The sequence below is a fragment of the Pseudomonas mangiferae genome (assembly GCF_007109405.1).
Lineage (GTDB): Bacteria > Pseudomonadota > Gammaproteobacteria > Pseudomonadales > Pseudomonadaceae > Pseudomonas_T > Pseudomonas_T mangiferae.
Map to the genome: position 1 here is coordinate 1 of NZ_VJOY01000001.1, position 461,373 is coordinate 461,373.

Sequence of the window (461,373 nt, forward strand, 5' to 3'; positions counted from 1 at the left end):
AGGCCCTGTCGGTGGGCCAGGAGCTGGGCTGGGACGCGGCCAAGGTCAACGTCAACGGCGGCGCCATCGCCCTGGGCCACCCCATCGGGGCGTCCGGCTGCCGGGTGCTGGTGAGCCTGCTCCACGAAATGATCCGCCGCGACGCGAAGAAGGGCCTGGCGACCCTGTGCATCGGCGGCGGCCAGGGCGTGGCCCTGGCCCTGCGTCGCGACTGACGCAGGCTCCGGGCGTCCAGACGCCCAAGCGGGCGGCCGGAGGCCGTTCGGGCACCGCCTGCGGGCCGTGCCTCCGCCCAGGAGGGCAAACACCGCAACACCCGGACGGCAGACCTGCGAAGGCCTGCCGTTTCGGCGTGTGGAGGGTGGCGCCCGCCGGCGAGCGGGCGTAGCGACAACAATAACAATCACGAGGTAGCCCCATGGCCACACCGATCGAAGAAAGCCGCTTCGCGCGGTTCGCAATGCGTTGTTCGAACTGGGCGGAGCGCTGGTTCCCCGATTCCTGGGTATTCGCCGCGGTAGCGGTGCTGGTGGTGGCGCTGGGGGCGATGAGCGTCGGCGCCTCGCCCCGGGAAACCGCCAAGGCCTTCGGCGACGGCTTCTGGAGCCTGATTCCCTTCACCCTGCAGATGGCCTTCGTGGTGATCGGCGGTTATGTGGTGGCCAGCTCCGGGCCGGCGTCGCGGCTCATCGACCTGCTGGCGCGGGTACCAAAGAACGGCCGCTCGGCGGTGTGCTGGGTGGCCCTGGTGTCCATGCTCGCCTCGCTGCTGAACTGGGGCCTGAGCCTGGTGTTCGGCGGCTTGCTGGTGCGGGCCCTGGCCCGGCGCGAGTCGCTGAAGATGGACTACCGCGCCGCCGGCGCCGCGGCCTACCTGGGCCTGGGGGCGGTGTGGGCGCTGGGGCTGTCGTCCTCGGCGGCCCAGCTGCAGGCCAACCCGGCCAGCCTGCCGCCGTCGATCCTCTCCATCACCGGGGTCATTCCGTTCACCGAGACCATCTTCCTCTGGCAGTCCGGGATGATGCTGCTGGCGCTGGTGGTAGTGTCCCTGGTGATCGCCTACGTCACCGCGCCCGGTGCCGCCGCCGCCCGGGATGCCCAGGCCTGCGGGGTGGACGTGAGCGTCCAGGCCGTACCGGTGAGCCGGCCGACCCGACCCGGCGAATGGCTGGAGCACAGCCCGCTGCTGATCGTCCTGCTGGCGCTGCTGGCCGCCGGTTGGCTGCTGGAGGAGTTCGCCAGCAAGCCCGCCATCGAGGCGATCTCCGGCCTGAACACCTACAACCTGCTGTTCCTCATGGCCGGGGCGCTGCTGCACTGGCGTCCGCGCAGCTTCCTCGATGCAGTGGCGCGGGCGGTGCCGGCCACCACCGGGGTGATGATCCAGTTCCCGCTGTACGGCTCCATCGCGGCGATCCTGACCAAGGTGGCCGGTGGCGACGGGCAGACCCTGGCGCACCACATTTCCACCTTCTTCGCCCAGATCGCCTCCCACGACACCTACGCGCTGCTGATGGGGGTGTATTCCGCCGTGCTGGGCTTCTTCATCCCGTCTGGGGGCGGCAAGTGGATAATCGAGGCGCCCTATGTGATGCAGGTGGCCAACGATCTGCAGTACCACCTGGGCTGGGCGGTGCAGATCTACAACGCCGCCGAGGCGCTGCCGAACCTGATCAACCCGTTCTATATGCTGCCCTTGCTGGGGGTGCTGGGGCTCAAGGCGCGGGATTTGATCGGCTTCTCCTTCGTGCAACTGCTGGTGCACGTCCCGCTGGTACTGGTGCTGCTCTGGGCCCTGGGCAACACCCTGGCGTACTTCCCGCCGATCCAGCCGTGACGCCTGCGTGGCCGGGCGACCGCCAAGGGTCGCCCGGTCCCGCGGTCGTTCAGCCGGCGCGGGCCTGGAGCGCCCGGGCCACCCGCGAGCCGTTGGCCCGGCCGAGCACGTCGCAGATGCGCTGGCCGGCGGCGACCAGCGCCTCCAGGTCGATGCCGGTGTCGATGCCCAGGCCCTGCAGCAGGTACACCACGTCCTCCGTGGCGACGTTGCCGGTGGCGCCCTTGGCGTAGGGGCACCCCCCCAGGCCCGCCACGGAAGCGTCGAATACCGCGATGCCTTCCAGCAGGCTGGCGTAGACGTTGGCCAGGGCCTGGCCGTAGGTGTCGTGGAAGTGGCCGGCGAGGCGCTCGCGGGGCACCTCGCGTCCCACCACCTCGAACAGCCGGCGGGTCGCCCCGGCGGTGCCGGTGCCGATGGTGTCGCCCAGGGATACCTCGTAGCAGCCCATGGCGGCCAGCTCCCGGGCCACCCGGGCGACCTGCTCCGGCGCCACCTCGCCCTCGTAGGGGCAACCCAGCACGCAGGACACGTAGCCCCGCACCCGGACTTGGTGGCTGCGGGCGTATTCCACCACCGGGGCGAAGCGTGCCAGGCTCTCGGCGATGGAACAGTTGATGTTGCGCTGGGAGAAGGCCTCGGAGGCGGCGGCGAACACCGCCACTTCCTCGACCCCGGATTCCAAGGCCGCCTCCAGCCCCTTGAGGTTGGGCGCGAGGGCCGCATAGGTCACGCCGGGCTGGCGCCGGATGCCGGCGAACACCTCGGCGCTGCCGGCCATCTGCGGCACCCATTTCGGCGAGACGAAGCTGCCCACCTCCACGTAGCTCAGCCCGGCGGCGGACAAGTCGTCCACCAGGCGCACCTTGTCGGCTACGCCGATGGGCTGCTTCTCGTTCTGCAGACCGTCGCGCGGTCCGACTTCCACCAGGCGCACCTTGCTGGGCAGGGTCATGGAGCTTCCTCTCGGGCTGTGATCGGTTCGGTAGGGCAGGCAGGCGAAGGAGGAGGGCAAGGGCCCTCAAATGGGACCCTGGCCGAGGCCGGCGCGTCGCCGCGCCGGCGCAGGCATCAGGCGCTGGCTTCTTCCAGCTCCACCAGCACGGTGCCTTCGCTCACCAGTTCGCCTTCGCGACAATACAGCGATTTCACCACGCCGGCGTGGGGCGCGCGGATGCTGTGTTCCATCTTCATGGCCTCCAGCACCACCAGGGCGGCGCCGGCCTCCACCGTCTGGCCGGCTTCCACCAGTACGCGGACGATGCTGCCGTTCATAGGGGCATGCAGGCCGCCCTGCTGGGTATGACTGGCGTCCGCCGCGGCGATGGGGTCGAAGCGGGTCACGGCGAGGGTCTCCCCCTGCCAGTCCAGGTACAGCGTGTCGCCCTGGCGGATCGCCTGTTCGGCGCGGCGCAGGCCGCTGTTATCGGAGGCTTCGATGGCGACTCGCCGGCGCTGCTCGCGGCAGACCAGGGTCAGGGCCCGGTTCGCCGCGCCCCCGGCGCGCCAGCCGTCCCCGGCGCTCCAGGGGGAATGGGGATCGTCCTCGCGGCGGCGGGGCGGCTCGCTGGCCAGGAAGGCGCGGGCCGCGGCCTGCCAGAAGGCGTCCGGCAGGTCCGCCGGCGGCGGCAGCAGGTCCGACTGGTGACGGGCGATGAAGCCGGTGTCCAGTTCCGCGTCGGCGAAGGCGGGATGGGCCAGCACCCGGCGCAGAAATGCCAGGTTGGTGCGCACGCCGCCGACCCGGGTTTCCCCCAGCATCGCCAGCAGGCGCTGGCGGGCTTCCTCGCGGTTCTCGCCCCAGGCGATCAGCTTGCCCAGCATCGGGTCGTAGAACGGCGAAACGCTGTCGCCCTCGGCGACCCCGCTGTCCACCCGGCGGCCCGGCCCGGGGGCGGGCTCGCGGTAGACCTGCAGGGTGCCGGTGGCGGGGAGAAAGTCGTTGTCCGGGTCCTCGGCGTACAGCCGGACCTCGATGGCATGGCCGTCCAGGGGAACCTGTTCCTGACGCAGGGGCAGCGGCTCGCCGCGGGCCACGCGGATCTGCCAGGCCACCAGGTCGAGGCCGGTGATGGCCTCGGTCACCGGGTGCTCCACCTGCAGGCGGGTGTTCATCTCCATGAAGAAGAACTCGCCACGTGCGTCCAGGAGGAATTCCACGGTGCCGGCGCCCACGTAGCCGATGGCCTGGGCTGCCTTCACCGCCGCCTCGCCCATGGCCTGGCGCAGGGCAGGGGTGAGCCCCGGCGCCGGGGCTTCCTCCACCACCTTCTGGTGGCGGCGCTGGATGGAGCAGTCCCGTTCGTTCAGGTACAGGCAGTTGCCGTGGCGATCGGCGAACACCTGGATTTCCACGTGACGCGGCTTGAGGACGTATTTCTCCACCAGCATGCGCGCGTCGCCGAAGGCCGACTGCGCCTCCCGGCGCGCCGACTCCAGGGCTTCGCCCAACTGGGCCTCGCTTTCCACCACCTTCATGCCCTTGCCGCCACCGCCAGCGGCGGCCTTGAGCAGCACCGGGTAGCCGATGCCGTCAGAGGCGGCGCGGAAGGTTTCCAGGTCCTGGGCCTCGCCGTGGTAGCCGGGCACCAGGGGCACCCCGGCGGTCTCCATCAGGGCCTTGGCGGCGGACTTGCTGCCCATGGCGTCGATGGCGGAGGCGGGTGGGCCGAGGAAGACCAGCCCGGCGTCCTCCACCGCCCGGGCGAAGCCGGCGTTCTCGGAGAGGAAGCCGTAGCCCGGGTGGATCGCCTGGGCACCGGAGGCGCGGGCCGCGGCGATCAGCTTGTCCACCTGCAGGTAGCTGTCGGCCGGCTTGGCGCCCCCTAGGTCCACCGCCAAGTCGGCCTCGCGCACATGACGGGCGTCACGGTCGATGGCGCTGTGCACGGCCACGGTGGTGAGCCCCAGGGCCTTGGCGGTGCGCATCACCCGGCAGGCGATCTCGCCGCGGTTGGCCACCAGCAGGGTATCCAGGCGTATGGGGTGGTTCGGGGTCGAAGCGCTCATCGGGTGCCCTCCTGCCAGGCCGGCTTGCGTTTGTCGAGGAAGGCGCGCAGGCCCTCCTGGCCCTCCGGGCTGACCCGGATGCGGGCGATGGCGGTCTCGGTGTAGCGGCGCAGGGCCGGCGTCAGGTCGCCGCTGCCGACTTCCCGCAGCAGGTCCTTGCAAGCCTGCATGGCCTGGGGGCTGTTCAGCCAGAGGGTTTCCACCCACTGGTCCACCGCAGCGTCCAGGGCGTCCGCCGGGTAGCACTCGGCGAGCAGCCCGAGGCGTCGGGCGCACTGGCCGTCGAAGCGCTCGGCGGTCAGGGCGTAGCGGCGCGCGGCCCGTTCGCCGATGGCCTGCACCACGAACGGGCTGATCACCGCCGGCACCAGGCCGATGCGCACCTCGGAGAGGCTGAACTGGGCATTCTCGGCACCGATGGCCATGTCGCAGCAGGCGATCAGGCCGAGGGCCCCGCCGAAGGCCGCGCCCTGGACCACCGCCAGGGTGGGGATCTTCAACTGATACAGGTTGTGCATCAGCTCGCCCAGCTCCCGGGCGTCGTCCAGGTTGGTGGTGTAGTCCAGCTCGGCGCACTGCTGCATCCAGGCCAGGTCGGCACCGGCGGAGAAGTGCCGGCCGCGCCCGCGCAGGATGAGGAAGCGCAGGTTGCGGTCGGACTGCACGGCATCCAGGGCGAGGATCAGCTCGCGGATCATGCCGGCGTCGAAGGCGTTGTTCTTGTCCGGGCGGTTCAGCCAGAGGGTGGCGATGCCGCGCGGGTCGATGTCCAGCTCGATGGAATTGAAGGCAGTCATGGTCGTCTTCGGGGCGCGCGGTGCACGCCGGTGGCAGAGTGGAAAGGCCGCGGGCTCACATGCGGAACACGCCGAACGTGGTCGGCTCGATGGGCGCGTTGAGGGATGCGGACAACGCCAGGGCGAGCACCTCGCGGGTCTGCGCCGGGTCGATCACACCGTCGTCCCAGAGCCGGGCGCTGGAGTAGTAAGGGTGTCCCTGGCGCTCGTACTGGTCGAGGATCGGCCGCTTGATCTGCGCCTCTTCGTCGGCGCCCAACTGTTGCCCGGCGCGTTCGGCCTGTTCGCGCTTGACCTGGGCCAGCACCCCGGCCGCCTGTTCGCCACCCATCACCGCGATCCGTGCGTTGGGCCACATCCACAGGAAGCGCGGATCGTAGGCGCGTCCGCACATGCCGTAATTGCCGGCGCCGAAGCTGCCGCCGATGATCACGGTGAACTTCGGCACCCGCGCGCAGGCCACCGCGGTGACCAGCTTGGCGCCATGCTTGGCGATGCCGCCGGCCTCGTACTTCTGGCCCACCATGAAGCCGGTGATGTTCTGCAGGAACAGCAGCGGGATGCCGCGCTGGCAGGCCAGCTCGATGAAATGGGCGCCTTTCTGCGCCGCTTCGGCGAAGAGAATCCCGTTGTTGGCCAGGATCGCCACCGGGTAGCCGTGCAGGTGGGCGAAGCCGCACACCAGGGTGGTCCCGAACAGTGCCTTGAATTCGTCGAAGGCGCTGTCGTCTACCAGGCGCGCGATCACCTCGCGCACGTCGAACGGCTGCTTGGCGTCCGCCGGGATCACCCCGTACAGCTCCTCGGCGGCATAGCGCGGCGGCAGCGGCGAGCGGGTCTCCAGGCGACCCTGCTTGCGCCAGTTGAGGTTGGCGATGCAGCGGCGGGCGATGGCCAGGGCGTGGGTGTCGTCCTCGGCGTAGTGGTCGGCGACCCCGGAGGTTTTGCAGTGCACGTCGGCGCCGCCCAGGTCCTCGGCGCTCACCACCTCGCCGGTGGCGGCCTTCACCAGGGGCGGGCCGGCGAGGAAGATGGTGGCCTGGTTGCGGACCATCACCGTTTCGTCGGACATGGCCGGCACGTAGGCGCCGCCGGCGGTGCAGGAACCCATCACCACTGCGATCTGCGGGATGCCCTGGGCGCTGAGGGTCGCCTGGTTGAAGAAGATCCGGCCGAAGTGTTCGCGGTCGGGGAACACCTCGTCCTGGCGCGGCAGGTTGGCGCCGCCGGAGTCCACCAGGTAGATGCACGGCAGGCGGTTCTCCCGGGCGATGGCCTGGGCGCGCAGGTGCTTCTTCACCGTCAGCGGGTAATAGCTGCCGCCCTTCACCGTGGCGTCGTTGGCCACGATCATGCACTCGATGCCTTCCACCCGGCCGATGCCGGCGATCACCCCGGCGGCCGGTACGTCCTCGCCGTACACCTCATGGGCGGCCAACTGGCCAATCTCCAGGAAGGGCGAGCCCGGGTCCAGCAACTGGTCAATGCGTTCCCGGGGCAGCAGCTTGCCGCGGGCGGTGTGGCGTTCCTGGGCCTTGGGCCCGCCGCCTTCGCGCACCCGGGCGAGCAGGTCGCGCAGCGCGGCGACCTGTTCCTGCATGTGCGCGGCGTTGGTGGCGTAGTCGGCGGCCCGCGGGTTGAGGGAGGTGGACAGGATGGTCATGGGGTTTCTCGGCTCAGCGGGGCGAGGTAGAGCAGGGTGTCGTAGTCGAAGCGCACGCGACCCTCCTGCTGGTGGCGATCGAACAGCTGGCGCAGGTGCGCCAGCATCGGGGCGTGGTCGGGGTGGCTGGCCTCCGGCACGTAGGAGGACGAGTCCAGGCGCGCTTGCAACGCGTCCCAGTCCAGCCACTGGGCGTTGTCGAATACCCGCAGCCGGCAACCCTGCTCGCCGAAGAAGCGCGATAGCTGGGCCGGCCGCAGGTTGCGGTGTTCCACCTGGGCGTAGTCAGTGCCGAAGCGCCGCAGCAGGGCCTCGTAGTCGACCATGAACGGGCTGCTTTCGGAGAGCCGGTCGTTCCACACCAGCGCCACCGGGGCGCTCGGCTTGAGGATGCGGGCGAATTCCCGACGGGCAGCGGCGCGGTTGAACCAGTGGAACGCCTGGCCGACGATGATCAGGTCGACGCTGGCCGACTCCAGGCCGCTGGCCTCGGCGGTACCCCCGAGGCTGACGAAGCCCGGGTGCCGCCCCAGGCTGGCTTCCGCCGCCCGGCGCATGGGCTCGTTGGGCTCCACGGCACGCACCTGCAGGCCGCGTTCGACGAAGGGCTGGCTGAGCAGCCCGGTGCCGGAGCCGATGTCGGCGATCACGGCGCCGGCCGGCAGGTCGGCGGCCAGGGCGTCCACCAGGGCCGCCGGGTAGCGGGGGCGGCCCTTGTCGTAGGCGTCCACCCGGTTGCTGAAACGTTCGGTGCTCTTCATCGCGCGGTTCTCCCGTGTCGGTGGCGGCGGAGCGTTCAGCGGGTCTCGTTGAACAGCTCGCGGCCGATCAGCATGCGGCGGATTTCGCTGGTGCCGGCGCCGATCTCGTAGAGCTTGGCGTCGCGCAGCAGGCGGCCGGTGGGAAATTCATTGATGTAGCCGTTGCCGCCGAGGATCTGGATGGCATCCAGGGCCATCTGGGTGGCGCGTTCGGCGGTATAGAGGATGACCCCGGCGGCGTCCTTGCGGGTGGTCTCGGTGCGGTCGCAGGCCTGGGCCACGGCGTACAGGTAGGCGCGGCTGGCGGCGAGCTGGGTGTACATGTCGGCCACCTTGCCCTGCACCAGCTGGAACTCGCCGATGCTCTGGCCGAACTGCTTGCGGTCGTGGATGTAGGGAACCACCACGTCCATGCAGGCCTGCATCAGGCCCACCGGGCCGCCGGAGAGCACCACGCGCTCGTAGTCCAGGCCGCTCATCAAGACCCGCACGCCACCGTTGAGGGTGCCCAGCACGTTTTCTTCGGGCACTTCCACGTTGTCGAAGAACAGCTCGCAAGTGTTGGAGCCGCGCATGCCCAGCTTGTCGAACTTGCTGCCGCGGCTGAACCCCGTCCAGTCCCGCTCGACGATGAACGCGGTGATGCCGTGGGCACCCTTTTCCGGTTCGGTCTTGGCGTAGATGACGTAGGTGTTGGCATCCGGACCGTTGGTGATCCAGGTCTTGCTGCCGTTGAGAACGTAGCGGTCGCCGCGCTTCTCGGCGCGCAGCTTCATGGAGACCACGTCGGAGCCGGCGTTCGGCTCGCTCATGGCCAGCGCGCCGATGTGCTCGCCGCTGATCAGTTTGGGCAGGTAGCGGGCCTTCTGCTCGGCGTTGCCGTTGCGCTTGATCTGGTTGACGCACAGGTTGGAGTGGGCGCCGTAGGACAGGGCCACCGAGCCGGAGCCGCGGCTGATCTCTTCCATGGCGATCACGTGGGCCAGGTAGCCCAGGCCGGAGCCGCCGTATTCCTCGTCCACGGTAATGCCTAGCAGGCCCATCTCGCCGAACTTGCGCCACATGTCCATGGGGAACTGGTTGTCGCGGTCGATCTCGGCAGCGCGGGGCGCCAGCTCGCGGGCGACGAAGCCGCGCACCTGCTCGCGCAGCATGTCGAGGGTCTCGCCCAGGGCGAAGTTGAGGGACGGGTAGCTCATGGGATCACCTGTTGGTCGTGGGGCGCGGCGCGCAGGCGCCGGCGGCGGTGTCAGTGGGGCGCCTCGGCCAGGGCGGCCAGGCAGCGTTCTTCGGCGGTATCGAGTTCCAGCTGCATCTGTTCGATGTCCAGCAACTGCTGGGCGAGTTGCAGGCGGCGCTCGGCGATCTTGCTCATGAACGCCTCCAGCTGCTTGCGGTTGCCGCCGCTGGGGTCGTACAACTCGATCAGTTCCTTGCATTCGGCGAGGGAGAAGCCGATGCGCTTGCCGCGCAGGATCAGCTTGAGGGTGACCAGGTCCTTGGGGCTGTAGATACGCTCCTGGCCCCGGCGCTCGGGGGCCAGCAGGCCCTGTTCCTCGTAGAAGCGGATGGCCCGGGTGGTCACGTCCAGTTCCCGGGCCAGTTCGGAGATGCTGTAGTTCACAGACATTGCGGACTCGTGTGTTTTACCTTTACGTTAACGTAAAGCTGCTGACGCGATGCTGTCAACTCGTCCCGGCAGGTGGCCGTGGTCGCCGGTTGCTGGCCCGGGGCCGTCAGACCAACGGCTGCTTGGCCTCGCCGCGACATTCCCGTAGAACCGTCAGGGCATGCCGCCCCGGCGATCGCGGCATCCGAAAATAACGACAAGAACGGAGATCACCATGAGTTCGCTCAGCCACACCCAAGGCCGGCAGGACCCGCCCCTGCTGGAAACCACCATTGGCGAGGCGTTCGACGACGCCGTGCGCCGCCACGCCGACCGCAACGCGCTGCGGGTTCGCCACCAGGACCTGCGCTACAGCTGGCGGCAACTGGGCGAGGCGGTGGACCGCTGCGCCCGGGGGCTACTGGCCGTGGGGGTGGAGCAGGGCCAGCGGGTCGGCATCTGGTCGCCCAACTGCGCCGAGTGGTGCATCGCCCAGTTCGCCACGGCGAAGATCGGCGCGGTGCTGGTGAACGTGAACCCCGCGTACCGCCTGAGCGAACTGGAATACGTCCTGGCCCAGTCCGGCTGCAGCTGGCTGATCTGCGCCGAATCCTTCAAGACGTCCGACTATCAGGCGATGCTGCTGGAGCTGTTGCCGGAACTGGCCGGGTGCGTCCCGGGCGAACTGGCCAGCCCGCGCCTGCCGGCATTGCGCGGCGTGGTCAGTCTGGCGGAGGCGCCGCCCGCGGGCTTCCTCGCCTGGTCGGCCCTGCAGGCCCGCGCCGACGAGGTCGCGCCGGACGTGCTGGCCGCGCGCTCGGCGCAGCTGGTGCCGGAGCAGCCCATCAACATCCAGTACACCTCCGGCACCACCGGTTTCCCCAAGGGTGCCACCCTCAGCCACCGCAATATCCTCAACAACGGCTACATGGTGGGGGAGAGCCTGGGCCTGGGCGCGGACGACCGCCTGGTGATCCCGGTGCCGCTGTACCACTGCTTCGGCATGGTGATGGGCAACCTGGGCTGCGTGACCCACGGCAGCACCATGATCTATCCGGCGTCCGCCTTCGAGCCGGAGGCGACCCTGGCGGCGGTGGCGGAGGAGCGCGCCACCGCGCTGTACGGCGTGCCCACCATGTTCATCGCGCTGCTGGACCACCCGCGTCGCGGCGACCACGACCTGTCCTGCCTGCGCACCGGGATCATGGCCGGCGCCACCTGCCCCATCGAGGTGATGCGCCGGGTGATCGCCGAGCTGCACATGGCCGAGGTGCAGATCGCCTACGGCATGACCGAGACCAGCCCGGTGTCCCTGCAGACCGGCGCCGACGATACCCTGGACCTGCGGGTGACCAGCGTCGGCCGCACCCAGCCGCACCTGGAGAGCCGCATCGTCGGCCGTGACGGCGCCGTCCTGCCTCGGGGCGAGGTGGGCGAGCTGTGCACCCGCGGCTACAGCGTGATGCTCGGCTACTGGAACGACCCCGAGGGCACCGCGGCGGCCCTCGACGGCGAAGGCTGGATGCACACCGGCGACCTGGCGCAGATGGACGCCGACGGCTACGTGCGGATCGTCGGGCGCAGCAAGGACATGATCATTCGCGGCGGCGAGAACATCTACCCGCGGGAGCTGGAGGAGTTTTTCTTCACCCACCCGGCCATCGCCGACGTGCAGGTGATCGGCATCCCCGACGAGAAATACGGTGAGGAAATCGTTGCCTGGATCAAGTTCCACCCGGGCCACGACGCCAGCGAGCCGGCACTGCGCGACTGGGCCCGGACGCGCATCGCCCACTTCAAGATGCCGCGCCACTTCAAGGTGGTAGACGAGTTCCCCATGACCGTGACCGGCAAGGTGCAGAAATTCCGCATGCGCGAGATCAGCGTGGCCGAGCTGCAGGCCCAGCGCGAGGCCGAGCCCGCCGTGTCCTAGGCCGGCCGGGGCGGCGAAGTGCGGCCTCGAAAGGCACCGGGCCGGATACGCGAGGGCGCGCATTCCGCAGCGGTGCCTGCCGGGGTTCCGCGCCAGCGGCGAGCGCTAGCTTCCCTGGCGCGGCGTCCGGCGCTCGAAGGCGCCCAGGTCGCAACCGGGCACGCCATTGCCGTCGCCGTCCTGGCGCCGGGCCGCGCTGCGCTGGTCGTGGCGGGTGCAGCTGCCGGTCCCGCGATCCAGGGCCGGGCTGCCGGCGAGCAGGGCGTGGGTGCGGGTCGGGCCGCCATTGTCCGCCAGCGGGCCGAGGAGCTGGGTGAAGGTGAGGGCGTCGTCGATCCGCCAGTCGGCACGGCAGGCGCCGCCGTCCTCGCCCAGCAGCAGCCCGCGGGCGCGGAAGCGGGCACCCTGGTTCAAGCAATTGCGCGGGTGCGCTTCGCCCTGGCCGGCCGGGTGGCGGTTGCCGGCGATCAGGCTGTTGCGCAGGGTCATGGAAGCGAAGTTGACCAGGCCATAGTTGCCGTTGTCGACGATGCTGACATTGGCCAGGAAGGCGAGGGTGGAGGCGTTGCCCGACGCACCCGGCTGGCCGTTGGCGAAGGCGCCCTGGCCGTCCCCGGGGCGGTTCTGGCTGAGGGTGCTGTTGCTCATCAGCAGCACCCCGCCCTCGGTGTTGAGGATCGCCGCGCCGCTGCCGCGTCCGCTCAGGGCATTGCCGATGAAGGCGCTGCGGGCGACGTCCACCGAGCCCAGGTTGTACAGCGCGCCGCCCTGGCCGCTGCTGAGGTTGCTTTCCAGGGTCGAGGTGCGGATGAACAGGTGGCCGCGGTTGTAGATCGCGCCGCCGCGGCCAGCGTCAGCCACGTTCGAAAGTGCCCGATTGTTGCGCAGGGTGGAGTTGGTGAGCAGGAGCGAGCCCAGGTTGGCGATGGCGCCGCCCGTGGCGACGGTGTCGGCCATGACCTGGTTGTCTTCCAGCATCACCTGGTCCAGGCGTGTCTCGCTGCGGTTGCGCAGGGCGCCGCCTTCCGTGCGGGCCTTGCCGTTGCGCAGGGTCAGCCGTTCCAGGTTCAGGCGCGCCCCGAGGTGCACGTCGAAGATCCGGTCGAGGTGGTCGCCGTCGATGACGGTCTGGCCGATGCCGGCGCCGACGATGGTCAGCTCGCTGGTGACGTCCAGGTCGCCGGCGGCGCTGGCGTCCTCCCCGGCGGGATCGCTGGCGTCGCGTTGCAGGGCGTGGCCCAGGTGGTAGGTGCCGGGCGCCAGTTCGATCCGGTGGGCGCCGGGCTGGGCCGAGGCGTAGGCGACGGCCTCCCGCAACGAGCAGCGAGTCGGGCAGGTGCCGGCAACGCCGTCGGCGGTGGCGATCAGGGTTTCGGCGCGGGCCTGGGGGGCGACGAGGGCAAGGGTGAGGGCGAACAGCAGGCGATGAGGGGCGTCCATGATGCGGTCTCCGGGGAGGGTGAAGAATCCTTGGCGGAGACGGCGCGGCTTCCGTTACGGTGCCTGGCGAGGGGCGTGCAGGGGCATGGCGCGAGGCGGCGCGAAGCATCCCTGCAGCGGTGCGCAACAGGAGGATAGGTGGAAAAAGGCACGATTTCCGTGAAGCTCGTCAACGAGGCCCTGCGCGCCGCGCACCATCGGGTGGATGTGGCGCCGCTGCTGGCCCGGGCGGGCATCGCGGCCGCCAGCCTCGGCGACGGCGAGGCGCGGGTTTCCGCGGAGGCCTACGGGGCGTTCTGGCTGCTGCTGGCGGAGGCCCTGGACGATGAATTCTTCGCCCTGGACCGGCGGCGCATGAAGGTGGGCAGCTTCGCCTGCCTGTGTCGCACCGCGCTGCACGAACCGACGCTGATGCGCGCTCTGCGGGCGGTGACCCGGCTGTTCGGGGTGATGCTGGACGACTACCGGCCTTCGCTGCGGCGGCGCGGGGCGATCGCCGAGATCCGCCTGGACGAACCGGCGCAGCCAGGCCCGGCGTTCGCCTGCTTCGCGCTGTGGATGATCGTCCACGGCCTCGCCTGCTGGCTGGTGGGCCGGCGCATCCCGATCCTCGCGGTGGAGCTGCGCGGCCCGATGCCGGCGTACTGCGACGACTACCGGGTGATGTTCAGCGAGACCCTGCGCTTTTCCCGGCCCCGCAACCGCCTGCTGTTCGATGCGGAGGTGCTGGACATGCCGGTCCGCCGCCATCCGGCGGAGCTGGGCGGCTTCCTCGCCGGCGCGCCGGCCAACATCCTGGTGCGCTACCGCGACCCGCGGAGCCTGGCCGAGCGTTGCAAGGCCTACCTGCGCAGGCGGCCGCCGGGAGGCTGGCCGACCCTGGACGGGCTCGCCGGGCAGTTCTGCATGTCCGCCTCGACGTTGCGCCGCAAACTGGCCGGGGAAGGGCAGTCCTACCGCACGTTGAAGGACCAGGTGCGCCGCGACCTGGCCATCGAGCGCCTGGAACGCCAGGCCAGTTGCGCCGAGCTGGCAGGCGAACTGGGCTTCGCCGACACCAGTGCGTTCTACAAGGCCTTCAAGAAATGGACAGGCTGCACGCCGGGTCGCTACCTGGCGCGGGAGACGGCCGGCCGCGGGCCATCGGGCGATGTAGCCCGCCGCTCGGCGGTGACGCCGGCGGTTCGTTGACGAAGCGCCTGCCGCACGCCTCACCGAGTGGTGGGCGGATCGCCGCCCGGCCGCCAGTGTTCGAATCGCTCAGGCACGATGCCGGCTTTCGACATTGTGTCCGGCGGCGGGCGAAGCGAGCATCCACGGCATTCCAATAACAAGACGAACGAGGCGTTTCCCATGCGCGACCCGGTTGAGCCTGCTGCTTTCATCCGTGATTACTTCACTGCCTTCGAGGGGTTCGACCTGGCCGACACGATGGCCAGGGACCTGAGCGGCGATGCCCAGGCCCTCAACGCCTGCATCGAATGCTGCGACCGCCACGCCCAGCCAGGGCGCGTCGCCCTGGTCTGGGAGAGCAGCGACGGCAGCCGCTCCCGCCACACCTTCGTCGAGCTGCGGGAACAGTCGGCGCGTTTCGCCAGCGTCCTCGCCAGCCTGGGGGTGGGGCCTGGCGACCGGGTGTCCGGGCTGCTGCCGCGGACCCCGGAACTGCTGATCGCGGTGCTCGCCACCTGGCGCCTGGGCGCGGTCTACCAGCCGCTGTTCACCGCCTTCGGGCCCAAGGCCATCGAGCACCGGGTGCGTACCGCCGGCAGCAAGGTGCTGGTCACCAACGCAGCCAACCGCGACAAACTGGACGGGCTGGAGGCCTCGCTCCAGGCGGTGACGGTGGCCGACGCCGATGGCAAGGGCGTGCGGCCGGGCGACCACGATTTCCGGGCGGAGCTGGCGCGCCACGAGCCGCGCTATGAGGCCCTGCCGCGGCGGGCCGACGACCCGTTCCTGCTGATGTTCACCTCCGGCACGACCGGCCTGGCGAAGCCCCTGGAGGTGCCGCTGAAGGCGATCACCGCGTTCATGGCCTACATGCGCGACGCCGTGGACCTGCGGCCCGAGGACACCTTCTGGAACCTAGCGGACCCGGGCTGGGCCTATGGCCTCTACTACGGGGTCACCGGCCCCCTGGCCCTGGGCCACGCCATCACCTTCTACGACGGGCCGTTCAGCGTGGAGAGCACCGCGCGCATCGTGCAGCGCTACGGGATCGACAACCTGGCCGGCTCGCCCACCGCGTTCCGCCTGCTGATGGCCGCGGGCAACACCGCGGTGGATGCCCTGGCCGGCCGCCTGCGGGTGGTGAGCAGCGCCGGCGAGCCGCTGACGCCCGAAGTGATCCGCTGGTTCGCCGACCGCCTGGGCGCGCCGATCCACGACCACTACGGGCAGACCGAGATGGGCATGGTGCTGTGCAACCACCACGCCCTGGCGCACCCGGTGCGGATCGGTGCCGCCGGCTTCCCCAGCCCCGGGCACCGGGTGGTGGTGCTGGACCCGGAACGCCAGGAGGAGCTGCCCGCCGGCCGCCCCGGCATCCTCGCCCTGGATCGCAGCCGCTCGCCGATGTTCTGGTTCCCCGGCTACCACGGGGTACCCACCCAGGCCTTCGTCGGCGACTACTACCTGAGTGGCGATACGGTGGAGCTCAACGACGACGGCAGCATCAGCTTCATCGGCCGCTCCGACGACGTGATCACCACCTCCGGCTACCGGGTGGGCCCGTTCGACGTGGAGAGCGCGCTCATCGAGCACCCGGCGGTGGTGGAGGCGGCGGTGGTGGGCAAGCCGGACCCGGAGCGCACCGAGCTGGTGAAGGCCTTCGTGGTGCTGGATGCGCGCCACGCGCCGAGCCGGGAGCTGGCCGAGGCCCTGCAGCGGCACGTACGCCAGCGCCTGTCCGCCCACGCCTACCCGCGGGAGGTGGAATTCGTCGAGGAACTACCCAAGACCCCCAGTGGCAAGATCCAGCGCTTCCTGCTGCGCAACCAGGAGAAGGCCAAGGCAGACGCCGCGGCGGGCGAGCCGCTGGCCTGAATTCGGGCGCGGCATCGGCGCCAGCGCCAGCTTCGGCGGGCTCGGGGCTGATGCCCGGCCCAGCCCTGCTGACCAGCCCGGAGATTCAGTCGGGAGCGGTCGGTCACAGACGGTTCGGCTACGAGCGGTCGGCTACTGGCAGTCCGCTATGGGCGGTCAACTACCGATGGTGAGCACGGGTGGTCAGTCACGGGCAGTTGGCTACGGGCGGTCAGCCACGGGCGGGCAGGGCGCGGCCCTCGCCCGAGGCGGCGCGGCCCTCCTGGGCCACGGCCTGCTGGCAGAGCTCGATGATCTGCTCGCGCATCCAGCGGTTGGCCGGGTCCTGGTCGGTGCTCTCGTGCCAGTACAGGTGGGTCTCCAGGGCCGGTACGTCGTTCACTGGCAGGGCCACGTGGTGCAGGTCGTGGCGGCGGGCGAAGCGCTCCGGCACGGTCATCGCCATGTCGGTGTTGTGCATCACCGTGGAGGCCATCAGATAGTGCTGGGAACGCAGGGCGATGCGCCGCTGGATGCCCATCTTGCCCAGGGCCAGATCGATGTAGCCGAGGCCGCTGCGGCGGCTGGAGATGTGGATGTGGGTGAGGGACAGGTACTCGTCCAGGGTCAGGCTGTCCTTGGCCAGGGGGTGGCCCTTGCGCAGGGCGCAGACGTAGCGGTCCTCCATCAGCTTGACGTGGCGCACCTGGGGGTCGGTGTTCAGGGGGGCGTCCACGGCGAAGTCCAGGCGGCCCGCGGCCAGTTCCTTGGTGGTTTCCCGGCGCTTGGCCAGGAAGCTCTCGATCTGCACGCTGGGGGCGAGCCGCCGCAGGCGCTGGAACAGCGGCGGCAGGATCACCGCCTCGGTGAGGTCGGTCATGCTGATGCGGTAGGTCTTGTTCGCCTGCTGGGGGGTGAAGGTGCGGCTTTCCTGCACCGATACCCGCAGCAGCTGCAGCGCGTTGCGCACCGGGCCGATGATGTTCTGCGCCATGGGGGTCGGCACCATGCCCTGGGCGGTGCGCACGAACAGCGGGTCGTTGAAGGTCTCCCGCAGACGCGCCAGGGCGTTGGATACTGCCGGCTGGGTGATGCCGACGATCTGTCCGGCCCGGGTCAGGTTGGACTCGGTATAGATCGCGTCGAAGACGATGAAGAGGTTGAGGTCCACCTTGTTCAGGTTCATTCGAGCGACTCCGGAAAGGGGCGATGGCCAGGGATCATATATCGGTGATGAATGTTAATACACGAAGAAAATAGGCTAGGTAAATCCCATACCCTGCTCTAGCATTCCCTCAACGCCTCATCCCTTCCTCACCCGAACAGCCCCGAAAGGTATCGTCCTCATGGATTTCGCCTACTCCCCCAAGGTCCAGGAACTCCGCGAGCGGGTCACCGCCTTCATGGACCAGCACGTCTATCCGGCCGAGCCGGTCTTCGAGCGCCAGGTGGCCGAAGGCGATCGCTGGCAACCCACCGCGATCATGGAAGAACTCAAGGCCAAGGCCCGCGCCGAGGGGTTGTGGAACCTGTTCCTGCCGGAGTCCGATCAGGGCGCCGGGCTGACCAACCTGGAATACGCACCCCTGGCGGAAATCATGGGCCGTTCCCTGCTGGGCCCGGAGCCGTTCAACTGCTCGGCGCCGGACACCGGCAATATGGAAGTGCTGGTGCGCTACGGCAGCGAGGCGCAGAAGCGTCAGTGGCTGGAGCCGTTGCTGCAGGGCGAGATCCGCTCGGCCTTCGCCATGACCGAGCCGGGGGTGGCCTCCAGCGATGCCACCAACATGGAGGCCCGGGCCGAGCGCGACGGGGACGAGTGGGTCATCAACGGCCGCAAGTGGTGGACCTCCGGGGCCTGCGACCCGCGTTGTAAGGTGATGATCTTCATGGGCCTGAGCAACCCCGAGGCGCCGCGCCACCAGCAGCATTCCATGATCCTGGTGCCCACCGATGCGCCCGGGGTGAAGATCCTCCGGCCGTTGCCGGTGTTCGGCTACGACGACGCGCCCCACGGCCACGCCGAGGTGCTGTTCGAGAACGTCCGGGTACCCTACGACAACGTGCTGCTGGGAGAGGGGCGCGGCTTCGAGATCGCCCAGGGCCGCCTCGGGCCCGGCCGCATCCACCACTGCATGCGTTCCCTGGGCATGGCCGAGCGCGCCCTGGAACTGATGTGCAAGCGCGCCGTCAGCCGCACCGCCTTCGGCAAGCCCCTGGCACGCCTGGGCGGCAACATCGACAAGATCGCCGACTCGCGCATGGAGATCGACATGGCGCGCCTGCTGACCCTCAAGGCCGCCTACATGATGGACGTCGCCGGCAACAAGGTGGCCAAGAGCGAGATTGCCCAGATCAAGGTGGTGGCGCCCAACGTGGCCCTGCGGGTGATCGACCGGGCGATCCAGATGCACGGTGGCGCGGGGGTCTCCAACGATTTCCCCCTGGCCTACATGTACGCGATGCAGCGCACCCTGCGCCTGGCGGACGGCCCGGACGAGGTGCACCGCGCCGCCATCGGCAAGTTCGAGCTGGGCAAGTACGTGCCGAAGGACCTGCTGCGCGGCGAGCGTCACTGAATCTCCGCCCCAGACGCCCGCGGTTCCGTGAGGACCGCGGGCGTTTTCGCGCCTGGTGTCAGGGCCGGCGTGTCGGGCCGGCCGGGGTGGAGCGGCGGGTGGCGGCCCAGGTCACCAGCGCCGCCAGGCTGATGGCCACGCCCAGCAGGCAGACGCCCGGCCAGCCGGCCTGGGCGTAGGCGAGGGTGGTGGCGAAGGCGCCCAGGCCGCTGCCGACCGCGTAGAACAACATGTAGAGCCCGATCAGGCGTCCCTGGGCCGCGGGATCGATGCGCACGATCAGGCTCTGGTTGGTGACGTGCAGTGCCTGGCCGCCCATGTCCAGCAGCACGATGCCCAGCACCAGCGCCCACAGCGACCACTCCATCAACGCCAGGGGCAGCCACGCCAGCGACAGCAGGACCAGCGCCACGGCGCTGGTGCGCTGGGCGTATCCGCGGTCCGCCCAGTGGCCGGCCCGGGTCGCCACCAGGGCGCCGATGGCCCCCACCAGGCCGAACGCGCCGATGGCGGTGTGAGACAGGGCGAAGGGCGGGGCGCTCAAGGGCAGCACCAGGGCGCTCCAGAACACGTTGAAGGCCGCGAACATCAGCAGCGCCAGCAAGCCGCGTACCTGCAGCACCCGTTCCCTGCGCAGCAGGGTCAGCATCGAGGCAATCAGCTGCGGGTAGCCCAGGCGCGCCGCGGTCGGTGCCAGGGGCGGCAGGCCCCGCCAGAGGGGCAGCGCCAGGGGCAGCATCAGGATCGCGGCGCAGCCATAGACGCCCCGCCAGCCGGCCAGGTCGCCCACCGCGCCGGCGAATACCCGCGCCAGCAGCAGGCCGACGAACACGCCACCCTGGGCCGCGCCCACCACGCGACCTTGCTCCCCCGGCGCTGCCGCACTGGCGGCATAGGCGATCAGCCCCTGAGTCATGGCAGTGCCCAGTAGCCCGACCGCCAGCATGCCGCCCAGCAGCACCGCGGCGCTGTCGGCCAGGGCCACCACCGCCAGAGCAACCACCAGGGCCAGGGACTGCGCCATCATCAGCCGGCGCCGCTCCAACTGGTCGCCGAGGGGCACGAGCAGCAGCAGGGCCAGCGCGCAGCCCAGCTGGGTGGCGCTCACCACGCCGCCGACCAGCCCGGTGTCCAGGTGGAAATCCCGGGCCAGGGCATCCAGCAGCGGCTGGGCGTAGTAGACGTTGGCCACGCTCAGGCCGCTGGCCACGGCGAACAGGCGTACCCGGCCCGGAGACAACGGCCGCGAGGCCTCACGGCACGAGGGGGCGGCAACGGAGATGATGGTCATGGCAATCCTTCAGTCTGGTTTCAAAATGAAACTCATTGAAGAGTAAGGAGCCTGGTTTTAAAGTGCAACCGATTTCCTTGGCTCAGGAACGCCCATGCCTACGCAGAATTCACTGGAATCCCCCTGTCCGGTCGCCCGCTCCGCGGAACTGATCGGCGATCGCTGGTCGCTGCTCATCGTGCGCGACGCCTTCGATGGGGTGCGCCGCTTCGGTGACTTCCAGCGGGGGCTGGGGGTGGCCCGCAATATCCTCTCGGATCGCCTGCGCCGGCTGGTGGAGGCCGGGGTCCTGGCGACCCGCCCGGCGTCGGACGGCAGCGCCTACCAGGAATACGCGCTGACGGATAAGGGCGAGCAGCTGTTCCCCGTGGTGGTGGCGTTGCGCCAATGGGGCGAGCGGCATTTGTTCGCAGAGGGCGAGCCCCATTCCCGACTGCTGGCGCGGCAGAGCGGCGAGCCGGTGGCGTTCATGGCCCCGCGCGCGGCGGACGGCCAGGTGCTGGCGCCGGACGACACGGTGGTCAAGAAGCTGTCGTGACGACGGGGAGGAGGGCAGGCCGCGGCGACGAGCGCCACCGCGGCCGGGTAGGAGGCGTCAGATCTCGGCCGGGTGGACGTGGCCGAACAGTTCCTGGGCGAAGCGCACCCGCTCCTCGGCGGTTTCCACCACGCCTTGCTCCTGCAGCTCCGCCAGCCGCGCTTCCACCGCGTGGGTGCGCAGGGTCAGGCCGCAGTCGTTGGCGATCTGGATGTTCAGGCCGGGGCGGGCGTTGAGTTCGAGGATCAGCGGGCCCTTGTCCTCGTCCAGCACCATGTCCACGCCGATGTAGCCCAGGCCGCACAGTTCGTAGCAGCCGGCGGCGAGCTTCATGAAGCCGTTCCAGTTGGGCAATTGCACGCCGTCCACCGCATTGGTGGTGTCCGGGTGCTTGGTGATCTTGGCGTTCAGCCAGGTGCCCTTGAGGGTCACGCCGGTGGCCAGGTCGACGCCGACGCCGATGGCGCCCTGGTGCAGGTTGGCCTTGCCGTTGGACTGGCGGGTGGGCAGGCGCAGCATGGCCATCACCGGGTAGCCCATCAGCACGATGATGCGGATGTCCGGCACCCCTTCGTAGCTGATGCTCTTGAAGATGGGGTCGGGGGTGACGCGGTATTCGATCAGCGCCCGGTCACGGTGTCCGCCCAGGGAGTACAGCCCGGTGAGGATGCTGGAGATCTGGTGCTCGATCTCCTCGTGGCTGATGATCTTGCCGGACACCGTTTTGAAGCGACCCTCGAAGCGGTCGGCGATCACCATGATGCCGTCGCCGCCGGCGCCCTGGGCCGGCTTGATGACGAAGTCGTTGCGCCCGCCGATGATCTCGTCGAGGCGCTCGATCTCCTTCTCCGTGGTGATGATCCCGTACATCTCCGGCACGTGAATGCCCGCCTCGATCGCTCGCTCCTTGGTGATGATCTTGTCGTCGACGATGGGGTACAGGTGCCGGCGGTTGTACTTCAACACGTAGTCCGCGTTGCGCCGGTTGATGCCCATGATCCCCTTGGCTTCCAGGGCTTTCCACGTCTTGATCAGACCGAACATGGCTCAATCCTTCAGGAAGGCTTTGAAACGGAACAGCTCGGTCAGGCGGTAGCCGCGGTAGCGACCCATCGCCAGCATGAAGCCCACCATGATCAGCAGCACCGCCGGGAAGGTGAACACGAAGTACACCAGCTGCGGCACCATCATCAGCAGGTGCGCCAGGGTCGCGGCGAACAGCGTGCCGATGGCCACCTTGAAGGCGTGGCCGGCGCCGCGTTCTTCCCAGGTGATGGACAGGCGTTCGATGGTCATGGTCAGGATCACCATGGGGAACAGCGCCACTGACAGGCCGCGTTCCAGGCCCAGCTTGTGGCTGAGCAGGCTGATCACGGCGATCAGCACCACCACGAAGGTCAGCACCACCGACAGCCGTGGCAGCATCTGCAACTTGAGGTGTTCCAGGTACGAGCGTAGCGACAGGCCCAGGGCCGTGATGATGGTGAACAGGGCGATGCCGAAGCCCAGCTGGGTCTCGCGGAAGGCCAGGGCGATCAGCACCGGGGTGAAGGTGCCGAGGGTCTGCAGGCCGATCAGGTTGCGCAGGATCAAAATCACCAGCACCCCGATGGGGATCATGATCATGATCTGGTAGGTCTGCTGGGTCTGCAGCGGCAGGCCGTAGAGGGAATATTCGAGGAAGTCGACGTCGGTGTTCTCGTCGGTGAGCTTGGCCAGGCGGATGGCGTTCATCTCGCTGTTGTTCAGGGTGAAGGTTACCTGGGCCTTCTTGCCGCCCTCGATGGTCAGCAGGTTCTCGTCGCCGATCCACCACACCAGGCGATCAGCCGGCAGGCCCTGCTCGCCGGTCTCGGGGTTGAAGTACAGCCACTTGTCGCCGTTGAAGCTGCGCATCCACAGCTCGGGAGTCTGGGGCTGGTCCGCCACCAGGCGGATGGTGTGGACGCGTTCCATCGGCACGTGGGCGATGGACAGCAGCAGCTCGATGATCCGCGCCTTGTTGGGGGTGGAGGCGTCGCCCGCCATCAGCAGCTTGACGTTGTCGTCGTTGGCGTTGTTGACCCGGCGGATGGTCTCGCTGATGAAGGTTTCGACATCGGCAGAGTGCTGGCGGATCGGCGCCATCAGCGCCTCGGCGGCGATCTTCTCGGGCCCGCTGACGGCGATGCTGTCGCGAAAGATCGAGCCTTTTTCCTTGGGCTTTTCGCCGCTGTAGCGCTTGGTCAGCACCAGCCGGTAGTACAGGGTCTGGTTGCCGTTGGCGCGGCGCGCGGACCAGGTCACCTTACGGTTGCCGTCGACCCGGTTGATGCTCACGCCGTAGTTGTTGGAGATGAAGCTCTCGTTGAGGCTGACGTAGTCCTGGTTGAGCGGCGGCACGAACATCTGCAGCTTCACCGGCCCCTTGGACGCCGCCTGGAATTCGACCTTGGCGTCGATGTTCCACAGGTCGTCCGTCTCGTCCTCGGTCACCGGGATGCCCTGGACGAAGATCTGGTACGCCGTGATCAGGACACCCAGGGTCACCAGGATGGCGATGAGCACTTTCAGATGCAGGGTAAGAGCGCGCATGGGGGGATTACTCGGCAGAATTCGCAACGGTGGCACAACCGGGCTTGCCGGCCGCGTATTTGAGACTCGGGTCGACCAGCGCATCGAAGCGCTTGAGTGCGTCCGAGCCGATCAGCAGCGGGTATTGGAAGGCGCTGCGGTCGGTCAAGTTCACTTCTATGCTGCGCAGGGCCTTGCCCATGCAGATCTGCAGCTCGACCACCGGGCGGGCGGTGTAGGTCTTTTCGTCTTCGGGATCGTAGTCGCCGGCGCGGCGCTTGATCTTGCTGATGCGCGCCAGCGGCAGTTCGATGGGGTGGTCGTGGGCGTCGTCCAGGGCCAGGTAGAAACGCACCCAGGGCTCGCCGTCGCGCTTGAAGCGCTCGATGTCCCGGGCACTCAGGGAGGCGGTCTTGGCACCGGTGTCCAGCTTGGCCGGCACCTGCAGGGACAGGTCGGCGAGGGCGGCGTATTCGTTCAGACCATAGACGGTCTTTTCGGTGGCTTGGCTCAGGACGGGAGTACAGAGCAGGCAATACAGCAGAGCGAAAGGCGCGAGTCTCATAAGTCCTTGGGATCTGTCGCGGTCGTCGGGTAGGTATGACCGGCGAAGTCGGCCCTGGTGCCCGGCCCGTGTCGACGGCAGGCATGGCGCCTCCGTCCGGCAAGTGCGGGCGGCATTCTAGCACGGTGCTTTTCCCTGGCGACAGGCGGCAAGGTGGCCATCGGCGGTCGGATGACTTAGGCCGATGAGCGTCGATCAGTCGGATGGATTGTCGACAATCTATTCGCGGGTGTTTGACGGGCGTGCGCCCAGGGAGTAATTTGCGCGGCAACTCGAAACGAGGTGTCGACAATGAGCCTGGAAGCCCTCGACGCATCCCCGGCGTTGCCCGGTGATCCGGAAACCCTGTCCGAACACGTGTTCCGGCGCATCCAGGCGGCCATCGTGCAGGGCGAGATCGCCCCGGGCAGCAAGATCTCCGAACCGGAGCTGGCCCGTGCCTACGGCATCAGCCGCGGCCCGTTGCGGGAGGCGATCCACCGGCTGGAAGGGCAGAAGCTGCTGGTGCGCATCCCCCACGTCGGCGCCCGGGTGGTCTCCCTGAGCCACAGCGAGCTGATCGAACTCTACGAAATCCGCGAATCCCTCGAAGGCATGGCCTGCCGGCTGGCCGCCCAGCGCATGAGCCAGGGCGAGATCGACGAGCTGCGCCGGGTGCTGGACACCCACGAGCGGGACGCCGCGTTCCAGGCGGGCGTCGGTTATTACCAGCAGGAGGGCGACTTCGACTTCCACTACCGGATCATTCAGGGTAGTGGCAACCGCACCCTGACCCAGATGCTCTGCGGCGAGTTGTACCAACTGGTGCGCATGTACCGCATCCAGTTCTCCGCCACCCCGAACCGGCCGCGCCAGGCCTTCCACGAGCACCATCGCATTCTCGACGCCATCGCCGACCGTGACGGCGAACTGGCCGAGCTGCTGATGCGCCGGCACATCGCCGCGTCCAAACGCAACATCGAGCGTCACTACAACGGCCCCAGCGCCACCGACAAGAACGTCACGCCACGAGGTGAGTCATGAGTCAATCCGCTACCCGTTCCAGCCCCGGCCAGCGCTTCCGCGACGCGGTCGCCAGCGAGCGTCCGCTGCAGATCGTCGGCACCATCAATGCCAACCACGCGCTGCTGGCCCAGCGCGCCGGCTTCAAGGCCATCTACATCTCCGGCGGCGGCGTGGCCGCCGGCTCCCTGGGGGTGCCCGACCTGGGCATCACCGGCCTGGACGACGTGCTCACCGACGTGCGCCGCATCACCGACGTCTGCGACCTGCCGCTGCTGGTGGACGTGGACACCGGCTTCGGCTCCTCGGCGTTCAACGTCGCCCGCACCGTGCGCTCCATGAACAAGTTCGGCGCCGCCGCCATCCATATCGAGGATCAGGTGGGCGCCAAGCGCTGCGGGCACCGGCCGAACAAGGAGATCGTCTCCCAGCAGGAAATGGTCGACCGCATCAAGGCTGCGGTTGACGCCCGCCTGGATGACAGCTTCGTGATCATGGCGCGCACTGACGCCCTGGCGGTGGAGGGGCTGGAGTCGGCCCTGGACCGCGCTGCCGCCTGCATCGAAGCGGGCGCCGACATGGTGTTCCCCGAGGCCATCACCGAGCTGCAGATGTACAAGCTATTCGCCGACAAGGTGAAGGTGCCGGTGCTGGCCAACCTCACCGAGTTCGGCGCCACGCCGCTGTTCACCGTGGACGAGTTGCGCGAAGTGGGCGTGGCCATGGCCCTCTACCCGCTGTCCGCGTTCCGCGCCATGAACAAGGCGGCGGAGAACGTCTTCACCGCCATTCGTCGCGACGGCAGCCAGAAGAACGTGGTGGACACCATGCAGACCCGCATGGAGCTCTACGATCGCATCGACTACCACCGTTTCGAGCAGAAGCTCGATGCGCTGTTCGCCCAGAACAAATGACCCGGCGCGGCCGCCTGGCCGCCGCCGCCTCTGCCCCTCCGGCCGCCCTCGCGGCCGGTCTGCATGAAGAAAGAAGGAGAATGCCATGGCTGAAGCAAAGGTATTGAGCGGCGCGGGCCTGCGCGGCCAGGTGGCCGGGCAGACCGCTCTGTCCACCGTGGGCCAGTCCGGCGCCGGGCTCACCTACCGCGGCTATGACGTCCGCGAGCTGGCCGCGGAGGCCCGCTTCGAGGAAGTCGCCTACCTGCTGCTGTACGGCGAGCTGCCCAACGCCGAGCAACTGGCCGGCTACCTGAAGAAACTCCAGGGCCTGCGGGACCTGCCCCGGGAGCTGCGCGAAGTGCTCGAGCGCATCCCGGCCAACGCCCACCCCATGGACGTGATGCGCACTGGCGCGTCGATGCTCGGCAATCTGGAGCCGGAGCAGGACTTCTCCCGCCAGAACGACGTGGCCGACCGCCTGCTGGCGGCCTCCCCGGCGATCATGTGCTACTGGTACCGCTTCACCCACCAGGGCGTGCGCATCGCGTGCACCAGCGACGAGGAATCCATCGGCGGGCACTTCCTGCACCTGCTGCATGGCAAGAAGCCCAGCGAACTGCACCGCAAGGTGATGGACGTGTCGCTGATCCTCTACGCGGAGCACGAGTTCAACGCGTCCACCTTCACCGCCCGGGTCTGCGCGTCCACCCTGAGCGACCTGTATTCCTGCGTGACCGGGGCCATCGGCTCCCTGCGCGGGCCGCTGCACGGCGGCGCCAACGAGGCGGCCATGGAGCTGATCGAGCGCTTCGCCCGCCCCGAGGATGCGGTGACCGAGCTGTTGGCGATGCTGGCGCGCAAGGACAAGATCATGGGCTTCGGCCATGCCATCTACCGGGATTCCGACCCGCGCAACGAGGTGATCAAGGCCTGGTCGAAGCGCCTGGCCGACGAAGTGGGCGACACCGTCCTCTACCCGGTCTCCGAAGCCATCGACAAGACCATGTGGGAGCAGAAGAAGCTGTTCCCCAACGCCGACTTCTACCATGCCTCGGCGTACCACTTCATGGGCATTCCCACCAAGCTGTTCACGCCGATCTTCGTCTGCTCGCGGACCAGCGGCTGGTGCGCCCACGTGTTCGAACAGCGCGCCAACAACCGCATCATCCGCCCGAGCGCCGAGTACACCGGTGTCGAGCAGCGTCCGTTCGTCAGCCTCGACAAACGCTGAGCGGAACCGGGGCCCGCTCCGGCGGGCCCCGTCGCTCGAGCCCATTAGAACGATTCCGTGATTGAGTCCTGTGCCATGAACACCGCAAACCGCAAGCCTTTGCCGGGCACCTCGCTGGATTACTTCGACACCCGCGCCGTGGTCGACGCGATCCAGCCCGGGGCCTACGACACATTGCCCTACACCTCGCGGGTGCTGGCCGAGAACCTGGTCCGCCGCTGCGATCCGCAGACCCTGGTGGAATCGCTCAAGCAGCTCATCGAGCGCCGCCGCGACCTGGACTTCCCCTGGTTCCCGGCCCGGGTGGTGTGCCATGACATCCTTGGCCAGACGGCCCTGGTGGACCTGGCCGGCCTTCGCGATGCCATCGCCGAGCAGGGTGGCGACCCCGCCATGATCAACCCGGTGGTGCCGACGCAACTGATCGTCGACCACTCCCTGGCGGTGGAATGCGGCGGCTTCGACCCGGACGCCTTCGCCAAGAACCGCGCCATCGAGGATCGCCGCAACGAGGACCGCTTCCACTTCATCAACTGGACCAAGAAAGCGTTCCAGAACGTCGACGTGATTCCCCCGGGCAACGGCATCCTCCACCAGATCAACCTGGAGCGGATGAGCCCGGTGATCCAGGCCCGCGAGGGCGTGGCCTTCCCGGACACCCTGGTGGGTACGGATTCCCACACCCCCATGGTTGACGCGCTGGGTGTGATCGCCGTCGGTGTCGGCGGCCTGGAGGCGGAAAGCGTGATGCTCGGCCGGGCCTCCTGGATGCGCCTGCCGGACATCATCGGCGTCGAGCTGACCGGCAAGCCGGCGCCGGGCATCACCGCCACCGACATCGTCCTCACCCTCACCGAATTCCTGCGCCAGTCCCGGGTGGTCGGCGCCTACCTGGAGTTCTACGGGGAGGGCACCGCCAACCTGACCCTGGGCGACCGCGCCACCATCGCCAACATGGCTCCAGAGTTCGGCGCCACCGCGGCGATGTTCTACATCGACCAGCAGACCATCGACTACCTCAAACTCACCGGGCGCGAGGACGAGCAGGTGGCGCTGGTGGAAACCTACGCGCGGCAGACCGGCCTGTGGGGCGAGACCCTGGCCGGTGCGGTGTACGAGCGGGTGCTGCACTTCGACCTGTCCAGCGTGGTGCGAACCCTGGCCGGCCCGTCCAACCCGCATCGCCGGCTGCCGGTGTCGGCCCTGGCCGAGCGGGGGATCGCCGGCCAGTGGGAGGAGGTGCCGGGGCAGATGCCCGATGGCGCGGTGATCATCGCCGCCATCACCAGCTGCACCAACACCAACAACCCGCGCAACATGGTGGCCGCCGGCCTGCTGGCGCGTAACGCCAATCGCGCCGGGCTGACCCGCAAGCCGTGGGTGAAGAGTTCCCTGGCGCCCGGCTCCAAGGCCGTGGCGCTGTACCTGGAGGAGGGTGGCCTGCTGCCCGAGCTGGAGGCCCTGGGCTTCGGCGTGGTGGCCTTTGCCTGCACCACCTGCAACGGCATGTCCGGCGCGCTGGACCCGGCGATCCAGCAGGAAATCATCGACCGCGACCTGTATGCCACCGCCGTGCTGTCCGGCAACCGCAACTTCGACGGGCGTATCCACCCCTACGCCAAGCAGGCCTTCCTCGCCTCGCCGCCCCTGGTGGTGGCCTACGCCATCGCTGGCACCATCCGCTTCGACATCGAGAAGGACGTGCTCGGCCATGACGCCAGCGGCAAGGAAATCCGCCTGAAGGACATCTGGCCGAGCGACGCGGAGATCGACGCGGTGGTGGAGGCCTCGGTGAAGCCGGAGCAGTTCCGCAAGGTGTACATCCCCATGTTCGCCGTCCAGGAAGGCAGCGCCGAGGACGTCAGCCCGCTGTACCCGTGGCGCGCCATGAGCACCTACATCCGGCGCCCGCCCTATTGGGAAGGCGCCCTGGCGGGCGAGCGCAGCCTCAAGGGCATGCGCCCGCTGGCGGTGCTGCCGGACAACATCACCACCGACCACCTGTCGCCGTCCAACGCCATCCTGGCGAACAGCGCCGCGGGCGAATACCTGGCGAAAATGGGCCTGCCAGAGGAGGACTTCAACTCCTACGCCACCCACCGCGGCGACCACCTGACCGCCCAGCGCGCCACCTTCGCCAACCCGCAGCTGGTCAACGAGATGGCGGTGGTGGATGGCCAGGTGAAGAAGGGCTCCTTGGCCCGGGTCGAGCCGGACGGCACGGTCATGCGCATGTGGGAGGCCATCGAGACCTATATGGCGCGCAAGCAGCCGCTGATCATCATCGCCGGTGCCGACTACGGCCAGGGCTCGTCCCGTGACTGGGCGGCCAAGGGCGTGCGCCTGGCGGGGGTCGAGGCCATCGTCGCCGAGGGCTTCGAGCGCATCCACCGCACCAACCTGATCGGCATGGGCGTCCTGCCCCTGGAGTTCAAGCCGGGCACCGACCGCAAGACCCTGGGCATCGACGGCAGCGAGACCTACGACGTGGTGGGCGAGCGCACGCCCCGGGCCGACCTGACTCTGGTGATCCAGCGCAAGGACGGCGAACGCCTGGAGGTGCCGGTCACCTGCCGGCTGGACACCGCCGAGGAAGTCTCGATCTACGAGGCCGGTGGCGTACTGCAGCGGTTTGCCCAGGACTTCCTGGAGTCTGCGGTGGCGGCGACCGCCGCGGCCATGTCGGCCACGGTGTAAGACATGATCGCTGTCCGCCTGGCGCGACGCCAGGCGGACAGCGATCTGAACTCAACCGGCCCTGCGCGCGGTCCGCGCGGGGCGTTTTCAGGAGCCTGAGTATGGCGTTCCCTCCCCAGATCCGCATTCCCGCCACCTACATGCGCGGCGGCACCAGCAAGGGCGTGTTCTTCCGCCTGCAGGACTTGCCGCCCGCGGCGCGCCAGCCCGGGCCGGCCCGCGACGCGCTGCTGCTGCGGGTGATCGGCAGCCCCGACCCCTACGGCAAGCAGATCGACGGCATGGGCGGGGCCACTTCCAGCACCAGCAAGACGGTGATCCTGTCCCGCAGCGAACGCCCCGGCCACGACGTGGATTACCTGTTCGGCCAGGTCTCCATCGACACCGCCTTCGTCGACTGGAGCGGCAACTGCGGCAACCTGTCGGCGGCGGTGGGCGCCTTCGCCATCGCCAGCGGGCTGGTGGATGCCGCCCGGGTCCCCCGGGACGGCACCTGCACCGTGCGCATCTGGCAAGCCAACATCGGCAAGACCATCGTCGCCCATGTGCCCATGGCCGGCGGCGAGGTGCAGGAAACCGGCGACTTCGAGCTGGACGGCGTCACCTTCCCGGCGGCCGAGGTGCAACTGGAGTTCCTTGACCCGGCGGACGAGGGCGAAGGCGAGGGCGGCGGCGCCATGTTCCCCACCGGCAACCTGGTGGATGACCTGGAGGTGCCGGGCGTCGGCACCTTCAAGGCCACCCTGATCAACGCGGGCATCCCCACGATCTTCGTCAACGCGGCGGACATCGGCTACACCGGCAGCGAGCTGCAGGACGCCCTCAACGGCGATGCTGAGGCCCTGCGGCGCTTCGAGACGATCCGCGCCCACGGCGCCGTGCGCATGGGCCTGGTCGCCTCCCCGGAAGAGGCCGCTCGGCGCCAGCACACGCCGAAGGTCGCCTTCGTCGCCCCGCCCACGGACTACCTCGCCTCCAGCGGCAAGGCCGTCGCCGCGGGTGACATCGATCTGCGGGTGCGCGCCCTGTCCATGGGCAAGCTGCACCACGCCATGATGGGCACCGCGGCCGTGGCCATCGGCACCGCCGCGGCCATCCCCGGCACCCTGGTGAACCTGGCCGCTGGGGGCGGCGAGCGCAGCGCGGTGCGTTTCGGCCACCCCTCCGGCACCCTGCGGGTCGGCGCCGAGGCGCGACAGGCCGGCGGCCAGTGGACAGTGACCAAGGCGATCATGAGCCGCAGCGCCCGGGTGCTGATGGAAGGCTGGGTGCGCGTGCCCGGCGACACTCTGCCCACCACCTGAACTGAAGGCGCTGCCCGACAGCGCCTCGCCTACAACAACGATTCGACCCGCCTGATCACGAGGACCCCCACCGACCTTCATTCCAGGAGTGAGCCATGAGCGCCAACGTCGATCTCAACCATCGTCCCAACTACGACCAGGTCCTGCAGGACATCGCCGACTATGTGCTGGAGTTCCCCATCGCGTCCGCCGAGGCCCTGGACACCGCCCGCAATTGCCTGATGGACACCCTGGGCTGCGGCCTGCTGGCGCTGCGCTTCCCGGAGTGCACCAAGCACCTCGGGCCGCTCGTGGAAGGTACGCAGGTGCCCCACGGGTCGCGGGTGCCGGGTACGTCGTTCCGCCTCGATCCGGTGAAGGCGGCCTGGGACATCGGTGCGATGGTGCGCTGGCTGGACTACAACGACACCTGGCTGGCGGCGGAATGGGGACACCCCTCCGACAATCTCGGCGGGATTCTGGCCGTGGCCGATCACCTTTCCCAGAAACGCGTGGCCGCCGGCGAGGCGCCCCTCACCATGCGGACGGTGCTGGAAGCGATGATCAAGGCCCACGAGATCCAGGGGGTGATGGCCCTGGAGAACGCCTTCAACCGGGTCGGCCTCGACCACGTGCTACTGGTGAAGGTGGCCTCCACCGCGGTGTGCGCCCGGCTCATGGGGGCGGATCGCGGGCAACTGCTCGCGGCGCTGTCCCAGGCGTTCGTCGACGGCCAGGCGCTGCGGACCTACCGCCATGCGCCCAACGCCGGCTCGCGCAAATCCTGGGCGGCGGGTGACGCCTCCAGCCGCGGCGTGCGCCTGGCGGACATCGCCCTGCGTGGCGAGATGGGCATTCCGGGCGTCCTCACCGCGCCCCAGTGGGGCTTCTACGACGTGCTGTTCAGCCATACCAACCAGGACCTGGCCTCCAAGCCGGCGGAGCGCCGCCGGTTCGGTTTTCCCCAGGGCTATGGCACCTACGTGATGGAGCACGTGCTGTTCAAGATCCGCTTCCCGGCGGAGTTCCACGCCCAGACCGCCTGCGAGGCAGCGGTGATCCTGCATCCGCTGGTGCGGGACAAGCTGGCACTGATCGAGCGGATCGTCATCACCACCCAGGAGTCGGCGATCCGCATCATCTCCAAGGTGGGCCCCCTGACCAACGCCGCCGACCGCGACCACTGCATCCAGTACATGGTGGCGGTACCGCTGCTCTACGGGGACCTGGTGGCGGAGCACTACGAAGACGATTTCCATGCCAGCCATCCGTTGATAGACCGGCTGCGGGAGAAAATGGAGATCGTCGAGGACCCGCGCTACAGCCGCGAATACCTGGAGCCGGACAAGCGCTCCATCGCCAACGCCGTGCAGGTCTTCTTCAATGACGGCACTTGCACCGACAAGGTGGCAGTGGAGTATCCCATCGGCCATCGCCGGCGCCGCACCGACGGCATCCCGCTGCTGGAGGAGAAGTTCAAGGCGAACCTGGCGACCCGCTTCCCGGCCCAGCGCTGCGCCGAGCTCTTCGCCCTGTGCACCGACCAGGCGAGGCTGGAGGCCACGCCGGTCCACCGGTTCATGGACCGGCTGGTGATTTGAAGCCGCTACTCAGCGGTGGCCGGCGCTGAGCAGCAGCCCGCCGGCGCCGACGAAGAACGCACCGGTGGCCCGGTTGAGCCGGGTCACCCCGCGGGGCGTGCGGATCAGCCGGCGGATCTGCCGGCCGAACAGGCCGTACACCAGCGAGGCGCAGAACTCGGTGACCAGGTAGGTCCCGCCGAGGTAGACGAACTGCTCGGCTGCCGGCAGCTCCGGCTTGATGAACTGCGGGAAGATCGCCGCGAACAGCAGGATCGCCTTGGGGTTGCTGATGCCCACGAGGAATTCCTGCAGCGACAGCCGCCACAGGCTCGGGGCCACCGTGGGCGCGCCGCCGGATACGTCCTGAGCCAGGTCGAGGCCGCTGAACGCGCGGCTGCGCCAGGTGCGGATGCCCAGGTAGAGCAGGTAGGCCGCGCCCACCCACTTGATCACCGTGAACGCGGTCTCCGAGGCCAGCAGCATCGCCCCCAGGCCCACGGCGGAAACGAAGAGGAAAATCGCATAGGCCACGGCGCGGCCGGTGGTGGCCAGCACCGCGCTGGCGACCCCGTGACGAATGCCGTGGTTCAGCGCACAGAAGTTGTTCGGCCCCGGTGTCAGGGCGATCAGCAGGGCTACCGGAAAGAACAGTACTGCGTCCATCAGGGTCATGGTCATTGCCCGCCGATCGAAGGGGAGGGGGTTACTTCAGGCGGCGTTCGACGCCTTTTTCCACGAGGATCTTCGCGGAAATCTCTTCCACCGAGAAATGCGTGGAGTTGATGTACGCGATGTTCTCGCGACGGAACAGGCCTTCCACCTCGCGCACTTCGAACTCGCACTGGGCGTAGCTGGCATAGCGGCTGTTGGGCTTGCGCTCGTGGCGAATGGCGGTCAGGCGGTCCGGGTCGATGGTCAGGCCGAACAACTTGTCCCGGTACGGCTTGAGGGACGCCGGCAGCATCAGGCGCTCCATGTCGTCTTCGGTGAGCGGGTAGTTCGCCGCACGAATGCCATATTGCATCGCCATATATAGGCAGGTGGGTGTCTTGCCGCAGCGGGACACACCGACCAGGATCAGGTCCGCCTTGTCGTAGTAGTGAGTTCTGGCCCCGTCATCGTTGTCCAAGGCGAAATTCACCGCCTCGATGCGCTCCATGTAATTGGAGTTGTGCCCGATGGAATGGGACTTGCCGACGGAGTAGGACGAGTGCGACGTGAGTTCCTGTTCCAATGGTGAGAGAAAGGTCGAAAAGATATCGATCATGAACCCGTTGGAAGTCGCCATGATGTCGCGAATTTCCTGGTTCACGATGGTGTCGAAGATGATCGGCCGCGCGCCGTCCGCCTCTGCGGCGGTATTGATTTGCTGTACCATGGCGCGCGCTTTGTCCACCGTATCGATATACGGCCGGGTAAGTTTGGTGAACGTGATGGTTTCGAACTGCGCCAGGAGACTTTGGCCGAGGGTTTCGGCGGTGATGCCGGTGCCGTCGGAAATGAAGAAAGCGGTTCGTTTCATAAACGCCAAAGCCTTAAGGTAGGAACGATTCTTGGCTATGATAGGCCCGCTTCGTCTGGGGCCATTGCAGCGCGGCATTGTGACTTATTTTTTGGGGCTAACGCCAGAATCCAGCGGAGCCGCTCCACCCGTGCAGTTGCGAGCGTTTCCCATATTAAGTGGAGAGATCACCTTGGTAGAGTACGTAGTTTCCCTCGATAAGCTCGGCGTCCACGATGTTGAGCGGGTAGGGGGCAAGAACGCCTCGCTGGGCGAGATGATCAGCAACCTCGCCGGTGCCGGTGTTTCCGTACCCGGTGGTTTCGCCACCACCGCGCAGGCGTATCGCGACTTCCTCGAGCAGAGCGGCCTCAACGACCGCATCCATGCCGTGCTCGACGCTCTCGACGTCGACGACGTCAATGCCCTGGCCAAGGCCGGCGCGCAGATCCGCCAGTGGATCATGGACGCCGAGTTCCCCGCCCAACTGGACGCCGACATTCGCACCGCTTTCACCGAGATGGCCGGCGACAACGCCAACATGGCGGTCGCGGTGCGCTCCTCGGCCACCGCGGAAGACCTGCCGGACGCGTCCTTCGCCGGCCAGCAGGAGACCTTCCTGAACATCCGCGGCGTGGACAACGTGATCCGCGCGGCCAAGGAAGTCTTCGCCTCCCTCTTCAACGACCGCGCCATCGCCTACCGCGTGCACCAGGGCTTCGACCACAAGCTGGTGGCCCTGTCCGCGGGTGTGCAGCGCATGGTGCGTTCGGAAACCGGCACCGCCGGCGTGATGTTCACCCTCGACACCGAGTCCGGCTTCCGCGACGTGGTGTTCATCACCGGCGCCTACGGCCTGGGCGAGACCGTGGTGCAGGGCGCCGTCAACCCGGACGAGTTCTACGTGCACAAGCCGACCCTGGAAGCCGGCCGCCCGGCCATCCTGCGTCGCAACCTGGGCAGCAAGGCCATCAAGATGATCTACGGCGAAGAGGCCAAGGCCGGCAAGTCGGTGAAGACCGTCGAGGTGGATCGCGCCGACCGCGCCCGCTTCGCCCTCAGCGACGAGGAAGTCACCAACCTGGCCCGCCAGGCCCTGATCATCGAGAAGCACTACGGCCGTCCCATGGACATCGAGTGGGCGAAGGATGGCGACGATGGCCAGCTCTACATCGTCCAGGCGCGCCCCGAGACCGTGAAGAGCCGAGCCAGCGCCACCGTGATGGAGCGCTACCTGCTCAAGGAAAAAGGCAAAGTATTGGTGGAAGGCCGCGCCATCGGCCAACGCATTGGCGCCGGCCCGGTGAAGGTGATCCACAGTGTGGCGGAGATGGACAAGGTCCAGCCCGGCGATGTGCTGGTCTCCGACATGACCGACCCGGACTGGGAACCGGTGATGAAGCGCGCCAGCGCCATCGTCACCAACCGCGGCGGCCGGACCTGCCACGCGGCGATCATCGCCCGCGAACTGGGCATCCCGGCGGTCGTGGGCTGCGGCAACGCCACCTCGATTCTGCAGGACGGCCAGGAAGTGACCGTTTCCTGCGCCGAGGGCGATACCGGTCTGATCTACGAAGGCCAGCTGGGCTTCGATGTGCGGAAGAACTCCGTGGATGCCATGCCCGACCTGCCGTTCAAGATCATGATGAACGTGGGCAACCCCGACCGGGCCTTCGACTTCGCCCAGTTGCCCAACGAAGGCGTCGGCCTGGCTCGCCTGGAGTTCATCATCAACCGCATGATCGGCGTGCACCCCAAGGCGCTGCTGAACTTCGCCGGCCTGCCGGCCGATGTGAAGGAAAGCGTCGAGAAGCGCATCGCCGGCTACGGCGACCCGGTGGACTTCTACGTCGAGAAGCTGGTGGAGGGCGTCAGCACCCTGGCCGCCGCATTCTGGCCGAAGAAGGTCATCGTGCGCCTGTCGGACTTCAAGTCCAACGAATACGCCAACCTGATCGGCGGCAGCCTCTACGAGCCGGAAGAAGAGAACCCGATGCTCGGCTTCCGTGGCGCCTCCCGCTACATCAGCGAATCGTTCCGCGACTGCTTCGAACTGGAATGCCGGGCCATGCGCAAGGTGCGCGACGTCATGGGCCTGACCAACGTCGAGCTGATGGTGCCGTTCGTGCGGACCCTGGGCGAAGCGAGCCAGGTGGTCGACCTGCTGGCCCACTACGGCCTCAAGCGCGGCGAGAACGGCCTCAAGGTCATCATGATGTGCGAGCTGCCGTCCAACGCCCTGCTGGCGGAGGAGTTCCTCGAGTTCTTCGACGGCTTCTCCATCGGCTCCAATGACATGACCCAGCTCACCCTCGGCCTGGACCGCGATTCGGGCATCATCGCCCACCTGTTCGACGAGCGTAACCCGGCGGTCAAGAAGCTCCTGGCGAACGCCATCCGCGCCTGCAACGACACCGGCAAGTACATCGGCATCTGCGGGCAAGGCCCCTCGGACCATCCGGACCTGGCCAAGTGGCTGATGGAGCAGGGCATCGCCAGCGTCTCGCTGAACCCCGACTCGGTGCTGGACACCTGGTTCTTCCTGGCGGAAAACCCGCAGGCCTGACCGTTCAACCTTAGCGACAGGGCGGGGCTTCGACCCCGCCCTTTTTTGTGCACGAGATTCATGCAAAGCAGCAGCGAGCTATTCCCCGTGGCGCTGGTGAGCGCCGAACTGCGCCGAGACCTCACCGAAGACGTCTATTTACTCAAACCCAACAACAGCCCCGACCTGACCGTGGAGCTGGCCGTTACCCGGCTGGGGTTGCTGGGCCGCGAATCCCGGCGAGGCGTGCCGGTGATCCTGGTCCATGGCAGCTTTTCCAACCGGCGGTTCTGGTATTCGCCCAAGGGCATCGGGCTCGGTCCCTATCTGGTACGGGCCGGTTTCGACGTGTGGATTGCGGAAATGCGCGGGCACGGGCTGTCTCCGCGCAACCAGGCCTACACCCGCAACCGGGTCGCCGACTACGCCCGCTACGACCTGCCGGCCCTCGGCGCCTTCGTGGCCGAGCAGAGTGGCCAGGCCCCCCACTGGATCGGTCATTCCCTGGGCGGCATCACCCTGGCCGCTGCCCTGGGCGGTGGCCATCTGCAGACAGAGCATGTGGCGTCCCTGGCGATGCTGGGGAGCCAGGTGAGCCGTGGCCACTGGCTGCTGAAGTGCCCGCCGGTGGAGGGACTGGCCCGCCTGGTCCTGCGCCGCTCCGGCGAAGTGTCCGGTCCGCGCTGGCGGCGAGGGCCGGAACACGAACCCGCCGGCGTGGTGCTGGAAAGCCTGCGCTGGCATGGGCTGTTCGGCCGCTTCGGCGAGGGGCGAACGGACTGGACCGCCGGACTCGCCCAGGTGTTTTCGCCGGTGCTGGCCCTGGCTGGCGAAGGGGATCGACAGGACCCGCCCGATGCCTGTCGTGCGCTGGCGGAACGGTTCGGCGGGGCCGTTCGCTTCCTTTCCCTCGGTCGCTCCCAGGGCTTCGAAACGGACTATGGCCATGTGGACATGGTGGTCAGCAAGCCCGCGGAACGGGAAGTCTGGCCCTTGCTGGTGAACTGGCTTCACCACGGCGACTTGCCGGCGGAGTCGCCCACGGGCTAAAAGAGGAAGCCGCGGCCAGAAGGAGAGAGGCATGTTCCTGGCACTCGAGCGCCTGATCCGCCTGGAAGAAGGGTACCGACAGGTCTTCCAGGTCCAGGGCCGACAGATTCTGCTGATCGTCGTGGATAACCAGCCCATCCTGCTGGAGAACCGCTGCCCCCACCAGGGCGCTCCCTTGCACAACGGTACCCTCGACGGTAGGGTGCTGCGCTGTCCCCGCCATGGGTTCGCCTTCGACCTGGGCAGCGGGGCGGCGCTTGATGCGCCATGCGCCCCTTTGCGATTGCTGGCCCCGGCCTATGACGGCGACCGTATCGGTCTCGACCTCTAGCCTTCTCAGGAGAATCCCATGCAATACATCACGCCCGACTTGTGCGATGCCTACCCGGAACTGATCCAGGTCGTCGAACCCATGTTCAGCAACTTCGGGGGGCGCGATTCCTTCGGGGGCGAGATCGTGACCGTGAAGTGCTTCGAGGACAACTCGGTGGTCAAGGACCAGGTGGATCAGCCCGGCAAGGGCAAGGTGCTGGTGGTGGATGGCGGCGGTTCGCTACGGCGTGCCCTGCTGGGCGACATGCTCGCGGAGAAGGCGGCGAAGAATGGCTGGGAAGGCATCATCGTCTATGGCTGCATCCGCGACGTGGACGTGATCGCCCAGACCGAGCTCGGGGTCCAGGCCCTGGCCAGCCATCCGCTGAAGACCGACAAGCGGGGGATCGGCGACCTCAACGTGCCGGTCACCTTTGGCGGGGTCACCTTCCGCCCGGGCGAGTACGTCTACGCCGACAATAACGGCATCATTCAATCTCCCAAGCCGCTGCAAATGCCGGAATGACCCGTGGACGCACAGGAGCAGCAGTACGCCCTGTGGGGGCTGGTACACGGATACGTGCTGGACGGCCGAGGTGGCGCCCGCGCGCTCAAGGCTGACGAGGCCATGAACGTGCAGTTGCAGCCAGGGGAGTCCCTCTGGCTGCATTGGGATCGTAGTCACCCGCGGGCCCAGCATTGGCTGCGCTCCGACAGCGGCCTGAGCGAGTTCGCCTGCAATCTGCTGCTGGAGGAAGGCACCCGTCCCCGGGTGGTGCCGTTGCCTGGGGATGAGCTGCTGCTGTTCCTGCGAGGCGTCAACCTGAACCCCGGTGCCGAGCCCGAGGACATGGTCGCCGTGCGCATCTTCGCCGATGCGAGCCGGGTCATCTCGCTGCGGCTGCGGCCGTTGCGCGCCACCGACGCGCTCGTCGACGAATGGGCGAAAGGTAGCGGGCCGAAGAATGCCTCGGAGTTGGTCCTGTACCTCGCCCACTACCTCACTGACAAGGTGGACGGCCTGGTGGTGGAGCTCTCCGAGCAGATCGATGCCGAAGAGGAGGGCATCGACAACGATGAGCGCTACACGCCGGATCACGGCCTGATGCTGCAGGTGCGTCGGCGGGCCGCCGGGCTGCGCCGTTTCCTGGCACCCCAGCGGGACATCCACACGCACCTGGTGCGTCATCCCCAGCCCTGGTTCGACGAGGATGACATCCGCTACTGGAATGAGTTGAGCAACCGGCTCACCCGCTACCTGGAAGAGCTGGAGCTGATCCGCGAGCGGGTGGGGCTGGTGCTGGAGTCAGAGCACCGGCGAATGGGCGAGCGGACCAACCGCACCATGTACTTGCTGGGGATCGTCACTGGTTTCTTCCTGCCCCTCAGCTTCATCACCGGCCTGCTGGGCATCAACGTCGGCGGCATGCCGGGTGCAGAGGCGCCCCACGGCTTCGCCTATGCCTGCGCTCTGATCCTGCTGGTGGCGTTGTTCCAGTGGTGGCTGTTCCGGCGCTTGCGCTGGCTCTGATGTGACCCCGGCACCGGTGGTTGCGTCTAGCCGACATATTCAACGCGAGGTGGACATGCGCGATCCGTTCGAAGAATCACTGCGTGACCTGCTGAAGACCTCTTCCAGCGTCCATGACGACGACGCCACTCTGGGTCGGGTGCTCAAGACCGCCAATCGCCAGGTCGGCGCCGGCGATCTGTTCAGCCTCATGGGCCACTGGTTCTCCGCCCTGATGATCGCGCTGAACAACGGCTCGGCCCATCTGGCGCCCGTTTCCCGCCGCACCCCCGCTTCCCGCTCCGCTGACAAGGCTGACTGATATATGGAATTCGATCCCTGGACCCAGAGCCTGGTAAATGCCATGACCACCATGTGGGGCTCGGTGGCGGCCTTCATACCGCGGCTGTTCGGCGCGCTGGTGGTGGTCCTGCTGGGCTTCGTCGTGGCCAAGCTGCTCGACACCCTGCTCTCCAAGCTGCTGGCCAAGCTGGGTCTGGACCGGCTGATGGCGGGCACCGGACTCACCAAGATGCTGGCGCGCGTCGGCATCCAGGTCCCGGTCTCGACGTTGATCGGCAAGATCGTCTATTGGTTCGTGCTGCTGATCTTCCTGGTTTCGGCGGCGGAATCCTTGGGCCTGGAACGCGTATCCGCCACCCTCGATGTGTTCGCGCTGTACCTGCCCAAGGTATTCGGGGCTGCCCTGATCATGCTGGCCGGGGTGCTCTTGGCCCAGCTGGCCAACAGCCTGGTGCGTGGCGCCGCCGAAGGGGTGGGGTTGGAGTATGCAAGTGGCCTGGGGCGAATCGCCCAGGTCATGGTGGTGATCGTCAGCCTGTCGGTCGCCATCGGCCAGCTGGAAGTCAAGACCGAGCTGCTGAACTACATCATCGCCATCGTGCTGATCTCCATCGGTCTGGCGGCCGCTCTAGCACTGGGGCTGGGAAGTCGCGAGATCGCCGGGCAGATTCTTTCCGGCATCTACGTGCGTGAGCTGTTCGCAGTCGGTCAATGGATAAAGGTGGGCGATCTCGAAGGTCATATCGAGGAGATCGGCACGGTCAAGACCGTCTTGCTGACCGAGACGGGAGAACTGGTCTCCGTTTCCAATCGTCTGTTGCTCGCTCAACGGGTTAGTAGCCGCTGACGGCCCGTCCGTTCTGGTAATGTATGCCGTTTGCCGACGCCGGGCTCAGCCTGTGCGTCGGCCTTGACCTGACTGCCGGCCCGATTCGTTTGAACAAGCAATCGCTTTCCCAGCGCTACGACCCACGCGAGCTTACGGATGAGGAGCTGGTGCAACGCGCCCATGGCGAGTTGTTTCACGTGACGCGGGCCTACGAGGAGCTGATGCGGCGTTACCAACGCACTCTCTTCAACGTATGTGCAAGATATTTAGGGAACGAGCGCGACGCGGACGATGTCTGCCAAGAGGTGATGTTGAAGGTGCTCTACGGGTTGAAGAACTTCGAGGGAAAATCAAAGTTCAAGACGTGGCTCTACAGCATCACTTACAATGAATGCATCACCCAGTACCGCAAGGAGCGACGTAAACGCCGCTTGCTGGATGCATTAAGTCTCGATCCCTTGGAAGAGGCATCGGAGGAGAAGTCGCCCAAACCCGAAGAACGTGGCGGACTGGACCGCTGGCTGGTCCATGTGAATCCGATCGATCGGGAGATTTTGGTGCTACGCTTTGTCGCGGAGCTGGAGTTTCAGGAAATTGCTGACATCATGCATATGGGCCTGAGCGCGACGAAGATGCGTTACAAGCGGGCTCTGGATCGGCTCCGTGAAAAATTTTCAGGTATGATCGAAACTTAGTCGGGCAAATTTGCCTCTTATCCACGGGCGGGTTCTGGTAAACTCGCTGATCAAGTTGTCCAAGGCTTGTCCGGCAACTTACTCACCACCATGATGGGGATTTACGGATGAAACTGAAGAACACCTTAGGCGTTGTCATTGGCTCTCTGGTTGCCGCAACTTCGCTCGGCGCGCTGGCCCAAGGCCAAGGCGCAGTCGAGGTGGAAGCTTTCGGTAAGCGCTATTTCACCGACAGCTCTCGTGACCTGAGCAACGGCAATCTCCTCGGCGGCTCCGTTGGCTACTACCTGACCGACGATGTCGAACTGGCCTTGTCCTACGGCGAGTTCCACGATATCCGTTCGGAAAATGATACTGGCAACAAAAACATCAAGGGCAGCCAGACTGGCCTCGATGCCATCTATCATTTCGGTCAGCCTGGCCCGGGCCTGCGTCCGTACGTTTCTGCCGGTTTCGCCCATCAGAGCATCAGCAACGTTCCGCCGCGCACTGGTCGTGACCACAGCACCTTCGCCAACATCGGCACCGGTGTTAAGTACTATTTCACCGAGAACTTCTACGCTCGCGCCGGCCTCGATGGCATGTACAACATCGATGCCAACGAAGGCGAGTGGGCCGCTGCTGTCGGTGTTGGTCTGAACTTCGGTGGTTCGACCAACAAGAAAACCGCTGTTGAAGCTGCTCCGGAGCCGGTTGCTGACGTCTGCTCCGACAGCGATAACGACGGCGTTTGCGACAACGTCGACAAGTGCCCGGGCACCCCGGCCAACGTGACCGTCGACGCCGATGGTTGCCCGGCCGTAGCTGAAGTCGTTCGCGTCGAACTGGACGTGAAATTCGACTTCGACAAGTCCAAAGTCAAAGAAGAAAGCTATGGCGACATCAAGAACCTGGCTGACTTCATGAAGCAATACCCGCAAACCTCCACCACCGTCGAAGGTCACACTGACTCCGTCGGTACCGACGCCTACAACCAGAAACTGTCCGAGCGTCGTGCCAACGCTGTTCGTGACGTGCTGGTCAACCAGTATGGTGTCGAGCGTAACCGCGTTCAGTCCGTCGGCTACGGTGAGTCCCGTCCGGTCGCTGACAACGCTACCGACGCTGGCCGCGCTGTGAACCGTCGCGTAGAAGCTGAAGTAGAAGCCCAAGCCAAGTAATTGGCCTAGGTAGAAAAGCCCGGCTTAGGCCGGGCTTTTTTTCGCCTATAAAACAAGCTTTGTATCAAACAGTACCGAGCTTGATACATATACATGCCGAGCCTTACTTCTGGGTTCTGTCCATGTAAATCATAAAGTTGGCACTTTGCTTTCTACCGTCTGACTAATCCTTGGCCTGCCCGTCGAGGATAACGCGGTGATCAATTCTAACCTTGAAAACAAAACATTCCTGATACTGCTGATCGCGGTATCCCTCGCCTTTGGCTGGATACTCCTGCCGTTCTATGGCGCCGTCTTCTGGGCAGTCATCTTGGCGGTGCTGTTCACACCGCTGCAGCGCAGGATCGCTCGACGATTCCGGACCGAGCGAAACGCGAGTTCGTTGATCACCTTGAGCATTTGCCTGGTGGTGGCCATCCTGCCGATGATCTTCGTCGCCATCGTGATGGTCCAGCAGGCCACCGACCTCTACCAACGCTTCGAAACGGGTGACATCAACCTCAGCTACTACCTGAGCAAGTTCAGGGGCATGCTGCCTTCCTACTTCCAGTACCAGATGGATCGGCTGGGGATGAGCAACTTCACCGGTCTGCGGGACAAGGCCGTCAGCGGGGCGATGCAGGGTGGGCAGGTACTCGCCAAGCAGGCGATGACCTTTGGCCAGAATACCTTCGATTTCATCGTCAGCTTCTTCATCATGCTGTACCTACTGTTCTTCTTCCTGCGCGACGGGCCCGAACTGGTCCGTAAGATTCGCATGGCCGTCCCTCTGGCGGACCAGCACAAGCGTCGCCTGCAGCTGAAGTTCACCCGGGTGGTGCGCGCCACGGTCAAGGGCAACCTGGTCGTGGCCATCACCCAAGGCGCCTTGGGTGGTTTCATCTTCTGGGTGCTGGATATCCCCAGTTCACTGCTATGGGGTGTATTGATGGCGTTTCTGTCGCTATTGCCCGCGGTAGGCTCGGGCTTGGTCTGGGCACCGGTCGCTGTGTATTTCCTGGCCACCGGCGCCATCTGGCAGGGGATCGTGCTGGGGCTTTACGGCATCTTCGTCATCGGCCTGGTGGATAACGTGCTGCGCCCGATCCTTGTGGGCAAGGACACCAAGATGCCGGATTACCTCGTGTTGATCTCTACCCTGGGTGGCATGGCGATCTTCGGCCTGAACGGGTTCGTGGTAGGTCCCTTGGTGGCGGCCTTGTTCATGTCCACCTGGGGTCTCTTTACCGAGAACAAGCAGGTCATCCAGCTGCCGCGCTGAGCCTGACCATCACCCAATAAAAAAACCCGGCCTGAGCCGGGTTTTTTTATTGCTGCCGTCTTCAGGGCTGCAGGGCCACCAGGGTCGCCTGTTGTGCCAGGTCCAGCAGGGGCTGTGGGTAGACCCCTAGGAAGAAGGCGAGGAGGGCGACCAGTACCAGCATGATCCCGCCGGCGCGCTGGCCCCAGTTGAAAGGCGCATCGTGGCGGCGCAGGGTCGGCTCGATCATGAACAGCGTGACCATGACCCGCAGGTAGTAGTAGACGCCGATGGCGCTGCCGACGATGAGCGCACCGATCAGGACCCATAGCCCCGATTCGACCCCTACGGCGATCACGTAGAACTTGCCGATGAAGCCCGCCGTCAGCGGAATACCCGCCAGGGACAGCATCATCACCGTGAGCACGGCAGTGAGGTACGGGCGGCGCCAGAACAGGCCACGGTACTCGTAGAGGGCGTCGGCATCGCGACCGTTGTAGGGCGTGGACATCAGGGTGATGACGCCGAACGCACCCAGGCTGGTCAGGACGTAGGTGGCCAGGTACACGCCGATGGCTTCCACCGCCATGCCCTTGCTGGCGATGAGCGCCACCAGCAGGTAGCCGAAGTGAGCGATGGAGGAATAGCCCAGCAGGCGCTTGAGGTTGTTCTGGGTTAGGGCCAGCAGGTTGCCGAACAGGATCGAGGCGATGGCGATCACGCTCAGCATGTCGTTCAGCCAGCCACCCGCTGTGGCCGGGGACAGCTGGTACAACCGCAGCAGGACGGCAAATACCGCGACCTTGCTGGCGGTGGCAAGGAATGCCGATACCGGTGCCGGCGCGCCCTCGTAGACATCCGGGGTCCACAGGTGGAAGGGAACCAGAGACAGCTTGAACGCCAGGCCCACCAGCATCAGGCCCATGCCGATCTGTACCAGCAGCGTTTGCCCCGCTCCAGCCGCCAGCGATGCACCGATACCGGCGAAGCTCAGGCTGCCGGACTCTGCATACAGCAACGCCATGCCGAACAGCAGGAACGCCGAACCGGCGGCCGACAGCACCATGTACTTGATGCCGGCTTCCAGGGAACGCTTGTTGAAGAAGGCGTAGGCGATCATGCCGTAGGTGGGTACGGACAGCAGTTCTAGGCCGATGAACAGGCCGGCCAGGTGCTGGGCGCAGACCAGGACCAACCCGCCCGCGGCGGAAAGCAGGATCAGCAGGTACAGCTCTTCCTTATTGCCGGGGTATCCGCGGACCGACTCGCTACCGGTGCCTACGGTGGCTTCGCCGAGGTAGGCGTGGGTCAGTGTGACGCACGCCAGGGTGGCGATCAGGATGATCGCCATGTAGTAGCAGGCGAAGCGGTCGACTGCCAGCAGGGGCGTGACCGCCTGCGGAGTGGTCCCGAGTACCGGCAGGATCGACAGCAAGGCCAGGTTGAGGCCTACCACCGACAGCGTGAAGGTCCAGGTGTGGTGCCGCTTCCAGGCGATGGCCAGCATCACCACGACGATCGTGGCGCAGGTGACCAGCAGCGGCAGCAGGGCGATGACATGTTGCGAAGTGAATTCCATGACGCTACTTACCGGGCCGATACGTGGGAGAAAGCCGCGCTCATCCACTGCTGCACGCCATGCATGCTCGCCGCGGAGGTATCCAGCACAGGCTGCGGGTAGACCCCGAGGAGGATCAGCAGGACCGCGAGGCCCAGCACCATGACCAGTTCACGGGACTTCATCGCCATTAGCGGATGGTCGTCCTTGACCGGCCCGAAGTAGGCGCGGTGGATCATGATCAGGGAGTACACCGAGCCGAACACCAGACCGCTGGCGGCGATGGAGGCGACCCAGGGGAAGCCCTGGAAGGAGCCAGTGAGAATCAGGAACTCACCGACGAAGTTGCCCGTGCCCGGCAGGCCCAGGGCCGCCGCGGCAAAGAACAAACTGATGGCCGGGAGGTAGGGCAGGCGGGCCCAAATGCCACCCATCTGGCGCATATCCCGGGTGTGCAGGCGCTCGTAGAGTTGGCCGCAGAGAATGAACAGCGCGGCGGCGGACAGGCCGTGGGCCACCATCTGTACCACCGCGCCCTGCATGGCCAGCTGGCTGCCAGAGTAGATGGCGATCAGCACGAAGCCCATGTGGGAAACGCTGGAGTAGGCCACCAAGCGCTTGATGTCGGTCTGGGCAAAGGACAGCAGTGCGCCGTAGAGAATGGCGAACACGCCCAGCCACATGGCAATGGGGGCGAACTCCGCCGACGCATTGGGGAACAGCGGCAGGGCGAAGCGCAGCAGGCCGTAGGCCGCGGTCTTCAGCAGGATGCCGGCCAAGTCCACGGAACCGGCAGTCGGTGCCTGGGCGTGTGCGTCAGGCAACCAGGAGTGCAGCGGGACCACCGGGAACTTGACCGCGAAGGCGATGAAGAAGCCCAGCATCAGCACGTATTCGGTGGTATGGGACAGCGGGGTCTTCAGCAGGTCGGCGTAATTGAAGGTCAGCACGCCGGTCGCGTTGTAGTTCACCAACACCAGGCCGACGATCGCCGCCAGCATCACCAGGCCGCTGGCCTGGGTGTAGATGAAGAACTTGGTGGCGGCGGTGATACGGGTCTTGCCCTCGCTTCCGCTATGACCCCAGAGCGCGATGAGGAAGTACATCGGCACCAGCATCATTTCCCAGAAGAAGAAGAACAGGAACAGGTCCAGGGCCAGGAACACGCCGACCACACCGCCGAGAATCCACATCAGGTTGAGGTGGAAGAAGCCGACGTGCTTCTGGATCTCATTCCACGAGCACAGCACTGACAACACGCCGAGCAGGCCGGTGAGGGTGATCATCAGCACCGACAGGCCGTCCAGGGCCAGGTGTACGTTGATGCCGAAGCGCTCGATCCAGCGCACCTTGAACTCGAACGCCCAGGCCTGTTCGGCGCCGGGCGCCGGGGCCCGGGCGAAATCGCCGGTGCCCCACAGCCAGAGGCCGAGGCCCAGCAACAGGACCATGGAGAGCAGCGCGATCCAGCGCGGCAGGGTGGAGCCGAAGCGCTCCGCCAGCCAGCACAGGAGGCCGCCGATGAAGGGGATCAGGATCAGCCAGGGCAGAATCATGACGGGCTCAATTCCTTTCGCAAAGACGCATGGTCGGGTCAGGCCAGAAGAACGGCGGCGAGCAGCAGAACCGCTCCGCCCACGATCGATACCGCGTACCAGCGCACATGGCCGGTCTCGGTGCGGCTGAGGACGGCGTGGCCGCCACGCACCAGGCGCGGGACCAGGCCGATGCCGCGGTCGATCGGGTCACGCCCGAGCAGCCGACAGAGAAGCAGATAGGGTTTGACGAAGAGCAGGTCGTACAGCCAGTCGAAGCCCCAGGCGGCGTACCACCAGGCACCGAGGAAGCGACCCGGCGCGCTCTGGGCCACCGCGCCGACGAAGCGACGCTTGCCGAGGAATAGCAGGGCGGCCAGCAGGATACCGGCGAGGGCGATGGCGCCCGAGGCGATCTCCAGGCTGTGCTTGGCCTCGCCACCGGCATGTCCGGCGCTTTCCGGCAGGACGCCGGCCAGGGGCGGGGTGATCAGGGCGCCGATGAAGGTGGACAGCACGATCAGGGTGGCCAGCGGTAACCAGTGGGCCACACCGTGGCCGGCATGGGCTTCGGTCTTGGCCTCGCCATGGAAGGCGATGAAGATCAGCCGGAAGGTGTAGATGGAGGTGAGGAAGGCACCGGCCAAGCCTGCGTACAGCAATGCCTGGTGGCCGCTGGCGAAGGCTTCCCAGAGGATCTCGTCCTTGGAATAGAAGCCCGCCGTGACCAGCGGCAGCGCTGCCAGGGCTGCGCCGCCGACGATGAAGCTGGCATAGGCCAATGGCAGCTTCTTCCACAGGCCGCCCATCTTGAAGATGTTCTGCTCGTGGTGGCAGGCGTTGATCACTGCGCCGGACGCGAGGAACAGCAGTGCCTTGAAGAAGGCGTGGGTCATCAGGTGGAAGATCGCCGCGTCCCAGGCTCCCACGCCGAGGGCGAGGAACATGTAGCCGATCTGGCTCATGGTGGAGTAGGCGAGGATGCGCTTGATGTCGGTCTGCACCAGGGCCGCGAAGCCGGCCAGGACCAGCGTGGTACCACCGACGATGCCCACCAGCTCCAGGATGTCCGGGGTCAGGAGGAACAGCCCGTGGGTGCGGGCGATGAGGTACACGCCCGCGGTCACCATGGTAGCGGCGTGGATCAGCGCCGACACCGGGGTCGGGCCGGCCATGGCGTCGGCCAGCCAGGTCTGCAGCGGCAACTGGGCCGACTTGCCCACCGCACCGCCCAGCAGCATCAGGGTGGCGAGCCATAGCCAGGTATCGCCGGCCACGTATTTCTGCGGCGCGAGGACCATCAGTTCCTGAATGTTCAGCGTGCCCAGGTGCTGGAACAGGATGAACAGGCCGATGGCCATGAACACGTCGCCGATGCGGGTGACGATGAAAGCCTTGAGGGCCGCGTTACCGTTGTTCGGGTTGCTGTAGTAGAAGCCGATCAGCAGGTACGAGCAGAGGCCCACGCCTTCCCAGCCGAAGTACAGGAACAGCAGGTTATCGCCCAGCACGAGGAACAGCATGCTGGCGATGAACAGGTTGGTGTAGGCAAAGAAGCGGGAATAGCCTTCCTCGCCGCGCATGTACCAGCTGGCGAACAGGTGGATCAGGAAGCCGACGCCGGTCACCACGCCGAGCATGGTGACGGACAGGCCGTCCAGGTACAGGGTGAAGCTCGGCGCGAAACCGGCCACCGACATCCACTGCCAGAGCACCTGGGTGAAGACGCGGCCTTCCGGCGGTGCCACGTTGAACTGGACGATGACCCAGGCCGCGGTGAGGGCGGACAGGCCGACCGAGCCTACGCCGATCAGTGCCGAGAGGTTTTCCGAGAAACGCCCGCGGGAGAACGACAGCAGCAGCCAGCCGAGCAGAGGGAACAGGAACGTCAGGAATAGAAGGTTCATCCGCGCATCTCGCTGGCTGCGTCGATATCGAGGGTATGGAAGCGGCGATACAGCTGCAGCAGGATCGCCAGGCCGATGCTGGCCTCGGCCGCGGCCAGGGTGATGACCAGGATGAACATCACCTGGCCGTCGGCCTGGGCCCAGCGCGCGCCGGCCACCACGAAGGCCAGGGCGGCGGCATTCATCATCACTTCCAGGCTCATCAGAACGAACAGGATGTTACGGCGCACCATCAGCCCCAGCATCCCGAGGCTGAACAGCACGCCGGCCAGGGCCAGTCCGTGTTCCATGGGAATCGAATGCATGGCGTTATTCCTTCGCTTCGTGACGGCCGAGGTGATAGGCGGCTACCAGGGCTGCCAGCAGCAGCATGGAGGCCAGTTCCACCACCAGCAGGTAGGGACCGAACAGGCTGATGCCGACGGCTTTGGCGTCCACGGTGACCTGGCCGACGCCCGCGCCGCTGGAAACGGCGAACAGCGCGTAGAGCAGTTCGACCAGCAGGGCGGCGGAGAGCAGGCCCGGGCCGATCCACACACCCGGCTGCAGCCACTTGCGTTCCTGCTCCACCACGGCGGGGCCGAGGTTGAGCATCATCACCACGAAGACGAACAGCACCATGATGGCGCCGGCGTAGACGATGATTTCCAGGGCGCCGGCGAAGGGCGCGCCGAGGCTGAAGAACACCATCGACACGGCCAGCAGGGAGATGATCAGGTACAGCAGGGCGTGCACCGGGTTGCGGTTGGTGACCACCCGCAGGGTGGACAGCACGGCGACGCCAGCGGCGAAATAGAAAGCGAATTCCACAGCGTCTCCTTAGGGCAGCAGGCTCTTCACGTTGATCGGCTCGGCTTCGTTCTGCGCGGCACCCTTGGGTTTGCCGGCGATGGCCATGCCTGCGACGCGATAGAAGTTGTAGTCGGGGTTCTTGCCCGGTCCGGAGATCAGCAGGTGCTCCTTCTCGTAGACCAGGTCCTGACGCTTGAACTCGGCCATTTCGAAATCCGGGGTGAGCTGGATCGCGGTGGTCGGGCAGGCCTCTTCGCAGAGCCCGCAGAAGATGCAGCGGGAGAAGTTGATGCGGAAGAACTCCGGGTACCAGCGTCCGTCCTCGGTCTCGGCCTTCTGCAGCGAGATGCAACCCACGGGGCAGGCCACCGCGCAGAGGTTGCAGGCCACGCAGCGCTCTTCGCCGTCGGGGTCGCGGGTGAGCACGATGCGGCCGCGGTAGCGGGGCGGCAGGTAGACCGGCTCTTCCGGGTACTGCAGGGTGTCGCGCTTGCGGAAGGTGTGGCCGAAGACCATCACCAGGCTGCGCAGCTGGGTGAAGGTGCCGAGCACCACCTCCAGGATGTATTTGAACATGGTTCTCTCCTTACTGGGCCGAGGCCAGCACGACGGCGCCGGTCACCAGCAGGTTGATCAGGGTCAGCGGCAGGCAGAACTTCCAGCTGAAGGCCATGACCTGGTCATAGCGCGGCCGCGGGATGGAGGCGCGCAGCAGGATGAAGATCATGATGAAGAAGGCGGTCTTCAGGGCGAACCAGAGGAACGACAGGGACGGCAGGATGCCGAACGGGCCGTGCCAGCCGCCGAAGAACAGGGTCACCAGCAGCGCCGAGATCATCACGATACCGATGTACTCGCCGACGAAGAACATGCCCCATTTCATGCCGGCATACTCGATGTGGTAGCCGTCCGCCAGTTCCTGCTCCGCTTCCGGCTGGTCGAAGGGGTGGCGGTGGGTGACCGCGACGCCTGCGATGAAGAAGGTACAGAAGCCGAAGAACTGCGGAATGATGAACCACAGGTGCTGCGCCTGGTAATCGACGATGTCGCGCATGTTGAACGAGCCCACCTGGGCCACGATCCCCATCAGCGACAGCGCCAGGAACACCTCGTAGGACACGGTCTGAGCCGAGGCGCGCAGGCTGCCGAGCAGGGCGAACTTGTTGTTGCTCGACCAGCCGGCGAACAGCACGGCGTACACCGACAGGCCGGCCATGGCGAAGAAGAACAGGATGCCGATATTCAGGTCGGCAACCCCCCAACTCGGGGTGATCGGGATTACCGAGAAGGCGATCAGCAGGGCGCTCATGGCGATCACCGGGGCCAGGGTGAAGACCACCTTGTCGGCGAACGGCGGCGTCCAGTCTTCCTTGAAGAACATCTTCACCATGTCCGCACCGAGCTGGAACATGCCGAACGGGCCGACCCGGTTGGGACCGTAGCGGTCCTGCCAGAGGCCCAGCAGGCGGCGTTCGATGAAGCTCAGCAGTGCACCGGATACCACCACGGCGAGCATGACCACGATCGCCTTGATGCAGGCGATGAGCACATCGATGATCTCGGGAGTCAGCCAGCTCATTGCGCGGCCTCCTGCAGGGCAGTGGCGACGGCACCGACGACTCCCGCCGGAATGCCGGGCAGGCCGACAGGCAGGCCCACCAGACCGATGCCCAGGTCCTCACGCACCTGCACCGGCAGGCGCAGGGTGCGCTCCCCCAGGTTCAGGCTCAGCCAGGCGCCGTCGTTGACGCCCAGGCGTGCCGCTTCCTCGCGGGCCAGGGCCACGTAGGGCTGGGGCATGCGAGCCTGGATCGGCGCGGCGCGGGAGGAATTTTCCTCGCTGCCGAACAGGTGATGCAGCGCCACTACCTGCCAGGTGCCCGGCGCAGGGTTGAACGAGGCCGGGGCGGAGAACCAGGGCAACACGGTGCCGCGGGCTTCCAGCAGGCGCACGCCGGGGTCGCCGGCGCGCAGGTGGCCACCCACTTCGTCCTGGAACTTGTTCCAGGCCTGGGGCGAGTTCCAGCCCGGGGACCAGGCGAACGGGATCTGCTGGCGATCCTCCTTGGCGCCGGAATAGCCTTCCATGGAGAAGGCGAACGGCGAATCCGTGTCCTGGGGCTGGCGCGGCTCGTGGACGCTGATGTTGGCGCGCATGGCGGTGCGGCCGCTGTAGCGGTGCGGCTCGCGGGCCAGCTTCAGGCCCTTGATGCGGAACGAGGCGGACGGCGCTGCATCGCGGATGCCGGTCAGCACCGGTTGCGCGTCGGCGCAGGCGGCGGTCACCTGATCCAGCTGGGTCCAGTCGATGGCGCGGCCTTGCAGGGTGGTGTGCAAGGCATGCAGCCAGCGCCAGCCTTCGCGGACCAGGATGCCGGCGTCGTAGTAGGACGGGTCGTAGACCTGGAAGAAGCGCTGGGCACGGCCTTCCTGGCTGACCAGGGTACCGTCGCCTTCGGCGAAGCTGGCCGCCGGCAGCACCACATGGGCACGTTCCAGGGTCGGCGTACGCTGGTGGTCGGCGACCACCACGACCTGGGCGGCCTGCAGGGCGGCGTCCACCAGGGCGGCATCCACGCGGCGATACAGATCGTTCTCCAGCACCACCACCGCCTCGGCCTCACCGGCGGTGAGGGCTTGCAGCGCAGCTTCCAGAGAGCGCCCGGCGCCTTGCTCGCCCAGCAGCAGGGTCATGCCCATGCTGTTGGCTTCCGGCACTACCAGGCTGAGAGAGCCATCCTTTTCGCGATTCTTAAGCGCGCCGGCGATGTTCGCCGCCGCTTCGATCAGGGCGCGGCTGCCCAGGGACGCACCGGACACCACCAGCGGGCGCGTGGCGGCCAGCAGGGCATCGGCGATACGTTGCACGAGGGCGCGAGCTTCCTCGTCGAGGCCGTCCACCGCCGGTGCGCTCGGGTCGATGGCGTTGGCCACGGCGAAACCGATGCGCGCCAGGTCGTCGGGTGCGGCATGCACGCACTCGGCGGCGACGTCGTCCAGGCGGGTGTCCGCCACGGTGGCCATGAACAGAGGGTTCAGGGCGTGCTGGGCGACGTTCTGCACGGCGGCCATGTGCCAGTCCTGGATTTTCATCGAGGCGGCGATGTCGGTGGCCTTGCCCTTGACCGCCTGGCGCAGGGCCAGCGCGATACGTGCCGCGGTCTGGGTCAGGTCCTCGCCGAGCACGAACACCGCATCGTGCTGTTCCATGTCGCGCAGGGTCGGCACCGGCAGCGGGCCGTTCTTCAGGATGTCGCGGATCAGCTCGAGACGCTCCAGCTCGCGGGCGGCGATGCCGGAATAGAAATTGGCCTCGCCCACCAGTTCACGCAGGGCGAAGTTGCTTTCCAGGCTGGCCCGGGGCGAGCCGATGCCGATGACTCGCTTGCCTTGCAGGCGGGCAGCGGCTTCGTCCAGGGCCCGGTCGAGGCCGATGGTGTGCACGCTATCGCCGTCCCGCAGCCAGGGTTGGCGGGGGCGATCCTCGCGGTTGACGTAGCCGTAGCCGAACCGGCCACGGTCGCAGAGGAAGTACTGGTTCACCGAGCCGTTGAAGCGGTTCTCGATGCGGCGGATCTCGCCATAGCGCTCGCCGGGGCTGATGTTGCAGCCGCTGGAGCAGCCATGGCAGATGCTCGGGGCGAACTGCATGTCCCACTTACGGTTGTAGCGCTCGGAGTGGGTCTTGTCGGTGAACACCCCGGTCGGACAGACCTCGGTGAGGTTGCCGGAAAACTCGCTTTCCAACACGCCGTCCTCGACGCGGCCGAAGTAGACGTTGTCATGGGCGCCATAGACGCCCAGGTCGGTCCCGCCCGCGTAGTCCTTGTAGTAGCGCACGCAACGGTAACAGGCGATGCAGCGGTTCATCTCGTGGGCGATGAACGGGCCGAGGTCCTGGTTCTGGTGGGTGCGCTTGGTGAAGCGATAGCGACGGGCGTTGTGCCCGGTCATCACCGTCATGTCCTGCAGGTGGCAATGGCCGCCTTCCTCGCACACCGGGCAGTCATGCGGGTGGTTGGTCATCAGCCACTCGACCACACTGGCGCGAAAAGCCTTGGCCTCTTCGTCCTCGATGGAAATCCAGGTGTTGTCGGTGGCCGGGGTCATGCAGGACATCACCAGGCGGCCGCGCTTGTCGTTCTCGTCGGTGTACTGCTTGACCGCGCACTGGCGGCAGGCGCCGACGCTGCCCAGCGCCGGGTGCCAGCAGAAGTAGGGGATGTCGAGGCCGAGGGAGAGACAGGCCTGCAACAGGTTGTCCGCCCCATCGACTTCTAGGTCTTTGCCGTCTACGTGGATAGTGGCCATGGTTCAGTCTTCATCTACCCGCCGAAGCGGATTGGCTAATGGAATTCTTGTGTGCACCGTCGACGTCGCCGCGACGTGCTGCGAAACGGACCGGTGGCAGCGGACGAGGAGGCCATTGGCCTCGACTGGCATCCTGCCGTCCCGCATGCGGGGACGGCTGCGCGACCCGGTCCGGGTCGCTTTCATGCGTTCATACCATCGGTGCGGCGACCGGCCGACCGCTCTCGAGGCTCACTCGCGAGTCCGCCACCGGCTTCACGCCCGCCTCGAATTCCGAGCGGAAATACTTGATCGCGCTGCCCAGCGGCTCGACCGCGCCAGGGGCATGGGCACAGAAGGTCTTGCCTGGGCCGAGGAAGTTGACTAGGCCCAGCAGGGTCTCGAGGTCCTCGGCGCGGCCTTCGCCCCGCTCCAGGGCGCGCAGGATCTTCACGCTCCAGGGCAGCCCGTCGCGGCACGGCGTGCACCAGCCGCAGGATTCGCGGGCGAAGAACTCCTCCATATTGCGCAGCAGGGATACCATGTTGACGCTGTCGTCCACCGCCATGGCCAGGCCGGTCCCCATCCGGGTGCCCACCTTGCCGATGCCGGCGGCGTACATGGCGGCGTCCAGGTGCTCCGGCAACAGGAAGCCGGTGCCAGCGCCGCCGGGCTGCCAGCACTTCAGGGTGAAGCCATCGCGCATGCCGCCGGCGTAGTCCTCGAACAGCTCGCGGGCCGGAAGGCCGAAGGGCAGTTCCCAGACGCCGGGGTTCTTCACCTTGCCGGAGAAACCCATGAGCTTGGTGCCCATGTCCTCGCTGCCTGGTCGCGCCAGGGACTTGTACCAGTCCACCCCGTTGCCGACGATCGCCGGCACGTTGCACAGGGTTTCCACGTTGTTCACGCAGGTGGGCTTGCCCCAGACGCCGACCGCGGCGGGGAAGGGCGGCTTGGCCCGCGGGTTGGCGCGGCGGCCCTCCAGGGAGTTGATGAGCGCGGTTTCCTCGCCACAGATGTAGCGACCGGCGCCGGTGTGGACGAACAGCTCGAAATCGAAGCCGCTGCCCAGGATGTTCTTGCCCAACAGGCCGGCTTCCTTGGCTTCGGCGATGGCGCGATTGAGATTACGCGCCGCGTCGACGTACTCGCCACGCAGGAAGATGTAGCCGCGGTAGGCCTTGAGGGCCCGGGCGCTGATCAGCATGCCTTCCACCAACAGGTGGGGCAGTTGCTCCATCAGCAGGCGGTCTTTCCAGGTGTTCGGCTCCATCTCGTCCGCGTTGCACAGCAGGTAGCGGATGTTCATGGATTCGTCGGCCGGCATCAGGCCCCACTTCACCCCGGTGGGGAAGCCGGCGCCACCGCGGCCCTTGAGGCCGGAATCCTTGACCTGCTGGACGATGTCCGCCTGGGCCAGTTCGGTGAGGGCCTTGCGGGCGGCGACATAGCCGTCCTTCTGGCGGTATTCGTCGAGCCACACCGGCTCGGCGTCCTCGCGCAAGCGCCAGGTGAGCGGGTGGGTTTCCGGTGTACGGGCGATCCGGTTGGCCGGACCCATGGAGGTGAGCGTCATACGTAGGCCTCCAGCAGCGTGGCCACGCCATCCACCTGGACGTTGCCATGGGTGTCGTCGTCGATCATCAGCGCCGGTGCCTTGTCGCAGTTGCCCAGGCAGCAGACCGGCAGCAGGGTGAAACGGCCGTCCGCGGTGGTCTGGCCGAGCCCGATGCCCAGCTGCTGCTGGATGGCGCCGACCACCGACTCATGGCCACCGATGTAGCAGACCATGCTGTCGCATACGCGGATCACGTGGCGTCCGACCGGCTGGCGGAAGATCTGGCTGTAGAAGGTGGCCACGCCTTCCACGTCGCTGGCGGGAATCCCGAGGATCTCGGCGATGGCGTAGATGGCGCCGTCCGGCACCCAGCCACGTCCCTTCTGGACCAGCTTCAGCGCCTCGATGGAGGCGGCGCGCGGGTCCTCGTAATGGTGCATCTCGTGTTCGATGGCCGAGCGTTCGGTCTCGCTGAGGACGAAACGGTCGGTCTGGATCAGGGCTGCATTGCTCATGGGGGTCTCCTCAGCGATCCACGTCGGCCATGACGAAGTCGATACTGCCCAAATAGGCGATCAGGTCGGCGACCATGCTGCCGCGGATCACCGAAGGAATCTGCTGCAGGTGCGGGTAGCTGGGCGTGCGGATGCGCGTGCGGTAGCTCATGGTGCTGCCGTCGCTGGTCAGGTAATAACTGTTGATGCCCTTGGTGGCCTCGATCATCTGGAACGACTCGTTGGCCGGCATCACCGGGCCCCAGGAGACCTGCAGGAAGTGGGTGATCAGGGTCTCGATGTGCTGCAGCGTGCGCTCCTTGGGCGGCGGCGTGGTCAGCGGGTGGTCCGCCTTGTACGGGCCCTCTGGCATGTTGCGCAGGCACTGCTCAATGATCCGCACGCTCTGGCGCATCTCCTCGACGCGCACGATGCAGCGGTCGTAGGCGTCGCCGTTGTGGGCCAGTGGTACCTCGAACTCGAAGTGCTCGTAGCCGGAGTAGGGACGGGCCTTGCGCAGGTCGAAGTCCAGGCCGGTGGAACGCAGGCCGGCACCGGTCACGCCCCATTCCAGGGCTTCCTGGGTGGTGTACTGGGCGACGCCGATGGTGCGGCCCTTGAGGATGCTGTTCTTCAGCGCGGCCTTCTCGTATTCGTCCAGGCGCTTGGGCAGCCAGTCGACGAATTCCTTCACCAGGCGGTCCCAGCCCTTCGGTAGGTCGTGGGCCACGCCGCCGATGCGGTACCAGGCCGGGTGCAGGCGGAAGCCGGTGATGGCCTCGATCACCTTGTAGGCGCGCTGGCGGTCGGTGAAGGTAAAGAACACCGGGGTCATGGCGCCCACGTCCTGGATGTAGGTGCCCAGGAACAGCAGGTGGCTGGTGATGCGGAAGAACTCCGCCATCATCACACGGATGAAATCCACGCGGTCCGGCACCTTGATGCCGGCGAGCTTCTCGACCGAAAGCACGTAGGGCAGGTTGTTCATCACCCCGCCCAGGTAATCGATGCGGTCGGTGTAGGGGATGAAGCTGTGCCAGGACTGGCGCTCCGCCATCTTCTCGGCGCCACGGTGGTGGTAGCCGATGTCCGGGACGCAGTCGACGATCTCCTCGCCGTCCAGCTGCAGCACGATGCGGAAGGCACCGTGGGCAGACGGGTGGTTGGGGCCGAGGTTGAGGAACATGTAGTCCTCGTTCTCGTTGCCGCGCTTCATGCCCCAGTCTTCGGGGCGGAAGCGGGCCGCTTCCTCTTCCAGGTTCTGCTTGGCGACCGACAGGCTGAAGGGATCAAACTCGGTGGCCCGCGCCGGGTAGTCCTTGCGCAGCGGATGCCCGGTCCAGGTCGGCGGCATCAGGATGCGGGTCAGGTGCGGGTGACCGGTGAAATGAATGCCGAACAGGTCCCAGACTTCCCGTTCGTACCAGTTGGCGTTGGGCCAGATGGCGGTGACGCTGGGCAGGTTCAGGTCGCTTTCGGCCAGCGCGACCTTGATCATCACGTCGCTGTTACGTTCTATCGAGAGCAGGTGATAGAAGACCGTGAAGTCGGCGTCCGGCAGGCCGCGGCGCTGGGTCCGCAGGCGCTCGTCGAGACCGTGCAGGTCATAGAGCATCACGTAGGGGCGTGGCAGGTGGCGCAGGAAACCGAGTACCTCGATCAGGCGCTCGCGGGCCACCCAGAGGACCGGCATGCCGGTGCGGGTGGACTGGACGGTGAAGGCCTCGGTGCCGAAGCGGGCAACGAGTTCGCCGACGACGTCTTGGTCATCGGCCTTGTATGGCGGAACGGACAGCGCGGTGTCTGCAATCATGGTCTCGGTCGCTATCGATCAACGTCGGGAATGAGCGGGCTCTCGGGAGGCCGTTCAGACTTCGTCGGGGCTGCGCAGGTTGGTGACCTGGATCCGCCGTTCGCGGTTCTGCTCGCGTTGCGAAGGCATCTCAGCGCGATAGACGCCCTGATCGCCAACGACCCACGACAGCGGACGGCGCTCCTGTCCGATGGATTCCTGCAGCAGCATTAAGCCTTGCAGGAACGCTTCCGGACGGGGCGGGCAGCCGGGAATGTAGACGTCCACGGGCAGGAACTTGTCCACGCCCTGAACGACCGAGTAGATATCGTACATGCCACCGGAATTCGCACAGGCGCCCATGGAGATCACCCACTTGGGCTCCAGCATCTGCTCGTAGAGCCGCTGGATGACCGGTGCCATCTTGATGAAGCAGGTGCCGGCGATGACCATGAAGTCCGCCTGGCGTGGCGAAGCCCGGATCACTTCCGCGCCGAAACGAGCGATGTCGTGTGGGGCGGTGAAGGCGGTGGTCATTTCCACGTAGCAGCAGGACAGGCCGAAGTTGTACGGCCAAAGGGAATTCTTGCGCCCCCAATTAACCGTTGCGTTCAGCGCATCCTCAAGCTTGCCCATGAAGATGTTCTTGTGGACCTGACCCTCGATCAGAGGATCGCCTACGGTCTCCCGTTCGCCGATCGGATACTGCTCGTTAGGCGCATCCGGATCGATCCGGGTAAGTTTGTATTGCATCGCCAAAGCCTCATTGTTTTAGCTTGGCCTGCCGCTTACGACGGCCTTCGGGCGCCCAGTCGAGCGCGCCGATCCGCCATAGGTAGACAAGACCTGCCAACAGAATTGCTATGAAAACGGTAGCCTCGATGAGCCCGGCCCAGCCGCTTTCGCGAACGGAGACGGCCCAGGCGAAGAGGAAGAGGGCTTCGACGTCGAAGATCACGAAGAGCATCGCGACCAGATAGAATTTCGCGGAGAGACGCAGGCGGGCGTTGCCGGTGGGGAGCATGCCCGATTCGAAGGGGTCGTTCTTGCTGCGACCCCATGCCTTGCTGCCAAGCAGGCTGGAAACGCCGATCATGAAGGCGCAGAGGCCGACGACACCCAGCAGGAAGATGCCGAAAGACCAGTTGTGAGTCATGAGCGTTGTGGCTTCCGACATGCCGGAAACTCCTTAGGCAAGCAATGGCGTTCGCTATGTTCGTATTGTCATTTGCTGGCAACCCACTGATTCCCCAGCAATCTATTCGGACAATTTTAGGCCCGTTCTCCTACCCAAGTAAATTTTTGCGTTTTAAAAAGTTGCCCTGAAAGGCGGCCCGAATTCCGTCAAGTCCGCTGTAACCCGCGGCCCGCAAGGGTTTGTCGAGAAGTTCCGAAAGTCTCTGAGTGGACCGAAGTGCGCGACGGATAATTCATTCTTTCGGAAAGATGATATTCATTATCATTTGATTGGCTAAGTGTCGTTCACTACATGAGGACAACAGTCGTCCGGCCAACTTGGAGCGTGGGCGAGGCGGGTGTTTCCCCGGTAGGACATATGGCTTATGCCATCTTTTTTTCCGGGGCATAAAAAAGCCCCGGCATCGCTGCCGGGGCTTTCCGAATCGCCTACGCGATCAGTGGAACTGGTTCATGGTGTTGTCTTTGCCGCTGGCCTTCAGGGCCGCTTCGCCGGCGAAGTATTCCTTGTGGTTGTCGCCGATGTCGGAGCCGGCCATGTTCTGGTGCTTGACGCAGGCGATACCCTGGCGCAGTTCCTGACGCTGAACGCCCTTGACGTAGGCCAACATGCCTTCCTCGGCGAAATAGCCTTTCGCCAGGTTGTCGGTGGACAGGGCCGCGGTGTGGTAGGTCGGCAGGGTGATCAGGTGGTGGAAGATACCGGCCTGGGCGGAACCGTCGCGCTGGAAGGTGCGGATCTTCTCGTCGGCGATCTTGGCCAGCTCGGTCTCGTCGTAGTCGACGCTCATCAGCTTGGCGCGGTCGTAGGCGGACACGTCCTTGCCCTCGGCGGCCATGGTATCGAACACCTGCTGGCGGAAGTTCAGGGTCCAGTTGAAGGACGGGCTGTTGTTGTAGACCAGCTTGGCATTGGGGATGACTTCGCGGATGCGGTCGACCATGGCCTTGATCTGGCCCACGTGGGGCTTCTCGGTCTCGATCCACAGCAGGTCGGCGCCGTTCTGCAGCGAGGTGATGCAGTCCAGCACGCAGCGGTCTTCACCGGTGCCCTTGCGGAACTGGAACAGGTTGGACGGCAGACGCTTCGGACGCAGCAGCTTGCCTTCGCGGTTGATCACCACGTCGCCGTTCTTCAGCTCGGAGGCGCTGATCTCGTCGCAGTCCAGGAAGGAGTTGTACAGGTCACCCAGGTCGCCCGGCTCGTTGGTCACGGCGATCTGCTTGGTCAGGCCGGCGCCCAGGGAGTCGGTACGGGCGACAATCACGCCATCGTCCACGCCCAGTTCGAGGAAGGCGTAGCGCACGGCGTTGATCTTGGCGAGGAAGTCGGCGTGGGGAACGGTCACCTTGCCGTCCTGGTGGCCGCACTGCTTCTCGTCGGACACCTGGTTCTCGATCTGGATGCAGCAGGCACCCGCTTCAATCATCTTCTTGGCCAGCAGGTAGGTGGCTTCCGGGTTGCCGAAGCCGGCGTCGATGTCGGCGATGATGGGTACGACGTGGGTTTCGAAGTTGTCGATCTGCGCCTGGATGTCCGCGGCCTTGGCTTGGTCATCGGAGGCGCGGGCGGCGTCCAGCGCCGTGAACAGCAGGTCCATTTCGCGGGCGTCGGCCTGGCGCAGGAAGGTATAGAGCTCTTCGATCAGGCCGGCGACGACGGTCTTCTCGTGCATCGACTGGTCCGGCAGCGGGCCGAACTCGGAGCGCAGGGCGGCGACCATCCAGCCCGACAGGTAGAGGTAGCGCTTGTTGGTAGTCTTCAGGTGCTTCTTGATGGAGATCAGCTTCTGCTGACCGATGAAGCCGTGCCAGCAACCCAGAGACTGGGTGTAGACGGAGGCGTCGGCGTCGTACTCGGCCATGTCCTTGCGCATGATGGCCGCTGTGTACTTGGCGATATCCAGGCCGGTCTTGAACCGGTTCTGCGCGCGCATGCGGGCGACGGATTCCGGGTTGATCGCGCTCCAGCTGTTTCCGGCTTTCTCTTTCAGAGCGGCTACGGCTTTGATGTCGTTTTGATAAGCGGACATGGTCAATCCTTCAAAAATGTATTGGTTGAGCACCGACTTCCCACTCAAAACCTGAAGGTCGTTGCGGGTTCGCTCATGGAGTTCGAAGGGTGACGCTGGACGAGACGCTGCTCGGGAGGGGGAGGGGTGACGCGTCGGGTGGCCCGTCGACTCGACCCTGGCTCGTGGCTGCCGCTGGGTACGATCCGACGTGAGCCGAAACCGGCTGATCTACAAACGCTTCCCCGTCCCTCAGGACAACTTTCGTTCCAGTCGCCATCTCGTCGAACGGCCTTGTGGGCGTCGCAACACGGACCGTCGCGGCGGTGAGCCGGAGCGTTCCGGAGGCCCCTTTCGGAACCCCTGATCAGCGGGAGCGGGGTCATCATGCCCCTCGGGGCGGAGGTTCGTCAAACGTTTTGTAGTGTTTTTTTATCGGCACTACATGGTTAAAGGATGGACTCGCCGGTCACTCTCATCATTCCGCGAGGTCCACCTTCAGGCGGATCTGCGTATCGCTGCGGCCCTGGGTCGCGCGGTGCTGCAGCACGCCGTTGCTGTCGTACTGGCTGTCCTCGCTCACCCCGCCCACCGTCAGCCATTCGCCCAGGCGCCCGGTGACCTGGGTATCCGCGCTCTGCACGTCGATCACACCCGGACGGGTCTGGCTCAGTCGATCGTTGTTGCTGCTGAGGGCGACGTGGACGGTTTCGCCGGTCACCTGGGCGGTGACGTAGAACCCGCGCGTCACCGCGCTGTACTGGGTGGACTGGTAGACCCGCCCATAGGGATCGCGGCTGGTGGTGGTCAGCGGCACGTTCTGGCCGACCTGGATCAATGCCGGGTAGCCCTCGCTGGCCTGGATCTGCTGGCTGCTTCCGGTACGGCCCTGGGTGCTGCGGTTGATGATCCGCACCTGGTCGCGCCCGCGACCCGCGCCCTGACCGGTCTCCACGTGCACGCCGCCGACGCTGGCGGAGCCGTTCACCGAGTAGCCGCTGGCGTCGTCGGAGCGGTTCTCGTTGGTGTCCACAGTGATCAGCAGGCGTTTCGGACGGGTGTCCAGCTGCGCCAGCAGGCTGCGGATTTCCTGGATCTTGCCCGGCGAGGCGTTGACGATGAGCTGGCTGCCATAGGCGCTGATCCGGCCCGAATTGCCGACCACCGCCTGGAGGGTCGGCAGAATGTCCTCGGGCGTGCGGTAGTTGAGTGGGATGACCTCGGTTTCGGCGTGCAGCGGCAGGCTGCAGGCCAGCAGCAGGGCGAGGAGCGGCGGGCGCAGGGTCATAGCAGGAAGCTCCGCAGGTCGGGGTCGCTGAGGCTGCTGTCCCAGGCCTGGTCGAACGCGGCCTGGCGCGAGCGGATGTGCCCCGGGTGGTTGTAGAGGGCGTAGCCGGCATAGTGCTCGGGCTCCGGCCTCAGCAACAGGCCGTGGGTATCCGCCAACAGATAGGCGGCTTCTTCATTGGGGTAGTCGGGGTTCAGCTTGCGGATATGGCAGTTGCTGGAGAGGCGGCGGGTCAGGGTCAGCAGGCGGCTACCCTCTTTCACCGCACGGGTGACGTCGCGCACGAGAATGCGCAGGCGATTCCTCGGATGAGCGATAAGAAAACGCGTGCAGGCCTCCTGGATGCTGCTGTGGTGGTACAGCCAGGGTTCGAGGTCGGGGGTGTAGATGCAGAGGCTGCGCCGGGCTTGCTGCATCAGCGCCAGGGCGTGGGCGCGCGCGTCGTCCGGGGTGTTGAAGCGCTGCAGGCTGTCCTGCTCGCCCAGCACGAAGGGCGCGGGTTCCCGGGATGTCGAGGCCTGGACCGGGACGGTTTGTGGGTTATGGATGCTGAAACGCCCCGGAGAATCGAACTCGATGGCGGGCAGTTCGTCCGCGTCCATGAGGTCTTCCGGGGCGTCTTCGTTCATCGCGGGCTCCGCTTCAGTCGCTGTGGCGCACCATGTCCACATGGGGGATACCGACATCCAGGTATTCATCACTGACTACCGAGAAGCCGTGGCGTTCGTAGAACGGCGTGGCCTGGACCTGAGCGCTGAGCATCTGCTTGCGCAGACCGCGCCGCTCGGCCTCCTCAATGGCGGCCCGCAGCAGGCGGTCGCCCACCTTCAGGCCTCGCCAATCCTTGAGGACCGACATCCGGCCGATCTGCCCGTCCGGCAGCAAACGCGCCGTGCCGATGGGGTACTCGCCCTCGTAGGCCAGGAAGTGCACGGCATCGGCATCGTCGGCGTCCCACTCCAGTTCCGGCGGAACCGCCTGCTCGCCGATGAAGACGGTTTCCCGGATGCGGCGGAGCGCGGCGTTGTCCTTGTGCCAGTCCGCGACGCGGATATCGATGTCAGTCATCGGCGAACTCCAGACTTCCTTGTTTGACCAGTTCCCATACCAGGGTCCTTCCTTCATCGTCGGCCAGCCATGGCCCGAGGTTGTCGAGATACAGCGCGTCAGCGGCGCAGATCAGTTTCAGCAGGTCACGCAGGTGCCCCGGGAGCAGGCGGCTCTGGCCGCTGGCGAACAGCACCAGCTGGTCTTCCACTTCCGACCAGGCCAGCCGAGCGCTAGGGTTGCGTACCAGCACGGCGCCGTCTTCCAGGGCGCCGAGGAACGGTTCCTCTTCGACTTCCGTGCCCGAGACCAGTTCGGGGTAGCGGGGCTCGGTCATGAACTGGCCGAACCAGGTGAGCAGCAGGCGCTCGTCGCCCATGTGCTCGTCCAGCAGGGCCTTCAATCGCACCAGGGCATCACGCTGGATCTGGTGCGGGTCTTCCACCGGCTCGCTGGCGGCATCGCTGTAGCGCGCCTCGTCCGGCAGGAACTGGGCGAGGAAATCGGTGAAGTGAGTGAGCACTTCGGCAGCGCTGGGCGCGCGGAAGCCCACGGAGAAGGTCATGCAGTCATCCTCGGCGGTGCCGAAGTGGGCCAGGCGCGGCGGCAGGTAGAGCATGTCGCCCGGTTCCAGCACCCACTCGTCGGTCTGCTGGAAGTCGGCGAGGATGCGCAGGTCGCCATGGGGCAGGATCGGGCTCTGGTTGTCGCACATCTGACCGATCTTCCAGCGACGTCGGCCATGAGCCTGGAGCAGGAACACGTCGTAGTTGTCGTAGTGCGGGCCGACCCCGCCGCCCGGCGCGGCGAAGCTGATCATCACGTCATCGATCCGCCAGCTCGGCAGGAACTGGAATTCCTTCAGGAGTTCGGCCACGTCCGGGACGAACTGGTCCACGGCCTGCACCAGCAGCGTCCAGTCCCGCTCCGGCAAATCCTGGAAGGTCTCCTCGGTGAACGGGCCGCGGCGCAGTTCCCAGGGCTGCTCGCCATGCTCCACCACCAGGCGCGATTCCACCTCGTCTTCCAGGGACAGGCCGGCCAGCTCGTCCGGGCTGATCGGGCTCTCGAACCCGGGCTTGGCCTGACGGATCAGCAGAGGCTTGCGTTGCCAGTAGTCGCGCAGGAATTCGCGGGCGCTGAGGCCGCCGAGAAGCTGGAGCGGGAGATCGGGGTTCATGGACGGTTACCTTGGGCTATAAAAAAGCCCGGCACAGCCGGGCGTGCGAAGCGGGTTGGCCGGTCAGATCCGCTTGGCCTGGGCGGCAGCGTTGCCGGTGTAGCCGGCCGGGGTCAGGGTGCGCAGCTCGGCCTTGGCCTCCGCCGGCATGTCCAGTCCGTCGATGAACGTCTGCAGGGCTTCCGGGCTGATCCCCTTGCCGCGCGTCAACTCCTTGAGTTTCTCGTAGGGATTCTCGATGGCGTAGCGGCGCATCACCGTCTGGATCGGCTCGGCGAGCACTTCCCAGCAGGCGTCCAGGTCCTCGGCGATGCGCGCGGCATTGAGCTCCAGCTTGCCGATGCCCTTCAGGCTGGCTTCGTAGGCGATCACGCTGTGGGCGATACCGACGCCCAGGTTGCGCAGCACGGTGGAGTCGGTCAGGTCGCGCTGCCAGCGGGAGACCGGCAGCTTGCTGGCCAAGTGCTGGAACAGGGCGTTGGCGATACCCAGGTTGCCTTCGGAATTCTCGAAGTCGATCGGGTTGACCTTGTGCGGCATGGTGGACGAGCCGATCTCGCCGGCCACGGTCTTCTGCTTGAAGTAGCCCAGGGAGATGTAGCCCCAGACGTCCCGGTCGAAGTCGATCAGGATGGTGTTGAAGCGGGCGATGGCGTCGAACAGCTCGGCGATGTAGTCGTGGGGTTCGATCTGGGTGGTGTAAGGGTTCCAGGCCAGGCCCAGGTCCTTCTCAATGAAGGCGCGGGCGTTGGCCTCCCAGTCCAGGCTGGGGTAAGCGGACAGGTGGGCGTTGTAGTTGCCCACGGCGCCGTTGATCTTGCCCAGCAGCGGCACGCCGGCCACCTGCAGGATCTGCCGCTCCAGGCGGTAAACGACGTTGGCCAGTTCCTTGCCCAGGGTGGTGGGGGAGGCCGGCTGGCCGTGGGTCCGCGACAGCATCGGGACGTCGGCGAAGCGGTGGGCCAGTGCCCGGATCGCCTCGGCGATCTGCCGCATCAGCGGCAGCAGCACGTTGTCGCGGCCTTCGCGCAGCATCAGGGCATGGGACAGGTTGTTGATGTCCTCGCTGGTGCAGGCGAAGTGGATGAATTCACTGACCTTGGCCAGCTCGGGCAGCCCGGCGGCCTGTTCCTTGAGCAGGTATTCCACCGCCTTGACGTCGTGGTTGGTGGTGCGCTCGATCTGCTTGATGCGCTCGGCGTGCTCCAGCTGGAAGTCGGTGGCCAGGCGGTCGAGGAGAGCGTTTGCTTCCTGGGAGAACGGGGCGACCTCAGGAATACCCTCATGGGCGGCCAGCCGCTGCAGCCAGCGGACCTCCACCATGACGCGGAAACGGATCAGGCCGTACTCGCTGAAGATCGGCCGCAAGGCCTCGGTTTTGCCGGCATAGCGGCCATCGACGGGGGATACCGCGGTGAGCGAGGAGAGCTGCATGGAGGGCGTTCTCGGCGTCGGTCAACGAAAGAGGGCGCGTATCATACACGAATTCCGCCACCCGGCCCGGGCTGCGGACGAGCGTCAGGTTCGCCGGCGCGACACCGAGAGCAGCCCCGAGGCGATGATCAGCAGCGCCCCCAGCAGCGAGCCCGTGTCGGGTGCCTCGCCCCAGCGCAGCCAGGCGATGATCCCGGAAAAGACGATGGCCAGGTAGGCGAACGGCCCGATGATCCCCGGCGGGGCGAGGGCGTAGGCTTTCGACATGACGATCTGGCTGATGGTGGCCAGCAGGCCTACCAGGAACAACAGGGCCAGTTGATGGCTGCTCAGGGGCTGCCAGGCCCAGGTCAAGGGGATCGCGGAGATGAGTGTGCTGAACAGGGCGAAGTAGAAGACGATGCGGAAGGCCGGCTCGCTGTCGCTCATTTCGCGGATCGAGACGAAGGCGAAGGCGGCCAGCAGGCTGGCGGCGACCCCCACCAGGGCCTGGCTGTCGAGCAGCGCTTCCGACCGTTTGGCCACCAGGAACACGCCCGCCAGGCCCACCAGGCTGGTCAGCAGGATGCGTCGACTGAGGGGCTCCTTCAGCCACCAGTAGGCGATTAAGGGGGTGAAGACCGGTGCCGAGTAGGTGAAGAGCATGGCATCGGCCAGGGGCAGGTGGGCGATGGCGTAGAAGAAGCAGTACATGGCCGCCAGGCCGTAGGTGGTCCGCCACAGGTGGGAGGCTAGGCGTTTGGTCTTCAGCGGCCCCGGACCTTTCACCAGCACCAGCGGCAGGAAGAACAGGACGCCAACCAGGTTGCGGAAGAACACCACCGACTCGTTGTTCACCGTGCCCGAGAGTTCCCGGATGCCGACGCCCATGAGCGAGAACAGCAGGGTGGAAAGCGCCAGCAGCGCAGCCCCCAAGACTGGCCGAACGGCGCGAGGGCGGAGGGGTGTCGCCATGCTCAGCGGCGCATCATGGGATAAAGCTCGCTGAGCAATTTGCGGCGGCTGAACACCAGTTGCCAGCGATGGCCGCCCAGTTGACGCCACAGGCGTGCGGCGCGGATGCCGGCGAGGAGCAGGGCACGGATCTTCGCCGCATTGCTGGCCTGCTGCAGGAAGCGCATCTCGCCATGCACCTGGATGCGCTGGCGGAACGTACTCAGGGTGTCCTCATAAAGGCCGCCGCAGGCCGCGATCACGTTCTCGTGGGTGACCCCGAAATGCCTGACCTGCTGCTGGATTTGGTCCAGGCGGGTACCGATCGTCGCCAGCATGTCGTCGCGCTTGGCCAGTTGCCGCTCGAGGCCCAGCAGGGCCAGGGCATAGCGCAGCGGCTCGCGCTGCAGGCTGTTGGGGTCGCGCTCCAGGGCGCTGACCAGGGCCTTGTAGCCTTCGCGCAGGTTCAGGTCGTCGCCGCCGTACACGTCCAGCGTGGTGGGCGGGTCACGTACCAGCAGGCTGCCGATCATGCAGCCCAGCGGCGGCTCGCTGATCTGGCCGGTCTTGGCCAGGCGGTCCACCAGGGCGGCAGCGTTGAACACCGCCCCCAGGGCGACCAGTTGCTCCTGGGCCGGCGTCATGGGTGCTCCTCCTGGAGGCAGGGTTCGGCCTGCTCGATCACGCCACCGCCCAGGCAAACCTCACCGTCGTAGAACACCACCGACTGGCCCGGCGTCACTGCCCGCTGGGGCACGTCGAACACTGCGCGGTAGCCATGGGCCGTGCGCTCCAGGGTGCACGCCTGGTCCTGCTGCCGATAGCGCACCTTGGCGGTCAGGCGACGTGGCGCGTCCAGCTGGACCGGATTGACCCAGTACAGCTCCGAGGTCAGCAGGGCGCGGGAAAACAGCAGCGGATGCGCGTTGCCCTGGCCTACCACCAGCACGTTCCGCGACAGGTCCTTGACCAGCACGTACCAGGGCGCCTCGCCGGCGTCCTTGAGCCCACCGATGCCCAGCCCCTGGCGCTGGCCGATGGTGTGGTACATCAACCCCATGTGGCGGCCGATAACGTCGCCCTCGGTGGTTTCGATGTTGCCCGGCTGCGCCGGCAGGTATTGCTTGAGGAAATCGCTGAAGCGGCGCTCGCCGATGAAACAGATGCCGGTAGAATCCTTCTTCTTGGCCGTGGCGAGGCCATGGCGCTCTGCGATGGCGCGGACCTGGGGCTTTTCCAGTTCTCCGACGGGGAACAAGGTCTTGCCGATCTGCTCGCCGCCCACGGCATGGAGGAAGTAGCTCTGGTCCTTGTTGGGGTCCAGGCCCTTGAGCAGTTCGCTGCGGCCGTCGATATCGCGGCGGCGGACGTAGTGCCCGGTGGCGATCAGGTCGGCGCCCAGGCTCAGGGCATAGTCGAGGAACGCCTTGAACTTGATCTCGCGGTTGCAGAGGATGTCCGGGTTGGGCGTGCGACCGGCCTTGTATTCGGCGAGGAAATGCTCGAAGACGTTGTCCCAGTATTCCGCCGCGAAGTTGGCCGTGTGCAGGGGGATACCGATGCGCTCGCAGACGGCCTGGGCATCCGCCAGGTCTTCGCGGGCGGTGCAGTAGTCGGTCCCGTCATCCTCTTCCCAGTTCTTCATGAACAGGCCTTCCACCTGGTAGCCCTGTTCCAGCAGCAGCAAGGCGGAGACCGAGGAGTCCACGCCGCCGGACATGCCGACGATCACGCGGGTGGTGGCTGGATCATGCATAGGAATACGGACGGATGACTGCGGAAAAGGTCGCGAGTCTAACAGATGCCGCGTCGGGCGCGACCGTCAGCTACCAGTGCGGATCAGCGCCAGGGGGAAGCGTTCGCCGGCCAGGTAATCGTCGATGCAGCGCAGTACCAGTCGGCTGCGCCAGCGCTCCGGCTGGGCGACCAGCTCCTCGCGGGTCAGCCAGCGCGGGCCGATGATTCCCTCGTCCAGGGGCGAGTCGGTCTGGCGCACGGGGCGGGCGGCGAAGCAGACGCGCTGGTAGGTCACTCCGTTCGACGGCGCGGCATAGAGGTAGATGCCGGTCACCGCGGTCAGCTCCACTTCCCAGCCGGTTTCCTCGAGGGTTTCGCGCAAGGCGGCCTGGATCAGACTTTCGTCGGCTTCCAGATGCCCGGCAGGCTGATTTAATACGGCGCGACCGTCGGCGAGCTCCTCCACCAGCAGAAAGCGGCTGTCGTCCTCAACGACGGTGGCGACGGTGACATGAGGGGTGAAGCGCATGGGGCGGTTCCTTCTCGATGCGGGTCGGCCATGGTAGCGCGTCGTTCCCGGGCGGGTCAGCGGGGGAACTGCTAGGCTTGGAAATTCTCCGAAGCGCTGCCGTGTAGCGTTTCTGTAGTGCGCCCCGACGTGGGGCGAAGCCTTGCCAGCGCTGCTCCGCAGCCTTTGCGAAGGGCGTGCGCCGATGTTAAAGGGCGTGACTTTCTGTAGAAAAACTACAAGAATGTCACGCCTTTCGAGACCCAAGTTCATCTGCCAGGCGAATGCGCGTGGCAGTGTCTGACCCACGAAAACAACGGAGTCCAGCATGGGATACCAAAAGATCCAGGTGCCTGCGAGCGGTGACAAAATCACCGTCAATGCCGATATGTCCCTGAACGTGCCCAACAACCCGATCATCCCCTACATCGAGGGTGACGGCATCGGTGTCGACATCAGCCCGGTCATGATCAAGGTCGTCGACGCCGCCGTCGAAAAGGCCTACGGCGGTGAGCGCAAAATCGCCTGGATGGAAGTGTACGCCGGCGAGAAGGCCACCCAGGTCTACGATCAGGACACCTGGCTGCCGAAAGAAACCCTGGAAGCCGTCCGCGACTACGTGGTTTCGATCAAGGGCCCGCTGACCACGCCCGTCGGTGGCGGCATCCGCTCCCTGAACGTCGCGCTGCGCCAGGAACTCGACCTGTACGTCTGCCAGCGCCCCGTACGTTGGTTCACCGGCGTGCCCAGCCCCGTCAAGAAACCGGGCGACGTGGACATGGTGATCTTCCGCGAGAACTCCGAAGACATCTATGCCGGCGTGGAATGGAAAGCCGGTTCGCCCGAGGCCGAGAAGGTCATCAAGTTCCTCACCGAGGAAATGGGCGTCAAGAAAATCCGCTTCACCGAGAACTGCGGCATCGGCATCAAGCCGGTCTCCCAGGACGGCACCAAGCGTCTGGTGCGCAAGGCGCTTCAGTACGCCGTGGACAATGATCGCGATTCCGTGACCATCGTCCACAAGGGCAACATCATGAAGTTCACCGAAGGTGCCTTCAAGGAGTGGGGCTACGAGGTGGCGCGTGACGAGTTCGGCGCGCAGCTGCTGGATGGCGGCCCCTGGATGCAGTTCAAGAACCCGAAGACTGGCAAGAACGTCGTGGTCAAGGACGTGATCGCCGACGCCATGCTGCAGCAGATCCTGCTGCGTCCGGCCGAGTACGACGTGATCGCCACCCTCAACCTGAACGGTGACTACCTGTCCGACGCCCTGGCGGCGGAGGTGGGCGGCATCGGCATCGCCCCGGGCGCCAACCTGTCCGACACCGTGGCCATGTTCGAAGCCACCCACGGCACCGCGCCGAAGTACGCGGGCCAGGACAAGGTCAACCCGGGCTCGCTGATCCTCTCTGCCGAGATGATGCTGCGCCACATGGGCTGGACCGAGGCTGCGGACCTGATCATCAAGGGCACCGAAGGCGCCATCGCCGCGAAGAAGGTCACCTATGACTTCGAGCGTCTGATGGAAGGTGCTCAACTGCAGTCCTGCTCGCAGTTCGGCGATGCCACCATTGCTCACATGTAAGCGCTGTGGAACGAAAAAAGCCGGTCAATGACCGGCTTTTTTTATGCCCGTCAATGGGCTTAGGCTTCAGCCGGACTCCTTTCAGGCTGGGTAGTGGGGGTCGTTGCCGATGGGGTGGTGGCTGTCGCTGCCCGAATGTTCACGGCATGCAGGCCTTTGGGGCCCTGCAAAATATCGAAGCTCACCGGTTGGCCGGCCTTGAGTGTCTTGTAACCGTCCATCTGGATGGCCGAATAGTGGGCGAATAGGTCCTCATCTCTGCCATCAGCGACGATGAAACCGTAGCCTTTGGCGTTGTTGAACCACTTGACCTTACCGCTAAGCATGCTGATATCCCTCTGCAAAGGACTCCATCACTGGAGTATCATCCACTTCGACTCCGCGCGAACGAACCTTGTAGGCGAGGGCGCGGAACCCCATATACCCGGTTGGGTATTCCATTGGTTTTAACACCCTTTTGCCGTTAGTCAAGGCAATGCTGCGTCCGGCTTCGAAGCCGGTCAAAATCCTTCGGCCCCTCTGGCTCACCAGTCGCGAACATTTTTCCAGCATGCATGCAAACAGCGAGATTCGACTAACATTCAATCAGGACCACTCGTCGTCGCCTCGCGAAGATGACGGTTCGGGCCTTGCGATCCAGGAAGCGAAACCCGCGCTCCAGGCGCCGCCCATGTACAAGGTAATTTTGTACAACGACGACTACACCCCGATGGATTTTGTTGTCCAAGTGCTCGAAATGTTCTTCAACATGGACCGCGAGCTGGCCACCAAGATCATGCTGGTCGTCCATACGGAGGGGCGCGCAGTGTGTGGCCGCTACACCCGCGATATTGCCGAGACCAAGGCCATGCAGGTCAACCAGTACGCGAGAGAGAGCCAGCATCCGCTACTCTGTGAAATTGAGAAGGACGGTTAACCGCCGGCCGCTAGGGTATGAGGTGAAGCTATGTTGAACCGAGAGCTCGAAGTCACCCTCAATCTCGCCTTCAAGGAGGCTCGTTCCAAGCGTCACGAGTTCATGACGGTCGAGCATCTATTGCTGGCCTTGCTCGACAACGAGGCTGCAGCGACCGTGCTGCGCTCGTGCGGCGCTAATCTGGACAAGCTTCGCCACGACCTCAAGGAATTCATCGATTCCACCACGCCGCTGATACCCCAGCATGACGAGGAGCGCGAAACCCAGCCGACGCTCGGTTTCCAGCGCGTGCTCCAGCGCGCGGTCTTCCACGTACAAAGCTCGGGCAAGCGTGAAGTCACTGGTGCCAACGTGCTGGTGGCCATCTTCAGCGAACAGGAAAGCCAGGCCGTGTTCCTGCTCAAGCAGCAGAGCGTCGCCCGTATCGATGTCGTCAATTACATCGCCCATGGCATTTCCAAGGTGCCTGGTCATAACGAGCAGCATGACAGCGAGCAAGATATGCAGGATGAAGAGGGTGGCGAGTCGTCTTCTTCCGGGCATCCGCTGGATGCCTACACCAGCAACCTCAACGAGCTGGCCCGCCAGGGGCGCATCGACCCTCTGGTAGGTCGCGAAAACGAAGTGGAGCGCGTCGCGCAGATCCTGGCCCGTCGCCGCAAGAACAACCCGCTGCTTGTGGGTGAGGCGGGCGTGGGCAAGACCGCGATCGCCGAAGGCCTGGCCAAGCGCATCGTGGATGGCGAAGTGCCGGACCTGCTGTCCGAAAGCGTGGTGTATTCCCTGGATCTGGGTGCACTGCTGGCGGGTACCAAGTACCGCGGCGACTTCGAGAAGCGCTTCAAGGCGTTGCTCAATGAGCTGCGCAAGCGCCCCCATGCCATCCTGTTCATCGACGAGATCCACACCATCATCGGTGCCGGTGCGGCCTCGGGTGGGGTCATGGATGCGTCCAACCTGTTGAAGCCGCTACTCTCTTCGGGCGAGATCCGTTGCATCGGTTCAACCACCTTCCAGGAGTTCCGCGGCATTTTCGAGAAGGATCGGGCGCTGGCGCGTCGCTTCCAGAAGGTGGATGTGGTGGAGCCGTCCATCGAGGACACCTTCGGCATCCTCAAGGGGCTCAAGGCTCGTTTCGAGCAGCACCACCACATCGAATACGCTGAAGAGGCGCTTCGCGCGGCGGCCGAACTGTCGGCTCGCTATATCAATGACCGGCACATGCCCGACAAGGCCATCGATGTCATCGACGAGGCGGGCGCCTACCAGCGGCTGCAGCCCGAAGAGCGTCGGGTCAAGCGCATCGAGGTGGCCCAGGTGGAAGACATCGTGGCGAAGATCGCCCGCATTCCACCCAAGCATGTCAGCAGCTCCGACAAGGAACTGCTGCGCAACCTGGAGCGCGATCTCAAGCTCACGGTGTTCGGCCAGGATGCAGCGATCGATTCCCTGGCTACCGCCATCAAGCTGTCCCGAGCCGGTTTGAAGTCGCCGGACAAGCCGGTCGGCTCCTTCCTGTTTGCCGGGCCGACGGGTGTGGGTAAGACCGAGGCGGCGCGTCAGTTGGCCAAGGCGCTAGGTGTCGAACTGGTTCGCTTCGATATGTCCGAGTACATGGAGCGTCATACCGTGTCCCGGCTCATCGGTGCACCGCCCGGCTACGTAGGGTTCGACCAGGGTGGCCTGCTGACCGAGGCGATTACCAAGCAGCCGCATTGCGTGCTGTTGCTCGATGAAATCGAGAAGGCGCATCCCGAAGTCTTCAACCTGCTGCTGCAGGTGATGGATCACGGAACGCTAACCGACAACAACGGCCGCAAGGCGGATTTCCGCAATGTCATCCTGATCATGACCACCAATGCCGGGGCCGAGACGGCGTCCCGGGCTTCCATCGGTTTCACGCACCAGGATCACTCCTCGGATGCGATGGAAGTGATCAAGAAGAGCTTCACGCCGGAATTCCGCAACCGCCTGGATACCATCATCCAGTTTGGTCGCCTGAGCCACGAGGTCATCAAGAGCATCGTCGACAAATTCCTCACGGAAATGCAGGCGCAGCTGGAAGACAAGCGGGTTCAGCTGGAAGTCAGCGACGCGGCTCGGGACTGGCTGGCGCGCAGTGGCTACGATGTCCAGATGGGCGCACGGCCCATGGCGCGGCTTATTCAGGACAAGATCAAGCGCCCGCTGGCCGAGGAAATCCTGTTCGGCGACCTCGCCGAGCACGGCGGCCTGGTGCATGTCGACCTGAAGGACGGCGAACTGGAGTTCGAGTATGAGACGACGGCCGAACTGGCCTGAGTGAAATGCGCAAACAGAAACGCCCGGCATATGTCGGGCGTTTTCTTATGCGACTTACAATCGTTGCAAGCCGGTATACGGTAGAGCGAAACGTCGAGCTATCAGCGGGCGCGGTAGGTGATGCGGCCTTTGCTCAGATCGTAGGGGGTCAGTTCGACGCGGACTTTATCGCCCGTCAGGATGCGGATGTAGTTCTTGCGCATCTTTCCGGAGATGTGCGCGGTAACGACGTGCCCGTTTTCCAACTCCACGCGAAACATGGTGTTGGGCAGGGTGTCGACGACAGTGCCTTCCATTTCGAAGCTGTCTTCTTTCGACATGCAGTAGAACCCTCGGTATCGAATGGCGAACCGGGTACGAATGCACCCAGTAAAAACGGCATGCATTGTGCCTGAAAAACGGTTAGGTCGCCAAGCGTTTCACGTCAGGCAAGCCCAGCGCTGATTGACGAAAAGCTCGATGGGGCGGTACTGGGTCTTGTAGTTCATCTTCCGACAATTCTTGATCCAGTACCCCAGGTAAACCGCCTGAAGGCCCAGGCGCTCGGTCTCGCCTATCTGCCAGAGAATGGCGTAGCGGCCCAGGCTGCGGCGTTCTTCGTCGGGATCGTAGAAGGTGTAGACCGCCGACAGCCCATTGGGCAGTACGTCGGTGACCGCCACCGCCAACAGGCGGTCACCCAGGCGGAATTCATAGAAGCGGGAGAAGGGCAAATCCCGCACCAGGAAGGTGGTGAACTGCTCCCGGCTGGGCGGGTACATGTCGCCGTCCGCGTGCCGCAGCTCGATATAGCGCGCGTACAGGCTGTAGTACTCGCTGGTGAAGGCTGGGCGGCAGGAGCGGACCTGCAGATCCGCATTACGCTTGAGAATCTTGCGTTGCTGCCGGTTGGGTTCGAAGCGGTCGGCGGGGATGCGCGCGGGGACACAGGCATTGCAGCGCTGGCAGTGGGGGCGGTAGAGGTGATCGCCGCTGCGTCGGAAGCCCAGTTCGGACAGTTCGGCATAGACCTGCGCATCCATGGGCTGACTGGGATCGAGGAACAGCGTAGTGGCCTGTTCTTCGGGCAGGTAGCTGCAAGGATGGGGCTGGGTGGCATAGAACTTCAGGCGTGCCAGCTCGGTCATGGTCGAACCTCGGGAAACCCTCAAGGCAAGTGTATGCCAGGCTAGGACAGTCGCCTAGGCGAGCCAGTCGGCGGTTGTCGATGCGTCCAGGTGACGCGCCAGGTAGCTCGCGAATTCTTCTCGCGGAATCGAGCGGGCGCCCAGGCTTTGCAAGTGGCGTGTGGGCATCTGGCAGTCGATCAGTACGAATCCCCAGGTTTTCAGGCGCTCTACCAGCGTGACGAAGCCCACCTTGGATGCATCGTCGGCGCGGCTGAACATGGATTCGCCGAAGTACAGCTGCCCGATGGCCAGTCCGTAGAGGCCGCCCACCAGCTCATCGCCTTGCCAAACCTCCACGGAGTGGGCGAGCCCGCGGTGGTGCAGGTCGATGTAGGCGGCCTGCATGGGGGGCGTGATCCATGTGCCGGACGCATAGGCGCGGGGCGCTGCACAGGCGCCGATCACCGCTTCGAAGCAGTGGTCGAAGGTCACCCGGTAGCGCTCCTGCCGCAGTACCTTGGCCAGGCTGCGGGATACATGAAGCTCATCGGGAAACAGCACGGTGCGTGGGTCAGGTGACCACCACAGGACCGGCTGGCCTTCGTCGAACCACGGGAAGCAGCCGTGGCGATAGGCCCGGTACAGGCGTTCGGCGGACAGGTCTCCGCCCGCCGCCAGCAGCCCATTGGGGTCGCGCAGAGCCTGATGGAGGGGAGGGAATTCCCAAGAGTTCCGGTTCAGCCAGGTGAGCATGCGAGGACGCTCGTTGAGGGCTGCGCGCAGGGCGCGCAGCCAGGTGCCTTACAGGTCCAGGTACTTTTCGGCGTCCAGCGCGGCCATGCAGCCGGCCCCCGCCGACGTGATCGCCTGGCGATAGACATGGTCGGCCACGTCACCGGCCGCGAAGACACCTTCGATGCTGGTGGCGGTGGCATTGCCTTCGCCGCCGCCCTTGACCACCAGATAACCATCACGCATGTCCAATTGGTCGCGGAACAGGTCGGTGTTGGGCTTGTGGCCGATGGCGACGAAGACGCCCGCCAGGGGCAGTTCGTGGGTGGAGCCGTCCGCCACGCTTTTCAGGCGCACGCCGGTCACGCCGCTGTCGTCACCCAGGACTTCGTCCAAGGTGTGGTTCCAGTGCAGGCGCACATTGCCGTTTTCCGCCTTCTCGAACAGCTTGTCCTGAAGGATTTTCTCGGAGCGCAGCTTGTCGCGGCGGTGGATGAGGTGCACTTCCTTGGCGATGTTGGCCAGGTACAGGGCTTCCTCGACCGCGGTGTTGCCGCCGCCGATCACCGCGACCACCTGGTTGCGATAGAAAAAGCCGTCGCAGGTGGCGCAGGCGGATACACCCTTGCCGGAGAACGCGTCCTCGGACGGTAGGCCGAGGTACTGGGCGCTGGCGCCGGTGGCGATGATCAGCGCGTCGCAAGTATAGGTAGCGTTGTCACCCTTCAAGGTGAAGGGCTTCTGCTGCAGTTCGGCGGTATGGATGTGGTCGTAGACGATTTCGGTGTCGAAGCGCTCGGCATGCTTCTGCATGCGCTCCATCAGCGCAGGGCCGGTCAGGCCTTCGATGTCGCCCGGCCAGTTGTCCACCTCGGTGGTGGTGGTCAGTTGGCCGCCTGGCTGGATGCCGGTGATGACCAGCGGCTTGAGGTTCGCGCGGGCGGCGTAGACGGCGGCGGTATAGCCGGCGGGGCCAGAGCCGAGGATGATCAGGCGGGAGTGTTTGACATCGGTCATCGGGGGGAAGTCCTTCGGGTGAGACAGGTATGCTCGAGCAAAGGCTAGAGCATACCTGAACTTCACTTATTTCTTGCTGGCGGCAATCAGCTCGCGGATGTGCTCGGCACGCTCGGTGCTCGCCGGGTGGGAGGACAGCAGGCTGTGGTCGCTACCTTCTTCCTTGGCGAGCTTGTCCATCGCGGTAGCCAGGCCCATGGGGTTCAGCTTGCGCTTGAGCAGCAGTTGCACCGAGAAGGCGTCGGCATCGCTTTCCTGGGATTGCGAAAACTGCGAGTTGATCAGCTCCTCGCCCAGTGCGCCGTAGTCGGAACTGGAGAGGGAGGAAACGGCGGCGTTGGTGGAGGAGGCGGCAGCCATGCGCGCGGCCTGGGAGGCATAAGCGATCTGCGCGGCTTTCTTGCTGTGACCGAGGGCGACGTGGCCCATCTCGTGGCCCAGCACGCCTTCGATTTCGTTGTCGGTGAAGGAGTCCATCAGGCCGCTGTAGACGCGGATGCAGCCGTTGGCCATGGCCCAGGCGTTTTCTTCCTTGGTCAGGTAGACCTTGTAGTTGACCGGAGTCCCCTCGATTTCGCTGCCGAGCGCCTTGGCGATCTTGTTCAGGCGCTGGGTGTACTTGCTGCCGGCGGGGGCGATCTTGTTCTCCTTGTCTTGCTGCTTGCAGGCGCCATCGGCGATCTGCTTGACCTCGGCGTCGCTCAGGGTCGCAGCCTTGAAGGCGGAAACGCCGCTATCCATGAGGCCGCCCGCGTCGAAGTTCTGGCAGCCGCCGAGCAAGGTGGCTGCGGCGATGAGGCTGGCGAGAGTCTGTTTTTTCATGAGGGCTGCTCCTGTCGGTAAATCTTAGAGTCGAAATGAAGGGGCGAAGGTGAAACTCAGCAAGGCGCGAGTATATAAGAGCGTTCCGCTGTCACAGTGCGGAGTGTTTCTCCTTTTGAGACATCATTTTCATGGCGCTCCGACTCTGTGCCGGGGCGAGCCGATCCGGTGCGCCAGGCTGGCGTCACGTCTGCAAAGCCTTACAATGGCGAGCTTCGATGTTCAGAGTTCTAGGCGCCGCGAGCGCAGGAAATAAACGCGTTTTGAAGAATTCCCCGACTTCCGCGCAGGTGCCCATGTGGCGCCAGCAGATCCAATACCGCCTGAAAGAGGGTGCGCTGATCGCCCTGGGTGCGCTGTGCATCTACCTGTGGATGGCGCTGCTGACCTACGACGCCACCGACCCGGGCTGGACCCATACCAGCAACAGCGAGCAGGTGCATAACGCGGCCGGTCGTGCCGGTGCCTGGTTCGCCGACGTGCTGTTCATGGTGCTGGGCTACTTCGCCTACCTGTTCCCCTTGTTGCTGGCGGTCAAGACATTCCAGGTCTTCCGCTCCCGGCATCGCAGTTGGGAGTGGAGCGGCTGGCTGTTTTCCTGGCGGCTGATCGGCCTGGTATTCCTGGTGCTGTCAGGCTCGGCGCTGGCGTTCATCCATTTCCATTCTGCCCCGGGCATGCCGGCGTCCGCCGGGGGCGCCCTGGGCGAGAGCCTCGGGCAACTGGCGGTCACCGCGCTGAACGTCCAGGGCAGCACGTTGCTGTTCATCGCCCTGTTCCTGTTCGGCCTGACGGTCTTCACCGACCTGTCCTGGTTCCGCGCCATGGACCTGACCGGCAAGATCACCCTCGATTTCTTCGAACTCATCCAGAACGCTGCCACCGGCTGGTGGCGGGCCCGCACCGAGCGTCTGCAACTGGCCGAGAAGCTGCGGGAAGTCGACGAGCGGGTCAGCGTGGTGGCCGCGCCGGTGGTGCCTGACCGCCGCGAGCAGGCCAAGGTGAAGGAGCGTCTGATCGAGCGTGAGGATTCCCTCAGCAAGCACATGACCGAGCGGGAGAAGCGCCAGCCGCCCACCATCACCCCGCCGGCACCGGCGAAGCCCGCCGAACCCAGTAAGCGCGTGCAGCAGGAGCGGCAGGCGCCACTGTTCGTGGACAGCGCAGTAGAAGGTACATTGCCGCCCATCTCGATCCTCGACCCGGCCGAGAAGAAGCAGAAAAGCTATTCGCCCGAGTCCCTGGAGGCGATGTCGCGCCTGCTGGAGATCAAGCTGAAGGAATTCGGCGTGGAAGTGACGGTGGAGTCGGTGCACCCCGGTCCGGTGATCACCCGCTTTGAGATCCAGCCGGCGCCTGGCGTCAAGGTCAGCAGGATTTCCAACCTGGCCAAGGACCTGGCCCGCTCCCTGGCGGTGATCAGCGTGCGGGTGGTGGAAGTCATTCCCGGCAAGACCACCGTCGGTATCGAGATTCCCAACGAAGACCGGCAGATCGTGCGCTTCTCCGAGGTGCTGGAATCCAGCGAGTACGATGACGCCAAGTCGCCGGTCACCCTGGCCCTAGGCCATGACATCGGTGGCCGGCCAGTCATCACGGACCTGGCGAAGATGCCGCACCTGCTGGTGGCCGGTACCACCGGTTCTGGTAAGTCGGTGGGGGTCAACGCGATGCTCCTGTCGATCCTGTTCAAGTCCGGGCCAGAGGATGCCCGCCTGATCATGATCGACCCGAAGATGCTGGAGCTGTCGATCTACGAAGGCATTCCGCACCTGCTGTGCCCGGTGGTGACCGACATGAAGGAGGCCGCCAACGCGCTGCGCTGGTCGGTCGCCGAGATGGAGCGCCGCTACAAGCTGATGGCCGCCATGGGCGTGCGTAACCTGGCGGGCTTCAACCGCAAGGTGAAGGATGCCGAGGATGCCGGGACGCCCCTCACCGATCCGCTGTACCGCCGCGAGAACATGGAGGACGAAGCCCCGCTACTGACCAAGCTACCGACCATCGTGGTGGTGGTGGACGAATTCGCCGACATGATGATGATCGTCGGCAAGAAGGTGGAGGAGCTGATTGCCCGGATCGCCCAGAAGGCGCGGGCCGCCGGCATCCACCTGATCCTCGCCACCCAGCGCCCGTCAGTGGACGTGATCACCGGCCTGATCAAGGCCAACATTCCCACCCGCATGGCGTTCCAAGTCTCCAGCAAGATCGACTCGCGGACCATTCTCGACCAGGGCGGCGCCGAGCAGCTACTGGGCCATGGCGACATGCTCTACCTGCCGCCGGGCACCGGCCTGCCGATTCGCGTCCATGGCGCGTTCGTGTCGGACGAGGAAGTGCACCGGGTGGTGGAGGCCTGGAAGCTGCGGGGCGCGCCCGACTACATCGAAGACATCCTGGCGGGCGTCGAGGAAGCTGGCAGTGGCTTCGATGGCGGCAGCGGTTCCGGTGAAGGCGGGGAGGGCAGCGAGGAAGACCCGCTCTATGACGAGGCGGTGCGCTTCGTCACCGAGAGCCGGCGGGCCTCCATCTCCGCCGTGCAGCGCAAGCTGAAGATCGGCTACAACCGTGCGGCGCGCATGATCGAGGCCATGGAAATGGCCGGTGTGGTCAGCCCCATGAACACCAACGGTTCCCGCGAAGTCATTGCACCCTCGCCGGTGCGCGATTAATTTTCCCTGAAGTCACGAGGATTCCATGCGCACCATCCGCATGCTGCTGATCGCCCTGCTGGGTTTCACCGCCGTACAGGCCCAGGCCGACGACACCGCCGTCAAGCGCCTGAGCGAGCTGCTGAGCAAGGCACAGACCATCACGGGACGGTTTTCCCAGCTGACCCTGGACGGCTCCGGCACTCAGCTCCAGGAAACCTCCGGTGAAATGAGCCTGAAGCGCCCGGGCCTGTTCCGCTGGCACACCGATGCGCCCCAGGAACAGCTGCTGGTCTCCAACGGGCAGAAGGTCTGGCTGTACGACCCGGACCTGCAGCAGGTAACCATCCAGACCCTGGACCAGCGCCTGACCCATACCCCGGCGCTGCTGCTGTCGGGCGACGTCTCCAGCATCAGTGAGAATTTCGAGATCACCCACAAGGAAGCCGGCGACGTGGTGGACTTCATGCTCAAGCCGAAGGCCAAGGACACGCTGTTCGACACCCTGCGCCTGTCCTTCCGGGGTGGGGTAGTCAACGACATGCAACTGATCGACGGCGTTGGCCAGCGCACCAACATCCTGTTCATGAGCGTGAAGATGAACCCGCCGGTGGACGCCAAGCAGTTCGACTTCCAGGTGCCCGAAGGCGCCGACGTGATCCAGGAGTGACATGGACCTGTTCCGCCGCGAGCCCATCGCCCAGCCACTGGCGGCGCGCCTTCGCGCCACCGGCCTGGACGAGTATGCCGGCCAGCAGCATCTGCTGGCGCCGGGCAAGCCGCTACGGGAAGCCCTGGAACAGGGTGCGCTGCACTCAATGATCTTCTGGGGGCCGCCGGGGGTGGGCAAGACCACCCTCGCGCGACTTCTGGCACAGGTGACCGATGCCCATTTCGAGACCCTCTCGGCAGTGCTCTCGGGGGTCAAGGAAATCCGCCAGGCCGTGGAAGTGGCCAAGCAGCAGGCCGCCCAGTACGGCCGCCAGACCATCCTCTTCGTCGACGAAGTGCACCGCTTCAACAAGAGCCAGCAGGATGCTTTTCTGCCGTACGTGGAAGACGGCACGCTGATCTTCATCGGCGCCACCACCGAGAACCCGTCCTTCGAGCTGAATAACGCGCTGCTGTCCCGGGCCCGGGTGTACGTCCTGAAAAGCCTGGACGAAGCCGCGCTGCGCAAGCTGGCCGCCCGGGCCTTGAGCGAGGAGAAGGGCCTGGGCGCGCGGCACCTCGACCTGCCGGAGGAAAGTCTCGTCCTGCTGATGGCGGCCGCGGATGGCGATGGCCGGCGCCTGCTCAACCTGCTGGAGAACGCCGCCGACCTGGTGGACGACGGCGGCACCATTGCCGTGGAGCTGCTGCAGGACCTGCTGGGGGACAGCCGACGCCGGTTCGACAAGGGCGGCGAGGCGTTCTACGACCAGATTTCCGCCCTGCACAAATCGGTGCGCGGATCCGACCCGGACGCGACCCTCTACTGGTTCGCGCGGATGCTGGATGGCGGCTGCGATCCCCTGTACATCGCCCGGCGGGTGGTGCGCATGGCCAGCGAGGACATCGGCAACGCCGACCCACGGGCCTTGAGCCTGTGCCTGGCGGCCTGGGACGTACAAGAGCGCCTGGGCAGCCCGGAAGGGGAGCTGGCGGTGGCCCAGGCCCTGGTCTACCTGGCGTGCGCGCCGAAGAGCAACGCCGTCTACACCGCATTCAAGGCCGCCATGCGCGATGCCGCCGAGCAGGGCTCCCTGGAAGTGCCGCTGCACCTGCGAAACGCCCCCACCAAGCTGATGAAACAGCTGGGTTATGGCGACGAGTACCGCTATGCCCACGACGAGCCGGACGCCTATGCGGCCGGCGAGGACTATTTCCCGGATACCCTGGAGCCGCGGCGCTACTACGAGCCGGTTCCCCGCGGCCTGGAGCTGAAGATCCGTGACAAGCTGGCTCATCTGGACGCGCTGGACCAGGCCAGCCCGTGGAAGCGGAGAAAGACATGATTCGCACGATGGTCGCCGTGGCCTTGGGCGGTGCCTTCGGCTCGGTGCTGCGCTTTCTCACCTCATACCTGGCGGCCAGCCAGTGGCCGCGCCACGCGTTTCTCGGCACCCTGGCGGTGAACGTGGTGGGTTGCCTGGTGATCGGCTACCTGAACGGTTTGTTCCTGCTGCGCACCGACCTGCCGGTGGAGCTGCGCCTTGGCCTGACCGTGGGCGTGATCGGCGGCCTGACGACGTTTTCCTCGTTCAGCCTCGAGGTGGTGCGGCTGCTGGAGAACGGCCAGACGGCCCTGGCCATGGCCTATCTCGCCTGCAGCATCCTCGGCGGTTTATTCGCCGTCTGGGCAGGGTTATCCTTCGCCCGCATGTGATGCCCCGATGCCAGCGGCATTGGCGCCTTTTCTTTTCCGTTCAGCTTGAGAGTAGGACATGCTCGATTCGAAATTGATACGCACCCAGTTGCAGGACGTGGCGCAACGCCTCGCCACCCGTGGCTTCCAGCTGGACGTGGCGCGTATCGAAGCGCTCGAAGCCCAGCGCAAACAGGTGCAGACCCGTACCGAACAGCTGCAGGCCGAACGCAACACCCGCTCCAAGTCCATCGGCCAGGCCAAGCAGCGCGGCGAGGACATCGCGCCCCTGCTGGCGGAAGTGGACCGCATGGGCAGCGAACTGGAGGAGGGCAAGCGCGAGCTGGAGTCCATCCAGGCCGACCTGGATACCCTGCTGCTCAGCCTGCCCAACCTGCCCCACGAATCGGTCCCGGTGGGTGCCGATGAGGACGGCAACGTCGAAATCCGCCGCTGGGGCGAGCCGAAGCGCTTTGCGTTCAGCGTGCGCGACCATGTCAGCCTCGGCGAGCAGCACGGTTGGCTGGACTTCGAGGCAGCGGCGCGGCTGTCGGGCGCACGTTTCGCGGTGATGCGCGGGCCCATCGCCCGCCTGCACCGGGCCCTGGCCCAGTTCATGATCAACCTGCACACCGCCGAGCACGGCTACGAAGAGGCCTACACCCCTTACCTGGTACAGGCCCCGGCGCTGCAGGGAACCGGCCAGTTGCCCAAGTTCGAGGAAGACCTGTTCAAGATCGCCCGTGAAGGCGAGGCGGACTTCTACCTGATCCCCACCGCCGAAGTGACCCTGACCAACCTGGCGGCTGGGCAGATCCTCGATCCCAAGCAGTTGCCGCTGAAGTTCGTCGCCCACACCCCATGCTTCCGCAGCGAGGCGGGCGCTTCCGGTCGCGACACCCGCGGCATGATCCGCCAGCACCAGTTCGACAAGGTGGAAATGGTGCAGATCGTCGAGCCGGAGAAATCCTTCGAGGCCCTGGAGGCGCTCACCGGCAATGCCGAGCGGGTGCTGCAATTGCTGGAACTGCCGTATCGCGTGCTGGCCCTGTGCACCGGTGACATGGGCTTTGGTGCCACCAAGACCTATGACCTGGAAGTCTGGGTGCCCAGCCAGGACAAGTACCGGGAAATCTCGTCCTGCTCCACCTGCGGCGATTTCCAGGCGCGGCGCATGCAGGCTCGCTACCGCAACCCGGAAACCGGCAAGCCGGAACTGGTGCATACCCTCAACGGGTCCGGCCTCGCCGTGGGACGTACCCTGGTGGCCGTGCTGGAGAACTACCAGCAGGCCGATGGCTCCATCGTCGTGCCCGAGGTCCTGCGCCCCTACATGGGCGGGATCGACCGCATCGGCTGACGACGGCGGCCGGGTACGCCCGGCCTTTCATTTTCCTGGCGGGATTCCCGATGGATTACCTTCCACTGTTCCATAACCTGCGCGGGCACCAGGTGCTCGTGGTGGGCGGGGGCGAGGTGGCGTTGCGCAAGGCGCGCCTGCTGGCCCAGGCCGGCGCCTGCCTGCGGGTGGTCGCGCCGACCCTCGAACCCGAACTGCGGGAACTGGTGTCCGGAGGCAAGGGCGCCTGGCTCGAGCGCGGCTATCGCGCCGATGACTTGGCGGCATGCCGGTTGGTGATTGCCGCTACCGACGACGAGGCGCTGAACGCCGCGGTTTCCCGGGATGCCCAGGCCTTGGGCATCCCGGTCAACGTGGTGGACGCGCCAGCGCTGTGCAGCGTGATCTTCCCGGCCATCGTCGACCGTTCGCCCCTGATGGTGGCGGTTTCCAGTGGCGGCGACGCCCCAGTGCTGGCGCGCCTGATCCGTGCCCGAATCGAAAGCTGGGTGCCGACGACCTATGGGCAACTGGCTGGCCTGGCAAAGCGCTTCCGCAGCCGGGTGAAACAGCGGATTCCCGAAGTCGGACAGCGGCGGGCGTTCTGGGAAGAAGTGTTCCAGGGCGAGGTGGCCGAGCGGTTGCTGGCCGGTCGCGCCCAAGAGGCGGAGCGGCTGCTGGAGGTGCGGCTGGCCGACGGGCCTTCGCCCGCCGTGGGCGAGGTCTACCTGGTGGGTGCCGGCCCGGGCGACCCGGACCTGTTGACGTTCCGTGCGCTGCGCCTGATGCAGCAGGCCGACGTGGTGCTCTACGACCGCCTGGTGGCGCCGGCCATCGTCGAGCTGTGCCGGCGAGACGCCGAGCGCGTCTACGTGGGCAAGCGCCGGGCCGAGCATGCCTTGCCTCAGGAGCAGATAAACCAGCAATTGATCCAGTTGGCGCGGCAAGGCAAGCGGGTGCTGCGGTTGAAGGGGGGCGACCCGTTCATCTTCGGCCGTGGCGGCGAGGAGATCGAAGAACTGGCCGCCCAGGGCATCCCGTTTCAGGTGGTGCCGGGCATCACCGCGGCCTCCGGCTGCGCCGCCTACGCGGGCATTCCCCTGACCCATCGCGACCATGCCCAGTCGGTGCGCTTCGTCACTGGGCATCTCAAGGACGGCAGTTGCGACCTGCCGTGGCAGGACCTAACGGCGCCCGGGCAGACCCTGGTGTTCTACATGGGCCTGGTGGGCCTGCCGTTGATCTGCGAGCAACTGGTCGCCCACGGGTGCAACGCCGATACCCCGGCGGCCTTGGTGCAGCAGGGCACCACTGCGCGCCAGCGGGTATTCGTCGGCACCCTGGCGAACTTGCCGGCGCTGGTGGCCCGCCACGAGGTGCATGCGCCGACCCTGGTGATCGTCGGCGACGTGGTCCGCCTGCGGGACAAACTGGCCTGGTTCGAAGGCGCGCAGCCCGAGCCTGACTAACTGTCTTCGGGACGACTCGGTCAAGACACCTCGGATTCTCCACGCTGAAAGATGCCCCGGCCGGGCAGGCGTGGCCGGTCATAGGGGCGATCCAGGCCGAGGCGCGGCCCTTTGGGCACGATCCCGTTGGGGTTGATCGTGGTGTGGCTGAGGTAGTAGTGCCGCTGGATATGGGTGAGGTCCACGGTTTCGGCGATGCCCGGCCATTGGTACAGCTCCCGTAGCCACTGGGACAGGTTGGGATATTCCTCGATCCGCTGCCGGTTGCACTTGAAATGGCCGTGGTAGACGGCGTCGAAGCGGATCAGGGTGGTGAACAGCCGGACATCCGCCTCGGTCAGGTACTCGCCCGTCAGGTAACGGTGGGTCTCCAGCCGCCGTTCCAGGTGGTCCAGCTCGGCGAACACCTGGTCGAAGGCTTCCTCGTAGGCGGCCTGGCTGGTGGCGAAGCCCGCGCGGTACACGCCGTTGTTGATATGGGGGTAGATGCGTCCGTTGAGCGCATCGATGTCCGCGCGCAGCGGCGCCGGGTAGAAGTCGTCGCGATTCCCGGTGAGGCCGTCGAACGCCTGGTTGAACATGCGCACGATGTCCGCCGACTCGTTGCTGACGATGCGATCGCTGCGGGTATCCCAGAGCACCGGCACGGTGACATGGCCGGTATAGGCGGGGTCGTCCCGGGTGTAGCGCTGGTGCAGAAACTCCAGACCGTCCAGCCGATCACCGCTGGAGCCCTGGCCGCGGTCGAAGGTCCAGCCATTCGCCCCCATGTACCAGGCCACCACCGAGACGTCGATCAGCGCCTCCAGGCCCTTCAGCCAGCGCAGGATCAAGGTGCGATGGGCCCAGGGGCAAGCGAGGGAGACATACAGGTGATAACGGCCGGCCTCGGCGGCGAACCCGCCTTCGCCGGTGGGCCCGGGGCGGCCGTCGGCGGTCACCCAGTGGCGCCGCTGTGCTGCTTCGCGTTCGAAACGTCCGCTGGTGCCGGTGTCGTACCAGCGATCGTGCCATTGGCCGTCGACGAGTTCGCCCATGCCCCTTCCTCCTGCGCCGGCCGCACACCGGGTTGGCCGCGGCTCATGATCGCTTGGAGCAGCGCGGTGGCGCAGGGGTTCGCTTCAGTGAGCGCGGTCGCGTCGTTCCCAGCACCGATGGGCATGCTCGAATGCCGCCTCGCGGGGTTCACCCAGGGCGCGAAACGCCAGCGCCAGGGTCGACAGCACGGCCTCTTCGCCGTAGGCGTCATGGGCCGTGCCACGCCACACCGCCAGCAGGTGCTGCGGGTCCAGGCGCTCCGGCTTGACCCGTCGCTGGGCGGCCAGGGCCGGCCACGCTTCGTCCCAGTCCAGCCCATCAGCCGTTCCGGCGAGGATGCAGGGAGCATCTGGGTTGACCTCGATCTCGCCGCCTTCGCCCTTGATCACCACCGCGCGGTCGCCCAGCAGGCGACTGGCGTCCCGGTGAACGGCCTGGTAGCCCGGGTGGAAGATGCTCTGCAGGCCGCAACGAGCCGCGGCCGGGTTGAGCAGCCGGGCCAGGGAGTGGATGGGGGAGCGCAGGCCCAGCAGGTTGCGCAGGTCGATCATTCGCTGCAGGGCCGGCATCCATGCCACCAGGGGCAGGAAGGCTGGCTGGCCGGCATCCAATGCTTCGCCCACCGCCTGCCAGGATGCACAACGGGGGATGGCCAGGGTGTCCAGCAGGGCCTCGCTGTAGAGGCGTCCGGCGGTGTGGGCGCCGGCCCCGTGCATCAGGACCCTGACGCCATCCCCGGCCAGCGCCTTCACGGTCAGCAGGTACCAGGGCAGGTGACGCTTCTTGCCGGCGTAGCTGGGCCAGTCCAGGTCCACCCGCAGGCCGGTCGGGACCGGTATCCGGGCCCGAACCGCTTCGCAGAACCCGGCCAGCTCCTCGGCGCTTTCCTCCTTGTGTCGCAGGAGCATCAGGAACGCGCCGAGCTGGACGTCTTCCACCCGGCCATCCAGCACCTGGCCCAAAGCGTCGCGGGCCTCCTCGCGCGTCAGGCCGCGAGCACCGCGCTTGCCCTTGCCCAGGGTGCGCACGTAGAGGGCGAAGGGGTGTTCGGCAGGGGTCTGGGAATCGGTCATAGGCAGTTAGTCGGCTTGGGCAGGCCGGCCAGCTTGGCGGCCAGCTTGGCGGGCGTGCCCTTGAACAGGCGGTTGAGGTGGGCGCTGTTGCCCTTGTCCGGGCCGAGGGCCTGGGCGATGTAGCGAACCAGGGGGCGGGTGGCCGGCGACAGCTGGAATTCCCGGTAGAACGCCCGCAGCGCCTCAAGGATTTCCCAGTGCTCGGGCTGCAGGTCGAGCCCCTCGTTGCGCGCCAGGGCCTCGGCAACCGCGGGCGTCCAGTCGTCCAAGCGCAGCAGGTAGCCGTCGCCGTCCAGCGCCAGGGCCTGCGGGTCGAGGGGGCGGTCATTCATAACCAGCTGTTCACCTTGGCGTATTGCAGGCAGGCATCGACGAAGCCGGGATAGTCGATGACCCGGGCACGCGCGGGTTGCCGATCGCTCAGCCCGCGGGCGTTCAGGTCGTCTTCCAGGACCAGGAGGGCGACGGACGCGGGCAACCGTTCCAGGGCATCCCGGGGCGCCGTGCCGGGTTGCAGCGCATGGACCGCATCGCCGCTGAGCAGCAGGCCGTCCCGCTCGCCCAACAAGCGCAAGCAGCTGGCGAAGCGTTCGTCACTGAACGGGGAGTGGCTGAGCAGGTGCAGGGTTGCCATCAGATCGTCACCACTTCGTCGTGGGCATCCAGCAGCTCGCGCAGGCCGGGAGCGTCCAGTACCTGGACCGGGAGCAGGAGTGTGTCCTCGGCCAAGCCACGGGTCTGCAGGCTGTGGCGGCAAGCGTAGAGGGACTCGACGCCGAACAGCGGCAATGCCTGGAGATTGGCGCCCAGGTCCTTCTGCTCCAAGGCGCCGGGCTGCTGGCCGCGCTGCAGTTGGAATACGCCATCGTCGAGAAACAACAGGGCAATGGGCAGGTCGTAGGCGCCTCCGGCGAGCGCCATGTCCAGCGCTTCGCGCGCATGGGGGCCGGACCAGGGCGCCTGGCGGCTGACGATTAGCAGCGAGCGGGCCATTCAGGGACCTCCGAAGCAGACCAGGCGGTCCGCGGTCTGCACCGCTTCGTGCAATTGGCCGAGCCCGGACAACTGCCAGCCCGGTGCCAGGTTGGCCGCCGGGCGGCCATAGCGACGCGCCTCGTCGGTATCCAGCACGCCCCGGCGCAGCGCGGCGGCGATGCACACCACGCCATCGAGCCCATGCCGCTCGACGAAGCGCTGCCAGTCAGCGGTGATGTCGCGCTCATCCTGGGGCGCAACAGCATTCGCCGAGGCGCTGTGCACACCGTCCTGGTACAGAAAGACCCGCACGATCTCGTGTCCACCGGCCAGCACCGCCTCGGCGAAGCGAAGCGCGCGGCGCGAAGCGGGCGAGTGGGGCGCGGCGAACAGGGCGATGGCGAATTTCATGGCGGGTCGCGAGAACGGGATGGGCGGATGATAAAGCCAACGGCCGCTCATAGAAACGAAAAGCCCGCCGGAGGGCGGGCTTCTGGTCGTGCCGGGAGGTCAGTCGTTGCTGCTGACCACCCCGAGAATCTGCAACAGACTGATGAACATGTTGTAGATCGACACGTACAGGCTGATGGTGGCGAGGATGTAGTTGCGCTCGCCGCCATGGATGATCGCGCTGGTCTGGTACAGGATCACCGCGGAGGAGAACAGTACGAAGCCCCCGCTGAGGACCAGGTGCAGGCCGCTGATGGGGAGGAAGATCGACGCCACTACGCCCACCATCAGTACCACCGCGCCCACGGTGATGAAGCCCGAGAGGAAGCTCATGTCCTTGCGGGTGGTCAGCGCGTACGCCGACAGGCTGAGGAATGCCAGGGCGGTCATCCCCAGGGCAGAAGCGATCAGTTCGCCACCGTTGGCCATGCCCAGGTAGCGGTTCAGGATCGGGCCCAGGGTATAACCGAGGAAGCCGGTCAGGGCGAAGGTGGAAAGCAGGCCCCAAGCGGAATTGCGCAGCTTGGTGGTGAGGATCAGCAGGCCGTAGAACCCGCCGAACAGCACCAGCAGGTTCGGCGCCGGCAGACGCAGCTGCTGGGAGACGTAGGCGACGAGGGCGCTGAAGCCCAGGGTAAGGGCGAGGAGGCCGTAGGTGTTGCGCAGAACGCCGCTGACTTGCTGCTGCTCGGCCTGCGCAGGATTCAATGCGAAGTCGCGATCTTGCATGGTTTCTCTCCTGAAACGATAAGCGGTCCACGGACCGGTCCGGGGCATGGTAACAAAGGCATCCGACCTGCCAACCGCGAGAGTTTGACAGGGTGTTGCGTTCGGGTAGTATGGCGGCCCGCATCCGCGGAGGTGTGGCCGAGTGGTTTAAGGCAACGGTCTTGAAAACCGTCGACTGTAACAGGTCCGTGAGTTCGAATCTCACCGCCTCCGCCATCTAGCGCTGCTGCCAAAGCCCTGTCCCGACAGGGCTTTTTCGTTTGTGTGGCGCCAGTTCCGTGTGCGGTGATCGCTCCAAGCACATTCTGAAATCGCTTCTGTGGCTTCACTTCTTGGCATGCCGGGATCGCTTTCACGCCATGCCAATCTTCTTGCTGCTCCAGGGGCGGGTGATCAAGCGGTGGGCTGCCGCCACCGATGTTTCGGATGGCAGAGACGGGTTTCAGAACTGAAACCCGTGATCCGAGAGCCGTGCCTAAGTCCCTTTTCAACGCGATTGCAGTGGCGGTGTTTCTCGCGAACCGGCCCGTTGGGTAGATGTGCGAAGCCAGGAACGTTGCGTCCATTACGTAGAGCGCCTTGGGACGTGTTGGCGAGAGCGACATTCGCCGGACCGATTGACGGAGCCTCTTGCGTTGGAGGGACGCGTCACGTCTCTGTGAACCCGCCAAGCGGGCATCGCATCGTGCGCCAGATGCGGGCGGGTACTTCTTGTGAAGTCCCCGCCGCCAGACCACTCTCACTTCAACTGCACGGGTAGTGCGCCAGGGCTCACTTTGCCGCGGGTTGCTGCAGGTAATCGGTGAGGAAGTATTCGGCATTGCCTTCCCGGGACAGGGCGTCGTCGTAGCCGAGCGCCAGGTCCTGGTTTTCCCCTGGCAGGTGGAGTTCGCCGCGGTCGCCACGCAGGATCAGCACGACGAATTTCGTGCCGTTCACGTCCGTGGAGTAGCGGGCGTCTTTCGCGGTCTTCTCCACGTCCATCTTCTGGATGCGCATGTTCCAATCGTGGTCGATGCCGCCGATCTGCACCAGGGCCTGGTTGGCCGAGCGTTCGCCGATGCGCAGGGTCCAGACCTTCAGGCCCTGCTGGCCGCTGTAGGCCATCACCTTGTCGCCGATGGGTGGGCGCTCGCTTTCGCTGGCGGCGAAGGTAGGCGCCATCACCAGAAGGCCGAGGGTCAGGGCCAGTCCGTTGAGTGTCTTCAGCATATCTCGGGTTCCTAGTTAGAAAATGGCCTGCCAGGGTACAAAAAAGTGGCGGCGCTGGCGTGCTCGACCGAAAGTCATGGTGCCGAAGTGAGCGCTTCGAACGGTGCGGTGACACGCCTTGGAGCACGCCTGGCGTACCGGCCCGTTCGGTCGACGTGCAATCACCCACCCAAGGCGTGCCGTTGGCCGCGGTCGGACATGCCTGGGGCCAGGAGTGCGGCCATCGAGGTCTCGAAGACCCGATTTCATTGCACTGGGCGACCTGGCCCCGCTGCATTGCGGTGGCGCCAATGGCGGGGCGGCGGTCGCGTCACCCGCGCGGCTTCTTGACGAAGCCGGACCTACGCCGCGCTGGTCCATTGGCCCTCACACGATCTGGCTGATCCCGTAGGTCTGCACCATCTTGCCGTAGACGGCGATTTCCTGGCGCATGCGCTCGCGGATGTCGGCCGGCTCCATGTCCACCTGGTTCAGCAGCAGCTCATCCTGCAGATGGGCGAATTCGGCGGTGGCCTGCATGGCGTGGATCTTGTCCCGCAGGTCCTTGGCGATGCCGGTGGGCAGGTGGGCGGGAGCGAACCAGCCATACCAGCCGATGATGTCCATGCCGTTCACGCCTTCTTCGGCGAAGGTGGGGGTGGTGGGCCAGCCCTTGAGCCGCTGGTTGCCGGTGACCGCCAGCGAACGCAGTTGCCCGCGTCCCAGCACCGCGTTGTTGCCCGCGACGGTGACGGCGGCCGCCAGGGTTCCGGTGTGCAGGTCGTGCACCAGGGGCTTGACCGCCTTGTAGGGCTGCGGCCGCAAGGCGATTTCCTTGTTGCGCGCCAGCACCAGACTCACCAGGTGGGCCTGGGAACCGTACAGGGAGAAGCCGATGTCGCGGTACTCGGGGTTCTCCGCGACCCAGTCCAGGTAATGGGTGAGGGTGACCACGCTGGCCGGCACTGCCGGGCCAAGGGTCAGGGAATAGGGGAAGTCCCCCAGCAGCGCCAGGGGGGTGAAGTCATTCAGCGGATCGTAGTTGAGCGAGCTGTAGAGGTTGGGATGCATCACCATGGAGCCCGATTGCACCTGGAGCAGGGTGGCCCCGTCCGGTGGCGCACCTTTCACCGTTTCGGAGGCCTCCCGGCTTTCACGGGCTTCGTTGATTTCGAGCTGATATTCGGTGTTGAGCTGTTTGGCCAGGATGTCCAGCGCGCCACTGGCCAATTTGTGGCCGGTGGCTCCGGCCGGGAGGCCGTAAAGCAGCCGACCGGGGGCGCTCGGGGTCTGCGCCCGCAAGGCCCCTGGAAGCACGGCGCCGAGGGCGAGCAGGGCGGTGCGGCATAGAAAGGATCTGCGATCGTACATGACGTGCTCCTTGCCGGGTGGCAGTGACGGCTTGCCCCCGTGGGTGTCGAGTGGCGTTCCTGGGTTCTTCGCCAATGGATCAGTCGATCAGGCTGAGGTTGTAGCCGTGCACCAGCTGTTCGTAGGCGGAGATTTCCTGGCGCATGCGTTCCTTTATCTGCTCCGGCTCCAGCCAGACCTGGGACAGCAGCAGGTGTTTCTGCATCTCCTTGAACTCTGGCGTGGCCTGCATGCCCTTGATCTTTTCGCGCAGGGAGCGGGCCGTGGCCTCGGGCAGGCCGGCGGGGGCGAACCAGCCGTACCAGCCGGTGACGTCCAGGTCGGTCAGGCCTTCTTCGCGGAAGGTGGGCGTGTCGGGCCAGACTTCCTGGCGCTGGCTGCCGGTCACTGCGATGGGGCGAAAGCCTTCGCCGCCGAATACGACGTTGTTACCGGCCACCATGATGCTGGCCGCCAGGGTCTGGTTGTGCATGTCCGCCGCCATGGACTTCACCGCGCTGTAGGGCTGCGGCATCAGCGCGTAGGCCCTGCTGTGCATCAGCACCAGGGCCGCCACGTGGCCCTGGGAGCCGTACAGCGAATAGCCGATATCGCGGAAGTCGGGGTTCTTCTCCACCCAGTCCAGGTAGCCGGTAAGGGTGTTGATATGGGCCGGCACCGCCGGGCCCAGGGTCAGCGTGTAGATGTAGTCGCCCATCAGTGCCAGGGGCGTGAAGTCTTCCAGCGGGTCGTAGCTCAGCGAGCGGTACATGCTGGGGAACAGCACCATCGAGCTGGACTGGACCTGCAGCAGGGTGGCCCCGTCCGCCGGCGACCGCTTCACCTGCTCCGTGGCTTCCAGGGTGTTGCGGTCGGAGATGATGTCCAGCCGATAGTCCATCTCGAAGCGGTTGGAGAGGATTTCCAGCGCGCGATCCGCCAGCTTGTTGCCGAGGGCGCCCGGGGGAATGCCGAACACCAGACGGCCGGTGGCCGCCTCGGCGTGCGACAGGGGTGGAAGGGCCGCGCCAAGCGCCAGGGCGCCGGTACGGTACAGAAACGTTCTGCGATCGATCATGTGGTGTGCCCTCCTTGCTCAGGCGTTCTTGCGATCACCCACCCACGTGGCGGGTGGGAGCTGCGTGAATCACGGTCATTCCAGCTTGTTCAGGTCGTAGGCGGCCACCAGTTGCCCGTAGCGGGCAATTTCCTCGCGGGTGCGCTGGTCGATCTGCTCCGGGGTGAGCACCAGCGGCGTCAGCAGGAACTGTTTCTGCAGGGCGGCGAAGGCCGCGCTGGCCTGCAGGGCGCCGAGGGCCTGCCGCAGCGCCCCGGTGACGCCGGGCGGCGTGGCGGCCGGTGCGTACCAGGCGAACCAGGCATTGATGTCCATGTCGGCGACGCCCTGTTCCAGCAGCGTGGGGATGGTCGGCCAGTACGCCAGGCGCTTCGCCGTGGTCACCCCGAGTGAGCGCAGCTTGCCGCTGCTCCACAGCGAGGTGTTGCCGTTACCGGCGGCGGTGAAGCCCGCCGCCAGGGTGCCGTTCAACAGGTCGTTGATCATCATGGTCGAGCCCCGGTAGGGCTGGGCGCGTACCGTCACGCCCTTGGCGCGGGCGAGGATCAGGGTGGAGAGGTGGCCCTGGGAGCCGTAGATGGAAAAACCCACGTCGCGGAAGTCGGGGTTGTCCGTCAGCCACTCCAGATACTGGGCCAGGGTGGTGATGTGGGCCGGCACCTGGGCGCCGACCGTCAGGGACAGGGCAAATTCACCCAGGGTCGCCAGGGGCGCGAAGTCCTTCAGCGGGTCGTAGCCCAGGGTGCGGTAGACGTTCGGCAGCAGGCACATGGAGGTGGACTGTGCCTGCAACAGCACCGTGCCGTCCGGCGGTGCGTTCTTCACCCGTTCGCTGGCCTCGCGGGTGTTGCGCGCGTCGACGTTCTCCAACTGGTAGTCCATACCCAGGCCCGCCAGGATCGGCAGGCAGCCCTGGGCCAGCTGGGTGCCCATGGCGCCGGACGGGTAGCCGAACAGCAGGCGGCCCTTTTTCGGCGCCGGGCCGTCGGCGCGGGCATGGGGCAGGCCGCTGGCAATGAGCAGCGCGCCTGCCCCCCTGAGAAAAGCTCTGCGGTCGATCATGTTCGGTTACCTGCAGGAAAATGAGCCACGGTTACTCCCGCAATTCGGCCACCAGCAATTGCCAGATGCGCGTGAGGGTCTGCACGGCCAGGCTCTGGGCGGTGGCCGATAGCTGGATTTCGCCGCGTATCGACTGGGGCAGCCCTTCACCGGGCGGCCCGTCGACACGAAAGTTGACCCGGTGCTGGGCCACCACCGGCACCGACTTGCCGTCGTCGTTGGCTTGGGTGGCGATCGGCCCGCTGTAGCGCGAGGCCAAGCTGTCGGGGGTGATGAATTCGCTGGCGCTGTACTCCACCGCCGTCAGGGCCACCGGGTACCTGGGCAGGCTGGGCTCGTCGGCGAGAAACACGCCCTGGGCGCCCAGGTCCAGGCGCCCCAAGTCCTTTTCGCTGACGAAGCCGAAGGCGTCGCGCTGCCGCCCGTGCAGCAGGCGGCCCAGGATGGCGTTGGGCCGCACCCACTGGCCGGTCTGCAGGTTGACCGGCATGTCCACCAGCAGACCGTCGTCCGGCGCCCGCCACTGCAGCATGGCGGCCCGGGCGGCGAGGCCGTCGAGGTCGACGCGGGCCTGGGCCAGTTGCTGGCGCAGCACGATGGTCTCGGCGCGATCCTTGGCGTCGCCACCGATGCGGTCGAGCCGCTCGCGGGCGATGGTCAGGTTCGAGCGGGCCGTGGCCTGCTTGCTTTCCAGCTCCGGGGAGTAGAAGCGCATCAGCAGCTGGCCCTTGCGTACGTAGGTGTCAGGCTGCACCAGGATGTCCTCGATGCGGGCGTTTTCCGGCGCCTGGATCGGCGTCTCGTACTGCCAGCCGAGCATGGCCGGCACGCTGACGTGGCGGTCCAGGGGCAACAGGAACAGCCCCAGCAGCGCCAGCAACGACAGTCCCAGGCCCAGCCTGCGCCGGGGCGTGACGCCCTGGCGCAGGGACCAGCCGTGCTGCACGACGCGGACGATGCGCAGGCCGACGTACTGCCAGAGGGCGTAGCCCAGGAGCAGCACGCCGGCAGTCTTGAACAGGGCGCGGTAGGCGAACCAGGCGATGCTGCAACTGAGGACGATTTGGTACGCCCAGACCAGGGTGCCGTAAGCCAGGAAGAACGCCGCCCGGCCCCGGGAAACCGGCTCCGGCGGCGCTTCCACCGGGCCGAGCAGCACACGGCCCAGCAGCCATTGGTTGTAGGCGAGGGCACGCGGTTGCAGGTTCTCCAGCTTCAGCGCGTCGCTGAGGAAGTAGTAGCCGTCGAAGCGCGACAGTGGGTTGAGGTTGATCAGCAGGCTGGTCAGCCAACTGGTGGTGGCGATCACGAAGGCCACGCTGCGTACCGTGCCTTCCGGGAACACCGCCCAGGCCAGGGTCGCCAGGCCGGCGACGAAGGTTTCGGCCATGACCCCGCCGGCGGCGATCCACATGCGCTGGCGGCCGTCGTTGAGCCGGGCCACGTCACCCAGTTCGGTGTAGAGCATGGGGATGCCCATGAAGATCGAGATGCCCATGGCGCCGACCCGGCAGCCGCGGATCACCGCCATATAGGCATGGCCCAGTTCGTGGAGCACTTTCAGGACGATTAGGGCGCAGCCGTAGGCGAACAGTCCCTGGACGGAGAAGAAGTCGCTGAAGGTGCCGACGAACTGGTCCCACTGGCGGCTGGTGAGGTACAGGCCCAGCACGGTGAGGATCGCCCAGGCGGTGACGATCCCGCGGTGGCCGATGGCCCGCATCAGCGGCAGGCAGCGCTCGATCAGCCCGTGGGGGCTCCACAGGGGCATGCGGAACGCCATCAGCCGGTTGAGCCAGCCCCGCAGTCCGTGGCCGCGCAGGCGCTCGGTCTGCTCCGCCAGCCGCTGGTAGGCCTGGGGGCCGCCGGCGAGCAGCAGGTGGTGGTTGCCGAGAAAGCGCAGCAGGCCGTCGAGCACGTCTTCGTCGAGGCGGTCCCGGCGTGCGCGCAGGGCCGTCCGGAGGGCGCCGATGGTGCCGCAGGACCAGAGGGAGAGCAGGGCGACGTCGGCCTCGCCGATCAGGAAGAACCGGTGCTGCAACGGGTCGTACAGGCGCCAGCGGGGGCTGCCTTCCAGGCTGGCGCCGGCCGGTTCCAGGCGCAGTTCCTGGCGCAGCGGCGGGAGCAGGGCGTCGTCGCGGAGCATGCTCAGATCCCCACGTACTGGCGCACGACGGCGATGGGCCGGCGCAGCAGCTGGAATGCCAGGGGGGCGTAGTCACCGTAGACCCGCGCGGTGCCCCGCGCGCCGATGCGCGGCGGGGCGCCGTCCTCGGGCAGGGCGATGACCGTGTAGCTGGTGAGGCCGGCGGACGTGGTGTGGGGGGTGTAGCTGACCGATTGCAGGTGCGCCTTGAGGCCGCCCAAGGGCGCGCTTTCCAGGTAGATGCTGACCGGGTTGCCCTGGGCCAGCTCGATGGCGTTGCCGGTGGACAGGTCGATGCGGTAGGTGACCCGCGCCGGGTCGGCTACCTGGAGGATTTCCTCGCCCACCATCACCGAGCGGCCTTCCCAGTCGCGCCGGTCGCTGTACACCGCCAGCCCCTCGATGGGGCTGCGCACCAGGGTCCGCTGCAGGACCTCCACCGCATAGTCGTAGCTGACCCGGGCGAGGTCGTGCTCGGCCGCGGCGATGGCCATCTCGTGGGCCGCCTCCGGGTCCTTGAACGCGGCGGCGGAGGTGCGGTTGTCGCGGGCCTCGGCCACTGCCAGCTGTTGCTGGGCGAGGACCATTTCGTTCCGCGGCTGGATGTCCTCGAACTGCACCAGGGGCTGGCTGGCCTGGACCGGGGTATTGGGCGCCACCAGCACCCGCTTGATCACCCCGTTGATCGGAGCGGTGAGGATGTAGGGCTGGTCGGCGATCACTTCCACCGGGGCCATCACGCTCAGCCGCACCGGCACGAACGCCGCGCCCACCAGCAGCGCCACCGCCACGGCCAGGGTCTTGCGGGTCAGTGGCAGGCGCTCGTACCAGCGCCGATGGGGCGCGAAGACGCGCCAGGCATGGCCGTAGGTGTCGCCCAGGCGTTTCAGCAGGGCCTGCTCGCGGGGCTCGAACGGGGCGTTGCGCAGGAACAGCACCCCCGCGCTTACCGCGCCGGGCCGGTCCGACAGCGGCAGCCACAGAGCGTGGCGCAGCGGGAAATCGTCCAGGGCCGTTTGCTTCGGGTCATGGGCAAGGACCGGCAGCTCGACCGGCCAGAGCGCCCCCAGCCTGGCCGCGCGATCCTGCTCGGCCAGCCAGGCCTGGAGGGCGCGGGCCAGTGGGGTGTGGCGGTCGGCGACCGGCAGGCCGGAGATCGCCCGCAGCTGGAACGCGCCGCCACGGCGCGAGCGGCGCCAGGCCATGGCCTGGCCATAGGGCACGAGGTCCCTGACGCTATTCACCAGGTGGAACCACAGGGCCTGTTCCGACGCCTGCTGGCGGACCTCCGCCTCCAGGGCCAGCAGGCGCAGCGCCGCGGCGCTGGCCTTGTCCGCGTCGCCGGTGGCCGGCGGGGGCAGTTGGACGTTGACGTTCATGGCGCGGTCAGGCTCCGGCCCCGCGGAAACTGGCGCTGCCGCTCATACCGGGGATGGCGCCGCCAGCGGACTTGCCGTTGAAGCGGCCGATGATCTTCACCGTCTTGCTGACCGGATCCACCGCCGGCAGCAGCCGGTCCACCACCGCCTCGCTGGCCTTGCCGGTCTCGTCGACCTTGAAGGAGAACGGGGTGCCAGGCTTGAGCCATTGCAGCCACTTGGACGGCACGATCACGTCCAGTTCCAGGTCGCCGGTGTCGACGATCCGCAGCAGGGGCTGGCTGACGGAGACCGACTCATGGGGATGGGCCATGCGCTCCATGACGCGGCCGGCGAAGGGCGCGGTGACCTTGCACTGCTTCACCTGGGCACGCAGCGCCTCGGCTTCCGCCTTGGCCTTGTTGAGCTTGGATTGGGAGATCAGTAGGTCGAACTTGCCGATGGAGTTGAAGTGCTCCAGTTCCTCGTTGGTCTCGACGGTTTTCTGCTCCACCTGCATGGCCGCCTCGGCCGCGCGCAGGTCGGCCTGGGCGCGTTCGCAGTCGAAGACCACCAGCAGGTCGCCCTTCTTGAACGACCCACCTTCGGTCACCGGCATCTTCAGCACCTGGGCGGTCATGCCCGCCGACAGGGTGGCCTCGTGCACGGCGCGCACCACGCCCCGCGCATTGCCCTCGGCCGGGTCGCCAGCGTCCTGCTTGCCCGAGGCCTTGTCCGACGGGGTGGCGACCGCCGGCCCCTGGTCTTGCGCATTCGCCGTGTCGGTCTCGGCGGCGGTCGCCGAGGGCACCAGTTCGATCGGCGCCCCGTCCTCGCCCAGGGCCGGGGCGTCGCTCGGCGGATGCACGGACACCTCGGCGCTGGAGGCACCCGGGGTCTTCCCGGGCTCGGGGGACGGGCCGCAGCCCTGCAGCAACGAACCCAGGGCCAGGCTCAGGCAGACCATGCGATGGAAGGCCAGTGGCGTGTGACTCATAGGGATGCGCTCCGGTTTTCAGGCATGGGGGGAAGGCTGTTGGCGCGCTCGCTCCAGTGTTCCTGCAGCTTGGCGGCGAGGGTGGCGATGGAGGTATCCGGCTGGACGTCGATATCGAAGTTGTCCAGGCCCATGGAGGCGTACAGGTTGGCGTAGGCGTTCTGCACATCGGCGTAGGCGGAGTCGTAGCGGACCTGGGCCAGGATGGAGTTCATCTCTTCCCGCACCAGGTCCTGCTGGCTCACGGTCTTGGCCTGGAAACCGCCCCGGGACAGGTTGGCGATGCGTTCCTGGACTTCCTGAGCGTCGCGCACGATGCCCAACTCCTGGGAGAAGCGGATGAAGCGGATACGCGCGATGTGGATCTGGGTCATCACCGCCAGGGTCAGGGCCAGCTGGCGCTGCTCGATGACCTTCTCTTCGGCCTGCAGCGCTTCCTTTTCCATGGGGTAGCGGAAGACGTTCATCAGGTTCCAGCTGATCTGCCCGCTGTAGCTCACCCACTTGTCGTTGTACAGGTAGCTGTTGGAGTCGTAGTTCACCCCCAGCACTGCTCTCAGGCTAGGCATCGAGCGGATCAGCGCGGCCTTCATCTCGTTCTGGCTGATGCGCTGGCGGTAGGCCCCCTCGCGCAACTCGGAGCGGTAGCGCAGGCCCACCATGACCATCTCGTCAGCCGAGCCGGGCAGTTCCGGCACCACGTCGGTACGGTCCGGCAGCACCAGGGAGTAGCGGGCGTCGGGCTTGAGGTTGATCAGCGCCGCCAACTGGTTCTTCGCCAGGGACAGCTCCCGTTCCAGCTTCTGCACGTCGCCCTGGACCTGCAGCAGGTCGCGCTGGTAGGCGAGTACCACCATGGGTGGCACCAGGCGCCGCTTCTCCAGCTCCTGGGTCTGCAGCAGGGCCTTCTGTGCCATGGCCTCCAGGGCGACCAGCTCCTTGTAGGTGCGGTCGGCGCTCACCGCGCGCCAGTAGGCCGTGCGCACGTCTTCCTGAATCCGGTTGATCACCTTGCGCCGGCGCTCGGCGGCGATGAGTTTCTCGTCCGCCGCCTGCAGGCTGCGCACATAGGAAAGGCCGAAGTCGAGGACGTCCCAGCTGGCGGTCACGTCGGCATTGGTGCTGTGCCGATCGGTGGAGGTGGAGGGTTCCAGGGACTGGCGTCCGGACAACAACGAGCGGCTACTGGAGCCGGCCTCGTTGTTACGACCGTTGTAGCCGAAGGACGCGGCGATGGTGGGCAGCATGCCGGTGCTGCTGAGGGCCAGTTGCTTCTGGCGGAAGTCCTCGTCCATCAGTTCGATCTTCTGGTCGAGGTTGTACTTGAGCGCGCGGGCCATGGCTTCGTACAGGGAGATGGGCCCTGTGACGGGCTCTTCGGCGGCCATAGTCGCCTCGAGCTTGGCCTTTTGATCCATGGCCTCGCCAACGGCATCGAGCGGTGTCGGCTCGATGGCGCAGCCGCTCAGGCCGAGACTGCACACCAGGATCAAGAGGGCGGTCGAGCCCGACAGGCAATGTGCGGGAGTACGAGAGTTCTCTTCCATAAGCTCTTCCACGTGCAGGTAACGGTCACTTGATCGGGGATCAGTCATTCCCCGCGATCGAAATGGGTCAGGCGTGACGATTACCTCGATGTCCCTGGCATCCCTGGTTGATCACCACGCCTAGTCTTAATGTAGTGGCACTTTGGAGGATTGTCCTACGGTCAGACAATTACTTTTCTAATAGCGCCCGAATCCTCAACCTGCTAGTAGCCAGGCCAATTCCTCCAGCTGAGCCGAGCGCATCTGACTGGCGGTCTGCAGCTGTTCTTCAAGCGTTGGCGGTGCGTGTGTCGTCAGCGCGATATCGCCGCGCTCGGCAGCATCGTGTGCCAGCAACGTGTCCGCTGGAGCCGTGTCGGGAATATCGAGGATGACCATGGGTTCGCTGAGCGAGAAGTTCGCCGGCGAAGGCACGCTCTGCTGCGGAACCAGGGTCGCCGCGGAGTTCCCCGTGCCGAACGGTCCGGCCCGCAGCATGTTGACGTCGAGGGGCTGCCGGCTGCGCTCGTTCAGGTCGCCCACTGCCTGGGACATGGGGCCTTTGAAGGGCGTGATCTCCAAGGTATTGCCCAGGCCCTGGAGACCGTTCGCCACCTCGCGCATGGGCTCGTCCCCGACCACGGTCATCCCTTCCAGGCGCCGGAAGCCGTTGATCACGTCCAGCAGTACCGGCTCGTAGTTGGCGGTGCGGGTGAAGACGGTGGTCTGCTGGACGCTCAGAACCCGCGCGACGCCGATGCTGGAGTTGGGCGTCGGGGCGACGTAGAACTCCTGGGTCGGCGTGACGGTGATCGTCACGGTGCCGGTGACGAATCCGCCTGCGCCGTCGCTGACGGTGTAGGTCAGGGTATCGGTGCCGGTGTAGTTCGCCGTGGGGGTGTAGGTCACGCTGCCGTCGGGGTTGACCACCGTGGTGCCGTTGTTCGCGGCGGCGCTGGTCACCGTGAGGACGGGCGAGTCGACGTCTTTGACATTGCTCAGCACGTCGAGGGTGATGGCGGTGTCCTCGGGGGTGGTGGCGCTGCTCGGGGTCACGGTGGGCGCATCGTTCACCGCGGTGATGGTGATCGCCACGTTGGCCGTGACGGTGCCGCCCGCGCCGTCGCTGAGGGTGTAGGTCAGGGTGTCGCTGCCGTTGAAGTCGGGGTTCGGCGTGTAGGTCAGGGTGCCGTCGGGGTTGATCACCACGCTGCCGTTGCCCGCCGACGCGGCGGTGACGGTCAGCGGGTCGCCGTCCGGATCGCTCGCCGTGGCCAGCGGGTCGAGGGTCAGCGGGGTGTCTTCGGCGGTGGTGGCGGTGCTGTCGCTGGCCACCGGCGGCCGGTTGGTGCCGGTACCGGCACCGACGGTCACGGTCACGGTGGCCGTGGCGCTGGCGCCATCGGCATCGACCACCTGGTAGACGAAACTGTCGGCGCCGCTGTAACCGGCGGCCGGCACGTAGGTGAAGCTGCCGTCGGCGTTGAGGGTCAGGGTGCCGTTGGCTGGCGCTTGCAGGGTGCTGAAGGTGAGGGCGTCGCCGTCGGGGTCGGTGGCCGGCAGCTGGCCCGTGTAGGTGCCGTCCGCCGCCACCTCGATGCTGCTGTCGCTGGCCACCGGCGCCGGGTTGGTGACGGTCAGAGTGAAGACCTGGGCCACCTGGCTGCTGCCGTCGCTGGCGGTGACCGTGATGGTGTAGACGCCGTTGCCCACCTGGCTGGCGCTGCTCCCCAGGGTGCCGCTGATGAGCCCGGTGGCGGAGTCGATGCCCAGGCCGGCGGGCAGGCCGCTGGCGCTGTAGGTCAGGCTGTCGCCGTCCGGATCGGTGAAGTTACCGCTGACGTTGAGGGTGAAGGCCGAGCTGTCGGTGGCGGTCTGGGCCGCGATGGCGCCGTTGGCGACCGGGGCGTCGTTAGCCGACGTGACGACAATGCTCACCACGGCCGTGGCGATTCCACCGTCGCTGTCCACCACCTGGTAGGTGAAGCTGTCGGCGCCGGTGTAGTCGGTGGCCGGGGTATAGGTGAAGGTGCCGTCGGCGTTGAGCACCAGGGTGCCGTGGGCAGGTGGCTGGGCGACGCTGAAGGTGAAGGCGTCGCCATCGCTGTCGCTGGCCACCAGCGTGCCTTGGTAGGCGGTGTCCTCGGCGGTGGTGAAGGCGCTGTTGGCGGTGGTGGGCGGGGGGTTGCCGACATTCAGCACGAAGGTCTGCTGGAGCGTGCCACCGTTGCCGTCGCTGACGGTGAGGGTGACGGTGTAGGCCCCGCCGCCGTTGGGGCCCTGGGTAGAGGCGTGGCCGCCCAAGGTGCCGCTGATGAGGCCCGTGGCGGGGTCGATACTCAGTCCATCGGGCAGGCCGCTGGCGCTGTAGGTGAGCACGTCGCCGTCGGCATCGCTGAAGTTGCCGCCCACGTTGAGGTAGAAGCTGCCGCCATCGGCGGCGCTCTGGGTGGGGATGCTGCCGGTGGCGGTCGGCGCGTCGTTTTCCGGGGTCACCGACAGGCTCACCACGGCGGTGGCGAGGCCGCCGTCGGCGTCGCGGACCTGGTAGGTGAAGCTGTCCGGGCCGTTGTAGTCGGCCGTCGGGGTGTAGGTGAAGCTGCCGTCGGCATTGAGCACCAGGCTGCCGTGGGTCGGCGCCTGGGTGACGCTGAAGGTCAGGGCGTCGCCGTCCACGTCGCTGGCATTCAGCTGGCCGCTGTACGGGGTGTCCTCGGCGGTGCTGAAGCTGCTGTTGGCGGTGGTCGGTGCAGGGTTGCTGACGTTCAGGGTGAAGAGCAGTTCAACCCGCCCGCCGTTGCCGTCGCTGGCGGCGACCACCACGGTGTAGGCGCCGCTGCCGTTGAGGCCCTGGGTCGAGGCGTTGTTGGCCAGGGTGCCGCTGATGAGACCAGTGGCCGGGTCGATGCTCAGCCCGGCCGGCAAGCCGCTGGCGCTGTAGGTCAAGGGGTCGCCGTCGGCGTCGCTGAAGTTGCCGGCGACGTTGAGGGTGAACGGGCCGGCGTCGCTGGCGGACTGGGTGGCGATGGGGCCGGTGCTCACCGGGGCATGGTTGGCCGCGCCCACGTCGATGGTCACCACGGCGGTGGCGACGCCGCCGTCGCTGTCGGTTACCTGGTAGCTGAAGCTGTCCGGCCCGCTGTAGCCGCTGGCCGGGGTATAGGTGAAAGTGCCATCGGCATTCAGGGCCAGGCTGCCATGGGCCGGTTGCTGGAGCACGCTGAAGCTCAGCGGGTCGCCGTCGACGTCGGTGGCCACCAGCACGCCATTCAGCGGCGTGTTCGCGTCGGTGGTGACGCTGCTGTCGCGGGTCACCGGCGGCGGGTTGCTCACGCTGAGGGTGAAGCTCTGGCTGGCGGTGCCGCCGTGGCCGTCGTCGGCGGTGACGGTCAGGGTGTACACGCCGCTGCCGTTGAGCCCCTGACTGGAGGCGTCATGGGCGAGGGTGCCACTGATCAGGCCGGTGGCCGGGTCCAGGCTCAGGCCGGCGGGCAGGCCGCTGACGCTGTAGGTGAGGGTGTCGCCGTCGGCGTCGCTGAAGGTGCCGGCCACGTTGAGGTTGAAGGCCGCGCCATCGTTGGCGCTCTGCGCGGCGATGTTGCCGTTGGTGGTGGGGGCGCTGTTCACCGCAGTGACGCTGATGTTCACCAGGGCGGTGGCGACGCCGCCGTCGACGTCGCGGACCTGGTAGCTGAAACGGTCGGCGCCGCTGTAGCCGGCGACGGGGGTATAGGTGAAGGTGCCGTCCGGGTTGATCGTCAGGCTGCCGTGGAGCGGCGACTGGACGACGCTGAAGGTCAGGGCGTCGCCGTCGATGTCGCTGGCCACCAGCGCGCCGCTGTAGGACGTGCCTTCGGCAGTGCTGAAGGCGCTGTTGGCGGTGCTCGGGGCCGGGTTGCTGACGCTGAGGGTGAAGGTCTGCTGAGCCGAGCCGCCGTTGCCGTCGCTGGCGGTGACGGTCACGCTGTAGAACCCGCCGCCGTTGGGCCCCTGGGTCGAGGCGCTGCTGGCCAGGGTGCCGCTGATCAGCCCGGTGGCCGGGTCGAGGCTCAGGCCGGCGGGCAGCCCGCTGGCGCTGTAGGTCAGCACGTCGCCGTCGGCATCGCTGAAATTTCCAGCCACGTTGAGGCTGAAGCCGGCGCCGTCGTTGGCGGACTGCGCGGCGATGCTGCCGCTGGCGATCGGCCCCTGGTTCACCGCCGTGACGTCGATGTTCACCACGGCGGTGGCGAGGCCGCCGTCGGCGTCGCGGACCTGGTAGGTGAAGCGGTCGGGCCCGGCGTAGGCACCCGCCGGCGTGTAGGTGAAGGTGCCATCGGGATTCAGCACCAGGCTGCCGTGGGTGGGGGCCTGGGTGAGGCTGAAGGTCAGGGCGTCGCCATCCACGTCGCTGGCCACCAGGGCGCCGCTGTAGGCGGTGTCGCTGGCGGTGCTGAACGCGCTGTTGGCGGTGCTGGGGGCCGGGTTGCTGACGTTCAGGGTGAACAGCTGCTCGACCCGCCCGCCGTTGCCGTCGTCGGCGGCGACGATCACCGTGTAGGCGCCGCTGCCGTTGAGGCCCTGGGTCGAGGCGTTGTTGGCCAGGGTGCCGCTGATGAGGCCGGTGGCGGGGTCGACGGCGAGGCCGGCGGGTAGCCCGCTGGCGCTGTAGGTAAGCGTGTCGCCGTCGGCATCGTTGAAGGTGCCGGCGACGTTCAGGCTGAAGGGGCCGGCGTCGGTGGCCGACTGGGTGGCGATGGGGCCGGTGGTCACCGGGGCGTGGTTGGTGCCGCCCACGTCGATGGTCACTACGGCGGTGGCGACGCCGCGGTCGCTGTCGGTCACCTGGTAGCTGAAACTGTCCGGCCCGCTGTAGCCGCTGGCCGGTGTGTAGGTGAAGGTGCCGTCGGGGTTGAGCACCAGGCTGCCCTGGGCGGGGGCCTGGATGACGCTGAAGGTCAGGGCATCGCCGTCCACGTCGTTGGCCACCAGCGCGCCGCTCAGGGGCGTGTCGACGTCGGTGGTGACGCTGCTGTCGCGGGTGACAGGGGCCGGGTTGTTCGCCGTCAGGGTGAAGGTCTGATCGACCGAGCCGCCCTGGCCGTCGTTGGCCGTCACCACCACCGTATAGGTGCCCGCGCCGTTGGGGCCCTGGGTCGAGGCGTTGTTGGCCAGGGTGCCGCTGATCAGGCCGGTGGTCGGGTCGATGCTCAGCCCGGCCGGCAGGCCGCTGGCACTGTAGGTCAGGGCGTCGCCGTCGGCGTCGGCGAAGTTGCCGCTGACGTTGAGGGTGAAGGCGGTGCTGTCGTTGGCGCTCTGGGCGGCGATGCTGCCCACCGGGACCGGGGCGTCGTTGACCGCGGTGACGGTGATGGTCACCTGGGCGGTGGCGATGCCGCCGTCGCTGTCCACCACCTGGTAGTTGAAGCGATCCGTGCCGCTGTACTGGGCCGCGGGCAGGTAGGTGAAGGTGCCGTCGGGGTTGAGCACCAGGCTGCCATGGGCGGGCGCCTGGGTGACGCTGAAGGTCAGGGCATCGCCGTCCGGGTCGCTGGCCAGCAGCGCGCCGCTGTAGGCCGTGTTCTCGTCGGTGCTGAAGCTGCTGTTGGCGCTGCTGGGCGGCGGGTTGCTCACGGTGAGGACGAAGGTCTGGCTGGCGGTGCCGCCGCTGGTGTCGCTGGCCGTCACCACCACCGTGTAGGCGCCGCCGCCGTTGGGACCCTGGGTTGAGGCGTGGCCGTCCAGGGTGCCGCTGATGACGCCGGTGACCGGGTCGATGCTCAGCCCGGCCGGCAAGCCATTGGCGCTGTAGGCCAGTACGTCGCCGTCGGCATCGGTGAAGGTGCCGCCGACGGCGAGGCTGAAGCCGGCGCCGTCGCTGGCGCTCTGGGCGGCGATGCTGCCCGCGGCGGCCGGCGCATCGTTGACCGGGACCACGGTGACGATGACCTGGGCGCTGGCGGTGAGGCCGGCGCCATCGCTGAGGGTGTAGGTGATGACGTCGGTGCCGTTGAAATTGGCGTTGGGGGTGTAGGTGAGGGTGCCGTCGGGGTTGAGGGTCACCGTGCCGTTGGCCGCGCTGGCGGCCACCACGCTGAGCCGGTCGCCGTCGACGTCGGTGTCGTTGGCCAGCACGTCGATGGTCACCGGGGTGTCTTCCAGGGTGGTCGCGCGGTCGTCGTTGGCGACCGGGGCGTCGTTCACCGGCGCGATGGCGAGCGTCACGGTGGCGGTGGCGAGGCCGCCGTCGGCGTCGCGGACCTGGTAGGTGAAGCTGTCCGGGCCGTTGTAGTTGGCTACCGGGGTATAGGTGAAGGTGCCGTCGGGGTTGAGGGCCAGGGTGCCGTGCAGCGGCAGGCGGGTGGCGGTGAAGGTCAGGGCGTCGCCGTCCGGGTCGCTGGCCAGCAGCGCGCCACTGAACGGGGTGTCCTCGGTCAGGGCGAAGCTGGCATTGGCGGTGCCGGGCGGCGGGTTGCTCACGGTGAGGGTGAAAGTCTGGTCGACGCTGCCGCCGTTGCCATCGCTGGCGGTGACGATGACGGTGTAGGTCCCGCCGCCATTGGGGCCCTGGGTCGAGGCGCTGCTGGCCAGGGTGCCGCTGATCAGGCCGGTGGCCGGGTCGATGGCGAGGCCGGCGGGCAGGCCGCTGGCGCCGTAGGTCAGGGTGTCGCCGTCGGCGTCGTTGAAGGCGCCGGCCACGTTGAGGCTGAAACCGGCACTGTCGCTGGCGTTCTGCGCAGCGATGCTGCCCACCGGGGTGGGGGCATCGTTGACCGCGCTGACGCTGATGCTCACCACCGCGGTGGATGCCCCGCCGTCGCTGTCGGTCACCCGGTAGGTGAAGCTGTCCGGGCCGTTGTAGTTGGCCGCCGGGGTGTAGGTGAAGCTGCCGTCGGGATTGAGCACCAGGCTGCCGTGGGCCGGTTGCTGGGCGACGCTGAACGCCAGGCTGTCGCCATCCGGGTCGGTGGCCAGCAGCACGCCGCTGTAGGGCGTGTCTTCGGCGGTGCTGAGGCTGCTGTCGCTGGTACTGGGTAGCGGATTGCTGACAGTGAGGGTGAAAGTCTGGCTGACCACGCCGCCCTGACCGTCGTCGACGCTGAGGGTGACGCTGTAGACGCCCGCGCCGTTGGGCCCCTGGGTCGAGGCGCTGCTGGACAGGGTGCCGCTGATCAGGCCGGTGGCCGGGTCGATGGCGAGGCCGACGGGCAGGCCGCTGGCGCTGTAGGTCAGCGCATCGCCGTCGGCGTCGTAGAAATTGCCGGACACATCGAGGCTGAACGGCGCGCCGTCCGCCGCACTCTGCGGGACGATCACCCGGGTGGTGGGGATGTCGTTGACTGCGCTGACGACGATGTTCACCACGGCGGTGGCGATGCCGCCGTCGCTGTCCACCACCTGGTAGGTGAAGCTGTCGGGGCCGTTGTAGTTGAGGGCCGGCCGGTAGAGGAAGGTGCCGTCGGCGTCCAGCATCAGATCACCGTGGGCCGGTCGCTGGGTAACGCTGAAGGTGACGGTGTCGCCGTCCACGTCGGTGGCCAGCAGCACGCCGCCGTAGGCGGTGTCCTCGGCGGTGGTGAAGGCGCTGTTGGCGGTGCTGGGCGCCGGGTTGTTCACGGTCAGGGTGAAGGTCTGGTCGACCTGCCCGCCGTTGCCGTCGCTGGCGGTCACGATGACGGTGTAGGCGCCGCCCATGGGGCCTTGGGTCGAGGCGTCATGGGCCAGGGTGCCGCTGATCAGGCCGGTGGCCGGGTCGATGGCGAGCCCGGCAGGCAGCCCGCTGGCGCTGAAGGTCAGGGCATCGCCGTCCACGTCGCTGAAGTTCCCGGAGACGTTCAGGCTGAAGGCGCTGCTGTCGGCGGCGGTCTGGGCGGCGATGCTGCCCACGCCGGTCGGCGCGTCGTTGACCGTGCTGACCGAGACACTCACCACTGCGGTGGCGATGCCGCCGTCGCCGTCGGTCACCTGGTAGGCGAAGCTGTCCGGGCCGTTGTAGTCAGGCGCCGGGGTGTAGGTGAAGCTGCCGTCGGTATTCAGTACCAGATTGCCGTGCAGCGGCGGCGTGGTGACGCTGAAGGTCAGGGCGTCGCCGTCGAGGTCGGTGGCGTTCAGCTGGCCGCTGTAGGGGGTGTCCTCGGCGACGCTGACGGTGCTGTTGGCGGTGCTGGGGGCCGGGTTGCTCACGCTGAGGGTGAAGCTCTGGCCGATGCTGCCGCCGTTGCCGTCGCTCACCGTCACCAGGACCGTGTAGACGCCCGCGCCGTTGGGGCCCTGGGTGGAGGCATGGCCGCCCAGGGTGCCGCTGATGAGCCCCGTGGCCGGGTCGATGCTCAGCCCGGCGGGCAGGCCGCTGGCGCTGTAGGTCAGGGTGTCGCCGTCGGCGTCGGAGAAGTTGCCCGCCACGTTGAGGCTGAAGGCGCCGGCGTCGGTGGCGGATTGGGCGCCGATGGCGGCGTTGGCCACCGGCGGGTGGTTCACCGCGCCCACGTCGATGCTGACCACGGCGGTGGCGACGCCGCCGTCGCTGTCGGTCACCTGGTAGCTGAAGCTGTCCGGGCCGCTGTACAGCGCGTCCGGGGTGTAGGTGAAGGTGCCGTCCTGGGCGAGCGCCAGGGTGCCGTGGGCCGGTTGCTGGGTCACGCTGAAGCTCAGGGTATCGCCGTCGATGTCGCTGGCGATCAGGACCCCGGACAGGGTGCTGCCCTCGGCGGTGGTGAAGGCGCTGTCGTTGGTGAGGGGCGGCGGGTTGCTGACGCTGAGCGTGAAGCTCTGGGCCACCTGCGTGCCGTGGCCGTCGTCGGCGGTGATGGTGACGGTGTACACCCCGCCGCCGTTGGGGCCCTGGGTCGAGGCGTCGTGGGCCAGGGTGCCGCTGATCAGGCCGGTAGCCGGGTCGATGGAAAGGCCGGCGGGGAGCCCGCTGGCCGAGTAGCTCAGGCTGTCGCCGTCCGGGTCGGCGAAATTCCCCGCGACGTTCAGGCCGAAGGCAGCGCTGTCGATGCCGGTCTGGGCGGCGATGGGGCTGCTGACCGTCGGGGCGTCGTTGACCGGGGTGACGGTGATGCTGACCGTCGCCACGGCGACCCCGCCGTCGCTGTCGGTGACCCGGTAGCTGAAACTGTCCGGGCCGTTGTAGTTGGCGTTGGGCGTGTAGGTGAAGGTGCCGTCGGGGTTGAGCACCAGGCTGCCGTGGGCAGGCGGCTGGGCCGCGGCGAAGGACAGGCTGTCGCCGTCAACGTCGCTGGCCGTCAGGGTGCCGTTGTAGGGAGTGTCTTCCGCCAGGCTGATGCTGCCGCCGGCCGTGGTGGGCGCGGGGTTGCTCACGCTGAGGGCGAAGGTCTGGGTCACCTGCCCGCCGTTGCCATCGTCGGCGGTGACGGTGACCGTATAGGCACCGCTGCCGTTGGTTCCCTGGGTCGAGGCGTCGTGGGCCAGGGTGCCGCTGATGAGGCCGGAGGCCGGGTCGATGGCGAGGCCGGTGGGCAGGCCGCTGGCGCTGTAGGTCAGGGTGTCGCCGTTGGCGTCGGTGAAGTTGCCGGCCACGTTCAGGCTGAAGGCGCTGCTGTCGTCGGCCACCTGGGGCGCAATGGTGCCCACCGGGGCGGGAGGTGCGTTCACCGGGGTGACGGTGAGAGTCACCCCGGCACTGGCCGTGCCACCGTCGGCGTCCACCAACTGGTAGGTGAAACTGTCCGGCCCGCGGTAGTTGAGGGTCGGGGTGTAGATGAAGGTGCCGTCGGCGTTGAGCACCAGGGTGCCGTGGGCAGGGCCCTGCAGCGGCGTGGTGTTGACGCTCAGGCTGTCCTGGTCGATGTCGCTGTCGTTGGCCAACACGTCGCCGTTGAGCACCGAGCCTTCGGCGACGCTGAAGCTGTCCGGGTTGGCGGTGGGCGGCGGGTTGCTCACGGTGAGGGTGAAACCGGCGCTGACCTGGCCGCCGTGGCCGTCGTCGGCGGTGATCACGATGGCATAGGCGCCGCTGGGCACCTGGATGGAGGCATGGCCGCCCAGGGTGCCGCTGATGATACCGGTGGCCGGGTCGATGGCAAGGCCGGCTGGCAAGCCGCTGGCGCTGTAGGTCAGGGCGTCGCCGTCGGTGTCGCTGAAAGCACCGGACACGTTCAGGGACAGGCTCTGGCCGTCCTGGGCGGTGCGGTTGGCGAGGGCCGTGGCCACTGGGTCGGTGTTGGGCGCCGCGTTGATGGACACGGTGACCGTGGCAGTCTCCGTGGTCTGGTTGGAGTACACGGTGTAGGTGAAGGTGTCGGTGCCGGTGAAGCCGGCATCCGGGGTGTAGACGGCATTGCCTTGGGCATCCAGGGTGACGGTGCCGTGGGCGGGGTTGGTGAAGCTCTGCACCACCCGGCCCGGGTTCTCGAAGGTATCGTTGGCCAGCACGTTGAAGCCCACCGCGTTATCGGTGGTGGTCGAGACGTGGTCGTCGACGATGTCCGCCACCGGGACGATCTGGATCGGCAGGATCGCGGTGACGCTGAGGGGCAGGCCCAGCTGGCCCAGTTCCAGGTTGATGGTCAGCGGGCCGTTGTAGTCGGCGCCCGGGGTATAGATGAGCCCGTTCAGCGCGGCATTGATGTCCGCCACCGTGCCGGAGATCCGCAGGGTGCTGTCGTCGACCCCGTCGCCTTCGCTGATGCTGATGCCGGCGGTCTGGGTCAGGGTGAAGCCGCCGATGGGCACGCTCAGGCGCAGGTCCACCAGTTCGCCGTCCACATCGCCGACGCTCAGTTGCTGGCCCACCAGGTTGGCGAAGATCAGCGGGGTGTCTTCGGCGAACAGCGGGATCGTGGGCAGCTGCAGGGTGGGCAGGTCCACCACCGGCAGGACGGTCACCGCGATGACCCCGGTGGCGCGGCCGCCATCGGCGTCCACCACCGTGTAGGTGATGGTATCGAGGCCGTTGTAGTTGGCATTGGGGGTGTAGGTCAGCGAGCCGTCGGGGTTGAGCACCACGCTGCCGTGCAGGGCGCTGGCGGCGGTGAGGGCGATACTGTCGTTGTCCGGGTCCACCACGCTGAACTGGGTGATGGTCAGGGGGGTGTCTTCCAGCACGGTGGCCACTGCCGGGGTGGTCACCGGCGGCGGATTGCTGACGGTGATCAGCAGCACCGAAGACGCGCTGGCGCCGGCCAGGTCGGTGGCGGTGACGGTCACCGCGTAGCGGCCGCCGGGCACCTGTACCGAGGCGTGGGTATCGAGCACGCCGCTGATCACGCCGGTGGCGGCGTCGATGCTCAGCCCTGCGGGCAGCCCGGTGGCGAGGTAGGTCAGCACGTCGAACAGGTCGCTGTCGGAGAAGGAGGCGCCCGCCGCCACCAGCACCCCGCCCCCGTCGACACCGGCCAGGCTGCCGAGGCTGCCCGCCACCGGCGCACTGTTGGTGCCCACCACCACGGTGATCGTGGCCTGCTCGGTCACGCCGCCGGAGGTGATGGTGTAGGTGAAGCTGTCGACGCCCCGGTAGCCCGGGGCCGGCGTGTAGATGAGCGCGCCGCCGGGGCCGATCACCACGCTGCCGTGGGCAGCCGCGCTGACCGCGGTGAGGGCGGCGTCGGGGTTGCTGAAGGTGTCGTTGGTCAGGGGGTAGAAGGTGACCGGCACCAGGGGCTGGGTCTGGACCGTATCGGGCACCGCGTCGGCGACCGCGGCGAGGGTCAGGGCGGTGCTGGCGCTCTGGCTGAGCTGGCCGTCGCTGGCCAGGATGTTCAGGGTGGCGCTGCCGTTGTAGTCGGCCACCGGGGCGAAGGTCAGGCCGTCCAGGGCGGCGTTGATCGCGGCGGCGCTGCCGCGAAAGACCATGCTGGCGTCGGCGACGCCGTCGCCACTGGTGAAGCTGAGGCCGGCGGTCTGGGCAAGGGTCAGGGTGCCGTGGGTGACCTGCAGGGTGATGGTGAGGAGGTCGCCGTTGGCGTCGGCCACCACCAGCGCGTTGCCGGCGGCGCTGGAGAAGATCAGCGGCGTGTCTTCCTGGGCGGCCTGCGCGGCGGGCGCCAGCACCGTCGGCGCGTAGTTGGGCAGGGCGGTGGTGAGGGTGACCGTGGCGGTTTCCGTGGTGCCGTTGGAGGTGACGGTGTAGGTGAAACTGTCGGTGCCCAGATAGCCGCTGGTGGGGGTGTAGAGGGCGTTGCCCTGGGCATCCAGGGTCAGGGTGCCGTGGGCCGGCGTGGTGAAGCCGCTGACGTAGCGTCCGGCGTTCTCGAAGGTGTCGTTGGCCAGCACGTTGAAGCCGACCGGGGTGTCCAGGGTGACGTTGACGCTGTCGTCGACGATGTCGGCCACGGGCGCGATCTGGATCGGCAGCGTGGCGTTCACGTTGAGGATGCCGCCTACCAGTCGCCCCAGCTGCAGGGTGATGGCCAGCGGGCCGTTGTAGTCGGCCCCCGGGGTGTAGATCAGGCCGTCCAACGCCGCGTTGATATCCGCCACGCTGCCGGAGAAGCGCAGGGTGCTGTCGTCGACGCCGTCGCCTTCGCTGATGCTCAGGCCGGCGGTCTGGGTCAGGGTGAAGCTGCCGATGGGCACGCTCAGGCGCAGGTCGAGCACCTCGCCGTCCACGTCGCCGACGCTCAGGCGCTGGCCGAGGATGTTGGCGAACAACAGCGGCGTGTCCTCCGCCAGCAGCACCAGGTTCGGCACCTGCAGGATCGGCAGGTCGGGCACCGCCACCACCACGACCGCCACGTAGCCGGTGGCCTGGCCGCCGTCGGCGTCAACCACCGTGTAGGTGATGCGGTCCAGGCCGTTGAAGTTGGCCGAGGGCACGTAGTTCAGGGAGCCGTCGGGGTTGATGGTCACGCTGCCGTGCAGGGCGCTGGCGGCGGTGAGGGTGAGCGCGTCGCCGTCCGGGTCGATGATGGCCAGGGTGTTGGCGGTGATCAGCAGCGGGGTGTCCTCCAGCGCATTGACGCTCAGGCCCACCAGCGGCACCGGCGGCGGGTTGCCGACCTGGATCTGCAGGGTCGTGCTGACGCTGGCCCCGGCGAGGTCGGTGGCCCGGACGGTCACGGTGTAGAGGCCGCTGCCGTTGGCGCCATGGACCGAGGCGTGGGTGTCCACCACCCCGGTGATCAGGCCGGTGAGACGGTCGATGCTCAGCCCGGCGGGCAGCCCGGTGGCGCTGTAGCTCAGCACGTCCAGCGCGTCGGCGTCGCTGAAGGCCTGGGCGGTGCTGGCGGCCACCAGGGCGCCGTCGAGGGTGTTCAGGGTGCCGAGGGGGCCGGAGGTGGTGGGGGCGTGGTTGCCGACGGTGACATTCACCGCGATCTGCTCGGTGACGCCACCGGAAGTGACGGTATAGAAAAAGGTGTCCGAGCCGGTATAGCCCAGGGCCGGGGTATAGGTGACCGCGCCCCCCAGGCCGAGGGTGACCGTGCCGTGGGCGCCCTGGGTGACGGCGGTGATGCGCGGCAGGCCCTCGAAGTTGTCGTTGGCCAGGGGATAGAAGATCACCGGCACCAGCGGGCCGGTCTGGATGCTGTCAGGGACGCCGTCGGCGACCGGGGTGATGGTCAGCGCGACGGAGCCGGCCTGGCTGAGCAGGCCGTCGCTGACGCTGAGGGTCAGGGTGGCGGCGCCGTTGTAGTCGGCGACCGGGTTGAAGGTCAGACCGTCCAGGGCGGCGTTGATCGCGGCGGCGCTGCCGCTGAACACCAGGCTGGCATCGGTGGTGCCGTCGCCGGTGCTGAAGGTGAGCCCGTTGGTGCGCGACAGGGTCAGGGTGCCCTGGGTCACCTGCAGGCTGACGGTCAGGACGTCGCCGTTGGCGTCGGCCACCACGATGGCGTTGCCGGCGGCGCTGGAGAACACCAGCGGGGTGTCCTCGGCAGAGGTCTGGCCCGGCGGCGTGCTGAGGGTCGGCGCGACGTTGGGCTGGGCGATGGAGATCGTCACGGTGGCGGTTTCGGTGGTGCCGTTGGAGGTCACCGTGTAGGTGAAGCTGTCGCTGCCGACGTAGCCGCTGGCCGGGGTGTAGACGGCGTTGCCCTGGGCGTCGAGGGTGACCGAGCCGTGGCTCGGGTTGGTGAAGCTGCTCACCACCCGGCCCGGGTTCTCGAAGCTGTCGTTGGTCAGCACGTTGAACAGCGCCGGGGTGTTGAGGGCGGTGCTGACCGTGTCGTTCACGATGTCGGCCACCGGCGCGATGCTGATGGGCAGGGTCGCGTTGACGCTGAGCAGGCCGCCGGTGATCTGGCTCAGGGCCAGGTTGATGTTGACCGGGCCGTTGTAGTCGGCGCCGGGGGTGTAGATCAGGCTGGAAAGGGCGGCGTTGATGCTCAGCGCGCTGCCGGTGAAGACCATCACGCTGTCGTCGATGCCGTCGCCCTGGAGGAAAGTGAGGCCGGCGGTCTGGGTGAGGGTGAGGCTGCCGAGGGGGACGTTCAGGCTCAGTTGCAGGGTTTCCCCGTCCACGTCCAGCACGCTCAGCTGCTGCCCGGCGAGGTTGGCGAAGACCAGCGGGGTGTCTTCGGCAAGCAGCGGGATGCTCGGCAGGTTGAGCACCGGCAGGTCGGGCACCGCGGCCAGGACGACGGCCACGTAGCCGGTGGCGGAGCCGCCGTCGACGTCGGTCACGGTGTAGGTGATGGTGTCCAGGCCGAAGTAGTTGGCGTTGGGCATGTAGCTCAGGGAGCCGTCCGCGTTGATCGTGACGGTGCCGTGCAGGGCGCTGGCCTGGGTGATGCTGAAGGCGTCGCCGTCCGGGTCGATGATGCCCAGGGCGCTGGCGCTGATGCCCAGCAGGCTGTCCTCGCTGCCGCCCACCTGCAGCCCCAGCAGGGGGATCGGCGCGGGGTTGCTGACCCGCAGCTGCAGGGTGCTGCTGGCGCTGGCACCGGCCAGGTCGGTGGCGGTCACCACCACGTTGTAGACCCCGCCGTTGACCGTGGAGGCATGGGTGTTGACCAGCCCGCTGATGATCCCGGTGGTGGCGTTGATGCTGAGCCCGGCGGGCAGGCCGCTGGCGCTGTAGGTGAGCACGTCCAGCGGGTCGGGGTCGCGGAAGGCCAGGGCCGCGGAGACCGCTACCAGGCCGCCGTCCACGGTGGACAGGGTGCCCAGGCTGACGGAGGTGGGCGGCGTGTCGCCGACGGTGACGTTGACCACCACCTGCTCGGTGGCCCCGCCCGAGGTCACCGTGTAGGTGAAGGTGTCGCTGCCGGTGAAGCCGGCGGCGGGGGTGTAGGTGATGGCGTTGTTCAGCAGCACGACTGTGCCATGGCTGGGAGCGCTCACCGCGGTCACGCTGGGCGTGCCGAGGAAGGTGTCGTTGGCCAGGGGCAGGAAGGTGACCGGGGTCAGCGGCCCGGTCTGGATCGAATCGGGTACGCCGTTCACCACCGGGGTCAGGTTCAGCGCGACGTTGGCGCTCTGCACCGCGGCGATGCCGTCGCTGGCCTGGATGCTCAGGGTGGCGCCGCCGTAGTAGTCGGGGACCGGGGTGAAGGACAGGCCGTTGAGGGCGGCGTTGATGGCGCTGGCGCTGCCGCGGAACACCATCAGGCTGTTGCCCACGCCGGTGCCGGTGAGGAAGGTGAGGCCGCTGAACTGCGCCAGGGTCAGGCTGCCGTGGGTCGATTGCAGGGTGACGGTGAGGATGTCGCCGTTGGCATCGGCCACGGTGATGGCGTTGCCGGCGCTGCTGGAGAAGATCCGCGTCACGTCCTCGGCGAAGGTCTGCGCCGCCGGCACGCTGATGGTGGGCGGGCTGTTGATGTAGGTGGTGACGGTGATGCTGCCGGTCTCGGTGACGCCGCCGGAACTCACGGTGTAGGTGAAGGTGTCGGTGCCGGCATAGCCGGCCGCCGGCGTGTAGACCGCGTTGCCCGCCGCGTCGATGACCACCGTGCCGTGGGCCGGGGCGCCGTAGGCGCTGACCACGCGGCCGGGGTTGGAGAAGGTGTCGTTGCTCAGCACGTTGAAGGTGACGGCGTTGTTCTGCAGCGTGCTCACGGCGTCGGGGACGATGTCGGCGACCGGGGTAAAGGTCATCGGCACGCTGGAGGTGACCGCGGCGGTCAGGCTGTCGGTCACGCTGACGGTGAGGTTCACCGAGCCGTTGAAGTCGGCCACCGGGGTGTAGACCAGGCCGTTGAGGGCCGCGTTGACGGCGGCGATGGTGCCGCGCAGGGTCATGATGGGGTCGGCGACGCCATCGCCCTGGAGGAACGTCAGGCCGGTCAGGGAGCCCAGGGTCAGGCTGCCGCTGGGGACCGAGAGGGTCACCTGGGTGGTGGTGTTGTCGATGTCGGCGACGGTGATCCGGGTGCCCAGGGCGCTGGAGAAGACGATGGAGGCGTCCTCCAGGTAGGTGCCCAGGGTGGGCACCTGCAGGGTCGGCGGGGCATCGACGGTGACGGATACCGTGGCGGTGCCCAGGCTCAGCCCGAGGCTGTCGCGCATGGTGTAGGTAAAGCTGTCGGTGCCGCTGTAGTTGGCGGTGGGCGTATAGGAAATGGTGTTGTTGGCGTTGAGCACCACGGTGCCGTGGGCAGGGGTGGTGACGTTGGCCACGCTGACCGTGGTGCCGGCCACGATGATGTCGTTGGCCAGTACGGCGATCACGTTGCCGGTGCTGTTGGGCAGCACGGTGACGGTGTCGTTGACCGGCACCGAGACCAGCAACTGGTGGTTCCAGTCCTCGGCGTGGAACGGGGTGGTCTCGATGGTGCCCACGTGGCGCTCCAGCACCCAGTCGCCGCCCGCACCGGTGGTGTTGTCCGAGGCCGCGACGTCGGCCACCAGGGTGTCGGCCAGCGCCTGCAGGGTCGCCTGGCCGTCGTCGCCGGCCGCCAGGTCGCAGCCATAGATCAGTACGTCGGCGCCGCTGTTCAGGTGTTGGCCGATCTCGCCCAGTTGCTCGCTGTAGCGGCCCAGGATCGATTCGGTGGTGAGCTGGACGTTGCCCAGCTGCAAGGTGGCTTCGGCGGTGTGGGTCACCAGGTGGATGGCGTCGATCCCGCTGCGCCCGCGCAGGGCATCGGCGATCTGCAGGAGCCCGTCGGCATCGCGGTTCAGGTAGACGATCTCGGCCTGGCTGGGCAGCGCCGCCACCAGCACGTCGCGATCGGGCAGGTTGGCGTCGACGAAGTAGATTTCCTGGCGGTCGGCCGCCGGCGGCGCGGGCGGTACCGCGGCGAGGGCATGACTGAGGGCTTCGTGGGCGGCGGCTGCCTGGTGCTCGCTGGCTTCGGCTGCCGCGGCTGCGGCCGCGGCATTGTCCGGGTGGGTCGTGGCATCGGCGGTGGCGACCATGGCGCCGTCGAACATCAGCCGGGGTTCCAGGGCGATCCTGAGCGCCGAGGGGTGAGCGTGCCGAGCGTGCATACGAGCCTCCAGTCATCCTTGTCCGTCGGGCGTGCCTGTGCCGCGCAGGCCGCCGAGTTCCTCAAGTATTAGCGTGATATCGCGGGGTGCCAGTAGTGGGAATGAGCCGTCCGTCTGAAGGTACGCTCGTCCCGATACGCCCGTTCCAGGCACCTCGCACCCGGGAACCGGTCAGGAAAGCTGACCGTTCACACAGGCGCCTTGCCAGGCTAGCCCACCCCGGCCGAGCCGGACCGACGTGCAGACGACGGGTGTGGGGAAGGGCGAGAGACACACGTGGGCGTGCAGCCGCTCGCTGGCAGCCGGATCGCCTGATTCGGCAAGGCGACGAAACTCGTTCGGCCCTGTCACGGTCAGGTAGACGGATGGACGGTCCGACCTCGGGAGGCCGCTCGGTGCCCGCGCGCCAGGCAAAACCTGTGCGACTGGATCGAGGCACGCACCCCGGCCATCCCGTTCGAGACGCTGTTCTGCCGAGCCGACACTGATCGTTCGCCGGGTGGCGCGAACGGATGAACCCCATTGCCTTTCACAAGCCGAGCAAATGAGACGCTCGCGACACGTACCGGAACGAACCATGCTGAATCGAGGAAGCAGTTACCACGCCTTCAGCAGCAGCGGTCCAGCGGACCGCTATTTCGAGAAGACGTTGCCCGATGGCCGTCGTCTCGAGATCCACGGGCGACGCAGCGCCGCCAATGGGCTCGAGGTGTTCTTCGGCGTCTACGATGCGGCGGGCGGCCAACTGGCCGAGCAGCATCACACCCATTGCCAGACGCTCACCCTGGAAGCGGCCATGATCTGGGCAGCCGCCCTGGCCCGGCCTTCGTGGCTGGAGGACATCCAGATCGCCAGCGATCCGGCGCCTCTGGGACGCCCCAAGGTGAACCTATCGCCCCGATAGGAAAGCCCGCTTGGCTTCCCGTCTTCCAGTGCGCGTATACAGTCGCCTCGCCGAACGGTGATGGCCAGTTGCCGGAAGTTCGGCTATTCCTCAGAGAAAGCGCAGTAAGGCGGTGAAGCGATGGTCGGTACGTTCGCGGGAAATCGCCACGTGATATTCGGGGTGGGGCATGAAGGGGCACGGGTCGGCTGGATCGACCCGTTCGGCAACATCCGTTCGGACGAGGGTGTCTGGCTGTTTCGAACGGAGGGGCAGCAGGTGTATTCGGTCGCCGACGATTCCATTGTCGGCACGTTGATCAATGACATCGCTGCCACCATCGAGGGGGTCTTCCTGTTCCGCCTGGAGTCGCGTTTCGTCTGGTAGCGCCGCCTGCCTCCCGGCCATTGGAATGCACCGTCCACGCTCATTGGCCGAGCGCTGCGGATGCTACGGGGGAAAGCCCTCGATCACCGCGCGCACCTGGGTGAGCACATCGGCCAGCTGCTCCAGCGGCACCGAGCTCAGGCCCAGGCGCAGGGCGTGCGGGGCGTGTCGCGTGGTGGCGTAGGCGTCCGCCTTGGAGACCGCGATCTGCCGCTCGGCCAGCGCCGTGGCGATACGGTCCATGCGCAGCTCGGCCGGCAGCGGCACCCACAGGAACAGCGCGGCGGAATGGGCGGTCACCGCCATCCCGGCGAACACCTCGCGGGCGATGGCCTGGCGCAGGCCGGCTTCGCGCCGGCGCTCGTATTCCAGCCGCTTCACCGTGCCGTCCTGCATCCAGCGGGTGGCCATGGCAGTGACCAGGCTGGGCAGACTCCAGAAGCTGGCGCGGATCTGCGCCTTCAGGCGCGCGGCGTACGCCTCCGGCACCACCAGATAGCCGAAGCGCAGGCCGCTGGCCACACTCTTGGACAGGCTGGACACATAGACCGTGCGCTCCGGGGCCAGGGTCACCAGGGCCGGTGGCGCAGGGTCGGCGAGGTAGGCGTAGGCGGCATCCTCCAGTAACAGGCAGTCATGACGCCGGGCGATCGTCACCAGCCGCTCGCGCTGGTGGTCGGTCAGCACCCAGCCCAGGGGATTGTGCAGGGTGGGCATGGTGTAGACAGCCTTGACCGGCTGGCGCCGGCAGAGCGCTTCCAGGGCATCCAGATCGGGACCGTCGTCTCGCGAGGGAATGGCCGCCAGGGCCAGGTCGTGGGCCTCGGCGATGAGCTTGAAGCCGGGGTAGGTGAGGGCATCGACGGCAACCCGGTCGCAGGGGCGGAGCAGCGCGCGGGCTGCCATGTCCAGGCCCTGCTGGGCGCCGTTGACCAGGAAGACCTGCTGCGCCTCCACCCGGATGCCTCGTTCCCGCGCCAGGAAGTCCGCCACGGCCTGCCGTTCGTGGCGCCGCCCGCCCGGTGGTTGCTGGTGCATCAGCGCGGCCAGATCGCCGGAGCCCGCCAGTTCCCGCAGCATCGTCCGCAGCAGGTCCGCCTGGCCCGGCCCGCCGGGGTGGTTGAAGGACAGGTCCGCAGCACGGGCGCTCAGGCGCGACTCGTCGCCGCTGTCCCACGGCCGTTGCAGGGGCCGGTCGCGGACGAAGGTGCCGCGCCCCGTCTCGCCTATCACCAGGCCCATGGCCTTGAGTTGGGCGTAGACCTTGCTGGCCGAGGCGATGGCGATGCCATGGCTGGCCGCCAACTGCCGGTGGGTGGGCAGCGCCGTCCCGGGCGGCAGCTCGCCACTGCGGATGGCGGCCGCCAGGCGTTCGAGGAGCGAAGTGAGAGGAGAGGGTGTCATGAGGTGTCCCTAGGACAATTCTTTGATTGTTCTAAGTTGGATGCTTAGCCTGCCGGAGAACCGCCGTTCCCACCATCCCGCAGGAGGCACCATGGCCCCGGACCTCGACCCGCTCCCCGTACTGGACTACCTGCAGCGCCAGCTCCAGGGCACCCTGGCCGAGAACGCGGTGACCCACATGCGCTATCCCACTGCCATTTCCCAACTGCTGGGGTTCCGCCTGGTGGCGATCGGCGAGGCCTGCGCGACCCTGGAGCTGGAGGCCGACCCGGCTCGTCATGGCAATCAGCAGGGCACCGTCCACGGCGGGCTGCTCTGCGAACTGGCGGACGCCGCCATCGGCACGGCCCATTCCACGCTGATGGACGAGGGCCAGAGTTTCACCAGCATCGACCTGAAGGCCACCTTCCTGCGTCCGGTCTGGCGCTCGTGCTTGCGGGCCCGGGCGTGGGCCGAGCACCGGGGGCGGACCATCAGCCACTACCGCTGCGACATCCAGCGGGAGGACGGCAAGGTGGTGGCGAGCATCGCCAGCGCCGTGCTGACCCTGAGCGGCGACCAGGCCCGGGGCCGCTGAGTGCCGCGGTCTTCCAACGGGCCCGGTCGGACGGGGCCTCCAATGCCCGGGACTCGCCAGGCCGGGCCTTCCCCGGCCGGATTCCCCCTGGCCGGACCTTACCTGGCCGGACTGGCCTGCGCCCTGCTCGCGGTGGCGCTGTTCGCCGGCTTCACCCTGGTGTCGCGGTTCGGACTCACTTCCACTGCGCTGACGTTGCCGGGCCTGGCCCTGCTGCGCTTCGGGGTGGCCGGCATACTGCTGTTCCCGGTCGTGCTGCGCCGTGGCTTGGGGCACCTTCGTGGGTACCAGGCTGCGCTGCTGGCCCTGAGCGGTGGCCTGGGGTTCGCCCTGCTGGCCTACGCCGGATTCCGCCTGGCCCCGGCCAGCCATGGCGCGGTGCTGCTGCACGGCACGATCCCGTTGTTCACCTTCGTGCTGGCGGGCGGCCCGGTTTCGGCGGCGCGCAAGGGCGGCCTGGCGCTCATCCTGGCCGGGATCGGCGCCATGGCCTGGGACAGCCTTCAGGGCGCGACCACGGGGCAATGGCTGGGGGACGGCGCGCTGTTGCTGGCCGCGTTCAGCTGGTCGGCCTATGGCTTGCTGGCCCAGCGCCTGAAGGTGGCGCCCCTGCACGCGGCGGCCCTCGTCGCGACCGGGTCGCTGGCGGGCTTCCTGCCGGTGTATGCCGTGTTGCCCCTCCCCGACAGGGCCGCCGTCGCCTGGCAGGACGTAGTGGCGCAAGGCATTTTCCAGGGCCTCTTGCTGGGCGTCGTGTCCATCCTCGTCTATACCCGCGCCGTGGCGATCCTCGGGGCTCACCGCACGGCGCTGTTCACCGCAGCAGTGCCCTGCATCACCACGGCCGCAGCCCTGGTGTTGCTGGGTGAACACCCGACCCGGGCCGCCTGGCTCGGCGTGGCGGCGGTGACCCTCGGCATGGGGGTGGCGCTGGGCGGCCAGCGCCCGGGCGCGGCCTCCTGAGCCGCGCGCGGGGTCAGGAGGGCGGGAGCTGTTCGAACAACCGCGCGAGGGAGGCCGTAGCGGCTTCGGAGAAGGCGCAGGCCCGGCGGGTGCCGAGGTCGACGTTCAGGGCGGTCTGCTCCATGACGGCGCTCAGGTAGCCCTGGTCGTCGTTGAACAGCTCGACCCGGGTCCACAGGCGCTTGTCGTCGAAGCGCAGCGGGGTGAGTTCCACCCGCAGGCGGTCGCCCTCGCGCACTTCCTTGCGGTACTGGATGGCTGCGTCCACGGTGAAGAGCCCGCGGTTTTCCGCCTGGGTATAGCCCGCGCCCAGCCCGAAGCGCTCCAGGATCTGGTGGCCCAGCTCATCCAGGACCAGGACGTAGTAGGCCATGTTCATGTGCCCGTAGAGGTCGATCCACTCGGGTTTGACGGTGGTATGGGCGACGGGCTTCGGGGAACGGTCGGTCATGGGGTCTCCAAAGGTGCGTGCACCGTCCTTGTGCGGCGATGCGGGAGGGTCATGAAATTGGTGCATTTCACGCGCCATTGCGCAGGGTGCTGGCGAATACCGTGTGCAGCCATTGCCGCAACCGGACGATGGCCTGGTCGTTCCACTTGCGGGTCGGCGCGATGAAGTAATAGCCGCCCAGGCGGATCGGCACGGGGAGCACATCCACCAGGTCGCCGGAGGCGATCTTCTCGTCCGCCAGCAACTCGCTCACCAGGGCCACCCCTTGCCCCATGCAGGCGGCTTCCAGGGTCAGGTGCCCGTGCCAGAGGCGCGGCCCGCGCAGCCGGGGCACGTCGGTGACCCCCGCCATGCTCAGCCACTGGGACCAGCGCTGGGTGTTGCGCTCGTGGATCAGCGGCAGGTGCACCAGGTCGTCGGCCGACTGGATGTCGTCGTAGCGGTTGCAGAAGGCGGGACTCGCGACCGCGCGGATCAGCGGGCGCACGAACAGCTCCGCGCAGAGCTCGTCGCCCAGGTTCAGCTCTTCCAGGTAGACGATCTCGGCATCGGCCTCGTTGCGGTTGAAGTCAGGGCGCGTGCTGGTGGGTTCGAGGGTCAGCTCGCGGCCGGCGAGGGCTTCCTCCAGTTCGCTCAGGCGCGCCAGCAGGCGCCGCGAGGCGAGGCCCGCCATGCAGCAGACGTGCAGGGCGTCCTCGCCCTGCTTCAGGTCCCCGCTGGCGTCGGCGATGATGTCGAACGCTCGCCGCAGCTGGGTCGCATAGCGCTGTCCCTCGCGGGTCAGCTCCAGGCCGCGACCGGATTTCCTCACCAGCTTGGCGCCCACCGCCGTCTCCAGGTTCTGGATGTGTCGGGAGATCACCGTGTGGGACACGGCCAGCTCTTCCGCGCACTTGCGCACGCTGCCGAAGCGGCTGAAGGCTTCGAAGGCGCGGATGGCAACCAGGGGCGGCAGGCGTCTGTTCATGGCGTTCTCGAACCGGCTATCGGGACAAGCGGCAAACAAAACCCGTGCCAGTACGACTGGTGCGTTTACTGCACCAATTGTTCGATTTCTAACTGCTTGTTGGGCGGGGCCGTGCATCGGACAGTGCGTCCCAGGTTCACCTTGCTGAGGAGGTCGCCTTGAACCTTTCCGGACGCGCCGCCATCGTCGGCGCCTATGAGTCGCCCCTTCGACACGCCCCCGACGTGCACCCCTTCGCCATCCAGGCGGAGTGCATCGGCCGGGCGCTGAGCGAGGCGGGCCTGGGCCTGGAGGACGTGGACGGGCTGTGCGTCGCCTCCGGCGACTGGGCGGAAGGCGGCGGCGTCAACAGCGTCACCGAGATGGCGGAATACCTGGGCATCGAGCCGCGCTGGTTCGACAGCACCGACGTCGGCGGCTGTTCTTACCTGGTGCATGCCGCCCATGCGGCGACCGCCATCGCCGCCGGCCTGGCCGAGGTGGTGGTGATCAGTTACGCCGCCGCGCCCCGGTGGTGGCCTTTGGAAACACCGTCCTTCGACCCCTTCGTGCTGCCGGCAGGCCCGGGCCAGTTCGAACTGCCCTTCGCCCCCACGCTGATCGCCACCTACGCGATGTTCGCCCAGCGCCACATGCACGTTTACGGCACCACGGCAGAACAGCTGGCCAGCGTCGCCGTGACCTTCCGCGGGCATGCCGCCCGCAACCCCCACGCCGCCCTGGGGCACAAGCCCATCACGGTGCGGGATGTGGTGGACTCCCCGCTGATCGCCAGCCCGCTGCACCGGCTGGACTGCTGCGTGGTCACCGACGGCGGCGGCGCCCTGGTCATGACCAGCCGCGAGCGGGCGGCGGACTGCGCCAAGCGCCCGGTCTACGTGGCGGGCTTCGGCATGGCTACCCAGCGTACCCAGATCAGCCAGCTGCCCCGGGACCTGGTCACGCCGGCCGCCCGCACGGCGCCGCGGGCCCTGGAGATGGCCGGCCTGACGGTCGCCGACGTGGACGTCGCGCAGCTCTACGACGCCTTCACCATCACCCCGCTGCTGGCCCTGGAAGACATCGGCTTCTGCCCGCGTGGGGAGAGCGGCGCCTTCGCCGCCGACGGCCACCTGACCCTCGGCGGCGCCATCCCGTGCAACACCGATGGCGGCGGGCTGGCTTCGAACCACCCCGGCAAGCGCGGGCTGTTCGCCCTGATCGAGGGCGTGCGCCAGCTGCGCCAGGAAGGGCCCGGGGTCCAGGTGGCGGATGCCGAGGTGGCCCTGGTTCATGGCCTGGGCGGCACCTTCTGTTCAGCGGCCACGGTCATCCTGACCGTTTGAGGAGGCGACCATGCACCTGATTCGCGCCATCGTCCGCGACGAAATTTCCCGGCCTTGGTGGCAGGCCCTGAACGACGGGCGCCTGCTGGTCCAGCGGGACCCGCGCAGCGGTGCCCTGCAGTGGTACCCCCGCGGCCATTGCCTCGCCGACCCGCTGCGCCCGGCCGAATGGGTCGAGGTCTCGGGCAGGGGAACGCTGTTCAGTTTTTCCGTGATCCACCGCAGCCACCGCAAGCCGGAGCAGCCCTACGTCTGCGCGCTCGTCGAGCTGGAGGAGGGGCCCTTGATGCTGTCGCAACTCACCGGCATGGAGGATCACGCCGTGCACATCGGGATGCCCGTGCGCGTGTCGTTCGTCGAATTCGACGAGGACGGGGCGCTGCCGGTGTTCGTACCTGAAACGGGGAGCCGTCCATGACCATCTACTTCGAAGACCTGACCGACGACGCGATCGAGTCGATGCGGGTGACCGTCACCGAGGCCCACATCGTGACCTTCGCCGGGCTCACCGGCGACTTCAACCCGCTGCACATGGACGAGGTGGCGGCCAGCGACGGCCCCTTCGGCCGGCGCATCGCCCACGGCATGCTGTCCTACTCGCTGAGCACCGGCATGCGCTCGGCCATCGACGACTGGGCCATCCTCGCCTTCATGGGCACCCAGCGCAGCTTCCTGGCCCCGGTGTTCATCGGTGACACCCTGCACTACCGGGCCCGGCTCCAGTCCGGGCGGCGCAGCGCGTCCAGGCCCGACCGGGCCATCGTGGTGGTCGAGCTGAACCTGCTGAACCAGCAGGGGCAGGTCGTCCAGGCCGGCGAGGACACCTTCGCCGTCGCCTGCCGCCCGGAGGACCTGTCATGAGCGGCCGCCTGAACGGGCGAGTCGCCCTGGTCACCGGTGGCGCGGGCGGCATCGGCGCCGCCGTCTGCCGACGCCTCGCCGACGAGGGCGCGACGGTGATCGTCGCCGACCTCGGTCCGGGCGCCGGGGCGCTGGAAGCCACGCTGCGCGAAGCGGGCCACACCGCCTACGCGGTGCCTCTGGACGTCACCCGCCGCGACAGCTGGGAGGCGGTGATGAACCACCTGCCGGACGGCCTCGAGCGCCTCGACATCCTGGTCAACGTGGCGGGTATCGTGCGGGATCGCTCGCTGCTGAAGATGACCGACGAGGAGTGGGCCTCCGTGCTGGACGTCAACCTGCGAGGCAGTTGGCTGGGGTGCCAGTTCGGGCTCAAGGCCATGCTCGGCGGCGGCTGGGGGCGAATCGTCAACATCGCTTCCACCGCGATGTATGGCACCTTCGGGCAATCCAACTATTCCTCTTCCAAGGCGGGGGTGGTGGGCCTGACCCGCACCGTCGCCCTGGAGGCCGCGCGCCACGGGATCCTGGTGAACGCCGTGGCGCCCGGGGTGGTGGAGACCGCGATCCTCGGCAGCGTGCCGGAGGCGGTTCGCGAGGGGTGGATCGCGAAGATGCCCCTGCGGCGTCCGGCGCGGCCCGAGGAGATCGCCTCGGTGGTCGCGTTCCTGGCCTCCGACGATGCCAGCTACATGACCGGGCAGGTTCTGGTCGTGGATGGAGGGGTCACCACAGGGGATTACTGAGTCACCAGACGTACGTCAGCACAACAACAAATCCAGCGAGAGCGGGGTGTATCCGATGGGCGATTTTACTCGGCGTAGATTTCTACAAGTCACCGGCGTGGCCGGCACCGCCTTAGCGGCAGGGCTGATCCGGCCCAGCTTTGCCACGGAGTCGCTTTACGAAGCCGCCAAGGCGGAGGGGCAACTGAACCTCTACTGGGGCTCCTACGAGCAGAAGACCATCGAGGGCATCCGGGACGCGTTCACCAAGCGCTACCCCGGGATTTCCGTCAACCTGCTGCGGCAGGCGTCCCAGACCGTGTACACGCGGCTGCGCCTGGAGCTGCAGAACAATTCCCCCAACTGCGACTCGTTGGGCAGCACCAACATCCTTCACTACCTGGAGCTGAAGAAGATCGGCGCGCTGATGCCGTTCCGGCCCGCCGGCAGCGAATTCCTGCCGAAGGACTTCCAGCGCCTCGACGCCGACGACCTGTACCACGTCGGCGCCATCAGCCTGACCGCCATCAACTTCCAGTCCGCCAAGGTCAGCGACGCCCCGGCGTCCTGGGAAGCGGCCCTGGATGGCAAATGGGCAGACAAGCTCACCATCGGCAGCCCGGCCTTCTCCGGCGACGTCTCGTCCTGGGTGGTGGCGATCCGCAAGAAGTACGGCGACCGCTACCTCAAGGAACTGGCCAAGCTCGACCCGAAGGTGGGGCAATCCAACGTGGACACGGTGACGGACATCCTCTCCGGCGAGCGCCTGGTGGGCCTGGCCGCGCCGTTCAGCGCCTCGCTGACCCAGAAGGCCGCCGGCAATCCCATCGACGTCTCCACCCCGAGCGACGGGACCATCGTCAACCTGGGGCTCAACGCGATCCCGGCCAATGCGCCGCACCCCAACGCGGCGAAGCTGTTCTCCGAGTTCCTCTACGACCCGGAGGTCTCGCAGATCCTCGCGGCCAACTACTGGCCCACCCTGCGCACCGACGTGCCCTGGGCCGAAGGCCGCAGCCTGGAACAGCTCTCGTGGTACCGGAACCCGCCCGAGGACCTGGTGGCCGAGGTCGCCGAAGGCATCGCCAAGTGGAAAGAGATCATCGGCTGAGCCTGGAGGGCGGGCGCGTCCCGCCCCTCCCAACGCAGGAGTTGCCCGGTATGGGTGTCACCGTTCACGCTTCATCGCCGGCCGCCGTTGCCGACGAGCTGAAGAACCACCGTCCATGGGTGCGCTGGGGCGTCGTCTCCGCGGTCCTGGTGGCGCTGTTCTTCCTCGTCGCGCAGCCCCTCGGCTGGATTCTCTATAACAGCTTCCACGACGATCAGACCCAGGCGCTGACGGTGGGCAACTACCTGCGGCTGTTCACCGCCAAGGGCCTGCTGCAGCCGCTGATCAATTCCATCGTCCTGGCGTTCTCCACGGCGCTGCTGTCGACCCTGCTGGGCGTCCCGCTGGCCTGGTTCGTGGCCCGGACCAACATGCCGGGGCGGTCCTGGATCCGCCTGCTCACCCTGGCGGCCTTCGTCACCCCGTCCTTCATCGGCGCCCTGGGCTGGATCCTGCTGGCGGCGCCCAATGCCGGCTGGCTCAACGGGCTGTTCCGGGCGGCCACCGGCTCGGCCTCGCCGCTGATGAACATCTACTCCATGGGCGGGGCGATCTTCGTCTGCGCGATCTACACGGTGCCCTACACCTTCACCATCGTCGCCAGCGCCCTGGACGAGATGGCGGTGGAGCTGGAGGACGCGGCGACGACCCTGGGCGCCGGCGTCCTGCGGACCATGATGAGCGTGACCATTCCCATGGTGATGCCGGCGGTCATCGTCGGCTTCATCCTGTCCTTCATCCAGGGCATGACCCTGTTCGGCGTGCCGGCCTTCCTGCTGACTCCCTCGGGGACTGCCGTGGTCACCACCAAGCTGGCGGAGTTCTACCAGCTGTTCCCGCCGGAGATCTACATGGCGGCGGCGTACTGCATGCCGCTGATCCTGCTCACCGGCGGGCTGTTCTGGGTGCGCAAGAAGATCCTCGGGCGCAAGCGCTTCGTCATGATCGGCGGCAAGTCGCGCGCCGGCCGCAAGGTGGACCTGAAGGCCTGGCGCTGGCCGGCCCTGGCGTTCGCCCTGATCGTCCCGGTGACCGCCGTGCTGCTGCCGTACTTCGCCCTGGTGGTGGTGTCGCTCTCCAAGGCCTGGGGGCAGGGCCCGTCCCTGGATAACCTGACCCTGCACTGGTACCAGTGGGCGGTGCTGGACAACCCGGCGACCCAGTCGGCGATCGTCAACTCCCTGGCTTACGCATCGGTCAGCGCGACCCTCTGCGTGCTGCTGGGCACCCTGATCGCCTACATCGTCGAGCGTCGCCTGGTGAGCGGCACTTCGTTCATCGCCAGCCTCACCAACTTCCCCATCATCATTCCGGGGATCGTGCTGTCGGTGGGCTTCTTCGCGGCCTACACCCAGCCGCCGCTGAACCTGTACGGCACCGCGGCGATCCTGGTGGCGGCCTTCGTCGCGACCTTCCTGCCCATCGCCTTCTCCAACGGCGAGGCCACCCTCAAGGGCATCAGCCCGGACCTGGAGCGGGTGGCGCGAATCCTCGGCGCCAGCGAGGCGCGCACCTTCTCCAGCATCACCGTGCCGCTGATGCGCTCGGGCCTGGTGTCCGGCTGGCTGCTGGTGTTCATCCCGGTCATGCGCGAACTGTCGGTCGCGGTGTTCCTCATCACGCCGAAGACCAACGTCATGACCACCCTGATTTACAACTACAAGGACGGCGGGAACTACGAGGCGGTCGCCGCCGCGAGCGTCCTGCTGTTGGTGGGCACCATGGCGGTGGTGGCCATCGCCCAGTGGGTCAACGTCAAGCTGGCCAGGCACAAGCGCGACAGAGCGGAAGCAGAGGTGGTGCAGTGAGTCAGATCAAGATCAGCAACCTGCAAAAGCACTTCGGGGCGTTCCAGGCCCTCAAGGGCATCGACCTGATGGTGGAGGAGGGCACGCTGCTGGCGCTGCTGGGCCCGTCGGGGTGCGGCAAGTCCACCACCCTGCAGCTGCTCGCCGGCTTCGAGACCCCGTCGGCGGGGGAAATCCGGGTCAACGACCGGCTGATCTCCAGTGCCCAGGGGGTGGTGCCGCCGGAGAAGCGGGACATTTCCCTGGTCTTTCAGAACTACGCCGTGTGGCCCCACAAGACCGTGGCGGAGAACGTGGCGTTCGGGCTGCAGATCCGCAAGACGCCCCGGGCCGTGCTGGAGGAAAAGCTCGGGAAGGCCCTGAAGACCGTCCACCTGGACCACCTGGCCGACCGCTACCCGTCGGAACTGTCCGGCGGGCAGCAGCAGCGGGTCGCCCTGGCCCGGGCGCTGATCGTCGAGCCGAGCATCCTGCTACTGGACGAGCCCCTGTCCAACCTGGACGCGCACCTGCGGGAAGAAATGCGCTTCGAGATCCGCCAGGTTCACGACCTGCTGGGGCTGACCACCGTCTACGTCACCCACGACCAGGGCGAGGCCCTGGTCACCGCCAACCAGATCGCCGTCATGAACGGCGGCTCGGTGCAGCAGCTGGGTACGCCCCGGGAGATCTTCGAGCGGCCGGCCAATGCCTTCGTCGCCGCGTTCATCGGCAGCAACAACGTCATCCAGGGGCAACTGGCCCGGGAAGGCGCGCTGCGCTTCGGCAGGACCGAGCTGGCGGGGCTGCAGCGGGGGCGCGGAACGGTCGGGGACCCCTTCGCCCTGTGCATCCGGCCGTCCAAGGTGCGGGTCGTCGCGCCCGGCGAGGCAAGCGGGAACGTGCTGCCCGGCCAGGTGATCCGCACCGCCTACCTGGGCGAGTACTGCGATGTGCTGGTGGACGTGGGGCACGGGGTATCGGTACGCGCCTTCACCCCACCGAGCCTGGATTTCAGCGTGGACCAGCCGGTGCTGCTGCACCTGCCCACCGAGGACTGCCAGCTCCTCGAACCCGCGCAGCGGGTGACGAGCTGAACCCTGGCCGCGCCCACCCGGATTTTTCACAACGGCGCAGCGCCGTGAATGGGATGACAGATGAACGTCGATGACAGCAGAGAACTGGTCCAGCAGCGGCATGGTGATGTCGTGTGGCTGGTCTTCAACCGGCCCCACGCCCTGAACGCGATGTCCCCGGCCATGGAAGCGGAGATGACCGCCGTGTTCCAGGCGCTGGCCACGGATGCCTCGGTGAAGGGCCTGGTCCTGATCGGCGCGACCGGCACCCGGCCGGCGTTCATGGCCGGCGCCGACTTCGGGGCACTGGAGAGCGCCACGACGCGGGAGGAGTTCCTCGATCTGGAAGGCCACAGCGAGGCCCTGATCCAGGCCCTGGAGGCGCTGCCGTTCCCCACGCTCGCGGCCATCGCCGGGCCGTGCGTCGGCGGCGGGGCGCTGATCGCCGCGGCCTGCGACGTGCGCCTGATCACGCCGTCGGCGCGCTTCGGCTTCCCCATCGCCAGGACCGTGGGCAATTGCCTGAGCGCCCTCAACTACCAGCGCCTGATCGACCTGTTCGGGCCGGCGCGGACCCGAGAGATGGTGTTCAGCGCGAAGCTGCTGGACGCCCCGGCGCTGATGGCCTCCGGCGCGTTCCGCGAGCTGGTGGCCGAGGACGACCTGGTGGCGGCGGCGCACCGCGCCTCGGCCCAGCTGGAAGCCCTCGCGCCCCTGACGCTCTGGGCCACCAAGACCGTGCTGCGGCGGCTGCGGGATACCCAGGTCGCCGGCGTCGCGGACGAGGACGTCCTGCTGCGTTGCTACCAGTCGAGCGATTTCCGTGAGGGCATTTCCGCCTTCCAGGAGAAGCGCCGCCCCCAGTGGAGCGGTGCCTGAACCACCCACCCCTGAGATAACGGGCTAGTAGCCCGGCCCATCAATCCATGTATTCGCCGGCGCCACACGGCGCCGGAAGGGATGAGTCATGCCTAGAGAAACTGAAACTGCCAAACGCGGGCCCCTTCACGGCATCAAGGTGGTGGACGCCACCCACATGCTGGCGGGGCCGTATTCCACCTGGCTGCTGGCCGCCCTGGGGGCCGACGTGATCAAGGTCGAGCGCCCGGGCGGCGGCGACTACACCCGCAGCATCGCGCCGTTCAAGGACGACGAGAGCATCTACTTCAACAGCGTCAACCGCAGCAAGCGCAGCGTGACCCTCAACCTCAAACAGGAAGAAGGCAAGGCGGTGTTCCGCCGGCTGCTGGAGTCCGCCGACGTGTTCGTCGAGAACAACCGGGCGGGGGTCATGGAGCGCCTGGGGTTCGGCTACGAGGCGGTCCGGCAATTCAACCCGGGGCTGGTCTACGCGTCGATTTCCGGCTTTGGCCAGGACGGCCCCTACAAGCACCTGCCGTCGTTCGACGTGGTGGCCCAGGCGATGTCCGGGATGATGAGCATCACCGGCGAGGAGTTCGGGCCGCCGGCGCGGGTCGGCATCTCCCTCGGGGACATCGGCTCGGGGCTGTTCACCACGGCAGGGGTGCTGGCGGCCCTGACCGCACGGGCTCGGGGCGGGGACGGGGCGTTCATCGACATCTCCATGCTGGATTGCCAGCTGGCGATGATGGAGAACGCCGTCGCCCGCTACCTGCAGGCGGGCGAGGTGCCCCAGCGGCTCGGCAGCCGGCACGCGCTCATCGCGCCGTTCCAGGCGTTCCCCACCGCCGACGAACCCATCGCCATCTGCGTCGACACCGAGGAGCAGTGGCAGCGCATGTGCCATGCGATGGACAGGGCCTGCTGGATCGACGATCCGCTGCTGCGGGACGGTACGCTGCGGGCACAGAACCATGCCCACCTGGAGCCGCTGATGAACGCGTGCCTGGTGGAGCAGGGCCGGGAGTGGTGGCTGGCCGTCTTGCAGACCGCCGACGTGCCCTGCAGCCCGATCAACTCGGTGCCCGAAGCCATTGCCGATCCCCAGGTCCAGTACCGCGGCATGATCGTCGAGGTCCCCGAGCACTCCGGGCGCCGCTACGTGAAGCACCCCTTCACCATCTCGGGCATGGAAACCACCGAGCAGGCGCCGCCGGCCCTGGGCGAACACACCGTCGCCGTGCTGCAGGAGCTGGGCTATTCGCCGATGCAGATCGACGCGTTCCAGGCCAACGGCACGGTCTGAGCGGCGGGGCTGCGTGGTGGGGGCGTCTCTGCCGACCGGGCTGTCTCGCATTGCCGGAGGGCATCGGGGCGCGCTGCGCTCAGACGTACTGCGCCGCCGCGAACCCCGAGGCCCAGGCCCACTGGAAGTTGAAGCCGCCCAGGTGGCCGGTGACATCCAGCACTTCGCCGATGAAGTAGAGCCCCGGGGACTTCAGCGACTCCAGGGTCTTGGACGACACCTCCCGGGTGTCGACGCCCCCCAGGGTGACCTCGGCGGTGCGGTAGCCCTCGGTGCCCGCGGGCACCAGCGTCCAGGCGCCCAGGCGTTCGGCGATGCCCTTGAGCTCGCCGGGGGTGTACTGCTTCAGGGGTTTCGAGGCGAACCAGTGTTCGGCCAGCAGGCCGGCCATCTTCTTGGTGAACAGCTCCCCCAGCAGGGTCTTCAGTTCGCTGTTGGGCCGCTCGCGTTGCTGCTCGGCCAGCCAGGTCGGCAGGTCGAGGTGGGGCAGCAGGTCGATGGTCACCTCGTCGCCGGGCTGCCAGTAGGAGGAAATCTGCAGGATCGCCGGGCCGCTGAGGCCGCGGTGGGTGAAGAGGATGTTCTCGACGACGCTATGGCCGTTGCAGCTGATCCGGCAATCCTCCACCGAGGTGCCGGACAGCTCGCTGCACAGGGTCTTCAGCTGCGGGTCGGTGAGGGTGAACGGCACCAGCCCGGCCCGGGTCGGCAGCAGCTCGTGGCCGAACTGGCGGGCCACCTGATAGCCGAAGCCGGTGGCCCCCAGGGTAGGGATGGACAGGCCACCGGTGGCGATCACCAGGGATTCGCAACGGGCCAGGCCGAGGCTGGTCTGCAAGCGGTAGCCGCCCTCGACGCGGGCGATCTCGCTCACCGACGTGTTCAGCCGCAGGTCCACGCCGGCCTGGTCGCACTCGTCCAGCAGCAGCCCGAGGATGTCGCTGGACTTGTGGTCGCAGAACAGCTGGCCGAGCTTCTTCTCGTGGTAGGGGATGCCGTGCTTGGCCACCAGGGCGATGAAGTCCCATTGGCTGAAGCGTGCCAGGGCGGACTTGCAGAAGTGCGGGTTGTGGGACAGGTAGTTGGCCGGCTCGCAGTACAGGTTGGTGAAGTTGCAGCGCCCGCCGCCGGACATGAGGATCTTCTTGCCGGCCTTGTTGGCGTGGTCCAGCAACAGTACCTGGCGGCCACGGGCGGCGGCGCTCATGGCGCACATCAGGCCGGCGGCGCCGGCGCCGATGATGATGACCTGGGGTGTGAGCACGAGGGGTGTCCTTGGAGGCGGCTGGGGCGTGAAGCGGCGCATCTTACCCGATGCGCAGGGGTGCCAGCCTGCCCAGTGCATCGAGGGGAAAGGGGGCTCGTCTGCTGTTGAGAGGCAGCGGAGAACTACTGGGCATTAGGACCCCGTTCGTGCGCATCGCGTCCCTGTGAACTTCTTTCGATAAATGGGCGTTGCCTGAACTATCCGTTCGCACTGAATGGAAGTATCGGAATTGAAGTTTTTAATGGCCGAGACACGTTTCTGGTATGAATGAACCAAGTGCTCGTTCAATATCTGATTACTTGAGGAGTTGAATAGCGGGCGCACTGTCAGCGGCTATTTCGTTGTCCTGTTTGTTATTGAATTCATTTTCCATGAGCTCGTGCGCGCGCCGGCCGGCCTGCGGGGCTCGCCGGAAAGCGCGGGACTTCCAGCCGGGAAATCCGGATAATGCGCGGTCCGCTCTTCGCCGCTCTTCTGGTAAGCCCCCATGGAAATAAAGGTCAATTTTCTCGACAACCTTCGGCTCGAAGCCAAGTTCGATGATTTCACGGTGATAGCCGACCAGCCCATTCGCTACAAGGGCGATGGCTCGGCGCCGGGACCGTTCGATTATTTCCTGGCGTCTTCGGCACTGTGCGCGGCTTACTTCGTGAAGTTGTATTGCCAGACCCGCGATATCCCCACCGAAAATATCCGCCTGTCGCAGAACAACATCGTCGACCCGGAGAACCGCTACAAGCAGGTCTTCAAGATCCAGGTGGAGCTGCCGGCGGACATCTCGGAAAAGGACCGCCAGGGCATCCTGCGCTCCATCGACCGTTGCACCGTGAAGAAGGTGGTGCAGACCGGCCCGGACTTCGTGATCGAAGAGGTGGAGAGCCTCGACGCCGATGCCCAGGCGCTGCTGATGCTCGACGCCGACTCCGGTACCCGCACCCGCATCCCCGGCAAGGACCTGCCCCTGGAGGAAACCATCGCCGCCATGTCCGGCATCCTCGCCGGGCTGGGCATGAAGATCGAGATCGCCTCCTGGCGCAACATCGTGCCCAACGTCTGGTCGCTGCACATCCGCGATGCGCAGTCGCCGATGTGCTTCACCAACGGCAAGGGGGCGACGAAGGAGAGCGCCCTGGCCTCGGCCCTGGGTGAATTCATCGAGCGGCTCAACTGCAACTTCTTCTACAACGACCAGTACTGGGGCGAGGACATCGCCAACGCCAAGTTCGTCCATTACCCGGACGAACGCTGGTTCAAGCCCGGCCCCCGGGATGCGCTGCCGGCCGAGATCCTCGACCCGTATTGCCGGGCGATCTACGACCCGGAGGGCGAGCTGCGCGGCTCGCACCTGTACGACACCAACTCCGGTAACACCGCCCGCGGCATCTGCTCGCTGCCCTTCGTGCGCCAGTCCGACGGCGAGGTGGTGTATTTCCCGTCCAACCTGATCGAGAACCTCTACCTCAGCAACGGCATGAGCGCCGGCAATACCCTGGCCGAAGCCCAGGTGCAGTGCCTGTCGGAAATCTTCGAGCGGGCGGTGAAGCGGGAAATCCTCGAAGGCGAGCTGTGCCTGCCGGACGTGCCCCGGGAGGTGCTGGCCAAGTACCCGGGTATCCTCGCCGGCATCCAGGGCCTCGAGGCGCAGGGCTTCCCAGTACTGGTGAAGGATGCGTCCCTGGGCGGCGAATTCCCGGTGATGTGCGTGACCCTGATGAACCCGCGCACCGGCGGCGTGTTCGCCTCGTTCGGCGCGCACCCGAGCTTCGAGGTGGCGCTGGAGCGCAGCCTCACCGAACTGCTCCAGGGGCGCAGCTTCGAAGGCCTCAACGACCTGCCGCAGCCGACCTTCGAGAGCCACGCGCTGACCGAGCCGAACAACTTCGTCGAGCACTTCATCGACTCCAGCGGCGTGGTGTCCTGGCGGTTCTTCAGCACCCGGGCTGACTTCGAGTTCGTCGAGTGGGACTTTTCCGCCCAGGGCGAGGAGGCCAACGCCGAGGAAGCCGCCACCCTGTTCGGCCTTCTCGAAGGCATGGGCAAAGAGGTCTACCTGGCGGTGTACCGGCACCTGGGGGCCACGGCCTGCCGCATCCTGGTGCCCGGCTATTCGGAGATCTACCCGGTGGAGGACCTGGTCTGGGACAACACCAACAAGGCGCTGGCGTTCCGCGAGGACATCCTCAACCTGCACCGCCTCGACGACCGCGCGCTCAAGGCCCTGCTCAAGCGCCTGGAGAACTGCGAGGTGGACGATTACACCGACATCACCACCCTGATCGGCATCGAGTTCGACGACAACACCGCCTGGGGCCAGCTGACGATCCTGGAGCTGAAGCTGCTGATCCAGCTCGCCCTGAAGAAGTTCGAGGGTGCCAAGGAACTGGTGGAAGCCTTCCTGCAGTACAACGACAACACCGTCGAGCGCGGGCTGTTCTACCAGGCCCTGAACGTGGTGCTGGAGGTGCTGCTGGACAGCGAGCTGGAACTGGCCGACTACGAGGCCAACCTCCGGCGTATGTTCGGTGACGCGCGGATGGACGCGGTGCTGGGCTCGGTGGAGGGCAGCGTGCGCTTCTTCGGGCTGACGCCCACCAGCCTGAAGCTGGAAGGGTTGGACAAGCACCTGCGCCTGGTGGAGAGCTACAAGAAGCTGCACGCCGCCCGGGCCCGTGCGGTGGAAGCCGCCGGCTGAGGCAGGTTCCCGGAGGGCGCCTTCAGGCGCTCTCCGGGTTGCGGGCCGCTCGCGTGGTGGCTCGTTCCTTCAGCGTTCCCCTCAGGGCATCGAGCCCTGCCTGCCCGGTTCCTCGATCCTTCTTCGACCGAGTCGCGAGCGGCACGGCTGCGAACGCCGGAACAGGGCCGTCCCTCCCAGCCGTTCGGCCCTCTCAGTGAGGCGCGGCCACGGTTATCCCTCTACCATGAGGGAAACTTGTGTTCATCGCGAATAAATTGAATTTGTCTCATGACTCGCCACTCCCGAGAATCGCTCCATTCATTTCCTGGATGGGAGATCCTGGCATGGCACTGGCACACAACCTCGGCTTCCCTCGCATCGGACGTGACCGCGAACTGAAGAAGGCCCAAGAGGCATTCTGGAAGGGCGAACTGGATGAGGCGGGGCTGCGGGCCGTCGGCAAGCACCTGCGCGCGACTCACTGGCAGGCCCAGAAGGACGCCGGCATCGACCTGCTGCCGGTGGGTGACTTCGCCTGGTACGACCAGGTACTGACCCACTCCCTGACCTTCGGCGTCGTCCCCGAGCGCTTCCGCCACGGCGGCGAGGCCAAGCCGACCCTGCAGACCCTCTTCGCCATGGCGCGTGGCGCCGTCGGCAGCCACGGCGACAGCTGCTGCGATGGCGCCCACGCCCAGGAGATGACCAAGTGGTTCGATACCAACTACCACTACCTGGTGCCCGAATTCACGGCCGACCAGCGCTTCGCGCTGAGCTGGGACCAGTTGTTCGAGGAGGTCGATGAAGCCCGAGCCCTTGGCCACACTGTGAAGCCGGTGGTGATCGGCCCGCTGACCTACCTGTGGCTGGGCAAGGCCAAGGGCGGCGACTTCGACAAGCTCGACCTACTGGAGCGCCTGCTGCCGCTGTACGGCCAGATCTTCCAGCGCCTCGCCGCGCAAAGCGTGGAATGGGTGCAGATCGACGAGCCAATCCTGGTGCTGGACTTGCCCCAGGACTGGAAGAATGCCTTCGAGCGTGCCTACAACCTGCTGCAGAGCGAGCCGCTGAAGAAGCTGGTTGCCACCTATTTCGGCGGCCTGGAGGACAACCTCAGCCTCGCCGCCAGCCTGCCGGTGGATGGTCTGCACCTGGACCTGGTGCGGGCGCCGGACCAGTACCCGAGCATCCTCGACCGCCTGCCGACCTACAAGATCGTCTCCCTGGGCCTGGTCAACGGCCGCAATGTCTGGCGGTGCGACCTGGAGAAGGCGCTGGACGTGGTGCGCCACGCCCACGAACGCCTCGGCGAGCGCCTGTGGGTCGCGCCGTCCTGCTCGCTGCTGCACAGCCCGGTGGACCTGGAGCGGGAGGTCCAGTTGGATGCCGAGCTGAAGAGCTGGCTGGCCTTCGCCGTGCAGAAGTGCGCCGAAGTCGCCGTGCTCGCCCGCGCCGTCAACCAGCCCGACGCGCCCGGCGTGCGTGCTGCCCTGGAGCAGAGCCGCGCCGTGCAGGCCAGCCGCGCCGCCTCGCCGCGTATCCACAAGCCGGCCGTGCAGGATCGCCTGGCGGCCATCCAGGCCCGCGACGCCCAGCGTCAGTCGGCATTCGCCCAGCGTATCGCCAAGCAGCGCGCCGGCCTCAACCTGCCCGCGTTCCCCACCACCACCACCGGCTCCTTCCCGCAGACCCCGTCCATCCGCCTGGCGCGGCAGTCGTTCAAGCAGGGCAAGCTCAGCGCCGCCGAGTACACCGAGGCGATGCAGAGCGAGATCCGCCACGCGGTGCAGATCCAGGAACAGCTGGGCCTGGACGTGCTGGTGCACGGCGAGGCCGAGCGCAACGACATGGTCGAGTACTTCGCCGAGCAGCTGGACGGCTACGTCTTCACCCGCTTCGGCTGGGTGCAGAGCTACGGCTCCCGCTGCGTGAAGCCGGCGGTGATCGTCGGCGACCTGAGCCGGCCCAAGGCCATGACCGTGGAATGGATCACCTACGCCCAGAGCCTGACCCGCAAGGTCATGAAAGGCATGCTGACCGGCCCGGTGACCATGCTGATGTGGTCCTTCCCGCGGGAAGACGTGTCCCGCGAGGTCCAGGCGCGGCAACTGGCCCTGGCCATCCGCGACGAAGTGGTGGACCTGGAGGCCGCCGGCATCAAGCTCGTGCAGATCGACGAGGCGGCATTCCGCGAAGGCCTGCCCCTGCGCCGCAGCGCCTGGGGCCACTACCTGGACTGGGCCACCGAGGCCTTCCGCCTGTGCGCCTCCGGCGTGCGCGACGAGACCCAGATCCACACCCACATGTGCTACAGCGAGTTCAACGATGTGATCGAGTCCATCGCCGCCATGGACGCCGACGTGATCACCATCGAGACCTCGCGCTCGGACATGGAGCTGCTGGAGGCCTTCGAGCGGTTCGAGTACCCCAACGAGATCGGCCCGGGCGTCTACGATATCCATTCGCCGCGGGTGCCGGGCAAGGACGAGATGGTCAACCTGCTGCGCAAGGCGGCCAGGCGCATCCCGGCCGAGCGCCTGTGGGTCAACCCGGACTGCGGCCTGAAGACCCGCGCCTGGCCGGAGACCGAGGCAGCCCTGGTGAACATGGTGGCGGCGGCCCGCGAGCTGCGCAGCGGCGGCGCCGCGAACGCCTGATCGCATCGTATGAAAGGAAACGGGACGCGCGGCGTCCCGTTGCGCATTGTCGGAGACCCATGATCCATGAGCGCCCTGGTACGCCCGAAGCTGACCCTGCCCGATGGCAGCGGCCGGTTGCTGCTGCACTCCTGCTGCGCGCCCTGCTCGGGGGAAGTGATGGAAGCGATCACCGCCTCGGGGATCGACTACACGCTGTTCTTCTACAACCCGAACATTCATCCGGAGCGGGAATACCGGCTGCGCAAGGACGAGAACATCCGCTTCGCCGAGCAGCACGGGGTGCCCTTCGTCGACGCCGACTATGACACCGACCACTGGTTCGCCCGGGCCAAGGGCATGGAGTGGGAGCCCGAGCGGGGTGTGCGTTGTACGATGTGCTTCGACATGCGCTTCGAGCGCACGGCGCTGTATGCCCACGAGCACGGCTTCTCGGTGATCAGCAGCTCCCTGGGCATTTCGCGCTGGAAGGACATGCGGCAGATCAACGACTGCGGCCGGCGCTCGGCAGCCAAGTACCCCGGCATCACCTACTGGGACTACAACTGGCGCAAGGGTGGCGGGTCGGCCCGGATGATCGAGATCAGCAAGCGGGAGCGCTTCTACCAGCAGGAATACTGCGGCTGCATCTATTCGCTGCGGGACAGCAACCACCACCGCAAGGCCCAGGGCCGCGAACTGATACGCATCGGCGTGCAGTACTACGGGGATGACGATGCCCGTGACAGTTGACACCCCGGCGCAACGCGCGATTTCCAAGGCTTCGAGCGAGCGGAAAGGGTGATGAAGACGCTCCAATGATCACCTCGAGCGCCAGGAAACCTCGACCCGCATCCCCGATCCATGGCGAGGTGTCGCCTACGGGCATCCCCCTACATCGATCCGCGGGCAAGCACTTCCCTGATGCGTCCTGAGGGTCTTCAGGCAGGGCGGGAAGCGACCGCCCCGCAGCGATATACGCAAGGGTAAATTTTCAAGGCGGGTGTACGAACCGTTTCGGGTCGGAGGGCTGTTGCGATCATGAGTAGGATTAATGCTCCAGTGAAATAAGTTCAGTTCTGTGCCATCAGCGGCTCGGCATAAAATACAGCGCTGCTCTTCGCTGACAAGCGCGTGGAAATTACCAGGTGAAGAGTTCGACATGGAAATTGGAAAACCCTGAAACGCAAGAACCGAGTTCAGGGCCGTCTTGAATATCAGGGTGTACGTTGCAATGAATAAAGATTTTACCTTTTCCGTCAAACGTATTCGTTTTGATGAACACTATCGTCCTTCGGATAGCACGCGCCTCACTACGAATTTTGCCAATCTGGCAAGAGGGGAGCATCGCCAGGAGAATCTGCGCAATGCCTTGCGGATGATCGACAACCGTTTCAATACCCTGGCGCAATGGGATAACCCCCAGGGCGATCGTTACGCTGTCGAGCTTGAAATCGTTTCCGTCGACATGTATATGGGCGTGAGTGGTGGTGACGACAGTTTTCCCGCGATCGAGGTATTGCAAACCAGTATTGTCGATAAAACAGGCAACAAGCGAATCGAGGGAATCGTAGGCAACAATTTTTCATCTTACGTGCGGGATTATGACTTTAGTGTGCTGCTGTTGAAGCACAATCAGGATCAGCAAAAATTCGGCATTCCGGATGACTTCGGTGATTTGCACGGAAAACTCTTCAAGCATTTCTTGAACTCAGACGTGTATAGGCAGAATTTCAGCAAGCCGCCTGTTATCTGCCTCAGTGTTTCGGATAACAAAGTCTATCGTCGGACTGAGAACCAGCATCCCGTGTTGGGCATCGAGTACCAGCCCAATGAGTCATCCTTGACTGAGCGCTATTTCAAGAAGATGGGCTTGCAGGTTCGCTATTTCATGCCTGCCGGCAGTGTTGCGCCCTTGGCCTTCTATTTCTTTGGCGACTTGCTCAATGACTATACGGCTCTCGAGCTGATCAGCACCATCAGCACGATGGAAACGTTCCAGAAAATTTACCGGCCGGAAATTTATAATGCGAATGCGCCGGCGGCGCAGTGTTATCAACCCAGTCTCAAGAATCAGGATCATTCGTTGACACGCGTCATTTACGACCGAGAAGAGCGTAGCCGGCTGGCTGTCGAACAAGGACGGTTCACTGAAGAACACTTCATCAAGCCTTACCGCACTGTTCTTGAACAATGGTCTGCGGGCTGCGTGCTCTGATTAACCCGAATACAAGGTTTCTACCATGAAAAAATTATTGCCTACGTCAACTGCTGGTAGTTTGCCAAAGCCTGCTTGGCTCGCGCAGCCAGAAACGCTGTGGTCACCTTGGAAACTGCAGGATGAAGTGCTTGCCGAAGGCAAACAGGATGCGCTGCGTTTGTCACTGCAAGAGCAACAGCAAGCCGGCATCGATATCGTCAGCGACGGCGAGCAATCGCGCCAACACTTCGTTACCACGTTCATTGAGCACCTCGATGGCGTCGACTTCGAGAAACGCGAAACCGTCAGGATTCGTGATCGCTATGACGCGAGCGTGCCGACGGTTGTCGGTGGAGTAAATCGCTCGAAGCCCGTTTTCGTTGAAGACGCCAAGTTCTTGCGTCAGCAGACCAAGCAGCCCATAAAATGGGCCCTGCCTGGCCCCATGACCATGATCGATACGCTTTACGATGCTCATTATAAAAGTCGCGAGAAACTGGCCTGGGAATTCGCCAGGATTCTCAATCAGGAAGCCAAGGAACTGGAAGCTGCCGGGGTCGATATCATCCAGTTCGATGAGCCTGCATTCAATGTGTTTTTCGACGAGGTCAATGACTGGGGGATCGCCACGTTGGAACGGGCCATAGAAGGACTGAAATGCGAGACCGCAGTTCATATCTGCTACGGCTATGGGATTAAAGCCAACACGGACTGGAAAAAGACACTGGGGACGGAATGGCGGCAATACGAAGAGATTTTTCCCAAACTACAGAAGTCCGCTATCGACATGATCTCGTTGGAGTGTCAGAACGCTCGAGTGCCCATGGAACTGCTCGAGCTGATACGAGGCAAAAAGGTGATGGTAGGGGCGATTGATGTAGCAAGCCATGCCATCGAGACGCCGGAGGAGGTGGCTGATACCTTGCGAAAAGCCCTTCGGTTCGTAGATGCCGACAAGCTCTGCCCCTGCACCAACTGTGGTATGGCTCCGTTGCCTCGTCGAGTGGCCCGGGGCAAGCTGAATGCCTTGAGTGCAGGCGCAGAGATCGTTCGAAGAGAGCTCTCTGCCTAGGTTCTGTACGAAAAGTGCCTGCGCTCGGTGATGCTGCGTTAAAAACAGGCTCAGAATGCTCATTTACAGCACGTAAACTCCGCTTCTTCGCCTGTTTTTGCCTTGCCTGACCTTCGCTCGACGACTTTTCGTACAGAACCTAGTGCCGAGTTGAAACTGTAGGGGCCCGGAGAACGTGTGGCTAACGGACTGGGTTAGTCGGCAGGCCATTTCCACATGCGGATCGCCTGAGTTCGCGTTAAAACTCCGGGCTGCCCCAGGCGTTTCTTGTACGTCCGAGCCGTGTACCACTAGTGGGTTTACTATGTCGCATTCTTGCAATGCCATTGAGCCATTGCGTTTTCGTGAAGCGCTCGGGCACTACGCATCGGGTATTACGGTAATAACATCCCGGATTGATGAGGAGCCGATCGGCTTTACCTGTCAGTCGTTCTATAGCGTTTCGATGTCCCCGCCATTGGTATCATTCAGTGTGATGGCGAATTCGTACAGCTACCCTAGAATTCGTCAGGCAGGTCGATTCGCCGTGAATATTCTGTCCGGTGAACAGATCGAGGTTTCCAACACCTTCGCTCGCCGAGGCTCAGATAAGTGGCACGCCATCGAATGGCGGGAGTCGCCGCTGGGCAATCCGATCATCGACGGGAGCTTGCACTGGCTCGACTGTGAAATTCACGCCGAACACGCTGCCGGTGATCACCTGATCGTGGTGGGTGAAGTGAAGGCGTTAAACCTGCAAGAGGCCGTTGCTACGCAGCCGTTACTTTATTTCAGAGGTCAATACTGCAATCTCGCTGTACATCGAACGGCTTGAGGCTTCTCGAACGGGTTCTTTACACAAACCTCGCTTCAAGGTTGAGCGTCGCGAAGTTGGTGGCCGATAAACGCAGGCGTCTCTTCGAAAGAAGAACTTCAGTGCAGCCGGCAAAAGCCGGGCTGGGCAAACCAGGCGTTCGGAGCCCATGCACTGCGACGGCGATCCGTCCGGCGAGGAGTGCGCGCGCTGCAAAGAAATCTGGCTTCTGGCCAGGTTTCTACCGGTCAGGCGACGCAGACCCCGTGCTTTCCATTCAATTGCGCTGGGCCAGGTCCGGCGTGTCGAGGCGGATCTCCAGGATGCGGTCGCGGCCGCCCTCGGCCACCAGGTAGCGACCCTCGGCGAGGCGGGTGATGGCCTGGGGCGCCTTCAGGTACGACAGGATGGTCTGGACCCGGCGGCTGGGCTCGATGAGCAGCAGGCGCGCGCGATGGGTCAGGTCCTCCGAAACCCAGAGGCCGTTGCTGTCGCACAGGAGGTAGGAGGGCTTGTCCAGCTGAACGGCCAGCGGCGCGTCGGTGCCGTCCGCGGACAGCCGGCGGATCAGGCCCTTTTCCTTCTCGCTGTACAGCATCGTGCCGTCGGGGCAGCGGGTGATGGATTCCGCCTCGGACAGGTCGTCCCGCAGGATCGACAGGCGCTGATCGCGCCACTGGTAGCGGAAGAGCCGGCCGTCGCGTTTCCGGTCCTCGATGGCGAACAGGGTCTCGCCATCGCTCCAGAGACCTTGCACGTTCACCCCGTCGAACAGGTCCCTCACGTCTCCCTGCCGGTAGAGCTTGACCGGGGCGCTGCCGCCTTCCTGGCTGAACACCAGGCCGCCCTGGGCCGCCACCATCCCGTCGGGCTTGGACAGCCCGCCGAACAGGGTCTCGCGCTCGCCGCCGGGGGCGATGTGGATGATGCTGCCTTTGCCGTCCTTCAGCTCCTGGGAGACGTACAGCCCGCCTTCCGGAGACGGGACGATGGCGGCCGCCTTGGCGACGTCCTCGAAGGCCACGCGGACGTTCCAGCCCTCGCTCGCCTGGACGGGGTAGAAGTTCTGCCAGGCGAAGAACGCGAGCGCCGTCACGGCCGCCAGGCCGAGGGCTGCCGCGCCGGCGATGAGCAGGCGGGTGGGGGTGGAGGGCGTGGAGAGGGTTTCGAGCATGCGCATTACGCCTGAGAAAGGTGTTCATGGAGAATCGTAGCGCCAACCACGATCAATACGACCCCACCCACGATTTCCGCCCGTTTCCCCACCAGGGACCCCAGCACGCGGCCCAGCAGGGTGCCCAGGGTGACCATGGTCAGGGTGGCGATGCCGATGGCGGCCGCGGCGACCACGATGTCCACGTTCACGAAGGCGAGCCCCACCCCGACCGCCAGCGCATCGATGCTGGTGGCCACGGCGGTGAGGGCCAGGACGAAGAAGGAATGCTGGCTGGGTTTGTCGTCTGCGTCCTGCTCGGGCTTGAAGCCTGCGTAGATCATGTGCAGGCCCAGGCCGAGTAGCAGGACGAAGGCGATCCAGTGGTCCCATTCGGTGACGTAGCTGGAGGCCGCCTGGCCGATCGCCCAGCCGATCACCGGGGTGATGGCTTCGATCACGCCAAAGATGAGGCCGGTTCGCAGGGCTTCGGAGAGGCGCGGCTTGTGCAGGCTCGAGCCCTTGCCGATGGCCGCGGCGAAGGCGTCCGTGGACATGGCGAGGGCAAGGAAGATCAGGGCAATCGCATTCAAGATGAGCGTCCGCCGGGCGCGAGCGAACGACACAGCACCTGCACGCCCGACTCGGCACAGGGTATGTCGTTGGTCTCGCCAATTCCGATGGATGCCATGGCCACGGCAGGTTGCCGAGAATGTTGACCAGGGCGCTGCCACTGACGTGGCAACCGGCTACTCCCCAAAGAGGGCGCAGAGGATAGCACGGAGGATCGAGGCGACGTAAAGGGGGCCGGGACCCCGGTTCGTCGGCGTTTCCGCGGCCGGGCAATGGCTCGCGGCCCGGCGCAGGTCCTCGCTTTCGCCCCGTTCAACCCGCCGCTTCCGCCCTTAGCGCACCGGTGTCCTTGACCGGTGGCAGGCCGAACAGGCGCCCGTATTCCCGGGTGAACTGCGGCACGCTTTCGTAGCCCACGGCGAACGCCGCGCTGCTGGCGGACGCGCCTTCCGCCAGCATCAGGCGGCGGGCTTCGATCAGGCGCAGCTGCTTCTGGAATTGCAGCGGGGAGAGGGAGGTCACCGCACGGAAATGCTGGTGGAACGACGAGCGACTCATGCGCGCCGCTTCGGCGAGCCGCGCGATGGGCAGCGGCTCGCTGTACGCCTGCCGCAGGAGGGAGACGGCCCGGGCGATGCGCTGGGTATGACCGTCCGACCAGCCCAGCTGGCGAATGGCGGCGCCATGGCGGCCGGCCAGCAGCCAGTAGTGCAGTTCACGCACCAACTGGGCGTGAAGCACGGGCACCGAGGCCGGACGATCGAGCAGGCGCATCAGCCGCAGCGCCGCTTCGCTGACCTCGGCATCGGTGGGGTCGAGCAGTACCCGGGCGCTGTCCACGGGCGATGCCTGCTCCATCTGCAGGGACAGGTCGGCGATCACCGCCGGGTCGAGGTCCACCACCAGCGACAGGTAGGGTTCGTCGGCGCTCGCCCGGGTGATCTGGCTGACGATGGGTACGTCTGCGGTGATCAGCAGGGAGTCACCCGCCTGGTAGGTGAGGGTCTGAGCGCCCATGGCTACTTGCTTGGTGCCTTGCAGCACCAGGCAGACCAGGGGCCGCGGGATGGCGTGGAGCAGCCCGCTCGGGGTCGTCGAGCGAATGGTGGTCAGGCCCGGGATGGGCGTCTGGGCAAAGCCGGCGGGGTCGGCATGCGCGTCGGCGTAGCGGCGAACCGCGTCGAGCAGGGTATCGGTCATCGCGGGAGCTTATCCCATCCGGATCGTCGGTCTCTGGGGTTCGGACGATCAGGCAAGGAACGTCGACGTTCTGGCAACGCGATTCGGCCGTTCGCTTCCTACCATGGGCCTCCCTGAACGAGGAGTATCCCATGACCCCCATCGCCATCATCACCGGTGCCAGCCGCGGGCTCGGCCGCAACGCCGCCTTGAGCATCGCCCGCCGCGGCAGCGACGTCATCCTGACCTACCAGCGCAGCCGCGACGGGGCCGACGCCGTGGTCCGCGAGATCCAGGCCCTGGGCCGCCGCGCGGTCGCCCTGCAGCTGGATACCGGCGACACCGCCGGCTTCCCGTCCTTCGTCGAGCGCCTGCGGGCCGCCTTGCGGGACACCTGGCAACGCGACACCTTCGATCACCTGGTCAACAATGCCGGGCATGGCGACTACGCGCTGATCGAGCAGACCACCGAGGCCCAGTTCGATGGCCTGGTGAACGTCCACTTCAAAGGCGTGTTCTTCCTGACCCAGGCCCTGCTGCCGCTGATCGCGGACGGCGGCCGCATCGTCAACGTGTCGTCCGGCCTGACCCGCATGTGCCTGCCCGGCTACGCCGCCTACGCTGCGACCAAGGGCGCCATCGAGGTGCTCTCCGCCTACCTGGCCAAGGAGCTGGGCGCGCGGGGCATCGCGGTGAACACGGTGGCGCCGGGCGCCATCGAGACCGACTTCGGCGGCGGCGTGGTGCGCGACAACCCGCAGCTCAACCAGCAGATCGCCGACATGACCGCTCTGGGACGGGTAGGGGTGCCGGACGACATCGGGCCGATGATCGCGAGCCTGCTGACGGAGGACAATCGCTGGATCAACGCCCAGCGGATCGAAGTGTCCGGCGGCCAGGGCCTCTGACGCCGCTGCCCGGAGCGAGGGCAGGGGAGCGGTGTGTTCACCGGCCCGTGTTGTCCGCACTCGGGGCTGGCTACTTGGAGTGAAGCCGGGTCTGCCCGAGACCCCCGTCGAAGCCGCGTCCCGCTTGCCGATCTGCCCGTCGCAAGAAGCCGGGGTTGGCGTGCCGTTCCATTCATCGAGCGGGGCGATCAGGCCGGCTACCCGGCCGCCCTGGCCGTCACCCACCAGCAGGCCGCGTCGACGCGAACTTCCGTGCCCTGGATATAGGGCGCGAAGGCCTGCCGGATGTGCTCGATGATGGCCGGGTGCGCCATGTCGGCCTGACCCTGAAGCGCGAGCCCGACCGGACCGAGGTGGGTGAGGTAGCCCACCAGGTCCTGTTCCGGCAGCGTGCAGGGCACGTCGATCGGCTGGATGTCCACGTCCGCCCAACCACTTTCCCGGAGAATCCTGGCGACTCGCTGCGCGTCGGCGAAGGCGAACTGGCCGGGGGCGTCCAAGTGTCGAGGGGGCAGGTCGGGCAGCCAGGCTGCCGCCGCCCGCTCGGCGGTGGTCATGAACGGGTTCTCCGCGGCGCTGCGCCAGGCCAGGAAGCACAGCGTGGCGCCTTCCCGGGCCGCACGGCGCAGGCGAGCGAACGCCTGCACCGGGTCGCTGAAGAACATTACACCGAAGCGAGAGACGATGAGGTCGAACGGCCCGTCCTGCGCGTCATGGACCTGGGCGTCCGCGCAGAGGAACGTGACGGGTACGCCCGCTCGCCGGGCGCGTGCCCGGGCCAGGTCGATCATCGGTGCCGAGAGGTCGATTCCCGTGCAGGCTGTCGCAGTGCCCAGCCGGGTGGCCAGGGCCAAGGTCGTGCCGCCGGTGCCACAGCCTACGTCGAGCACCCGCGACGGCCCGCAGGCAAAGGCAGCGTCCACCAGCAGCGTCTGAAAGGGCTCGAACAGGGCGTCCAGCACTGCCTGCTGGGTGATCCACGCCTGCCCGGACGGGCCGTTCCAGAGGGCGGATTGCGACGGGTTGTCTGTGGGGCAGGGAAGAGGTTCGGGGCGCATGACGGGTGTCCTGGAGGGGAGAAAACCCGACTGTGCGCCTTCAAGTCAGCTTGAGGTCAAGAGCAGGTGAATGCCTGCCGTGCGCATGCGACATCCCCGGCAGCCACGGCGCATCCATCCGTGGCTGCCCGCCCGTGGCTGCCCACGCCTGCGGTCGTGGTTCAGCGGCTGGTGCCGGCCTCGATCGCCGCCACCAGGCCGTCGATCCGTTCCAGGTGGGTGCGGTTGTCGTGTTGCCAGGGGTGGAAACCCGGCCTGAAGTAGTCCAGCCACTGGCGGGCGATGCTCGGGAATACGCCGCGTGGTCCGTAGAGGAACACGATGACGCGCCAGAAACCACGGAGAAAATGCGGGGCGTGCCGGTCGGCGATCAGCAGGCGGACGTGGAAGTCGAACACCACCAGCCAGAACACCACCGTGGTGACCAGCATGCTGCCGCAGCGCAGCAGATAGCGACCGAGGCCGGGTTCCACCACCTGGTTCCAGACGTCGAATGACACCGCCTTGTGCTCGGTTTCCTCCAGGGCGTGCCAGGTCCAGACGTGGGTGTAGCCGGGGAGGGAGTCGCCCAGCCGGCTGGGGTCCCGCAGCAGCAAGTCGGCGAGGATCGCGGTGTAGTGCTCCAGGGCGAGGGTCACCGACAGGTTGAACGAAGCGGGCAGCCATTTCTTGAGCAGGTCGAGGAACCAGGCAAGGCGGCGGTCCAGGGTGCGCGCGGGCAGGCCGGCGGCCTCCATCAGTTCGTTGTACTGCACGTGCTCGCGGCTGTGCATGGCTTCCTGGCCGATGAACCCCTGCACCTCGGCGGTCAGTTGCGGGTCGGTGATGCGCTTGCGGTAGTGACGCACGCTGTCCATGAAGAAGCGTTCGCCCGACGGGAATAGCAGGGACAGGGCATTGAAGAAGTGGGTGACCTGCGGCCCCTGTTCATGCCAGTCCTTGATGCGGTCGGCGGGCAGGTCGAAGCGGATGTCACGACGTATGGGCAGCATGGCGGTTCTCCTGTGCACGTGCTCGGATGACCGCGGGCGCCCGCGAGGCGGGCCGGCCCGGGCATCCCTTCCTTCGAATCAGGTGGGGCGCTGGTCCTGCGGGGCGCGCATCTGCCGCGCGGCGACCCGGCGCATGCGCCGGGCGTACCAGACCACCAGCGCCTGGTAGCCGGCGGGCAGCAGCCGTCCGATCAGGTCCAGCAGGCGAGCGTCGGCGCCCACCAGGACGCGCCGGCGGTTCTTGCGCACCCCCTCCAGGATCAGCCGCGCGGCGCGGGCGGCATCGGTCATGAAGAGTTTCTCGAAGTCCTCTCGGGCCTGCTGCTCGTCGTCGATCAGCAGGCCGATCAGGCTCTTGTCGACCCGGCTGGCGCGCGCGATGCCGGTCTTCACCCCACCGGGGTGGACGCAGGTGGCCGAGACGCCGCAACCCATCAGGTCGAGTTCCTGGCGCAGGGCTTCGGTGAAGCCGCGCACTGCGAACTTGGTGGCGTTGTAGGCGCCCATGCCCGGCTGGGCCAGCAGGCCGAACAGGCTGGAGGTATTGACGATGTGGCCCTCGCCGCTCTTCTTCAGGTAGGGCAGGAATGCCTGGGTGCCGTGCACCACGCCCCAGAAGTTGATGTCGACGATCCACGCCAGGTCGGCCGGCTGCATGCCCTCGACGGTGCTGGAAAAGGCGACGCCGGCGTTGTTGAAGACCAGGTTGATCCGCCCGTGCCGTTCCGCGCTGGCGGCAGCCCAGGCGAAGACCGCGTCGCGCTCGGCAACGTCCAGCACCTGGTGAGTGACCCGCAGGGCCGGGGCGATGGCCTGCGCACGTCTCACGGTCTCGTCGAGCCCCTCGGCATCCCGGTCGGCCAGCGCCAGGTGGCAGCCTCGCCGTGCCAGTTCCAGGGCCAGCTCGCGGCCCATGCCCGATCCCGCGCCGGTGATGGCGGCGACCCGCCCGTCGAAAGCTTTCATGACTGGACGCCCTCCTGGAGTTCGGCGCTGGCCCGCAGGGGCGCGGCCGGCGCGTGTTCGTCGGGTGATGGCCGGGTCGGGTCCGGCGCATGCCGGTAGTGCAGGTAGTCCCGCAGTTCGAATTGCGAGGTGACCTGCTTGAAGCGCCAGGTGGAGCCCGGCCAGAGGGTGGTGTTGCGGCCGCTGCGCGGGTCCAGGTACCAGCTGCGGCAGCCACCGACGGACCAGATGGCGCGCTTCAGCCGCCCTTGCAACTGCTCGTTGTAGGCCTGCTCGACGGCGGGCTGCACCTCGATGGCGGCAATGTCGGCGGCGCTCATCTGGGTCAGGGCCTTGAGGATGTAATCCACCTGGGCCTCGATGATCAGCACCATGGAGTTGTGCCCGAGGCCGGTGTTGGGGCCCACCACCATGAAGAAGTTCGGATAGCCGGGCAGGGTGGTGCCCAGGTAGGCGTGGGCACCCTCGCGCCAGGCGTCGACGATGTCCAGCCCGTCGCGACCGATCAGCATGCCGCGGGGGAAAGGATCGGTGGCCTGGAACCCGGTGCCGAAGACGATGCAGTCGGTGGGGTGGCGGATGCCGTCCCGGGTCACGATGGCATCGGCCTCGACGCGCTCGATGACCTCGGTGACCAGGTTGACGTTGGCGCGGCAGACGGCGGGGTAGTAGTCATTGGAAATCAGCACCCGCTTGCAGCCGATGGTGTAGTCCGGGGTCAGCCGCTGGCGCAGCCAGGGATCCGTCACCTGCCGGCGCAGGTGGCGGAGGGCGGCATGCTGGATGAGCTTCATCAGCCGCGGCTGCCCGGAGAAGGCGATGACCCGCGACTCCAGCATCCAGTACAGCGCGGTGCGCGACAGGGCCTGGGTGAAGGGCAGGTGGGTGAAGGCCCAGCGCTCCAGCCGGGATAGCGGGCGGTCGGGCTTGCGCATGATCCAGGGCGGCGTGCGCTGGAACAGGTCGAGCCGGGCCACCTGGGGCGCGATCTGCGGGACGAACTGGATGGCGCTGGCGCCGGTGCCGATCACCGCCACCCGCTTGCCGGCCAGGGGGTACTGGTGGTCCCACTGCTGAGAGTGGAAGCAGGCGCCCTGGAAGTCCGCCAGGCCCGGGATGTCCGGCAAGGCGGGGCGCGACAGCCCTCCCATGGCCGAGACCAGCACCCGCGCCGACACCTGCTTCCCATTGGCGAAGCGCAACGTCCAGCGCCGCGCTGACTCGTCGTATTCGGCGCGTTGCAGGGCCATGCCGAAACGCAGGTGCGGCCGTAGCCCGAAGCGGCTGGTGCAGGTCTCCAGATAGCGGCGGATTTCCGGTTGGGGGGCGAAGCGCCGGGTCCATTCGGGGTTGGGCGCGAAGGAAAAGGAGTAGACGTTGGACTGTACGTCGCAGGCGCAGCCGGGATAGTGGTTGTCGCGCCAGGTGCCGCCCACGGCATCGGCCTGCTCGGCGATCAGGAAGTCCGCGTGCCCGGCCTGCTTCAGGCGGATCGCCATGCCCAGCCCGGCGAAACCCGAGCCGACGATGGCGATATCGATGTACTCGGTGTCGAGCAGCGAGGTGTCCTGAGCGTTCATCCTTTCCCTCCTTGGCCTGCGGCATCGGGTGTGACGGCCCGTCGAACCGTCGTGAGGGCGTTTTCGGTGCGTCTCACGGCCGGTCTGGCCCAGTCAGGGCGACCCGGTCAGGCAGACCCGGTCGGGCAGACCCGTCCATGTGCATCGCAATACGCCTGAAGTCCCGGCGCTCCTCTCTGCGGATCGCCCGTGGCGATTGCGCTTGCGGACCACACTGACTTCCGGTGAGTATATTTTCAATTCTTTTTTTGAAAACAGAATTTCAATTTATTTTTTCAGGCAGTCATGGCCGGTGTTCCGGCGGGTTTTCCAGGGATCAGAAGGAGGGCGTCATCATGGGAATAGCAGCAGGGATGGGAATCGTCGCGCTGGCCGGCGTCGCCATTCTGGTTTTGCGACGGCGGACCCGTCGCATCACCCGCGAGGTGGAAGGCGCGTGCCCGGCGGAAGGGCAGTTCCTCGACGTGGAGGGCGTGCGCCTGCATTACGTGGAGGCGGGTGAGGGGCCGACCCTGTTGCTGGTCCACGGCTTGTCCGGCAACGGCCGCAACTTCACCCATTCCCTGGTGCCGGCATTGACGGACCGTTTTCGGGTAGTCGTCCTGGACCGACCCGGCGCCGGCTATTCCGATCCGTTGGCGGATGCCGAGACCGGGCTGTTCAGTCAGGCGGCCCTGGTGGCGCGCTTCATCCAGGCGAAGGGGTTGGAACGGCCACTGGTGCTGGGCCATTCCCTCGGTGGCGGGCTCGCCCTGGCCCTGGCGCTGAACCACCCGCAGCAGGTCCGGGGCCTGGTGCTGGTGGCACCATTGACCCACCCGCAGCCGCTGCCGCCCACGGTGTTCCTGCCCCTGGCCATCCGTCCGGCGCTGCTCCGGCGCTGGGTCGCCGATGTCTTCGCGGCGCCGGTGGGCATGCTCGGCCGTCGCCATGCGTTGCGCCAGGTCTTCGCTCCCGACCCGGTCCCCGAGGACTTCGCCTATCGGGGCGGCGCGGTGCTGGCCATGCGGCCGGGCAGCTTCTATTCGGCGTCCTGCGAACTGGAGCGGGTCAACCATGACCTGACTCGGATGCTGGACGCCTACCCGCGGCTGGCGCTGCCCATCGGGCTGCTCTACGGCACCGAGGACCCGATCCTCGACTGCCGCCGCCACGGCGATGCCCTGCACCGGCACGTACCCGGGATCGTCTACGAGCAAGTACCCGGCCAGGGACACATGCTGCCGGTGACTGCCGTTGATCGGGTCGTGTCCTTGGTCGAGCGCATTGAGTCGCAGACGAAGGCGTGAGTTTTCCGGTACTTACGTCCCATGCTGTCTTTTTTCGGAAATCCGCTGGTGCATTCGTCCTTGGCAAGGCGAACGGAATACGCTAAATAAAAAATTCAAAAATGAATTTGAATATTCATTTTGAACCGGTGGTTGCAGTACCGATTCAGGGAAGAAGGCCGGCGACAACGCGCGGCCAACAAGAACAACAAGAGGAAGTCACGATGCGCCCCGTCAGCCTTCTCTTTTCCTGGCTGCTCCTGCCAGTCGCCTACACGCTTTCAACGCCCCTCCTGGCCGCCCGTATCCAGCCGGCGGACACCCCCTTCACCGCCAGTGGCCCCATCAGCTTTTCCAAGGGCCTGCTCAGCGCCGACTGCACCATCGCCATGAGCGGTCGCATCGCCCCGGATGGCAGCCATGCGCGGGTGGACAGCGTTTCGTTCAGCGGTAACAGCTTCAAATGTCGCCGGGTCACGGCCACCCACCTGCCTTGGACACTCGCCCCCCTCGATGAGCGCAGCGGCGCGATGTCGGGGATTCAGGTGACGGTGTCCGCTCCGCTGGTGGGCGGCGAATGCGGGCCTTCCACCGCATCCGGGACCTGGGACAACACGCTTGGCCGCCTGCAGGCGGACAAGGTGACGCTAGCCGGTGGCTGCGTCATCGAGAAAGTAGCGATCCAACTCACACCGACGTTCCGTGTGCTGCGGTGAATTTCGCTCACTGAGTTGTACGTAAACCCATACGGGCCAAGGTGCCACCTCAGGAAACGGGCAGTCCCTGCGGCGTCCGGCTGGCCATCGCCCGGCAACCACTTGCCGATCACTCGTGAGGAAAACAAATAATGAAAGCCGTTCAAACCTTCGTTTCTGCCACTGCCCTGGTTCTCTGTGCTGCCGCGTCCGCGGTCTCCGCCGCCACCATCGCGCCGGCCGGTGCGTCCTTCACCGCCCCAGGCACCATCACCGTGCGTTCGCCGGCCTCGCTGCAGCAGCCGGTGACCTGCAACATCACCTTCACCGGCAAGGTGGCGGCCAATGGCTCCTCGGCCTCCATCACCAGCGCCACCGTCAGCGGCAGTAACAGCCTCTGCAAAGTGCCGCAGATGAAGAACCTGCCGTGGACCCTGACCGCCACCTCGGTCACCACCGGCACCGTGACCGGCGTTGCCTTCAGCATCCTGTCCTCCAACTGTGGTCCGGGCACCGTCAGTGCCGCCTGGAGCAACGCCACCAACACCCTGAGCGCCGCCAACCAGGCTCTCAGCGGCAACTGCACCATCACCAACCTGAGCGTCAAGCCGAGCCCGGCCTTCACCGTATCGCCGTAAGCCCTGTCGGGGTGCTGTAGAAGGGGCGTCCTCACGGGCGCCCCTTTTCAATGCGCGCAACGTGCGCGGGCTGGCTCGGGCCGGCGATGTCGATGAATTCGGAGTGAAGCATGCACAAGAACAACAGAAACATGCGTGGTTGGCTGGGCCTGGCGGTGCTGGGCGGTGTATTGGGTAGCGGGGCAGTGCAGGCGGGCGGCTTCGCCGTACCCACCTTCGGCACCCCTGGTTGGGGACGGGCGTTCGCCGGCGGCTCGCTGTTCGCCGAGGACCCCAGTGCGGCATTCAACAATCCAGCGGCCATGGGGTTCATCCAGAACCCGGTGGCGCAGATGTCGGTGCACTACGCCGATGTCGACATCAAGTTTCGCGGGCACGCCTACGACTACCAGGGCGAGCCCATGACCCACAAGCAATACGACGACGAGGGCAACCTGGTGTCCAGCCCCATGGGCGAGGGCGGCAACGGCGGCTTCACCGCCTGGTTGCCCACCGCTTTCCTCGTAGTGCCGATCAACGACCAGCTGTCCTTCGGCCTCAGCCAGGTGGTGCCCCTGGGGATGCGCAGTACCTGGGACCAGGACTGGGTCGGGCGCGATTTCGCCGTGGACACCAAGATCGAAACGGCCGGGCTCGCCGGCTCCCTGTCGTTCAAGGTGAACGACGAGCTGGCCCTGGGCGCCGGGGTGATCGTCCAGCGCACCCAGGGCTTCGTCAGCCAGAACATCGACCTGTACGCGGCGGCGTCCCAGTCGCCGAACCTGGGCGACCTGCAATTCCCCGCGGGCTTCGGCTCCAACCTGATCCGGGTGAAGGTGGATAACGTCTCCCCGGGCTGGTTCGTCGGCGCGGCGTGGAAGCCCACGGCGTCGGATACCTTCGGGCTGAACTACCACGCGCGCATCCGCAACAAGCTCACCGGCAAGTACAACATGTACGCCGACGATGCGTCCCAGGCCATTCTGGATTCCGGCCTGGTGGAGTCCGCCTATCCCGGCCTGATCCTCAAGTCCGGGGGCGCCTCCGCCTCGGCCCAGATGGACGTGCCGGCCAGCGCGGCCCTGGACTGGGTGCACCGCTTCGACGACCGCTTCAGCCTCGGCACCAGCCTGGCCTGGACGCAGTGGTCGTCGTTCGAGGACCTTACCCTGAAGTCCCACGGCAACACCATCGTGTCGATCCCCTATAACTACCGCGACACGTGGATGGTGTCCCTGGGCGGCGACTACCGGGTGACGGACCAGTGGACCCTGCGCGCCGGGGTCGCCTACGACCAGACGCCGACCCGGGACTCGACCCGCGACCCGCGAATTCCCGACGGCAACCGTCGGTTCCTCTCCCTGGGGGCGTCCTACCGCTTCCAGTCTCTGCCCAGTCTGAGTCTGGATGCCGCCTATTCCCGCCAGTTCGTCCAGGATGCCCGTCTCAAGACGGAAAATCAGGACCGCCTCGGCAGTGGACGGCTGGATGGCAAGGCCGAGAGCAAGGGGCAGGTGATGAGCGTGTCGGCCACCTACCAGTTCTGACAGGTCAACGGGCGTTCGCTGTACGGGGCGCCCAGCCCGGGGTCATCGGCCCCGGCGGCCGGGCCGGCAGCGCAATGCGCCGGCCCGGTTTTCCCCCATGAGTCCACCCTGCATCCAATCCCTCCCTCCTATTTTCCTTGGTCGGTGGGCCGTCGCTCCGATGCGGCCCGCCCATCGGTGATGGCGATAGCAGGTCGCGCCCTATCTCTGGGCTTCCGTGTCCAGTTTTGAGCACCGGGCCGCGACGGGCTCCGCAAGCCCAGCAGTTGCAGGAACCCCATTCGCAGGTGCAGGGAGGGCTACATGGCGATCATGGCCAGTGGAGCGGTCGCCATCGACGTGCCGCGGAACACGTCGTGGTCGCCATCGGGAGGACTGCGCTGCCATATGTAGCAGCCTCGATGTGGACGAAACCGTCACCGCTGGGCCACCAAACGGCGTGCCTCAGCGCCGTCCCGGAAATTCCCCCGTCCAGCTCGATGCATCAGGCTGCCCGTGCACCGCCCGCGACCGGTACGCGGCGGGCGCGGCGCTCAACGTACGAGGAGGGCGTTGGCTCGGTCCTTCGCCTCGTGCTCATCCCGGACGAACGCGAATCTTAGGCCCAGCACCTTGCCCAGCGTCTGCACCGCCAGCCTGGCCGCGGCGGGTATCGAACGGTCCCCCGTGATGATCACCAATCCTGCGCACAAGTCCTTGAGCCGTTGCTTGTTGCGTTTGAAGAACAGGGCCCGCTGCTTGCGGTCATCGTGGCTTTCGTCATGGCCGTGGTGGTCGCCGGGCAGGTGGTCGGTGAGGAGAACGAAACGTTCTCCACGATCGAGCAGGGCCGCGAACGCCGCTTCGGCCGCCTGATGTGAGTGGTGTTCGTCGTGTTCCCTCAGGAACACCAGCGGAAACTGCGTGGCATCGAGCTGCATCGTCGGTCCCTTTTCAGTAGAGGTCGTGGCGGACCGCATGGTCGTAGTGCGTATCGATCTGCTGCACCTGCGCATCGTCCATCTCCGCCGGGGCGTCGCCGAGCCTGGCGAGGGCGGCCATCATCCGCCCGACCGTCGGCAGCGCCTGCCGGTCGAGCCTGGCGCTGTCCTTCCAGAGCCCGGCGCGGTTGATGGCCTTGCCGCAGTGCAGCAGCACCTCGTCGATCCGCACGACGGTGGCGGTCTTGGGCGTTCGGGCCCCTTCGCGTAGCCGGGTCAGGAGCGCGTCCTCGGTGGAAACGCGGCCGCGGCCATTGATGCGCAGGAAGATCTCCAGGCCGGGGAACAGGAACATCATCCCCACACGCTCGTCGCGCTGCAGGTTGCGCATCGACTCGATCCGGTTGTTGCCCGGCCAGTCGGCGAAGGCCACGGTGTGCGGGTCGAGCACGTGGACGAACCCGGGCGGCCCGCCCCGGGGTGAGGCGTCCAGGCCGCGCTCGCTGCCCGTGGCCAGGCAGAAGAACGTGGCCACCTTGAGGTAATCCACGTGGAAATCCACCAGCCGATCCAGGACGGCCTTCTGGATCATCTCGGACGGCGGCGAATAGAGCGCGTCCAGATCGGGCCGGTCCGTCATGGCCGGGCTTCCACGAAGGCCCGTAACTGCGGATCGCGGATTTCCAGCACCTCGAACAGGCCCAGGGCGCGCAATGCCGGCAGCGCCGCTTCGATGTCGTCGAGCACGGCCTGGCGTGCGGCGTCGGTGAGCGTCGGGTCGCTGAAGGCCGCTGCGTTGGCCAGGAACGCGCCGACCGAGCCCTTGCGGACGACGGTGCCGTTGATTCGGATGTGGTCGAGGTGGTCGGGGAGGATGTCGTGCGCGCGCATGGTCGCTCTCCTGCTTGAATGGGCTTCAAGCGTAAAAAGAATCGTCGTGGCGGCTGTAGACTGTATCGGCCATCCAATAGCTTGAATCCGCCATGACCGATCCGATCCTTCAGTTGCAGGACATCCTCGATAGGCCGCACGGGCCGGTACTGGTCGCAGTCGAGGGACGCCACGACAGTGAACTGGTTTCCACGCCGCACCAGCATGTGCGCGGGCAGTTGTTCGGATCGCTGCGGGGCCTGCTGTCGGTCGGGGTCGATGACGGCGTGTGGATCGTCCCGGCGATCCACGCCGTGTGGTTGCCGCCGAATACCCCCCACTCGGGCCGGTCGCACGGGCCGTTCCACGGCTGGAGCGTCTACGTCGCCGAGCCCGCCTGCGCGGACCTGCCGCAGCGTCCCTGCACCCTCCGCACCTCCGGCCTGCTGCGCGAGGCGGTGCTGCGGGCGTGCAACTGGGAACCGGTCAGCGCGACGCCCTTGACCGGTTCCCGGGCTCACATCGCTGCAGTGATCCTCGACGAGATACGCAGCCTGCCGGTCGAGCCCTTCGGCCTGCCATTCCCGCGCGATCCGCGCCTGCAGCGCATCGCGCGGGCCCTGATCGCCGATCCAGCCGACGACCGGGACCTGGAATGCTGGGCGGCATGGGGAGCCGTCAGTTCGCGCACCCTGAGCCGGCGGTTCGTGACGGAGACCGGGTTCAACTTCACGGCCTGGCGGCAGCGCGCGCGCATGCTGCGGTCGCTGGAGATGCTCGCGACGGGAATGCCCGTGACGGCGATCGCGCTCGACCTGGGGTATTCCACGCCGAGCGCCTTCATCGGGCTTTTCCGGCGCACCTTCGGTGAGACGCCGGCCGCCTATCGCGCGCGTCTCTGACCGGACGCAGCGGTGAGAGGGTCTCGTCGCGGTAGCGGGGCTGCCGCCGGGCATCGCGTTGATAGCGAAGCTCGTCACATCGCGGATGACGCCGATGCATGCACAGGCAACGCACTTCCTGCGGCATCTCGATGATGAATGACCGCCTGCCAAGCCTGGACGCTCGACATTCGCAACCGGTGCTGCGATTCGGCGATGCGCTGTCCATTCGCTTTCGAGTTCCCTTGCACGCGCCTTTTCACGCCCTCGGAAGACGCGCTGCCACTCGCGCACTCCGGTTCTGGGCGCTAAGGTGAATTCCGTTCATGAACGAGAACGACCTCCGGCATTGGCCTGGAAAATCGTCCATGACACAGGAAAACGTTCGATTGGCGACGGCCAGGGAGCTGCCGGGCCTGCATTTGCCTTGCCGCAAGGATGCTCTATAAAATTCAAAAAACGTTTTGAATTTGTTTTTTGAACGTCTCGCACCCTGGCAGAAAGGCGCTTTTATCCATGGCTGTAAAACGAAGCAGTGCGTCCAACGACACCAAGAATCGCTTGCTGGATGCCGCCGAGGCACTCTTCATCCACCATGGCTACGATGCCCTGCTGCTCCGCCAGATCACCGAGCACGCCCAGGCCAACCTGGCGGCGGTGAACTATCACTTCGGCGACAAGGAAGCCCTGATGAAGGCGCTGCTGGTGAAGCGCCTGGAGCCCCTCAACGACAAGCGCCTGGCCCTGCTGGACGAATGCGAGGCCCAGTGGGAGGAAGCGCCCAGCTGCGAGGCGCTGCTGGGCATCCTGTTCGCCCCGGCCATGGAGCTGGAGCGCAGCGAGACCTCCGGCGTGGAGAGCGGCTCGTTCATCCGCTTCCTCGGCCGCGTCTACAGCGACACCTCACCCTTCATCCAGGAATACCTGAGCGAGCACTACCAGCCGGTCTTCGCGCGCTTCTTCGATGCATTCGCCCGGGCCTTGCCGGACCTGCCGCGGGCGGAACTGGGGGTGCGCCTGCAGTTCGCGCTGAAGGCGATCTCCGGGGTCATGGCCGGTACCGAGCTGCGCTACCTGATGAGCGCCATGAGCCTCGGGCGTATCACCACCGACGCCGAGGTGATGGCCAAGCTGATCACCCTGGTGTCCGGCGCCATCCGCGCGCCCCTGCACTCCACCGACAGCGAGGTCGTCCTGGAGCGGGTCCTGCAGACCCAGCGGGTGATTCGCCAGCAGGCCGAGGCCGGCCACGAAGCCGCCGCGGTCTGAGGGCAGCGGAGCGGGCGCCGCTCAATCGGCCAGCCTGACCTGGCCCGGTTCCAGGCCGAACACTTCGACCCCCTCCAGGGTGGCATGCCCGGCGGTGACCTCCACCGAGCGGGCCGGCTGGTCCGGCGCCGAACGATAGTCCACCGTGAGGCGTTCCCCGGCGCGTTGCAGCGCGCCGGGCGGCAGCACGATGGCCCGGTCGTTGCGGTACGTGACGATGTTCAGCCGCGCGCTCATGCCCAGGCGGACCCGCTGGCGCAGGTCGCGATCCAGGGGTGGCAGGGCCACGGTCACCGCGTAGCGGCTGCTGCCCTGGTCGTCTCCCGGCAGCGCCAGGCCGCCGACGGTGGCCACCGTGCCGGTGAGCTGGATGCCGTCGAAGCCGTCCCCCTGGATGTCCACCGGCATGCCTTCCCGCAGGGCGTTGATGTCCAGCTCCGACACCTTGGCAACGATCTTCAGCCGGTCGAGGCTGGCCAGGCCCAGCAGCGCCTGGCCCTGGCCGACCTTGCTGCCGGGTTGTGGCGGCCCTTTGTCGGCGGCGGCGGACGGCCCATTGGGCGGGGGGATGACGATGCCGGGGAAGGGCGCCTGGATGTCCCGCTGCGCCAGCAGGGCGAGCAGGGCGTCGTACTTGGATTGGGCATTGGCCAGCTCCATGTCGGCGATCTGCCGGTACTCGGCGCGGCCCTGGGCCTGGGCGGCGCGCAGTTCCGACTCCGCCGCCTGCTGGTCGAGGGCCTGCAGGTCGGCCTGCTGCTTGAGGTCGTCCAGTTCGCTGCGGGGAATGATTCCGCGTTCGAACAGGGTCTGGGTTTCCGCCAGCTTGCGCCGGGTGCTCTGGGTGGCGAGGGTGGCGACCCGCAGCGCCCGCCGGGTACGCGCCACCTCGGGGCCGTTCTCCCAATCCCGCAGTTCCTGCTGCCGGTGCCGGGCCTTGAGCAGGCTCGACAGGGCCTCGCGCAGTTGCACCTCGATCTCGCCGGCATCCATCCGTAGCAGCAGCTGCCCGGCCTCGACCCGCTGCCCCGGCTCCACCGGGGCGCTGGCCACGTTGCCGTCGAACGGTGCGACGATGGCCTGGGTACGCTCCGGCTCCAGCTGCCCCACCAAGCCGATCCGGTGCTGCAGGGGTTGCGGCTGCAGGGTCAGCCAGCGCTCGGCCGGCGCGGCGGGGCGCTCCGCGGAGCCGGCCAGCCACAGGCCCAGGGCCGCCAGCAGGGCCAGGGGCACCAGCACATAGGGAAGCCGGCGTTTCTCAATCATTGAGGGCGATCTCCCAGCTCTCCAGGGTCATGCCCAGGGCCTGGTCGAGCTGCGTCTGGGCGTTGAGGTAGGCGATCAGTGCGTTCAGGCGGGCGTTCTCCGCCGTGCGCAGGTCGGCTTCAAAGGCGAGCACCTGGAAGTTGCTGGAACGCCCGGCGTTGAGCTTTTCCCGCTCGATCTCCAGCTTGCGCCGGGACAGCTCGCTGGCGCGCTGGGCGATCTCGTACTGGCGCCAGCGCGTACCGAGGTCGCGGATCACGTCGTTGACCTGGCGCTCCAGGGCTTGCCGGGCATCGGCCACGCGGATCGCCTGTTGGTCCACCTCGACCCGCGCATGCACCTCGGCCTGGCGGATGGACAGGTCACCCAGGGGAATCTGCACCTGCACCCCGGCATAGGTTTCCCAGCGCCGCCCGCCGCCATAGCCGCCCGAATCGCCGTCGTAGCGGTCACGGACCTGGGTGGCGCCGGTCACCAGGGACACGTCCCAGCGGCTCTGGTCCTTGGCGATCACCAGGTTGAGGTCGGCCTGCTGGCTACCCAGCAACTGCGCCAGGTATTCCGGCTGCTGGGTCTGCGCCAGGCGCAGGGCCTGGCCGCGGTCCAGGGTCAGCGGCTCGGCCTGCAGCGCTTCGCTGGCGCGGATCGGGGTGTTCAGGTCCAGGGCCAGCAGCCGCAACAGGTCCAGGCGGCTGCTGTCGGCCTGGTTCGTGGCTTCTTCCACGCTGAGTTCCTGGTTGGCGATGTCGGCCTCGGTCTGCACCACCTCGAAGGCCGCCATGCGGCCGGCGTCGATCATGGCGCGGTTGGCCTCCAGCAGGGTCCGGGAGCGGGCCAGGGCGTCCCGGGCGATGCGCAGCTGCTCCTGGGCCCGCAGCAGCTCGCGGTAGGTGGCGATGATCTGGGTGACGGTCTGGGACACGTTGGCCTTGAGGTTGAGGCGGTTGGCCTGTTCCGTCAGCCGCGCCAGGCGCAGCGGCGCGGTGGTGACGTCCCAGCCGGCGCCGCGCAGCAGCGGCTGGATGATGCCGATGTCCAGCCCGTCGCTGCGGAACCGCCCGGCCTGGTCGGCGTTGGACAGCTGCCGCGTCCAGGCCAGGCTGAGGCGGGTGCCGTATTCCCCCAGCAGGCTGGTGGCGGGGGTGAGCTGGGCCTGCCTGGCGTGATCCTCGGAACCCCGGGAGGCCTGGTAGGCGCTGTTGATCAGCAGCTTGGGGGCGAAGACGTTCTCGGCCACCCGCAGGTCGAATTTCTGGGCGATCCGCTGCAGGTAGGCGCTGCGGATCGCCGGGTTGTTGCGCAACCCCAGGTAGACCGCCTCGCCCAGGGTCAGGTCGGTGCCCTGCCGGCTCAGCAGCACCCCCTGGCCGCCGCGGTTCGCCATGCTGGGGGCCGAAGCGGGGGTGGCCAGGACCGGGGCCGGGCCGGCCAGGCCGAGGAGCAACGCGATGAGTGCGGCACCGACCCGGGGACCGCGCATCGAGGCCTGGCCGCGCGTCGCGTCAGTCATCCCGCAGCGCCTCCACCGGTTGCAGCCGGGCGGCCATCACCGCCGGGTACAGGCCGAAGAACAGCCCCACCAGCAGGGTGCTGCCCACCCCCAGGGGCAGGGCGCCGCCGGCCAGGCTGAACTGCCAGCCGGAGAAGCGCGCGTACAGGTAGGCGAACAGCAGGCCCAGCAGGGCGCCGCAAGCCGCGCCGGCGGCGCTGAGGGTCATCGCTTCCAGCAGGAACAGGTTGCGGATGTCGCGCCGCCGCGCGCCCAGGGCCATGCGCACGCCGATCTCCCGGCGCCGCTCGGCGACGTTCATCAGCATCACGTTCATCACGCCGATGCCGCCGCCCACCAGGGAAATCCCGCCCAAGGCGGTGAGCAGGTAGGTGAAGGTGCGGGTCTGCCGGGTCAGGCCGTCGAGGATCGACTGGGCCACCTGCACGCTGCTCTCGCGCCCCGGCAGCAGGCGCGCCAGGGCGGCCTCCAGGGCCTTGCCGGTGACGGTCACGTCGCGCCCCGGCGCCACCCGCACGATGAGGTTGTCCAGGCGCGTGCGGGCCTGCAGCCGGCGCATGGCATCGAAGGGGACGATCAGGGCGTCGTTGGCCACCACCGGGACCAGCACGGCATTGGGCTGGCTGACCAGGATACCCAGCACCTGGAACAGGTCCTGGTTGATCCGCACCTGGTCACCCACCTGTAGCGGGCGTACTGGCGAACCAAGGGTTTCGGCCAGTTGCGCGCCCAGCACCGCGCCATTGCCGCTGCGGTCGAAGGCGGAGAGGAAACGTCCCTGGCGCAGCCGCAGGCCCATGGCCCCCTGCAATGACGCGTCGCTGCCCACCACGCTGGCGTTGGTGGACTGGCCGCCGACGCTCACCGGCGCGGAGAACATCTGCACCGGTGCCAGCTGCGCCAGGCCCGGCACCGCCTGGCGCAGGGCATCCAGGTCCAGGGTCGGCGGCAACGTCGCCTGGTCACCCGCCTGCGCGGGGAACTGCACCACCAGGGTATCGGTGCCGAGGTCCTTGAAGATGCTGCGGGCATCTTCCACGGCGTTGTCGCCGATGTTCACCAGGGCGATCACCGAGGCGCTGCCGATCACGATGCCCAGCAGCGCCAGCAGGGTACGCCGGCCCAACGTGCGCAGGCTGCCCAAAGCTTCGCCGAGGTGACGGGCCGGCAGCGCCAGGCTCATGGCGCGAGGCCTTCGTGGAGCACGCCCTGGCGCATCTCCAGGCAACGCTCCAGGCGCCCGGCGAGCCGGGTGTCGTGGGTCACCATCACCAGGGTCACCTGGCGCTCGCGGTTCAGGCCCAGCAGCAGGTCCATGATGTCGGCGGCAGTGGCGGCGTCCAGGTTGCCGGTGGGCTCGTCGGCCAGGATCAGGGTCGGTTCGCCCACCAGCGCCCGGGCGATGGCCACCCGCTGGCGCTGGCCGCCGGAGAGGTCCGCCGGCCGGTGGTCGCCGCGTTGGCCCAGGCCGACCCGCTCCAGCAGCCGGTCGGCCCGGGCCAGGGCCTCGCGGCGCGGCGTGCCGCGGTAGCCGAGGGGCAGGGCGACGTTCTCCCGGGCGCTCAGGCGCGGCAGCAGGTTGAAGCTCTGGAAGACGAAGCCGATGAGGCGGTTGCGCAGGCCGGCCAGGCGCTCCGGGTCGGCCTGGCGGATGTCGTGGCCGGCCAGCCGGTACTCGCCCTCGTCAGCCTGATCCAGCAGGCCGAGGATATTCAGCAGGGTGCTCTTGCCCGAACCGGAGGCGCCTAGCAGCGCGCAGCTTTCGCCCGGGGCCAGGCTGAGCGAGACATCCGAGAGGATGCGAAGTCGCTGGCCCGCCTGCAGATAGCTTTTGTTGATGCCATTCAGGGAAATCAGGCCTGGATGAACCATCGCGAACGTCCTAGCTGTCGCAAGCGCATTTCGTCCTTAAAATTATTTTTCAAAACGGTTTTTCGTTTTGCTGGGCGTCATTAAAGAGGGATATCCGGGCAGGGGCAAGGCGTGGCGTTCGTGACGCCCGGGGTGACCGGTCGGTCGCCGCTCACGGGCCGCTGTCCTCGCCGGCCGGGCGAGAACAGGGCCGCCACCGTGCGGACGGGCGGTCGTCCCGCGCCCGGTGACAAGCGCCGCCACACTGGCTATCGTCTGCACGCCTCGCGGCTCCTGGATCAGCAGACAGGGCATAACTGAGCTGGCTTCCTTCCCTCACTCAAGGAGCCTGCCATGCCCGCAGACCGCCTGTGGATCCGTTCCCCCCTCGCCATCCTGTCTCCCTCCGATCGTTCCGCCGCCGGCGGGCTGGTGATCGAGGGCGGGCGCATCGTCGAACTGCTGGACGCCGGCCAGGCGCCCGCGCAGCCCTGCGACGCCAGCTTCGATGCCCGCGAGCACGTGGTGCTGCCGGGGCTGATCAATACCCACCACCACTTCTACCAGACCCTCACCCGCGCCTGGGCGCCGGTGGTGAACCAGCCGCTGTTCCCCTGGCTGAAGACCCTCTACCCGGTCTGGGCGCGGCTGACCCCGGACATGCTGCACCTGGCCAGCCAGGTGGCCCTGGCCGAGCTGCTGCTCAGTGGCTGCACCACGGCGGCGGACCACCACTACCTGTTTCCCGACGGCCTGGAAGCGGCCATCGACATCCAGGTGGAGGCGGTCCGCGGCCTGGGTATGCGCGCCATGCTCACCCGGGGCTCCATGAGCCTGGGGCAGCGCGAGGGCGGCCTGCCGCCGCAACACACCGTGCAGGACGGCGAGACCATCCTCGAAGACAGCCGCCGGCTGATCGTCCGCTACCACGAGCGGGGCGAGGGCGCGCGCATCCAGATCGCCCTGGCGCCCTGTTCGCCGTTCTCGGTGACCCGCGAGATCATGCAGGCCAGCGCCGGCCTGGCGGAGCGGGAGGACGTGCGTCTGCACACCCACCTGGCCGAGACCCTGGACGAGGAGGCGTTCTGCCTGGAGCGCTTCGGCCTGCGCACGGTGGATTACCTGGACAGCGTCGGCTGGCTGGGGCCGCGCACCTGGCTCGCCCACGGCATTCACTTCAATGCCGAGGAAATCGCTCGTCTCGGCGCGGCCGGCACCGGGGTCTGCCACTGCCCCAGTTCCAACATGCGCCTGGCCTCGGGCATCTGCCCCACGGTGGAGCTGGAAGCGGCCGGCGCACCGGTAGGCCTGGGGGTGGACGGCTCGGCGTCCAACGATGCCTCGAACATGGTGCTGGAGGCGAAGCAGGCCCTGTACCTGCAGCGCCTGCGCTACGGCGCCGAGGCGATCACCCCGGAGCGGGCGCTGGGCTGGGCCACGACGGGCTCGGCGCGCCTGCTGGGGCGCGACGACATCGGCGAGATCGCCGTGGGCAAGCAGGCCGACCTGGCGCTGTTCAGGCTCGACGGGCTGCGTTTCTCCGGCAGTCACGACCCGCTGTCCGCCTTGCTGCTGTGCGGCGCCGACCGTGCCGACCGGGTGATGGTGGGAGGCCAGTGGCGGGTGATCGACGGCCAGCCGGAAGGCCTGGACCTGGACGCGCTGATCGCCCGGCACCGGGCCGCGGCGAAAGCCCTGCTCGGCTGAACCCTGGCGCCGCCGCCCGACCTGCTCAAAGGTGGACGGCGACGCGCACGAGCCGCCGGGGAAATCCCTCAGGGCTGCAGGCGCCGGACGTGCCAGCCGTCACCGCTGCGGTCGTAGCGCAGCCGCTCGTGCAGCCGCTCGGTGCCGTTGGCCCAGAACTCCAGCGACTCCAGGCGCAGCTCGAACACGCAGTAGGCGTCGGGCCGCGGCAGCGGGCCATCCACCTCGGCCAGGCGCCGGGCCGCGGCGCGCAGGGCGGCCACGTCCACCAGGTCCTCACTCTGCCGGGAGACGCTGGTCATGGGGTGGGTGACATGGGGCCGGCCGTTCCACAGGGCGTCGGCCTTGGCGTCCGGCAGACGCACGGCGCGGCCGTTTAGGATGATCTGCTGGCTGGTCTCGCGCCAGTACAGCACCCCCGAGGCCCAGGGGTTCTGCGCCAGCTCCCGGCCTTTCTGGCTACCGGCGTGGGTGGTGAACAGCACGCCGGTCTCGGTGATCTCGCCGATCACCACCACCCGGGTGGAGGGGTGCCCCAGGGCATCGGCGGTGGCCAGGGCCAGTGCCCGCGGCTCGCGCACGCCCAGGCGGCGGGCGCGTTCCAGCCAGGTGTTCAGCAGGCCGAAGGGCTCGGCGGGCGGGTTCTCGTACTCCGGGAACGGAGTGTCGAGGTTGCCGGTGAGGGATTCCGACAGCTTCGCGGCCGCGGTCGGCCGCCCTGCGATTACGCTGCTCATATGACGATGGTTCCTTGCCCGAACAGGGCGCCGTTGCCGGATACTTCCACCCGGGTGATGCGTTCGTCGCGGGCTTCGGCCCGGGCGAACATCAATGAAGGACGACCGATCTCCACCCCCTGGAGGATCTCGATCTGCTGGCCGAAGGTGGCCTGCCCGTGGCGGGCCAGGTGGATCGCAAGGGGGCCGGCCGCCGAGCCGGTGGCGGCGTCCTCCACCACCCCGTAGGCCGGCGAGAACATCCGGCTGCGCCAGCGCCGACCCGCGCCGGCGAAGCAGTTCACCGCCATGTCGGGAAACACCGACAGGGCCCGGTGGTCGGGGTGCAGGGCGGACAGCGAGGCGATGTCCGGCAGGCCGACGAACACGTGGCGCGGCCCGTTGCGGTAGATCTCCACCGGGTATTGGGAGCGCTCGATGCCCAGGGCGGCGAGCAGCTCGGGGGTGCGGTCGAACAGGCTCCAGGTGGGGATCGGCTGCTCCATGCTGCAGGCCACCACCTGGCCGTTCTGCCGTTCCAGCTGGAATGCGATGGTGCCCATCTGGGTTTCCAGGCGGAGCTGCGGGCTGTCGGTCTCGGCGCCCAGGGCGATGGCGGTGCCCAGCATCGGATGGCCGGCGAACGGCAGTTCGTTGACCGGGGTGAAGATGCGGATCAGCGCGTCGCCTCCCTGGCGCGGCTTGAGCACGAAGGTGACTTCCGACAGGTTCATTTCCCGGCCGATGCGCTGCATCTGCTCCGCGGACAAATCGTCGGCGTCGAAGAACACCGCCACCGGGTTGCCCTCCAGCGGCTGGGTGGCGAAGGCGTCGATGATCACGTAGCGATGCATGGTCAGCTCCTGGCGGCAGTGGCCGCGGCAGCGGCGTTCGTGTTGAACAGGACGTGGCGCACCAGCTCGGCCATGATCCGCGGTCCCTCCCGGGTCAGCAGGGATTCAGGGTGGAACTGGATGGAGGCGAAGGACGGGCCGCGCAGGGCATGGACCTCGCCGGTCGCCCGGTCGCGGCTGACCTCCACCTGGCCGACGCCCTTCACGTGCAGGCTGTCGCGCCCGCTGCGGGCGGCGAAGGTGTTGTAGAACCCCACCTTTTCCCGGGCGCCGAACAGGTCGATCTCCTTCTGCACGCCCTGGTTGGGGGTGCTGCGGCGCTGCATCTGCAGGCCCAGGCACAGGCTCAGCACCTGGTGGCTCAGGCAGACGGCGAGGAACGGCCGGCCCTGGTTGAGCAGCGAGCGGATCGCCAGGTGCAGGTGATTGATCTTCGGCTGGTCGGTGGCGCCCGGGTCGCCCGGGCCGGGGCCCATCACCACCAGGTCGTAGCCATCGAAGGCGTAGCTCTCGTTGAAGCTGCGCACGGTCACCGCCAGGCCCAGGGCCCGCAGTTGCTTGGCGATCATCGAGGTGAAGGTGTCCTCGGCGTCGACGATCAGCACCTGGCGACCTTCCAGGTCGGGCTGCGCCTGGTGGCGTTCCTCGGCGTGCGTCAGCCAGAACTCCGAGACGCTGGCGTTGCGGCTGGCCAAGGCCGCGCGCACCTGCAGGTAGGCGCCGAAGCGCGAGGGGCTGCGGTTCTTCAGCGCGGCGATCAGGCCGGCGGCCTTGGCCCGGCTCTCGGCGGCCTCGGCGGCGGGGTCGGAGTGGCGGACGATGGTGGAGCCCACGCCGATGCGCACCTGGCCGGCGGCGTCGATGTCTGCGGTGCGGATCAGGATGGCGGAGTCCAGGGAGCGGCTGCCGTCGCCCTCGTGGCCGATCAGCGCGGCCACGCCGCTGTAGTAGCCGCGGCCCTGGGGCTCGTAGCGGTGGATCACCCGGCAGGCGCTTTCCAGGGGGCTGCCGGTCACGGTAGGGGCGAACAGCGACTCGCGCAGGATGTCCCTCGGGTCGAGCCGGGTGCGGCCCTCGATGAAGTATTCGGTGTGGGCCAGGTGCGCCATTTCCTTGAGGTAGGGCCCATGGACATGGCCGCCGTCCTCGCAGATGCGCGCCATCATCTTCAGCTCCTCGTCCACCACCATGTACAGCTCTTCCGCTTCCTTGCGGTCGGCGAGGAAGGCCATCACCTCTTCCAGGTTCGGGCCCGCCGCCGGGTAGCGGTAGGTGCCGCTGATGGGGTTCATCACCGCCAGCCCGTCCTTGACGCTGACGTGGCGCTCCGGCGAGGCGCCCACCAGGGTGCGCTCGCCGGTGTGGACGATGAAGGTCCAGTAGGTGCCCTTTTCCCGCGCCAGCAGTTGGCGGAAGAACGACAGCGCGCGGTCCAGGCCGTAGTCGCCGATCTCGGCGATGAAGGTCCGGCGGATGACGAAGTTGGCGCCTTCGCCGCGGCCGATCTCCCGGTCGATGACCTGGCCCACCACCTCGGCGTAGCGGGCGTCGTCCAGGTCGAAGCGCTCGGCGTTCAGCTCCAGCGGGATGTCCGGGAGCAGGCCGAGCACCTGGTCGAAGCCCAGGGTCTGGCGCTCGCGGATGCGCAGGGCCAGCAGCGGCGTGCCGTCGTCCGTGGCCTCGAAGCCGCGCTCGGCGATCTGCCGGTAGGGGATCAGCGCCAGCACGTCCAGGCCCGGGGCGCCGGGCCGTGGCTCCGATAGCGGGATGTCGGCCAGGCGCTCGGGCTGTTCCACCTCGCCCACCAGCACGTCCAGCAGGCCCGGGCCGGTGCTTTCCGGGCGGTAGAGCAGGGCGAAGGCGCCGGGGTCCGGCGACAGGATGCGTTCCAGCAACGGCGGGATGGCCTGGCTCATGCGAGCACCTCGTCGGTGGTGAGGACCATGGCGCAGCGGCTGGCGGCGTATTCGATGGCCATCCGGTGGTGCTGTTCGCTGAAGTCGGCGATGGCGTCCACTACCAGGAACGGCTGGATGTCGTTGGAGTAGGCGTCCACCGTGGAGATCAACACCCCCACGTGGGCGTACACGCCGCACAGGATCAACTGGTCGCGACCGGCACGGCGCATGCGCTCCAGCAGGTCGGACTGGAAGAACGCGCTGTAGCGCCACTTGGTCAGGCGCCAGTCCTCGGCGGTGGGCGCCAGGGGCTCCACCACCTCGCGGTCGGCGGCGCTGGCCTGCATGCCCGGGCCCCAGAAATCCTTGAGCAGGCCGCGCTGGGCCTCGGTCATGCTCCCGGGCTGGGCGGTGTAGGCCACCGGGACGTCGTGTTCGACGCACCACTGGCGCAGGCGGGCGGCGTTGCCCACCACCGCGTCGCGCAGGGTGTCGGGCAGCGGGCGGAGGAAGTAGCGCTGCATGTCGTGGACCAGCAGCACGGCGCGCTGGGGGTCCAGGGTCCACTGCGCCAGGTTCGGGGGCAGGTCGCGGGCCGTGGGCAGGGCATAGGCGGCGATGGAGGGAATACCGGGCATTGCGAGACTCCAGTCAGGAAGGGGTGTGCGGGGACTGCGGCGAGGTGTTCCAGGCCATCACGGCGGTGATCGCCTGCCAGGGGGTCAGGCGCGGGTCGCAGAGGCTGCGGTAGCGGCTGGCCACCTGGTGCAGTGCGTCGGCGTCGTTGGCGCACTCGGTGACCTCGTCCGGGGTGGTCTCCAGGTGCAGGCCGCCCGCCACGCCGCCGGCGGCGGTGACCGCCTGGCGGAACGCGGCGATTTCCTCGGCGATGGTCTGCACCAGTCGGGTCTTGTTGCCGCAGGGCGCGACGACGGTGTTGCCGTGCATGGGGTCGCTCAGCCAGATCACCGGATGCCCGGCCTCGCGCACCGCTTTCACCAGCGGCGGCAGGCGCTCGGCCACGGCACTGGCGCCCATGCGAGCGATCAGCGTCAGCCGTCCGGGCTCGCGCCGCGGATCGAGGCGTTCGCACAGGGTCAGCAACTGGCTGGGGGTGATGTTCGGCCCGACCTTGCAGGCCACCGGGTTGAGCACCGCGCTGAGCAGCGTCACGTGGGCACCTTCTTCCTGGCGGGTGCGCTCGCCGATCCACGGCCAGTGGGTCGACCCCAGGTAGACGCGGCCGCGACCGTCTTCCCGCAGCAACGGCACCTCGTAGTCCAGCACCAGCATCTCGTGGCTGGTCCAGGCCGGCGGCCCGGCCAGGACCGCGCCGGTGGCGCGGTCCTCCATCCAGCCCAGGTGCTGCATGATCTCCCGGGCCGCGTTGTAGCCTTTCACCAGGCGCTGGGCGTCGTGCTGGCGGCTTCCCGAATGGGCTTCGCGGCCGTTCACCATGTCGCCGCGGTACACCGGCAGCTCGACGTCGCCCACCACTTCGCTGGGCTTGGAGCGGGGCTTGGCGAACTGCCCGGCGATCCGCCCGACCCGCACCACCGGCTGCTCGGTGACCAGCCGGAAGGCGCCGGCCAGCAGGTCCAGCACGGCGGCCTTGCGGGCCACGTGACCCGGCTCGTACTCGTCCATGTCCTCGGCACAGTCGCCGGACTGGATGACCAGCGCCTCGCCCGCCGCGACCCGTGCCAGCACGGCGCGCAGGGCCAGGATGTCTTCCAGCTGGACCAGCGCCGGGCTCTCTCGTAGATAGGCTTGCGCGTCATTCAACTGCGACGGCTCACTCCATTGAGGCTGCTGCAGCGCCTCGCAATTCTGCACGCGTTCCAATAGGTCTTTCATGGTGGCACCCCTTCCGCGGTTGGGATCAGGTGGGTATTCCTTCGCGCTTGACCTGCGGCACCGGAATACCCAATGCGCGAAGTTGCTGGGATACGTTCATGAATTCGCGGTTGCGCTTGATCTTGCCGTCCTCCATTTCGAAGGAATGCAGGAAGTGGTTCTCGTAGTAGCCCTCGGGGTACCCGGGGAAGAGGATCTTGCCGTGGCCGTCGCACTCGACCCACAGGTGGTTGGGGTCGTCGGTCTCGAAGACCTTGACGTTGTACCACTCCCAATCCGGGAAGCATTTCAGCGACCACACCGCGTGCTCGCCCAGCTTGTCCTTGCCGCTGATGACGATGGGTTCGCCGGTGTCGGTGGTCCAAAGCCCACCGGAGCCGTCCTCGGTGAACAGCTCGTGGCGGCGCAGGCGCGCCTCGCCCTTGGTGCGCATGTACTGTTCCACCACCGCGCGGTTTCGGCGGCGCAGGTCGGCGGTGGAATCGTCGAAGGGTTGCTGTTTTGCCTGGTTCAGCATGTGCAGTTCTCCATGGGTGGGTGGGAAAGGGGGTCATGCCTTCGGAGACGATCCCGCCCCGCAGGGCGCCGGATCACGAAGTGGCGGAAAACACGCGTTCGAATGCACTCGCGGGGGCGAACGATCAACTGTCATGGGCGACGCGATAAGTTTCGCGATTCGCTGGAACTTGCAGGAAAAGCCTGTGGCCGTATTGGCTCGATACTGTTCGCCATCGATACCTGGCAAATCGAAAGCGTGCTTAACCGTTAAATAGCAGGCTTGCGATTCTTCATGCCTCACATATATCCCGCTCGTTTCGTCATTACTCTTTCGGCCGCCGTCGTACTCGATTTCAGTGAACGACCGATAACGTTCCATACGGTTGTTCGAGGGAGACTTTTCCTGTCCGCCCGTTACTTCCCGATAAGTAATGGCAAGTACGAAGGGTGATGTCGAACGCATGGCGAACTCCTTTTCAGACATGTTTCGCGCTCGGGCGAATAGAAGAAAGCGAGGCCAAAATCCCTTTTGGCGCTCGGGAAAACGTGGGAACGGAGCCTATGGACCGAGCCCGGTCGGAGGCGCGGCCTCAGTCGTAAGTGGCCGGTTTTACGGACATTTATCCGTCGGATGCTCTTGGAACCGGTAAAAAACACTGGCGTTATGTATATCCAGCGAATTACCTCGACGGAACTACCAGATCTGGTAGCACACTTATGGGCGACTCTTGAACGAGTGGGGTGGAATAACACGGAAGAGTTGGCAAGGTCATGAATGATCTGTGGTTTTTTACTTTATTGTTCGATCATTCAATTATGCGCTGGAGAAGATGTGGAGAATTGCCGGACAACGTCAGCTTTTATCCTAGTACCAATGGTTATGGCGCGCTCATCAATTTGTCGTTGACACCCTAGCGAGTTCGCGTAGGCTCCCGAAACCGTCTGCAGACATTGGAGGGCCGCATATGGGATTGGGCCAGTTGCTGATGTGGGATGCTTATTTCTTCAGCGTGTTTGCGCAGGCCAGGAATCTGGAAGAATTCTCTGCCACTGCGACAAGTGCGGTACGTGATCTGGGTTTCGATTATTACGCCTACGGCATGTGCAGTACCACGCCGTTCATGCGACCGAAAACTTACCTCTACAGTAATTATTCGTCCGAGTGGATCTATCGCTACCAGACGATGAACTATGCGGTGGTCGACCCCACTGTGAAGCACAGCAAGGTGTCGTCGGTCCCCATCCTGTGGAGCGACGAACTGTTCAAGGGCTGCCCCGACCTGTGGACCGAGGCCCGGGATTCCGACCTGCGCCATGGCCTCGCGCAGCCTTCGTTCAACGAGCGCGGCCGGGTCGGCATCCTCAGCCTGGCGCGTCGCGACAGGGCCATCAGCCCGAAGGAATTCGAAGACCTCAAGCCCGCCACCAAGGCCTTCGCCAGCGCCGCCCACGAGAAGCTTTCGGAGCTGGAGCGCGAGGCGGGGGTGTTCAGCGATGACGTCGAGTTCACCGGGCGCGAGCGGGACATCCTGCTCTGGACTGCGGACGGCAAGACATCCGAGGAAATCGGGGTGATCCTCGGGGTGTGCACCGACACCATCAATTACCACCTGAAGAACGTGCAGCGGAAGATCGGCGCCAACAACCGGGTGCAGGCCGTTTCCTACGCGGTGGCGCTGGGCTACATCTGAGGGCTGGACAGCCCTCAGGGGGCAGGGGAAGGCGCTTGGCTCAGGCGCTTCGCTTCAGGGTCTCCATGGCCGCGGTCTCCACCCGGGCGCCGGGGTGGAGGTCCAGGCAGGTGGGCAGCTGGATGGCGAGGATCTTCTCCTCTTGGTGCAGCGTCACCGGGCCGAGCCGCTGGAAGGTCACGCCGGCCTGGACGTAGTAGCGCTCCATGGCCCGGTTCACCACCCCGACGATGGTCTCCGCCCCGTGGGCCCGGGCGATCTCCAGGCTGCGCCAGAACAGCGGCATCCCCAGTTGCGGCTCCGCGGTGGTGAAGCGGGTCATCTCCCAGATGGCGGCCTGCCGGGGCGGTGCCTCCACGCAGGTCTGCGGGAACACCTCCTCCAGCAGGGTGGGGCGCAGGGTGCAGATCAGCCGTGCGCACCCCACCAGTTCCGAGGCGTCGTTGAACGCCAGCACATAGCGGGCGTTGGCGTCGTCGTACTGGTCCCATTCCTGGCCGGGCTGGCGTACCGGCAAGCGCCACCCCAGCTTCTCGATGAATTGCCGGTAGCGGAACCGGCCGAAGGTGGCCTGCAGGGTCTCGTCCATATCCGCCAAGCCGTACTCTTCCATGCGCATCGTCAGCGCCCTCCTTGGTTCGATGGATATCCAGAGGCGGCTTATAGAGCACTCCGTGTCTCTTTCACACCTACCAGATCTGGTAGTCGCCTTGACTTTGGCCGAATCTGCGCACGTGTCCAGGCGAAGGCGGGCTCAGGCGAACGCGCTCTCCGGGGCGCGCTGCTCGTCCAGCAGCACGTCGACGAGGGCCTGGGCGGCGGCGGACAGGCGGTAGCCGGTGCGGCTGATGATCCCCTCGTGGAGCTGCAAGGCGGCGGGCGGCACGTTGCGCAAGTGCAGCGTCTCCAGCTCGCCGCGATCGAGGGCGCCCTGCACGGCCTCCCGGGCGCCAAGGCCCAGGGTATCGGTGTGCCGTACCAGGTCGACGATCAGGCCAAGGTCCTCGCACTCCAGCTGGGGCTCGAAATGCGCGCGGCCGCTGAGGTGGGCCAGGGTCTTGTGCAGCACCGGCGGCAGGCGCGGCGTGGCGATGGGGTGGGCGAACAGGTCGTTGGTGGAGAGGCTGTCCCGGTCCAGCAGGGGATGCCCCGGGCGGCAGAAGAACGACGCCTGCTGGACCCGCAGGGGACGGGTCTGCAGGTCGGCCTCCGCTTCGTAGGGGCGGATGTCGGCGATGAAGAATTCGATGTCGTCGCGCCCCAGACAGCGCCGCAGCACGTGGCCGCTGTCCCGTTTCAGCCGGACGTGGACATTGGGATGCGCCGCGGTGAACCGCGCCAGCGCCCTCGACAGCCAGCGCCCCGACAGCGCCGGGCTGCAACCCAGCTGCAACTCGCCCGCATCCAGGTGGGTCATGCGGCCGATCTCGTTCACCAGGTTGCTGGCGCCCCGCACCAGGTTGCGGGCGTGCTGCAGGGCCACCTGGCCCTCCGGCGTGGGGCGCAGCTCCTTGCTGCCCCGGGCCACCAGGGCGCAGCCCAGTTCCTGTTCCAGCCCCTGGATGGCGCGGCTGAATGCCGGCTGGGTGATACCCATGGCCTCGGCCGCCTGGACGAAGCTGCGGTGTTCATAGAGGGCGAGGAGGTAGCGAAGCTGACGCAAGTCCATGGGAGAGCCGACCGTGACGACATCGGAGCGCCAACCGCAGGCGCTCCCGTCCTGCTTTTTAAAAGGGCGCGTTAATAGCGGTCAATTCTTCTTGGCGTAATTCTTAAATCTTTAGGGAATTAAAACTGCATGAAAATGGAATAGAACACGATGCCTTGCAGGCATATCTGGAATGCATGCTTCGCTTTAAATAAGAAAATTTCTTTTATTTTCAAAGTATTAACTATTTTTTATTCCAATTCTTAAGAAAATTCCGTCTAAAAATTTCTTCCCGAAATAACGCAGCTTTTCCACCCTGTGCTCGCCACTTCGCGTGGCCGGGTTCTTCACCATGAAGAGGCCCGAGATGCATATCCGTTGTGGGGTCTTTCATGAGCACGATACTCAAGGCCGAACCGGCCAGTGGCGCCTGGTTCGAATTCGATCCGCCCGATGCGCCTCGCGAACCGGCGACGCCCGAACCGCGGATGGCCGCTATCCCGCTCTCGCACGACCTGGTGGCCAGCGCCACGCCGGCCCGCCGGGAGGCCTGGCTGCTGATTCTCCTGGCCCTGGCGCTGCATGCCGGCGTGCTCAATTGGCTGGCGCAGCGCCCGCAGCCCGTCCTGCCCGAGGTGCCACCCCAGATCCCGCCGATGACCATCGAATTCACCCGGCCGGCGCCGCCACCGGCCGAGGTGCCGCCGGAGCCGACGCCACCGCCGGTGATCGAGGAACCACCGCCGCCGCCCGTGGTGGAAGAACTGGCGACGAAGCCGCCACCGCCCAAGCCGGTGCCCGCACCCAAGCCGAAGCCCGTGGCCAAGCCGCAGCCGATGCCCAAGCCCGTGCCGAAACCCGTGGAGCAGCCTGCGCCGCCTCCGCCGGTGGCCGCCCCGGCCCCCGTGGAACCGCCGCCGCCCGCGCCGCTGACGCCGCCCTCGGCCAATGCCGGTTACCTGAAGAACCCGGCGCCCACCTATCCCTCCCTGGCCCAGCGCCGGGGTTGGGAAGGCACGGTGATCCTGCGGGTGCGGGTGCTCGCCAGCGGCCGTCCCGCCGACATCCAGGTGCAGACCTCCAGCGGCCGCGAGATTCTCGACAAGGCGGCCCAGGACGCCGTGCGGCGCTGGTCCTTCGTCCCGGCGAAACGGGGCGACCAGCCCCAGGACGGCTGGGTCAGCGTACCCATCGCCTTCGCCCTCCATTGACCCTTTCCGTTTCCCTGATCGCCCACGAGGATTCTCCATGGACCTGCTGACCAACCCCTTCGCCTCGGTCGAACATGTGGCCATCTGGCTGCTCATCGGCTTTTCCGTCGTCACTTGGGGCCTGGCCCTGGTGAAGACCATCCAGTTCGCCCGCCTCAAGCGCCAGGACCGGCGCTTCCTCGGGCGTTTCTGGAGCGCCCCCACCCTGGACAGCGCGGCCGGCCAGGTGGCCGAGCAGCCGGGCGCCGCTGCCCACCTTGCCCAGGCCGGTTTCGCCGCCATCCAGATCGGCGCCGCCGGGCAGCCCGGCGACCTGGCCCAGTCGATCAACCACCAGGACCGCCTGGAGCGGGCGTTGCGCCAGCAGATCCAGCGCGAGCGACGCTCCCTGGAATCCGGCCTGGCGGTATTGGCCTCGATCGGCTCCACCTCGCCCTTCATCGGCCTGTTCGGCACCGTCTGGGGCATCATGGAGGCCCTCAAGGGCATCAGCGCCGCCGGCAACGCCAGCCTGGAGACGGTGGCCGGCCCCATCGGCGCGGCGCTGGTGGCCACCGGCGTCGGCATCGCCGTCGCAGTGCCCGCGGTGCTGGTCTACAACTACTTCCTGCGCCGGCTGAAGCTGGCCGCCGCCGACCTGGAAGACTTCGCCCACGACTTCTACAGCCTGGCCCAGAAGAGCGCCTTCACCCTGATCCCGCTGCCTCTGGCCAAGCGCCCCGCGCCGGTCCCGGCCAGCGTGAAGGAGGCGGTCTGACATGGCCTTCTCGACCCAGGACAGCGACGAAGTCCTCAGCGAGATCAACGTCACGCCGCTGGTGGACGTGATGCTGGTGCTGCTGGTGGTGTTCATCGTCACCGCGCCGCTGCTGACCAACGCCATCCCGATCAACCTGCCGAAGACCGAGGCGGTGGCGCCCCCCGAGCAGAAGGACCCGCTGGTGGTGAGCCTCGACGGCGCCGGCACCCTGTTCCTCGGCAAGGAGGAAATCCAGCCCGAGCAATTGGAGGGCCGCCTCGCCGACGCCAAGGCCCGGGATGCCGAGCTGCGGGTGCAGCTGCAGGCCGACGACGGGGTGAACTACGGCGAAGTGGCCCGTGCCATGGCCGCCATCGAGCGGGCCGGCATCACCCGCCTGGCAGTGATCACCGCCCGCTGACCCCTTGCGTTTACCAGGCCATCCCCGCGGTAGGCACGGGGGTGGCCTTTTTTTATGCCGATCCGGCGCCGGGGCGAGGGCGGCCCGTTCTCGCCCCTGCGCTTGCTCACCCGGCAACGGCATCGCCCGTCCGGTTATTTCACCGCGCGGCCGTACCGCGCTCCGGCTTATCCCGATCTCGCTCCCGGCGATGGGTGACCCAGGGCCGGGCGCTGGTGCTGCGCAAGCCCTGCTTTTCCTGAGGGCGTACGCCCACCAACCGGGTGATGCCTGCGGCTGCCCGCGTGCTGGACGGCACCCAGGCGCGAGCCCTGTCGATTCTCCCGGGAACCGCCGGCATGAGCGCCCTGGCTGTCTCCCGCGCTGACTGCATCCGTTTCACCTGAGACGCCGGGCATGGGTTACCAGGGATTGCCAAGGTGCCAAAGCCCGAGGGGCGCAGGCGTGGGCGACCCGCTGGGTGGGGATGTGAGGGCTCGCAGTGCGATCGGTGCGTTGCCAGAAGAATGGGTTCAGGGGCTGGGAAGGCTGGGCACGGACGCCTCGCGTCGTCCTTCGAGCCCAACGCGGCGGTGCGATCCCGCAGGTCGGTGTCGGGCGCTTACCCGCTTGGGAGAGGGCTGAAGCCGTCGTTGGTTGCACACGGTTAGAAGGGTTACCAAGTCGCGCGGGGGCCATCGCACGGGCGCGACTGCCCGCGAGAGGCCGTACCGCTGGCGAGCGGGTCGATCCTGGCGAGCGAGAGGAGCGTTCCAGTGAAGGAACCCGCGCGTGCGGTCGAGCCCCGCTCGCCTCCGGGCGAGCCCTGGACCGCACGCCGCGGCCGGTCAGTCGCCGGTCAGTTCCCGCAGCAGCTCGTCCCGCAGGTTCTGCAGCCGCGGCGCGTTGCGCTCCCGCGGGTGGGGCAGGTCCACCTGCACCTCATGGCGGATGCGCCCCGGGCGCGGTTCCATGACGATCACCCGGTCCCCCAGGTAGAGCGCTTCCTCCACGTCGTGGGTGACCATGATCATGGTGCTGCGCTGCTGCGCCCAGATGCGTTGCAGCTCGGCCTGCAGGCGGATGCGGGTAAGGGCGTCCAGGGCACCGAAGGGCTCGTCCAGCAGCAGCACCTTGGGCCGGGTGATGAGGGCGCGGGCGATGGCGGCGCGCTGGGCCATGCCGCCGGAGAGCTGGTGCGGGTAGGCCCGCTCGAAGCCGGTCAGGCCCACCAGGGCCAGGTGCTCGTCGACCCGCTCGGCCTTTTCCCGGCGGCTCAGGCGCTGGTGCTTCAGGGCCAGGGCGACGTTGTCCCAGACGGTCTTCCAGGGGAACAGCCGGTGGTCCTGGAACACCAGGCCGCAGTCCAGGCGTGGCCCGCGGACCGGCTCGCCGTCCAGCAGGATCTGCCCGTCGTATTCCCGCTCCAGGCCGACGATCAGCCGCAGCAGCGAGGATTTGCCGCAGCCGCTGGTGCCGACGATGCTGACGAATTCCCCCGGCAGCACCTGCAGGTCGATGCCCTGCAGCACCGGCAGCGGCCGGCCGTCGATGCGGTAGGCCTTGTTCAGGCCGCGGATGGCCAGGGCGCCGGGTTGCGGCAGTTCGGCGCCCACCAGGCGCGGGTTGAGGATGGCGGTCATCGCGAGTCACCGGGTCGGGGCGCGCGCCAGCGCAACAGGCGCTGGCTCACGCGGGAGAACAGGAGGTTCATGGCATAGCCCAGCAGGCCCACGCAGAGGACGCCGATCACCACCACCTCCATGCGCGAGCCGGTTTCGGCGTTCATCATCAGGTTGCCCAGGCCCAGCCCCGTGGAGAGGAACAGCTCGCAGCCCACCGAGCTGACCCAGGCGAATGCCAGGGCCTGGAGCAGGCCGGTGGACAGGCTGGGCAGGGCGCCGGGCAGGTTCACCTGGGTGAAGCGCTGCAACGGCGTGAGGCCGTACAGCCGGCCCACCTCGCGGTAGCGCGTCTCGACGTTGCGAAAGCCCTCGAAGGCGTTCAGGGCCATGGGGTAGAAGGCCGCCAGGGAAACGATCAGCACCTTGGTGAATTCGCCGCTGCCGAACCACAGGGCCAGCAACGGAATCAGGCCGAGGATCGGCACCTGGCGCAGGGCATGGTAGAGCGGCCCCAGCAGGCGCTCGGCCAGCGGCGAGGAGGCCATCAGCGCGCCGAAGGCGAATCCGCCGCAGACCCCGGCCAGCAGGCCGAGGCAGGTGCGCTGCAGGCTGGCGGCGACGCTCAGCCACAGCTCGCCGCTGGCCAGCAGCTCCAGCAGGCCGTCGCCGATCCGCGCCAGCGGGACGAACGCGTAGGCCTGGCTGGCGCCCTGGCGCGAGGCCAGTTCCCAGGCGCCGAGCAGCAGCACCGGCAGGAGCAGGCCGCGCCATGGGCGGAGCAGGCGTTTCAGGGCGGTCATGGGGTGTCCCTCCAGCGCAGCAGGCGCCGTTCCAGCAGGCGGAAGCCGTGGTCCAGGGTGAAGCCCACCAGCCCGGTGAGCACTACCCCCACCATCACGATGTCGATGCGCATCATCTGCCGGCTCATCTCGATCATCTGCCCCAGGCCGCTGTCCGCCGCCAGCAGCTCGGCGGCCACCAGCACCATCCAGGCGCGGCTCAGGGCGATGCGCAGGCCGGTGACGATGGGCGGCGCGGCGGCGGGGAGGGCGACGTCGCGTACCAGGCTCGGCAGCGGCAGGCGGTACACCTCCGCCACCTCGAAGTAGCGCCGGGGGATGCCCTTCACTCCGTCGCTGGCGGCCAGGGCCACGGGGAAGAACGAGGCCTTGGCCACCACCACCACCTTGAAGGTTTCCTCCACCCCGAAGAACAGGATGAACATGGGGATCAGCGCGATGGAAGGAATCTGCCGCAGCACGTGGAACAGCGGGCCGCAGTAGGCCTCCACGGTTTCCGACAGGGCCATGGCGATGCCGAACAGCAGGCCGCCGAGGGCGCCGGCGCAGAAACCCAGGGCCAGCCGCGACAGGCTGTTGGCCAGGTGCTCGCGCAGTTCGCCACTCTGCAGCAACTCGACGAAGGCCTGGTAGACCTCCTGGGGCGGCACCAGCAGTTGCGCCGGGAAGCCGCCGAAGCGGGCCAGCAGGAGCCAGGCGAGAACCAGCGCCAGGGGCGAGGCGAAGACGCTCAGGCGGGTGAGGACCACGGGCATGTTCAGGGCTCCTGGGGCACGAGGGGAACGGCGCGACGCAGGCGCAGCCAGCCGCAGCCCAGGACGGTGAGCAGCAGCACCGGAATCCAGGCGAGGAACAGGTTTTCCAACCCCACCCACTGGCTGATGACGCCCCCCAGCAGCGCGCCGGAGAAGCTCCCCAGCATGCCCGCCAGGTTGAACAGCCCGGACAGCTTGCTCTTGTCCTCCGGGTGCTCGCCCAGCTGGGCCATGTTGACCAGGTGGGCGAGGGCGGCGGCGGTGCTCAACAGCACGCCGCCCGCCGCCAGCCAGGCGTAGCCGTGGGCGCGCCCCAGCAGGCCGAGGCCCAGCAACGCGGTGACCAGGCTCGCCAGGTAAGCCGCGCGCCGCCCGCTGCGCTCCACCAGGTAGCCGAGGCCGAACAGGCCCAGCACCGCTGCCAGGCCCTGGATCATCACCAGGCTCACCGCCTGGTCCTGGGTCAGGCCGGCCACCTCCAGGGCCAGCAAGATGATGAAGGTGCCGAACAGCGCGCCGGTGGCGCCGGACAGCAGTTCGATGACGCAGCACTCGGCGATCTCGGCATGGGCCAGCATGCCGCGCACCTGGGCGAGGAGGGTGGCGGTGCCCGTACCGCCAGGGGCTGCGTTCACCGGGGCGGCAGAGGCGCCTTCCTGCTCCCAGAAGCCCAGGCTGTAAGCGGCCATCAGGCCGAAGCACAGGCCGATGATGACGAACGCCGTGGCGAAGCCCAGGCGGCCGCCCAGGGCATTGCCCAGCGCCGGCCCCAGCAGGCCCATGCCCAGGGTCAGGGCGCCGCGGTACCAGCCGGCCTTGTCGTTGCCGATGCGCGGCAACTGGCGCAGGAAGGCGCTGTTCATGGCGACGATGCGGAACGGGATGCACAGGCCGATCAGCAGGCGCGCCGCCGCCAGCCACAGCCAGCCGCCGAACATCGGGATCGCCAGGTTCAGCAGCAGCGGCCCGAGGCTGGCCAGGAAGTACACCCGGCGCGCGCCGTAGCGGGCGATGACGAAGCCGGCCGGCAGGGTCAGCAGGACCATGCCCAGGGCCTCCATCGCCGAAATCACCCCCAGTTGCCAGGGGCGCGCGCCGATCTCGATGGCGTACAGGGTGGTGACGATCTTGGCCATGCCGATGGTGGCGCCGCTGAACGCCGCCAGCAGCATGAAGCCGCCCAGGAAGGCGCCGGGCCTAGACCGCGACATCGACGGTCTCCAGCAGGTGCTCCAGGGGCGCCGGGTCGATCCACTGGCGCACGTCGAAGCCCTGGGGGATGAAGGCCCAGCGTTCGAGGAAGTCGGTGAGGTCCTGTAGGGCGTCGATGGAGCGCTCGGCCAGCTTGGTCTGCAGGCGCAGGTGGGCGTCCTCGCCGTAGGCATTGGCCACCCAGTATTCGCTGGTGTTCAGTTCCCGGGCGAGGAAGCGCCGGGTCTCCTCGGGGTGCGCCCAGGCCCATTGCTCGGCCCGCAGCACGGTGTCGAGGATCAGCACCGCGGCCTCGAAATGGGCTTCCAGCAGGTGCCGGTCCACGGTCAGGGTGCGGGGCGTGCCGATGTTGGCGCGGATCAGCGGGTCGGGGTGGGAACCCACGTCCACCACCACCCGCAGGCCGAACTCGTCGGCCAGCTGCAGGCCGTGGGCGCCCTTGAGGAAGATGGCGTCGACGTCGCCGCGCAGCAGGCCGATCAGCTCGTTGTTGCGGCGCCGGGTGCGGTGGCCGCCGAGGCTGACCTGGGCGCCGTGCACGTGGCGCACCGGCTCGTCGCTGTAGGTGCCGCCGTAGGGGTAGTCGATGAGTTCCACGTCGGCCACCGCCAGCCCTTCCAGGCGCAGGGCGTTCTCCAGGCCGCGGATGGCCTGGGCGCGGGTGAAGTCGATCTGCACGTTGGCCCACTTGGGCAGGCCGAAGCGGCGGTTGCGCAGGTCGCGGATGGTGCGCACCGGGCTGTCGTCGGTGGTGACGATCAGTTGCACCTCGTCGGACCAGGACAGGCCGATGACCCGGGTCTCGTAGCCGCTGGCCCGGGCCCAGATGGCCGGGATGTTGCCGCCGTGGCGGACCGAGTTGCGCAGGTGGTGATCGAAGTGGGCCTCGCGCACCTCCCGGTCGGAGGATTCGCGCAGGGCCTGGATGCGCGTGCCGAAGGGCTGGAAGGCGCGGGCCAGGCGGCCGGATTCGACGGCGATGCCGAGCCCGGTGGGGACCGGGCTGTGGGTGTACCAGAGGGTATCGAGTGGGGTGCTCATGGGGCGGCGGGTTCCAGCGGGACGGGTGACGGGCGGGCGGCAGGTGCCACGCCCTCCGCCGTGGCGGAGGGCGGGCGGGTCAGCTGGCGCGCCGCGCCGCTTCCTGGCGCAGGGTCTCCAGGGGGCGCGGGTCGAGCCAGTCGGCCACCGCGAAGGTCCGCGGCAGGAAGCCCCAGCGGTGCAGGAAGTCGGTGAAATCCTGCAGCGCGGCGATGGCTCGTTCGTCCAGCTCGGTGCGCAGGCGCAGGTGGGCGTCCTCGCCGTAGGCCTGGGTCACCCAGAACTCGCTGCTGTTGGTCTCCCGCGCCAGGTAGCGGCGGGTCTCGTCGGGGTGGCCCCAGGCCCATTCCTCGGCCCGCAGCACCGCGCCGAGGATGCCCACCGCGGTGTCGTAGTGGCGCTCCAGCAGGTTGAGGTCGACGGTCAGGGTACGCGGCGTGCCGTTGTTGGAGCGCACCAGCGGGTCCGGGTGGGCGCCGGTGTCGATCACCGTGTGCAGGCCGAACTGCTGGGCCAGCTGCACGGCGTGGGCACCCTTGAGGAAGATCGCGTCCACCTCGCCGCGCAGCAGGCCGACCAGCTCCGGGTTGTGGCCGCGGCGGCGGCCGCCGAAGGTGCCCACGCCGTTGCGCGAGGGTGCCGGCTCGTCGCTGAAGGTGCCGTCCTGGCGGTAGTCGACCCGTTCCACGTCGGCCACTTCCAGGCCTTCCAGGCGCAGGGCGTTCTCCAGGCCGCGGATGGCCTGGGCCCGGGTGAAGTCGATCTGCGCGTGGTTCCAGTCCGGCAGGCCGAAGGCGCGGCCCTTGAGGTCCTTGACGCTGCGGATGCCGCTGCCCGGCAGGGTCAGGATCAGCTGCGCCTCATCGGCCCAGGAAAGGCCGATCAGGCGCGTCTCGCGGCCGCTGGCGCGGGCCCAGAGGGCCGGGATGCTGCCGCCGTGGCGGACCGAGTTCTGCAGGCTGTGATCGAAGTGCGATTCGCGCACCGCCTGGTCGTCCGCTTCGCGCAGGGAGCGGATGGCGGTGCCCTGGGCGGCCAGGGCTTCTTCCAGCCAGCCTTTCTGCACGGCGATGCCGAGGCCGGTGGGAACGGGGCAGCGGGTATACCAGAGGGTATCGAGGGGTTGGCTCATGGATGCGGTTCCTTGCGTCGAGGGATCAGGCGCTGGCTTTCAGCGTGGCGGTGGGGGTATCGGCCTGGGCCGGGCGGGCGTGGACCAGGGGCAGTACTTCCTGGCCGATGCGCAGGGCTTCTTCCAGGTGCGGGTTGCCGGCCAGGATGAAGGTGGAGAAGCCGGCGTCGCGGTACTCGGCGAGGCGCTCGGCGACGTTCTCGTGGCTACCCACCAGGCCGATGGTGGGGCCGGGCTTGGCCTTGCCGAAGCCGGCCCACAGGTTCGGCCCGATGATCAGGTCGTCGAAGCGCTCGGCGTTCTGGTGATAGGCGGTCTGGCGCGCCGCGCCCACCGAGTCCGAGCCGCTGGCGAAGTGCTTGATGAAGGCGCTGGTGCGGGCGTCGATGCGCTCGTACTGGCGGCGCAGTTCGCTCCAGGCGGCCTCTTCGGTCTCCCGGGCGAACAGGTCGATGCGGATGCCGAAGCGCACTTGGCGGCCCTGCTTGTCGGCCAGCTCGCGGACCCGCTCGATGTGGGGGCGCAGCGTGTCGATGGGCTCGGCCCAGTTCAGGTAGACGTCGGCGTGGCGGGCGGCCACGTCCAGGGCCGGGTCGGAGAACCCGGAGAAGTACACGCTGGGCTTGCGCTCGTGCCTCAGGGCCAGGGGCAGCGAGCCGTTCTCCAGCTGGTAGATGTCGCCCTGGTAGCTGAACTGGTCGTTGTTCCAGAGGCCGTCGATGATGTCGAGAAACTCGCCGGTGCGCTGGTAGCGCTTGTCGTGTTCGAGGAAGTCGCCGTTGGCGCGCTGGTTGGCCGGGTTGCCGCCGGTGATGATGTTCCAGTCCAGGCGCCCGTGGCTGAGGTTCTGCAGGATCGCCGCCTGTTGCGCGGCGTAGGCCGGCAGGGTCCAGGTGGCCTGGAAGGCGATGAGGAACTTGATCCGGCGGGTCTCCCGGGCCAGGGCGGCGGCGGCGATCCACGGCTCCGGGCCGGTGGGCAGCAGCGCGCCTTCGAAGCCGGCGATCTCGGCGGCCTTGGCCACCTGGGCGATGTAGTCGATGTAGGTGAAGCCGTCCGGCTCACCGTTGGGCAGGCGCCCGGGGGCGATGTGGCCGGGGCGGTGCAGGTGGCTGCCGCGGTTGTTCTTGTCCGAGGCGAGATGCGGGCCGTCGCTGCCCAGGGGTAGGCGCCAGAAGAATTCGGTGCTCATGGCATTGCTCCAGTTGCTGAAGGGCCCGGTCTCTCCCGGGATGCCAGGGTGGGAGCAAATGCTGTGCCCAAAGGCGGGAAGCCCCGTGGCGCGCGGGCTGTGGCGTATTTCGCAGGGGCCTGGCGAGGCCGGATGCTGGCCCAGCAACACAGGGCCAGCACCCCTCTGCTGGGACGGCAGCAAGTCGGTCCGCTGTGTAGATGTCGGTGCCGTATGTTTTTCTCAAGTCATTGATAAATAGAAGAATTCAGCGATGGCACAAGTCCTGCTGGGCGGGAGTCGTCCGTGCTCGCATGGCGACCCACCCCATCCTCCAAGGAGATGCTCCATGACCACCCGACTCACCCCCGCACTGCTCGCCCAGGTGGACCAGGCCAAGCGCGACTTCGCCAAGGCCTTCCGGGTCCTCAAGGACACCCGCACCCTCACCGCGACCAACACCTTCCAGGTGTACGTGCGTGTCCCCGACAGTGACCTGGTGCTGGCGCTGCACGCCCCCAGCCCCTGGGCGGACGATCCGGCCATCCGCGCGGTGGTGGCCAGCTACACCGGCGAGGTGGTGCTGGACGAGACCGTCGAAGGCGCCTCGCCCCTCAGCGGCCGCAAGGCCGGCGGCAACGGCCAGCGCTACGCGGCGGTGTTCCGTGCGCGGCCGGAGGTGAACATCGTCAGCCACGTCCACACCCCGTACCTGGGCGGCTGGGCCAGTGCCCACCGGGTGCTGCCGATCCGCTACGCCGCCTCCCAGCGGGTGACCCTGGCCCGTGAACTGCCGATCTACATCGACCGGCGCCAGCCGGAGCAGGAGTTCATCGTCGAGCGCATCGTGGAGAATCCCCACACCCCGGCGATCCTGGAGGCCAACGGCGGCGCCACCTTCTGGGGCGAGAGCATCCTGCAGGTGGGCCGGCTGATCCTGCTGATCGAGGAAGGCGCCTACTTCCAGGGCCTGGCCGAGCAGTTCGGCGGCTCCCGGGAATTCGGCCCTGGCGTGCTGGAGCAGCAATGGAAGATGACCGGCCTGTGGGCCGAAGGTCAGAAACTGCTGGACGCCGCCGCCTGAGCCGCGACCCGCGATGAAAAAAGCCCTCTCAGGAGGGCTTTTTCGTGCTCAGGCCGGATCGGTCGAGGGCGGCGACGCCTGGGCCGGCGCCGCCGGGCGCAGCCCCAGGGGCACCAGGGCCAGCGGCAGCAGGCTGGCCACCACCAGCACGATGAGGAACGGCAGGCGGGAGGGCAGGCTGAACAGCGGGAACAGCAGCACCGGGCCGAGGAACATGGACAGGTACAGGGCCTGCTCGGCGATGCCGCCGGCGCCCATCACGTCGCCTTCGCGGCTCATCCGCGGGATGCTGGTGAACACCCAGGCCACCACGAAGCTGCCGAAGAAGCCCTGGGCGATCTTCGCCAGGATCGCGGTGCCCGCGTCGATGCCGGGGAGGAACACCAGGACTTCCAGGATCACCCCCACCAGGGCGCCGCCCACCACCGCCAGCGGACCGATGCGCCGCAGGTTCAGCACGAAGCCGGCGAACAGCCCGGCCAGCACGCTGCTGAGGATGCCCACGGTGGAGATCAGGCCGATGGTGGCCGGCGCCACCCCCAGCTGGTGGATGAAGTAGTCCGGGGTGAGGGTCACCAGCCCCAGGGCGACGGTCAGCGGCGCGCCCACCGCCAGGGCCAGGCGCAGCACCGAAGGCTCGCGGTACAGGCGCAGGGCCTGTGCCAGGGGCTTGCGTTCGCGGCGGTCCGCCAGGTTGCGCGCCGGCAGCAGCGGGGTAGCCAGCAGCAGCACCAGCAGCACCAGGGCGTGGCCGCTGAAGGCCACCCGCCACTCGCCGTGCTGGCCGCCCACGTAGGGCGCCACGGCGAAGATGGCGAGGGCGCCGCCCAGGGGCGAGGCCACCGACCAGAAGGCCAGGGCGGTGGTGCGCCGTGCGCCCGCGGTGGTGTGCATCAGCAGCGCCAGGGCCGCCAGCACCACGCTGATGTAGCCGGCGCCTTCCACCACGCGCAGGGCCAGCAGCCATTCGAAGGCCTCGCTGCGGCTGGCCAGGTAGCTGCAGGCGGCGGCCAGCAGGAGCCCGGCGACGATGGCCGTGCGCTCGCCGACCCGGGCGATGCCCCAGTTCACCAGGGGCGAGGCGAGGGCGGCGACGACGGCCACCGCCGACACCACCCAACTGGCCCGGGCCGGGGAGACCGAGAAGGCGTGGGCGATGTCGGCCACCAGGAGAATGGTCTTGCCATGGCAGGCCGCGATGATCACGGCGAAGGACAGGGTGAGCAGGATCGAGGGCCAGCTTCCGGCACGCATCGGGAAATCCTCGTCAGGAGAAAAAAGGGCGCGCGGCTCAGCGCCGCGCGATGTTCAGGACCTGCAGTTCGCTGAAAGCGTCGTAGCCGCGCTGGCCGCCTTCGTAGCCCAGGCCGCTCCACTTGTGCCCGCCCTTGGGCGCGCCGGGCTGGATGTGCAGGTGCTGGTTGACCCAGGCCAGGCCGCTTTCCAGGCGCGCGGCGATGGCTTCGCCGCGGGCCGTGTCGCGGGTCCACACCGAGGCCCCCAGGCCATAGGGGCTGGCGTTGGCCTGGGCGATGGCGTCCTCCACGTCGTCGAAGGGGATTACCGGCAGCACCGGGCCGAACTGCTCCTCGTCCACCAGGGCGACCCCGGCGCCGATCCCGCTGACCAGGGTCGGCGGGTAGAAGTGGCCGGGCCCGTCCAGGCGCCGGCCGCCGCTGTGGATGCGCGCGCCGTGGCGGCGGGCGTCGTCCACCAGCGCCTCGACCCGCTCCAGTTGCTGGCGGTTGCTCAGCGGGCCCAGCTCGCTGCGCGGGTCCAGCCCGTGGCCGAGGTGGGTGCGTTCGGCGCGGGCCACCAGGGCGGCCAGCAGTGGCTCGAACAGGCTCGCGTGGACGTACAGGCGCTTGATGGCGAAGCACACCTGGCCGCTGTTCCAGAACGCGCCCCAGAACAGTGGCTCGGCGATGGCCTCGACGTCGGCGTCCTCCAGCACCAGGGCGGCATCGTTACCGCCCAGCTCCAGGGTCAGCCGCTTGAGATCGTCGGCGGCGCCGGCGTACAGACGCTTGCCGGTGGCAACGCTGCCGGTGAAGGTGATGTGGCGGACCGCCGGCTGGCGTGCCAGGTACTCGCCCACCGCACCGTCGCCGGCCACCACGTTGAGGACGCCGGCGGGGAACAGGTCGCGCAGCAGGCCGGCCAGCAGCAGGGTGGACAGCGGCGTGTGCTCCGACGGCTTGGCCACCACGGTGTTGCCGGCATGCAGCGCCGGCGCCAGCTTCAGCACCAGCAGGATCAGCGGCACGTTCCACGGGGTGATGGCGGCCACCACCCCCAGGGGCCGGCGGACGATGCGCACCCGGCGCTCGTCGTCGTCCTGCAGGGTGGTCTCGGCGGGGACCTCCAGGGCCGCGTAGTGATCCAGGGTGGCCGCCACCCCGGCGATCTCCTGGCGGGTGGCCTGCAGCGGCCGGCCCTGTTCGCGGGTCACCAGCTCGGCCAGCGCCGCGACGTGCTCGCGCACCCGGGTCGCGGCCGCGGCCAGGCTCAGCCGGCGCGCCTCGGGCGCCCCGGACCAGGCCGGCAGGGCGCGGGCGGCGGCGGCCACCGCCTGGCGCACCTGCTCCTGGCTGGCGCGGGCGGCCTGGCCCACCGCGTCGCCGCTGGCGGGATCGAAGACGTCATCGTAAGTGGCGGCCGGCTGCAGCTGGCCGTCGATCAGCAGGTCATGACGGGACATGGAAGGCTCCTCAGGCGCCGGCCCGGATGGCGTCGGCGAGCTTCTCGGCGAGCATCAGGGTCGGCAGGTTGGTGTTGGCGGTGGGGATCACCGGCATGATCGAGGCGTCCACCACCCGCAGGCCCTCGACGCCATGGACCTGGCCGGCGCTGTCCACCACCGCGAGGGGGTCGTCGATGCGGCCCATGCGGCAGGTGCCACTGGGGTGCCAGACGCCCCCCACGTGGCCGCGCAGGTAGCGCTCCAGGGCCGCATCGTCCGCCAGCAGCGCGTCCAGCGCCGGACCGCCGGGCTGCGGCACGGCGAAGGGGGTCAGGTGCAGGCGCAGGTCGTAGCGCGCCAGGCTCGGGTGGCGGAACAGGCGCTGGAAGGTGCGCAGGGCGACCCGCAGCCGCTGCACGTCGCGGGGGTCGGAGAGCAGGTTGAAATCCACCTGGGGCGGGCTCGACGGGTCGCGGTCCCGCAGCTGCAGGTGGCCGCGGGAGCTGGGCTTGTTGATCCACACCAGGGCGTGGGCGACGTTGCGCTGGGCATCCGCGCCGATGGCCAGGTACAGGTCCGACGGCACCGCCGGGTCCACCCCGGAGGACAGGCGGATGCCCAACTGATGGGAGGTGCCGGGGCGGTGCGTGCGGGCGTCCTCGCGGGCGGTGTCGCCCAGGCCGGCGAGGGTGCCGATGGAGCTGTGTTCCCAGAGGTTGCGGCCCACGCCGGGGCGGTCGGCCACCACCTCGATGCCCAGGTCGCGCAGGTGGTCCGCGGGGCCGATGCCGCTGCGCAGCAGCAGGGCCGGCGAGTGCAGGGCGCCGGCGGCGAGCAGCACCTCGCCGCCGAGGACCTGCACCCGCTGGCCGTCGCGGACCAGCTCCACCCCGCGGATGCGCGCACCGTCGCGCAGCAGCGACAGCACCGGGCTGTCGGTCCAGAGGGTCAGGTTGGGCCGGGCGCGCACCGCGTCGTCCAGGTAGCCGCGGGCGGCCGAGACGCGCTGGCCGTTCTCCAGGTTCACCGCGGGGGCGAAGTAGCCGTCCTCGAACACGCCGTTCTGGTCGCCGATGTCCTCCAGGCCCTCGGCGCCCAGCGCCTCGGTCACCGCGCGGGTGAACGGGGTCCGGTCCGTGGGGGTGATGCGGCTGATGGGGATCGGGCCATCTTGCCCGTGCAGGTCGTTGGCGTAGTCGGTGTCGCGCTCCACCTTGCGGAAGTAGGGCAGCACCGCGGACCACGACCAGCCCTCGGCGCCATGGGCCGCCCATTGGTCGTAGTCCCGGGGCAGGCCACGGTTGGCCACCAGCACGTTGACGCTGGAGCCGCCGCCCAGCACCCGGGCCTGTTCGAGAAAATTGAGCGGGCGCGGCGTGTCGTCCGCCTGGGCGCCGTGACGCACCGCCAGGTTCGGCCAGAAGTAGCGCTCGCGCATTTCCAGGCGCAGGCGGAACGGGTTGAGACCGTCGAGGATTTCCGCCGGGGTGGCGCCGGGCGGCGTGTCGGGCCCGGCCTCGATCAGCAGGACGCGCCGGTGCGGGTCTTCGGACAGCCGGCTGGCCAGCACGCAGCCGGCGCTGCCGCCCCCGACGATGAGGTAGTCGTACGCAGAAGCCATGGAACCTCCGGGCCGGGGTGCACGACCCCGGCGTGGTGGGAGACGGGGTCAGAACTCGACGGCGATGCCGGCCACCAGGGAGCGCGGGGCGCCCCGGTGGTACTTGGGCGCGCTGTAGAAATCGCCGTCGTCGGGGTTGGCGGACACCGCGCCGGAATTCACCCCGGCCAGGTACTGCTTGTCGAAGATATTGTTCAGGTTGAGGGTCAGGGTGGCCTGCTTCAGCGCCGGGCTCAGCCCCTTCAGGCGGTAGCCCAGGTTGGCGTCGAAGAGGGTGTAGCCGCCGATGCGTTCGTCGTTGGCCAGGTCGCCGTAGAAGGCGCCGGTGTGGCGCCCCAGCAGGTTGGCGTAGAAGGTCTGGTCGTCGTAGCCGATGCCGGCGCTGAGCAGGTGCCGCGGTGCGTCGTAGAGCTGGTTGCCGGCGGTATCCAGGGTCGCGCCGCCGGCGCGGTAGTCGTCGTCCTGGGTCGAGCGCAGGTAGGTCCAGGTGCCGAAGTAGGTGAAGTGCCCCGGCAGCAGGCCGTTGATGGCCAGCTCCAGGCCCTTGGTGGTGACGTCGCCGGCGTTGAAGTAGGAGGTGACCCCGGTGACTTCCTCGAACGCCGCCTGGCGATCCTTGAAGCGGTCGTAGAACAGCGCCGCGCTGAGCAGCAGGTCGTCGCTGGCGTAGCGCCAGCCGACCTCCTGGTTCCAGGTCAGCTCGGGCTTCTGCTTGTCGTTGCCGTCGCGGTGGCCGTAGACCGAGGCCACCGCCGGGACGCGGATGTTGGAGGTGGTGTTGTAGTAGAGCTGCTGGCGCGGGTCGAACTGGTAGCTGAGGCTCAGGCTGGGCAGCACGCGCTGGTAGTCGACGCTGTCGCGGAAGCCGCTCAGGCGGTCGCCGCCCTTGAGCTCGGTGTGCTGCCAGGCCAGGCCGCCGACCAGGGTCAGGTCGGGAGCGATGTCCCAGGTGTCCTGGGCCCAGAGCTTCTGGGTGGTGATCTCGTTCTTCTGGTCGGTGAAGTACACCGGGTTGCCCCGGGCGTCCCGCAACGGGTGGCTGCCGTCGATGCTGGCCGGCTTGCCGTTGCCCTTGATGGGAATGACCGCCATCCGGTTGTCGGCATGGGTGTAGTCGGTCCACAGGCCGAACTGCAGGGTGTGGGCGTCGTTGACGATGACGTCCAGGCTGTTGCTGGAGCCGATGCGGTACTGGGTGGGGTAGACGCTGAGGGCGCCGGTCACCATCGGGTCGAGGGTGTCGCCGTCGCCGTTCAGGTCGCTGCCGGTATTGAGTTCGGACACCGGCACCACCGCTACCGCGGCGGTGCCGTCGGTGACCCGCACGAAGTACGGGTCGATCTTCAGCTGGAGGTTGTCGCCCAGGTTGAACAGGCCGTTCAGCGCATAGGTCTGGATCTTGAAGTCGGCCCGGGAGGCGGCGGCGCTCTCCCCGGGAATCGTGCGGTCGGCTACCCCCTGGGTGCCGCCCTGGGTGGGGAAGACGGCCTGGGCGTAGCCGCTGTCGTAGTCGCTGGCGCGGTACTCGGCCAGGGTCGGGTGCTTGTAGCTGTTGGTGCGCATCAGGAAGCTGGAGAAGATCGCGTTGATGCGGTTGCCGTTGCCCCATTCGTACTGCAGGTTGCCCTCGTAGCGGTTGGAGGACAGCTCGCCGTCACTGTCGTCCCACAGCTCGCCGGTGGTGCGCGAGGCGGAGAACCAGGCGGAGAAGCCATCGTACTCGCCGGTGTTGACCCGGGCGAAGGTGCGCAGCAGGTCGTCGCTGCCGACGTTCTGCTTGAGCAGCGCACCGGCCTCACGGGTCGGCGCCACGCTGCGGATCTGCACGCTGCCGCCGCTGGCGGTGAGGGTCGGGGCGTTGATGGAGGAGGAGCCGTACAGCACCGAGACCGATGCATAGTTCTCCGGGTCGCCCATGAAGTCGGCGTGGGGGGTGAGGAACTGCGGGTCGTTCAGCGGCACGCCGTCGCGGGTGAAGCCCAACTGGTCCTGGGAGAAACCGCGGATGTTCAGCGCACCCTCGGTGATGCCGCTGTTGTCGCCGCCACTGGCGTGCACGCCGGGCAGGTACTTCAGGGCGCCGGTCACCGCACTGTCCAGGCCGACGAATTTCTCCAGTTGCGCCTTGGTCAGGGTGCCCTTGGACACCGCCGCGGACTCCTTGTGGGCGTCGCCCACGTCGGCGCCGTCGGTGTCGCTGGAGCGACCTTGCACCACGACGGTGTCCAGAGTGGGCGCGGTCTCTTTTGTATCGGCCCGGACACCGTTCGTATGTATGAGCAATGAACTCGAAAGTGCGATCGCCACGTGGATCTTCGTGAACTCGAAATGCGGTTTCATGGTTGTTATCTCGACGGCAGGAAAGGGCGCTAACAGCCAGTGAGCAAGCACTGTGCCATCGCGTCGGCGCGGTATTCAGGGGCTTTGGGGCGGGCCTTCGCGCCGATTGCTGCCGGGGCTGCAACGCCGTGCTAGTGCGGTGGTGCTGGGGCAGCAGGTCGGGAATAAAGTGGGTTGGAAGTTGAGGCGGGATCAGCGGAAAAGAAAAAGTGGCTATATAAAGACCGTATATAAAAGAACGGGCGGACACTTCTGGGAAGTTGTCCGCCCGGGGTTCTTATGGAGGGCCTTCGACCGAAGTTATAAGTTGCCGGTCAATTGGGGCGAGTCGGCTTTCCAGACGTGCTGCAGGTCCAGGTTCTTCAACCCCTGCTGGACGAAGCGGGGGTCGATCAGGGCGTCCACGTCGACATCCTTGCGGATGAGCCGGGCCTGCCGGCTGTAGGCGATGGCGTCGGTGTAGTGCTGGCGCAGCGCCTGGTCGTACAGCGGGCTGAAGTGGGCCGCCCAGGATTCTCCCTCCACCTCGCGCTGCAGCACGCTCAAGGGTTGGCCGGATTGGCTGAGGTAACCCAGGTAGGCGGCCTGGTTGGCCTCCTGGGAGGTCCAGTAGGCAGCCTTCAGGTAGGCGTCCACCACCAGCTGGGTCAGTTCCGGGTAGCGGGTGACGAAGGCGTCGCTGGCCCACAACTCGGCGCGCATCTTCCAGTCCGCCGGGGCCTGCTTGCTGGACCAGATGATGGTGCCCACCTGCTTGTCTTCCAGCAGGTAGGCGTCGGACAGGGTGAAGAACGCATCCACCCGTCCGGCGCTCAGGGCCGCGGCGCCGGCCTGGGGGTTGAGGTTGAACAGGCGGAAGTCGCTGAAGTGCAGGCCGTTGGCCTCCACCAGCTTGGCGAAGGACAGCTCCCAGGGGCGACCGCGGTGCAGGGCGATGCGTTTGCCCTTGAGGTCGGCGATAGTCTTGGCCGGCGAACCAGGCGGCACCACCAGGTAGACGTTGTTGCCGACCCCGCCGGGGGCGACGATCCGGGTGGAGATGCCCGAGGCGTTGGCGATGATGGACGGCAGGTCACCGTAGAAGGCGAAGTCGATGCGCTGGTTGGCGAACTCCTCGTTGACGAAGGTGCCCACCGAGGCGGTGGCGGCCGGCACCCACTCCAGTTTCACGTTGCGCTTGGCCAGCTCCTGTTCCAGCCATTTGTCCCGGTCCATCACGTAGGCCGGGCCGTTGAAGACCACCTTGCCGGCGTTGGCGTAGGCCACGGTGGCGATGCGCACGGTCTGCGGCGCCTCGGCCGCGGCCAGGGCCTGGGCGGCGAACAGCAGGGCGCCCAGGCGGGCGCCGTGGCGCAGCAGGCGGGCGAAGAAGGGGGCATGCATGGCGATTACCTCGCTCGGGCGGCCACGGCCGAAACGCCGTGGGCCGCGGTGGTGATCAGAAGTCGGTGGTGACGGACACGCCGAAGGTGCGCGGGTCGCCGTACATCAGGCCGGCGGTCTGGTAGCCGCCCGGCAGGGTGTGGTTGCGGTAGTCCTTGCCGGTGAGGTTGTTGACGTAGGCGGTGACCCGGGAGGTCTCCCCGGGCAGCTCGTAGGTCACCCGGGCGTTGCCCAGGGTGTAGCCGCCGCTGCGCATGGCCTGGCTCTGGTCGTTGGAGAAGAAGTACTGGCGGCTGCGGGTGTTCCAGTCGGTACCCAGGATCAGCGCGCCGCCCACTTCCAGCGGGATGCGGTAGTCGGCACCGATCACCGCCGAGACGCTGGGCGCCCGGACGAACTTGTTGCCGGAATAGTCGTTGCTGCCGGAGGTGTAGTCGGTGAACTCCGTGTGCAGCAGGCCCAGGGCGAAGTTCAGGTGCAGGTTTTCCACGGGGATCGCCTCCAGCTCGAACTCCGCGCCGTAGGCCTCGCCCTCGGCGCCGTTGGCCAGGCGCGAGACGGTCTGGTTGTTCACCGCGGTGACGATGTTGAGCTGGATGTCCTCGTAGTCGTAGTAGAACAGCGCGGCGTTGGCGTTGAGCCGGCCGTCGAACCATTCCGACTTCAGGCCCAGCTCGTAGGCGGTGAGGTATTCCGGGTCCACCGTGGCCACCGTGGCCTGGTTGGTCACCCCGGCGTTGTAGCCGCCGGAGCGGAAGCCATAGGCGTAGCGGAAGTAGACCCGGGCGTTGTCGGAGAGGCGGTATTCCGGGGTCAGGTCGTAGGTGTAGTCGCTCCAGGTGTTGCTCTCGTCCTGCACTGCGTTCACCACCAGGGGCGACGCCACGTTGCCGAGCTTCCACCAGTCCTCGCCGTCGAAGCGGGCCGGGCCCTGGTTCTGCCGGCGCTCCAGGTCGATGTCCTTGCGCTCCCGGGTCCAGCGCAGGCCGGCGGTCAGCGCGAAGTCATCGGTGAAGTGGTAGGTGGCGCTGCCGAACAGCGCATAGCTCTCGCTGCCCTGGTCGTAGCGGACGTCGTTGTAGAACGACGGGATGTACGGGTTGGCCAGCGCCGCGTTGGCGGCGTCCGACTGCAGGTCTTCGTTGAAGTAGTGGAAGCCCACCACCCAGTTGAAACGGTCTTCCCGCGGCGAGGCCAGGCGCAGTTCCTGGGACCACTGCTGGCTGTCGGTGTAGCTGTAGCTGCGCTGCAGCTCCAGGGGCGTGTTGTCGCTGTCGCTGAAGCCGTCGCGGGTGAAGTGCTCGAAGGCGGTGATGGAGGTCAGCTCCAGCTCCCCCAGTTGCCAGACCAGGTTCAGGTTGGCGCCGGCCTGGTCCACGTCCGCCAGGTACTTGGCGTTGTAGTTGACCTTGCCCTGGCTCGGGTCGATGCGGTAGCCGAACTGGTTGCTGCCGTCCGGGCGCAGACCGTAGCTCACGGTGCTGTAGCCGGCGCTGTCGTGGTAGTGCCGGGCGTGCAGGCTGAGGTTGGCCTCCAGGTCGTCGTTGATCCGTGCGAGGAACTGCACCCGGGCGGCATCGTCTTCCAGGGCGCCACGGTCATCGTTGTCGGCCAGGTTCTCGCTGTAGCCGTCGCGGCCCTGGTGCCGGAACGCCACCCGCGCCGCCAGCCGGTCGTCCACCAGGGCATCGCTCACCGCACCTTCCACCACGCGGTCGGCGTAGTTGCCCACGCCCAGCTTGAAGTAGCCGGACGGGTCGAAGGTGGGCTTGCGGGAGATGAAATTGATGGCGCCGCCGGTGGTGTTCTTGCCCCACAGGGTGCCCTGGGGCCCGCGCAGCACCTCCACCCGCTCCTGGTCGAACAGCGGGAAACCGGTGGCGCTGATGTTGGCGATGTACACGTCGTCGACGTAGATGCCCACCGGGCTGACGGTGTTGGCCCCCTGGTCGCCGGTGCCCAGGCCGCGGATCCACCAGCGCGGCCGGCCATGGCCCTCGGTGGTGCCGGCGGAGGCGTTGGGGATGTAGCGGGTCACCTCGTTGGCGGACTGCAGGGCGTCGTCCCGCAGGCGGTCGCCGCCCAGCACCGAGATCGAGGCCGGCACCTCCTGCACGGTTTCCTCGCGCTTCTGCGCGGTGACCGTGACCTTGGCCAGGGTGGGCGAGCGCGCCTCCTCGGTCTGCTCCCCAGCGCTGGGCGCCGGGCTGGCCTCGTCCGCCTGGACGGCCGCCAGGTGGAGCCCGGCCAGGCCACCGAAGGCCCAGGCGATGGCGGTGGATAGTGCGGTGCGTTTGAACATGGTGCCCCCAGTGGGTGATCAGTGCCGAGTCGGCTGGCATCGTCGCGATGCAATGGCGTATCGACGGTGCTGCGCCTTCGCGGGCGCAGGCTCCGGCTGTCCCGGCGGGACTGCAGGGGAGCAGGGGCAACAAACGTACCGACTTGCGAATTGATCGCTAAGCTACTGACGAGAAAGGGATTTATGTGCGGGCATCAAGCGGCGGCACGGTTGCTGCGGGAGCAGCCGGTGCTGCTGGTGTGGTGCCTGGGCAGCAGGCGGGGAAAGAACCACCGGTTACAGCCATGCCCAGAACCGATGCGTATGGGGCTCGTTGCGGAATGGGTTAATAGTCACGGTCCTGAGCTGCTGATCCACTTGGTCTTGATGGAGCATGGGGGTAAGCCTTCCCGCAACGTCAGTTGAAGCGCTGCTGAAGCCCGCTCGACGATGAGGCCCACTGCAGACAAGAACACGCCTCTCGACCGTATCAACGGCGTTGTCTGGCGCGACGACGTGCAGACGGTTGATGTGCATAAGCACAAGCGCTGTTCCGCTACACCGGATGTGCGCATCTGGATCGTCCCGCTGTTCACCGAGGTGCTGTCGCAAGTGCGCAGTCGTGGGGAGCTGCTGCGCAGCAATACCGGTTCGCGCCCGCGCACCGGCCGCAAGTGGCTGTAGCCGCGGCGCCAGGTGGAGCCTGCGGTTCTTCGAAGTGCGCAAATTGCGCTCAGGGGTGGGGAAGATGCGGTTGAGAGTGCGCGCCAGGCCTGGCACGACTGTTTCTACCAGGGCGGCCGGTGCGCCCTGGAGACGTTTGTGGAGCGCGCCTGCTGGGGCCAGGTGCAGCTGAGCGAGGTGGACCGGTCCCTGCACATCATCGGACACCAGGCTCTGGCCGGTTGGCTCCAGGCGGCGATCGCCTCGCTGCCCTGGACGCTCCAGTCCTTCGGGCACCACCTGCACGCGCCCGAGGTGAGCACCCTGCAATCCAACGCCTGGGCCGAGGTCGCCCACGAACTGGTCTGGTCCAGCTGGGAAAGCCGACACCGGCTGGGTGAGGAGAAGGCGCACGCCGCCCGCTGGGTTGTGGCAGGCGTGCTATACCGCTATCGGGCGAGGGGCCAGGGCGGGATGGGAGGCCCTGATCCGCTGGAATCGCCGCGGCACTTCCGCGCCTGGCTGCAGGACCGGCACAGCGTCTACCTCGACCGCCGGAACTGGGCCAGGGAGTGGGTGGGATCGAGGAGGGGCTGTTCCAGGTGTGCAACGAGTTGGAGCGGAAGGCGTTGCGGCCGTTGGCGACGGTGCTTTGGGAGGAAAGGCGGAAGGAAGTTGCATGAGAGCATGTCCAGCGATTCAAGGTTGAGTTTAGGGGTGCGTCATGGATATTGAGCAAGTATTTGACGAAAAAAAAGAATTTGCGGTATTAACTGTTTTTATGAATTCAGCGCAGCGGCACTTGCATGAAGAATTAATGCTAATCATCGATGAGCTGAAAGGAAAAAGATCACTTGAAATGCTCAAGTATATGGACCCGGAAACCCGCAATATTCATTTTTATGGTTATGCAGGTTTTTCCTCCCAGACCGAGGAGCATGCGGCAAGGGTAAAGGTCTACAAACAATTCCAGTGGCTTCTGGTAGATGCGTATGAGGCGTATGAGCGATTTCTAATCGGTGCGTATGCTGCGGCTGGCGATTTAAATGACGCGCTCTGGCCGCTGAAAGACTACGGTCAGTCCACAGCAAACGAACTGAAAAAGCTTGATTTCGAGACCCGATTTGAGAAGGCAAAGAATTAAGGATCGTGCCAAACACATATTGACCCGTTTCAGGGCAGTACATAAACCTTTCGAGGTAGCAGAGCGAAAGAACGAAGAGCAGAGAAATCTGCGCATTTGGTTATCCATAATAGAGGCGTTTAGGCATGTCGTTGTGCATGAAAATGGCTTGATAGAAGATGTCGACTACTTTATTAATAAAATTATTAATAATTCGGGCGGGCTTAGCAAAGAAGATCGGGTTTGGGCTAAGGATTTCATTACGAATTGCATCAATATAAGAGGGCCAAGGGCTCTGCTCACTGTGATGGAGAGAATAAGTCCTATATACGAAGGTATACCAATGCTCAAGATCACTCATGCAATATGCAATACCTTTCTGACCACTTTGCTTGGGCATGCTTTCATGCTTACTAAGCATGTTGCTAATGCCACAAAGAATCCCCATTGAAATCTGTGTGCCACTTTCGGCACGAACTTCCAAGGTGTGAAGTCATGCCCGCACCAGAAACCCGGCCAAGCGCCGGGTTTTTTGTTGCCCGCAGAAAGCTCCGCGGCCAGGGCGGGACCGAGGTGACTCGGTGATACCTGGACGTTCCCGATCGCAGCGTGGGGTGGAGCGAGAAAACGGGTGGCAGCCCGCGCGGATGTTCCGGCGTCCGGCGCGTTGCACCGCAGCAAGACGGCTACCTGGGCGAGGTCAGGGCCTGGACCGCGGGCATGACCGATACCATCTGGCTTGCGGCGACGCCAAGTTTGAACGAATCACTTTGTCTTGGGAGAGATTGGAGGCAACCGGCTCCGTTGGGGGCGCCGAATCGCCCGACGAGCTGCCGGCCCCCAGGATGAACCCGGTCACAGCCCGCGGCGGGGACAGGCTGCTATTCTGCCAACCCCTGAGCATGGAAGGAGACCGCTCATGCGTCTGCGACACCCAGCCCTATTGGCTGCCCTGGCGCTCTGCTGCACCCAGGTGTGGGCCAATGAACCTGCTGCCTGCACGTTCCGGGCACCCAGCCCCGCTGACACCGACTACATCAATCTCGGCTCTTTGAACGTGATACCGGTCCCGACGGTGGCGTTGAGCGGCGCACGCGTCGCTACCTTTGGCAGAGACCTTACCGTCAAGTTATCTGACGGGAAGACCCTCGATTTTCAGGTTGAAACAAGCAAGACCCTTCAAGTCAGTGGGCTTCAGGTTAATGAATTGCCTGGCCTGATTGCATCGGGTGATTATCCGAAGGATTTGAGTGCGGAGCATCGGACGTTCATCGACGAGATGCGTCACAGCCTCGAAACGATAGTCACCACTGAGCGCCCCTGTCGCCTTGTCAGTACAGATGGCAAGCGGTCAGCTTATATTTATCATGCTGATGACAATGGAAAAGAAACATGGCTTCTCCAGATGGTGACGGATGGAAGATCCGATTCTTATACCGGCCTTGTCGCTCGGGATTTCAGCAAAGAGCAATTTGAACGAATAGTCCTGCAAGGAGCTTTTTTGAAGTGAGCTTTATCACGGAAGATGAAAAAGACGAGCTGATCGGAATGATGGGGCTGCTGTATGGCGATGACTTCGCCCAGACGATTGATCGTAGTGCGATCACAGACAGCACATACGACCAAGTCGAGGACGCTCTAATTGCGCTCACTCGATGCAATGAGAATATGAAGGAACTTGTCACCGATCTGGTTGGTGGCGGGCGACGATTGGCCGCCCGGGGTTGGTTGAAAAAGTCTTTGAAACAAGTCCACAAAGCATTGAAAAAAGATAAGTCGAGCTGGAACGGTCTAGCTTGTCGGAACGTGCTGCGACTGTACCGACGAACTGCGATTGAGACCACTTTGTATTAACTAACGGACGAAAAGCCAAGGAGCGGCTACCAATGAGCTATTTGAACTGGACAGGTATATCGGCGAGGCGTTGGTGTTAACCGTTCGCCCAGGTACAGATCCGCAGGCGACCCTGATGGCCCTGATGGAGGAGGGATTCGAGTCTTTGTTCGTGACGCGCGTTGTATAACTCGTATGCAGGCCGCCGCCACTGCACGACTTCACTTTCCCTGATGGGCTCGTAGTGGGTGATCTTCAGATCGATAATGTGCTGCAGGGCACACAGACATATTGAAGCAGTGAAATAAGCGGAGACGACGATATAGGGGACGGGGCACGCCCGAGTTGGGCGCGGGGTGGTGATGCGCTACCAGTGCGCGCCCGCCGGGGATGCCGGGCGCGCAACGGTCTGGACGTCAGCCGGCCGCTACCACCTTGCCGCGGCACTCGCCGAAGCCGATGGAGGCGTGGCCCTCGCGGACGCAGCGGGCCCGCAGGATGATCTCGTCGCCGTCCTGGAGGAAGCTGCGGGTCTCGCCGTTGGCCAGGGTCAGTGGCTGCTTCCCGCCCTCGGTGATCTCCAGCAGGCTGCCGAACTGGCTGCGCTCCGGCCCGGACAGGGTGCCGCTGCCCAGCAGGTCGCCGGGCTGCAGCTTGCAGCCGTTGACGCTGTGGTGGGTCACCATCTGGGCCACGGTCCAGTACATGTTCAGGGTGTTGCTCAGGCCCAGGCGCTCCGGCGCCAGGCCGGCCTCGCGCATGCCCTCGGTGAGCAGCAGCACTTCCAGCTCGATGTTGAGGGCGCCGGCCTGCTGGTCGCCCTCGTCATAGAGATACGGCAACGGCTGCGGATCGCCTTCCGGACGCGCCGGCTGGGCGCTGCGGAACGGTTCCAAAGCCTCGGGGGTGACCACCCAGGGCGACACGGTGGTGGCGAAGCTCTTCGACAGGAACGGCCCCAGGGGCTGGTATTCCCAGGCCTGCAGGTCCCGCGCCGACCAGTCGTTGAGCAGGCAGAAGCCGGCCACGTGGTCGCGGGCCCGGGCGATGGGGATGCTTTCACCCTGGGCGTTGCCGGGGCCGATCCACACGCCCAGCTCCAGCTCGTAGTCCAGCCGCTGGCTGGGGCCGAAGCCCGGTTCGGTGGCGCCAGGCTTGAGGGTCTGGCCGTTGGGCCGGCGGATGTCCACGTCCCCCAGGCCCACGGTGGAGGCGCGGCCGTGGTAGCCGATCGGCACGTACTTGTAGTTGGGCAGCAACGGGTTGTCCGGGCGGAACAGCTTGCCGACGTTCACCGCGTGGTGGATGCCCACGTAGAAGTCGGTGTAGTCGCCGATCCGCGCGGGCAGGTGCAGGCGGCAGTCGGCCTGGCGATGCAGCAGGTTGGCGCCGGCCAGTTCGGCCGCGCGCGAGTGGTCGGCGTCCAGCAGGGCCAGCAGCGCTTCGCGCAGGGCGCGGCGCGGGCCGGCGCCCAGGGCGAAGAGGGCGTTGAGGCCGTCGCGGGTGGCGGCCTGGGCGGCGCGCAGGGCGTCGCCTTCCAGCAGCCCGGCGCGGCCAGCGGCGTCCAGGTCGAGGATCTCGTCGCCGATGGCGACCCCGGCCCGGGGTGCCTGGCCGGCGGGGCTGAAGAGGCCCAGGGGCAGGTTCTGCAGGGGGAAGTCGGCGTGGCCGTTGGCGGAGGTGACCCAGCTGCGGCGGAGGTTGGCGTCGCTCATGCGGAAGCTCCCTTGAAGGTTTTCGCGAGGTTCGCCCAGCAGGCGTCGTAGTCGCTTTGCAGGTCCGGGCTTTCCAAGGCGTATTCGCTGGGGCGCAGGACCTTGCAGGTCTCGAACATGAAGGCCATGGTGCCCTCGATCTTGTGGGGTTGCAGGTCCGCGGCCATGGCCTTCTCGGCGGTGGCGTTGTCCGGGCCGTGGGCGCTCATGCAGTTGTGCAGGGAGGCGCCGCCCGGGGCGAAGCCGTCCGCCTTGGCGTCATAGGCGCCTTCCACCAGGCCCATGAACTCGTTCATCACATTGCGGTGGAACCATGGCGGGCGGAAGGTCTTCTCCGCCACCATCCAGCGCGGCGGGAAGATCACGAAGTCGACGTTGGCGACCCCGGCCACGGCGCTGGGGGCGGTCAGCACGGTGAAGATGGACGGGTCCGGGTGGTCGTAGCTGACCGTGCCGATGGTGTTGAAGCGACGCAGGTCGTACTTGTAGGGCACGTTGTTGCCGTGCCAGGCCACCACGTCGAACGGCGAGTGGGGCAGTTCGGCGGCCCACAGCTCGCCGAGGAATTTCTGCACCAGGGTGCAGGGTTCGTCGCGCTCCTCGAACTGCGCCACCGGGGCGAGGAAGTCCCGCGGGTTGGCCAGGCCGTTGCTGCCGATGGGCCCCAGGTCGGGCAGGCGCAGGGCGCTGCCATGGTTCTCGCAGATGTAGCCACGGGCGCTGGCGTCCAGCAGCTCGACGCGGAACTTCATGCCCCGTGGCACCACCACGATCTCCTGGGGTTCCACGTCCAGCACGCCCAGTTCGGTGACCACCCGCAGGCGGCCGCTCTGGGGCACCATCAGCCACTCGCCGTCGGCGTTGAAGAACGCCCGCTGCATGGACGCATTGGCGGCGTACAGGTGCACGGTGATGCCGTCGGCCTGGTCCGGTGCGGAGGTGGCCGCCACGGTCACCAGGCCGTCCAGCAGGTCGGTGGGCGTGGTGGGGATGGCCAGGGGGTTCCAGCGCAGCCGGTTGGGATCGATGGCGCCCAGGGTGCGGCCGGGGATCTGCCGGGCCAGGCGCTCGTACCGGGGGTGACTGGCGGACGGCTTGATGCGGTACAGCCAGGTCCGGCGGGCTTCCTTGCGCGGCACGGTGAAAGCGGTGCCGGAGAGCAGCTCCGCGTACAGCCCGTGGGTATGGCGCTGGGGTGAGTTCTGGCCCACCGGCAGGGTGCCCGGCAGGGCCTCGCTGCTGAATTCGTTGCCGAAGCCGCTCTGGTAGTGCAGGGCCTCGGAGGAAGAGTGATCAAGCATGGCGACCTCGTGTTCTGATCGTTGTTTTTGTAAGTAAGTTACGCATAACGTAATTTGAGTTCCCGTAGAGGGTCAAGCTATAAAAGCGGCCCCCAGCCCACCGGTGCCGCTCGTCCATGGCCAACGAACCCCGCGATCCCGTTCCCCCGCGCCAGCAGAAGGTGCAGTCCGCCGAGGTGGGCACCGGCGTGCTCAAGGCACTGGCCGAGCTGGCGCCTTCCACGTCCCTGTCCAACCTGGCCGAGCACCTGGGGATGCCGGCGGCCAAGGTCCACCGCTACCTGCAGGCGCTGATCGCCAGCGGCTTCGCCGAGCAGGACCCCCTCACCAACCACTACGGCCTGGGCCGCGAGGCCCTGTGGGTCGGGCTCGCCGCCCTGGGCCGGCTGGATGTGCTGAAGGTCGCCACGCCGCACCTGGTGGCGCTGCGCAAGGCGCTGAACGAGACCTGCTTCCTGGCGGTATGGGGCAACAAGGGGCCCACGGTGGTGTACGTGGAGCAGTCCATCGGCGAGGTGACCCTGGTGACCCGGGTGGGCTCGGTGCTGCCCCTGCTGGGGTCGTCCACCGGCCTGGTCTTCGATGCCTTCCTGCCCGAGGCGGAAACCGCCGGATTGCGCCAGCAGGAGCAGGCGCTGAACCCGCAGGCCCTCGACGGCGACGCCTTGCAGCGCCAGCGTACGCGCATCCGCAGCGACGGCCTGCAGCAGATCCACGGTCTGCTGCTGCCGGGGGTGAACGCGGTGTCGGCGCCGCTGTTCGCCACTGGCGAGCAGTTGGCCGGGGTGATCACCGTGGTCGGCACCGCCTCGGTGTTCACCGGCGCGCGCCAGGACGAGGCGGCCCGGCACCTGGGCGAGACCGCCCGGTCCATCAGCACGCGCATGGCCGGCGTCCAGCCCGGCTGAGGGTCACGCCGGGCAATCGGCCTGCGCCGACGGGTGCGCCGCCTGGAACGCGGCGTGGGCCAGGGCGTGGGCCTCGACCCGGCGAATCTTCGCGAACGGCTCCAGGTCCACCTCGAAGCGCCGCGCGGCGTACACCTGGGGCAGCAGGTAGACGTCGGCGAGGCCCGGCTCGCCGAAGCAGAACCCCTGGTCGCCGATCAGTTGCTCCACCGCCTGGAAGCCCTCGCCGATCCAGTGGCCGATCCACGCGCCCACGTCCGCCTCGGCGAGGCCCAGGGCGCGCAGGCGCTGCAGCACGGCGACGTTGTGCAACGGGTGGATGTCGCAGCCGATCAGCGCCGCCACGCTGCGGACCCGCGCCCTGGCCAGGGGCTCGGTCGGCAGCAGCGGCGGCAGCGGGTAGCGTTCCTCCAGGTATTCGATGATCGCCGGCGACTGGATCACCAGGTCGCCGTCCTCGGTGCGCAGCGTGGGCACGCGCCCCTGGGGGTTGAGGACACGGTAGGCCGGCGCCCGGTGCTCGCCGCCGTCGGCGATCAGGTTCACCGGCAGCGACCGGTAGTCCAGGCCCTTGAGGGCGAGGGCGATGCGCACCCGGTAGGACGAGGTGGATCGGTAATAGGTGTAGAGATCCATGGCGGATGTCTCCTCTTGCGGGGGCATAATGGGCCCGGGTTTCATGTCATTTCGTGCGGACGGGGGCGATGCCGCCGGGCCGAGGCAGAGAAGGACGTCAATGCAAACGCTGTCACAGAAGATCACCGAGCAACTGCGCGAGCAGATTCTCAGCGGGGCGCTCAAGGCCGGGCAGCGCCTGGAGGAAATCCCCCTGGCGGCGCAGCTGGGGGTGTCCCGCACGCCCTTGCGCGCGGCGCTGAATGCCCTGGCCGGCCAGGGCCTGCTGACCTACCAGGCCAAGCGCGGCTACCTGATCCGCCACTTCGACATCGACGAGATCGTCGCCGCCTACGCGGTGCGCGGGAACCTGGAAGGAATGGCCTGCCGCCTCGCCGCGGAGCGTGGCCTGGACCCGGCCACCATCGAGATGCTCCACGCGCGCCTGGCGGAAGGCGACGCGATGCTTGCCAAGGGCCACCTGGCCCTGGAGGACTTCGAGCCCTACAAGCAGATGAACGTGGTGTTCCACGAGGCCCTCATCAAGCACAGCGCCAATCCCTGGATCGAGTCGTTCGTGCAGCGTACCCAGGAAATCCCCTATGTCTCGTCGCGGCTGATCCTCTGGCACGACTACGCCACCATCCTGCGCTCCCACGATGACCATCACCGCATCCTCGATGCGGTGATCCGTCGCGAAGGCTGGCGCGCCGAGGCGCTGATGCGTGAGCACGTGCACTACGCCGCGCTGTTCCTGCAACGAAACTTCCAGCGGTTGCTGGACGGCGCGACGCCCGGCTAGGGCGCCGCGCCCGCTGCCTCAGCGCGACCCCAGGGGTTCGCGGGTCGGCACCGGCGGCTGGGCCGGCGGCTCGTCCCGGGGCTTGCGCACCTGGATGATCAGCACCATGGCCACGACCGCGGGCACCACGAACAGGTAGAAGATCTGCTCGGTGGGCGTGTTCAGGCTCAGCAGGAGGCTGCCCAGCATCGGCGCCATGATCGAGCCGAAGCGACCGATGCCCATGGCCCAGCCGATGCCGGTCGCCCGGGCGTAGCTGGGGTAGAAGCTGCTGGTGAAGGAGTTGAGCATCAACTGCCCGCCGATGATGCAGAAGCCCGCCAGCAGCACGAAGGCCACCAGCAGGTCGGCATGACCCTGGCTGCGGCCGATGCAGATGGTGGCCACCGCGGCGCCGGCCAGCATGATCGCCAGCACCCGGGTCTTGTTCTGCAGTTTGTCCGCCAGGTACGACATGATCACCGCCCCGGTGACGCCCGACAGCAGGAACAGCGAGGTGGTGATGTTGGCCGCGTTGAGGCTCATGCCGCTCTGCTTGAGCAGCACCGGCAGCCAGCTCAGGTAGAAGTAGGTCAGCACCAGGCTGGCGAGGAAGGTGCCCCAGATGAACAGCGTCGGGCGCGCCCAGCCGTTGCGGAACAGGTTGACCACCGGCAGCGAGCTGCTGGGCACCTTCGCCTGAGGGTTGGCCGGGGCGGGCGGCGGAACCTCCCAGTCCGGCATGAAGCGCCGGGTGATCTTCAGCAGGCGCGCGTAGGGCGGTGCGTCGGCGAACAGGTGGCTGAGGGAGTCCGGCAGGTACTTGAACAGGAACGGCAGCAACAGCAGCGGGGTGATCCCGCCGGCGACGAACACCGCCTGCCAGCCATGGGTATCCATCACTGCCGCGGCGATGAAACCACCCAGCACGCCCCCCAGGGAATAGCCGCAGGCGGCCATGGTGACCATCACCGTGCGCAGTCGCGGCGGCGAGTATTCCGCCATCAGCGCCATGGTGCTGGGCATCGCCGCGCCCATGCCCAGGCCGCAGACGAAGCGCATCGCCATCAGCACCTCGATGTTGGTCGCCAGCACCATGCTCACCGTCAGGCAGGCGTACAGGGCGACGCAGGCCAGCAGCACCCGGCGGATGCCGATGCGGTCACCCAGGGGGCTCACCAGCAGGGCGCCGAGGGTGAGGCCGAAGAGGTTGGCGCTGAACACCGGGCCGAAGGCGGCGGCCGGCATGTTCCATTCCTGGACCAGCACCGGCACCACGTAGCTGATGACCTGGGCGTCGTAGCCGTCGGTGACCAGCAGGAACACCAGCAATAGCAGCATCAGCCACTGCTGGCCCGAGACGGGGCGCTTGTCCAGCGCCGCATGGAAGTTTGCGATCTGAGATTCCATAGCTGTTTTCCTGATTGTTTTTCTTATGCAGGTTGCCGCGGCTTGGTCGAGCACGCACCGCGTCGTTCGGGTGGCCCAGGCAGGGCCTTGTCATCGCCGACACCCAAGCGTACCCGGGTTTCGTTTCCCTTTACGTAACGGGTTTACGAATTACGTAAAGATGACTAGATTATCGCCACCTTGTATCCATGGTCTAGGGGAAAAGCCCGTTATTCCGCGAATCGCTTTTGACTTTAGCGCATTCATGTATACATGCTAGTTAAAACAACAAGATGGGAATCCACTCGATGAGTACCTTGCCTCATTCTCGCCTCGTCCTGGTCACCGGCGCCGCACAAGGCATCGGCGCCGGGGTTGCCCGCTACCTGGCCGCCCGGGGCTATCGCGTCGCCGCGGCGGACCTGAAAGAAGCCGCGTGCCGCGACACCGTCGCCGGCCTGCCGGGCGATGGCCACAGCGCCTGGGCCATGGACATTTCCGACGAACGCAGCGTCGATGGCACCTACGCTGCCATTGAAGCGGCCCATGGGCCGGTGTCCGCCCTGGTCTGCGCTGCCGGCATCCTGATCCTCCACGATGGCGAGCGGCGGCTGATCGCCGACACCAGCCTGGAGGAATGGGAACTCACCCACGCGGTGAACACCCGTGGCACCTTCCTCTGCACCCGCGCCTTCGTCCGCGCCCGCCGCGACACCCCGGTGGAGCACGGGCGGGTGGTCACCTTCTCCTCCTGCGCCGCCCAGCTCGGCGGCTACCGGTCCAGCTCCGCCTACATCTCCAGCAAGGCGGCGGTGCTCGGCTATACCAAGGCCCTGGCCCGGGAGACCGCCGCCATGGGCATCACCGTCAACGGCATCGCCCCCGGGTTGATCGACACCGCCATGCTGCGCCTGTCCCTGGCGGACGGGCAGGAAGCCGCGGCCGCGGCCAACATCCCCCTGGGGCGCCTGGGCCAGCCGGACGACATTGCCGCGACCATCGCCTTCCTGCTGTCCCCCGAGGCGGGCTACCTGACCGGCACCATGACCGACGTGAACGGCGGCTACCGGATGCAGTGAGCGCCGTTCCCACCACCTTGCGTGAACCTGAAAAACAACAAGAGGTAACGACATGACTCTTCGCTATGCATTGGTCACCGGCGGCGCCAGCGGCATGGGCCGGGCGACCGTGGAACGCCTGGCCCGGGACGGCTTCGCGGTGTTCATGCTGGACCGCAACGTGCCCCTGGCCGAGGCCGAGTCGGCCACCCTGCGCGAGCAGGGCCTGGACGTGACCGCCCGGGGCGTCGACATCACCGACGAGGCCGCGGTGAAGGCGCTGCTCGCCGAGCTGCCGGCCCTGACCGTCCTGGTGAACAACGCCGGGATCTTCGACGAGCGCCCGTTCGCCGAGGCCAGCGCCGACGACTTCCGCCGCATGTACGAGATCAACACCATCGCCGTGCACACCCTGACCCAGGCCGCCACGGCGCGCATGCAGGCGGGCGGCAAGGTGGTGATCATCGCCTCCCGGGCCTACCTCGGTGCGCGCAACCACGTGCACTACGTCGCCTCCAAGGCCGCGGTGGTGGGCTATACCCGCGCCGTGGCCATGGAACTGGCGCCCCGGGACATCTCGGTGAACGCCATCGCCCCCGGGCTGATCGACACGCCGCTGCTGCAGTCCCTCACCCCGGAGCGGCGCAAGGCCCAGGAGGCGCTGCAGCCCACCGGCCGCGCCGGGCGTCCCGAGGACGTGGCCAACGCCGTGGCGTTCTTCGCCAGCCCGCTCACCGACTTCGTCACCGGCCAGGTGCTGTTCGTCGATGGCGGCAAGTCCCTGGGCGGCAGCTACAGCTGAGGAGCGACAGCATGACCCACTCGACCCCCGTCGCCCTGATCACCGGCGCCGGCCAGGGCCTGGGCCGCGCCACCGCGCTGCGCCTGGCCGAGGCCGGTGCCCGGGTGGTGATCACCGACCTGGACCTGGCGCTGCTGGAGCAGACCCGCGCCCTGAGCACCCGCCCGGACGCCTTCCACCTGCTGCGCCAGGACGTCACCGCCGAGGCGGCGCCACGCGAAGCGGTGGCCGCGGCCCTGGAGGCATTCGGCGGCCTCGACTGGCTGATCAACAACGCCGGTATCGGCAAGGCCAAGAGCGTCGGCGAGACCACCGACGAGGAATGGGACCGCTACACCGACATCAACCTGCGCAGCGTCTTCCGCTTCTCCCGGGAAGCCCTGCCGCACCTGCGGCCCGGCCGTGGCTGTATCGTCAACCTGGCGTCCATCTTCGGCCTGCTGGGCCACCCCGGGGTGGCGCCCTATGCGGCGACCAAGGCGGCCCTGGTGGGCCTGACCCGGCAGATGGCGGTGGACTACGGCCCCCGCGGCATCCGGGTCAACGCGGTGGCGCCCGGCATCATCGAGACGCCCCTGACCCGGGAGCGCATCCAGGGGGATGCCCGCTTCAAGGCGGTGATGATCGACACCACGCCTTTCCACCGCATCGGCCAGCCGGAAGATGTGGCCAACGCCATCCATTTCCTCTGCTCCGACCAGGCCGGCTTCATCAGCGGCCACACCCTGGTGGTGGACGGCGGCTGGAGCATCGGCAACTACGTGGCCATGGCCTGAGCGCCCCGAACAGGAGACCTTCCATGCAATACGAACTGCGTTATTACTTCGTCGAACCGGGCCGCATGCACGACCTCGACGCCCGCATGCGCGACGGCCTGCCGCCGCTGCTGGCACGCCACGGCATCAACGTGGTGGGGCGCTGGCACGCCATCGCCGGGCGCGGCACGCCGCTGTTCATCTACCTCATGGCCTGGCAGGACAACGCCGAGCGCGAGGCCAACTGGGGCGGTTTCTACACCGACCCGGACTGGTGGGCCCTGCGCGCCAGCACCAACGCCGGCAGCGAACTGGTGCAGCACTACGACATTTCCCTGCTCAGCCCCAGCCCGGCCTGGACCGAGTACCGCAAGGTGCAGGGCGGGGTGAACGTCGGTGGGCTCCACGAGCTGATCGTCCAGCCCATCGCCAACGGCCAGCCCAAGGCCGCCCACGACTACCTGGCGCAGACCGCGCTGCCGGTCCTGGCGCGCCATGGCGGCACGCTGCTGGGCAGCTTCAACCTGATCGCCGGGCAGCACATGCCGGGCCTGGTGACGCTGCTGTCCTGGCGCGACCACGCCGAGCGCGAGGCCGGCTGGAACGCCTACTGGCAGGACCCGGCGATCCAGCAGGCCCACGCGGCCCAGCGCGAGACCCTCGGCCGCAGCCTGCTGGGGCGTGCCGATACCTACCTGCTGCGGCCGACCCCCTACGCGGCGGTCGACCCCCTGCTCGGGCTGGCCCGCTAGAGGTACGCCATGACGACGACAACCCCCCACGAGGTCGACGTGCTGGTGATCGGCAGCGGCGCGGCCGGCATGTGCGCGGCCGCCGTGGCCAGGCTGCGCGGCCTCGACGTGCTGCTGGTGGAGAAGACCGACCGCTTCGGCGGCACCACCGCGCTCTCCGGTGGCGGCACCTGGGTGCCGCTGAACCGCCAGGGCAAGGCCCTCGGCGTGCAGGATTCCCGCGAGCGGGTGGAGCGCTACCTGGACCAGGTGGTGGGCAGCGCCGCGCCGCGGGCCCTGCGCCAGGCGTTCCTCGACCACGGCCCGGCGATGCTGGAGTACCTGGAGCGCAACACCCAGGTGAAATTCTCCGGCCGCCAGTACTCGCCGGACTACTGGTCTGACCTGGATGGCGCGGGGGAGGGCGGCCGCGCCCTGGACCCGCTGGAGTTCGACGGGCGCCTCCTGGGCGACCAGTTCGAGAACCTGCGCCGGCCCTGGCCGGAGTTCATGGCCTTCGGCGGGATGATGGTCAACAAGACCGACATCGACCTGCTGCTGCAGGCCAAGCGCACCCGCAAGGGCTTCCTGCACGCGCTGAAGCTGCTGGGGCGCTTCGCCAGCGACCGCCTGCGCGGCTACTCCCGCGGTACCCGGCTGGTGCTGGGCAATGCCCTGGCGGGGCGCCTGTACAAGAGCCTGCTGGACCTGGGCGTGCCGCTGTGGGCCAATGCGCCCGCCCGCGAGCTGCGCCTGGAGGGCGGGCGGGTAGTGGGGGCCTCGATCGAACGGGACGGGCAGCGCATCGAGGTGCGTGCCCGCCGCGGCGTGCTGCTGGCCACCGGTGGTTTCCCGGCGAGCCCGGCGATGCGCGAGCGGCTGCTGCCCGCGCCCACCGGCGCCTGGTCCGCCGGCAACGAGGCCAACGAAGGCGACGGCCTGCGCATGGCCCTCGACCTGGGTGCGACCCTGGGCGAGGGCCGCAACGCCAACAACGCCTTCTACTCGCCGGTGTCGCTGATGCGCCGCGACGACGGCAGCACCGCGCGGTTCCCGCACCTCATGCTGGATCGCTACAAGCCCGGCGTGATCATGGTCAACCGCGAGGGGCGGCGTTTCGTCAACGAGGCGGACTCCTACCACGCCTGCGGCGAGGCCCAGTACCGCACCGGCTCGGTGCCGGCCTGGCTGGTCTGCGACAGCCGTTTCCTGGCCCGCTACGGCCTGGGCATGGTGCGCCCGCAGGCCGCCTCGCTGCAGCGCTTCCTCAAGGCCGGCTACCTGCTGCGGGGCGACACCCTGCAGGCCCTGGGCCAGGCCATGGGTATCGACGCCGGCGGCCTGGCGGCCACCGTCGCCCGCTACAACGCGCACGCCCGCCAGGGCCAGGACCCGGACTTCGGCAAGGGCCACAGCGCCTACAACCGCTACCTGGGCGACCCGGCGCAGGGCCCCAACCCGTGCCTGGCGCCCCTGGAGACCGGCCCGTTCTATGCCGTCCAGGTGGTGCCCGGCGACATCGGCACCGCCTGCGGCCTGCTCACCGACGAGCAGGCGCGGGTGCTGGACGGGGAGGGCCGGCCCATCGACGGGCTCTACGCCGCGGGCAACGACATGAACTCCGTCATGGGCGGCCACTACCCCGGGCCGGGCATCACCCTTGGCCCGGGGCTGACCTTCGGCTACCTGGCGGCGTGCCACATGGCGCAGCCGGCGGCCGGCGATGCGACGGCCGGGGCGCGCCCGCAACCCGCCACGGCCCTGTCATGAGGTAGCCCGGCACGGCCCCGCCACGCCGGCGGGGCCACCAGTCCCCCGATGCACCACCGGCGCGAGCTGCCCGCAGCCCGCGCAGGGCGCCCTCGCGCCGCCAAAACCCATAACAACGACAAACAACAACAAGAGCATCACACCATGAAGTTGAACAAAGCCCTGCTGTGTCTGCTGGCCCCCCTGGCCTACGCTGATGTCGCCGTGTCTGGCCAGGATGAGGCCAACGGCTTCCTCGAAGACAGCCACCTGTCCCTGCTCAACCGCAACTTCTACTTCCGCCGCGACTACGAGCACGGCGGCGTCAGCGGCCTGGGCCGCAATGCGGTCAAGCCGGTGGACCGGCGCAGCGACTACTCGGAGGAATGGGCCCAGGGGCTGATGATCGACTACACCTCCGGCTATACCCAGGGCACCGTGGGCGTCGGCGTGGACGCCTACAGCTTCACCGGGATCAAGCTGGACAGCGGTGGCGGGCGCACCGGCCTGCGGCTGATGCCCCTGGACAGCGACGGCCACCCGGAGGACAGCTTCTCCAAGACCGGCGGCTCGGTGAAGCTGCGGATCTCCGACACCGTGCTCAAGTACGGCAACCTGTTCCCCGCGGTGCCGGTGTTCTGGGTCAACCAGGTGCGCCTGTTCCCCAGTTCCGCCACCGGGTTCATGCTGGCCTCGGACGAAGTCAAGAAACTGCACCTGGATGCCGGCCACTTCACCGCCAAGGGCAGCGTCGACTCCAGCAACAACGACGACGACCTGGCCCTGGACTACGGCCTGCCCATCGCCATTCGCTCGGTGAGCTACCTGGGCGGCATCTACCGGCCCAACGAGCGCCTCAGCCTGAGCCTGTATGGCTCCGAGCTGAAGGACGTCTGGCACCAGTACTACGGCAACGCCAACTACACCCTGCCCCTGGGGGACAAGCAGTCCTTCACCCTCGACGCCAACGTCTACCACACCCGCGACACCGGCAAGCAGCTGGCCAGCACCATCGACAACACCACCTGGTCGCTGCTGGCCACCTACAAGCTGGGCGGCCACGCCTTCAGCGCCGGCTACCAGCGGGTGGACAGCGACGAACCCATGGACTGGATCGGCTTCGGCACCATGGGCGGCGGCGTCGCCCTGGCCAACGCGGTGCAGTACGCCACCTTCACCGAGGCCAACGAGCGGTCCTGGCAGCTGCGCTACGAGCTGAACATGGCGGCCTACGGCGTGCCGGGCCTGACCTTCATGACCCGCTACCTGCGCGGCGACCACATCGACAACGCCGACAGCCGCAACACCTACTACACCTCCCGCTACCGCTACCCCGAGGGCAGCGACCCGCGTCACTGGGAGCGCGACATCGAGGCACGCTACGTGGTCCAGTCGGGCAAGGCCAAAGACCTCTCGTTCCGCCTGCGCAACGCGGTGCACCGGGCATCCACCGGCTACCGCTACGCGGACATCAACGAGGTCCGGCTGATCATCGACTACCCCATCAACGTGTTCTGAGGCGACCGGGCTCGGCCGGCGATAGCGGAAAAGTGCCTGCGCTCGGTGATGCTGCGTTAAAAACAGGCTCAGACTGCTCATTTACAGCAGGTAAACTCCGCTTCTTCGCCTGTTTTGCCTTGCCTGACCTTCGCTCGACGACTTTTCGTACAGAACCTAGCGGGGTCACAGGCGCTGGGCATCCTTCACGGTGAAGGCGATCTCCTGGCCGTGGGACAGCTCCAGGGTGTTGCCGTCCGGGTCGGCGAGGTAGGTCCAGTAACCCGTGGGCGGGCCGCTGTCCTTGGGCGGCGAGCGCAGGATGCCCAGCTCGCGGGCGGCATCGGCGGCCCGGTCCACCTCTGCCCGGGACGCGCAGGCCACGCCCAGATGGCCGAACGGGCCCACCGGGGTGTCGTGCAGTTTCGTCGAAGCGATCAGCACCAGGGCGAAGGGCCGGGTGAAGTCGGTCATCCAGACCACTTCCTCGATGTCGCCCTGGGCCTCGCGCTGGTGAATGACGCGCATGCCGGCGAAGCGCGTGTAGAACGCGATGCTGGCTTCTACGTCGCGCACCACCAGCGCCACGTGAGTGATTCCGCTGTCCATGTCGATCGGGCTCCTGAGGGTTGGGGGGAAGCCTGGAGCGTCGGCCATCGGCTCCACGAATGGAAATTCGAAATGCCCGGGCACTCTATGCGAACGGTGAATGATTGGCGCGCCCGGGACGAGGGCAGTACCCACGGCGCCATCGCCGGGCTCGGGCCGCGCCGGGAGGGCGCGTCAGGCGAACCTGCGTCGCGCCGGTGTTAGCCGTGGCTTGAGGCGGCCTTCCGGAAAAGCGAATTCCGCCGGCTCCGGGGGTCTTGCATGATGGCGGCCAGCTTGCAGACATGACGGGAGGCCAGCCATGGACACCTTCGATCCGGCGCAATGGCTCGGGCGTACCCAAGAGGTGCACGACCAGCTCAGCCGTAACCTGGTCCGGCGCATCGCCGCGACCTTCGACGTACCCGCGCCGGCCCACGGCGAGGAACTGCCCCTGCTCTGGCATTGGTGCTTCTTCCAGGAGCCGGCCGACACCGCCGGCCTCGGCGCCGACGGCCACCCGGCCCTGGGCGGCTTCATGCCGCCGGCCCATGGCCGCAACCGCATGTGGGCGGGCGGGCGCCTGGAGTTCCTGGAACCCCTGCGGGTCGGCGAGGAAGCCTGCCGCAGCACCACCATCCTGCGCATCGAGGAAAAGCGCGGCGGCAGCGGCTCGCTGCTGTTCGTCACCCTGCGCCACACCTACCGCCAGGGCGGCCGCATCGCCCTGCAGGAAGAACAGGACATCGTCTACCGCGAGCCGTCGCCGCCGAAGCTGGGCAGCGGCGCCCCGGTGCCCGAGGCCCAGTGGCAGGAGACCGTGCAACCCGACCCGGTCCGGCTGTTCCGCTACTCCGCGGTCACCTTCAACGCCCACCGCATCCACTATGACTGGCCCTATGTCACCGAGACCGAGGGTTACCCGGGCCTGGTGGTGCACGGCCCACTGACCGCGACCCTGAACCTCGCCGCCTTCTGCCGGGCCAACCCCCAGGCGCGGCCGCGCCAGTTCATCTTCCGCGGCGTGCGCCCGCTGATCGCCCCGGAGGCCTTCCAGGTGGGCGGCCGCCAGGCGGAAGCGGGGCGCGCCGAACTCTGGGCCGCCAATGCCGGCGGCCTGTGCCAGCAAGCCGAAGTGCGTTTCGACTGACGCACCGCTCCCATTGCCCGATGACCCGCATCACCGAGGACGCTTTGAGATGTTCCAGAACGACAACGACGAATTGAATGCCATCCGTGAAGGCGTCCGCGCCCTGTGCGCTGAGTTCGATGCGGCCTACTGGCGCAAGGTGGACGAGGAGAAGGGCTTCCCCGAAGCCTTCGTCGAGGCCCTGACCCGCGCCGGCTGGCTGTCGGCGATGATCCCCGAGGAATACGGCGGCTCCGGCCTGGGCCTGGCCGAGGCCTCGGTGATCCTCGAGGAAGTCAACCGCTGCGGCGGCAACTCCGGCACCGTACACGGGCAGATGTACAACATGTTCACCCTGCTGCGTAACGGCAGCGAGGCGCAGAAGCGCTACTACCTGCCGAAGCTGGCCAGCGGCGAGCTGCGTCTGCAGTCCATGGGCGTGACCGAGCCCACCACCGGCACCGATACCACCAAGATCAAGACCACCGCCGTGCGCCGCGGCGACAAGTACGTGATCAACGGCCAGAAGGTCTGGATCTCGCGCATCCAGCATTCCGACCTGATGATCCTGCTGGCCCGCACCACGCCCCTGGCGGAGGTGAAGAAGAAGTCCGAGGGCATGTCGATCTTCCTGGTGGACCTGCGCGAGGCCATCGGCAACGGCATGACCGTGCAGCCCATCGCCAACATGGTCAACCACGAGACCAATGAGCTGTTCTTCGACAACCTGGAGATTCCCGCTGACAGCCTGATCGGCGAGGAAGGCAAGGGCTTCCGCTACATCCTCGACGGCCTCAACGCCGAGCGCACCCTGATCGCCGCCGAGTGTATCGGCGACGGCCGCTGGTTCATCGAGAAGGCCAGCGCCTATGCCCGCGACCGCCAGGTGTTCGGCCGCCCCATCGGCCAGAACCAGGGCGTGCAGTTCCCCATCGCCGAGGCCCACATCGAGGTGGAAGCGGCCGACCTGATGCGCTGGCGCGCATGCGCGGAGTACGATGCCGGGCTGAACGCCGGGGCCAGCGCCAACATGGCCAAGTACCTGGCGGCCAAGGCCTCCTGGGAAGCGGCCAACGCCTGCCTGCAGACCCACGGCGGCTTCGGCTTCGCCTGCGAATACGACGTCGAGCGCAAGTTCCGCGAGACCCGGCTGTACCAGGTGGCGCCGATTTCCACCAACCTGATCCTGTCGTACGTGGCCGAGCACCTGCTCGAGCTGCCGCGATCGTTCTGAGGAGTGTCGCCGTCCATGCCCAGCCCCTTGCTCCGTACCGCCCTGTTCGTACCCGGCAGCCGTCCGGAACGCTTCGCCAAGGCTCTGGATGCCGGCGCCGACGCGGTGATCGTCGATTTCGAGGACGCCGTGGAAGAAGCGCTGAAGGCCCAGGCGCGGGATAACCTGCGGGCCTTCCTGGATGACCGGCCCGAGGCGCGGGTCTGGGTGCGGGTGAATATGGCCGGCCACCCCGGCCATGCCGAGGACCTGGCCCTGTGCGCGCATCCGGGCGTGCTGGGGTTGCTGCTGCCCAAGGCGGAAAGCGTCGAGCAGGTGGTGCGCGCGGCCGCCGTCGGCAAGCCGGTGTGGCCCATCGTCGAAAGCGCCCGCGGCATTGCCGAACTGCCGAGCATGGCCCGCGCCGCGGGGGTGGAACGCTTGACCTTCGGCGGCCTCGACCTGGGGGTCGACCTGGGTCTGGCCGCCGGCAGCGAGGCGGCCGAGCGCATCCTCGACCAGGCGCGCTTCGCCCTGCTGCTGCACTCGCGCCTGGCCGGGCTGGCCCAGCCCCTGGATACCGTGTTCCCGCGCATCGACGACGAGGCGGGGCTGTCGCGCTTCGCCGCCGATGCCGGCGCCATGGGCTTCGCCGGCATGCTCTGCATCCATCCGCGTCAGGTCCCGGTGGTGCACGCCGCCCTGGCGCCTTCCGCGGCGGACGTGGCCTGGGCGCAGCGGGTGGTGGAGGCCGCCGCCGGCGGTGCCGGTGCGTTCAAGGTGGACGGGCAGATGGTGGATGCCCCGGTGATCCAGCGCGCCCGGCGCATCCTCGCCGCCACCGGCTGACGCCCTCGGCGCGCCGGCCTGCACCGGTGCGCCGCTTTCGTTTTCCTCACGGGCGTTCCCGTCGCGCCCGTTTTTTTTCGCCCCCTTTCTTCCGAGCGGTAGACACGCTCGCTGCGGCCACGCGCTGACAGTCGTATCGCCTCGCGCCCTCGAACGGCCTGCCCAGGACTGCTTCCCTGGGCACACACCTGATCGCTACACCGCCCGCGCAAGAGCGGAACGGTAACTGCACGTCGCCCCGAGCGACCCCTTTCATCGTCCAGCCGCACGTCCTCGGCCTCATCGTGCCCGGTGCCGCCCGAACAGTTCGGTCGCCGTTCGGGGAATCCCGGGCGGGCTCGGCGGTCCTCTTGGGATACCGGCTTTCGGGAGGCGGCGGGCTGATGCGCGCCGCGCGCCGAGGGCCGGGCCTCAACCCACCTCCAGGAGTCTTCCCATGAACACCCCAGTAGCCAAAGCGGCCCTCGTGACGGGCGCATCCCGCGGTATCGGCAAGGACATCGCCCTGCGCCTGGCGGCCGACGGGTTCGGCGTGGTCATCGGCTACGCCGGCAACCAGGCCCGGGCCGACGAGACCGTGGCCGAGATCCGCGCCCAGGGCGGCAGCGCTGTCGCAGTGCAGGGGGACGTGGCGGACGCGGACGACGTCGCCCGGTTGTTCGCCGCGGCCCAAGAGGCGTTCGGGCGCCTGGACGCGGTGGTCAGCAACGCCGGCGTCATGGAGCTGGCGCCGATCCGCACGGACACGGTGGCGGCGTTCGACCGGATGATGACCACCAACGTGCGCGGCACCTACCTGGTGCTGGCCAAGGCCGCCGAGGTCCTCGGCGACGGCGGGCGGATGGTGGCGCTGTCCACCAGCGTGATCCCCAAGGCCTTCCCCGGTTACGGCGCGTACATCGCCTCCAAGTGCGCCGTCGAGGGGCTGGTGCGGGTGCTGGCCAACGAACTGCGCGGTCGCGGCATCACGGTGAACGCCATCGCCCCGGGGCCCACCGCCACCGATCTGTTCCTCAACGGCAAGACCCCGGAGCAGGTGGAGTCCCTGGCGAAGATGGCGCCACTGGAACGCCTCGGTCAGCCGGAGGACATCGCCGGTGCGGTGGCCTTCCTGCTGGGCGACGACGGCGCCTGGGTCAACGCCCAGATCCTGCGGGTGAACGGCGGGTACGTCTGAGGCCCGGACGCGCCTGGGCGGAGGCGGCGCGAGGCCCCTCGCAGGCGGTGTCGGCGAAGCGCGGGGTTGGGAAAGGAGGAGGGCAGGGCCGGTATCGCGTGGGCGGGAATCCCGTCGCGCGGCATCACGCAGCCGGCCGATCGCCGCCCAGGGCGTTCACTGGAATTCGCGGGCCAGGTCGGCCAGCGATGGAAGATCGCCCCGGCACCGGGCCGGGGCGAGGCGGGTCACTTCAGGGGCAGGGTGTAGGAGAGGATCAGGCGGTTCTCGTCCAGGTCACCGATGGAGGCGTTGGAGCGGACCATCGCGTTGCGCCAGCGCACCGAGACATTCTTCAGCGGGCCGTCCTGCACGGTGTAGGTGACGTCGATGTCCCGTTCCCATTCCTTGCCGTCGCCGCCGGCCACGTCGAAGTTGTCGCCCTTCAGGTAGCGGGTGAGGAACACCAGCCCCGGCACCCCCAGCTTGGCGAAGTCCAGGTCGTAGCGGGCCTGCCAGGAGCGTTCCTTGGCGCGGGTGAAGTCGAGGATCTGCACCACGTTGGCGACGTTGGCGTCGGCGTCCTGCAGGTAGGGGAAGGGCGTGTCGCCGCCGTTGTCCTGGTAGCCGACGCGGAAGGTGTGGGTGCCGGTGCTGGCGGACAGCAGGACCGAGGTGAGCCCGTTGTCGATGTCGCCGGCCCGCGCGCCACCGGCCTCGGAGGAGTCGAAGTAGCCGAGGTTGGCCCCCAGGCTCCAGTCGCCCACCGGGTGGCTGAGCACCGCGCCGACGTAGTTCTGCTTGTAGACGTCGGCCAGCTCGCCGCGCCAGTAGGAGAGGGTGGCATGGGGGCTGAGGGTGTAGGCCGCGCCCAGGTAGTCGAAGTGGTCGCCCGAGGCCCCGTAGTTGCCGGCCAGCAGGTCGTCGTGGTTGCCGCTGGAGTTGCGGTAGTTCACGTGGTCGAAGCGCCCGGCGTCCAGCAGCAGGTTGTCGATGTCCGCCGACTGCAGGGTGATGCCGTTGAACAGCGGCGGCAGCAGGCGGGCGTCGCTGGAGAGCAGCACCGGCGACTTGGGCATGAAGCCGCCCACCTTCAGCTCGGTCTTGGAGATCTTCGCCTTGAGCGCCCCGGACAGGTCGGTGTATTCGTCCGGGCCCGAGTCGCCGAAGGCGTTGGGCAGCAGCCCGGTGCCGGCGCGGGCGCCGGACGAGTCCAGCTTCAGCCCCAGGGCGCCATAGAGGTCCAGGCCGAAGCCGACGGTGCCCTCGGTGTAACCCGACTTGACGTTGAGGATGAAGCCCTGGGCCCATTCCTCGCGCTTGGACTGGGCCACGCCCGAGTCGCGCAGGTCGCGATTGAAGTAGAAGTTGCGCAGTTGCAGGGTGGCGGTGCTGTCGCCGAGGAAGTCGGCGTGGGCCAGGCTCGGCAGGGCCAGCACCGGGGGCAGGGCCAGCAGCCCGCACAGATGGGCGAGGGGACTCTTGTTCATTGTTGTTATCCGTCGTGGGTATTCGGGGCGGACTCGGGTCCGGCGCGGCAAGCATGCGCAAGCGGCGAAAGGCTTGGGAATTCGGTTTTCCTTAAGCGGTCCTTCGGTGCGGCGAAACATGCCGTACCCGCCCGCGGGTGCTTAAGCCGGGCGAAAGGCCGCCTTTCAGGATGCGAAATTGCCGCCCATGGCGGCCACGCCCATGCTGGCTGCCTCACCCGCTACAGAAGAGTTCCGCGCCATGCGAGACGCGCTGATCGTTTCCCCGCTCCGGACCCCCATCGGCAAGTTCGGCGGCGCCCTGGCAGCGCTGACCGCCGACCAGCTGGCGGCGACCATGATCCGTACCCTGGTGGGCCGCCTGGGCCTGCCGGCGGAAACCCTCGACGAAGTGATCGTCGCCCAGTCCTACGCCTCCAGCGAGGCGCCCTGCATGGGCCGCTACGCCGCGCTGCTGGCGGACCTCCCCCTGGAAGTGCCCGGCTACACCCTGGACCGCCGCTGCGGTTCCGGCCTGCAGGCCCTGGCCGATGCGGCAATGCAGGTGCAGAGCGGCCACGCCGACGCGGTGCTGGTGGTGGGCGTGGAGAGCATGAGCAACATCGAGTACTACAGCACCGACATGCGCTGGGGCGCCCGGGCCGGCAGTGTGCGTCTGCACGACCGCCTGGAGCGCGGCCGCGAGCGGTCCCAGCCGCAGGAGCGCTTCGGTTATATCTCCGGCATGCCGGAGACCGCGGAAAACCTCGCCCGCGACTACGCCATCAGCCGCGAGGACGCCGACCGGTTCGCCGTGCGCAGCCACCAGAACGCCGCGGCGGCCTGGCGTGACGGGCGCTTCGCCGAGGAGGTGGTGCCCATCGACGTACCCGGCAAGCGCGGCGCCCGCACCACCGTGTCGATGGACGAGGGCATCCGCGAGGACGCCAGCCTGGACAGCCTCGGCGGGCTGCGGGTGCTGCTGCCCGACGGCGTGTGCACGGCCGGCAACTCCAGCCAGCAGAACGATGCCGCCGCCGTGTGTCTGGTGGTCTCCCCGGACTATGCCGCTCGCCACGGCCTCAAGCCCCTGGCGAAGCTGGTGGACTGGGCCGCGGCGGGCTGCGACCCGGCGCGCATGGGCATCGGCCCGGTGCCGGCGGTGGCCCGGCTGCTGCAGCGCACCGGCCTCGGCCTGGGCGACATGGACCTGATCGAGGTGAACGAAGCCTTCGCCGCCCAGGCCCTGGCGGTGCTGCGGGAATGGCGCCTGGAAGAAGACGACCCGCGGGTGAACGTCAACGGCTCGGGGATTTCCCTCGGCCACCCCATCGGCGCCACCGGGGTGCGCATCATGACCACGCTGCTCCACGAGATGCAGCGCCGCGGCGCCCGCTACGGGCTAGAAACCATGTGCATCGGCGGCGGCCAGGGCATGGCCGCGCTGTTCGAGCGCGTCTGAGGAGGCCATCGATGAACTGGTACGACGCCAACGGCACCGCCCTGCGTTATCAGCTGGGGGAGGGCGACGGCCCGACCCTGGTGTTGATCCACGAGATGGGCGGCTCCCTGGAGAGCTGGGACGAAGTCTGGACGGCCCTGCCGGGGCTGCGCCTGCTGCGTTACGACACCCGCGGCGCCGGGCTTTCCCAGAAGATCGTCGGCGAGGTGGAGATCGACCAGCACGTGGACGATCTCGCCGCGCTGCTGGACGGCCTCGGCCTGCAAGGCCCGGTGTCCCTGGCCGGGGTCGCGGTGGGCGCGGCCATCGCCATTCGCTTCGCCGCCCGCCACCCGCAGCGGGTGGACGCCCTGGTGGCCATGGCGCCGGCCTGCGGGGTCGCCGAGGCGGCCCGGGAGGGCGCGTTGCAACGGGCCGCGGCGATCCGCCGGGAGGGCCTGACGGAGACCGTCGCCGCGCTGCTGGAAAAGACCTGGCCGGTGCCGCTGCGCAGCGACCCGGCCCGCTACGAGACCTTCCGCCTGCGCTGGCAGGGCGGCGACCCCCAGGGCTTCGCCGCGGTGTTCGCCATGCTGGCGCGGATGAACCTGGACGGCGACCTGCCGCGCCTGCCGCCGCGCACCCTGCTGGTGGCCGGCGAGTACGACGGCCTGCGGCCGCCGGCGGAAATCGACCGGCTGGCGGCCCTGGCGCCCCAGGCGGAAGCGCTGCACGTCGCCTCCGGCCACTTCATGCCGGTGCAGAGCCCGCGCCTGGTGAGCACCCTGCTGCGGCGCTTCGTCGGCGAGGGCGCACGTGGCGCCGCAATCTACCCGGCGTTCATCGCCGACCCGGCCAACCGGGCGGGCGCCAGCGGCCACGCCGCCTGAGCCCGCGCCCCGGCGCCGTCACTATTACAAGAGAGGAACCCACGCCATGATGCAGTCCCGCATGATCGGAGACATCAAAGTCACCCGCATCCTCGAGTACGCCGGCCCCACCCACGACCCGGCGTTCCTCTTCCCGGACATGGACCGCAGCGTGCTGGACGAGTACCGCGGCCTGATGGCGCCCCACCACTGGGTGCCCCACATGAACAAGCTGATCGTCACCATCCAGTTCTGGGTGGTGCACGTGGGCAGCGAGATCATCGTGGTGGACACTGGCGTCGGCAACTTCAAGCCCCGCGCCGCCATCCCGCGGATGAACATGCTCAACACCCTGGTGCGGGAATGGATGACCGCCGCCGGCGCGCCGCCGGAGAAGGTCACCCACGTGGTGATCACCCACCTGCACTCCGACCACGTGGGCTGGAACACCACCTGGCAGGACGGCCGCTGGGTGCCGACCTTCCCCAATGCCCGCTACCACCTGCCCAAGGACGACTTCGTGTTCTGCCGCGAGGGCAAGAACAAGGAGCCGGGGGTGATCGACGTGTTCGGCGACTCGTTCTTCGACAGCGTGATGCCCGTCGTCGACGCCGGCCTCGCCGAGATGATGGAGCCGGGCCAGGAGATCGCCGACTGCCTGGTGGTGGAGCCGGCCCCGGGCCACAGCCCCGGCCAGGTGACCTTCCGCGTGCGCTCCGGCGGCGAGGAAGGGATCTTCTGCGGCGACATCCTGCACAGCCCGGTGCAGATCGTGCGGCCCGACATCAACTCCGGCTACTGCATCTGGGAGGACACCGCGCGCAAGACCCGCCTGGAGTTCCTCAACCGCGCGGCGGACCGCGAGGCGCTGATCATGCCGGTGCACTTCGGCGAACCCCACTGCGGCTTCATCCGCCGCGAGGGCGACGGATTCCGCTTCGAACCGTCCCACTGGTAGCCGGCAAAGTCCCCGCCACCGGCCACGCCCGGCGGCGGGGTGGCCCCGGGGCCGCCTGCCGCCGCGAACCCCCGCGGGTTCCCACCTCTGCACGACGCGAACGCGCCGCCACGCCGGTTACCGACGAATGTCGGCTAGGCAGTGTGGCTGCCAGCCAGTACCGTGGCTCATTTCCGTTGGCAAGAACGATCCGACCATGGCGATGCATTTCGATATCACCGACTTCCGGCTGTTCATCAACGTGGCCGAGACCAGCAGCCTGACCCGGGGCGCCGAGCGCTCCTTCCTGTCGGTCCCCGCCACCAGCAACCGGATCAAGAACCTCGAAGACAACCTGGGCATGAAGCTGCTGGAGCGCTCGCCCCAGGGCGTGACCCTGACCAACGCCGGCAAGACCTACCTGCAGCACGCCCGGGTGATCCTGTCGCAGCTGGAAATGCTCACCGGCGACCTGCAGGAATATGCGGTGGGCCTCAAGGGCCAGCTGCGCCTGCTGGCCAACACCACCGCCATCACCGAATACCTGCCGCCGGTGGTGGGGGAGTACCTGCGCACCCACCCGGACGTGCACATCGACATGCGCGAGCGGCTCAGCGACGACATCGTGCGCAGCATCCGCGACGGCAGCGCCGACCTGGGCATCGTCTCCGGCAGCGTGGTCACCGAAGGGCTGCAGAGCGTGCCTTTCGTCTCCAGCCGCCTGACCATCATCGCCCCCCATGGCCATCCGTTGCTGGAGCGGGGCGAAGTGTTTTTCAAGGAAGCGCTGTCCTACGCCTTCGTCTCGCTGCTGGAAGGCAGCGCCATCCACGTGTTCCTCAGCCGCGCCGCGGCGGCGCTGCACATCCCGCTGACCATCCGCGTGCAGGTGGCCAGCTCCGACGCGATCTTCCGCATGGTGGAGGCAGGGGCGGGCATCGCCATCGTGCCCCAGGCCGGCTTCGAGCGCCTCAAGGGCCAGCAGAAGCTGGGCGCCTGCACCCTGCTGGACCCCTGGGCGGTGCGCACCTTCCAGCTCTGCGCCCAGGATTTCGACGGCCTTTCGGCCTTCGCCCGGGACTTCGCCGACAGCCTCATCGACTGGTACCGCACGCCGGCGGACGGCGAACCCGGCTAGGCCTGCGCCTGCCTGCTTAAGCCCAGGCTAAGCCGGGGTTTCACAGAGCGAAATTGTCTGCGCCAGGCGGCTCTGGGAGCCTTGTCGCACAGGGATGCGCCGCCGTTACACACGCGGACACCACCGAAGACAAGAGGAAAGAGCATGGCCGAACACCGCTGGAAACAGCGCCCCGAGGGGTCCAACTGGGGCGATTTCGGCCCCGACGACCAGCGCGGGCGCCTGAACCTGCTGACCCCGGAGAAGGTGCTGCAAGGCATCGCCGAAGTCCGCGAAGGGCTCAGCTTCTGCCTCAGCCTGCCCCTGGACTACCCGGGCGGCAACGCGATGAACGTCAACCGCCTGCCGCCGATCCTGCGCCCGCTGCTGCGCAAGGGCGGGGTGAACATGAACTACCAGTACCAGTGGATTCAGGAAGGCCGGCCGGACGTGCTCAGCGACGACCTGGCGATCCTCCATCTGCAGTATTCGACCCAGTGGGACGCGCTGTCCCACGTCGGCGCCCTGTTCGACGCGGACGGCGACGGCGTGCCGGAGCCGCTCTACTACAACGGCTTCCGCGCCGGCAGCGATGTGCAGGGGCCCAGCGACACCGACGACTGTGGCCTGCAGGGCGCCCTCAAGCCCCACAGCACCTCCTGCGCCCACGCCCTGGGCATCGAGCGCATGGCCGAGACCTGCGTGCAGGGGCGCGGGGTGATGATCGACCTGCACCATCACTTCGGCCTGGGACGCACTCACGTCGGCTACGACGACCTGATGCGGGTGCTGGAGGCGGACCGGGTGGAGGTCGAGAGCGGCGACCTGGTGTGCCTGCACACCGGCTACGCCGAGGCGCTGCTGGGCATGAACAAGCAACCCGACCCCAAGGCCCTGGAGCGCCTTGCCGCCGTGCTGGATGGCGAGGATTCGCGGCTGCTGAACTGGATCACCGACAGCAACCTGGTGGCCATCGCCGCCGACAACTACTCGGTGGAGATCTTCCCCTCCGGCGACGCCGGGCCCTGCTGCTCGGTGATGCCGCTGCACCACCACTGCCTGTTCAAGCTCGGGGTACACCTGGGTGAGTTGTGGCACCTGACGCCCCTGGCCACCTGGCTGCGGGCCAACGGCCGCAACCGCTTCCTGCTCACCGCGCCGCCGCTGCGCCTGCCCGGCGCCGTGGGCGCGCCGCTGAACCCCGTCGCCACCGTCTGACCTAGAAGGAGACCTGCTGTGTCCAACGAACGCGTGCTCATCACCGGGGGCGCCTCCGGTATCGGCGCCGCCATCGCCCAGCGCTGCCGGGAGGAGGGCTACGAGCCGGTGATCATCGACCGCGTCGGTGACGGCCTGATCGCCGACCTGGCCGATACCCGCGCCACGGCCGAAGCCCTGGAGGCGGCCCTGGCGGACGGCCCCATCACCCGCCTGGTGAACAATGTCGGCATGGTCTGCCCGGCCAGCGCCGAGGAGCAGAGCCTGGAGGACCTGGAACGGGTCTGGGCGCTGAACCTGCGCTGCTCGCTGCAATGCATGCAGGCCCTGCTGCCGGGCATGAAAGAGGCCGGCTTCGGTCGCATCCTCAACATGTCCTCCCGGGCCGCCCTCGGCAAGGAACTGCGCAGCGCCTACGCCGCCACCAAGGCCGGCCTGCTGGGAATGACCCGGGTCTGGTCCCTGGAGCTGGGGCGCTTCGGCATCACCGCCAACGCCATCGGCCCGGGGCCGATCCGCACCGAGCTGTTCGAGCGGGCCAACCCGCCGGACAGCCCGCGCACCCAGGCGATCATCGACACGGTGCCGGTCAAGCGCCTGGGCGTGCCGGACGACATCGCCCAGGCCGCCTCGTTCTTCCTCGACCGCCGCAGCGGCTTCGTCACCGGCCAGGTGCTCTACGTCTGCGGTGGCATGACCGTGGGCGTCGCCGGGGTCTGACCCCCGTTCCACGCGGGCGCCCGGCGCCCGCGCCTCTCCAGGCCCGGCCAGGCCGGACCCACCGCGCTTCGCGGCAGGATCCCGGCTCCCGGCCGTCTTCCACATCCTTCCGCCCGCATGCGCGGCAGCTCGCCATTCCCCTGCCTGCCCGCACACCTTAAGCCAGGGTTAAGCAGGCCTTCCGCAGACTGAAATTGTGGCCCTCCGGGGGCGCTGGCAAGCTGGTTTCCATCGTGCCGGCGGCCCGATTCCCACGAGTGCGCGGCCTGCCCGGGCCGTATTCGCGGCCCGGACGGCGGCCACAGGAAAAGAACAAGAGGAAGCAGCAGTCATGATCGACAAGCTTTTACCCAGCGCGGCCGATGCCCTGGCCGACATTCCCGATGGCGCCACCGTCGCCGTGGGCGGTTTCGGCGGCGCCGGGATGCCCGAGGACCTGATCGAGGCGCTGATCGCCCAGGGCGCCCGCGAGCTGACCCTGGTGAGCAACAACGCCGGCCAGGGCGACACTGGGCTGGCGGCGCTGCTCAAGGCCGGCCGGGTGCGGCGCATCCTCTGCTCCTACCCGCGCATGACCGGCTCCCATGTCTTCGAAGAGCTGTACCGGGCCGGGCGCATCGAATTGGAGATCATCCCCCAGGGCAACCTGGCCGAGCGCCTGCGCGCTGCGGGCTGCGGCATCGGCGCCTTCTTCACCCCCACCGCCTACGGCACGCCGCTGGCCGAAGGCAAGGAGACCCGGGTGATCGACGGCCGCGGCTACGTGCTGGAGTACCCGATCCACGTGGACTACGCGCTGATCAACGCCGAGGCCGGCGACCGCTGGGGCAACCTGATCTACCGCAAGACCGCGCGCAACTTCAGCCCGGTGATGGCCATGGCCGCGCGCCACACCATCGCCTCGGTGGGCCGCGTCTGCGAGCTGGGCGAGCTGGACCCCGAGCAGGTGGTCACCCCCGGCATCTTCGTCAAACGCATCGTCCGGCGCACCCCCGTGGGCAGCGCGACGGCCGATCAGCAACAGGTGGGATGAGCATGGACAAGCAGACACGCAACGCGATGGCCGCCCGGGTGGCCCGGGACATTCCCGAGGGCGCCTACGTCAACCTGGGCATCGGCCTGCCGACCCTGGTGGCCAACTACCTGGCCACCGACAAGGACATCTTCCTGCACAGCGAGAACGGCGTGCTCGGTCGCTGGAGCGCGGCGCCGGCGGGCGAGGAGGACTGGGACATGATCAATGCCGGCAAGGAGCCGATCCTGCTGGCCCCGGGCGCGGCCTTCTTCCACCACGCCGACTCCTTCGGGATGATGCGCGGCGGCCACCTGGACATCTGCGTGCTGGGCGCCTTCCAGGTCTCCAGCCGCGGCGACCTGGCCAACTGGCACACCGGCGCGCCCGACGCGATCCCCGCGGTGGGCGGCGCCATGGACCTGGCCATCGGCGCCAAGCGCATCTTCGTGATGATGGAGCACCTGGACAAGCAGGGCCGCAGCAAGCTGCTGGAGACCTGCAGCTACCCGCTGACCGGCCTGGGCTGCGTCAGCCGCGTCTACACCGACCTGGCGACCCTGGAGCTCACCGCCGAAGGCGTGAAGGTGCTGGAACTGGTGGGCGACACCGGCGCCGAGTACCTGCAGTCGGTCACCGCCGTGCCGCTGGACTTCTCCGCCCTCGGCCTGGCCGAGCCGGCCCCGGCGCTTCCCGAGCGCCCGCTGAGCCGCAGCGCCGCCGCGGCGGTGAACGGCTGAGGCCGACGGAGCGCACCGGCATGCCCACTTCCTCGCGCGCCGCCGACTGGCGCTGGGACCAGCGCGACCTCACCGAGCTGCTGACCCTGGAGCCCAACGGCGAGCGCAGCTTCCGCAGCTACGTCTGCGACACCAACGCCAACGGCCGGGTGTATGGCGGCCAGCTGCTGGGCCAGGCCCTGTGGGCGGCCAGCCAGACGGTGAGCGGGCGCAGCCCGAGCATGCTGCAGCTGACCTTCCTGCAGGGCGCGCGTCCCCAGGACGCCATCGAGTTCAGCGTGGACAGCCTGCAGGAGGGCCGGCGCTTCTCCAGCCGGCACGTCTACGGGGTGCAGGCCACCGGCGTGGTGCTCAGCGCCAACGCGTCGTTCCAGGCGGAGCAGCGCGACCCCGGCGACCCGCACCGGCTCAAGGGCGACTACCCGCCGCCGGAGGACCTACCGACCCTGGCGGAGCTGGCGGCGCGCTACCCGGACCGTTCGGAGGCGGTGCAGCTGCGCTTCTCCGGGCGACCGGTGCTGGACCTGCGGCCGATCCACCCGGAGGGCTACTTCGAGCGCCCGGCCCGAGAGCCGACCATCGCCTACTGGGTGCGCCTGAGCCATCCGCTGCCGGCGGAAGGCTGCCTGCAGCACGCGGCCCTGGCCTACCTGTCGGACAGCTGGCTGAACGGCAGCCTGGCGCCGCCGGTGGGCATGTTCGAGCTGTGGCAGCGCTACTACATCAGCAACCTCAACCACACCCTGTGGTTCCACAGCCTGGAGATCGACGTCAACGACTGGCTGCTGTTCGTCAACGACGCGGTGCGCAGCCTGTCGGGTCGCGGCCTGGCCTCGACCCACATCTACCGCCGCGATGGCACATTGGTGGCCAGTGTGGCCCAGGACATGCTCATCTCGCCCCGCGCCGACTGAGCGCCGGGCCCCGAAACACCGGCCGCGAGGCCGCTGGGAACACGCGCCGACGCCCTTAGCCCAGCCGAAAGGCGAGCTTTCGCAAAGGCAAATGGGCGGCGAAAGGAAACTGTCGCATGCTCGGCGCGTACACAGGAATCCGCATCCGGACGCCGCCTGCACGGACCCGCAGGCCGATGCACTCCACCCCGAACTGCCAAGCGCCGGGGTGACGATCACATGGGCTGGCACAGCCATGAGCCGATATCCAATAACAAGAAGGACGGTCGACATGTTCGAATGGTACAAAACGGGTTCGTCCCAGGAACGCAAGACGTTCTGGGCCTGCTTCTCCGGATGGGCGCTGGATACCTACGACGCCCAGATGTTCAGCTTCCTGCTGCCAGCGCTGATGGCCGTGTGGCAGATTTCCAAGGGCGAGGCCGGGGTGCTGGGCACCGCCGCGCTGCTATCCGCCTCCCTGGGCGGCTGGATCGCCGGCATCCTCAGCGACCGCTACGGTCGCGTGCGCATCCTGATCTTCACCATCTGCTGGTTCACCGCCTTCGGCGTGCTGGCCGGCTTCACCAACTCCTTCCACCAGATGCTGGTGGTGCGCACCCTGCAGGGCCTCGGCTTCGGCGGCGAGTGGGCAGTAGGCGCGGCGCTGATGGCGGAGATCGTGCGGCCGCAGCACCGGGGCAAGGCCCTGGGCTTCGTGCAGAGCGGCTTCTCCCTGGGCTGGGCCCTGGCCGCGGTGGTCATGACCGGCCTGCTGACCTGGCTGCCCCAGGAGCTGGCCTGGCGCGTGGCGTTCTGGGTCGGTGTGATCCCGGCGGGCTTCGTGCTGTTCATCCGCCGCCACGTGAAGGACCCGGAAATCTACAAGAAGGCCACTGCCCAGGCCGAGGAGAAAGCCTCGATCCTCTCCGCCTTCCGTCCCGCGGTCGTCCGCCTGACCCTGCTGGGTGCGCTGCTGGTGACCGGCCTGCAGGCCGCCGCCTACACCATCATGGCCTGGCTGCCGACCCTGATGACCCAGGAGCGCGGGCTGAAGCCCGGCCCGGTGGTGGTGACCATGCTGATCATGTGCGCGGGCGCCTTCGTCGGCTTCGTGATCACCGCCTGGCTGGCGGACCGCTATGGCCGCCGTCCGGCCCTGCTGCTGTTCAGCATCGGCGCCTGGATCTTCACCGTCATCTACATGCTGGTGCCGATGAACTCCACCCTGCTGATGCTCATGGCGTTCCCGGTCGGGGCCTTCGCCACCGGTATCTTCGCGGTGCTCGGGCCATTCCTCAGCGAACTGTTCCCGACCCACGTGCGCACCACCTGCATGGGCTTCTCCTACAACCTGGGCAAGTCCCTGGGGGCGCTGTCCATCGCCGGCGTCGGCGTGCTCTCCGAGCGCATCGGCCTGGCCCAGTCCATCGGCACCTTCTGCCTGGTGGCCTACGCGCTGTCGGTGACCGCCGTGCTGCTGCTGCCGGAGACCCGCGGCGTGCGCCTGGAAGACGTGGACGCCAAGGTACTGAACGACCATGACGAAGCGGACCTGCCGCCCCATGCGCGGTTGTCCGAAGGCAAGATCTGAAGAGAGGAGAGCGCCATGCTGTACTGCGTGAAGATGGACGTGAACATCCCCCGCGACCTGGACCCGGAACGGGTCGAGACGATCAAGGCCGCGGAGAAGAAGCGCGCCATCGAAATCCAGGAATCCGGCAAGTGGCCGCACCTGTGGCGGGTGGTGGGGGAGTACGCCAACATCAGCGTGTTCGACGTGTCCGGCAACGACGAGCTCCACGAGCTGCTGTCCAGCCTGCCGCTGTTCCCCTACATGAAGATCCAGGTCACCCCGCTGGCGAAACACCCGTCCTCCATCGCCTGACCCGATTCGGCCGCCGCCCGGCGGCCGTTCCTTTTTCCTTCGATCCCCGGCGAGGGCCTGGCGCCCGCGTCGGCCCTGCCGTGGACGAGCGTACCGCCATGCCCCAGCTACTCGATGCCCAGAATCCCGACCTCGGCGGTCTGATCCGCCCGGGGGACACCGTGCTCTGGGGCCAGGCCAACGCCGAGCCGCTGCCCCTGACCCGGGCGCTGATGGCGCAGCGGGCGCGCTTCGAGCGCATCCGCGTGATGCTGGGGATCAACCATAGCGACACCTGCCGGCCGGAACACGCCGACCACGTGGGCTTCCTCGCCTACTGCGGCGCCGGCGCCAACCGCGAGCTGGTCCGGGCCGGGGTGCTGGACATCCTGCCGTGCCACTATTCGCAGCTGCCCGGCCTGATGCGCAGCCGGGCGCTGCCCATCGACGTGCTGCTGCTGCAGCTGTCGCCTCCCGACGAGCAGGGGCGCCTGAGCCTCAGCCTGGCCCACGAGTACCTGCTGCCGGCCCTGGACAGCGCCCGGGTGGTGATCGCCGAGGTGAACCGCCAGGCCCCCTGGGTGCAGGGGGAACGCTACCTGACCCTGGATGACCTGGACGCCGTGCTCTACAGCGACCGGCCGCCCCTGGAGAGCGCCGTGGCGGAGCCGCGACCCGCCGACCGCCTGATCGCCGGGCACATCGCCGGGCTGATCGAGGACGGCGCCACCCTGCAGCTGGGCATCGGCGCCATTCCCGACGCGGTGCTGGGGGCGCTCACCGACCGCCGCGACCTGGGCATCCACTCCGGCAGCCTCGGCGACGGGGTCGCCCAACTGATGCAGCGCGGCGTGGTGACCAACCGCCTGAAGCCGGTGGACCGCGGCCTCACCGTGGGCGGCGTGCTGCTGGGCAGCCAGGCGCTGCACGCGTTCGCCCACCGCAACCCGGCCATCAGCCTGCGCTCCACCCGCTACACCCACGACCCGGACGTGCTGGCCAGCCTGGAGCGCTTCGTCGCCATCAACTCCGCGGTGGAGGTGGACCTCACCGGGCAGATCAACTCCGAAGTGGCCGGCGGGCGCTACATCGGCGCGGTGGGCGGCGCCCTGGACTTCCTGCGCGGCGCGGGGCGCTCCCGGGGTGGGCTGCCCATCGTCGCACTGCCGGCACGGGCCGGTACCAACGACCGCATCGTCGCCCGGCTCGGCGGGCCGGTGACCGTGCCGCGCAGCGACGCGGGGCTGGTCGTCACCGAGTACGGGGTCGCCGACCTGCGCGGCCTGTCGCTGAAACAGCGGGTGCAGCGGATGCTGGACATCGCCCACCCGGACAGCCGCGCCCACCTGGAAGCGGCCTTCGCCGCGGGCTGAGGGCCCTGCGGCGTCTTCCGGGGTGGGCGTACCGCCAGCCCCTTCGCTTGCCACACGCCGGCTGGTGGCCGACCTGCCTGAATGATGCGGATTTGCCGGTGGACTCTCGGTCGAGGCTTTTCAAGACGTGGGCGATCGATAGGGAGATCGCCGCCTGCAGGTGCCCCCTTGCTGTGCCCGCTGGGCATCGTGCGCCGCCCCCTGGATGGGCAGCGCCCGGGTTTTCTCGGCGGATCGCATCCGCAAAGCGAACTGGCGCGCCTGCCGGGACGCCATCGCCGCCCCCGCTGGAGGCGGGTCGCCTCGTCCGAGCGCCTCCAGGTGCTCACCCAGCCCGGGGACGGACATCCGTAGGCGACTCCGTCTACCGGTTCACCCCCCAACGCCACCCGGCGGTGATCGCCTGCCGGGTGTTCGCGCGGGACGGCCCCACCCGCATCGCCAGCAGTGGCCATTTCGCCGGCGACCGAGCCGCCTACGCGGCCTGGCTCGACCTGTATCGTGCCCGGGGCCGGCACACCCACGCGGCCATCGCCGCGGTGGACCCCTGAGCCCGCCAGTGGACCCGCTGGCGCACAAATGAGCGGTGCCGTGGGCGCTTGCGCCCGGGCGCGCCCGGGTCGATGGAGCGGCCCTGTGCGCCGTGCTATGTTGCACGCCTGTATTCGTCCGGGTCCGCTCCGGACCTATCCTTTCCAACGCACCGCTCCCGGTCGTTGCCTTTTTTCGAGGACGAATGATGCCTGCATCGGCACTGGCTGAACTGCTGAAGACCTATGAGAGCGAACTGCTGGAGGAATGGATCGGCGCCCAGCGCGCCGCCGGCCTTCGCAGCGACCTGATCGACCTGGACACGGTGGTATCCAACTCCCGGGAACTGCTCAAGCTGCTGGCGGTGGCGGCGGAGCAGGGCATCGACGACCTGGGCGCCCGCCACTGGGAGCCGGTGCGCGGCATGCTGGAGCGCCTGTCCCGGGCCCAGAGCCGCCAGGGCTTCAGCCCCTCGGAAACCGCCACCTTCGTGTTTTCCCTCAAGGAACCGCTGTTCGCCAAGATCCAGCAGCACTGCGGCGCCGCGTCCCTGAACGAGATCTGGAACGCTACCCGGCTGCTGGACCGCCTGGGCCTGTACAGCATGGAGCACTTCATGGCGGGCCGGGAAACCGTGATCCGCGAGCAGCAGGAAAGCATGCTGGAGCTGTCCACCCCGGTGGTGGAACTGTGGAAGGGCGTGCTGGCGGTCCCGCTGATCGGCTCCCTGGACAGCAACCGCACCCAGGTGGTGATGGAAGCGCTGCTGCAGAAGATCGTCGAGACCGAGTCGGAAATCGCCATCATCGACATCACCGGCGTGCCCACCGTGGACACCATGGTGGCGCAGCACCTGCTGAAGACCGTCACCGCCGCCAAGCTGATGGGCGCCAAGTGCATCATCAGTGGCATTCGCCCGCAGATCGCCGCCACCATCGTGCACCTGGGGGTGGAGCTGGGCGACGTGATCACCAAATCCTCCCTGGCCGATGCCTTCGTCGTTGCGCTCCGCGAGCTCGACGTGCGCCTGGTATCGCGCCCGGTTCTTCGCTGAGGAGGCCGCGCCATGGTGGAACGCATCCCGATCCTGAAGATGGGCAATTTCCTCCTGCTGTCGATCCAGGTGGACATGCATGACCAACTGGCCCTCGACCTGCAGGAAGACCTGACCGCGCAAATCGTCAAGCACCGCTCCCGGGGCGTGCTGATCGACATCTCCGCCCTGGAGATCGTCGACTCCTTCATCGGCCGGATGCTCTCCCACATCGCCCAGGTGTCGCGCATCCTCGACGCCAAGGTGATCGTGGTGGGCATGCAGCCGGCGGTGGCCATCACCCTGGTGGAACTGGGGCTGTCCCTCGAAGGTATCGCTACGGCGCTGAACGTCGAGAAGGGCATGCGCCGCCTGGAAAAGATGGTGGACGACGACATGATTCTGGAGCCAGAAAGTGGGGAAGCGAGAGACATTTCCGTTGAAGCAGGAGACTGACATCGTCCTCATCCGCCAACGGGTCCGCAAATATGCCGAAGAGGCGAAGCTAGGCATCGTGTCGCAGACCAAGATCGTCACCGCCGCCAGCGAGATCGCCCGTAACGCCCTGATCTACGGCGGGGGCGGCGAGTGCGTGGTGGAGGCGTGCAGCCGAGATGGCCGCAGTGCGGTGTACCTGTGCATCTCCGACAGCGGCGCCGGCATCGCCGACATCGACCGGGCGATGGTGGACGGCTACACCTCCGGCAGCGGCCTGGGTCTTGGCTTGAGCGGCGCCAAGCGGCTGGTGGACGCCTTCGCCATCGACAGCGCGCCCGGCCAGGGCACCCGCGTCGAACTGTGGAAGTGGCGATGACCGACGTGCGTTACGTCGGCCTGGTGCTGCCGGTCTCCGACGAGGCCCACGTGGACGGCGCGCGCCGCGCGGTGATGCGCGAGGCGCAGCGCCTGACCCAGGACGAGACGCTGCTGGGGCGGATCGCCCTGGTGGTGCAGGAAGCGGCCCGCAACCTGGTGGTGCACGCCGGCCATGGCGAGCTGTACGTCAGCTACGACACCCAGGCGTTCGACATCCTCGCGGTGGACAGCGGCCCGGGCATGACCAACGTCGCCCAGTGCCTGTCCGACCATTACTCCACCCGCGGCACCATGGGCGCCGGGCTGGGGGCCATCCGGCGGCTGTCCGATCAGTTCGACATCCATTCCCTGCCGGGCAAGGGCACCGTGGTGTTCGCCCGTTTCCTGCTGCGGCCGGCCGCGCCGATGCCACTGGTGTCCGCCGCCGTCTGCACGGTGTACCCGGGGGAAGAGGTCTGCGGCGACGCCTGGGCGGTGAAGGGCAACCGCGCGATGCTCTGCGACGGCCTCGGCCACGGGGTCTCCGCGCACCTGGTGAGCGACCGCGCGCGGCAGCTGTTCCTCGCCCACGAGCCGGATCTGCCCCTGACCCAACTGATGGAGCAAGTGCACCGCGCCCTGGGCAGCACCCGGGGCGGCGCCATGGCGGTGGCCGAAGTGCTGCCCGAGGCGCGCCAGCTGAATTTCTGCGGCATCGGCAACATCGCCGGGCTGCTGGTGGCAGACCGCTCCCGGGGGCTGGTTTCGAACAACGGCACCATCGGTTACAAGGCCGGTCGAATCCAGTCGTACTCCTACCCCTGGGATGAATCCTCCTTGTTGATCATGAGTTCCGATGGCATCACCAGCCGCTGCACGCCGGAGGGTTACCCCGGCCTGCTCAGCCGGCACCCGGCAGTGATCGCGGCCGTCCTGCACCGCGACTACAAGCGTCTGACCGACGACGCGACGCTGCTGGTGCTGAAACATGCCTGAACGCTCCCTGCTATCCAGCCTCAGCATCACCACCGAGATCGACGTCGTCCGCTGCCGCCAGCAGGCCAAGCGGATCGCCGAGTGGATCGGCCTGGGCAACGTGGAGCAGATCCGCATCGCCACCAGCGTCTCGGAACTGGCCCGCAACATCTACCAGTACGCCGCCCAGGGCCGCTTCGACTTCTACCTCACCCGCAACGCCCGGGGCGAGCTGGACAGCCTGCAGTTCGAGGCCCTGGACCAGGGCAAGGGCATCGAGGCGCTGCAGGCGATCCTCGACGGCACCTACGTGTCGCCCACCGGCATGGGCATCGGCCTGCGGGGCGCCCAGCGGCTGATGGATGACTTCACCATCGAGACTTCGTCCCGCGGCACGCGCATCGTCGCCGCCAAGCACTTCCCGCCGCGGCCGTTTCCCAGCAGCGCCGAGCGGGCGCGCTTCCAGGCCGAGCACCACGAGAAGGAGCCGCTGGACCCCTACACGGCCATGCGCGCCCAGCACGAGGACCTGCTGGTGGCCAGCGACGAGCTGCGGCGCAAGCAGCACGAGCTGGAAGGCACCAACCTGGAGCTGGAGAACACCAACAAGGGCGTGGTGGCGCTGTACTCGGAACTGGAGAAGGCGTCCCAGGAACTGAAGGAAGCCAGCGAGGCGAAGAGCCGCTTCTTCTCCAACATGACCCACGAATTCCGCACCCCCATCAACATCATCGAGAACATCTCCAAGCTGTTGCTGACCGGGGTGGACGGCTCCCTCAACGACGAGCAGACCAAGCAGGTGCGTTTCATCAGCGACGCCGCCAGCGAACTGTCGATCCTGGTCAACGAGCTGCTGGAACTGGCCGAGGTGCAGTCCGGGCGCATGACCATCGCGGTGGAGCCCTTCAGCCTGCTGGCGTTCATGGCCAAGCTGGAGGCGTTCACCTCGGCGCTGTCTCTGCGCTACCCCCAGGTGAGCTACCGCATCGACCTGCCGGCCGAGGACATCGTCCTGCACTCGGACCAGAACCGGCTGTTCCAGATCCTGCGCAACCTGATCTCCAACGCCTTCAAGTACACCCCCCAGGGCAGCGTGCGGGTGAAGTGCTACCACACCGGGGAAGACGCCCTGGAGTTCATGGTGGCGGACACCGGCATCGGCATCTCCGAGGACAACCAGCGGCGGGTGTTCGACGAGTTCTACCGGATCAAGACTTCGGGCCTCAAGCACATCGAGGGCACCGGCCTGGGGCTGTCCCTGGCGCAGAAGATCGCCACCCTGCTCAAGGGCCAGCTGGACCTGAGCAGCCAGGAAGGCGCGGGCAGCAAATTCTACGTGCGGCTGCCGATCCAGTACGCGGGTGGTCACGAGGGCGACGACCAGGCGCTGGACCTGTCGGGCACCACCATCCTGCTGATCGACGACAGCGATGCCGATCGCTACATCATCAGCAAGGCCCTGGCCGCCTTCGACCCGGTGCTGATCGAGGCGGAGAGCGCCAAGGCCAGCATGGACAAGCTCAATGCCATCCGCCCGGACATTATCTTCCTGGACCTCGACCTCCCCGATATCAGCGGCGAAGACCTGCTGGAAAGCATGGACTGGAGCATGCACCGGCGCGTGCTGGTGAACACCGCCAAGCAATTGAGCGAAGCGGACCGCGCCCGGCTGGCGCCGTTCTGCCACGGGGTTCTGCACAAGTCCGAACCCGACTATGTCGAACAGCTGTTGCGGCAGGTGAAAAGCTTGTCGGGGAGTCTCAAGCATGACCGATCGTAAGCGCATCGCGATCATCGACGACACCGTCGCCAACCGGTACGTCCTGAAGAAGATCCTCGGCAGCCAGCGGGATGCCTACGATGTGGTGGAGGCGGGCACCGGCCGCGAGGGGCTGGATCTGATCGACCACGACACCGACCTGATGATCGTCGACGTCAACCTGCCGGACATGACCGGCTTCGAGCTGGTGCAGGCCCTGGAGAGCCGCCTGGGCAAGGGCAACCTGCCGCCGGTCATCAACATCTCGGCCACCTTCGTCAGCGGCAAGGACAAGGCCATGGGCCTCACCAGCGGCGCCCAGGCCTACCTGACACACCCGATCAACCCGGACGAGGTGCTGGCCACCATCGCCCTGCTGCTGGAATCCAGCACCCGCTTCGGCCACCTGGAGCACCAGCGCAACGCCGCCGTGGCCCGCAGCGAGAATCTGGAAACCGAGAAGATCATGCTGGAGCGCTTCATGCGCTCCCTCAGCCACGACCTGCGTTCCCCCCTGACCGCTGCCACCATGGTGGTCAAGCTGATGAAGAAGAAGCCGGAGCGGCGCAACGAGGAAATGCTGCAGATCCTCGACGAGAACCTGGTGCGCATGGCGCAGATGATCACCAACGTGCTGGACATCTCCCACGTCAGCCTGGGTGGCAGCGTGCCCCTGCGGGGCGAGAAGCACGAGCTGCATGGTCTGCTGCGCGAAGCGGTGGAGAACCTGCGGCTGCAGGTGGAGAACGAGATCCGCCTGGACGAGGAGCCCGGCGAGCAACTGGTCTACTGGGACAAGCAGGCCTTCCTGCGCATCCTCGACAACGTGGTGGTGAACGCCGCCAAGCACGGCGCGCCCCAGTGCCCCATCACCGTAGGCCAGCGGCGCGACCAGGAACAGATCGTCATCAGCGTGAGCAACGAAGGGCGCATGCCCGATGACGTGCTGGCCAACCTGGCGACGCCGTACTTCATTTCCTCCCGCAGCGACACCCAGGGCTGGGGCCTCGGCCTGCCCATCGTGAAGGCCCTCAGCGAGAGCTTCGGTGGCCACACGGTCTTCGGCAACCAGGAAGGCAGGGTCCGCGTGGACATCTACCTGCCGGTGGCGCTGGGCAACCCCTGACCCGTCCACCCCGGTCGCAGGCCCGTCCTGGGAACCGGGCCGTGGCCATGGCACCCTCGGTGCGGCCGGTCGGGTTCGACGACGCGTCGGCCAGCCTGCCGCCATCGGGCAGGGTGGGTTTCGTTACAAGCCCGCATCGAATCTTTCGTAACGGGTACGAATGACTACGCCACCCCCTCGATCTGCCCGCGATCGAAAACTTTTGCAGCGATTGCCAACGAAAAAACCTGTCGGTTTTTGGGGTTTCATTCGTCTTGAACAAAAAGAACTGCTTTTCGTTATCGACGAAGGACGCAAGGACAGCCCGATGGGAACCCAGCACAACCAGCAATTGAAGGAGCGCCTGCGCCAAGCGGGCCTCAAGACCAGCCTGCCGCGTTTGAAGATCCTCGATGCGTTGCACCAGGCCACCCTGGACAAGGGCGGCTCGTCCGCACGGGCGCTGCACGCCGACCTGGTGGAGGCGGGTCTACCGATTTCCCTGGGCGGGGTGCGACAGGTGATCTGCCGGCTGAGCAGCCATGGCGTGATCATCCATGAGGCGAAGAATCGCTACAGCTTTTCGCTGGAATCCTAGGCTGCGCGGACTTATCAGCAAAAAAATTGCAGGTCAGTGAAAGAGGCGCGGGACAAGAGCGCGATGCCTTCCCCTGTTACGGGTAACCCTGACCGTTGCCTCTTGCCAAACATGCTCTCGCATCCACCTCAGTGGTGGACGTGGCGAAAGGCGGGAAGATGAAACAGGCGAGGGCGGGGCTTGCGGACGCGCCGGGCGGCGGGCTTGGCTTCGACTGCCACCGGCTCGATCACCTGGGGCACGGGCTGGATGACGGGTGTTTCGCGGTCCTGAGCGGTGTCTTCTTCCATTTGCCTCAGGTGCGCATGCTGGGCATGAACGCGGGCTACCCGCAACATCCCCCAGAGCATGGCGGCTGCAATCAGTAACCAGCCCGCGACCATCAACAAGATATAGCTTTCGGCATTCATACGGCTTTCCTCCGCGTAGCCAGCGGATACGTCTCATAGGACTAGACCGGCCTCAGTCTGCGTTTGGTTCCCCTGGATTGCCCGGCTACCGACGGGATGAACCTCCGTTCGTCCGACCCGGTCCATTGGCTTGCACCGTTCTGCCCGCCTGAACGATTGCCCGAAGGGCCATCGTGCGGCGGCGCGATCCTGGGAATCGGCATGATGGAGGAAGCCCGCGTGGGAACCTGGTCGGAACAAATCAACGCAGCATTCGTTTCGGAGTTTTCCGACCTGCCGAGCCTCACCGAGGCGACCCAGATCGTCATTCGCCTCGGCCTGGCGGCCCTGCTGGGCGGAGTGCTGGGGTTCGAGCGCAGCCAGAAGGGCAAGGCCGCCGGGGTGCGCACCCACATGCTGGTGGCTATCGGGTCGGCGATGTTCGTGCTGGCGCCCCTGCAGGCGGGGGCCGATCCCGACGGCATCAGCCGGGTGATCCAGGGGCTGGTGGCCGGCATCGGCTTCCTCGGCGCTGGCACCATCCTGAAGAACGGCGAACATATTTCCGACGTGAAGGGCCTGACCACCGCGGCCGGCATCTGGCTAACCGCGGCCATTGGCATGGCCTGTGGCATGGGCCGTGAGGCCAGCGCCGTGCTCAGCACTTTCCTCGCCCTGGCGATCCTCTACGGCGTGCCGCGCCTGGTGGAGCACTTCGACCGGGATGCCAAGGAAGATCGGGACGATACGTAGCGAACCCTTTCGCCGCTTCGACGCTCAGAACTCCTGGGTTCCTCGGAAACCTGTCCATGCCCGCACCTCCGGCTTCCCCCCCGATGCCGGACGGACAGCCCGCCGGAGCCACGCGCGCCCGAAGCCGGAGGTCGTCATGTTTCGCGATTTTGCCCACCACACTGCCTGGACCGATGCCATGCGCAGCGGCCGCGACTACGTCGGCCTGATCGAGTACCAGCCCAAGTCCCCGGGCGCTGACGTGCGCATCCTCTGGGTGATCGCGCCGGGCTGTGTCTGCGAAGCCGACGCCGAGACCCTGGCGGACAACATGCTCGAGCAGATCGCCGACATCACTCGGGACGGCGACGTGATCTATCAGGACGGCGTCCGCCTGTAGGCGGCAGGAGAACGATATGGCAAGGGCGATCTGGAAAGGCGCGATCAGCTTCGGGCTGGTGCACATCCCTGTGGCGCTGGTCTCCGCGCTGGACCGCCAGGGCATCGACTTCGACTGGCTGGACAAGCGCAGCATGGACCCGGTGGGCTACAAGCGGATCAACAAGGTCACCGGCAAGGACGTCACCAAGGAAGACATCGTCAAGGGCGTGGAGTACGAGAAGGGCAGCTATGTGGTGATCAGCGAGGACGAGATCCGCACCGCGCACCCCAAGTCCACCCAGACCATCGACATCCTGGCCTTCGTCAACAGCCAGGACATTTCGCTGCCCTACATCGACACCCCGTACTACCTGGCCCCCGACAAGCGCGGCGGCAAGGTCTACGCCCTGTTGCGGGAGGCGCTGGTGAAAAGCGGCCGGGTCGCGGTGGCCAACGTGGTCCTGCACACCAAGCAGCACCTGGCCGCGGTGATTCCCCAGGGCGAGGCGCTGATGCTGGTGACCCTGCGCTGGGACGCCGAGGTGCGTACCGTCGAGGACCTGGAACTCAAGGACATGCCGACCAAGGGCGAGCTGAACAAGCGCGAACTGGACATGGCCAAGCGGCTGATCGACGACATGAGCGAGGACTGGGAGCCCACCCAGTACAAGGACACCTTCCAGGAAAAGATCATGGCGCTGGTGGAGCGCAAGGCGAAGGAAGGCCACATCGAGAGCGTGGAAGGCCCGGAAGAGACCGACCGCCAGAGCGCCGACGTCATCGACCTCACCGAACTGCTCAAGCGCAGCCTCGGCGGCGGCAAGGCAAAGGCCAAGACCGAGACGAAGGCTGCCGCGAAGCCGCAGGCCGCGGAGGAGGAGCCGGACGCGGAATCCGCTCCTGCGTCGCGCACGCGGCGTACCCGGGCATCGCCGGCCAAGCCCGCCGGCAAGGCCAAGCCGGGTCGCAAGACCGGCAGCCACTGAGCCGCCGAGCCTGATTCGGGCGGGGTCCACTGGCCTGAACTTTTGCAGGGCCCTCCGTTCGGAATTAACAGGGCGCCGCGACGCGAGAGGTCGCGGCGCCGTCTCTCCCCGGCCAGGGTGGCGCAGGGAACGTGTCGCCCGACACGTCCGGGTCGCTCTGGCAAGGTACCCCTACCGATGTCCACAAGGCCCAAGGAGCGCAGCCCGATGTCCGTTGCCCGTTTCACCGATGAACCCGCACGACGCGATCTGATCGAGCCCGGCCACCTGACCCTGGAACAGGCCACCACCCTTCCCCGAATCGCCATCGAAGCGGTCATGCCGACCCTCCATGAGGGGCGCTTCGCCGCCAAGGCCATCGTCGGGCGCGCGGTGACCGTCGACGCCCGCATCTTCGCCGACGGCCACGACAAGCTGGCGGCGGCTGTGTACTGGATGGTCGAGCAGGACGCCGGTTCGGCGGTGTTCGGCGAGCAGGGCTGGCACCGAGTGGACATGCGCGACCTGGGCAACGATGCCTGGCAGGCCCAGTTCGTGCCGCCCCAGAGCGGTCGCTACCGTTTTCGCATCCAGGCCTGGTGGGATCACTTCGGCTCCTACCGCTATGAGCTGAGCAAGAAGCACGCGGCGGGCGTGCCCATCTCTCTGGAGCTGCAGGAAGGCGACATTCTGCTGGAGCAGGCCCTGGGCCGTGCCGAGGGTGAGGCCCGCGCGGCCATCGAGTCGCTGTTGCAGCGCTTCCGCGCGGCCGGCAACGACGACGAGCGAGTCGCCGTGGTGCTGGAGCCGGAGGCGGCCAAGGCCATGGCGGTGGTGGACCCCCATGACCACCGCGCCCGCAGCCCCGAATACCCCCTCGACGTGGAACGCCCGCTGGCCGAGTTCGCCAGTTGGTACGAACTGTTCCCCCGTTCCCAGACCGACGATCCCCAGCGCCATGGCACGTTCCGCGATGTGCTGCCGCGCCTGCCGGCGATCCGCGACATGGGCTTCGACGTGCTGTATTTCCCGCCGATCCACCCCATCGGCCGTGCCCACCGCAAGGGGCCCAACAATTCCCTGCACGCCGGTCCGGACGACCCGGGCAGCCCCTACGCCATCGGCAGCGAGGCGGGCGGCCACGAGGCGATCCACCCGCAATTGGGCAGCGTGGACGATTTCCTCGAATTGGTCCGGGCGGCCGAGGAACATGGGTTGGAGATCGCCCTGGATTTCGCCATCCAGTGTTCCCAAGACCACCCGTGGCTGCAACAGTATCCCGGCTGGTTCGCCTGGCGCCCCGACGGCACCATCCGCTATGCGGAAAACCCGCCGAAGAAGTACCAGGACATCGTCAACGTCGATTTCTATGCCGAGGACGCGATTCCTGCACTGTGGCAGGCCCTGCGGGACGTGGTGGCCGGCTGGGTGGAACTGGGAGTGAAGATCTTCCGCGTGGACAATCCCCACACCAAGCCACTGCCCTTCTGGGAGTGGATGATCGGCGACATCCGCCGGCAGTACCCGGACACCATGTTCCTCGCCGAGGCTTTCACGCGGCCGGCGATGATGGCGCGCCTGGGCAAGGTGGGCTTCAGCCAGAGCTACACCTACTTCACCTGGCGCAACACCAAGGCCGAGCTGAGCGAGTATTTCCAGCAGCTCAACGAGCCGCCGCTGCGGGATTGCTACCGGCCGAACTTTTTCGCCAACACGCCGGACATCAACCCGTATTTCCTCCAGCACAACGGCCGTGCGGGTTTCCTCATCCGCGTCGCGCTGGCCACCATGGGCTCCGGCCTGTGGGGCATGTATTCGGGCTTCGAGCTGTGCGAGGCCGAGCCGGTGCCGGGCAAGGAGGAGTACCTGAACTCCGAGAAGTACGAGCTTCGCCCACGGGACTACAACGCGCCCGGCAACATCGTCGCGGAAATCGCCCAGCTCAACCGCATCCGCCGGCAGAACCCGGCGCTCCACAGCCACCTGGGCCTGACGCTGTACACCGCCTGGAACGACAACATCCTCTACTTTGGCAAGCGCACCGAGGACCGCAAGAATTTCATCCTCGTGGCCATCAGCCTCGACCCGGACAACGCCCAGGAAGCCCATTTCGAGCTGCCACTCTGGGAGTTGGGTCTGGCGGACGATGCGTCCACCCGGGGCGAGGACTTGATGAACGGCCATACCTGGACCTGGCACGGCAAGGTCCAGTGGATGCGCATCGAGCCCTGGAAACAGCCTTTCGGGATCTGGCGCATCAGCGCCGACACCCTGGCATGAGCGGCTGCCTGGCAGCCATTGAGACGGAACGGCAGGAGACGGAACGGTCATCCGTTACGAGACGATACCTATGATGGGAAAAAGCAAGAAAGCCCCGCGCTCGCGCAAGCCCAAGGCCTTTACCGAGGACCCGCTCTGGTACAAGGACGCGGTGATCTATCAGGTCCATGTGAAATCGTTCTTCGACTCCAACAACGACGGCATCGGCGACTTTCCCGGCCTCATCGAGAAGCTGGACTACATCGCCGAGCTGGGAGTCAACACCATCTGGCTGTTGCCGTTCTTCCCCTCGCCGCGACGCGATGACGGCTACGACATCGCCGAATACCGCGACGTACACCCGGACTACGGCGACATGGCCGATGCCAAGCGCTTCATCGCCGAGGCCCACGCCCGCGGCCTGCGGGTGATCTGCGAGCTGGTGATCAACCACACCTCCGACCAGCACCCCTGGTTCCAGCGCGCGCGCCGGGCTAAGAAAGGCTCCAGCGCCCGGGATTTCTACGTCTGGTCCGATTCCGACCAGAAATACGACGGTACCCGGATCATCTTCCTGGACACCGAGAAATCCAACTGGACCTGGGACCCGGTGGCCGGCCAGTACTTCTGGCACCGCTTCTATTCCCACCAGCCGGACCTGAACTTCGACAACCCCCAGGTGATGAAGGCGGTCATCTCGATCATGCGCTTCTGGCTGGACCTGGGCATCGACGGGCTGCGCCTGGACGCCATCCCCTACCTGATCGAGCGGGACGGCACCAACAACGAGAACCTCCCGGAAACCCACGACGTGCTCAAGCGCATCCGGGCGGAGATCGACGCCAATTACCCGGACCGCATGCTGCTGGCGGAGGCCAACCAGTGGCCCGAGGACACCCAGCTGTACTTCGGTGGCAAGGAGGTGGAAGGCAAGGGCATCGTCGGCGACGAGTGCCACATGGCCTTCCACTTCCCGCTGATGCCGCGGATGTACATGGCGATCGCCCAGGAAGACCGGTTCCCCATCACCGACATCCTGCGGCAGACCCCGGACATCCCCAGCAACTGCCAGTGGGCGATCTTCCTGCGCAACCATGACGAACTCACCCTGGAAATGGTGACCGACAAGGAGCGCGACTACCTGTGGAATTTCTACGCCGCCGACCGCCGCGCCCGGATCAACCTGGGTATCCGCCGTCGCCTGGCGCCCTTGGTGGAGCGCGACCGGCGCCGAATCGAGTTGCTCAACAGCCTGCTGCTGTCCATGCCGGGTACCCCGACCCTGTACTACGGCGACGAGATCGGCATGGGCGACAACATCTTCCTGGGTGACCGGGACGGTGTGCGCACCCCCATGCAATGGTCGGTGGACCGCAATGGCGGATTTTCCCGGGCCGATACCGCGAGCCTGGTGCTGCCGCCCATCATGGATCCGCTCTACGGCTTCCAGGCGGTGAACGTGGAGGCCCAGTCCCGGGACCCGCATTCCCTGCTGAACTGGAACCGGCGCATGCTCGCCGTGCGCAAGCAGCAGAAGGCGTTCGGCCGCGGCACCCTGAAGATGCTGTCGCCCACCAACCGGCGCATCCTCGCCTACCTGCGGGACTATTCCGCGGAAGGTACCCGCGAGACGGTGCTCTGCGTGGCCAACCTGTCCCGCGCCGCCCAGGCGGTGGAGCTGGACCTGTCGGCCTACGAAGGCAAGGTGCCGGTGGAAATGGTCGGCGGCAGCGCCTTCCCGCCCATCGGCCAGCTGACCTACCTGCTGACCCTGCCGCCCTACGGCTTCTATTGGTTCCTGCTGGCCGACGCCAGCCAGATGCCCAGCTGGCACGTGTCCCCGGTGGACCGCATGCCCGACCTGCCGACCCTGGTCCTCAAGCGTGGCCTGCAGGACCTGCTGGAGCCGGTACCGCGCCACGTGCTGGAGCATGACTCTCTGCCGGCCTACCTGCCGAAGCGCCGCTGGTTCTCCGGCACGGCGTCCGGGCAGGTCAAGGTGGCCTACGCGCTGCCGTTCGGCGAAGGGCGCCGTCCGCTGCTGCTGAGCGAGGTGGAAGTCCAGCGTGGCGAAGGCACGGAACGCTACCAGCTGCCGTTCGGCTTCGTCGCCGAGGACGAGCCCAACAGTGCGCGGCCCCAGCAACTGGCCCTGGCCCGGGTCCGTCGCGGCCGCCAGGTCGGCCTGATGACCGATGCTTTCGTGCTGGAGGATTTCGTGCGCAGCGTGGTGAAACAGCTGCGCAAGGGCGACGTCATCAACCTCGAAGACGGTGAACTGCACTTCCTGCCCAGCGCCAAGCTGCAGGAATACGACGTGCCGGACACCGCGGATATCCGCTACATATCGGTGGAGCAGTCCAACAGCTCGGCCATCATCGGCGATCGCATGGTGCTCAAGCTGATTCGCCAGGTGTTCCCGGGCGTCCATCCGGAGCTGGAGGTGGGGGGCTTCCTCACCGAGCGCGGCTTCGGCCACATCGCCCCGGTGCTGGGGGAGGTGCGGCGCATGGATACCGATGGCGAGACCTACGCGCTGATGATCCTGCAGGGCTATCTGAGCAACCAGGGCGATGCCTGGCAATGGACCCTGGGCACTCTGGAGCGGGCGATCCGCGACCAGCTCAGCGCCGGCGTATCCAGCCAGGAGAATCAGTTCACCGCCCTCGGCGAGCTGCAGGCCTTCTCCGCCATGCTGGGCCAGCGCCTGGGCGAGATGCACGTGGCCCTGGCGTCGGAGACGGACAACCCGGACTTCGGCATCGAGTCCAGCGAGCAGGCCGACGTCGATCACTGGGCGTCCGCCATCCGGGCCCAGGTGGAGCAGGCACTGGATGCTGTCGTCGGGCAGCAGGCGCATTTGAGTGAGGACGAGCGGAACGCCCTGGCGACCCTGCAAGGCCAGCGCGAGCGTCTGCTGGGTTATGTGGACGAGTTGGCGCGGCGTTCCGCGGGCGGTATCCGCATGCGCGTCCACGGCGACCTGCACCTGGGGCAGGTGCTGGTGGTGCAGGGCGATGCCTACCTCATCGATTTCGAAGGTGAGCCTGCGCGGCCCCTGGCGGAGCGGCGTGCCAAGCACAGCCCGCTCAAAGACGTCACCGGCGTGTTGCGTTCCATCGACTACGCCGCGGCCATGGCCTTGCGCAATGCCCACAGCACCGACACCTCGCCGGAAGCCACTCAGGCCCGCCAGCTGATTTCCCAGACCTACCGGCGCGATGCCCGCCAGGCGTTCCTCGACGCCTACCGGATGGCCGCGGCCGACCTGCCCCATGCCTGGCACGAGCGGGACGGGGAGGGCGCGGCGCTGGCGCTGTTCAGCCTGGAAAAAGCCGCCTATGAAATCGTTTACGAAGCAGCCCATCGTCCCACCTGGATCGGTGTACCGTTGCAGGGGTTGATGGAGTTGCTACAGCACTTATCGGGGGCGAAACACTGATGAATCAGGGACAGGAATTTTCCAGCGGGAACGCCTTGGGCCTATCCGCCGCGGATGCCAATGCGCTGGCCCGGGCCGAGCATACCGATCCCTTCTCGATCCTCGGTCCGCACCGCGACGGCGACGGGCTGGTGATTCGCGCCTACCTGCCCACCGCCCTGGCGGCGGAGCTGGTGGACGGCGAGAGCGGGGAGGTGCTGGGCCCCATGGAGCAGGTGCAGATTCCCGGTCTGTTCTGCGGTCGCCTGGCGCGGGAACAGCGCTACCGGCTGCGGGTGCGCTGGGCCAGCGGCGTACAGGAAACGGAAGACCCCTACGGCTTCGGCCTGCTGCTGGGCGACGTGGACCTGTACCTGTTCGGCGAGGGCAACCACCGTGACCTGGGCCATTGCCTGGGGTCCCAGCCCATGACCATCGACGGCGTGAGCGGCGTACGTTTCGCCGTCTGGGCACCCAATGCCCGGCGCGTCTCCATCGTGGGGCACTTCAACAATTGGGATGGCCGCCGTCACCCGATGCGCCTGCGCCACGCTTCGGGCGTGTGGGAGCTGTTCATTCCGCGCCTGGGCCCGGGCGAAGTGTACAAGTACGAACTGTTGGGCCACGACGGTGTACTGCCGCTGAAGGCCGACCCCATGGCCCGCGCCACGGAAACCCCGCCGGAAACCGGCTCGGTGGTGGCGGCGCCCCTGGCCCACGAATGGCGGGATGACGACTGGATGGCGCAGCGGGAGGGCCACCAGGCCTACCAGAAGCCCATGTCCATCTACGAACTGCACGCCGGCTCGTGGCGCCACGAAGGGGGCAACGAAGGCCGCAGCCTGGACTGGCACGAACTGGCCGAGCAGCTGATCCCCTACGTGCAGGAACTGGGCTTCACCCACATCGAGCTGCTGCCCATCATGGAGCACCCCTTCGGGGGATCGTGGGGCTACCAGCCGCTGTCGCAGTTCGCGCCCAGCGCCCGCTACGGCAAGCCCGAGGATTTCGCCGCCTTCATCGATGCCTGCCACCAGGCCGGCATCGGCGTCATCCTCGACTGGGTACCCGCGCACTTCCCCACCGATGCCCATGGCCTGGCGCGCTTCGACGGCACGGCGCTGTACGAGTACGCCCACCCGTTCGAGGGCTTCCACCAGGACTGGGACACCTACATCTACAACCTGGGTCGCAGTGAAGTGCACGGCTTCATGCTGGCCTCCGCGTTGTACTGGCTGCGGTACTTCCACGTGGACGGTCTGCGGGTCGATGCCGTGGCGTCGATGCTCTACCGGGACTACTCCCGCCAGCACGGCGAGTGGATCCCCAACCGCTTCGGCGGCCGGGAAAACCTGGAGGCCATCGACTTCCTGCGTCATCTCAACGACGTGGTGCACGCCGAAGTGCCCGGCGCCCTGGTGATCGCCGAGGAATCCACTGCCTGGCCCGGCGTGAGCCGGCCGACCCAGGAGGGTGGTCTGGGCTTTTCCTACAAGTGGAACATGGGCTGGATGCACGACACCCTGAAGTACGCCGCCGAGGACCCGGTGCACCGTCGCTACCACCACGACAAGCTGACCTTCGGCCTGATCTACGCCTTCTCCGAACACTTCGTACTGCCCATCTCCCATGACGAGGTGGTTCACGGCAAGCGCTCGCTGATCGACAAGATGCCCGGGGACCGCTGGCAGAAGTTCGCCAACCTGCGGGCCTACCTGAGCTTCATGTGGACCCACCCGGGCAAGAAGCTGTTGTTCATGGGCTGCGAATTCGGCCAGTGGCGGGAGTGGAACCACGACCACGAGCTGGACTGGTACCTGCTGCAATACGGCGAGCACGTGGGCGTGCAGAGCCTGGTGGGTGACCTCAACCGCCTGTACCGGGACTATCCGGCGCTGCACGAACTGGACGGCGATGCCACGGGCTTCCAGTGGCTGATCGGCGACGATGCGGCCAACAGTGTCTACGCCTGGCTGCGCTGGGACCTGCAGGGTAATCCGCTGCTGGTGGTCGCCAACTTCACCCCGATGCCCCGGGAGCAGTACCGCATCGGCGTGCCTGAAGGCGGCACCTGGCGCGAGCTGTTCAACAGCGATGCGGAGCGCTATGCCGGCTCCAACATGGGCAATGGCGGCAGCGTCCTGGCGGAAGCCTTGGAAAGCCATGGGCAGGCCCAGTCGCTGTCCCTGACCCTGCCGCCCCTGGCGATTACCGTGTTCGCACCGAACCGGTGAGGACGCGCTGCGGGCATCCGGCGCGTTGTCGTCGGATGCCCGCGGTCGTGTCATGAGACTTTCGTCACGTTTTGAGCTAGCCTCTGCCCGGTTCTTCTCACGGATGCAGGAGCCTGCAGAATGGATGTCTCGCAACAGCCGCTGGTCGAGCTACTCACCCTGACCGCGCGTAGCCTCACCCACCTCACCGCCGCCATGACCTCCCTGTCGTTCGAACTGCTGCGCAGCGAAGACCCGGTGGTGCGCGATGCCAGCAAGCGCATGATCACCCGCATGGCGGCGGTCAACGGCGAACTGGACCAGCACTGGCAACTGATCAGCGACCTGACCGGCGTTTCCCTGCCGGACAACGACTCCCCACCCATGACCGAGGTCCACCTGGCCCCTGTGGTGCCCATCGCTGCGGCCGAGCGCTAGTCCACGGCAAGGTATGCACGGCGGGTGAGCGATCCTTCGCGTGTCTTCTGCCAGTTCGGCCTTCTGCACCTTTGCCTGACGGGGTGGCGCCCTTAGGTACTCCATTTGGCAAGGCCAAAAAGCCGATGAACCCACCCGCGTTCCTGCGCGAAAGGGTCTCACCGGCTTTTTCTTTCGGCGCCGCTCCAGCAAGGCCGGAGCGGCGAGGGTGAGTCGGTCAGCCGTTCACCACGCTGCCGCCATTCACGTGGATCACCTGACCGCTCACATAGGACGAGTCATCGCAGGCCAGGTAGACGTAGGCGGGTGCCAGTTCCTCCGGTTGTCCCGGGCGGCCCATGGCGGTGTTGGCGCCGAAGGTGGCCACCTGTTCTTCGTCGAAGGTGGAAGGGATCAGCGGCGTCCAGATGGGACCCGGCGCCACTGCGTTCACGCGGATGCCGCGGGGCGCCAGGTTGAGGGCGAGGGAGCGGGTGAACGAGGTGATGGCGCCCTTGGTGGAGGAGTAGTCCAGCAGGATCGGGTTGCCCTTGTAGGCGGTGATGGAGGTGGTGTTGATGATGGTCCCGCCCTGTTTCATCGCGGGCAACGCGGCCTTGGTCAGCTGGAACATGGCGAAGATGTTGGTGCGGAAGGTGCGCTCCCACTGTTCCTCGGTGATGTCCTCCAGGCGCTTCTGCGGGTGCTGCTCGCCGGCATTGTTCACCAGCACGTCCAGGCGGCCAAAGGTGCTACGGGTTTCCTCGATCACCTTGCCACAGAATTCGGCACCGGCCACGTCGCCGGCAAAGCTCAGGCAACGGCGCCCGAGGCCTTCGATCTCTTTGCGTGTCTTTTCCGCGTCCTCGTGCTCGTTCAGGTACAGCAGCACGATGTCGGCGCCTTCCTTGGCGAAGGTCACCGCCACGGCGCGGCCGATGCCGCTGTCGGCCCCGGTGATCAGCGCCACCTTGCCCTTCAGCTTGCCCGCGGCCTTGTAGTCCTCGGCGCGGTAGGCCGGGGCCGGGTGCATGGCGGTTTCCAGGCCGGGTCGACGGTCCTGGTGCTGGGGCGGCAGGGTCTGTTTCGAATCGCTCATGGGCGTCTCCTGGTCGGTGGCTGGGATTGCCTGTCTAGGGAGGGGACTGGACGGGTCGCGCAAAAGTTTCTGCCGCCGGACCGGCGCGCCGCCCTGGCACCGGCGGTCACGGCAGCGGCAAAAAATGAAACTCTGCGGGCCCGGCGGTTCTCACACCTACACGCCCCCACGGACGTTGCCGACGGCAGCCAAGGGCTCGGCAAGATGCCTGGAAAACGGCATCGCGGGTTCCGACGAGGTTCGCACTGCCGTCGCGGTCCGCACCGGGGGCCTTTCAAACGAAGCCCAGGACCGGCCGATTTCGAGGCCGTCCTCGCCACTGTCACAGGAGGAAGACCGATGCCGGTTACCCACGATCTCGCCAAGGATTTTCCCGAGTACGCCGACGCCTTCAAGGCGCTCAGCCAGACCGACGCCGAGTTCAACGGCCTGCTGGAAAAATACCGCGACCTCGACCGGCGCATTCTGGCCGCCGAGCAGGACCAATCCCTCGATGACGAGCGCCTGAACGAGCTGCGCCGCGAGCGGGTGCTGCTCAAGGACCGAATCGCCCAGAAGCTGCAGTATCGCTGACAGGCAGGAGGCGGCTATGACGGGTATCGAAGCGGTCATGGACTACGTGCGAGAGCACGAGCTGATGCTCACCACCGCCGAGTCCTGCACGGCGGGCGCGATCATCTCGCTGCTGGCCACCGTGCCAGGCTGCGGGTCCCATGTGGACGCCGGCTACGTGGTGTATTCCCCGGCAGCCAAGAAGCGCCTGCTGGGCGTGCGACAGGCGACCCTCGAGCGCTTCAACCTCACCAGCGAAGAAGTCGTGCGGGAAATGGCCCTCGGCGCGCTGCGGGACAGCGAGGCCAACGTGGTGGTGGCCAACACCGGCATCGCAGGGCCCGAAGGGGTGGATGGCATCCCGCCGGGCACCCTGTGGTTCGCCTGGGGTTTTCAGATCGAGGGTCGCCTGCACCTGTTCACCGAGTTGCGGCGCTTCTTCGGCGACCGCGAAACCATCATCGATACCGCCGCCCGCTATGCCCTGGCGCAGCTTCCCTCCCGCCACCGCCGCGCCGTGCAGGGCGAGGGCTGAACCGACCACTGCTGACCGCCGCCGATGCGGCCCTACCGTTCCCGCTACAGGAGAGCCCCATGCGCGCACTGACTTACCACGGCAGCCATGACGTCCGCGTCGACACTGTCCCGGACCCGATCCTGGAGAACACCGACGACATCATTCTGCGGGTCACCGCCACCGCCATCTGCGGTTCGGACCTGCACCTGTACCGCGGCAAGATTCCCGCGGTGAAGGACGGCGACATCTTCGGCCACGAGTTCATGGGCATCGTCGAGGAGGTGGGCTCGGGCGTTACTGCCGTGCAGAAGGGCGACCGGGTGGTGATCCCCTTCGTCATCGCCTGCGGCCACTGCTTCTTCTGCGAGCACGACCTGTACGCCGCCTGCGAGACCACCAATCCGGACCGGGGCGCGATCCTCAATAAGAAGGCCATCCCCCCGGGCGCCGCGTTGTTCGGCTACAGCCACCTGTACGGTGGCGTGCCGGGCGGGCAGGCGGAGTACGTGCGGGTGCCGAAGGCCAACACCGGCCCGTTCAAGGTGCCGGGCAGCCTGGCGGACGAGCGCGTGCTGTTCCTCAGCGACATCCTGCCCACCGCTTGGCAGGCGGTGCTGAACGCCGACCTGGGGCCTGGCTCCAGCGTCGCCATCTTCGGCGCCGGCCCGGTGGGCCTGCTGGCAACGGCGTGCGCCCGGCTGGTGGGCGCCGAGCAGATCTTCATGATCGACCACCATCCCTACCGGCTGGCGTACGCCCGCCAGACCTATGGCGCGATCCCCATCAACTTCGACGAGGTGGACGACCCCGCCCAACTGATCACCGAGCAGACCGCCGGCCACCGCGGGGTGGACGCGGTGATCGACGCGGTGGGCTTCGAAGCCAAGGGCAGCACCACTGAGACGGTGCTGACCACCCTCAAGCTGGAGGGCAGCAGCGGCAAGGCGCTGCGCCAATGCATCGCTGCGGTACGCCGAGGTGGCGTGGTGAGCGTGCCAGGGGTCTATGCCGGGTTCATCCATGGCTTCATGTTCGGCGATGCCTTCGACAAGGGGCTGACCTTCAAGATGGGCCAGACCCACGTGCACCGTTTCCTGCCGGAGTTGCTGGAGCACATCGAGGCTGGGCGGCTCAAGCCGGAGGAGATCATCACCCACCGCATGCCCCTGGAAGAGGCGGCCCGCGGCTATGAGATCTTCGAAAAGCGTCAGGAGGACTGTCGCAAGGTGATCCTCACCACCGGGGCAGCGATCCCCGATCTGGCGCGTCCCCTGAACGACATACCGCCCGGCCTGATCCCGGCGGTCTGAGGTGGACCGGATCGGGCACCGCGTGGTGCCCGATCCGAGTCACTTGCTGTGTTCGGAAGAAGAGGGCGGCGTGATGCCCCGGGGGCCGGCGAAGCCCCAGGCGATCAGCCCGAGGACCGGGAAGATCAGGATCGCCAGGGACCACAGCAGTTTCTTGCCACTGCTGGCGTCGCTGCGCACCACGCTGACGATGGCCCAGATGTCCAGCAGCAGGATGATCAGCCCGGCCACGCTGCCGTACAGCGATTTGATCATGGGGTATTCTCCGTTTCTTTCCGTCGAGAGGTCATGGGGTGAGACTGGCGGCCTTTCGCAAGGGTTCACGGGCGACGAGTTCCGAAGCCGCCGATGTATCCGCTGGCCGGGATGCCGCCCTGGACCTGGTCAAGTGGATGGCCATGGCCACCATGCTGCTGGACCATCTGCGTTACCTGAACGACGCCTGGAGCGGGACCTACGTCCCCGGGCGTCTGGCCTTCCCGTTGTTCTGCCTGGCCATCGCCGCCAACGTCGCCCGCGACCGCCACGGGCCATTCCCCCGCGCCGCCCACGGTCGCTACCTGGGATGGCTGCTGCTGTTCGCCCTGTTATCCGAGTGGCCCTATCGCGCCTACACCGGCTTCACTCACCCCAGCAACGTGATGCCGGCCCTGGCCCTCGGCCTGCTGGTGGCATGGGGCGCTCATTACCGCACGTTCTTCAGCCTGCTGGGCGCGGCTTTCGCCGTGGCCCTGGCCGGCGTTCTCGGGGGCGACCACGTGATGTACGGCCTGCCCGGCACCCTGTTGCCCGCGGCCCTCCTGCTGGCGCTGCGCGGCCCCTTGATCGCCTGGAGCGTGCCGATGCTGCTGGCGTTTCTGCCCAACTTCCTGGAGATGCGTGACGGCGGCGTACTGGCCTGGGAGCCCTGGCCGCTGCTGGTGTTGACCACCGCGGGGCTGGCGCCGGCGTTCGGGCTCTGGCTGCTGGGGCGTCGACCGGATTTTCCGGTGCCGCCCGTGACCCGCGGGTGGGGCTACGGGTTCTACCCCGGCCACCTGGCCCTGCTGTACCTGCTGCGCCTGGCCCTGTTCGACTGAGCGGTGCCGGGCGCTTTTCCGTACCATGGGCGCTTTTCCCAGGAGCGCTCGCCGTGACCTTGCACATCCGTCCCGCCACCCCCGCCGATGCGCCGCAGATCCTCGCCTTCATCACCGAGCTGGCCGTCTACGAGAAGGCCGAGCATGAAGTGGTGGCCAGCGTCGCCGATATCGAACGCACCCTGTTCGACGAACACGCCACCGCCAGCGCGTTGATCTGCACCCTGGACGAGCAGCCCATCGGCTTCGCGGTGTATTTCTTCAGCTATTCCACCTGGCAGGGACGCAAGGGGTTGTACCTGGAAGACCTCTACGTGTCCCCGGAACAGCGCGGCGCCGGCGCGGGCAAGGCCCTGTTGCGGCACCTGGCGCGGCTCGCCTGTGAAAGCGGCTGCGGCCGCTTCGAATGGAGCGTGCTGGACTGGAACGAGCCCGCCATCCGCTTCTACGAGGCGATCGGCGCCAGCGCCCAGGACGAATGGATTCGCTACCGCCTGGCTGGCGAAGCGTTGCGCGGGTTCGCCTACGACGACGCGTGACGGTCAGACCCGTACGTTCATCCGCTGGCCCAGGTGGTGGGGCTCCACCAGTTCATCCACCACGCAGGCGGCGAAGCCCAGCAGCCGCGTCCGGGTCGCCTCGTCGGGGGTTGCGCCCGGCGTGCCCAGCTCGTCGATGCTCAGCCCGTCGGGCACCTGCGGCGCGTTGACTAGGGTCCAGCGCAGGGGGCTGTCCTTGAGCGCGTCGCCGAGCCGTGTGGCCAGGTCACCCAGGGGCGGCGCGGTGGCTTCCAGCCAGTCGAAATCGCCGATCAGCAGCAGGCGGTCCACTTTCACCCGGGGCAAGCCCAAGGCCAGGGACTCGATGGCCTCCAGCTGGCGGCGCGGCGTGCGGGTATGGTCCTGTTGGTCGCCGGCGGGCAGGCGCGGGCTGCTCAGCACCGCGATCACCCCGTCGGCTCCGGCCACGCTCTCGCTGACGCTGAGGGCATCGAACAGGTCGCCCTTCTTGGCGCGCAGTCCGGGGCGGGCGGTCAGGGCGTTGAGGTCGTCGAGGATGGCGATGCCCTCGTGCTGGCGGGTCAGCAGCTGCGCCAGCAGCGCACTGCCGAGGCTGCTCTGGGCGCCGTAGAGGGCGAACTTGAGAAGGCGGGTTTCCAGGTTCTTCATGGCAGGCTCACGAATACGAAGTCGGACGGCGCGCCGACACTCACGGTTTGCAGCAGCGCACCGATCCGCCCGTCATGGGGATCGCGCTCGAACAGGCGTATGCAGTCGCTGCCCTGGTTCGCTACGAGCAGGAAGCGCCCCGAGGGGGACAGGGCGAACTCCCGTGGCTCCTGGCCTTCGCAACTGCGGCGCTGCAGCAGGTCCAGCCGGCCAGCGTCCGGGTCGACTCGGTAGACCACGAGGTGATTGTGCTCGCCGCGGTCGACTGCATAGAGGAAGCGTCCGTCGGCGGACAGGTGAAGGGCGCCGGCGGCCACCTTGCCCTGGAACCCGTCCGGCGCCAGGCGCAGCCGTTGCAGCGGAGTCAGGACGCCCTCGGCATGGGCCAGGGCCAGCAACTCGCCGCTCAGCTCCAGGGTCAGGTAGGCGAAGCGACCGTCCTGGGAGAACACCAGGTGGCGCGGGCCGCTGCCGGGCGGCGCCTCGAAGTACGAAGCCGGTTGCAGGGGTGGTTCGGTATCAGGCTGGTAGCGGTGGACGACCACTTCGTCCGCGCCCAGGTCGCAGGCGAACAGGTAACGACCGGATGGATCGCTGACCACGCAGTGCACGTGCCCGTGAGCCTGGCGCTCCGGGTCGATCGCGCTGCCCCGGGCATGGATTTGCTTGTGCCGGGCGCGCAACAGGGCGCCTTCGGCGGTTACGGGCAGGACGCTCAGGACACCCGGTTCGCGGTCGGCCGCGTAGTTGGCGACGAACAGGTGCCGGCCATCCGCCGCCAGGCTCGCGTGAGTCGGGTGGTCCCCTTCCGAAGGCTGGCTCTCGCAGGCCTCCAGGCGTCCGCTGGCGTCCCGGCGGAAGCAGCCGACCCGGCCCTCGCTGTCCTCGTGCACGGCGTACAGCAGGTCCGCCGAAGGCGAGAGCACCAGCCAGGAGGGGTTGCTACAGGGCACTTCCTGGCGGCGTTCGCCGATGTGGCCGGCCCGGTCGTCGAAATCGAAGACCTGGATGCCGGCACTGCTGCCCGCGGTGTACGTGCCCACCAGCAACTGGTGGCGAACGTCGGCCGGGCAGGTCGGGTTGGTCATGGATCAGTCCTTGTGCAACGAGCGCGTCGTAGCAGATGGACCGCGAGACCGACGGCGCGGTTCGAAAGACCCTGCGCCTGGCAGGGCCATCGCGCAGGGCGGGCCTGGTCTGAACTCCCGGACGGGGCTACCAGTCTGCTAGTTCAGGCCCAGACGGTGGAGGCGAGCATGCAGATCAGACTGGACGGCCAGGTGGCGTTGGTGACCGGCGCCAGTTCCGGCATCGGCCAGGGGTGCGCCCGCGCCCTGGCGGACAGCGGGGCGGCGGTGGCGATCAACTACAACTCCCAGGCGGAACCGGCCGAGCGTCTGGCCGCGGAGATCGTCGCCGCGGGCGGCAAGGCGCTGGCCATCGGCGCCGACGTCTCCGACGAACAGGCGGTGCAGCGGATGTTCCAGCAGATCCTCGAGGCGTTCGGTCACCTGGATATCCTGCTGGCCAACTCCGGCATGCAGAAGGACGCCCCCAGCGCCGAGCTGAGCCTCGACGACTGGAACGCGGTGCTCAACGTCAACCTCACCGGCCAGTTCCTCTGCGCCCGGGAGGCGATCCGCATCTTCCAGCGCCAGGGCGTTCGCTCCGGCGTGTCCCGGGCTGCGGGCAAGATCATCCACATGAGCTCGGTGCACGAGCGCATTCCATGGGCCGGCCACGTCAACTACGCCGCCTCCAAGGGCGGGGTGGACATGCTGATGCGGACCCTGGCCCAGGAGCTGTCCGGCCAGCGCATCCGCATCAACGGCGTCGCCCCCGGGGCAATCCGCACCGCCATCAATACCGATACCACCGCGGGCGAAGAAGGCGAGCGCCTGCTGGACCTGATTCCCTACGGCCGCATCGGCGACGTGGAGGACGTGGCCAATGCGGTGGTCTGGCTGGCTTCCGACGCTTCGGACTACGTGGTGGGCGAGACCCTGTTCGTCGACGGCGGCATGAGCCTCTACCCGGGGTTCCGCGACAATGGCTGAGAACTGCACGCGGTACCACGCTCATCCCGAAGAGCAGGGCAACGGCCAGCGCCCCATCGAAGCCCATGGCATCGTCGGCGACCTGCGCAGTGCCGCCCTGGTGGCGGACGATGGCTGCGTGGATTTCTTCTGCTGGCCGGACTTCGATAGCCCGACGGTATTCGCCTCGTTGCTGGATACCCCCGAGGCCGGCATCTTCGACCTGGCGCCGGTGCTGCCCGGGGCGCGGCGCCAGCAACTCTACGTGCCGGACACCAATGTGCTGCAGACCCGCTGGCTGGCGGACGATGCGGTGGTGCTGCTCACGGATTTCATGCCCATCTGCGACGCGCCGGGCCTGCCGCGCCTGGTGCGGCGCATCGAAGTGGCCCAGGGCGAGGCGGAGATTCGCCTGGAGTGCCGGGTCCGCCACGACTACGGACGCGCCGATACCCAGGCGGAAATCCTCGGAAGCGGCGACGTGCGGTTCAGCGCACCCGGCCAGCCCGCGCTGCGCCTGTCCGCCACTACCACCCTGGATGTGGAGGGAGGAAGCGCCGTGGCGCGGTTCCGTCTGGGTCACGGCGAACACGCCCAGTTCACTCTCGGCGGCGACGAAGACGTGCGGGTGGACGCCGGCGACGCGGTCGCCTGCCTGCGCGAGACGGAAGCATTCTGGCGACGCTGGTTGGGCCAGTCCCAGTACAAGGGGCGTTGGCGGGAGGCGGTGAATCGTTCCGCCTTGGCGCTGAAACTGCTGACCTCCCGGGACGGTGCGATCCTCGCCGCCGCCACCTTCGGCCTTCCGGAAGCCCGGGGTGGCGAACGGAACTGGGACTATCGCTATACATGGATCCGCGACGCCTCCTTCACCGTCTACGCGTTCATGCGCCTGGGCTTCACTGAGGAAGCCAACGCCTACATGCGTTGGCTGCGCAAGCAGGTGCACGACTGCCAGGAAGTGCCGGGCAAGCTGCGCATCCTCTATGGCATCGACGGCCGCCAGGAGTTGCCGGAGGAAACCCTGGACCACCTGAGCGGCTACGGCGGCGCGAAGCCGGTGCGAATCGGCAACGAGGCCTATGCCCAGGTCCAGCTGGATATCTATGGCGAACTGCTGGACGCGGTCTACCTCGCCAACAAGTACGGCGAGGCCATTTCCCACGACGGCTGGCAGCAGGTGGTGCGGGTGGTGGATCACCTGTGCGAGACCTGGCAGGAACCGGACGTGGGAATCTGGGAAATGCGCGGCGAAGCCCAGCACTTCCTGCATTCCCGGCTGATGTGCTGGGTCGCCCTGGACCGCGCCATCCGCCTGGCCAACAAGCGCTCGCTGCCGGCACCCTTCGCCCGCTGGGACTGCGAGCGGACCAAGATCCACGAAGACATCTGGACGCGGTTCTGGGACGAGGAGGGCAACCACTTCGTCCAGCACATCGGCAGCCGCGCCCTGGACGGCTCGATGCTGCTGATGCCCCTGGTGCGATTCGTCAGCGCCACCGACCCGCGCTGGCTCTCGACCCTCGGCGCCATCGAGAAAACCCTTGTACGCGATGGCATGGTCTATCGCTACCGCACCCACGACACCCCCTCGGATGCCTTGCCGGGCGAAGAAGGCGCCTTTGCCGCCTGCTCCTTCTGGTACGTGGAATGCCTGGCTCGCGCCGGCCGTATCGATGAAGCGCACCTGGAGTTCGAACAACTGCTGCGCTATGCCAATCCGGTGGGGCTCTACGCGGAAGAGTTCGACAAGGACGGCCGCCCCCTGGGCAACCTGCCCCAGGCCCTGACCCACCTCGCCCTGATCAGCGCCGCGACCTACCTGGACCGCACGCTGAATGGCGGGATTACGTTGTGGAAGCCCTGAGTTCTGGGTGTGAACACATTCAACCTCTGTGCGAAACCGACTGTGCTATATACAGCCGCTTTCGACGCAAGAGGGAGTTGGACTCATGTCGAGTCTGCATAAGGACGGAATGCTCATGGATGCGCGGGTCAGTGCCATGCGCTTCACCAGTATCGAACAGGGCGACCTGAGTGGAGTGCACGCGATCGTGGTCCACCAGACGGATTCTGACTCTGCATCAGTACGTTATCCGGCTACAAGCAAGGCGGTAATGGTGCGCACTTCCTGATAGACAAGAATGGCCAGATTTATCAGACGGCCAGTGTCTTGAAGCGTTGTTACCACGTTGGCAGATTACTCAAGTCTAAGTGCCTAGAAATCAACAAGAACAACTGCGATGCCGGTGCCATGGCCAGAATCCTAGCCATGAAATGGTCTGCACAAATCCGCGCATTGGATTCCCATGAGCGAGGAAAGCGCTATCCGGACCGCTACCCGGTGAACAGTGATTCGGTAGGTATAGAACTGGTTGGCAGGAGCCTAAGCGATGTGACGTACGAGTCCGTCACCGCGCAACAAAACAGTTCCCTGCAATGGCTGGTGGATGAGTTGTATCGCCACTTCAGCCTCACGTCCGCGGATGTGTACAGGCATCCGGCTATTTCCTACAAGAATCCCGGCGAGGCGAGTTCCGCACAATGGAAATGAAGCACGCCTATGTCTTGCTCTTGTTGATGACACTCTCCGCCTGCTCTAAGGACTTCCAGGGCGGAAAACTCGAACGTGTCTACGTCGAGGATTTCACTTCGTCGAATATCCAGCAATGCAAACCCGAGGATGTGGATTTGAGCAACGCCCAGGCAAAAGCATTTTTCGAGCGGGCGCGAATCGTGGACAGCCGAACATTGCACGACCACTACGAATACGCCTCCTGCGCTATCGAAGGCGTAGCCACTTATGCAGGGCAATCCTGTAGTTGGCAGATACAAGCAAGTGCTACTGGACGTTTGCGTTGTGGCGAAACAACGTGGTTATTCGCCTGCGATGAATGCGATGACTTGTTCGATACCTCCAAGTAAAACGCTGTACCTGATATGAATGAAGTGCGGCGGGGATGAAGCCATGAAGTCCCGCCAGGCCCATTTATCCACTCGTCGGCATGCTGGCACTCTTGTAGCTAAGGTTTCTTCCAAGGAAAGTAACCCACTCGGAGAGTTCGCCATGCCTTCGAAACAGATCATCCCAGCCTTTGTCCTGGCCCTCGCTACTGCCTTCTCGGCCGCCGCCCATGCCCAGAGCACTATGCCCGGTGCGCCCAGTGGTCCGGGTGCGGGCTCGCCCACCACGCCGCGTACCGATGACACCCTCATTCAGGAGCCCATGGGCAACGACACCGAGCATGGCACGGTGATGGAGCACGAAAACCGCATCACCCTGGACGGAAAGACCGGCTCAGGGACCGATGGCACCGATGCCCGCACCACCGGCAGCGGCACCACCAGCGAGAGCATCCCGGGCAATATCCCGCCGGCCCGCAGCGAGTGAAACGCTCGTCCTGATAAGCCGTGCCGGCTAAGCTGCCGGCATGGCGTCTTCTTCTCCCTCTTTTCTCCCCCGGCTCACCGACACCTGCCTCCGAGTGATGGCCGGCGATGCCGACACGCTTTCGGCCTTGCGCAGCCACGGATTCGAATGCGACGTGGCCCATTGGGCTTTCACCTTGCCGGCCTTGCATGCCTGGCTCTGTCCGGCGCTGCGCTATCCCGCGTTTCTGAAGGCGCTGTACGGCGGCACGTTGAACCAGGACCTCGCGGCCCATGGCGCGGAGATCGTGGTGGGGGTCGATCGAGGGAAGGTGGACGTGAATGGCTACCGGCTGCAGGCGTGGCGGACGCCTCAGGCGTCGTCGGAAGACGCCGTACGATAGAGATGGGCGTGGCCGGCGCGGTACAGGGACGAGCGACCGAACGCGTCCGTGGCCAGGACCCGGCCTACCAGGATCAGCGCGGTGCGGCGAAACCCTTTGGCGTCGACCTGGGCCTGGATATCGGCCAGGGTGCCCATGACCCAGCCCTGGTCCGGCCAGGTGGCGCGATGGACTACCGCTATCGGGCAGTCGGCGCCGTAGTGAGGCAGCAGGGTCTCGATGATCGACGCGAGGTGGGCTACGCCCAGGTGGATCGACAGGGTGGCCCGGTGCCGGGCGAGTTCAGCCAGCTGTTCACCGTTGGGCATCGCGGTGCGCTGGGCATGGCGCGTGAGGATCACGCTCTGGGCCACATCCGGAAGCGTCAGCTCCACCCCGAGCACGGCGGCGCAGGCCGAGGTGGCGGTGACTCCGGGAACGATCTCGTAGGGAATGCCAGCGTTTCGCAGGGCGACGATCTGCTCGCCGATGGCGCCGTACAGCGACGGGTCGCCGGAATGCACGCGGGCCACGTCCCAGCCGCGCGCGTGGGCCTCACGCAAGTGGTCGACGATCTGCTCCAGGTGCAGGGTGGAGGTATCGATCACCTGTTCCGCGCGATGACCATCCAGTACCGCCAGCGGCACGAGGGAGCCGGCGTAGAGAATCACCGGGCAGCTGCGGACCAGCCGCTGGCCCTTGACTGTGATGAGTTCGGGATCGCCCGGCCCGGCGCCGATGAAGTAGACGGTCATAGCGAATCGGCCGCCTGGCCCTCGACCCGCGCCAAAGCAACGCTGGCGTGGCCGCTGCTGCGCTTGCCGACGCGCAGTTCGGCCGGCCCTTCGCCCCAGCGGTCGGCCAGGGCGAGCGCGGCGGCCTCGGCGATGCCGGCGCAGCCCGTGGCGTCTAGCACCCGCGCCGAAGGGCTGTGCAGACGCCCGGTGTGGCGGGCCAGGACGGTCTCGTCGAATCCTTCCAGGGGCAGGGCCCGTTGCCGGGCCAGTCCCGCCAGGGCCGGTTCGACGCACTTGCGTTGCAGGCTGGCCAGGCCCATCAGCGCGCTGCGCGGCACGCCGGCTTCGTCCAGTACACGGTCCAGCAGCGCGGCCAGCTCGGCTGTCTCGCAACCTTGCCGGCAGCCGAGGCCCGCAACGTAGCGGGTCATCGGGCCCCGTGGGCCGGGCGGCTGAACAGCCAGGCGCTGGCAGCGCCCAAGGCGAGCCAGAACAGCGCGTTGGTGGTCAGCGAGGCGAAGACGAACTGGCGCTCCAGGTGTTCGGGCGCCAGGCTCTCGTGCATCTCCGGCTGCGGGGCGCCGATCAGGTGCGGCACGGCGATCAGCAGCAACGCCCCGATCCGCAGCGCCCAATGCCGGGCGAATACCAGCAGTGCGAGGCCCACGGCGGTAGCCGTGGCGGTGCCTACCCACCAGTACTGGCGCAGCAGCAGGTCGGCGGCAGCGGTCCCCGGCAGTTCCGGCGGCAGGCCGGCGGCCGGCGCCAGGTTGAAGGTAACGAAACCCGCGGCGCCCCAGGCCAGGCCCTCGCGCACCCGCAGGGGCGCCTTCAGGGAATACAGGCCGGCCAGCATCAGGGCGAAGCCCACGGCCACCACCAGGTTGCTGCCGCTGGTGGACAGGGTGCGCTGCCAGCCGTCTTCCGGCGACCAGGCTTCGGCGTCCTCCTCATGCACGTGGGCGGCCGCGCCGTCGCCATGCTCGTGGACAGCGGCCGGCTCGCTGTTCTCGTAGGTCTCCGCTTCGAGGATCAGCGGGGTGACCCAGAGCAGTTGCAGCACGGTCAGCAGAATGGCGGCCAGCAGGCCGGCGAGCCCTGCGGTGTGGGCGATGCGCTTGAACATGGCGACGCTCCTCAGTGGCAGGGGAAGGCAGTGCTGTGACGGGTGTCGTGGGTGGCGTTGTGCACCGCGTCGATGTGGGAGAAGCCGGCGAAGTAGACCAGCAGGGCACCCAGCAGGCAGCTGCCGATGGCCAGGGGCAGGCGTTGCGACAGGGAATGGGCGGCGAGGCTGGAGGAGGCGAGGGCGCTGCGAGGCATGGGTGCGTTCCTTCTGGAGCTGCGAGGTGGACATCGGGAGGCAGCCGGCACGCACGAAAGCCGGGCCGCACGCGGCGCCCCGGTTCCAGCTCGTGTCCGCCCGCCGCGGTAAGCCAAACAACGGACCAGGCCGGTCTCCGGGCTTGCGAGGATCGGCCATCGGCCGACGGCGGAAACCGCCTTCCCGTGCATCGCACAGTGGCCATCGGTTTCCATCGCTCGCTTACCGTTGCGGGGGCAGCGCCGGACTTGAAGGGGTAAAACCCCCAGCGCACCGGCTTCCCGTTTCACCTCGCGCACGGCCGCGCGGGGCACCTGGAACAGTCGGGTAGGACAGCATGAATGCCGGGCGAGCGTCAACCTCGCCGATTGACCCCGCCCCGGTCCCTGCGTAGCCTTGCCGGTTCGAGGTGTCCGGCCCTGCCGCCGGACCGTGGCGTCCGCGATGCGTGGGCGCCGCGGAGGGAACGCGGATGTGCCGCGGCTGCCCCCGCAACTGCGAACGGCCAGACCTGTCCAGGCGCCACTGCGGTTTTCACCGTGGGAAGGCGGGCAGGCGCGCGATGCGCACGCCGTGAGCCAGGAGACCTGCCTCGACCCGCCGCTCTCGCGGCGCTCCAGACAACCGGGCGGGGTGATCCGGTGGCGAGTCTCCGCGCGGGCCCGCCCGCGTCCGTCGCCCCTGCCCGCCGTTCCGCTTCGTTCAGAACAGGACTGCGCAGCACATGAAGACCCTGGGCAAACTACCCGTCACCATCGTCACCGGCTTCCTTGGCGCCGGGAAAACCACCCTGCTGCGGCACCTGCTCGACCAGGCCCAGGGGCGGCGCATCGCGGTGATCGTCAATGAGTTTGGCGAGCTGGGCATCGACGGCGAGATCCTCAAGCAGTGCACCATCGGTTGCAGCGAGGAAGAGGCGGTGGGGCGCGTCTTCGAACTGGCCAACGGCTGCCTGTGCTGTACGGTGCAGGAAGAATTCTTCCCGGTGATGCGCGAGCTGGTGGCGCGCCGGGATACGCTCGACCACATCCTCATCGAGACCTCCGGGCTGGCCCTGCCGAAGCCCCTGGTCCAGGCCTTCCAATGGCCGGAAATCCGCAACGCCTGTACCGTCGACGCGGTGATCACCGTGGTGGACAGCCCGGCGGTGGCGGCCGGCACCTTCGCCGCCCACCCGGAGCAGGTGGACGCCCAGCGCCGCCAGGACCCCAACCTGGACCACGAGTCGCCCCTCCACGAACTGTTCGAAGACCAGCTGGCCAGCGCCGACCTGGTGGTGCTCAACAAGACCGACCTGCTGGACGCCACCGCCCTGGAGCGGGTGCGCGCCGAGGTGTCCGAAGAGCTGCCCGCCGCGGTGAAGGTGATCGAGGCGCGCCAGGGTCAGCTGCCGCTGGACGTGCTGCTGGGGCTGAACGCCGAGGCGGAAGCCCATATCGACGGGCGGCCCGGCCATCACGATCACGCACCGGGCGAAGAACACGACCACGACGCCTTCGACTCCTTCTCCGTCGACCTGCCGGAAGTGGACGAGAAATGCCTGCTGGAGACCCTCGCCACCCTGGTGCGGCGCCACGGCATCCTGCGCGCCAAGGGCTTCGTCGCCGTGCCCGGCAAGCCCATGCGCCTGCTGGTGCAGGGCGTCGGGGAGCGCTTCGACCGGCATTTCGACCGTCCCTGGCGCGCCGACGAGGCCCGACTCACCCGGCTGGTGCTCATCGGCCAGGCCCTGGACCAGGCGGCCATCGTCGCCGAATTGCGCGCGGCGCTCTGATGGCCGTGCACCGCCTGCCCCGACCACTCCGGCGTTGCTGATCCAATGCACCTGCTGCGCACCCAGCCCGGCGGTTTCGTGCCGGACGACGGTATCGCCCACCTGGCCCAGACCCCGGCGGAGCTGGTGGTGCTGTGCAGCGGCGACTCGCACCTGTCGCTGCTGGCGGAGGCTGCCCGGGAGTTGCCGGACGACTACCCGAGCCTGCGCCTGGCGAACCCCACGCAGCTGCGCAACCACGCCTCCGTGGACCTCTACGTGGAGGAAGTGCTGCGTCACGCGCGGGTGATCCTGCTGTCGCTGCATGGCGGCATCGGTTACTGGCGCTACGGCGTGGAGCGGCTGCAGGCCCTGGGTTGGGACGGCACCACCCTGGTGATGGTGCCAGGGGACGACCGCCCCGATCCGGAGCTGAGTGCCCTGGGCAACGTGGACGCGGCGGACGCCGAGCGGGCTTGGCAGTACCTGCGCCAGGGCGGGCTGGCCAATGCCCGGCAGTTCTATCGGTTCGTCGGCCAGCGCTGGTTCGGCCGCGCGGAGGCCTGGGTAGAGCCCCAGGCGCTGCCGCGGGTAGCGCTGTATCACCCGCACCTGCCGGCGCCGGGCCTGGACGACTGGCGCGCCGACTGGACGCCGCCGCGCCCGGTGGTGGCGCTGCTGTTCTATCGCACCCACCTGCAGGCGGCCAACACGGCCTTCATCGACGCCTTCATCGCGCGCCTCCAGGCCCAGGGGCTGGACCCCCTGCCCATCGCCGTGGCCAGCCTCAAGGAGGCCGCCTGCCTGGACGCGGTGGAGGCCCTGTTCGACGCGGCGGACGTGGCGCTGGTGATCAATACCACGGGGTTCGCCCAGTCCAACCCGGAAGCGCCCAGCCGCCTGCCGTTCCGCCGCCCGGTGCCGGTGATGCAGGCGATCTGCGCCCTGGACAACCGCCAGGTCTGGGAAGACAGCAGCCGCGGCCTGGGACCGCGCGACCTGGCGATGCACGTGGCCCTGCCGGAGCTGGACGGGCGCATCATTACCCGGCCGATCAGCTTCAAGGACCTGGCCTGGCGCAGCGAGCGCAGCCAGAGCGACGTGGTGTGCTACCGGGCCGACCCGGCGCGCATGGACTTCGTGGCGGAGCTGGCGCGGCGCTGGTGCCGCCTGGCGCGCCTGGCCAACGCCGACAAGCGGGTCGCCCTGATCCTCGCCAACTACCCGACCCGGGACGGCCGCATCGGCAATGGCGTCGGCCTGGACACGCCGGCGGCGGCCCTGAACATCCTGCGCGCCCTGGCCGAGCGGGGGTACCCGGTGGCCGGGCTGCCGGAGGACGGCAGCGCGCTGATCCACGCGCTGCTGGGCGGGATCAGCAACGACCTGGACACCCTGGACCTGCGTCCGGCCCGCCAGAGCCTGGCCCTGGACGAATACCGGGCGCATTTCGACCGACTGCCCGAGGCCAATCGCCAGGCCATCCTGTCGCGCTGGGGCGAGCCGGAGGCCGATCCGATGTTCCGTCGGGGCCGGCTGATGGTGGCCGGGTTGCGGGTCGGCCTGACCTTCGTCGGCATCCAGCCGGCCCGCGGCTACCAGGTCGACCCCAGCGCCGTGTACCACGACCCGGCGCTGGTGCCGCCCCATGGCTACCTGGCGTTCTATTTCTGGCTGCGTCACGTGTTCGCCGTGGACGCGGTGATCCACGTGGGCAAGCACGGCAACCTGGAATGGCTGCCCGGCAAGGGCGTCGGGCTATCCGAGGCCTGCTGGCCGGATGCGGTGCTGGGACCGCTGCCCAATGTCTATCCGTTCATCGTCAACGACCCGGGGGAGGGCGCCCAGGCCAAGCGACGCACCCAGGCGGTGATCATCGACCACCTGATGCCGCCGCTGACCCGGGCGGAGAACTACGGTCCGCTGCGGGACCTGGAGCGTTTGGCGGACGAGTACTACGACGCCTGCCTGCTGGACCCGCGCCGTGCGGAGCAATTGCGGGGCGAAATCCTGGCCTGCGTGCGCACCACCCAACTGGACCGGGAACTGGGATTGCAGGTGGGCGGCGACGACGAGGGCTGGTTGCCGCAGCTGGACGCCTACCTCTGCGACCTCAAGGAATCGCAGATCCGCGACGGGCTTCATGTGTTCGGCGAATCCCCCACCGGCACGCTGCGGGATGACACGCTGCTGGCGCTGGTGCGCATTCCCCGCGGCGATGGCCGTGGCGCCAACGCCAGCCTGCTGCGGGCCCTGGCGGACGACCTCGGCCTGGGCTTCGACCCCCTGGACGGGGACATGGCCGCCCCCTGGGCCGGCCCGCGACCGGACGCGCTGCAGCGGGCGAGCGACGATCCCTGGCGCAGCACCGGGGATACCCGGGAGCGACTGGAGGCCCTGGCCCTGGCACTGATTCGCGGCATCGCTTCGCCTTGCGTCGACTGGCCGGCCAGCCGGGCTGTCCTGGAGCAGGTGCGCACCCGGGTCGCGCCCGCCCTGGATGCCTGCGGGCCCGCGGAAATGCAGGGGCTGCTGGACGCCCTGGACGGTCGCTTCGTCCCCGCCGGGCCCAGCGGCGCGCCGAGCCGCGGGCGGCTGGACGTGCTGCCCACCGGCCGCAACTTCTATTCGGTGGACGTGCGCAACCTGCCCACGCCCACCGCGTGGAGCATCGGCTGGCAGTCGGCGCGCCTGCTGCTGGAGCGGCACCTGCAGGAACACGGCGAGCCCTTGCGGTGCCTCGGCCTGTCGGTGTGGGGCACCGCCACCATGCGCAGCGGCGGTGATGACATCGCCCAGGCCATGGCCCTGATGGGCGTGCGGCCGGTGTGGCAGGCGGGCAGTCAGCGGGTAGAGGACTTCGAAATCCTGCCGCCAGGTGCCCTGGATCACCCGCGGGTGGACGTCACCCTGAGGGTATCGGGGTTCTTCCGCGATGCGTTCGCCAACCTCATCCGGCTGTTCGACGCCGCGGTGCAGGCGGTCGCCGAGCTGGACGAGCCGGACGACTTCAACCCCCTGGCCGCTCACGTGCGCGCCGAACGCGCGCGCCTGCATGACGAGGGCATTTCTGCCGATGACGCCCGGCGCCAGGCCGGCTGGCGGGTCTTCGGCTCAGCGCCGGGCGCCTACGGGGCAGGCGTGCAGGGCGCCATCGAGGCGCGGACCTGGGAAACCCGGGCGGACCTGGCGGAGGTTTACCTGAACTGGGGCGGCTACGCCTATGGCAGCGAAGACGCCGGCAGCCCGGCCCGGGAGCACTTCGCCCAACGCCTGGGCGCGCTGCAGGCGGTGCTGCAGAACCAGGACAACCACGAGCACGACCTGCTGGATTCCAACGATTACTACCAGTTCCAGGGCGGCATGCTGGCCGCGGCGGAAACCCTGGGCGGCGCCCCGGTGGCCAGCTACCACGGCGACCTCAGCCAGCCGGACCGGCCGCGGATGCGCACCCTCAAGGAAGAACTCGGCCGGGTGGTACGGGCCCGGGCGGCCAACCCGAAGTGGATCGCCGGCATGAAGCGCCATGGCTACAAGGGCGCCTTCGAGCTGTCGGCCACGGTGGACTACCTGTTCGCCTTCGACGCCACCAGCGGCCTGGTGGACGATCACCAGTACCGCCTGCTGGCCGACGCCTACCTGCTGGACGAGGACACCCGTGCCTTCATCCAGCAGCACAACCCCGAGGCCTTGCGGGATATCGCCGAGCGCCTGGTGGAAGCCCATCAGCGCGGGCTCTGGGAAACGCCTGGCGACTACCAGGCGCTTCTGGAGAACTTGCTGCTGGACATCGAGGAGTGCTGACTCAGCGCCGCCGTCCACCCAAGCGCTGGAACGCCTCTTGCAGCAGCGTTTCGGTCGCCGTCCATCCCAGGCAACCGTCGGTGATCGACACGCCGTAGCGCAAGGGGGCGGAGAGCGGCTGGCAGCCTTCCAGCAGATGGCTTTCCAGCATGGCGCCGCGCAGCGAGCGATCCCCCGCCAGGCGTTGTTCCAACAGGCTGGCGAACACCGCTGGCTGCCGCAGCGGGTCCTTGCCGCTGTTGGCATGGCTGCAGTCGACCATGATCCGTGCCGGGATGCCCTGGCGCAGCAGGTCTTCGCGGGCGCTGCGCACGCTGCGGGCGTCGTAATTCGGCCCCGCGTGACCGCCCCGCAGCACCAGATGGGTATGGGGGTTGCCGGTGGTCTCGATACGCGCCGGACGACCCTGGGCGTCGAGACCGAAATGCCGGTGGGGACGGGCCGCCGAGCGCATGGCATCGCAGGCGATGGCGACGCCGCCATCGGTGCCGTTCTTGAAACCCACCGGCAGGTCCAGGCCGCTCACCAGTTCGCGGTGCACCTGGGATTCGCTGGTCCGCGCACCGATGGCGCCCCAGGCCAGCAGGTCGTCCAGGTAGCCGGCGGCCAGGGGCTGCAACAGTTCGCTGGCCACCGGCAGGCCGCGTTCGATCATCTGCAGCATCAGCCGCCGCGACAACGCCAGGCCCTCGGCCATGTCATCGCTGCCATCCAGGTGCGGGTCATACAGCAAGCCTTTCCAGCCCACGGTAGTACGCGGCTTCTCCACGTAGGCACGCATCACCAGCAGCAGGCGGTCGGATACTCGGCCTGCCAGTTCGGCCAGACGGTCGGCATAGTCGAGGGCGGACTGGGGGTCATGCAGGGAGCAGGGACCGACCACCACCAACAGGCGGTCGTCCTGGCCATCGAGAATGGCGCGGATGGCCTCGCGGTCACGATGGACCCGGGCAGCCAGGGCGGGGGGCAGGGGCAGGTGGCGGCGCAAGTCGGCCGGGGTGGGCAGCGGCAGTGCCTGGCGCTCGTCGGCGATACGCGGCGGGGCCGCGGTCGGAGCAGGAGAGACGGGGAGCAGCGAAACGACGGAAGCATTCATGGACAGGGTTCCTCGGCCAGCGCGCGCACGCGCCGGGCACTAACTGGGTGTTCGATTCAAGGTCGGTCGAAGGGCGGTCACGTGGCTAAATCGCCAGTCAGCGAAGGCATACGAGGGGTAGGGGCGGTAAGCGGTCATGGTGCAGTTCCTCTGGACGGTGCTGGAAAAAGAAAACCCCCGGTCGGGAGGCCGACCGGGGGTTTCGAAAAACGTCTGGTGGCGACCCGTTTACTGGGGCGCCTGGGAAAGAGTCAGGCGCGCCCGTGGCTAAACCAATAGCCGTAAAAGCGGTAGCCGAAACCTGCCTCACTCTGAGTCCGGGCGGCACACTGCGCGGCGCGGGGAGCACCAGGGCAGGCAGGACACAGGGTTTGGAAGGGATGCGGCATGACGGGTCTCCGTGGTGGCGATCAACTTACTGCATCGTTCCCGGGCTTTCAATCACCGATGTGCATCGAAGACGTGCCGAGCCCGGCGGCCTTCGCTACCATCGGCGTCTCGCCTTCCCAGGAGCGCTCATGTCGCCCACGCCACCTTTCCCCCTCGCCGCAGTGGTTGCTGCCGATGCGTTGAAGCAGGCGCTTTGCCTTGCGGCCATCGACCCGTCCATCGGCGGCGTGCTGATCGAGGGCCCCCGCGGGATGGCCAAGTCCACCCTGGCCCGGGGCGTAGCGGACCTGCTGGAAAGCGGCGCCTTCGTCGACCTGCCCCTGGGGGCCAGCGAAGAGCGCATCGTCGGCACCCTCGACCTGGACGCTGCCTTGGGCGAGGGGCGCGTGCGCTTTTCCCCGGGCCTGCTGGCGAAAGCCCACGGTGGGGTGCTGTACGTCGATGAAGTGAACCTGCTGCCGGATCATCTGGTGGACCTGTTGCTGGACGTGGCGGCCAGCGGTACGAACCAGGTCGAACGGGATGGCGTGTCCCATCGCCATCCCGCACGCTTCGTGCTCATCGGCACCATGAACCCGGAGGAGGGTGACCTGCGGCCGCAGCTGCTGGATCGCTTCGGTTTCAAGGTGACCCTGTCCGGCTCACCGGAGCCGGCGGCACGGGCGGAAATCGTCCGCCGTCGCCTGGCGTTCGACGCCGATCCCCAGGCCTTCCTGGCCCGCTGGCACGCCGAGCAGGACGCCCTGGTGCAACGCTGCCTGGCCGCACGTCGGAAGCTGGCCTCCATTCCCCTGGACGACGCCAGCCTGTCCAGCATCGCCCAGCGCTGCTTCGATGCCGAGGTGGACGGCCTGCGGGCGGATCTGGTCTGGCTGCGCGGCGCCCGAGCGCATGCCGCATGGCGAGGCGCCCGCGCGATCGCTCCGGAAGACCTGGACGCGGTCGAACCGTTCGTCCTGGCTCATCGCCGACGCGCTTCGGCGGAGGCCAGCCCTCCGGCTCCCTCCGCACCGCCACCCCGGCCAGCCGATACGCCGCCCCAGGACACGGCGGCAGGCGAGGGGCAGTGGGGTGAACTACCGGCTCAGCCCGTGCCCATGGCGGGCAACCGCGCGCTGCCCACCTGGCTAAAAAAGACCTGAGCATCCGTCCCGCACCGGCAGCGACCGGGGCGGATGCACGACCACGACCCGGTGCTGCCACAGGCGGCTCACAGGGCCCACGCACCGCAGGCCCTCACGCGGGGCGCATCGACTGGGTGGCCACCCTTGCCAGAGGCCGCCCCCGGCGCCGGGCCGACCTGATCCGGCCGGCTCGCCGTGCCGACGGGGGCGAGTGCTGGGTGGTGATCGTCGACGCATCCGCCAGCACCCGCCGGCAGGGCGCCCTGGGGCGGGCCAAGGCATTGCTGAGCGCGCTGTTCGAACAGGCATACCGCCAGCGGGTGCAGCTCGCCATCCTGCAGGCCGGAGGCCGTGAGGCCCGCTGGGCCTGGCTCGACCGCAAGGCCTCCGCTTCGTTGCGGGATTGGCTGGATGGACTGGGGGCGGGCGGCGGCACGCCGTTGGACGATGCGCTGGACCAGGCCTTCCAGTGGCTGGACCGCCGCGAGCGGCAGAAACCGGCGGAGCGCCAACGCCTGCTGATCCTCACCGATGGCCGCTTGCGGGAACTGCCCGCCGTGGGGCCATCCCCCTGCCCGACGGTGCTGATCGATACCGAGAGCGGCCCGATCCGCCTCGGGCGTGGCCGCCTGCTGGCAGAGCGCCTGAGGGCGGATTACCGATCACTGGAATGACGCTGTTCACAGCGTGAGGTGAAATACCGTCATAGATATTGGCGGGTGGCTTGAATGTGCCCCGGACTGCGCCTTATTTAAGTTTTCTTCAAACGGAAAATATCAGGGTAAGTATTCCCTGTCAGGATGAAAGAGGACTTTTTCGTTTACCGCAGGCGCCAGAAGAATCTGGATATTACACCTATGGAACTCCATTACATGGCGCAGGACAATTTGCTCATCCCCGCCTACTGAACGTTTTACTGAAAATCGAGTTGCGGTGGGCCGAAATAGATGAAAGAAAGTTCGGCGCAGGCAATATAAGCCTAGGTTCTGTACGAAAAGTCGTCGAGCGAAGGTCAGGCAAGGCAAAAACAGGCGAAGAAGCGGAGTTTACGTGCTGTAAATGAGCAGTCTGAGCCTGTTTTTAACGCAGCATCACCGAGCGCAGGCACTTTTCGTACAGAACCTAGCCAATGGCGCCAAATTCCTCTGCACCTCTCACATCGAAGCGGCTTGGAAATGGACATACGTCCACTTCGAAAGGATGGGCAACAGAGACCGGTTTCTTACCGGGAGGCGCAGTACGATCAAGAAGCCACGCGAAAGCTCATCGAGTTATTTTGGAGTGACGCCTCGGTCAAGCAGATTTTCTTCAACGACTCTGACATACCAAGAGTCAGAAGGCTGGCCGGTCACGACGATCATTTCCACGTTACAGTCATGCCGTGAGGTCTCCATGCTTCGCTACTTTTCATCTGCGCTGGTTTTTGCTCCTTTGTTCGTGTTCGCGGCAGACAGTGCATGGCATTACGAGAAGGAGCTGAGCGGTACGTATGGCTCCTACGGTGGAACACTGGGCGATATGCACACGCCTGGCAACCACGATGAGAACATGGCATTCCAGGTGACGGGGGAAGCCGCGCAACGCATGTTCGACGCCATCGGACCCGATCTTCGACAAGAAGAAAGCTGTCTCGACGACCCAGCCGACCGCATGCGCTCAAGGCGAAATCTGGTCTGCGTGAAAAGTGCTAATGGTCAGCATGCCTGTTACTTCGGCCTGGGCTTGAAGACGGGCAAGACCCTGCCTGCTGTCATCTGCTAAACATCTCGGTGAGCGCTCCAAGACAGCGATTGCTGTTTGAAGCGCTCCAACTCATTTCGAATTCGGAAGGTCGGTGGGCTCGGGATTGTTGCGAGGGTTGAGTTTTTTTATAAAAACGCACCCATAACTTGAAGTCTTCTCTATGCGCCTGTCGTACTCGTTTTTCGAGAGATAGGCATTGGCATACCAGCCGCCCACGTAATTGGGAAAATATTCGTCATGAATAAGTTCAAGGGCGTGCAAGCGGCAACTCTTGTTTTTTTTCTGGACTAAATAGAAAATTCTATGACTATATCCCCGATGTTCTTGCTCAGTGACTTCATAGTTTTTTATTTCACAATTAAGTGCTTGGGAGTGCCACGAAATAGATTGATGGCGGATGGTGAGCACTCCGCCGCAACCACGACCTTGCCCCTGATAACGACCTTCGAAGAAATCTGCCTGTAAATTCTCGCCATTAACTTGCCCTGAAGCAGTCAGCCACAAACTAGAAAAAATTATCATCCTGGAGATAAGCATATTTTCAATCCGGGAAATTATAGAAAAATTCAAGTTTATCTTTGTAGGCGGAGTCTCCGGAAACATTATAGACGGATGCAGTAAAATTAAAATCCAGGCGCTCCATGGAATAAATCACTCTTTTCTTTTTTGCCTTGATGTATAGCAGTTTCTGCCCAGGCCTTAATGAGTTCGGGTTTATGCCTGGGTTGAGCTTGAGGAGGACCTCAACAGTTGTTTCAACAGCTTTTGCTATACGCTCTAAATTCGACAGATCTTTTGTGACGCTGATCTCAGAAGGATTTCCATCATCAATTAGAGTCACTGTAGCAAACGTGCATGCGCGCATAAGGAGATAGGCGGTGCCTGCGATTATGTTTTCCTTGGCTTGATTTCTTATGTTCTCGAAAGTCAGATATTTATAGGCGTCTGGCAAGATTAATTTTGCGTTTTCGCCTATAAAATTATCCGTGGCCAATACATCATTAATTCCTAAATCCCCTGCGTTTCCAATTTGCATGGGTCTTTTTTCCCAAGCCTCTTGTTTTACGCCTGGACCTGTTTCGGTATAGACGATTGCTCTTAAGAGCTTGGGGTCTACGAAAGGAACTACAAATAAGCCTGGGCTGCAAACGCCGTCGCCTTGAAAGTGCCGATTGTAGGTGGCCGCTATATCAGAAATAACACCATCATATTTTCTCCATCCTGGATTATTTCGTAGAGAAATTTCTGCACCCCTTTTCCACATTGAAAGTTCAGTTGCATTCATTGAGTACTTGTACTCCACGGCCTTGGACGGTCGGCGTGGATAGGTCTGGATATGGCTGATGGTCTGCATCGATCTCTCCCTGAAAAGGCGATTCTAGCGGGGAGCTCCTGTTCACAGCTGTGAGGGGGTGCACAGCTCAGTGGGAGAGGGCTGCCCACAGGACGTCGGGGGTGGCGAACGTGCGGTCCGCGTCGGGCAACACCGGGCGGGTCAGCATCAGGACGGGGCAACACAGTTCCCGGGCCACCTGCAGCTTGGGCTCGGTGGAGGCGCCGCCGCTGTTCTTGGTGATCAGCACGTCGAAACCGCCCTGGCGGAACAGGGCTCGTTCGGCGTCCAGGGCGAACGGGCCGCGGTCGCCGATCACGCGGTAGCGGGGACCGGCGGGTTGGCCCTGCAGGCAACGTACGGTCCAGTGTTGGTGGGCGGGAATGGCGTCGAGGTGGGCGAGGGGCTCACGGCCCAGGGTGAAGAAAGGCCGCCGGAAACCGGAGAGGGAAGCGATGAGCGCGTCCCAGTCCGCTACCTCGCGCCAATCGTCGCCCTCCGAGGCCTGCCACGCCGGACGCCGCAAGGCCCAGAGTGGTATCCCGGTGAGCGCCGAGGCCTGGGCTGCATTGGCGCTGATGCGGGCGGCGTAGGGGTGGGTGACGTCCAGCAGCAGGTCAATGCCGGCCCGGCGAATGAAACCGACCAGGCCCTCGGCACCGCCGAAACCACCGACCCGCACGTCGCAAGCCAGGTCCTCGGGAATCCGCCCGAGGCCGGCCAGGCTATAGACGTGGCCGGGCCCGAGGCGGCGAGCGATCCGTAGGGCATCGCCGGTACCGCCCAGCAGCAGAAAGCGTCGCATCACTCGAGCGCCTCCCCGACGATCAGCCCCTGGCGGTCGATGGCGAACACTTCCAGCCGCACCTGCGGCGGGACGATGGCCCGGGCGAAGCGCAGGGCGTGGCCACAGACGGCATCGCCGAGGGCGAGCCCAGCGGCCCGGGCCTCGGCGAGGGCCTGCTGGCTGGTGTTGGCCGCGCACATGCGCGCCTGAAGCGAGGGATCGGCTCCCAGGGAGCCGGCCCAGTGGGCCAGTTGCCCCAGGTCGATACTGGAATGGCGGCTGTGCAGATCCAGGTGGCCGCCCGCGAGCTTGCTGATCTTGCCGAACCCGCCACACAGGCTGAGGGTGTTCACCGGCGCCTTGCGCAGGTGCTTGAGCACCGCACCGGCGAAGTCGCCCATTTCGATCAGCGCCAGGTCCGGCAATCGGTAGCGCTGGCGCATGGCGTCTTCGCTGGCGTTGCCGGTGCAGGCGGCGAGATGGCCGACGCCGTTGGCCCGCGCCACGTCGATGCCCTGGTGGATCGAGGCGATGTAGGCCGAACAGGAGAACGGTCGGACGATGCCAGTGGTGCCGAGGATGGACAGCCCGCCGAGGATGCCCAGGCGCGGGTTCATGGTCTTCAGCGCCAACTCCTCACCGCCCTCGACGCCGACGATCACTTCGAAGCCGCCCGGGTAGCCCAGGCGCAGGGCGAGTTCGTGCAGATGCACGGCGATCATCTGCCGTGGCACCGGGTTGATCGCCGGTTCGCCCACCGGCAGGGTCAGGCCCGGGCGGGTCACGGTGCCCACGCCCGGACCGGCACGGAAGCGCACGCCCGGCTCGGGCAGCAGGCGCACCCGGGCGAAAACCAGGGCCCCGTGGGTCACGTCGGGATCGTCGCCGGCATCCTTGAGCGTGGCGGCTTCCGCGCCGTCCTCCCAGGGGCGACAGTGGACCAGGCGCATCAGCACGTGCTGGCCCTTGGGCAGGACGATCTCCGCCGCATCGCTGACGTGACCTTCCAGCAGCAGGCGGGCGGCCGCGAGGCTGGTGGCGGTGGCGCAACTCCCGGTGGTGTAGCCGCTGCGCAGCGGAACCGGCTGTTCGGGTGTCTCGTCGCGCATCGACATGGATCAGGCGTCCGCCCCAAGCGGCTTGCGGGCCTCCAGCAGGGTCACCGGCAGCGCCTGGCGCCAGGTGTCGAAGCCCCCCAGCGGCTGGGCATGGGCTACCGCCAGGCGCACCAGGTCGCCGCCGTGCCGGGCGCGCCAGTCCACCAGGCGCGCCTCGCTTTGCAGGGTCACGGCATTGGCCACCAGGCGCCCACCCGGCTTGAGCCGCTCCCAGCACTGCTCCAGCACGCCGGGCACGGTCACGCCGCCACCGATGAAGATGGCGTCCGGCGTCGCCAGCCCGGTCAGCGCGTCGGGGGCGTGGCCGGCTACCAATGCCAGACCCGGCACGCCCAGGGCGTCGCGGTTGTGTTCGATGAGCGCCTGGCGCCCGGGGTCGGCCTCGACCGCCAGTGCACGGCAGGCCGGGTGGCTGCGCATCCATTCGATGCCGATGGAGCCACAGCCGGCACCGACGTCCCACAGCAGCTCGCCCGGAGACGGCGCCAGGCGCGCGAGGGTGACGGCGCGGACGTCGCGCTTGGTGAGCTGGCCATCGTGGCGATAGGCGTGGTCCGGCAGGCCGGGTGTCAGGGGCAGACACTGGGCATCTTCCGTTGCCCGGCATTCCACGGCGATCAGGTTGAGGGCAGCCACGGTGGAAATCGACCACGCGGCCGCCTGTCCATCCAGGCGTCGTTCGTCGTCGCCCCCCAGGTGCTCCAGCACCTGCAATCGGCTGGGGCCGAAGCCACGCGCCGTCAGCAGGGCTGCCACTGCCGCCGGGCTTTGCCCGTCCTGGCTGAGGATCAGCAGCCGGGCGCCGGGCTGGATGTGGGGCTGCAGCGCCACCAGAGGGCGGCCCACCAGGGACAGCACCCGGCAGTCCTGCAGTGCCCAGCCCAGGCGCGCGGCGGCCAAGGAGGGTGAGGAGGGCGCCGGCAGGATGTGCAGTTCCGACGCCTCCAGGCGCTGGGCGAGGCTGGCGCCGACGCCGTACAGCATCGGGTCGCCGCTGGCCAGCACGCAGACCGGCTGGCCTCGACGGGCCAGGACCGGCTCGAGGGAGAATGGGGTGGGCCAGGGCTGGCGCTCGGCGTCGATGCAGCGGGGTAGCAGGGCCAGGTGGCGCGTGCCGCCGACGATCAGCCGGGCATCGCGCAGGGCGCGGCGCGCCGCCTTGCCCAGGCCCCCATAGCCGTCTTCGCCGATTCCCACCACCGTCAGCCAGGCCGCCATCCGCCACTCCTCGTTCCGCCAGCCGCCGACGCTCGCTGTCGCGGCCAGGCCCAAAGCGGGCATAATACCGCGTCGTCGGTGCCCTTCGGGGCCGGGAATCGCACGCGCCGCGTCGCGAAGGCCCGAGGGAACACGGAACCAGCCGTGGCTGTCCCCGCAACTGTATGCAGCGAGTCCTGCGCACCGTGCCACTGGCGTCCGCCGGGAAGGCCGCGCCGGGCGTCGACCTGCCAGCCAGGAGACCTGCCGACGGATGGGTCGCGTGCCAACATCGGGCGGGGTGCACCGATGCTGGCGGACCGCCTCGTGGGCGGCCGTCAGGTCCGGTGGTGCGATCGCCAAACGGACCGAACCTTGAACGACCGACCGCTCTCCACCCCGGCTCTCCCCACCCCGCGCCCCTCCGCGTGCCCGGGGCTGTTGCGCATCGTCCCTGCCCGGGATGGCGGCATCTGCCGGGTGCGCCTGCCGGGAGGCCGTCTGGACGCAGCCTCGCTACGGCGACTGGCCGAGGCCGCCCATCGCCATGCCAGCGGCGTGCTGGAAGTGACCAACCGGGCCAACCTGCAGGTCCGCGGGGTCCGGCCGGAGCGGGCGGATGCACTGATCCGTGACCTGCTGGACGCCGGCCTCGGGCCGCGGGTCGCCGGGGCGGACGACGTGCGCAACCTGCTGCTGAGCCCCGCCGCCGGCCTCGATCCCCAGGCCGGCATGGACGTGCGTCCGCTGGCGCAGCGTCTGCTGCAGGCCTTGGAGAACGAGCCGCGCTTCCATGGACTCTCGCCGAAATTCGCCCTGTCCCTGGACGGCGGCGAAACCATGGCCATGCTCGACCATCCCCATGATCTCTGGCTGAGTGCCCTGGAAGGGCCGGATGGCCAGCCGCTGGTGGCCTTCGGCCTGGCGGGCTGCGTGCCGCAGGCAGCGGGCGACCCGCCGGCGCTGGCTGCTTTTCCCCGGGCTGGCGTGGTGGAGGGGGTGGTGACCCTGCTGCACCTCTTCCTCGATCTGGCCGAGTCAGGCGTGGCGGGCCCGGACTGTACCCGCATGCGCCACCTGCTGGCCCGGCTGCCGGCCAGCGCGCTGTTGCAGCGGCTACGTGAGCGCCTGGCCGTTCCTCTGTTGGAACGTGCCTGGCTGGCGACGTGGCGTCGCGCCCCGGCGCCGATGGACGCCCACATCGGCATCCATCCCCAACGCCAGGCCGGTTTATGCCTGGTGGGCGCAGCGCCCTGGCTGGGGCGGGTGGACGCCGCGAGCCTGATCGCCCTGGCCGACTTGGCGGAGCGCGTCGGCGACGGCAGCCTGCATTTCACTCCCTGGCAGAGCCTGGTCCTGCCCAACGTGCCGGTTGCGCACGCGGCCAACGCCCTGGCCGGCCTGGAAGCCCTGGGTCTGGCGACCCAGCCCGGGGCGCCGGCCACCCGCCTGGTGGCCTGCAGCGGCAGCGCCGGCTGCGCCCGCGCCCAGGCCGATACCAAGGCGGATGCCCTGACCCTGGCTCGCCGCTGGCCGGCCGGGCTGTCACTCCCGCCCCTGCATTTCAGTGGCTGCCCGCGCAGCTGCGCGGCGGCCCACGTGGCGCCCTATACCCTGCTGGCCATCGACGCCGGCCACTACGACCTGTTCCGCCGCGACGCCGGCCACGACGGCTTCGGCCGGCGGCTGGCTCGTGGCCTTGACCTCGACGCCGCTGTCACGCGCCTCGCCGAGGAAGCCCGGAGTACCCCCCATGATTGACTACATCCGCGACGGCGAAGCCATCTATCGCCAGTCGTTCTCCATCATCCGCGCCGAGGCCCGGCTGGACGGCATCCCCGCCGACCTGGAAAAACTGGCGGTCCGGGTGATCCATGCCTGCGGCATGGTGGACGTGGTGGAGGACCTGCGGTTTTCCAGCGGCGCCGGGCAGGCCGGGCGCGAGGCCCTGCAGGCGGGGGCGGCGATCCTCTGCGACGCCCGCATGGTGGCCGAGGGGGTCACCCGCTCGCGCTTGCCGGCGGACAACCCGGTGATCTGCACCCTCAACGATCCGGGCATCCCGGCCCTGGCGGCGGCCCGCGGCAACACCCGTTCGGCGGTGGCCCTGGAACACTGGGGCGAGCGCCTGGCCGGCAGCGTGGTAGTGATCGGCAATGCCCCCACCGCGCTGTTCTACCTGCTGGAAATGCTCGACGCCGGCGCGCCGAAGCCGGCGCTGATCCTCGGTTTCCCGGTGGGCTTCGTCGGCGCCGCCGAGTCCAAGGCCCTGCTGGCGGCGGACAGCCGCGGTGTGCCGTTCGTGACGGTGATGGGCCGGCGCGGCGGCAGCGCCATGGCCGCGGCGGCGGTCAACGCCCTGGCCACGGAGCGCGAGTGATGCGTGGCTGTCTCTACGGCCTGGGCGTCGGCCCCGGCGACCCGGAACTGCTGACCCTCAAGGCGCTGCGCCTGCTCAAGGCCGCGCCAGTGGTGGCGTACTTCGTCGCCCGGGGCAAGAAGGGCAACGCCTTCGGCATCATCGAGGGGCACCTGGAACCCCGCCAGGCGCGCCTGCCCCTGGTTTACCCGGTGACCACCGAGGCCCTGGCGCCGCCGCTGTACTACGAGCAGATCATCGCCGACTTCTACGACACCGCCGCGCTGGCCGTGGCCGAACACCTGGACGCCGGCCGCGACGTGGCGGTGATCTGCGAGGGCGACCCATTCTTCTACGGCTCCTACATGTACCTGCACGACCGCCTGGCGACGCGCTATGACACCCAGGTGGTGCCGGGCGTGTGCTCCATGCTGGGCAGCGCCGCGGTGCTGGGCGCGCCCCTGGTGTACCGCAACCAGAGCCTGTCGGTGCTGTCCGGGGTGTTGCCGGAGGAGGAACTGGAACGCCGCCTGGCCGAAGCCGAGGCAGCGGTGGTGATGAAACTGGGGCGCAACTTTGCCAAGGTGCGGCGGGTGCTGGAGGGGCTTGGCCTGGCCGGGCGCGCCCTCTACGTGGAACGCGCCACCATGGCCAACCAGCGAATCGTCCCGCTGGACCAGGTGGACCCCATGGCCTCTCCGTATTTCTCCATGATCGTGATTCCCGGCGAACGGTGGCAGGCCTGATGCACGACGACGATTTTCGGGCGCTCGCGGACGCACCCGCCGCCATTCTCATCCTGGGCCAGCAGGCACTGGGCACCGCGCGACGCCTCCAGGCCGTCCTGCCGGGTTCGCGCATCCACGGGCTGGATGGCCGCGTGCAGGGCGCGGATGCCGCCTACACCGTCTTCGGCGATACCCTGCGCCAGCTCTATCGCGACGACGTGCCCCTGGTGGTGCTGTGCGCCGCCGGCATCGTGATCCGCAGCCTGGCCCCGCTGCTGCTGGAGAAGGGCGCGGAGCCGCCGGTCCTGGCGGTGGCGGAGGATGGTAGCGCGGTGGTACCGCTGCTGGGCGGCTTGCGGGGCGTGAATCGCCTGGCCCGGCGGATCGGCGAGGGCCTGGCGGTGGCGCCGGCCATCACCACCAGCGGCGAGCTGCGCTTCGGCACCTGCCTGCTGGACCCGCCGGCCGGCTACGCCCTGGCCGACTTGGAGCAGGGCAAACGCTTCGTCGCCGACCTGCTGGGCGGCGAGCAGGTGCGGCTGGAAGGCGACGCGCCCTGGCTGGCGACGGAGCGCTTGCCCTGGGCGGACGACGCCCGGCGCACCATCCGGGTCAGTTGCGTCGCCTCGGCGTCGTCTGACGACGCCCTGCTGATCCATCCGCGGGTGATCGTCGCCCGGGTTCGGCCGCCCTTCGAGGAGCTGGCCTTGCAGGTGCGCCAGGCCCTGGCCAGCGCCGGCTTGGCGTTTCACAGCCTGGCCTGCCTGGCCGCCGAGGCGGCCATGATGGGCAACCCGGCGCTGCAGGCCGCCGCCGAAACCCTGGGCGTCCCCATACGCTACCTGGAAGGCTCCGAGGTATTGCCCGACCGCCTGCCCGGGCCTTCCGGGGACGGCCTGTCCCTGCATCAAGCCCCGGCGCCCTTCGATCCGGCCACCCTGGGTCGGGCGCGCGGTCGCCTGACGGTGATCGGCCTGGGCCCCGGCGCGGCCGAGTTCATGTTGCCAGCCACGCGCCGGGCCCTGGACGAGGCCCAGGACCTGCTGGGTTACCAGACCTACGTGGATATGGCGGGGCCGCTGCGCGTTGGCCAGGTGCGCCATGCCAGCGACAACCGGGAGGAGCTGGAGCGCGCCCGCCATGCCTTCACCCTGGCCGCGCAGGGGCGCCAAGTGGTGATGATCTCCTCCGGCGACCCCGGGGTTTTCGCCATGGCCAGCGCCGTGCTGGAGGCCTTGCATGGCAGCCACGATCCTCTCTGGCACGGGGTGGATCTGCAGGTGCTGCCGGGGGTATCCGCGGCCTTGGCCACCGCCGCCCGCGCCGGCGCGCCCCTGGGCCACGATTTCTGCATGCTGTCGCTCTCCGACAACCTCAAGCCCTGGTCCACCATCGAGCACCGGCTGGAGCAGGCCGCCCTGGCGGACCTGGTGATGGCCTTCTACAACCCGATTTCCCGGGCGCGGCCCTGGCAGCTGGGGCGCGCGCTGGAGATCGTCCGCCGCCACCGAGCCCCGGAGACCCGGGTGGTGCTGGGGCGCGACATCGGCCGCCCGGGGGAGCGCCTGACGACCCTGACCCTGGAGGCGCTGCAGCCGGAGCAGGTGGACATGCGCACCCTGGTGATCATCGGCTCGTCCACCACCACCGGTTTTCCCCGGCGCGGGGGCGGCGAATGGGTCTACACCCCGCGCTGGTACCCGGTGGCACCGAAATAGTGGCGGGGATGCGGGCGGAATAGAGGCGAAACGCGGGGCTTCATCTAGGCTCAATGGGACCGTTCTGGAGGATCCTCGCCGATGAATCTTCGCAATCTGAATATCTCGCTCAGGGCGTCCCTGAGCTTCGCCCTCATCACCCTCATGGTGATCATCCTCGGCGTGTTCGCCCAGGTGCAGATGAAGGACTTGCACAGCAGCGAGCAGGATATAGAGAAGAACTGGCTGCCCGGCGTGCAAACCACCGACGATATCCAGATCAGCCTGCTGGAAATGCGCCTGGAAAGCCTGCGCCTGCTCTCGGTATCGGAGCCCAGCGAGCGCGAGGCCGGCCTGCAGCGCATCCAGGCGTCTCGCTCCACCATGGAGAATCGGCTCGCTCGCTATTCCCAGGACCTCATTTCCGACGAAGGCGATCGACGCAACTTCGAAACCGCCAATGCAGCTCTCACCCAATACATGGAAGGTCTCAAGACCCTGCTGGACCTGGAGCAACAAGGCCGCAGAGACGATGCCATGCGCTGGGCCGGCTCCGATCAGCGGGCCCGTGCCCAGGCTGCCCAGGCCTCACTCGACGTGATGCGCGACTACAACGCCAAGGGCGCTACCCAGGCCGGCGTGCAGTCCCTGAAAACCTACCGGGGCAGCCAGCTGTTCATCCTCGGCACCTGCATCGTCGCCATCCTGCTGACGGTGCTGCTGGCCTGGCTGTTGATCCGCAGCATCGTCCAGCCCCTGGCCGCCGCCCTGGCGGTGGCCGACGAGATCGCCAAGGGCGACCTGTCCCGCGCCATCCAGTCCAGCAGCCGCGACGAGGCCGGGCGTCTGATGACCTCCCTGGGGCGCATGCAGACCAACCTGCGGGACACCATTCGCGAAATCAGCAATTCCTCCACCCAGCTGGCGTCAGCCGCTGAGGAGATGACCTCGGTGGCCGAAGAGAGCAGCCGCTCGCTGCATCAACAGAACGCCGAGATCGAGCAGGCCGCGACGGCGGTCAACGAAATGAGCGCGGCGGTGGAGGAAGTGGCCCGCAATGCAGCCGCCGCGTCCGAATCCGCGCGGCGCTCCAGCGAATCCGCTGCCATCGGCAACCAGCGGGTCCGCGACACCCTGCAGGCGATCCATCGCCTGTCTGCCCAGGTGGAAGGCACCTCCACTCAGATCGTCGGCCTGGCCGGGCAGGCCCAGAGCATCAGCACGGTGCTCAGCGTGATCCGCTCCATCGCCGAGCAGACCAACCTGCTGGCGTTGAACGCCGCCATCGAGGCGGCCCGGGCCGGCGAGCAGGGCCGGGGCTTCGCCGTGGTGGCGGACGAGGTGCGCGCCCTGGCCCACCGCACCCAGACCTCGACCCTGGAGATCGAGCAGACCATTTCAGCCATCCAGGCCGGCACCGAAGCGGTGGTGACCGCCATGCAGCAGAGCAGCACCCAGACCCAGAATACCCAGAACGCCGCGGACGACGCCGGCAATGCCATCGAGGCGATCACCCGCGCCATCGAGGAGATCGACGAGCGTAATTCCCAGATCGCCACCGCGTCCGAGGAGCAGTCTCACGTGGCGCGGGAAGTGGATCGCAATCTGGTGAGCATCCGCGACCTGTCCATGCAGAGCTCCAGCGGCGCCAGCCAGACCACCCAGGCCAGCGCCGAACTGACCCGCCTGGCGGTGGCCCTGAACAAGTTGGTGGCGAAGTTCCGAGTGTGACCTGCGCCTGGCGCGGCTCCGTGTGATCGATGCGGGGCGTGCAGGGCTGGTGGCGCGGGGCCCGCCGATTTGGCGATACTGTGGGGCGACGCGTCAGGAGCCCCGATTCATGTTGAAAACCGAGTTCGACGAAAGCTGGAAGTCCTGGATCGCCTTGAACCTCGAGCGCGGTTGCTCGAAGGAAGGCATGTACGAGATTCTCCTCGAGCACGAATTCGCCCCGGAGCTGGCCGCCGAAGCCCTGGGCATGCGCCCGCTGCCGACGCCGGTGCCTGCCAAGCCGGTCCAGCCGGTCCTGGTGGAAACCGAGCTCACCGAAGCGCCGGACCGGGTCGAACTGCCGTTCGCCGTGCGCTTCCCCACGGATCGCCTGGAGCTGTACATGCTCTCCGGTTTCCTCAGCGAAACCGAGTGCATGACCCTGATCCACCTGATCAACCAGCACCTGCGCGCGTCCACCACCACCAACGATGGCGGCGAATACGCCGGCTACCGCACCAGCCGCACCTGCGACCTGGGCATGCTGGACCACCCCCTGGCCCGCGACGTGGACCGGCGCATCTGCCAGGTGATGGGCATCGATTCCAGCTGGTCTGAGACCATCCAGGCCCAGCGCTACGACGTGGGCCAGCAGTTCAAGGCCCACACCGACTACTTCGAACCCGACAGCCACGAGTTCGAGACCTACGCCACCCAGGCCGGCCAGCGAACCTGGACCTTCATGATCTACCTCAACAGTACCCGGGAAGGCGGCTCCACCCGTTTCACCGAGCTGGACTGCGAGGTGCGGCCGAAGCAGGGCGACGCAGTGATCTGGAACAGCCTGCGGGCCGACGGCAGCCCCAACCCGGACACCATGCACTGGGGCATGCCGGTGGAGAAGGGCTACAAGGTCATCCTGACCAAGTGGTTCCGCAACAAGGGCAAGGGCAAGATGTTCAACAAGACGCCCAACGAGTACCTGCCGCCCCATACCCAGTCGGGCTTTCTCAAGCTGAAGATGCCGCCGGAGCTGTTCCAGCGCGTCGAGGCGTTCTACCGCGACCACGGGACCGAGATCCTCGGGGAGTCGGTGAAGGGCTTCATCGACGCGGCGAAGGGCAAGGTGGCCAGCGAACTGGTGCCCCTGGACGAGCCCCTGAAGAAAGACATCCACGAAACCCTGCAACCGTTGATGGAGGCCTGGATCGGCGATTTTCTGTTGCCCACCTTCGTCTATGGCATCCGTCGCTACCGGGACACCGCCACCCTGAAGATGCACCGCGACCGCGGCATCACCCATATCGCCAGCGCCATCGTCAACGTCGCCCAGGATGTGGATGAGCCCTGGCCGCTGCAGATCGAGGATCACTTCGGGCGCATGCACGACGTGCTCTTGGAGCCCGGCGAGATGGTCTTCTACGAAGGCGCGCGGCTGCTGCATGGCCGGATCGAGCCGTTGCGCGGGCGGGCGTACGCCAACCTGTTCGTCCACTACAAGCTGCGCGACGCTTGAGGCGCCGCGTGCACCTTTCGCGTCGAGCGGCCGCGGCGCGCTGAGTCGTGGAGAACACCGCACGTTTACCAGGGACGTATGCGTAGGCATCCCTTGTACGTGCGGATGGAGGTGACGCCGGGCAGGTCGCCAAGTGATCGTCATCGTGCGAGCGCTACTAGGCATCCGCACCGAGGTGCTTGCAGCCGACCGAGTGGATGGCGGCTTCGATGCTCGCTCCCACTGATGGGGAGACGCTGGACAGGGCGCTGTCGGAGAGAAGCGGCGCCCGCTGCCCTCGACGCCCGCCGGATGGCCAAAAGCTGCCCCTACCTGCACACGATAAGCCGAAGCGTACGGCACGGAATCCCTGCAGAGGGCTTGCGAGACCACACTCGATAATCAAATCCGTCTCGTTGATTGGCCTGAGCGACGCGTGATGCCTGGAGTAGGAGCAACGCGCTCATCTTGGGAAGGTCCGGCCACGCGTCAGATTTCGACGAAACTTTCTTTGACTCCAAAGGGCGCGAAGCGCAGCGAGCTCCAGCCCACTCCTTCCGGCTACGAGCCCCCGGTGACCGATGACCGTGCCGCTCCCTTTTCGAGGGGCGAGCTCAACCGCCAGCGCCCGGTACCGTGCCCCTCGGCGTCCGCGGCGCCGGGCCGCGGACGTTGGCGGGTCAGAAGGTGTAGCTGAGGGTGGCGGTGACGTTGCGGGTTTCGCCGAAGTAGCAGAAGTCCAGGCTGTAGCAGGAGGCCACGTACTTCTCGTCCAGCAGGTTGTTGGCATTCAGCCGCGCCTCGAGCCCGGTCATGCCCAACTTGCCCAGGTCGTAGCGCACTGCGGCGTCCACCAGGGTGTAGGAGGGCACGTGCTCGGTGTTCTCCTTGTCCGCCCAGCTGGTGCCCACGTAGCGGGCGCCGCCGCCGATGCTCAGCCCGTCCATCCAGCCGCTGGAGAAGGCGTAGTCGGCCCACAGGGAGGCCATGTGCCGGGGCGCCTGGTTCGGCGTGTTGCCCTGGCTGCCATCGGCGGCCTTGCGATAGATGATGTCGGTGAAGGTGTAGCTGCCCAGCAATTTGAGCTGGTCGGTCACCTGGGTATGGGACTCCAGCTCCAGGCCCTGGGAGCGGATCTCGCCCACCGAGGTGTAGAAGTTTTCCTGGGGCTTCTTCGACGCCACGTTTTCCTGGGTGATGTGGAACAGGGCGGCGGTGTAGAAGCTGCGGCCACCCTCGGGCTCGAACTTCAGGCCGGCCTCCCACTGTTTGCCCTGGGTGGGCTCCAGGGGTTGCCCGGTGGCATCGGAATAGGCGTTGGGGTTGAAGGACTCGGAATAGCTGATGTACGGCGCGATGCCGTTATCGAAGCGGTAGAGCACGCCGGCGCGGCTGGTGAACTTCTGCCGGTCCTCGTCGCTGCGGCTGTCAGCTTCCCGGTCTTCCACGGCGATGTTCACCCAGTCCTGGCGCAGGCCGAGGGAGAAGCGCCAGTTGTCCAGCTCTATCAAGTCCTGCAGGTACACGCCGGTCTGGTCGAGGCGGCGGGTGTAGCGGGACTCGGGATAGAACGTGATGGCGCTGTCGCCGTAGTGGGGGTCGAAGGCGTCCAGGTCGGAGGCCTTGCCGGAGGTCCACAGCACATCGGTCTTGCGTCGCTGGTAGTCCAGCCCGGTCAGCAGGGTGTGGCGGGCGGCGCCGGTCTCGAAGTCCGCCTGCAGCATGTTGTCCAGGGTGTAGGCGCGCAGCGCCTCGCGGCCGCCGGAGTAATAGCGGTTGAGGCGATTGCTGGTGGGTGAGGTCCAGCTGTAGCCGTAGACCTGCTCCAGCTCCACGTCGCTGTCCAGTACCCGCAGGTTCTGCCGTCCGGTCCAGACGTCGTTGAAGCGATGCTCCAGCTGGTAGCCGAGCATCCGCTGGGTGCGTTCGAACCGGTCGCGGTCCGGCTCGCCATCGAAGAAATGCTCGGAAATGCGCTGGCCGTTGCGGGTGTGCAGGCTGCCGTCGGCCGGCACGCCGCTGTGGTAACCGCCTTCCGGGTCGCGCTGCAGGTAGCCTTGCAGGGTCAGGGTGGTGTCTTCGTTGAAGTCGATGGCCAGGGTCGGGGCGATGGCGTAGCGCTTCTCGCCGGCCACATGGTCGAACTGGGTGTCGGAACTGTGGGCCAGGCCCACTACGCGGTAGGCGACCCGCTTGTCGTCGTCCAGGGGGCCGGAGAAGTCGAACCCGGTGCCTTTCTGGCCCTGGTTGCCCACGGTGGCCTGGATCTGGTGGTACGGCTGGTACAGCGGCTTCTTGCTGGTCAGCGCCACCAGGCCGCCGGGCAGGCTACGCCCGTAGAGCACCGAGGACGGTCCCTTGACGATGTCGATGCGTTCCAGGAAGTAGGGGTCGATCTGCATCGAGCTGAAGGTGCCGCTGTCGCCCATGGCGCGTAGGCCGTCCAGGTAGATGTTGTCCACGCTGCCGTCGGCGAAGCCGCGCATCACCACGTAGTCGTAGCGGTTGGAGGCGCCGATCTGCCCGGTGAAGATGCCCGGGGTATAGCGCATCGCCTGCTGCACGGTCTTCGAGGCCTGGTCGTCCATCTGCTCGCGGGTCACCACCGATACCGACTGGGAGGTTTCCAGCAGCGGCAGGCTGGTCTTGGTGGCCACACTGCTGTGGGTGGCCAGGTAGCCGTCCACGCTGCCCAGGGCGTTACCGATGGCCAGGCCGGACACCTCGGTCGGCGGGATCGCCAGGGTATCCGCCTCGCGGGGAACCTCCCGCAAGTAATAGCGGGTGCCGTCGTCGCTGGCCGCTTCCAGGGTGCTTCCCGAGAGCAACCGCCGCAGGCCACCGTCCACCGAATAGTCGCCCTGCAGGCCCGGAGAGGCGAGGCCGCGGGTCTGTTCCGGGGTGGCAGAGAGGCTGATGCCGGCCTCCCGGGCGAAGCGGTTCAGCGCTTCGTCGAGCGGGCCGGCGGGAATCGCGAAGTGCCGGTTGGCCGCCACGCCGGCATCACCGGGCTGGGCCCAGCCGGTGGCGGGGGCGAGGCCGCCCAGGGCCATGCACAGCAGGGTGCCGCGCACGGCGAGGCTCAGGGTCGAGGGGGAAGCGGGGGTGGCGGAGCGGGACGGGATCATGGAAGTTCCAGCGGTCGAGATGAAGAAGGTCGACCTGTAAGCCGGACGAGGCGGGAAAACCCGCCAGATTTTTTTTCACGTATTCAGGTTTCACGGGCTCAGGCGATGGCTTCCAGTTCCACCCACCAGCGGGTGCGGTAGCGCACCCGGACCGGCAGCGAGCGCGGCAGCAGGGCCAGCAGGGCGTCGGTATCGTCCAGGCGGTAGACGCCGGACAGGCGCAGGTCGGCGATGGCCTGCGCACAGCCCAGGTGACCCCGCCGGTAGCGGCCCACCTCGGCGAGGAAGTCCACCAGGCGCATGTCCCGCGTAACGATCAGTCCGTCGGCCCAGGCGTCGGTCTCCAGGGCCGGCCGCGCCAGGCGCACGGCCGCCCGGGCATCGATGCGGTAATGCTCGCCGGCCACCACCCGCAGGGGGGAAGCCGAAGGGGACGGGGTTTCCCACGGCCAGCGGGCAGTCGGCGGCGCCAGGGTGACATTCCCGCGCAACACGCTCAGGCGCGTGGACGATGCCTCCTGGCGCAGGACGAAGCGTGCGTCGCGGGCTTGCAGCAGGCGTCCGGAACTGAGGACTTGCAGGGCGAGCCCATCGGGCGCCTGCCGGTCCAGGCGGATCTCCCCGCGACGCAGGGTCAGCAGCCGGTGGGCGGCGTCGCTTCGCAGGTCCACCGCGCTGTCGGTGTTCAGGGTCAGGCGAGTGGCGTCATCCACGCGGACATCGCGCCGCTCCCCGGTACCGGTGGCGTAGTCGGCGCTCCAGGCGAGCCAGGGTTCGCGGTCGTGCAGCAACCAAGTGCTACCGCTGCCCGCCACGGCCAGCGACAGCAGCTTCAGGGCCTGGCGCCGCCGCAACCGCTGGGCGCCGCGCTCCAGGGCGTCGAAGGCTACCCCGGCGCCCGGCAACGCCTGGAAACTGCCGTCCAGCTCGGCGCTCAGCCGTTGCACCTGTTGCCAGGCGGCCTCATGGCGGGGGTCGGTGCCACGCCATTCGTGGCAGGCCTGGTGCAGGGCGGCGTCCTGGCCGGCGGAGCGCAGCCGCACCAGCCAGCCGATGGCCTGGCGAACCGTCTGCCCGTCGGCCATCGGCACACTCACAGCCGGGCCTCGTCGGCGAAGCGCACCAGGTAGCAGTGGTAGAGAGCGTCGGCCACGTAGCGCTCGACGCTGCGCAGGGATACGCCCATGCGTATGGCGATCTCGCCGTGGCTCAGCCCCTCGCACTGGGCCAGCAGGAAGGCCGTGCGTACCTTAGGCTTGAGCCCGTCCAGCAGCCGGGCGATACGCTCCAGCAATTCCAGCACCAGCTCGCGGGCTTCCGGTGAGGGCGCGGTGAGTTCCGGCAGGTGGGCCAGGCTCTCCAGGTAGGCCCGCTCCAGTTCCTCGCGACGCCAGTGGTCCACAACCAGCCCCCGGGCCACGGTGCGCAGGAACGCGCGCGGGGTCTTGATCTCCCCCAGCTCGGGGCGCCCCAGCAGGCGCAGGAAGGTGTCCTGGGCCAGGTCAGCGGCATCCGCCGCGTTGCCGAGCTTGCTGCGCAGCCAGTGTTTCAGCCATCCATGGTGATCGGTATAGAGAGTGTGCAGAGAAAGGGTGGAGGAGGGCATGGGGCGGATGACCGAATGAAAGCACTATCAAATGATAATTACTCTCATTGTTATACATCCAGCTCCATGCAGTCCAGCCGAGTCTTCGAACGGGGGCTTACCAGGGCAGGGTTTCGCCCTGGTAGTCGAGGAAGGCGCAGAGGGCATGGCCCCGATGGGCCTGGATCACCCGGGCCAGCCCCTGGGTGCTGTCTTCCACCGTGAGCGGCGCCTGGCCGCCGCCCATATCGGTCTGCACCCAGCCGGGGTGGAGCGCCAGGATGCTGTGGCGCAACGGCGCACTGCGCTCCGCCCAGCTGCGCAACAGGCTGTTGAGCGCTGCCTTGCTGGCGCCGTACAGCGGCATTTCCGCCGCCCGGTTCAGGGCCAGGCTGCCCATCTGCGAGCTGGTGAACCCCAGCACGCCGCCGTCCACTACGCGGGGTGCTAGATGCTGGGCAAGGCGCAGTGGGGTGATGGCGTTGGTGGTGAACAGGGCCCCGGTCGCGCGGGTGTCGATTTGGGCGGGGTCCTGGTGGGATGGGCCGTAGATGCCGGCGTTGAACAGCGCATAGTCCAGGGCCTCGTCCCCCAGGGCCGCTAGCAGGCGCTGGGGCGCCTGCTCATCGTCCAGGTCGCCGAACACCGGGCGCAGCCGGTCGCCGTGGGTGGCACCCAGGGCGACCAGCGCGTCGGCGTGCGCCTCGCTGCGGGTCGCGGCGTACACCGTCAGCCCTTGGTCGAGGAAGGTGCGCACCAGCCCGAGGCCGATGCCGCGGGTGGTGCCGGTGATCAGGATGTTCGCCATGACGGGACCTCGATGGGTGAAAGGCAGCGGTGCGGCCTCAGGGCCACTGCATCTCGCCCTTGAGCACCTTGGCGCTCAGCTCTAGATCGGCTTCGCCCGCCAGGGTGGGATAGTGACGCTTCATCGCGGCCACCAGTTCTTGGGCGTTGGCGGCTTTCGGCAGCTCGGCTTCCAGGGTCTTCAGGTAGTCCCGGGTGAACTGCAGGTCCTGCAGGTCGAAGTGGGGCTGCCCGAGGTAGTGGGCCGGCACCACCTTCTGCGGGTGCAGGGCTTCCAGGCGATCCAGGGCTTCGATCCAGGTGCGGCGGGATTCCGGGGTCTGGGAGTCGGCGGTCCAGACGTGCATGTTGGCGCTGATCAGCACGCCGCCCAGCAGGGTGTGGGAGGCGGGAATCCATAGGGTGGTGGCCGCCGGGTCGCGGTCCAGGCCGATCACCTGGATGGTCTGGCCTTCCAGGGTCAGGTGGTCGCCCTTGAGGACCTTGGGCACCACGGTGGTCTTGGGCGCGGCGTCCTTCAACTGGGCCGACCAGTAGGCCAGCTTGTGGGCCCGGGTGGCTTCGATGTGGGCCACGGTTTCCGGGGTGGCCAGGATCTCGGCATCCGGGAAGGCGGCGGTGAGGGCTTCCAGGCCGAAGTAGAAGTCCGGGTCGCCGTGGCTGATGTAGATGGTCTTCAGGGTCTTGCCACTGGCACGGATGCGCTCCACCAGATCGCGGGCCTGGACCGGGGAAAACTGGGCGTCCACCAGCAGGGCATCGTGTTCGCCGGTGATCAGGGTCGAGGACACCGGGAACACCGCCTTGTCGCCGGGGTTGTAGGTATCCAGGGTCAAGGGCTGGGCGAACAGGCTGTGGGAGGCGAGCAGCAGGGCGCTGGCGAGAAGGGTGCGAATGGGCGAACGGGTCATGTGAGGCTCCGGTGTGAGGCAGTGGAAACGATGGGAGCGATCTTAGTTGCAGTGAGGCATACAAAAAGCCCCATAATCTGGGCAGGTTTGTTGCTCAGGGTGAATCAATCATGGACAGGCTGACGGCCGCACGGGTGTTCGTGGAAGTGGTGGAGCGGGGCAGCCAGACCGCGGCGGCGGATACCCTGGACATGTCCAGGGCCATGGTGTCCCGCTACCTGATGGAGCTGGAGGAATGGGTCGGGGCGCGGCTGCTGCACCGCACCACCCGCAAGTCCAGCCTGACCGGCGCGGGCGAGGAGCTGCTACCCCGCTGCCGCGAACTGCTGGCGCTGGCCGACGGCCTGCGCGACGACCTGGGCGGAGTGCCCGGCGACACCCTGCGCGGGGCGCTGCGCATCACCTGCAGCCAGTCCTTCACCCAGGCCTGGCTGGTGCACCGGGTCAGCGAGTTCATCGCCCGCCACCCCGGCGTCTCCGTCGACCTGCTGGTGAACAGCGAGGCGGTGAACCTGGTGGAGGAACGCATCGACCTGGCGTTGCGCATCACCAACCAGCTGGACCCCAACCTGATCGCCCGGCGCCTGGGCGTGTGCCGCTCGGTGGTGTGCGCGACCCCGGCCTACCTGCACCGCCACGGTACGCCGCAGCACCCGGACGATCTGGTGCGGCACAACTGCCTCAGCTATTCGCATTTCGGCCGCAGCGTCTGGGAGTTCCGCCAGGACGACCGACCCTGGCCGGTGTCCCTGGGCGGCAACCTCAGCGCCAACGAGTCCATGGTGCTGCTGGAGGCCACCCTGGCCGACGTGGGCATCAGCCTGCAGCCGCGCTATTCGGTGGCGCGGCTGGTGAAGGAGGGCCGGCTGGTGGCCTTGCTCGACGACTACCAGCCCAAGGAACTGGGCATCCACGCCCTCTACGGCAGCCGGAGACAGATGCCCGCCGCCCTGCGCGCGCTGTTGGACTACCTGGTGCAGAAGCTGGAAGCCAATCCGGACTGGGACGCCTGAAGGGCTTCAGAGGCCGTACTTCTTCACCTTGTCGAACAGGGTGGTCTTGGCCATTCCCAGGGACTGGCTGGCCTGGCTCAGGTTGCCGCCATGGCGCTCCAGGGCGTCGCCCAGCAGCCGCCGCTCAAAGGCCTCCACCGCCTCGGCGAACCCCGGCCCGCTGTTCTCCGGGGTGGCGCCGCTCTTCTTGAACACCGGCAGCCCCAGGGCGAAGCGTTCGGCGACGTTGCGCAGCTCCCGCACGTTGCCCGGCCAGTCATGGGCCATCAAGGCGCCCAGGGTGCCCCGGTCCAGCTCGGGGACGGCGCGGTCGAAGCGCAGCGAGGACTGCTGCAGGAAATGCTCGAACAGCAGCAGGATGTCCTCGCGGCGGTCCCGCAGGGGCGGCAGTTCCAGGGTCACCACGTTGAGACGGTAGTAGAGGTCGCTGCGGAACTGGCCGCGCCGGCCCTGTTCCGCCAGGTCCGCCTTGGTGGCGGCGATCACCCGGCAGTCCACCGCCACGCTCTGGTTGGAGCCCAGGCGCTCCAGGGTGTGTTCCTGCAGCACCCGCAGCAGCTTGATCTGCAGGTTGAGGGGCATGCTCTCCACTTCGTCGAGGAACAGCGTGCCGCCGTCGGCATGCTCGATCTTGCCGATGCGCCGCTTGCCGGCCCCGGTGAAGGCATGGGCCTCGTGGCCGAAGATCTCGCTCTCGAAGAGGTTTTCCGGCAGCCCGCCGCAGTTCAGGGCGACGAAGGGCCGGGCCTGGCGTCGGCTGAAGTCGTGGAGGCAGCGGGCGACCAGTTCCTTGCCGGTACCGGTCTCGCCCTCGATGAGCACGTTGGCTCCGGTATCGGCGACGTTGGCGATCAACTCCCGCAGCTGCTGCATGGCCGGCGAGCGGCCGATGATGCGTTGCTCCAGGGCCTGGCGACCGGCCAGTTGCCGGCGCAGGGACGACACCTCCCGGGCCAGCCCGCGCTGTTCCAGGGCGCGGCGTACCACGTCCACCAGGCGCTCCGGCGAAAAGGGTTTCTCCATGAAGTCGTAGGCGCCGTCGCGCATGGCCTGCACCGCCATGCTGATGTCGCCGTGGCCGGTGATGAGCACCACCGGCAGGCTCGGGTCGCGGGCCTTGAGCTGCTCCAGCAGGAGCAGGCCGTCGATTCCGGGCAGGCGGATGTCGCTGACCACGATGCCGGCGAAGTCCTCGCCGATGCGCTGCAGGGCGGCCTCGGCGCTGCCCACCCCCTCGCTGGGGATGTCCTCCAGGGCCAGGGCCTGTTGGCAGCCCAGCAGCACGTGGGGATCGTCTTCGACGATCAGGACGCTGAGGCATTCGCTCATGGGCACGGGGTTTCCTCTTGCGGGCGCGGTGCGGCGGCGGGCACCTGCGCGAGAACCAGTTCGAACACGGTACCGCCGTCCTCCGGGTGCTCCACGCTGAGGCTGCCGCCTGCAGCGGTGGCGAGGCTCGCGGACAAGGTCAGGCCGAGCCCCAGGCCCTGCTCGCCGGGTTTGGTGGTGAAGAACGGCTCGAACAGCCGCTGGCGGTCGGCCGGGGCGATCCCGGGGCCGTTGTCCCGGATCCGCAACCGGTAGCGGTCGCCCTCGGCGCTTCCTTCCAGGACCAGGCGGCGCGCGTCCTGAGTGGCCATGGCATCCAGGGCATTGGCGATCAGGTTGACCAGGATCTGTTCCAGGCGTGTCTGGTCGATGGCCAGGCGAGCCTCCTGCCAGGTCTGGACCAGGGTCACCGGGGTGCGTTGCAGGCGCGGGTGCAGCAACATCAGCGCGGCGTCCACCGCCTTGCCCAGGCAGGCTTCGCCATGGTCGTCGGAGCGCCGGGCGAAGGCCCGCAGGCTGGCGGTGATACGGCCCATGCGGTCCACCAGCTCGTTGATGGTGTCGAGGTTGGTGGCCGCGGTATCCAGGGCGCCGCGCTGCAGGAAGCGGATGGTATTGCCCGACAGGGTGCGCAGGGCCGCCAGGGGCTGGTTCAGCTCGTGGGCGATGCTGGTGGACATCTGCCCGATGACCGCCAGCTTGCCGGCCTGGACCAGGTCGTCCTGGGCGCGCCGCAGGGTGTCCTCGGCCTGGCGCCGTTCGTGGATTTCCGCCGTGAGCCGGGCGTTGCTGGCGCTGAGGTCAGCAGTGCGCTCGGCGATCTTGCGCTCCAGCTCGCTGTTGGCCTGCTGCAGCGCCTCGCGGGCGGCGAGGCGGGTGGCCAGGACCTTGCGCCGCTCGTTCCAGGCGATCAGCAGGAACGCCAGCAGCGCCACGGCCACCGCCACCAGGGTGCCGTGGCTGACCGCCTCGCGGCGCTCGTCCTGCAGCGGGGTGAGCAGCGTCAGGTGCCAGGGCGTGTCGCCCAGGGGACGGCTCTGGGCCAGGTAGTTCACCGGGACCGGCGGCTGGCCGGGCTCCCCCTTGCCGGGAAAGCTGATCTGTTCGACGCCGTTGCTCAGCGCCGCCCGGCCCAGGGGACGCAGTTCGTCCAGCGCCCACCAGTAGTACTGCAGGCTGCGGGCGAGGCGCTCGCGGGTGTCGTCGTCCAGCGGGCGGATGGCCTTCAGGCGCCGCGCCGGGTCGCTGGACAGGATGATGATGCCGTTCTCGTCGCTGACGTAGGCTTCCAGGCGCGCCCGCTGCCAGCGTTCTTCCAGGGCGTCCAGGCGCACCTTCACCACTGCCACGCCGATGACCCGCCCGTGCACCCGCAGGCCGTGGGCCAGGTAATAGCCGGGCTCGCCGCTGGTGCTGCCGATGCCGTAGAAGCGCCCGGGCCGGCCGTGCACCGCATCCTGGAAATAGGCGCGGAAGGACAGGTCCTCCCCCAGGTAGCTGCCGGCCTCGCGCCAGTTGCTGGTGGCCAGCACGCGCCCGCCGGTGTCCAGCACGTAGATGGCCAGGCTGCCGGCCCGCTGGTTGAGGCCTTCAAGGTAGGCGTTGACCCGTTGCCGGCGCTGGGCGTCGGGCTCCAGCAGCAGGCGTCCGACGCCGGACTCCAGCTCCAGCAGGCTGGGCAGGTAGGTGTACTTGTTGATCTCGCTTTCGACGGCGCGGGCGTTCAGTTCGAGCTGGCGTTCGCCGCTCTCGGCGAGCGCGCGGATGCCGGCCCGCTCACTGATCCAGAATCCCGCGTAGCCGCACCCCAGCACCACCAGGATCATGGCGATGACCGGCGGCAGCAGGTGACGGACGAGGCGGGGCTTCACGGTCAGGGCGGACGGAACGGTGCGAAGGCTGGCGGGGGAGCATTCCATCACAGTCATCCGGGCGCTGGCCAGTACGGGCGGCCCCGGGCCGCCCGTGGTGAGGGGCCGTCAGTGCTGGAGAATCTTCGCCAGGAACTGCTGGGCCCGGTCGGAACGGGCGCTGACGTCGCCGAAGAACTCTTCCTTCTCGCAGTCCTCGACGATCTGCCCGCGGTCCATGAAGATCACCCGGTTGGCCACCTTGCGGGCGAACCCCATCTCGTGGGTCACGCACATCATGGTCATGCCTTCATGGGCCAGCTGCACCATCACGTCCAGCACCTCGTTGACCATTTCCGGGTCGAGGGCCGAGGTGGGTTCGTCGAACAGCATCACCACCGGGTCCATGGCCAGGGCGCGGGCGATGGCGACGCGTTGCTGCTGGCCGCCGGACAACTGGCCGGGGTGCTTGTGCGCATGCTCCTTGAGGCCGACGCGCTCGAGCAGCGCCAGGCCCTTCCTGGTCGCTTCTTCCTTGCTGCGGCCGAGCACCTTGATCTGGGCGATGGTCAGGTTCTCGACGATGGTCAGGTGCGGGAACAGCTCGAAGTGCTGGAACACCATGCCGACCCGGGAGCGCAGCTTGGGCAGGTTGGTCTTGGGGTCGGCGATGGAAGTGCCGTCCACCACGATGTCACCCTTCTGGAACGGCTCCAGGGCGTTCACGCACTTGATCAGGGTGGACTTGCCCGAGCCGGACGGCCCGCAGACCACCACCACTTCGCCTTTCTTCACCTCGGTGCTGCAATCGGTCAGCACCTGGAAGTCCCCGTACCACTTGTTGACGTTCTTGATGGAAATCATACGGCTAACCTTTTTTGCAGTTGCTTGACCAGCAGCGAGGCGCTGAAACTGACGAGGAAGTACACCAGGCCGGCGAAGATGAGGAACTCATGGGGCTGGCCGATGATGTCGCCCCGGGACCGCGCGGAGTTGAGGAAGTCCATGAGGCCCACGGTGTACACCAGGGAGGTGTCCTGAAACAGGATGATGCTCTGCTGCAGCAGCAGCGGGGTCATCTTGCGGAACGCCTGGGGCAGGATCACCAGGCGCATCATCTGCCCGTAGGACATGCCCAGGGCCTGGGCGGCGCTCATCTGCCCGCGGGAGATGGACTGGATGCCGGCCCGGACGATCTCGCAGTAGTAGGCCGCCTCGAACATCACGAAGGCCACCAGGCAGGAGGTGAAGGCCCCCACCGGGGTGTCCTCGCCGGTGATGGCGCGGAGGATGAACGGCACCGCGAAGTAGAACCAGGTGATCACCAGCAGCAGCGGGATCGAGCGGAAGTAGTTGACGTAGAAACCCGCCAGCTTGGCCAGCAGCGGGTTGTGGGACAGCCGCATCATCGCCAGCAGGGTGCCCAGCACCACGCCGCCGAGGACGCCCATGACCATCAGCTTGAGGGTCATCAGCATGCCCTCGGCGAGGCCGGGGAGGGCGGGAACGATCGCGCTGAAGTCCATCATTTGCCTCCCAGGGAAATCATGCCGGGGACCCGGACCTTCTTCTCGATGGCCCGCATGATCAGCATCAGGGTCATGTTCAGGGTGAAGTAGATCAGTGTCGCCAGGGTGAAGGCTTCGAACAGGTTGGCGGTGAACTCGGCGGTCTGCTTGGTCTGGGCCAGCAGCTCCATCAGGCCGATCAGGGACGCCACCGAGGAGTTTTTGAAGACGTTCAGGAACTCGGAGGTCAGCGGCGGGATGATGATCCGGTAGGCCTGGGGCAGCAGGACGTTGCCGTAGATCTGCGGCAGCCGGAAGCCCAGGGCATAGGCGGCCGCGGCCTGGCCCTTGGGCAAGGCCTGGATGCCGGTGCGCACCTGTTCGCAGACCCGCGCCGCGGTGAACAGGCCGAGGCAGACGATCACGCTCAGGTAGGCCGAGGTGGCCGGGCTGAGGTCCTGCTTGAACCACATTTCCAGCGGCTCGGGCAGCAGATCCGGCACCAGGAAGTACCAGAGGAACAGCTGCACCAGCAGCGGCACGTTGCGGAACAGCTCCACGTAGGCGGTGGCGAAGCCGGATACCCAGCGGTTCGGTACGGTACGCATCACGCCGAGCAGCGAGCCCAGCGCCAGAGCGACGATCCAGGCGGCCAGCGAGACGGCGATGGTCCAGCCCAGGCCGGTGACGAACCAGTCCAGGTAGATCTCGTCACCGATACCGGTGGACTTGAAGAACACGCCCCAGTCCCAGTTGTAATTCATGTGGGTTTCCCCTTGGGTGTTTCGGAAGGGCCAGTCAGGCCCGTACGGACGGCCGGGCACGGACGCGCGTGGGCGCACCCGGTTCCGCGTGAGCGGGCGTTGCGGTCGTCAGGGCAGGAATGAGAGGGGAGAGGCCTCGGCCCCTCCCGGTCCCCGCACCCCGCGCCTCTCGTGAAGACGCGGGGGCATCACCTTCAGATCTCTTCTGCAGATTTGTCGGTGGGAGTGGCGATCAGCTTCTTCAGCTCATCGCTCATGGGGAAGTTGAGGTTCAGGTTCTTCGGCGGGACGGGTTGCATGAACCACTTGTCATAGATGCCGTTGATCTCGCCGGAGGTGAAGGTGGCGCTGATGGCGTCGTCCACGACCTTTTTGAAGGCCGGGTCGTCCTTGCGCATCATGCAACCGTAGATCTCGAAGGACTGCGGCTTGCCGGTGACGACCCACTGGTCCGGCTGCTTGGCCTTGGCCATTTCACCGTAGAGCAGGGCGTCGTCCATCATGAAGCCGGCCACCCGGCCCGACTCCAGCATCAGGAAGGATTCGCCGTGGTCCTTGGCCGAGATGATGTTCATGCCCATCTTCTTCTCGGCGTTCATCGACTTCAGCAGGCGCTCGGAAGTGGTCCCGGCGGTGGTGACCACGTTCTTGCCCTTGAGGTCGTCGAAATCATTGATGCCGGCGCTCTTCTTCACCAGCAGGCGGGTGCCCACCTCGAAGATGCCCACGGAGAAGTCCACCTGCTTCTGCCGCTCGAGGTTGTTGGTGGTGGAGCCACACTCGATGTCCACGGTGCCGTTCTGCACCAGCGGGATACGGGTCTGGGAGGTGACCAGGTTGTAGCGGACCTTCAGGTCGGCCAGGCCCAGTTCCTTCTTGATGGCCTCGACCACCTTGAGCTGGAGGTCATGGGAGTAGCCGACGGGCTTGCTCGGGTCATCGGCCAGGTAGGAGAACGGGATGGAAGCGTCACGGTGACCGAGGGTGATGGTGCCGGTCTCCTTGATCTTCTTCAGGGTGCCGGTCAGTTCGGCGGCGACCACCGGGCTGGAGATCAGCGCGGCAGCGATGGCGGCGCTCAGGACACGGGGAACGATACGCATGAATCTTCTCCTCGACGTTGTTGTTTTTTGTTGGGACAGCGAAAGCCATGCCGGGGCAGGCGGGTTGATCCGCGACCTTGCCACATTCGTCGCAGGATGAAGAGCAGTTTGTGTGCCAGCCTCGGACGAATGCACGGCTTATCCTCAACATATTGATTATGAAAGGGATTTACCTGATGAGCAGGAACGCTCCTCGACCCTTGCCATACGGAACCCCGGACGAACCCGCTTCGGGCGTTCGGAAAACCGAATGCGAGCAAGGGTAGACGATTCCTGTCAGGCGAGGGATTTCAAAAGAATGTGCGGCGAAGCGTGACTCGACGGCGACTTCGGGCTTCACCACCCCCTTCCGCCTGCTCGGCGGGAGGGTTGTCCATTCGTCACGAGGAAGTCACGTGTTGTCTCGATTGAAAATCCGTACCGGTCTGTTCTGGGTATTGGCGGCGTTCGTCATCGCCTTGCTGGTGTCCGTCTCCATCGCCTGGGAGAGCACCCAGAGCAGCGATGCGCAGATCCGCGACCTGCATGTCAATGGCATTCGCCAGCCGGAACAGGTGAGCGATGCCTTCATCCTGATGCTCCGGGCCCGGGTCGGTCTCGCCGGCGCCTTCCTGGAGCAGCAGGAAGGCGAGGACGCCAAGGCCCAGGTCAGCCAGCAACGCGCCTCGGCGCTGCTGGAGGACGCCCGCCAGCGCTTCGCCGCCTTCTCTGGTGAGCGCCACCCCCGCGACTGGGAGCCACTGGCACAACGCATGGGAGAAAGCTTCGGACGCTACGTCGAGGCGGTGAAAGCCCAGGGCGTGGCGTTGCAGGGGCGCTCGGCCGCCGACTACATTGCCGCCAACCTCAAGGCGCGGGACGCCAATGGCGTGTTCTACGAGGCGTTCACCGCCTACAGCGAGCAGGTGGAGCGCCACACCCAGGCGGTCATGGACGGTGCGGCCCAGCGCAAGACCCTGGCCAAGACCTCGGCCTTCGTCCTGCTGGGCGTGGCCGTCCTGCTGGCCTTCGGCTGCGGGCTGTTCATCCGCCGCGGCGTCATCGCGCCGCTGCAGACGGTGGCCGGCCATTTCCGGCGCCTGGCCGACGGTGATCTGACCCAGCCCGTGGAGGCCCACGGCGACAACGAGATCGGCGAGCTGCTGCAGGCGTTGCAGCGCATGCAGGATGGCCAGCGGGACACCTTGCAGCGCATCGCCGCGTCGGCCGGGCAACTGGCGTCGGCGGCCACCGAGCTGAACGCGGTGACCGAGGAGGGCAGCCGTGGCCTCAACCAGCAGTCCCAGGAACTGGAGCAGGCGGCCACGGCGGTCAACGAGATGACCACCGCGGTGGAGGAAGTGGCGCGCAACGCGGCCTCTACCTCCGAGGCATCGGAGGCGTCGGACCGCCTGGCCCAATCCAGCCGGGCGCGGGTCCGGGAGACCATCGAGGCGATCAATGCCATGAGCCACGACGTCCAAGATTCCGCGCGCCAGGTGCAGCAACTGGCCACCCAGGCCCGGGACATCGGCAAGGTGCTGGACGTGATCCGTGCCGTGTCGGAACAGACCAACCTGCTCGCCCTGAACGCGGCCATCGAAGCGGCCCGCGCCGGGGAGGCCGGGCGCGGCTTCGCGGTAGTGGCCGACGAGGTGCGGACCCTGGCCCATCGCACCCAGGACTCCACCCGGGAAATCGAGCAGATGATTGAGGGAATTCGCTCCGGTACCGATCAGGCGGTGGCCACCATGCAGGCCAGCCATGCCCGCGCGGACGTCACCCTGGAGGCCACCGAGGCGTCCGCCACCACCCTGGAGGACATCTTCTCCGCCATCGGCCACATCAACGAGCGCAACCTGGTGATCGCCAGCGCGGCCGAGGAGCAGGCTGCCGTGGCCCGCGAGGTGGATCGCAACCTGCTGAACATCCGCGACCTGGCGACCCAGAGCGCGGCCGGCGCCCACCAGACCAGCGCGGCGAGCCACGAACTGTCGCGCCTGGCCGTGGAGCTGAATGGTCTGGTGAATCGCTTCCGGCTGTGAGAAGGCAGGGATAGCCGACGGGAGGAGGCGGAGACCGGTATTGCGGACGGCAGGGAGGGTCGGACGGGAATCGATCCAGGCGAACGCCAGCAGGGCGCTGGCGTTCGCGTGTGTCAGGCGTCTACCGCGAAGTGCCACTCCACCCGTTGTTCCTCCAGGGCGGACAGGACCCATTCGTAGTCCTGCAGGTCCTCGACGAATTCCCGGGCGTTCTGCAGGGCCTGGGGGTGGGTCGCCAGGTGACCGTGCAGGGCGCGGACCGTCCGCAGGCCTTCGCTGGGGTCGAACCACTCCTCTGCCGGCAGGTCGGTGGCGGCTTCCGTGCTGTCCTCGAAGAAGTCGGCGAACTGCCCCGGGTCCTGGCTGACGAAGGTCCAGATCGACGGCACCTTCAGGCGTTTGCACAGCTCGTCCAGCTCGACTTCGTCGATCTTCGCGACGGCTTTGCCGTTGACGAAATCGTCGAGTCCGGAAACGGGGGTCTTGGGAACGATGTAGATGGCTGAGCCCATGAATTTGCTCTCCCTGTCAGGGGGCCTCTCGGCCGAGTGGAGGAACGAGCATAGCCACAGCCTCTCAGGCGGAACGTGACGCGTTACCGGAATTGAGGGGCGGAAAAATCCAGAAATGGGAAGCACGACGCAAAAAAAAAGGGAACCCGCTTTTGAACGCGCAATTCCCTGTCATGGCGATGAGCCACATCCGTTTCGTCGGCCACCTCAGCGCAGCGCGGCGTCGCCGAGGAATTTGCTGAGGAACTGACGGGTGCGCTCTTCCCGCGGCTGGCTGAACAGCTCCCGGGCCGGCCCCTGTTCGACGATCACGCCCTGGTCGATGAAGATCGCCCGATCCGCCACGTCCCGGGCGAAGCTCATTTCGTGGGTAACGATGACCAGGGTGCGTTTTTCCCGAGCCAGGTCGCGGATGGTTTCCAGCACCTCGCCCACCAGTTCGGGATCGAGGGCGGAGGTGGGCTCGTCGAACAGGATTACCTCTGGCTGCATGGCCAGCGCCCGAGCGATCGCCACCCGTTGCTGCTGGCCTCCGGACAGGCGCTTCGGGTAGGCCGCCTCCTTGCCGGCGAGGCCGACCTTGGCCAGCAGGTCACGGCCCCGTCGCTCGGCCTCCTGGCGCGGCTCCTTCTTCACGATCACCGGCCCTTCGATGACGTTCTCCAGGGCGGTGCGGTGGGGGAACAGGTTGAAGTTCTGGAAGACGAAGCCCACCTGCTGGCGCAACTGCCGTACCCGGCCCTGCTGCGAGGCGATGGGGCGGTCGCCGTCGATCTCGATATCGCCGACGCGGATGCTGCCGCCACTGGGGGTTTCCAGCAGGTTGAGGCAGCGCAGGAGCGTGGTCTTGCCCGAGCCGCTGGGGCCGATGATCGCCACCACTTCGCCGGTCTCGATGGTGAGGTCGATGCCCTTGAGGACGGCGTGGCCCTTGAACGTCTTGGTCAGGTTGCGAACGCTGATCATCGGCTCAGGACTCCTGGTCGTGACGATTGACCCGGTGCTCCAGCCGGTGCTGGACATGGGCCAGTAGGCTGGCCAGGACCCAGTAGAGGAGGGCGGCCGCCAGGTACATGGTGAAGATCTCGAAGGTGCGGGCGGTAATCAGCTGCGCCTGGCGGAACAGCTCCGGCACCTGGATGGTGGCGGCCAGGGAGGTGTCCTTGACCAGGGAAATGAAGCTGTTGCCCAGAGGCGGCAGGGCGGTGCGGGCCGCCTGGGGCAGGATCGCCCGGCGCAGGGTCTGGCCGCGGCTCATGCCGATGCTGGCGGCGGCCTCCCACTGACCGCGGTCGATGGAGGCAATGGCGGCGCGAAGAATCTCGGTGATGTACGCCGCCATGTTCAGCGAAAAGCCGATCAGCGCCGCCGGCAGCGGGTCCAGTTGGATACCCAGCTGCGGCAGGCCGTAATAGATCATGAACAACTGCACCAAGAGCGGTGTGCCGCGCACGAAGGACACGTAGATGCGTGCGACCCAGGACAGGACGCCGATGCGCGACAGCCGCATCAGCGCCAGCCCGAAGCCCAGCAGCAGCCCGAAGAACATCCCGCCCAGGCTCAGGACGACGGTGTAGAGAGCGCCCTTGAGCAGGTAGGGCGCGGAGTCCAGGGCGAGCTGCAGGCTGGCGTCGATCATTGGGTGACGTCAGCCTTGAACCACTTGCGGGAAATGTCGGCCAGGGTGCCGTCCTTGCGCAGTTTCTCGATGGCCTTGTCCAGCGCCTCGCGCAGTTCCGGGTTGTCCTTGCGCAGGGCGATCCCGGCCTCCTGGCGGGAGAACGGCTCGCCAGCCACGGCCAGGGTATCGCCGGTCTTGCTGATCAGTTCGAAGGCGGCCAGGCGGTCGCCGAGGATGGCATCCAGGCGGCCGACGCGCAGATCCTGGTTGCGGGTGGGGTCGTCGTCATAGGTACGGATGTCGGCCTTGGGCGCATTCTGCTTCAGCCAGTCCTCGTAGTTGGTGCCCAGCACCACACCGATCTTCTTGCCGTCCAGGTCGGACTGGCGGGTGAACTTGGCTTCCTCGCCCTTGCGGGTCAGCACCTGGATGCCGGACACGGTGTAGGGCAGGCTGAAGTCGTATTTCTTCTTGCGTTCCTCGGAGATGGTCACCTGGTTGATCACCACGTCCAGGCGCTTGGATTCCAGCGCGGCGAGGATGCCGTCCCACTTGCTGGGCTGGAACTCGGGCTTCACGCCCAGCTCCTTGGCCACCGCCTTGGCGAATTCCACTTCGAACCCGGTCAGCTGGCCGTTCTCATCCTGGAAGTTGAAGGGCGGGTAGGTGCCTTCGAGGCCGATGCGCAGGGTGCCGCGCTGCTGGATTTGCTGCAGGAGGTTTTCCGAGGCGGAGGCCACCCCGGACGCAACGAGACCGGCGCTCAGCAACACCGACAGACCGGCCGAAAGGAAACGACGACGCAGAGTAGGTTTCATGGGGGAAATCCCGAATCAGAGTGGAAGGGCTGCGCACTATAAGGGCAGGCCTCATATGCTCAGAAATAATAACTAATTATTTGTAACCCGCTAAGCGGGCATAAGAAAGGCCCGCGCTTCAGCCTATAAGGCCGCCGCTCGCCGGATTTAGTTCGTCCTACCACGACCCGGGGGTGCGCCGCCTTGGTGAGGCGGCGCGAAGGGGTCAATTCGCTACCCGGCCCAGCACGCCCTTGAGGGTTTCCTGCAGGTCGGCCGGCAACAGCACCACCTTGGCGTTGGGGCTGCTCGCCAGGTTCTCAAGGGCACCGATGTAGCGCTCACCCAGCAGGTACAGCGCCGGCGTGCTGTCGCTGCCAACGGCTTCGCGTACCAGGGTGATAGCCCGGGCCGAGGCCTGGGCGAGGTTGACCTGGGCCTCGGCGTCCAGCTTGGCGGATTCGCGGCGTGCCTGGGCCTCGAGGACCGCGGCCTGCTTGTTACCCTCGGCGCGGGTGACGTCGGCCTTGCGCTCACGCTCGGCCGCCGCCTGGCGCTCCATGGCGGCCTGCATCGACACCGACGGCTTGATGTCCTGGATTTCCACCGAGCGCACGGTGATGCCCCAGTCCTCGGTCTGCTCGGACATCGCTTCCCGCAGCCGGGCCTTGATGTGGTCGCGGCTGGACAGCGCCTCGTCCAGGTCCATGGCGCCGACGATGGCGCGCAACGAGGTCATGGTCAGGCTGGTGACCGCCAGGGCGTAGTTCTCCACGCCGTAAGCCGCCTTCTGCGGGTCCACCACCTTGGCGAAGCAGAGGGCATTGGCGACGATCACCGCGTTGTCCCGGGTGATGATCTCCTGCTGCTGCACGTCGAGGATCATGTCCTTGGTGGGCAGTCGGTAGGCCACCACGTCCATGTAGGGCACCACGATGTTCAGGCCGGGCTTGAGGGTGGCGTGGTAGCGCCCCAGGCGCTCGACGATCCACTCCTGCCCCTGGGGCACGATGCGCACCCCCTGCCAGAGGGTGACGAAGACGAAAAGGACCAGAAAGCCCGCGATGATGAGACCAGTCATTGCATTTCCTTGAAGGGTTCAAACCTTGGCGACACGGACCGTGTTGCCTTCCACCGACAGAATCCGTATGCGCTCGCCGGCCGCGATATCGCTATCGGCGGTGCATACCCATTCCTCATTGCCCAGGATCGGCTTCTGGAAGCGGACCCGCCCTTTCTGGAACGGGGCCACCGCCACCGTCAGCAGGCCGACTTCGCCGATCACCTCGTCCGAGGTCCAGCGCTTGTCCGGCAGGCGCCGCTTCAGCACCCGGAACCACAGGACTGCCAGCAGCGATGACGACAGCGCCCAGAGCGCCAGTTGCCCGGGAACCGGCAGGGCAGGCCACAGGGCCGTCACCACCCCCACCAGCACGGCCCCGATGCCGAACCACAGCAGGAAGAACGTCGTCGTGAAAATTTCCATGAGCGCCAGCACGACACCCAGTACCAGCCACATCCACCAGAGGACGTCCATCGCAGCTCCACTACCGGCATCCGTCTACACGGACGAATGAAGCCGCCCGTGATCAAGACCGAAAAAAGAAGGCGAAGCTTATCAGGCCGGGGCAGGGAAGTGCCGGCGCCCGAACACGGGCGGGCGAAACGGGGGGATGGCCAGTCGAGCTGGCCGTGATCGGGGAGCCAAGTGCGCAGGAGCAGGAACGACAGCGGATGGGCTGGCGGCGCTATGCGCTAAGGGGGGAGGGACGCCGGCACGATCGGACCGATCTTGCGATCGGCTTGGCACCGGCCCCGTCCCGTCCGCTCGACCTGCGGAGAGGGCCAGCGCTTCGCGGCGAATCAACGGCTCACTCGGCCTCCTTCAGCGGCACGACGTTGAAGACGCCACCCGGTACGTCTTTCCGGTCGGTCTCGAACGAAACGTAGGGCTCATGGCTGCGTTGAGTGGGCAGGGGCGGGCGACCTTTCAGGGCAGGCTGTCGGCGGTTTCCGCTTTTTCCCTTGGCTCGGCTTGCATAGAGCCTGCCGAAGCCGAGGCCTGCCGCCAGGAGCAACGCCAGGCTGCAGCCCTTGATGAGCGAGTCGCGAAGGTCAGGGTTCATCGTCTTTCTCCGGGTGAGGGGCGCGTTTTCGAACTGCCTGTTTGGAGAAAGCGGCTACCTCCATCGTTCGATGGCAAACCGGCGCCGCTGACCGGCGGTTGGTCCCGGTACTTCGACGTGGCGCGCCGAGGCAATGGCGAATTCGGCAGGGCGCCTTGTACAGCGGCGCTGCCCGCCACATGTCGCCAGGCTGCAACCCGATGAGGGATCGGCGCCCTGTCCAACCAAGGGCTTCGAACGGCCGATACCCCTGCCGGGAGGCTGTTCATGACGTGCGCCGCCTCCGTTTTCTTCACCCGCGCTCAGCTCACTCCATCTGCTCGCCGTACCCCGTCGTCGATACGGCGTTTCCCTCTCCGGGCCTTCTGCCGCAAGGGTTGCGGCCCTTTCCTGCCGGACAGCTTTTTCCTCGCCAGCGACTACAAAAAACATCATTTCCCTGAGCCACGGTGCCGAACAGAATGCCCCGACACCTTCCCGCGGATGACCGCAACCGTAGAACAACAACGAAGGGAAAGAGGGCGGCGAGCGGTCGCCCGACGTGGATTAACTTTCGGAAGTGCCTGGACATGACAATAGAAACGATAGACACGCTCGTGGTGGGCGCCGGCCAGGCCGGCGTGGCCATGAGCGAGCACCTCAGCCGACAGGGCGTGCCCCACCTGGTCCTGGAGCGCAATCGCATCGCCGAGGCGTGGCGTACCGGCCGCTGGGATTCCCTGGTCGCCAACGGTCCGGCCTGGCACGACCGCTTCCCGGGCCTGGAATTCGACCTGGACCCGGACGCCTTCGCCCCGAAGGACCAGGTCGCGGCCTATTTCGAAGCCTATGCCAGGAAGATCGACGCCCCCATCCGCACCGGCGTGGAGGTGAAGCGGGTCGTGCGCAACGCCGGCCGAGCGGGTTTCCGGGTGGAGACTTCCGAGGGCATCATTGATGCGCGTCACCTGGTGGTCGCCACCGGCCCGTTCCAGCGCCCGGTCATCCCGGCCATCGCCCCCGAGCACGCGGGTATCACCCAGATCCACTCCGCCGACTACCACAACCCCCAACAACTGCCCGAGGGCGCGGTACTGGTGGTGGGTGCGGGTTCGTCGGGGGTGCAGATCGCCGATGAACTGCAACGCGCCGGCCGGCAGGTCTACCTGTCCGTGGGTGCCCATGACCGCCCGCCGCGCGCCTACCGCAACCGCGACTTCTGCTGGTGGTTGGGGGTGCTGGGCGAGTGGGATGCCGAGACCGTGCAGCCCGGCAAGGAGCACGTCACCATCGCGGTGAGCGGAGCGCGGGGCGGACACACCGTGGACTTCCGCCGCCTGGCCCAGCAGGGGATCACCCTGGTGGGCCTGACCAAGGGCTTCCGCGAGGGTCGGGTGACGTTCGAAGCGAATCTGGCGGAGAACATCGCCCGGGGCGACCAGAACTACCTGGCACTGCTGGACGCCGCCGATGCCTATATCGCCCGCAACGGCCTCGACCTGCCGGAAGAGCCGGAAGCGCGCATCATGCTGCCCGACCCGCCGTGCGTGACCCAACCGATCCTCGAGCTGGACCTGGACGCCGCCGGCATCACCACGATCATCTGGGCCACCGGGTATTCGGTGGACTACCGCTGGTTGCAGGTGGACGCCCTCACCGAGACCGGCAAGCCGCGGCACCAGCGGGGCGTCTCCAGCGAGCCCGGCGTGTACTTCGTGGGCCTGCCGTGGTTGTCGCGGCGCGGTTCCGCGTTCATCTGGGGCGTCTGGCACGACGCCAGGCACATCGCCGAGCACATCGCCAAGCAACGCCTCTACTACGCCTACCGGGATGCCGCGCAGCGCCAGGCCGGCGCCGAGCCCAGGACTACCCCTTCCGATTCGCCCACCGCCAGCCTCATGGGAGCTCGCTGATGCCCACCCACACCCGCATCCGCATGTTCAACACCAAGGACACCTACCCGAACCAGACCCTCGACAACGACCTCTGCCAGGCCGTGCGGGCCGGCAACACGGTCTACGTGCGCGGCCAGGTGGGCACCGATTTCGACGGCAACCTGGTGGGCCTCGGCGACCCGCGGGCCCAGGCCGAGCAGGCCATGCGCAACGTCAAGCAGTTGCTGGAGGAGGCGGGCAGCGACCTCAGCCACATCGTCAAGACTACCACCTACCTGATCGACCCGCGCTACCGCGAGCCGGTGTACCAGGAGGTGGGCAAATGGCTCAAGGGCGTGTTCCCGATCTCCACCGGCCTGGTGGTCAGCGCCCTCGGTCAGCCCCAGTGGCTGATGGAGATCGACGTGATCGCGGTCATGCCCGAATGAGGACCCGGCCATGACCTTTTCCATCGTCGGCCGTTGTGCCGAAACCGGCCAGCTGGGCATCGCCATCAGCTCCTCGAGCATCGCCGTCGGCGCCCGCTGCCCCTGGCTACGGGCCGGCGTCGGCGCGGTCTCCAGCCAGAACATCACTTTGCCGGCCCTCGGCCCGCAGATCCTCGACGAACTGGCCGGCGGGCTGACGCCGCAGCAGGCCCTGGACCAGACCTTGATCCGTAATGGCTACAGCCAGTACCGCCAGGTGACGGTGATCGACGCCCAAGGGCGTACGGCGCTGTTCAGCGGCAGCCAGTCCCTGGGCACCCACCACGCGGTGGTCGGCCAGCAGTGCGTGGCGGCGGGCAACCTGCTGGCGAACCGCGCGGTGATCGACGCCATGGTCGCCGCCTTCGAACGCAGCGAGGGCTGCCTTGCAGCGCGCCTGGTGACGGCCCTGCAGGCCGGGCAGGACGCCGGGGGCGAGGCGGGTGCGGTGCATTCCGCGGCGTTGTCGGTGGTGGGGGAGCTGACCTGGCCGATCGTCGACCTGCGGGTGGACTGGGCCGAGGAGAGCCCCATCGGCGAGCTGGGCAGGCTCTGGCAGGCCTACCAGCCGCAACTGCAGGACTACCTGACCCGCGCCCTCGACCCGACCCAGGCCCCCCGCTACGGGGTGCCGGGCGATGAGTGAGCCGCGCAGCCGGGCCCTGCTGGCCGAGCTGGTGGGGTTCGCCACGGTCAGCCGCGAGTCGAACCTCGACCTCATCGGGTTCGTTCGTGACTACCTGCATGGCCTGGGCGTGGGCTGCGAGCTGATCTACAACGCCGAGCGGACCAAGGCCAACCTCCTGGCGAGCATCGGGCCATCGGTGCCCGGTGGCGTGGTGCTGTCCGGCCACACCGACGTGGTACCGGTGGACGGCCAGCCCTGGACGGTGGAACCGTTCCGCCTGAGCGAGGCGGGCGGCAAGCTGTTCGGGCGCGGCACGGCGGATATGAAGGGCTTCCTCGCCGCGGTGCTGGCGGCCGTGCCGGTGTTCCTCGCCAGGCCGCTGCGGCGGCCGGTCCACCTGGCGTTTTCCTATGACGAAGAAGTGGGGTGCCTCGGGGTACGCAGCTTGCTGGAGGTGCTCCCCCAGCGCATTCCCCTGCCCGCCCTGTGCCTGATCGGCGAACCCACCGAGCTGAAACCGGTGCTGGGCCACAAGGGCAAGCTGGCCATGCGTTGCCATGTCCACGGCGCCGCCTGCCACTCGGCCTATGCGCCCTATGGGGTGAACGCCATCGAACAGGCCGCGCGCCTGATCGGTCGGCTGGGGGCGATCGGCCAGGACCTGGCGGCGCCCCAGCACCACGACCCGCGTTTCGATCCGCCGTACTCCACGGTACAGGTGGGGGTGATCCAGGGTGGCACGGCGCTGAACATCGTCCCGGCCGACTGCCGCTTCGATTTCGAGGTGAGGGCCTTGCCGGGCTTCGCACCCCAGGCCGTCGTCGACCACCTTCAGCGATACGCCGAAGACACGCTGTTGCCCGCCATGCAGGCGGTGAAACCCGAGACCGCGATCCGCTTCGAGCCGCTGTCCACCTACCCGGGCCTGGCGACACCGGAGGACAGCGCCGCCGCTCGCCTGGTCGCTCATCTGTGCGGTAGCGATACGTTCGGCACGGTGGCCTTCGGCACCGAGGGCGGGCTGTTCCATCAGGCCGGCATCCCTACGGTGGTGTGCGGGCCGGGCAGCATGGACCAGGGCCACAAGCCCGACGAATACGTCAGCGTCGAGCAGATGATCGCCTGCGACCAGCTGATGGACCGCCTGGCCGACTACCTGAGCGGTGACGAGATAGCTTGAACGGCCTGCCTGTGACTCCGGGGAGGCCAAGCGGGGCAGGGGAGTGGCCTCAAGACAGCCACTCCCCGAACTGCTCCTTGCAGTACGCCACGAACGACTGGGCGGGTTTGGTCAGTTGCGTGCGCTTGAGCCAGCCCGCGACCAGCGCCGAGCCCGACACGTCTTCGGCGATGTCCACGCAGACCAGCTGCTGGCCATCGTAGGTGGTGGTGGAGTGGGGACGGGTCACCAGGATCGCGAACCCAAACCCCTGGCCCACCATGCCACGCACCATCTCGATGGATGGGGAGCTGAAGGCGATGTTGGGGTTCAGGCCCAGCTCTTCGAAGATACTCACGAAGTAGGTTCGGCTGGGCTGCACGTCCAGCAGGATCATCGGCTCGGGCGCCAAGTCCCGCAGGGACACCCGGGCCTGCCCGGCGAAGCGGTGGCCGGCCGGCAGCAGCACATACGGCCGCCGCGGCGCCATCAGCGCCTCGGTCTCGATGGTGCTGTCCAAGTCGTGCTCATAGAAGATCGCCAGGTCGAAACGGCCGCTGGTCAGGCCCTGGACCAGCTCCTGCTGCTCGCCGTCCTGCAGGCGGATCTCCACCCCCGGGAAGCGCTGGCGAAAGCCAGCGATCAAGCGCGGCAGGTAGAGCGGGGCGACGGTCTCGAAGCAGCCGATGTCGATCTGCCCGCTGACCACGTCGTTGTCCGCCAGCGCGTTCTGCTCGAACTCCCAGGCCATGCGCAGCAGCTTCTGCGCCTTGCGGTAGAAGCGCGCGCCTGCCGGCGTCAGCGACACGCCCTGGGCGTGGTGGCGGATGAGCAATTGCACGCCGAAGCTGTCCTCCAGTCCCTTGATGGCGGTGGAGATGGACGGCTGGGCGATGTACAGCGTACGCGACGCCTCGGCGACGCTGCCGCATTCCACGGTGGTGACGAAGTACTTCAGCTGACGCAGGGTGTAGGACGCCACGGTAGGCCTCGGGCCGGGAGGGTTTCCGCCTACCTTACCCGCCAACCGCCGTCCATGGCGCCGGGATTGCCGCGGAATTTGCTGGGCAATGGCGACATTTTGCCTGGTCTCGCGGGCACCGTTGGCTGCATGGCCACAGCCAGGCGCCTGTGAGCAAGGGGGAGGGGACCGCACAGGCCGTATCGCGTATCAGGGCGGATCGGCAGGATTTCCTGCTGCCCACCGCGTCGGCAGGAATCTTTTTTAAGGTTTGAGGAAACATTTTTAGTAATTTGCCTGCCCCCGCGCTTTGCCCATGATCGACCCAACAAGAATGCGCCGTGCCCACGGCGCGCACCGAAGTACGCCCACGTACTCACTTGCCTTGGAGTTCGTCATGACCACCACCGCGACATCCGCGCCGCTCATCGAAAAACACACCATCGGCTACGTGCCGCCCGAGGACCGGCACGGCAAGGTCAGGGACCTGTTCACCCTGTGGTTCGGCGGCAACATCGCGCCCCTGCCGATCGTCACCGGCGCCTTGGGCGTGCAGCTGTTCCACCTGAACCTGGTCTGGGGCATCGTCGCCATCGTCGTCGGCCACCTGGTGGGCGGCCTGCTGATGGCACTGCATTCCGCCCAGGGACCGCAGATGGGCATCCCGCAGATGATCCAGAGCCGCGCCCAGTTCGGTTCCCTGGGAGCCTTATTGGTGGTGGTGATCGCCGGCGTGATGTACGTGGGTTTCTTCGCCTCCAATATCGTCCTGGCCGGCAAATCCCTGCATGGGGTGGTCGAGAGCGTGCCCGTGCCGGTGGGGATCGTCGTCGGGGCGCTGGGCTCGGGCATCATCGGGATCATCGGCTACCGCTTCATCCACGTGCTCAACCGCATCGGCACCTGGGTGCTGGGCATCGGCATCGTGCTGGGCTTCGGCTACATCTTCACCCACGTGCAGACCGACGACTTCCTAACCCGCGGCGGTTTCAACATCTCGGGCTGGCTGGCGACGGTCTCCCTGGGCGCACTCTGGCAGATCGCCTTCGCTCCCTATGTATCCGATTACTCGCGCTACCTGCCCAAGGACGTGTCGGTCGGCGCGACCTTCTGGGCGACTTACCTGGGCTCGACCCTGGGTTCGATCCTCTCCTTCGCGTTCGGCGCCGTGGCGGTGCTGGCGCTGCCGGCGGGCCTCGACACCATGGACGCGGTGAAGCTGGCGACCGGCGCCATCGGCCCGTTGATGCTGGTGCTGTTCCTGCTGAGCGTGATCAGCCACAACGCCCTGAACCTGTACGGCGCCGTGCTTTCGGTGATCACCCTGATGCAGACCTTTGCCTATCGCTGGATCCCGACCGCGCGGAGCAGGGCGGTGCTGTCCCTGATCATCCTGATCGGCTGCTGCATCGCCGCCATCGGTGCCTCGGCGGATTTCATCGGCCACTTCGTCGACCTGGTCCTGGCGCTGCTGGTGGTGCTGGTCCCATGGACCGCCATCAACCTCATCGACTTCTACGCGATCCACAAGGGCGACTACGACATCGACTCGATCTTCCGCGTCGACGGTGGCATCTACGGCCGCTTCAATCCCCAGGCCCTGTTGGCCTATGCCATTGGCATCGCCGTGCAGATTCCCTTCATGAATACTCCGATCTACACCGGCCCGGTGGCCGCACACATCGACGGCGCCGACCTGTCCTGGCTGGTCGGCCTGGTGGTCACGGCGCCGCTGTACTACTGGCTGGCCACCCGCGACACGGCCTACCGCCGCAGGCAGGGCGCCGCGATCGCATAAGGCCCCTAGAGGGCGAGTTCTGTGTCGGGGATTAGGCTGAGCTTTTTTTCCAGGGTCTCCAGGAGCGCTGATCCGGCTCGCTGCGAAAGTAGTGGGCCGGATCAGCTGCGCTAGAGCCGTATCGGCTTATAGGCCAGGAACTTTTCTGCGACTTCAGGCGGATAAATTTTCTTGGCAGACGACGGCGGGATGGATGTGCAACGGTTTTCTTAAGTCACGGGTACGGGACTTGATACGACAACACCTAGGTGAAGCTGGGCACCAGTCAAACGAAACCCTGCAATGTCATCAGACTCAGCTGACTTGGGTAGCGGTGATTCCGAGGCCTCAAAGAAGTTGGCAGCAGAGCCAAGCATCCCTTACCCATCTGCACAGCCATTATTTAACATAATATACATTATGCGAAGCCCTAGGGGCAGACGAGCTGGCCGTACACGCGATCAAGGCGCGCCTCGCACATGGTGTCGCGCTGCTGCTGATACGCGAAGCCGATCAGCACGAGATTGAGCGCAAAGACCGCCAGCAGCGCGCCGATAGTGCCAATCCAAGGAGCCATATCCTTGAGCATGCCAATCCTCCTAGGCCAGACAATGGCGAATGTTCCCACGACAGCGAGCAGCCAGGCCAGCCCTAGCGCTTCCATGGCATCGGCTCCGACGCAGGCATGCCAATAATCAGGTTGCGATTATCCGAGACGTATTCCTGCGGCGGCGATGTCGCTGCGCGCCCTCGCCGAATCGCCGCCGCAGGATCGGGAGACGGGCTGGTAGTGACGCCACGGGTGCTGTTCCCGGTCGCGTACTGCGGCGACAACCGGGTGTCGTCGAAGTAGCCATTGACCACCACGTCCATGCAGAACTCGAACGTGGTTTTCATCCGGGTGGCCTGCTGGGTGTAGCACTGGCACGTCATCAGTTTCTTGTCGTGAATGCCGACCGGAAAATGCCGATCGGCAGCGCGATCAACCAAGTTCGGGTCCGAGCTGGCCGCACAGACCGGCCGGGGGAAATCCCTGGGCTTGCTCAGCTCGTCGTAACGAGGCGCCGAGGCGACCAGATCGGGAACCCTGGGCGAGCGGTCTTCGATGTAATCCTGACGCGTGGCGAGCCGCTTGGAGGTGCTAGAAGACGACTCAGCACGTGCAACCTCGCCAGTGGCCGACTGCACGTTGCGAGCGGAAGGCGCCGACGAATCGACCGCCTGATCCGACTTGGCCCGCAGAACTTGCTTTTCGCTCTCGGCAGAGTGAACGACCTGATAAATACCAAACGCAAGGCCGCCAAGCGCCGCAAGCACGATGCCGACGAGAAGCGGGATTTTCTTTAAATACCCCGGGGATGTGGGCTTGTGGGTGTGAACCGTGGACGATTTGTAGACCCCGAAATAAGCCTTATCCAGGGTCACCCGCTCTTCACTGGCTTGCTTGAAGTTGGCGCGCTTCTCAGGGTTGTCGATGCAGAATTCATACTCGTGGCGGAAGATCCCTTTTTCGCGGCCGTAGGGCCGAATGAAGTTGATGTGCTTGCCGACCAGCTTGCGGACCGGCGTCGAGAGCAACGACGGGTGCTGGGTGATCAGATGGATATCCAGGCCCTGGTGACGGTGAGTCTCGAATCGGGTGACCTTCTCCGGCCTGGCACGGGTGCCGTCGTTGCCGAAAACGCGCTGCGCTTCGTCGATGACGATGACCGATCCGTCGGGCAGGTCGTACCACTTCTCAGGGGTGTCGAACTCAACCCACCGAGACTTCAAGCGGTCGAGCTTGAGGTCCGGGATTCCGTAGTAGTAGATCGTCCTGGGCGGCAGGTCCGGGTGGTCGGGATCGCGATGCAAGCGACGCTCCGGGTCGTTCGGGTCGGCCTGATGCTCGAGGTCGATTTCACGGATAGCGTTAAGCGTTTTGCCCGCACCCGGCAGGCCAGTTCTCAGGTAAAGCATGGTCCCCTCCCCTTATTTCGGCCCGGTCCAGCGAACGCCGGATTTGCCGCCAGACTTGTCCATTCCCCAGAGCACGGCGCGGGCGACGTAAGCGGAAAACAGGATGTTGATGCACACGTCGATTTGCAGGAGTCCAAGCACCTGCATCCACTCCCCAGGGACGCCGCCCAGGGAGCTGAAGACGTAATCTTTGGCCTTGTCCATAACGGACTGAACCCCATAGAAAGCGACGGCGGTAAAGCCCAGGCCGCGCAGCAGCTTCCAGCCCAGCGGAACGAGCGACCAGCCAATGGCGCGCAGCAATAACCCAATCAAAACAGGCATTTAGGAAAGCCCCTTTGCGATGATTTCAGCCGCTCGACGCATCGCGAAGGCGACCATGAGATAGCCGAACCACTGGAAAAATGTGCAGAGCTGGCCAACGACAGACGAAAACGGAATGACCGCCGCATTCCCAAAAAAGGGAACGGTGAGGTCGGGAATAACCGGGCAAGTACGAGAAAACCGGCCGGAGGTGTCGAGCATGGTGGATATGTCGAAAGTGCCGTCCGAGTCAGCCTTAAGGGGCTGGTACTCGGCGCCGGAAAACTCACCGTCAAGGGTCGCTTTCAGCTCGGTAATTTTCTTCTGGTCGACCTTCCGGAACTCCTCATCGGAGCAGGTCTGCGCCTTCTGCTGACGCAGGATCGCGCACTGGATCGCGTCGCCCGAGCAGGTGACAGTCGCGTCGCACGCCTCGCCGGCCACGCTGGACTGACCGCACTTGTTCGGGTCCTTCGCAGGGTCGCACTGCCCTTCCCCGTCGTTGTTGCCGTTGCCACCACCGCCACCCGATCCGCTACCGGAACCGCTGCCGTCGCCGCTGCCGTTCCCATTTCCGTTGCCGTTTCCGTTGCCACTGCCGGAACCGTTGCCGTTGCCGCTGTTGCCACCGCCGTTGCCACCGGTGCCACCGTCGTTGTTGCCGCCACTGTTTCCACCGGAACCACTGTCGCCGGGGCTGGTGGGGTCGGAAGGCCCAGGGTTGTTCGGGGTGCCGGGGTCAGGATCGGGCGGATTGCCTGGGTCGGTGGTGACGCAGGCGATGCCTGACCAGACCTGGCCAACAGGGCACGTGTGGGTGGGGTCCTTCGGGGTGTTGGGAGAAATACCAGCGTTCGCGTCGCCGCTCTGGCAGAGGGTGCCGGTGTAGGTCCCCGAGCCGATGCACAGGCCCTTGCCGGGCTGCTCCGGGTCCTCGCCGCAGGTGGACGTGCCCAGGGATACGCGACAGCTCGACATGCACCCGTATTCACGCCGGCCGAGGCCGTCCAGGTTGGGCAGCGTGATCGCCCAAGCCACGTTCTTGCCCTTGAGCGGCTCGCACGGCTCAGGCGGTGGCGGTGAGCCAATACACTCGCCGGTCGCGTCGTCGTACTTGTCATTTTCGCCCGGACAGTTAGTTCCCCAGCGATGGACTACAGTCGATGCAGTTTGCCCGCCGAAAGCATCAAGAATACGCATGCAGTCAGCCCGGTCACCATTAACCATAGTAACCAGGGAGAAACCCTCTTCGGGGGCAAAATGATCATCGAACCACTTCTTACATGCAGCAGTGGCGGACTTGAATTTGTTAGTGCCGTCAGTCCAGAAATATTCCTCAGCGCTAGCGGCCGGTACAAAGAATAGCGAAAGCAACAAGCACGCCGATAAAGACGATATCGTCCGGACTAATAAACATTTAATTGACCCCATATCAAACTCCAGGCAATAAAAAAGCCCGGACGGCCGAGAGACCGCCGGGCTTGCGAAGGCTAATTAAGTGCCAGCGCGTTGCAGCTTTTTACCCACGCCGATCAGCGAAACCAGGCCGAACATGGCAGCCCCGACGAGGGTGGCGCCTGCGATGCCGCCAGCAGCGTAGAGCAGCGCCTTGGAGACGTCGTAGTCACCATCGGCCGCCATGGTGACGCCGGACGCCATGATCAGGGAGGCGCCGAGAATGGCTTCGCGTTTGCCCACGTTGAAGAACTGTTGCAGCTTGTTCATATGCATACTCCTAGTTAAAAAACGGACCGAATCGCCTTGATAACCCACACAGCGACAAACAACGCCAGAAGTGCGGAAGTTATTTCGGCTCTTTGAGCCCAAGTAAGTGCGGGCGTCAGAAAGTCCCGCATCTCTTGAACTGTAAAAGTCTTCATCTGACCCTGGCAGATAGTTGTCTTATCGTCCCGAATCAGCCAAACACCGTCACAGCCCAGGAAATTCATGTTCACCCCCTACCCCTCTCTTTTTGCTCCGCAAAAAGCTAGGGGCGTTAGCTCGCAGAACGCACAGGCTGTACGCGCTGAATCGGAACAGGAAGGCCATCGCCGGAAGCCCACAGGTCCATACCAAAAGAGGTCCCGGCCTTGGACTTCCAAGCCTTAGCGAAGACAGGGACGGCAACTTGCTTGCCAATATGCGGCTTATAGGCATTCTCAATGCCGCTATCGAGTTGCCGCTTAGAAACCTTGATGCCGACCGAAACTTCCACTTCCTGGCCAAACTGATCCTTTTGCGAAGCAGTGACCACAAGGAAGTGTTCGATAATGCCGTTGGCTTTCTCGTTACTGGTAACGCCTTTGCAAAGACCGACTTGAAGAAGCATGCGAATTTACCTCGTACAGTTAAGGGTGATCCCTGGTTTAAATAATCAAGCGGCTTCAACGCTTGGTTCTACGTACCAGCTCGGGCGCTGGGCGCTGAAATCAACTTGCAAGAAGCGCAGGATAGGGACCACGTTGTTCTTGTGATCATCGGCCTTCAACTTCTGGAGTGCAGCCTTACTTAGGCCGCACTCACAAATCTGGTCAACATGGCGATAGAAAGTTGCACGCGACATTGACTTCATGGTTTCTTCCCAGCCGTAGTCTTTGATGCTGCGGTAGGTGCGGAACAAGTTCAGCGCGACACTTTCATTCGCGGGGCCGGCGACATATACCGAAGGTATTTCAACGCCAGTAGACTTACAGGTTTTGGCCTTAGTCCACCGACCACCCGGCTTGGTGAACTTCTCTTTAAGTGCGGCCAGCACTTTGTCATCGTTAATTACTCGCATGGAGATACCTTCAAAGGCCGCAAACAATTCTTTAGTTACTTGTTCCCAACACCACTGGATAAAACACTGACCCTGGGTAGCCAGGCGCTCTTGGTAGTCGCACAGCGCCCACAGGTTGGAAGGGATGTTTCGCCGATCAAGCCAGCGATGCATCACGGTCGCTTCAAGGCGGATTAGGTTGTCCGCCCAAGCGACCAAATCGGGGTTTTGCAGCACCGCCAGGGTGCGACGAGCAGACAGGTTGCCTCCCCTCGCCGCCTTCACTGCCTTGTCAATTTCGCCGCGAAATTCGGGCCCCTTGAGATACGCCTTCAACCGACGCAAGCGGCTGTCCTTACTGCCCCAATAGGCCGTGGTCTGGTAGTCGTCGCCACGGTTACGGGTCTGGCCGTTGCTAACACCACGGAGCGCCTGGATCAGCTGGAGCGCAGTGCGGTCATCAGGCAGACGGGCAGAGAAAGTGCAGTCGATGTTGTAAACCTGGGCGCTCTGCCAATCGAGCTGGGCGAACAACTCAGGGTACGAGCCAGCCAACCACTTGAGCATTACCTCACCGCCCATGCGGATCGAGGTCGGGCCGAACACGTTATGTCCCTGGAGAAGCTTCGCCGGGCTGGCTTTCAGCTCAACACCGGGATTCATCCGCTTGCCTAGCGACTGGTGGAACACCTTGACCGCCATAGGCGTAAACGAGGTGGGCAGCGACTCCCAGGCATGGGAAAGGTCTTCGACGATGTATCCACCCTGCCCGTCTGCAAGCACGCTGGTAGCGCGCAGCGGGATGCCCAGGCTTTCGAGGTCGACCGACAGGGAGTGATGCCCTGCGTCGTCACCGTGAAGGGTGATCGCTTCGACCCGGAAGGGGATGAACATGTGGATTTTGTCGAGCACGCCGGACTCCGTTACAGCGTTACGCGTTACGCTGGCGGGGAGTTTATACGTTGTTACGTGTTACAAAGCAACGTGTGACAGGATAACTGGCATCAGAGGAACAGCGAGAAATGAACGTGACCAAGCCTTATCGCGTACGTGATGAGTTCGTAGAGATCATCAAGGAGCGCCGAATAAACATGATCGTGGAGACACGGGAGGACGTAGGCGAAGCGGATTTAGTGAACGCGGTGCTGTGGAAGCACCTGAGCACGCTGACCACGAAAGACGTACTGAAATACCGCGAAGAAGTGCTAGGAAAAGACTGATCAAAAAACGCCCGGAAGTCTCACCATGAGACAAGAGTCCACCATTAGAGATGGTGGACCCTGCTACGCAGAACAGGCGGACGATCACCCGCCCGCTACCGAAGGAGTCTTCGGTAAAGTGGGGGTGTAACAGCACCCCCACCCCTCCCCGCGCGTTTCGCGCCCGCGAAACAGCCACAGCCAGACAAGCAAAAGTCGCCTCCGGCAGCCCTCCGGGGGCCCTACCGGGGGTCTCTCGGCGAGGGCCAGGGGTGCAGGGGGAAAAGCACCCCCTACACCCCAGGCAGAGAGTAGATGGACGGAGGTAGGTCAAGGGTGCGCTACGCCCGTGCTTCCGTTCGCCGGGGCGAGCCCCGACGAGCCGGGAGCGCGGCCCCTGACCAGGGAGAGATCAGATGGGGTTGCAGGTACCAAAACGCTTGCGCCCTGGGCGAACCAGGTCGGCGAAACGGTACCGAATCAGCGCTAGCCGGCGAAGAAAACGGCCAGCATGACGCCGACGGTCAGGATGCTGTAGAAGATCCGCAAACCGAGCGGCGCAGGCATGGCCGGCTGATCCAGCCAGCGAAGAATGGGGTCGCGCTTATCCACGGCGGCCACCCTCGAACAGATCGCCCTGCCCGCAGGCTTCGAGCAACAGCGCGGCCGCCGAACGGGCGCGCTCCAGGGTCTGGCGAAGGGCGGCAATTTCATGGTCCCGGTCGGCCAGATCGCGGCGCAGGCCACGAACCAGGGCGGACAACTGGGGAGCATCAGCGGCGGCCATGGCGAACGCCTTGCTGGCGACCCGCTGGCCGTACTGGATTTTCAGGGCGTCGGCTTCCTGCTCGGAAACCTCGAATTTGATAAGGGTCATTCTGGTACCTTTCCGTTGACCAGGTGCAGCAGCTCGATGCGGGAAATGGTACCAAATCACAGAAGGCCCTGCAATGGTTTTGGTACCGATTTCGAGTTCTGCAGCAGATCCAGGGCGACGCTTTCAGTACCAATTCACCTCGATGGACGCCTAGGCCAGGGCGGGGCATCGCATAATCCGAGGTTATGCTAAACCGCTTTCGCCGTGGCCTGCGGATAGTCCCACGGCGGCGGCTAAACATAACCTCGAACCCCATTATGCGAAGCCCTAGGGGCAGACGAGCTGGCCGTACACGCGATCAAGGCGCGCCTCGCACATGGTGTCGCGCTGCTGCTGATACGCGAAGCCGATCAGCACGAGATTGAGCGCAAAGACCGCCAGCAGCGCGCCGATAGTGCCAATCCAAGGAGCCATATCCTTGAGCATGCCAATCCTCCTAGGCCAGACAATGGCGAATGTTCCCACGACAGCGAGCAGCCAGGCCAGCCCTAGCGCTTCCATGGCATCGGCTCCGACGCAGGCATGCCAATAATCAGGTTGCGATTATCCGAGACGTATTCCTGCGGCGGCGATGTCGCTGCGCGCCCTCGCCGAATCGCCGCCGCAGGATCGGGAGACGGGCTGGTAGTGACGCCACGGGTGCTGTTCCCGGTCGCGTACTGCGGCGACAACCGGGTGTCGTCGAAGTAGCCATTGACCACCACGTCCATGCAGAACTCGAACGTGGTTTTCATCCGGGTGGCCTGCTGGGTGTAGCACTGGCACGTCATCAGTTTCTTGTCGTGAATGCCGACCGGAAAATGCCGATCGGCAGCGCGATCAACCAAGTTCGGGTCCGAGCTGGCCGCACAGACCGGCCGGGGGAAATCCCTGGGCTTGCTCAGCTCGTCGTAACGAGGCGCCGAGGCGACCAGATCGGGAACCCTGGGCGAGCGGTCTTCGATGTAATCCTGACGCGTGGCGAGCCGCTTGGAGGTGCTAGAAGACGACTCAGCACGTGCAACCTCGCCAGTGGCCGACTGCACGTTGCGAGCGGAAGGCGCCGACGAATCGACCGCCTGATCCGACTTGGCCCGCAGAACTTGCTTTTCGCTCTCGGCAGAGTGAACGACCTGATAAATACCAAACGCAAGGCCGCCAAGCGCCGCAAGCACGATGCCGACGAGAAGCGGGATTTTCTTTAAATACCCCGGGGATGTGGGCTTGTGGGTGTGAACCGTGGACGATTTGTAGACCCCGAAATAAGCCTTATCCAGGGTCACCCGCTCTTCACTGGCTTGCTTGAAGTTGGCGCGCTTCTCAGGGTTGTCGATGCAGAATTCATACTCGTGGCGGAAGATCCCTTTTTCGCGGCCGTAGGGCCGAATGAAGTTGATGTGCTTGCCGACCAGCTTGCGGACCGGCGTCGAGAGCAACGACGGGTGCTGGGTGATCAGATGGATATCCAGGCCCTGGTGACGGTGAGTCTCGAATCGGGTGACCTTCTCCGGCCTGGCACGGGTGCCGTCGTTGCCGAAAACGCGCTGCGCTTCGTCGATGACGATGACCGATCCGTCGGGCAGGTCGTACCACTTCTCAGGGGTGTCGAACTCAACCCACCGAGACTTCAAGCGGTCGAGCTTGAGGTCCGGGATTCCGTAGTAGTAGATCGTCCTGGGCGGCAGGTCCGGGTGGTCGGGATCGCGATGCAAGCGACGCTCCGGGTCGTTCGGGTCGGCCTGATGCTCGAGGTCGATTTCACGGATAGCGTTAAGCGTTTTGCCCGCACCCGGCAGGCCAGTTCTCAGGTAAAGCATGGTCCCCTCCCCTTATTTCGGCCCGGTCCAGCGAACGCCGGATTTGCCGCCAGACTTGTCCATTCCCCAGAGCACGGCGCGGGCGACGTAAGCGGAAAACAGGATGTTGATGCACACGTCGATTTGCAGGAGTCCAAGCACCTGCATCCACTCCCCAGGGACGCCGCCCAGGGAGCTGAAGACGTAATCTTTGGCCTTGTCCATAACGGACTGAACCCCATAGAAAGCGACGGCGGTAAAGCCCAGGCCGCGCAGCAGCTTCCAGCCCAGCGGAACGAGCGACCAGCCAATGGCGCGCAGCAATAACCCAATCAAAACAGGCATTTAGGAAAGCCCCTTTGCGATGATTTCAGCCGCTCGACGCATCGCGAAGGCGACCATGAGATAGCCGAACCACTGGAAAAATGTGCAGAGCTGGCCAACGACAGACGAAAACGGAATGACCGCCGCATTCCCAAAAAAGGGAACGGTGAGGTCGGGAATAACCGGGCAAGTACGAGAAAACCGGCCGGAGGTGTCGAGCATGGTGGATATGTCGAAAGTGCCGTCCGAGTCAGCCTTAAGGGGCTGGTACTCGGCGCCGGAAAACTCACCGTCAAGGGTCGCTTTCAGCTCGGTAATTTTCTTCTGGTCGACCTTCCGGAACTCCTCATCGGAGCAGGTCTGCGCCTTCTGCTGACGCAGGATCGCGCACTGGATCGCGTCGCCCGAGCAGGTGACAGTCGCGTCGCACGCCTCGCCGGCCACGCTGGACTGACCGCACTTGTTCGGGTCCTTCGCAGGGTCGCACTGCCCTTCCCCGTCGTTGTTGCCGTTGCCACCACCGCCACCCGATCCGCTACCGGAACCGCTGCCGTCGCCGCTGCCGTTCCCATTTCCGTTGCCGTTTCCGTTGCCACTGCCGGAACCGTTGCCGTTGCCGCTGTTGCCACCGCCGTTGCCACCGGTGCCACCGTCGTTGTTGCCGCCACTGTTTCCACCGGAACCACTGTCGCCGGGGCTGGTGGGGTCGGAAGGCCCAGGGTTGTTCGGGGTGCCGGGGTCAGGATCGGGCGGATTGCCTGGGTCGGTGGTGACGCAGGCGATGCCTGACCAGACCTGGCCAACAGGGCACGTGTGGGTGGGGTCCTTCGGGGTGTTGGGAGAAATACCAGCGTTCGCGTCGCCGCTCTGGCAGAGGGTGCCGGTGTAGGTCCCCGAGCCGATGCACAGGCCCTTGCCGGGCTGCTCCGGGTCCTCGCCGCAGGTGGACGTGCCCAGGGATACGCGACAGCTCGACATGCACCCGTATTCACGCCGGCCGAGGCCGTCCAGGTTGGGCAGCGTGATCGCCCAAGCCACGTTCTTGCCCTTGAGCGGCTCGCACGGCTCAGGCGGTGGCGGTGAGCCAATACACTCGCCGGTCGCGTCGTCGTACTTGTCATTTTCGCCCGGACAGTTAGTTCCCCAGCGATGGACTACAGTCGATGCAGTTTGCCCGCCGAAAGCATCAAGAATACGCATGCAGTCAGCCCGGTCACCATTAACCATAGTAACCAGGGAGAAACCCTCTTCGGGGGCAAAATGATCATCGAACCACTTCTTACATGCAGCAGTGGCGGACTTGAATTTGTTAGTGCCGTCAGTCCAGAAATATTCCTCAGCGCTAGCGGCCGGTACAAAGAATAGCGAAAGCAACAAGCACGCCGATAAAGACGATATCGTCCGGACTAATAAACATTTAATTGACCCCATATCAAACTCCAGGCAATAAAAAAGCCCGGACGGCCGAGAGACCGCCGGGCTTGCGAAGGCTAATTAAGTGCCAGCGCGTTGCAGCTTTTTACCCACGCCGATCAGCGAAACCAGGCCGAACATGGCAGCCCCGACGAGGGTGGCGCCTGCGATGCCGCCAGCAGCGTAGAGCAGCGCCTTGGAGACGTCGTAGTCACCATCGGCCGCCATGGTGACGCCGGACGCCATGATCAGGGAGGCGCCGAGAATGGCTTCGCGTTTGCCCACGTTGAAGAACTGTTGCAGCTTGTTCATATGCATACTCCTAGTTAAAAAACGGACCGAATCGCCTTGATAACCCACACAGCGACAAACAACGCCAGAAGTGCGGAAGTTATTTCGGCTCTTTGAGCCCAAGTAAGTGCGGGCGTCAGAAAGTCCCGCATCTCTTGAACTGTAAAAGTCTTCATCTGACCCTGGCAGATAGTTGTCTTATCGTCCCGAATCAGCCAAACACCGTCACAGCCCAGGAAATTCATGTTCACCCCCTACCCCTCTCTTTTTGCTCCGCAAAAAGCTAGGGGCGTTAGCTCGCAGAACGCACAGGCTGTACGCGCTGAATCGGAACAGGAAGGCCATCGCCGGAAGCCCACAGGTCCATACCAAAAGAGGTCCCGGCCTTGGACTTCCAAGCCTTAGCGAAGACAGGGACGGCAACTTGCTTGCCAATATGCGGCTTATAGGCATTCTCAATGCCGCTATCGAGTTGCCGCTTAGAAACCTTGATGCCGACCGAAACTTCCACTTCCTGGCCAAACTGATCCTTTTGCGAAGCAGTGACCACAAGGAAGTGTTCGATAATGCCGTTGGCTTTCTCGTTACTGGTAACGCCTTTGCAAAGACCGACTTGAAGAAGCATGCGAATTTACCTCGTACAGTTAAGGGTGATCCCTGGTTTAAATAATCAAGCGGCTTCAACGCTTGGTTCTACGTACCAGCTCGGGCGCTGGGCGCTGAAATCAACTTGCAAGAAGCGCAGGATAGGGACCACGTTGTTCTTGTGATCATCGGCCTTCAACTTCTGGAGTGCAGCCTTACTTAGGCCGCACTCACAAATCTGGTCAACATGGCGATAGAAAGTTGCACGCGACATTGACTTCATGGTTTCTTCCCAGCCGTAGTCTTTGATGCTGCGGTAGGTGCGGAACAAGTTCAGCGCGACACTTTCATTCGCGGGGCCGGCGACATATACCGAAGGTATTTCAACGCCAGTAGACTTACAGGTTTTGGCCTTAGTCCACCGACCACCCGGCTTGGTGAACTTCTCTTTAAGTGCGGCCAGCACTTTGTCATCGTTAATTACTCGCATGGAGATACCTTCAAAGGCCGCAAACAATTCTTTAGTTACTTGTTCCCAACACCACTGGATAAAACACTGACCCTGGGTAGCCAGGCGCTCTTGGTAGTCGCACAGCGCCCACAGGTTGGAAGGGATGTTTCGCCGATCAAGCCAGCGATGCATCACGGTCGCTTCAAGGCGGATTAGGTTGTCCGCCCAAGCGACCAAATCGGGGTTTTGCAGCACCGCCAGGGTGCGACGAGCAGACAGGTTGCCTCCCCTCGCCGCCTTCACTGCCTTGTCAATTTCGCCGCGAAATTCGGGCCCCTTGAGATACGCCTTCAACCGACGCAAGCGGCTGTCCTTACTGCCCCAATAGGCCGTGGTCTGGTAGTCGTCGCCACGGTTACGGGTCTGGCCGTTGCTAACACCACGGAGCGCCTGGATCAGCTGGAGCGCAGTGCGGTCATCAGGCAGACGGGCAGAGAAAGTGCAGTCGATGTTGTAAACCTGGGCGCTCTGCCAATCGAGCTGGGCGAACAACTCAGGGTACGAGCCAGCCAACCACTTGAGCATTACCTCACCGCCCATGCGGATCGAGGTCGGGCCGAACACGTTATGTCCCTGGAGAAGCTTCGCCGGGCTGGCTTTCAGCTCAACACCGGGATTCATCCGCTTGCCTAGCGACTGGTGGAACACCTTGACCGCCATAGGCGTAAACGAGGTGGGCAGCGACTCCCAGGCATGGGAAAGGTCTTCGACGATGTATCCACCCTGCCCGTCTGCAAGCACGCTGGTAGCGCGCAGCGGGATGCCCAGGCTTTCGAGGTCGACCGACAGGGAGTGATGCCCTGCGTCGTCACCGTGAAGGGTGATCGCTTCGACCCGGAAGGGGATGAACATGTGGATTTTGTCGAGCACGCCGGACTCCGTTACAGCGTTACGCGTTACGCTGGCGGGGAGTTTATACGTTGTTACGTGTTACAAAGCAACGTGTGACAGGATAACTGGCATCAGAGGAACAGCGAGAAATGAACGTGACCAAGCCTTATCGCGTACGTGATGAGTTCGTAGAGATCATCAAGGAGCGCCGAATAAACATGATCGTGGAGACACGGGAGGACGTAGGCGAAGCGGATTTAGTGAACGCGGTGCTGTGGAAGCACCTGAGCACGCTGACCACGAAAGACGTACTGAAATACCGCGAAGAAGTGCTAGGAAAAGACTGATCAAAAAACGCCCGGAAGTCTCACCATGAGACAAGAGTCCACCATTAGAGATGGTGGACCCTGCTACGCAGAACAGGCGGACGATCACCCGCCCGCTACCGAAGGAGTCTTCGGTAAAGTGGGGGTGTAACAGCACCCCCACCCCTCCCCGCGCGTTTCGCGCCCGCGAAACAGCCACAGCCAGACAAGCAAAAGTCGCCTCCGGCAGCCCTCCGGGGGCCCTACCGGGGGTCTCTCGGCGAGGGCCAGGGGTGCAGGGGGAAAAGCACCCCCTACACCCCAGGCAGAGAGTAGATGGACGGAGGTAGGTCAAGGGTGCGCTACGCCCGTGCTTCCGTTCGCCGGGGCGAGCCCCGACGAGCCGGGAGCGCGGCCCCTGACCAGGGAGAGATCAGATGGGGTTGCAGGTACCAAAACGCTTGCGCCCTGGGCGAACCAGGTCGGCGAAACGGTACCGAATCAGCGCTAGCCGGCGAAGAAAACGGCCAGCATGACGCCGACGGTCAGGATGCTGTAGAAGATCCGCAAACCGAGCGGCGCAGGCATGGCCGGCTGATCCAGCCAGCGAAGAATGGGGTCGCGCTTATCCACGGCGGCCACCCTCGAACAGATCGCCCTGCCCGCAGGCTTCGAGCAACAGCGCGGCCGCCGAACGGGCGCGCTCCAGGGTCTGGCGAAGGGCGGCAATTTCATGGTCCCGGTCGGCCAGATCGCGGCGCAGGCCACGAACCAGGGCGGACAACTGGGGAGCATCAGCGGCGGCCATGGCGAACGCCTTGCTGGCGACCCGCTGGCCGTACTGGATTTTCAGGGCGTCGGCTTCCTGCTCGGAAACCTCGAATTTGATAAGGGTCATTCTGGTACCTTTCCGTTGACCAGGTGCAGCAGCTCGATGCGGGAAATGGTACCAAATCACAGAAGGCCCTGCAATGGTTTTGGTACCGATTTCGAGTTCTGCAGCAGATCCAGGGCGACGCTTTCAGTACCAATTCACCTCGATGGACGCCTAGGCCAGGGCGGGGCATCGCATAATCCGAGGTTATGCTAAACCGCTTTCGCCGTGGCCTGCGGATAGTCCCACGGCGGCGGCTAAACATAACCTCGAACCCCATTATGCGAATTTCCAGATTTCAGTCCAGGCAACCACCCCAAGCGCTATGAATCCATATCGCCCGAGTCGTCGTCAGCATTGGACACTTCGAAGGACACGATGCCGGTGCGGGCCAGGATGATGCTTAGAACAATCATGGAGACCACAAGAAATTTCACGGCTGACTCCTCAACCAGATCGCTGCAGATGTTCCCACGGCCGCCAATGGCCGGACAAACGCTATCGCTCCATGGCATGGCCTAATGGCCCGGATGCTGTCGATCAACCATCCAGACGCTTCACCCACCGGCGGTATCGCCGGGTTCGCTTGTACGTGTCGAGTTGCTGTCCCAGCAAGGCCAGGACTGGCGCCACGTTCGGATCGGTGCGTTTTCCTGCACCGAGGCGGCGCAGTTGGTGTTTCACCATTGCCATGTAGCCGAGCGAGGACAGGACCTTGTTCTTCCAGGGGATCGCCCGCAGTTGTGGCGCATTCGGGGCACCTGTGCGCCAGGCGTTGGGCAGGTCGGGATCCAGGGTCAGCGCGGTTCCCATGCCGACCATGGCGATCCCGCTGTCCAGGACCTGTTGCGCCACCGGGTACCGGCGAATGCCGCCGGTGACCATGACCGGCATGCGGGCGACGGACGAGATGTCCGTGGCGAACTCCAGGAAATAGGCTTCGCGGGCGAGCGTGCGGCCGTCGCGGGTCTGGCCGTGCATGGCCGGTGCTTCGTAGCTGCCGCCGGACAGTTCGATCAGGTCGATGCCCAAAGGGTTGAGCATGGCCAGCACCGTCTTCGCGTCGTCCGTGCTGAAGCCGCCGCGCTGGAAGTCCGCCGAGTTGAGCTTGACCGCCACCGCGAATGCGGTGCCGACGGCGGCACGTACTGCCTTGATCACATCGACCAGCAGGCGTGCGCGGTTCTCGATCGAGCCGCCCCAGCGATCGCTGCGTTTGTTGGTGATCGGCGACAGGAACTGGCTGATCAGGTAGCCGTGGGCGGCATGGATCTGCACGCCGGTGAACCTGAATCGCTCGGCTAGCACTGCCGTCTTGACGAAGCGTGCCTTCACATCGGCGATATCCGCTTCGGTCATAGCCTGTGGCACCGCGAATTGCCGGGAGAACGAGCCCAGGTCCATGGCGACCTCCGAGGGAGCCAGGGTCCCCTGCCCCAGCGACGCCGGCATCTGCCGGCCCGGATGATTGATCTGCATCCAGACGTGGCCGCCCCGGGAACGAGCGGCCTGGGCCCAGGCGCTGAAACGCTCGCCGAACCGGTCCGACTCGAGCACCACGCCGCCCGGTCCGGTCATGGCCCGGTGGTCGATCATGACGTTGCCAGTGATCATCAGCCCGGCTCCGCCTTCGGCCCAGCGGCGGTAGAGCCGGATCAGCGCCTCCGATGGCGCGTGGTCATCATCCGCCATGTTTTCTTCCATGGCGGCCTTGGCGAGGCGGTTGGGAATGACGGTTCCATTGGGCAGGATCAACGGATCGAAGGTGGTCATGACAGGCTCCAGGAAGAACGACGGCATCACCCTAACCTTCAAGCGAACTTTAGAGTCAAGACCCTCCACTCCCATGGTTGCCGACGGAGGCACCACTCCCCTGCCCCGTTCTTGCCCGCCTTCAACCGCGCCCTTTGCTACCGCCACTGGGGCGTTTGGGAGCGTTCGCCGTCTCCTGCTTTTCCTGCCGAAGCCGCTTCAGCAATTGCTGGGCATTGTCCGCGCACTGCACGCCCTCCGGCTTGTTCTCGATGCTCTCGATGACCAGCAGCAGCTGCGCCCTGTCCCGCTTCAAGCGAGCCTGCAGGGCCTCGATCTCGATCACCTTGCGCGTGAGGCCCGCCAGTAGCTGATCGTGTTGCCAGTTATCGGCACCCAACGGCAGCAGGTGGCGAATCTCCTCCAGAGAAAACCCCGCGCGCTGGGCGCCCGTGATGAGTTCCAGCACCCAGACGGTCTCCGGGGCATAGTCGCGGTAGCCGTTCGCCTTGCGCGCGACTGAATGGATCAGCCCGCTCGCTTCGTAGAAGCGAATACGCGAGGGCGCCAGTCCGCTGAGCTTCGCCAGTTCCCCGATTTTCATGTGGCCTCTCCCCCGCGTGTCGACCCTGAAGCGTACTGCAATCCCGAGGTGAATCCATGAAGCGAGCATCGCTCACTGCAGTGCCGATGAACGTAACGCCTGCCTCGGTGAACATTCCCCTTTTTTGAATCGGTGCGCGATGAACCATTCTTGGGCCCGCTCGCACCGCCCAGGAGCAGAAAGGCCGGAACAGGCCGACGCATCAGCGCCTTTATTCAATTAAATCAATTGCTTGAACAGATGGCACTGGCCTTGCTAAGGCAATTCCCGACTGGGATACAAGATAGGGTCCAGGCACATGCGACACGCCCTCGGCTTTTCGGGATGCAGGCAAGCCACTGTTCATGACGGTTTCCAGACGATCCATCGCGGTCGCCTTGGTTCGTCGAGTACCACCGGCTTCGCCCGGGATGGAGGCGCCGCCGTGACTTGGCGGGCGGCATACATGCACGGCGGGGTGGCCTGACATGCAACCGACGCCCTCGCCACGCAGCCAAGGGGATTCATCCAGGAGCCGGGCCGAAGCGATCTATGCCCAGTTGAAGGATGACCTGTTCGGCTTGCGCCTGATGCCAGGGGATCGCTTCAGCGAAGGCGAGCTGGCCGAGCGGATGCGGGCCAGCCGCACCCCCGTGCGACAAGCCTTGCACCGCCTCGAACGCGAAGGCCATGTGGAGGTGGTTTCCCGCAGTGGATGGCGCGTCAGGGCCTTCGATTTCACCCGCCTCGAAGAGCTCTATGAAATTTGCATCGTGCTGGAGCTCGAGGCGGTCCGGCGGCTGGGCGAACGCCCCGCCGCCGAGGTGTCGCCCCTGCTGGACCAGCTCGGGCGTACCTGGCTGGTCGCGCCCGAGCGGCGCCTGAAGGATGGCCAGGCGGTGTCGCGGCTGGACGAAGGCTTCCATCGGCAATTGCTGGACGCCGCGGGCAACGGCGAAATGGCCCGGCTTCACGCGGACGTCAGCGAGAGAATCCGCGTGGTCCGCCGGCTGGATTTCACCCAGGCCGCCCGCGTCACCCTCGCCTACGAGGAGCACGGCAAGATCCTCGGCGCCCTGCTCACGAAACGCAATGAAGACGCACAGCGATTGCTCAAGGCCCATCTGGAGGTCAGCAAGGCTGAAGTGCGCACGATCACCCTGCACATGTTGCACAGCGCCCGCCCGCGGGACCTGCCAGCACGCCAGGGATGACGGCCATGACCTCGATCCCACTGCCCTCCTCCCTCCCATCGCAGTCCGCTCCAGGAGCTCACTCCATGCATCGACGTAGCCTGATCAAGGCCTTCACGCTTTCCGCATCCGTTGTCGCCATGGGCATGCCGTGGACCCTGCAGGCCGCCGACACCATCAAGGTCGGTATCCTCCATTCCCTCTCCGGCACCATGGCCATCTCCGAGACCTCACTCAAGGACATGGCGCTGATGACCATCGACGAGATCAACGCCAAGGGCGGGGTGCTGGGCAAGCAGCTCGAACCCGTGGTGGTGGACCCGGCGTCCAACTGGCCGCTGTTCGCCGAGAAGGGCCGTCAGCTGCTGACCCAGGACAAGGTGGCGGTGACCTTCGGTTGCTGGACCTCGGTGTCGCGCAAGTCGGTGCTGCCGGTGTACGAAGAACTCAACGGCCTGCTGTTCTACCCGGTGCAGTACGAAGGCGAGGAAATGTCTCCCAACGTCTTCTACACCGGCGCCGCGCCCAACCAGCAGGCGATTCCCGCGGTGGAATACCTGATGAGCGAGGATGGCGGCGGCGCCACCCGCTTCTTCCTGCTGGGCACCGACTACGTCTACCCCCGCACCACCAACAAGATCCTGCGCAACTTCCTGCACAGCAAGGGCATCGCCGACAAGGACATCGAAGAGGTCTACACCCCCTTCGGTCACAGCGACTACCAGACCATCGTCGCCACCATCAAGAAGTTCGCCGCCGGCGGCAAGACCGCGGTGGTCTCCACCATCAACGGCGACTCCAACGTGCCGTTCTACAAGGAACTGGGCAACCAGGGCCTGAAAGCCACCGAGGTGCCGGTGGTGGCCTTCTCGGTGGGCGAGGAGGAACTGCGCGGGATCGACACCAAGCCGCTGGTGGGCCAGCTGGCCGCCTGGAACTACTTCCAGTCCCTGGACAACCCGGCGAACGCCGCCTTCGTCGAGGCCTGGAAAGCCTACGCCAAGGCCAAGAACCTGCCCAACTACCAGACCGCGGTGACCAACGACCCCATGGAGGCCACCTACGTCGGTCTCCACCTGTGGGCCCAGGCCGTGGAAAAGGCCGGCAGCACCGAGGTGGACAAGGTCCGTACCGCCATGGCCGGCCAGACCTTCGCCGCACCGGACGGCTACACCATCAAGATGGACGAGAAGAACCATCACCTGCACAAGCCGGTGATGATCGGCGAGGTCCAGGAGGACGGGCAGTTCAACGTGGTCTGGCAGACCGACGGCCCGGTACGCGCGCAGCCCTGGAGCCCCTACATCCCCGGTAACGACAAGAAGTCCGACGAGCCGGTGAAGAGCGGCCAGTAAGCGGAGCCGCCCTCCTCGCGCCTGCGCGGGAGGGCCGTTCCAACTTCCCTTAGCGAAGCACCCAGGTAACCGCCGATGCGCATTCACCGCATTCTTCTGCTGCTCCTGTTCGGCGTCTGCAGCCTGGCCCATGGCGGCCCTGCTACTGACCTGGCGGGGGCCAGCGGCAACGCTCAAGCCAGCCTGCTGCAGGCCTGGTCGGCCATGCCCGAGCCGGACCAGGAGCCGGTCCTGCGCGCGTTGCGCGAGGGTCGTTTCTACATCGACGCCGACAGGCAGCCCTTCTACAAGGAGGGAGACCGGTTCACCCCCGCCGAAGGCGACAGCGCCGCGTCGGCGAGCGGCGCGCCCAAGCCCATACGCCTGAACAATCGGCTGCGGATCCTGGTCGACGCGGCCCTGGCCAGCCAGCAGCTGACATCCCCTGACACCCGGGCACGACTCGCGGCCGCCCAGGCCCTGGGGCAAGGCGCCACGGCCGGGCAGCGGCCGTTCCTGGAGAGCCGCCTGCAGGCCGAGCCCGACGAAACCGTCCGGGCCGCCCTCGCCGCCGCCCTGGCCTCGCTGCAGTTGGCCGACCCCGACCCCACGGTGCGCCTGGCCGCCGTGCGCCTGCTGGGCGAGTCCGGCGATCCCCAGGCCAGGGTTCGCCTGCAAGCCCTGCTCGACTCGCCCACCGAGACCGATGCCGGGGTCCGCAAGGCGGCCCAGACCAGTCTCGCCCAGGTGGAACGCGCCCTGTTCATGGGCGATCTGCTGGGCCAGGCGTTCACCGGCCTGTCCCTGGGGTCGATCCTGCTGCTGGCCGCCCTCGGCCTGGCCATCACCTACGGCCTGCTGGGCGTCATCAACATGGCCCATGGCGAGATGCTGATGCTCGGCGCCTACGCCACCTATTGCGTGCAACTGGCCCTGCAGCGTCTGGCCCCGGAATGGCTGGCCTGGTACCCGCTGCTGGCGCTGCCGGTGGCCTTTGCGGTCACCGCTGCCATCGGCATGGTCCTGGAGCGCACCGTGATCCGCCACCTCTACGGCCGGCCGCTGGAAACCCTGCTGGCCACCTGGGGCATCAGCCTGATGCTGATCCAGGCGGTGCGGGTGCTGTTCGGCGCCCAGAACGTCGAAGTGGCCAACCCGGCCTGGCTGTCCGGTGGCATCCAGGTGCTGCCGAACCTGTTGCTGCCCTGGAACCGGGTGGTCATCCTCGGCTTCGTGGTCTTCGTGCTGATCCTCACCTGGGCGCTATTGAACAAGACCCGCCTGGGCCTGAACGTGCGGGCGGTGACCCAGAACCGCTCCATGGCCGCCTGCTGCGGCGTGCCCACCGGGCGCATCGACATGCTCGCCTTCGGCCTCGGCTCCGGCATCGCCGGCCTGGGCGGTGTGGCCCTGTCGCAAGTGGGCAACGTCGGCCCCGACCTGGGCCAGAGCTACATCATCGACTCCTTCCTGGTGGTGGTGCTGGGCGGTGTCGGCCAACTGGCCGGCAGCGTGCTGGCGGCCTTCGGCCTCGGCATCGTCAACAAGATCCTCGAACCGCAGATCGGTGCCGTGCTGGGCAAGATCCTCATCCTGGCGCTGATCATCCTGTTCATCCAGAAACGGCCCCAGGGCCTGTTCGCCCTCAAGGGGAGGGTCATCGATTGAACCAGCCACTCACCCTCACCGTCGCGCAGAAGGCCGGCCCGCGCCTGAGCCTGGCGGGGCTCGGCCTGGCCCTCGCCGCGCTGATCGCCCTGCCCCTGCTGTCATTGCTACCGGCCGACAACCCCCTGCAGGTGTCAGCCTACACCCTCACCCTGGTAGGCAAGATCCTCTGCTACGCCATCGTTGCGCTGGCCCTGGACCTGGTCTGGGGCTACGCCGGGATGCTGTCCCTCGGCCACGGGCTGTTCTTCGCCCTGGGGGGCTATGCGATGGGCATGTACCTGATGCGCCAGGCGGCCGGGGATGGCCTGCCACCGTTCATGAGCTTCCTCTCCTGGAGCAGCTACCCGTGGTTCTGGGCGGGCACCGACCATTTCCTCTGGGCCTTGTGCCTGGTGGTGCTGGCGCCGGGCCTGCTGGCCCTGGCGTTCGGCTTCTTCGCCTTCCGCTCGAAGATCAAGGGCGTCTATTTCTCCATCATGACCCAGGCCCTGACCTTCGCCGGCATGCTGCTGTTCTTCCGTAACGAGACCGGCTTCGGCGGCAACAACGGCTTCACCGGCTTCACCACCCTGTTGGGCTTTCCGGTGGCGGCCCAGGGCACCCGAGCGGTACTCTTCGGGCTGACCGTAGTCCTGCTGACCGCCAGTCTCTGGCTGGGCTGGCGCCTGGCGCAGAGCAAGTTCGGCCGCATTCTCACGGCGATCCGCGACGCCGAAAACCGGGTGACTTTCTGCGGCTACGATCCGCGCGGCTTCAAGCTGTTCGTCTGGGTGCTCTCGGCGGTGCTCTGCGGGCTGGCCGGCGCGCTCTACGTGCCCCAGGTGGGCATCATCAATCCCAGCGAGATGGCCCCGACCAACTCCATCGAGGCGGCCATCTGGGTCGCCCTCGGTGGGCGCGGCAGCCTGATCGGCCCGGTGCTCGGCGCGGGCATCGTCAACGGCGCCAAGAGCTGGTTCACCGTGGCCTTCCCCGAGTACTGGCTGTTCTTCCTCGGCGCCCTGTTCGTCGTCGTCACCCTCTACCTGCCGCGTGGCGTGATCGGCCTCATCAAGAAGGAGCGCGACGCATGAGAGCTGCCCCCGTCCCCATGCTGGCCGCCGAGGTGCTCGACCCCGGCATCGGCGGCGAAGCCAGCGGCCTCGGCCATCGCGCCGGCAAGGGCCTGGATACCCGCCACGGAACAATCCTCAGCCTGGAGGGTATCGAGGTCAGCTTCGACGGCTTCAAGGCCCTGCGCGACCTCACCCTCTACATCGGCGTGGGCGAGCTGCGCTGCATCATCGGCCCCAATGGCGCCGGCAAGACCACTCTGATGGACGTCATCACCGGCAAGACCCGCCCCGACCAGGGCAGCGCCTGGTTCGGCGAAACCCTCGACCTCACCCGCCTGCAGCCGGTGGCCATCGCCCAGGCCGGCATCGGCCGCAAGTTCCAGAAGCCCACGGTGTTCGAAGCTCTCAGCGTCTGGGAAAACCTGGAGCTGGCGCAGAAGACCGACAAGTCGGTCCGGGCCAGCCTGGGGGCGCGCCTCACCGGCGAACAGCGCGACCGCCTGGAGGAGGTACTCGCCACCCTGCGCTTGCAGGAATTTCGCCAGCGCACCGCCGGCCTGCTCTCCCATGGCCAGAAACAGTTCCTCGAGATCGGCATGCTGCTGGTACAGGAGCCGCAGTTGCTGCTGCTGGACGAACCCGTGGCCGGCATGACCGACGCCGAGACCGAGTTCACCGCCGAGCTGTTCAGGTCGCTGGTGCCCAGGCACTCGCTGATGGTGGTGGAGCACGACATGGGCTTCGTCGGCCGCATCGCCGACCACGTCACCGTGCTGCACCAGGGGCACGTCCTGGCCGAGGGCTCGCTGGAGCAGGTCCAGGCCAACGAGCAGGTGATCGAGGTCTACCTGGGGCGCTAGTCCCCTTTCCCCACCCGCCTGCGAAGAACGAAACCGTGAGCAGGCAGTAGCTCGCCTGGCCCATCCAGGCACATGCCACGAGGGCATCGACATGCTGCACGTCAACGAACTCCACCAGTACTACGGCGGCAGCCACATCCTGCGGGGCCTGTCCTTCGAAGCCCGGGTGGGCGAAGTCACCAGCCTTCTGGGCCGCAACGGGGTGGGCAAGACCACCCTGCTGCGCTGCCTCATGGGCCTGATCCCGGCCAGGCGCGGCAGCATCACCTGGGACGGCCAGGACATCACCACCCGCAAGCCCCATCAGCGGGTGCAGTCCGGCATCGCCTACGTGCCCCAGGGGCGGGAGATCTTCCCGCGCCTCAGCGTCGAGGAAAACCTGCTCATGGGGCTCTCCCGCTTCCCCGCCCGGGAGGCCCGGGAGGTGCCCGGGTTCATCTACGAGCTGTTCCCGGTGCTCGAGCAGATGAAGCAGCGCCGCGGCGGCGACCTCTCCGGCGGCCAGCAGCAGCAACTGGCCATCGGCCGTGCCCTGGCCAGTCGCCCGCGACTGCTGATCCTCGACGAGCCCACCGAAGGCATCCAGCCTTCGGTGATCAAGGAGATCGGCAGCGTCATCGCCCTCCTGGCCAGGCGCGGCGACATGGCCATCCTGCTGGTGGAGCAGTTCTACGACTTCGCCAGCGAGCTTGCCGACCAGTACCTGGTCATGTCCCGCGGCGAGATCGTCCAGCGCGGCCGCGGCGCCGACATGGATGCCGACGGCGTGCGGGGCCTGGTGGCGATCTGAGCCCGCAGGCCGTCATCAGGCAAAACCGACCGGCATCGGCCGCGGGATACCGTTTTCCAGGCGCCCCACGCCGTTTTCCTCCGCAAGCCAGAGGTACCCGCCCCTGCCCCGCCCGGCTGCAAGCCTTGAGGGTCAGGCAGGATCGTCGACCGCCGTGGCCAGCAACCCGCGCTCATCCAGCAGCCATGCGTCTCGCTCGATCGCCAGCCGTTCCAGTACCTGGCAATAGGTGTCGAACATGGCCTGAACGCGCTCGCGAGACAGGCGACCGACCGCCAGGTCCCAATGAATGTGCAATGCGCCGCCCTGCTCCAGGCTCAGGTTATCCAGCACCACGCCCTGGGTTCGGCTGGCGCTGGTGATCACCTCGACCCCATCCGGCAAGGCCAGCGGCCCCTGGGGATTGAGCCGGGTGAAGACGACGGGGAACTCCAGGGGCTGGGCGCCTCGCCTGTCCAGGGTGGCCTTGCGCATGACCTGCAGGCCGCTGACGGCGCGATGGGCCAGGTCCTCGGTGAAAACCTGCTCGCAGTGACGCGCCTGCTCCAGGAACGTCCTCGCGTCATCCTGGAAGGCGATCCAGCTCAGGGTGGTGAAGTCTCCTACCAGCTCGTCGATCTCGGCGTGCACGGGCAATCGGTTCCAGCCCGGCGCCACCACGGTGAACGGACGTTCGAAACCATGAGACGCCAGGCTCCAGGCATAGGCGGTGATCAGCACCGCATCGGCTGAAATACCCTCCTCCGCGGCCCGGGCCCGCACCGAGTGCCAGTGCCGAAGCTGGTAGTCGAAGCCCTGGTGGAGGCCGTCATTGGCGCCATCGCCCAATCGCGGGCCGGTCGGCAACTGGGCGACACGGGCTTGCCAGTGACGAACCGAGGCATCGACGGCTGGCGAACGTCGGTAGTGGTTCAGCGCGTTCAGGTAATGGCCGAAGCCAATGGATGGACGCGCTAGTGATTGGCCGTGATAGAGCGCCAGCAATTGGCCCACCAGACGATCGCGACTTGGCAAGTCCGCCACCAGCAGGTCGACTCCGACATGGATCGCCTGTCGTCCATCCGCCAAGGGACCAACGCCGATCCACGCGCTGGGCCACTCGCCCAGTGGAGTGGCCCGACTCAAGAATGCGTCGGCGATGCCCTCCGGGTCGCCCTGGGTCTCGACAGGTACGCGTGGCACGTCGCCCATGATCTGGTGCTGACCGTTGGGCAGGATGCGCGCCCGCAGCATCGGATGGATGGCCAGCAGGTCATTCCAGGCCCGTTCCAGGCGCTCCACGTCGACCTGGGGCATCGCGACCTCCAGGTAAAGATGGGCGCTGCCCCCCTGCAGCGAGCGACCGAATGCGTAGGCTTGCTGCTGATCGGTGAGGGCGAACGTCGCCGGGGCAGCCCCCGGAGCCAAGGCGAAAGGCGCCGGCGACCCGGTTGTCGCGTCCGGCGAGCGCTGAGTGACGTATGAACAGGCGTCCAGCAGCTCGTCCATCGGCTGTGCGAGACGGTTCGCTGGATCGTCCGCGCACCGCTCGAGCAAGGCGCAGTAAGTGGCGAACAGATCATCGATCAGGCCATCGGGGTAGCAGGCGATCGCCACATCCCAGCTGAAGTGCAGCGCACCCTCACGCTCGCGCACCTGATGATCGAGGTTGACCTGGGGTGTCTGGGTGACGCAGTAGTGTTGCGCGTCGCCAAAACTCGCTGCACGGCCGATGACCGGGTTGTTGAGCATCGAGGTGAAGACCACTTCGGCTTCTCCGGCAGGAGGCACGTGGCCGGCCTGCCGCTTGGCCTCCCGCAGCGCGGCGACACCGCTGACACTCAAGTGATCGATATCCTCCAGCAACTGCCGGTGAGCCGATTGCGCCTGCTGGGCCAGGCCTTCGCCCGGGCGCCCGGCCTGAACGGCGAAGAAGTGCGTGGAGATCAACGGGCCCAGCACCTGGTCAACCTGGGGGTGAAGCGGTACGCGCCCGTAGAACGTGGCGATCAGCGAAAAGGCCTGTCCGTCCTGTGCCTGGCGCAACACCGACCCGAAGAGGGTGAGAAGCAGCGCCGTTCCCGAGATGCCCTGTTCTGCACCCTGCTCTTTCAGGCGACGCCAGCGCGACGCATCAAGCTGCGAGGTGAGCCGACGCCGCTCGCGCCCCGCTGCCCGCGATGCCTTGGGCAGGCGCAGACCAGGCGGCATGACCGGCAGTTTTTCCAGCCAATACCCCAGGTCGCGTTGATAACGAGATGATTGCCGATACGCCTCGAGGCTCAGTAGGTAGTCGCGAAACGATACATCGAGCGCCGGCAACGCAGCGGCCTCGTCGCGATAGAGCGCCAGCCATTGCTGGAGCAGCAACTCCAGGGAGGTAGCATCGACGATCAGCTCATCGATGCTCAGGTGAACACGGCTGCGCACGTCGTCCAGCAGGGATACGCAGATTTCGTATAGCGGCGATTGTCCGGGCAGGTAGACCTTGTGGGACATCGATGCTCGCAGGGATTCCAGGGTCGCCTCTCGATCGGCGGCCGTCTTCCTTCGCAGGTCGCGGGTCCTGAATCGACAGGGTGCGGCCTCACCGATCCGCTGGCGCCCGTCGGGCAGCAACACGAGCCGCAGCATGGCGTGGTGATCGACCAGGCGATTCCAGGCCTGGGTGAGCCGATAGACGTCCAGTTCCGGCCAATCGAATTCCAGGTAGATATGGCACCCCACCCGTTCCGCATCGGACAGCAGCGTACGACCGGACAGGAATGACTGCTGGATGTCGTTGAGCGGGAAGGGTTGCCCCTGCGCCTCGGGCATCGCCTGAAAGGCTGGCAGCGACGCGCCCCCGCCCTGCCCTGCCTGCTCCGCCACGCACGCCTCGGTGTCCGCCAGGCTCCGATAGGGGTCGAGGTCCTTCAGGGAGAGCGATACGCCCAGATGCTGTTCCAGGCGCGCCTTGAGACCGACCGCCCCCAGGGAACTGAGGCCCAGGCTGGCCAGGCTGCGGGTTTCGCAGCCCGACAGGTCGGCTGCCTGGCTCCCCAGCACCTCGGCAAGCACCTCGCGGAAGGTCAGGAGCGGCGTAGGTCGAGGGGGCTGGTGGAGCGTCTGCCCTCGTCGCGGCAGCCAGTGACGCGTCCGGGCGAAGGGGTAGCCGGGCAGGCCGATCCGGCGGGGCCGGCCCGGCCGGACCAGCGCCGACCAGTCGACCGCAGCGCCCTGCCGCCATTGCTCGGCCAGGCGAGCCAGGTCGCCCTCGGCGAGCGCCCGGGCCACGTCGGGTTCGGGGGCCGATGGCCCGGCGGCTACCTGAATCGCCTCCTCGGCCAGGCATGCGACCCCTTCCAGGGAGCCAGACGCGAGCGCGTCCAGGCGCTGCCGCACGGTCGCCACGTCTTCCGCCACGCAGCACCAGCGACACGCCATCGCCATGCGCCCTACCTGCAGGGTATAGGCGATGTCAGCCAACCCGGGCGTCCGCTCGGCGAGGGTCTGGCTCAGCCGGCGTGCCTGCTCCCTCAAGTGTTCGAAGGTACGTGCCGACAGCAGGATCAACTGCGGTCTGCTGCCCTCCCCTGCCTGCGCCGGCACGGCGCGCTGCTCCTCCACCACCAGGTGTGCGCTGACCCCGCCGAACCCATAGCTGTTGAGGCCGGCGCGTCGCGGCCGCTCGACTCCCTGGGCGTCCCGGGGCGCCACCCACGGACGAGCCGCGGACTCCAGACGCACCAGACGTGGATCCAGCGCGAGGGCCGGGTCGGGCTGCTGGAAGCCGGGAATGCCCGGCAGTTGGTGCTGCTCCAGGGCATCGATCACCTTGAACAGGGCTGCCATGCCGGAAGCCAGTTCGCAGTGACCGATCAGCGGCTTCACGGTGCTGATCGTCCAGGGCGATCGGGGACTCGTCGTGCCCAGTGCAGCGCGCGCTGACTGCAGCGCGGCCAGCTCGATGGCATCGCCCAGCGGCGAGCCGACGCCATGGGCCTCTACGTAGTCCACGCTGTCCGGATCGATATCCCCACTGCGGTAAGCCGCCACCATCGCCGCCTGGAGGGCATCGTGGTCAGGCGCCGTCAGTGAGGCGCCCTTGCCGCCATGGCGGACGCCGCTGCCCTTGAGCCGCGCATAGATGCGATCGCCGTCCCGCTCGGCATCACCCAGGGATTTGAGCACCACGACCCCCACCCCCTCGGACCGCACGTAGCCATCGCTCCCTGCCTGGAACGAGCGACTCTGCCCCTGGGCACTGAGGAAATCCATCCGTTGGTAGCCCGCCGTCTCGTCTGGCGACAGCAGCAGGTTGACCGCTCCCACCAGTGCCTGGCGGCAGTCGCCGGCGCGGATCGCCTGCATGGCGCGATGCAGCGCCACAAACGCGGAGGAACACGCCGTGTTGCAGTATTCGCTGGGGCCCCGCAGGTCCAGCAGGTAGGACACCCGGTTGGCGTACATGCAGGGCGATGACGAGGTCAGCAGGAAGGGGCTTTCGGCGGGCATTTCGACCTGGGCAGGGTATTCGCTCGGCGCGGCGACCATGAAGACCCCGGTCGAGTCACGAGCGAACTGCTCCAGGGGAATCGCCGCGTCCTCCACGGCAAGCCAGGCGTGTTGCAGGAGCAATCGCTGCTGCGGGTCCATGGTGGCGGCTTCCGCGGCCGAGATGCCAAAGAACGCATGGTCGAAGCAGTCGATGTCGTCGAGATAGCCCCCCGGGCGTCCCGGCTCCGCACGGTCGGCGGGCGCCGGACGCACCCTGTTCGTTCCCTCGCGCAGGGTGTGCCGGAACGCGTCCAGGTCGCCGCCGGGAAACTGCCCGCTGATGCCCACGATTGCGAAATCACCTGTCAGGTCGGGCTGGGGTCTCCGCGGGATATCGACCGACGCTTGCGCCTCCTCGCCTATGCCAGCGGAAGGTGCCTGCTCCGCCAGGCGCGCCTCCAGCGCGACGACGATGCGCTCGATGCTGTTGTGACGGAAGAAGAACGTCTGCTCCAGCGCAAGCCCAAGGCTCGTGCCCAGCTGCTCGCCCAGGGAAAGCAGGTCAGCCGAGTCCAGCCCCAGTTCCATCAGGCTATGACGAGACGACAGTGCCCGATCGGGCGGCTGGCCCAGGCATTGGTTGACTGCCTGGCGTACCGCGTCGTTTACCGATATCGCCACCGGCTCCGCCGAGGCTGGGGCCGGAGTCGGGGCACGGCGCTGGCGGCTTGCCAGGTCGTAACGCACCAGGACGCCATGGCCCTGGTTGTCATGGTCGGCGGGGCGATAGCCCGCGACCGGCCGCTCGATCCGGGCGCCATGGAGTTCATGGAAGCGCAATACCGGGTCCAGGAGCCTGCCCCGCTCATCCCGGGTATGGATGTACGCCTCGAGGGGGATCGACCGGTGCCTGGGGTAATCCTTGCAACGGGTCACCCCGACCACGGTGTGAACGCCGTCCAGCAGCGTGCAGTACTGCAGCATGAACTCGAGCAACTGGTCGCCATAGCCGCTGTACTGGTGGGCAGGCAGGATATTCAGGCTCTGGATCTGCACGACCTCGCCCTGGGCGTGGCAAAGGCGGTCCACATGGGCGAAATCCGTTTCGAAGAGCCCGTCGATCCGGCTGATCCGCTGGGAATAGATCACGCCAACCACATCGCCCTGATGCTCGAGCACCAGCTGATTCGCCGGACCCTGGGCCAGGCGGCGGCGCAGGATGGCATCGTCGACCCGGCTGCCTTCCGGCCAACAGGCTTCCTCCAGCGCCAACAGGGCCGGGAGGTCTTGCCGGGTTCCGAAGCGGACTCGATAGTCCCGCGCCTGGTAGCACCCTACGGTGGCTCGGATATCCGAGGCATCGCCCTGCAGAGGGTAGAACCTGTCCGGGTCGGCGAACAGGCCGGCTCCGGCCAGGGCCATGAAGGCATCGGCAGCGCCCACGGAGGCGCGGCAGGCGAACCGCTCCACCCATGAGCTGGAGGCGGTTGGGTGGCGTTCGCCGAGCACCAGGGGTCGATCACCGATCAGCTCTGCCAGGCGTCCGAGGCGGTGCCGAGGCCCTGGAGAATCGCCTGGAGCGGACAGCAGTGCGTCCAACGAATCGAGCCCCACCCACAGCACGGGCGCGTTGGGCGGCAGGCCCACTTCATCCATGTGTCGTCCCATGGACGCCGGATCATCCAGCCAGTCCGCCTCCGCTACCCAGGCGCGCAATGGCGGGTGCTCCAGGACCCGACCCCGCGCCGTGCTTTCGCGAAGCCAGGGCCATAGCGTGTCCAGGGTCGCACCGGTTGATGCACCCAGCGCGACGATCCAGTCCGGCTGCTCGGCCAAGGGCGTGGTATCCAGCAACGACGCCAGGATTCGCCGCAGCTCGGGCTCACCGTGTGAACGGCCGTGGCAGTCCGCCACCGTTTCCAAGGTCCGCACGGCCGCCTCCCCGGGCTCGCCCTGGGCGAACAGCAGGTCGTCGACGATCATCGGCAGACGGCTGTGCCACGCCAGGCAGCTGTCGCTCAGCCAATGCTCAAGCGCGGCCTGCCGATCGGGCTCGGGCTGGATGCGCTCCGCGTCGCGTCGCAGCCAGCGATGATCCAGGAGAAAGTCGAGCGATCGATGGAGCAGGCTTCCGACAGGCGCGTGGATCGGCCTGGAGTGTTCGCCCACAGCCTCGAGCACGCCGTCCGCCTTCAACCCGCGCAACAAGGCCAACGCCAGCAGCAGATCGAGTCCCTGGATCAGCCTGGGGCAACACTGGTGCCAGTTCAGGGCGGCCAGTTCCACGCCTCGCGCCAGGACCGCGGGCTCCGGCTGGCACCCGGGTGACAACGCCATGAACCCCTCGTCGACCCAGGCCGGCAGCTCGCCGACGTCGGATGCCCCGGCACTGAAGAACCCGCTGTTTACACACTGGCGGTTCAGCCAGCCGGAAGATTCCAGCACCTCGAGAGCGATTCGCAGCCTGGCATCATGACCCTCTGCCTCTTGGCAGAAGGCTTCGTATGAGAAAGGCTGGCCGACGCCCTGCCGGGAAATCAACCGCCGGTGCTCGAGGCGCGAAACGAGGGACAGGAACAGCAGCGGATCGGTAAGCGTGGCAGTCGACGTCGAATCCATGACACTCATTCCCTATGCGTCCATCAGGCACCGCGGATGCTGGCGATCAGCTTGGTCAGCACGTTGCCAGGGCCTATTTCCTCGTATTCGAAGCGCCCCTGCTCCATCAGGTAGCGAATGGAGTCGAGCCAACGGACCGAGCCGCAGATCTGCCGCGTCAGGTTGTCCACCAGCTCGCCGTCTCGATAGGGCCTGGCGTGGACGTTGGAAATGACCGGCGTCTGCAACGGTGCATAGTCGAACTGCCGGAGGTACTCGCCGAATGTCTCCATGACGCCGCGCATGTAGCGTGAGTGGAACGGCGCGCTGACCGGCAACGGCACGAACGTGATCTCCTGGGCCTGGAAGCAGTCGCGCGCGCGATCCAGGACCTCCACGGGACCGGCCAGCACCACCTGGGCCTGGGAGTTGTAGTTCGCCACGTCGAGGGCATCGAACCCGTGTCGCGCCAGCAGCGAGGCGACCTCTTCGGGCGAGCGGCCAATGACCGCGGCCATGCCGCCACCGGACGCTTGCGCCATCAGCTCGCCGCGCTTCTTCACCAACGCCAGGCCGGTCTCGAACGAGAAGGCACCGGCCGCGAACAGCGCGCAGTACTCACCCAGACTATGGCCGGCAAGGAAATCGGGCGCGCGCGCACCCTGACGTTGCCGTTCCAGAAACGTGAGAGCGCTGACCGCATAGAGTGCCGGCTGGGTGTACTGCGTATTGGCCAACTGCCGGCCGGGGTCTTCGAGACAGAGGGTCTTCAAGGAGTACCCCAGGATGAGATCGGCCGCAGCCACCTGTTCGGGGAACCGATCGAACAGTTCTTCGCCCATTCCGACTCGCTGCGAGCCTTGCCCGGGGAATACCAGCACCTGGAGCGGGCCATTCGCTGTCGAAGGTGCCGGTGCCGGGCGCTGGGCAGGCGACGTCACGCGGGGTTGAGGGATGGCATGGGCGGGTGCTGGATCGGCGGCGCGCTCGGACTGTGGCAGTGGCTGGAGGGTGCGGCCCAGCGCCAGGACGTCGTCGAACTTCTCCAGGTCGCGCCCGAAGGGGCTGAGCACCGGAAGGATCAACGGCAACTCGCGATCACGGATGTTCTGCCTGATCAGGTTGGCCAAGGTGCCGCTGGGGCCCAGGTCCAGGTAGATCAGGGCCTCACCGCGCGCTCCTGCCTCGTGTTCCAGTCTCGACAGGGTCTGCGAAAAACGGATCGGTTGGCGGATCGCCTGCCAGAAGTGATCGGGGGCGAACGTCTCCAGGGCATGGGTGGTGCAGCAGGACACCAAGGGGACCTGCAGCGGACGAAGCGACAGCCGCCCCGCCATGGCGTCCACGTCCGGCTTGAGAAAGTCGATGTGGCGCGAATGAAAGGCCTGATTCACCGGCAGGCGCTGGAACACCACGTCCTGGGCGGCCAGGTGGCGCTCGGCATCGGCGATCCGGGCGGACTGGCCGGCGATGACGATCAGCGAAGGCGCGTTGTAGGCGGCGACGTCGCAGTGTTCATGAAGCAGCGGCGTGCGCTGGAACAGCGCTTCGTCGGCGAGCACTGCCAACAGGGTGCCATCGGTAGCCGGCGACTGGCGGCGGTGGAACAGTTGCCCCTGCCCGACCACCAGGCGGATCGCCTCGTCCAGCGGGAGCGCATCCGCCAGGGTGGCGGCGACGAGCTCCCCCAGGCTGGCGCCCAGCAGGTAGTCAGGCTCGATCCCCTGCTCCACGAGCGTCTTGCCCAGCGCGTACTCGATCATGAAGATGGCCGGATGGCTGACCCGGATGTCGTCGAACGGCTTGGAGCGCGCATTGCTCTCATGATAGATCTCGGCGATCACCGAATGGCCCAGCTCGCTGCGCACCCGGGCATCCAGCTCGTTCATCCAGCGTTGGAACACCGGGTTGTTCTGATAGAGCTCCCGGCCCATCTGATAGAACTGGCAGCCCTGGCCCGGAAACATAAAGACAATCGACGACTTCTTTCCTTGAGCGAGATACGGCATGTTTTCGTCCTGAAATATGATCGGCGCGAGGGCTGTATCTAATCACATTGCCTTCGAACTGTCAGGCCCGCGCATCATTATTCTTATTCAAGTATGAGCTGGGAAGATATCAGGTTGATGGCCGTTCGTTCTGAACGACAATGTGTGCATGGCTCTAAGCCATCACTCTATCTAATGAACATCGCTGGCACAGTGATGAAATTATTTGGCGACCATTCTCGGCAAGACTTCCCTTTCGTGGAAAAAAGAGTAACGCTGCCTGTCCCGGTGGCTGGGTGAGCAACTTTTCGCTTCGGCTTCATTTGGAATCCAGGATTGGATCGAACCTCGCGAATACACTCCAGCCGGGAAAACAACAATGAACGACCCCCATGCATGCGAGGCAGTATGAATCGTCAAATGGAAGAAGAAGTATCACCCATCAGTCAGTGGTACGACATGATGACCCGGATGTTCCCCGACCAGCGACTGACGTTCCTGAACTATGGCTACCTGCAGCCGGCCGATACATTCGACTGGCTCGATGATGCCGATCTGGAGCAGAAATGCTCGACCAATCTGATTCACTTCCTCCTGGCCGGCACCGACCTGCGAGGCAAGAAAATTCTGGAAATAGGCTCAGGAAGAGGGGGTAACTGCTCCTATCTGAAGCGATATGCCCAAGCCGGACAAGTGGTGGGATTGGACTTCTGTCCTGCGCATATCGAGTTCTGCACCCGTGCGCACCCTTTGGAGGGGTTGTCCTTCGTGAAAGGCGATGCGACGAATCTTCCCTTCGATGACGAGGAATTCGATGCCGTCATCAATATCGAGTCGTCCCACTGTTATCCGGACATGAACAAGTTCGGTTCCGAAGTGTTTCGGGTATTGAAGAAAGGCGGGCAGTTCTTCTATGCCGATACCATGAAGGGCCCGAACACGACGCCTTTGATCGGGCAAGATAGCGTCGGCGTGGATTTCTTCACCAACGTACTGGGCGATCACCAGGCGATGATCGAGCGTTCAGGTTTTCAGGTGGAAAGCCACGACGATATATCCCAGGGCGTGATCAATGCCTTCGACAGTGAAGACGGTCATCTCAAACATGTATTGAAGACACTGGTCGCCGAGAAAAAAGAGCAACAGACGTCCTTGCCGCCCGAAGTTTTCCATGCCTTCGATACCATGTTCCATTTCTTCGACGAGAGTGGCCTCAATGCCTATAAGAACGGCCACCTCGTTTATAAGATCTGGCGTTTGAAAAAACCTGCCTAGGCCCTTTCGGGCCCCTGGCGGAGTGAGCGTTCTATTCCAAGGCCTTCTCCGCCAGCGGGCCATTTTCGCTATAAAGCGTTTCGCAGAAACGAGCGATGACCTCGAATACGTCCGGCTCTGTCAGCAGGGTCATATGGCTGGACGATTCCACATCGATCAACTCGAAATTCGGCAGCAGGCGCTGCCATCCTTTCCAATAGGATGCGTGGTTGAACGCCGCGAACTCCTGGTCGTCGGTGGAGAAATAGGGTTCCAACGCGCCCATCCACAAACCGCTGGCATTGCGGAAGTAGTAGCAGATCACGTCCTGAGGGTGCGGCAGCGGCGCGAGGTCGTAGTGCTCCACGCCATAGCCTTGCTGAATCCGGCTGGTTCGCTCCAGCATCTGTTGCAGGCGCTCCTCACTGGCCACGAGGCCCCGCTGCCGGGCCAGTGCGATCAGCGACTGGCGGTAGGTGTCGTCCGCCTGGGCCAGCTCCACCTGATCCCGGGCGATCAGTACGTCGGCGAAGCGCTCGGGCGCATTGCCCAGGCTCATCTGCAAGGCCATGTTGACGGTCTGCAGCAGGCGCGTCTTGTCGCTCAGCCTGGCGGTCCGTTCGCCGGTGACATCCGGGGCATCCAGCATCACCAGGGTCGCCACCCGCTCCCCGGCCGCCTGTAACTGACGGGTCACTTCGTAGGCCAGCATGCCCCCCAGGGAGTAGCCGCCCAGGTCGTAGGGCCCGTGGGGTTGTACCGTGCGGAGGGCCTGGATGTAGTAGGCGGCCATCGCAGGAATGCCTTGCAGCGGCTCGTGCTCGCTCAACCATCCCCTCGCCTGCAAGCCATAGAAGGGGCGCTCGATGCGGTGGGCCAGCCCCTGGTACAGCTCGACGCCGCCCAGGGCACCGTGGAACCAGAAGACCGGACGACCGATGCGCGCCGCGTTCAGCCGTTGCAGCTCGGGAAAATGCGCGGGCGCTTCGTTCGCCCGGGAAGGAGCGTGCCGTGCCCCGCCTGGTCGCTCAGGCAGCGCTCGGCCCTCCAGCAGCACCGTCAGATCACGCACGGTCTCGCACCGCTGGATATCCATCAGGCGAAGCCCCGGGTCCACCTGGGCCTGCAACTGCATCGTCAGCTGCATCAGGACCGTGGAGTCGACCCCATAGGCACGGAGTGGCCGAGCCGCTACCAGCTCCCGGGGCGCCAGACCCAGCAGGCCCGCCAGCACGGCCAGACCGCGTTCGACGCAGGTATCCCCTTCAGGGCCCGGCGCCTCCGGCAGGTCCCCGTCCGTGCTCGGCTGCATCGGACCATTCGCTTGCTCCAGCCAATAGCGCTTGCGATCGAAGGCGTAGGTAGGCAACGGGAGGAGGTTCTCGCGCAATGTGGCGCCGCGGTTCTCCGCCAGGGAGCCCCAGGGCACGTCGCCCCCCTGGGTCCAGAACAGGCCCAGCTGCTGGCGTTCGTCCGCGTCGATGAGGCTGCTGACCAGCGCCACGCCACCCGGGCCCGTCAGCAGCCGGGCGGTGGCCTCCGGCACGGTGTCGACGTTGCCGACGCACAGGGGCAAGTCGAGCCGTTCCAGGGCATCCAGGCCCTGCCCCGCTTCCAGTGCCTGCAGCACGTCGGCGAGGGTCTGGCGCAGGCCAGCCGGGTGATGCGCCAGGATTGCCAGGCGCCACTCCATGGCTTCGCGTCCGACCTGGAGGGTATACGCCAGGTCGTCGAGCCGCAGGTCGGGGTGACGGTCCAGATGCCGTACCAGCCGCGCTACGCCCTGGTGGAGTGAAGAGGCATTGCGGGCCGAGAGCGGCACCAGGAAAGGCGTTCCCGCCCTCCCGCGGTCAATGCCGTCATCCGCGCGCTCGGCCTGGCGTGGGTACTCCTCGAGAATCAGATGGGCGTTGGAGCCCCCGGCGCCGAAGGCACTCAGGCAGGCTCGACGCGGTCCCGGGTGCCCTACGCCTCCCTCCTCCGCTTCAGGCTGCGGCCAGTCGCTCAGTTCCCGCTGCAGGCGGAAGGGCGAATGCTCCAGATCCAGCCGTGGGTTGAGCGGGCCGAACAGCAACGACGGCGCGAGCTGCTGGTGCTGCAATTGCAGCACCAGCTTGCAGAGCTGGGACATACCGGACGCCGCCTCGGCGTGTCCCATGTTCGACTTGACTGAGCCGATGGCGCACGCCTGGCGCCCGACGCCCGCCTCACCGAAGACCCGGCTCAACGCGCTCAGCTCGATGGCATCTCCCATGGCCGAGCCGTTGGCGGCGGACTCGACGTAGCCGACAGTGCGCGGATCGACGCCTGCACGCCTGAAGTTCTGCTCGATCAGGGACGTCTGGGCCTTGGCGCTGGGCACTGAGAAACCATGGGTGTGGCCACCGTGATTGACCGCGGTTGACTTGATCACCGCAAGGATCGGATCGCCATCCCGCTCGGCATCGGCCAGGGTCTTGAGCAGTACCGCGCCCACGCCCTCGGCCGGCAGGTAGCCATCGCCGTCGGCGAAGCTGCGGCTGCCGGCATGGCTGCCGAGCACCTGGCCCACGCTCAGGCCGATGTACTTCTTCGGATGCAGGGTCAGGTTCACCCCGCCGGCGATGGCCAGCCGGCAATCGCCGTTGCGCAAGGCGTCCCCGGCGGCGTGGATCGCCGAGAGGGATGAGGAGCACATGGTATCGAGCGCCAGGCTCGGGCCCTGGAAGTCGAAGAAATACGACACCCGGTTGGCGATCCCGCTGTAGGAGGTCACGGATACCAGGGACTCCCTCACCCAGTCCGCTTCGAACGCCTGGTAGTGCTGGTACATGACCCCGACGAACACGCCGACCTGCTGTTGATACTGCTGTTTCAGGCGTTGACGGGTGAGCCCGGCGCTTTCCAGCAGGTTCCAGCAGGTTTCCATGAACAGCCGGTCGTTGGGGTTGACGAGGGGGGCTTCGCGGGGCGACAGGTTGAAGAACAGCGGGTCGAAGTCCTCGATGCCGTCGAGGAAGCTTCCCCACTTGCAGTAGGTCTTGTCCGGCCGGTCACGGCGCTCGGTGAAGTAGGCCTCGTGGTCCCAGCGTCCCGGCGGCACCTCGGTGATCAGGTCCTCGCCATTGGCCAGCTTGTGCCAGAAGGTTTCCAGGTCCTCCGCGCCGGGAAACCGTCCGCTCAGGCCGACGATGGCCAGGTCGCGCCCCGCCGATGCAGACGCGGCAGGGGCCTCCGAGGGCGTGACGCGCCGGGTGCGGCGGCGTGTGGAGGTAGGCGCAACAGTCGACGGCGGCGGCGAAGGACGCTCGGCGGCGGGCGCCGATCGCACCGTTCTGTCGTCTCCCATGACCCAGGCCTGCAGGGCATCCGCATGGTGGCGGATGAAGTAGCGGCTCAGTTCGTCCACCGTCTGGTGCTCGTACAGCAGCGTACTGGGCAGCGATCCGAAGCGCTGTTCCAGCTTGACGGTGAGTTCCGCGAGGATGATCGAGTCCACGCCATAGCGTTCGAAGGACACATCGCGGGCGATCTTTTCCACCGGGCGCTTGAGGGCCTTCGCCAGCAGGTCCTTGAGCGCACTGGCCGCACGGTCGATCACTGCCGCGTCTGCCGGCTCGCTGGACGCGGAGGGTGCGTGCGGAGGCGTCCAGTCGTCGGCGGAGGGTTTGGGGTGCTGGGCATCGACCGAGCCTTCCTGCGCCAGGAGGCGCCCGGCGATGAAGGCCTCGATTCGAGCCCGGTCTCCCTCCAGCGGCACCACCTGCTGGGGGACGGACGCGGTGGTGAGTACGCGGCGCAGAAGGTCCAGGCCCGCCGCATCGCTCAAGGGCTGGATACCGGTCTGCTCCTTCAATTGGCGTTCGCGGTGCGGGTCGATGGTCATGCCGCCGTTGCGCCACAGCGGCCAGTCGATGGACACGGTGCGCCCCTGACGATGGCCAGCGGCTACCTGACGATCCCGCCAGGTGGCGAACGCGTCGAGGAACGCGTTCGCCAGTGCGTAGTCAGCCTGGCCGGGGTTGCCCATCACTGCCGCTACCGAGGAATAGAGGACGAAACACTCCAGGGCAAGGGACGCGCTGGCCCGGTCCAGGTTCAACGTGCCGGCCACCTTGGGCGCCAGCACGGTCGCGAAATCGTCCTCGGTCTTGCGGGCCAGCGGGGCATCGCGGGTCACACCCGCAGCATGGATGATGCCCTGCAGACCGCCCCAATCGCGCACGCAGCGCGCCAGCAGGGCCTCGACGGCGGTCCGGTCGGCCACATCCAGAGCTTCCACCCGCACCTCCGCGCCCCTGGCCCGCAACCTCTCGATTCGCGCCTGGGCCTGATCGGACAGCCGTCCGGCGTTCCGACTGGCCAGGACCAGTCGGATACCGGGCGCATCCGCCACCATGGCCTCGGCCAGCAACAGACCCAGGCCACCGGTACCGCCGGTTACCAGGTAGGCGCCGCCTTCTCGCCAGGGCGTGCTCTCCGGTATGTCCAGCGAGGCCTCTTCCCAGCACAGCGCCTGTCGGGCGTGCCCGGTGCCACGGTACCGGACACGCTCATCGAGGCACTGACCGTCTTCCCGCAGGCGCTCTGCCAGGACTGCCAGCGAAGGGGCATCGCTCATCTCCAACGTTTGCGCCGCCGCCAGCAGCCCTTCGTTGCAGGCAGCCTTGAGCAAGGCGGGCAACGCGGCGAGGAACGCGGCATCCAGGTTTTCACTTTCGGCATCGCCCAGCACCAGTTGAACCAGGGTCTCTGGCCCACTGGCCTTGATCCGTTCTACCAAGGCCATGGCCAGGGCCGGCAGGGCGTCAGCATCGCCCGAAAAGGCCGGCAATGCCTCGACCTGCGGGGCGTGGCCGGGCATTCGCTGGCTGCACAGTGCCTGCAGCGCAGTCGGGTCGACAGTGGGGAGGCCGGCCAGCAGGATCAGGTGCCGGTCGAAACGCCGTTCCCGGGACGCAGTATCCGCGGCGCGCGCGCGCCAGGCAGGGGCCAGGCTGAGCAGCCCGGAGGGGCGTTCGTCGAGCCGCCTCGACGAAAAACCCAGCAGGCGCAACGCTACCCGCCCCTGGGCATCACAGACATCCACGTCCAGCTTGCTGACCCGCTCCGGCTGATGGCCCGGCGCAGGTCGCACCCAGGCGCGGCATTCCTCCTTCAGCAGGTCGAGATCACCGAACAGCAGCCCCTCCAGGGCGAAAGGCACCAGGGGCCGCCGTTCCGCACCCGGCTGCGGGGCGTGCAGCAACGCCAGCCCGACGGCTGCCTGCAAGGCCGAATCCAGCACCCCGGGGGGCAGGCGCATCGCCTCGTCGGCGGTCGCTGGAGCCGCCGACAGGGTCGCCAGGACCTGGCCCTGCCCTGCCTGCAACGCGCGGATGCCCCGGAACGATGCGCCGTACTCCAGCCCCATGTCCTCGAAGATCCGGTAGCAGGCGTCCGTTGCCAAGCGGTGCTCGGCGGTGGCCGTCGCGATGGCCTCCACATCCAGGGCAGGCAGGGCCTCCTGTGGCCCAGTCACGCCAACACCCCGGCAATAGACCCCCGTTCCGGCTTCGCCATGCACCTCGAAACGCAGGGTACCGTCGAGCTGCTCCTCGACCTCGATGTCCACCGACAGCTCGCCACCGTCGTGGCGCATCGGCTGCTGCCACGCCACGTTCTTCAGCCGGGTCACGCGTTCGCCTGTGCTGAGGGATAGCGCCAGGGCGGCCCGTGCCATTTCCAGGTACGCCACCCCGGGCAAGACCTTGAGGCCATTCACCCGGTGGTCCGTGAAGAAGGGTTCGTGGCCATCGAAGCGGCTGCTGAAACGCTGCCCCGCCAGGTCCGAGGTGTTGCGTTGCACCAGCGGATGCAGATAGGCCCGGTCGTTCCGCACCACCGGCGCCTCGCTGATCCAGTAGGCCTCATGACGAAACGGGTAGGTGGGCAGTGGCACACGTCGTACGGCCCGCTGCGGATAGAACTGTCGCCAGTCCACCGCCGCTCCACCCTGCCAGGCGGCCAGCAGCCCGGCGCGATCACCTTGGCGCGCGGCGCGGGCCACGGCTTCCGCAGTGATGTCCGCGCCAGTCGCCCGTGCGCCCTGCGGCCGGGCGAGGACGTCCCGCAACTGCGCCAACAGGCTGGTGCGGTCCTCCGCCATGAGCGCCAGGCGGCTTTCCATGGCGTCGCGCCCCAGTTGCAGGCTGGCCGCCAGGTCGGGCAATGCCAGGTCGGGCCGGGCCTCGAGGAACTCGATCACTTGTTCGACCCGCGCCCGGAGTGCTTCCGGCGTACGCGCCGACAAGGGGAAGATCGTCGCGGCCATGCCATCCGCGGCGAGTCCGGCGCTACCCTCCCCCGCCTCCAGGATCACGTGGGAGTTGGCGCCGCCGAAGCCGAACGAGCTGACCCCGGCGCGGCGTGGCACGGTGCTGGATGGCCAGTCGCGCCCCTCCTGGAGGATGGCAAACGGGCTGCCGGCCAGATCAATGTAGGGGTTGAGGTGTTCGCTGTGCAGGCTACGGGGCAGATAGCCGTGGCGCAGGACCAGCAGTGTCTTGATCAACCCGGCGATGCCCGCGGCCGACTCGAGGTGGCCAATGTTGGTCTTTACCGAGCCCAGGTAACAGCGTTGCCCATCGCCCCCGTGCCGTTCGGCGAACGCCTGCTTGAGGCCGCGAATCTCGATGGGATCGCCGAGGCGGGTGCCGGTCCCGTGGACTTCGATGTAACCGATGCTGCCGATGTCGAGCCCGCGGCAGGCCTGCCTGATCAGGTCGGCCTGGGCCCCCGGGTTGGGCGCGGTCAGGGAATTGGCATGTCCCCCATGGTTTTCCGCCGAGCCCACCAGCGTGGCCACGATGGTGTCGCCGTCGGCCAGCGCTTGCCGGTAATCCTTGAGCACCACCATGCCGACGCCCTCGCCCCGCACATAGCCATCGGCCTCGGCGGCGAATGCACGGCAACGCCCACCGGGGCTCAGCATGCCCGCTTTCGCGGCACCGATGAACACCATGGGCTCGAAGCACAGGTTGACCCCACCGGCCAGGGCCACGGTGCAGTCCCCTTCCAGGATGGCCCGGGCCGCGCGGTGCACGGCTACCAGGGAGCTGGAGCACGCCGTATCGATGGGCGCGCTGGGGCCATGGAAATCCAGCAGGAAGGAAATGCGGTTGGCGATGATCGAGTGGGCGTTGCCCGTCGCGTCGTGGGCACCGGCCGCCGAACGCGCCAGCAACCCGTTGTAGTCGGCCGATGACACGCCGATGTAGACCCCGGTGTTGCTGCCGCGCAGCGTCGCGGGCGGAATACCGGCGTCCTCCAGCGCCGCCCAGGCCTGCTCCAGCACGAGACGATGCTGGGGGTCCATGGCCTCGGCCTCGCGGGCGGAGATCTTGAAGAAGTCGGCATCGAACCCCAGCGGGTCGTGAAGAAAACCGCCGGGACAGGCGAAGACATCCTTCAGGTGGCGTCGCTCGGCGATGCCGGGCAGATCCCAGTAGGGAAACTCGCCGATGGCCGAACGCCCTTCCACCAGCAGTCGCCAGAAGGCATCCAGCGTATCGGCGCCCGGAAAGCGTCCGGAAAACCCGACGATAGCGACCCGGCGCGGCGACACCGGCGGATCGCCGACGCGCGCGCCGCCGGTGCCGATCTGCCGGCGGGCCCTGGGTTCGCCGGCCGGTCGCGGGCCCGCTTGCCGCGCGCTGGGGAGGCTGATGTCATCGTTCGAACCGCTTGCTGTCGTGTACGTCATGTATTCCGTATGCCCTTTGCCATCCTGGTCGTCCGGCGGCCCTGCCTGCCGGTCTGTGCATGTCTGTGCTTCGGCGCCGCGGGTCGTCCTCAGACGACCTCCACGCGTGCCGCCAACTCGCCGAGTCGCTGCTTCTCATAGAACAGATCGGGCATCAGTCGGGTACCGAAGCGCTTGTTCACGCTATCGGCCAACTGCATCACCATGATCGAATCCAGCCCCAGGTCATGTACCTGGGCCGACTCGCCGATCTCCTGGACGGCGAAGCCCAGCTTGTCCTGCAGTTCCTGCTGGATGAATGCGAGCACGCGCTCGCCGAGTCCAGCCTCGGCAGGCCGGGGCGCTTCCTGTGCATTGGCGACGGGTATCACCGTCTGGGTAGCGGACGCGGCCATGCCGGTCAGCAGGGGGTGTCGGCGATCGAGGGCTGCCCGTTCCGCTTCGCCCAGGTGCAGGCCGATCCGGTCCGCCTTGATGCAAACCTGGGCCTGGGCGTCCAGCACCAGCAGGCGAAGCGACAGGTCGTCCTCGCCCACGACCAGGTCCGACAGCACCACGGAGACCGGCCCCTCCGGCACCCGGTAGCTGCACAGCCGTTCGATGCTGCGCACCACGAGCCTGCCTTGAGGCAGGCCGAGCGTATCCAGCAGCAGGTAAAGCGCCTTGTCCACCGACGTGGCCACCCAGGGCGGTACCTGCTGGTTGTCGCCATGGGGGTTGTGCCGGTTCGCCGGCGGCCTCGCCTCCAGCAACAGGGCCCGGTGGCCGATCACCGCATCACCGGTGTCATCCAGGTAGGGGCCGAACTCGTAGCCAGACCGGGCCAGCCGCTGGCTCACCTCGGGGGCCGCCAGCTGGCCACTCGCGGGTATCGCCTGCCGGTTCAACAGCCTTCCGGCCTCATCCAGCCAGCCCTGGGGCAGCGGCGGTTCGTCATCGCCGAGCGGGTTGAGGATGGCGAAGCCCAGGTTGATCGCGCCCTCGGCCCGCTGGGCGTCGAACTCCAGCTCCAGCTGGCCATCGTCGACGTCATACAACCGGTAAGCCAGGCCGGTCACCGTCGACCAGTCGGCGATGTAGTGCTCGAAGGCACAGGAAACCACCAGCTCCCGTCCCGGGAAACGCGAGGCCAGCCCTGGCATCGCCAGCGCCACGTCGGTGAAGTTGAACGCGCTGAAGCGCAGCCCGGTGGCCCCTCGGTAGCAATAGTCGAGCAGTTCGGCCTCGACGAAATCGGTACGGAAGCGTGCGCCGGGCTCCGGCGTCGAGCAGTTCTCGGCCACCAGCGGATGCAGCTTGGCGGCGAACATCTGCGGGTTGAGGATCGGTGACTCATAGCCTTCCTCGGTGTACCAGCAACGGGTCTTCTCGAACCGGTATACCGGAAGGCTGGTACGAACCGGCACCCGGGCGTACAGGCGTTCCCAGTCGACCGCGTTGTCGCCTTCCAGCCAGCGGGCGAGGCTCGCGTCCACGGGGTTCGACGCCGGCCGCGCGAGGGGCTGTGCGGTGTCGTTCTCCGGGAATCGGAACGCCGCTTCCCAGGTGGCCGTGGCCTCGAAGCGTCCCGCCAGGCAGGCGTCCAGGGCGTCCAGCAGGGCCTGGCGGCTGCGGCAGCGGATCGCCAGCCGGTTGCGCAGGTTGTTGCGGCCCACCTGCAGGGTGTAGGCGACCTGGGACAAGGGCACCTCGCGGGTCGCCAGCCAGTCCCTGAAGGCCTGCAGGTTCTGCGTCAGCACCGACAGCTTGTGCACCGAGAAAACGAACGCCAGGTGATCGTCCTGGACCTGACCGGCACTGTCGGCGAGCTCGGGATACTCCTCGACGATCAGATGCGCGTTCATGCCGCCGGCGGCGATAGAGGTCAATCCGGCCCGGCGCGGGAACACCTGCCGCTGCCCGTCGATCGTCCGCTCCGGACGGCGCCATTCGGTGAGACGCTGGGGAATCATGAAGGGGGTTTCGGCGAAGTCGATGTCCGGGTTGAGGTGCGCGGAATGGATCGATGGCGCGATCTGGCCGTGCTTGAGCTGCAGCAGCGTCTTGGTCAACCCCGCGATGCCGGAGGCGGCCAGCAAATGGCCGATGTTGGACTTGATCGACCCCAGGTAGCAGAACTGCCGGTCCTTGGTGCCTGCGCGGAACGCCTTGGTCAGCCCCAGCACCTCGATGGGGTCGCCCAGCTTGGTGCCCGAGCCATGCCCCTCCACGTAGGAGATGGATGCCGGATGCACCCGGGCCTGGTCCATCGCCTGGCGGATCGCCAGGGTCTGCAGGTCCGGGTTGGGCACGTTGAAACCGTTGCGCTCGCCGGCGTTGGTGATCGCGGACCCCTTGATCACCCCGTAGATATGGTCGCGGTCGGCAACGGCGCGGTCGAGGCGCTTGAGCAGCACCGCCCCCACGCCCTCGCCGATCACCGTGCCGTCGGCGCCTACGCCGTAACTGTTGACCGAGGACGAGGTGATGGACGTGAAGTTGCCCTGGGAGGTGTTCACCACGGTATAGGGGTGGTACATCAGGTTCAGGCCGCCGGCGAGGACCATCTGCGTCTCGCCGTGGCGAAGCATCTGGTAGGCCGTATGGATGCAGGTGGAAGACGAGGAACACATGGTGTCGATGAACAGGCTGGGGCCGGTCAACCCGTAGAAGTAGGACACCGTCATGGGGATGGTGGCCATCCCCGATCCGGACGCCATGGAACCGCGGAAGACGTTGTTCTCGAAGCCGTAGTAGTGGTAGTCGTTGCTCATGGTGCCGAGCAGTACCCCCACGTCGCCGCCGTAGCGATTGAGCAGGGTCTCCCGGGAGTAACCGGCATCCTCGAAGGTGTGCACCGCCACCTGGAGGAACAGCCTGACTTCGGGTGACATGTGGTCGGCGTAGACCTTGGGCATCTTGAAATAGCTGTAGTCGAAGGCGTCCACGTCCTCGATGAACGAGCCGTTCAGGCAGGTGGTCTTGCCCAGCACGCTGCGGTTCTTGTAATACAGCTTGTGATGATCCCAGCGCTCGGCGGGGAACTCGCTCATGCAGTCGACTCCTTCGGCCAGGTTCCGCCACAGCGTGTCCATGTCCTTCGCCCCCGGGTAGTAGCCGCCGAGGCCGATCACCGCCACGTGGTTTTTCCAGTCTTCATCCTCGATTCGCCCGTCCCCGGCCGAGGCCACGCCGGGCGTCGAAACGTCCCGCGGCGTGCTGGAGTCCGGAACGCTTGGCGCAGGGTGACCGGGTGCGGTCGCTACGCTCGGTTCAGGGGCGAGGGCGGCGGACGGCACGTGCTCGGGCGCGAACATCGCGACGAACACCTCGCGGTACTTCACTGCCAGGTGCGCCACCAGGCCCGCCACGTTCACATGCTCGAACAGCAGGGTCTTGGGCAGCGAACCCAGGTGGCGCTCCAGTTCCTGGGTCACCCCGACCGCCATGATGGAATCGAAGCCATAGGCTTCGAACTTCTCCACCGGGTGGATCTTCGCCGGGTCAAGCTGGGTCACCTTGGCGACGATGCCGGTCACGAACGTCTGGATGCGCGCCTTCAGCTCGGCCTCGCCCAGGACAGAGGCAACGGCATTGGCCGGCCTTGGCGCAGGAGCGGCCGGAAGCGCGCGGCTCGCCAGACCGATCTGCCCCAGACGCGAGACGTCCCCATACACCACCCAGGCCTGGGCGCTCACCGAGCGAGCCAGCAGTTCGCGCAGGCTGTCGAAGCCTTCGACCGCCGGCAGCGGCACGATGCCGAAGCGCTCGCGCATCTGCTGTTCGATCACGGCCGGCAACTGCATGCCGCCGTCGCGCCAAAGCGGCCAGTCGATGCTCAGCGACCGCCCCCTGCGCTGGCCGTCGGCCGCGCGCTTCTGGCGGTATTGCATGAAGGCGTCGAGGTAGGCATTGGCGACGGCGTAGTCGGCCTGCCCCAGGTTGCCCATGGCGGCCTGGGACGAGCAGCACACCAGGAAATCCAGCGGACGCTCGCCAATGGCTGCGTCCAGGGCCTCGATGCCTGCCACCTTGGCCGACAGCACCTGCTCCAGGTCCTCGGCGGTCTTGTGGAGGATCAGTCCATCGCGGAGCGAACCGGCACCGTGGATCACACCATGCAACTGGCCATGTCCGGCATAGATGCTCTCGATCCAGTCGCCCACCGCCACGGGCTGGGCGACGTCCAGCACCCGGTAGTGGACCTGGGCGCCAAGGGCCCGCAGTCGCTCCAGGCGTGCTTGCAGTGGCTCGCCCAGGGCGGAGCGACCGGCCAGGTGAATCGACGGCGCGCGGCAGCATCCGGCGATCCGCTCGGCGAACAACAGGCCGAGGCCACCGGCACCGCCGGTGATGGCATAGACGCCGGCATCGCGGAACGGCGCGGGATCGTCCGCCGGCAGCGGGACTCTCGTCCATTCGCGCCAGGCGCGGCCGTACGGGCTTCCCGTCGCCAGGATGCGCACCAGGCCAGGCCGGTAGCGACGGGTCTGGTCGACCACGGTATGCACCAGAGCCGCCTCGCCCATGTCACGGTCGAGGATCACCAGGCGCGCCTTCAGCTCGCTGTGCTCGATCATCGCGGTGCTCAGCATCCCGTCGAGCCCGGCCATGCGCAGGTCATCCGGCTCCTGCCCGACGAAGAGTTGCACGTAGCCCTCGCGGCAGGTCTTCAGGAATTCCAGCAACGCCTGGGCAGCCCGGGCATAGGCCTTCGCACCGTTGTCGCCGACCGCTCCGGGGAGCTGTCGCACCCGATCGCCAAGTTGACCGCGGACCGCCGTCCCCACGGCCTCGGGCAGGCCCAGCAGCAGGACGTGCGACGGCGCGGTGTCCGGCACCGGCTCACCGGGCTCCTCCAGCGGCGCCCAGTAGGGCTCGCGGATCAGCCGGCCCACCGGCACCTCCAGGACCGTCGGCGGGACGGACGGTGGGGACGTTTGGATAACGGCCTGCGCCTGGCGGCGTGAACTGAATCCATCCAGCTGCGCCAGGCATTCGCCGTTGGCCGTACAAATCTGCACGTCGACCTTTTCCACCGGCCCGCCCGATTGCCCGTCGCGGTAGCCGGCGACCACGGTCAGCGGCCCCGTCCGCAGCGCCGACTCCAGCGAGCCATGAACACGCAGGCGGTCGAGGGCGAACGGCAGCGCCGGCTCGGCGCTGCCGTCGCGCCAGGAGCCGAGGGACGCTGCGATGTGCAATGCGCTGTCCAGGATGCCCGGCGGCAGCGCCGCTCCCTCCAGCTGGGGGTCGAGCGCGTCCGCGGACAACTGCCCCACCACCAGGTCGCGACCGATGCGGATATGCCCTGCGGCGCGGAAGGTGGCACCGTAGTGGACGCCCAGGCGCTCGAAGTCACTGTACAGGGTGTCATGGTCGCGCTCGGAGAGGTTGCAGCGCGCCGCCAGACGCGACAGGTCCAGCGCCGCCGGGGGCGTTTCGCCGGCGTCCAGGTCCGCGTCGCCCTGGACGTGGAGGTGTTCGCGGCCCTCCCCCAGGCTGTAGACCTTGAATGAAAGGCCATCGGCGCCGTTTACCGCCAGCTCACAGTACAGGGTGAACCCCTGGTCATCGGAGACCGCGAGGGACAGCGGGCGAAGCCAGACGAGGTTGCGCAAGCCGATCTGGTCGGGCGCGCGCTCAGTGGCGCGAACGACAGCCTCGCGCGCCAGTTCCAGGTAAGCGGTTCCGGGGAAAACCCGCTGGTCGCCGATCCGGTGATCGGCGAGGAAGGTTTCCCGGCCACTGAAGCGACTGGCGAACCGGATCGCCGACACCGTCGAGACGTTGCGGTGCAGCAGCGGATGCAGGTGCGGTTCGGCCACAGGCGATCGCCGTGGCGTACGGACCTCGGGCCAGTAGCGATCGCGCGCGAACGGATAGCCCGGTAGGGGCAGGCGTTGCGGGAGGGGCCGCGAACCGGCGCCGAACAGCCGGGCGCCATCCACTCCGTACCCCTGCCGGAACAGATCGGCCAGGCCTTGCAGCAATTCCCGGAGCGTCTCCTCGTCGGTGGCCGTGGCGCTGTCGTCCTGCGCTTGCCCGAGGTACCGTTCGAGGGTTTTCTGGGGCGCGAACCCGCGCTCCACTTCGCCGGCGAAGAGAGACGGACGCTGCTCACCGGCCAGGTACTGGCGCAGCCCATAGCGGGCCTCCTCCCGGTCCGCTGCGACCAGGGCGAGGCGATGGCGGAAATGATGCCGGCCTTCCAGCAGGGTGTAGCTGATGCCGGGCAGGTCGTCCTCGTCGAAACCGTCCTGCTCCAGCACCGTGCAGAGTTGTTCGGCGCGCTCGCGCAGCGCGTCGGCGGTTTTCGCCGACAGCACCAGCAGGTAACAGGGCCGGCGCAGGGCCAAGGCGTCCACCGTGCCGCGGGCATGGCTTTCCAGCACCACGTGGGCATTGGTGCCGCTCATGCCGAAGGCGCTGACCGCCCCCAGCCGTTCCCGGTCCCTTCCGGCGGCCGGCCAGGGCCTGTTGGCCTTGTTGACGTAGAACGGGCTCTGCTGCCACTGGATGTAGTCGTTCTCCTGCTCGCAGTGCAGGCTGGCGGGGATGGTCTCGTGGCGGAACGCCTGAAGCAGGCCGATGACACTGACCAGGCCGGAGGCGGCGAAGGTGTGGCCGACGTTGGTCTTGGTGGAGGTCAACGCGCAGTGCCCCGGGCGGCTGCCGCGGAATGCGTCGTTGAGTGCATTGATCTCCACCGGGTCGCCCAGTTGGGTGCCCGTGCCATGGGTGACCACGTACTCGATCTGCTCCGGGTCGACGCCGGCGCGTCGGTAGACATCCTCCAGCAGGCGTTGCTGGGAAAGCCCGCTGGGCGCGGTGATGCCATTGGTCTTGCCGTCGTAGTTGATACCGCTGCCGCGCAGCACGCCATGGATCCAGTCGCCGTCGGCCTGGGCTTGCGCCAGGGGCTTGAGCACCACGCAGCACACCGCTTCCCCCGGCACCATGCCGTTGGCCCTGCGATCGAAGGTGAAGCACTTGCCATCGGGCGAGAGCATGCCCGCCTGGGTCATGCCGAGGAAGGCATCCGGGGAGAAGATCAGGTTGACCCCGGCGGCGATGGCCAGCTCGCACTCTCCGTTGCGCAGGCTGGACGCCGCCTGGTGCAACGCCACCAACGCCGACGAACAAGCCGTGTTGATGGCCAGGGTCGGCCCGGTCAGATCGAGAAAATAGGCCAGCCGCGCAGCCAGGATGCCGTTGTGGCTGGAGGTCAGGCTTTCTTCGCCAGCGAGCCGCTGGAAGTCGCCTTCCTCGACTCCGACGAAGGTCCCGACCCGCTGGGTGGCCAGGTGGCGTGGGCCGATGCCGGCATTCTCCAGGGCGTTCCAGGCCTCCTGCAGCAGCAGGCGCTGACGCGGGTCCATGGCCTTCGCCTCGCGAGGCGACAGTTCGAAGAACAACGGATCGAACTCCGCCACCCCTGGCACGCTGCCCATCCAGATGCAGCGGGTCTTGCTCGGGTCTTCCCGGTGGTCGCCATAGTAGTCCCGCCAGGCGAAGCGGTCGGCCGGGATCTCGCCGACCTGGTCGAGTCCTTCGGCGAGTACCGTCCAGAATGCGTCGGGGTCGCGAGCACCCGGGAAGCGGCCGCTCAGACCGATGATGGCGATGGCGTCGTCGTTCACCGGAACGGCGGCCGCCCTGCCCGGCTCGCCTGCCGGGACCGCTGGAGCCACCACGGGCGCGCTCGCTGCAGCGCCGCTGCGGTAGCACGCCGTCATGGCATCCGGATAGCGCGCCAGCAGGTGGTCGGCAATCCTGCCGAGGCTGGAGTGATTGAAGAACAGCTCCGGTGTCAGGGACAGGCCGAAGTGGCGACTGAGCAGCCGCGCGTACTCGGCGAGGCTGATGGAATCGAAGCCGAAATCCGCCAGATTGGTGGTCTCGCCCAGGGCCTGCCGCTCCGCCTGCAATGGCCGGCTGGCCAGTTCCTGCAGGTCCCACAGCAGGGCCTGGCGCAGCGTCAGGCCCTTGAGTTCGGGACGTTCGCGCCCGGCCCCCGCTTCCGCGACAACCGGACCCTCGGCTGGTGCTTTCTGATCGGCAGGCCGATTCATGCCCGCCACCCACCGGTCGAGCCGATCCGGATCACCCGCCAGTACCAGCGGCTGGGCGATATCGCTGGCGACGATCCGCCAGAGCAGCGCCAGGCCCTCTTCGTCCTCCAGCAACCGCTGGCCGCTGGAGCCGAGATAGAACGCAGTGGACGTGGTATCGCCCATGGCCATTCCGCCGTTGCGCCACAGCGGCCAGTCGATGGCCACCACGCGACGGGCGCGCCCCTCCTGCACGTGACGCGCGTAAGCCTGCAGGAACCGGTTCGCCATGGCATAGCTGCAGGCGCCCATGTCGCCCAGCACCGCCGAACTGGATGCGAAGTGGCAGATGAGTGCCAGGGGCTGCCCCACCAGCACCTCGTCCAGGACCTGCACGGATTTCACCTTGGCATCCAGCACCGCGTCGATGTCCGCCTGTGCGCTGTCCAGCAGGCTGCCCGTGGCCTTCAGTCCGGCGGCATGGATCAGGCCGTCGATCGGGCCACTCAGGGGCAGCACGGTGGCCAGCGCAGCGGCCAGTCCCTGGTGATCGGTGCAGTCGGCCTGCAGGTGGAAGATGCGGCAGCCATCGTGACGCAGCGCCTCCAGGCGCGCGTGCGTTGCGGCGGACGGCGCCGAGCGGCCATTGAGGATCAGGTTGATCGGGGCGGCTGGGTGCCGGGCGCGACGAGACAGTTCGCCGGCCAGCATCAGCCCCAGCTCGCCGAGGCCGCCGGTGATCAGCACGGTCTTCAGCCGGTCCGGCGTCAGCGGGTCGGCCGCCGCCTGCAAGCGGGTCGGCACCAGCATCGACCGGAAGGTCTGCGCTCCCTGGTAGAGCCGGCTGCCCGGCACGCTGCTGCACAGCTGCCGCCAGAAACGATCCGGCCAACGCGCCTCGGTGCCCGCGCCATCGACCAGCTCGATGGCCACCTCGACCGGGCAGTGCGGCATGACGGCCCCCAGAGAGCGCTCGATGCCAATCCAGGCATCCAGGTGGCAGCGCGCCAAGGCACCGCCGGCGCGACCGGCCAGCACCAGGCGATCCCAGTGTCCAGCGCCACCGGAAAGCGCCTTGACCAGGGCAACGATGCCCCGGGTATCGCTGAGCCAGCGAGGTGAGTCCAGGCTCCAGAGGTAGAGCACGCGGCCTCCGCCCTGGGCCGACAGGATGCGGTGCAGGCTGTCCTGCAGGCGTCGTGGATCGTCCACCGCGACCTGGTGATGGCCCTCGTCGTCGCGCCCGTCACGCTCGCCCGCCGCGATGAAGACCAGCCGGGTACGGGGGCTCCGCTCGGCGACGCATGCCGCCAGCCGCCGGCGCAGCTCGCGGTCGCCCAGCAGGCAGACGACACACTCGGGCGAGACGCCCTCCGGAGCCTCCTCGACGGGTTGCCAGTGCTCCGTGTAGATCGCCAGCGTGCGATCGGCTTCCGGCTGATGAGTCTCGGGCAGACTGGCTTCGGACAGGTTGGCCTCGGGCTGATGAGCCGCGGGCCGGTGACCATCGACGCTTACCCCGGGCGCCTCAAGGGCGGGCTTCTCCGACGGGCCCGTCTCCGGCGCCTCCAGCCAGTAGCGGTCGCGGGCGAAGGCGTAGGTGGGCAGTTCGATGCGCGCCGGCGATGGCCGCCCCTCGTACAGGCAGTTCCAGTCCAGCGTCTCGCCCTCCTCGCCCAGGCGCCAATGGGCCGCCAATTGCTGCAGATCGGCGGACACCAAGGCCTCATCGATACCCAGGGTCGGCGTGACGCATGCCGTGGGGCCTTCGCTCCGGAGCCACGCCTGTAGTTGCTCACGCAGGGCAGCAAGGCTGGCTGCCGGGAAGACGGCCCGGGCCGCCATCGCCTCCCGGCCGGTTTGCAGGGTATAGGCCAATGCCGCGAGGTCCGGGGTATGGTCCTCGAGGTAGGCATGCAGGCGGGCAACCTGGTCCCGCAGACGTTCGTCGTTGCGGGCCGACAGTGGCACCAGCACCGTTTCGCCCTGGTGCGAAGCAAACGTGCGCCGCTCGCGGAATTCCTCCAGCACCACGTGGGCGTTGGTACCGGAGAAGCCGAACGAACTTACCCCGGCGCGCCGCGGCGTGTCCTGTTCCGGCCATTCGCCGCCCTGGGGATCGATCGCCAGGGGTGAGTCGTCCAGGTGGATGTGCGGGTTCAGTTCGCGGAAATGCCCCAGGGCTGGATGCTGGCGATGCTTCATCTGCTGCAGCACCTTGAGCACGCCGGCGATCCCCGCGGCACCTTCGGCATGGCCGATGTTGGCCTTGACCGAGCCGATCTGGCAGAAGCCACGATCCTGCGTATAGCGGGCGAAGGCCCGTTTCAGGGCATTGATCTCGATGGGGTCGCCGAGGGCGGTGCCGGTCCCGTGGGCCTCGATGTAGCCCAGGCTGCGGGGGTCGATGCCGGCGCTCTGCCAGGCCTGGACGATCACGTTTTCCTCACCGGCCACGCTGGGTGCGGTGAGTGACGGGGTATAGCCGCCATGCAGCGCCGCCGACCCCTTGACCACGCCATGGATCGGGTCGCCGTCGGCCAGGGCACGGGACAGCGGCTTGAGCAGCAGGGTGGCCACGCACTCGCCGGGGACATAGCCATCGGCTCGGGCATCGAAGGTATGGCAGCGCCCGCTGGGCGACAGCGCCCGGATCGCCGAGAAATAGCGGTAGTGCCAGGAGGACAGCAGCAGGTTGCTGCCGCCGACGAAGGCCATCTCGCACTCGCCGTTGCGCAGCGATACGCAGGCCGCATGCAGTGCCACCAGGGAGGAGGAACAGGCCGTATTGAACATCAGGCTCGGCCCCTTGAAGTCGAACCAGAAGGAAATCCGGTTGGCCGCGATCACACCGCTGCCCGTGGCGATGTAGGGGTCCATCGGCAGGCCGAGCTCGCTGATTCTGTCCAGGTACTCGTTGAAGCACGAGCCGATGAACACGCCGGTGCGGCTGCCCCGCAGGCCCTGGATCACGCCGGCGCCTTCCGCGCAGGCATAGGCACTCTGCAGCAACAGGCGGACCTGGGGGTCCATCCACTGCGCCTCGCGGCGGGACATGTGGAAGAACCCGGCATCGAATTTGTCGACATCGTCGAGAAAGCTGCCCCACTTGGAGTAGGTCCGGTCCTGGGCATCCGGATCGGCGTCGAACCATGGCTGCACATCCCAGTGATCCATCGGCACTTCGCCGATCAGCTCCCGTTTGTCCCGCAGGTGTTCCCAGAATTGGTCCAGGTTCTCGGCCTGGGCGAATCGGCCCTGCATGCCGATGATGGCGATGTCCTGGTCCCGCTCGCCCGCCGCCGGGGCGTGCACGGGGCCCTGGAGCGCCGGCTCGGTTGATCGCGGCAATTCGGGAGCCGTGGACTCGCTGTTGCCCGAGCGCGCAGCGAAGGCGTCCCCGTGGGCCTGCCAGAGGAATTCCGCCAGTTCGGCGAGGCTCGGGTATTCGAAGAACAGCGTCGGCTCCAGGTCGACGGCGGCGTCGCGGCCGATCCGTGCTGCCAGGTCCACCAGCTGTGCCGAATCCAGGCCCAGCTCCATGAGGTTGCGTCGGCGGTGCTGTCGGCCGATCCGCGCCGCGCCCAGGGCTTGCAGCTGCACCTGCAGGTAGTCCTCGATCGCGTCGGGGCCACTGCGAGTGGCCGCCGTGGCGGTCGCGTGCGGCGTCTTTTCCACGTCCTGCTCGGTCGCCTCGGGGCGGCCTTCTCGCAGGCGTTTCAGCGAGCAGCCTTCCAGCTCGGCGATCAGCGCCCCCTGGTCGTCATAGAGGTCGGCATCGAACAGCACCAGTTCCCCGGTGTGCTTCACCAGTCGGGCATGCACCCAGCCCGTGACCGGCACGTCCCGCCGGTGAAGCAGCAGCGATCTGGCACCGAAGGGAATGAAGGGCTCGTCCAGGCGAGCCGCTTCCAGCAACGGAATCACGGCGAGGAACGCGCTATTCAGCCACAGCGGATGCAGCGGGTAGGGCACGTCGTCCATCGTGCCGCCCTTCAGCGCGACCCGGGCCAGGGTCGCCGCGGCGGTGGGATGCCAGTAGAGCGTGTCCAGGGTCCGGAAGCTGTCGCCGATGTGCATTCGCTCGCAGATCCGGTAGATCGAGGCGATCGGCTCCACGGCCTGCATGCCGTCGCGCAGCGCCTCCAGCTCTACCAGCCGCGGTTCCGCCTGGACGGCCCGCAGCTCGCCGCTGGCCATGGTCTGCCAGGGCCCTTCCGGATCGTGGCGACAGATCGCCTCGAAGGCACCGGCGACTGCCCCGCCGCGGATCGCCACCTCCACCGCCTCGCCCGGCGCCACTATCACGGGCGCAGCGAAGGCCAGTGCCTTCACCTGCACCGCTTCGCCCGCGGCGAGCTGGCCAATCCCTTGGTCCAGAGCGAGGCTGGCGGCGGTCAACCCCAGCAGGATGCGCTGGTCGTCGAACCGGTGGTCCCGCAGGTAGGGATCGTCATGGCGGTAGCGCACGACCGCCACCGGCGCCTGGTCCGCCGATGGCGCCAGGATCGCCCGAGCCTGACCCTCGCGGCGATAACGCGCCCTGATCCGCTCGAATGCCTGGGCGGCCTCTTCGACGGTGATCTCCTGCCGCTGGATTTTCCGGTGCAAGGCGCTGATTTGACTGTCCACTGTCTTCACTCTCGGTACGGGATTGCGGTAGCTGAACGACGCGGCCGGGTCCGGCTCAGCGACCGCTCAGGTCAAGGAATGCCTTGTTCGACGGGCGCAGGAACGGCAGGTACGACGGGGGCGGCATCTTGCCTGCCAGGCGTGGCGAGAGCCCCCGCGGCCCCAGTTCCCGGGCCAGCATGGCGATGAACAGGGTGATTTCCAGGGCAGCCACATGGCGCCCGAGACAGGCATGGGGGCCACCGCCGAACTGGCAGGTCTCCACCGCGTTGAGGCCGCGCTCGATGCCCAGCCAGCGCTCCGGCCGCCAGCGGTCGGGGTCCGGGTAGCGCTCGGGGTTGCGCGACACGTGCAGCAGGCTGACGCCGGCCATCGCGCCCGCGGGAATCTGCCGGCCCATCAGCTCGAACGCGGTGTGCACCTTGCGCATCTCGAACGGGGCCGGTGGATACAGGCGCATGGTTTCGCGGAACACCGCCTCGGCCAGGGGCACCTGGCGGACCAGTTCCTCGTGGGTGAATGGCAGGGTCTCCAGCCCCGCCACCTGTTCGCACAGCTGCTGCCAGACCTCCGGGTGCTGGGACAGCATCAGTGCCGACCAGGCCATGACGGCCGCGGTGGTCTCCGAACCGGCGAACCCCAGGCCGAGGATGTTGTGCACCAGCTCGACCTCGGACATGCCATTCCCGCTCTCGTCGCGACCGAAGATCATCGCCCCCACCAGGCTGTCATGGTCGTCGCGGGCCCGGGCATCGGCGACGATCTTCGCCACCCGGTCCTCCAGCCAACCCCGCGCCTTGCGGCACCGCCAGGCCGGAAAGCCCGGCAGGTCGACCTTCAGCGGGATCATGCCGAGGAAGAATTCCTCGTACTGGTGGCGCCATTCGGACAGTTCGTGGGTCTGGATGCCGAGGATGCGGAAGACCACCTCCAGGGCGATGTCCTTGGTCTCCGGGAAGATGGCCAGCTTGCTGTCCCCGACCCAGCGATGCAGCCGCTGCTCGATGGTCTCCACCACGAACTGGCCTACCTGGGCGCGGGTCAGGCCCTTGGGCGTGAAGGCATCCAGGCTGGCGCGCCGGGCATTGCGATGGCGCTGACCGTCGAAGGCGTTCATCGCCTCGCCGGTGATCACGGGCATCTGTTCGCGCAGGAAGGAGTTGTCGGTGTACTTGTTCTGCAGGATGGCCAGGCCCTCCTCGTCCATGATCTGCAGCACCGGCAGCTTCGAACCGAAATAGGTCCAGAAGATCGGGCCGCACGCCGCCTCCGCCTGGCGCAGCTCACTCAACGCATCCCGGCTGATCCGGTGGACATGCCCCAGCAGCGGAATCTTGCCGGGCATCACCGGAAAACCATCCTTCATGACCAGGCCGTCGGCCACCGGACGGGCCACCCGGGCCGGCTCGCGGCGTGGTGCCTCGCTCGTCGCCGGCGAACGCGTGGCGTCCCGGCTGTCGGTCATGGTGGCGGTGTCTTGCTTGTAGTCGTCCATCACAGTCCCTGTCGTCAGTGTGCGGTGATCAATCGTTCGAAGTGTTCCGCGCTCAGCTCGCCGCGGGTGATTTGCCGATACAGCCGGTCGTCGAACGCCGGGGCCGATGCCCCCTGCACCGGACCGTCAGGCGTATCGCGGTCGAACACGTAGCCCGGCAGAGGCAGCCGCTGGCCACGGGCAAACAGCGCCTGCAAGTCCAGCCGGGCGCCCTGGCAATAAGCCGCGGCCTGCTCGGAAAGCGAGCCCGACGCCATGTCGCTGCCATCCGCATCGACCCCTTCCGGCGCGGATCGCCAGCACCCGTCCAGCGGCTCTGCCCTATGCGCGGCCCGCAAGCGTTCCGCCAATTGGACGGGATCATCCAGCACCAGGGCGAGGCGATGGGCCATGTGGCATTCCCTCTGCGCCAGGCTGAAGGCGAGATCGCCCAGGTCCGGGATATTCCCGGCTTCCACCATCGCCTCCAGGCGCTGCAGGTATCTCAGGAGGCTGGATCGGCTGGCCGCGGAGAACACCAGCAGATACGGACCGCCCGAACGGGCTGCGAGGACGGCGGGGGCAGGCGCCTCCTCGACCACCAGGCTGGCGTAGCTCCCCCCGGCGCCGAACGAGTTGATCAGGCACCGACGAGGCTCGCCCGTGGTCGGCTCCGGCCAGGGTGCGGCGCGATCCTGCAGGCGGAAGGCACTGCCCTCCAGTCGGATGTGCGGGTTGAGCGGTTCGGCGTTGATGGTGGGCGACAGTTGCCGGTGGCGCAGTTGCAGCAGCACCTTGGTCAATTGCGAGATGCCCGAGGCTGCCTCCAGGTGGCCGATGTTCGACTTGACCGTCCCCAGCACGCACTGTCCCAGGCGATCGTTGCCGAACACCTTCTTCAGCGCCGCCACCTCGATGGGATCGCCCAGTTCCGAGCCGTTGGCCGCCGCCTCCACGCAATCGATCTGCGCCGGCGTCAGGCGGGCCCGCTGGAGCGCCGCGGCGATGAGGGCGGCCTGCTGCCGGGTATCCGGGGCCGAATACATCAGCCGGCCGCCGCCATGGTTGGCGCTGGAGCCCTTGATCACGCCCAGGACCCGGTCACCATCGGCCAGGGCCGCGGTCAGCGGCTTGAGCAGCACCGCGCCGGCACCCTCGCCCGGGATCATCCCGTCGCCCTGCCCCAGGGCCCGGCTGAGATCGCTGCTGCCCAGGTACTGCGCCAGCCGCAGGGTCTCGTACTTGGAGGGGTCGAGGATCAGGTTCACGCCGCCGGCCAGGGCCATGGCGCAGTCCCGCTGGAGCAGGCTCTGACAGGCCAGGTGAATCGCCGTCATCGAACTGGAGCAGGCCGAATTGACCGCCAGGCTGGGACCGCGCAAGTCGAAGCAGTGGGAAATCCGGTTGGGAATCTGCCAGTCGGTGACGTTCGACTTGATGGCGGCCCGTTCCAGGCTGCGCTCGGCCCAGGGGGACTGGTGGTACATCGAGCCGATGAACACGCCGACCCCCGCGCCCTCGCGCGCCTGCAGCCGGCCCAGGGCCTCGCGGCTGTAGCCGGCATCCTCGAAGGTGCGCCAGCTCACTTCCAGCATCTGCCTCAACTCGGGGGAGAGGTTCGCCGCCTGCTCCTCGTCAAGACCGAACAGCCGGTGGTCGAAGCCTGTCACCTCATCCAGGAAGCCCCCGAAATAGCGCGCCTGGGCCCAGCGTTCGCTTCCGGTCAAGGATGCGGCCCAGCGCTGGCTCGGCGCCTCGCCAATGCAATTGCGCCCGGCCTGAAGGTTGTCCCAGAACTGTTCGAGTTCGGTCGCCCGGGGATAGCGCCCGGCTACCCCGATGATGGCGATATCGCTGTCCACCGTCCGTAACGGCGTAGGCGCAGGCGCGTGCGTCGTCGCGGGGGGCACGGGTGCCTCGTGCGGGGTGGACGCGGCGACGGCAGGCCCATGGCGGGCCGCCCGCAGGGGCGCTTCGAGCGACACCGGTGCCTTCGCCGCAAACGTTGGCGTTGGCGATGCGGCCCGGTCGAACTGCCGGGCGAGCGCGGAACGGTGCTCGCTCACCAGGTAATCGGTGAGCTGATCGATGGTGTTGTAGTCGAACAGGATCGTGCGCGACAGCTCGCCCACGGTCTGCTCCAGGCGCTGGATCAGGCTGATCTGCAGGATCGAGTCGATTCCGTAGCGATCGAACCCCACGTGCCCTTGCAGCCGTTCGATGGGCAGGTTCACCAGGGCCGACAGCGTTTCGGTGACCATCCGGCGACACTGCTCCGTCAGGTCGGCATCGTGTTCGGGCTCCACCGGGTGCACAGCCGACGCCCCCTCCGGCGCCTTTACCGGCGGCAGTGGCACGGGGAACGCGCCTTGATCCTGCCGCGGGGCCAGCGAGCGGCGCCACGTGCCATCGCTGGCGGCCACCACGATCTGCTGGCCCAGGGCATGGCTGTCGGCCAGGGGGAAGGCCACGTCCACGAACCCTTCGGCCTGCAACAGCTGCAGCCAGCGTTCCGGGTAAACCCCTGGCCCTCCTTCCATGCGCAGCACTTCGTCGTCGTACAGCCACCAGCCCTCCAGCAGGCCGAACGTCAGGTGGGTGAACAGCGAAGGCCGGCTGATCTCATTGAGCAGCAGCAAACCGCCGCGACCCAAGGTGGCCTTGGCATTGCGCAGGGTCTGGCGCAAGTCCGGCGTGGCATGCAGAACGTTGGTGGCGATCACCAGGTCGTAGGCGCCCTGTTCGATGCCCTGCTCGGTGGCGGGACGGCTCACGTCGAAACGTGCAGTACGCAGGTAGGGCGCGGCGGCGGCGAATCGCTGCCGCGCATGCTGGAGGAAGGCCTGGGAGATATCCGTGAAGCAGTATTCGGTGATGCGGTCGTGCCATGGGGCCATGGCCTCGATCAGGCCAGCCGTGGTGCCGCCGGTGCCCGCGCCGATCTCCAGGATGCGCAGGGGCCGGTCGCTGCCGGTGTGCTGCAGCACGGCCAGCACCAGGGCGCACACGGCCGCATTGAAGTGATCGGAGACCCGGTTGTGCTTGTAGACGCCTTCCACCGCGTCCATGGAGCCGCCAGGAAACATCACGTCGGTGGCTTGCCGCTCGCCGCGGAGGATCGCCGGCAACGCCGCGATGCAGGCATCCACCAGCCGGACCTGGGCGCGTACGTCGTCGTCTTGGTCCCAGGCGTCCCGCGCCTGGGACCAGGCGGCCGCGGCAGCCGCCTCGTCCGGAATCGGTGCCCGGGGATGGCCTTCGCGATCGATCAAGCCTGCCAGGGACAGGCGTCGCAGGCTCTCGCGCAACCAGCGGCGATAGAACGGCCTGGCCGCCAGGGCAGTCGCCATCACGGGGTTGGCGGCGATCCGCTGTTCGGTCAACGGGCCCTCGTTCGCCAGCGCGCCGAGGCAGGCGAAGACCCGCGCCAGCAGCAGACGATCCAGCGTTTCGGCCCCTTCGGGAGGCGCCGGCCTTGGCAACCCGGCCACCACGTCCGACCAGGTGGGGTACGCCCGGGATTCGCCCGGGCCGCACACCAGGGCCTGCGTGGCGTCGATGCCGGCGATGGCCTGGGGCTCGAGCAGCTTCACCAGGCCCGCCTGGCCCAGAGGCAAGGCGAGCAACCACTCGAGGGACGCCATGCCCTCCTCCGGCTCGATGGAGCCCATGCCGGCTTCGGTCATGCGTGCCCGGTGGCCAGGGTTCGCCACGACGCCGACGCTGCCCCAGTAGCCCCAGTTGATCACGTTCACCCGGCAGGGCCAGCAACGGCCGAGGCGTTCGGCGAGGGCATCGGCGAAGGTACAGCCGGCGGCGTAGTTGCCCTGGCCGGCCGCACGGCTGAAGGCGACCATGGACGAGAAGAACAGCACCCGGTCCAGTTCCGGATTGTGCGCAGGGTCGAACACCCGGGCCAGGGCCAGGCTGGTGGCGCGCTTGGCGTCCAGGCCGGCACGGAACCGCGCCTCGTCCATCTGTGCCAGGCGCGCGTCATCCAGCACCAGGGCGGAGTGCACAACCCCGTTGACCGGGCCGAAGTCGTCGAGCACCTGTCGCCGGGCCCGAGCCAGCTGCTCGTCATCGGCCGCGTCGGCCTGGACGTAGACAGGTGCCGGCGCCCCGCTCCGACGACCGAAGGCGGCGAGCGATTCCAGCCGGGCAGCAATGCCATCGTCGAGGGGCCGTCGCCCCAGCCAGACGACCTGGGCCCGATAGTGCGCCATCAGGTGGCGGGTCCACACCTCGCCGATCCCGCCCGCACCCCCGATCACCAGGTACACGCCGCCTTCGCGATAGGGCATGGCGTCGACTGCCGCTGACGGCGAGTCCGCCAGGGGCAGCAGGCGCTGCTGGAACCATTCGCCCCCGCGCCAGGCCAGGCATTCGCCCGGCAACGCCTGCAGGGGCAGCGCGGTGGGCAGCGGCTGGGTATCGGCTGGCAGGTCGATGGTCTCGACCCGCCAGCTCTCGTGCTCCCGTGCCAGCGAGCCCAGCAGCCCGTGGCAGGCGGCCTGCTCTGCCGAGGGCCCGCCGTCCGCCAGCACCCCGACGCTGGCGGTGAGGATCGCCTGGAGATGCAGCGCGTCTCCGGCATGCCGCTGGATCACCACCTTGACCAGCCTGAACAGCGACACTACGAGCGGCTCGCCCTGGGCGGGTGCGGTCCAGGGTTCCGCCGAGGCGGGGGGCGCCACCCAGATCAGGCGCTGGTACGGCGCGCAGGCCGCCAACTGGGTGGCGATGCCGTCCTGGGTGGATGCCAGTGCCGGGAGGAATTCGATTTCCGGGTGAAGCTCGGCGAGCCAGCCCCGGTGTTCGGCGCCAGCCCCGATGACCAGGGTCGAGAGCCCCTCGGGTCGCGCCAGCGTGGCGGCGAGCGGCGACCAGCGCGGCGCCAGCAGGGTCAGCCCGGCGGGCAAGTGTGCATCGGTCGGGTCTGCCCGGAACTCATCCCGGTCGCCCGCCAGGGGGCGTGAGCTGAAGCCGCGCAACGCCACGGCCACCCGTCCCTGTTCGTCACACAGCTCGATGTCGACTCGCTGGACAGAGCGGTCCGGGCTGCGGCGCTCGGCTCGAATGAGCGCCCACATGACCGGCTGGCAGGCACCGAAGGCTTCCAGCCGTTCCAGCGCGAAGGGCAGCCGGGTGTCTCCCGGCTCGTCGCCGTGGCGCAGCAACAGGCCGACGGACGCCTGCACCGCCGAATCCAGCATGCCCGGGTGCAGCAGCCAGTCGCTACCGAAAGTCGCAGGGGCCAGGGCCAGCCGCGCCAGTACATGGTCTTCCCCCAGCCACAGTCGCTCGACACCCCGATGGGCGGGCCCGTAGTGGATGCCCAAGCCCTCGAACACGTCATACAGTTCGGCGGCGTCCAGGCTCCGTAGCCAGGGGCCCTCGCTCAGGGCGGCCAGGTCCAGGACGGGTGCCACCCGGTCGACGACAATCTCTGCCCGCCCCTTGCAGTGCTCAACCGCTCCGGAGGCGTCGTCGGAGGAAAACCGGAAATCCACCGCCTGCTGTTCCAGGCTCAGCTCGAGGTGCAGCTCACGGCCCTCTGCTTCCACGACGTGGGGCGTCAACCAGACCACGTTACGCAGGCACAACGTGCCGCGGGCCAGAACCTGCGGGTCCCAGGAACGGGCGATCGCCGCGCGGGCCATTTCCAGGTAGGTGACTCCCGGCAGGATCTTGCGGTTTCCCACCTGGTGGTCGACGAACCAGCTTTCCGTGCCCAGCCAGCGGCTGCTGAAACGCTGCTGGTAGAAATCCGAGGTGTTGCGCTCCAGCAACGGATGCAGCCAGGCAGGCCTCGTGGCAACCGCCGGACGCGCGCCCGCCAGGTCCGTGACCCAGTAGCGGTCCTCGGCAAAGGGGTAGCCCGGCAGGCTCAGGCGTTGCCGGACGCCGTCGCGATGGAACGCGCGCCAGTCGATCTCCAGGCCCTGGCACCAGAGGGCCAGCAGCTTGCTGTACTTGCGCTTGTCGATCCAGGCGGCCAGGGCGGACGCCATGTCCTCGTCCTGGCGGAACAGCGCCAGCGCAGCGGGATCGCCGTCACGGCGCCCCTGGTAGGTCGCCTCGCCCTCCTCCGCGAACGCGACGAGCTGACGCTGCAGATCGTCCAGGGAGTCGCTCAGCAACGCGACCCGCTCGTCCATCGCATCCCGGCCCACCTGCAGGGTGAACGCCAGGTCGTCCAGATAACGCTCCGGGTCGGCCTGGGCCTCGGCAGGCCGGTCGGCCAGGAAGGCACCGAGGCGCCGAGCCTGGACGCGCAGCCGCTCCGCCGTCTTCGCCGACAACGGGAACGCCCGCAACCCGGGGTGGGCGGCTTCCGTACCGCGTGCCACCGGCTGATATTCCTCCAGCAGGATGTGAGCGTTGGCGCCGCCGAAGCCGAAGGAACTGACACCGGCCCGACGCGGCAACGCGTTGCCTTCGCGGTCCTGGGGGGCCGGCCACGGGCGGCTCTGCTGCACGATATAGAACGGGCTGTGCTCCAGCTCGATGTAGGGATTGAGCTGCTCGCAGTGCAGGCTCTTGAACAGCGTGCGGTGCTTGAGCTGCAGCAGCACCTTGATCACGCCCGCGACACCCGCGGCCAGTTCCAGGTGACCGACGTTGGATTTCACCGAACCCACGCCGCAGTAACCCTGCCCCGGATCTTCCAGGCCCTGCTCCTGCGCCAGCTCGCGGAACGCCATCTTCAGGCCGTTGATCTCGATGGGGTCGCCCAGTTCGGTACCGGTGCCGTGGGCCTCCACGTAGCCCACGCTGCGGGGGTCTACGCCGGCCTGGCGGTAGGCTGCCTTCAGCAGGTCGGCCTGGGCCCTGGGGTTCGGCGCGGTGAGGGAGTTGGCCTTGCCGCCGTGGTTTTCCACGGTGCTGCGGATCACCCCGTAGATATGGTCGCCGTCGGCTTCCGCCTGGCGTCGCGTCTTCAGTACCAGCATGCCGACGCCTTCGCCCCGCGCATACCCGTTGGCCTGGGCGGAAAAAGTCTTGCTGCGCCCATCCAGGGCCAGCATGCCGGCCTTGCTGAAGCTGATCTGCGCTTCGGGGGCGATGAGGGTGTTGACGCCTCCGACGATGGCCATCCGGCAGTCGCCGCCGCGCATGGCCTGGACCGCCCGGTGAATCGCCACCAGGGACGAGGAGCAGGCGGTCTCCACCGGTTCGCTGGGTCCGTGCAGGTCGAGCAGGAAGCTCATGCGGTTGGGCCCCACCGAAGGCACCATGGCCGTGGCGCTGTAGCCCTCGATGGGTACGCCGGTCTTGGCGATCAGGCTGCTGTAACCGGTCACGCCAGTGCCGATGAACACCCCGGTATCGCTGCCCGCCAGGTCGGCGGTCGCGTAGCCGGCATCCTCGATGGCCAGCCAGGCGTAGGTCATCAGCAGGCGCTGCTGCGGGTCCATCAGTTGCGCTTCCCGCGGCGAGATGCCGAAAAACAGCGGGTCGAAATGGTCGACGCCGCGAATGAAGCCGCCCCATTTCACGTTGGTCTTGTCGGCCTCGCGGTGAGGGTCGCCGTAGTACGCACGCCAGTTCCATCGGTCGCCGGGCACTTCGCTTATGCAGTCACGACCGTCACGCAGGTTGTGGAAGAACTGCTCCACGTCGTCGGCCATGGGAAAGCGACCACTGACGCCGATCACCACGATGTCGTCGTCTCCGGAGGCGGACCCGACCGGCTCGTGCCCAGCGCGGCTCCGCCGCTCCACGAGGGCGGAAGGCGTCGTGCTCGTGGATGACGACCGGTCGGCGACAGGCGCAGCCATCGGTTTCGTGGCCGCGACCCGGGCGGGGGTGACCAAGGTGCCGAGCGCCTCACCATGCTCGCGCGCCAGGTAGCCCGAGAACCGGGCGATGGTGGGGTGCTCGAAGAAGATGGTCGGGGCGAGGTTCAGCCGCCATTGTTGCTTCAGGGTGTTCGCCAGCGTGGTCAGGCTGATGGAGTCGAAGCCGTACTGGCTGAATTCGGCATCCGCACGGATGTCTTCCGCGGGAATCTTCATCTGCCGCGCCACCAGTTCGGTGAGACGACGACGCAGCGTATCCTCGTCCGGCGCGTCCGCGGCCGGCGCCTCGATCCGGGCAGGCTCCGGACGCGAGGGCGTGAAAGCAGACCGCTCCGCGGGGCTGGTGTCGCACACCAGCGCGGTGAGCGGCGCGGCATGGCCGTGCATCACCAGCACCTGTGGCAACCCCAAGGCGATGCATTGGCGCAAGGCATGGACGCCGGCATTGGTGGGCATCGGCAGCATGCCGGTAGCGTCGGCCATGCGCTGGGCGGTCGCCTCGTCCACCCTCATGCCGCCCTCCTTCCACAACGGCCAGTCGATGGCCAGGCTGTGGCCACTGCGCCGCCCCTCCGCCACCAGCCGTTGGCGATAGGCGGCGTAACGATCCAGAAACGCGTTGGCGGCGGCGTAGTCCGCCTGCCCGGCGTTGCCGACCACCCCCGTGCCCGAGGCGAAGAAGATCAGGAAGTCGAGAGGCAGCTCCGCCGTGGCCAGGTCCAGGTTGCGGGCACCGGCCACCTTGGCCGCCATGACCTGCTCCAGGTCGTCGTCGCGCTTGTTGGGAAGCAGGCTGTCGCGGATCGCCCCGGCGCAGTGCAGCACGCCATCGAGGCGGCCATGCTGCGCCAGGACCTGGGCCACCAGCGTGTCCACCGCTGCGCGCTCGCTCACATCCACCTGCCGGTACTCGACGCATGCCCGGCCGCCGCCCAGATCATCGAGGGCCTGGGAATCCCCGGGCGAGCGGCCGGTGAGGACCAGGGTGGCGTCGTCGGCACCCGCTGCGATGGCCCGGGCGAACACCTGTCCCAGTCCGCCCAGTCCGCCGGTGATGAGGTAGACGCCGCGTGCCTTCCACGGCGCGGCGATGGCCAGGTCCATGGCCGGGCAGAGTTGCCAGCGCAGGACCTGGCGTCGCCCTTCCCGGTAGCGGATCTCCACGTCGCCCTGCGCCGCATCGCCCTCCAGCCGCCGGGCCAGTGACCCGGGTTCGTCCATCACGATCACCTGGCCATGGATGCCCGGTGCCTCCTGGCGCAGGCTGCGCAGCATTGCCGACAGGCCGCTCACCAGGCGCTGGCCCCGGGGGTCGAGCACCACCAGTTGCAATAGGCGTCGCCCTCCCTGGGACGCCAGGGGGCGGAGGCGCTGGAGCAGCGCCAAGGCAGTGTGGCGATAGTCCTCGGCCGGGTCGTCCTCGGGCGCATCCAGGGACACCCACCGGCAACCGGGGTCGCGTTGACGCAGATCGGCGGTGGTGCGCTCGTCGAAGCCGCTCAGCAGCACGATGCGCTTGTCGAAGCCGACAGCCTCCCCGGGGACCGACGCCTCGTCGCGCCAGCCCGGCTGGAACAGCAGGGTACGCGCCGGCACCGGCGCACCCGAGGCTTCACCGTCCGCTTGCCCCAGCACCCGGGAGGTGAAGCCCTGCAAGGCGACGCAGAGCCGGCCCTCGGCATCGAACAGTTCGATATCCAGCCGCTGCAGGCTGGCGTCGGTCGGCTGGTCGGGACGGGGCGCCGCATAGCCGACCCGCGCCCACATCCGTTCATGGCAACGGTTCCAGATGCGCAGGTGCTCCAGCGCGAATGGCAGGGTCGGTCGGCTCGAGGGCGGCAGGCCGCTCCGCTCGCTTTCCGCCAGCACCACATCGGCGCCCAGGCTGAGACCGATGGCCGCCTGCAACGCCGAGTCCATCAGCGACGGATGCAGGTAATAGTCGGCCAGGCTGCAGTGCTGGCAGTCCGGCAGGGCGATTTCCGCCAATACCTCGCCGTGCCCCAGGCCCACCCCCTGCAACCCCTGATAGAACGGGCCGTGCTCGAAGGTCATGGTCCGGTAGGCCGCGTAGCACTGCGCCGCGCTCAGACGGCCCCGGGCGGTACGTGCCTGCAGGGCAGCCAGGTCCACCCGGGGCTGGGTCGCCTCGTCGAAACTGGCCAGCCCCTGACTGTGGAGGACGGCATCGTCACCGGCCTGGCCGGTGGGGTCCAGGGCGCGGCTGCTGATCTCGAACCGGATGCGTCCGTCCTCGTCCGGGCTCAGGCTCACCTCCACCTGGCGCGGCGTCTCATCGATCACCAAGGGTCGAAGCCAGACCACGTTGCTGAAGGACGGCTGCCGCCCGCCCGCGTGCCCCTGTGCAGCCAGCGCCACCGCGGCCCGCGCCATCTCCAGGTGGCCGACACCGGGGAAAATCCGCTGGCCGCCCACCTGGTGCTGCCGGAGGACGGCCTCTTCGCCGTCGAATATCGTACGGAACCGGATGCCTTGCAGGTCCGAGGCGTTGTGCCCGAGAAACGGATGCAGGCGTGCCGGCGCATGTTCCCCGGCCTGTTCGAAGTCGCCGCCCGCGGTGCCGCGCAGGGCCGGCGGAATCCAGAAGCCCTGGCGGGCGAACGGATAGACCGGGGCATGGACACGCCGCGCGCCCGGGTAGTGCTGGCGGTTGAAGGCGCTCCAGTCGACCTGACCGCCCACGACCCAACGCTCCGCCAGCCGTTGCAGGTCCTCGACCTGTGCCGTGGCCGGCAGTGCGACCGGGGTGTCCACCCCGGGCTGCGCCTCGTCCTGCCAGACCCGGGCAGACGGGCGCCCTTCCAGCCAGTCGACCAGGTGCTGCGCCAGTTCCGCGGGGGTGGCGGCCAGCACCGCCAGTCGATGGGCCAGGGCCGGCCTCGCGACCTGCAGGGTGTGCACGAGGTCGAGCGGTCGCAGCGAGCCTTCGCCCAGCGCATCGCGCACCTGGCCGGCATAGCGGCGCAGGCTTTCCAGGGTCCGCGCCGACAGCGTCAGCAAGAGCGGACAGGACGGCTCCGCCTCGTGCGCAAGGGGCGCTTCCACCGCTTCGCGCAGCACCAGGTGCACGTTGGTGCCGCTGTGGCCGAAGGAATTCAGCGCCGCCATCAGCGGCTCGCCGTCAGCGGCGGACCAGTCCCGCGGTTCGCGGTCGATGTGGAACGCGGAGCCGGCCAGCTCGATACGCGGGTTCAGGGCTTCGTAATGCAGCAACCCCGGTAGCCGCCGGTGTTTCATCGACAGCAGCACCTTGATCAGGCTGACCACGCCGGCAGCGGCCGACGCGTGGCCGATATGCGCCTTGGCGCTGCCCAGGGCGCAATAGCCGGTATCCGGGGTGAAGCCACGGAATGCCCGGGCCAGGGCGTTGACCTCCACCGGGTCGCCCAGGGGCGTGCCGGTGCCGTGGGCTTCGACGTAGCCGATCCGCCGCGGGTCAATGCCAAAGCGCCGGTAGACCTCGCCGATCAGCCGCTCCTGGGCTTGCCCGCTGGGGGCGGTGATGCCGTTGCTGGCGCCGTCCTGGTTCATCCCCGAGGCGCAGATCACGCCATGGATGGGGTCGCCATCGGCCAGAGCGTCCGGCAGTCGCTTGAGGACCAGCATGCCGACCGCTTCTGACAATACGATGCCGTCGCTGCGCTGGTCGAAGGTGTGGCAGCGGCCACTGGGCGACAGCATGTCCATCTGCGCCAGGCTGACCAGGCTACGCTCGCCCAGGGAGGCGAACACACCGCCGGCCAGAGCCATGTCCGCCTCGCGGGTACGCAGGCTTTCACAGGCCAGGTGGATCGCCACCGCCGACGAGGAACAACCGGTGTTGACCACCAGCGCCGGGCCCTTGAAGTCGAGGACGTATGCCAGCCGCGAAGCGATGATGGCGTCCGACGCACCGATGAAGGTCTCGTGGAAGTAGCCGGTGGGCTCGGCGCCCACATAGAGGCCCACCGCCCGGTTGCGCAGGCTCCTGGGGTCATAGCCCGCGTCTTCCAGGGCCTTCCAGCCTTCCTGGAGGATCAGCCGCTGGTGCGGGTTCATGGACTCCGCTTCGCGGGGCGAGATGTTGAAGAACAGCGGATCGAAATCATCCCGATGCTCCAGCGTGCCGCCCCACTTGCAATAGGTCTTCCCCGGCTGGCGTTCGGGCGAATAGCGGCGGCGATCCAGGTAGCGCTCGCCCAGTTCGGCGACACCGTCCAGCCCCTGCTCGAGGTTGCGCCAGAAGCCTGCCACGCTGTCGGCCCCGGGAAACTGGCCAGCCATGCCGATCACCGCGATCTCCAAGTGCGCCTGATCGTCCTTCGCCGTTGGAACACGGGCCGCGTCGGCCTTCAGTCGAGCCAATTGCTGCCGGGCGTCGGCCTCGCTGATCAGGCCTTGCTGGAGCTGGGCGAGGATGGAGTGGAATGCGAGGCTGCTCATGGCTGGGGGTTCTCGGCAAGGGCTTGCGGGGAAGGCGGGGCGTCCTGGCCGACCAGGTCCAGCAGGGCGTCGATCGACAGCTCGCCGGACAGGAAAAGGTCTTCCAGTCGTGGGGAAAACGGAGCGGATGCGGGCGCCTGGGAGGCACGGCCCGGAGGCTCCGGCGCGAGGCCAGCCGTCGGCTCGTCCTCGACCAGGGTCGCAAGGTAGGCCGATAACGCCAGCACGCTGGAGTACTCGAACAGCAGTGCGGTACTCAGCTCCAGCCCCAGGGCATTGCCCAGGCGGTCGACGAAACTCGCGCCGAGGATGGAATCCAGGCCGTAGTCGAAGAACGGTTGCTGGGGGTCGATTCGCGTGGCGTCCAGTTGCAGCGCCTGGGCCAGTTCCTGCCGCACCCGGGCCGCGATGGCCGCGTGGTGGTCCCCGGCGGCGACCGCCGTGGATGGCGTGTGGATGGCCATTGCGCCACCTTCCAGGCGAGCGGTTTCCGCCGGGTAGCGCTGGGCCAGGTAGTCCACCAGCGTCTCCAGGCTCGGGTAGTCGAACAACAGCGCGGTGTTGAGCTCCACGCCCAGCGCTTCGCCGAGGCGGTTGACGAAACTCACCCCGAGGATCGAGTCGATCCCGTAGTCGGCGAACGGCTGCACCGCGTCGATGCGCGTCGGCTCCAGTTGCAGGGTGGTGGCCAACCCGTCCAGGGCCAGGGCGGTCAACGCCCGTCGACCGCCTTCCTGACCAACCGGAGCGACCGGGGCGGGACGGGGACTGGCTGCCGGAGCTGTCGCGGCCGACGGCCGTGTACCGCTCGGCCCCCCGGCGCTGCTCCGGGCGATCACGATCTGCTGGCCCAGGCCATGGGCGCATGCCGCCGGGAAGCGGACATCCCGGAAACCGACCTCGCCCAGCACCCGGCTCCAGCTCTCGGGGTAAAGGGCCGGTGTGCCCGGGATGCGCAATTCCGGGTCTTCGTACAGCCACCAGCCCTTGAGCAGGCCGAAGGTGAGGTGAGAGAACAGCGACCGGTCACTGATCTCATTCATCACCAGCAGGCCGTCGGGGCGTAGCAACGAACGCACGTTCGCCAGGGTGCGCTGCATGCGGCCGGTGGCGTGCAGCACGTTGGCGGCGATCACGATGTCGTAGCCGCCAGGCTCCACCCCCTGCTCCGCGGGCGCGCGCTCGACGTTCAGTAGGTGATAGGTCAGGAACGAGTTGCCCGGGCCGAAGGTTTTCTCGGCGTACATCAGGAATGCCTTGGACAGGTCGGTGTAGCAGTACTCGGCGATGTGGTCGCGCCAGGGCTGCAGCGCGGGAAGCACCCGTGCGGTCGTGCCACCGGTTCCCGCGCCGATCTCCAGCAGGCGTATGCGCCGCCCGGGCGCCTGCGCCCGCAGCGTTTCCACCTGCTGCTGCACCACGCCCGCCACGACCTGGTTGAAGTAGTCGGACAGCGGGTTGTCCCGGTACACGCCTTCGACCTTTTCCATGGACGAGCGCGGGAACATCACCTCGGTGGCTTGCACCCGACCGGCCAGTATCGCCGGCAACTGCTCCAGGCAGGCCTCCACCAGCTCCACCTGGGCCCTGCGTGAGGGAACGCCTTTCAGCGCGTCGGCAAGGCGCTGCCAGCGCGCTGCCAGGTCCGGCGCCACCGGCGCCTCGACGCCGACCTGCTCGCCCCGCCGCTGTAGCAGGCCCTGCTGCTGCAGCAGGTCGAGCACGGTGGTCCACCAGCGCGCATAGGGCTCGGCGATGCCGGCCTGGCCACGCAGGACCTCCGGGTCCTCGAAATGCCCCGGCTGCGTGAACAGGCCCATTCGATGCAGGTGGACCAGGGTCATGCCCGCCATCGCCGCATCGAAGGGATGCGGATCGTGGTCCGCCAGCAACGGGGCGGCGGCCTCGCGGTAGCGGGCGAACGGGTCCCCGGCCATCGCCGGCCTCACCTCACCCGCCATCACCGGCTGCGGCTGCAGGTGCATCAACTGTTGCACCGGTGCCGAGGCGTCCATGCAGATCGCCTGGTTCAGCCGGCCCTGCACCAGGGCGTCGGCAAAGCGCGCGAAGCACGCGAAACCGGCCCGATCCTCCAAGGCACCGGCATGGCGACTCATGGGTTGCGCCGAGGGGTCCGCCGCCTGTTGCTCGGTCAGCGAGGACAACCAGAACCCCCAGTTGATTGCGCCCACCGGGAAGCGGGCACGCCCCTGCAGGCTGCGCACCAGGCTGTCGGCGAACGTGATCCCGGCGGCGTAGGCGCCCAGGCGGGCCGCGCCGGAAAACGCGAAGCTCTGGGCCGAGGAGAAGTAGCACATGAACGCCAGTGGCTCGTCGGCGAAGGCGCGGTAGAACGCCACGGCGCCGCGGCTCTTCACGTCGAGGATCGACCGGAAGCGTGGCTCGGGCATCCGCGTGAGGGAGTCCTCCGCATCGAAGACCACCCCGGAAAAGATCGCGCCGTGGATGCGGCCATGACGCGCCCGGATGATGGCCACGGCGTCCGTCAGTGCGGCCGGGTCGTTGGCATCGGCCTGGAGGTAGTCCAGCTGGCTGGCCTCCACCGCGGCGCCGGCGCTCGCCAGGCAGGCCTGACGCCGCTGGCGGACCCCGTCATCATCGGCCGGCCGCCTTCCCAGCCAGACCACCCGAGCCCGATGGTCGGCCATCAGGTAGCGGCTGACGATGCCACCCACCGTGCCGCTGCCCCCCAGGATCACGTAGAGACCTCCCGGTTGCAGGGCCGGCGAACCGGTCCCGGGCCCGGAATGGGCGTGGGCCCAGTTCAGGCGGAAAATGCGCTGGCGATAGCGCCGGCCGTCGCGCAGGCACAGCGCCTCGCCCCGGGGCAGCCCACGCTCTCCCCGCACCTGGCCCATGAGCCGCGGCAGGCGCTGCGGGTCCGCCAGCTCCCGGCTGGACACGTCGAGCGTGCGGACCCGGAAGCGGTGCTCGCCCTGGGCGATGGCGTAAGCCATGCCAGTGAGGCCACCGCCGAAGGCGCTGGCCGGGGTACCCCCGACGTCGAAGGCGTCCTGGCTGACGATGTAGCAGTCGATCGCCTGGGGGTGACCGTGCTGCTTGAGCCAAGTGACGACCCGCAGCAGCAGCAATTCGTTGTATGCCGGGCTGTCGAGCAAGGCGCTCCAGTCGTCCGCCTCGCCGGTGCTGGCGATGAAGTACAGGCAATCCACTGGCGGCTGTTCAGCCAGGCAACGTTCCAGCGCCTGGGCATCGCCTACGTCCAGGGACCAGCGGTGCAGGCCCTGCACGGCAGTCCGGGTACCGGGCTCCAGGCGAATCACCCGGCCGCCGCGGTCGGCGAAGGCCGCGCTGTCGAGGTAGGTGCGCGCAAGGTGCTCGGCGGCCGTTGCCTGGGGGGCACCGGCGACGATCAGCACGCAGCGGTGTTCGTCGATCCGGGCCTCGTTGGGCGCTGCCTCGTGTTCCCAGCGCGCCAGGTAACTCAGCCGGTCGCTGTCGATGGTTTTTTCAGGTCGCTGCGACGCGCTGGTGGCCTCCGCCTGGCTCGATGTGGGTGTAACCGGGTCGCGGCCCGGCAGCCAGTAGGTTTCACGGGCGAAGGGATAGGTCGGTGCACTGACCCGGAAGGGCTGCGGACCGGGTCGTGCGGCGTGCAGCTGCGCCCAGTCCACGGCTGCGCCATCGACCCAGCGCTGCAGCAGGTGCTCTGCGTCGTCCCCGACCACCTGCTCGTCTTTCGGCAGGCCCTGGCTGCGATACACGCCGTCGGCACCCGGCACGTCATCAAGGAATGCGCGCAGGCAGGCGGCCAACGTGGCGGGCGATCGCGCGGCCAGCCCGAGCCGGACGCTCAACGCCTCACGCCCGGTCTGCAGGGTATAGGCCAGGTTCGCCAGATCCGCGCCGGACATGTCCGGGCGGGCCTCCACGTGGGCCAGCAGCGCTTCGGCATAGGCACGCAGGCGCGTCTCGTCGCGGGCCGACAGCGGGATCAGCTCGACCTGCCCGCCGACGGGCAGGTCGCGGTATTCCCGCTGTTCCTGGAGTATCACGTGGGCATTGGCGCCCCCGGCGCCGAAGGACGATACGCCGGCGATGCGCGGCGCGCCCTCGACGGGCCGCCAATCGGCCAGGGTCCGCTGCAGGCGGAACGGCGTGGTTTCCAGCGCCAGGTTGGGGTTGAGGGTTTCGGCGTTCAGGCTGGGAACCAGTTGCCCGTGCCGGAACTGGAGGATGACCTTGGTCACCCCGGCGATGCCGGCCGCCGCTTCCAGGTGGCCGATGCTGGCCTTCACCGACCCCAGGGCGCAGTGGCCGGTCTCCACCCCGTCTGCAGCGAACGCCTGGCTCAAGCCACTCACCTCGATGGGATCGCCCAGCTCGGTGCCGGTGCCATGGGCCTCGATGTAGCTCACCTGATTCGCGCTCAGACCGGCCTGGGCCAGGGCGAGCCGGATCACGTCGGCCTGGGCCCGGGGGCTCGGAACCGTGTATCCGTGGGTACGTCCGCCATGGTTGACCGCGGCGGCACGAATCACCGCATGGATGTTGTCGCGATCCCGCAGCGCCCGGGACAGCGGCTTCAGCACCACCACGCCGACCCCTTCGCCGGGCACGAAGCCATTGCCACCCTCGCCGAAGCTGCGGCAACGGCCGTCACGGGAAAGCATCTGGCCGGCACACAACTCCACGTAGTTGGAGGGGTGGAGGTACAGGTTGACCCCACCGGCGAAGGCCATCTGGCATTCGCCACGCCGCAGGCTGTCGCAGGCCCGGTGCAGCGCCGAGAGCGAGGACGAGCACATGGTGTCCACCGGTTCGCTCGGACCGTTGAGGTTCAGCAGGTAGGAGACCCGGTTGGCGGTGGACGCGAACGACGTGCGGGGGAAGACCAGGTGGCCCTGCTCCCGCAGCGCCGGACCATAGAGGCTGTAACCGGTCTTGGTGATGCCGGCGAAAACCCCGACCTGCCCCTGGAAGCGCTCCGCCAGGTCGGCCCGGGTGAGGCCGGCGTCTTCCAGGGCATGCCAGCACGCCTGGAGGAACAGCCGCTCCTGGGGATCGAGGTTGACCGCCTCGCGGGGGGACATGGCGAAGAACAACGGATCGAACTCGGCGAACCCGTCGACGAAGCCGCCCCACTTGCTGTAGCTGCGACCGTCCCTCAGGGCTTCCTGCACCGAATCCACGAAGAACCCCTGCAACGGCCAGCGTACGGGCGGGATTTCGGTGATGCTGTCGCGCCCGTCACGCAGGTTGCGCCAGTAATCATCCAGCGTGGCGGCCTGGGGATAGCGGCCACTGAGGCCGATCACCGCAATGGGCTCGGCTTCGCCAGGCGCCACAGGAGGAAGGGTTTCGTCCTGGGCCGCCGCTGTGCCGGCTTCCGGGCAGTTGGCCGCTGGCGTCGGGGCAAGGCCGCACCACAGCAGGCAAGCCTGCGCGTGGCGATCCACCAGGTACCCGGCGAGCCGATCCAGGGTGTGATACTCGAAGAACACCGTCTTCGATACCTGGCGCTGCTCCGGCGACAGCGGGGCCAGGGTGGAGAACGCATCGTCCAGCGCCTTGTTGAGGCGCGTAATCATGATGGAGTCGATGCCGTATTGCTCCAGTGGCGCATCCGGCTCCACCCGCTCCGCAGGCAGCTTGGTCACCGCGCAGAACACCGCCGTGAGCCGGGCCCGGGTGGCGCTGAGCAGCGCTTCGCGATCCACCAGTGCGCCGTCCGCCCGTTCCATGGCGAAGGCAGACGGGGCCGCCTCCCCGCCGGTCTCGCGGAAAAGACCGCGGATACGGGTCAGGTCACCCTCGATCACCAGCAGCCGTTCCAGGCCGGCCTGCAGGCCACGCTGCAACGCATGGATGCCCTGCTCCGCCTGCAGCGGGACCATGCCGGTCTGGCGCTGGACATCGGCCTGCCGGGCGTCGTCGATGCGCATGCCGCCATCGCGCCAGAACGGGTAGTTGATCGACAGGGTATGGCCGAACCGCTGCCCTTGGGCGACCTGGCGGTTGCGCAGCCTGGCGAAGTGATCCATGAAGGCATTGGCCGCCGCATAGTCGGCCTGGCCCGGGCTGCCCAGCACCGCCGAGCAGGAGGAGAACAGCACGAAGAAATCTAGGTGCAGGTTGCGGCAGGCCCGGTCCAGCAGTTCGGTGCCGATCACCTTGGCGGCAAAGACCTCCACCAGGTCCTGGGGCGTCTTGCGGACCAGCGAGCGGTCCCGGTTGACGCCCGCGCAATGCAGCACGCCCTGCAGGCCGCCATGGCGCAGGCGAACCTCGGCGACGAACCGCTCCAGCGCCTGCGCGTCGGTCAGGTCGACCTGGGCATAGTCCACTCGCGCACCCAGGTTGCGCAGTGCCTGCAGGCGTGCGACCTGTCCGTCGTCCAGGGCCGACCGTCCGATCAGCAGCAGGGTCGCCTCGCGACAGCCCTCGGCGATGGCCCGGGCGAAGAGCAGGCCCAGGCCCCCGGCGCCTCCGGTGATCAGGTAGACACCGCCCTCCTTCCAACCGGTCTTCGCCGCCAGGGCGTCCGCGGGGGCCGCGTCGTCGGCCAACTCCTGCCACTGCAGTTCCTGGTGCTCGCCTGAGGCCAGCTGGCGCTGCAAGCGCGAGCGCCCCGCCGGTACGGTTTCGGCGAGGCTCGCCTGGAGCGACGTCAGCAGAGCGACCGGCAGCGGGCCGGGGTTTTCCACCTCCAGCAGCAGGCAGCGGGCGCTCAGGCCGGGGTGTTCCAGGCACGCGGTTTTCAGCAGGCCATCGAGGCCGGCCAGCAGCGTGTCGTCCGGCGTGCGCTGTGCCACCAGCAGGTCGATCCGCGCGCGCTCGCCAAGGGTCTGTACCTCACGCAGCAAGGCCAGGGCCAGGGCCTGGTAGCGCGCCGCCGGGGTGTCGGCGTCGGAGACCAGCCGCTGCCAGCGGTCGGCCGCGACCCGGGCCTCTACCTGGTCGGCCTGGACGGTATCGAACCCCACCAGGAACACCACGTGGGGGATCACCGCGTCCTCCGGCACGACGCCGTCCAGGGGTTCCTGCCAGACCGGCCGCGCCAGGAACAGACCGTTGGCGACCAGGGGCGACTGGCTGGGCGTCACAGCCTGAGTCGCAGCCGGCGTGCCCATGGCGGGACGGGATGCCTGGTCGATCCAGTAACGCTCCCGGGCGAACGGGTAGCTGGGCAGGTGCAGGCGCCTTCCACTCCCATCGGGCCAGAGGGCGGCCCAGTCCAGCGACGCGCCGCCGGTCCAGTCCCGGGCCAGCCGGCCCGCTTCATCGTCAGGCCAAGCGGGCGTCTCGCCGCTCGCCAGGGCAGCCAGTTGGGTCTGCAGATCCTGCAGGCTGCTCACCACCAGCGCGCCACGGACCCGCCAGGGTTCCCGGGCGACCTGCAGGGTGAAGGCCAGGTCGCCGAGAAGCGTCTCGGCGGGCATGGCCTGGCGGTCCAGCCAGGCCGCCAGCGACCGGGCGGTATCGCGCAGGGCGTCGGCGGTTTTCGCCGACAGGGGCACCACATGCGCGGCGGGGGACGACGCAGGCTGGCGCCCAGCTGCGGGGAGCCCCGGGTAGTCACCGATCACCAGGTGGGCGTTGGTACCGCTATGGCCGAAGGAGTTCAGGGCGGCCAGGCGCCGAGCGCCCGCGATCGGCGGCCACTCCAGGGGCTCGCGGTTGATGAGAAACGGCGACCCCTCCAGTTCGATCAGCGGGTTGAGCTGCTGGAAACCGGGCATGGCGGGCAGCCGACGGTGCACCAGCGAGAGCAGCACCTTGATCAGCCCGATCACCCCGGCGCCCGCCGCGGCATGGCCGAGGTTGGCCTTGGCGCTGCCCAGCACGCAGTAGCCCTGGGCATCGGTGAAGGCGCGGAAGGCGCGGATCAGCGCGTGGGCTTCCACTGGGTCGCCCAACCGGGTACCGGTACCGTGGGCCTCGACATAGCTGATCTGCGCCGCATCGATGGCGAAGCGCCGGTACGTTTCGCGGATCAGCTGTTCCTGGGCGTCGCCGTTGGGCGCGGTGATGCCATTGCTGGCACCGTCCTGGTTGACGCCCGAGGCTTCGATGACCCCGTAGATCGGATCGCCGTCGGCCTCGGCCTCCTCCAGGCGCTTGAGCACCACCATGCCCACGCCTTCGGAAATCACCGTGCCATCCGCCGCTGCGTCGAAGGTGTGGCACTGGCCGCTGGGACTGAGCATGTCGATGGCCGACAGGCTGACCAGCCCACGCTGGTCCAGCAGCGCATGGACGCCACCCGCCAGGGCCAGGCGCGTTTCACCGTGGCGCAGGCTCTCGCAGGCCTGGTGAAGGGCCACGCCGGACGAGGAGCAGCCGGTGTTGACCACCATGGCCGGCCCCCGCAGGTCGAGGAAATAGGACAGCCGCGAGGCGACGATGGCTTCCGAGCCCCCGGTGAAGGACTCGTGGTGGTACCCACCGGGCTCCGCGCCGACATACACCCCGACGGCCTGGCCGGCCAGCGTCATGGGGTTGTAGCCGGCGTCTTCCAGTGCCTTCCAGCTTTCCTGAAGCACCAGTCGCTGGTGCGGCGTCATGGATTCCGCTTCGTGGGGGGTGAGGCTGAAGAACAGCGGATCGAAGCAATCGCGATCCGCCAGGATGCCCGCCCGATTGCAATAGCTGGTACCGGGCCGCCGATCCGGGCTGTAGGCCGCCGGGTCGAGATAGGTGGGAGGCAGCGTTTCCACGCTGGTGCGGCCGGCCACTAGGTTGTCCCACAGGGCGTGCACGTCGGCCGCCCCCGGGAACTGACCGGCCATGCCGATCACGGCGATGCGAACGCCGGCGCTTCGATCCGACGATGTGTCGCGGCGGGCCGGCTGGGGAACGCCACCCAGCGCGGCGGCCATTACAGCACTGATGCCCGGGGATGTCGGTGCCGGTGCCGGTGCCGCGGACGCGGCGCTCCGCGGAGCCTGGATCTGCGCCCCATGGGCGGCCAGCAGGTGGTCGCGCAGGCGCGCGACGCTCGCATGTTCGAAGAGGACCGCGCTGTTGAGCCGGACGCCCAACTGCGCACCCAGCCGCTTGACGAAGCCCACGCCGAGGATGGAATCCACGCCATAGTCAGAGAACGGCGTACGCAGGTCGATGCTCTCCGGTTCGGCTTTCAGTGTCTCCGCCAGGCATTCGACGATGAGGCGCTGCAAGCGCTCGGCGGCGGCTTCATCCGGTTGGTCGGGCATGCGGGTCTCCGGCTCCCTGGAGGATGCCACCGGCTGGGCCGGCGGCATCGAGGTCAATATCGGCAGCACGCCATCGCTATAGGCGGTGATGACCTGCTGCCCCAGGCCGGCATCGTGTGCCAGGTCCGTTTCCACCTGGGTGAAGCCGGTGCTCCACAGCAGGTGCGTCCAGCGTTCTTCGTCCAGCAGCGGCGAACCGGGAATGCGCAGCTGCGGGTCTTCGTACAGCCACCACCCGTCCAGCAGGCCGAAAGTCACGGTCGACGCGGTGGTCTTGCGGTTCAGCTCGTTCAGCGCCAGCAGACCGCCTCCGCGCAGCATTCCCTTGACGTTGGCCAGGGTCTGGCGCAAGTCGGCAGTGGCATGCAGCACGTTGGTGGCGACCACCACGTCGTAGCGACCGATGGCCGGATCGGTCGCGTCCAGCGGCCGGCTGACATCCAGGATCCGGGTGGTGAAATAAGGGCGGCCCCCGCCGGGGCGGCCCTCGCCCGGGTGGCCCTCGCCGAAACGGCGTTCGCCATGCTGCAGGAACGCCTGTGACAGGTCGCTGTAGCCGTATTCCTCCAGGTGACCGGCCAGGGGCGCGAGGGCCTCCAGCAGAATCTCGGTGGTGCCGCCGGTGCCGGCGCCAACCTCCAGGAGACGCAGGGGGCGCTCCGGTTCGGCGGCCAGCCGGTGGCGAACATGCTCCACCACCCGGGACGCCAGCCGGCGATTGAAGAAGTCCGACAGGGTGTTACGCGCGTAGACGCCCTCCACCTTGTCCGGGGTTCCTTCGGGAAACAGCACGTCGGTGGCGTGTACGTGACCGGTGAGAATCTGCGGTAACTGGCGCAGGCACTCGTCCACCAGGGCCACCTGGACGCGCCGGTCGGCATCCTCGCGGTAGCCCGCGCACTCCTGCTCCCACGCGCTCCAGATCGCCGGGTGGCGGCTCTCGTCGATATCCACGGCGAGACCGTAGTCCGTCCCGTGCCGCGTCAGACAGCCCTGCTCCACCAGGATGGCCAGGCATTCGTCCCACCAGCGGCGGTAACGCTCTGCGATGCCCGCCCGCATCCGCCAGGTTTCGGCATCCCTCGGGGTCGGCTCCCGGAAGAGGCCCAGGGTCTGCAACTGGACCAGCAGCAGCACGGCGATGGACTGGTCGAGCCGGTGCGAGTCGAAGCACCCGCGCAGCCGAGCCCGTTCCTCGGCGCCCAGCCCGGCCTGCTGCGACGGCCTCGCGGGCGTCGCCCCAGGTGGAGCCAGCCGGTAACGCTGTCCATCCGATACGCCCATCAGCTGGCGCACCTCAGGCGAGGCCTTCAGGCACAACAGGCGTGGCAGCCCACCGCGGACCAGTTGATCGACGAAGCGACCGAAGCAATCGAAACCGGCCTCGTCGCTCAGGGCATCCATGTGCCGACTGACCGCCTGACGCTGCAGCGCGGCCTGCCAGAATCCCCAGTTGATCACTCCGACAGGAAACCCCGCCATGGGCCGGATCGCCTCGGCGAAGGCGTCGGCGAAGGTGATGCCACAGGCATAGGCCGACAGTTTCGCCGCACCGGAGAAGGCGAACCCCTGGCCCGACGAGAAATAGCAGAGGAAGTCCAGGCGCTGCTCGGCCAGGGCGCGGTAGAAGTTGATGCTGCCCCGGCTCTTGACCTCGAGGATCTGCCGGAACTGCGCCTCCGAGGTGTGTGGGATAGCGTTCTCGAAGTCGAAGACCATGCCGGAGAACAGGGCACCGTCTATGCGCCCATGGCGGGCCCGCACCTCAGCCACGGCGCGCTGCAGCTGCGCCAGATCCGTCGCGTCGGCCTGCAGGTAGTCGACCTGCCCGCGCAGCGTGGTGGCCGCGAGGTGCTGGCGCAGGGTGGCATCGTCGGCCGGGGTGCGGCCGAGCCAGATCACCCGGGCGTCGAAGCGCTCCACCAGGCAACGGCTGACCACCCGGCCGATGACACCGGCCCCGCCCAGGATCAGGTAGACGCCCTGGCGCTTCAAACCGTGGCCGCCTCCCGTGCCTCCGGGCAGCGCCAGGGGGCTGAGCCGCTGTACGAACCGCTCGCCTCGGCTGAGTTTCACCGGTTCGCCCCGCTCCGATGCCGGCTCGGCCAGGATCTGCGCCGCTACGGCCCGAAGGTCGGGCGAAGCCAGGTCGTGCGGATCGAGATCGAGGGTCCGCAGCCGCATGCGGTAATCCCCCTGGGCCAGGGCGAATGCCAGGCCGACCAGACCGGCCCCCAGCGGGTTGGCGACCCGGGGTTCGCCCGGGAATGGCTGGCGGCCCAGGGTCAGCAGGAAGCAGTCCACGCCGGCGTCGGGCGCTACATGCGCATGCAGCGCCTTGAACAGCCTCAGCACGGGCAGTTCGTGCACGGCCAGGCTGTCCGCCAGGGTGGAAAGGTCGAACGTGTCCCGGGGCGCCGGGCCGATGATCACCACCTGTACGAGCGCGCCGGCCGACGCGAGTATACGCGCGAAGCCCTCGGCATCGTCATGGCCGCATCGCCAGTGGCCAGGAGCAACCTCAGCGGTGGCGCCCGGGGCGCAGTCCACCCGTACCAGGGCGTTCCGCTCGCCCAGGTGACTGGCCAATGCCTCTTGCAGGCGGGCGCTGTCAGCACCGGGCGCCAGAGTCACCAGCAACGTCGCGCCAGGTCGGGCGGGCGCTTCGGGGGCGACAGTTGCCTGGGCCTGCCAGTGCGGCAGGTAGCAGCAGTCGCTCGGTTCGGCATCGTCCGAGGGTCGGGCGGTCGGTGCCACGTCGGCCTGCTCGCCGGGAGCGGCCGGCTGCGCCAGGCCGGGCATCCAGTAGCGATGGCGCGCGAAAGGGTAGCCCGGCAGGCCGATCCGCCTCGGCTGGCGTTGATCGCGCTCGGCCATGTACAGGCTCGACCAATCGATCGCGGCGCCCCGGACCCAGGCGTATGCCAGCCGATCCCACTGGCGCTGTGCGAGCCACTGGGCGACCTGCTCTGGCGAAGTCTCCGCGGACGTTGCCTCGGCGAACGGATCGACCTTGCCCTGGAAGGCTCCGGCGAGGGATTCACCGGAACGCCAGCCGTTCAGCTTTCTGCGCAGGTCCGCCAGCGAGGTGACCGGAATGGCCAGGCGCGAGGCCATGGCTTCGCGCCCGACCTGCAGGGTGAAGGCCAGGTCGTCCAGCTCGATTCGCGATGCCTCGTCGCTGTCCAGGAAGGTACCGAGGCGCTCGACCGCCGCGCCCAGGCGCTCCTCGTCCCTGGCCGACAGCAGCACCAGCCAGGGGCCGTTGCCGGCAGGGCGCGGCGGCTCTGCCGCGGAGTACTCCTCGACCACCAGCGACGCATTGGCGCCACCGGCGCCGAAGGACGAGATCGTGGCAACCCGGGTCTGCCCGCGGGCCTCCCAGGGGGCCAGCCGTTGCTGGACCCGGAACGGCGTGCGGGAGAAATCGATGCCCGGGTTGGCCTGGGCGGCATGCAGGGAGGGCGCCAGTTGACGATGCTGCAGTTGCAGGAGGACCTTGCTCAAGCCGGCGATGCCGGCGGCGCTCTCGCAATGGCCGATGTTGCTCTTCACCGAGCCGATGGCGCACAACGCCTGGGGATCGCGGGCTTCGAACGCGCGGCTCAGGCCGCTGATCTCGATGGGGTCGCCCAGGGCGGTGCCGGTGCCATGGGTCTCGACGTAGCTGACGCGGTCCGCGTCGATCCCGGCACGCGCCAGAGCCTTTTCCAGGACGCGCTGCTGGGCGCCGGCACTGGGCACCGTGTAGCCGTTGGTCTTGCCGCCGGCGTTCAGCGCACCGCCGCGGATCACCCCGTAGATCCGGTCGCCATCGGCAATCGCCCGGTCGAGGGGCTTGAGCAGCACCGCCCCTACCCCTTCGCCGTCGACGAAGCCGTCGGCGCCCTCGCCGAAGGGGCTGCACCGCCCGCTCGGCGACAGCATCATCATTTCGCACAGGCCTAGGTAGTGCTGCGGGTTGGTTATCAGGTTGACGCCCCCGGCGATCGCCAGCTGGCAGCCGCCATTGAGCAGGCTTTCCACCGCCAGGTGCAGCGCCGTCAAGGACGAGGAGCAGGCACTGTCCACGCCGAAGCTGGGCCCCTGCAGGTCCAGTTGGTAGGACACGCGGTTGGCGATGGACCAGTAGGTGCTGACCGGGTTGTAGCTGCCATTCATCACCCCGACGAACACCCCGACGTCGCCCTGCCGATGCAGGCACGATGGGTCGTAGCCGGCATCCTCGATGCAGTGGTAGGCGACCTCCAGGAATACGCGCTCCTGCGGGTCCATCCGCTCCGCCTCGCGCCGAGAGATGCGGAAGAACGCCGGATCGAACCGATCGATGTCCGGCAGGAAGCCGCCCCAGCGGGTGTACAGGTGGCCAGCCTTGCCTTTCTCCGGGTCGTAGTAGCGCCGCCAATCCCAGCGTTCGAGAGGAATCTCGCCGATGGTACAGGCACCGGTGGAGAGGTTTTCCCAGAAGGCGCTCATGGAGGCGGCTCCCGGGTAGCGGCCATCCAGGCCGATGATGGCGACCCCGCGCCGCTCGCTTGGCACTGACCCATCGGCTTTCTTCCGGCCGGCTTGGAGAATGGGAGCGTCGTTCCCCTGTGCCACCGGTGCCGGCTCCCCCTGGGACGGGCCCGAGTCACGGAGCGGTGCAACAGGCTCCGCGCCAGCTGCCGGGCTCAGCAACGCCTCGAGCTCGACCTGCCGGTGCTGGAGGAAATGCTCGGTGAGCGCGGCCAGGGTCGGCAGTTCGAAGAACAGTGCGCTGTCCACAGCCTCGAAGCGCTCGTTGAAGGCATTGGTCAGCCGCACCACCAGGATCGAGTCGAGCCCGTAATCCTCCAGCGGACGCGCCGCGCTGAGCTTTTCCAGCGGAATCTTCAGGGTCGAGGCCACCAGCGTTCGCAGGTAGTCGGTGACCCGCTGTCGCCAGCCATCGGTGCATTCGACGACGGGCGTCGCCTCTGCAGCGTCGGCAGCGGGCGTTTCGGCCGGGGCGGTCATGGGCGGGCGGCGGGCTGCTGGCTGGCGCACGATGCCATCGCTTTCGGCGAGGATGACCTGCTGGCCCAGGTCATGGGCGTCCCGGGCCGGGAACAGCACCGGGTCGAAGCCTTCCTGTTCCAGGACCGCCTGCCACCCGGCGGGCGACAGGCCGGGGCAGCCGGGAATGCGCAAGGCGCCGTCACGATAGCCCCACCAGTCCTCCAGCAGGCCGAAGCTGAGGTGGGTGAACAGGGATGCCTCGCTGATCTCGTTGAGCATCAGCAGCCCGCCCTTGCGCAGGGCGGCCTTGGCATTGCGCAGGGACTGGCGGATCTCCGGGGTCGCGTGCAGGACGTTGTTGGCCAGTACCAGGTGGTAGTGATCGGTGGCGACGCCCTGCTCCGCGCAGGGTCGGGAAACATCGAACAGCCGTGTCCGCAGGAAGGGGTTGTCGCGGCCGAAGGTGTCCGCTCCGTGCTGCAGGAAGGCCTGGGACAGGTCGGTGTAGCCGTATTCGCCGATTCGATCGCGCCACGGCGCCAGGGCCGCCAGCAGGCCCGCGGTGGCGCCGCCGGTGCCAGCGCCGATCTCCAGGATACGCAGCGGCTCGGCCTCGTCGGGGCGGCTCTCGATGAAGGCCAGGGCCGCCTCGGTCAGCACCCGGTTGAAGTAGTCCGATACCCGGTTGTTCTTGTACACCCCCTCCACCAGGGCCATGGAACCACCGGGGAACAGCACGCGGGTCGCCGGCTGCTCGCCGGTCAGGACACCGGGCAGGCCTTTCAGGCAGGCATCCAGCAAGCGGGCCCGGGCAGCCAGGTCGGCACGCTCGCGCCAGACCGGCAGGCAGGCCTGCCACTGGCTCCAGGCGGCCTCGGCGTCCACCGGCCCCACCGTCGCCACGTACTTCAGGCTTTCCGCCAGCCAGGCCTGTAGGTAGGCCGGCGCGGCCAGGCGGCCGGCATCACCGGGCTGGTCCAGCCCCAGTGCGCGCAACTGCACCGCCAGCAGGCAGCGGGCCTGACCGTCGAGGTCGGCCGCCAGGGATTCGGAGGGTTGATTGGCCTCTGTCAGCATGTTTCCTACTTCCTTGTGGCGCAGCTGCCCGGCTGGGGCATGGGGTTCGATGCGGTAGGCCATGGCGTCACACCAGTGCCGCCAGACGGCGGTCCAGGCGCTCGCGCATCGCGGCAAGGCCGCCATGGCTGTCCGGGTAGAGCGTGAGGTGATCGTCGCCCAGCAGAATGGCCAGGCTGTCGGGCGCGCCGGCCTCGTCAGGCACCACGACCTTCAGCAAGGCCAATTGGTCCAGGCGGCCCTGCAGCAACCTATCCAGTGCCTGCATGGCTTCCTCCGGTTCGATGGAGCCCAGGCCCAGGGCGCGCATCCGCTGGCGGTAGCGGTCGTCGCTCACCGACCCGACGCTGCCCCAGTAGCCCCAGTTGATGACTTTCACCGGGCAAGGCCAGTCGGCCCTGAGGCGGTCGGCGAAGGCGTCGGCGAAGGTACAGCCGGCGGCATAGTTGCTCTGCCCGGCTGCCGTGCTGAAGGCCATCATCGAGGAGAAGAACAGCACGAAGTCCAGCGACGCGGCATCGTCCCGGAAGGTGGTGGCCAGGGCCACGGAGGTGGCCACCTTGGCGTCCAGGACGCGGCTGAAGGTCGACGCCTGCATGGCGGCCAACCCCTGGTCCTCGAGCACGATGGCCGAGTGGACCAGCCCGGAAATGCGACCGAAGCGATCCAGGACCTGTTGCCGCACGGCGCCCAGTTGCGCCGCGTCGGTGGCATCCGCCTGGAGGTACACCGGCGCCGGGGCGCCCTGGCTCAGGCTGAAGGCGGTGAAGGCGTCCAGGCGTGCCTCCAGGTCCTGCTCGAGCGGGCGCCTGCCGACCCAGACGATGCGCGCCCGGTGCCGGGCCACGACATGCCGGCTCCAGGCAGCGCCGATGCCGCCCGCGCCGCCAATCACCAGGTAGACGCCGCCGTCGCGGTAGGTGGGCGCAGCAGCGTCCGGGGCCTGAGCGGCGACCTCGGCCAGTTGCCGGCGCCACCATTGCCCGCCGCGCCAGGCCAGCAGTTCGCCGGACGCCACGGCATCGAACGGCGCCTGGTGCAAGGCGGCCAGCTGCTCATCGGCCAGATCCGCGAGGCACACCTGCCAGTGCGGGTACTCCTTGGCCAGGGAGCCGGCCAGCCCGTGGACCGAGGCATGAGTCGGCCGGCAGGTGTCACCGGGCCGGACCGCCACGGCCTGTCCCGTGACCAGCAGCAGGCGCACCGGATGGCGCCCGTGATGCAGGTGCAGCAGCGCCTTGATCAGGTGGAACGCGCCCAGCGCCCCGAATCGCTGGGAGGCGACGCTGGGGTTGGCTTCGAGGGGCGCGTCATCGTCCGTCGGGGCCAGCCAGACCACCTCGGCGAGCGCCTCGCAGGCGTCGAGTTCGGCCAGGCAATCGGCTTCCGAAGCCACCGGAGTCCGTGCGAAACGCGCGTCCGGCCAGAGGCGGGCGAGCGCTTCGCGCCGCTCGGGGGTAGCGCCGAACACCAGGCGGACACCCTGGCGAATGGGTTGCCCGGCCCCTGCCCCGTCCACCACCGACCAGAGCGGCGCCAGCAGCTGCAGCGATTCGCCGGGGACCGGCGAGCGGTCGCTGGGGCGCTCCGCCTTTGCCGTGGCGCGCGAGGCCAGCGCTCGGGAGGCGAGGCCGGAGAACCGCGCGCAGACCCGGCCTTCCTCGTCGCACAGGTCGATGGCCAGCCGGTCGGCGGTGCGCCCGCGTACCAGGGCCCACATCCGGCCGCTGCACGGCGCGGTCAGCTCCAGGCGCTCCAGGGCGAATGGCATGAGCAACGGCGGCAGCGAGGTCACGCCTTCGTCGAGTGGCAACACGACGCCGATGGCCGCCTGCAGCGCGCTGTCGACGATCCCCGGCTCCAGCCACAGCGCGGTATCCGGTTCGCCGGTCGGCAGGTGGTCCAGCACCAGCTCCGCCAGCACCTCGCGCTGGCCATGCCGCTCCGCGACCCACAGCCGGCGGATGCCCCGGTGGGTCTTGCCATAGACGAGCCCCAACCGCTCGAACCGGGAGTACAGCGCCGCGTCGTCCAGGCACATCGCCCAGTGACGCCCACGCCAGTGGGCCAGGTCCACGGGCTCCGGCTCCTTCTCCAGGCCGAGGCTCACCCTGGCCTGGCAATGGAGTACGGCGTATGGGTCGTCGCCCTGCACCTGCACGGCGATCCCTGCGTCCTGGCGCTGCAACTCCACGGCGAGGCGATGGGAGCCGGCCTCGACCGCCAGCGGGGCCAGCCAGTTGAGGCGTTCCATTACCAACGGGGCCCCGTGAACTCCGGTCGCCGCGCAGGCGGCTGCCCGGATCATCTCCAGGTAGGCTGCGCCCGGCAGCATCCGCCGACCACCGACCTGATGGTCGCGCAGCCAAGGCTCCTCACCCGTGAACTCACTGATGAACCGCTGCCGGTCGAAGCCGGAGACGTTCTGCTGCAGAAGCGGATGCACCGGCCGGGGGAGTGAGGGCACAAGCCGCGAACCGGTGGGTGCCCAGTAGCGCTGGGTGGCGAAGGGGTAGGTCGGCAGGCTGATTCGCTGCGCCGGTCGACCACGCGAGGCCTGCAGGGCCGTCCAATCGATGGCCAGGCCCTCACTCCAGAGCTCCAGAATCTGCCGTTGCCGGCCGTCCGCCAGCAGGTTGGCCAGACGCGCGTGCCAGGCGTCGCCGGCATCCGCCTTGAAGCGTTCCACGCGCTCGCTGGCGATGCCGGCCTCACCCCGGACCCAAACGCTTTCGTCGCCCTCGGCGAGTGCCCGCAAGGCCTCCTTCAGCTCGTCCTCGTCCTGGACGATGCACGCCGCACGGTGCTCCATCGCTTCGCGGCCGACCTGCAGGGTGTAGGCAACGGCAGCCAGGCTGTCGCCAGCCTCGGGTCTCGCCAGGCGGGCCAGCAGCCGACGGGCCATGAGCGGCAGGCGATCGGGGTCGCGGGCCGACAGCAGGATCAGTTGCGGCTCCGCATCGTCCGCAGGCTGGTGGGTCACCCGGTAGTCCTCCACCACCAGATGGCCGTTGGAACCGCCGGCACCGAAGGACGAGATGCCCGCTATGCGCGGCACGGCCCGGCCATCCTGGAGAGGCTGAGGCCAAGGCCGCAGGCGACGGTTGACCTCGAACGGCGTCGACGCGAAATCGATGTAGGGATTGAGGGTTTCGGCGTGCAGCGACGGCGCGATCTCGCCATGCCTGAACTGCAGCAGCACCTTGGTCAGGCCGGCGATGCCGGCCGCCGCCTCGCAGTGGCCGATGTTGGATTTCACCGAGCCGATCCAGCATGGCTCGCCGGTCCGGGCAGAGCCGAAGGCACTGGCCAGCCCGGCGATTTCGATGGGATCGCCCAGACGCGTGCCGGTGCCGTGGGCTTCGATGTAGCTGACCCGGGCCGGCGCCACGCCGGCCTCGCGCAAGGCATTGCCGATGGCCGCCTGTTGCGCGCGGGGGTTCGGCACGCTGTAGCCGGTGCTCTTGCCCCCGTGGTTCAGGTGACTGCCCTTGATCACGCCATAGATGTGATCGCCGTCGCGCTCGGCGTCCGCGAGTCGCTTGAGGATCACCGCGCCAACCCCTTCGCCCGGGATGTAGCCATCGCCACCCTCGCCGAAGCTGGCGCAATGGCCCTGGTTGGAAATGAACTGGCCGCTGCTGAGCATCAGGTACTTGTTGGGATGCAGGGTCAGGTTCACCCCGCCCGCGATGGCCATGACGGTGCGGCCCGAACGCAGGTCCTGGCAGGCCAGGTGCAGGGCGGTCAGGGAGCTCGAACACATCGAGTCGACCGACAGACTGGGGCCCTGCAGGTTGAGGCAGAACGACACCCGGTTGGCGATGCTGGCGTTGCTCCCGGCGAACCCCATGCGCTGCCCGCGCAGGCTCGCCTCGGCGCCCAGCAACTGATATTCGGCGTACATCACGCCCACGTAGACGCCCACCTGGCGCGACTCGTCGTCGGCCGCGTGTCCCGGCCGACGGCAGTAGCCGGCGTCCTCCAGGGCGGCCCAGGCGGTCTGCAGGAACAGCCGCTCCTGGGGGTCGATCAGTTCGGCTTCCAGGGGCGAGATGTTGAAGAACAGCGGATCGAACCCATCGATTCCGTCGAGGAAACCGCCCCGTTTGCTGTTGTGGACACCGTGCCGGGTACGATCCTCGCTGTAGTAGTCACGCCAGTCCCAGCGCTCGGCCGGCACGTCGCCGATGCAATCGCGCCCTTCCCGCAGGTTCTGCCAGAACGCGTCCAGGTCCTCGGCACCGGGGTAGCGACCCGCCAGGCCGACGATGGCCACGTCGGCCCGTTCATGGACCGGTTGCTCTACCTGGGCCTTCGTTTCGAACAGGCGCTGTTGCCGAACCGGGGCTGCCGATACGACGGGCGTCTTCGACGCCGGGGCCGGGGCCGCCTCCACCGTCGGGCGGGCAACAGCCTCGCGTGCCAAGTGCTCGGCCAAGCGGCGCAGGCTGGACTGCTCGAACAGCAGCGTCGGCGGCAAAGCGCCCGTCCGCCTTTCCAGGCGGCGTGTCAGCTCCAGCGCCTTCAGCGAATCCAGGCCGTACCGCTCGAAGCATTGGTCATCGTCCAGGGACGCAGGCGGAACCTCCAGCGCCTCCGCCAGGGTCTCGCGCAGCCATGCGAGCAACGCCGGATCGGCACCCGCCTCTTCGACCGGGCGTTCGGTGCGGCTGGCCAGGTGCTCCGCCAGGGCTTGCAAGGTCGGGTACTCGTAGAACAGCGTTTTCGGCAACGTGCCGAAACGCTTCTCCAAGGCCGCCGTCATGTCCATGATCATCAGCGAATCGACGCCGTACTGCTCGAACGGCACGTCGGCATCGAGCCGGCTCTCGGCGATTTTCACCGCGCCCGCCAGCAGCCGGCGCAACAGCACCGGGAGTGCCTCGTCGGGCGCCAAGGACGGCGCGGAAACAGCGTCGCCCGTTTCGCCGGCAAGCAGCGCCACGAGTCGATCCGTCTGCCCCACCAGCACCATCAGCTGATCGTCGTCCTGCTCCAGGGCCTGGTACAGCGCACCCAGGCCGACGGCGGTGGTCATCGCCTCGAGGCCGGTGCGCTCCGCCAGCACCCGTCGAGCCGACTCGCTCATGCGCATGCCGCCTTCCAGCCACAGTGGCCAGTTGATCGCCACGGTGCGGCCCTGCCGCGACCCCGTCGCCACCAGGCGATTGCGCTGGTGGGCGAATGCATCCAGGTAGCCGTTGGCCGCGGCGTAGTCCGCCTGCCCGACGTTGCCCAGTTCGCTGGCGATGGACGAGCAGAGCACGAAGAAGTCCAGCGGCTGGCTTGCGCAGGCCCGGTCCAGGTGCCTTGCCCCCGCGACCTTGGCGGCGAACACCGCCTCGAAATCGACAGCGGTCTTGTCCAGCAACAGGCCATCGCGGGTGATTCCGGCGCAATGCAGGATGCCATGCAGGCCACCATGGTCGGCCTGGATCGAGGCGATCAGAGCGTCCACCTGAGCGGCATCGGCCAGGTCCACCGCGTGGTAGTCGACCCGCCCGCCCAACGCTGCGCAGGTCGCGGCCACGTCCGGGGCAGCCGCCTCGCGCCGGCCACAGAGCACCACCCGGGCATCGGCAGCGCCCTCGAGGATGGCGCGCGCCAGCAGCAGGCCGACGCCGCCAAGGCCGCCGGTGATCAGGTAGACCCCGTCGGTCCGCCAGGGCGTCGGGGCATCGGCCAGGGGCTGGTGCTCCCAGACCATGACCTGCCGCAGATTGCCTTCGGCTTCGCCGAGGACGCGTACGCAGCGCTCGCGCGGGACGGCGGCTTCCGCCGCCAGGCAAGCGTCCAGAGGGGCCTCGCCCAGATCCGTGGCGATCTCCACGAGCTGGGCGACCAGGGCGGGCCGCTCGCGGCTGACGCTGCGCAGCAGGCCGGCCAGCCCGGCGTAACCCTGTGGATCGTCCAGGGGAATGACCAACTGGATCAGGCAGGGCTGGCCGGCACGCACCCACGGGGCTAGCCGTTCGGCGAGGGCCAGGGCCGCCGCCGGGAAGCCCTCGTCAACCAGGGAATGGCTGGCTTCGCCTCGATCATGCAGGCGCTGTGCAACACCGGCGAAAGCCGGGTGGCCACCAAGCAGCAGCACCAGGCGTGGCACCGGGCTGGCCAGGGCCAGCGGTGCAGCGGCCGCTTGCCATCGCTTGTGGCACAGCAGGCCGTTTGCAGCGGCCCCGGGCCGGACCGAGGCCTTGAACGCCAGTCCGTCCAGACGGGCACAGCAGCGCCCCGCCTCGTCGAACAGGATCAGGTCGAAGCGTGCCCGATCCCTGTCCTGGGCGCGACGCTCGATCCGGACTCGTAAGGCAGATGGGCAAGGGCCGTACCACACGCTATTGGCAAGGCGCTCGGGCAGCCACAGCGCCGGCTGCTCGCCCAGGTCATCCATCAGCAAGGCCATGGCCGCCTGCATGGCGGCGTCGATCGGGCCTGGCGGAAGCACCGACTGCTCCCCCGCCTGCGCATCGCTCAGGTCGATCCGGGCCAGCACAGCGGTATCGCGCCGCCACAGGGCGCGGACACCCCGGTGACCGTCGCCATAGGCGATACCCATGGCGGCGAACCGCGCGTAACAGGCCTCCACGTCAACGGACTCGGCACCCTGGATCTCGAAAGGCGGCGAGGCAAGCGGTGGCACATCGGTGAAGCCGGCGCGCGCCTCGGCATGCAGGCATAGGTGCCCACCGGTGCCATATGAGTACAGCCCCACCCGGAAGTCGTCATCGGTCGAGGGCGCCAGTTCCAGGAACAGCTCGCCCTGGTTGTCGTCGTCGACGCTGAACGGCAGCCGCCAGGTCAGCTCGTGGATCACCAGGGCCTTCGCGTCGGGACCGAACGCGCCCGGCGCATGCTCGCCCCCGGCCTGGACCAGGGCCGCCTGGATCAGGCCGATGACCGCCGCCCCCGGCAGGACACCACGGCCTTCGACCCGATGATCGGTGAAGAACGGCTCGCGGCCACTGAACCGGCTGAGGTAACGCAGGCCCCGCAGATCGGACACGTTACGGTGCAGCAGCGGATGCAGCCGGGCCTCGACCGTCGCGCTCGGCGTCGTCGGTCGATCAGGGTGCCAGTAGCGCTCGCGGGCGAAAGGATAGGCCGGCAGGTCCAGGGGGACCGGCGCGCCCTGCGGGTACAGCAACTGCCAAGGGAGTACCGCGCCGTCCAGCCAGGCGTCCAGCAGCCGGGGGTATTCCCCACGCGATATCCAGTCGGCGACTACCTGCTCGTCCAGGGCAGCCCGTGGCTGGCGGATCTCCCGTACCGGCTGGTCGAGGGTGGCCCGCAGGCGAGCCTTCAGCTCGTCCATCGAAGCCGCCAGCACCCCCAGCCGGTGGCTCATGGCCTCCCGCCCCAGTTGCAGGGTACAGGCCAGGGCCGGCAGGTCGGCGTCACCCAGGCCATCGGCGTCCACGGCATCCAGAAGACGGCGCACCTGCTGGCGCACCTGCTGGTCGGACTTGGCCGACAGCGGGACGATCACCGGCCGCTGGGCGTCGACCACGATGGCCGGCCGGTCGCGGCGGTCCCGGTACTCCTCGATCACCACGTGGGCGTTGGCGCCGCCCGCGCCGAAGGACGATACGGTGGCGATCCGCCCGCCCTCCCCGTTTCCGCTGGGCGCCGGCCAGTCGGCGAGGACCTGCTGCACGACGAAGGGGGTCCGGGCGAAATCGATTTCCGGATTGGGTTCCCCGGCATGCAGCGATGGCACCAGGCGCCGGTGCTTCAGCTGCAGCAGCACCTTGGTGACACCGGCGATGCCGGCGGCGCTTTCGCAATGACCGATATTGGACTTGATCGAACCGATGGCGCAGGACTGCCTGGGCGGCGGTTCGCTGCCGGCGTCGAACGCCCGGGCCAGCCCGGCGATTTCCAGCGGGTCGCCGAGGGCGGTCCCGGTACCATGGGCCTCCACGTAGCCGACCGCTCGCGGGTCGACGCCGGCGCGGGCCAGGGAGTCGGCGACGAGCCGGCCTTGGGCCACCGGGTTGGGCACGGTGTAGCCGTTGGTCTTGCCCCCGGCGTTGATCATGCTGCCGCGGATAACCCCGTAGATCCGATCCCCGTCAGCCTCGGCGCGGGCCAGGGGTTTGAGCAGCAACGCACCGACGCCCTCGCCGTCGACGAAACCATCGGCTTCGCGGCCGAACGCCTTACAGGCCGGTCCCGGCGACAGCATTTTCATTTCGCTCAGGCCCATGTAATGGACCGGGTCCACCACCAGGTTCACCCCACCCACCAGGGCGCATTCGCTGACCCCGCTGTGCAGGCTCTCCAGGGCCAGGTGAATGGCCGTGAGGGATGACGAGCAGGCGGTATCCACCGCCAGACTCGGCCCCTGGAAATTGAATTGGTAGGACACCCGGTTGGCTACCGACCAGTAGCTGGACTGGCGCGCGTAGGTGCCGTTCATGACGCCGACGAAGACCCCTACCCGGCTGCCCTCGGCAAGACGCGCCGGGGTGTAGCCGGCGTCGCCGATGCAGTGGTAGGCCTGCTCCAGGAACACCCGCTCCTGGGGGTCCATTTTCTCCGCCTCGCGCGGGGCAATGTGGAAGAACAGCGGATCGAAGGCATCGATGTCCCGCAGGAACCCACCCCAGCGGGTGTAGATACGGCCCGCGCGTCCTGGTGTCTGGTCGAAATAGGCACGCCAGTCCCAGCGCTCCGCCGGGACCTCGCCGATGCAGCTTTCGCCGCGCTCCAGGCGCTGCCAGAGTTCGCGAACCGTATCCGCCTGGGCATACCGCCCCGCGAGGCCGATGATCGCGACGTCGGTGTCCCGGACCGATGGGCTGTCCGGCGTGTGCGCCGGCGCCATGCTCGTGAAACGATGGGTGCCCAGGTCCACGGGCGCTTCGGCGGCCAGCGCGGTGATCGGCGCGGCCGTCTCCGCTGGGGAACCCAGGCCCAGCAGGGCCTGCAGCCGCTCCGGCTGGGTCGCGGCCAGGTGCGTGGCCAGGGCCTCCACGGTCTGGTGTTCGAAGAACAGGGTGCTGCTGATGTCCGCCAGCTTGCCGCGCAGCAGGTTGGTCAGTTGCACCACCAGGATCGAATCGATGCCGTAGGTTTCCAGGGGCTCGTGGGCGTCGATCTCGTCGGGACGGATCTTGAAGAGGCCGCCGATCACCTCGCGCAGGTAGTCCACGGTCCGCGCCTTCATCGCCTGTGGAGGAGCGACGGTCGGCTGAGCGGGCGCCGCCGCGATGGCAACGGCGGGTGGCAGGGTCCGGGCCGGCGCCGCGGCCAGGACACGAGGAGCCAACCGCACCGGCGCCTCCTCGGCCGGGGCTCGCTGCCAGATCATCCCGTCGCTCTCGGCCACCACGATCTGCTGACCCAGGTCGTGCTCGGACAGGGCCGGGAACCAGACCTGCCGGAAGCCTTCGCGCTCCAGCGCCCGCTTCCAGTGCTTCGGAGCCAGAGCCGGCCCGCCGGGCAGGCGCAGTTCGCGATCCTCGAACAGCCACCACCCCGTGAGCAGACCGAAGGTCAGGTGAGTGAACAGGCCGTTGCGGCCGATTTCGTTGATCAGCACCAGGCCGTTGCGCATCAGCGCCGCCTTGGCGTTGCGCAGGGTGAGGCGCAGGTCGGCGGTCGCGTGCAGGACGTTGGTAGCGATCACCAGGTCGTAGGCACCGCTGGCGATACCCTGCTCCGCCAACGGGCGGTTCACGTCGAACAGCTGGTAGCGCAGGTAGGGGTTGTCGGCGCCATAGGCCTGCCGGGCATGGCTCAGGAACGCCTGGGACAGGTCGGTGTAGCAATACTCGGCGATCCGCGCCTGGTAGGGCCGCAGGCGATCGAACGCCCGGGCGCTGGTACCGCCGGTACCCGCACCGATTTCCAGGATGCGGATCGAGGCATCCGGCTCACGCGTCAGGCGTTCCTCGACGAAAGCCTGCAGCACATCGAGCAGCGCGTCGTTGAAGAAATCGGATACCGGATTGCGCTGGTAGATGCCTTCCACCCGGGCCATGGACGACTCGGGGAACAGGATATCGGTAGCCGCCAACCGGCCCAGGAGGATGTCCGGCAAGACCCGCAGGGTCGCCTCGGCGAGCAGCGCCTCGGCCTTCAGCCCCGGCTGCTCCAGCCAGGCCGGCCTGTGGGCGTCCCACTCGCGCCAGAGCGGCTCCACCGCCGGCGTGCGAACGTTCACCAGCCGGCAGGCGCCGGAATCGTCGCGCTGCCGCTGCAAGTGCCCTCGCTGGACCAGTTCGTCGAGGCTGGCGTCCAACCAACGCTCGTAGCGCGGCGCCACGCCCAGGCGCTGCATCAGTTCCGCCAGGGTTTCGTACCTCTCGCCGAAACCGCCCAGGCCCTGGAGTTGGGCATGGAGCAGACGGCCCTGCAGGTCCTCGAAGGCCGTTCTGTGAGACTCCATCCGCCGTACGGCCTCGCGAACAGCATGGCTGTCCGTCGCCGGCCGGCTTTTCAGCTGGGGGAGCACCGAGGGAGCGGCCTCCGCCAGGCTCTCGCCATACTCGCCGAACGGTCCATCCGGATGCGTCGGCAGGGCCAGTTTCTCGAAGGTCTCGCGCAGGCGACCCGCGCCGCGCAGGAACGTCACCTGCGCCAGTGGGCGGGCCAGCAGTGTCTCCAGGGCCGCCATGGCCGGTTCGCTCTGGATCGAGCCCAGGCCCACCGCCGCCATGCGTCGCCGATAGTCATCCCCGGCGACCGATCCTACGTCCCCCCAGTATCCCCAGTTGATCACCTTGACCGGATACGCGAGTCGCTGGGCGAGGTAGCGGCCGAATGCATTCTTGAACGTGCAGCCGGCGGCATAGTTGCTCTGCCCGGCCGACTTGGTGAAGCACTGCAGCGAGGAGAAGAACAGCATGAAATCCAGGGGCCGATGCTGGAACAGCTCGCCCAGGCGTACGCAGGTGTCCACCTTGGCCGCCAGTCCGGCCGCGAAACGCGCTTCGTCCATGCGTGCCAGGCTCTGGTCCTGCAGCTGCAGCGCGGCGTGCACCACGCCATGGATGGCGCCGTACTCCGCCAGTACCTGTTCCACCGCCTGGCGCAAGTCCGCGTGCACGGTGGCGTCGGCACGCAGGTAGCGTGGCGATGGTCCGAGCCGGCCAAGCTGCTCGATCGCTGCGTCGATCCCGGCATCGCGCTCACGGCGACCCAGCCAGATCACCTGGGCGCCGCAGGCGCGGATCAGGTGCTCGCTGAAAACCCTGCCGATGCCGCCGGCACCACCGACCACCAAGTAGATGCCGCCCTGGCGATAGGACGTGGTGCCTTGCCCTTCGAGAATGCCGGGCGCCGGCAGCGGCTGCCAGGGCGTCAGGCAGGGGCGATACCAGACGCCCTCGCGGTATGCCAGGGCATTACCCTGGGGGTCCGCAGGCAGCGATACCAGGTCATGCGCCGGCCATTCCTCCCCGGCCGGCAGGTCCAGCAGGCGGACCGGCCAATGGGGATATTCCTTGGCCATTGCCCCCACCAGACCCTGGAGACTGGCGTGGCTCGGCGCCATCGGTTCCGACTGGGCCTGATGAAGACGCTCCACCTCGCCGAAGACCGCCACCGTGGCGCGGGTGACGACCGTCCAGGCCAGCGGTCGGCGGTCCCACCCGTCTGCCTGCAGGGCCTTGAGCAAACGGAACAGACCCAGGGTGCCGGCCTGCTGCGCCTGGATCATGCCGTCCAGTGCGTCCGCCGCGGAGGCGGCGGGAGCCAGCCACACCAGGTGATCGAAGGGACCCGTGGCCCGCAGGCGGTCGATGAGGCACTCGATGGACTCGTGCCCTTCCAGGCGCAACGTGGCGGCACCCGGGTAACGGGCCTTCAGGGCGGCCTCGCCATGGGCGTCGCTGGAGATCAGCAACAGCGATGGGGCTGGCGAAGGCGCCGGCCGCGGTAGCACCACCCGGTTCCAGCGCTCCACAAGGAAGCCGTGGCGGTCGGGACGATCATCCAGCAGCGCCCGGAACGAGGCCGGTCGTTTCATCGCGCGCAGGGCGAATCCCCGCAGGGCAACGCACACCTGCCCCTGTGCATCGAACAGATCGAGATCGAAGCGGGGCTGCGCCGCATCCTCGTCGCCCGCGCCGCGGCGCACCCAGGCCCACGCCAGCGCCCCCAGGGTTCCGCCGCCCAAGTGCAGGCTTTCCAGGGCGAAGGGCACCCAGGTCTCCCGCACACGGGGGGTCTCGTCCTGCGCAAGGGACGCCGCCGCCAGCACCCCCACGGTGGCTTGCAGCGCGCCATCCATCAGGCTCGGATGAAGGACGAACCGGTGCGGCTCGGCGTGGCGCTCGTCAGGCAACTCGATGTGCGCCAACACCTGGCCTTCGCTGACCCTCAGTTCCCGTACCGTTCGATGCCAAGGGCCGTAGTGGATGCCCATGCCTTCGAACAGCTCGTACAACACCTCGGCCTCGAGGGTGCGGGTGCCGATGGTCGCCTGCAGCGCGGACAACGGTGTCGTCGCGGCATCCGCCTGGCCCAGCAGCACCGCTTCGCCCTGGCAGCAGAGGACCTGGTGCGCCCGCTCGACGATCTCGAAGGCCAGCCGCTGACCGTCAAGGCGGTCGACCTGTACATCCACGGCGACGGCTTCGTCGCCCTGTTCCTCGAGCCCCACCGGCTGCGCCCACACCACGTTGCGCAGGCTCGGAACACCGTCTCGGGCCTGCTCGCCGAGGGCGAGCACCAAGGCCTCGCGAGCCATCTCAAGGTACGCGACCCCCGGCAGCAGCTTGCGGGTGCCGACCCGATGGTCCCGCAGGAAGAATTCGTCGCCGGTGAATACCGAGGTGAATTTCTGCCGGGAAAGGTCAGACACGTTGCGCTGGACCAAGGGGTGCAGCCAGGCCGCCTCGTCGCGCGCGCCCACGGACCGGGACGCACCGGAGACCCACACCCGCTCGCGGGCGAAGGGATAGCCGGGCAGGCTGATCCGTCGGGCGCTCTCGCCGGGGACGCCCAGCGCCGCCCAATCGAGGGTCAGCCCCCGGACCCATACGTCCATGAGTTTGGCGTACTTGCCCTTCTCGGCCCACGCGGCGAGCGTCGCCGCCATGTCCTCGTCGTTGAACAGCCCGGTGAGGGCCGTTCGGTTGTCCTTCGTCCGGCCAACGAACAGCCCCTCATGGGCGCCGGGCTGCGGATCATCCGTCGCCAGGGCTTCCAGGGCCAGGGCGAGCTTCGCCAGCAGTTCCTCCCACGAGCTGATGGTGAACGCCAGGCGATGGTCCATGGCCTCCCGACCCCGTTGCAGGGTGAATGCCAGGTCATCCAGGCGCGGCGGTGAGCCCTCTTCCGCCGTGCGCAGGAGAAACCGCTGGACTTGCTCGACCCGCTGGCGCAGTTGGGGTCGGGTGCGTGCCGAGAGCGGGATGATCAGGGTCTGGCCGAGCCGCTCCGGAACGCGCTCCGGGCCGCGGTATTCGGCGATGATGACATGACCGTTGGACCCGCCTGACCCGAACGACGATACCGAGGCCACCCGCGGGTACTCCCGCAGCGTACCCTCCAGGTCCAGCATGGGTCTTGGCCAGGCCTGGAGTCGCTGGGGCACGTGGAACGGCGTCTCGGCGAAGGCGATGCCCGGGTTGAGCCGGTGCGAATGCAGCGACGGTGCCCACTGGCCATGCCGAAGCTGCAGCAGCACCTTGGCGATCCCGGCGATGCCGGCCGCGGATTCCAGGTGTCCGATATTCGACTTCACCGATCCCACGGCGCACGTCTGCGGGCCGGCGCCCGGGTGACCGAGCGTCGCGCTGCGGCGGGCGAAGCCCGACTGCAGGCCGGCGATCTCGATGGGGTCGCCCAGGGCGGTACCGGTGCCATGGGCTTCCACGTAGCTCAACTCCCGCGGGTCCATGTTCGCCTTGTCCAGGGAGGCGGCGATCATCGCCCCCTGGGCATTGGGGCTCGGCACGGTGTAGCCATGGGTCTTGCCGTTGTGATTCACCGAGGTGGCACGGATCACCCCATGGATCTGGTCGCCATCCGCCTCGGCCCGGGACAGGGGCTTGAGCAGCACCGCGCCCACGCCCTCGCCGGGAACGAAACCGTCGCCGCCTTCACCGAAGCTGCGGCAACGCCCATCGGACGAAGACATGGTCAGCTGCGATTGGATGAAGTACTTGTTGGGGTGCAACGACAGGTTGACCCCGCCTGCCAGCGCCAATTGGCACTCGCCACGACGAAGGCTCTCCACGGCGAGGTGCAACGCGGTCAGGGACGAGGAACAGATGGTGTCCACGGCCATGCTCGGGCCTTTGCAGTCCAGGACATAGGACACCCGATTGGCGATGGAGCCGAAGGACGCGTCCACCGCATCGTCGGTACAGTCGGCGGCCGTGGAGCGGGTGTAGAGCAGGTACTCGCCGTGCATCACACCGACGAACACGCCCATCTCGCCCTGGTAATGGCGCTGCAGGCCCGAGCGGTCGTACCCGGCGTCTTCCAGGGTCTGCCAGGCGGTTTCCAGGAAGATTCGCTCCTGGGGGTCCATCCGCTCGGCGTCACGGGGGGAAATGTTGAAGAACAGCGGATCGAAGCAGTCGGCGTGGTCGATGAAACCGCCCCACTTGCTGGTGATCTTGCCCTTTTCGCCCCGCTCGCGGCTGTAGTACGGACGGTGGGGCCAGCGTTCGAGTGGGATCTCCCGAATACTGTCGACCCCCTGGCTCAGGTTGGCCCAGAACGTCTCCAGGTCCGGCGCGCCGGGAAAGCGGCCGGACAGGCCGATGATGGCGATCGGCTCGTCATGGGCCTGCCGCCCACTCGGGACCGGGGCCTGCGCGCGTCTATCCGTGGCAGGGGCCGGTGCTGCGGGAGCCCGTGCCGGCAGATCGAGCAGCACCCGGCCGCGCGATCCATGGGTCCCGGCAAGATAGCCCGCCAGGGCCGCCAGGCTCTGGTACTCGAAGAACAGCGTGCTGGGGAGCGCACCGAAGTCCGCCGCCAGACGCTGGTTGAGGGCGGTGATCATCAGCGAGGTCAGGCCATAGCGGTCGAAGGTTTCCTCGCTGTCCAGGCTGGTCTCGGGAATGGCTGAAACCTGGGCGAATTGCCGACGCAAATAGCCCTCCAGCGCCTGCTGCAGTTCCTCGTCCCGGAAGGTGGGCAGCGGGAGCGGCTGTTCGGGGGCAGCCTGGTTCGCGGGGTGGCAATCCACCTGGGCGAAGGGATAAGGGGTCAGCGCGACCCGCCGCTGCCCCTGCCGGGCGACGGTGGACAGGTCGGCTTGCCCACTAACCCAGCGATTCGCGATCACCCGCAGGGCGGGACGGTCCAGGCCATGCAGGCGCTCTTCGCCGGATTCCGCCGGTGCGTCTGGCCCGAGGCGGCCGCGAACCACGTCGAGCGACGCGTCGTCCCGCGCGCTCAGGTGCGCCAGCAGTTCGTCACGCCCCGCTGCCACCACCGCCAGGCGATGCCCCATGACCACCCGACCAACGCAGAGGGTATACGCCATGTCAGCCAGGGTGGCGTCTTCGAAGCCTCCCGTGCGCAGCGCCTCGGCGAAATCCGCCACCAACCGACGCAGTTGCTCGTCACTGGCCGCCGAGAACGGGAACAGCCACGGACCCGCCTGCTCCACCGTGGCATCCGCTTCTGGCGGCGCCTCGAGGATCGCATGGCCGCCGGAGCCGCTGGCGCCGAATGCATTGATCAAGGCGCGCGGCGCGCCCTGCCACGGGGAGGGCCGGTCGACGATGGCCAGCGCGCCCGCCGCGTCGATCATCGGGCTGAGGGGCTGGCACCCGAGGGTGGGAGCGAGCTGCCCGTGCTTCAGCTGGAACAGCACCTTGGTGATCTGCGACAGCGCCGACGCCGACTCGAGATGGCCGATGTTGGCCTTGATCGAGCCCACCGACAGCGGCGGCCCTTGGCGCCCCTCGCCGAACACCTGGGCAAGGGCGCTGAATTCCGCTGCATCCGCCAGGCTCGCGCCCGGTGCGGCGGCCTCGACATGACCGATGTCGTCGGCGGACAGCCCCGCCTGCGCCAGGACCCTGCGCATGGAATCGGCCTGGCTGTCGGCGCTGGGTGCGCCATAGCGAAACGTTTGGCCACCGTGACCGATCGAAGTGGCCCGGACGATGCCGAGGACCGTATCGCCATCGCGCCGAGCATCTTCAAGAGGCCTGAGCAGCAGCGCGCCCACGCCCTCCCCGGCGACCCACCCCTTGGCCTGCAGGCCGAACGGATGGGCCTCGCCCTCTTCGGAGAGCAACGCCAGGGACGACAGCAGCTCCAGGTGGGCCGGATGGCTGATCAGGTTGACCCCGCCGACGATCGCTGCGCCGCATTCACCCTGGCGAATGCTGCTGCAGGCGAAATGCAGTGCGGTCATCGTCGAGGAGCAGGAGGTGTCGATGGCGACACTGGGGCCGTTGAAATCGTTGAAGAACGACACCCGGTTGGCGATGGCGGAATGGAACGAAGTGGTCCGCCCGCCGTCGGCGGCGGGCTGGTGGTGCTGGTGATCGCCCCACATGGCTCCGACGAATACCCCGACCCGACCGGCCTGGTGCCGCAGGCTCGCGGCGGTGTACCCGGCGTTCTCCAGACAGTGCCAGACCGCCTGGAGGAAAAGACGCTCCTGGGGGTCCAGGGTCCTGGCTTCCGCCGGGGTGATCCGGAACAGCAACGGGTCGAACAGCTGGGCGCCGGACAATGCGCCCACCCGCCACTGACGCGAGTCGTCGCCCAGGCCATGGCCACGGAGCAGGTCCTCGGCGCTCACCGTCTCGATGGCCGATCGACCGGCATGGAGGTTCTGCCACAACGCATCGGGCGTGGCCGCCCCGGGGTAGCGACCGCTGAGGCCGACGATGGCGAGCGCCTGCTCGCCGGGTGCATGGCTCGCATCCGGCTCACGGGAGCGACCCGGCTCGAGCCGCGGCCATCCGGCGGGTAGCGCCTGGGCCACCGCGCCACCGACGAAGCTGTGGATCAGCTCATCGCCCTCGTCCAGCCCGAATGCCGTGCGAATCCTGTCGAAATACAGCGAGCCGATGGGACATAGGCCGAGGCCGAACTCGGCCTGCTTCTCCAGGAGCAACTGGCCGATCCGACCCGCCTGCAGCAGGCACGCATGGCGGCCGGCCGCTTCGCGAACAGCCGCCGCCTCCGCCACCAGGAAGACCTGCAGCCGCGCCAGGTTGGCGTGCTTGCGGTTGAAGGGCGTATAGCTGTGGCCGATCGCCGTCGGGTCGGCCGGGCCCACCTCGAGCAGGCAATGCTGCACGGCATCGTAGCGATAGAGAGCACCCGGTACATCGCGCCCGTTCGGCTCGTCACGAACCCCCTGCTCGACGATATACAGGTAGGCGGTCAACCGTGCCCTGGTGTCGTCCAGATACAGGTGCTCGCCTTCCGGACCGGCCCGTAGCAGGTTCAGCAGGCGGCTCACCTGGTCCAGCCGGACCGGCCCGTCTCGGTACTGTCGCTTGGCGGCCCGCAGCTTCAGGGCAGCATCGGGAATGGGTGCGGCAGGCAGCGCGACCACGCCATCGCCCTGCTCCGGCAGGTCGCGACGTATCTGGCGCTGCGCTTCGTGGAGCTGCACCAGCTCCTCGCGGCTCGGCAATTCGAACCCCTCGTTACGCCCTCCCAGGAAGTCGGCGAGGGCGACATCGAAACGAGGCGATCGCGCCGCAGTCCCCGCGGGGTCGCCACCTTCCACCAGACAACGCACCACCTGATGGCTCGTCTGCAACGCGAACAGCGCCACGAGCGCGGCGGTGTCCACCGCCTGCGCCGGGGCCATCCGGATCTGGAAATCGGCCTGGCGGGACAGCAGCAACTGTTCGATGTAGCCCGCCTCCAATACCAGCAGGGACGGCGCGGCCTGATTGTAGAGGGGCACGATGGCAGCGGTTTCCGCCACCAGGGCCAGGAGGAAGCCCGCTCCACCCGGGGGCATGGTGCCTTTCGAGGCAAGCACTTCGGCGCCCGGCCCGACGGGCACGTGCACCGGCAGCAGGCGATTCAGCCGGGGCTGATAGTAGTACGCACCGCCGGGAAGGCCCTCAACACGGCCTTCCGCCACGTACAGGTAGCACTGGACGGCGTTGAGACCGCCGGCGGAGGAGTACAGGTACTTGCCTTGTCCATCCAGCGTCACCTCCCGCAGCAACGAGAGCAGACACCCCAGTCGGTCGAGGGTCGCCGGCAACCCCGTGCCAGGTCGACGGTAGGCGGTGGGCTCGAAGCGCACCTCATCCAGAGCGATGGTCGACGCTGTCGCCGGCTGACAGCCCGGAGACACCTGCGCAGGAGCCGCACCCGCCTCGGCTGAAGGGTGCGCGCTTCCTGCGTCCAGGATGCGCGCGGCGATGGCACCGACGGTGGGCTGCTGGAGGAACACGTCGATGGGCAGGGTGACCTGGTAGCGCTGCTGGATACTGTGGACCGCCTGTACCAGGGTGAAGGAGGTGGCACCCCGGTCGAACAGGTCGTCGTCGGCAGCCAGTGCCTCGCCGCCCAGCGCTTCGCTGAAATAAGCCTGCAGCCACGCGGTCAGGGACGGAGCGTCCAGTGCCGATGGCGACGCGGGCGGCGGCTGAATGGGCTCCCCGGCCAGCAGTGCCTTGCGGTCCGCCTTGCCATGGGCCGTGACCGGTACCTGGTCGATGAACGTGACCAGGTTCGGCGTCATGTACTCCGGCAGGCGCTCCTGGACGAAGGCTCGCACGGTTTTTCGGTCCAGCCCTTCGGCCACCACGAAGGCCACCAGCTTGGGGTCCTCGGTACCGGCGTCCTTGACCAGTACGACCGCATCTTCGATAGCTGGGTGGGCCTTGAGGGTGCTTTCGATCTCGCCCAGCTCGATGCGAAATCCGCGCAATTTCACCTGGGAGTCGAAACGTCCCAGTACCTCGATCTCGCCGTCAGCGAGAAAGCGTGCCTCGTCGCCGGTTCGGTAAAGCCGCGCGCCCGCCTCTGGGGAGAACGGATCACGGATGAATTTCTCGGCGGTCAGCTCGGGCCGGTTGAGGTAGCCGCGCGCGAGGCCGACGCCGCCGATGCAGAGCTCGCCGGTCTGCCCCAGGGGTACGGGCCGGGCCTGCTCATCGAGGATGTGGATCTGCAGGTTGTCGATGGGCCGGCCGATGGGCACGACACCATCCGGGCGGGGCTCGGCCCGCCAGCAGGTGACGTCCACCGCAGCCTCGGTGGGGCCGTACAGGTTGTGCAGCTCGGCCGTCAGGCGCTGGCGAAAATGCAACAACAGGTCATGGGTCAGGGCCTCGCCGCTGACGAAGACCTTGCGCAGCGTGCCGCATGCGGAAACCTCGGGGTGCTTGAGGAAAAAGCGCAGCATCGAGGGGACGAAGTGGCAGACGGTGACCCGCTCGGCCTGGATCGTCTGAACCAGGTACTGGGTGTCCTTGTGGCCCTCCGGGCGGGCCATGACCAGGCAGGCCCCGCTCAGCAGGGGCAGAAACAGTTCCCACACCGACACATCGAAGGTGAACGGCGTTTTCTGCAGGATGCGGTCTTCACCGCCGATGGCGTAGTGACGCTGCATCCACAGCAAGCGGTTGCAAATGGCCCGGTGGGGCACCATGCACCCCTTGGGACGTCCGGTGGACCCCGAGGTGTAGATGACATAGGCCAGGTGGTCGGGGCCGGCGAGCGGTACGGGATCGTTCTCGTGCGCCGACAGGTCCTGGCCGTCGGAAGAATCGAGGCAGAGTACCTCGCCATCGAAGTCCGACAGCCGCTGGCGAAACCGCTCCTGGGTCAGCACCACGGTCACGGAGGCGTCATCGAGGATCAGTGCCAGGCGTTCAGCGGGATAAGCGGGATCGAGGGGCAGGTAGGTGCCGCCCGCCTTCAAAATCCCCAGGAGCGCTACCACGAGCTCCGGGGAGCGCTCCATCTGGACGCCCACCAGGCAATCCGGGCCGATCCCAAGTTCGCGCAGGTAGTGCGCCAGCCGATTGGCCTTTCGGTTCAGCGCGTCGAATGACAGGGCGCGGTTCTCGAACCGGATCGCGATCGCATCCGGGCTCCGTTGCACCTGGGTCTCGATGAGCCGGGCCAGGGTGATGTCCAGCGGATACGGGTGATCGGTAGCGTTCCAGCTCGCGATGAGCTCGCGCTCGGAGGCCGAGGCTACGGTCCCTTTCTCTTCAAGTCGGAACGGCTTGTCTTGATACGCTGAATCTTTGTCAGACACTTTAACCATCCCTGCCCTGTGATTGTCGGTCCTGCGGACCTACGCTTCCGTGTCATTCCCGAAAAACCAGCACGGTCGTTCACCGTGGGGTTCTCAACGCCTCTTCGCGGCAGGCTTAATTATCAAGTTTTTTCTCATGGAGCAAATCCAGATGCTGAAATGAACGAGTTCCCTTGAAAAAAACTTTTTTCATTCCAGAAAAAACTACCTGATTAACGGTTTTCGACAGGGTTGATATAAACGTGAGCTCAGAATGATCAATGCCAAATAGCCAGTAGCGCCACATTCGAATTGCATCATGCGTTTCGCTTTTCGTTGCGAGCCGGTAACGCTGACGTGACAGATCATGAATGCGGTTCAGTAACCGAATTTTGTAAACTCAAGCGTGCAGTTATAAGCGCACTTTTGCATGTGATTCCAAATTACATGCAAAGACTGGCCAATAAAAAAATCCCTATTACGCTTACCCTTTTCAAACCGCGCCAACGAATGCATGGCAAAAAACGGTGTTGTTTTTCGTTTTTCAAAAATGGGAAGGTGTTTCCCGTCGCGGCTTCTAGAACGGGCGTTTCGAAACATAGCCAGTGTTTTCTTTGCGCAAACGAAACAGAATCGCACGAAATTTCACAGCGACATTGCATTAATGATTCACCTGTTTTTGGAAAACGATAAGCAATATGGGCCACCTCCATCAATATCTGCTCAGGGAGAGCGAACATGACTGAAACGACCCAATATCACATCTTCGGCATTGCGACACCGGCTGATGGGTGTCTATTCGTCGACTATATCCCTCATGAATTGACGGATCATGAGCAAAGCTTATTGCATCATATCCATCAACACCCTGATCGCGTCCTGCAGAACTGGGAAGCGGCCGCCTCTCCAAGGCCCGCCGATGTATTCGAGATCGAGTGCGTGAATGATGAAGAAACCGCCCGTGAAGCCGTGGAGTTCTGGCGAGCGTATTTCAAATACCTTGGCGGTTCGATTATTGAAGTTGGACACATCCATCCTCCCGTCGAATAACCGCTGTGATGCCACTGTAAATGAATAATTAAACACTGGAACGAAGAGTAACCAATTACTGGGTATATGGACTTCCAGCCCATAGCGCGTGAAGCGATATCGTAGCCATTCAAGTGAATGCAAAGACGCTTGAGGCTGGTTTGGACTCACGGGTGATTGCGGTGGCGCATCCTGGATGTACCACCCACCGCCGAGCATGTTCGGTGCCTACGTCGCCACTTTTTCAGACCCTGGGAGCGGCGTAGCCAAGATCAGCCGAGAGGCGAACGGGATCGAGGCATGCCACCGGGTCGGAACGCGCACGCCGGGAAAGCAATGCGTGGCCCTCTCCGCCCGTGTCGTCAAGCCCACAAGCCAGACAGCCCCCGTGCTGCTCGATCAGGCTCCTCCGTGCACCTCGCGACTATCCGCAGGCGCCTCCGTTCGATCTTCCAGGCCATAGTCGCGCCGGGCCTGGGCGATGCAGAGGCGGTAGTCGGCGAAGAGCCGAATCCGGCCCAGGCGCTGGGCGCTTCGGTGGCGTTCCAGAGCACGCCACTGGGCGACGGCCTGTTCCATCGCGCCAGAAGGACAGTGAGAGCAGCTTGCCCGGCTCCGCCAGGCTTTCGAACCGCTCGATGGAAAGAAAGCCGTCGATGCCCTGCAGCAACGGCTTCAGGTCGGCGGCGAGGTCCAGGTAGTGCCGACGGTGGCCCGGATGGGGCCAGGCCTCGAAGATCATGGCGATCATGGATGTGCGCGTCCCAGGAAGGCGGGCATGCGGCCGTTCAGGGAGGGCCGGTAACACCAGCGGCCGACCAGGAGCGCGGCGATGTCCAGGTCTGGAATCAGGCGAGTAAGTACCGCCCGGGCGATGGCGAGCGCCAGGGTCTGCCCGGGACACCGGTGGCGGTCTGCGCCGAAGCCGAATCCCTGCCGATCGGGCCGGTCGAGGAGAAAGCGGTCCGGCGACGCGTTGAGGGCCGGGTCGCGGTTCGCCGAGGCCAGCAGCACCAGGACCGTGGCGCCCTCCGGCAGGTGAACGCCCTGGAACGCCAGGGGCGTCGCGAGGAAGCGCCGGGTGTTCTGCACCGGCGGATCGAAGCGCAGCACCTCGGCGATCAAGGCATCGACGTGCTCGGGTTCACCGGCGATTTCCGCCTGGAGGCCGGGCTCCCTGGCCAGGGCCACCACTGCATTGCCGATGAGCCCCGCGGTGGCCTCGCAGGTCTGGGCCAGCAGGCCAATGAGGTTCGCGAGAACGCCCTCCTCGTCCAGAACGTCTTCCGCGTCACGGTGAAGCCGGCGCAACAATGGAGAGCGGCCCGCGTCGTCGCCCAGGCGTGCGCCCATGAGCCGCTGCAAGTTCCCGGCCGCTTCTTCCGCAGCTCGCAACTGCCCTGCGTCGCTGCGGGGCGACAGGCAGGCGACGAAGGTGCGGGTCAGGGTGGCCAGGGGGGACCCCTGACTCGCCTCGAAGCCCAGCAGGCGCCCCATTGCCGCCACCGGAAACTCGAACATCCAGCGCTCTATCGCCTCAGCGGAGGCCGGCAGGGGCAGTCCCGCCAGGAAATCGTCGGCCCACGCCTCCACCAAGTAAGCCGGGTCCCAGGCCAGGGCCGGCTGGAATACCCGTCGCGGGCAGCGATGGGGCGGACCGTCATTCATCCGCATCAACCGGCCGAAGAGCCGCGCGGTCAGGCCATTCCCGAGAGCCGCGGGGACCGGCTGGTCTACCGGACGAACCCGGCATGCCGGATGGGACAGCACGAGGGAAACGGCCTCGGCGCTGCTGGCCGCCCAGACGCCGGCCTCCGGGTGCTCGGTCAGCCCGCCACGGGCGCGCAGGGATGCGTAGTAGGGATAGGGATCCGCATGGGTCGCGGCGTCGAGGATATCCATGGCACAGCCTCAGGGTCGATGGAGGCTGCTACTATCCCGGTTGGTTTCCCGCAACGATTCGATGGGTGACGAAATATGGAAACGCTTCCGTTCGACGACTCGGTGTCCCGCGTGGCGGCGGCCATCGCAGAGCCGGCCCGGACCCGGATGCTCTGCGCGCTGATGGACGGACATGCCCGCACCAGCACCGAGCTGGCTGCCCTGGCGGAGGTCAGCGCTTCCACCGCCAGCGCCCATCTCGCCCGGCTCCGGGACGCAGGACTGGTGCACCTTCACGTACAGGGGCGGCATCGCTACTACCGACTGGCCGGGCGCCCGGTAGCCCAGGCCCTGGAGGCGCTGATGGTGATCGGCCAGCAACCCGCGCCCCGTTTCCAGCCCTCCACGCCTGGCCGCCTGCAGTATGCGCGGACCTGCTACGACCACATGGCGGGCACCCTGGCCGTTGCGCTGCACGACCATTTCCTGGCGCACGGCTGGCTGCTAGCCGCGGAAGACACTGCCGACTACCGGCTCAGCGAGGCCGGCGAACGCGCCTTCGGGCGTCTCGGCCTGCCCCTCGACGCGCTGCGGGCCCGCCGGCGGCGCTTCGCCTGCCCCTGCCTGGACTGGAGCGCTCGCCGCCCGCACCTGGCGGGCGCGCTAGGGGCGGCACTGCTGGACATGGCGCTGAAACACGGCTGGCTCACCCAGGACCTGGATAGCCGCGCGCTGGCCCTGAGGCCCGCCGGACGAAAAGCCCTCGGCCAGCGGTTCGGCGTGGCGCTGCCGGCACCCCCGCCGTTGCCTTCCATGGGCAGTCAGCCAGCGGCGAGACGGTCCGCGCGACCGGAGAAGCAGCCCCGCCCGAGCGATCCGGACCCAGGCCAGGCATCCTCCTGACGGCACTAGGCGGATGCCCTGGGTTTCTTGGGGGCGGCTCGACGGCTATCCTGCGACATCCGGGACCTCCCCCCTCCTCTCACCCTCGCGACCGGTAACGATCCACCATGCCTTTCCAGATCAGGGCCGCCGTGCCCGACGATGTCCCCGCCATTTTCGAAGTGCGGACCTCGGTCCGCGAAAACCTGCTCACCCGCGACGACATGCAAGCCATGGGCATTACCGAAGACGCCGTCTCGGCGATGATCCAGGACGCCCCATGCGCCTGGGTGGCGACGGAGGGCAGCGAGACCGTGGGCTTCTCCATGATCATCCCGGACGAAAGCTGCCTCTTCGCGGCATTCATCCTGCCCCGGCATGAGAACAAGGGGCTGGGCAGGCAGCTCGTGCAGGTCGCGGAAGCAGCGCTGTTCGCAGACCATGCCGTTGCCTGGCTGGAGACCGGAAGGAACACCCGGGCCGCCGGGTTCTACCGGCACCTGGGGTGGGGCCACGAGCAGGACCTGGGCAACGGTGACATCCGCCTGGAGAAATGGCGCGTCGGCTAGGCATCGCAGGCCGGCAGGAACGTGTCCGGGCGATTGCGTGCGGCCCGTTGGCGAAGCGCCTGCTCAGGTTTTGTACGAAAAGTGCCTGCGCATCGGTGATGCTTCGTTAAAAATGGGTTCGGAATGCTCATTTACAGCGCGTAAACTCCGCTTCTCTCCCATTTTTTCCTCGCCTGACCTTCGCTCGACGACTTTTCGTACAGAACCTAGCGAATGCACAATCGTCGTGATTCCGCTCAACCGCTGCGGTGAAAGCGCCCGCAAGGGCTCGCTCAATCACAGCCGGCCACCAAGCAGTCCCGGGCCGTTTTCAGGGAAACGCTCGACGAGCGCCCTTCATCACGCGAAGCACTGACAGCCTGAGGAATCGGCGTGCAGGGGCGCGCCTGCACACCCGGCTACAGTGCCAGGGCGCCGCGCCGAGCCGTTTTCATGCGCTGGCAGCCCTAGAGGTTGGTGCACTGCCCGGTGGTGCCGCTGCGCCAGGACTTGCCACCGCTGTTCTTGCAATTGTGGGCATCGCGGTTATTCAGCACCTTGCCGCTGCAGTCACGGGCGCTGTAGCACATGTCCTTGGCTTTCTCGGCAGCCGGCTGGCTGGGGTTGGGCTCGCCGATATCCAGGGTTGGCGGCTTGTCGGAGGTGGTGGCCGGGATGTCCGGCGGGACGGTGGTGTCGACGTCCGTTCCGCTGGCCGCGTGGGCGCCGGCCGATAGCGACAGCAGTAAGGCGAATGCGTAGTTCAGGTGGTTCATGACGTGGCCTCCTTGGGTCGTCCCATCAGGTTCTCGTTCCCGCATGCAACGGACCCGCCGCGCCGAGAGGCGGCGGGTCCGTTCAGCCTAGCGTGGCTCGGCGCCCCGCGCGTCGGCCAGGCGTCGTCCGAGCAGCGTGCTGATGGCGTCGGCGGCAGTCACCACGATGCCGTGCCCGCCGGGCAGGGTCTGCAGCTCACCGCCCGGCCGGCCCAGGGCCTGCCAGCCTTCCACTTGGGCGCGGGATACCCCCTTGTCCTGCTCGCCCAGCACCACGCTGATGGGAACGTCCAGCGGCTCACGGGGACGGTAGCGGTAGTCCGCGCTGAGGCGGGAGTCCGCCCGCAGGGTCGCCAGGGTGATGGCCAGCAGTTCGCGCTCGCCCAGCACTTCCGTGGGCAGCGCGTCGTAGTCCCGCAGCAGACGGGTCAGGGTGTCGTCGGCCATGGCGTGGAACGGCGGGTAGCTCAGAGACGGCGCCGGGGCGCGGCTGCTGACCACCATCAGGTGGGCCGGCAGCACGCCGTAGGCCTGGCCCAGGCGACTCGCCACCTCGTAGGCCAGCACCCCGCCCAGACTGGCCCCGACCAGGGCGAAGGGCCGATCCAACAGGGGCCGCATGGCATCGACGATGAGTCCCACCATGCGCTCGAACCCGGTCACGAAGGGTTCGTCCTGGCGGTTCTGTCGCCCGGGGTACTGGATCGCCACCAGCTCCACGTCGTCCGGCAGGTGCGCACGCCAGGCCCCGTAGGTGCCGGCGTTGCCGCCGGCGGGCGGGAAGGCGAACAGCCGCAGGCGCGGTTCGGCCGGACCCTGGCGTTGCAGCCAGAGGGCCCGCGCCGCATCCGACAGGCGCAGGCCGGTGCGCTCCAGCGGCGCCTCCTGGCAGCGACGGGCCACGTCCAGGGCGGTCGGGTTGTCCGCCAGCAGGTCCAGGCCCAACCGCCGCCCGGTGGCCTGGCGCAGCTCGGCGATCACCCGCACCGCCAGCAGGGAATGGCCACCGGCGTCGACAAAGCGCTCCGTTTCCAGGACCGGCCGTTCCAGGGCGCGACCGAAAGCGTCCAGCACACAACCTAGCCAGGGCAGGTGCTCCGCGGCGCCGGACAGGCCCAGCCGCGGCTCGTCGAAGCGCCAGACCAGGAGCTCGTCCAGGCTCTGCCGGTAGGTGCGGGCGAAGGCCGCCGCACGGCCCTCGTCGAAGCGCCGGGCATCGTACTGGAAGCCCAGCCGAAGCCGGTCGCCGGCCACCTCGAAATCCACCGTCAGGGGTATGTCCACGTCCACCACCACCTGTTCCAGCACCCCGTCGGCGACGGCCAGGCGATCACCCGCCGCTGGCTGGTCGTCCTGGTGGAAGTCGACGAAGGTGAACAGGCTGTCGAAGGCCGCCCCGGGGCTGCGCCGGCGAATGGCTGCCAGGGGATGGCGGCGGTGCTCCAGCATGCGCCCCTCGAAGTCGAAGCCCTGGCGGGCGATTTCCACCAGTCCCCTGCCCTCGCCCACCTGCAGGCGGCAGGGCACGGTGTTGAGGAACAACCCCAGGATGCGGTCGGCACCGGGTTCCTCGGGGCGGCCATGGGTGACGAAACCGGTGACCACCTCTTCCGAGCCGCTGAGCCGGCCCACTGCGCGCCCATGAACCGCCAGCAGCAAGGCCCGCAGCGGCAGGCCGGTGCGCTCGCCCAGGACCCGCAATCGCGGCAGGGCATCCGCCGGCACTTCCACCGAGCGCGCCGCCCTCCGGCGCTCGCCGACCATGGCCGCCGACGTGGTTGGCAAGGGCGTCGCGCGGGCGCCTGCCAGGTAGTCGAGCCAGAACAGCGCGGACGCGGCATCGTCCTCGGCCTGCCGTTCCAGGGCCACGTAGTCGCCGTAATTAACCTCGCCCAGCGGCGCCAGCTCGGGGGCCTGGCCGCCCAGGCGCGCGGCGTAGGCGTCGACCCACTCGTTCACCAGCTGCTGCAGGCTCCAGCCATCCAGGGCACTGTGGTGCTCGGCCACCGAGAGGGCGAAGCGCTGATCCGCCAGCCGGAGCGCGGCCAGCCGCACCAGGGGCGGATGCTTCCAGTCGAAGGCGCGCCGGTGCTCCGCCTCCATGAACTGCCGCAACCGGACCGCCTGGCTCGTGGCATCCAGGCCCGACAGGTCGTGGACCTCTACCTCGGCCGACACCCGGTCGGCGGCCATCACCAGTTGCAGCGGCTCGCTGTAGCCATCCAGGTCGTAGCGGGTGCGCAGGATCGGGTGCCGCGCCACCAGGTCCGCCCAGGCGGCCTGCAAGGCCTGGGGATCGAAGCGCCCGTGTATCCGGTGCAGCACCACGTTATGCAGCAGGCGCGGATCGTGGGCCGCCTCGGTCTGCAGGACCATGCCCAGCTGCAGCCGGCTCATGGGGTAGGCGTCGTCCAGCCCATCCGGCAGCAGCTTGCGGTCGCAGGCGGCCACCTGGCCGAACCGGGCCGGGCGTGCCTGGGCGGCCGGTTTCGACGGTCCTGCGCCGTCCGCCTGGCGGCCGCCCAGCAACAGCGCCAGTTCGCGGATGCTGGGATGACCGAACACGTCCCGCAGGGTGAAGCCCAGGCCGGCCTCCCGCGCCATCACCTGCATCTGGATCAGGCGGATCGAGTCCCCGCCGATCTGGAAGAAGTTGTCCGTCACCCCCACCAATGGACGCTTGAGCACGTCCTGCCAGATGGTCACCAGGGCCGATTCCACGGGGTTCGCCGCCGCCTCCACAGGCCGTTGCCGGTCATCCCGGGCCTGCTGGCCGAGCAGTGCGCGACGGTCCAGCTTGCCCTCGGCGGTGAGCGGCAGGCCATCCACCACGGTGAGTCGTGCCGGCACCATGTAGGCCGGCAGGCGCGCCTCGAGGAACCCGTGCAGCGCGGCATGCAACGCCTCCGGGGTCTGCGGGTCGACCGGCGCCGGACGGGCGGGCTCGGCCTGCCAGTCGATGCGGCGCGACAGGGTCTCGGCATAGCCCGGGCGCACGGCATAGCAGTTGTAGCGGTCGGTGCCTTCCAGCAGGGCATCCTGGCGAATGGTCACCTCGAAGCCATGCCGGCCCAGCAGGGCCTGCAGCTCCTCCACCCGGCCAGCGGTGGCGCCGTCCCGCTTGTCGTGGACCTCCATGACGATCTGCTGGATACCGGCGAAGGCTTCCTCGTCCAGGCCCCGCAGCACGTCCATCTCCGCCCGCTGCACGTCGATCTTCAGCAGGTCGATCCGCGCCAGGCCCTGCTCGCGGATCACCTGGTCGAGGCGCCGCAGGTGGCAGCGGTGCGGTTCCGCCCGCAGGCGGTCATCGAGGATCTCGTCGATGTTGTCCAGCAGCGCGTGGGCGTCGCCCTCCCCCTGGTTGCTGAGGTAGCGGCGGATCACGTCGCGCTCGCCGCTGGCATCGGCATAGCCGGTCTGGCCGGAGAACGTGGAATAGCCCGGGTAATAGGTGAAGGTCTCGTCCCGCTCCCGGTCCGACAGGCCGATGCCGCACACCTTCACCTGGGGTGCGTAGCGTTCCAGGTTGCGCTGCAGGCGGCGGCGGATCGGTTCCAACGGTTCGAAAGCGACGATCCGCGCCGCGGGTGCGCGGGCGGCGATATACAGGGAGAACAGCCCGATGTTGGCGCCCACGTCCAGCACCACGGCGTCCGGCGGCAGCACGATGCCGTCGCGGCTGTACACCTCGTCCACGAAGATCTCGTTGAACACGTAGTCGGTTTCGGTGAGGTTGAGGCCGGCCACCCGGTGGCCGCTGGGCAGGTCCACCTCCAGCCAATCGGCTTCGGCGTAATGGCGCCGGGGCACGACGAACGCAGCGATGCGCCGGTCCTCGTCGGCGCTCCCCGGCTGGTCATCGGTGATTACCGCCGCCTCGCGGACCGCCGGATGCTCCAGCAGCACGCTGCGGATCTCGCCCAGTTCGATGCGGTAGCCGTTGACCTTGACCTGCTCGTCGGCCCGGCCGAGGAACGCCAGGCTGCCGTCCGCCTGCCAGCGGCCCAGGTCGCCGGAGCGGTAGAAGCGTCCACCGCCGGGCCAGGGCTCGTCGAGGAAGCGCGCCGCGGTAAGGGCCGGATCGCCCACGTAGCCACGGGCCACCCCGGCGCCGCCGATCCACAGCTCGCCCACGGCGCCCTGGGTCTTCGGGCGCCCCGCGGGGTCGACCACCTGCACCGTGACGTTGGGCAGCGGATGCCCGAGGGTCGGGGCGCGGTGCTCACGAACCCGGGCGACCGTGGCGTTCACCGTGGTCTCGGTGGGGCCATAGAGGTTGAAGACCTGGCAGCGGACCCATCGCCGGGCCACCTGCCAGGTGGCGTCGTCGAACCGCTCGCCGCCCACCAGGATCCGCCCTGGCAGCGCCGGGTGGGCATCGTCCAGGCCAGCCTGGACCAGCAGGCGGAACAGCGACGGCGTGCAGTCCAGGACGTCGATACGCCGGGCCTGGAGGAAATCCAGCATCCGCGCGGGGTCGGTGCGCACCTCGGCGGGCACCGGGCAGAGGGTGTGGCCGGCCAGCAGCTGAAGGATCTGCTTGATGGAGGAATCGAAGGAGAACGGCGCGTTGACCGTCACCCGCAGGCCTCCCTCCGCCGGAGCGGCATAAATGGTCTGACGCAACGCCCGCGCCAGGTTCAGCGCGCTGCCGTGCTCCACCAGCACGCCCTTGGGCTGGCCGGTGCTGCCGGACGTGAAGATCAGGTAGGCCGCGTCGTCCGCCTGCAAGGTCGGCAACGGATGTGGAATCGTTTCCGGCAGCGCGCCCAGCGCCAGCACGCGCGCGCCGAACAGCGGCTCCAGGCGCATGCGGTGAGCCTCGTCGGTCACCGCGAAGGCGATGCCGGCGGCGTCGCGCATGCGCTCGATGCGGGCCGGCGGGAAATCGCCATTGAGGGGCGTGTAGACCGCACCGGCGCGCATGACGCCCAGCAGCGCCACCAGGGCATCGGCGGTTCGTCCGGTGAGCACCGCCACCGGCTGGCCACGCTGGACGCCCGCGGCCAGCAGCGCCGTGGCGAGGTGGTCGCTGCGCCCGCGCAACTCGTCGAAGTCCAGCACACCGCGCTCGTCCACCACCGCTGGCGCGCTGCCCTGGCGTGCCACCACCTGCAGAAAGGCGTCCACCAGCGACGCCGGAAGCGGATCGTCGAAGCGCGGACCCTGCCATGCCTGCAGGTGCTGCCATTCCTCCGGGCTCACCAGCGGCAGGTGGTTCACCGGCGCATCGGGCTGCTGGGCGATTCGCTCCAGGGCGTGCAGCCAGGCGTCCAGCAGGCGTTCGGCAGCCTCGGCGTCCCAGGGCCGGGGCAGGCTGAGCCAGGCGCTGCGGCCTTCGCCGTCCGGCAGCAGGGTCAGCGTCAGCGTGTCCGCAGCCGGATCCTCGTGCAGCCGCACCTGACGGAACGGTTTGCCTACTGGTTCACCAGTGGGTTCGCCAACCGGCTCGCCCGCGACCCATGCGAAACCCAGGGTCGCCGAGGCCGTCCCCAGGCCGGCGTCGAACGGGTCCAGCAGCACCGCGGCTTCTTCCTGGGCCAGGATCGCGGCCTCCAGGGCCTTCACCTGCTCGCGCACGGAGCCTTCCACGAACCGTTCCACCAGCAGAGGGCACGGGGCGGCGAACGGACCGATCAACGCAGCGAACTCATCGAATACCCGACCCGCCACCAGGCGATCCACGCTTACCGGGGCGCGCTCGTCCTCGGCGAATTGCCCGGCCACCTGGGTCCAGGCCAGCAGTGCGCAGGCCTCCGGCAGGCCGATGGCGGCCAGGGTGTCCAGCACCGCCGCTGACAGGGTCCGCTGGGCCCGCACGGGCCCCTGCTGGCTCGCTTCCGGCAAGGTCAGAGGGCTCGGCGCCGACTCGCCGGCAGGGTTGCGCCAATAGTGACGCGCAGCTTCGCCCGCCTCGCCTTCCAGGGCCTCGTTGGCCCATTCGGAGAAGTGCTGGAACAGCAGGGGCTCTTCACCCTCGGCGGGCGCGGGAGCGGCCTCCGCCAGCAGGCGACGCAGGGCGATCAGCAGGCTGGCGGGGTCGGCGACGAAGGGCGGCGCGGCCAGCAGCAGGGTCTCCACGGCGCCGTCCTCGCGACCCAGCAGGCGCGCCGCCAGCACCGGCTCCCTTTCTCGACCGAGGGGCTGGGCAGCCAGGCGGGCGGCCTCGTCGGTCAGCAGGGCTGGCAGGTCGTGGCCGGCCCTGTGGGCGCACTCCAGCATCGAGTCGACGTCGCGCCCGTCCAGCACCTGCACCGGCAGGCTCATGCCGGGCATCGCCCGGTAAGCCACGCGCAGGTGCGGCTCGCTCCGGCACAGCTGCCGCAGCCCGTCGATCAGGGCGTCCACGCCCTGGGGCGCCGACAGCGGCGCCACCAGCACGGTGTTGCGCGGGTGCTCTCCGTAGCGGCGCCAAGCCAACGTCTGCAAGGGGGAAAGCGGGAAGCCTTCCAGCGGCTCGGTGTACGAAGTGTCGTGCGGATTCATGGCATTCCCTCGCGCAATCGGTCAGGTCCGGTGGACGTGCAGGTCGGTCATGGTGACCAGGATCCGGCGCGCGCCGGAAAACGGTTCGCGGCCGTGCACGCTGATGAAGTTGTCAAGCATCAGCACGTCGCCCTGGCGCCAGTCGAACAGGCGCATCTCGCTGCGGTAGGCGGCGCGGATGGTTTCCAGGGTTTCGGGCTCGATGGGGCTGCCGTCGCCGTAGTAGGCGTTGCGCGGCAGGCCCGCCTCCCCCACGTCGTCCAGCAGCGCCCGGGACAGCGCCGGTGGCATGTTGGAGACGTGGAACATGTGGGCGTGGTTGAACCACAGGTGCTCGCCGGTGACCGGGTGGCGGACCATGGCCTGGCGCACCTGGCGGGTGTTCAGGTGCTGGTCGTCGAGCCAGGTCCACGCGGTGCCGGTCTGCCGGCAGTAGGCCTCGACCTCCTCGCGGCGCTGGGTCTGGAAACCCTCCTGCCAGGTGAGGTCGATCTCCGGGCCGTAGTTGCGGACATAGCACACGCCACCCTCGAGGAAGCGCTGGCGGATGGCCTCGGGAATCCGCGCCGTCACCCGGCGCTCGTCGGCCAGGGGCGTGCGGCCCTGGGCGGCGGGCGGCACGTCGCAGTAGAAATGGATGCGGGACGGCCAGTTGTGGGAGTAGGACATTTCGTGGTGCATCGGAATCCAGCCGTCCGGGGAGAACTCCGTGGAGGTGAAGACCCGGTGGGCCACTTCCTGGCGCGCGGCGGCCCGTTCCAGGTAGTCCAGGAGGTTCGGCGACAGCGCCTGCACCGCCGCGGAGAAGGCGCTGGCATCGGCGACGGCGAAGCCGCGGAACAGCACGCCGCCCTGCTCGACCAGGGCAGTTTCCAGTTCGGCCCGGTGGCCGGCGATCCAGGCGTCCAGGGCTAGGCCGGGGCGGCGGGCCTCGACGATCTTCAGGTAACCCTGCTCGGCGTCCAGCAGGCTCTCGCGTACCCACTCGGCACTGGAGACCGGGCGCGGTCGCAGGCGCGTGGCGGTGAACGGCGTGCTCATGGCTGCACCTCGAGGGGCAGCCGGTCGGGCGTCTCCGGTACGTCGGCTTCGGCCAGATGGCTGTAGGGCGTGGACATGATGGTGAGGATGCGGCGCGGCCCGGCGAACGGCTCGCGGCCGTGCTGGGCGAGCATGTTGTCGAGGATCATGACGTCGCCGCGCTGCCAGTCGAAGCGCACGGTTTCCCGGTCGATGGCGGCGCGGATCAGGTGCAGGGTCTCCGGCTCGAGAGGGCTGCCGTCGCCGTAGTAGGTCTGGTACGGCAGGTCCCCCGGGGCCACGCTGCTCAGCAGGGCGTCCCGCAGCCGGGGCTCCAGGCTGGTGGCATGGAAGAACATGCCGTGGTTGAACCACAGCCGCTCGCCGCTATGCGGGTGCCGCTGAAAGGCCGCCCGCCGCTGCCAGGTGCGCAGGTGGTCATCGGCCAGCCAGGCGTGGGCGATGCGGTGCTCGGCGCAGAAGGCCTCCACCGCCTCGCGTCGGTCGGTCTGGAACGCCTCGCGCCAGGACAGCCCGAGGCCGGCGCGGTAGTTGCGCACGTAGAGGATGCCGAGCCGCTCGAAGCGTTCCAGCAGCGCGTCCGGCAGGTGGCGGATGATCCGCCGGTTGGAGGCCACCGGGGTGGCGCCACCCCGCAGCGCCGGCTCGGCACAGTGAAACATGATGTAGAGCGGCCAGTCGGCGGTGTAGGACTGCTCGTTGTGCAGGACGATCGGCTGGTCCACCGGGTGCTCAGTAGAGGTGTAGACCTCGCCGCTCACCTGGCTGCGGGGCGAGGAGCGCTCCTTGTAGTTCAGCAGGTCGGGAGCGAACACCCGCGCCGCGTCGCGGAAGCGCTCCGCCGAATCCACGTCGAAGCCGCGGAACAGCAGGCCGCCGCAGCGCTGCAGGTCCGCGTGCAGGGCCTCCCGCTGCTCGAAGATCCAGCCGGCCAGGGACAGGCCTGGCACCCGCGCCTCCACCTTCAGCGGCAGGACGTCCGCCTGGGGCTCGGCGCGCCGCACCAGCTCCCCGTTGCCGCGGGGCCGCAGGCCCTGGGGGCGGGCGAAACCGCGGCTCGCCAGTGTCGATCGTTCCATCGTCGTTCCTCCCTTGCGCCACCCCACGATGGGCCGGCGACGGTTGTCAGGCGTGCGTCGGGTGCCCCGCGCCCTCGGCCAGCGTCTCGGCGCCTGCCAGCAGGTGCTGCGCCCAGCACGCGTGGAGCGCGCGCACCGCATCTTCTTCGTAGCGATCCCGGGCATGGGTCCACACCGCGGTCCAGCCGTCCGGCGCCTCTTCCAGCCACAGGGTCAGGTCGAGGCGGGCCAGGGGCGACGGCAGGAACTGCGCCTCCAGGCGACAGGTCCGTCCGGTGAACAGGGTCTGCCGCCCGGTATGGGCGCCGCAGGCGACCCGGAGCGGCACGCTGCCAACCTCGCGGCGGCGCAGGGCGTCGTTCAGGGTTTCCAGGGGGACGTCCTGGTGGGCCACCAGGTCCAGCAGGTCGCGGCCTACCTGGCGCAGGCTGTCCACACGGCCGCGCCCGAGCTCGACCCGGACGGCCAGGGGCAGCAGGTTGACGAAGTTGCTCACCAGCCCGTGGGTCTCCAGGCGCGAGCGCCCGGCCAACGCGATCCCCACCAGGACCTCACGCTCCTGTTCATCGGCCAGGGTCCGGGCGAAGGCGTCGAGAGCCACACCGAAAGGGCTGGTGCCGGCCGCGGTGGCCAGCCGGCGGCAGGCCTGGAAGACGTCCGGCCCCACCGGCACGGTCAGGGTGCCGCTGGGGCGCGAACCGGGATCGTCCGCCGGAGCCCGGTCGGGAGCCCGCAACAGCGGCGCGAGGTGATCCGCCCAGCGCGCAGCCACTGTCTCGGGCCGCCCCGAGGCCAGTTCGGCGGCCTCCCAGGCGGCGACCTGCTCGGGCGCGGCGGCGAGCGGCGGCAGTGGCTGGCCCTCCAGCAGGGCCAGCAGTTCGCGGGCGAACACCACCAGCGACATATCGTCGAACGCGCAGTGGTGCACGCTCAGCAGCAGGTCCACGCTGGTGGCGTCGCTCCAGGGCAGCAGGGATATGCGCAGCGGTGCTTCGCGGCCCAGGTCGAAGGGCGTTCGCGCGGCTGCCTCCGCCAGGGCCTGCAGGCGCGCCTCGCGCGGGGACGTGTCCATGGGGTCCAGGCAGGTCAGGGGCACCGCCTCCACCGCCAAGGGCACCGGACGCGGGCCGTCGGCCGCCAGTTCGATACGCCGGCGCAGGACCAGGTGGCGATCCAGCAGCCGACCCAGGGCGCTGGCTACGGCATCCGCGGTCGCGCCACTGATCCGCACCCGGGCCTGCAGGTTGTAGGCGGTGACCTCCGGCTCCAGGTGCTGGGCGATCCACAGGCGCCGCTCGGCCAGGGTCAGGCGGGGCGGGATCGCCGTCGGGTTGTCGGGGGTGGGCACGTCCGCGGCGTCCCGGACCAGTGCCAGCAGGTGATCCACCGTGGCCTCGCCTCCAGCGAAGGCCTGCAGCGGCACCAGGCGACCCAGGGCATGGCGCACGTGTGCCAGCAGGTGGACCGCGCGCAGGGAATCGCCACCCGCGGCGTAGAAGCCCTGGCCCGGTAGCGGCGCCGTGCCCAGCACCGCCTGCCAGGCCCCGTGCACCGCCCGCTCCAGCGGGTCCGCAAGGCCGTCCAGGGGGGCGTCCGTGGTGTTCGCCGGGGGCGGCGGCAGGGCCTTTCGGTCGATCTTGCCGTTGAGGGTCTTGGGCAGCGCCGGCAGGCGCAGGTAGGCGGAAGGCAGCATGTAGTGGGGCAGCGTGCGGGCCAGGTGCGCGGCGAGGGCCGGCACGTCCAGCGGTGCCTCGCTTACCAGGTAGGCTACCAGCCGCCGCAGGCCGGCACTGTCGGGGGCGAGCACGGCGACGGCCTCGACGACCCCGGGAGCGGTGGCCAGGCGCGAGGCGATCTCCCCCAGTTCGATGCGGAAGCCGTTGAACTTCACCTGGTCGTCCAGGCGCCCCAGGTGTTCCAGCAGGCCGTCCTCGCCCAGGCGCACCCGGTCGCCGGTGCGGTACAGCCGCTCAGGGGCGGCCAGGGGCAGCCGGCCGGCAGCGAGGAAGCGCGCCTCGGTCTGCTCGGGCTTGCCGAAATAGCCCCGGGCCAGGCCGACGCCCCCCAGGTAGAGTTCGCCGGGCACCCCCAGGGGAACCGGCGCCCCCAGGGGGTCGAGCACCTGGACGGTAGTGCCCGGCAGGGGTCGGCCGATGGATGGCTCCTTCTCCTCTGCCGCGCCCGCCCGGGGCAGCTCGTACAGCGTGGAATAGGTGGTGTCCTCGGTGGGGCCGTACAGGTTGAGTATCCGCCGCACCCCGGGCTGCTGGCGCAGTTGCCGCACCAGGTGAGCACGCAGCGGCTCCCCGGCGAGGTTCACCGTGCGCACCGATTCGGGCAGGTCGCCCAGGGCCAGCAGCGCGGCGCACACCGAGGGCACGGTGTTGATCAGGGTGATGACGTCGCGGCGCGGGTAGTCCGCCAGGGCGAACAGGTTCTCCACCAAGTGCACCGTGCCGCCCCAGGCCAGGGTGCCGAAGAGTTCGTAGATGGACAGGTCGAAGCACACCGAGGTCGCTGCCAGCACCTCGCGCCACTCGGCGGCCTCGAAGCACTCCCCCGCCCAACGGAGGAAGGCATGGGCGCTGCCGTGCTCGATGGCCACCCCCTTGGGCTGCCCGGTGGAGCCGGAGGTGTAGATCAGGTAAGCCAGGTCCGAGGGCGAGGCAGCGGAGGCCGCCAGCGGCGTCTCGTCGGGCGCGACGGCGTCGACGGACAGGGTGAGGAACCCCAGGGCGGCCACCTCCGTCTCGGTACTGGCATCCACCAGCACCAGGGCGCAGTCCGCATCCTTGAGCATGTAGGCGAGGCGCTCGCCCGGGTAGGCCGGGTCCAGCGGTACGTAGCAGGCTCCGGCGCGAAGCACGGCTAGCAGGCCCGTGACCAGGTCGCTGCCGCGCGGCAGGCAGACACCGATGCGCTGCTCGCGGCCGATGCCCCGGGCCTGCAGACAGGCGGCCAGCTGGCGGCTGGCGTGCTCCAGTTCGGCGTAGGTCAGGCTGCGGTCGGGCGCATGCAGGGCGATGCGAGACGGTGTACGCCGCGCCTGGGCCTCGAACAGCCCATGGACCAGCCCCACCGGTGGTGCCTGATCCGGATCGCCCCGCAAGGCATACAGCATGGTGCGCTCGGCGTCGTCCAGCCAGGCGAGGCGGCCGACCGGCTCGCGGCTCTCCTGCAGCCCCAGGGCCAGGCGCCCCAGGTGACCTGCCATGCGCGACAGCGCGGCGTCGGCCCGAGCACGAAGGAACAGGCGGGCGCCCTGGCCGTCGCGGTCCGGCTGCAGGGCCAGCCAGGCCTCGGTGCCCAGATCGCCCTCCTCGTCCACCAGCAGCACGCTGCAGCCCTGGGCACGCTCGCGGGCGACGGCGTGGTCGACCCCCGCCGTGTGCTGGATGGCCTCCTGCATATCCGCGTCCAACTGCGCCAGGCAGGCCTCCGGTACCGCCTCGGCGTCATGGACGCAGCGGAGCACCGGTGGCTCCTGGGCGTCCGCGAAGGATGGGAAACCGATGCAGCATGCCTCGTTGCCATAGCGACCCAGCAGGACCCGATAGGCCGCCAGCCATACGCGCCGCGCCGCCGCCGGCGCCACGCCCGGGAGATGCACCGGCACCGTCTCGCAGTGCCAGGTCGCGTCGGCATCCAGGCGCACGGGCAGCTCGATGCCCAGGGGCACGCCCTGCAGGTAGGCGTCGAGGGCCGATGCGGCCCCGGACGGGCGCGTGGGCTCAGCCGAGCGGCGGGCGGTCGCCAGCCCCTTGCCGGGGGAGAAACGTCGAAGCGGTAGGCCGTGCCGCGCGTTCATCGCGCTCTCCTGGGCGCCCGATGGGCCCTGTCGAAACGGTTCTGGAAGACCGGCTGAGACGACGAAACATCAGCGGAGCGGCGTTCAGGTGGGGTAGTGCTCCACCAGGATCGGATACAGGGACGCCACCAGCAGCAGGGCCATCCCGACGTTGAACAGGCGCAGCCAGCGCGGGTTGCGCAACACGTCTCGCAGCATGCTGCCGAAGCCGGCCCAGACCCCGACGCTGGGGGCATTGATCAGGGCGAAGACCGCCGAGATCACCAGCACGTTGGTGAAGTAGTCCTGCAGCGGCGTGTAGGTGCTGATGGCGCCCACCGCCATCACCCAGGCCTTGGGGTTGACCCACTGGAAGGCCGCGGCGGCCCAGTAGCCCAGCGGCTTGCCCTTGCGGTCGGGGTCGTTGGAGGCGGGGCCGGAGGTGGCGATCCTCCAGGCCAGGTAGAGAAGGTAGGCGGCGCCGACGTAGCGCAGGACGCTGTAGAGCACCGGGTAGGCCTCGAACAACGCGCCCAGGCCGAAGCCGACTGCCAGCACCATCACGAAGAAGCCGCAGCTGATGCCGAGAATGTGGGGGATCGAGCGGGTGAAGCCGAAGTTCACGCCGGACGCCAGCAACATGGTGTTGTTCGGTCCGGGGGTCACCGAGGTGACGAAGGCGAAAAGGGAAAAACCCATCAACAAATCCGCTGTCAGCGACATCATTCAATCCCTTGAGTGCGAGCGCGTGGCAAACACTACGCTTCTTTTCAAGGCGGTCCCGGAACAGTTGGTAAAAAAAACGCCGTAACAATTCGGCGTTTTCGCCATCCTCCCTGTTCGCATCGGCATCTTCCCGATGGGCGGGCCGCGGCCTGGAAACCGGCGGCCCGCGCTCGCCACGGCCGTTGAATGCCGACCAACGCGTCAGGCCCTGAACGAGACCGGGCGCCCAAAGGCGCCCGGCGATGATTCGGCGTTAGCTGCTCAGCGCAGCTTGGCCAGTCGCTCGGTGAGCAGGTCGAAGAACCCCTGGGCATCGCCCTCGGTGATCCAGGTGACGTTCTTCGGCTGCTGCAGGCCGTCGTACCAGTCCGGGACGGACTGGCCGAAGGTAAGACCCTCGCGGCTGTCCACCTCCAGGTGCACGCTACGGCCGCTGAACAGCTGTGGGCGCAGCAGGTAGGCGATCACGCTGGCATCGTGGATCGGCCCGCCGGACAGCCCGTAATGCTCCATGTCGCGCTTCACGTATTCGTTGAGGATGTCGGCGACGGTCTTGCCGGCCTGGTTGCCCAGCCCCTGCAGTTTGTCGATGCGCGCCTGGCTGGTGAGGACCTTGTGGGTCACGTCCAGGGGGATGTAGGTCAGCGGCACACCGCTGGCCAGCACGACCTGGGCGGCATGGGGATCGGCGTACAGGTTGAATTCCGCCACCGGGGTGATGTTGCCGCCGTTGAAGTGGGCACCGCCCATGACCACCACTTCCTTGATGCCCTTGACGATCTCCGGCGCCTGGATCAGCGCCAGGGCCAGATTGGTCTGCGGGCCGAGCATGGCGATGGTGACGCTCTTGGGCGGCGCGGCGCGCAGGGTGTCGATCAGGTAAGTGACCGCACTGCCCGGCGCCAGGCCCTTGGCCGGTTCGTGGACGGGAATCGGCAGGCCTTCCGCGCCGTGGATGTCGGCGGCGTAGATCGGCGTGCGCAGCAACGGCCTGGGCGAGCCAGCGTAGACCGGCACATCCTCGCGACCGGCCCACTCCCGGGCCAGCCGGGCATTGCGCGAAGTCTTCTCCAGGCGCACGTTGCCGGCCACGGTGGTGATGGCGCGGATGTTCAGCTCGTCGGGCGAGGCCAGGGCGAGCAGCAGCGCGACGACATCGTCGGCGCCCGGGTCAGTGTCGATGATCAGGTCGCGGCGGGCCTCGTCGGCCAGGGCGGTGGTCACGGTCAGGCTCACGAGCAGCAGGCTCCTCAGGGCAGTGCGGATGAAAGCGTTCATCGGTTCCTCTCGATGGTGCGGCATGACGGCGGACTCCCTCCACCGGGTGGGGCATTGGCGGCGCCGGGGCGCTGCCTTCGCGATTCGGACCCGCTGCACCTTTGTGCCTGCGGGCAGGCCGGGCGAGGCCATGGGGTGACCGCCCTACCCTTCACCGTCCAGCGGGCACAGCCACGGCTGCCGCCCTTCGCTCATTCGCCCAGGTTCCCGGGACGACTTCGCCCGGCGAGTCTGGGTTTCTGTGCGCCCCGTCGTGGAGCGCGGTGCGTGTGAGGCGAAAACAGGCGATGCCTGTTCCAAAGCCGTTTTCAACGACGCGCCACCGAGCGCCGGCACGTTCCGTGCGGAACCTAGAACACCACCCCGGCGATCAGGGCGATGTTGCTGTACGGCTGGCATTCGCCGGTGCGCACCAGCACCCGGGCCTGGCGGCTGAGGCGCTTGAACGCCTCGTGGGTGAGCAGCGTGCGTTCGCCCAGCTCGCCCGCTTCCGTCAGCCGCTCTACCTCGGCCAGGGCCGGTGGCAGGCGGACCAGCATTTCCTCGGCCAGGGCGTGGCGATCCACCTGCATTTCGCTCAGCACGGTGCGCAGGGTGGTGACGAAATCCACCGTGCCGGGGGTCAGGGCCAGGTCGATCAGCTCGACCTCCTTCGGCACCGGCAGGCCGGCGTCGCCGATCACCAGGATGTCGCCATGGCCAAGGCCGGCGATGGTCCGCGACAGGGCAATGTTCAGCAGAGCGGTCTTCTTCATGGCTGCTCCGGGGTGTCCAGTTCGTGCAAATGGGGAATCGACGGCTGGGCACCGGCGCGGGTGACCGACAGGGCGGCGGCGCGCTGGCCGAAACGGATCGCCTCGGCTTCGTCGAAGCCCCGGGCGAGCCCCGCGGCGAAGGCGCCGACGAAGGTGTCGCCGGCCGCAGTGGTATCCACCGCGCGTACCGCCCGGGTCGGGAAATGCCGCGCCCCGTCGTCGTCGACGAACAGCGCGCCGCGCTCGCCCAGGGTCAGGATCACCTTGGCCGCACCGGCCCGGCGCAGGTGCGCCGCCGCGGCGCCGGCGCTCTCCAGAGAGTCCACCGGCAGGCCGCTGAGCAGCGCGGCCTCGCTCTCGTTGGGAATCAGGTAGTCGATCCAGGCGTACCACGCGGGCGGCAGCGCCTCGCTGGCGGGCGCCGGATTGAGGATCACCGTCTTGCCCAGGGCATGGCCGCGACACAGCACGTGGGCCACGGTGAGGCTGGGAATCTCCAGCTGGCAGATGAGGATCTGCGCGCCCTGCAACACCGCGTCCAGGGCCTCCACCCGGGAGGCCGACAGCTCGCCGTTGGCCCCGGGGATCACCACGATGGCGTTCTGGCTGTTGTCGTCCACCACGATCAGCGCGACTCCGCTGGAGCAATCCGCCACCTCGGCCAGGGCCGAGCAGTCGATGCCCTCGGCTTCCAGTCCGGTGCGCAGCTGCGCGCCGTAGGCGTCGTCGCCGACGCAGCCGACCATCGCCACCCGGGCGCCCAGGCGCGCCGCGGCCACCGCTTGGTTGGCGCCCTTGCCGCCGGGCACGGTGGCGAAGCTCTCACCGCTCAGGGTCTCCCCTTCCCGGGGCAGGCGCGGTGCCCGCGCCACTAGGTCCATGTTCAGGCTGCCGATCACCACTACGTTCGCTTGCATGGCTGAGCGCCCTTCTCGTTCGTCATTCATCTGGGGTTGTCGGTGGAGGCGCCGGCGGGCGGCGCGGTGGACTCGCGCACCACCAGGGCCGGCTCGATGGGCGCCTCGCGCGCCAGGGGCACGCGCGGCCTGGCGATGCGCGCCAGCAGGCGCTCGGCCGCCCGTTCGCCAAGCTGGAGGATGGACTGCCCGACAGTGCTGAGGGCCGGGTAGACGTAGCGGCTCATCTGGATGTCGTCGAAGCCGATCACCGAGAGCTGGCCCGGTACGCTGATGCCGCGCTCGGCGGCGGCCCGCAGCACGCCGAAGCCGATCATGTCGTTGCCGGCGACGATCGCCGTGGCCGGGCAACCGGCCGCCAGCAGGCCGGAAGCCGCCTGATAGCCGCCGGGGCTGCTGAAGTCGCAGGTCACCACACCGTCGGCCGGCGTCTGGAGGCCGGCTTCGGCCAGGGCCCGCCGGTAGCCCTGCACCCGCAGGGTGGCGACGCCGGTCTGGACAGGGCCGGCGATGCAGGCGATGTGGCGGTGACCCAGGTCCAGCAGATGCCGGGTAGCCAGGTAGCCGCCCTGTTCGTGGTCGATGCGCAGGGTGTCGGTGTCCACCCCGTCCAGGGCACGGTCCACCACCAGGCAGGGAATCCGCAAGGCCTGCAGGGTCTGGGCGAAGCCGGGGTCGTCGCCCCCCGAAGCCAAGATCAGCCCGTCGATGCGCTTTTCCAGGAGGATGCGCAGGTAGTTGCGCTGCTTGGCTGGGTCATCGTCGGAGTTGCACAGGATCACGCAGTAGCCGTTGCGCTCGCAGCAGTCCTCGATGCCCCGGGCCAGTTCGGCGAAGTACGGGTTGATGCCACTGGGGATCAGCAGACCGATGGTGGCGGTGGCCCGGGCCTTGAGGGAGCGGGCCACCGCGCTGGGCACATAGTTCAGCTCGGCGATGGCCGCTTCCACCTTGCAGCGCACCTCGGGGCTGACGTGGCGGGTGTTGTTCAGCACATGGGACACGGTGGTGTAGGAAATCCCCGCCCGGGCCGCGACGTCCTTGATGGTGGCCATGCTCGCGTCCCGTCAGCCGCGCCGGCTGGCCCGGTGGCTGCGGTAGGTGTCCAGCACCACCGCCACCACGATCACCGCGCCGGTGATGATGCGCTTGGTGGGCTCGCTGGCACCGATCTGCGCCAGGCCCGCGGCCAGCACGGAAATGATCAGCACGCCGAAGAAGGTGCTGATCACCGAGCCGCGCCCACCCATCAGGCTGGTGCCGCCGATCACCACCGCGGCGATCACCTGCAGCTCCAGGCCGGAGCCGGCGTTGGGGTCGGCCGCTTCCAGACGGGAAATCTGGAACAGCGCCGCCAGCCCGGCCAGCAGGCCCATGAGGCTGAACACCAGCACCTTGTAGGGTTTCGGGTTGATCCCGGCCAGGCGCACCGCTTCCTCATTGGTGCCGATGCCGATCAGGTAGCGGCCGAACACCGTGCGGGTGAGCAGCACCTGGGCGGCGACGATCACCGCCAGGGCGATCAGGAACGCCGGCGAGATACCCGCCGCCAGGGGATCGGAAAGCCAGGCGAAGGCGTCGCCGATGTAGGCGGTGCGCGAGTCGGTGAGCTGGTAGGCGGCGCCGCGGGCCATCTCCAGCACGCCCAAGGAGACGATGAACGAGGGAATCCGCCAGGCCACGGTGATGCTCCCGGTGACGGTGCCGGCGGCCGCCGCGCAGAGCATGCCCAGCGCCGCCGCGGGCAACACGCCCCAGCCCCAGCCGAGCATCGCCACGCTGACCACCGAGGCCGCCAGGGCCAGCACGGAGCCCACCGACAGGTCGATGCCGCCGATGATCAGCACGAAGGTCATGCCCACCGCCAGCACCATCAGGTCGGGGATCTGGTTGGCCAGGGTGGTGAAGGTGTCGTAGGAGAAGAAGTGGCTGCTCAGGCTGGAGAACAGCACGATCATCGCCAGCAACGCGCCGGCCAGGCCCAGGTAGGTACCCAGGCCGAGCATCGGCGAACGGCGTTTGGCCGCGCGCGGCGCGGCGTCGGGGGACGGGTTGGTCATGGCGGAATCCTGGGTCATTGGGGAAGCGCCGCCGGCTCGGGGAGCAGCGCGTCGCTTGCGGTGTAGCCGGCGAACGCGGCGGCGAGCAGCGCGTCCTGGGTCCAGTGGTCGCGGTCGAAGGTGTCGATCAGGCGGCCGGCGGAAAGCACGGCGATGCGGTCGCAGATCAGCATCAGCTCGCGCAGGTCGCTGGAGACCACCACCAGGGCCTTGCCCTGGCGCGACAGCTCGCCGAACAGGCCGTAGATGTCGAACTTGGCGCCCACGTCGATGCCCCGGGTGGGTTCGTCGAACAGCAGCACCTGGCAGTCGCGCTCCAGCCAGCGGCCGATCACCACTTTCTGCTGGTTGCCCCCGGACAGCTCGCCCACCGGCTGCTCCGGCCCGGAGCAGCGGATGCGCATGGCCTGCATCTGGCGCTGGGCCAGGGCGGTTTCCGCGCCCCGGTCGATGAAGCCATGGCGCGAGACCTCGGCCAGGTTGCCCAAGGCGACGTTGGCGCTGATGGACTGCGGCAGCAGCAGGCCTTCGCCCTTGCGGTCCTCGGTAATGAGGGCGATGCCCTGCTTCACCGCGTCCGTCGGCGAGCCGATGGCCTTCACCTCCAGGGGGTGACCCAGGGCGACGGTGCCGCGGTCGGCCCGGTCGGCGCCGTAGATCAGCCGCAGTAGTTCGGTGCGCCCGGCACCGATCAACCCGGAAATGCCGAAGATCTCCCCGGCCCGGACCTCGAAGGACACGTCCCGCACCACCTCGCCGCGCCCCAGGCCGCGCACCGCCAGCAGCGGCGCCCCCAGGCTGCGCGGGCCGAGGTCGATGTGCTCGCCCAGCTCGCGGCCCACCATCAGGTTCACCAGGTGCTGGGGGTCGTTGCCGGCCACCGGCTCCACCGCCACCAGGCGGCCGTCCCGCAGCACGGCGACCCGCTGGGCGATCTGTGCCAGCTCTTCCAGGCGATGGGAGATGTAGACGATGGCCACGCCCCGGGCCCGCAGGCGGGCGATCTGCTCGAACAGCAGGTCCACTTCCCGGGCGGTGAGCATGGCGGTGGGTTCGTCGAGGATCAGCAGGTGGCAGTCGCCGATCAGGTTGCGGGCGATCTCCACCATCTGCTGATGACCGATGCCCAGCTCGCCCACCAGGGTGTCCGGGTCGAGAGCATCGAGACCTACCTGGGCCATGGCGTGCAGGGCGTCCTCCCGCAGGCGGCGCCGGGCGATCCAGCCGCCGCGGCTGGGCAGGCGGTCGAGGAACAGGTTCTCGGCGATGCTCAGAGTGGGCAGCAGGTTCAGCTCCTGCATCACCATGCGCACGCCCAGGCGCTCCGCCTCGGCACGGCTGGCCGGGGCATAGGGACGGCCCTCGAACTGCATGTCGCCGGTGGTGGGGTGGACCAGCCCGCCGATGATCTTCGACAGGGTGCTCTTGCCGGCGCCGTTCTCGCCGGTAAGGGCCAGCACTTCGCCCCGCACCAGGGTCAGGTCGACGTCGGCCAGCACCGGCTGTGCGTAGTGCTTGCCGATCCCGCGGATATGCAGCACCGGCTCCGCAACGAAGGAGGACATGAATGAATTCTCCGAAACCGCGGTCTCGCCGGAGCGCACCCCGGCGAGACCGCGCAGGGCGGGTCAGGGCTGGGTGACCAGCTCCACCGGGGTCTCGATGACGCCACTGGCATCACCCTCGGCCTTCTCCCCCTTCAGGGACGTGAGGGCGGCCTCGATGCCGAACACCGCCTGCTTGGCGGCGAACTGGTCGGCGGTGGCGAGCACGCGGCCATCCTTGAGCATCGGCTTGATGGCCTTGATGTTGTCGTAGCCCACCACCTTCACCTTGCCGGCCTTGCCAGCGGCGCGAATGGCGGACACCGCGCCCAGGGCCATGCTGTCGTTGCCGGCCAGCAACGCCTTGAGTTCGGGGTACTCGTTGAGCATCGCCGAGGCGACGGCGTTGCCCTTGTCGATTTCCCAGTTGCCGGACTGCACCGAGACCACCTTCATCCCGGCTGCTTCCATGGCGTCCTTGAAACCGGCGGTACGTTGCTGGGCGTTGGTGGTGGTGGACACGCCCTCGATGATCCCCACCTGGTCGCCGCCCTGGAGCTGCTTGGCCAGGTAGTCGCCCACCAGGCGTGCGCCCTTGCGGTTGTCCGGGCCCACGAAGGGCACCGCGATGCCCTTGCTCTTGAGGACGTCCGGGTCCAGGCGGTTATCGATGTTGATCACGGTGATGCCGGCGTCCACCGCCTTCTTCACCACCGGCACCAGGGCCTTGGAGTCGGCCGGCGCCAGCACCAGGGCGTCGACCTTGGAGACGATCATCTGCTCGACGATGCGGATCTGGTTGGCGGTGTCGGACTCGTCCTTGATGCCGTTCGACACCAGGTCGAACTGCTCGGCGTGGTCCTTCTGGTAAGCCTTGGCGCCGTCTTCCATGGTCAGGAAGAACTCGTTGGCGAGGGATTTCATCACCAGCGCCACCTTGGGCTTGGCCGGTGCCTCGGCGTGGACGCTGGAGAACGGCAGACTGGCGAGGAAAGCGAAGGCGAACAGGCGCCCGGGGACCGGCAGCTTCATGGGATGACTCCAGTTTTTTTGTCGTTTTTATGCAAACGCGCGCTTAGGCAAACGTTTGCGTGGCGGAACTATGGAAAAGCGGTCGGCCTTTGTCAACGACGGCGAACTGCTGGCGCCGGGGTACGAATGCGGGGCCTCAGTGAGGGTCCAGGCTCGCCCGCACCTGGTCGATCAGGGCTGCGGAGTCGGCATAGCGCTGGGCTTCGCCGGCGTAGGACAGGGAATAGGCCGCGCCCTCCCCCAGGGCCACCAGCAGGGTCTGGCGCATCAGGTCCACGTCGTCGCGCCGGGTGGTGCAGGTGGTCTCGAGGCCCGGCAGGCGGCCGAAGGTGCTCTCCCGGGGAGGCGTGCAGGCGGTATGCAGGCCCTGGCGCAAGGTCTCCAGTTGCACCGCCTTGCGCATGTGGGTCAGCACCTTGCGCAGGTCGATGTCCGGTTCGTGCTGAGCGGTGCGGGTGAACTCCATGATCAGCAGTGGGCTGCCGTCGCCTGGCGGGTTGGCCCGCTCGCGGATGTCCCCCGGCGCCTGCCCCGGGGCCGGCAGGGCGGTCACTACCCAGCCGGCGGGCCAGGTCACCTGACGGTCTTCCGAACCGGCGGCGGAAACCGGGCCCAGCAGGGCGAGGCAAGGTAACAGGACGAGCAGACGGCGCATGGCGGACCTGGCGGCAAGCGAAACGGTGATGGGCGGAACGTTCGCGCCGCCCGAAGGCCGAAGCATGCACCGCCGGTGGCTTTTTGCGAAGCGTTCCGCTTCCATCGGCCGGCTCGACAAGACCATTGCCTGACGAGGACTCCTGCGATGACTGTTCGCCCGCCCGCCCCCCTGCCCTTCGGTCGGCAGATCGCGCTCTTCTGCGCATGCGCCCTGCTGGGGGCCTGCGCCTCCTTCCACGACAGCGACCAGGCGCCCGAGCAGAAGAACTACACGCCCTTCCCCTTCGCGCTACTGCAGGCGGAAGACCCGGCGGGTACCTATTGGTCGGTGGTCACCAAGATCACCTACGACATCGACGACCGTGGCCAGCTGACCTTGGCCGACGAAGGCGAACCGCTGCTGAGCCTGGACGACGACCCCTCCCATGACCTCACCTGCCAGCGCTACGGCGGCGGCGAGAACCAGCGAACCTCGTGGTTCCCCTACACAGCGGTGTTCGTCAAGGGCGGTGAGCTGCACGGTATCGCCGACGCCCGCGGCGCGGCGCAGCCCCTGCGTCCCCTGAGCGCCGATGCGGACGGACGCATGACCTACACCGGCCCCCGGGCCCGCACGCCGGAATACAGCTTCATCCCCTGCGTAGGCGACCAGCCGGTGACGCGGGGCGTACGCCTGGACGGGTACCTGCCGGAGGCGGCGCGCCTGACCCTGCAGAAAACCGGGCAGGGCAGCAACCAGCGGATCGAGTTGCCCTCCCTGGACCAACCCTTCCTTTACCTCGGCTATCGCCATGGACGGATGATCCCGCTCCCCATGCGCCCGGTGCTGCTGGGCATCGACCTGGATGCCCGCCGCCTGGTGCTGCAGTACCAGACCACCTTCAGCGCCAACCGGCGCCTGAGCCTGTTGCAATATCGCTTCGTCAGCGCCCAGGGCGAGCCGTCGGAAGGCGAGACCGCGGCCCGCTACCAGGAGCGCACCGACGCCCTGATGAAGGACCTGCGGCAGTGCCCGCCGCCGACCCTGCTACCCCGGGAAGCCTGCGGCGATCCGGACCGGCGCCCGGATTCGCGCATTTTCTCCAGCGAGTGACCGCCCGTTCTCGACGGATGGGGGCGGCCGGCGCCGTCAAATCCTGAAGCTGCCCACCAGCACGGTCAGCCGCGCCGCCTGCCGTTCCAGGTCGGCGCAGGCACGCAACGTGGCTTGAAGGTTCTCCACGCCTTCCTGGTTGAGGGTGTTGATCTCGGTGATGTCCATGTTCAGGGTCTCGATCACCGAGGTCTGTTCCTCGGTGGCGGTGGCCACGGACTGGTTCATGCCGTCGATCTCACCGATGCGATGGGTTACGCTGCTCAGGCGCTCGCCGGCCTGGTTGGCGATCTCCACGCTTTCCTCGCTGTAGCGCTGGCTCTCGGTCATGGTGGTGACCGCTTCTCCGGCGCCCACCTGCAGCTCCTCGATCATCTTCTGGATTTCCTGGGCCGATTCCTGGGTCCGGTGGGCCAGGTTGCGCACCTCGTCCGCCACCACGGCGAAGCCGCGACCGGCTTCGCCCGCCCGGGCGGCCTCGATGGCGGCGTTGAGTGCCAGCAGGTTGGTCTGCTGGGAGATGCTCTTGATCACTTCCAGGATCTGCCCGATGTTCACCGTCTTGCTGTTGAGGGCCTCGATGTTGGCGCAGGAACCGCTGATCTTCGCCGACAGCTCGCTCATGGCGCGAATGGTGCGCTCTACCACCTGACTGCCATCCTCGGACTGCACCCGGGCCTCGGAGGCCTGGTTGGACGCATCCGCGGCGTTGCGGGCAATTTCCTGGGCGGCGGCGCCCAGCTCGTTGATGGCGGCGGCCACGCTGTTGGTGCGCTGGGCCTGCTCGTCGGAGTTGCTCATGGATGAGTTGGAGGCGTTGAGCACCAGCTTGGCGACTTCGTTGACCTGGGCGGTGGTGGAGGACACCTCACGGATCGAGGCGTGGATACGCCCGACGAAATGGTTGAAGGCCTTGGCCAGCTCGCCGAATTCGTCCTTGCCCTCGGCATCCAGGCGCTTGGTCAGGTCACCGTCGCCTTGGGCGATGTCTTCCATGGCCAGGCTCATCTGGTGCAACGGCCGCAGCAGCACGCGAATCAGCATGCCTAACAAGAGGATGGTGGCCACCACCGCAATCAGCGTCGCCAGGATCGCCGAGGTGCGGAACTCGCTGAGCATGGCGTAGGCCTGCTGCTGGTCCAGCACCAGGCCCACGTACCAGTTGGCCGACGGTACGCCGCGCACCGGCATGAACGACACGAACTCCGGCCCCTTGGCGCCCTGTACTTCCTGCACGCCCTGGACGATCCGGGGCGTCTCGCCGGCCGGATAGAGCTGGGCCAGTGGCTTCAGCAACGCATCCTTGTCGGGATGCAGCAGCACCTTGCCATTGGCGTCCACCAGAAAGGCATGGCCGTGACCGGCGAAATCCAGGGAATTGATGATGGCGGTGATCGCCTCCAGGTCCATGTCGGCGCCGGCCACCCCCAGCATGCGGCCCGCGGCGCGGACCGGGGTGGCGATGGTGATCACCAGCTTGCCGGACGAGGCGGCGATGTACGGCTCGGTGACCACCGTGGCATGGGCGCCGCTGGCGGCCTGGTACCAGCCGCGGGTTCGCGGATCGTAGTCCGCCGCGCGGTTGCCCGCCGGTACCGAGACCATAGAGCCGTCCTGGCCGCCGAAGTAGCTGAGCTGGAAGCTGCCGCCGTAGACCGGCAGGGAAATCGCCCGGGTCGGCACCTCGTTCTCGCCCTGGCGTTCCACCTGCTGGGCGATGGACTCCAGCAGGTGGATGCGTCCTTCCAGCCAGTTCTGGATGTTGCGCGAACTGAGGTCGCCGAGGGATTGCAGGGTCGACTGCACGTCGGCCCGCACCGATTGCCGCTGCCGGTAATCGTTGAACAGGACGAAACAGGCGAAGGCGACCGTGACCACCAGGGAGGCGGCCAGGAGGATCTTGTGGCTGAATTTCAAGGAGTTGTACATGGGACTGCAATACCCGGGGCACGAAGGGAAAGGAATCTGGGGATAGGAACGACCGCACTCGACGAGGCGCCTTTGGCGCACGGGAGCTGCTCGTTTACCGCTGGGTAAACCCGCTGCCTCGGCGCGCTCGCCTCACCTTGCCATCGCGCGATGACGTTTCCTGCTGGACCTGATGGCGCCGCCTGCGCCGCACGACGCCGCGTCGCCTGGCGGATGGCCAGGAAACGAACGAAGGGGCGAAAAATGGAGAGGCGAAACCGGGGCGCGCGGATGGTACGGAAGCCCCTTGCGGGGCGCCAGCCCCCGGCGGCTCTCCGGGGCGTCCAGTTGAACCTTGGCGACAACCGGTCAGTCAGGATGCTTTCGACACGATGACGGAGGCGTGCATGCCGACAGCCACCCCTGCGGGCTTTCCCGCAACCGCCTCCGCGCCCATCGGCTTGGCGCAACGGGTCGCCACCCGCGTGGCCTTCTTCATCGCCGGCTTCGGCATGTCCGCCTGGGCGCCCCTGGTTCCCTATGCCAAGCAGCGCGCCGGGCTCGACGAAGCCAGCCTGGGGTTATTGCTGCTGTGCCTGGGGGTGGGCTCCCTCGTAACCATGCCGTTGACTGGGCTGCTGGCGCCGCGCCTGGGTTGCCGCCTGCTGATCGTCTGCGCCGCCCTGGTGATCGCCGTCACCCTGCCCTTGCTGGCCACCCTGGATGCACCCCTGGCTTTAGCCCTGGCCCTGTTTCTGTTCGGCGCCGGGGTGGGCACGGTGGACGTAGCGGTGAACATCCAGGCGGTGCTGGTGGAGAAGGCCGGCGACCGGGCGCTGATGTCGGGCTTCCATGGGCTGTTCAGCGTCGGCGGGATCGCCGGGGCCGGCGGCGTCAGCCTGCTGCTGTCCCAGGGAGCTACGCCGCTCTGGGCAGCGCTGGCGGTGAGCGCGCTGATCCTGCTGGCCCTGGGCGGTGCCGGCCGTCATCTGCTGCCCTACGCCGAGGGCGACAGCCAGGGACGCGGCTTCGCCCTGCCCCACGGTATCGTCCTGTTCATCGGCCTGCTGACTTTCATCAGCTTCCTCGCCGAGGGCGCGATCCTCGACTGGAGCGCGGTGCTGCTCACCGCCCGTGGCCAGTTGCCGGCTGCGGGCGCGGGCCTGGGCTACACCGCCTTCGCCCTTGCCATGACCTTGGGCCGGCTGACGGGCGATCGCCTGGTGAGGGCACTGGGAGGCAGGCGAATTCTATTGGGAGGGGGACTGCTTTCGGCGGCGGGCCTGGCCCTGGCGGTCATGGCCAGCGAGTGGCACCTGGCGCTGCTGGGCTTCGCCCTGGTGGGGCTGGGGGCGTCGAATATCGTGCCGGTGCTGTACTCGGCCATCGGCCGGCAGCAGTTGATGCCCTCCCACCAGGCGGTGGCAGCGGTGACCACCCTGGGCTACGCGGGCATCCTGGCCGGGCCGGCGTTGATCGGCCTGGTGGCCCAGGGCATCGGACTGCCCTTCGCCTTGCTAGGGGTGGCGGCCCTGCTGCTGGTCGTGGCGGCCAGCGCGCGGATCGGCGCCTGAGGCTCAGGCGCGCACGTCGATGGTGTTGCCCAGGTGCGGCGGGTTGCTGGCAGGCTGCGGGATCGCCTCGATCAGCGCCATGGCGCCCTGGGCCTGCATGTCGATGGCTTTCTTCAGGGTCAGGACCGAGACGTCCGACGACAGTTGCGCATCTTTCGCCGCGATGATGTCGCCGGCACTGGCATTGCTGGCGTTGCCCACCGCCGCGCTGGCAGTGGCACTGGCCTGGGAAACGGCGCTGGCGATACGGGAAATGTCCATGGTGGATTCCTCCTCGGAAGGGCGGAGAGGCCTGCAAGGTTCGACCCATCGAACCCGCCTGGTGGTTTCGGCCCTATCGGCCAATACGGACGCTTCTTGACCGCTGTCCGATGAAAGGTCGTGATGGAACGCGCGTTTTCTTCCTTGGGCGCCCGGGAACAGGCCTCGGGAGGGCCACGGGTTATGACAACTACCCGTCGATCAGGCTAGGCTAGGGCCCTTTGTCACCGTCAGGGAGTTGCACATGTCCAACGAAGCGGACACGGTCACGCCATTGCATGCCCACGAGGCGCGCATTCTTGGTTGCCTGATCGAGAAACAGGCCGCGACGCCGGAAGCCTACCCCCTGACCCTCAACGCCCTGGTCCTGGCCTGCAACCAGAAGACCAGCCGCGAGCCCCTGATGAACCTCACCCCCGGCCAGGTCGGTCAAGGCCTGCGTGCCCTCGAAGGCCACGGCCTCGCCCGCCTGGTGATGGGCAGCCGCGCCGACCGCTGGGAACACCGCGCCGACAAGACCCTGGAACTGGTGGCGCCCCAGGTGGTGCTGCTGGGCCTGCTGCTGTTGCGCGGGCCCCAGACTCTGGGCGAACTGCTGACCCGCAGCGCGCGCCTGCACGACTTCGAAGACCTCGACCAGGTCCAGCATCATCTGGAGCGCCTGCGCCAGCGCGGTCTCGTGGAGCAGGTGGGGCGCCAGTCCGGCCAGCGCGAGGATCGCTACGTAACCACCCTGGCGGACCCGGCGGATACCCAGGCCCTGCTGGCGACCCGCCCGGAGCGCAGCGAACGCGCCGAGCGCGGCGCCCCGGCGGACAGCCGCCTGGACGAACTGGAAGCCCGCATCGCCGCCCTCGAGGCACGCCTGGCGGCCCTGGAGAACCCGGCCTGATGCGGCGCGCCCCGGGCCTGCTGCAGCGCGTCCCCAACGCGACCCGACCCGCCTGGCACAAGGAACCGGCCAGGCCTTCCCGAACAGGAATCGTTCCGTGACACCGTCTTCACCTTCCTCGGCGAGCCACGCCGACGTGTTCATCGGCGACAGCGAGATGGCCGAGCTGATGCGCCGCCACGACTGGGCGGCCACTGCCCTGGGCCCGCCCGAGGCTTGGCCCGAGTCCCTGAAACTGGCACTGCGCATCCTGCTCACGTCGCGCTTCGACATGTGGATGGGCTGGGGACCGGACATCCATTTCTTCTACAACGATGCCTATCGCCCGACCCTCGGCATGAAGCACGCCACGGCCCTCGGCCGGCCGATGCGCGAGGTCTGGGCGGAAGTCTGGGACGCGGTGCGGGACCGGGTCCAGACCGTCTACGAGCAGGGCCTGTCCACCTGGGACCGCGACCTGCTGCTGATTCTGGAGCGCGCTGGCTACCCGGAGGAAACCTACCACACCTTCTCCTACAGCCCGCTGCTGGACGACCAGGGCCAGGTGGCCGGGCTGTTCTGCGCCGTGGCCGAGGAAACCGAGCGCGTGGTCAGCGAACGGCGCCTGGCGTCCCTGCGGGAGCTGGCCGCCGCCCTCAACGGGGTGGACGACCGCGAGGACCTGTTCCGCGCAGTGGCCACCGCCCTGGGCGGAAACCCCCACGACCTGCCCTTCACCCTCACCTATGTCTTCGATCAGTCGGAGGTCGCGCACCTGGCGTGCACCAGCGGGATAGAGCGGGATCACCCCTACGCCCGGCAGATCGTCGGCCTGGAGGCGCGGGGAGAATGGCAGCTGGAACGCATCCTCGAAGGCGAAAGCCTGGAACTGGCCATTCCCCCGCAGGCCGTCGCCCTGCCCTGCGGCGCCTGGCAACGGCCGCCGCGCAAGGTGGCGCTGATCCCCATCGCCGGCCAGGGCGCTGGCCGGCCCCTGGGCTTCCTGGTGGTGGCGCTGAACCCGTTCCGCCCTCATGACACCGACTACCCGGGCTTCATCGGCTTGCTGGCCGGGCAGATCGCCTCGACCCTGGCCAGCGTCGACGCCTACCAGGCGGAGCGCTTGCGGGCCCAGACCCTCACCGAGATCGTGCGCATGCGCAAGCAGGCGGCGGAAGCACTGCGGCGGGCCAACGCCGGGCTGATCGCCGAGGTGGAGCAGCGCACCGCCGAGCGCGACCACCTGCACCGGCTGTTCCAGCAGGCGCCCAGCTTCATCTGCGTGCTGCGCGGCCCCGAGCATGTCTTCGAGCTGACCAACGACGCTTACCTGGACCTGGTCGGGCACCCTATCCAAATCGGGCAGACGGTACGGGAAGCGCTGCCGGAGATCGCCGGCCAGGGTTTCTTCGAGCGCCTGGACGAGGTCTACCGCAGCGGCCAGGTCTACGTCGGCCGCAACGTCCCCATCGTGCTGACCCGCCAGCCCGGCGGCATGCCGGAAACCCGCTACCTGCACTTCATCTACCAGCCGATTCTCGACGCCGACGGCTCGGTGTCCGGCATCTTCGTCGAGGGCAACGACCTCACCGAGCAGATCAACGCGGAAGCGGCGCTGAAACGGCTCAACGAAACCCTGGAAGCCAAGGTGGCCGAACGCACCGACGCCCTGGCCCTGGCTCTACGCGACCTCAAGCGCGAGGCGGCTGAGCGCGAGGTGGTGCAGGAAGCCCTGCGCCAGGCGCAGAAGATGGAAGCGGTCGGCCAGCTCACCGGCGGCATCGCTCACGACTTCAACAACCTGCTGACCGGCATCCTCGGCTCCCTGGACCTGATGCAGCGGCGCATCGAGACTGGCCGCGGCCAGGACCTGGAGCGCTACATCGAGGTGGCCACCGGTGCCGCTAACCGTGCCGCGGCACTGACCAACCGCCTGCTGGCCTTCTCCCGCCGCCAGCCCCTGGCGCCCCGGCCGGTGGATGCCAACCAGTTGGTGGCGTCGATCCAGGACCTGCTGCTGCGCAGCATCGGCGAGACCATCGCCCTGGAATTCCACACCGCCCGCGACCTCTGGCAGACCCGCTGCGACTCCAACCAGCTGGAGAGCGCTCTGCTCAATCTGGCCATCAACGCCCGGGACGCCATGCCCGACGGCGGCCGCCTGGTGATCGAGACGCGCAACGCCCCGCTGCGCGAGCCGCTGAACAGCGGCGGCCAGCAACTGCCGGCCGGCCACTACGTATGCATCAGCGTGGTCGACTCCGGCACCGGCATGCCCCGGGACGTGTTGGAGCGGGCCTTCGAACCGTTCTACACCACCAAGCCCATGGGCCAGGGCACGGGCCTGGGGCTGTCCATGGTCTATGGCTTCGCGCGCCAGTCCGAGGGTGGCGCCACCATCGACTCCAACCCTGGCAAGGGCACCCGGGTGAGCCTCTACCTGCCCCGTTACCTGGGCCCCGCACCCACACCTACCCCGCCGAGCGGTAACGGCCTGCCCGACGAGCAGGCCAGCGGTGACGTGGTGCTGGTGGTGGAGGACGAGCCGGCGGTGCGCGAGCTGGTGGTGGAAGTGCTGCATGACCTGGGCTGCAGTACCCTGGAGGCGGTGGACGGGCCCAGCGGCCTGCGCATCGTCGAATCCTCGCAACCGCTGGACCTGTTGATCACCGACATCGGCTTGCCAGGCCTGGACGGCCGCCGGCTGGTGGAGCGGACCCGCGCCCTGCGCCCGGACCTGCGCATCCTGTTCATGACCGGCTATGCGGAGAACGCCACCTCGGCCAGCGGTTTCCTGGAGGACGGCATGGACCTGCTGACCAAGCCGTTCGGCCTGGAGGACCTGGCCCAGAAGATCCGCGAGCTGCTGGGCTATGCCACGGCCGAAGCCCTGGAACCCAGCGAGCCCTGATCCAAGCGGTACGGGGGATCTGCTTCACCTGCTCCACCGGGCGACCCGATGGTTCGCCGCGCAACGGCTGTGGGCTACGGGCGTTTTTTGATCACTCGCACTCCGGGTCTGACACCGCACGGCGATTCGAACGCAGCCCCGCCTTGCTGCGGCCTGGTGTCACGGCCATTGCCAGCCATCTGTGGATAATACCGGGTAGCTGCGCTGGAGAGTTGGCGCGGTCTAAGCCCATTCAGCGCCATGGGCGAATCACATCACGCCATAGCGGCAGAAAAAAGGTACGCCCGTACCTCATTCGTGGTGAAATCAGCGGCTCGAAAGAGGCCTGCCAGGGCAGCCAGACACCTGCATCCAAGAGCGATGGAACTCAAACCGCGAAAAACAGTCCATCGCCCTCCGCTTGCAGTGGCAACTTCCTCTTTCGCCGGACGCTCAGGTGGGCTATTTTCGCTCATCCTTTTTTTCGGGGCAGGACCTTGGAACGTTTAACACGCTTTCGGAGCGGTATCGAAGGGCTGGATACGCTGCTGAAGGGAGGGCTCGTCGCGGGTGCTTCCTACATCATCCAGGGCCGCCCCGGCTCCGGCAAAACCATTCTCGCCAACCAGGTCGCCTTCAACCATGTGCGTGAAGGCGGTCGGGTGCTGGTCGCCACCCTGCTCTCGGAAACCCACGAGCGGCTGTTCCAGTTCCTCTCGACCCTGAGCTTCTTCGATCCCAATCGGATCGGCGCGGAAGTCCAGTTCGTCAGCGCCTTCGACACCCTGGAGAACGAGGGGCTGGACGAAGTGGTCAAGCTGCTGCGCCGGGAAATCAGCCGGCAGAAGGCCAGCCTGCTGATCGTCGACGGCCTGCTCAACGCCCGCTCTCGGGCGGAAAACACCATCGACACCAAGAAATTCATCTCCGAACTGCAAGGCCATGCGGCCTTCGCCGGCTGCACCGTGCTGTTCCTCACCAGCTCCCGGCTGGACGAAGGCAGCCCGGAGCACACCATGGTGGACGGGGTGATCGAACTGGGCGAAGAACTCTGCGGCGTGCGTTCGGTTCGTCGTATCCAACTGCGCAAGACCCGCGGCAGCGGTGCCCTCTCCGGCCTGCACGACTGCGTGATCACCGACGACGGCCTGGTGGTTTACCCACGCCTGGAAAGCATGCTCAGCCGACCCACCCGTCCCGACAGCGCCGACCTGACACGGGTGCGCAGCGGCGTCGGCTCCCTGGACTCGCTGATCGGCGGCGGACTGCCCAGCTCCTCCGTCAGCCTGGCCATCGGTCCGTCCGGCATCGGCAAGACCAGCTTCGGCCTGCACTTCCTCGGTCAGTCCAGCCAGGAGGAGCCGGGCCTGCTGTTCGGCTTCTACGAGACGCCCCAGCGGGTGCGCCTGAAAGCCCGCTGCATCGGCCTGGACTTCGATTCCCTGATCGAACAGGGCGCCCTGGACATCCTCTGGCAGCCCTCCACTGAGGGCAACATCGACGCCGTCGGCGCCAATCTGCTGCGGCAGGTGGAAGCCCGCGGGGTCAAGCGCCTGATGATCGACAGCCTGGGCGGTATGGCCCGCCTCGCCTCCACGCCCGGCCGCCTGGTCGAGTTCTTCTCAGTTTTGATGAACGAGCTGCGAGCCCGTGGTGTCACTGTCTTTGCGACATGGGAGATGCGCGATCTGTTCGGTTCGGACATCCATGCACCAGGCCCTGAGTTGTCCAGCATCGTCGACAACCTGTTCCTGATGCGCTTTGTCGAGCTGAACTCGGAACTCAAGCGGCTGCTGTCCATTCTTAAAATGCGCGACAGTTTTTACGATTCCTCACTCTTCGAAGTCGTCCTGAACGAACATGGCATCGATCTCAGCAAGGCATTCAAAAACGCAGCCACGGTGCTCTCAGGTTCCGCTATCCCGTTGCCTACCGAATAAGGTCGTAAGTAATAAGAACGGCCAGCCATGACGATCCTGATTGTCGATGACGAATATCTGATAGCCGATATCCTGGCGTTCGCGCTGGAGGACGAAGGCTACATGGTGGTCAAGGCCAGCAACGGCCGCAAAGGCCTGGACGTGCTGGAGCGCGAGCGCCCGCAACTGATCATCACGGACTTCATGATGCCGGTCATGGACGGGCTGGAGTTCGCCACCGCAGTGAAGGCACGGCCGCAGTCCGCGGAGATGCCCATCATCCTCATGAGCGGCGCCCAGGGCAGCGTGGGCCGTGCCAACGAGCACCTGTTCAACGCAGTGTTCGACAAGCCCTTCGACATCTTCGCGGTGGTCGCCAAGGTCCAGGAACTGATCGGCCCACCGTCGTAGTCGTCCAGGCGCATCCGTGGATGCGCCCTCTTCCCTTCCTTCAGATCACATGAGCCTCGTGCAGCGCGGTCAGGGCCTCGGCCTTGAGCGCCGCCAGTCGCGGGTCGCGCCGGTCCCGGGGCTGCGACAGGTCCACTCCCAGGCTGTGGCGGATGCGGCTGGGGCGATTCTCCATCACCAGCACCCGGTCGCCCAGGTAAAGCGCCTCGTCCACGTCGTGGGTCACCAGCAGCAGTGCGATATGGTGTCGCTGGGCCAGGTCCAGCAACAGGTCCTGCAGCTTCATGCGGGTGAATGCATCCACTGCGCTGAAGGGCTCGTCCAGCAGCAGCAGCGCCGGCCGGCCATACAGCGCCCGGGCGATGGCAGCCCGCTGGGCCATGCCGCCGGACAGGCGCTTGGGCAGCGCCTCGGCGAATCCGTCCAAGCCCACCTCGGCGATGAGGATGTCGACCCGCTGCCGGTCGCAGGCCGCGCCGTCGGCGAAGCCGATGTTCTGCGCCACCGTCAGCCAGGGCATCAGCCGCGGTTCCTGGAACACGAAAGCCACCGAAGCCTGGTCCGGCGAGGCGCGCTGCAGCTCGCCGTCGAACTGCCGTTCCAGGCCGGCGGCGATGCGCAGCAGCGTGCTCTTGCCGCAACCGCTGGGGCCCAGCAGGCTGACCCGCTCGCCCCGTTGCAGGCGCAGGTGGATGTCGCGCAGCACGGTGGCGCCCGCATAGCGTTTATGCACCACCCGCACGTCCAGCAGGACATCGTTCATGACCGCACCTCCCCCTGCTGCTCGCCCAGGGTGTCGCGCCAGCCCAGGCAGCGGCGCTCCAGCCCGGCCAGCAGGCCGTCGCTGAGTTTGCCCAGCAGCGCCAGGACGACGATGGCGGCCAGCACCAGGTCAGGCCGCGAGGTTTCCCGGCCATCGCTGAGCAGGTATCCCAGGCCGCGGGTGGCGGCAATCAGCTCGGCAGCCACCAGGAACATCCAGGCCAGGGCGAGCCCGCTGCGCAGGCCGGTGAAAAGGCCCGGCAGGGCCGCTGGCAGGAGGATGCGACGGGTCAGGCGCAGCGCGCCGAAGCCATACAGGTGGCCCACTTCCACCAGCTTGCGGTCGATGCCGCGGATCGCCGCGACCCCGTTGAGGTAGACCGGGAAGAACGCGCCGATGGCGATCAGGACCACCTTGGAACGCTCGTCGATGCCCAGCCACAGCAGCAACAGGGGCACCCAGGCCAGGCTGGGGATCGCCCGCAACGCGGCGAAGGTCGGCTCCAGGTAGCGCTCCGCCTCCCGGCTGAGGCCCACCCAGACGGCGAACACCAGCGCCAGGCCGGCGCCGATGGCGAACCCCAGGGCCACCCGAGCCAGGCTGGCACCGATGTGCTTCCACAGCGGGCCATCGGCCAGTTCGCCCAGGGTCAGCAGCACCTCGCTGGGCGCGGGCATCTGGTAGGCCGGTACCCAGCCCAGGCGCGCGGCCACTTCAAGTGTCGCCAGCAGGGTCACCGGCAGGACCAGGCCCTTGAGCCTCGGCCCCAGGGTGCGCCAGGCGCCCTGCAGGATCGCCCGGCGTCGCCCCGTGGGCCAGGCGCGGGAATCGGCGCTCATGGCTGCGCCCGTCGGACGGATGCGTGGGTCATGGCGCCACCGCGGCGCGGGCGAAACGCGGCTCGATCAATTGCTCCACCACCGTATCGACGTTCACGCCCCGGCGTACCAGCCCTTCCGATACCAGGATCGGTGCCGCGGCCTTGAGGGCGGTCACCTGCCGCTCGCCGGGCAGCGGGTCGCTGAAGTCGGTGCGTTGCAGCTGCAGACGCGCCACCTCCAGCGGCAACCCGGACGCCTCGGCCAGCAGCTTGGCCAGCTCGTCCGGGTGCTCCAGCGCCCAGTGGCGGGCACGCTCGTAGGCGCGCAACACCGTTTCGATGGTCTGGGGGTGAGCGGTGGCGAAAGCCTCGGTGACGTTGAGCACGCCGTAGCTGTTGAAATCCAGGCTACGGTAGAGCAGGCGCGAGCCGGCCTGCAGCTCGCTGGCGGCCAGGTGCGGGTCGAGGCCGGCCCAGGCGTCCACGTCGCCCCGCTCCAGGGCCACCCGGCCGTCCGGGTGCTGCAGGTGGACCAGCTCCACGTCATCCTTGCCCAGCCCGGCCTGCTGCAGCGCACGCAAGGTGAACAGGTAGGGGTCGGTGCCCTTGGTGGCGGCGATCTTCTTGCCCTTCAGGTCGGCCAGGGATTTCAGCGGCGAGTCCTTGGCCACCGCCAGGGCGGTCCATTCCGGGCGGCTGGCGATGTAGACGGTCTTCACCGGGCTGCCGTTGGCCCGGGCCAGCACGGCGGCCAGTCCGGCGGTGGAGGCGAAGTCGATGCTGTCGCCATTGAGGTATTCCAGGGAGCGGTTGCTGCCCTGGCTCAGCACCCAGTTCACCGGCGTACCGGGAAACGCCTGCTCCACCCAGCCGAAATGGCGCAGCACCAGGCTGGTGGGCGAGTAGTAGGCGTAGTCCAGGCGGATGGCCGCGGGAGCCTCCTCGCCATGGGCCAGGGGAGCGCTCACGGCCGCGGGCAGCAGTGCACTCAGCAGGCCAAGGGTGCGCCAGGCGCGTCGGGATACGGTGGAGACAGTCTGGAACAACGTGGGCACGGGCAACTCCTCGATACCGGTGTCGGAAGGACGGAAGCGTCCCGGCTCCCGTTGCAGCGGCCATGCCAAGGGGCGAAGGCCCCGGCGCGCCGGGTTTTCGCTCGAATGGAAGCCGTACGAGGCGCTGCCTGGCGGACATGGCTGTGGAACGACTGTTGCCCGGCCAACAGTGCGCCGTTCGGCGCGACCGGTTTCGAAGCGGGCCCAAGGCGGGTTTATAGTGACCCCGTCCGTACGCCCCAGACGTTCTCTCGCCGTCATGACCAGTCCCGACCGAAACACCGAATCTCACCCCGCCACGCCCCGCTCCCCGTCGGCGCGCCTCACGCCCGGCGAATTGCTCGCCTCTCTGGAAACCACCCTGCGCCTGCATCCGGGCGGCCCGCTCTGGCTGTTCGCCTACGGCTCGCTGATCTGGCGGCCGGAATGCCCGGCCGTGGAGGCCCGCCGCGCCCGGCTGCATGGCTATCACCGGGGGCTCTACCTGTGGTCGCAGATCCATCGCGGCACCCCGGAATGCCCGGGGCTGGTGCTCGGGCTGGACCGCGGCGGTTCCTGCTCGGGGTTCGCCTACCGGCTGCCCGACGAAGACCGCGACGCTCACCTGCTGGCCCTCTGGCAGCGGGAAATGCCCGACGCCGCCTACAAGCCGAAGTGGCTGACCTGCCGCCTGGACGACGGCAGCCGGGTGCCGGCGCTGTGCTTCGTGCTGCGCCGGGACCAGCCCTGCTACGCCGGCAGCCTGCCGGACCACGTGATCAGCCAGGTGTTCGCCGACGCCCGCGGCCACTACGGCAGCACCCGCGATTACGTGGAGCAGACCGTTCGCGCGCTGCGCACCCACGCCATGCCGGACCGCCGCCTGGAGGCCGCCCTCGCCCGCTGCTGCCAGCGCCAGGAAGCCTGAACGGGCGGATTCGCGGCGCACGCGGCGAAATCTATCGCCGCGATAAAATCGGCCCGGTTGATCGGCCATGGCCATTCGGCCAGATTCGAGGCGCCCGCGCTGCCGCAGCGCCCGCCATCGACCCGAGGCCTACCATGCTGTCCAGAATCTCCATCAAACAGTCATTGCTGCTGACGTTCGGCATCATCCTGGCCGCCATGCTGGGCCTGATGCTCTACCTCTACCTGTCCCTCAACCGCATCCAGGGTACCGTGGAATCCCTGGTGGACCGCAATGTCAGCCTGCTCAGCGCCATCTCCGACCTGCGCTACACCACCGTCACCTACCGCCGCTTCGCCCTGGACTACGGCCTCACCACCGAAGAGGCCGAGCACCGCACCATCAAGGCGAAGATCGACGCCAACGACGTCGCCGTGGAGCAATCCCTGGTCAACATGGAGCGCCTGACCCGGGACACGAGCCTGACTGGCCAAGTAGCCGACATCCGCCGGCGCCTGGCCGACTACAAGGCCATGCAGACCCATTACGTGGACCTGGTGGATGCCGGCGACATCGCCCGCGCCCGGGTGGAAATCCTCACCAACATGCTGGTGCCCTTCGACGCCATCGTCGGCCAGCTCAAGGACATCCAGGTGCGGATCATCGAGGACGCCAATGTCCTGCGCCGGGACGAGGTGTCGCTGATCGCCCGGATCACCTACGCCACCCTGGGCATCGGCCTGTTCATGGGTCTGTTCATCGTCGCCATGGCCCGCACCATCGGCCGCAAGATAGGCCGCCCCCTGGCCACCCTGAACCAGCAGATGGAGCGGGTCGGCAGTGGCGACCTGGGCCACCCCCTGGATCTCGCGTCCTTCGCCCACGACGAGCTGGGCACCGCGGCCCGTACTTTCGCCGGCATGCAGGGCGGCATCACCCGGCTGATCGGCGACATCCGCACCGGGGTCGATACCCTGGAAGGCTCGACCCGCCGGGTCAATGCGCTGTCGGTCCAGGCGGCGGACGTGCTGCGCAGCCAGCGCAGCGAGATCGAGCAGATCGCCACCGCCATGAACCAGATGGAATCCAGCTTCCAGGACGTGGCGCGCACCACCGTGGAGGCCGCCAGCGCCGCCGAACAGGCGACTCGCGAGAGCCGCACCAGCCATGGCGTGGTGCAGCAGGCCACCCAGCATGTGGAACGCGCCGCCGAAGGCATCGAACAGGCCGACGCCGCCAGCCAGGCCCTGCAGGGCGACAGCGCCAGCATCGGGCGGATCACCGACGCCATCAGCAAGATCGCCGAGCAGACCAACCTGCTGGCGCTGAACGCCGCCATCGAAGCGGCCCGGGCCGGGGAACAGGGCCGCGGCTTCGCCGTGGTGGCCGACGAAGTGCGCACCCTGGCCAAGCGTACCCAGGACTCCATCGTCGAGATCACCACCCTGATCACCGCCCTGCAGAACCGCAGCGGCCAGGTGGGCGAGGCGATGCAGAGCAGCCAGTCGATCATGCGCGACAGTGTGCAACAGTCCCGGGAGGCCAACCGCTCCATCGAGCGCATCGACCAGGCGGTGAACGGCCTGTCGTCCATGAACGACCAGATCGCCTCGGCGGTGGAGGAACAGTCCGCGGTGGCCGCCGAGCTGAATCGCAACGTGTCCAGCGTCAGCGCCGCCTCGCTGCGGGTTGCCGAAGGCTCGTCGGAGACCCTGGAGGCCAGCGCCCGCCTCACCGCCCTGGCCGGGGAATTGCGCCAGGCCATCGACCGGTTCCGCCTGTGAAGCGACCGGGGACGCGGCGCGTCATGCGCGTCGTGTACCGCCGGCATGATGGGCATGCGCAGTGGAGGGCTGTTCACTCACAGTGACCGACCGCCTTTCGACGGGGACCCCGCCCAGGCGCCCGCTTTTACCGGGCCAGACCTAGGGCTCGGCCCGGCTGGCGGTCAGCCACTCGCGCCCCTTGAGCATCAGGTCGAAGTACACCCGCGGCATTACCCGGGTCTTCAAGGCCCAGGCACTGCACCGGGGAACCCGCGGGTCGCCGGGGAAACTGGGCAGCAGGCGGCCGCCATAGCCGAACTCGGCGAGCACCACCCGCCCCCGCTCCACCGTCAGCGGGCACGCGCCATAGCCGTCGTAGCGCGCCCGTGGGGCCTCGTCGGCCAGGGTGCGCAGGAGGTTCTCCGCCACTACCGGGGCCTGCTTGCGCACCGCCGCCGCGGTCTTGGCGTTGGACGCGCCGATGATGTCTCCCAGGCCGAAGACGTTGGCGAAGCGGGGATGCTGCAGGGTATAGGGGTCCACCTCCAGCCAGCCCTCGGGATTGGCCAGCGGGCTGGTGCGCACGCTCTCCGGCGGGCGCTGGGGCGGCACGGCGTGCAGCAGGTCGAAATCGCGCTGCACCAGGCGGCTGCCGTCGCCGTCGACGACCCGGAAAGTGGCGCGCCGGGCCGGGCCGTCCACCGCCACCAAGGTTTCGCCAAAGTTCAGCCGGGCGCCGTAGCGCTCCACGTAGCGCATCAGCGAGGGCACGAAAGCCTCGACGCTGAACAGCGCGGTGCCGGCGCTGCAGAAATCCACCTGGATGTCCCCCAGCACGCCCTCGCGCCGCCACCAGTCGCAGGACAGGTACATAGCCTTCTGCGGGGCCCCGGCGCACTTGATGGGAATCGGCGGCTGGGTGAACAGCGCGCGGCCCTGGCGCAGCTCGCGTACCAGCTGCCAGGTGTAGGGCGCCAGGTGGTAGGCGTAGTTGGAGGTCACGCCGTTGCGCCCCAGGGTCTCCTCCAGCCCCTCGATGTCGCCCCAGGCCAGTTCCAGCCCGGTGCATACCGCCAGGGTGCGGTAGCGCAGGCGGCTGCCGTCGGCCAGCAGCACACGGTTGGCCAGGGGGTCGAAGGCCCGTACCGCCTGGCGAATCCAGGTGGCCCGCTCGGGGATGCAACGGCGCATCGGCCGCTGGGTGAAGTCCTGCTGGAACATGCCGGCCCCCACCAGGGTCCAGCCGGGCTGGTAGTAGTGCTGCTCCGAAGGCTCCAGCACGGCGATGCGCAGGAACGGCGCGCGCTTGAGCAGACTGGCGGTCACCGCGCACCCGGCGGCGCCGCCGCCCACTACCACCACGTCGTACTCCATCGGCCCGCCCGGGACGCTGCCGTTGCGAATCGCCGCGGTGCGGCGGGCCTGCAGGCGCGGGCGCAGCTGTGGCAGGTCGAAGCCGGCCAGGGCCAGCCGGTTCAGCAGCGCATCGGCCTCGTAGCGTGGCGCCTCGGCCAGGGCCCAGAGGGTGGCCAGGGCCTGGGCGTCGTCGCCATAGAGCACTGCCGGCCCGTTGCGTTCCAGCTCCTGGGCCAGGGCATCGGCGAGGCTGTCGGTCAGTTGCGGGCCGTGGAGCGGCAGGGGATGGTAGTCGAGGCCGTTCAGGCCCGCTTCCTCGGCCAGGGGCAACTGGGCGCTCGCCCCCGAGTGCAGGTCGATCAGCAGGCGGAACCGCTGGGCGCCCAGGGCCTGGAGCGTCTCCGGCTCCAGGCGCGTGGCGATGAAAAGGAAGGGGGTGAGGCGTTGCAAGGCTTCCATGCTCGGACATCCTGTCTGGGAAGAGGAAGCCCACAGCGTAGCCGCTGCAGGTGAATTTTCCTTTGTCGCCCTTCACAGACCGGGCACGCGGTCCTCAGCCGCGCTTGTTCAGCCAGCGCGCCAGGCGATCGCCCCCGAACTGGATCAGGGTCACCAGCAGCACCAGGACGATGATCACCGTGAGCATCACCTGGGTATCGAAGCGCTGGTAGCCGTAGCGATACGCCAGGTCGCCAAGGCCTCCGGCCCCGATGGCGCCGGCCATGGCCGAGGAGTTGATCATGGTCACCAACGTGATGGTGAAGCCGCCGACGATGCCCGGCCGCGCCTCCGGCAGCAGCACGTTCCAGACGATGTGCCGCCGCTGGCAGCCCATGGCCTGGGCCGCCTCCACCAGGCCATGGTCCACCTCCCGCAGGCTCACCTCGGCGATCCGCGCGAAGAACGGCGTGGCCGCCAGGGTCAGGGGCACCACCGCAGCCCACACGCCGTAGCTGGTGCCGACGATCAGCCGGGTGAAGGGAATCAGCGCCACCATCAGGATCAGGAACGGGATCGAGCGCAGGACGTTGACCACGCTGCCCAGGACCCGATTCAGCGGCAGCGCCTGGAAGATCCCGCCCGGCCCGGTAGTGACCAGCACCAGGGCCAGGGGCAGGCCCACGGCGAGGACGACCAGCGAGGAGGCGCCGATCATCAGCAGGGTATCCAGCAGCGCGTGCAGCAGGCGCTCAGACAGGGACGACATAACCCAGCACCTCCACGTGATCCGCCAACCCGTGCAGCCGGGCCGGGACGTC

346 protein-coding genes, 1 tRNA gene, 6 pseudogenes and 3 riboswitches (1 of these 356 only partly in view) are annotated in these 461,373 nt (G+C 67.4%); of the genes and pseudogenes, 160 read left to right on the plus strand and 193 right to left on the minus strand.

Annotated elements, in window-relative coordinates; all coding sequences use genetic code 11:
• Both FM069_RS00005 and FM069_RS00010 read left to right on the plus strand, forming a co-directional pair.
• A pseudogene (locus FM069_RS00005) lies at positions 1-215 on the plus strand (acetyl-CoA C-acetyltransferase); the annotation flags it as partial.
• Positions 216-418: 203 nt separating this feature from the next.
• Positions 419-1,837 carry a short-chain fatty acid transporter gene (locus FM069_RS00010; RefSeq protein WP_143486078.1) on the plus strand — a complete coding sequence of 473 codons (1,419 nt, stop codon included), beginning with the start codon at positions 419-421 and terminating at the stop codon, positions 1,835-1,837.
• A 49-nt stretch (positions 1,838-1,886) separates the two neighbouring features.
• Here the strand turns inward: FM069_RS00010 and FM069_RS00015 are convergent, their stop codons facing one another.
• From FM069_RS00015 to FM069_RS00045, 7 genes are all read right to left on the minus strand, one after another.
• The gene (locus tag FM069_RS00015; protein ID WP_143486079.1) at positions 1,887-2,792 is read right to left on the minus strand and encodes a hydroxymethylglutaryl-CoA lyase; all 906 of its coding nucleotides are present in this window, start codon (positions 2,790-2,792) and stop codon (positions 1,887-1,889) included.
• Positions 2,793-2,908: 116 nt separating this feature from the next.
• Positions 2,909-4,846, minus strand: a complete 1,938-nt coding sequence (locus FM069_RS00020) for an acetyl/propionyl/methylcrotonyl-CoA carboxylase subunit alpha (RefSeq protein ID WP_143486080.1) — start codon at positions 4,844-4,846, stop codon at positions 2,909-2,911.
• Positions 4,843-5,643 carry a gamma-carboxygeranoyl-CoA hydratase gene (locus FM069_RS00025; protein WP_143486081.1) on the minus strand — a complete coding sequence of 267 codons (801 nt, stop codon included), beginning with the start codon at positions 5,641-5,643 and terminating at the stop codon, positions 4,843-4,845. Before FM069_RS00025 ends, FM069_RS00020 begins: the two co-directional genes overlap by 4 nt.
• A gap of 55 nt (positions 5,644-5,698) precedes the next feature.
• Positions 5,699-7,306 (minus strand): carboxyl transferase domain-containing protein, encoded by a 1,608-nt coding sequence (locus tag FM069_RS00030; protein WP_143486082.1) that lies wholly within the window; start codon positions 7,304-7,306, stop codon positions 5,699-5,701.
• Positions 7,303-8,067 carry a class I SAM-dependent methyltransferase gene (locus FM069_RS00035; RefSeq protein WP_143486083.1) on the minus strand — a complete coding sequence of 255 codons (765 nt, stop codon included), beginning with the start codon at positions 8,065-8,067 and terminating at the stop codon, positions 7,303-7,305. The genes FM069_RS00030 and FM069_RS00035 overlap by 4 nt, the downstream gene beginning before the upstream one ends.
• Positions 8,068-8,102: 35 nt before the next feature.
• Positions 8,103-9,266, minus strand: coding sequence for an isovaleryl-CoA dehydrogenase (locus FM069_RS00040; protein ID WP_143486084.1), 1,164 nt, complete (start codon positions 9,264-9,266; stop codon positions 8,103-8,105).
• Positions 9,267-9,316: 50 nt separating this feature from the next.
• A complete protein-coding gene (locus tag FM069_RS00045; protein ID WP_143486085.1) occupies positions 9,317-9,697 on the minus strand; it encodes a MerR family transcriptional regulator in 381 nt (126 codons plus the stop codon).
• 214 nt (positions 9,698-9,911) lie between these two features.
• On the opposite strand from FM069_RS00045, the gene FM069_RS00050 reads away from it, so the two are divergent.
• Positions 9,912-11,609: an AMP-binding protein gene (locus tag FM069_RS00050; RefSeq protein WP_143486086.1), complete on the plus strand. Its 1,698-nt coding sequence runs from the start codon at positions 9,912-9,914 to the stop codon at positions 11,607-11,609.
• A 105-nt stretch (positions 11,610-11,714) separates the two neighbouring features.
• Here FM069_RS00050 and FM069_RS00055 read toward each other — a convergent pair whose 3' ends face one another.
• The gene (locus tag FM069_RS00055; protein WP_143486087.1) at positions 11,715-13,049 is read right to left on the minus strand and encodes a choice-of-anchor Q domain-containing protein; all 1,335 of its coding nucleotides are present in this window, start codon (positions 13,047-13,049) and stop codon (positions 11,715-11,717) included.
• Positions 13,050-13,208: 159 nt separating this feature from the next.
• Between FM069_RS00055 and FM069_RS00060 the strand changes: the two genes are divergently transcribed.
• Entirely contained in the window at positions 13,209-14,240 is a 1,032-nt protein-coding gene (locus tag FM069_RS00060) for an AraC family transcriptional regulator (protein WP_407681542.1), read from the plus strand.
• A 192-nt stretch (positions 14,241-14,432) separates the two neighbouring features.
• The gene (locus tag FM069_RS00065) at positions 14,433-16,097 is read left to right on the plus strand and encodes an AMP-binding protein (RefSeq protein WP_143486633.1); all 1,665 of its coding nucleotides are present in this window, start codon (positions 14,433-14,435) and stop codon (positions 16,095-16,097) included.
• Between the two features lie 211 nt (positions 16,098-16,308).
• On the opposite strand, the gene FM069_RS00070 is transcribed toward FM069_RS00065, so the two are convergent.
• Positions 16,309-17,262, minus strand: coding sequence for a LysR family transcriptional regulator (locus tag FM069_RS00070; protein WP_143486089.1), 954 nt, complete (start codon positions 17,260-17,262; stop codon positions 16,309-16,311).
• A gap of 160 nt (positions 17,263-17,422) precedes the next feature.
• Here FM069_RS00070 and FM069_RS00075 point away from each other — a divergent pair, with 160 nt between their 5' ends.
• Positions 17,423-18,655, plus strand: a complete 1,233-nt coding sequence (locus FM069_RS00075) for an acyl-CoA dehydrogenase (RefSeq protein ID WP_143486090.1) — start codon at positions 17,423-17,425, stop codon at positions 18,653-18,655.
• A gap of 58 nt (positions 18,656-18,713) precedes the next feature.
• Here the strand turns inward: FM069_RS00075 and FM069_RS00080 are convergent, their stop codons facing one another.
• Positions 18,714-19,946 (minus strand): MFS transporter, encoded by a 1,233-nt coding sequence (locus FM069_RS00080; RefSeq protein ID WP_143486091.1) that lies wholly within the window; start codon positions 19,944-19,946, stop codon positions 18,714-18,716.
• A gap of 94 nt (positions 19,947-20,040) precedes the next feature.
• On the opposite strand from FM069_RS00080, the gene FM069_RS00085 reads away from it, so the two are divergent.
• Positions 20,041-20,484, plus strand: a complete 444-nt coding sequence (locus tag FM069_RS00085; RefSeq protein WP_143486092.1) for a winged helix-turn-helix transcriptional regulator — start codon at positions 20,041-20,043, stop codon at positions 20,482-20,484.
• Between the two features lie 57 nt (positions 20,485-20,541).
• On the opposite strand, the gene FM069_RS00090 is transcribed toward FM069_RS00085, so the two are convergent.
• Genes FM069_RS00090 through rloA form a run of 3 tightly spaced genes read right to left on the minus strand, consistent with a single transcriptional unit; the run spans position 20,542 to position 23,602 of the window.
• Complete coding sequence (locus FM069_RS00090; RefSeq protein ID WP_143486093.1) at positions 20,542-21,528, minus strand: alpha-L-glutamate ligase-like protein; 987 nt, start codon at positions 21,526-21,528, stop codon at positions 20,542-20,544.
• Positions 21,529-21,531: 3 nt separating this feature from the next.
• A complete protein-coding gene (rloB, locus tag FM069_RS00095) occupies positions 21,532-23,058 on the minus strand; it encodes an osmotic stress tolerance membrane protein RloB (RefSeq protein ID WP_143486094.1) in 1,527 nt (508 codons plus the stop codon).
• 7 nt (positions 23,059-23,065) lie between these two features.
• Positions 23,066-23,602 carry a retropepsin-like aspartic peptidase RloA gene (gene rloA, locus FM069_RS00100; protein ID WP_143486095.1) on the minus strand — a complete coding sequence of 179 codons (537 nt, stop codon included), beginning with the start codon at positions 23,600-23,602 and terminating at the stop codon, positions 23,066-23,068.
• Between the two features lie 291 nt (positions 23,603-23,893).
• Between rloA and FM069_RS00105 the strand changes: the two genes are divergently transcribed.
• From FM069_RS00105 to prpD, 6 genes are all read left to right on the plus strand, one after another.
• Complete coding sequence (locus FM069_RS00105; RefSeq protein ID WP_143486096.1) at positions 23,894-24,625, plus strand: GntR family transcriptional regulator; 732 nt, start codon at positions 23,894-23,896, stop codon at positions 24,623-24,625.
• Positions 24,622-25,518 (plus strand): methylisocitrate lyase, encoded by an 897-nt coding sequence (gene prpB, locus FM069_RS00110; protein WP_143486097.1) that lies wholly within the window; start codon positions 24,622-24,624, stop codon positions 25,516-25,518. Before FM069_RS00105 ends, prpB begins: the two co-directional genes overlap by 4 nt.
• Before the next feature lie 85 nt (positions 25,519-25,603).
• Positions 25,604-26,731: a bifunctional 2-methylcitrate synthase/citrate synthase gene (prpC, locus tag FM069_RS00115; protein ID WP_143486098.1), complete on the plus strand. Its 1,128-nt coding sequence runs from the start codon at positions 25,604-25,606 to the stop codon at positions 26,729-26,731.
• Between the two features lie 75 nt (positions 26,732-26,806).
• Positions 26,807-29,428: a Fe/S-dependent 2-methylisocitrate dehydratase AcnD gene (gene acnD, locus FM069_RS00120; protein WP_143486099.1), complete on the plus strand. Its 2,622-nt coding sequence runs from the start codon at positions 26,807-26,809 to the stop codon at positions 29,426-29,428.
• A gap of 101 nt (positions 29,429-29,529) precedes the next feature.
• Positions 29,530-30,732, plus strand: coding sequence for a 2-methylaconitate cis-trans isomerase PrpF (gene prpF / locus FM069_RS00125; protein ID WP_143486100.1), 1,203 nt, complete (start codon positions 29,530-29,532; stop codon positions 30,730-30,732).
• A gap of 95 nt (positions 30,733-30,827) precedes the next feature.
• Entirely contained in the window at positions 30,828-32,312 is a 1,485-nt protein-coding gene (gene prpD, locus FM069_RS00130; RefSeq protein WP_143486101.1) for a 2-methylcitrate dehydratase, read from the plus strand.
• A 9-nt stretch (positions 32,313-32,321) separates the two neighbouring features.
• Here prpD and FM069_RS00135 read toward each other — a convergent pair whose 3' ends face one another.
• Both FM069_RS00135 and ppsR read right to left on the minus strand, forming a co-directional pair.
• Entirely contained in the window at positions 32,322-32,972 is a 651-nt protein-coding gene (locus FM069_RS00135) for a LysE family translocator (protein WP_233281945.1), read from the minus strand.
• Between the two features lie 25 nt (positions 32,973-32,997).
• Positions 32,998-33,816, minus strand: coding sequence for a posphoenolpyruvate synthetase regulatory kinase/phosphorylase PpsR (gene ppsR, locus FM069_RS00140; protein ID WP_143486102.1), 819 nt, complete (start codon positions 33,814-33,816; stop codon positions 32,998-33,000).
• 172 nt (positions 33,817-33,988) lie between these two features.
• Here ppsR and ppsA point away from each other — a divergent pair, with 172 nt between their 5' ends.
• From ppsA to FM069_RS00190, 10 genes are all read left to right on the plus strand, one after another.
• A complete protein-coding gene (gene ppsA / locus FM069_RS00145) occupies positions 33,989-36,361 on the plus strand; it encodes a phosphoenolpyruvate synthase (RefSeq protein ID WP_143486103.1) in 2,373 nt (790 codons plus the stop codon).
• Between the two features lie 60 nt (positions 36,362-36,421).
• Positions 36,422-37,390, plus strand: a complete 969-nt coding sequence (locus FM069_RS00150) for an alpha/beta fold hydrolase (protein WP_143486104.1) — start codon at positions 36,422-36,424, stop codon at positions 37,388-37,390.
• Positions 37,391-37,421: 31 nt separating this feature from the next.
• Positions 37,422-37,721 (plus strand): Rieske (2Fe-2S) protein, encoded by a 300-nt coding sequence (locus FM069_RS00155; protein ID WP_143486105.1) that lies wholly within the window; start codon positions 37,422-37,424, stop codon positions 37,719-37,721.
• Between the two features lie 18 nt (positions 37,722-37,739).
• Positions 37,740-38,228, plus strand: a complete 489-nt coding sequence (gene rraA / locus FM069_RS00160; RefSeq protein WP_143486106.1) for a ribonuclease E activity regulator RraA — start codon at positions 37,740-37,742, stop codon at positions 38,226-38,228.
• Between the two features lie 3 nt (positions 38,229-38,231).
• Complete coding sequence (locus FM069_RS00165; protein ID WP_233281946.1) at positions 38,232-39,233, plus strand: zinc transporter ZntB; 1,002 nt, start codon at positions 38,232-38,234, stop codon at positions 39,231-39,233.
• A 49-nt stretch (positions 39,234-39,282) separates the two neighbouring features.
• A complete protein-coding gene (locus FM069_RS00170) occupies positions 39,283-39,534 on the plus strand; it encodes a CrfX protein (protein WP_178106618.1) in 252 nt (83 codons plus the stop codon).
• Positions 39,535-39,537: 3 nt separating this feature from the next.
• A complete protein-coding gene (locus tag FM069_RS00175; RefSeq protein WP_143486108.1) occupies positions 39,538-40,362 on the plus strand; it encodes a mechanosensitive ion channel family protein in 825 nt (274 codons plus the stop codon).
• Between the two features lie 89 nt (positions 40,363-40,451).
• Positions 40,452-41,039 carry an RNA polymerase sigma factor SigX gene (gene sigX / locus FM069_RS00180; protein ID WP_143486636.1) on the plus strand — a complete coding sequence of 196 codons (588 nt, stop codon included), beginning with the start codon at positions 40,452-40,454 and terminating at the stop codon, positions 41,037-41,039.
• A 107-nt stretch (positions 41,040-41,146) separates the two neighbouring features.
• Positions 41,147-42,199 (plus strand): OmpA family protein, encoded by a 1,053-nt coding sequence (locus FM069_RS00185; RefSeq protein ID WP_143486109.1) that lies wholly within the window; start codon positions 41,147-41,149, stop codon positions 42,197-42,199.
• Positions 42,200-42,395: 196 nt separating this feature from the next.
• Complete coding sequence (locus FM069_RS00190; protein WP_143486110.1) at positions 42,396-43,460, plus strand: AI-2E family transporter; 1,065 nt, start codon at positions 42,396-42,398, stop codon at positions 43,458-43,460.
• Positions 43,461-43,521: 61 nt separating this feature from the next.
• Here FM069_RS00190 and nuoN read toward each other — a convergent pair whose 3' ends face one another.
• The 23 genes from nuoN to FM069_RS00305 form a co-directional block, all read right to left on the minus strand.
• Positions 43,522-45,018, minus strand: coding sequence for an NADH-quinone oxidoreductase subunit NuoN (gene nuoN / locus FM069_RS00195; RefSeq protein ID WP_143486111.1), 1,497 nt, complete (start codon positions 45,016-45,018; stop codon positions 43,522-43,524).
• A gap of 8 nt (positions 45,019-45,026) precedes the next feature.
• The gene (gene nuoM, locus FM069_RS00200) at positions 45,027-46,553 is read right to left on the minus strand and encodes an NADH-quinone oxidoreductase subunit M (RefSeq protein ID WP_143486112.1); all 1,527 of its coding nucleotides are present in this window, start codon (positions 46,551-46,553) and stop codon (positions 45,027-45,029) included.
• Positions 46,554-46,591: 38 nt separating this feature from the next.
• Positions 46,592-48,439, minus strand: a complete 1,848-nt coding sequence (gene nuoL, locus FM069_RS00205) for an NADH-quinone oxidoreductase subunit L (RefSeq protein WP_143486113.1) — start codon at positions 48,437-48,439, stop codon at positions 46,592-46,594.
• Complete coding sequence (gene nuoK, locus FM069_RS00210; protein WP_143486114.1) at positions 48,436-48,744, minus strand: NADH-quinone oxidoreductase subunit NuoK; 309 nt, start codon at positions 48,742-48,744, stop codon at positions 48,436-48,438. The genes nuoL and nuoK overlap by 4 nt, the downstream gene beginning before the upstream one ends.
• A 4-nt stretch (positions 48,745-48,748) precedes the next feature.
• On the minus strand, positions 48,749-49,249 hold the full coding sequence (nuoJ, locus tag FM069_RS00215) for an NADH-quinone oxidoreductase subunit J (RefSeq protein ID WP_143486115.1): 501 nt from the start codon (positions 49,247-49,249) through the stop codon (positions 48,749-48,751).
• 9 nt (positions 49,250-49,258) lie between these two features.
• Positions 49,259-49,807 (minus strand): NADH-quinone oxidoreductase subunit NuoI, encoded by a 549-nt coding sequence (gene nuoI, locus FM069_RS00220; RefSeq protein WP_143486116.1) that lies wholly within the window; start codon positions 49,805-49,807, stop codon positions 49,259-49,261.
• Between the two features lie 10 nt (positions 49,808-49,817).
• Positions 49,818-50,810 (minus strand): NADH-quinone oxidoreductase subunit NuoH, encoded by a 993-nt coding sequence (gene nuoH, locus FM069_RS00225; RefSeq protein ID WP_143486117.1) that lies wholly within the window; start codon positions 50,808-50,810, stop codon positions 49,818-49,820.
• On the minus strand, positions 50,807-53,542 hold the full coding sequence (gene nuoG / locus FM069_RS00230) for an NADH-quinone oxidoreductase subunit NuoG (protein ID WP_143486118.1): 2,736 nt from the start codon (positions 53,540-53,542) through the stop codon (positions 50,807-50,809). Before nuoG ends, nuoH begins: the two co-directional genes overlap by 4 nt.
• Before the next feature lie 190 nt (positions 53,543-53,732).
• Complete coding sequence (nuoF, locus tag FM069_RS00235) at positions 53,733-55,097, minus strand: NADH-quinone oxidoreductase subunit NuoF (protein ID WP_143486119.1); 1,365 nt, start codon at positions 55,095-55,097, stop codon at positions 53,733-53,735.
• Positions 55,094-55,594 (minus strand): NADH-quinone oxidoreductase subunit NuoE, encoded by a 501-nt coding sequence (nuoE, locus tag FM069_RS00240; RefSeq protein WP_143486120.1) that lies wholly within the window; start codon positions 55,592-55,594, stop codon positions 55,094-55,096. The genes nuoF and nuoE overlap by 4 nt, the downstream gene beginning before the upstream one ends.
• Positions 55,595-55,604: 10 nt before the next feature.
• The gene (gene nuoC / locus FM069_RS00245) at positions 55,605-57,386 is read right to left on the minus strand and encodes an NADH-quinone oxidoreductase subunit C/D (RefSeq protein WP_143486121.1); all 1,782 of its coding nucleotides are present in this window, start codon (positions 57,384-57,386) and stop codon (positions 55,605-55,607) included.
• A gap of 54 nt (positions 57,387-57,440) precedes the next feature.
• Complete coding sequence (locus FM069_RS00250; RefSeq protein ID WP_143486122.1) at positions 57,441-58,118, minus strand: NuoB/complex I 20 kDa subunit family protein; 678 nt, start codon at positions 58,116-58,118, stop codon at positions 57,441-57,443.
• 10 nt (positions 58,119-58,128) lie between these two features.
• Entirely contained in the window at positions 58,129-58,542 is a 414-nt protein-coding gene (locus tag FM069_RS00255; RefSeq protein ID WP_143486123.1) for an NADH-quinone oxidoreductase subunit A, read from the minus strand.
• A 457-nt stretch (positions 58,543-58,999) separates the two neighbouring features.
• Positions 59,000-60,595, minus strand: coding sequence for an isocitrate lyase (locus tag FM069_RS00260; protein ID WP_143486124.1), 1,596 nt, complete (start codon positions 60,593-60,595; stop codon positions 59,000-59,002).
• Positions 60,596-61,052: 457 nt separating this feature from the next.
• The gene (locus FM069_RS00265; protein WP_143486125.1) at positions 61,053-61,862 is read right to left on the minus strand and encodes a secretin N-terminal domain-containing protein; all 810 of its coding nucleotides are present in this window, start codon (positions 61,860-61,862) and stop codon (positions 61,053-61,055) included.
• Complete coding sequence (locus FM069_RS00270; protein ID WP_143486126.1) at positions 61,859-62,491, minus strand: DUF7931 domain-containing protein; 633 nt, start codon at positions 62,489-62,491, stop codon at positions 61,859-61,861. Before FM069_RS00270 ends, FM069_RS00265 begins: the two co-directional genes overlap by 4 nt.
• A 13-nt stretch (positions 62,492-62,504) precedes the next feature.
• Positions 62,505-62,930 carry a GNAT family N-acetyltransferase gene (locus FM069_RS00275; RefSeq protein ID WP_143486127.1) on the minus strand — a complete coding sequence of 142 codons (426 nt, stop codon included), beginning with the start codon at positions 62,928-62,930 and terminating at the stop codon, positions 62,505-62,507.
• Positions 62,923-64,089, minus strand: a complete 1,167-nt coding sequence (locus FM069_RS00280) for a ribosomal protein uL16 3-hydroxylase (protein ID WP_143486128.1) — start codon at positions 64,087-64,089, stop codon at positions 62,923-62,925. Before FM069_RS00280 ends, FM069_RS00275 begins: the two co-directional genes overlap by 8 nt.
• Positions 64,090-64,152: 63 nt before the next feature.
• Positions 64,153-65,523, minus strand: a complete 1,371-nt coding sequence (purB, locus tag FM069_RS00285) for an adenylosuccinate lyase (protein WP_143486129.1) — start codon at positions 65,521-65,523, stop codon at positions 64,153-64,155.
• 84 nt (positions 65,524-65,607) lie between these two features.
• A complete protein-coding gene (locus FM069_RS00290; RefSeq protein WP_143486130.1) occupies positions 65,608-66,477 on the minus strand; it encodes a DMT family transporter in 870 nt (289 codons plus the stop codon).
• Positions 66,478-66,479: 2 nt separating this feature from the next.
• On the minus strand, positions 66,480-67,100 hold the full coding sequence (hflD, locus tag FM069_RS00295) for a high frequency lysogenization protein HflD (protein ID WP_143486131.1): 621 nt from the start codon (positions 67,098-67,100) through the stop codon (positions 66,480-66,482).
• The gene (gene mnmA / locus FM069_RS00300) at positions 67,097-68,212 is read right to left on the minus strand and encodes a tRNA 2-thiouridine(34) synthase MnmA (RefSeq protein WP_143486132.1); all 1,116 of its coding nucleotides are present in this window, start codon (positions 68,210-68,212) and stop codon (positions 67,097-67,099) included. The genes hflD and mnmA overlap by 4 nt, the downstream gene beginning before the upstream one ends.
• A gap of 66 nt (positions 68,213-68,278) precedes the next feature.
• Complete coding sequence (locus FM069_RS00305) at positions 68,279-68,722, minus strand: NUDIX hydrolase (protein ID WP_143486133.1); 444 nt, start codon at positions 68,720-68,722, stop codon at positions 68,279-68,281.
• Positions 68,723-69,029: 307 nt separating this feature from the next.
• On the opposite strand from FM069_RS00305, the gene icd reads away from it, so the two are divergent.
• Positions 69,030-70,286: an NADP-dependent isocitrate dehydrogenase gene (icd, locus tag FM069_RS00310; RefSeq protein WP_143486134.1), complete on the plus strand. Its 1,257-nt coding sequence runs from the start codon at positions 69,030-69,032 to the stop codon at positions 70,284-70,286.
• A 59-nt stretch (positions 70,287-70,345) separates the two neighbouring features.
• Here the strand turns inward: icd and cspD are convergent, their stop codons facing one another.
• A complete protein-coding gene (gene cspD, locus FM069_RS00315; RefSeq protein ID WP_143486135.1) occupies positions 70,346-70,612 on the minus strand; it encodes a cold shock domain-containing protein CspD in 267 nt (88 codons plus the stop codon).
• Between the two features lie 224 nt (positions 70,613-70,836).
• Between cspD and clpS the strand changes: the two genes are divergently transcribed.
• Both clpS and clpA read left to right on the plus strand, forming a co-directional pair.
• Complete coding sequence (clpS, locus tag FM069_RS00320) at positions 70,837-71,202, plus strand: ATP-dependent Clp protease adapter ClpS (protein ID WP_143486637.1); 366 nt, start codon at positions 70,837-70,839, stop codon at positions 71,200-71,202.
• A 30-nt stretch (positions 71,203-71,232) separates the two neighbouring features.
• Complete coding sequence (clpA, locus tag FM069_RS00325) at positions 71,233-73,503, plus strand: ATP-dependent Clp protease ATP-binding subunit ClpA (protein WP_143486136.1); 2,271 nt, start codon at positions 71,233-71,235, stop codon at positions 73,501-73,503.
• Positions 73,504-73,604: 101 nt separating this feature from the next.
• On the opposite strand, the gene infA is transcribed toward clpA, so the two are convergent.
• From infA to loiP, 5 genes are all read right to left on the minus strand, one after another.
• Positions 73,605-73,823, minus strand: a complete 219-nt coding sequence (gene infA / locus FM069_RS00330; protein WP_002553999.1) for a translation initiation factor IF-1 — start codon at positions 73,821-73,823, stop codon at positions 73,605-73,607.
• Positions 73,824-73,922: 99 nt separating this feature from the next.
• On the minus strand, positions 73,923-74,630 hold the full coding sequence (locus tag FM069_RS00335) for an arginyltransferase (protein WP_143486137.1): 708 nt from the start codon (positions 74,628-74,630) through the stop codon (positions 73,923-73,925).
• Between the two features lie 54 nt (positions 74,631-74,684).
• Complete coding sequence (gene aat / locus FM069_RS00340; protein WP_143486138.1) at positions 74,685-75,365, minus strand: leucyl/phenylalanyl-tRNA--protein transferase; 681 nt, start codon at positions 75,363-75,365, stop codon at positions 74,685-74,687.
• Positions 75,366-75,413: 48 nt separating this feature from the next.
• Positions 75,414-76,361 carry a thioredoxin-disulfide reductase gene (trxB, locus tag FM069_RS00345; RefSeq protein WP_143486139.1) on the minus strand — a complete coding sequence of 316 codons (948 nt, stop codon included), beginning with the start codon at positions 76,359-76,361 and terminating at the stop codon, positions 75,414-75,416.
• Between the two features lie 66 nt (positions 76,362-76,427).
• Complete coding sequence (loiP, locus tag FM069_RS00350) at positions 76,428-77,183, minus strand: metalloprotease LoiP (protein WP_143486140.1); 756 nt, start codon at positions 77,181-77,183, stop codon at positions 76,428-76,430.
• A 218-nt stretch (positions 77,184-77,401) separates the two neighbouring features.
• Between loiP and ftsK the strand changes: the two genes are divergently transcribed.
• Genes ftsK through cysG form a run of 6 tightly spaced genes read left to right on the plus strand, consistent with a single transcriptional unit; the run spans position 77,402 to position 84,989 of the window.
• Entirely contained in the window at positions 77,402-79,855 is a 2,454-nt protein-coding gene (gene ftsK / locus FM069_RS00355; RefSeq protein ID WP_178106619.1) for a DNA translocase FtsK, read from the plus strand.
• 25 nt (positions 79,856-79,880) lie between these two features.
• Positions 79,881-80,504, plus strand: a complete 624-nt coding sequence (lolA, locus tag FM069_RS00360) for an outer membrane lipoprotein chaperone LolA (protein WP_143486142.1) — start codon at positions 79,881-79,883, stop codon at positions 80,502-80,504.
• 1 nt (position 80,505) lies between these two features.
• A complete protein-coding gene (locus FM069_RS00365) occupies positions 80,506-81,831 on the plus strand; it encodes a replication-associated recombination protein A (protein ID WP_143486143.1) in 1,326 nt (441 codons plus the stop codon).
• Complete coding sequence (gene crcB, locus FM069_RS00370; protein ID WP_143486144.1) at positions 81,828-82,202, plus strand: fluoride efflux transporter CrcB; 375 nt, start codon at positions 81,828-81,830, stop codon at positions 82,200-82,202. Before FM069_RS00365 ends, crcB begins: the two co-directional genes overlap by 4 nt.
• Before the next feature lie 58 nt (positions 82,203-82,260).
• Complete coding sequence (gene serS / locus FM069_RS00375; RefSeq protein ID WP_143486145.1) at positions 82,261-83,541, plus strand: serine--tRNA ligase; 1,281 nt, start codon at positions 82,261-82,263, stop codon at positions 83,539-83,541.
• Positions 83,542-83,591: 50 nt separating this feature from the next.
• A complete protein-coding gene (gene cysG / locus FM069_RS00380) occupies positions 83,592-84,989 on the plus strand; it encodes a siroheme synthase CysG (protein ID WP_143486146.1) in 1,398 nt (465 codons plus the stop codon).
• Between the two features lie 20 nt (positions 84,990-85,009).
• Here the strand turns inward: cysG and FM069_RS00385 are convergent, their stop codons facing one another.
• The 7 genes from FM069_RS00385 to FM069_RS00415 form a co-directional block, all read right to left on the minus strand.
• Positions 85,010-86,026 carry a glutathione S-transferase family protein gene (locus tag FM069_RS00385; protein ID WP_143486147.1) on the minus strand — a complete coding sequence of 339 codons (1,017 nt, stop codon included), beginning with the start codon at positions 86,024-86,026 and terminating at the stop codon, positions 85,010-85,012.
• A gap of 84 nt (positions 86,027-86,110) precedes the next feature.
• A complete protein-coding gene (locus FM069_RS00390) occupies positions 86,111-87,100 on the minus strand; it encodes a glycosyl transferase family protein (RefSeq protein WP_143486148.1) in 990 nt (329 codons plus the stop codon).
• Positions 87,097-87,432, minus strand: coding sequence for a TusE/DsrC/DsvC family sulfur relay protein (locus tag FM069_RS00395; protein ID WP_143486149.1), 336 nt, complete (start codon positions 87,430-87,432; stop codon positions 87,097-87,099). The genes FM069_RS00390 and FM069_RS00395 overlap by 4 nt, the downstream gene beginning before the upstream one ends.
• Positions 87,429-87,734: a sulfurtransferase complex subunit TusB gene (tusB, locus tag FM069_RS00400; RefSeq protein ID WP_143486150.1), complete on the minus strand. Its 306-nt coding sequence runs from the start codon at positions 87,732-87,734 to the stop codon at positions 87,429-87,431. The genes FM069_RS00395 and tusB overlap by 4 nt, the downstream gene beginning before the upstream one ends.
• The gene (gene tusC / locus FM069_RS00405) at positions 87,734-88,093 is read right to left on the minus strand and encodes a sulfurtransferase complex subunit TusC (protein ID WP_143486151.1); all 360 of its coding nucleotides are present in this window, start codon (positions 88,091-88,093) and stop codon (positions 87,734-87,736) included. The genes tusB and tusC overlap by 1 nt, the downstream gene beginning before the upstream one ends.
• Positions 88,094-88,486 (minus strand): sulfurtransferase complex subunit TusD, encoded by a 393-nt coding sequence (tusD, locus tag FM069_RS00410; RefSeq protein ID WP_143486152.1) that lies wholly within the window; start codon positions 88,484-88,486, stop codon positions 88,094-88,096.
• 99 nt (positions 88,487-88,585) lie between these two features.
• Complete coding sequence (locus FM069_RS00415; protein ID WP_143486153.1) at positions 88,586-89,254, minus strand: Bax inhibitor-1/YccA family protein; 669 nt, start codon at positions 89,252-89,254, stop codon at positions 88,586-88,588.
• Between the two features lie 128 nt (positions 89,255-89,382).
• Here FM069_RS00415 and FM069_RS00420 point away from each other — a divergent pair.
• Positions 89,383-89,470, plus strand: a tRNA-Ser gene (locus FM069_RS00420).
• A 555-nt stretch (positions 89,471-90,025) separates the two neighbouring features.
• Here the strand turns inward: FM069_RS00420 and FM069_RS00425 are convergent.
• The 9 genes from FM069_RS00425 to FM069_RS00465 all read right to left on the minus strand — a co-directional run bounded on the left by FM069_RS00425 (position 90,026) and on the right by FM069_RS00465 (position 117,281).
• Complete coding sequence (locus tag FM069_RS00425) at positions 90,026-90,466, minus strand: hypothetical protein (RefSeq protein ID WP_178106620.1); 441 nt, start codon at positions 90,464-90,466, stop codon at positions 90,026-90,028.
• Between the two features lie 366 nt (positions 90,467-90,832).
• Positions 90,833-91,816 carry a Bug family tripartite tricarboxylate transporter substrate binding protein gene (locus FM069_RS00430; protein WP_143486154.1) on the minus strand — a complete coding sequence of 328 codons (984 nt, stop codon included), beginning with the start codon at positions 91,814-91,816 and terminating at the stop codon, positions 90,833-90,835.
• A gap of 79 nt (positions 91,817-91,895) precedes the next feature.
• Positions 91,896-92,873 carry a Bug family tripartite tricarboxylate transporter substrate binding protein gene (locus tag FM069_RS00435; protein WP_143486155.1) on the minus strand — a complete coding sequence of 326 codons (978 nt, stop codon included), beginning with the start codon at positions 92,871-92,873 and terminating at the stop codon, positions 91,896-91,898.
• 75 nt (positions 92,874-92,948) lie between these two features.
• A complete protein-coding gene (locus FM069_RS00440) occupies positions 92,949-93,935 on the minus strand; it encodes a Bug family tripartite tricarboxylate transporter substrate binding protein (RefSeq protein ID WP_143486156.1) in 987 nt (328 codons plus the stop codon).
• Between the two features lie 31 nt (positions 93,936-93,966).
• Positions 93,967-96,081 carry a hypothetical protein gene (locus FM069_RS00445; RefSeq protein WP_143486157.1) on the minus strand — a complete coding sequence of 705 codons (2,115 nt, stop codon included), beginning with the start codon at positions 96,079-96,081 and terminating at the stop codon, positions 93,967-93,969.
• A 2-nt stretch (positions 96,082-96,083) separates the two neighbouring features.
• Positions 96,084-97,460, minus strand: a complete 1,377-nt coding sequence (locus FM069_RS00450) for an HlyD family efflux transporter periplasmic adaptor subunit (RefSeq protein ID WP_143486158.1) — start codon at positions 97,458-97,460, stop codon at positions 96,084-96,086.
• Between the two features lie 7 nt (positions 97,461-97,467).
• A complete protein-coding gene (locus tag FM069_RS00455) occupies positions 97,468-98,436 on the minus strand; it encodes an efflux RND transporter periplasmic adaptor subunit (RefSeq protein WP_143486159.1) in 969 nt (322 codons plus the stop codon).
• Positions 98,433-99,983: a TolC family protein gene (locus tag FM069_RS00460; RefSeq protein WP_178106621.1), complete on the minus strand. Its 1,551-nt coding sequence runs from the start codon at positions 99,981-99,983 to the stop codon at positions 98,433-98,435. Before FM069_RS00460 ends, FM069_RS00455 begins: the two co-directional genes overlap by 4 nt.
• A 195-nt stretch (positions 99,984-100,178) precedes the next feature.
• Positions 100,179-117,281, minus strand: a complete 17,103-nt coding sequence (locus tag FM069_RS00465) for an Ig-like domain-containing protein (protein ID WP_143486161.1) — start codon at positions 117,279-117,281, stop codon at positions 100,179-100,181.
• A gap of 577 nt (positions 117,282-117,858) precedes the next feature.
• On the opposite strand from FM069_RS00465, the gene FM069_RS00470 reads away from it, so the two are divergent.
• On the plus strand, positions 117,859-118,185 hold the full coding sequence (locus FM069_RS00470; RefSeq protein WP_143486162.1) for a hypothetical protein: 327 nt from the start codon (positions 117,859-117,861) through the stop codon (positions 118,183-118,185).
• Positions 118,186-118,305: 120 nt separating this feature from the next.
• A complete protein-coding gene (locus tag FM069_RS00475; protein WP_143486163.1) occupies positions 118,306-118,551 on the plus strand; it encodes a hypothetical protein in 246 nt (81 codons plus the stop codon).
• Positions 118,552-118,614: 63 nt separating this feature from the next.
• Here FM069_RS00475 and FM069_RS00480 read toward each other — a convergent pair whose 3' ends face one another.
• Positions 118,615-119,955 carry an aminotransferase-like domain-containing protein gene (locus FM069_RS00480; RefSeq protein ID WP_143486164.1) on the minus strand — a complete coding sequence of 447 codons (1,341 nt, stop codon included), beginning with the start codon at positions 119,953-119,955 and terminating at the stop codon, positions 118,615-118,617.
• Between the two features lie 91 nt (positions 119,956-120,046).
• Here FM069_RS00480 and FM069_RS00485 point away from each other — a divergent pair, with 91 nt between their 5' ends.
• Both FM069_RS00485 and FM069_RS00490 read left to right on the plus strand, forming a co-directional pair.
• Positions 120,047-120,532: a PaaI family thioesterase gene (locus FM069_RS00485; protein ID WP_143486165.1), complete on the plus strand. Its 486-nt coding sequence runs from the start codon at positions 120,047-120,049 to the stop codon at positions 120,530-120,532.
• Positions 120,533-120,574: 42 nt separating this feature from the next.
• The gene (locus tag FM069_RS00490) at positions 120,575-121,495 is read left to right on the plus strand and encodes a DMT family transporter (protein ID WP_143486166.1); all 921 of its coding nucleotides are present in this window, start codon (positions 120,575-120,577) and stop codon (positions 121,493-121,495) included.
• A gap of 13 nt (positions 121,496-121,508) precedes the next feature.
• Here the strand turns inward: FM069_RS00490 and FM069_RS00495 are convergent, their stop codons facing one another.
• Both FM069_RS00495 and FM069_RS00500 read right to left on the minus strand, forming a co-directional pair.
• Positions 121,509-121,946: a thioesterase family protein gene (locus FM069_RS00495; protein ID WP_178106622.1), complete on the minus strand. Its 438-nt coding sequence runs from the start codon at positions 121,944-121,946 to the stop codon at positions 121,509-121,511.
• A gap of 67 nt (positions 121,947-122,013) precedes the next feature.
• Positions 122,014-122,913 (minus strand): LysR substrate-binding domain-containing protein, encoded by a 900-nt coding sequence (locus tag FM069_RS00500; RefSeq protein ID WP_143486168.1) that lies wholly within the window; start codon positions 122,911-122,913, stop codon positions 122,014-122,016.
• A gap of 158 nt (positions 122,914-123,071) precedes the next feature.
• On the opposite strand from FM069_RS00500, the gene FM069_RS00505 reads away from it, so the two are divergent.
• From FM069_RS00505 to FM069_RS00545, 9 genes are all read left to right on the plus strand, one after another.
• The gene (locus FM069_RS00505; RefSeq protein WP_143486169.1) at positions 123,072-124,238 is read left to right on the plus strand and encodes a thiolase C-terminal domain-containing protein; all 1,167 of its coding nucleotides are present in this window, start codon (positions 123,072-123,074) and stop codon (positions 124,236-124,238) included.
• Positions 124,239-124,248: 10 nt separating this feature from the next.
• Positions 124,249-124,656: a Zn-ribbon domain-containing OB-fold protein gene (locus tag FM069_RS00510; protein ID WP_143486170.1), complete on the plus strand. Its 408-nt coding sequence runs from the start codon at positions 124,249-124,251 to the stop codon at positions 124,654-124,656.
• The gene (locus FM069_RS00515; protein ID WP_143486171.1) at positions 124,653-125,099 is read left to right on the plus strand and encodes a MaoC family dehydratase; all 447 of its coding nucleotides are present in this window, start codon (positions 124,653-124,655) and stop codon (positions 125,097-125,099) included. Before FM069_RS00510 ends, FM069_RS00515 begins: the two co-directional genes overlap by 4 nt.
• Positions 125,096-125,845, plus strand: coding sequence for an SDR family oxidoreductase (locus FM069_RS00520; RefSeq protein ID WP_143486172.1), 750 nt, complete (start codon positions 125,096-125,098; stop codon positions 125,843-125,845). The genes FM069_RS00515 and FM069_RS00520 overlap by 4 nt, the downstream gene beginning before the upstream one ends.
• A 55-nt stretch (positions 125,846-125,900) precedes the next feature.
• On the plus strand, positions 125,901-126,935 hold the full coding sequence (locus FM069_RS00525) for an ABC transporter substrate-binding protein (RefSeq protein WP_143486173.1): 1,035 nt from the start codon (positions 125,901-125,903) through the stop codon (positions 126,933-126,935).
• Positions 126,936-126,985: 50 nt separating this feature from the next.
• Positions 126,986-128,743: an ABC transporter permease gene (locus FM069_RS00530; protein ID WP_143486174.1), complete on the plus strand. Its 1,758-nt coding sequence runs from the start codon at positions 126,986-126,988 to the stop codon at positions 128,741-128,743.
• The gene (locus tag FM069_RS00535; protein WP_143486175.1) at positions 128,740-129,819 is read left to right on the plus strand and encodes an ABC transporter ATP-binding protein; all 1,080 of its coding nucleotides are present in this window, start codon (positions 128,740-128,742) and stop codon (positions 129,817-129,819) included. The genes FM069_RS00530 and FM069_RS00535 overlap by 4 nt, the downstream gene beginning before the upstream one ends.
• A 60-nt stretch (positions 129,820-129,879) precedes the next feature.
• Positions 129,880-130,677, plus strand: coding sequence for an enoyl-CoA hydratase (locus FM069_RS00540; protein WP_143486176.1), 798 nt, complete (start codon positions 129,880-129,882; stop codon positions 130,675-130,677).
• Between the two features lie 88 nt (positions 130,678-130,765).
• Positions 130,766-131,965, plus strand: a complete 1,200-nt coding sequence (locus FM069_RS00545; RefSeq protein ID WP_143486177.1) for a CaiB/BaiF CoA transferase family protein — start codon at positions 130,766-130,768, stop codon at positions 131,963-131,965.
• Positions 131,966-132,044: 79 nt separating this feature from the next.
• Here the strand turns inward: FM069_RS00545 and FM069_RS00550 are convergent, their stop codons facing one another.
• Entirely contained in the window at positions 132,045-133,271 is a 1,227-nt protein-coding gene (locus FM069_RS00550) for a BaiN/RdsA family NAD(P)/FAD-dependent oxidoreductase (protein WP_407681543.1), read from the minus strand.
• 448 nt (positions 133,272-133,719) lie between these two features.
• Here FM069_RS00550 and FM069_RS00555 point away from each other — a divergent pair, with 448 nt between their 5' ends.
• The 6 genes from FM069_RS00555 (at position 133,720) to FM069_RS00585 (ending at position 142,628) form a co-directional block, all read left to right on the plus strand.
• Complete coding sequence (locus FM069_RS00555) at positions 133,720-135,924, plus strand: OsmC domain/YcaO domain-containing protein (protein WP_143486179.1); 2,205 nt, start codon at positions 133,720-133,722, stop codon at positions 135,922-135,924.
• Between the two features lie 326 nt (positions 135,925-136,250).
• Positions 136,251-138,563: a 5-methyltetrahydropteroyltriglutamate--homocysteine S-methyltransferase gene (gene metE, locus FM069_RS00560; protein ID WP_143486180.1), complete on the plus strand. Its 2,313-nt coding sequence runs from the start codon at positions 136,251-136,253 to the stop codon at positions 138,561-138,563.
• Positions 138,564-138,629: 66 nt separating this feature from the next.
• Positions 138,630-139,295 (plus strand): epoxyqueuosine reductase QueH, encoded by a 666-nt coding sequence (locus FM069_RS00565; RefSeq protein WP_143486181.1) that lies wholly within the window; start codon positions 138,630-138,632, stop codon positions 139,293-139,295.
• Between the two features lie 481 nt (positions 139,296-139,776).
• A complete protein-coding gene (locus tag FM069_RS00570) occupies positions 139,777-140,760 on the plus strand; it encodes a DUF1852 domain-containing protein (RefSeq protein WP_143486182.1) in 984 nt (327 codons plus the stop codon).
• A 25-nt stretch (positions 140,761-140,785) separates the two neighbouring features.
• Positions 140,786-141,814: a methionine synthase gene (locus FM069_RS00575; RefSeq protein ID WP_143486183.1), complete on the plus strand. Its 1,029-nt coding sequence runs from the start codon at positions 140,786-140,788 to the stop codon at positions 141,812-141,814.
• A gap of 304 nt (positions 141,815-142,118) precedes the next feature.
• A complete protein-coding gene (locus FM069_RS00585) occupies positions 142,119-142,628 on the plus strand; it encodes a flavin reductase family protein (RefSeq protein ID WP_143486184.1) in 510 nt (169 codons plus the stop codon).
• A 256-nt stretch (positions 142,629-142,884) separates the two neighbouring features.
• Here the strand turns inward: FM069_RS00585 and FM069_RS00590 are convergent, their stop codons facing one another.
• The 3 genes from FM069_RS00590 to FM069_RS00600 all read right to left on the minus strand — a co-directional run bounded on the left by FM069_RS00590 (position 142,885) and on the right by FM069_RS00600 (position 145,533).
• Positions 142,885-143,781 (minus strand): SMP-30/gluconolactonase/LRE family protein, encoded by an 897-nt coding sequence (locus tag FM069_RS00590; RefSeq protein WP_143486185.1) that lies wholly within the window; start codon positions 143,779-143,781, stop codon positions 142,885-142,887.
• A 5-nt stretch (positions 143,782-143,786) separates the two neighbouring features.
• Positions 143,787-144,353, minus strand: a complete 567-nt coding sequence (gene mntP / locus FM069_RS00595; protein ID WP_143486186.1) for a manganese efflux pump MntP — start codon at positions 144,351-144,353, stop codon at positions 143,787-143,789.
• A gap of 292 nt (positions 144,354-144,645) precedes the next feature.
• The gene (locus FM069_RS00600) at positions 144,646-145,533 is read right to left on the minus strand and encodes an AraC family transcriptional regulator (protein ID WP_143486187.1); all 888 of its coding nucleotides are present in this window, start codon (positions 145,531-145,533) and stop codon (positions 144,646-144,648) included.
• A gap of 131 nt (positions 145,534-145,664) precedes the next feature.
• Between FM069_RS00600 and FM069_RS00605 the strand changes: the two genes are divergently transcribed.
• On the plus strand, positions 145,665-146,420 hold the full coding sequence (locus FM069_RS00605) for an SDR family NAD(P)-dependent oxidoreductase (RefSeq protein WP_143486188.1): 756 nt from the start codon (positions 145,665-145,667) through the stop codon (positions 146,418-146,420).
• 197 nt (positions 146,421-146,617) lie between these two features.
• Here the strand turns inward: FM069_RS00605 and FM069_RS00610 are convergent, their stop codons facing one another.
• The 4 genes from FM069_RS00610 to FM069_RS00625 form a co-directional block, all read right to left on the minus strand.
• Positions 146,618-147,478, minus strand: coding sequence for a class I SAM-dependent methyltransferase (locus FM069_RS00610; RefSeq protein ID WP_143486189.1), 861 nt, complete (start codon positions 147,476-147,478; stop codon positions 146,618-146,620).
• Positions 147,479-147,639: 161 nt separating this feature from the next.
• Positions 147,640-148,470 carry a metal-dependent hydrolase gene (locus tag FM069_RS00615; protein WP_143486190.1) on the minus strand — a complete coding sequence of 277 codons (831 nt, stop codon included), beginning with the start codon at positions 148,468-148,470 and terminating at the stop codon, positions 147,640-147,642.
• A gap of 78 nt (positions 148,471-148,548) precedes the next feature.
• On the minus strand, positions 148,549-149,436 hold the full coding sequence (locus FM069_RS00620; protein WP_143486191.1) for an SDR family NAD(P)-dependent oxidoreductase: 888 nt from the start codon (positions 149,434-149,436) through the stop codon (positions 148,549-148,551).
• On the minus strand, positions 149,433-151,016 hold the full coding sequence (locus tag FM069_RS00625; RefSeq protein WP_143486192.1) for a flavin-containing monooxygenase: 1,584 nt from the start codon (positions 151,014-151,016) through the stop codon (positions 149,433-149,435). The genes FM069_RS00620 and FM069_RS00625 overlap by 4 nt, the downstream gene beginning before the upstream one ends.
• A gap of 335 nt (positions 151,017-151,351) precedes the next feature.
• Between FM069_RS00625 and FM069_RS00630 the strand changes: the two genes are divergently transcribed.
• The 4 genes from FM069_RS00630 to FM069_RS00645 all read left to right on the plus strand — a co-directional run bounded on the left by FM069_RS00630 (position 151,352) and on the right by FM069_RS00645 (position 155,143).
• Complete coding sequence (locus FM069_RS00630; RefSeq protein ID WP_143486193.1) at positions 151,352-152,305, plus strand: alpha/beta fold hydrolase; 954 nt, start codon at positions 151,352-151,354, stop codon at positions 152,303-152,305.
• A gap of 101 nt (positions 152,306-152,406) precedes the next feature.
• The gene (gene praA / locus FM069_RS00635; protein WP_143486194.1) at positions 152,407-153,000 is read left to right on the plus strand and encodes an alkane oxidation protein activator PraA; all 594 of its coding nucleotides are present in this window, start codon (positions 152,407-152,409) and stop codon (positions 152,998-153,000) included.
• Positions 153,001-153,131: 131 nt separating this feature from the next.
• Positions 153,132-153,617 (plus strand): alkane oxidation protein activator PraB, encoded by a 486-nt coding sequence (praB, locus tag FM069_RS00640; RefSeq protein WP_143486195.1) that lies wholly within the window; start codon positions 153,132-153,134, stop codon positions 153,615-153,617.
• Between the two features lie 110 nt (positions 153,618-153,727).
• A complete protein-coding gene (locus FM069_RS00645) occupies positions 153,728-155,143 on the plus strand; it encodes an outer membrane protein transport protein (protein ID WP_143486196.1) in 1,416 nt (471 codons plus the stop codon).
• 533 nt (positions 155,144-155,676) lie between these two features.
• Here the strand turns inward: FM069_RS00645 and FM069_RS00650 are convergent.
• From FM069_RS00650 to FM069_RS00660, 3 genes are read right to left on the minus strand one after another with little or no spacing between them, the layout of a single operon-like run.
• Complete coding sequence (locus FM069_RS00650) at positions 155,677-156,063, minus strand: hypothetical protein (RefSeq protein WP_143486197.1); 387 nt, start codon at positions 156,061-156,063, stop codon at positions 155,677-155,679.
• A 13-nt stretch (positions 156,064-156,076) separates the two neighbouring features.
• Complete coding sequence (locus tag FM069_RS00655) at positions 156,077-156,703, minus strand: MSMEG_1061 family FMN-dependent PPOX-type flavoprotein (RefSeq protein ID WP_143486198.1); 627 nt, start codon at positions 156,701-156,703, stop codon at positions 156,077-156,079.
• The gene (locus FM069_RS00660; RefSeq protein ID WP_143486199.1) at positions 156,700-156,954 is read right to left on the minus strand and encodes a hypothetical protein; all 255 of its coding nucleotides are present in this window, start codon (positions 156,952-156,954) and stop codon (positions 156,700-156,702) included. Before FM069_RS00660 ends, FM069_RS00655 begins: the two co-directional genes overlap by 4 nt.
• 92 nt (positions 156,955-157,046) lie before the next feature.
• Between FM069_RS00660 and FM069_RS00665 the strand changes: the two genes are divergently transcribed.
• Together FM069_RS00665 and FM069_RS00670 are read left to right on the plus strand one after the other, a co-directional pair.
• Positions 157,047-157,835 carry an AraC family transcriptional regulator gene (locus FM069_RS00665; protein ID WP_143486200.1) on the plus strand — a complete coding sequence of 263 codons (789 nt, stop codon included), beginning with the start codon at positions 157,047-157,049 and terminating at the stop codon, positions 157,833-157,835.
• 495 nt (positions 157,836-158,330) lie between these two features.
• Entirely contained in the window at positions 158,331-159,083 is a 753-nt protein-coding gene (locus FM069_RS00670) for a TetR/AcrR family transcriptional regulator (RefSeq protein ID WP_143486201.1), read from the plus strand.
• Between the two features lie 21 nt (positions 159,084-159,104).
• Here FM069_RS00670 and FM069_RS00675 read toward each other — a convergent pair whose 3' ends face one another.
• The 4 genes from FM069_RS00675 to FM069_RS00690 are packed head-to-tail and all read right to left on the minus strand — an operon-like array spanning position 159,105 to position 163,731.
• Positions 159,105-160,349 (minus strand): efflux RND transporter periplasmic adaptor subunit, encoded by a 1,245-nt coding sequence (locus tag FM069_RS00675; RefSeq protein WP_143486202.1) that lies wholly within the window; start codon positions 160,347-160,349, stop codon positions 159,105-159,107.
• Positions 160,342-161,829, minus strand: a complete 1,488-nt coding sequence (locus tag FM069_RS00680) for a TolC family protein (RefSeq protein ID WP_143486639.1) — start codon at positions 161,827-161,829, stop codon at positions 160,342-160,344. The genes FM069_RS00675 and FM069_RS00680 overlap by 8 nt, the downstream gene beginning before the upstream one ends.
• 22 nt (positions 161,830-161,851) lie before the next feature.
• Positions 161,852-163,042: an ABC transporter permease gene (locus tag FM069_RS00685; protein ID WP_143486203.1), complete on the minus strand. Its 1,191-nt coding sequence runs from the start codon at positions 163,040-163,042 to the stop codon at positions 161,852-161,854.
• A complete protein-coding gene (locus FM069_RS00690) occupies positions 163,039-163,731 on the minus strand; it encodes an ABC transporter ATP-binding protein (RefSeq protein ID WP_143486204.1) in 693 nt (230 codons plus the stop codon). The genes FM069_RS00685 and FM069_RS00690 overlap by 4 nt, the downstream gene beginning before the upstream one ends.
• A 333-nt stretch (positions 163,732-164,064) precedes the next feature.
• On the opposite strand from FM069_RS00690, the gene FM069_RS00695 reads away from it, so the two are divergent.
• The gene (locus FM069_RS00695) at positions 164,065-165,417 is read left to right on the plus strand and encodes an 8-oxoguanine deaminase (RefSeq protein ID WP_143486205.1); all 1,353 of its coding nucleotides are present in this window, start codon (positions 164,065-164,067) and stop codon (positions 165,415-165,417) included.
• A gap of 68 nt (positions 165,418-165,485) precedes the next feature.
• Here the strand turns inward: FM069_RS00695 and phzG are convergent, their stop codons facing one another.
• Genes phzG through FM069_RS00730 form a run of 7 tightly spaced genes read right to left on the minus strand, consistent with a single transcriptional unit; the run spans position 165,486 to position 171,724 of the window.
• On the minus strand, positions 165,486-166,154 hold the full coding sequence (gene phzG, locus FM069_RS00700) for a phenazine biosynthesis FMN-dependent oxidase PhzG (RefSeq protein ID WP_143486206.1): 669 nt from the start codon (positions 166,152-166,154) through the stop codon (positions 165,486-165,488).
• On the minus strand, positions 166,151-166,987 hold the full coding sequence (locus tag FM069_RS00705; RefSeq protein WP_143486207.1) for a PhzF family phenazine biosynthesis protein: 837 nt from the start codon (positions 166,985-166,987) through the stop codon (positions 166,151-166,153). Before FM069_RS00705 ends, phzG begins: the two co-directional genes overlap by 4 nt.
• A gap of 2 nt (positions 166,988-166,989) precedes the next feature.
• A complete protein-coding gene (locus FM069_RS00710) occupies positions 166,990-168,903 on the minus strand; it encodes an anthranilate synthase family protein (RefSeq protein ID WP_143486208.1) in 1,914 nt (637 codons plus the stop codon).
• On the minus strand, positions 168,900-169,523 hold the full coding sequence (locus tag FM069_RS00715) for an isochorismatase family protein (RefSeq protein WP_143486209.1): 624 nt from the start codon (positions 169,521-169,523) through the stop codon (positions 168,900-168,902). The genes FM069_RS00710 and FM069_RS00715 overlap by 4 nt, the downstream gene beginning before the upstream one ends.
• 13 nt (positions 169,524-169,536) lie before the next feature.
• Positions 169,537-170,742, minus strand: coding sequence for a 3-deoxy-7-phosphoheptulonate synthase (locus FM069_RS00720; protein ID WP_143486210.1), 1,206 nt, complete (start codon positions 170,740-170,742; stop codon positions 169,537-169,539).
• Between the two features lie 25 nt (positions 170,743-170,767).
• Positions 170,768-171,259, minus strand: a complete 492-nt coding sequence (locus FM069_RS00725) for a PhzA/PhzB family protein (RefSeq protein WP_143486211.1) — start codon at positions 171,257-171,259, stop codon at positions 170,768-170,770.
• Positions 171,260-171,292: 33 nt separating this feature from the next.
• Positions 171,293-171,724, minus strand: coding sequence for a hypothetical protein (locus tag FM069_RS00730; RefSeq protein ID WP_143486212.1), 432 nt, complete (start codon positions 171,722-171,724; stop codon positions 171,293-171,295).
• A 502-nt stretch (positions 171,725-172,226) separates the two neighbouring features.
• Here FM069_RS00730 and FM069_RS00735 point away from each other — a divergent pair.
• Complete coding sequence (locus tag FM069_RS00735) at positions 172,227-172,931, plus strand: autoinducer binding domain-containing protein (protein WP_233281961.1); 705 nt, start codon at positions 172,227-172,229, stop codon at positions 172,929-172,931.
• 40 nt (positions 172,932-172,971) lie between these two features.
• Here FM069_RS00735 and FM069_RS00740 read toward each other — a convergent pair whose 3' ends face one another.
• Positions 172,972-173,550 (minus strand): acyl-homoserine-lactone synthase, encoded by a 579-nt coding sequence (locus tag FM069_RS00740; RefSeq protein WP_143486214.1) that lies wholly within the window; start codon positions 173,548-173,550, stop codon positions 172,972-172,974.
• 135 nt (positions 173,551-173,685) lie between these two features.
• Positions 173,686-174,600, minus strand: coding sequence for a LysR family transcriptional regulator (locus tag FM069_RS00745; RefSeq protein ID WP_143486215.1), 915 nt, complete (start codon positions 174,598-174,600; stop codon positions 173,686-173,688).
• A gap of 371 nt (positions 174,601-174,971) precedes the next feature.
• Here FM069_RS00745 and FM069_RS00750 point away from each other — a divergent pair, with 371 nt between their 5' ends.
• The 3 genes from FM069_RS00750 to FM069_RS00760 are packed head-to-tail and all read left to right on the plus strand — an operon-like array spanning position 174,972 to position 176,950.
• Complete coding sequence (locus FM069_RS00750; protein WP_178106623.1) at positions 174,972-175,790, plus strand: energy transducer TonB; 819 nt, start codon at positions 174,972-174,974, stop codon at positions 175,788-175,790.
• Between the two features lie 37 nt (positions 175,791-175,827).
• Complete coding sequence (locus FM069_RS00755) at positions 175,828-176,547, plus strand: MotA/TolQ/ExbB proton channel family protein (protein ID WP_143486216.1); 720 nt, start codon at positions 175,828-175,830, stop codon at positions 176,545-176,547.
• A gap of 1 nt (position 176,548) precedes the next feature.
• Positions 176,549-176,950 carry an ExbD/TolR family protein gene (locus FM069_RS00760; RefSeq protein ID WP_143486217.1) on the plus strand — a complete coding sequence of 134 codons (402 nt, stop codon included), beginning with the start codon at positions 176,549-176,551 and terminating at the stop codon, positions 176,948-176,950.
• 827 nt (positions 176,951-177,777) lie between these two features.
• Here the strand turns inward: FM069_RS00760 and FM069_RS00765 are convergent.
• From FM069_RS00765 to FM069_RS00795, 7 genes are all read right to left on the minus strand, one after another.
• The gene (locus tag FM069_RS00765; protein ID WP_143486218.1) at positions 177,778-178,572 is read right to left on the minus strand and encodes an ABC transporter ATP-binding protein; all 795 of its coding nucleotides are present in this window, start codon (positions 178,570-178,572) and stop codon (positions 177,778-177,780) included.
• Positions 178,569-179,354: an ABC transporter permease gene (locus FM069_RS00770; protein WP_407681544.1), complete on the minus strand. Its 786-nt coding sequence runs from the start codon at positions 179,352-179,354 to the stop codon at positions 178,569-178,571. Before FM069_RS00770 ends, FM069_RS00765 begins: the two co-directional genes overlap by 4 nt.
• Positions 179,351-180,109, minus strand: coding sequence for an ABC transporter permease (locus FM069_RS00775; protein ID WP_143486219.1), 759 nt, complete (start codon positions 180,107-180,109; stop codon positions 179,351-179,353). Before FM069_RS00775 ends, FM069_RS00770 begins: the two co-directional genes overlap by 4 nt.
• Before the next feature lie 2 nt (positions 180,110-180,111).
• A complete protein-coding gene (locus FM069_RS00780) occupies positions 180,112-181,320 on the minus strand; it encodes an MFS transporter (protein WP_143486220.1) in 1,209 nt (402 codons plus the stop codon).
• Positions 181,307-182,362: an ABC transporter substrate-binding protein gene (locus FM069_RS00785; protein ID WP_143486221.1), complete on the minus strand. Its 1,056-nt coding sequence runs from the start codon at positions 182,360-182,362 to the stop codon at positions 181,307-181,309. Before FM069_RS00785 ends, FM069_RS00780 begins: the two co-directional genes overlap by 14 nt.
• A 79-nt stretch (positions 182,363-182,441) precedes the next feature.
• On the minus strand, positions 182,442-183,494 hold the full coding sequence (locus tag FM069_RS00790; RefSeq protein WP_143486222.1) for an ABC transporter substrate-binding protein: 1,053 nt from the start codon (positions 183,492-183,494) through the stop codon (positions 182,442-182,444).
• 25 nt (positions 183,495-183,519) lie between these two features.
• A complete protein-coding gene (locus tag FM069_RS00795) occupies positions 183,520-184,686 on the minus strand; it encodes an LLM class flavin-dependent oxidoreductase (protein ID WP_143486223.1) in 1,167 nt (388 codons plus the stop codon).
• 328 nt (positions 184,687-185,014) lie between these two features.
• Here FM069_RS00795 and FM069_RS00800 point away from each other — a divergent pair, with 328 nt between their 5' ends.
• Positions 185,015-185,749 carry a class II aldolase/adducin family protein gene (locus FM069_RS00800; RefSeq protein ID WP_143486224.1) on the plus strand — a complete coding sequence of 245 codons (735 nt, stop codon included), beginning with the start codon at positions 185,015-185,017 and terminating at the stop codon, positions 185,747-185,749.
• Positions 185,750-185,797: 48 nt separating this feature from the next.
• Here FM069_RS00800 and FM069_RS00805 read toward each other — a convergent pair whose 3' ends face one another.
• From FM069_RS00805 to FM069_RS00830, 6 genes are all read right to left on the minus strand, one after another.
• Positions 185,798-187,003, minus strand: a complete 1,206-nt coding sequence (locus tag FM069_RS00805; RefSeq protein ID WP_143486225.1) for an MFS transporter — start codon at positions 187,001-187,003, stop codon at positions 185,798-185,800.
• 37 nt (positions 187,004-187,040) lie between these two features.
• Positions 187,041-188,450, minus strand: a complete 1,410-nt coding sequence (locus FM069_RS00810) for an aldehyde dehydrogenase family protein (protein WP_143486226.1) — start codon at positions 188,448-188,450, stop codon at positions 187,041-187,043.
• A 10-nt stretch (positions 188,451-188,460) separates the two neighbouring features.
• Positions 188,461-190,053 (minus strand): GMC family oxidoreductase, encoded by a 1,593-nt coding sequence (locus FM069_RS00815; RefSeq protein ID WP_143486227.1) that lies wholly within the window; start codon positions 190,051-190,053, stop codon positions 188,461-188,463.
• 48 nt (positions 190,054-190,101) lie between these two features.
• Positions 190,102-192,270, minus strand: a complete 2,169-nt coding sequence (locus tag FM069_RS00820) for a TonB-dependent receptor (protein WP_178106624.1) — start codon at positions 192,268-192,270, stop codon at positions 190,102-190,104.
• A 423-nt stretch (positions 192,271-192,693) separates the two neighbouring features.
• Entirely contained in the window at positions 192,694-193,776 is a 1,083-nt protein-coding gene (locus tag FM069_RS00825; RefSeq protein ID WP_143486229.1) for an ABC transporter substrate-binding protein, read from the minus strand.
• Between the two features lie 55 nt (positions 193,777-193,831).
• Entirely contained in the window at positions 193,832-196,078 is a 2,247-nt protein-coding gene (locus FM069_RS00830) for a TonB-dependent receptor (RefSeq protein ID WP_143486230.1), read from the minus strand.
• 495 nt (positions 196,079-196,573) lie between these two features.
• Between FM069_RS00830 and FM069_RS21495 the strand changes: the two genes are divergently transcribed.
• The 4 genes from FM069_RS21495 to FM069_RS00845 all read left to right on the plus strand — a co-directional run bounded on the left by FM069_RS21495 (position 196,574) and on the right by FM069_RS00845 (position 199,697).
• Positions 196,574-196,741, plus strand: a complete 168-nt coding sequence (locus FM069_RS21495; protein ID WP_178106625.1) for a hypothetical protein — start codon at positions 196,574-196,576, stop codon at positions 196,739-196,741.
• A 703-nt stretch (positions 196,742-197,444) separates the two neighbouring features.
• The gene (locus FM069_RS00835) at positions 197,445-197,864 is read left to right on the plus strand and encodes a hypothetical protein (protein WP_143486231.1); all 420 of its coding nucleotides are present in this window, start codon (positions 197,445-197,447) and stop codon (positions 197,862-197,864) included.
• 898 nt (positions 197,865-198,762) lie between these two features.
• Positions 198,763-199,353, plus strand: coding sequence for a hypothetical protein (locus tag FM069_RS00840; protein ID WP_143486232.1), 591 nt, complete (start codon positions 198,763-198,765; stop codon positions 199,351-199,353).
• Positions 199,350-199,697, plus strand: coding sequence for a hypothetical protein (locus tag FM069_RS00845; protein ID WP_143486233.1), 348 nt, complete (start codon positions 199,350-199,352; stop codon positions 199,695-199,697). Before FM069_RS00840 ends, FM069_RS00845 begins: the two co-directional genes overlap by 4 nt.
• A gap of 395 nt (positions 199,698-200,092) precedes the next feature.
• Here the strand turns inward: FM069_RS00845 and fahA are convergent, their stop codons facing one another.
• Together fahA and hmgA are read right to left on the minus strand one after the other, a co-directional pair.
• Entirely contained in the window at positions 200,093-201,391 is a 1,299-nt protein-coding gene (gene fahA, locus FM069_RS00850) for a fumarylacetoacetase (RefSeq protein WP_143486234.1), read from the minus strand.
• A complete protein-coding gene (hmgA, locus tag FM069_RS00855) occupies positions 201,388-202,692 on the minus strand; it encodes a homogentisate 1,2-dioxygenase (RefSeq protein WP_143486235.1) in 1,305 nt (434 codons plus the stop codon). Before hmgA ends, fahA begins: the two co-directional genes overlap by 4 nt.
• A gap of 116 nt (positions 202,693-202,808) precedes the next feature.
• On the opposite strand from hmgA, the gene FM069_RS00860 reads away from it, so the two are divergent.
• Positions 202,809-203,600, plus strand: coding sequence for an IclR family transcriptional regulator (locus FM069_RS00860; protein ID WP_143486236.1), 792 nt, complete (start codon positions 202,809-202,811; stop codon positions 203,598-203,600).
• A gap of 3 nt (positions 203,601-203,603) precedes the next feature.
• On the opposite strand, the gene maiA is transcribed toward FM069_RS00860, so the two are convergent.
• Positions 203,604-204,236, minus strand: coding sequence for a maleylacetoacetate isomerase (gene maiA / locus FM069_RS00865; RefSeq protein ID WP_143486237.1), 633 nt, complete (start codon positions 204,234-204,236; stop codon positions 203,604-203,606).
• A gap of 100 nt (positions 204,237-204,336) precedes the next feature.
• Here maiA and FM069_RS00870 point away from each other — a divergent pair, with 100 nt between their 5' ends.
• Complete coding sequence (locus FM069_RS00870) at positions 204,337-205,017, plus strand: GntR family transcriptional regulator (RefSeq protein WP_143486238.1); 681 nt, start codon at positions 204,337-204,339, stop codon at positions 205,015-205,017.
• Between the two features lie 18 nt (positions 205,018-205,035).
• On the opposite strand, the gene FM069_RS00875 is transcribed toward FM069_RS00870, so the two are convergent.
• The gene (locus FM069_RS00875; RefSeq protein ID WP_143486239.1) at positions 205,036-206,406 is read right to left on the minus strand and encodes an MFS transporter; all 1,371 of its coding nucleotides are present in this window, start codon (positions 206,404-206,406) and stop codon (positions 205,036-205,038) included.
• A 287-nt stretch (positions 206,407-206,693) separates the two neighbouring features.
• Here FM069_RS00875 and FM069_RS00880 point away from each other — a divergent pair, with 287 nt between their 5' ends.
• The 6 genes from FM069_RS00880 to FM069_RS00905 all read left to right on the plus strand — a co-directional run bounded on the left by FM069_RS00880 (position 206,694) and on the right by FM069_RS00905 (position 212,998).
• The gene (locus FM069_RS00880) at positions 206,694-207,464 is read left to right on the plus strand and encodes an SDR family NAD(P)-dependent oxidoreductase (protein ID WP_178106626.1); all 771 of its coding nucleotides are present in this window, start codon (positions 206,694-206,696) and stop codon (positions 207,462-207,464) included.
• Between the two features lie 52 nt (positions 207,465-207,516).
• On the plus strand, positions 207,517-208,245 hold the full coding sequence (locus FM069_RS00885; RefSeq protein WP_143486241.1) for an SDR family NAD(P)-dependent oxidoreductase: 729 nt from the start codon (positions 207,517-207,519) through the stop codon (positions 208,243-208,245).
• A gap of 11 nt (positions 208,246-208,256) precedes the next feature.
• Positions 208,257-209,021, plus strand: coding sequence for an SDR family NAD(P)-dependent oxidoreductase (locus FM069_RS00890; RefSeq protein WP_143486242.1), 765 nt, complete (start codon positions 208,257-208,259; stop codon positions 209,019-209,021).
• A gap of 23 nt (positions 209,022-209,044) precedes the next feature.
• Positions 209,045-209,752, plus strand: a complete 708-nt coding sequence (locus FM069_RS00895; RefSeq protein ID WP_143486243.1) for an NIPSNAP family protein — start codon at positions 209,045-209,047, stop codon at positions 209,750-209,752.
• A 9-nt stretch (positions 209,753-209,761) separates the two neighbouring features.
• Entirely contained in the window at positions 209,762-211,501 is a 1,740-nt protein-coding gene (locus FM069_RS00900; protein ID WP_143486244.1) for an FAD-dependent oxidoreductase, read from the plus strand.
• 144 nt (positions 211,502-211,645) lie between these two features.
• Positions 211,646-212,998, plus strand: coding sequence for an OprD family porin (locus FM069_RS00905; RefSeq protein WP_143486245.1), 1,353 nt, complete (start codon positions 211,646-211,648; stop codon positions 212,996-212,998).
• A gap of 165 nt (positions 212,999-213,163) precedes the next feature.
• On the opposite strand, the gene FM069_RS00910 is transcribed toward FM069_RS00905, so the two are convergent.
• Positions 213,164-213,586 (minus strand): VOC family protein, encoded by a 423-nt coding sequence (locus FM069_RS00910; protein WP_218570267.1) that lies wholly within the window; start codon positions 213,584-213,586, stop codon positions 213,164-213,166.
• A 301-nt stretch (positions 213,587-213,887) separates the two neighbouring features.
• On the opposite strand from FM069_RS00910, the gene FM069_RS00915 reads away from it, so the two are divergent.
• The 4 genes from FM069_RS00915 (at position 213,888) to FM069_RS00930 (ending at position 217,933) form a co-directional block, all read left to right on the plus strand.
• Positions 213,888-214,715, plus strand: coding sequence for an FAS1-like dehydratase domain-containing protein (locus tag FM069_RS00915; RefSeq protein ID WP_143486247.1), 828 nt, complete (start codon positions 213,888-213,890; stop codon positions 214,713-214,715).
• A 49-nt stretch (positions 214,716-214,764) separates the two neighbouring features.
• Positions 214,765-215,928: an acyl-CoA dehydrogenase family protein gene (locus FM069_RS00920; RefSeq protein ID WP_143486248.1), complete on the plus strand. Its 1,164-nt coding sequence runs from the start codon at positions 214,765-214,767 to the stop codon at positions 215,926-215,928.
• Positions 215,929-215,943: 15 nt separating this feature from the next.
• A complete protein-coding gene (locus FM069_RS00925) occupies positions 215,944-216,756 on the plus strand; it encodes an HpcH/HpaI aldolase/citrate lyase family protein (protein WP_143486249.1) in 813 nt (270 codons plus the stop codon).
• A 436-nt stretch (positions 216,757-217,192) separates the two neighbouring features.
• Positions 217,193-217,933 carry an SDR family oxidoreductase gene (locus FM069_RS00930; RefSeq protein ID WP_143486250.1) on the plus strand — a complete coding sequence of 247 codons (741 nt, stop codon included), beginning with the start codon at positions 217,193-217,195 and terminating at the stop codon, positions 217,931-217,933.
• 227 nt (positions 217,934-218,160) lie between these two features.
• Here FM069_RS00930 and FM069_RS00935 read toward each other — a convergent pair whose 3' ends face one another.
• Positions 218,161-219,402 carry an OprD family porin gene (locus FM069_RS00935; protein WP_143486251.1) on the minus strand — a complete coding sequence of 414 codons (1,242 nt, stop codon included), beginning with the start codon at positions 219,400-219,402 and terminating at the stop codon, positions 218,161-218,163.
• Positions 219,403-219,643: 241 nt separating this feature from the next.
• Between FM069_RS00935 and FM069_RS00940 the strand changes: the two genes are divergently transcribed.
• The 20 genes and pseudogenes from FM069_RS00940 to FM069_RS01030 all read left to right on the plus strand — a co-directional run bounded on the left by FM069_RS00940 (position 219,644) and on the right by FM069_RS01030 (position 238,364).
• Positions 219,644-220,843, plus strand: coding sequence for an acetyl-CoA C-acetyltransferase (locus FM069_RS00940; RefSeq protein ID WP_143486252.1), 1,200 nt, complete (start codon positions 219,644-219,646; stop codon positions 220,841-220,843).
• A gap of 11 nt (positions 220,844-220,854) precedes the next feature.
• The gene (locus tag FM069_RS00945; RefSeq protein WP_143486253.1) at positions 220,855-221,712 is read left to right on the plus strand and encodes an alpha/beta fold hydrolase; all 858 of its coding nucleotides are present in this window, start codon (positions 220,855-220,857) and stop codon (positions 221,710-221,712) included.
• 46 nt (positions 221,713-221,758) lie between these two features.
• Positions 221,759-222,649 carry an MBL fold metallo-hydrolase gene (locus FM069_RS00950; RefSeq protein ID WP_143486254.1) on the plus strand — a complete coding sequence of 297 codons (891 nt, stop codon included), beginning with the start codon at positions 221,759-221,761 and terminating at the stop codon, positions 222,647-222,649.
• Positions 222,650-222,845: 196 nt separating this feature from the next.
• Positions 222,846-223,766 carry a LysR substrate-binding domain-containing protein gene (locus FM069_RS00955; protein ID WP_143486255.1) on the plus strand — a complete coding sequence of 307 codons (921 nt, stop codon included), beginning with the start codon at positions 222,846-222,848 and terminating at the stop codon, positions 223,764-223,766.
• Between the two features lie 144 nt (positions 223,767-223,910).
• The gene (locus FM069_RS00960) at positions 223,911-224,963 is read left to right on the plus strand and encodes a cyclase family protein (RefSeq protein WP_143486257.1); all 1,053 of its coding nucleotides are present in this window, start codon (positions 223,911-223,913) and stop codon (positions 224,961-224,963) included.
• Positions 224,964-224,981: 18 nt separating this feature from the next.
• Entirely contained in the window at positions 224,982-225,683 is a 702-nt protein-coding gene (locus tag FM069_RS00965; RefSeq protein ID WP_143486258.1) for an SDR family oxidoreductase, read from the plus strand.
• A gap of 331 nt (positions 225,684-226,014) precedes the next feature.
• Complete coding sequence (locus tag FM069_RS00970; RefSeq protein WP_143486259.1) at positions 226,015-226,716, plus strand: 3-oxoacid CoA-transferase subunit A; 702 nt, start codon at positions 226,015-226,017, stop codon at positions 226,714-226,716.
• Positions 226,717-226,718: 2 nt separating this feature from the next.
• The gene (locus FM069_RS00975; RefSeq protein WP_143486260.1) at positions 226,719-227,435 is read left to right on the plus strand and encodes a 3-oxoacid CoA-transferase subunit B; all 717 of its coding nucleotides are present in this window, start codon (positions 226,719-226,721) and stop codon (positions 227,433-227,435) included.
• Between the two features lie 20 nt (positions 227,436-227,455).
• A complete protein-coding gene (locus FM069_RS00980) occupies positions 227,456-228,349 on the plus strand; it encodes an acyl-CoA thioesterase (protein WP_143486261.1) in 894 nt (297 codons plus the stop codon).
• Between the two features lie 271 nt (positions 228,350-228,620).
• The gene (locus tag FM069_RS00985; RefSeq protein WP_233281949.1) at positions 228,621-229,922 is read left to right on the plus strand and encodes an MFS transporter; all 1,302 of its coding nucleotides are present in this window, start codon (positions 228,621-228,623) and stop codon (positions 229,920-229,922) included.
• Between the two features lie 15 nt (positions 229,923-229,937).
• Positions 229,938-230,216 (plus strand): muconolactone Delta-isomerase, encoded by a 279-nt coding sequence (gene catC / locus FM069_RS00990; RefSeq protein WP_143486265.1) that lies wholly within the window; start codon positions 229,938-229,940, stop codon positions 230,214-230,216.
• A 98-nt stretch (positions 230,217-230,314) separates the two neighbouring features.
• Positions 230,315-231,568 carry an acetyl-CoA hydrolase/transferase family protein gene (locus FM069_RS00995; protein WP_143486266.1) on the plus strand — a complete coding sequence of 418 codons (1,254 nt, stop codon included), beginning with the start codon at positions 230,315-230,317 and terminating at the stop codon, positions 231,566-231,568.
• Between the two features lie 395 nt (positions 231,569-231,963).
• Positions 231,964-232,119 carry a hypothetical protein gene (locus tag FM069_RS21500; RefSeq protein WP_178106627.1) on the plus strand — a complete coding sequence of 52 codons (156 nt, stop codon included), beginning with the start codon at positions 231,964-231,966 and terminating at the stop codon, positions 232,117-232,119.
• Positions 232,120-232,307: 188 nt separating this feature from the next.
• Positions 232,308-233,153 (plus strand): STAS domain-containing protein, encoded by an 846-nt coding sequence (locus FM069_RS01000; RefSeq protein ID WP_143486267.1) that lies wholly within the window; start codon positions 232,308-232,310, stop codon positions 233,151-233,153.
• Between the two features lie 15 nt (positions 233,154-233,168).
• Positions 233,169-233,522, plus strand: a pseudogene (locus tag FM069_RS01005) (STAS domain-containing protein); the annotation flags it as partial.
• A 49-nt stretch (positions 233,523-233,571) separates the two neighbouring features.
• A complete protein-coding gene (locus tag FM069_RS01010) occupies positions 233,572-233,946 on the plus strand; it encodes an ATP-binding protein (protein WP_233281950.1) in 375 nt (124 codons plus the stop codon).
• A complete protein-coding gene (locus tag FM069_RS01015) occupies positions 233,943-234,923 on the plus strand; it encodes an ATP-binding SpoIIE family protein phosphatase (RefSeq protein WP_143486270.1) in 981 nt (326 codons plus the stop codon). The genes FM069_RS01010 and FM069_RS01015 overlap by 4 nt, the downstream gene beginning before the upstream one ends.
• Positions 234,916-236,682, plus strand: a complete 1,767-nt coding sequence (locus FM069_RS01020; protein WP_143486271.1) for an ATP-binding response regulator — start codon at positions 234,916-234,918, stop codon at positions 236,680-236,682. The genes FM069_RS01015 and FM069_RS01020 overlap by 8 nt, the downstream gene beginning before the upstream one ends.
• Positions 236,669-237,787 (plus strand): hybrid sensor histidine kinase/response regulator, encoded by a 1,119-nt coding sequence (locus FM069_RS01025; RefSeq protein ID WP_143486273.1) that lies wholly within the window; start codon positions 236,669-236,671, stop codon positions 237,785-237,787. Before FM069_RS01020 ends, FM069_RS01025 begins: the two co-directional genes overlap by 14 nt.
• A gap of 307 nt (positions 237,788-238,094) precedes the next feature.
• Positions 238,095-238,364: a hypothetical protein gene (locus tag FM069_RS01030; protein WP_143486274.1), complete on the plus strand. Its 270-nt coding sequence runs from the start codon at positions 238,095-238,097 to the stop codon at positions 238,362-238,364.
• 128 nt (positions 238,365-238,492) lie between these two features.
• On the opposite strand, the gene FM069_RS01035 is transcribed toward FM069_RS01030, so the two are convergent.
• Positions 238,493-238,774 carry a hypothetical protein gene (locus FM069_RS01035; protein WP_143486275.1) on the minus strand — a complete coding sequence of 94 codons (282 nt, stop codon included), beginning with the start codon at positions 238,772-238,774 and terminating at the stop codon, positions 238,493-238,495.
• 219 nt (positions 238,775-238,993) lie between these two features.
• Between FM069_RS01035 and FM069_RS01040 the strand changes: the two genes are divergently transcribed.
• The 7 genes from FM069_RS01040 (at position 238,994) to FM069_RS01070 (ending at position 249,162) form a co-directional block, all read left to right on the plus strand.
• Positions 238,994-239,506 carry an MgtC/SapB family protein gene (locus FM069_RS01040; protein ID WP_233281951.1) on the plus strand — a complete coding sequence of 171 codons (513 nt, stop codon included), beginning with the start codon at positions 238,994-238,996 and terminating at the stop codon, positions 239,504-239,506.
• 136 nt (positions 239,507-239,642) lie between these two features.
• Positions 239,643-239,885 (plus strand): hypothetical protein, encoded by a 243-nt coding sequence (locus FM069_RS01045; RefSeq protein ID WP_143486276.1) that lies wholly within the window; start codon positions 239,643-239,645, stop codon positions 239,883-239,885.
• A 16-nt stretch (positions 239,886-239,901) separates the two neighbouring features.
• Positions 239,902-240,852: a non-homologous end joining protein Ku gene (gene ku, locus FM069_RS01050; RefSeq protein WP_143486277.1), complete on the plus strand. Its 951-nt coding sequence runs from the start codon at positions 239,902-239,904 to the stop codon at positions 240,850-240,852.
• 207 nt (positions 240,853-241,059) lie between these two features.
• Positions 241,060-243,111, plus strand: coding sequence for an alpha-1,4-glucan--maltose-1-phosphate maltosyltransferase (locus tag FM069_RS01055; protein WP_143486280.1), 2,052 nt, complete (start codon positions 241,060-241,062; stop codon positions 243,109-243,111).
• Between the two features lie 73 nt (positions 243,112-243,184).
• A complete protein-coding gene (gene treS, locus FM069_RS01060; protein ID WP_143486643.1) occupies positions 243,185-246,532 on the plus strand; it encodes a maltose alpha-D-glucosyltransferase in 3,348 nt (1,115 codons plus the stop codon).
• A complete protein-coding gene (gene glgB / locus FM069_RS01065) occupies positions 246,532-248,745 on the plus strand; it encodes a 1,4-alpha-glucan branching protein GlgB (protein ID WP_143486281.1) in 2,214 nt (737 codons plus the stop codon). The genes treS and glgB overlap by 1 nt, the downstream gene beginning before the upstream one ends.
• A gap of 120 nt (positions 248,746-248,865) precedes the next feature.
• The gene (locus FM069_RS01070) at positions 248,866-249,162 is read left to right on the plus strand and encodes a hypothetical protein (protein WP_143486282.1); all 297 of its coding nucleotides are present in this window, start codon (positions 248,866-248,868) and stop codon (positions 249,160-249,162) included.
• A gap of 217 nt (positions 249,163-249,379) precedes the next feature.
• Here FM069_RS01070 and FM069_RS01075 read toward each other — a convergent pair whose 3' ends face one another.
• The gene (locus tag FM069_RS01075) at positions 249,380-250,240 is read right to left on the minus strand and encodes an SDR family oxidoreductase (RefSeq protein WP_143486284.1); all 861 of its coding nucleotides are present in this window, start codon (positions 250,238-250,240) and stop codon (positions 249,380-249,382) included.
• Between the two features lie 339 nt (positions 250,241-250,579).
• On the opposite strand from FM069_RS01075, the gene FM069_RS01080 reads away from it, so the two are divergent.
• Genes FM069_RS01080 through FM069_RS01090 form a run of 3 tightly spaced genes read left to right on the plus strand, consistent with a single transcriptional unit; the run spans position 250,580 to position 252,619 of the window.
• The gene (locus FM069_RS01080) at positions 250,580-250,813 is read left to right on the plus strand and encodes a YdcH family protein (protein WP_143486285.1); all 234 of its coding nucleotides are present in this window, start codon (positions 250,580-250,582) and stop codon (positions 250,811-250,813) included.
• Between the two features lie 16 nt (positions 250,814-250,829).
• A complete protein-coding gene (locus tag FM069_RS01085; protein ID WP_143486288.1) occupies positions 250,830-251,327 on the plus strand; it encodes a CinA family protein in 498 nt (165 codons plus the stop codon).
• Positions 251,328-251,386: 59 nt separating this feature from the next.
• Positions 251,387-252,619 (plus strand): zinc-dependent alcohol dehydrogenase, encoded by a 1,233-nt coding sequence (locus FM069_RS01090; RefSeq protein WP_143486289.1) that lies wholly within the window; start codon positions 251,387-251,389, stop codon positions 252,617-252,619.
• Positions 252,620-252,658: 39 nt separating this feature from the next.
• Here FM069_RS01090 and FM069_RS01095 read toward each other — a convergent pair whose 3' ends face one another.
• Positions 252,659-252,874, minus strand: coding sequence for a PLD nuclease N-terminal domain-containing protein (locus tag FM069_RS01095; RefSeq protein ID WP_143486291.1), 216 nt, complete (start codon positions 252,872-252,874; stop codon positions 252,659-252,661).
• A gap of 38 nt (positions 252,875-252,912) precedes the next feature.
• Here FM069_RS01095 and FM069_RS01100 point away from each other — a divergent pair, with 38 nt between their 5' ends.
• Entirely contained in the window at positions 252,913-253,698 is a 786-nt protein-coding gene (locus FM069_RS01100) for a TraX family protein (RefSeq protein WP_233281952.1), read from the plus strand.
• Between the two features lie 53 nt (positions 253,699-253,751).
• Entirely contained in the window at positions 253,752-254,237 is a 486-nt protein-coding gene (locus FM069_RS01105) for a GNAT family N-acetyltransferase (protein WP_143486293.1), read from the plus strand.
• 3 nt (positions 254,238-254,240) lie between these two features.
• On the opposite strand, the gene FM069_RS01110 is transcribed toward FM069_RS01105, so the two are convergent.
• Complete coding sequence (locus FM069_RS01110; protein ID WP_143486295.1) at positions 254,241-254,867, minus strand: NAD(P)-dependent oxidoreductase; 627 nt, start codon at positions 254,865-254,867, stop codon at positions 254,241-254,243.
• Entirely contained in the window at positions 254,864-255,955 is a 1,092-nt protein-coding gene (locus FM069_RS01115) for a lactonase family protein (protein WP_233281953.1), read from the minus strand. The genes FM069_RS01110 and FM069_RS01115 overlap by 4 nt, the downstream gene beginning before the upstream one ends.
• Before the next feature lie 168 nt (positions 255,956-256,123).
• On the opposite strand from FM069_RS01115, the gene FM069_RS01120 reads away from it, so the two are divergent.
• The 6 genes from FM069_RS01120 to FM069_RS01145 all read left to right on the plus strand — a co-directional run bounded on the left by FM069_RS01120 (position 256,124) and on the right by FM069_RS01145 (position 260,676).
• The gene (locus tag FM069_RS01120; RefSeq protein WP_143486297.1) at positions 256,124-256,924 is read left to right on the plus strand and encodes an SDR family oxidoreductase; all 801 of its coding nucleotides are present in this window, start codon (positions 256,124-256,126) and stop codon (positions 256,922-256,924) included.
• On the plus strand, positions 256,917-258,770 hold the full coding sequence (locus FM069_RS01125) for a glycoside hydrolase family 15 protein (RefSeq protein ID WP_143486299.1): 1,854 nt from the start codon (positions 256,917-256,919) through the stop codon (positions 258,768-258,770). Before FM069_RS01120 ends, FM069_RS01125 begins: the two co-directional genes overlap by 8 nt.
• 285 nt (positions 258,771-259,055) lie before the next feature.
• Positions 259,056-259,457 (plus strand): peptidoglycan recognition protein family protein, encoded by a 402-nt coding sequence (locus tag FM069_RS01130; RefSeq protein WP_407681546.1) that lies wholly within the window; start codon positions 259,056-259,058, stop codon positions 259,455-259,457.
• Positions 259,448-259,828, plus strand: coding sequence for a hypothetical protein (locus FM069_RS01135; RefSeq protein ID WP_143486302.1), 381 nt, complete (start codon positions 259,448-259,450; stop codon positions 259,826-259,828). The genes FM069_RS01130 and FM069_RS01135 overlap by 10 nt, the downstream gene beginning before the upstream one ends.
• 142 nt (positions 259,829-259,970) lie before the next feature.
• Entirely contained in the window at positions 259,971-260,294 is a 324-nt protein-coding gene (locus FM069_RS01140) for a hypothetical protein (protein WP_143486305.1), read from the plus strand.
• 40 nt (positions 260,295-260,334) lie between these two features.
• Positions 260,335-260,676 carry a hypothetical protein gene (locus FM069_RS01145; protein WP_143486307.1) on the plus strand — a complete coding sequence of 114 codons (342 nt, stop codon included), beginning with the start codon at positions 260,335-260,337 and terminating at the stop codon, positions 260,674-260,676.
• Here FM069_RS01145 and cobM read toward each other — a convergent pair.
• The 4 genes from cobM to FM069_RS01165 are packed head-to-tail and all read right to left on the minus strand — an operon-like array spanning position 260,646 to position 262,715.
• The gene (gene cobM, locus FM069_RS01150; RefSeq protein ID WP_143486310.1) at positions 260,646-261,410 is read right to left on the minus strand and encodes a precorrin-4 C(11)-methyltransferase; all 765 of its coding nucleotides are present in this window, start codon (positions 261,408-261,410) and stop codon (positions 260,646-260,648) included. The two genes, FM069_RS01145 and cobM, sit on opposite strands and share 31 nt — an antisense overlap.
• The gene (locus tag FM069_RS01155; RefSeq protein WP_143486313.1) at positions 261,407-261,823 is read right to left on the minus strand and encodes a cobalamin biosynthesis protein; all 417 of its coding nucleotides are present in this window, start codon (positions 261,821-261,823) and stop codon (positions 261,407-261,409) included. The genes cobM and FM069_RS01155 overlap by 4 nt, the downstream gene beginning before the upstream one ends.
• Positions 261,820-262,518: a CbtA family protein gene (locus FM069_RS01160; protein WP_143486316.1), complete on the minus strand. Its 699-nt coding sequence runs from the start codon at positions 262,516-262,518 to the stop codon at positions 261,820-261,822. The genes FM069_RS01155 and FM069_RS01160 overlap by 4 nt, the downstream gene beginning before the upstream one ends.
• Positions 262,519-262,529: 11 nt before the next feature.
• Positions 262,530-262,715: a CbtB domain-containing protein gene (locus FM069_RS01165; protein ID WP_143486319.1), complete on the minus strand. Its 186-nt coding sequence runs from the start codon at positions 262,713-262,715 to the stop codon at positions 262,530-262,532.
• 111 nt (positions 262,716-262,826) lie between these two features.
• A riboswitch (cobalamin riboswitch) is annotated at positions 262,827-263,049 on the minus strand.
• A gap of 128 nt (positions 263,050-263,177) precedes the next feature.
• Positions 263,178-263,305: riboswitch (cobalamin riboswitch) on the plus strand.
• A 135-nt stretch (positions 263,306-263,440) separates the two neighbouring features.
• Between FM069_RS01165 and cobW the strand changes: the two genes are divergently transcribed.
• Positions 263,441-264,490 carry a cobalamin biosynthesis protein CobW gene (gene cobW / locus FM069_RS01170; protein WP_143486322.1) on the plus strand — a complete coding sequence of 350 codons (1,050 nt, stop codon included), beginning with the start codon at positions 263,441-263,443 and terminating at the stop codon, positions 264,488-264,490.
• A 45-nt stretch (positions 264,491-264,535) separates the two neighbouring features.
• Positions 264,536-268,273, plus strand: coding sequence for a cobaltochelatase subunit CobN (gene cobN / locus FM069_RS01175; protein WP_143486325.1), 3,738 nt, complete (start codon positions 264,536-264,538; stop codon positions 268,271-268,273).
• Position 268,274: 1 nt separating this feature from the next.
• Here cobN and FM069_RS01180 read toward each other — a convergent pair whose 3' ends face one another.
• Positions 268,275-269,369, minus strand: coding sequence for a 3-deoxy-7-phosphoheptulonate synthase (locus FM069_RS01180; RefSeq protein WP_143486328.1), 1,095 nt, complete (start codon positions 269,367-269,369; stop codon positions 268,275-268,277).
• A gap of 518 nt (positions 269,370-269,887) precedes the next feature.
• Between FM069_RS01180 and FM069_RS01185 the strand changes: the two genes are divergently transcribed.
• The 3 genes from FM069_RS01185 to FM069_RS01195 all read left to right on the plus strand — a co-directional run bounded on the left by FM069_RS01185 (position 269,888) and on the right by FM069_RS01195 (position 272,644).
• Positions 269,888-270,901: an ATP-binding protein gene (locus tag FM069_RS01185; RefSeq protein WP_143486331.1), complete on the plus strand. Its 1,014-nt coding sequence runs from the start codon at positions 269,888-269,890 to the stop codon at positions 270,899-270,901.
• On the plus strand, positions 270,898-271,557 hold the full coding sequence (locus FM069_RS01190) for a vWA domain-containing protein (protein ID WP_407681547.1): 660 nt from the start codon (positions 270,898-270,900) through the stop codon (positions 271,555-271,557). The genes FM069_RS01185 and FM069_RS01190 overlap by 4 nt, the downstream gene beginning before the upstream one ends.
• A gap of 385 nt (positions 271,558-271,942) precedes the next feature.
• Positions 271,943-272,644, plus strand: a complete 702-nt coding sequence (locus FM069_RS01195; protein ID WP_143486335.1) for a hypothetical protein — start codon at positions 271,943-271,945, stop codon at positions 272,642-272,644.
• Positions 272,645-272,695: 51 nt separating this feature from the next.
• Here the strand turns inward: FM069_RS01195 and FM069_RS01200 are convergent, their stop codons facing one another.
• From FM069_RS01200 to cbiE, 5 genes are all read right to left on the minus strand, one after another.
• Positions 272,696-273,163 carry a hypothetical protein gene (locus FM069_RS01200; RefSeq protein ID WP_143486337.1) on the minus strand — a complete coding sequence of 156 codons (468 nt, stop codon included), beginning with the start codon at positions 273,161-273,163 and terminating at the stop codon, positions 272,696-272,698.
• 4 nt (positions 273,164-273,167) lie between these two features.
• Positions 273,168-273,980 (minus strand): LysM peptidoglycan-binding domain-containing protein, encoded by an 813-nt coding sequence (locus FM069_RS01205; protein WP_143486339.1) that lies wholly within the window; start codon positions 273,978-273,980, stop codon positions 273,168-273,170.
• A 67-nt stretch (positions 273,981-274,047) separates the two neighbouring features.
• The gene (locus FM069_RS01210) at positions 274,048-274,764 is read right to left on the minus strand and encodes a cobalt-precorrin-6A reductase (protein ID WP_143486340.1); all 717 of its coding nucleotides are present in this window, start codon (positions 274,762-274,764) and stop codon (positions 274,048-274,050) included.
• Entirely contained in the window at positions 274,764-275,855 is a 1,092-nt protein-coding gene (locus FM069_RS01215; protein WP_143486646.1) for a cobalt-precorrin-5B (C(1))-methyltransferase, read from the minus strand. Before FM069_RS01215 ends, FM069_RS01210 begins: the two co-directional genes overlap by 1 nt.
• Positions 275,856-275,864: 9 nt before the next feature.
• Positions 275,865-277,082 (minus strand): precorrin-6y C5,15-methyltransferase (decarboxylating) subunit CbiE, encoded by a 1,218-nt coding sequence (gene cbiE / locus FM069_RS01220; RefSeq protein ID WP_143486342.1) that lies wholly within the window; start codon positions 277,080-277,082, stop codon positions 275,865-275,867.
• Positions 277,083-277,141: 59 nt separating this feature from the next.
• Positions 277,142-277,347: riboswitch (cobalamin riboswitch) on the plus strand.
• Positions 277,348-277,436: 89 nt separating this feature from the next.
• On the opposite strand from cbiE, the gene cobG reads away from it, so the two are divergent.
• From cobG to FM069_RS01250, 7 genes and pseudogenes are all read left to right on the plus strand, one after another.
• On the plus strand, positions 277,437-278,822 hold the full coding sequence (cobG, locus tag FM069_RS01225; protein ID WP_233281955.1) for a precorrin-3B synthase: 1,386 nt from the start codon (positions 277,437-277,439) through the stop codon (positions 278,820-278,822).
• The gene (locus FM069_RS01230; RefSeq protein WP_143486345.1) at positions 278,815-279,441 is read left to right on the plus strand and encodes a precorrin-8X methylmutase; all 627 of its coding nucleotides are present in this window, start codon (positions 278,815-278,817) and stop codon (positions 279,439-279,441) included. The genes cobG and FM069_RS01230 overlap by 8 nt, the downstream gene beginning before the upstream one ends.
• Positions 279,441-280,166, plus strand: a complete 726-nt coding sequence (locus FM069_RS01235; protein WP_143486346.1) for a precorrin-2 C(20)-methyltransferase — start codon at positions 279,441-279,443, stop codon at positions 280,164-280,166. Before FM069_RS01230 ends, FM069_RS01235 begins: the two co-directional genes overlap by 1 nt.
• A complete protein-coding gene (cobJ, locus tag FM069_RS01240) occupies positions 280,166-281,866 on the plus strand; it encodes a precorrin-3B C(17)-methyltransferase (protein WP_143486348.1) in 1,701 nt (566 codons plus the stop codon). The genes FM069_RS01235 and cobJ overlap by 1 nt, the downstream gene beginning before the upstream one ends.
• A gap of 81 nt (positions 281,867-281,947) precedes the next feature.
• Positions 281,948-282,721 (plus strand): annotated as a pseudogene (locus FM069_RS22180) (MCP four helix bundle domain-containing protein); the annotation flags it as partial.
• 66 nt (positions 282,722-282,787) lie between these two features.
• Complete coding sequence (locus FM069_RS22185; RefSeq protein WP_407681548.1) at positions 282,788-283,576, plus strand: methyl-accepting chemotaxis protein; 789 nt, start codon at positions 282,788-282,790, stop codon at positions 283,574-283,576.
• 109 nt (positions 283,577-283,685) lie between these two features.
• Positions 283,686-285,071, plus strand: coding sequence for a prolyl hydroxylase family protein (locus tag FM069_RS01250; protein ID WP_143486351.1), 1,386 nt, complete (start codon positions 283,686-283,688; stop codon positions 285,069-285,071).
• A 659-nt stretch (positions 285,072-285,730) separates the two neighbouring features.
• Here the strand turns inward: FM069_RS01250 and FM069_RS01255 are convergent.
• The 5 genes from FM069_RS01255 to FM069_RS01275 form a co-directional block, all read right to left on the minus strand.
• Positions 285,731-288,178 (minus strand): TonB-dependent siderophore receptor, encoded by a 2,448-nt coding sequence (locus FM069_RS01255; RefSeq protein WP_143486353.1) that lies wholly within the window; start codon positions 288,176-288,178, stop codon positions 285,731-285,733.
• A 98-nt stretch (positions 288,179-288,276) separates the two neighbouring features.
• Complete coding sequence (locus FM069_RS01260; protein WP_143486647.1) at positions 288,277-289,263, minus strand: FecR domain-containing protein; 987 nt, start codon at positions 289,261-289,263, stop codon at positions 288,277-288,279.
• An 8-nt stretch (positions 289,264-289,271) separates the two neighbouring features.
• Positions 289,272-289,784 (minus strand): sigma-70 family RNA polymerase sigma factor, encoded by a 513-nt coding sequence (locus tag FM069_RS01265; protein ID WP_143486354.1) that lies wholly within the window; start codon positions 289,782-289,784, stop codon positions 289,272-289,274.
• A 97-nt stretch (positions 289,785-289,881) separates the two neighbouring features.
• On the minus strand, positions 289,882-290,571 hold the full coding sequence (locus tag FM069_RS01270) for an SDR family oxidoreductase (protein WP_143486356.1): 690 nt from the start codon (positions 290,569-290,571) through the stop codon (positions 289,882-289,884).
• Between the two features lie 37 nt (positions 290,572-290,608).
• Entirely contained in the window at positions 290,609-291,481 is an 873-nt protein-coding gene (locus tag FM069_RS01275; RefSeq protein WP_143486357.1) for an MBL fold metallo-hydrolase, read from the minus strand.
• A gap of 110 nt (positions 291,482-291,591) precedes the next feature.
• On the opposite strand from FM069_RS01275, the gene FM069_RS01280 reads away from it, so the two are divergent.
• Positions 291,592-292,494, plus strand: a complete 903-nt coding sequence (locus tag FM069_RS01280; RefSeq protein WP_143486358.1) for a LysR family transcriptional regulator — start codon at positions 291,592-291,594, stop codon at positions 292,492-292,494.
• Between the two features lie 6 nt (positions 292,495-292,500).
• Here FM069_RS01280 and aauR read toward each other — a convergent pair whose 3' ends face one another.
• From aauR to FM069_RS01310, 6 genes are all read right to left on the minus strand, one after another.
• Entirely contained in the window at positions 292,501-293,823 is a 1,323-nt protein-coding gene (gene aauR / locus FM069_RS01285) for a two-component response regulator AauR (protein WP_143486361.1), read from the minus strand.
• Positions 293,820-295,742, minus strand: coding sequence for a sensor histidine kinase (locus tag FM069_RS01290; protein WP_143486362.1), 1,923 nt, complete (start codon positions 295,740-295,742; stop codon positions 293,820-293,822). Before FM069_RS01290 ends, aauR begins: the two co-directional genes overlap by 4 nt.
• A gap of 60 nt (positions 295,743-295,802) precedes the next feature.
• The gene (locus FM069_RS01295; RefSeq protein WP_143486364.1) at positions 295,803-296,537 is read right to left on the minus strand and encodes an amino acid ABC transporter ATP-binding protein; all 735 of its coding nucleotides are present in this window, start codon (positions 296,535-296,537) and stop codon (positions 295,803-295,805) included.
• Entirely contained in the window at positions 296,534-297,202 is a 669-nt protein-coding gene (locus tag FM069_RS01300; RefSeq protein WP_178106628.1) for an amino acid ABC transporter permease, read from the minus strand. The genes FM069_RS01295 and FM069_RS01300 overlap by 4 nt, the downstream gene beginning before the upstream one ends.
• On the minus strand, positions 297,199-297,945 hold the full coding sequence (locus FM069_RS01305; protein ID WP_143486367.1) for an amino acid ABC transporter permease: 747 nt from the start codon (positions 297,943-297,945) through the stop codon (positions 297,199-297,201). The genes FM069_RS01300 and FM069_RS01305 overlap by 4 nt, the downstream gene beginning before the upstream one ends.
• Before the next feature lie 194 nt (positions 297,946-298,139).
• The gene (locus tag FM069_RS01310; protein WP_143486368.1) at positions 298,140-299,048 is read right to left on the minus strand and encodes a glutamate/aspartate ABC transporter substrate-binding protein; all 909 of its coding nucleotides are present in this window, start codon (positions 299,046-299,048) and stop codon (positions 298,140-298,142) included.
• A gap of 395 nt (positions 299,049-299,443) precedes the next feature.
• Here FM069_RS01310 and FM069_RS01315 point away from each other — a divergent pair, with 395 nt between their 5' ends.
• A complete protein-coding gene (locus FM069_RS01315) occupies positions 299,444-301,072 on the plus strand; it encodes a methyl-accepting chemotaxis protein (RefSeq protein WP_143486369.1) in 1,629 nt (542 codons plus the stop codon).
• Between the two features lie 113 nt (positions 301,073-301,185).
• Here FM069_RS01315 and FM069_RS01320 read toward each other — a convergent pair whose 3' ends face one another.
• From FM069_RS01320 to FM069_RS01350, 7 genes are all read right to left on the minus strand, one after another.
• Positions 301,186-301,584, minus strand: coding sequence for a hypothetical protein (locus tag FM069_RS01320; protein WP_143486371.1), 399 nt, complete (start codon positions 301,582-301,584; stop codon positions 301,186-301,188).
• 207 nt (positions 301,585-301,791) lie between these two features.
• Positions 301,792-302,550: an L-cystine ABC transporter ATP-binding protein TcyN gene (gene tcyN, locus FM069_RS01325; protein WP_143486372.1), complete on the minus strand. Its 759-nt coding sequence runs from the start codon at positions 302,548-302,550 to the stop codon at positions 301,792-301,794.
• A gap of 4 nt (positions 302,551-302,554) precedes the next feature.
• Positions 302,555-303,223 (minus strand): cystine ABC transporter permease, encoded by a 669-nt coding sequence (tcyL, locus tag FM069_RS01330; RefSeq protein ID WP_407681545.1) that lies wholly within the window; start codon positions 303,221-303,223, stop codon positions 302,555-302,557.
• Positions 303,220-304,023 carry a cystine ABC transporter substrate-binding protein gene (gene tcyJ, locus FM069_RS01335; RefSeq protein ID WP_143486374.1) on the minus strand — a complete coding sequence of 268 codons (804 nt, stop codon included), beginning with the start codon at positions 304,021-304,023 and terminating at the stop codon, positions 303,220-303,222. The genes tcyL and tcyJ overlap by 4 nt, the downstream gene beginning before the upstream one ends.
• Before the next feature lie 205 nt (positions 304,024-304,228).
• Entirely contained in the window at positions 304,229-305,083 is an 855-nt protein-coding gene (locus FM069_RS01340) for an SPFH domain-containing protein (protein ID WP_143486376.1), read from the minus strand.
• Between the two features lie 18 nt (positions 305,084-305,101).
• Positions 305,102-305,539: an NfeD family protein gene (locus tag FM069_RS01345; RefSeq protein ID WP_143486378.1), complete on the minus strand. Its 438-nt coding sequence runs from the start codon at positions 305,537-305,539 to the stop codon at positions 305,102-305,104.
• 334 nt (positions 305,540-305,873) lie between these two features.
• Complete coding sequence (locus FM069_RS01350) at positions 305,874-306,128, minus strand: hypothetical protein (protein WP_143486380.1); 255 nt, start codon at positions 306,126-306,128, stop codon at positions 305,874-305,876.
• 569 nt (positions 306,129-306,697) lie between these two features.
• Between FM069_RS01350 and FM069_RS01355 the strand changes: the two genes are divergently transcribed.
• The 4 genes from FM069_RS01355 to argE are packed head-to-tail and all read left to right on the plus strand — an operon-like array spanning position 306,698 to position 310,277.
• Positions 306,698-308,020: a flavin-containing monooxygenase gene (locus FM069_RS01355; protein WP_143486381.1), complete on the plus strand. Its 1,323-nt coding sequence runs from the start codon at positions 306,698-306,700 to the stop codon at positions 308,018-308,020.
• Complete coding sequence (locus FM069_RS01360; protein ID WP_143486383.1) at positions 308,020-308,430, plus strand: RidA family protein; 411 nt, start codon at positions 308,020-308,022, stop codon at positions 308,428-308,430. The genes FM069_RS01355 and FM069_RS01360 overlap by 1 nt, the downstream gene beginning before the upstream one ends.
• 10 nt (positions 308,431-308,440) lie before the next feature.
• Positions 308,441-309,115 (plus strand): DUF1028 domain-containing protein, encoded by a 675-nt coding sequence (locus FM069_RS01365; protein ID WP_143486384.1) that lies wholly within the window; start codon positions 308,441-308,443, stop codon positions 309,113-309,115.
• Complete coding sequence (gene argE, locus FM069_RS01370) at positions 309,108-310,277, plus strand: acetylornithine deacetylase (protein WP_143486386.1); 1,170 nt, start codon at positions 309,108-309,110, stop codon at positions 310,275-310,277. Before FM069_RS01365 ends, argE begins: the two co-directional genes overlap by 8 nt.
• A gap of 49 nt (positions 310,278-310,326) precedes the next feature.
• Here argE and FM069_RS01375 read toward each other — a convergent pair whose 3' ends face one another.
• Positions 310,327-311,238: a LysR family transcriptional regulator gene (locus FM069_RS01375; protein WP_143486388.1), complete on the minus strand. Its 912-nt coding sequence runs from the start codon at positions 311,236-311,238 to the stop codon at positions 310,327-310,329.
• Positions 311,239-311,614: 376 nt separating this feature from the next.
• Here FM069_RS01375 and FM069_RS01380 point away from each other — a divergent pair, with 376 nt between their 5' ends.
• Positions 311,615-313,015, plus strand: coding sequence for a purine-cytosine permease family protein (locus FM069_RS01380; RefSeq protein WP_143486390.1), 1,401 nt, complete (start codon positions 311,615-311,617; stop codon positions 313,013-313,015).
• A 409-nt stretch (positions 313,016-313,424) separates the two neighbouring features.
• On the opposite strand, the gene FM069_RS21505 is transcribed toward FM069_RS01380, so the two are convergent.
• From FM069_RS21505 to FM069_RS01415, 7 genes are all read right to left on the minus strand, one after another.
• Positions 313,425-313,583 (minus strand): hypothetical protein, encoded by a 159-nt coding sequence (locus FM069_RS21505; RefSeq protein ID WP_178106629.1) that lies wholly within the window; start codon positions 313,581-313,583, stop codon positions 313,425-313,427.
• A 62-nt stretch (positions 313,584-313,645) separates the two neighbouring features.
• Positions 313,646-314,953, minus strand: a complete 1,308-nt coding sequence (locus FM069_RS01385) for a zonular occludens toxin domain-containing protein (RefSeq protein ID WP_143486392.1) — start codon at positions 314,951-314,953, stop codon at positions 313,646-313,648.
• A gap of 12 nt (positions 314,954-314,965) precedes the next feature.
• Positions 314,966-315,277, minus strand: coding sequence for a DUF2523 domain-containing protein (locus FM069_RS01390; protein ID WP_143486393.1), 312 nt, complete (start codon positions 315,275-315,277; stop codon positions 314,966-314,968).
• A complete protein-coding gene (locus FM069_RS21510; RefSeq protein WP_178106630.1) occupies positions 315,278-316,456 on the minus strand; it encodes a hypothetical protein in 1,179 nt (392 codons plus the stop codon).
• A gap of 294 nt (positions 316,457-316,750) precedes the next feature.
• Positions 316,751-316,981, minus strand: coding sequence for a hypothetical protein (locus tag FM069_RS01400; protein ID WP_143486394.1), 231 nt, complete (start codon positions 316,979-316,981; stop codon positions 316,751-316,753).
• A 271-nt stretch (positions 316,982-317,252) separates the two neighbouring features.
• Entirely contained in the window at positions 317,253-317,585 is a 333-nt protein-coding gene (locus FM069_RS01410; RefSeq protein ID WP_143486397.1) for a DNA-binding protein, read from the minus strand.
• Between the two features lie 45 nt (positions 317,586-317,630).
• Positions 317,631-318,926: a phage/plasmid replication protein, II/X family gene (locus FM069_RS01415; protein WP_143486398.1), complete on the minus strand. Its 1,296-nt coding sequence runs from the start codon at positions 318,924-318,926 to the stop codon at positions 317,631-317,633.
• 110 nt (positions 318,927-319,036) lie between these two features.
• On the opposite strand from FM069_RS01415, the gene FM069_RS01420 reads away from it, so the two are divergent.
• The gene (locus FM069_RS01420; RefSeq protein WP_143486400.1) at positions 319,037-319,234 is read left to right on the plus strand and encodes a hypothetical protein; all 198 of its coding nucleotides are present in this window, start codon (positions 319,037-319,039) and stop codon (positions 319,232-319,234) included.
• 465 nt (positions 319,235-319,699) lie between these two features.
• Here the strand turns inward: FM069_RS01420 and FM069_RS21995 are convergent, their stop codons facing one another.
• From FM069_RS21995 to FM069_RS01460, 9 genes are all read right to left on the minus strand, one after another.
• Positions 319,700-319,825, minus strand: a complete 126-nt coding sequence (locus FM069_RS21995; RefSeq protein WP_267904168.1) for a hypothetical protein — start codon at positions 319,823-319,825, stop codon at positions 319,700-319,702.
• On the minus strand, positions 319,818-320,090 hold the full coding sequence (locus FM069_RS01425) for a hypothetical protein (protein WP_143486402.1): 273 nt from the start codon (positions 320,088-320,090) through the stop codon (positions 319,818-319,820). The genes FM069_RS21995 and FM069_RS01425 overlap by 8 nt, the downstream gene beginning before the upstream one ends.
• A gap of 267 nt (positions 320,091-320,357) precedes the next feature.
• Positions 320,358-320,516 (minus strand): hypothetical protein, encoded by a 159-nt coding sequence (locus FM069_RS21515; protein WP_178106629.1) that lies wholly within the window; start codon positions 320,514-320,516, stop codon positions 320,358-320,360.
• Between the two features lie 62 nt (positions 320,517-320,578).
• Positions 320,579-321,886: a zonular occludens toxin domain-containing protein gene (locus FM069_RS01430; protein ID WP_143486392.1), complete on the minus strand. Its 1,308-nt coding sequence runs from the start codon at positions 321,884-321,886 to the stop codon at positions 320,579-320,581.
• 12 nt (positions 321,887-321,898) lie between these two features.
• Positions 321,899-322,210, minus strand: a complete 312-nt coding sequence (locus FM069_RS01435; RefSeq protein WP_143486393.1) for a DUF2523 domain-containing protein — start codon at positions 322,208-322,210, stop codon at positions 321,899-321,901.
• The gene (locus FM069_RS21520; RefSeq protein WP_178106630.1) at positions 322,211-323,389 is read right to left on the minus strand and encodes a hypothetical protein; all 1,179 of its coding nucleotides are present in this window, start codon (positions 323,387-323,389) and stop codon (positions 322,211-322,213) included. It lies immediately after the preceding gene.
• Positions 323,390-323,683: 294 nt separating this feature from the next.
• Complete coding sequence (locus FM069_RS01445; RefSeq protein WP_143486394.1) at positions 323,684-323,914, minus strand: hypothetical protein; 231 nt, start codon at positions 323,912-323,914, stop codon at positions 323,684-323,686.
• 271 nt (positions 323,915-324,185) lie between these two features.
• Complete coding sequence (locus tag FM069_RS01455) at positions 324,186-324,518, minus strand: DNA-binding protein (protein ID WP_143486397.1); 333 nt, start codon at positions 324,516-324,518, stop codon at positions 324,186-324,188.
• A 45-nt stretch (positions 324,519-324,563) separates the two neighbouring features.
• On the minus strand, positions 324,564-325,859 hold the full coding sequence (locus tag FM069_RS01460) for a phage/plasmid replication protein, II/X family (RefSeq protein WP_143486398.1): 1,296 nt from the start codon (positions 325,857-325,859) through the stop codon (positions 324,564-324,566).
• Positions 325,860-325,969: 110 nt separating this feature from the next.
• On the opposite strand from FM069_RS01460, the gene FM069_RS01465 reads away from it, so the two are divergent.
• Complete coding sequence (locus FM069_RS01465) at positions 325,970-326,167, plus strand: hypothetical protein (protein WP_143486400.1); 198 nt, start codon at positions 325,970-325,972, stop codon at positions 326,165-326,167.
• A 465-nt stretch (positions 326,168-326,632) separates the two neighbouring features.
• Here FM069_RS01465 and FM069_RS22000 read toward each other — a convergent pair whose 3' ends face one another.
• The 4 genes from FM069_RS22000 to FM069_RS01480 all read right to left on the minus strand — a co-directional run bounded on the left by FM069_RS22000 (position 326,633) and on the right by FM069_RS01480 (position 329,355).
• Positions 326,633-326,758 (minus strand): hypothetical protein, encoded by a 126-nt coding sequence (locus tag FM069_RS22000; RefSeq protein WP_267904168.1) that lies wholly within the window; start codon positions 326,756-326,758, stop codon positions 326,633-326,635.
• Positions 326,751-327,023: a hypothetical protein gene (locus tag FM069_RS01470; protein ID WP_143486402.1), complete on the minus strand. Its 273-nt coding sequence runs from the start codon at positions 327,021-327,023 to the stop codon at positions 326,751-326,753. The genes FM069_RS22000 and FM069_RS01470 overlap by 8 nt, the downstream gene beginning before the upstream one ends.
• A 516-nt stretch (positions 327,024-327,539) precedes the next feature.
• On the minus strand, positions 327,540-328,772 hold the full coding sequence (locus tag FM069_RS01475) for an NADH:flavin oxidoreductase/NADH oxidase family protein (protein ID WP_143486404.1): 1,233 nt from the start codon (positions 328,770-328,772) through the stop codon (positions 327,540-327,542).
• A gap of 121 nt (positions 328,773-328,893) precedes the next feature.
• Complete coding sequence (locus FM069_RS01480) at positions 328,894-329,355, minus strand: MerR family transcriptional regulator (RefSeq protein ID WP_143486405.1); 462 nt, start codon at positions 329,353-329,355, stop codon at positions 328,894-328,896.
• Positions 329,356-329,822: 467 nt separating this feature from the next.
• Here FM069_RS01480 and FM069_RS01485 point away from each other — a divergent pair, with 467 nt between their 5' ends.
• The 6 genes from FM069_RS01485 to urtE all read left to right on the plus strand — a co-directional run bounded on the left by FM069_RS01485 (position 329,823) and on the right by urtE (position 336,237).
• Positions 329,823-330,548 (plus strand): GntR family transcriptional regulator, encoded by a 726-nt coding sequence (locus tag FM069_RS01485; protein WP_143486407.1) that lies wholly within the window; start codon positions 329,823-329,825, stop codon positions 330,546-330,548.
• Between the two features lie 65 nt (positions 330,549-330,613).
• Entirely contained in the window at positions 330,614-331,882 is a 1,269-nt protein-coding gene (urtA, locus tag FM069_RS01490) for an urea ABC transporter substrate-binding protein (RefSeq protein WP_143486409.1), read from the plus strand.
• A gap of 75 nt (positions 331,883-331,957) precedes the next feature.
• Positions 331,958-333,529 (plus strand): urea ABC transporter permease subunit UrtB, encoded by a 1,572-nt coding sequence (gene urtB, locus FM069_RS01495; RefSeq protein ID WP_143486410.1) that lies wholly within the window; start codon positions 331,958-331,960, stop codon positions 333,527-333,529.
• Positions 333,526-334,605: an urea ABC transporter permease subunit UrtC gene (gene urtC / locus FM069_RS01500; RefSeq protein WP_143486412.1), complete on the plus strand. Its 1,080-nt coding sequence runs from the start codon at positions 333,526-333,528 to the stop codon at positions 334,603-334,605. The genes urtB and urtC overlap by 4 nt, the downstream gene beginning before the upstream one ends.
• On the plus strand, positions 334,602-335,447 hold the full coding sequence (gene urtD / locus FM069_RS01505; RefSeq protein ID WP_143486413.1) for an urea ABC transporter ATP-binding protein UrtD: 846 nt from the start codon (positions 334,602-334,604) through the stop codon (positions 335,445-335,447). Before urtC ends, urtD begins: the two co-directional genes overlap by 4 nt.
• A 91-nt stretch (positions 335,448-335,538) precedes the next feature.
• The gene (gene urtE, locus FM069_RS01510; protein WP_143486415.1) at positions 335,539-336,237 is read left to right on the plus strand and encodes an urea ABC transporter ATP-binding subunit UrtE; all 699 of its coding nucleotides are present in this window, start codon (positions 335,539-335,541) and stop codon (positions 336,235-336,237) included.
• Between the two features lie 132 nt (positions 336,238-336,369).
• Here urtE and FM069_RS01515 read toward each other — a convergent pair whose 3' ends face one another.
• On the minus strand, positions 336,370-343,314 hold the full coding sequence (locus FM069_RS01515; RefSeq protein WP_178106631.1) for a beta-ketoacyl synthase N-terminal-like domain-containing protein: 6,945 nt from the start codon (positions 343,312-343,314) through the stop codon (positions 336,370-336,372).
• 23 nt (positions 343,315-343,337) lie between these two features.
• Positions 343,338-345,302 (minus strand): ACP S-malonyltransferase, encoded by a 1,965-nt coding sequence (fabD, locus tag FM069_RS01520; RefSeq protein WP_143486419.1) that lies wholly within the window; start codon positions 345,300-345,302, stop codon positions 343,338-343,340.
• Between the two features lie 399 nt (positions 345,303-345,701).
• Between fabD and FM069_RS01525 the strand changes: the two genes are divergently transcribed.
• Positions 345,702-346,556, plus strand: a complete 855-nt coding sequence (locus FM069_RS01525; RefSeq protein ID WP_233281956.1) for a class I SAM-dependent methyltransferase — start codon at positions 345,702-345,704, stop codon at positions 346,554-346,556.
• A 31-nt stretch (positions 346,557-346,587) separates the two neighbouring features.
• On the opposite strand, the gene FM069_RS01530 is transcribed toward FM069_RS01525, so the two are convergent.
• The 6 genes from FM069_RS01530 to FM069_RS01555 form a co-directional block, all read right to left on the minus strand.
• Positions 346,588-354,258 carry a type I polyketide synthase gene (locus FM069_RS01530; RefSeq protein ID WP_143486422.1) on the minus strand — a complete coding sequence of 2,557 codons (7,671 nt, stop codon included), beginning with the start codon at positions 354,256-354,258 and terminating at the stop codon, positions 346,588-346,590.
• An 89-nt stretch (positions 354,259-354,347) separates the two neighbouring features.
• On the minus strand, positions 354,348-366,923 hold the full coding sequence (locus FM069_RS01535) for an SDR family NAD(P)-dependent oxidoreductase (RefSeq protein WP_143486423.1): 12,576 nt from the start codon (positions 366,921-366,923) through the stop codon (positions 354,348-354,350).
• A 55-nt stretch (positions 366,924-366,978) separates the two neighbouring features.
• Positions 366,979-368,418: a cytochrome P450 gene (locus FM069_RS01540; protein WP_233281957.1), complete on the minus strand. Its 1,440-nt coding sequence runs from the start codon at positions 368,416-368,418 to the stop codon at positions 366,979-366,981.
• 14 nt (positions 368,419-368,432) lie between these two features.
• Positions 368,433-380,645, minus strand: coding sequence for an SDR family NAD(P)-dependent oxidoreductase (locus FM069_RS01545; protein WP_143486425.1), 12,213 nt, complete (start codon positions 380,643-380,645; stop codon positions 368,433-368,435).
• Entirely contained in the window at positions 380,642-395,902 is a 15,261-nt protein-coding gene (locus FM069_RS01550; RefSeq protein WP_143486427.1) for an SDR family NAD(P)-dependent oxidoreductase, read from the minus strand. The genes FM069_RS01545 and FM069_RS01550 overlap by 4 nt, the downstream gene beginning before the upstream one ends.
• A gap of 67 nt (positions 395,903-395,969) precedes the next feature.
• Entirely contained in the window at positions 395,970-416,081 is a 20,112-nt protein-coding gene (locus FM069_RS01555; RefSeq protein ID WP_233281958.1) for an amino acid adenylation domain-containing protein, read from the minus strand.
• Between the two features lie 717 nt (positions 416,082-416,798).
• Between FM069_RS01555 and FM069_RS01560 the strand changes: the two genes are divergently transcribed.
• The gene (locus FM069_RS01560) at positions 416,799-417,110 is read left to right on the plus strand and encodes a hypothetical protein (RefSeq protein WP_143486431.1); all 312 of its coding nucleotides are present in this window, start codon (positions 416,799-416,801) and stop codon (positions 417,108-417,110) included.
• 378 nt (positions 417,111-417,488) lie between these two features.
• Here FM069_RS01560 and FM069_RS01565 read toward each other — a convergent pair.
• Positions 417,489-417,840: pseudogene (locus tag FM069_RS01565) on the minus strand (antibiotic biosynthesis monooxygenase family protein).
• Positions 417,837-418,991: a cytochrome P450 gene (locus tag FM069_RS01570; protein WP_143486433.1), complete on the minus strand. Its 1,155-nt coding sequence runs from the start codon at positions 418,989-418,991 to the stop codon at positions 417,837-417,839. Before FM069_RS01570 ends, FM069_RS01565 begins: the two are co-directional and overlap by 4 nt.
• Before the next feature lie 75 nt (positions 418,992-419,066).
• Between FM069_RS01570 and FM069_RS01575 the strand changes: the two genes are divergently transcribed.
• Both FM069_RS01575 and FM069_RS01580 read left to right on the plus strand, forming a co-directional pair.
• Positions 419,067-419,873 (plus strand): ArsR/SmtB family transcription factor, encoded by an 807-nt coding sequence (locus FM069_RS01575; RefSeq protein ID WP_143486435.1) that lies wholly within the window; start codon positions 419,067-419,069, stop codon positions 419,871-419,873.
• Between the two features lie 107 nt (positions 419,874-419,980).
• Complete coding sequence (locus tag FM069_RS01580) at positions 419,981-420,421, plus strand: GNAT family N-acetyltransferase (RefSeq protein ID WP_143486437.1); 441 nt, start codon at positions 419,981-419,983, stop codon at positions 420,419-420,421.
• A 446-nt stretch (positions 420,422-420,867) separates the two neighbouring features.
• On the opposite strand, the gene FM069_RS01585 is transcribed toward FM069_RS01580, so the two are convergent.
• The 14 genes from FM069_RS01585 to FM069_RS01650 all read right to left on the minus strand — a co-directional run bounded on the left by FM069_RS01585 (position 420,868) and on the right by FM069_RS01650 (position 442,539).
• Positions 420,868-421,176 (minus strand): hypothetical protein, encoded by a 309-nt coding sequence (locus tag FM069_RS01585; RefSeq protein WP_143486439.1) that lies wholly within the window; start codon positions 421,174-421,176, stop codon positions 420,868-420,870.
• An 87-nt stretch (positions 421,177-421,263) separates the two neighbouring features.
• Positions 421,264-427,665, minus strand: a complete 6,402-nt coding sequence (locus FM069_RS01590) for a non-ribosomal peptide synthetase (RefSeq protein WP_143486441.1) — start codon at positions 427,663-427,665, stop codon at positions 421,264-421,266.
• Between the two features lie 21 nt (positions 427,666-427,686).
• Positions 427,687-428,706: a TauD/TfdA family dioxygenase gene (locus tag FM069_RS01595; RefSeq protein ID WP_143486442.1), complete on the minus strand. Its 1,020-nt coding sequence runs from the start codon at positions 428,704-428,706 to the stop codon at positions 427,687-427,689.
• Positions 428,703-429,785 carry a TauD/TfdA family dioxygenase gene (locus FM069_RS01600; RefSeq protein ID WP_143486443.1) on the minus strand — a complete coding sequence of 361 codons (1,083 nt, stop codon included), beginning with the start codon at positions 429,783-429,785 and terminating at the stop codon, positions 428,703-428,705. The genes FM069_RS01595 and FM069_RS01600 overlap by 4 nt, the downstream gene beginning before the upstream one ends.
• Before the next feature lie 46 nt (positions 429,786-429,831).
• Positions 429,832-433,593, minus strand: a complete 3,762-nt coding sequence (locus tag FM069_RS01605; protein WP_143486445.1) for a non-ribosomal peptide synthetase — start codon at positions 433,591-433,593, stop codon at positions 429,832-429,834.
• An 84-nt stretch (positions 433,594-433,677) separates the two neighbouring features.
• Positions 433,678-434,295, minus strand: coding sequence for a LysE family translocator (locus FM069_RS01610; RefSeq protein WP_143486447.1), 618 nt, complete (start codon positions 434,293-434,295; stop codon positions 433,678-433,680).
• Positions 434,296-434,559: 264 nt separating this feature from the next.
• Positions 434,560-435,576: a nucleoside hydrolase gene (locus FM069_RS01615; protein ID WP_143486449.1), complete on the minus strand. Its 1,017-nt coding sequence runs from the start codon at positions 435,574-435,576 to the stop codon at positions 434,560-434,562.
• A 350-nt stretch (positions 435,577-435,926) separates the two neighbouring features.
• On the minus strand, positions 435,927-436,331 hold the full coding sequence (gene rbsD, locus FM069_RS01620) for a D-ribose pyranase (protein WP_143486450.1): 405 nt from the start codon (positions 436,329-436,331) through the stop codon (positions 435,927-435,929).
• Complete coding sequence (gene rbsK, locus FM069_RS01625) at positions 436,328-437,248, minus strand: ribokinase (RefSeq protein ID WP_143486451.1); 921 nt, start codon at positions 437,246-437,248, stop codon at positions 436,328-436,330. Before rbsK ends, rbsD begins: the two co-directional genes overlap by 4 nt.
• Positions 437,249-437,274: 26 nt before the next feature.
• On the minus strand, positions 437,275-438,303 hold the full coding sequence (locus tag FM069_RS01630) for a LacI family DNA-binding transcriptional regulator (RefSeq protein ID WP_143486453.1): 1,029 nt from the start codon (positions 438,301-438,303) through the stop codon (positions 437,275-437,277).
• Between the two features lie 12 nt (positions 438,304-438,315).
• On the minus strand, positions 438,316-439,308 hold the full coding sequence (locus FM069_RS01635) for an ABC transporter permease (RefSeq protein WP_178106632.1): 993 nt from the start codon (positions 439,306-439,308) through the stop codon (positions 438,316-438,318).
• A 14-nt stretch (positions 439,309-439,322) separates the two neighbouring features.
• A complete protein-coding gene (locus FM069_RS01640) occupies positions 439,323-440,873 on the minus strand; it encodes a sugar ABC transporter ATP-binding protein (RefSeq protein WP_143486455.1) in 1,551 nt (516 codons plus the stop codon).
• A gap of 63 nt (positions 440,874-440,936) precedes the next feature.
• A complete protein-coding gene (locus FM069_RS01645; protein ID WP_143486457.1) occupies positions 440,937-441,884 on the minus strand; it encodes a sugar ABC transporter substrate-binding protein in 948 nt (315 codons plus the stop codon).
• Between the two features lie 136 nt (positions 441,885-442,020).
• On the minus strand, positions 442,021-442,539 hold the full coding sequence (locus FM069_RS01650; protein WP_178106633.1) for a DUF4946 domain-containing protein: 519 nt from the start codon (positions 442,537-442,539) through the stop codon (positions 442,021-442,023).
• On the opposite strand from FM069_RS01650, the gene FM069_RS22005 reads away from it, so the two are divergent.
• Complete coding sequence (locus tag FM069_RS22005) at positions 442,538-442,672, plus strand: hypothetical protein (RefSeq protein WP_267904169.1); 135 nt, start codon at positions 442,538-442,540, stop codon at positions 442,670-442,672. The genes FM069_RS01650 and FM069_RS22005 overlap by 2 nt on opposite strands.
• Positions 442,673-442,686: 14 nt before the next feature.
• On the plus strand, positions 442,687-443,634 hold the full coding sequence (locus tag FM069_RS01655) for a hypothetical protein (RefSeq protein ID WP_143486460.1): 948 nt from the start codon (positions 442,687-442,689) through the stop codon (positions 443,632-443,634).
• 36 nt (positions 443,635-443,670) lie between these two features.
• Here FM069_RS01655 and FM069_RS22190 read toward each other — a convergent pair whose 3' ends face one another.
• Positions 443,671-444,435: a methyl-accepting chemotaxis protein gene (locus tag FM069_RS22190; protein WP_407681549.1), complete on the minus strand. Its 765-nt coding sequence runs from the start codon at positions 444,433-444,435 to the stop codon at positions 443,671-443,673.
• A gap of 93 nt (positions 444,436-444,528) precedes the next feature.
• Positions 444,529-445,563, minus strand: a pseudogene (locus tag FM069_RS22195) (HAMP domain-containing protein); the annotation flags it as partial.
• Positions 445,564-445,949: 386 nt separating this feature from the next.
• On the opposite strand from FM069_RS22195, the gene FM069_RS01665 reads away from it, so the two are divergent.
• Positions 445,950-447,116 (plus strand): MFS transporter, encoded by a 1,167-nt coding sequence (locus tag FM069_RS01665; protein ID WP_143486463.1) that lies wholly within the window; start codon positions 445,950-445,952, stop codon positions 447,114-447,116.
• A gap of 3 nt (positions 447,117-447,119) precedes the next feature.
• On the opposite strand, the gene FM069_RS01670 is transcribed toward FM069_RS01665, so the two are convergent.
• Positions 447,120-447,377, minus strand: a complete 258-nt coding sequence (locus FM069_RS01670; RefSeq protein ID WP_143486465.1) for a YjfB family protein — start codon at positions 447,375-447,377, stop codon at positions 447,120-447,122.
• A gap of 244 nt (positions 447,378-447,621) precedes the next feature.
• Between FM069_RS01670 and FM069_RS01675 the strand changes: the two genes are divergently transcribed.
• The 4 genes from FM069_RS01675 to FM069_RS01690 all read left to right on the plus strand — a co-directional run bounded on the left by FM069_RS01675 (position 447,622) and on the right by FM069_RS01690 (position 453,468).
• Positions 447,622-448,269 (plus strand): YceH family protein, encoded by a 648-nt coding sequence (locus FM069_RS01675; protein ID WP_143486467.1) that lies wholly within the window; start codon positions 447,622-447,624, stop codon positions 448,267-448,269.
• Between the two features lie 97 nt (positions 448,270-448,366).
• Entirely contained in the window at positions 448,367-451,159 is a 2,793-nt protein-coding gene (locus FM069_RS01680; RefSeq protein WP_218570269.1) for a response regulator, read from the plus strand.
• A 476-nt stretch (positions 451,160-451,635) separates the two neighbouring features.
• Entirely contained in the window at positions 451,636-453,078 is a 1,443-nt protein-coding gene (locus FM069_RS01685) for an ATPase domain-containing protein (protein ID WP_143486469.1), read from the plus strand.
• A gap of 27 nt (positions 453,079-453,105) precedes the next feature.
• Positions 453,106-453,468: a response regulator gene (locus FM069_RS01690; protein ID WP_143486471.1), complete on the plus strand. Its 363-nt coding sequence runs from the start codon at positions 453,106-453,108 to the stop codon at positions 453,466-453,468.
• Between the two features lie 40 nt (positions 453,469-453,508).
• Here the strand turns inward: FM069_RS01690 and FM069_RS01695 are convergent, their stop codons facing one another.
• From FM069_RS01695 to FM069_RS01705, 3 genes are read right to left on the minus strand one after another with little or no spacing between them, the layout of a single operon-like run.
• The gene (locus FM069_RS01695) at positions 453,509-454,231 is read right to left on the minus strand and encodes an ABC transporter ATP-binding protein (protein WP_143486473.1); all 723 of its coding nucleotides are present in this window, start codon (positions 454,229-454,231) and stop codon (positions 453,509-453,511) included.
• Positions 454,228-455,070: an ABC transporter permease gene (locus tag FM069_RS01700; protein WP_143486475.1), complete on the minus strand. Its 843-nt coding sequence runs from the start codon at positions 455,068-455,070 to the stop codon at positions 454,228-454,230. Before FM069_RS01700 ends, FM069_RS01695 begins: the two co-directional genes overlap by 4 nt.
• 28 nt (positions 455,071-455,098) lie before the next feature.
• Entirely contained in the window at positions 455,099-456,046 is a 948-nt protein-coding gene (locus tag FM069_RS01705) for an aliphatic sulfonate ABC transporter substrate-binding protein (protein ID WP_407681550.1), read from the minus strand.
• A 319-nt stretch (positions 456,047-456,365) separates the two neighbouring features.
• Here FM069_RS01705 and FM069_RS01710 point away from each other — a divergent pair, with 319 nt between their 5' ends.
• From FM069_RS01710 to FM069_RS22205, 3 genes and pseudogenes are all read left to right on the plus strand, one after another.
• A complete protein-coding gene (locus FM069_RS01710) occupies positions 456,366-457,013 on the plus strand; it encodes a gamma-glutamylcyclotransferase (protein WP_143486478.1) in 648 nt (215 codons plus the stop codon).
• Between the two features lie 134 nt (positions 457,014-457,147).
• A pseudogene (locus tag FM069_RS22200) lies at positions 457,148-457,912 on the plus strand (MCP four helix bundle domain-containing protein); the annotation flags it as partial.
• Positions 457,913-458,776 (plus strand): methyl-accepting chemotaxis protein, encoded by an 864-nt coding sequence (locus FM069_RS22205; protein WP_407681551.1) that lies wholly within the window; start codon positions 457,913-457,915, stop codon positions 458,774-458,776.
• 141 nt (positions 458,777-458,917) lie between these two features.
• On the opposite strand, the gene FM069_RS01720 is transcribed toward FM069_RS22205, so the two are convergent.
• From FM069_RS01720 to FM069_RS01730, 3 genes are all read right to left on the minus strand, one after another.
• Positions 458,918-460,573, minus strand: a complete 1,656-nt coding sequence (locus FM069_RS01720) for a bifunctional protein tyrosine phosphatase family protein/NAD(P)/FAD-dependent oxidoreductase (RefSeq protein ID WP_143486481.1) — start codon at positions 460,571-460,573, stop codon at positions 458,918-458,920.
• Between the two features lie 94 nt (positions 460,574-460,667).
• Positions 460,668-461,321 carry a methionine ABC transporter permease gene (locus FM069_RS01725; protein WP_143486483.1) on the minus strand — a complete coding sequence of 218 codons (654 nt, stop codon included), beginning with the start codon at positions 461,319-461,321 and terminating at the stop codon, positions 460,668-460,670.
• A protein-coding gene (locus tag FM069_RS01730; RefSeq protein WP_143486485.1) for a methionine ABC transporter ATP-binding protein crosses the window boundary here: on the minus strand, positions 461,305-461,373 show its final stretch. 1,002 nt of this gene lie beyond the right edge of the window; the window shows 69 of its 1,071 coding nt (coding positions 1,003-1,071); its start codon lies beyond the right edge, outside the window — the gene reads right to left on this strand; it ends in the stop codon at positions 461,305-461,307. The genes FM069_RS01725 and FM069_RS01730 overlap by 17 nt, the downstream gene beginning before the upstream one ends.

Bases quoted from the DNA above. Each gene is read 5' to 3' on its own strand.
- FM069_RS00780 (WP_143486220.1), bottom strand. From the start codon at position 181,320: ATGTCGCGGTCTAGGCCCGGCGCCTTCCTGGGCGGCTTCATGCTGCTG.
- FM069_RS00665 (WP_143486200.1), top strand. From the start codon at position 157,047: ATGACCGATCCGATCCTTCAGTTGCAGGACATCCTCGATAGGCCGCAC.
- FM069_RS00445 (WP_143486157.1), bottom strand. From the start codon at position 96,081: ATGCTCCGCGACGACGCCCTGCTCCCGCCGCTGCGCCAGGAACTGCGC.
- FM069_RS01350 (WP_143486380.1), bottom strand. From the start codon at position 306,128: ATGAACCCTGACCTTCGCGACTCGCTCATCAAGGGCTGCAGCCTGGCG.
- FM069_RS00785 (WP_143486221.1), bottom strand. From the start codon at position 182,362: ATGAGCACCCCACTCGATACCCTCTGGTACACCCACAGCCCGGTCCCC.
- tcyL (WP_407681545.1), bottom strand. From the start codon at position 303,223: ATGATCGACGCCAGCCTGCAGCTCGCCCTGGACTCCGCGCCCTACCTG.
- FM069_RS00540 (WP_143486176.1), top strand. From the start codon at position 129,880: ATGAACGTCGATGACAGCAGAGAACTGGTCCAGCAGCGGCATGGTGAT.
- FM069_RS00025 (WP_143486081.1), bottom strand. From the start codon at position 5,643: ATGACTGCCTTCAATTCCATCGAGCTGGACATCGACCCGCGCGGCATC.
- FM069_RS00085 (WP_143486092.1), top strand. From the start codon at position 20,041: ATGCCTACGCAGAATTCACTGGAATCCCCCTGTCCGGTCGCCCGCTCC.
- FM069_RS00080 (WP_143486091.1), bottom strand. From the start codon at position 19,946: ATGACCATCATCTCCGTTGCCGCCCCCTCGTGCCGTGAGGCCTCGCGG.
- prpD (WP_143486101.1), top strand. From the start codon at position 30,828: ATGAGCGCCAACGTCGATCTCAACCATCGTCCCAACTACGACCAGGTC.
- FM069_RS00960 (WP_143486257.1), top strand. From the start codon at position 223,911: ATGGCCGAACACCGCTGGAAACAGCGCCCCGAGGGGTCCAACTGGGGC.
- FM069_RS00255 (WP_143486123.1), bottom strand. From the start codon at position 58,542: ATGTCGGAAGCCACAACGCTCATGACTCACAACTGGTCTTTCGGCATC.
- FM069_RS00530 (WP_143486174.1), top strand. From the start codon at position 126,986: ATGGGTGTCACCGTTCACGCTTCATCGCCGGCCGCCGTTGCCGACGAG.
- FM069_RS00450 (WP_143486158.1), bottom strand. From the start codon at position 97,460: ATGAACGTCAACGTCCAACTGCCCCCGCCGGCCACCGGCGACGCGGAC.
- FM069_RS21515 (WP_178106629.1), bottom strand. From the start codon at position 320,516: ATGCTCAAGGATATGGCTCCTTGGATTGGCACTATCGGCGCGCTGCTG.
- FM069_RS00045 (WP_143486085.1), bottom strand. From the start codon at position 9,697: ATGTCTGTGAACTACAGCATCTCCGAACTGGCCCGGGAACTGGACGTG.
- FM069_RS00745 (WP_143486215.1), bottom strand. From the start codon at position 174,600: ATGGACTTGCGTCAGCTTCGCTACCTCCTCGCCCTCTATGAACACCGC.
- FM069_RS00525 (WP_143486173.1), top strand. From the start codon at position 125,901: ATGGGCGATTTTACTCGGCGTAGATTTCTACAAGTCACCGGCGTGGCC.
- tcyN (WP_143486372.1), bottom strand. From the start codon at position 302,550: ATGATCAGCGTTCGCAACCTGACCAAGACGTTCAAGGGCCACGCCGTC.
- FM069_RS21510 (WP_178106630.1), bottom strand. From the start codon at position 316,456: ATGCGTATTCTTGATGCTTTCGGCGGGCAAACTGCATCGACTGTAGTC.
- FM069_RS00625 (WP_143486192.1), bottom strand. From the start codon at position 151,016: ATGAACGCTCAGGACACCTCGCTGCTCGACACCGAGTACATCGATATC.
- FM069_RS00590 (WP_143486185.1), bottom strand. From the start codon at position 143,781: ATGCTCGAAACCCTCTCCACGCCCTCCACCCCCACCCGCCTGCTCATC.
- nuoF (WP_143486119.1), bottom strand. From the start codon at position 55,097: ATGACGCTCACCTCCATGGGTCCGGCCAACCGGATCGCCCGTACACCG.
- FM069_RS00870 (WP_143486238.1), top strand. From the start codon at position 204,337: ATGCAAACGCTGTCACAGAAGATCACCGAGCAACTGCGCGAGCAGATT.
- FM069_RS01630 (WP_143486453.1), bottom strand. From the start codon at position 438,303: ATGGCCACCATCAAGGACGTCGCGGCCCGGGCGGGGATTTCCTACACC.
- FM069_RS01310 (WP_143486368.1), bottom strand. From the start codon at position 299,048: ATGCGTATCGTTCCCCGTGTCCTGAGCGCCGCCATCGCTGCCGCGCTG.
- FM069_RS00945 (WP_143486253.1), top strand. From the start codon at position 220,855: ATGAACTGGTACGACGCCAACGGCACCGCCCTGCGTTATCAGCTGGGG.
- FM069_RS01210 (WP_143486340.1), bottom strand. From the start codon at position 274,764: ATGCGACGCTTTCTGCTGCTGGGCGGTACCGGCGATGCCCTACGGATC.
- FM069_RS00755 (WP_143486216.1), top strand. From the start codon at position 175,828: ATGGACCTGCTGACCAACCCCTTCGCCTCGGTCGAACATGTGGCCATC.
- cspD (WP_143486135.1), bottom strand. From the start codon at position 70,612: ATGCTTAGCGGTAAGGTCAAGTGGTTCAACAACGCCAAAGGCTACGGT.
- FM069_RS01700 (WP_143486475.1), bottom strand. From the start codon at position 455,070: ATGAGCGCCGATTCCCGCGCCTGGCCCACGGGGCGACGCCGGGCGATC.
- glgB (WP_143486281.1), top strand. From the start codon at position 246,532: ATGAATCAGGGACAGGAATTTTCCAGCGGGAACGCCTTGGGCCTATCC.
- FM069_RS01355 (WP_143486381.1), top strand. From the start codon at position 306,698: ATGACAATAGAAACGATAGACACGCTCGTGGTGGGCGCCGGCCAGGCC.
- FM069_RS00750 (WP_178106623.1), top strand. From the start codon at position 174,972: ATGAGCACGATACTCAAGGCCGAACCGGCCAGTGGCGCCTGGTTCGAA.
- FM069_RS00600 (WP_143486187.1), bottom strand. From the start codon at position 145,533: ATGACCGATACCCTGCTCGACGCGGTTCGCCGCTACGCCGACGCGCAT.
- treS (WP_143486643.1), top strand. From the start codon at position 243,185: ATGGGAAAAAGCAAGAAAGCCCCGCGCTCGCGCAAGCCCAAGGCCTTT.
- FM069_RS00715 (WP_143486209.1), bottom strand. From the start codon at position 169,523: ATGCCCGGTATTCCCTCCATCGCCGCCTATGCCCTGCCCACGGCCCGC.
- FM069_RS01160 (WP_143486316.1), bottom strand. From the start codon at position 262,518: ATGTTCAAGCGCATCGCCCACACCGCAGGGCTCGCCGGCCTGCTGGCC.
- FM069_RS01610 (WP_143486447.1), bottom strand. From the start codon at position 434,295: ATGTCGCTGACAGCGGATTTGTTGATGGGTTTTTCCCTTTTCGCCTTC.
- rraA (WP_143486106.1), top strand. From the start codon at position 37,740: ATGCAATACATCACGCCCGACTTGTGCGATGCCTACCCGGAACTGATC.
- FM069_RS00475 (WP_143486163.1), top strand. From the start codon at position 118,306: ATGGTCGGTACGTTCGCGGGAAATCGCCACGTGATATTCGGGGTGGGG.
- ppsR (WP_143486102.1), bottom strand. From the start codon at position 33,816: ATGAAACGAACCGCTTTCTTCATTTCCGACGGCACCGGCATCACCGCC.
- FM069_RS00680 (WP_143486639.1), bottom strand. From the start codon at position 161,829: ATGCGCGGTCCCCGGGTCGGTGCCGCACTCATCGCGTTGCTCCTCGGC.
- FM069_RS00875 (WP_143486239.1), bottom strand. From the start codon at position 206,406: ATGGAATCTCAGATCGCAAACTTCCATGCGGCGCTGGACAAGCGCCCC.
- FM069_RS01360 (WP_143486383.1), top strand. From the start codon at position 308,020: ATGCCCACCCACACCCGCATCCGCATGTTCAACACCAAGGACACCTAC.
- FM069_RS00365 (WP_143486143.1), top strand. From the start codon at position 80,506: ATGGACCTGTTCCGCCGCGAGCCCATCGCCCAGCCACTGGCGGCGCGC.
- acnD (WP_143486099.1), top strand. From the start codon at position 26,807: ATGAACACCGCAAACCGCAAGCCTTTGCCGGGCACCTCGCTGGATTAC.
- FM069_RS00895 (WP_143486243.1), top strand. From the start codon at position 209,045: ATGCAATACGAACTGCGTTATTACTTCGTCGAACCGGGCCGCATGCAC.
- FM069_RS00385 (WP_143486147.1), bottom strand. From the start codon at position 86,026: ATGGGCGAACTCGTCGACGGCCAATGGCACGATCGCTGGTACGACACC.
- praB (WP_143486195.1), top strand. From the start codon at position 153,132: ATGAAAGCCGTTCAAACCTTCGTTTCTGCCACTGCCCTGGTTCTCTGT.
- FM069_RS00935 (WP_143486251.1), bottom strand. From the start codon at position 219,402: ATGAACAAGAGTCCCCTCGCCCATCTGTGCGGGCTGCTGGCCCTGCCC.
- FM069_RS00020 (WP_143486080.1), bottom strand. From the start codon at position 4,846: ATGAGCGCTTCGACCCCGAACCACCCCATACGCCTGGATACCCTGCTG.
- FM069_RS00940 (WP_143486252.1), top strand. From the start codon at position 219,644: ATGCGAGACGCGCTGATCGTTTCCCCGCTCCGGACCCCCATCGGCAAG.
- FM069_RS00605 (WP_143486188.1), top strand. From the start codon at position 145,665: ATGACCCCCATCGCCATCATCACCGGTGCCAGCCGCGGGCTCGGCCGC.
- FM069_RS00135 (WP_233281945.1), bottom strand. From the start codon at position 32,972: ATGACCATGACCCTGATGGACGCAGTACTGTTCTTTCCGGTAGCCCTG.
- FM069_RS00690 (WP_143486204.1), bottom strand. From the start codon at position 163,731: ATGGTTCATCCAGGCCTGATTTCCCTGAATGGCATCAACAAAAGCTAT.
- FM069_RS01290 (WP_143486362.1), bottom strand. From the start codon at position 295,742: ATGGAATGCTCCCCCGCCAGCCTTCGCACCGTTCCGTCCGCCCTGACC.
- FM069_RS00335 (WP_143486137.1), bottom strand. From the start codon at position 74,630: ATGACCGAGCTGGCACGCCTGAAGTTCTATGCCACCCAGCCCCATCCT.
- FM069_RS01110 (WP_143486295.1), bottom strand. From the start codon at position 254,867: ATGAAGAACCTGGAAACCCGCCTTCTCAAGTTCGCCCTCTACGGCGCC.
- FM069_RS21505 (WP_178106629.1), bottom strand. From the start codon at position 313,583: ATGCTCAAGGATATGGCTCCTTGGATTGGCACTATCGGCGCGCTGCTG.
- ku (WP_143486277.1), top strand. From the start codon at position 239,902: ATGGCAAGGGCGATCTGGAAAGGCGCGATCAGCTTCGGGCTGGTGCAC.
- FM069_RS01135 (WP_143486302.1), top strand. From the start codon at position 259,448: ATGGAAATGAAGCACGCCTATGTCTTGCTCTTGTTGATGACACTCTCC.
- FM069_RS00885 (WP_143486241.1), top strand. From the start codon at position 207,517: ATGACTCTTCGCTATGCATTGGTCACCGGCGGCGCCAGCGGCATGGGC.
- FM069_RS01410 (WP_143486397.1), bottom strand. From the start codon at position 317,585: ATGCTTCTTCAAGTCGGTCTTTGCAAAGGCGTTACCAGTAACGAGAAA.
- FM069_RS22185 (WP_407681548.1), top strand. From the start codon at position 282,788: ATGACCTCGGTGGCCGAAGAGAGCAGCCGCTCGCTGCATCAACAGAAC.
- FM069_RS01530 (WP_143486422.1), bottom strand. From the start codon at position 354,258: ATGACGTACACGACAGCAAGCGGTTCGAACGATGACATCAGCCTCCCC.
- FM069_RS01020 (WP_143486271.1), top strand. From the start codon at position 234,916: ATGCCTGAACGCTCCCTGCTATCCAGCCTCAGCATCACCACCGAGATC.
- FM069_RS01400 (WP_143486394.1), bottom strand. From the start codon at position 316,981: ATGAACAAGCTGCAACAGTTCTTCAACGTGGGCAAACGCGAAGCCATT.
- FM069_RS00035 (WP_143486083.1), bottom strand. From the start codon at position 8,067: ATGAAGAGCACCGAACGTTTCAGCAACCGGGTGGACGCCTACGACAAG.
- FM069_RS01435 (WP_143486393.1), bottom strand. From the start codon at position 322,210: ATGCCTGTTTTGATTGGGTTATTGCTGCGCGCCATTGGCTGGTCGCTC.
- FM069_RS00675 (WP_143486202.1), bottom strand. From the start codon at position 160,349: ATGATTGAGAAACGCCGGCTTCCCTATGTGCTGGTGCCCCTGGCCCTG.
- FM069_RS00725 (WP_143486211.1), bottom strand. From the start codon at position 171,259: ATGCTGAACCAGGCAAAACAGCAACCCTTCGACGATTCCACCGCCGAC.
- FM069_RS00760 (WP_143486217.1), top strand. From the start codon at position 176,549: ATGGCCTTCTCGACCCAGGACAGCGACGAAGTCCTCAGCGAGATCAAC.
- rloA (WP_143486095.1), bottom strand. From the start codon at position 23,602: ATGAGACTCGCGCCTTTCGCTCTGCTGTATTGCCTGCTCTGTACTCCC.
- prpC (WP_143486098.1), top strand. From the start codon at position 25,604: ATGGCTGAAGCAAAGGTATTGAGCGGCGCGGGCCTGCGCGGCCAGGTG.
- FM069_RS01465 (WP_143486400.1), top strand. From the start codon at position 325,970: ATGAACGTGACCAAGCCTTATCGCGTACGTGATGAGTTCGTAGAGATC.
- FM069_RS01345 (WP_143486378.1), bottom strand. From the start codon at position 305,539: ATGGACGTCCTCTGGTGGATGTGGCTGGTACTGGGTGTCGTGCTGGCG.
- FM069_RS00995 (WP_143486266.1), top strand. From the start codon at position 230,315: ATGCCCCAGCTACTCGATGCCCAGAATCCCGACCTCGGCGGTCTGATC.
- FM069_RS00105 (WP_143486096.1), top strand. From the start codon at position 23,894: ATGAGCCTGGAAGCCCTCGACGCATCCCCGGCGTTGCCCGGTGATCCG.
- tusC (WP_143486151.1), bottom strand. From the start codon at position 88,093: ATGGCCCGCTCGCTGCTAATCGTCAGCCGCCAGGCGCCCTGGTCCGGC.
- FM069_RS01255 (WP_143486353.1), bottom strand. From the start codon at position 288,178: ATGATCCCGTCCCGCTCCGCCACCCCCGCTTCCCCCTCGACCCTGAGC.
- cobJ (WP_143486348.1), top strand. From the start codon at position 280,166: ATGCACGACGACGATTTTCGGGCGCTCGCGGACGCACCCGCCGCCATT.
- FM069_RS00720 (WP_143486210.1), bottom strand. From the start codon at position 170,742: ATGAAAGACCTATTGGAACGCGTGCAGAATTGCGAGGCGCTGCAGCAG.
- nuoN (WP_143486111.1), bottom strand. From the start codon at position 45,018: ATGGAATTCACTTCGCAACATGTCATCGCCCTGCTGCCGCTGCTGGTC.
- FM069_RS00730 (WP_143486212.1), bottom strand. From the start codon at position 171,724: ATGTCTGAAAAGGAGTTCGCCATGCGTTCGACATCACCCTTCGTACTT.
- nuoI (WP_143486116.1), bottom strand. From the start codon at position 49,807: ATGTTCAAATACATCCTGGAGGTGGTGCTCGGCACCTTCACCCAGCTG.
- fabD (WP_143486419.1), bottom strand. From the start codon at position 345,302: ATGCCGTATCTCGCTCAAGGAAAGAAGTCGTCGATTGTCTTTATGTTT.
- FM069_RS00615 (WP_143486190.1), bottom strand. From the start codon at position 148,470: ATGCTGCCCATACGTCGTGACATCCGCTTCGACCTGCCCGCCGACCGC.
- FM069_RS00670 (WP_143486201.1), top strand. From the start codon at position 158,331: ATGGCTGTAAAACGAAGCAGTGCGTCCAACGACACCAAGAATCGCTTG.
- FM069_RS00490 (WP_143486166.1), top strand. From the start codon at position 120,575: ATGCCCGGGACTCGCCAGGCCGGGCCTTCCCCGGCCGGATTCCCCCTG.
- FM069_RS00015 (WP_143486079.1), bottom strand. From the start codon at position 2,792: ATGACCCTGCCCAGCAAGGTGCGCCTGGTGGAAGTCGGACCGCGCGAC.
- FM069_RS00520 (WP_143486172.1), top strand. From the start codon at position 125,096: ATGAGCGGCCGCCTGAACGGGCGAGTCGCCCTGGTCACCGGTGGCGCG.
- FM069_RS00425 (WP_178106620.1), bottom strand. From the start codon at position 90,466: ATGCTGAAGACACTCAACGGACTGGCCCTGACCCTCGGCCTTCTGGTG.
- nuoG (WP_143486118.1), bottom strand. From the start codon at position 53,542: ATGGCCACTATCCACGTAGACGGCAAAGACCTAGAAGTCGATGGGGCG.
- FM069_RS00050 (WP_143486086.1), top strand. From the start codon at position 9,912: ATGAGTTCGCTCAGCCACACCCAAGGCCGGCAGGACCCGCCCCTGCTG.
- FM069_RS01025 (WP_143486273.1), top strand. From the start codon at position 236,669: ATGACCGATCGTAAGCGCATCGCGATCATCGACGACACCGTCGCCAAC.
- FM069_RS01295 (WP_143486364.1), bottom strand. From the start codon at position 296,537: ATGATTTCCATCAAGAACGTCAACAAGTGGTACGGGGACTTCCAGGTG.
- crcB (WP_143486144.1), top strand. From the start codon at position 81,828: ATGATTCGCACGATGGTCGCCGTGGCCTTGGGCGGTGCCTTCGGCTCG.
- FM069_RS00470 (WP_143486162.1), top strand. From the start codon at position 117,859: ATGCTGAATCGAGGAAGCAGTTACCACGCCTTCAGCAGCAGCGGTCCA.
- FM069_RS01205 (WP_143486339.1), bottom strand. From the start codon at position 273,980: ATGCAGACCATCAGCCATATCCAGACCTATCCACGCCGACCGTCCAAG.
- FM069_RS01195 (WP_143486335.1), top strand. From the start codon at position 271,943: ATGAGCAGTCTGAGCCTGTTTTTAACGCAGCATCACCGAGCGCAGGCA.
- FM069_RS01165 (WP_143486319.1), bottom strand. From the start codon at position 262,715: ATGCCTCGCAGCGCCCTCGCCTCCTCCAGCCTCGCCGCCCATTCCCTG.
- FM069_RS00040 (WP_143486084.1), bottom strand. From the start codon at position 9,266: ATGAGCTACCCGTCCCTCAACTTCGCCCTGGGCGAGACCCTCGACATG.
- FM069_RS01545 (WP_143486425.1), bottom strand. From the start codon at position 380,645: ATGAGCAGCCTCGCATTCCACTCCATCCTCGCCCAGCTCCAGCAAGGC.
- FM069_RS00290 (WP_143486130.1), bottom strand. From the start codon at position 66,477: ATGGCGACACCCCTCCGCCCTCGCGCCGTTCGGCCAGTCTTGGGGGCT.
- FM069_RS00495 (WP_178106622.1), bottom strand. From the start codon at position 121,946: ATGACCGACCGTTCCCCGAAGCCCGTCGCCCATACCACCGTCAAACCC.
- FM069_RS01340 (WP_143486376.1), bottom strand. From the start codon at position 305,083: ATGACTGGTCTCATCATCGCGGGCTTTCTGGTCCTTTTCGTCTTCGTC.
- FM069_RS00075 (WP_143486090.1), top strand. From the start codon at position 17,423: ATGGATTTCGCCTACTCCCCCAAGGTCCAGGAACTCCGCGAGCGGGTC.
- FM069_RS00460 (WP_178106621.1), bottom strand. From the start codon at position 99,983: ATGGAAGAGAACTCTCGTACTCCCGCACATTGCCTGTCGGGCTCGACC.
- FM069_RS01365 (WP_143486384.1), top strand. From the start codon at position 308,441: ATGACCTTTTCCATCGTCGGCCGTTGTGCCGAAACCGGCCAGCTGGGC.
- FM069_RS00280 (WP_143486128.1), bottom strand. From the start codon at position 64,089: ATGAACCCCGATCTCCCGCTCCAGCTTCTCGGCGGCCTCAGCGCCCGC.
- FM069_RS01085 (WP_143486288.1), top strand. From the start codon at position 250,830: ATGACGGGTATCGAAGCGGTCATGGACTACGTGCGAGAGCACGAGCTG.
- FM069_RS01615 (WP_143486449.1), bottom strand. From the start codon at position 435,576: ATGAACGCTTTCATCCGCACTGCCCTGAGGAGCCTGCTGCTCGTGAGC.
- FM069_RS01180 (WP_143486328.1), bottom strand. From the start codon at position 269,369: ATGAATGCTTCCGTCGTTTCGCTGCTCCCCGTCTCTCCTGCTCCGACC.
- FM069_RS01140 (WP_143486305.1), top strand. From the start codon at position 259,971: ATGCCTTCGAAACAGATCATCCCAGCCTTTGTCCTGGCCCTCGCTACT.
- FM069_RS01720 (WP_143486481.1), bottom strand. From the start codon at position 460,573: ATGGAAGCCTTGCAACGCCTCACCCCCTTCCTTTTCATCGCCACGCGC.
- FM069_RS00275 (WP_143486127.1), bottom strand. From the start codon at position 62,930: ATGACTGACATCGATATCCGCGTCGCGGACTGGCACAAGGACAACGCC.
- FM069_RS00485 (WP_143486165.1), top strand. From the start codon at position 120,047: ATGGCCCCGGACCTCGACCCGCTCCCCGTACTGGACTACCTGCAGCGC.
- FM069_RS01550 (WP_143486427.1), bottom strand. From the start codon at position 395,902: ATGCTGACAGAGGCCAATCAACCCTCCGAATCCCTGGCGGCCGACCTC.
- FM069_RS00900 (WP_143486244.1), top strand. From the start codon at position 209,762: ATGACGACGACAACCCCCCACGAGGTCGACGTGCTGGTGATCGGCAGC.
- hmgA (WP_143486235.1), bottom strand. From the start codon at position 202,692: ATGCTTGATCACTCTTCCTCCGAGGCCCTGCACTACCAGAGCGGCTTC.
- cobN (WP_143486325.1), top strand. From the start codon at position 264,536: ATGCACCTGCTGCGCACCCAGCCCGGCGGTTTCGTGCCGGACGACGGT.
- praA (WP_143486194.1), top strand. From the start codon at position 152,407: ATGAATTTGAATATTCATTTTGAACCGGTGGTTGCAGTACCGATTCAG.
- FM069_RS00620 (WP_143486191.1), bottom strand. From the start codon at position 149,436: ATGAAAGCTTTCGACGGGCGGGTCGCCGCCATCACCGGCGCGGGATCG.
- nuoK (WP_143486114.1), bottom strand. From the start codon at position 48,744: ATGCATTCGATTCCCATGGAACACGGACTGGCCCTGGCCGGCGTGCTG.
- FM069_RS00890 (WP_143486242.1), top strand. From the start codon at position 208,257: ATGACCCACTCGACCCCCGTCGCCCTGATCACCGGCGCCGGCCAGGGC.
- FM069_RS00500 (WP_143486168.1), bottom strand. From the start codon at position 122,913: ATGAACAGACGCCTGCCGCCCCTGGTTGCCATCCGCGCCTTCGAAGCC.
- FM069_RS01320 (WP_143486371.1), bottom strand. From the start codon at position 301,584: ATGGGCTCAGCCATCTACATCGTTCCCAAGACCCCCGTTTCCGGACTC.
- tusB (WP_143486150.1), bottom strand. From the start codon at position 87,734: ATGGCAACCCTGCACCTGCTCAGCCACTCCCCGTTCAGTGACGAACGC.
- FM069_RS00395 (WP_143486149.1), bottom strand. From the start codon at position 87,432: ATGAATGACCGCCCCCTCGACCCGCAGGCCCTGGCGCTGGACGGCGAC.
- FM069_RS00660 (WP_143486199.1), bottom strand. From the start codon at position 156,954: ATGCGCGCGCACGACATCCTCCCCGACCACCTCGACCACATCCGAATC.
- cobW (WP_143486322.1), top strand. From the start codon at position 263,441: ATGAAGACCCTGGGCAAACTACCCGTCACCATCGTCACCGGCTTCCTT.
- trxB (WP_143486139.1), bottom strand. From the start codon at position 76,361: ATGACCGATGTCAAACACTCCCGCCTGATCATCCTCGGCTCTGGCCCC.
- FM069_RS01075 (WP_143486284.1), bottom strand. From the start codon at position 250,240: ATGAGCGATTCGAAACAGACCCTGCCGCCCCAGCACCAGGACCGTCGA.
- FM069_RS01485 (WP_143486407.1), top strand. From the start codon at position 329,823: ATGCAACCGACGCCCTCGCCACGCAGCCAAGGGGATTCATCCAGGAGC.
- FM069_RS01260 (WP_143486647.1), bottom strand. From the start codon at position 289,263: ATGGCCGACGGGCAGACGGTTCGCCAGGCCATCGGCTGGCTGGTGCGG.
- FM069_RS00515 (WP_143486171.1), top strand. From the start codon at position 124,653: ATGACCATCTACTTCGAAGACCTGACCGACGACGCGATCGAGTCGATG.
- FM069_RS01125 (WP_143486299.1), top strand. From the start codon at position 256,917: ATGGCTGAGAACTGCACGCGGTACCACGCTCATCCCGAAGAGCAGGGC.
- FM069_RS01430 (WP_143486392.1), bottom strand. From the start codon at position 321,886: ATGCTTTACCTGAGAACTGGCCTGCCGGGTGCGGGCAAAACGCTTAAC.
- FM069_RS00915 (WP_143486247.1), top strand. From the start codon at position 213,888: ATGGACACCTTCGATCCGGCGCAATGGCTCGGGCGTACCCAAGAGGTG.
- FM069_RS00575 (WP_143486183.1), top strand. From the start codon at position 140,786: ATGAAAAAATTATTGCCTACGTCAACTGCTGGTAGTTTGCCAAAGCCT.
- urtE (WP_143486415.1), top strand. From the start codon at position 335,539: ATGCTGCACGTCAACGAACTCCACCAGTACTACGGCGGCAGCCACATC.
- FM069_RS01670 (WP_143486465.1), bottom strand. From the start codon at position 447,377: ATGGACATTTCCCGTATCGCCAGCGCCGTTTCCCAGGCCAGTGCCACT.
- FM069_RS00925 (WP_143486249.1), top strand. From the start codon at position 215,944: ATGCCCAGCCCCTTGCTCCGTACCGCCCTGTTCGTACCCGGCAGCCGT.
- lolA (WP_143486142.1), top strand. From the start codon at position 79,881: ATGCGCACCATCCGCATGCTGCTGATCGCCCTGCTGGGTTTCACCGCC.
- FM069_RS01080 (WP_143486285.1), top strand. From the start codon at position 250,580: ATGCCGGTTACCCACGATCTCGCCAAGGATTTTCCCGAGTACGCCGAC.
- purB (WP_143486129.1), bottom strand. From the start codon at position 65,523: ATGCAGCTCTCCTCGCTCACCGCGGTATCCCCCGTCGATGGCCGCTAT.
- FM069_RS01655 (WP_143486460.1), top strand. From the start codon at position 442,687: ATGACTGTTCGCCCGCCCGCCCCCCTGCCCTTCGGTCGGCAGATCGCG.
- FM069_RS01605 (WP_143486445.1), bottom strand. From the start codon at position 433,593: ATGAACGCGCGGCACGGCCTACCGCTTCGACGTTTCTCCCCCGGCAAG.
- hflD (WP_143486131.1), bottom strand. From the start codon at position 67,100: ATGACGCCGGCCCAGGAGCAACTGGTCGCCCTGGGGGCGGTGTTCAAC.
- FM069_RS01090 (WP_143486289.1), top strand. From the start codon at position 251,387: ATGCGCGCACTGACTTACCACGGCAGCCATGACGTCCGCGTCGACACT.
- FM069_RS00695 (WP_143486205.1), top strand. From the start codon at position 164,065: ATGCCCGCAGACCGCCTGTGGATCCGTTCCCCCCTCGCCATCCTGTCT.
- rloB (WP_143486094.1), bottom strand. From the start codon at position 23,058: ATGCGCGCTCTTACCCTGCATCTGAAAGTGCTCATCGCCATCCTGGTG.
- FM069_RS01575 (WP_143486435.1), top strand. From the start codon at position 419,067: ATGGAAACGCTTCCGTTCGACGACTCGGTGTCCCGCGTGGCGGCGGCC.
- FM069_RS01560 (WP_143486431.1), top strand. From the start codon at position 416,799: ATGACTGAAACGACCCAATATCACATCTTCGGCATTGCGACACCGGCT.
- aauR (WP_143486361.1), bottom strand. From the start codon at position 293,823: ATGAGCGAATGCCTCAGCGTCCTGATCGTCGAAGACGATCCCCACGTG.
- clpA (WP_143486136.1), top strand. From the start codon at position 71,233: ATGTTGAACCGAGAGCTCGAAGTCACCCTCAATCTCGCCTTCAAGGAG.
- FM069_RS00985 (WP_233281949.1), top strand. From the start codon at position 228,621: ATGTTCGAATGGTACAAAACGGGTTCGTCCCAGGAACGCAAGACGTTC.
- FM069_RS00705 (WP_143486207.1), bottom strand. From the start codon at position 166,987: ATGCATCGCTACGTGATCATCGACGCCTTCGCCACCCAGCCGCTGGAG.
- nuoC (WP_143486121.1), bottom strand. From the start codon at position 57,386: ATGATTGCAGACACCGCGCTGTCCGTTCCGCCATACAAGGCCGATGAC.
- FM069_RS01585 (WP_143486439.1), bottom strand. From the start codon at position 421,176: ATGAACCACCTGAACTACGCATTCGCCTTACTGCTGTCGCTATCGGCC.
- prpF (WP_143486100.1), top strand. From the start codon at position 29,530: ATGGCGTTCCCTCCCCAGATCCGCATTCCCGCCACCTACATGCGCGGC.
- FM069_RS00955 (WP_143486255.1), top strand. From the start codon at position 222,846: ATGGCGATGCATTTCGATATCACCGACTTCCGGCTGTTCATCAACGTG.
- loiP (WP_143486140.1), bottom strand. From the start codon at position 77,183: ATGAAAAAACAGACTCTCGCCAGCCTCATCGCCGCAGCCACCTTGCTC.
- FM069_RS22005 (WP_267904169.1), top strand. From the start codon at position 442,538: ATGGCGGACCTGGCGGCAAGCGAAACGGTGATGGGCGGAACGTTCGCG.
- FM069_RS01650 (WP_178106633.1), bottom strand. From the start codon at position 442,539: ATGCGCCGTCTGCTCGTCCTGTTACCTTGCCTCGCCCTGCTGGGCCCG.
- FM069_RS00630 (WP_143486193.1), top strand. From the start codon at position 151,352: ATGGGAATAGCAGCAGGGATGGGAATCGTCGCGCTGGCCGGCGTCGCC.
- FM069_RS01155 (WP_143486313.1), bottom strand. From the start codon at position 261,823: ATGACCCGCTACGTTGCGGGCCTCGGCTGCCGGCAAGGTTGCGAGACA.
- FM069_RS01600 (WP_143486443.1), bottom strand. From the start codon at position 429,785: ATGGAACGATCGACACTGGCGAGCCGCGGTTTCGCCCGCCCCCAGGGC.
- FM069_RS00790 (WP_143486222.1), bottom strand. From the start codon at position 183,494: ATGAGCCAACCCCTCGATACCCTCTGGTATACCCGCTGCCCCGTTCCC.
- FM069_RS01725 (WP_143486483.1), bottom strand. From the start codon at position 461,321: ATGTCGTCCCTGTCTGAGCGCCTGCTGCACGCGCTGCTGGATACCCTG.
- tcyJ (WP_143486374.1), bottom strand. From the start codon at position 304,023: ATGAAACCTACTCTGCGTCGTCGTTTCCTTTCGGCCGGTCTGTCGGTG.
- FM069_RS00805 (WP_143486225.1), bottom strand. From the start codon at position 187,003: ATGCGTGCCGGAAGCTGGCCCTCGATCCTGCTCACCCTGTCCTTCGCC.
- FM069_RS01265 (WP_143486354.1), bottom strand. From the start codon at position 289,784: ATGCCCTCCTCCACCCTTTCTCTGCACACTCTCTATACCGATCACCAT.
- FM069_RS01380 (WP_143486390.1), top strand. From the start codon at position 311,615: ATGACCACCACCGCGACATCCGCGCCGCTCATCGAAAAACACACCATC.
- FM069_RS00010 (WP_143486078.1), top strand. From the start codon at position 419: ATGGCCACACCGATCGAAGAAAGCCGCTTCGCGCGGTTCGCAATGCGT.
- rbsD (WP_143486450.1), bottom strand. From the start codon at position 436,331: ATGAAGAAGACCGCTCTGCTGAACATTGCCCTGTCGCGGACCATCGCC.
- FM069_RS00455 (WP_143486159.1), bottom strand. From the start codon at position 98,436: ATGAGTCACACGCCACTGGCCTTCCATCGCATGGTCTGCCTGAGCCTG.
- FM069_RS00905 (WP_143486245.1), top strand. From the start codon at position 211,646: ATGAAGTTGAACAAAGCCCTGCTGTGTCTGCTGGCCCCCCTGGCCTAC.
- FM069_RS01120 (WP_143486297.1), top strand. From the start codon at position 256,124: ATGCAGATCAGACTGGACGGCCAGGTGGCGTTGGTGACCGGCGCCAGT.
- cbiE (WP_143486342.1), bottom strand. From the start codon at position 277,082: ATGGCGGCCTGGCTGACGGTGGTGGGAATCGGCGAAGACGGCTATGGG.
- FM069_RS01710 (WP_143486478.1), top strand. From the start codon at position 456,366: ATGACCAGTCCCGACCGAAACACCGAATCTCACCCCGCCACGCCCCGC.
- FM069_RS00155 (WP_143486105.1), top strand. From the start codon at position 37,422: ATGTTCCTGGCACTCGAGCGCCTGATCCGCCTGGAAGAAGGGTACCGA.
- FM069_RS01425 (WP_143486402.1), bottom strand. From the start codon at position 320,090: ATGACCCTTATCAAATTCGAGGTTTCCGAGCAGGAAGCCGACGCCCTG.
- FM069_RS00910 (WP_218570267.1), bottom strand. From the start codon at position 213,586: ATGGACAGCGGAATCACTCACGTGGCGCTGGTGGTGCGCGACGTAGAA.
- FM069_RS01570 (WP_143486433.1), bottom strand. From the start codon at position 418,991: ATGGATATCCTCGACGCCGCGACCCATGCGGATCCCTATCCCTACTAC.
- nuoL (WP_143486113.1), bottom strand. From the start codon at position 48,439: ATGAACCTTCTATTCCTGACGTTCCTGTTCCCTCTGCTCGGCTGGCTG.
- icd (WP_143486134.1), top strand. From the start codon at position 69,030: ATGGGATACCAAAAGATCCAGGTGCCTGCGAGCGGTGACAAAATCACC.
- FM069_RS00070 (WP_143486089.1), bottom strand. From the start codon at position 17,262: ATGAACCTGAACAAGGTGGACCTCAACCTCTTCATCGTCTTCGACGCG.
- FM069_RS01305 (WP_143486367.1), bottom strand. From the start codon at position 297,945: ATGAATTACAACTGGGACTGGGGCGTGTTCTTCAAGTCCACCGGTATC.
- FM069_RS00565 (WP_143486181.1), top strand. From the start codon at position 138,630: ATGAGCGCCCTGGTACGCCCGAAGCTGACCCTGCCCGATGGCAGCGGC.
- FM069_RS01675 (WP_143486467.1), top strand. From the start codon at position 447,622: ATGTCCAACGAAGCGGACACGGTCACGCCATTGCATGCCCACGAGGCG.
- metE (WP_143486180.1), top strand. From the start codon at position 136,251: ATGGCACTGGCACACAACCTCGGCTTCCCTCGCATCGGACGTGACCGC.
- FM069_RS01030 (WP_143486274.1), top strand. From the start codon at position 238,095: ATGGGAACCCAGCACAACCAGCAATTGAAGGAGCGCCTGCGCCAAGCG.
- FM069_RS01385 (WP_143486392.1), bottom strand. From the start codon at position 314,953: ATGCTTTACCTGAGAACTGGCCTGCCGGGTGCGGGCAAAACGCTTAAC.
- FM069_RS01200 (WP_143486337.1), bottom strand. From the start codon at position 273,163: ATGCTTATCTCCAGGATGATAATTTTTTCTAGTTTGTGGCTGACTGCT.
- FM069_RS01145 (WP_143486307.1), top strand. From the start codon at position 260,335: ATGGCGTCTTCTTCTCCCTCTTTTCTCCCCCGGCTCACCGACACCTGC.
- FM069_RS00250 (WP_143486122.1), bottom strand. From the start codon at position 58,118: ATGCAATACAAACTTACCCGGATCGATCCGGATGCGCCTAACGAGCAG.
- FM069_RS00610 (WP_143486189.1), bottom strand. From the start codon at position 147,478: ATGCGCCCCGAACCTCTTCCCTGCCCCACAGACAACCCGTCGCAATCC.
- fahA (WP_143486234.1), bottom strand. From the start codon at position 201,391: ATGAGCGACGCCAACCTCCGCCGCAGCTGGGTCACCTCCGCCAACGGC.
- FM069_RS00260 (WP_143486124.1), bottom strand. From the start codon at position 60,595: ATGTCCGCTTATCAAAACGACATCAAAGCCGTAGCCGCTCTGAAAGAG.
- FM069_RS00880 (WP_178106626.1), top strand. From the start codon at position 206,694: ATGAGTACCTTGCCTCATTCTCGCCTCGTCCTGGTCACCGGCGCCGCA.
- FM069_RS00825 (WP_143486229.1), bottom strand. From the start codon at position 193,776: ATGCATGCCCCCTTCTTCGCCCGCCTGCTGCGCCACGGCGCCCGCCTG.
- maiA (WP_143486237.1), bottom strand. From the start codon at position 204,236: ATGGATCTCTACACCTATTACCGATCCACCTCGTCCTACCGGGTGCGC.
- prpB (WP_143486097.1), top strand. From the start codon at position 24,622: ATGAGTCAATCCGCTACCCGTTCCAGCCCCGGCCAGCGCTTCCGCGAC.
- nuoE (WP_143486120.1), bottom strand. From the start codon at position 55,594: ATGAGCAATGCAGCCCTGATCCAGACCGACCGTTTCGTCCTCAGCGAG.
- catC (WP_143486265.1), top strand. From the start codon at position 229,938: ATGCTGTACTGCGTGAAGATGGACGTGAACATCCCCCGCGACCTGGAC.
- FM069_RS00735 (WP_233281961.1), top strand. From the start codon at position 172,227: ATGTGGGATGCTTATTTCTTCAGCGTGTTTGCGCAGGCCAGGAATCTG.
- FM069_RS00815 (WP_143486227.1), bottom strand. From the start codon at position 190,053: ATGGCTTCTGCGTACGACTACCTCATCGTCGGGGGCGGCAGCGCCGGC.
- FM069_RS00685 (WP_143486203.1), bottom strand. From the start codon at position 163,042: ATGAGCCTGGCGCTGCCGGCCCGTCACCTCGGCGAAGCTTTGGGCAGC.
- FM069_RS00740 (WP_143486214.1), bottom strand. From the start codon at position 173,550: ATGCGCATGGAAGAGTACGGCTTGGCGGATATGGACGAGACCCTGCAG.
- FM069_RS00415 (WP_143486153.1), bottom strand. From the start codon at position 89,254: ATGCAAGATCGCGACTTCGCATTGAATCCTGCGCAGGCCGAGCAGCAG.
- FM069_RS00775 (WP_143486219.1), bottom strand. From the start codon at position 180,109: ATGCCCGTGGTCCTCACCCGCCTGAGCGTCTTCGCCTCGCCCCTGGCG.
- FM069_RS00265 (WP_143486125.1), bottom strand. From the start codon at position 61,862: ATGACCCTGCGCCCGCCGCTCCTCGCCCTGCTGCTGGCCTGCAGCCTG.
- cobM (WP_143486310.1), bottom strand. From the start codon at position 261,410: ATGACCGTCTACTTCATCGGCGCCGGGCCGGGCGATCCCGAACTCATC.
- FM069_RS01540 (WP_233281957.1), bottom strand. From the start codon at position 368,418: ATGGACGACTACAAGCAAGACACCGCCACCATGACCGACAGCCGGGAC.
- FM069_RS01445 (WP_143486394.1), bottom strand. From the start codon at position 323,914: ATGAACAAGCTGCAACAGTTCTTCAACGTGGGCAAACGCGAAGCCATT.
- FM069_RS01095 (WP_143486291.1), bottom strand. From the start codon at position 252,874: ATGATCAAATCGCTGTACGGCAGCGTGGCCGGGCTGATCATCCTGCTG.
- FM069_RS00555 (WP_143486179.1), top strand. From the start codon at position 133,720: ATGGAAATAAAGGTCAATTTTCTCGACAACCTTCGGCTCGAAGCCAAG.
- FM069_RS01420 (WP_143486400.1), top strand. From the start codon at position 319,037: ATGAACGTGACCAAGCCTTATCGCGTACGTGATGAGTTCGTAGAGATC.
- FM069_RS00710 (WP_143486208.1), bottom strand. From the start codon at position 168,903: ATGAGCCAGGCCATCCCGCCGTTGCTGGAACGCATCCTGTCGCCGGAC.
- FM069_RS21520 (WP_178106630.1), bottom strand. From the start codon at position 323,389: ATGCGTATTCTTGATGCTTTCGGCGGGCAAACTGCATCGACTGTAGTC.
- FM069_RS01475 (WP_143486404.1), bottom strand. From the start codon at position 328,772: ATGACCACCTTCGATCCGTTGATCCTGCCCAATGGAACCGTCATTCCC.
- FM069_RS01580 (WP_143486437.1), top strand. From the start codon at position 419,981: ATGCCTTTCCAGATCAGGGCCGCCGTGCCCGACGATGTCCCCGCCATT.
- FM069_RS00545 (WP_143486177.1), top strand. From the start codon at position 130,766: ATGCCTAGAGAAACTGAAACTGCCAAACGCGGGCCCCTTCACGGCATC.
- FM069_RS00185 (WP_143486109.1), top strand. From the start codon at position 41,147: ATGAAACTGAAGAACACCTTAGGCGTTGTCATTGGCTCTCTGGTTGCC.
- FM069_RS00795 (WP_143486223.1), bottom strand. From the start codon at position 184,686: ATGAGCACCGAATTCTTCTGGCGCCTACCCCTGGGCAGCGACGGCCCG.
- clpS (WP_143486637.1), top strand. From the start codon at position 70,837: ATGCATGCAAACAGCGAGATTCGACTAACATTCAATCAGGACCACTCG.
- FM069_RS00090 (WP_143486093.1), bottom strand. From the start codon at position 21,528: ATGTTCGGTCTGATCAAGACGTGGAAAGCCCTGGAAGCCAAGGGGATC.
- nuoM (WP_143486112.1), bottom strand. From the start codon at position 46,553: ATGATTCTGCCCTGGCTGATCCTGATCCCCTTCATCGGCGGCCTCCTG.
- urtA (WP_143486409.1), top strand. From the start codon at position 330,614: ATGCATCGACGTAGCCTGATCAAGGCCTTCACGCTTTCCGCATCCGTT.
- ftsK (WP_178106619.1), top strand. From the start codon at position 77,402: ATGTTCAGAGTTCTAGGCGCCGCGAGCGCAGGAAATAAACGCGTTTTG.
- FM069_RS00830 (WP_143486230.1), bottom strand. From the start codon at position 196,078: ATGTTCAAACGCACCGCACTATCCACCGCCATCGCCTGGGCCTTCGGT.
- FM069_RS00480 (WP_143486164.1), bottom strand. From the start codon at position 119,955: ATGACACCCTCTCCTCTCACTTCGCTCCTCGAACGCCTGGCGGCCGCC.
- FM069_RS00920 (WP_143486248.1), top strand. From the start codon at position 214,765: ATGTTCCAGAACGACAACGACGAATTGAATGCCATCCGTGAAGGCGTC.
- FM069_RS01640 (WP_143486455.1), bottom strand. From the start codon at position 440,873: ATGTCCTCCTTCGTTGCGGAGCCGGTGCTGCATATCCGCGGGATCGGC.
- FM069_RS01275 (WP_143486357.1), bottom strand. From the start codon at position 291,481: ATGACCCGTTCGCCCATTCGCACCCTTCTCGCCAGCGCCCTGCTGCTC.
- FM069_RS00430 (WP_143486154.1), bottom strand. From the start codon at position 91,816: ATGTACGATCGCAGATCCTTTCTATGCCGCACCGCCCTGCTCGCCCTC.
- tusD (WP_143486152.1), bottom strand. From the start codon at position 88,486: ATGAAATTCGCCATCGCCCTGTTCGCCGCGCCCCACTCGCCCGCTTCG.
- FM069_RS00585 (WP_143486184.1), top strand. From the start codon at position 142,119: ATGTCGCATTCTTGCAATGCCATTGAGCCATTGCGTTTTCGTGAAGCG.
- nuoH (WP_143486117.1), bottom strand. From the start codon at position 50,810: ATGAGCTGGCTGACTCCCGAGATCATCGATGTGCTCATCGCCTGCATC.
- FM069_RS00440 (WP_143486156.1), bottom strand. From the start codon at position 93,935: ATGATCGACCGCAGAGCTTTTCTCAGGGGGGCAGGCGCGCTGCTCATT.
- FM069_RS01690 (WP_143486471.1), top strand. From the start codon at position 453,106: ATGACGATCCTGATTGTCGATGACGAATATCTGATAGCCGATATCCTG.
- FM069_RS00305 (WP_143486133.1), bottom strand. From the start codon at position 68,722: ATGCGCTTCACCCCTCATGTCACCGTCGCCACCGTCGTTGAGGACGAC.
- urtD (WP_143486413.1), top strand. From the start codon at position 334,602: ATGAGAGCTGCCCCCGTCCCCATGCTGGCCGCCGAGGTGCTCGACCCC.
- cysG (WP_143486146.1), top strand. From the start codon at position 83,592: ATGGATTACCTTCCACTGTTCCATAACCTGCGCGGGCACCAGGTGCTC.
- FM069_RS01390 (WP_143486393.1), bottom strand. From the start codon at position 315,277: ATGCCTGTTTTGATTGGGTTATTGCTGCGCGCCATTGGCTGGTCGCTC.
- FM069_RS01695 (WP_143486473.1), bottom strand. From the start codon at position 454,231: ATGAACGATGTCCTGCTGGACGTGCGGGTGGTGCATAAACGCTATGCG.
- FM069_RS01015 (WP_143486270.1), top strand. From the start codon at position 233,943: ATGACCGACGTGCGTTACGTCGGCCTGGTGCTGCCGGTCTCCGACGAG.
- phzG (WP_143486206.1), bottom strand. From the start codon at position 166,154: ATGAGCAGCGTAATCGCAGGGCGGCCGACCGCGGCCGCGAAGCTGTCG.
- FM069_RS00270 (WP_143486126.1), bottom strand. From the start codon at position 62,491: ATGAACGAAGACGCCCCGGAAGACCTCATGGACGCGGACGAACTGCCC.
- FM069_RS00765 (WP_143486218.1), bottom strand. From the start codon at position 178,572: ATGACCGCCATCCTCAACCCGCGCCTGGTGGGCGCCGAACTGCCGCAA.
- FM069_RS00150 (WP_143486104.1), top strand. From the start codon at position 36,422: ATGCAAAGCAGCAGCGAGCTATTCCCCGTGGCGCTGGTGAGCGCCGAA.
- FM069_RS00055 (WP_143486087.1), bottom strand. From the start codon at position 13,049: ATGGACGCCCCTCATCGCCTGCTGTTCGCCCTCACCCTTGCCCTCGTC.
- FM069_RS00980 (WP_143486261.1), top strand. From the start codon at position 227,456: ATGCCCACTTCCTCGCGCGCCGCCGACTGGCGCTGGGACCAGCGCGAC.
- FM069_RS01595 (WP_143486442.1), bottom strand. From the start codon at position 428,706: ATGAGCACGCCGTTCACCGCCACGCGCCTGCGACCGCGCCCGGTCTCC.
- FM069_RS00930 (WP_143486250.1), top strand. From the start codon at position 217,193: ATGAACACCCCAGTAGCCAAAGCGGCCCTCGTGACGGGCGCATCCCGC.
- FM069_RS01115 (WP_233281953.1), bottom strand. From the start codon at position 255,955: ATGACCAACCCGACCTGCCCGGCCGACGTTCGCCACCAGTTGCTGGTG.
- FM069_RS00550 (WP_407681543.1), bottom strand. From the start codon at position 133,271: ATGCGCCGCTTCACGCCCCAGCCGCCTCCAAGGACACCCCTCGTGCTC.
- FM069_RS01480 (WP_143486405.1), bottom strand. From the start codon at position 329,355: ATGAAAATCGGGGAACTGGCGAAGCTCAGCGGACTGGCGCCCTCGCGT.
- FM069_RS01455 (WP_143486397.1), bottom strand. From the start codon at position 324,518: ATGCTTCTTCAAGTCGGTCTTTGCAAAGGCGTTACCAGTAACGAGAAA.
- FM069_RS01185 (WP_143486331.1), top strand. From the start codon at position 269,888: ATGTCGCCCACGCCACCTTTCCCCCTCGCCGCAGTGGTTGCTGCCGAT.
- FM069_RS01270 (WP_143486356.1), bottom strand. From the start codon at position 290,571: ATGGCGAACATCCTGATCACCGGCACCACCCGCGGCATCGGCCTCGGG.
- FM069_RS00655 (WP_143486198.1), bottom strand. From the start codon at position 156,703: ATGACGGACCGGCCCGATCTGGACGCGCTCTATTCGCCGCCGTCCGAG.
- FM069_RS22190 (WP_407681549.1), bottom strand. From the start codon at position 444,435: ATGAGCAACTCCGACGAGCAGGCCCAGCGCACCAACAGCGTGGCCGCC.
- FM069_RS22205 (WP_407681551.1), top strand. From the start codon at position 457,913: ATGCAGGGCGGCATCACCCGGCTGATCGGCGACATCCGCACCGGGGTC.
- serS (WP_143486145.1), top strand. From the start codon at position 82,261: ATGCTCGATTCGAAATTGATACGCACCCAGTTGCAGGACGTGGCGCAA.
- FM069_RS01000 (WP_143486267.1), top strand. From the start codon at position 232,308: ATGCCTGCATCGGCACTGGCTGAACTGCTGAAGACCTATGAGAGCGAA.
- rbsK (WP_143486451.1), bottom strand. From the start codon at position 437,248: ATGCAAGCGAACGTAGTGGTGATCGGCAGCCTGAACATGGACCTAGTG.
- FM069_RS01645 (WP_143486457.1), bottom strand. From the start codon at position 441,884: ATGAAGCTGCCGGTCCCCGGGCGCCTGTTCGCCTTCGCTTTCCTCGCC.
- FM069_RS01525 (WP_233281956.1), top strand. From the start codon at position 345,702: ATGGAAGAAGAAGTATCACCCATCAGTCAGTGGTACGACATGATGACC.
- FM069_RS00650 (WP_143486197.1), bottom strand. From the start codon at position 156,063: ATGCAGCTCGATGCCACGCAGTTTCCGCTGGTGTTCCTGAGGGAACAC.
- urtB (WP_143486410.1), top strand. From the start codon at position 331,958: ATGCGCATTCACCGCATTCTTCTGCTGCTCCTGTTCGGCGTCTGCAGC.
- FM069_RS01070 (WP_143486282.1), top strand. From the start codon at position 248,866: ATGGATGTCTCGCAACAGCCGCTGGTCGAGCTACTCACCCTGACCGCG.
- FM069_RS01515 (WP_178106631.1), bottom strand. From the start codon at position 343,314: ATGGATTCGACGTCGACTGCCACGCTTACCGATCCGCTGCTGTTCCTG.
- FM069_RS00970 (WP_143486259.1), top strand. From the start codon at position 226,015: ATGATCGACAAGCTTTTACCCAGCGCGGCCGATGCCCTGGCCGACATT.
- infA (WP_002553999.1), bottom strand. From the start codon at position 73,823: ATGTCGAAAGAAGACAGCTTCGAAATGGAAGGCACTGTCGTCGACACC.
- FM069_RS00645 (WP_143486196.1), top strand. From the start codon at position 153,728: ATGCACAAGAACAACAGAAACATGCGTGGTTGGCTGGGCCTGGCGGTG.
- FM069_RS01250 (WP_143486351.1), top strand. From the start codon at position 283,686: ATGTTGAAAACCGAGTTCGACGAAAGCTGGAAGTCCTGGATCGCCTTG.
- FM069_RS01280 (WP_143486358.1), top strand. From the start codon at position 291,592: ATGGACAGGCTGACGGCCGCACGGGTGTTCGTGGAAGTGGTGGAGCGG.
- FM069_RS01300 (WP_178106628.1), bottom strand. From the start codon at position 297,202: ATGATGGACTTCAGCGCGATCGTTCCCGCCCTCCCCGGCCTCGCCGAG.
- aat (WP_143486138.1), bottom strand. From the start codon at position 75,365: ATGCTCACCTGGCTGAACCGGAACTCTTGGGAATTCCCTCCCCTCCAT.
- FM069_RS00800 (WP_143486224.1), top strand. From the start codon at position 185,015: ATGACCACCCGACTCACCCCCGCACTGCTCGCCCAGGTGGACCAGGCC.
- FM069_RS01215 (WP_143486646.1), bottom strand. From the start codon at position 275,855: ATGCGCGACGAGACACCCGAACAGCCGGTTCCGCTGCGCAGCGGCTAC.
- FM069_RS00030 (WP_143486082.1), bottom strand. From the start codon at position 7,306: ATGACCATCCTGTCCACCTCCCTCAACCCGCGGGCCGCCGACTACGCC.
- FM069_RS00435 (WP_143486155.1), bottom strand. From the start codon at position 92,873: ATGATCGATCGCAGAACGTTTCTGTACCGTACCGGCGCCCTGGCGCTT.
- FM069_RS01055 (WP_143486280.1), top strand. From the start codon at position 241,060: ATGTCCGTTGCCCGTTTCACCGATGAACCCGCACGACGCGATCTGATC.
- FM069_RS00510 (WP_143486170.1), top strand. From the start codon at position 124,249: ATGCACCTGATTCGCGCCATCGTCCGCGACGAAATTTCCCGGCCTTGG.
- FM069_RS00570 (WP_143486182.1), top strand. From the start codon at position 139,777: ATGAATAAAGATTTTACCTTTTCCGTCAAACGTATTCGTTTTGATGAA.
- FM069_RS00390 (WP_143486148.1), bottom strand. From the start codon at position 87,100: ATGACCGATTCCCAGACCCCTGCCGAACACCCCTTCGCCCTCTACGTG.
- FM069_RS00770 (WP_407681544.1), bottom strand. From the start codon at position 179,354: ATGACCGCCCTGAAACGCCTGCTCCGCCCATGGCGCGGCCTGCTCCTG.
- FM069_RS00810 (WP_143486226.1), bottom strand. From the start codon at position 188,450: ATGTCCCGTCATGACCTGCTGATCGACGGCCAGCTGCAGCCGGCCGCC.
- FM069_RS01635 (WP_178106632.1), bottom strand. From the start codon at position 439,308: ATGACCAACCCGTCCCCCGACGCCGCGCCGCGCGCGGCCAAACGCCGT.
- FM069_RS00175 (WP_143486108.1), top strand. From the start codon at position 39,538: ATGGAATTCGATCCCTGGACCCAGAGCCTGGTAAATGCCATGACCACC.
- FM069_RS01665 (WP_143486463.1), top strand. From the start codon at position 445,950: ATGCCGACAGCCACCCCTGCGGGCTTTCCCGCAACCGCCTCCGCGCCC.
- argE (WP_143486386.1), top strand. From the start codon at position 309,108: ATGAGTGAGCCGCGCAGCCGGGCCCTGCTGGCCGAGCTGGTGGGGTTC.
- FM069_RS00835 (WP_143486231.1), top strand. From the start codon at position 197,445: ATGGATATTGAGCAAGTATTTGACGAAAAAAAAGAATTTGCGGTATTA.
- FM069_RS01470 (WP_143486402.1), bottom strand. From the start codon at position 327,023: ATGACCCTTATCAAATTCGAGGTTTCCGAGCAGGAAGCCGACGCCCTG.
- FM069_RS00840 (WP_143486232.1), top strand. From the start codon at position 198,763: ATGCGTCTGCGACACCCAGCCCTATTGGCTGCCCTGGCGCTCTGCTGC.
- FM069_RS01235 (WP_143486346.1), top strand. From the start codon at position 279,441: ATGCGTGGCTGTCTCTACGGCCTGGGCGTCGGCCCCGGCGACCCGGAA.
- FM069_RS01230 (WP_143486345.1), top strand. From the start codon at position 278,815: ATGATTGACTACATCCGCGACGGCGAAGCCATCTATCGCCAGTCGTTC.
- FM069_RS00860 (WP_143486236.1), top strand. From the start codon at position 202,809: ATGGCCAACGAACCCCGCGATCCCGTTCCCCCGCGCCAGCAGAAGGTG.
- FM069_RS00975 (WP_143486260.1), top strand. From the start codon at position 226,719: ATGGACAAGCAGACACGCAACGCGATGGCCGCCCGGGTGGCCCGGGAC.
- FM069_RS01590 (WP_143486441.1), bottom strand. From the start codon at position 427,665: ATGAATCCGCACGACACTTCGTACACCGAGCCGCTGGAAGGCTTCCCG.
- FM069_RS00465 (WP_143486161.1), bottom strand. From the start codon at position 117,281: ATGCACGCTCGGCACGCTCACCCCTCGGCGCTCAGGATCGCCCTGGAA.
- FM069_RS01045 (WP_143486276.1), top strand. From the start codon at position 239,643: ATGTTTCGCGATTTTGCCCACCACACTGCCTGGACCGATGCCATGCGC.
- FM069_RS01035 (WP_143486275.1), bottom strand. From the start codon at position 238,774: ATGAATGCCGAAAGCTATATCTTGTTGATGGTCGCGGGCTGGTTACTG.
- FM069_RS00950 (WP_143486254.1), top strand. From the start codon at position 221,759: ATGATGCAGTCCCGCATGATCGGAGACATCAAAGTCACCCGCATCCTC.
- mnmA (WP_143486132.1), bottom strand. From the start codon at position 68,212: ATGCATGATCCAGCCACCACCCGCGTGATCGTCGGCATGTCCGGCGGC.